The 461373-nt window shown below is 54.9% G+C and carries 405 protein-coding genes, 7 tRNA genes, 1 other RNA gene, 2 pseudogenes, 4 riboswitches and 1 other annotated feature (2 of these 420 running past the window's edge); of the genes and pseudogenes, 301 read left to right on the top strand and 114 right to left on the bottom strand.

Going from position 1 to position 461373, the window contains the following annotated elements:
- Both GZH47_RS08770 and GZH47_RS08765 read right to left on the bottom strand, forming a co-directional pair.
- Nucleotides 1–168, bottom strand: partial view of an ABC transporter ATP-binding protein gene (locus GZH47_RS08770; RefSeq protein WP_162639745.1) — the beginning only. The gene continues 1857 nt to the left of window position 1, outside the view; the window shows 168 of its 2025 coding nt (coding positions 1–168); it begins with the start codon at nucleotides 166–168; the stop codon falls past the left edge of the window.
- A 177-nt stretch (nucleotides 169–345) separates the two neighbouring features.
- Entirely contained in the window at nucleotides 346–2097 is a 1752-nt protein-coding gene (locus GZH47_RS08765) for an ABC transporter ATP-binding protein (RefSeq protein WP_162639744.1), read from the bottom strand.
- A gap of 458 nt (nucleotides 2098–2555) precedes the next feature.
- On the opposite strand from GZH47_RS08765, the gene GZH47_RS08760 reads away from it, so the two are divergent.
- From GZH47_RS08760 to GZH47_RS08740, 5 genes and pseudogenes are all read left to right on the top strand, one after another.
- Nucleotides 2556–3212: an HAD hydrolase-like protein gene (locus tag GZH47_RS08760; RefSeq protein ID WP_162639743.1), complete on the top strand. Its 657-nt coding sequence runs from the start codon at nucleotides 2556–2558 to the stop codon at nucleotides 3210–3212.
- A gap of 18 nt (nucleotides 3213–3230) precedes the next feature.
- Nucleotides 3231–3638 (top strand): annotated as a pseudogene (locus tag GZH47_RS08755) (formylglycine-generating enzyme family protein); the annotation flags it as partial.
- Between the two features lie 52 nt (nucleotides 3639–3690).
- Complete coding sequence (locus tag GZH47_RS08750) at nucleotides 3691–4668, top strand: stalk domain-containing protein (RefSeq protein ID WP_162639742.1); 978 nt, start codon at nucleotides 3691–3693, stop codon at nucleotides 4666–4668.
- Between the two features lie 688 nt (nucleotides 4669–5356).
- Nucleotides 5357–7132: a stalk domain-containing protein gene (locus GZH47_RS08745; RefSeq protein ID WP_162639741.1), complete on the top strand. Its 1776-nt coding sequence runs from the start codon at nucleotides 5357–5359 to the stop codon at nucleotides 7130–7132.
- Nucleotides 7133–7218: 86 nt separating this feature from the next.
- Nucleotides 7219–8136 carry an aminoglycoside phosphotransferase family protein gene (locus GZH47_RS08740; RefSeq protein WP_162639740.1) on the top strand — a complete coding sequence of 306 codons (918 nt, stop codon included), beginning with the start codon at nucleotides 7219–7221 and terminating at the stop codon, nucleotides 8134–8136.
- A gap of 169 nt (nucleotides 8137–8305) precedes the next feature.
- Here the strand turns inward: GZH47_RS08740 and GZH47_RS08735 are convergent, their stop codons facing one another.
- Together GZH47_RS08735 and GZH47_RS08730 are read right to left on the bottom strand one after the other, a co-directional pair.
- A complete protein-coding gene (locus tag GZH47_RS08735) occupies nucleotides 8306–9493 on the bottom strand; it encodes a carbohydrate binding domain-containing protein (protein WP_162639739.1) in 1188 nt (395 codons plus the stop codon).
- 329 nt (nucleotides 9494–9822) lie between these two features.
- Nucleotides 9823–10713 (bottom strand): diguanylate cyclase domain-containing protein, encoded by an 891-nt coding sequence (locus tag GZH47_RS08730; RefSeq protein ID WP_162639738.1) that lies wholly within the window; start codon nucleotides 10711–10713, stop codon nucleotides 9823–9825.
- A gap of 182 nt (nucleotides 10714–10895) precedes the next feature.
- Between GZH47_RS08730 and GZH47_RS08725 the strand changes: the two genes are divergently transcribed.
- From GZH47_RS08725 to GZH47_RS08715, 3 genes are all read left to right on the top strand, one after another.
- On the top strand, nucleotides 10896–11852 hold the full coding sequence (locus tag GZH47_RS08725; protein ID WP_162639737.1) for a D-2-hydroxyacid dehydrogenase family protein: 957 nt from the start codon (nucleotides 10896–10898) through the stop codon (nucleotides 11850–11852).
- Nucleotides 11853–11871: 19 nt separating this feature from the next.
- The gene (locus GZH47_RS08720; protein ID WP_162639736.1) at nucleotides 11872–13332 is read left to right on the top strand and encodes an amidase family protein; all 1461 of its coding nucleotides are present in this window, start codon (nucleotides 11872–11874) and stop codon (nucleotides 13330–13332) included.
- 71 nt (nucleotides 13333–13403) lie between these two features.
- Nucleotides 13404–14198, top strand: a complete 795-nt coding sequence (locus GZH47_RS08715) for a Nif3-like dinuclear metal center hexameric protein (RefSeq protein WP_162639735.1) — start codon at nucleotides 13404–13406, stop codon at nucleotides 14196–14198.
- Nucleotides 14199–15121: 923 nt separating this feature from the next.
- Here the strand turns inward: GZH47_RS08715 and GZH47_RS08710 are convergent.
- The 3 genes from GZH47_RS08710 to GZH47_RS08700 form a co-directional block, all read right to left on the bottom strand.
- Nucleotides 15122–15976 carry an SDR family oxidoreductase gene (locus GZH47_RS08710; RefSeq protein ID WP_162639734.1) on the bottom strand — a complete coding sequence of 285 codons (855 nt, stop codon included), beginning with the start codon at nucleotides 15974–15976 and terminating at the stop codon, nucleotides 15122–15124.
- Complete coding sequence (uxuA, locus tag GZH47_RS08705; RefSeq protein WP_162639733.1) at nucleotides 15973–17064, bottom strand: mannonate dehydratase; 1092 nt, start codon at nucleotides 17062–17064, stop codon at nucleotides 15973–15975. Before uxuA ends, GZH47_RS08710 begins: the two co-directional genes overlap by 4 nt.
- Before the next feature lie 139 nt (nucleotides 17065–17203).
- Nucleotides 17204–18121, bottom strand: a complete 918-nt coding sequence (locus tag GZH47_RS08700; RefSeq protein WP_162639732.1) for a helix-turn-helix domain-containing protein — start codon at nucleotides 18119–18121, stop codon at nucleotides 17204–17206.
- 310 nt (nucleotides 18122–18431) lie between these two features.
- On the opposite strand from GZH47_RS08700, the gene GZH47_RS08695 reads away from it, so the two are divergent.
- The 3 genes and pseudogenes from GZH47_RS08695 to GZH47_RS08685 form a co-directional block, all read left to right on the top strand.
- Nucleotides 18432–20537, top strand: coding sequence for an alpha-glucuronidase family glycosyl hydrolase (locus GZH47_RS08695; protein ID WP_162645139.1), 2106 nt, complete (start codon nucleotides 18432–18434; stop codon nucleotides 20535–20537).
- Nucleotides 20538–20666: 129 nt separating this feature from the next.
- Nucleotides 20667–21827, top strand: a complete 1161-nt coding sequence (locus GZH47_RS08690; protein ID WP_162639731.1) for a family 8 glycosyl hydrolase — start codon at nucleotides 20667–20669, stop codon at nucleotides 21825–21827.
- Between the two features lie 30 nt (nucleotides 21828–21857).
- A pseudogene (locus GZH47_RS08685) lies at nucleotides 21858–22010 on the top strand (carbohydrate ABC transporter permease); the annotation flags it as partial.
- 188 nt (nucleotides 22011–22198) lie between these two features.
- On the opposite strand, the gene GZH47_RS08680 reads toward GZH47_RS08685, so the two are convergent.
- Nucleotides 22199–22435: a PaaX family transcriptional regulator C-terminal domain-containing protein gene (locus GZH47_RS08680; RefSeq protein ID WP_225446405.1), complete on the bottom strand. Its 237-nt coding sequence runs from the start codon at nucleotides 22433–22435 to the stop codon at nucleotides 22199–22201.
- Between the two features lie 523 nt (nucleotides 22436–22958).
- Here GZH47_RS08680 and GZH47_RS08675 point away from each other — a divergent pair.
- The gene (locus GZH47_RS08675) at nucleotides 22959–23768 is read left to right on the top strand and encodes a phytanoyl-CoA dioxygenase family protein (protein ID WP_162639729.1); all 810 of its coding nucleotides are present in this window, start codon (nucleotides 22959–22961) and stop codon (nucleotides 23766–23768) included.
- 96 nt (nucleotides 23769–23864) lie between these two features.
- Here GZH47_RS08675 and GZH47_RS08670 read toward each other — a convergent pair whose 3' ends face one another.
- Nucleotides 23865–24632: a methyltransferase domain-containing protein gene (locus GZH47_RS08670; RefSeq protein ID WP_162639728.1), complete on the bottom strand. Its 768-nt coding sequence runs from the start codon at nucleotides 24630–24632 to the stop codon at nucleotides 23865–23867.
- Nucleotides 24633–24995: 363 nt separating this feature from the next.
- Here GZH47_RS08670 and GZH47_RS34360 point away from each other — a divergent pair, with 363 nt between their 5' ends.
- The 7 genes from GZH47_RS34360 (at nucleotide 24996) to GZH47_RS34355 (ending at nucleotide 34548) form a co-directional block, all read left to right on the top strand.
- The gene (locus GZH47_RS34360) at nucleotides 24996–27503 is read left to right on the top strand and encodes an AraC family transcriptional regulator (RefSeq protein ID WP_162639727.1); all 2508 of its coding nucleotides are present in this window, start codon (nucleotides 24996–24998) and stop codon (nucleotides 27501–27503) included.
- A gap of 499 nt (nucleotides 27504–28002) precedes the next feature.
- Nucleotides 28003–28140 (top strand): hypothetical protein, encoded by a 138-nt coding sequence (locus GZH47_RS08660; protein WP_162639726.1) that lies wholly within the window; start codon nucleotides 28003–28005, stop codon nucleotides 28138–28140.
- 1423 nt (nucleotides 28141–29563) lie between these two features.
- The gene (locus tag GZH47_RS08655) at nucleotides 29564–30538 is read left to right on the top strand and encodes an ABC transporter permease (protein WP_162639725.1); all 975 of its coding nucleotides are present in this window, start codon (nucleotides 29564–29566) and stop codon (nucleotides 30536–30538) included.
- 13 nt (nucleotides 30539–30551) lie between these two features.
- Nucleotides 30552–31451: a carbohydrate ABC transporter permease gene (locus GZH47_RS08650; RefSeq protein WP_162639724.1), complete on the top strand. Its 900-nt coding sequence runs from the start codon at nucleotides 30552–30554 to the stop codon at nucleotides 31449–31451.
- A gap of 118 nt (nucleotides 31452–31569) precedes the next feature.
- The gene (locus GZH47_RS08645; protein WP_162645138.1) at nucleotides 31570–33246 is read left to right on the top strand and encodes a type 2 periplasmic-binding domain-containing protein; all 1677 of its coding nucleotides are present in this window, start codon (nucleotides 31570–31572) and stop codon (nucleotides 33244–33246) included.
- A 121-nt stretch (nucleotides 33247–33367) separates the two neighbouring features.
- On the top strand, nucleotides 33368–34273 hold the full coding sequence (locus tag GZH47_RS08640; RefSeq protein WP_162639723.1) for an AraC family transcriptional regulator: 906 nt from the start codon (nucleotides 33368–33370) through the stop codon (nucleotides 34271–34273).
- Nucleotides 34274–34413: 140 nt separating this feature from the next.
- Complete coding sequence (locus GZH47_RS34355) at nucleotides 34414–34548, top strand: hypothetical protein (RefSeq protein ID WP_263866911.1); 135 nt, start codon at nucleotides 34414–34416, stop codon at nucleotides 34546–34548.
- Between the two features lie 219 nt (nucleotides 34549–34767).
- Here the strand turns inward: GZH47_RS34355 and GZH47_RS08635 are convergent, their stop codons facing one another.
- The gene (locus tag GZH47_RS08635; RefSeq protein WP_162639722.1) at nucleotides 34768–40278 is read right to left on the bottom strand and encodes a DUF7507 domain-containing protein; all 5511 of its coding nucleotides are present in this window, start codon (nucleotides 40276–40278) and stop codon (nucleotides 34768–34770) included.
- A 155-nt stretch (nucleotides 40279–40433) separates the two neighbouring features.
- Here GZH47_RS08635 and GZH47_RS08630 point away from each other — a divergent pair, with 155 nt between their 5' ends.
- From GZH47_RS08630 to GZH47_RS08620, 3 genes are all read left to right on the top strand, one after another.
- On the top strand, nucleotides 40434–40817 hold the full coding sequence (locus tag GZH47_RS08630) for a hypothetical protein (RefSeq protein WP_162639721.1): 384 nt from the start codon (nucleotides 40434–40436) through the stop codon (nucleotides 40815–40817).
- A gap of 238 nt (nucleotides 40818–41055) precedes the next feature.
- The gene (locus tag GZH47_RS08625) at nucleotides 41056–41454 is read left to right on the top strand and encodes a VOC family protein (protein WP_162639720.1); all 399 of its coding nucleotides are present in this window, start codon (nucleotides 41056–41058) and stop codon (nucleotides 41452–41454) included.
- A 76-nt stretch (nucleotides 41455–41530) separates the two neighbouring features.
- On the top strand, nucleotides 41531–42472 hold the full coding sequence (locus tag GZH47_RS08620; RefSeq protein WP_162639719.1) for a nucleoside hydrolase: 942 nt from the start codon (nucleotides 41531–41533) through the stop codon (nucleotides 42470–42472).
- Between the two features lie 63 nt (nucleotides 42473–42535).
- Here the strand turns inward: GZH47_RS08620 and GZH47_RS08615 are convergent, their stop codons facing one another.
- On the bottom strand, nucleotides 42536–43510 hold the full coding sequence (locus tag GZH47_RS08615; protein WP_162639718.1) for an N-acetylglucosamine kinase: 975 nt from the start codon (nucleotides 43508–43510) through the stop codon (nucleotides 42536–42538).
- Nucleotides 43511–43714: 204 nt separating this feature from the next.
- Here GZH47_RS08615 and GZH47_RS08610 point away from each other — a divergent pair, with 204 nt between their 5' ends.
- The 8 genes from GZH47_RS08610 to GZH47_RS08575 all read left to right on the top strand — a co-directional run bounded on the left by GZH47_RS08610 (nucleotide 43715) and on the right by GZH47_RS08575 (nucleotide 53539).
- Nucleotides 43715–44503, top strand: a complete 789-nt coding sequence (locus GZH47_RS08610) for a class I SAM-dependent methyltransferase (protein WP_162639717.1) — start codon at nucleotides 43715–43717, stop codon at nucleotides 44501–44503.
- 191 nt (nucleotides 44504–44694) lie between these two features.
- Entirely contained in the window at nucleotides 44695–45141 is a 447-nt protein-coding gene (locus GZH47_RS08605) for a GNAT family N-acetyltransferase (RefSeq protein ID WP_162639716.1), read from the top strand.
- Nucleotides 45142–45200: 59 nt separating this feature from the next.
- The gene (locus GZH47_RS08600) at nucleotides 45201–45722 is read left to right on the top strand and encodes a GNAT family N-acetyltransferase (protein WP_162639715.1); all 522 of its coding nucleotides are present in this window, start codon (nucleotides 45201–45203) and stop codon (nucleotides 45720–45722) included.
- A gap of 85 nt (nucleotides 45723–45807) precedes the next feature.
- Nucleotides 45808–47841 (top strand): Na+/H+ antiporter, encoded by a 2034-nt coding sequence (locus GZH47_RS08595; RefSeq protein ID WP_162639714.1) that lies wholly within the window; start codon nucleotides 45808–45810, stop codon nucleotides 47839–47841.
- A 374-nt stretch (nucleotides 47842–48215) separates the two neighbouring features.
- Entirely contained in the window at nucleotides 48216–50435 is a 2220-nt protein-coding gene (locus GZH47_RS08590; RefSeq protein ID WP_162639713.1) for a stalk domain-containing protein, read from the top strand.
- Nucleotides 50436–50617: 182 nt separating this feature from the next.
- Nucleotides 50618–51571, top strand: coding sequence for a phosphotransferase family protein (locus GZH47_RS08585; RefSeq protein WP_162639712.1), 954 nt, complete (start codon nucleotides 50618–50620; stop codon nucleotides 51569–51571).
- 56 nt (nucleotides 51572–51627) lie between these two features.
- The gene (locus GZH47_RS08580; protein WP_162639711.1) at nucleotides 51628–52482 is read left to right on the top strand and encodes an NAD-dependent epimerase/dehydratase family protein; all 855 of its coding nucleotides are present in this window, start codon (nucleotides 51628–51630) and stop codon (nucleotides 52480–52482) included.
- 181 nt (nucleotides 52483–52663) lie between these two features.
- Nucleotides 52664–53539, top strand: a complete 876-nt coding sequence (locus GZH47_RS08575; RefSeq protein ID WP_162639710.1) for a WD40/YVTN/BNR-like repeat-containing protein — start codon at nucleotides 52664–52666, stop codon at nucleotides 53537–53539.
- Between the two features lie 63 nt (nucleotides 53540–53602).
- Here the strand turns inward: GZH47_RS08575 and GZH47_RS08570 are convergent, their stop codons facing one another.
- The 5 genes from GZH47_RS08570 to GZH47_RS08550 all read right to left on the bottom strand — a co-directional run bounded on the left by GZH47_RS08570 (nucleotide 53603) and on the right by GZH47_RS08550 (nucleotide 60375).
- A complete protein-coding gene (locus GZH47_RS08570) occupies nucleotides 53603–53923 on the bottom strand; it encodes a DUF3502 domain-containing protein (RefSeq protein WP_404823766.1) in 321 nt (106 codons plus the stop codon).
- Between the two features lie 95 nt (nucleotides 53924–54018).
- A complete protein-coding gene (locus GZH47_RS08565; protein ID WP_162639709.1) occupies nucleotides 54019–55197 on the bottom strand; it encodes an ABC transporter substrate-binding protein in 1179 nt (392 codons plus the stop codon).
- 178 nt (nucleotides 55198–55375) lie between these two features.
- A complete protein-coding gene (locus GZH47_RS08560; protein WP_404823803.1) occupies nucleotides 55376–56194 on the bottom strand; it encodes a carbohydrate ABC transporter permease in 819 nt (272 codons plus the stop codon).
- Nucleotides 56195–56338: 144 nt separating this feature from the next.
- Entirely contained in the window at nucleotides 56339–57268 is a 930-nt protein-coding gene (locus GZH47_RS08555) for an ABC transporter permease subunit (RefSeq protein WP_162639707.1), read from the bottom strand.
- Nucleotides 57269–58029: 761 nt separating this feature from the next.
- On the bottom strand, nucleotides 58030–60375 hold the full coding sequence (locus tag GZH47_RS08550; protein ID WP_162639706.1) for an AraC family transcriptional regulator: 2346 nt from the start codon (nucleotides 60373–60375) through the stop codon (nucleotides 58030–58032).
- Between the two features lie 231 nt (nucleotides 60376–60606).
- Between GZH47_RS08550 and GZH47_RS08545 the strand changes: the two genes are divergently transcribed.
- The 3 genes from GZH47_RS08545 to GZH47_RS08535 all read left to right on the top strand — a co-directional run bounded on the left by GZH47_RS08545 (nucleotide 60607) and on the right by GZH47_RS08535 (nucleotide 64050).
- Nucleotides 60607–62718, top strand: coding sequence for a right-handed parallel beta-helix repeat-containing protein (locus tag GZH47_RS08545; RefSeq protein WP_162639705.1), 2112 nt, complete (start codon nucleotides 60607–60609; stop codon nucleotides 62716–62718).
- 137 nt (nucleotides 62719–62855) lie between these two features.
- Nucleotides 62856–63773, top strand: a complete 918-nt coding sequence (locus GZH47_RS08540) for a phosphotransferase (protein WP_162639704.1) — start codon at nucleotides 62856–62858, stop codon at nucleotides 63771–63773.
- A 67-nt stretch (nucleotides 63774–63840) separates the two neighbouring features.
- Entirely contained in the window at nucleotides 63841–64050 is a 210-nt protein-coding gene (locus tag GZH47_RS08535; RefSeq protein WP_162639703.1) for a hypothetical protein, read from the top strand.
- 234 nt (nucleotides 64051–64284) lie between these two features.
- On the opposite strand, the gene GZH47_RS08530 is transcribed toward GZH47_RS08535, so the two are convergent.
- From GZH47_RS08530 to GZH47_RS08520, 3 genes are all read right to left on the bottom strand, one after another.
- Entirely contained in the window at nucleotides 64285–65154 is an 870-nt protein-coding gene (locus GZH47_RS08530) for an aldo/keto reductase (protein WP_162639702.1), read from the bottom strand.
- 356 nt (nucleotides 65155–65510) lie between these two features.
- Nucleotides 65511–65828 (bottom strand): hypothetical protein, encoded by a 318-nt coding sequence (locus tag GZH47_RS33840; RefSeq protein WP_192043595.1) that lies wholly within the window; start codon nucleotides 65826–65828, stop codon nucleotides 65511–65513.
- A 250-nt stretch (nucleotides 65829–66078) separates the two neighbouring features.
- Nucleotides 66079–66891 carry a helix-turn-helix transcriptional regulator gene (locus GZH47_RS08520; protein WP_162639701.1) on the bottom strand — a complete coding sequence of 271 codons (813 nt, stop codon included), beginning with the start codon at nucleotides 66889–66891 and terminating at the stop codon, nucleotides 66079–66081.
- Between the two features lie 270 nt (nucleotides 66892–67161).
- Here GZH47_RS08520 and GZH47_RS08515 point away from each other — a divergent pair, with 270 nt between their 5' ends.
- The 7 genes from GZH47_RS08515 to GZH47_RS08485 all read left to right on the top strand — a co-directional run bounded on the left by GZH47_RS08515 (nucleotide 67162) and on the right by GZH47_RS08485 (nucleotide 74143).
- The gene (locus GZH47_RS08515) at nucleotides 67162–68109 is read left to right on the top strand and encodes a zinc-dependent alcohol dehydrogenase (RefSeq protein WP_162639700.1); all 948 of its coding nucleotides are present in this window, start codon (nucleotides 67162–67164) and stop codon (nucleotides 68107–68109) included.
- A gap of 71 nt (nucleotides 68110–68180) precedes the next feature.
- A complete protein-coding gene (locus GZH47_RS08510) occupies nucleotides 68181–69182 on the top strand; it encodes a zinc-binding dehydrogenase (RefSeq protein WP_162639699.1) in 1002 nt (333 codons plus the stop codon).
- Nucleotides 69183–69405: 223 nt separating this feature from the next.
- Complete coding sequence (locus tag GZH47_RS08505; RefSeq protein WP_162639698.1) at nucleotides 69406–70047, top strand: thioredoxin family protein; 642 nt, start codon at nucleotides 69406–69408, stop codon at nucleotides 70045–70047.
- 84 nt (nucleotides 70048–70131) lie between these two features.
- A complete protein-coding gene (locus tag GZH47_RS08500) occupies nucleotides 70132–71388 on the top strand; it encodes a M20 metallopeptidase family protein (protein ID WP_225446404.1) in 1257 nt (418 codons plus the stop codon).
- A gap of 86 nt (nucleotides 71389–71474) precedes the next feature.
- Nucleotides 71475–71990 (top strand): GNAT family N-acetyltransferase, encoded by a 516-nt coding sequence (locus GZH47_RS08495; protein ID WP_162639697.1) that lies wholly within the window; start codon nucleotides 71475–71477, stop codon nucleotides 71988–71990.
- A gap of 96 nt (nucleotides 71991–72086) precedes the next feature.
- Nucleotides 72087–73163 carry an LLM class flavin-dependent oxidoreductase gene (locus GZH47_RS08490; RefSeq protein ID WP_162639696.1) on the top strand — a complete coding sequence of 359 codons (1077 nt, stop codon included), beginning with the start codon at nucleotides 72087–72089 and terminating at the stop codon, nucleotides 73161–73163.
- 206 nt (nucleotides 73164–73369) lie between these two features.
- Nucleotides 73370–74143, top strand: a complete 774-nt coding sequence (locus tag GZH47_RS08485) for a transglutaminase domain-containing protein (RefSeq protein WP_162639695.1) — start codon at nucleotides 73370–73372, stop codon at nucleotides 74141–74143.
- Nucleotides 74144–74181: 38 nt separating this feature from the next.
- Here GZH47_RS08485 and GZH47_RS08480 read toward each other — a convergent pair whose 3' ends face one another.
- Nucleotides 74182–75072 (bottom strand): AraC family transcriptional regulator, encoded by an 891-nt coding sequence (locus GZH47_RS08480; RefSeq protein ID WP_162639694.1) that lies wholly within the window; start codon nucleotides 75070–75072, stop codon nucleotides 74182–74184.
- Between the two features lie 137 nt (nucleotides 75073–75209).
- Here GZH47_RS08480 and GZH47_RS08475 point away from each other — a divergent pair, with 137 nt between their 5' ends.
- Nucleotides 75210–77579, top strand: coding sequence for an alpha-L-rhamnosidase-related protein (locus tag GZH47_RS08475; RefSeq protein ID WP_162639693.1), 2370 nt, complete (start codon nucleotides 75210–75212; stop codon nucleotides 77577–77579).
- 801 nt (nucleotides 77580–78380) lie between these two features.
- On the opposite strand, the gene GZH47_RS08470 is transcribed toward GZH47_RS08475, so the two are convergent.
- The gene (locus tag GZH47_RS08470) at nucleotides 78381–79547 is read right to left on the bottom strand and encodes a conserved virulence factor C family protein (protein ID WP_162639692.1); all 1167 of its coding nucleotides are present in this window, start codon (nucleotides 79545–79547) and stop codon (nucleotides 78381–78383) included.
- A 674-nt stretch (nucleotides 79548–80221) separates the two neighbouring features.
- Here GZH47_RS08470 and GZH47_RS08465 point away from each other — a divergent pair.
- The 6 genes from GZH47_RS08465 to GZH47_RS08440 all read left to right on the top strand — a co-directional run bounded on the left by GZH47_RS08465 (nucleotide 80222) and on the right by GZH47_RS08440 (nucleotide 86431).
- Nucleotides 80222–81145, top strand: a complete 924-nt coding sequence (locus GZH47_RS08465) for an MBL fold metallo-hydrolase (RefSeq protein ID WP_162639691.1) — start codon at nucleotides 80222–80224, stop codon at nucleotides 81143–81145.
- 70 nt (nucleotides 81146–81215) lie between these two features.
- On the top strand, nucleotides 81216–82838 hold the full coding sequence (locus GZH47_RS08460) for an ABC-F family ATP-binding cassette domain-containing protein (protein WP_162639690.1): 1623 nt from the start codon (nucleotides 81216–81218) through the stop codon (nucleotides 82836–82838).
- 216 nt (nucleotides 82839–83054) lie between these two features.
- On the top strand, nucleotides 83055–83549 hold the full coding sequence (locus tag GZH47_RS08455; RefSeq protein ID WP_162639689.1) for a zinc-ribbon domain-containing protein: 495 nt from the start codon (nucleotides 83055–83057) through the stop codon (nucleotides 83547–83549).
- A gap of 205 nt (nucleotides 83550–83754) precedes the next feature.
- On the top strand, nucleotides 83755–83991 hold the full coding sequence (locus tag GZH47_RS08450) for a hypothetical protein (RefSeq protein WP_162639688.1): 237 nt from the start codon (nucleotides 83755–83757) through the stop codon (nucleotides 83989–83991).
- A 321-nt stretch (nucleotides 83992–84312) separates the two neighbouring features.
- On the top strand, nucleotides 84313–85596 hold the full coding sequence (locus GZH47_RS08445) for a C40 family peptidase (protein ID WP_162639687.1): 1284 nt from the start codon (nucleotides 84313–84315) through the stop codon (nucleotides 85594–85596).
- Between the two features lie 202 nt (nucleotides 85597–85798).
- Complete coding sequence (locus GZH47_RS08440) at nucleotides 85799–86431, top strand: class I SAM-dependent methyltransferase (RefSeq protein ID WP_162639686.1); 633 nt, start codon at nucleotides 85799–85801, stop codon at nucleotides 86429–86431.
- 59 nt (nucleotides 86432–86490) lie between these two features.
- Here GZH47_RS08440 and GZH47_RS08435 read toward each other — a convergent pair whose 3' ends face one another.
- A complete protein-coding gene (locus GZH47_RS08435; protein WP_162639685.1) occupies nucleotides 86491–87606 on the bottom strand; it encodes an MGDG synthase family glycosyltransferase in 1116 nt (371 codons plus the stop codon).
- A 196-nt stretch (nucleotides 87607–87802) separates the two neighbouring features.
- Here GZH47_RS08435 and kapB point away from each other — a divergent pair, with 196 nt between their 5' ends.
- The 3 genes from kapB to GZH47_RS08420 all read left to right on the top strand — a co-directional run bounded on the left by kapB (nucleotide 87803) and on the right by GZH47_RS08420 (nucleotide 91631).
- The gene (kapB, locus tag GZH47_RS08430; protein ID WP_162639684.1) at nucleotides 87803–88189 is read left to right on the top strand and encodes a sporulation phosphorelay system protein KapB; all 387 of its coding nucleotides are present in this window, start codon (nucleotides 87803–87805) and stop codon (nucleotides 88187–88189) included.
- A 216-nt stretch (nucleotides 88190–88405) separates the two neighbouring features.
- Nucleotides 88406–88996, top strand: a complete 591-nt coding sequence (locus GZH47_RS08425; protein ID WP_162639683.1) for a TetR/AcrR family transcriptional regulator — start codon at nucleotides 88406–88408, stop codon at nucleotides 88994–88996.
- Between the two features lie 613 nt (nucleotides 88997–89609).
- Nucleotides 89610–91631, top strand: a complete 2022-nt coding sequence (locus GZH47_RS08420; RefSeq protein WP_162639682.1) for a YhgE/Pip domain-containing protein — start codon at nucleotides 89610–89612, stop codon at nucleotides 91629–91631.
- A 630-nt stretch (nucleotides 91632–92261) separates the two neighbouring features.
- Here GZH47_RS08420 and GZH47_RS08415 read toward each other — a convergent pair.
- Nucleotides 92262–93653, bottom strand: a complete 1392-nt coding sequence (locus tag GZH47_RS08415; RefSeq protein ID WP_162639681.1) for an SGNH/GDSL hydrolase family protein — start codon at nucleotides 93651–93653, stop codon at nucleotides 92262–92264.
- 444 nt (nucleotides 93654–94097) lie between these two features.
- Here GZH47_RS08415 and gltB point away from each other — a divergent pair, with 444 nt between their 5' ends.
- Both gltB and GZH47_RS08405 read left to right on the top strand, forming a co-directional pair.
- Entirely contained in the window at nucleotides 94098–98702 is a 4605-nt protein-coding gene (gltB, locus tag GZH47_RS08410) for a glutamate synthase large subunit (protein ID WP_162639680.1), read from the top strand.
- A 255-nt stretch (nucleotides 98703–98957) separates the two neighbouring features.
- Complete coding sequence (locus tag GZH47_RS08405; RefSeq protein ID WP_162639679.1) at nucleotides 98958–99152, top strand: hypothetical protein; 195 nt, start codon at nucleotides 98958–98960, stop codon at nucleotides 99150–99152.
- Between the two features lie 97 nt (nucleotides 99153–99249).
- Here GZH47_RS08405 and GZH47_RS08400 read toward each other — a convergent pair whose 3' ends face one another.
- Nucleotides 99250–99618, bottom strand: a complete 369-nt coding sequence (locus GZH47_RS08400) for a helix-turn-helix domain-containing protein (RefSeq protein ID WP_162639678.1) — start codon at nucleotides 99616–99618, stop codon at nucleotides 99250–99252.
- A gap of 252 nt (nucleotides 99619–99870) precedes the next feature.
- Between GZH47_RS08400 and GZH47_RS08395 the strand changes: the two genes are divergently transcribed.
- From GZH47_RS08395 to GZH47_RS08235, 33 genes are all read left to right on the top strand, one after another.
- Complete coding sequence (locus GZH47_RS08395; protein ID WP_162639677.1) at nucleotides 99871–100626, top strand: tyrosine-protein phosphatase; 756 nt, start codon at nucleotides 99871–99873, stop codon at nucleotides 100624–100626.
- 33 nt (nucleotides 100627–100659) lie between these two features.
- Nucleotides 100660–101409, top strand: a complete 750-nt coding sequence (locus GZH47_RS08390) for a YveK family protein (protein ID WP_162639676.1) — start codon at nucleotides 100660–100662, stop codon at nucleotides 101407–101409.
- The gene (locus tag GZH47_RS08385; RefSeq protein ID WP_162639675.1) at nucleotides 101390–102082 is read left to right on the top strand and encodes a CpsD/CapB family tyrosine-protein kinase; all 693 of its coding nucleotides are present in this window, start codon (nucleotides 101390–101392) and stop codon (nucleotides 102080–102082) included. Before GZH47_RS08390 ends, GZH47_RS08385 begins: the two co-directional genes overlap by 20 nt.
- 265 nt (nucleotides 102083–102347) lie before the next feature.
- The gene (gene galU / locus GZH47_RS08380; protein WP_162639674.1) at nucleotides 102348–103238 is read left to right on the top strand and encodes a UTP--glucose-1-phosphate uridylyltransferase GalU; all 891 of its coding nucleotides are present in this window, start codon (nucleotides 102348–102350) and stop codon (nucleotides 103236–103238) included.
- A 17-nt stretch (nucleotides 103239–103255) separates the two neighbouring features.
- Entirely contained in the window at nucleotides 103256–103969 is a 714-nt protein-coding gene (locus tag GZH47_RS08375; RefSeq protein WP_162639673.1) for a sugar transferase, read from the top strand.
- 26 nt (nucleotides 103970–103995) lie between these two features.
- Nucleotides 103996–104934, top strand: coding sequence for a GDP-L-fucose synthase family protein (locus GZH47_RS08370; RefSeq protein WP_162639672.1), 939 nt, complete (start codon nucleotides 103996–103998; stop codon nucleotides 104932–104934).
- 23 nt (nucleotides 104935–104957) lie between these two features.
- The gene (gmd, locus tag GZH47_RS08365) at nucleotides 104958–105953 is read left to right on the top strand and encodes a GDP-mannose 4,6-dehydratase (RefSeq protein ID WP_162639671.1); all 996 of its coding nucleotides are present in this window, start codon (nucleotides 104958–104960) and stop codon (nucleotides 105951–105953) included.
- Nucleotides 105954–106017: 64 nt separating this feature from the next.
- Complete coding sequence (locus tag GZH47_RS08360; protein WP_162639670.1) at nucleotides 106018–106821, top strand: WecB/TagA/CpsF family glycosyltransferase; 804 nt, start codon at nucleotides 106018–106020, stop codon at nucleotides 106819–106821.
- A gap of 1 nt (nucleotide 106822) precedes the next feature.
- Nucleotides 106823–107917, top strand: a complete 1095-nt coding sequence (locus tag GZH47_RS08355) for a glycosyltransferase family 4 protein (protein WP_162639669.1) — start codon at nucleotides 106823–106825, stop codon at nucleotides 107915–107917.
- A gap of 18 nt (nucleotides 107918–107935) precedes the next feature.
- Entirely contained in the window at nucleotides 107936–109021 is a 1086-nt protein-coding gene (locus tag GZH47_RS08350) for a glycosyltransferase family 4 protein (protein ID WP_162639668.1), read from the top strand.
- 27 nt (nucleotides 109022–109048) lie between these two features.
- Entirely contained in the window at nucleotides 109049–110098 is a 1050-nt protein-coding gene (locus tag GZH47_RS08345) for an alpha-1,2-fucosyltransferase (RefSeq protein WP_225446403.1), read from the top strand.
- A gap of 12 nt (nucleotides 110099–110110) precedes the next feature.
- Nucleotides 110111–111367, top strand: a complete 1257-nt coding sequence (locus GZH47_RS08340; protein WP_162639667.1) for a hypothetical protein — start codon at nucleotides 110111–110113, stop codon at nucleotides 111365–111367.
- A complete protein-coding gene (locus GZH47_RS08335) occupies nucleotides 111339–112805 on the top strand; it encodes an oligosaccharide flippase family protein (RefSeq protein WP_162639666.1) in 1467 nt (488 codons plus the stop codon). Before GZH47_RS08340 ends, GZH47_RS08335 begins: the two co-directional genes overlap by 29 nt.
- Before the next feature lie 51 nt (nucleotides 112806–112856).
- Nucleotides 112857–114227, top strand: coding sequence for a UDP-glucose dehydrogenase family protein (locus GZH47_RS08330; protein ID WP_162639665.1), 1371 nt, complete (start codon nucleotides 112857–112859; stop codon nucleotides 114225–114227).
- Nucleotides 114208–115239 (top strand): NAD-dependent epimerase, encoded by a 1032-nt coding sequence (locus tag GZH47_RS08325; RefSeq protein WP_162639664.1) that lies wholly within the window; start codon nucleotides 114208–114210, stop codon nucleotides 115237–115239. Before GZH47_RS08330 ends, GZH47_RS08325 begins: the two co-directional genes overlap by 20 nt.
- Nucleotides 115240–115328: 89 nt before the next feature.
- On the top strand, nucleotides 115329–116705 hold the full coding sequence (locus tag GZH47_RS08320; RefSeq protein WP_162645134.1) for a sugar phosphate nucleotidyltransferase: 1377 nt from the start codon (nucleotides 115329–115331) through the stop codon (nucleotides 116703–116705).
- A gap of 52 nt (nucleotides 116706–116757) precedes the next feature.
- Nucleotides 116758–117720 carry an LCP family glycopolymer transferase gene (locus GZH47_RS08315; protein WP_162639663.1) on the top strand — a complete coding sequence of 321 codons (963 nt, stop codon included), beginning with the start codon at nucleotides 116758–116760 and terminating at the stop codon, nucleotides 117718–117720.
- Between the two features lie 10 nt (nucleotides 117721–117730).
- Complete coding sequence (locus GZH47_RS08310) at nucleotides 117731–118231, top strand: VanZ family protein (RefSeq protein ID WP_162639662.1); 501 nt, start codon at nucleotides 117731–117733, stop codon at nucleotides 118229–118231.
- A gap of 28 nt (nucleotides 118232–118259) precedes the next feature.
- On the top strand, nucleotides 118260–118754 hold the full coding sequence (locus tag GZH47_RS08305) for a hypothetical protein (protein ID WP_192043594.1): 495 nt from the start codon (nucleotides 118260–118262) through the stop codon (nucleotides 118752–118754).
- Between the two features lie 98 nt (nucleotides 118755–118852).
- Nucleotides 118853–120031, top strand: coding sequence for a nucleotidyltransferase domain-containing protein (locus GZH47_RS08300; protein WP_162639661.1), 1179 nt, complete (start codon nucleotides 118853–118855; stop codon nucleotides 120029–120031).
- A gap of 140 nt (nucleotides 120032–120171) precedes the next feature.
- Nucleotides 120172–120480, top strand: a complete 309-nt coding sequence (locus GZH47_RS08295; RefSeq protein ID WP_225446402.1) for a lasso peptide biosynthesis PqqD family chaperone — start codon at nucleotides 120172–120174, stop codon at nucleotides 120478–120480.
- A 1-nt stretch (nucleotide 120481) separates the two neighbouring features.
- The gene (locus tag GZH47_RS08290) at nucleotides 120482–120973 is read left to right on the top strand and encodes a lasso peptide biosynthesis B2 protein (RefSeq protein ID WP_162639660.1); all 492 of its coding nucleotides are present in this window, start codon (nucleotides 120482–120484) and stop codon (nucleotides 120971–120973) included.
- Nucleotides 120974–120975: 2 nt separating this feature from the next.
- On the top strand, nucleotides 120976–121197 hold the full coding sequence (locus GZH47_RS08285; RefSeq protein WP_225446401.1) for a paeninodin family lasso peptide: 222 nt from the start codon (nucleotides 120976–120978) through the stop codon (nucleotides 121195–121197).
- A gap of 119 nt (nucleotides 121198–121316) precedes the next feature.
- Nucleotides 121317–122237, top strand: coding sequence for a phosphoenolpyruvate carboxykinase (ATP) (locus tag GZH47_RS08280; RefSeq protein WP_162639659.1), 921 nt, complete (start codon nucleotides 121317–121319; stop codon nucleotides 122235–122237).
- A 9-nt stretch (nucleotides 122238–122246) separates the two neighbouring features.
- The gene (locus GZH47_RS08275) at nucleotides 122247–124067 is read left to right on the top strand and encodes an ABC transporter ATP-binding protein (RefSeq protein WP_225446400.1); all 1821 of its coding nucleotides are present in this window, start codon (nucleotides 122247–122249) and stop codon (nucleotides 124065–124067) included.
- A gap of 77 nt (nucleotides 124068–124144) precedes the next feature.
- On the top strand, nucleotides 124145–124639 hold the full coding sequence (locus GZH47_RS08270) for a DUF1854 domain-containing protein (protein ID WP_162639658.1): 495 nt from the start codon (nucleotides 124145–124147) through the stop codon (nucleotides 124637–124639).
- A gap of 59 nt (nucleotides 124640–124698) precedes the next feature.
- Nucleotides 124699–125154, top strand: a complete 456-nt coding sequence (locus GZH47_RS08265; protein ID WP_162639657.1) for a PilZ domain-containing protein — start codon at nucleotides 124699–124701, stop codon at nucleotides 125152–125154.
- A gap of 245 nt (nucleotides 125155–125399) precedes the next feature.
- Nucleotides 125400–125651, top strand: coding sequence for a hypothetical protein (locus GZH47_RS08260; RefSeq protein ID WP_162639656.1), 252 nt, complete (start codon nucleotides 125400–125402; stop codon nucleotides 125649–125651).
- Between the two features lie 132 nt (nucleotides 125652–125783).
- On the top strand, nucleotides 125784–126719 hold the full coding sequence (locus GZH47_RS08255) for an ABC transporter ATP-binding protein (RefSeq protein ID WP_162639655.1): 936 nt from the start codon (nucleotides 125784–125786) through the stop codon (nucleotides 126717–126719).
- A complete protein-coding gene (locus GZH47_RS08250; RefSeq protein WP_162639654.1) occupies nucleotides 126712–127506 on the top strand; it encodes an ABC transporter permease in 795 nt (264 codons plus the stop codon). Before GZH47_RS08255 ends, GZH47_RS08250 begins: the two co-directional genes overlap by 8 nt.
- Nucleotides 127507–127764: 258 nt before the next feature.
- Nucleotides 127765–127953 (top strand): hypothetical protein, encoded by a 189-nt coding sequence (locus tag GZH47_RS08245; protein ID WP_162639653.1) that lies wholly within the window; start codon nucleotides 127765–127767, stop codon nucleotides 127951–127953.
- A riboswitch (cyclic di-GMP riboswitch) is annotated at nucleotides 127954–128027 on the top strand.
- A gap of 16 nt (nucleotides 128028–128043) precedes the next feature.
- Nucleotides 128044–128226: a hypothetical protein gene (locus tag GZH47_RS08240; RefSeq protein WP_162639652.1), complete on the top strand. Its 183-nt coding sequence runs from the start codon at nucleotides 128044–128046 to the stop codon at nucleotides 128224–128226.
- 316 nt (nucleotides 128227–128542) lie between these two features.
- Nucleotides 128543–128944: a hypothetical protein gene (locus tag GZH47_RS08235; protein WP_162639651.1), complete on the top strand. Its 402-nt coding sequence runs from the start codon at nucleotides 128543–128545 to the stop codon at nucleotides 128942–128944.
- Between the two features lie 172 nt (nucleotides 128945–129116).
- Here the strand turns inward: GZH47_RS08235 and GZH47_RS08230 are convergent, their stop codons facing one another.
- Nucleotides 129117–129563, bottom strand: a complete 447-nt coding sequence (locus GZH47_RS08230) for a bactofilin family protein (protein WP_162639650.1) — start codon at nucleotides 129561–129563, stop codon at nucleotides 129117–129119.
- A 154-nt stretch (nucleotides 129564–129717) separates the two neighbouring features.
- Between GZH47_RS08230 and cls the strand changes: the two genes are divergently transcribed.
- On the top strand, nucleotides 129718–131145 hold the full coding sequence (gene cls / locus GZH47_RS08225; protein ID WP_162639649.1) for a cardiolipin synthase: 1428 nt from the start codon (nucleotides 129718–129720) through the stop codon (nucleotides 131143–131145).
- 1140 nt (nucleotides 131146–132285) lie between these two features.
- On the opposite strand, the gene GZH47_RS08220 is transcribed toward cls, so the two are convergent.
- A complete protein-coding gene (locus GZH47_RS08220) occupies nucleotides 132286–133539 on the bottom strand; it encodes an NAD(P)/FAD-dependent oxidoreductase (RefSeq protein ID WP_162639648.1) in 1254 nt (417 codons plus the stop codon).
- Nucleotides 133540–133644: 105 nt separating this feature from the next.
- Nucleotides 133645–133857 carry a hypothetical protein gene (locus tag GZH47_RS08215; RefSeq protein ID WP_162639647.1) on the bottom strand — a complete coding sequence of 71 codons (213 nt, stop codon included), beginning with the start codon at nucleotides 133855–133857 and terminating at the stop codon, nucleotides 133645–133647.
- Between the two features lie 275 nt (nucleotides 133858–134132).
- Between GZH47_RS08215 and GZH47_RS08210 the strand changes: the two genes are divergently transcribed.
- The 3 genes from GZH47_RS08210 to GZH47_RS08200 all read left to right on the top strand — a co-directional run bounded on the left by GZH47_RS08210 (nucleotide 134133) and on the right by GZH47_RS08200 (nucleotide 136403).
- Nucleotides 134133–135227 carry an asparaginase gene (locus tag GZH47_RS08210; RefSeq protein WP_162639646.1) on the top strand — a complete coding sequence of 365 codons (1095 nt, stop codon included), beginning with the start codon at nucleotides 134133–134135 and terminating at the stop codon, nucleotides 135225–135227.
- Between the two features lie 386 nt (nucleotides 135228–135613).
- Nucleotides 135614–136009, top strand: coding sequence for a hypothetical protein (locus GZH47_RS08205; RefSeq protein WP_162639645.1), 396 nt, complete (start codon nucleotides 135614–135616; stop codon nucleotides 136007–136009).
- Between the two features lie 232 nt (nucleotides 136010–136241).
- Nucleotides 136242–136403: a DUF1328 domain-containing protein gene (locus GZH47_RS08200; protein WP_162639644.1), complete on the top strand. Its 162-nt coding sequence runs from the start codon at nucleotides 136242–136244 to the stop codon at nucleotides 136401–136403.
- Between the two features lie 360 nt (nucleotides 136404–136763).
- Here the strand turns inward: GZH47_RS08200 and GZH47_RS08195 are convergent, their stop codons facing one another.
- The 3 genes from GZH47_RS08195 to GZH47_RS08185 form a co-directional block, all read right to left on the bottom strand.
- On the bottom strand, nucleotides 136764–137132 hold the full coding sequence (locus tag GZH47_RS08195) for a hypothetical protein (protein ID WP_162639643.1): 369 nt from the start codon (nucleotides 137130–137132) through the stop codon (nucleotides 136764–136766).
- Between the two features lie 354 nt (nucleotides 137133–137486).
- Nucleotides 137487–137678: a hypothetical protein gene (locus GZH47_RS08190; protein ID WP_162639642.1), complete on the bottom strand. Its 192-nt coding sequence runs from the start codon at nucleotides 137676–137678 to the stop codon at nucleotides 137487–137489.
- Between the two features lie 648 nt (nucleotides 137679–138326).
- A complete protein-coding gene (locus tag GZH47_RS08185; RefSeq protein WP_162639641.1) occupies nucleotides 138327–139184 on the bottom strand; it encodes an AraC family transcriptional regulator in 858 nt (285 codons plus the stop codon).
- A 245-nt stretch (nucleotides 139185–139429) separates the two neighbouring features.
- Between GZH47_RS08185 and GZH47_RS08180 the strand changes: the two genes are divergently transcribed.
- The 6 genes from GZH47_RS08180 to GZH47_RS08155 all read left to right on the top strand — a co-directional run bounded on the left by GZH47_RS08180 (nucleotide 139430) and on the right by GZH47_RS08155 (nucleotide 147856).
- Nucleotides 139430–140602 (top strand): galactokinase, encoded by a 1173-nt coding sequence (locus tag GZH47_RS08180; protein ID WP_162639640.1) that lies wholly within the window; start codon nucleotides 139430–139432, stop codon nucleotides 140600–140602.
- A gap of 144 nt (nucleotides 140603–140746) precedes the next feature.
- Nucleotides 140747–141736, top strand: coding sequence for a UDP-glucose 4-epimerase GalE (gene galE / locus GZH47_RS08175; protein WP_162639639.1), 990 nt, complete (start codon nucleotides 140747–140749; stop codon nucleotides 141734–141736).
- A 45-nt stretch (nucleotides 141737–141781) separates the two neighbouring features.
- A complete protein-coding gene (locus GZH47_RS08170) occupies nucleotides 141782–143362 on the top strand; it encodes a UDP-glucose--hexose-1-phosphate uridylyltransferase (RefSeq protein WP_162639638.1) in 1581 nt (526 codons plus the stop codon).
- A gap of 232 nt (nucleotides 143363–143594) precedes the next feature.
- A complete protein-coding gene (locus GZH47_RS08165) occupies nucleotides 143595–145148 on the top strand; it encodes a cell envelope integrity TolA family protein (RefSeq protein ID WP_162639637.1) in 1554 nt (517 codons plus the stop codon).
- 194 nt (nucleotides 145149–145342) lie between these two features.
- Nucleotides 145343–146635, top strand: a complete 1293-nt coding sequence (locus GZH47_RS08160) for a DegT/DnrJ/EryC1/StrS family aminotransferase (protein ID WP_162639636.1) — start codon at nucleotides 145343–145345, stop codon at nucleotides 146633–146635.
- 24 nt (nucleotides 146636–146659) lie between these two features.
- Nucleotides 146660–147856 (top strand): hypothetical protein, encoded by a 1197-nt coding sequence (locus GZH47_RS08155; protein WP_162639635.1) that lies wholly within the window; start codon nucleotides 146660–146662, stop codon nucleotides 147854–147856.
- Between the two features lie 54 nt (nucleotides 147857–147910).
- Here GZH47_RS08155 and GZH47_RS08150 read toward each other — a convergent pair whose 3' ends face one another.
- On the bottom strand, nucleotides 147911–149041 hold the full coding sequence (locus tag GZH47_RS08150; protein ID WP_162639634.1) for an ROK family transcriptional regulator: 1131 nt from the start codon (nucleotides 149039–149041) through the stop codon (nucleotides 147911–147913).
- 216 nt (nucleotides 149042–149257) lie between these two features.
- Between GZH47_RS08150 and GZH47_RS08145 the strand changes: the two genes are divergently transcribed.
- Nucleotides 149258–149713 (top strand): hypothetical protein, encoded by a 456-nt coding sequence (locus GZH47_RS08145; protein WP_162639633.1) that lies wholly within the window; start codon nucleotides 149258–149260, stop codon nucleotides 149711–149713.
- Nucleotides 149714–149850: 137 nt separating this feature from the next.
- Here GZH47_RS08145 and GZH47_RS08140 read toward each other — a convergent pair whose 3' ends face one another.
- The gene (locus tag GZH47_RS08140) at nucleotides 149851–150078 is read right to left on the bottom strand and encodes a DUF1128 domain-containing protein (RefSeq protein ID WP_162639632.1); all 228 of its coding nucleotides are present in this window, start codon (nucleotides 150076–150078) and stop codon (nucleotides 149851–149853) included.
- Between the two features lie 162 nt (nucleotides 150079–150240).
- On the opposite strand from GZH47_RS08140, the gene yyaC reads away from it, so the two are divergent.
- The 10 genes from yyaC (at nucleotide 150241) to GZH47_RS08090 (ending at nucleotide 161052) form a co-directional block, all read left to right on the top strand.
- Nucleotides 150241–150816, top strand: coding sequence for a spore protease YyaC (gene yyaC, locus GZH47_RS08135; protein WP_162639631.1), 576 nt, complete (start codon nucleotides 150241–150243; stop codon nucleotides 150814–150816).
- Nucleotides 150817–150902: 86 nt separating this feature from the next.
- On the top strand, nucleotides 150903–151748 hold the full coding sequence (locus GZH47_RS08130) for an alpha/beta fold hydrolase (RefSeq protein ID WP_192043593.1): 846 nt from the start codon (nucleotides 150903–150905) through the stop codon (nucleotides 151746–151748).
- A 66-nt stretch (nucleotides 151749–151814) separates the two neighbouring features.
- Nucleotides 151815–152474 carry a DUF6483 family protein gene (locus GZH47_RS08125; RefSeq protein WP_162639630.1) on the top strand — a complete coding sequence of 220 codons (660 nt, stop codon included), beginning with the start codon at nucleotides 151815–151817 and terminating at the stop codon, nucleotides 152472–152474.
- A 17-nt stretch (nucleotides 152475–152491) separates the two neighbouring features.
- On the top strand, nucleotides 152492–153706 hold the full coding sequence (locus GZH47_RS08120; RefSeq protein ID WP_404823765.1) for a class I SAM-dependent methyltransferase: 1215 nt from the start codon (nucleotides 152492–152494) through the stop codon (nucleotides 153704–153706).
- Between the two features lie 113 nt (nucleotides 153707–153819).
- Nucleotides 153820–155487, top strand: coding sequence for a histidine kinase N-terminal 7TM domain-containing diguanylate cyclase (locus GZH47_RS08115; protein WP_225446399.1), 1668 nt, complete (start codon nucleotides 153820–153822; stop codon nucleotides 155485–155487).
- A 20-nt stretch (nucleotides 155488–155507) separates the two neighbouring features.
- Nucleotides 155508–156197 carry a GGDEF domain-containing protein gene (locus GZH47_RS08110; RefSeq protein WP_162639629.1) on the top strand — a complete coding sequence of 230 codons (690 nt, stop codon included), beginning with the start codon at nucleotides 155508–155510 and terminating at the stop codon, nucleotides 156195–156197.
- 33 nt (nucleotides 156198–156230) lie between these two features.
- A complete protein-coding gene (locus tag GZH47_RS08105) occupies nucleotides 156231–157313 on the top strand; it encodes an HD-GYP domain-containing protein (protein ID WP_162639628.1) in 1083 nt (360 codons plus the stop codon).
- A 28-nt stretch (nucleotides 157314–157341) separates the two neighbouring features.
- Nucleotides 157342–157435: riboswitch (cyclic di-GMP riboswitch) on the top strand.
- Between the two features lie 82 nt (nucleotides 157436–157517).
- Complete coding sequence (locus GZH47_RS08100) at nucleotides 157518–158234, top strand: PilZ domain-containing protein (RefSeq protein ID WP_162639627.1); 717 nt, start codon at nucleotides 157518–157520, stop codon at nucleotides 158232–158234.
- Between the two features lie 233 nt (nucleotides 158235–158467).
- On the top strand, nucleotides 158468–160606 hold the full coding sequence (locus GZH47_RS08095) for an O-antigen ligase family protein (protein WP_162639626.1): 2139 nt from the start codon (nucleotides 158468–158470) through the stop codon (nucleotides 160604–160606).
- An 89-nt stretch (nucleotides 160607–160695) separates the two neighbouring features.
- A complete protein-coding gene (locus tag GZH47_RS08090; RefSeq protein ID WP_225446398.1) occupies nucleotides 160696–161052 on the top strand; it encodes a hypothetical protein in 357 nt (118 codons plus the stop codon).
- A gap of 138 nt (nucleotides 161053–161190) precedes the next feature.
- Here GZH47_RS08090 and GZH47_RS08085 read toward each other — a convergent pair whose 3' ends face one another.
- Together GZH47_RS08085 and GZH47_RS08080 are read right to left on the bottom strand one after the other, a co-directional pair.
- The gene (locus GZH47_RS08085) at nucleotides 161191–161508 is read right to left on the bottom strand and encodes a dehydrogenase (protein ID WP_162639625.1); all 318 of its coding nucleotides are present in this window, start codon (nucleotides 161506–161508) and stop codon (nucleotides 161191–161193) included.
- Nucleotides 161509–161626: 118 nt separating this feature from the next.
- Nucleotides 161627–162073, bottom strand: a complete 447-nt coding sequence (locus GZH47_RS08080; RefSeq protein ID WP_162639624.1) for a cupredoxin domain-containing protein — start codon at nucleotides 162071–162073, stop codon at nucleotides 161627–161629.
- Nucleotides 162074–162288: 215 nt separating this feature from the next.
- On the opposite strand from GZH47_RS08080, the gene GZH47_RS08075 reads away from it, so the two are divergent.
- The 4 genes from GZH47_RS08075 to GZH47_RS08060 all read left to right on the top strand — a co-directional run bounded on the left by GZH47_RS08075 (nucleotide 162289) and on the right by GZH47_RS08060 (nucleotide 166510).
- Complete coding sequence (locus tag GZH47_RS08075; protein ID WP_162639623.1) at nucleotides 162289–162897, top strand: undecaprenyl phosphate transporter UptA; 609 nt, start codon at nucleotides 162289–162291, stop codon at nucleotides 162895–162897.
- Nucleotides 162898–162997: 100 nt separating this feature from the next.
- Nucleotides 162998–163564 (top strand): thioredoxin family protein, encoded by a 567-nt coding sequence (locus GZH47_RS08070; RefSeq protein ID WP_162639622.1) that lies wholly within the window; start codon nucleotides 162998–163000, stop codon nucleotides 163562–163564.
- Between the two features lie 4 nt (nucleotides 163565–163568).
- The gene (locus GZH47_RS08065) at nucleotides 163569–164201 is read left to right on the top strand and encodes an MBL fold metallo-hydrolase (RefSeq protein WP_162639621.1); all 633 of its coding nucleotides are present in this window, start codon (nucleotides 163569–163571) and stop codon (nucleotides 164199–164201) included.
- Nucleotides 164202–164269: 68 nt separating this feature from the next.
- Nucleotides 164270–166510 carry a Tex family protein gene (locus tag GZH47_RS08060; RefSeq protein WP_162645126.1) on the top strand — a complete coding sequence of 747 codons (2241 nt, stop codon included), beginning with the start codon at nucleotides 164270–164272 and terminating at the stop codon, nucleotides 166508–166510.
- Nucleotides 166511–166648: 138 nt separating this feature from the next.
- On the opposite strand, the gene cmpA is transcribed toward GZH47_RS08060, so the two are convergent.
- Together cmpA and GZH47_RS08050 are read right to left on the bottom strand one after the other, a co-directional pair.
- A complete protein-coding gene (cmpA, locus tag GZH47_RS08055; RefSeq protein ID WP_162639620.1) occupies nucleotides 166649–166783 on the bottom strand; it encodes a cortex morphogenetic protein CmpA in 135 nt (44 codons plus the stop codon).
- Nucleotides 166784–166898: 115 nt separating this feature from the next.
- Nucleotides 166899–167252: a hydrolase/acyltransferase gene (locus GZH47_RS08050; protein ID WP_162639619.1), complete on the bottom strand. Its 354-nt coding sequence runs from the start codon at nucleotides 167250–167252 to the stop codon at nucleotides 166899–166901.
- A gap of 101 nt (nucleotides 167253–167353) precedes the next feature.
- On the opposite strand from GZH47_RS08050, the gene GZH47_RS08045 reads away from it, so the two are divergent.
- The 22 genes from GZH47_RS08045 to GZH47_RS07940 all read left to right on the top strand — a co-directional run bounded on the left by GZH47_RS08045 (nucleotide 167354) and on the right by GZH47_RS07940 (nucleotide 196359).
- Nucleotides 167354–167833: a SprT family protein gene (locus GZH47_RS08045; protein WP_162639618.1), complete on the top strand. Its 480-nt coding sequence runs from the start codon at nucleotides 167354–167356 to the stop codon at nucleotides 167831–167833.
- Nucleotides 167834–167861: 28 nt separating this feature from the next.
- Nucleotides 167862–167937: transfer RNA gene (locus tag GZH47_RS08040), tRNA-Asn, on the top strand.
- 9 nt (nucleotides 167938–167946) lie between these two features.
- Nucleotides 167947–168037 (top strand) — tRNA-Ser (locus GZH47_RS08035).
- A gap of 72 nt (nucleotides 168038–168109) precedes the next feature.
- Nucleotides 168110–168184: transfer RNA gene (locus GZH47_RS08030), tRNA-Glu, on the top strand.
- 36 nt (nucleotides 168185–168220) lie between these two features.
- Nucleotides 168221–168302 (top strand) — tRNA-Leu (locus GZH47_RS08025).
- Between the two features lie 243 nt (nucleotides 168303–168545).
- Nucleotides 168546–168620 (top strand) — tRNA-Glu (locus tag GZH47_RS08020).
- Between the two features lie 15 nt (nucleotides 168621–168635).
- Nucleotides 168636–168708, top strand: a tRNA-Lys gene (locus tag GZH47_RS08015).
- 39 nt (nucleotides 168709–168747) lie between these two features.
- A tRNA-Leu gene (locus GZH47_RS08010) sits at nucleotides 168748–168832 on the top strand.
- Between the two features lie 296 nt (nucleotides 168833–169128).
- Nucleotides 169129–170529: a glycoside hydrolase family 140 protein gene (locus GZH47_RS08005; RefSeq protein WP_162639617.1), complete on the top strand. Its 1401-nt coding sequence runs from the start codon at nucleotides 169129–169131 to the stop codon at nucleotides 170527–170529.
- The gene (locus GZH47_RS08000) at nucleotides 170516–172993 is read left to right on the top strand and encodes a GH116 family glycosyl-hydrolase (protein WP_162639616.1); all 2478 of its coding nucleotides are present in this window, start codon (nucleotides 170516–170518) and stop codon (nucleotides 172991–172993) included. Before GZH47_RS08005 ends, GZH47_RS08000 begins: the two co-directional genes overlap by 14 nt.
- Nucleotides 172994–173284: 291 nt before the next feature.
- Nucleotides 173285–175150 carry a sensor histidine kinase gene (locus GZH47_RS07995; protein WP_162639615.1) on the top strand — a complete coding sequence of 622 codons (1866 nt, stop codon included), beginning with the start codon at nucleotides 173285–173287 and terminating at the stop codon, nucleotides 175148–175150.
- A complete protein-coding gene (locus tag GZH47_RS07990; protein WP_162639614.1) occupies nucleotides 175128–176774 on the top strand; it encodes a response regulator in 1647 nt (548 codons plus the stop codon). The genes GZH47_RS07995 and GZH47_RS07990 overlap by 23 nt, the downstream gene beginning before the upstream one ends.
- A 195-nt stretch (nucleotides 176775–176969) precedes the next feature.
- A complete protein-coding gene (locus GZH47_RS07985) occupies nucleotides 176970–178472 on the top strand; it encodes an extracellular solute-binding protein (protein WP_162639613.1) in 1503 nt (500 codons plus the stop codon).
- Between the two features lie 113 nt (nucleotides 178473–178585).
- Nucleotides 178586–179515 (top strand): carbohydrate ABC transporter permease, encoded by a 930-nt coding sequence (locus tag GZH47_RS07980; protein WP_162639612.1) that lies wholly within the window; start codon nucleotides 178586–178588, stop codon nucleotides 179513–179515.
- Between the two features lie 5 nt (nucleotides 179516–179520).
- A complete protein-coding gene (locus tag GZH47_RS07975; protein WP_162639611.1) occupies nucleotides 179521–180834 on the top strand; it encodes a carbohydrate ABC transporter permease in 1314 nt (437 codons plus the stop codon).
- A gap of 155 nt (nucleotides 180835–180989) precedes the next feature.
- Nucleotides 180990–183053, top strand: coding sequence for a glycoside hydrolase 5 family protein (locus tag GZH47_RS07970; protein WP_162639610.1), 2064 nt, complete (start codon nucleotides 180990–180992; stop codon nucleotides 183051–183053).
- Nucleotides 183054–183117: 64 nt separating this feature from the next.
- On the top strand, nucleotides 183118–188790 hold the full coding sequence (locus tag GZH47_RS07965) for an S-layer homology domain-containing protein (protein ID WP_162639609.1): 5673 nt from the start codon (nucleotides 183118–183120) through the stop codon (nucleotides 188788–188790).
- A gap of 377 nt (nucleotides 188791–189167) precedes the next feature.
- On the top strand, nucleotides 189168–190928 hold the full coding sequence (locus tag GZH47_RS07960; protein WP_162639608.1) for an extracellular solute-binding protein: 1761 nt from the start codon (nucleotides 189168–189170) through the stop codon (nucleotides 190926–190928).
- A gap of 63 nt (nucleotides 190929–190991) precedes the next feature.
- Nucleotides 190992–191891: an ABC transporter permease gene (locus GZH47_RS07955; RefSeq protein WP_162639607.1), complete on the top strand. Its 900-nt coding sequence runs from the start codon at nucleotides 190992–190994 to the stop codon at nucleotides 191889–191891.
- A 24-nt stretch (nucleotides 191892–191915) separates the two neighbouring features.
- The gene (locus GZH47_RS07950; RefSeq protein ID WP_162639606.1) at nucleotides 191916–192803 is read left to right on the top strand and encodes a carbohydrate ABC transporter permease; all 888 of its coding nucleotides are present in this window, start codon (nucleotides 191916–191918) and stop codon (nucleotides 192801–192803) included.
- A 90-nt stretch (nucleotides 192804–192893) separates the two neighbouring features.
- Nucleotides 192894–194690: a sensor histidine kinase gene (locus GZH47_RS07945; protein WP_162639605.1), complete on the top strand. Its 1797-nt coding sequence runs from the start codon at nucleotides 192894–192896 to the stop codon at nucleotides 194688–194690.
- A 16-nt stretch (nucleotides 194691–194706) separates the two neighbouring features.
- On the top strand, nucleotides 194707–196359 hold the full coding sequence (locus tag GZH47_RS07940; protein ID WP_162639604.1) for a response regulator: 1653 nt from the start codon (nucleotides 194707–194709) through the stop codon (nucleotides 196357–196359).
- Between the two features lie 110 nt (nucleotides 196360–196469).
- Here the strand turns inward: GZH47_RS07940 and GZH47_RS07935 are convergent, their stop codons facing one another.
- Nucleotides 196470–197576: a glycoside hydrolase family 172 protein gene (locus tag GZH47_RS07935; RefSeq protein WP_162639603.1), complete on the bottom strand. Its 1107-nt coding sequence runs from the start codon at nucleotides 197574–197576 to the stop codon at nucleotides 196470–196472.
- Between the two features lie 149 nt (nucleotides 197577–197725).
- On the opposite strand from GZH47_RS07935, the gene GZH47_RS07930 reads away from it, so the two are divergent.
- From GZH47_RS07930 to pyrB, 4 genes are all read left to right on the top strand, one after another.
- Nucleotides 197726–198616 (top strand): AraC family transcriptional regulator, encoded by an 891-nt coding sequence (locus GZH47_RS07930; protein ID WP_162639602.1) that lies wholly within the window; start codon nucleotides 197726–197728, stop codon nucleotides 198614–198616.
- A 152-nt stretch (nucleotides 198617–198768) separates the two neighbouring features.
- Entirely contained in the window at nucleotides 198769–199146 is a 378-nt protein-coding gene (locus GZH47_RS07925) for a hypothetical protein (RefSeq protein ID WP_162639601.1), read from the top strand.
- Between the two features lie 110 nt (nucleotides 199147–199256).
- A complete protein-coding gene (locus GZH47_RS07920; RefSeq protein ID WP_162639600.1) occupies nucleotides 199257–200618 on the top strand; it encodes a TrkH family potassium uptake protein in 1362 nt (453 codons plus the stop codon).
- A gap of 85 nt (nucleotides 200619–200703) precedes the next feature.
- Nucleotides 200704–201636 carry an aspartate carbamoyltransferase gene (gene pyrB, locus GZH47_RS07915; RefSeq protein ID WP_162639599.1) on the top strand — a complete coding sequence of 311 codons (933 nt, stop codon included), beginning with the start codon at nucleotides 200704–200706 and terminating at the stop codon, nucleotides 201634–201636.
- A 108-nt stretch (nucleotides 201637–201744) separates the two neighbouring features.
- Here pyrB and map read toward each other — a convergent pair whose 3' ends face one another.
- Nucleotides 201745–202491 (bottom strand): type I methionyl aminopeptidase, encoded by a 747-nt coding sequence (gene map / locus GZH47_RS07910; protein WP_162639598.1) that lies wholly within the window; start codon nucleotides 202489–202491, stop codon nucleotides 201745–201747.
- A gap of 361 nt (nucleotides 202492–202852) precedes the next feature.
- On the opposite strand from map, the gene GZH47_RS07905 reads away from it, so the two are divergent.
- Nucleotides 202853–203311, top strand: coding sequence for a VOC family protein (locus tag GZH47_RS07905; RefSeq protein WP_162639597.1), 459 nt, complete (start codon nucleotides 202853–202855; stop codon nucleotides 203309–203311).
- Between the two features lie 57 nt (nucleotides 203312–203368).
- On the opposite strand, the gene GZH47_RS07900 is transcribed toward GZH47_RS07905, so the two are convergent.
- On the bottom strand, nucleotides 203369–204169 hold the full coding sequence (locus tag GZH47_RS07900; protein ID WP_162639596.1) for an AraC family transcriptional regulator: 801 nt from the start codon (nucleotides 204167–204169) through the stop codon (nucleotides 203369–203371).
- Nucleotides 204170–204330: 161 nt separating this feature from the next.
- Here GZH47_RS07900 and GZH47_RS07895 point away from each other — a divergent pair, with 161 nt between their 5' ends.
- Together GZH47_RS07895 and GZH47_RS07890 are read left to right on the top strand one after the other, a co-directional pair.
- On the top strand, nucleotides 204331–205098 hold the full coding sequence (locus GZH47_RS07895; RefSeq protein WP_162639595.1) for a sugar phosphate isomerase/epimerase family protein: 768 nt from the start codon (nucleotides 204331–204333) through the stop codon (nucleotides 205096–205098).
- 38 nt (nucleotides 205099–205136) lie between these two features.
- Complete coding sequence (locus GZH47_RS07890; protein ID WP_162639594.1) at nucleotides 205137–206156, top strand: Gfo/Idh/MocA family protein; 1020 nt, start codon at nucleotides 205137–205139, stop codon at nucleotides 206154–206156.
- A 67-nt stretch (nucleotides 206157–206223) separates the two neighbouring features.
- Here GZH47_RS07890 and GZH47_RS07885 read toward each other — a convergent pair whose 3' ends face one another.
- The gene (locus GZH47_RS07885; protein WP_162639593.1) at nucleotides 206224–207057 is read right to left on the bottom strand and encodes a phytanoyl-CoA dioxygenase family protein; all 834 of its coding nucleotides are present in this window, start codon (nucleotides 207055–207057) and stop codon (nucleotides 206224–206226) included.
- Between the two features lie 186 nt (nucleotides 207058–207243).
- On the opposite strand from GZH47_RS07885, the gene GZH47_RS07880 reads away from it, so the two are divergent.
- Nucleotides 207244–208149: an AraC family transcriptional regulator gene (locus GZH47_RS07880; protein ID WP_225446397.1), complete on the top strand. Its 906-nt coding sequence runs from the start codon at nucleotides 207244–207246 to the stop codon at nucleotides 208147–208149.
- 35 nt (nucleotides 208150–208184) lie between these two features.
- Here the strand turns inward: GZH47_RS07880 and GZH47_RS07875 are convergent, their stop codons facing one another.
- Complete coding sequence (locus GZH47_RS07875) at nucleotides 208185–209111, bottom strand: CAP domain-containing protein (protein ID WP_225446396.1); 927 nt, start codon at nucleotides 209109–209111, stop codon at nucleotides 208185–208187.
- A gap of 288 nt (nucleotides 209112–209399) precedes the next feature.
- On the opposite strand from GZH47_RS07875, the gene GZH47_RS07870 reads away from it, so the two are divergent.
- From GZH47_RS07870 to GZH47_RS07845, 6 genes are all read left to right on the top strand, one after another.
- On the top strand, nucleotides 209400–210278 hold the full coding sequence (locus GZH47_RS07870) for an AraC family transcriptional regulator (protein ID WP_162639592.1): 879 nt from the start codon (nucleotides 209400–209402) through the stop codon (nucleotides 210276–210278).
- Nucleotides 210279–210300: 22 nt separating this feature from the next.
- Nucleotides 210301–211428, top strand: a complete 1128-nt coding sequence (locus tag GZH47_RS07865; protein ID WP_162639591.1) for an HNH endonuclease — start codon at nucleotides 210301–210303, stop codon at nucleotides 211426–211428.
- A 152-nt stretch (nucleotides 211429–211580) separates the two neighbouring features.
- Nucleotides 211581–212273 (top strand): CAP domain-containing protein, encoded by a 693-nt coding sequence (locus tag GZH47_RS07860; RefSeq protein WP_162639590.1) that lies wholly within the window; start codon nucleotides 211581–211583, stop codon nucleotides 212271–212273.
- 112 nt (nucleotides 212274–212385) lie between these two features.
- Entirely contained in the window at nucleotides 212386–213027 is a 642-nt protein-coding gene (locus GZH47_RS07855) for a TetR/AcrR family transcriptional regulator (protein ID WP_162639589.1), read from the top strand.
- Between the two features lie 84 nt (nucleotides 213028–213111).
- Complete coding sequence (locus GZH47_RS07850; protein WP_162639588.1) at nucleotides 213112–214257, top strand: ATP-binding protein; 1146 nt, start codon at nucleotides 213112–213114, stop codon at nucleotides 214255–214257.
- A 54-nt stretch (nucleotides 214258–214311) separates the two neighbouring features.
- Nucleotides 214312–214507: riboswitch (cyclic di-AMP (ydaO/yuaA leader) on the top strand.
- A gap of 102 nt (nucleotides 214508–214609) precedes the next feature.
- On the top strand, nucleotides 214610–215443 hold the full coding sequence (locus GZH47_RS07845) for a 3D domain-containing protein (RefSeq protein WP_162639587.1): 834 nt from the start codon (nucleotides 214610–214612) through the stop codon (nucleotides 215441–215443).
- Between the two features lie 110 nt (nucleotides 215444–215553).
- Here GZH47_RS07845 and GZH47_RS07840 read toward each other — a convergent pair whose 3' ends face one another.
- Nucleotides 215554–216477 (bottom strand): polysaccharide deacetylase family protein, encoded by a 924-nt coding sequence (locus GZH47_RS07840; protein WP_162639586.1) that lies wholly within the window; start codon nucleotides 216475–216477, stop codon nucleotides 215554–215556.
- A gap of 240 nt (nucleotides 216478–216717) precedes the next feature.
- Here GZH47_RS07840 and GZH47_RS07835 point away from each other — a divergent pair, with 240 nt between their 5' ends.
- Nucleotides 216718–217680, top strand: coding sequence for an acetylxylan esterase (locus GZH47_RS07835; protein WP_162639585.1), 963 nt, complete (start codon nucleotides 216718–216720; stop codon nucleotides 217678–217680).
- 16 nt (nucleotides 217681–217696) lie between these two features.
- Nucleotides 217697–218356 (top strand): SGNH/GDSL hydrolase family protein, encoded by a 660-nt coding sequence (locus tag GZH47_RS07830; RefSeq protein WP_162639584.1) that lies wholly within the window; start codon nucleotides 217697–217699, stop codon nucleotides 218354–218356.
- 99 nt (nucleotides 218357–218455) lie between these two features.
- On the opposite strand, the gene GZH47_RS07825 is transcribed toward GZH47_RS07830, so the two are convergent.
- Entirely contained in the window at nucleotides 218456–219715 is a 1260-nt protein-coding gene (locus tag GZH47_RS07825; RefSeq protein ID WP_162639583.1) for a methyl-accepting chemotaxis protein, read from the bottom strand.
- Between the two features lie 248 nt (nucleotides 219716–219963).
- Between GZH47_RS07825 and GZH47_RS07820 the strand changes: the two genes are divergently transcribed.
- Nucleotides 219964–220365, top strand: coding sequence for an O-methyltransferase (locus GZH47_RS07820; RefSeq protein ID WP_162639582.1), 402 nt, complete (start codon nucleotides 219964–219966; stop codon nucleotides 220363–220365).
- A gap of 87 nt (nucleotides 220366–220452) precedes the next feature.
- Here the strand turns inward: GZH47_RS07820 and GZH47_RS07815 are convergent, their stop codons facing one another.
- From GZH47_RS07815 to GZH47_RS07805, 3 genes are all read right to left on the bottom strand, one after another.
- Nucleotides 220453–220665, bottom strand: coding sequence for an alpha/beta-type small acid-soluble spore protein (locus GZH47_RS07815; RefSeq protein WP_162639581.1), 213 nt, complete (start codon nucleotides 220663–220665; stop codon nucleotides 220453–220455).
- 91 nt (nucleotides 220666–220756) lie between these two features.
- Nucleotides 220757–221089 carry a DUF1980 domain-containing protein gene (locus GZH47_RS07810; protein WP_162639580.1) on the bottom strand — a complete coding sequence of 111 codons (333 nt, stop codon included), beginning with the start codon at nucleotides 221087–221089 and terminating at the stop codon, nucleotides 220757–220759.
- A 12-nt stretch (nucleotides 221090–221101) separates the two neighbouring features.
- Nucleotides 221102–222028: a permease gene (locus GZH47_RS07805; protein WP_162639579.1), complete on the bottom strand. Its 927-nt coding sequence runs from the start codon at nucleotides 222026–222028 to the stop codon at nucleotides 221102–221104.
- 254 nt (nucleotides 222029–222282) lie between these two features.
- On the opposite strand from GZH47_RS07805, the gene GZH47_RS07800 reads away from it, so the two are divergent.
- Entirely contained in the window at nucleotides 222283–224310 is a 2028-nt protein-coding gene (locus GZH47_RS07800; RefSeq protein ID WP_162639578.1) for a hypothetical protein, read from the top strand.
- Entirely contained in the window at nucleotides 224267–226273 is a 2007-nt protein-coding gene (locus tag GZH47_RS07795; protein ID WP_225446395.1) for a beta-propeller fold lactonase family protein, read from the top strand. Before GZH47_RS07800 ends, GZH47_RS07795 begins: the two co-directional genes overlap by 44 nt.
- Nucleotides 226274–226579: 306 nt before the next feature.
- Here the strand turns inward: GZH47_RS07795 and GZH47_RS07790 are convergent, their stop codons facing one another.
- Complete coding sequence (locus tag GZH47_RS07790; RefSeq protein ID WP_225446394.1) at nucleotides 226580–227461, bottom strand: YihY/virulence factor BrkB family protein; 882 nt, start codon at nucleotides 227459–227461, stop codon at nucleotides 226580–226582.
- Nucleotides 227462–227820: 359 nt separating this feature from the next.
- On the opposite strand from GZH47_RS07790, the gene GZH47_RS07785 reads away from it, so the two are divergent.
- The gene (locus tag GZH47_RS07785; RefSeq protein ID WP_162639576.1) at nucleotides 227821–228135 is read left to right on the top strand and encodes a DUF2087 domain-containing protein; all 315 of its coding nucleotides are present in this window, start codon (nucleotides 227821–227823) and stop codon (nucleotides 228133–228135) included.
- 386 nt (nucleotides 228136–228521) lie between these two features.
- Nucleotides 228522–228773 (top strand) — a binding site (T-box leader).
- A 55-nt stretch (nucleotides 228774–228828) separates the two neighbouring features.
- Nucleotides 228829–229815 (top strand): tryptophan--tRNA ligase, encoded by a 987-nt coding sequence (gene trpS / locus GZH47_RS07780; RefSeq protein ID WP_162639575.1) that lies wholly within the window; start codon nucleotides 228829–228831, stop codon nucleotides 229813–229815.
- 54 nt (nucleotides 229816–229869) lie between these two features.
- Here the strand turns inward: trpS and GZH47_RS07775 are convergent, their stop codons facing one another.
- A complete protein-coding gene (locus tag GZH47_RS07775; RefSeq protein WP_162639574.1) occupies nucleotides 229870–230046 on the bottom strand; it encodes a DUF5325 family protein in 177 nt (58 codons plus the stop codon).
- Between the two features lie 117 nt (nucleotides 230047–230163).
- Between GZH47_RS07775 and GZH47_RS07770 the strand changes: the two genes are divergently transcribed.
- Nucleotides 230164–230394, top strand: a complete 231-nt coding sequence (locus GZH47_RS07770; RefSeq protein WP_162639573.1) for an alpha/beta-type small acid-soluble spore protein — start codon at nucleotides 230164–230166, stop codon at nucleotides 230392–230394.
- Between the two features lie 174 nt (nucleotides 230395–230568).
- Here the strand turns inward: GZH47_RS07770 and GZH47_RS07765 are convergent, their stop codons facing one another.
- Nucleotides 230569–231555 (bottom strand): metal-dependent hydrolase, encoded by a 987-nt coding sequence (locus GZH47_RS07765; protein WP_162639572.1) that lies wholly within the window; start codon nucleotides 231553–231555, stop codon nucleotides 230569–230571.
- A gap of 317 nt (nucleotides 231556–231872) precedes the next feature.
- On the opposite strand from GZH47_RS07765, the gene GZH47_RS07760 reads away from it, so the two are divergent.
- Entirely contained in the window at nucleotides 231873–232169 is a 297-nt protein-coding gene (locus tag GZH47_RS07760) for a hypothetical protein (RefSeq protein ID WP_162639571.1), read from the top strand.
- Here GZH47_RS07760 and gerQ read toward each other — a convergent pair.
- Complete coding sequence (gene gerQ, locus GZH47_RS07755; protein WP_162639570.1) at nucleotides 232147–232767, bottom strand: spore coat protein GerQ; 621 nt, start codon at nucleotides 232765–232767, stop codon at nucleotides 232147–232149. The two genes, GZH47_RS07760 and gerQ, sit on opposite strands and share 23 nt — an antisense overlap.
- Before the next feature lie 39 nt (nucleotides 232768–232806).
- Nucleotides 232807–233229 (bottom strand): cell wall hydrolase, encoded by a 423-nt coding sequence (locus GZH47_RS07750; protein WP_162639569.1) that lies wholly within the window; start codon nucleotides 233227–233229, stop codon nucleotides 232807–232809.
- A 215-nt stretch (nucleotides 233230–233444) separates the two neighbouring features.
- Between GZH47_RS07750 and cyoE the strand changes: the two genes are divergently transcribed.
- From cyoE to GZH47_RS07735, 3 genes are read left to right on the top strand one after another with little or no spacing between them, the layout of a single operon-like run.
- A complete protein-coding gene (gene cyoE, locus GZH47_RS07745) occupies nucleotides 233445–234308 on the top strand; it encodes a heme o synthase (protein ID WP_162639568.1) in 864 nt (287 codons plus the stop codon).
- 57 nt (nucleotides 234309–234365) lie between these two features.
- Entirely contained in the window at nucleotides 234366–234986 is a 621-nt protein-coding gene (locus GZH47_RS07740) for an SCO family protein (RefSeq protein WP_162639567.1), read from the top strand.
- A gap of 3 nt (nucleotides 234987–234989) precedes the next feature.
- Complete coding sequence (locus GZH47_RS07735; RefSeq protein WP_162639566.1) at nucleotides 234990–235934, top strand: AEC family transporter; 945 nt, start codon at nucleotides 234990–234992, stop codon at nucleotides 235932–235934.
- Between the two features lie 204 nt (nucleotides 235935–236138).
- Here GZH47_RS07735 and GZH47_RS07730 read toward each other — a convergent pair whose 3' ends face one another.
- Complete coding sequence (locus tag GZH47_RS07730; protein ID WP_162639565.1) at nucleotides 236139–236510, bottom strand: toprim domain-containing protein; 372 nt, start codon at nucleotides 236508–236510, stop codon at nucleotides 236139–236141.
- A gap of 339 nt (nucleotides 236511–236849) precedes the next feature.
- Nucleotides 236850–238061, bottom strand: coding sequence for an MFS transporter (locus GZH47_RS07725; protein ID WP_162639564.1), 1212 nt, complete (start codon nucleotides 238059–238061; stop codon nucleotides 236850–236852).
- A gap of 248 nt (nucleotides 238062–238309) precedes the next feature.
- Here GZH47_RS07725 and GZH47_RS07720 point away from each other — a divergent pair, with 248 nt between their 5' ends.
- From GZH47_RS07720 to GZH47_RS07665, 12 genes are all read left to right on the top strand, one after another.
- Complete coding sequence (locus GZH47_RS07720) at nucleotides 238310–238753, top strand: hypothetical protein (RefSeq protein WP_162639563.1); 444 nt, start codon at nucleotides 238310–238312, stop codon at nucleotides 238751–238753.
- Between the two features lie 59 nt (nucleotides 238754–238812).
- Nucleotides 238813–239982 (top strand): transglutaminase domain-containing protein, encoded by a 1170-nt coding sequence (locus GZH47_RS07715; protein ID WP_162639562.1) that lies wholly within the window; start codon nucleotides 238813–238815, stop codon nucleotides 239980–239982.
- 26 nt (nucleotides 239983–240008) lie between these two features.
- On the top strand, nucleotides 240009–242042 hold the full coding sequence (locus GZH47_RS07710; protein WP_162639561.1) for a peptidoglycan D,D-transpeptidase FtsI family protein: 2034 nt from the start codon (nucleotides 240009–240011) through the stop codon (nucleotides 242040–242042).
- Between the two features lie 394 nt (nucleotides 242043–242436).
- Nucleotides 242437–243189: a Cof-type HAD-IIB family hydrolase gene (locus GZH47_RS07705; protein WP_162639560.1), complete on the top strand. Its 753-nt coding sequence runs from the start codon at nucleotides 242437–242439 to the stop codon at nucleotides 243187–243189.
- Nucleotides 243190–243196: 7 nt separating this feature from the next.
- On the top strand, nucleotides 243197–243673 hold the full coding sequence (locus GZH47_RS07700; protein WP_162639559.1) for a DUF456 domain-containing protein: 477 nt from the start codon (nucleotides 243197–243199) through the stop codon (nucleotides 243671–243673).
- A 20-nt stretch (nucleotides 243674–243693) separates the two neighbouring features.
- Nucleotides 243694–244416 (top strand): ThuA domain-containing protein, encoded by a 723-nt coding sequence (locus tag GZH47_RS07695; RefSeq protein WP_162639558.1) that lies wholly within the window; start codon nucleotides 243694–243696, stop codon nucleotides 244414–244416.
- A gap of 29 nt (nucleotides 244417–244445) precedes the next feature.
- Nucleotides 244446–246095 carry a putative polysaccharide biosynthesis protein gene (locus tag GZH47_RS07690; protein WP_162639557.1) on the top strand — a complete coding sequence of 550 codons (1650 nt, stop codon included), beginning with the start codon at nucleotides 244446–244448 and terminating at the stop codon, nucleotides 246093–246095.
- 77 nt (nucleotides 246096–246172) lie between these two features.
- Nucleotides 246173–247789, top strand: a complete 1617-nt coding sequence (locus tag GZH47_RS07685; protein ID WP_162639556.1) for a copper amine oxidase N-terminal domain-containing protein — start codon at nucleotides 246173–246175, stop codon at nucleotides 247787–247789.
- A gap of 75 nt (nucleotides 247790–247864) precedes the next feature.
- Nucleotides 247865–248209, top strand: a complete 345-nt coding sequence (locus tag GZH47_RS07680; RefSeq protein ID WP_162639555.1) for a thioredoxin family protein — start codon at nucleotides 247865–247867, stop codon at nucleotides 248207–248209.
- A 155-nt stretch (nucleotides 248210–248364) separates the two neighbouring features.
- On the top strand, nucleotides 248365–249300 hold the full coding sequence (locus GZH47_RS07675; RefSeq protein WP_318653419.1) for a COX15/CtaA family protein: 936 nt from the start codon (nucleotides 248365–248367) through the stop codon (nucleotides 249298–249300).
- 112 nt (nucleotides 249301–249412) lie between these two features.
- Nucleotides 249413–250117, top strand: coding sequence for a Cthe_2314 family HEPN domain-containing protein (locus tag GZH47_RS07670; RefSeq protein WP_162639554.1), 705 nt, complete (start codon nucleotides 249413–249415; stop codon nucleotides 250115–250117).
- Nucleotides 250118–250143: 26 nt separating this feature from the next.
- On the top strand, nucleotides 250144–250926 hold the full coding sequence (locus GZH47_RS07665; protein WP_162645121.1) for an SDR family oxidoreductase: 783 nt from the start codon (nucleotides 250144–250146) through the stop codon (nucleotides 250924–250926).
- A gap of 315 nt (nucleotides 250927–251241) precedes the next feature.
- On the opposite strand, the gene GZH47_RS07660 is transcribed toward GZH47_RS07665, so the two are convergent.
- Nucleotides 251242–251487: a NifU family protein gene (locus GZH47_RS07660; RefSeq protein ID WP_048744982.1), complete on the bottom strand. Its 246-nt coding sequence runs from the start codon at nucleotides 251485–251487 to the stop codon at nucleotides 251242–251244.
- Between the two features lie 86 nt (nucleotides 251488–251573).
- On the opposite strand from GZH47_RS07660, the gene GZH47_RS07655 reads away from it, so the two are divergent.
- Nucleotides 251574–251846, top strand: a complete 273-nt coding sequence (locus GZH47_RS07655; protein ID WP_162639553.1) for a YuzB family protein — start codon at nucleotides 251574–251576, stop codon at nucleotides 251844–251846.
- A gap of 66 nt (nucleotides 251847–251912) precedes the next feature.
- Here GZH47_RS07655 and GZH47_RS07650 read toward each other — a convergent pair whose 3' ends face one another.
- Entirely contained in the window at nucleotides 251913–252980 is a 1068-nt protein-coding gene (locus tag GZH47_RS07650; RefSeq protein ID WP_162639552.1) for an NAD(P)/FAD-dependent oxidoreductase, read from the bottom strand.
- A 132-nt stretch (nucleotides 252981–253112) separates the two neighbouring features.
- Nucleotides 253113–254216 (bottom strand): aminofutalosine synthase MqnE, encoded by a 1104-nt coding sequence (mqnE, locus tag GZH47_RS07645; protein WP_162639551.1) that lies wholly within the window; start codon nucleotides 254214–254216, stop codon nucleotides 253113–253115.
- A gap of 321 nt (nucleotides 254217–254537) precedes the next feature.
- Here mqnE and trhA point away from each other — a divergent pair, with 321 nt between their 5' ends.
- The 5 genes from trhA (at nucleotide 254538) to sda (ending at nucleotide 259582) form a co-directional block, all read left to right on the top strand.
- On the top strand, nucleotides 254538–255182 hold the full coding sequence (gene trhA, locus GZH47_RS07640) for a PAQR family membrane homeostasis protein TrhA (RefSeq protein ID WP_162639550.1): 645 nt from the start codon (nucleotides 254538–254540) through the stop codon (nucleotides 255180–255182).
- Between the two features lie 140 nt (nucleotides 255183–255322).
- Complete coding sequence (gene erpA / locus GZH47_RS07635) at nucleotides 255323–255682, top strand: iron-sulfur cluster insertion protein ErpA (protein WP_162639549.1); 360 nt, start codon at nucleotides 255323–255325, stop codon at nucleotides 255680–255682.
- A gap of 772 nt (nucleotides 255683–256454) precedes the next feature.
- On the top strand, nucleotides 256455–258146 hold the full coding sequence (locus GZH47_RS07630; RefSeq protein ID WP_162639548.1) for a methyl-accepting chemotaxis protein: 1692 nt from the start codon (nucleotides 256455–256457) through the stop codon (nucleotides 258144–258146).
- Between the two features lie 363 nt (nucleotides 258147–258509).
- Nucleotides 258510–259184, top strand: coding sequence for a YheC/YheD family protein (locus tag GZH47_RS07625; RefSeq protein ID WP_162639547.1), 675 nt, complete (start codon nucleotides 258510–258512; stop codon nucleotides 259182–259184).
- Nucleotides 259185–259438: 254 nt separating this feature from the next.
- Nucleotides 259439–259582: a sporulation histidine kinase inhibitor Sda gene (gene sda, locus GZH47_RS07620; RefSeq protein WP_162639546.1), complete on the top strand. Its 144-nt coding sequence runs from the start codon at nucleotides 259439–259441 to the stop codon at nucleotides 259580–259582.
- 25 nt (nucleotides 259583–259607) lie between these two features.
- Here sda and GZH47_RS34030 read toward each other — a convergent pair whose 3' ends face one another.
- Entirely contained in the window at nucleotides 259608–259853 is a 246-nt protein-coding gene (locus GZH47_RS34030; protein WP_225446393.1) for a hypothetical protein, read from the bottom strand.
- A 122-nt stretch (nucleotides 259854–259975) separates the two neighbouring features.
- Complete coding sequence (locus GZH47_RS07615; protein WP_162639545.1) at nucleotides 259976–260974, bottom strand: NAD(P)/FAD-dependent oxidoreductase; 999 nt, start codon at nucleotides 260972–260974, stop codon at nucleotides 259976–259978.
- Nucleotides 260975–261407: 433 nt separating this feature from the next.
- Here GZH47_RS07615 and GZH47_RS07610 point away from each other — a divergent pair, with 433 nt between their 5' ends.
- Nucleotides 261408–262601, top strand: a complete 1194-nt coding sequence (locus tag GZH47_RS07610) for an NAD(P)/FAD-dependent oxidoreductase (protein WP_162639544.1) — start codon at nucleotides 261408–261410, stop codon at nucleotides 262599–262601.
- Entirely contained in the window at nucleotides 262601–262864 is a 264-nt protein-coding gene (locus GZH47_RS07605; protein ID WP_162639543.1) for a hypothetical protein, read from the top strand. Before GZH47_RS07610 ends, GZH47_RS07605 begins: the two co-directional genes overlap by 1 nt.
- A gap of 54 nt (nucleotides 262865–262918) precedes the next feature.
- Here the strand turns inward: GZH47_RS07605 and hemQ are convergent, their stop codons facing one another.
- Nucleotides 262919–263665, bottom strand: coding sequence for a hydrogen peroxide-dependent heme synthase (gene hemQ / locus GZH47_RS07600; protein WP_162639542.1), 747 nt, complete (start codon nucleotides 263663–263665; stop codon nucleotides 262919–262921).
- A gap of 153 nt (nucleotides 263666–263818) precedes the next feature.
- On the opposite strand from hemQ, the gene GZH47_RS07595 reads away from it, so the two are divergent.
- From GZH47_RS07595 to dnaI, 4 genes are all read left to right on the top strand, one after another.
- On the top strand, nucleotides 263819–264124 hold the full coding sequence (locus GZH47_RS07595) for a YuiB family protein (protein WP_162639541.1): 306 nt from the start codon (nucleotides 263819–263821) through the stop codon (nucleotides 264122–264124).
- A 199-nt stretch (nucleotides 264125–264323) separates the two neighbouring features.
- Nucleotides 264324–265196, top strand: a complete 873-nt coding sequence (locus GZH47_RS07590; RefSeq protein WP_162639540.1) for an alpha/beta fold hydrolase — start codon at nucleotides 264324–264326, stop codon at nucleotides 265194–265196.
- A 198-nt stretch (nucleotides 265197–265394) separates the two neighbouring features.
- Nucleotides 265395–266921 (top strand): replication initiation and membrane attachment family protein, encoded by a 1527-nt coding sequence (locus tag GZH47_RS07585; protein ID WP_162639539.1) that lies wholly within the window; start codon nucleotides 265395–265397, stop codon nucleotides 266919–266921.
- A 30-nt stretch (nucleotides 266922–266951) separates the two neighbouring features.
- Nucleotides 266952–267905 (top strand): primosomal protein DnaI, encoded by a 954-nt coding sequence (gene dnaI, locus GZH47_RS07580; RefSeq protein WP_162645120.1) that lies wholly within the window; start codon nucleotides 266952–266954, stop codon nucleotides 267903–267905.
- A 147-nt stretch (nucleotides 267906–268052) separates the two neighbouring features.
- Here dnaI and GZH47_RS07575 read toward each other — a convergent pair whose 3' ends face one another.
- From GZH47_RS07575 to GZH47_RS07565, 3 genes are all read right to left on the bottom strand, one after another.
- Entirely contained in the window at nucleotides 268053–269636 is a 1584-nt protein-coding gene (locus GZH47_RS07575; protein WP_162639538.1) for an S-layer homology domain-containing protein, read from the bottom strand.
- A gap of 84 nt (nucleotides 269637–269720) precedes the next feature.
- Entirely contained in the window at nucleotides 269721–273626 is a 3906-nt protein-coding gene (locus GZH47_RS07570) for a bifunctional 2',3'-cyclic-nucleotide 2'-phosphodiesterase/3'-nucleotidase (RefSeq protein ID WP_225446392.1), read from the bottom strand.
- A 190-nt stretch (nucleotides 273627–273816) separates the two neighbouring features.
- Nucleotides 273817–274836 (bottom strand): sulfate ABC transporter substrate-binding protein, encoded by a 1020-nt coding sequence (locus GZH47_RS07565; RefSeq protein ID WP_162639537.1) that lies wholly within the window; start codon nucleotides 274834–274836, stop codon nucleotides 273817–273819.
- A 553-nt stretch (nucleotides 274837–275389) separates the two neighbouring features.
- On the opposite strand from GZH47_RS07565, the gene GZH47_RS07560 reads away from it, so the two are divergent.
- Genes GZH47_RS07560 through GZH47_RS07540 form a run of 5 tightly spaced genes read left to right on the top strand, consistent with a single transcriptional unit; the run spans nucleotide 275390 to nucleotide 279649 of the window.
- Nucleotides 275390–276547: a sulfate ABC transporter substrate-binding protein gene (locus tag GZH47_RS07560; protein ID WP_225446520.1), complete on the top strand. Its 1158-nt coding sequence runs from the start codon at nucleotides 275390–275392 to the stop codon at nucleotides 276545–276547.
- 24 nt (nucleotides 276548–276571) lie between these two features.
- Nucleotides 276572–277420 carry a sulfate ABC transporter permease subunit CysT gene (gene cysT, locus GZH47_RS07555; protein ID WP_162639536.1) on the top strand — a complete coding sequence of 283 codons (849 nt, stop codon included), beginning with the start codon at nucleotides 276572–276574 and terminating at the stop codon, nucleotides 277418–277420.
- A gap of 18 nt (nucleotides 277421–277438) precedes the next feature.
- Nucleotides 277439–278317, top strand: coding sequence for a sulfate ABC transporter permease subunit CysW (gene cysW / locus GZH47_RS07550; RefSeq protein ID WP_162639535.1), 879 nt, complete (start codon nucleotides 277439–277441; stop codon nucleotides 278315–278317).
- 2 nt (nucleotides 278318–278319) lie between these two features.
- Nucleotides 278320–279384 (top strand): ABC transporter ATP-binding protein, encoded by a 1065-nt coding sequence (locus GZH47_RS07545; protein WP_162645117.1) that lies wholly within the window; start codon nucleotides 278320–278322, stop codon nucleotides 279382–279384.
- A gap of 46 nt (nucleotides 279385–279430) precedes the next feature.
- The gene (locus GZH47_RS07540; RefSeq protein WP_162645116.1) at nucleotides 279431–279649 is read left to right on the top strand and encodes a YezD family protein; all 219 of its coding nucleotides are present in this window, start codon (nucleotides 279431–279433) and stop codon (nucleotides 279647–279649) included.
- A gap of 115 nt (nucleotides 279650–279764) precedes the next feature.
- Here GZH47_RS07540 and GZH47_RS07535 read toward each other — a convergent pair whose 3' ends face one another.
- The 4 genes from GZH47_RS07535 to GZH47_RS07520 form a co-directional block, all read right to left on the bottom strand.
- Complete coding sequence (locus tag GZH47_RS07535) at nucleotides 279765–282002, bottom strand: MMPL family transporter (RefSeq protein WP_162639534.1); 2238 nt, start codon at nucleotides 282000–282002, stop codon at nucleotides 279765–279767.
- 99 nt (nucleotides 282003–282101) lie between these two features.
- Nucleotides 282102–282767: a TetR/AcrR family transcriptional regulator gene (locus GZH47_RS07530; RefSeq protein ID WP_162639533.1), complete on the bottom strand. Its 666-nt coding sequence runs from the start codon at nucleotides 282765–282767 to the stop codon at nucleotides 282102–282104.
- A 174-nt stretch (nucleotides 282768–282941) separates the two neighbouring features.
- The gene (gene rsgA / locus GZH47_RS07525; protein WP_162645115.1) at nucleotides 282942–284036 is read right to left on the bottom strand and encodes a ribosome small subunit-dependent GTPase A; all 1095 of its coding nucleotides are present in this window, start codon (nucleotides 284034–284036) and stop codon (nucleotides 282942–282944) included.
- 1415 nt (nucleotides 284037–285451) lie between these two features.
- Nucleotides 285452–285598: a YqzM family protein gene (locus tag GZH47_RS07520; protein WP_162639532.1), complete on the bottom strand. Its 147-nt coding sequence runs from the start codon at nucleotides 285596–285598 to the stop codon at nucleotides 285452–285454.
- A 289-nt stretch (nucleotides 285599–285887) separates the two neighbouring features.
- Here GZH47_RS07520 and uvrC point away from each other — a divergent pair, with 289 nt between their 5' ends.
- Nucleotides 285888–287969, top strand: coding sequence for an excinuclease ABC subunit UvrC (gene uvrC, locus GZH47_RS07515; RefSeq protein WP_162639531.1), 2082 nt, complete (start codon nucleotides 285888–285890; stop codon nucleotides 287967–287969).
- Here the strand turns inward: uvrC and GZH47_RS07510 are convergent.
- The gene (locus tag GZH47_RS07510) at nucleotides 287938–289575 is read right to left on the bottom strand and encodes a CPBP family intramembrane glutamic endopeptidase (protein ID WP_162639530.1); all 1638 of its coding nucleotides are present in this window, start codon (nucleotides 289573–289575) and stop codon (nucleotides 287938–287940) included. The two genes, uvrC and GZH47_RS07510, sit on opposite strands and share 32 nt — an antisense overlap.
- Nucleotides 289576–289965: 390 nt before the next feature.
- Nucleotides 289966–290859, bottom strand: a complete 894-nt coding sequence (locus GZH47_RS07505; protein ID WP_162639529.1) for a LysR family transcriptional regulator — start codon at nucleotides 290857–290859, stop codon at nucleotides 289966–289968.
- A gap of 295 nt (nucleotides 290860–291154) precedes the next feature.
- Between GZH47_RS07505 and GZH47_RS07500 the strand changes: the two genes are divergently transcribed.
- The 3 genes from GZH47_RS07500 to sdhB are packed head-to-tail and all read left to right on the top strand — an operon-like array spanning nucleotide 291155 to nucleotide 294379.
- Entirely contained in the window at nucleotides 291155–291826 is a 672-nt protein-coding gene (locus tag GZH47_RS07500; protein ID WP_162639528.1) for a succinate dehydrogenase cytochrome b558 subunit, read from the top strand.
- 25 nt (nucleotides 291827–291851) lie between these two features.
- Nucleotides 291852–293597: a succinate dehydrogenase flavoprotein subunit gene (gene sdhA, locus GZH47_RS07495; protein ID WP_162639527.1), complete on the top strand. Its 1746-nt coding sequence runs from the start codon at nucleotides 291852–291854 to the stop codon at nucleotides 293595–293597.
- 17 nt (nucleotides 293598–293614) lie between these two features.
- A complete protein-coding gene (gene sdhB / locus GZH47_RS07490; protein ID WP_162639526.1) occupies nucleotides 293615–294379 on the top strand; it encodes a succinate dehydrogenase iron-sulfur subunit in 765 nt (254 codons plus the stop codon).
- Between the two features lie 1151 nt (nucleotides 294380–295530).
- Here the strand turns inward: sdhB and GZH47_RS07485 are convergent.
- Entirely contained in the window at nucleotides 295531–295839 is a 309-nt protein-coding gene (locus GZH47_RS07485) for a winged helix-turn-helix transcriptional regulator (RefSeq protein ID WP_318653418.1), read from the bottom strand.
- Between the two features lie 244 nt (nucleotides 295840–296083).
- On the opposite strand from GZH47_RS07485, the gene GZH47_RS07480 reads away from it, so the two are divergent.
- A complete protein-coding gene (locus GZH47_RS07480; protein WP_162639525.1) occupies nucleotides 296084–296953 on the top strand; it encodes a DUF695 domain-containing protein in 870 nt (289 codons plus the stop codon).
- Here GZH47_RS07480 and GZH47_RS07475 read toward each other — a convergent pair.
- The 3 genes from GZH47_RS07475 to GZH47_RS07465 form a co-directional block, all read right to left on the bottom strand.
- On the bottom strand, nucleotides 296918–297841 hold the full coding sequence (locus tag GZH47_RS07475) for an EamA family transporter (protein ID WP_162639524.1): 924 nt from the start codon (nucleotides 297839–297841) through the stop codon (nucleotides 296918–296920). The two genes, GZH47_RS07480 and GZH47_RS07475, sit on opposite strands and share 36 nt — an antisense overlap.
- A gap of 208 nt (nucleotides 297842–298049) precedes the next feature.
- Entirely contained in the window at nucleotides 298050–298859 is an 810-nt protein-coding gene (locus GZH47_RS07470) for a histidinol-phosphatase (protein ID WP_162639523.1), read from the bottom strand.
- A gap of 11 nt (nucleotides 298860–298870) precedes the next feature.
- Nucleotides 298871–299773 carry a LysR family transcriptional regulator gene (locus tag GZH47_RS07465; protein ID WP_162639522.1) on the bottom strand — a complete coding sequence of 301 codons (903 nt, stop codon included), beginning with the start codon at nucleotides 299771–299773 and terminating at the stop codon, nucleotides 298871–298873.
- A 192-nt stretch (nucleotides 299774–299965) separates the two neighbouring features.
- Here GZH47_RS07465 and GZH47_RS07460 point away from each other — a divergent pair, with 192 nt between their 5' ends.
- Both GZH47_RS07460 and GZH47_RS07455 read left to right on the top strand, forming a co-directional pair.
- The gene (locus tag GZH47_RS07460) at nucleotides 299966–301240 is read left to right on the top strand and encodes an MFS transporter (protein ID WP_162639521.1); all 1275 of its coding nucleotides are present in this window, start codon (nucleotides 299966–299968) and stop codon (nucleotides 301238–301240) included.
- A gap of 60 nt (nucleotides 301241–301300) precedes the next feature.
- On the top strand, nucleotides 301301–301954 hold the full coding sequence (locus GZH47_RS07455; protein ID WP_162639520.1) for a metal-dependent hydrolase: 654 nt from the start codon (nucleotides 301301–301303) through the stop codon (nucleotides 301952–301954).
- A 107-nt stretch (nucleotides 301955–302061) separates the two neighbouring features.
- On the opposite strand, the gene corA is transcribed toward GZH47_RS07455, so the two are convergent.
- The gene (gene corA / locus GZH47_RS07450; protein WP_162639519.1) at nucleotides 302062–302997 is read right to left on the bottom strand and encodes a magnesium/cobalt transporter CorA; all 936 of its coding nucleotides are present in this window, start codon (nucleotides 302995–302997) and stop codon (nucleotides 302062–302064) included.
- 461 nt (nucleotides 302998–303458) lie between these two features.
- Nucleotides 303459–303565, top strand: a riboswitch (SAM riboswitch).
- Between the two features lie 189 nt (nucleotides 303566–303754).
- Between corA and metA the strand changes: the two genes are divergently transcribed.
- The 11 genes from metA (at nucleotide 303755) to GZH47_RS07400 (ending at nucleotide 315746) form a co-directional block, all read left to right on the top strand.
- Nucleotides 303755–304672, top strand: a complete 918-nt coding sequence (gene metA / locus GZH47_RS07445; protein WP_162639518.1) for a homoserine O-acetyltransferase MetA — start codon at nucleotides 303755–303757, stop codon at nucleotides 304670–304672.
- A gap of 51 nt (nucleotides 304673–304723) precedes the next feature.
- Nucleotides 304724–305884, top strand: coding sequence for a PLP-dependent transferase (locus GZH47_RS07440; protein WP_162639517.1), 1161 nt, complete (start codon nucleotides 304724–304726; stop codon nucleotides 305882–305884).
- A 3-nt stretch (nucleotides 305885–305887) separates the two neighbouring features.
- On the top strand, nucleotides 305888–307069 hold the full coding sequence (locus GZH47_RS07435; RefSeq protein ID WP_162639516.1) for an aminotransferase class I/II-fold pyridoxal phosphate-dependent enzyme: 1182 nt from the start codon (nucleotides 305888–305890) through the stop codon (nucleotides 307067–307069).
- Nucleotides 307070–307238: 169 nt separating this feature from the next.
- Nucleotides 307239–308372, top strand: a complete 1134-nt coding sequence (mqnC, locus tag GZH47_RS07430; RefSeq protein ID WP_162639515.1) for a cyclic dehypoxanthinyl futalosine synthase — start codon at nucleotides 307239–307241, stop codon at nucleotides 308370–308372.
- 495 nt (nucleotides 308373–308867) lie between these two features.
- Nucleotides 308868–309860 (top strand): putative sporulation protein YtxC, encoded by a 993-nt coding sequence (gene ytxC / locus GZH47_RS07425; protein ID WP_162639514.1) that lies wholly within the window; start codon nucleotides 308868–308870, stop codon nucleotides 309858–309860.
- A 394-nt stretch (nucleotides 309861–310254) separates the two neighbouring features.
- Nucleotides 310255–312192, top strand: coding sequence for a threonine--tRNA ligase (gene thrS, locus GZH47_RS07420; RefSeq protein WP_162639513.1), 1938 nt, complete (start codon nucleotides 310255–310257; stop codon nucleotides 312190–312192).
- Between the two features lie 134 nt (nucleotides 312193–312326).
- Nucleotides 312327–312917: a 3D domain-containing protein gene (locus GZH47_RS07415; protein WP_162639512.1), complete on the top strand. Its 591-nt coding sequence runs from the start codon at nucleotides 312327–312329 to the stop codon at nucleotides 312915–312917.
- Between the two features lie 112 nt (nucleotides 312918–313029).
- Nucleotides 313030–313554, top strand: a complete 525-nt coding sequence (locus GZH47_RS07410; RefSeq protein ID WP_225446391.1) for an RNA polymerase sigma factor — start codon at nucleotides 313030–313032, stop codon at nucleotides 313552–313554.
- An 84-nt stretch (nucleotides 313555–313638) separates the two neighbouring features.
- Complete coding sequence (locus tag GZH47_RS34350; protein ID WP_263866908.1) at nucleotides 313639–313764, top strand: hypothetical protein; 126 nt, start codon at nucleotides 313639–313641, stop codon at nucleotides 313762–313764.
- A 115-nt stretch (nucleotides 313765–313879) separates the two neighbouring features.
- Nucleotides 313880–315268: a methyl-accepting chemotaxis protein gene (locus tag GZH47_RS07405; RefSeq protein ID WP_162639511.1), complete on the top strand. Its 1389-nt coding sequence runs from the start codon at nucleotides 313880–313882 to the stop codon at nucleotides 315266–315268.
- 100 nt (nucleotides 315269–315368) lie between these two features.
- The gene (locus GZH47_RS07400; RefSeq protein WP_192043592.1) at nucleotides 315369–315746 is read left to right on the top strand and encodes a hypothetical protein; all 378 of its coding nucleotides are present in this window, start codon (nucleotides 315369–315371) and stop codon (nucleotides 315744–315746) included.
- 150 nt (nucleotides 315747–315896) lie between these two features.
- Here the strand turns inward: GZH47_RS07400 and GZH47_RS07395 are convergent, their stop codons facing one another.
- Nucleotides 315897–317189: an ammonium transporter gene (locus GZH47_RS07395; RefSeq protein ID WP_162639510.1), complete on the bottom strand. Its 1293-nt coding sequence runs from the start codon at nucleotides 317187–317189 to the stop codon at nucleotides 315897–315899.
- Between the two features lie 320 nt (nucleotides 317190–317509).
- Here GZH47_RS07395 and liaF point away from each other — a divergent pair, with 320 nt between their 5' ends.
- From liaF to serC, 12 genes are all read left to right on the top strand, one after another.
- A complete protein-coding gene (gene liaF, locus GZH47_RS07390; protein ID WP_225446390.1) occupies nucleotides 317510–318685 on the top strand; it encodes a cell wall-active antibiotics response protein LiaF in 1176 nt (391 codons plus the stop codon).
- A gap of 7 nt (nucleotides 318686–318692) precedes the next feature.
- Nucleotides 318693–319739 carry a sensor histidine kinase gene (locus tag GZH47_RS07385; protein ID WP_162639509.1) on the top strand — a complete coding sequence of 349 codons (1047 nt, stop codon included), beginning with the start codon at nucleotides 318693–318695 and terminating at the stop codon, nucleotides 319737–319739.
- Nucleotides 319726–320391, top strand: coding sequence for a response regulator transcription factor (locus GZH47_RS07380; protein WP_162639508.1), 666 nt, complete (start codon nucleotides 319726–319728; stop codon nucleotides 320389–320391). Before GZH47_RS07385 ends, GZH47_RS07380 begins: the two co-directional genes overlap by 14 nt.
- Nucleotides 320392–320508: 117 nt before the next feature.
- On the top strand, nucleotides 320509–320922 hold the full coding sequence (locus tag GZH47_RS07375) for a YugN-like family protein (RefSeq protein ID WP_162639507.1): 414 nt from the start codon (nucleotides 320509–320511) through the stop codon (nucleotides 320920–320922).
- Between the two features lie 181 nt (nucleotides 320923–321103).
- Complete coding sequence (locus GZH47_RS07370) at nucleotides 321104–322738, top strand: S1C family serine protease (RefSeq protein WP_162639506.1); 1635 nt, start codon at nucleotides 321104–321106, stop codon at nucleotides 322736–322738.
- A gap of 217 nt (nucleotides 322739–322955) precedes the next feature.
- A complete protein-coding gene (locus GZH47_RS07365) occupies nucleotides 322956–323648 on the top strand; it encodes a response regulator transcription factor (protein WP_162639505.1) in 693 nt (230 codons plus the stop codon).
- 4 nt (nucleotides 323649–323652) lie between these two features.
- Nucleotides 323653–325140, top strand: coding sequence for a sensor histidine kinase (locus GZH47_RS07360; RefSeq protein ID WP_162639504.1), 1488 nt, complete (start codon nucleotides 323653–323655; stop codon nucleotides 325138–325140).
- Between the two features lie 133 nt (nucleotides 325141–325273).
- On the top strand, nucleotides 325274–326224 hold the full coding sequence (locus tag GZH47_RS07355) for a 4-hydroxy-3-methylbut-2-enyl diphosphate reductase (protein ID WP_162639503.1): 951 nt from the start codon (nucleotides 325274–325276) through the stop codon (nucleotides 326222–326224).
- A 146-nt stretch (nucleotides 326225–326370) separates the two neighbouring features.
- Nucleotides 326371–326880, top strand: coding sequence for a DUF2062 domain-containing protein (locus tag GZH47_RS07350; RefSeq protein WP_162639502.1), 510 nt, complete (start codon nucleotides 326371–326373; stop codon nucleotides 326878–326880).
- Nucleotides 326881–327020: 140 nt separating this feature from the next.
- Nucleotides 327021–328082, top strand: a complete 1062-nt coding sequence (gene aroF / locus GZH47_RS07345; protein WP_162639501.1) for a 3-deoxy-7-phosphoheptulonate synthase — start codon at nucleotides 327021–327023, stop codon at nucleotides 328080–328082.
- A gap of 267 nt (nucleotides 328083–328349) precedes the next feature.
- Entirely contained in the window at nucleotides 328350–329774 is a 1425-nt protein-coding gene (gene glnA, locus GZH47_RS07340) for a type I glutamate--ammonia ligase (RefSeq protein WP_162639500.1), read from the top strand.
- A 216-nt stretch (nucleotides 329775–329990) separates the two neighbouring features.
- Entirely contained in the window at nucleotides 329991–331079 is a 1089-nt protein-coding gene (serC, locus tag GZH47_RS07335) for a 3-phosphoserine/phosphohydroxythreonine transaminase (RefSeq protein WP_162639499.1), read from the top strand.
- 372 nt (nucleotides 331080–331451) lie between these two features.
- Here the strand turns inward: serC and GZH47_RS07330 are convergent, their stop codons facing one another.
- Complete coding sequence (locus GZH47_RS07330) at nucleotides 331452–332174, bottom strand: response regulator transcription factor (RefSeq protein WP_162639498.1); 723 nt, start codon at nucleotides 332172–332174, stop codon at nucleotides 331452–331454.
- Nucleotides 332175–332285: 111 nt separating this feature from the next.
- On the opposite strand from GZH47_RS07330, the gene trmL reads away from it, so the two are divergent.
- The 3 genes from trmL to GZH47_RS07315 all read left to right on the top strand — a co-directional run bounded on the left by trmL (nucleotide 332286) and on the right by GZH47_RS07315 (nucleotide 334780).
- Nucleotides 332286–332750: a tRNA (uridine(34)/cytosine(34)/5-carboxymethylaminomethyluridine(34)-2'-O)-methyltransferase TrmL gene (gene trmL, locus GZH47_RS07325; RefSeq protein WP_162639497.1), complete on the top strand. Its 465-nt coding sequence runs from the start codon at nucleotides 332286–332288 to the stop codon at nucleotides 332748–332750.
- 149 nt (nucleotides 332751–332899) lie between these two features.
- Nucleotides 332900–333148: an AbrB/MazE/SpoVT family DNA-binding domain-containing protein gene (locus GZH47_RS07320; RefSeq protein ID WP_162639496.1), complete on the top strand. Its 249-nt coding sequence runs from the start codon at nucleotides 332900–332902 to the stop codon at nucleotides 333146–333148.
- Nucleotides 333149–333598: 450 nt separating this feature from the next.
- The gene (locus GZH47_RS07315) at nucleotides 333599–334780 is read left to right on the top strand and encodes an aminotransferase-like domain-containing protein (protein WP_162639495.1); all 1182 of its coding nucleotides are present in this window, start codon (nucleotides 333599–333601) and stop codon (nucleotides 334778–334780) included.
- Between the two features lie 109 nt (nucleotides 334781–334889).
- Here the strand turns inward: GZH47_RS07315 and GZH47_RS07310 are convergent, their stop codons facing one another.
- The gene (locus GZH47_RS07310) at nucleotides 334890–335210 is read right to left on the bottom strand and encodes a Rieske (2Fe-2S) protein (RefSeq protein WP_162639494.1); all 321 of its coding nucleotides are present in this window, start codon (nucleotides 335208–335210) and stop codon (nucleotides 334890–334892) included.
- On the bottom strand, nucleotides 335207–335980 hold the full coding sequence (locus GZH47_RS07305; protein ID WP_162639493.1) for a DUF2161 family putative PD-(D/E)XK-type phosphodiesterase: 774 nt from the start codon (nucleotides 335978–335980) through the stop codon (nucleotides 335207–335209). The genes GZH47_RS07310 and GZH47_RS07305 overlap by 4 nt, the downstream gene beginning before the upstream one ends.
- A gap of 450 nt (nucleotides 335981–336430) precedes the next feature.
- Here GZH47_RS07305 and GZH47_RS07300 point away from each other — a divergent pair, with 450 nt between their 5' ends.
- The 6 genes from GZH47_RS07300 to GZH47_RS07275 all read left to right on the top strand — a co-directional run bounded on the left by GZH47_RS07300 (nucleotide 336431) and on the right by GZH47_RS07275 (nucleotide 343162).
- A complete protein-coding gene (locus tag GZH47_RS07300) occupies nucleotides 336431–338329 on the top strand; it encodes a PrkA family serine protein kinase (RefSeq protein ID WP_162639492.1) in 1899 nt (632 codons plus the stop codon).
- Between the two features lie 151 nt (nucleotides 338330–338480).
- Nucleotides 338481–338852 carry a LytTR family transcriptional regulator DNA-binding domain-containing protein gene (locus GZH47_RS07295; RefSeq protein WP_162639491.1) on the top strand — a complete coding sequence of 124 codons (372 nt, stop codon included), beginning with the start codon at nucleotides 338481–338483 and terminating at the stop codon, nucleotides 338850–338852.
- Nucleotides 338853–339048: 196 nt separating this feature from the next.
- Complete coding sequence (locus GZH47_RS07290) at nucleotides 339049–340509, top strand: circularly permuted type 2 ATP-grasp protein (RefSeq protein ID WP_162639490.1); 1461 nt, start codon at nucleotides 339049–339051, stop codon at nucleotides 340507–340509.
- A gap of 23 nt (nucleotides 340510–340532) precedes the next feature.
- On the top strand, nucleotides 340533–341531 hold the full coding sequence (locus GZH47_RS07285) for an alpha-E domain-containing protein (protein ID WP_162639489.1): 999 nt from the start codon (nucleotides 340533–340535) through the stop codon (nucleotides 341529–341531).
- Nucleotides 341528–342412, top strand: coding sequence for a transglutaminase family protein (locus GZH47_RS07280; protein WP_162639488.1), 885 nt, complete (start codon nucleotides 341528–341530; stop codon nucleotides 342410–342412). Before GZH47_RS07285 ends, GZH47_RS07280 begins: the two co-directional genes overlap by 4 nt.
- A gap of 228 nt (nucleotides 342413–342640) precedes the next feature.
- Entirely contained in the window at nucleotides 342641–343162 is a 522-nt protein-coding gene (locus GZH47_RS07275) for a Uma2 family endonuclease (protein WP_318653417.1), read from the top strand.
- 81 nt (nucleotides 343163–343243) lie between these two features.
- Here GZH47_RS07275 and GZH47_RS07270 read toward each other — a convergent pair whose 3' ends face one another.
- Entirely contained in the window at nucleotides 343244–344689 is a 1446-nt protein-coding gene (locus GZH47_RS07270; RefSeq protein ID WP_162639487.1) for a SpoVR family protein, read from the bottom strand.
- A 204-nt stretch (nucleotides 344690–344893) separates the two neighbouring features.
- Between GZH47_RS07270 and GZH47_RS07265 the strand changes: the two genes are divergently transcribed.
- Nucleotides 344894–346177: a sensor histidine kinase gene (locus tag GZH47_RS07265; protein WP_162639486.1), complete on the top strand. Its 1284-nt coding sequence runs from the start codon at nucleotides 344894–344896 to the stop codon at nucleotides 346175–346177.
- Nucleotides 346178–346234: 57 nt separating this feature from the next.
- Here the strand turns inward: GZH47_RS07265 and GZH47_RS07260 are convergent, their stop codons facing one another.
- On the bottom strand, nucleotides 346235–348091 hold the full coding sequence (locus GZH47_RS07260) for an LTA synthase family protein (protein WP_162639485.1): 1857 nt from the start codon (nucleotides 348089–348091) through the stop codon (nucleotides 346235–346237).
- Between the two features lie 163 nt (nucleotides 348092–348254).
- Here GZH47_RS07260 and GZH47_RS07255 point away from each other — a divergent pair, with 163 nt between their 5' ends.
- A complete protein-coding gene (locus tag GZH47_RS07255) occupies nucleotides 348255–349490 on the top strand; it encodes an MFS transporter (protein ID WP_162639484.1) in 1236 nt (411 codons plus the stop codon).
- A gap of 91 nt (nucleotides 349491–349581) precedes the next feature.
- Here the strand turns inward: GZH47_RS07255 and yhbH are convergent, their stop codons facing one another.
- On the bottom strand, nucleotides 349582–350742 hold the full coding sequence (gene yhbH / locus GZH47_RS07250) for a sporulation protein YhbH (protein ID WP_162639483.1): 1161 nt from the start codon (nucleotides 350740–350742) through the stop codon (nucleotides 349582–349584).
- A 251-nt stretch (nucleotides 350743–350993) separates the two neighbouring features.
- Complete coding sequence (locus tag GZH47_RS07245) at nucleotides 350994–351356, bottom strand: hypothetical protein (RefSeq protein ID WP_162639482.1); 363 nt, start codon at nucleotides 351354–351356, stop codon at nucleotides 350994–350996.
- A gap of 173 nt (nucleotides 351357–351529) precedes the next feature.
- Here GZH47_RS07245 and GZH47_RS07240 point away from each other — a divergent pair, with 173 nt between their 5' ends.
- Nucleotides 351530–351916: a DUF423 domain-containing protein gene (locus GZH47_RS07240; RefSeq protein WP_162639481.1), complete on the top strand. Its 387-nt coding sequence runs from the start codon at nucleotides 351530–351532 to the stop codon at nucleotides 351914–351916.
- Between the two features lie 166 nt (nucleotides 351917–352082).
- Here GZH47_RS07240 and GZH47_RS07235 read toward each other — a convergent pair whose 3' ends face one another.
- Nucleotides 352083–352544: a hypothetical protein gene (locus tag GZH47_RS07235; protein ID WP_162639480.1), complete on the bottom strand. Its 462-nt coding sequence runs from the start codon at nucleotides 352542–352544 to the stop codon at nucleotides 352083–352085.
- A gap of 195 nt (nucleotides 352545–352739) precedes the next feature.
- On the opposite strand from GZH47_RS07235, the gene GZH47_RS07230 reads away from it, so the two are divergent.
- Nucleotides 352740–353045 (top strand): YunC family protein, encoded by a 306-nt coding sequence (locus tag GZH47_RS07230; protein ID WP_162639479.1) that lies wholly within the window; start codon nucleotides 352740–352742, stop codon nucleotides 353043–353045.
- A gap of 91 nt (nucleotides 353046–353136) precedes the next feature.
- On the opposite strand, the gene mtnA is transcribed toward GZH47_RS07230, so the two are convergent.
- Both mtnA and mtnK read right to left on the bottom strand, forming a co-directional pair.
- Complete coding sequence (gene mtnA, locus GZH47_RS07225; RefSeq protein WP_162639478.1) at nucleotides 353137–354198, bottom strand: S-methyl-5-thioribose-1-phosphate isomerase; 1062 nt, start codon at nucleotides 354196–354198, stop codon at nucleotides 353137–353139.
- A 19-nt stretch (nucleotides 354199–354217) separates the two neighbouring features.
- Nucleotides 354218–355438: an S-methyl-5-thioribose kinase gene (gene mtnK, locus GZH47_RS07220; RefSeq protein ID WP_162639477.1), complete on the bottom strand. Its 1221-nt coding sequence runs from the start codon at nucleotides 355436–355438 to the stop codon at nucleotides 354218–354220.
- 155 nt (nucleotides 355439–355593) lie between these two features.
- On the opposite strand from mtnK, the gene GZH47_RS07215 reads away from it, so the two are divergent.
- The 6 genes from GZH47_RS07215 to sufB all read left to right on the top strand — a co-directional run bounded on the left by GZH47_RS07215 (nucleotide 355594) and on the right by sufB (nucleotide 361589).
- Nucleotides 355594–356181 carry a DUF1802 family protein gene (locus tag GZH47_RS07215; protein WP_162639476.1) on the top strand — a complete coding sequence of 196 codons (588 nt, stop codon included), beginning with the start codon at nucleotides 355594–355596 and terminating at the stop codon, nucleotides 356179–356181.
- Between the two features lie 159 nt (nucleotides 356182–356340).
- The gene (gene sufC, locus GZH47_RS07210) at nucleotides 356341–357120 is read left to right on the top strand and encodes a Fe-S cluster assembly ATPase SufC (RefSeq protein WP_162639475.1); all 780 of its coding nucleotides are present in this window, start codon (nucleotides 356341–356343) and stop codon (nucleotides 357118–357120) included.
- 20 nt (nucleotides 357121–357140) lie between these two features.
- Nucleotides 357141–358448, top strand: a complete 1308-nt coding sequence (sufD, locus tag GZH47_RS07205) for a Fe-S cluster assembly protein SufD (protein WP_162639474.1) — start codon at nucleotides 357141–357143, stop codon at nucleotides 358446–358448.
- Nucleotides 358445–359671 (top strand): cysteine desulfurase, encoded by a 1227-nt coding sequence (locus GZH47_RS07200; protein WP_162639473.1) that lies wholly within the window; start codon nucleotides 358445–358447, stop codon nucleotides 359669–359671. The genes sufD and GZH47_RS07200 overlap by 4 nt, the downstream gene beginning before the upstream one ends.
- Nucleotides 359658–360083: a Fe-S cluster assembly sulfur transfer protein SufU gene (sufU, locus tag GZH47_RS07195; RefSeq protein ID WP_162639472.1), complete on the top strand. Its 426-nt coding sequence runs from the start codon at nucleotides 359658–359660 to the stop codon at nucleotides 360081–360083. Before GZH47_RS07200 ends, sufU begins: the two co-directional genes overlap by 14 nt.
- A 108-nt stretch (nucleotides 360084–360191) precedes the next feature.
- Complete coding sequence (sufB, locus tag GZH47_RS07190; protein ID WP_162639471.1) at nucleotides 360192–361589, top strand: Fe-S cluster assembly protein SufB; 1398 nt, start codon at nucleotides 360192–360194, stop codon at nucleotides 361587–361589.
- An 85-nt stretch (nucleotides 361590–361674) separates the two neighbouring features.
- Here sufB and GZH47_RS07185 read toward each other — a convergent pair whose 3' ends face one another.
- Nucleotides 361675–362730 carry an HD-GYP domain-containing protein gene (locus GZH47_RS07185; protein WP_162639470.1) on the bottom strand — a complete coding sequence of 352 codons (1056 nt, stop codon included), beginning with the start codon at nucleotides 362728–362730 and terminating at the stop codon, nucleotides 361675–361677.
- Between the two features lie 155 nt (nucleotides 362731–362885).
- Nucleotides 362886–363626, bottom strand: coding sequence for a molybdenum cofactor biosynthesis protein (locus tag GZH47_RS07180; RefSeq protein WP_162639469.1), 741 nt, complete (start codon nucleotides 363624–363626; stop codon nucleotides 362886–362888).
- Between the two features lie 110 nt (nucleotides 363627–363736).
- On the opposite strand from GZH47_RS07180, the gene moaA reads away from it, so the two are divergent.
- The 12 genes from moaA to GZH47_RS07120 all read left to right on the top strand — a co-directional run bounded on the left by moaA (nucleotide 363737) and on the right by GZH47_RS07120 (nucleotide 375229).
- Complete coding sequence (gene moaA, locus GZH47_RS07175) at nucleotides 363737–364738, top strand: GTP 3',8-cyclase MoaA (protein WP_162639468.1); 1002 nt, start codon at nucleotides 363737–363739, stop codon at nucleotides 364736–364738.
- Nucleotides 364739–364767: 29 nt separating this feature from the next.
- Nucleotides 364768–365238 carry a molybdopterin-binding protein gene (locus GZH47_RS07170; protein ID WP_162639467.1) on the top strand — a complete coding sequence of 157 codons (471 nt, stop codon included), beginning with the start codon at nucleotides 364768–364770 and terminating at the stop codon, nucleotides 365236–365238.
- A 32-nt stretch (nucleotides 365239–365270) separates the two neighbouring features.
- Complete coding sequence (locus GZH47_RS07165; RefSeq protein ID WP_192043623.1) at nucleotides 365271–366704, top strand: bifunctional metallophosphatase/5'-nucleotidase; 1434 nt, start codon at nucleotides 365271–365273, stop codon at nucleotides 366702–366704.
- A gap of 103 nt (nucleotides 366705–366807) precedes the next feature.
- On the top strand, nucleotides 366808–367659 hold the full coding sequence (locus GZH47_RS07160; RefSeq protein WP_162639465.1) for an undecaprenyl-diphosphate phosphatase: 852 nt from the start codon (nucleotides 366808–366810) through the stop codon (nucleotides 367657–367659).
- Between the two features lie 147 nt (nucleotides 367660–367806).
- On the top strand, nucleotides 367807–368922 hold the full coding sequence (locus GZH47_RS07155) for an HD-GYP domain-containing protein (RefSeq protein WP_162639464.1): 1116 nt from the start codon (nucleotides 367807–367809) through the stop codon (nucleotides 368920–368922).
- 192 nt (nucleotides 368923–369114) lie between these two features.
- The gene (yfkAB, locus tag GZH47_RS07150) at nucleotides 369115–370230 is read left to right on the top strand and encodes a radical SAM/CxCxxxxC motif protein YfkAB (protein ID WP_162639463.1); all 1116 of its coding nucleotides are present in this window, start codon (nucleotides 369115–369117) and stop codon (nucleotides 370228–370230) included.
- 62 nt (nucleotides 370231–370292) lie between these two features.
- Nucleotides 370293–371639 carry a hemolysin family protein gene (locus tag GZH47_RS07145; protein ID WP_162639462.1) on the top strand — a complete coding sequence of 449 codons (1347 nt, stop codon included), beginning with the start codon at nucleotides 370293–370295 and terminating at the stop codon, nucleotides 371637–371639.
- 201 nt (nucleotides 371640–371840) lie between these two features.
- A complete protein-coding gene (locus GZH47_RS07140) occupies nucleotides 371841–372077 on the top strand; it encodes a spore coat associated protein CotJA (RefSeq protein WP_225446389.1) in 237 nt (78 codons plus the stop codon).
- A complete protein-coding gene (locus GZH47_RS07135) occupies nucleotides 372034–372333 on the top strand; it encodes a spore coat protein CotJB (RefSeq protein WP_162639460.1) in 300 nt (99 codons plus the stop codon). Before GZH47_RS07140 ends, GZH47_RS07135 begins: the two co-directional genes overlap by 44 nt.
- Before the next feature lie 27 nt (nucleotides 372334–372360).
- A complete protein-coding gene (locus GZH47_RS07130; protein WP_162639459.1) occupies nucleotides 372361–372930 on the top strand; it encodes a manganese catalase family protein in 570 nt (189 codons plus the stop codon).
- Nucleotides 372931–373187: 257 nt separating this feature from the next.
- Nucleotides 373188–374321 carry a phosphodiester glycosidase family protein gene (locus tag GZH47_RS07125; RefSeq protein ID WP_162645109.1) on the top strand — a complete coding sequence of 378 codons (1134 nt, stop codon included), beginning with the start codon at nucleotides 373188–373190 and terminating at the stop codon, nucleotides 374319–374321.
- Nucleotides 374322–374542: 221 nt separating this feature from the next.
- Nucleotides 374543–375229: an HAD family hydrolase gene (locus tag GZH47_RS07120; protein ID WP_162639458.1), complete on the top strand. Its 687-nt coding sequence runs from the start codon at nucleotides 374543–374545 to the stop codon at nucleotides 375227–375229.
- Nucleotides 375230–375305: 76 nt separating this feature from the next.
- Here the strand turns inward: GZH47_RS07120 and GZH47_RS07115 are convergent, their stop codons facing one another.
- From GZH47_RS07115 to GZH47_RS07090, 6 genes are all read right to left on the bottom strand, one after another.
- A complete protein-coding gene (locus GZH47_RS07115; protein ID WP_162639457.1) occupies nucleotides 375306–376541 on the bottom strand; it encodes a YheC/YheD family endospore coat-associated protein in 1236 nt (411 codons plus the stop codon).
- 192 nt (nucleotides 376542–376733) lie between these two features.
- Nucleotides 376734–377183: a GNAT family N-acetyltransferase gene (locus tag GZH47_RS07110; protein ID WP_162639456.1), complete on the bottom strand. Its 450-nt coding sequence runs from the start codon at nucleotides 377181–377183 to the stop codon at nucleotides 376734–376736.
- 13 nt (nucleotides 377184–377196) lie between these two features.
- Complete coding sequence (locus GZH47_RS07105) at nucleotides 377197–378348, bottom strand: YheC/YheD family endospore coat-associated protein (protein WP_162639455.1); 1152 nt, start codon at nucleotides 378346–378348, stop codon at nucleotides 377197–377199.
- Complete coding sequence (locus GZH47_RS07100) at nucleotides 378348–379724, bottom strand: YheC/YheD family endospore coat-associated protein (protein WP_162639454.1); 1377 nt, start codon at nucleotides 379722–379724, stop codon at nucleotides 378348–378350. Before GZH47_RS07100 ends, GZH47_RS07105 begins: the two co-directional genes overlap by 1 nt.
- A complete protein-coding gene (locus GZH47_RS07095) occupies nucleotides 379721–380902 on the bottom strand; it encodes a YheC/YheD family endospore coat-associated protein (RefSeq protein WP_162639453.1) in 1182 nt (393 codons plus the stop codon). Before GZH47_RS07095 ends, GZH47_RS07100 begins: the two co-directional genes overlap by 4 nt.
- 20 nt (nucleotides 380903–380922) lie before the next feature.
- Nucleotides 380923–382290 (bottom strand): YheC/YheD family endospore coat-associated protein, encoded by a 1368-nt coding sequence (locus GZH47_RS07090; RefSeq protein ID WP_162639452.1) that lies wholly within the window; start codon nucleotides 382288–382290, stop codon nucleotides 380923–380925.
- Nucleotides 382291–382526: 236 nt separating this feature from the next.
- Between GZH47_RS07090 and GZH47_RS07085 the strand changes: the two genes are divergently transcribed.
- The gene (locus tag GZH47_RS07085; RefSeq protein ID WP_162639451.1) at nucleotides 382527–383873 is read left to right on the top strand and encodes a DRTGG domain-containing protein; all 1347 of its coding nucleotides are present in this window, start codon (nucleotides 382527–382529) and stop codon (nucleotides 383871–383873) included.
- A 228-nt stretch (nucleotides 383874–384101) separates the two neighbouring features.
- Here the strand turns inward: GZH47_RS07085 and GZH47_RS07080 are convergent, their stop codons facing one another.
- The 3 genes from GZH47_RS07080 to GZH47_RS07070 form a co-directional block, all read right to left on the bottom strand.
- On the bottom strand, nucleotides 384102–384398 hold the full coding sequence (locus GZH47_RS07080) for a YtpI family protein (protein WP_162639450.1): 297 nt from the start codon (nucleotides 384396–384398) through the stop codon (nucleotides 384102–384104).
- A 112-nt stretch (nucleotides 384399–384510) separates the two neighbouring features.
- On the bottom strand, nucleotides 384511–385023 hold the full coding sequence (locus GZH47_RS07075; protein WP_162639449.1) for a sporulation membrane protein YtrI: 513 nt from the start codon (nucleotides 385021–385023) through the stop codon (nucleotides 384511–384513).
- A gap of 3 nt (nucleotides 385024–385026) precedes the next feature.
- Nucleotides 385027–385353 carry a YtrH family sporulation protein gene (locus GZH47_RS07070; RefSeq protein WP_162639448.1) on the bottom strand — a complete coding sequence of 109 codons (327 nt, stop codon included), beginning with the start codon at nucleotides 385351–385353 and terminating at the stop codon, nucleotides 385027–385029.
- Between the two features lie 178 nt (nucleotides 385354–385531).
- Between GZH47_RS07070 and GZH47_RS07065 the strand changes: the two genes are divergently transcribed.
- Nucleotides 385532–389335 (top strand): DNA polymerase III subunit alpha, encoded by a 3804-nt coding sequence (locus GZH47_RS07065; protein ID WP_162639447.1) that lies wholly within the window; start codon nucleotides 385532–385534, stop codon nucleotides 389333–389335.
- A gap of 884 nt (nucleotides 389336–390219) precedes the next feature.
- Here the strand turns inward: GZH47_RS07065 and GZH47_RS07060 are convergent.
- Nucleotides 390220–390390: a hypothetical protein gene (locus GZH47_RS07060; protein ID WP_162639446.1), complete on the bottom strand. Its 171-nt coding sequence runs from the start codon at nucleotides 390388–390390 to the stop codon at nucleotides 390220–390222.
- Between the two features lie 236 nt (nucleotides 390391–390626).
- Between GZH47_RS07060 and GZH47_RS07055 the strand changes: the two genes are divergently transcribed.
- The 8 genes from GZH47_RS07055 (at nucleotide 390627) to murI (ending at nucleotide 397240) form a co-directional block, all read left to right on the top strand.
- The gene (locus tag GZH47_RS07055; protein WP_162639445.1) at nucleotides 390627–391124 is read left to right on the top strand and encodes a phosphatidylglycerophosphatase A family protein; all 498 of its coding nucleotides are present in this window, start codon (nucleotides 390627–390629) and stop codon (nucleotides 391122–391124) included.
- Nucleotides 391125–391410: 286 nt separating this feature from the next.
- Nucleotides 391411–391605, top strand: a complete 195-nt coding sequence (locus GZH47_RS07050) for a glutamate decarboxylase (RefSeq protein ID WP_162639444.1) — start codon at nucleotides 391411–391413, stop codon at nucleotides 391603–391605.
- Between the two features lie 101 nt (nucleotides 391606–391706).
- Nucleotides 391707–392579 (top strand): acetyl-CoA carboxylase, carboxyltransferase subunit beta, encoded by an 873-nt coding sequence (gene accD, locus GZH47_RS07045; RefSeq protein WP_162639443.1) that lies wholly within the window; start codon nucleotides 391707–391709, stop codon nucleotides 392577–392579.
- Complete coding sequence (locus tag GZH47_RS07040) at nucleotides 392569–393582, top strand: acetyl-CoA carboxylase carboxyltransferase subunit alpha (protein WP_162639442.1); 1014 nt, start codon at nucleotides 392569–392571, stop codon at nucleotides 393580–393582. Before accD ends, GZH47_RS07040 begins: the two co-directional genes overlap by 11 nt.
- Nucleotides 393583–393626: 44 nt before the next feature.
- Nucleotides 393627–395381: a pyruvate kinase gene (gene pyk, locus GZH47_RS07035; RefSeq protein WP_162639441.1), complete on the top strand. Its 1755-nt coding sequence runs from the start codon at nucleotides 393627–393629 to the stop codon at nucleotides 395379–395381.
- Nucleotides 395382–395466: 85 nt separating this feature from the next.
- Nucleotides 395467–395958: an acyl-CoA thioesterase gene (locus GZH47_RS07030; RefSeq protein WP_162639440.1), complete on the top strand. Its 492-nt coding sequence runs from the start codon at nucleotides 395467–395469 to the stop codon at nucleotides 395956–395958.
- 27 nt (nucleotides 395959–395985) lie between these two features.
- Complete coding sequence (locus GZH47_RS07025) at nucleotides 395986–396378, top strand: FxsA family protein (protein ID WP_162639439.1); 393 nt, start codon at nucleotides 395986–395988, stop codon at nucleotides 396376–396378.
- Between the two features lie 58 nt (nucleotides 396379–396436).
- Complete coding sequence (murI, locus tag GZH47_RS07020) at nucleotides 396437–397240, top strand: glutamate racemase (protein ID WP_162639438.1); 804 nt, start codon at nucleotides 396437–396439, stop codon at nucleotides 397238–397240.
- Between the two features lie 8 nt (nucleotides 397241–397248).
- On the opposite strand, the gene ytvI is transcribed toward murI, so the two are convergent.
- Nucleotides 397249–398367 carry a sporulation integral membrane protein YtvI gene (gene ytvI, locus GZH47_RS07015; protein WP_162639437.1) on the bottom strand — a complete coding sequence of 373 codons (1119 nt, stop codon included), beginning with the start codon at nucleotides 398365–398367 and terminating at the stop codon, nucleotides 397249–397251.
- A 203-nt stretch (nucleotides 398368–398570) separates the two neighbouring features.
- Here ytvI and ppk1 point away from each other — a divergent pair, with 203 nt between their 5' ends.
- Entirely contained in the window at nucleotides 398571–400631 is a 2061-nt protein-coding gene (gene ppk1, locus GZH47_RS07010) for a polyphosphate kinase 1 (protein WP_162639436.1), read from the top strand.
- Between the two features lie 12 nt (nucleotides 400632–400643).
- Here the strand turns inward: ppk1 and GZH47_RS07005 are convergent, their stop codons facing one another.
- Nucleotides 400644–402164, bottom strand: coding sequence for a Ppx/GppA phosphatase family protein (locus GZH47_RS07005; protein ID WP_162639435.1), 1521 nt, complete (start codon nucleotides 402162–402164; stop codon nucleotides 400644–400646).
- Nucleotides 402165–402486: 322 nt separating this feature from the next.
- On the opposite strand from GZH47_RS07005, the gene citZ reads away from it, so the two are divergent.
- The 8 genes from citZ to GZH47_RS06965 all read left to right on the top strand — a co-directional run bounded on the left by citZ (nucleotide 402487) and on the right by GZH47_RS06965 (nucleotide 412133).
- Nucleotides 402487–403599 carry a citrate synthase gene (gene citZ / locus GZH47_RS07000; protein ID WP_162639434.1) on the top strand — a complete coding sequence of 371 codons (1113 nt, stop codon included), beginning with the start codon at nucleotides 402487–402489 and terminating at the stop codon, nucleotides 403597–403599.
- Nucleotides 403600–403806: 207 nt separating this feature from the next.
- Nucleotides 403807–405099, top strand: a complete 1293-nt coding sequence (gene icd, locus GZH47_RS06995) for an NADP-dependent isocitrate dehydrogenase (RefSeq protein ID WP_162639433.1) — start codon at nucleotides 403807–403809, stop codon at nucleotides 405097–405099.
- 331 nt (nucleotides 405100–405430) lie between these two features.
- Nucleotides 405431–406372, top strand: coding sequence for a malate dehydrogenase (gene mdh, locus GZH47_RS06990; RefSeq protein ID WP_162639432.1), 942 nt, complete (start codon nucleotides 405431–405433; stop codon nucleotides 406370–406372).
- Nucleotides 406373–406502: 130 nt separating this feature from the next.
- Complete coding sequence (gene recQ, locus GZH47_RS06985; protein ID WP_162639431.1) at nucleotides 406503–408716, top strand: DNA helicase RecQ; 2214 nt, start codon at nucleotides 406503–406505, stop codon at nucleotides 408714–408716.
- A gap of 73 nt (nucleotides 408717–408789) precedes the next feature.
- Nucleotides 408790–409215, top strand: coding sequence for a hypothetical protein (locus GZH47_RS06980; protein WP_162639430.1), 426 nt, complete (start codon nucleotides 408790–408792; stop codon nucleotides 409213–409215).
- A 48-nt stretch (nucleotides 409216–409263) separates the two neighbouring features.
- Nucleotides 409264–410220: a sugar kinase gene (locus GZH47_RS06975; RefSeq protein WP_162639429.1), complete on the top strand. Its 957-nt coding sequence runs from the start codon at nucleotides 409264–409266 to the stop codon at nucleotides 410218–410220.
- Nucleotides 410221–411024: a DeoR/GlpR family DNA-binding transcription regulator gene (locus tag GZH47_RS06970; RefSeq protein WP_162639428.1), complete on the top strand. Its 804-nt coding sequence runs from the start codon at nucleotides 410221–410223 to the stop codon at nucleotides 411022–411024.
- A 176-nt stretch (nucleotides 411025–411200) separates the two neighbouring features.
- On the top strand, nucleotides 411201–412133 hold the full coding sequence (locus GZH47_RS06965; RefSeq protein WP_162639427.1) for an NHL repeat-containing protein: 933 nt from the start codon (nucleotides 411201–411203) through the stop codon (nucleotides 412131–412133).
- A gap of 133 nt (nucleotides 412134–412266) precedes the next feature.
- Here the strand turns inward: GZH47_RS06965 and nagA are convergent, their stop codons facing one another.
- Entirely contained in the window at nucleotides 412267–413457 is a 1191-nt protein-coding gene (gene nagA / locus GZH47_RS06960; protein ID WP_162639426.1) for an N-acetylglucosamine-6-phosphate deacetylase, read from the bottom strand.
- Nucleotides 413458–413460: 3 nt separating this feature from the next.
- On the bottom strand, nucleotides 413461–414183 hold the full coding sequence (gene nagB / locus GZH47_RS06955) for a glucosamine-6-phosphate deaminase (RefSeq protein ID WP_162639425.1): 723 nt from the start codon (nucleotides 414181–414183) through the stop codon (nucleotides 413461–413463).
- 208 nt (nucleotides 414184–414391) lie between these two features.
- Here nagB and fni point away from each other — a divergent pair, with 208 nt between their 5' ends.
- Nucleotides 414392–415453, top strand: a complete 1062-nt coding sequence (fni, locus tag GZH47_RS06950; protein ID WP_162639424.1) for a type 2 isopentenyl-diphosphate Delta-isomerase — start codon at nucleotides 414392–414394, stop codon at nucleotides 415451–415453.
- 141 nt (nucleotides 415454–415594) lie between these two features.
- On the opposite strand, the gene GZH47_RS06945 is transcribed toward fni, so the two are convergent.
- The 3 genes from GZH47_RS06945 to GZH47_RS06935 are packed head-to-tail and all read right to left on the bottom strand — an operon-like array spanning nucleotide 415595 to nucleotide 419147.
- Nucleotides 415595–416695, bottom strand: coding sequence for a Ger(x)C family spore germination protein (locus GZH47_RS06945; protein ID WP_162639423.1), 1101 nt, complete (start codon nucleotides 416693–416695; stop codon nucleotides 415595–415597).
- The gene (locus GZH47_RS06940; protein WP_162639422.1) at nucleotides 416692–417822 is read right to left on the bottom strand and encodes a GerAB/ArcD/ProY family transporter; all 1131 of its coding nucleotides are present in this window, start codon (nucleotides 417820–417822) and stop codon (nucleotides 416692–416694) included. Before GZH47_RS06940 ends, GZH47_RS06945 begins: the two co-directional genes overlap by 4 nt.
- Nucleotides 417819–419147, bottom strand: a complete 1329-nt coding sequence (locus GZH47_RS06935) for a spore germination protein (RefSeq protein ID WP_162639421.1) — start codon at nucleotides 419145–419147, stop codon at nucleotides 417819–417821. The genes GZH47_RS06940 and GZH47_RS06935 overlap by 4 nt, the downstream gene beginning before the upstream one ends.
- 199 nt (nucleotides 419148–419346) lie before the next feature.
- Between GZH47_RS06935 and GZH47_RS06930 the strand changes: the two genes are divergently transcribed.
- Genes GZH47_RS06930 through GZH47_RS06920 form a run of 3 tightly spaced genes read left to right on the top strand, consistent with a single transcriptional unit; the run spans nucleotide 419347 to nucleotide 422600 of the window.
- Complete coding sequence (locus GZH47_RS06930) at nucleotides 419347–420348, top strand: MBL fold metallo-hydrolase (protein ID WP_225446388.1); 1002 nt, start codon at nucleotides 419347–419349, stop codon at nucleotides 420346–420348.
- A 42-nt stretch (nucleotides 420349–420390) separates the two neighbouring features.
- Nucleotides 420391–421860 (top strand): CapA family protein, encoded by a 1470-nt coding sequence (locus tag GZH47_RS06925; protein WP_162639420.1) that lies wholly within the window; start codon nucleotides 420391–420393, stop codon nucleotides 421858–421860.
- Nucleotides 421861–421865: 5 nt separating this feature from the next.
- Nucleotides 421866–422600 (top strand): glycerophosphodiester phosphodiesterase, encoded by a 735-nt coding sequence (locus GZH47_RS06920; RefSeq protein WP_162639419.1) that lies wholly within the window; start codon nucleotides 421866–421868, stop codon nucleotides 422598–422600.
- Nucleotides 422601–422747: 147 nt separating this feature from the next.
- On the opposite strand, the gene GZH47_RS06915 is transcribed toward GZH47_RS06920, so the two are convergent.
- The gene (locus tag GZH47_RS06915) at nucleotides 422748–423911 is read right to left on the bottom strand and encodes a GAF and HD-GYP domain-containing protein (protein WP_162639418.1); all 1164 of its coding nucleotides are present in this window, start codon (nucleotides 423909–423911) and stop codon (nucleotides 422748–422750) included.
- Nucleotides 423912–424073: 162 nt separating this feature from the next.
- On the opposite strand from GZH47_RS06915, the gene GZH47_RS06910 reads away from it, so the two are divergent.
- From GZH47_RS06910 to ssuE, 6 genes are all read left to right on the top strand, one after another.
- Complete coding sequence (locus GZH47_RS06910; RefSeq protein ID WP_162639417.1) at nucleotides 424074–424886, top strand: DUF92 domain-containing protein; 813 nt, start codon at nucleotides 424074–424076, stop codon at nucleotides 424884–424886.
- A gap of 601 nt (nucleotides 424887–425487) precedes the next feature.
- Nucleotides 425488–426177: an ABC transporter ATP-binding protein gene (locus tag GZH47_RS06905; protein ID WP_162645107.1), complete on the top strand. Its 690-nt coding sequence runs from the start codon at nucleotides 425488–425490 to the stop codon at nucleotides 426175–426177.
- Nucleotides 426155–427201 (top strand): efflux RND transporter periplasmic adaptor subunit, encoded by a 1047-nt coding sequence (locus GZH47_RS06900; RefSeq protein ID WP_162639416.1) that lies wholly within the window; start codon nucleotides 426155–426157, stop codon nucleotides 427199–427201. The genes GZH47_RS06905 and GZH47_RS06900 overlap by 23 nt, the downstream gene beginning before the upstream one ends.
- Nucleotides 427202–427233: 32 nt before the next feature.
- A complete protein-coding gene (locus GZH47_RS06895) occupies nucleotides 427234–430104 on the top strand; it encodes an ABC transporter permease (RefSeq protein WP_162639415.1) in 2871 nt (956 codons plus the stop codon).
- Nucleotides 430105–430107: 3 nt separating this feature from the next.
- Nucleotides 430108–430989: an ABC transporter ATP-binding protein gene (locus GZH47_RS06890; RefSeq protein ID WP_162639414.1), complete on the top strand. Its 882-nt coding sequence runs from the start codon at nucleotides 430108–430110 to the stop codon at nucleotides 430987–430989.
- 202 nt (nucleotides 430990–431191) lie between these two features.
- On the top strand, nucleotides 431192–431755 hold the full coding sequence (gene ssuE, locus GZH47_RS06885) for an NADPH-dependent FMN reductase (RefSeq protein WP_162639413.1): 564 nt from the start codon (nucleotides 431192–431194) through the stop codon (nucleotides 431753–431755).
- Nucleotides 431756–431892: 137 nt separating this feature from the next.
- Here the strand turns inward: ssuE and pepF are convergent, their stop codons facing one another.
- From pepF to GZH47_RS06870, 3 genes are all read right to left on the bottom strand, one after another.
- The gene (gene pepF, locus GZH47_RS06880; protein WP_162645106.1) at nucleotides 431893–433683 is read right to left on the bottom strand and encodes an oligoendopeptidase F; all 1791 of its coding nucleotides are present in this window, start codon (nucleotides 433681–433683) and stop codon (nucleotides 431893–431895) included.
- A gap of 186 nt (nucleotides 433684–433869) precedes the next feature.
- A complete protein-coding gene (locus GZH47_RS06875) occupies nucleotides 433870–434049 on the bottom strand; it encodes a hypothetical protein (protein WP_162639412.1) in 180 nt (59 codons plus the stop codon).
- A gap of 99 nt (nucleotides 434050–434148) precedes the next feature.
- Complete coding sequence (locus GZH47_RS06870; RefSeq protein WP_162639411.1) at nucleotides 434149–434382, bottom strand: hypothetical protein; 234 nt, start codon at nucleotides 434380–434382, stop codon at nucleotides 434149–434151.
- A gap of 190 nt (nucleotides 434383–434572) precedes the next feature.
- Here GZH47_RS06870 and GZH47_RS06865 point away from each other — a divergent pair, with 190 nt between their 5' ends.
- From GZH47_RS06865 to GZH47_RS06835, 7 genes are all read left to right on the top strand, one after another.
- On the top strand, nucleotides 434573–435271 hold the full coding sequence (locus GZH47_RS06865) for a class I SAM-dependent methyltransferase (RefSeq protein ID WP_225446387.1): 699 nt from the start codon (nucleotides 434573–434575) through the stop codon (nucleotides 435269–435271).
- Nucleotides 435272–435347: 76 nt separating this feature from the next.
- Complete coding sequence (locus tag GZH47_RS06860) at nucleotides 435348–435545, top strand: cold shock domain-containing protein (protein ID WP_162639409.1); 198 nt, start codon at nucleotides 435348–435350, stop codon at nucleotides 435543–435545.
- 304 nt (nucleotides 435546–435849) lie between these two features.
- Nucleotides 435850–436164 carry a hypothetical protein gene (locus GZH47_RS06855; protein WP_162639408.1) on the top strand — a complete coding sequence of 105 codons (315 nt, stop codon included), beginning with the start codon at nucleotides 435850–435852 and terminating at the stop codon, nucleotides 436162–436164.
- 33 nt (nucleotides 436165–436197) lie between these two features.
- Nucleotides 436198–437283: a tetraprenyl-beta-curcumene synthase family protein gene (locus GZH47_RS06850; protein WP_162639407.1), complete on the top strand. Its 1086-nt coding sequence runs from the start codon at nucleotides 436198–436200 to the stop codon at nucleotides 437281–437283.
- A 41-nt stretch (nucleotides 437284–437324) separates the two neighbouring features.
- A complete protein-coding gene (gene pfkA / locus GZH47_RS06845; protein ID WP_162639406.1) occupies nucleotides 437325–438293 on the top strand; it encodes a 6-phosphofructokinase in 969 nt (322 codons plus the stop codon).
- Nucleotides 438294–438458: 165 nt separating this feature from the next.
- The gene (locus tag GZH47_RS06840; RefSeq protein ID WP_162639405.1) at nucleotides 438459–438665 is read left to right on the top strand and encodes a DUF3906 family protein; all 207 of its coding nucleotides are present in this window, start codon (nucleotides 438459–438461) and stop codon (nucleotides 438663–438665) included.
- Nucleotides 438666–438759: 94 nt separating this feature from the next.
- The gene (locus GZH47_RS06835) at nucleotides 438760–439296 is read left to right on the top strand and encodes an NADPH-dependent FMN reductase (protein WP_318653416.1); all 537 of its coding nucleotides are present in this window, start codon (nucleotides 438760–438762) and stop codon (nucleotides 439294–439296) included.
- Between the two features lie 126 nt (nucleotides 439297–439422).
- Here GZH47_RS06835 and GZH47_RS06830 read toward each other — a convergent pair whose 3' ends face one another.
- The 3 genes from GZH47_RS06830 to GZH47_RS06820 form a co-directional block, all read right to left on the bottom strand.
- Entirely contained in the window at nucleotides 439423–440688 is a 1266-nt protein-coding gene (locus tag GZH47_RS06830) for a putative glycoside hydrolase (protein ID WP_162639404.1), read from the bottom strand.
- Between the two features lie 160 nt (nucleotides 440689–440848).
- Nucleotides 440849–441043, bottom strand: coding sequence for a hypothetical protein (locus GZH47_RS06825; protein WP_161697648.1), 195 nt, complete (start codon nucleotides 441041–441043; stop codon nucleotides 440849–440851).
- A gap of 152 nt (nucleotides 441044–441195) precedes the next feature.
- Nucleotides 441196–442020 (bottom strand): YitT family protein, encoded by an 825-nt coding sequence (locus GZH47_RS06820; RefSeq protein WP_162639402.1) that lies wholly within the window; start codon nucleotides 442018–442020, stop codon nucleotides 441196–441198.
- Between the two features lie 141 nt (nucleotides 442021–442161).
- On the opposite strand from GZH47_RS06820, the gene GZH47_RS06815 reads away from it, so the two are divergent.
- Nucleotides 442162–443778 (top strand): degradosome RNA helicase CshA, encoded by a 1617-nt coding sequence (locus GZH47_RS06815; protein ID WP_162639400.1) that lies wholly within the window; start codon nucleotides 442162–442164, stop codon nucleotides 443776–443778.
- An 88-nt stretch (nucleotides 443779–443866) separates the two neighbouring features.
- Here the strand turns inward: GZH47_RS06815 and GZH47_RS06810 are convergent, their stop codons facing one another.
- Nucleotides 443867–443962 (bottom strand): YjcZ family sporulation protein, encoded by a 96-nt coding sequence (locus GZH47_RS06810; protein WP_162639398.1) that lies wholly within the window; start codon nucleotides 443960–443962, stop codon nucleotides 443867–443869.
- A gap of 180 nt (nucleotides 443963–444142) precedes the next feature.
- Here GZH47_RS06810 and GZH47_RS06805 point away from each other — a divergent pair, with 180 nt between their 5' ends.
- The 3 genes from GZH47_RS06805 to GZH47_RS06795 all read left to right on the top strand — a co-directional run bounded on the left by GZH47_RS06805 (nucleotide 444143) and on the right by GZH47_RS06795 (nucleotide 445662).
- Nucleotides 444143–444943 (top strand): YesL family protein, encoded by an 801-nt coding sequence (locus tag GZH47_RS06805; RefSeq protein WP_162639396.1) that lies wholly within the window; start codon nucleotides 444143–444145, stop codon nucleotides 444941–444943.
- Between the two features lie 48 nt (nucleotides 444944–444991).
- Nucleotides 444992–445173, top strand: a non-coding RNA gene (ssrS, locus tag GZH47_RS06800) — 6S RNA.
- Between the two features lie 96 nt (nucleotides 445174–445269).
- On the top strand, nucleotides 445270–445662 hold the full coding sequence (locus tag GZH47_RS06795; RefSeq protein WP_162639394.1) for a DUF1499 domain-containing protein: 393 nt from the start codon (nucleotides 445270–445272) through the stop codon (nucleotides 445660–445662).
- A gap of 71 nt (nucleotides 445663–445733) precedes the next feature.
- Here GZH47_RS06795 and tpx read toward each other — a convergent pair whose 3' ends face one another.
- Complete coding sequence (tpx, locus tag GZH47_RS06790; RefSeq protein WP_162639391.1) at nucleotides 445734–446252, bottom strand: thiol peroxidase; 519 nt, start codon at nucleotides 446250–446252, stop codon at nucleotides 445734–445736.
- Nucleotides 446253–446396: 144 nt separating this feature from the next.
- On the opposite strand from tpx, the gene GZH47_RS06785 reads away from it, so the two are divergent.
- The 3 genes from GZH47_RS06785 (at nucleotide 446397) to GZH47_RS06775 (ending at nucleotide 449918) form a co-directional block, all read left to right on the top strand.
- On the top strand, nucleotides 446397–446975 hold the full coding sequence (locus GZH47_RS06785) for a rhomboid family intramembrane serine protease (protein ID WP_318653415.1): 579 nt from the start codon (nucleotides 446397–446399) through the stop codon (nucleotides 446973–446975).
- Nucleotides 446976–447036: 61 nt separating this feature from the next.
- The gene (locus tag GZH47_RS06780; protein ID WP_162639387.1) at nucleotides 447037–447945 is read left to right on the top strand and encodes a glutamate biosynthesis transcriptional regulator GltC; all 909 of its coding nucleotides are present in this window, start codon (nucleotides 447037–447039) and stop codon (nucleotides 447943–447945) included.
- 149 nt (nucleotides 447946–448094) lie between these two features.
- The gene (locus GZH47_RS06775) at nucleotides 448095–449918 is read left to right on the top strand and encodes a peptidoglycan D,D-transpeptidase FtsI family protein (RefSeq protein ID WP_162639385.1); all 1824 of its coding nucleotides are present in this window, start codon (nucleotides 448095–448097) and stop codon (nucleotides 449916–449918) included.
- 20 nt (nucleotides 449919–449938) lie between these two features.
- Here the strand turns inward: GZH47_RS06775 and GZH47_RS06770 are convergent, their stop codons facing one another.
- Nucleotides 449939–451063, bottom strand: coding sequence for an AI-2E family transporter (locus GZH47_RS06770; RefSeq protein WP_162639383.1), 1125 nt, complete (start codon nucleotides 451061–451063; stop codon nucleotides 449939–449941).
- Nucleotides 451064–451291: 228 nt separating this feature from the next.
- Here GZH47_RS06770 and GZH47_RS06765 point away from each other — a divergent pair, with 228 nt between their 5' ends.
- From GZH47_RS06765 to GZH47_RS06750, 4 genes are all read left to right on the top strand, one after another.
- Nucleotides 451292–452722 (top strand): polysaccharide deacetylase family protein, encoded by a 1431-nt coding sequence (locus tag GZH47_RS06765; RefSeq protein ID WP_162639381.1) that lies wholly within the window; start codon nucleotides 451292–451294, stop codon nucleotides 452720–452722.
- A 151-nt stretch (nucleotides 452723–452873) separates the two neighbouring features.
- Nucleotides 452874–453182, top strand: a complete 309-nt coding sequence (locus GZH47_RS34590) for a zf-HC2 domain-containing protein (RefSeq protein ID WP_404823764.1) — start codon at nucleotides 452874–452876, stop codon at nucleotides 453180–453182.
- Nucleotides 453183–453300: 118 nt separating this feature from the next.
- Nucleotides 453301–453630, top strand: a complete 330-nt coding sequence (locus GZH47_RS06755) for a helix-turn-helix domain-containing protein (RefSeq protein WP_162638436.1) — start codon at nucleotides 453301–453303, stop codon at nucleotides 453628–453630.
- A complete protein-coding gene (locus GZH47_RS06750; protein ID WP_162638437.1) occupies nucleotides 453570–454463 on the top strand; it encodes an IS3 family transposase in 894 nt (297 codons plus the stop codon). Before GZH47_RS06755 ends, GZH47_RS06750 begins: the two co-directional genes overlap by 61 nt.
- A 95-nt stretch (nucleotides 454464–454558) precedes the next feature.
- Here the strand turns inward: GZH47_RS06750 and ilvD are convergent, their stop codons facing one another.
- A complete protein-coding gene (ilvD, locus tag GZH47_RS06745) occupies nucleotides 454559–456244 on the bottom strand; it encodes a dihydroxy-acid dehydratase (RefSeq protein WP_162356238.1) in 1686 nt (561 codons plus the stop codon).
- 347 nt (nucleotides 456245–456591) lie between these two features.
- On the opposite strand from ilvD, the gene GZH47_RS06740 reads away from it, so the two are divergent.
- The 6 genes from GZH47_RS06740 to GZH47_RS06715 form a co-directional block, all read left to right on the top strand.
- Complete coding sequence (locus tag GZH47_RS06740; RefSeq protein WP_162639377.1) at nucleotides 456592–456894, top strand: urease subunit gamma; 303 nt, start codon at nucleotides 456592–456594, stop codon at nucleotides 456892–456894.
- A gap of 20 nt (nucleotides 456895–456914) precedes the next feature.
- Nucleotides 456915–457283: an urease subunit beta gene (gene ureB, locus GZH47_RS06735; protein WP_162639375.1), complete on the top strand. Its 369-nt coding sequence runs from the start codon at nucleotides 456915–456917 to the stop codon at nucleotides 457281–457283.
- Nucleotides 457280–458998, top strand: coding sequence for an urease subunit alpha (gene ureC, locus GZH47_RS06730; protein ID WP_162639373.1), 1719 nt, complete (start codon nucleotides 457280–457282; stop codon nucleotides 458996–458998). Before ureB ends, ureC begins: the two co-directional genes overlap by 4 nt.
- 20 nt (nucleotides 458999–459018) lie before the next feature.
- Nucleotides 459019–459735, top strand: a complete 717-nt coding sequence (locus tag GZH47_RS06725) for an urease accessory protein UreF (RefSeq protein WP_162639371.1) — start codon at nucleotides 459019–459021, stop codon at nucleotides 459733–459735.
- Nucleotides 459736–459819: 84 nt separating this feature from the next.
- Nucleotides 459820–460548 (top strand): urease accessory protein UreG, encoded by a 729-nt coding sequence (gene ureG, locus GZH47_RS06720; protein WP_162639369.1) that lies wholly within the window; start codon nucleotides 459820–459822, stop codon nucleotides 460546–460548.
- A protein-coding gene (locus tag GZH47_RS06715; RefSeq protein ID WP_225446386.1) for an urease accessory protein UreD crosses the window boundary here: on the top strand, nucleotides 460496–461373 show its 5' portion. The gene runs 10 nt beyond the window's last position; only the first 878 of its 888 coding nucleotides appear in the window; its start codon is at nucleotides 460496–460498; the stop codon falls past the right edge of the window. Before ureG ends, GZH47_RS06715 begins: the two co-directional genes overlap by 53 nt.

The raw sequence follows: 461373 nt of genomic DNA, 5'->3' as shown, positions 1-461373 counted from the left end.
GTACCAGGGCTTCTCGATGCCCATAATATTCGTGTCGATCATTCGCTTGGCAAGGAATGGACCTACCAGCTCCGCGGATATCGCAAGCGCCAGCAGCAGCAGCGCCAGCAGGATCGGCTTCTTGAAATGCCATGCATATTGAAACAATCGTTTCCCGTTGTTACCCATTGCAGGTGTCACCTTCGTTTCTCTGATCTCTCTGTTATTGAACCTTCTGTCTTTGATCCCTTTTTTATGAATCTCTTTGTCATGAGTCCCTTTATCATGAATCCCTTTATCATTGCTGTATCCTGGATCCCTCTATCAATGTTCTCTCAATCGTGCTAATCACCGTCACTCTTTCGGCTAGGCTTCCACTTCGGAAGCAAGCTGCTGGCGGTCGTATTGCTCTCGATACCAGCCGTTGTTCAGCAACAGCTCCTCGTGCGTGCCTTCTTCCGCGATGCGTCCTTCGTCCAGCACGATAATCCAATCGGCATGCTGCACGGCGGACAGGCGGTGCGTCGTGATGAGCGTCGTTTTGCCCGCCCGTTCCCGGCGTATCCCGTCGAGGATTTCCGTTTCCGTCTTGGCGTCCACCGCTGACAGCGCGTCGTCCAGCATTAAGATGTCCGGGTTCGCGATAACGGCTCTTGCGATGCTGACCCGCTGCTTCTGTCCGCCGGAGAGCGCGACGCCTTTCTCGCCGACGAGCGTTTCCAATCCGTCCGGCAAGAACGTGACGTCCTTCCGGAAGGCGGCCAGCTCCAGCGCCTTATTCAGTAACTCTTCATCCATCGCATTGCCCGAAACGCCGTAAGCGATGTTCTCGCGAATCGTCTTGCTGAACAGAATCGGCTGCTGCGGCACGTAGCCGATCCAGCTGCGGACTTGGTCCAGCTCAATATCCGTAAGCGGGACGCCGCTGGCTTGCAGGCTGCCTGCACCCATCGGATATTCGCGGAGCAGCTGCCGAAGCAGCGTCGTCTTGCCGCTGCCGGTTCTTCCGACGATGCCCAGCGTCTGGCCGCGCTGCAGCTTGAAGGAGATATCGACGAGATTGTCGATCGATGAGGACGGATAACGGAATGTGAGCCCTTCGGACGTAATCGATTCCGGGTTGACCACCGTTACGGGAGACTCGGCATCCTTCACGTTCGGCTTTACGCCCAGCGTTTCATTGATACGGTCCAGGGACGCGTTGCCGCGCTGCATAATGTTGATCAGCTCGCCGATCGCGAACATCGGCCAGATCAGCATCCCGAGGAACATGTTGAACGAGACCATCTCGCCAAGGGAGATTTCGCCGCGGAAGACGAGCAATCCGCCATAGCATAGTCCGATCAGGTAACTGATGCCGACCAGGATTTTGAGCGCGGGCTCGAACAGCGCGTCGATCTTGGTAACCTCGATGTTTCTGCGGTACACCTCGTCGGTCATGTCGCTGAAGCGCTTGCGGTCAGCTTCCTCTTGCACGAACGCCCGAATGACGCGGACGCCGGCAACGGACTCCAGCACCTGGTCGTTCAACTTGCCGAAGGCATCCTGCTGTACCGTGAACCGTTCGTGGATTTTCTTGCCGAAATGCTGCATGACGAGCGCAAGGATCGGCAGCGGCAGCATGGATGCCAGCGTCAGCTTCCAGCTGATGAAGCCTGCCATCACGACGAGAATCGTCGACATGAACAGGGTGGAATCGATCAGCGTCAGAATGCCGAAGCCCGCCGTGTTCGATACCGCGCCGATATCGTTCGTCGCCCGGGCCATCAGGTCGCCGGTGCGGTTGCGTTCGTAGAACGTCGGCGTCATCTTCAGCAGATGCCGCATAATGCGCGAGCGGAGCGTGCGTTCCAGCATGAAGGAAGAGCCGAACAGCATCGACCACCAGACGCAGGTAATGAGATAGACGACGATTGTGAGACTGCCCCAGAAGACCAGCAGCTCCGTCAGCTTGGCGGAAGTCATGTTGCCTTGCCCGATGGTATCGACGGCATAGCCGATCAGCTTGGGAGGGATGACCTCCATGATGCCGCAAATCGCGAGCAGCACGATCGCGATCGTGTACCGTTTCCAGTGCATTTTGAAAAACCAGCTTAATTTCCGTAAGACTTCAAACACGTTGATCAACAACCTTTCCAGCTTCTGAGGAACATAAAAAGAGGCCTACCGCCGTAAGCGATACGCCTCTTCCCAATTGCATCCCGCGCTCGCAGCTTGAGCGCTGCCGGGCGGCCGGGTGCAAATAAAAAGGCGCACGATTACGTTTCCGCAACCATGCGCCTACTTGCGTCCGACAAGCGAGAATCTGCCATTCTCCGCTTGTTTAACGTTTGTTCGCGCGAGGGTTACGTCCATTTCGATGGCTTGCAAAACCAACATCGCCAAAGACATTTGCATTCGTCCGGTTCGTCATGTCCGTAACCCTCCTTTCCGTTCATCAAAGTATATGTGCCACTTTATCATCCTCCCCCAAACATTGTCAATGGGGTATGGAGAAGACATTTTCGAAGCCGGGGTGGTAATATTTTGAAGCGCATGTACAATAGATCTATTAACGGATAAGGGAGAGACCGACGTTGGCAATTTCGCTAATATTCGATATGGACGGCACGCTGTTTCAGACGGACAAGATACTGGAAATATCGCTGGAAGCTGCATTCGACTATTTGAGGTCACGGGATGAATGGACGAAGGGAACGCCGATCGAGAAGTATCGCGAGATCATGGGGGCAACGCTGCCCGTCGTATGGGAGACGCTGATGCCGGACCATTCGGATGCGGTCAGAGAAACGGCGAACGACTTTTTTCAAAAGCATCTGATCGCCACGATCCACAACGGCAAAGGCGCGTTATATCCGCATGTCTATGAGCTCTTCGAGTATTTGAAGCAGGCGGGCTGCTCTATTTATATCGCAAGCAACGGGGCAATCGAGTATCTGCAAGCCATCGTCAGCCACTACAAACTGGACGCCTGGGTCACGGAAACGTTCAGCATCCAGCAAATCGATTCGCTGGATAAGGCGGATCTCGTGAGCGTTATTTTACGAAAATATAATATTGAACATGCCGCGGTCGTCGGCGACCGTCTGACGGATATCAATGCCGCGAAGAAGAATGGGCTCCTGGCGATCGGCTGCCGCTTCGACTTCGCGCAGGAGGACGAGCTTCGGCAAGCGGATGTCACGATCAATGACTTGCTCGAGCTGAAGGAGCTATTGCTGAAGCGGCCGTGAAGCGGGTGGCGATGATGGGGCGCGAGTATCGTCTGCGACTGGGGAGCGAACGGCTATCGCTTGCCTACGGAAGCGGAATGTCAGCATGCGTGCAAAGCGGGAACGAGCGGCTACCGGTACGGTGAGCTGGACGATATCGCTTGGTACCGCGGCAACTCCGGGAGCAGGATACAGGAAGTTGGGAAGAAGCGGCCGAATGCCTGGGGACTTCATGATATGTTGGGCAATGTGTGGGAGTGGTGATGGGACCAATACGATGCGGACGTGTACGGCTCTTATCGCGTATTCCGCGGCGGCAGCTGGGCAGAAGAGGCTAGAGGCTGCGGAGCGACATGCCGTCGACGCAGTCATCCTGCGTTTCGTATCGATGATCTCGGGTTTCGTCTTGCAAGGTCTGAAGTCCAAGTGCAACATAAACCAACCTGATGCGTCTATGACAAGGTGACGAACGAAAGCAGACGAATGACGGGGAGTGAAGATGTTGAAAAAGGTTTTATTTGCGATGCTAGCGATTGGGACGATAACCTTCGGTTCGACGGTCTCCGCAGCCGAAAACATCGGCATCACGCTGATGGATAAGCCGATCGCAACGGACAGTTCCCCGATTTACGATAAAGGCCGCGTGCTCGTTCCGCTTCGCGCCGTTTCGGAAGCGCTGGGCGCCGCCGTGGACTGGAATCAGACGACCCGAACGGCCAGCGTGCATAAATGGACGCAGACGATCACGCTGACGTTGGGCCGGCAGGTTGCCGTGGTCGAGCGGCAAGAGAGCTACGGAACCGACAAGGAAACGGTAAAGCTGGACGTATCGGTCAAGTCCGTCCATAACCGCATCTATGTACCGCTGCGGTTCGTATCGGAACAGTATGGCTACAACGTCGCATGGGACGGCCATACGGTTGCCATTCAATCGCCGCTTGGTGAGAAGGTGCGGACTGCGCTTTATACGGGCGACCTGGCGGCGGCTCGGAAGATCGCCATTGACGCCGTGAGGAGCGGGAACATCCATTACGAGCAATCGCCCATGCAGAAGACGTATCGGACGGAGATGAATGACGACGAGTTCCTGTTTCCCGAAGGGGAGGCGCTCCGTTTCTTCGCGATCAAGGACAGCCAAATCGCGACGTACTACGAATACAAGGACGATTTCCTCGTGGTCCTCTGGCAGGCCCGCATCAATCCGAACCTGGGAGACGCCGTCGGACATCTGTTGACGAACAAGCTTGAAGCATCCACGGGGACGATGCCGAATATCGACAAGGCCTTCCTGTATTATGATAACGGATTTGCGGGTCCCGCCAGCTGGGTTAGCAGCGGCCGCGTAGGAACGGACGGGAAACTGGTGCAAACCGCGTACGTGAACGATTCAGGCGGCGTGGTCCTGAAGGACGGAACGGTCTCGTTGACGCTGCCGAACGAGAAGCGCGCGGAAACCGTTGCGGTTCCGCAGCGTTAGCAGCCAGTGGTTACGAAGTATGAGCAAGCTTCAGGATAGGCAGCATAGGCAGGTTGACGCAACATCGAAACAGCCCCTCTAGGTGCGGCATGCATCTAGAGGGGCTGTTTGGTCTGATCCGGGAAATAGGGCTTGCTGGCGCGCTGGCTGCCGCAATGCTTTTGCATTCCCATCTGGGCGTGGTCTCGGCAGCGCTAGACGAATCGTAGGATGCTTATTGCCCCAAAAACGGCACCTCCAGCGAGCTAACGAATCCCAGCGGCGCTATGTGGACAAATATGGGTGAAAATAAGCGGAAAAGCGGGCTTTTGCAACAAATAGCGTGTCTGGGATTCGTTACAATTTCAAAACGCCGATTTTGGGGCTAATAGCGATTATTGGATTCGTTAGGTTTGGGCTGTCGGTGCGAGCGATAGGTGCGGGTGGAGTAAGGCGCGGTCGCGGGCAATAGGTGCAGGTGTAGTAAAGTCGCCCGGACCACAGCAGCTGGACGAGCCCGCCACTTAATTGATATTGAAAATCATTATCAATTAAATAATTGAAATATTATCCACTAATGACTCCCATGTCAATAACAAAAATAGATCGGTTCCATGCGACGGCGGCTTTGAAACAATTCCGGGCAAGGTTACGTCTAGGCGTTATGAGTAATGCGGTTCCAATAATTGGGCGAAAAGGGGAAAGTTTTATGAGGAAAACAGCAGGGCTTATGCTCGCTTGCGCCTTGTGCGTCAGCGGAACGATTTCCGCGCATGCAGCCGATATCGGGAAGAAGAAGTCGTTAAACGAGGTTTTCGATCAGATGGTCATCGCGGCCTACGGTCAGAATAAGATGTTTACCAACGGCGAGAAGGGCGACTTCAGCGAAGGTTTCGACTTGGTGCAGCATGACGGTCATCTCTTCGTCCCGATTCGCATGATGGCGACTCTGGCAACGCGAGCCGGACAATATCATGGCAATTGGGATGCAGTCTGGCAGTCTCAAGCGCCGAATGACGTGCTTCTCTATAACACCAATCTGCACAAGACGGTCAAGCTGACGGTCGACAGCAAGACGATGCTGATCAATAACAAGCCTCAGACGATGGATGTCGCTCCGCAAAAAATCAACGGGAGCATCGTACTCCCGTTAAGAAGCGCTTCCGAAGCGCTGGACAAAAAAATCGATTGGCTCGACGGCCTCATCCTGATCGGGGATGAAAACGTAGATTTGCAGAGTGCCGAAACGCTGGCCGTCAAGGACAAGGTCAAAGCAGAACTGACGGACAAGCGCACGAGGGTCGAGTACGAGAACGTCGTGTACCCGCTGACTAAGTACGGCAGCGCCGTCTATTATTTTAAACGCAGCTTTAAAGGAAACAGCGAGATACAGTCTCTGTTCCGTAAGACGGACGGGCAGCAGGAGACGCAGGTCAAGCTGCAGGGAAATCCCAGATTCGATGCCGCGAAGGTCATCGATCACAAGCTTTATTATATTTCCGTAGTCAACGACAAAACCGAGTTGGATGCCCTTGATCTCGACAGCCGAACAGTCAAGAAGGTCACCTCCATCGACGAATGGAAGCCGGAGAACGGATGGGTATCCGATATTCGCAAGATCGATAACGATTTATATCTCAATTTGCATAGCGGCGACCTCACGATGGGGAGCGAAACGTTGTACAAGGCGGTTCAAGGCGCCGCGGCGCTGAAAGTCGCCGACGGGAGGAGCTTCATCGGCTATGCGAAATCGGGCCAGTATCTCTACAATACCGATTTCTCTCCGCTAGGCGGCTTCGCCGATAATTTAAGCCGGACCGATCTGAAGACGGGCAAATCCGAGGCGTTCGGGGAAGAGGGATTCTCGTACGGCATTACTCGGTCGTTATCCGATGCCGGCCTCGGTTTCGGAGCGAGCGAGAAGATGTATATCCAAGATGGTTACCTGTATACGTTAGGCTACAAGGACAGCGATCCCAAAGACGTAAGCGCCGTATATAAACTCGATTTGGCTAAAGGAACGCAGGTCAAGCTGACGACGGCCGCATACGATTTCTGGCTGGTGAACAATCGCGTTTATTATCTCGACTCCGTTACGGGCTATGTACAAACCGCCGGTCTGGACGGCAGCGGCACCAAGACCCTGATCGCGCAGAAAGCGACGAATATCCGATTCGATAAGAACGGCATTTATTACACCGTTAACGCGAATTCCGGAGACAATATCATGCAAGGGACCGTGTATCGTTACGATCTCGCGAAGGCGGCGGCGGTCAAGCTCAGCGATCGCCCCGTTCGTTCGTATTATCTCGGCACGACCGGCGTGTATTATCTGTCCGATGGCTACGACCTGGGCTTGTACAAGATCGATGCGGCAGGCCGAAACGTACGATTGGTCCATGACAGCATCGATGCCGCGCTATGGACGGATGCGGGGATGGTATTTACGAAGAAGTACCAAACAGGCATATTCTCCGTCCAGTAGAGCGGCTGTCTATATTGATGTTGTGGGGGGATCGAAGGTTTGATATGGTAAGGACATCTTAAGGAAAACGAGGAGGCTGTGCAGAGATGGCTATGGTCCCTAGCCCGTTTATAGCAAGAATGCGCGAACTTCGCGGCGAGGAAGGCGTGTCGTGGACGGCGGGTTTGCCTCGGCTGACGGACAGCTGCGCAAGCCGTTTCGGCCTTGTCATTGAAGCGCCGTTTTCCGACCTGAGCTGGAATTATGTCCTCCGAGCGAGACAGGCCGACGGGAGCCCGGTCGTGCTGAAATGCTCCATGAATAAGGAGGAGCTGACCAAAGAGATGAATGTTCTGCGGGCCTATGCCGGACGCGGAGCAGTAGCGGTCATCGATGCCGACGAGGAGCTCGGCGCCGCTGTTATGCAAAGCGCCGAACCGGGCACGCAGTTGGCGGATATCGAGGATGACACGCTGGCGACGGAGATCTTCTGCAGCGTGTTTCGCCGGCTCCATGATACTGCGGAGAGCGAATTCAAGGATATGAAGCTCCCGTCGATCAAGGAGCATTTCGCGGCCATCGAACGCTATCGGGAACGATACAGCGTCCAAGAGGCGCAAGCGCCGCTTCCGGAGAGTTGGGTGGAGAACGCGGAGGAGTGCCTGGCGTATCTGATCGCCTCCACGGAGCACAACGTGCTGCTGCACGGCGACCTGCATCATTACAATATCCTGCGCCAAGGGGATGAGGATTGGGCGGTTATTGACCCGAAAGGCATCATCGGCGACATTCATTTCGACACGATTCAATACATGCTCAACTATGAAGATCGAGGCGGCACTTGCGAAGAAGTACTCGAGCGGCGTATTGCGATCATGACCGAGCGCTTGGGTCTGGATCCGCGCCGAATCGGCATGTGGGGCGTAGCCCGGGGCGTGCTGGAGGCATGCTGGAGCATGGAAAGCGGCGAAGATTGGCATAATGGGATCCGGATCACCGAGCGCTTCGCCAAGTGGATCGATTGATTGCGGCGGCTGAAGAGCGATGAAAGCGGCAGAAAATAAGCGAGTCGTAAGCGATTGAAGGAAGCGGAAGGCCCGGCATATGCCGGGCTTTTGTGTTATTCGGAATTGCAGGTTCGGCTTGTAGGTCTGGCTAGCAGGTCTGGCTTGCAAATTCGGCTAGCAGGTCAGGCTAATGCTGCCAGACCCGAACATAATCCACTTTCATCGTAGCCGGAACCAACGTCGGTCCGCCGTACATGCCGATCGCGTAATCCAAAATCAGATACATCGGCGAGCTCGTAATGCCGGAAGAGATCGTTCCGACCAAAGCCCCGTCGTAGTAATAGTTCACGCTGCCGGACTCCCAATCCGCGCCGTAGGTATGCCAGCCCGTAAAGTCGCCGGAGGCGGAACCGCCGGGTCCGCCCGAAGGCGAGTGGAAGTGGTATTGCGCTTGACCGCTTATCCCTTCCATAATGTCCATTTCGCCGTCGGTTGGCCAGTTCTGTCCGTCCGTCCAGAATGCAGGCCAGTTGGCGATGACGCCCGCGCCGGAAGCAGGCAAGTAAATCCTGGCTTCGAAGGCACCGTAGGTGAATTGTTTATGCCCGTTGCTATTGATTAGCCCGGAACGATACGGGTAGGCCGTGCCATTGACCGTAACCGGTTTGGAGACGGTCGCGAGCGAGAGCGAGCCGCCGCCGACGCTGACCTGTGCCGGATCGTATGCAGCCGTTTCATAGGCGTTGACCGGCGGAGAGACGGCTCCCGCTGCTCCGAACCAATTCGAGTTCCACACGCTCGTATCCAGGCTGGTGCCGTTGAACTCGTCGTTGAAAGCTAAATTCCAGCTGCCAGGAATGCCTGTCGGCACGGGCGAGCTCGCAAGCGTGAGCGAGAAGTCGTCCCCGTATCCATAGCCCGCATCGCCCTTCCATAAGAAAATTTGAGCGGACGTGTTGCTGGCTCCGGTCGTAAAGGCGATGGTTTGTTGTTTGTAGCTGGTGCTTGCGGTGGAGTAAGCGATTTGAGTGCCGCCGTAGTTTTTGACGCCGATCGATACGTTGCCGCTGGCCGCCTTGAACCATCCGCTTAACAAGTAAGCGGTGTTCGGACTCAAACCCGTAATGGTCTGATTGAAGGCGCTGTTGCCGCCTGCTCCTTCGACTCTGGCGCTGCGCGTCCCCGTAGAAGCGTTCGTGCTGACGACCGAGTAGGTGCCCGCGCCCGTCCAAGGCGATACGGCGCCGGTTTCAAAACCGGGATTGCCGACTAGATTCGGACTGGCCGTTACCGATTCGGGCATGGACGTGACAGCGAGCAGCAAAGCGAGCGCCAGTGCGGTGCCCAGCAGTTTCTTGATCGAAACCTTCTTCATTTCCCGTCCTCCTTTGTCCTGTGCAGCGGATCAGACAAAGCTGTGATCATGATGCGATTAGGCCATGCAGGTAAAGCGATAACGCTTGCCAAACGTTGTGCTCGCCTCCTCCCGGTTACGATTTCATGCCCTCATTCGTCGGGTGGTTTGGAAATCGCAGCCGGTGCAGGAGGGAACACTTGCAGAATAACATTGATGTCCGCGCCAGCAAATGGAACATATCTACGATTTTTAGCATTTTTCAATCATTTCCCGCTCGATAGATTGGACAAGAAGAGCCCCTTCGGCAGGCTTGCGGAAGGGGCTTACGCTTATATGGGTCAACGAGCTTAAATGCGGAACGCTTCGATAGCGATCGAGTTCGGTCCGGTGCGTCTTGCGCGCTCGACGACTTCGCTCGAGTCATCGATCATGTTCCGGATATCCGCGATCGTCTTGGGCCGGCCGGTCATGCCGCCGATGTAGCATCCGATTGCCCGGTTGCAGCCAAGGCTTGAATAATCATGGCTGGCCATTGCATCGATGATTGCTTGCGCGGTTTGTTGGAGCTCCCCGTATCCGGCTCTGGCAAATACGACGAATTCATCGCCGTAGGCACGGCCGATTGCAGCTTGTCCGAAGCCGGAGCGGCTCGCGGCTTCAATGATTCGGTAACAAGCGACGATGACTTGATCGCCGACATCGAAGCCCAACTCATCGTTGATCTGTTTGAAGTGGCAGAGGTCCAATCGCAAAACGGCGGTGCTGTCGTTCTCGTCGCATGCATCCGTGATGCTCGTCGCAGCTTCCAGAAACATTTCCATATTGGGAATGTTCTTCTTGATCTCATGCACGCTTGCTTGATCAATGTTTATCAAATGAATGTGATTCTCCATTCGAAACCCTTCCTTCTCCAAAATAGCGATGAGCCGATCGATGGCGATTTTCTTCTGGATCTGTTCATTCAAAGCAGAGGCGATTTCAATGCGCTTGCGTACGAGCCGGCGAATGATCGTTTCCGTTTCGATCGGCCCGCTCAGCACTTCCTTGATTTCGCTCAGGGAAAATCCGAGATTCTTGAGGATGATGATCCAATTCAAAGCTTGAGCTTGCTCCGGCTCATAGGATCGATACTGCGTGTGCGGATCGATTGTCGAAGGTTTCAGCAGCCCGATCTCATCGTAATGCCGAAGCATTTTGGCGGTAACTTGATTGCGTTCTGCGAATTCGCCGATTTTCATTGCGGGACATCCTTTCCTAAGCACTCCGGCCGGAATCACTTGCTCTAACCATAAACCTTACCCTAGCAGGAAAGTCAACACCTTTCGACATCCGCGAAATAATGACTATACGAAGCGAACGCCGGCGCATGGTATGATAGGGAAAAAGACAGCGTACGCGCTGCCCGAAGGAGGCAAATTTCATGACGAAGCTTCGTTCCGCGATATTGGACGATTACCAGCAGGTGGCGCTTACCATGGCGGACTGGTCGCCGATTATGGACAAGGTGGAGGTCAAATGCATCCATGAGCATATCGCTCAAATCGACGAGCTGGTCGAACAGATCGGCGATTGCGAGATTGTCGTCATCATGCGCGAACGGACGCCTTTCCGAGCCGAGCTTCTTGACCGTCTTCCCAGATTGAAGCTGCTGGTTACGACAGGCATGCGCAATGCGTCGATCGATCTCGCGGCGGCAGCCGCGAAAGGCATTACGGTATGCGGCACGGGAGGAGCAGGCAACGCGACCGCCGAGCTCGCATGGGCGCTGATGCTGGGGCTCGCCCGCAACATCGTGAAGGAGCATAATGCCATCCGCGGCGGTCAGTGGCAAAGCACGATCGGAGCGGATTTGTACGGCAAGACGCTGGGCGTTCTTGGCCTTGGCAAACTGGGCAGCCAGATTGCCAAATTCGGTCAGGCATTCGGGATGGACGTCATGGCGTGGAGCCAGAATTTGTCGCAAGCCCGGGCCGACGAGGCAGGCGTGAGATTAGCGGCTTCCAAGGAGGAGCTTCTGGAGAACAGTGACTTTGTATCCATTCATCTGGTATTGAGCGACCGGACAAGAGGGCTGATCAATGCCGAGGATCTGAGGCGCATGCGTCCGTCGGCGTATCTGGTCAACACCTCCCGCGCTCCGATCGTGGATCAAGCTGCGCTTGCCGAAGCTTTGCGGAACGGCTGGATCGCCGGCGCCGCAGTAGATGTGTTCGAGGTGGAGCCGCTGCCGAAGGACGACCCGTACCGTTCGCTTCCGAATCTGCTGACGACGCCTCATATCGGCTATGTATCGCAGGCAGGTTACGAAGCCTTCTATAGAGACATCGTAGAGGATATTGCAGCTTATCTGGACGGCGCGCCCGTTCGGACGATATAGGTTGGAAAGGGTGACGGGCGTGGCATTTGAAATCGAAGAAGCGACAATCGCGGACATGCAAGCGGCATTCGCATCAGGCGAGCTGACTTCCAGGCAATTGGTTCTGGGCTATATGAACAGAATCGCGGATCATGACAAAAGCGGATTATTGCTCAATTCCGTGCTGGCCATCAATCCCGATGCGCTGTTCATTGCGGATGCCATGGATCGCGAGCGTGAAACAAGCGGGCCGAGAGGTCCTCTGCACGGCATTCCGATCCTGCTCAAAGATAATGTCGACACCGGCGACAAAATGCCGACGAGCGCCGGCTCGCTCGCGCTTGCCGACAGCTATGCGCCTGAGGATGCTTTTATCGTGAAGCAGCTGAGGGCGGCAGGAGCCGTTATCCTGGGCAAAGCGAACATGACGGAATTCGCCAACATGATGACGGAAGGCATGCCTTCCGGCTACAGCTCTCGCGGCGGCCAAGTGATGAATCCGTATAACATATCGACGCCGACCGGCGGTTCGAGCGCGGGGTCGGGCGTCTCGGTCTCGGCGAACTTCTGCGCGGCTGCAGTGGGGACAGAGACGTCGGGCTCGATTCTGAATCCTAGCAACCTGTGCTCGGTCGTCGGCATCAAGCCGACGGTCGGCCTGCTCAGCCGGACAGGCATTCTTCCGCTATCCAACTCGCAGGACACCCCGGGGCCGATGGCGAGAACGGTAACGGACGCGGTCCTGATGCTGCAAGCGATGGCGGGTTACGACGACCGCGACGCGGCGATGGGCGGCGGCATCGGCAGACAGCCGGCGGACTATACCGCTTTTCTCGATAAAGAGGGGCTGGCCGGCGCCAGAATCGGCATTCCGCGCGACTATTATTTCGAAGAGCTGACCGAGGAACAGCTTGCGATTTTCGATCGGGCGGTCGGGATCATGAAGGAAATGGGAGCGACGATCGTCGATCCGGCGAACATTGCCACGGCCAGAAGCATCGTCTATTCGACCGTGCTGCTGAATGAATTCAAAGCTTCCTTAAACGCCTATCTCGCGAAGCTCGGTCCCGGCGCTCCGATGCGCACGCTGAAGGAAATCATCGCTTTCAATAACGAGCATCAGGCGGAAACGCTGCAATACGGGCAAAAAACGCTGATCAATGCGGAATGCCATTCGTCGGGCACGTTAACCGACGTTCGATATTTGCGCGACCGCGAGTCCGATATTCGCTTATGCAAAGAGGAAGGCATCGACGCGACGATGAAGGAGCATCGGCTGGACGCGCTATTGTTCCCGGCGGATTTCGGTTCGCGGCTGGCGGCGCGCGCGGGTTACCCGTCCGTCGGCGTGCCGGCGGGTTATACGAAGGCTGGCCCTCCGTTCGGCGTTTGTTTTACGGGAAGAGCCTATGAGGAACCGACGTTAATCCGTCTTGCTTATGCGTTCGAGCAGGCCACGAAGTTCCGGCGACCTCCGTCTTTGAAGAGCTTTATCGATTGAGGGGGTTACTAGCCCCAATTCCAATTCCAATCCAAATTCCATCCTACAAAACGTGGTCAAGGAGTCCGTTTATGAAAATAACGATTCAAGCGATGATGGAAGAGCTGATGCGTCCGGTCGGCCAACTGGAGCATACGGTAGACCGGCTGCTATTCGGCGACTTGAACACCGAAGTAACGGGCGTGGTGACGGCTTTTATGCCCACCCAGTATGTCATAGAACAAGCGGTCGCGCTTGGCGCAAACTTGATTATTTCGCATGAGGGGCCTTTCTTCTCTCATCAGGATCAAGAGGGCGTGCATGCAGACGACCCTGTATATGCCGCGAAGAAACGACTGATTCGGGAATCGGGAATCGCGATCTTCCGCTGGCATGATTACATCCATCGTTACAAGCCGGATTGGATTACGCAGGGGCTGGTTCAAGCGTTCGGCTGGGAGGATGCTGTCATTAAACACCGCCCCGAGGCTGCCGTTGTTCAGCTGCCAGGATCGGCCTTGCGAGACATAGCCGTTGACATCAAAGAGCGCCTCGGTATTCCGTATGTCAGAATAATGGGGGACCCGGACCAAATCTGTGCCCGAGCCGGAGTTCTCGTCGGTTACCGCGGAGGCGGAGGCAGCGTCATCCCGCTCATGGAGCAGGAGGCGCTTGATCTGGTCGTATATGGAGAGGGCCCGGAATGGGAGTCTCCGGAGTATGTCCGCGATGCCGTCCGACAGGGACGGAAAAAGGCGCTGATCGTGATCGGTCATGCCGAGAGCGAAGTGCCCGGAATGAACTTGCTAGCCCGGAATTTGCAAGAGCGCTATCCGGATCTGCAGGTTCATACGGTGTCGGAGAAGCCGTTGTTTCGGGTGGTGTAGGGCAGGGGCTGTACGAATGCGGAATAATCGCGGAACGACTTCGGAACGAATGTGGGAATAGTGCAGAACAAATGCCAATGCAGCAAAAATGCGGAACAACCGCGGAACGAACGTTGAGACTGACAAATAGAATGACGTGCCAAAGTTGGTGCGTCCTCAGGGTGTCGAGAATGTCCTATGGGCTTCTCGGCACTTTTTTATTAGAAGTCTCGATCTCCGTCGCTTCGTTGCAAGAGCACCTTTCATTGTGAAGGAAGAGTACCGTGCGAAAGACGTGAAACCGATGGAACACATGTTGATGATCGCTGCCATATAGAACATGAAAATGCTCTTCCTCCGCCTGGAACGAATCGTGTAACCGGAGGGATTTCTGAATCAATAGATACAACTAGCATACATGCGCTGCCCCGTCGGCATAACCCAATGAAGTATAGATGTTACTGCAATTACTTTAGATCGCGGCCGGGCGGGAGCGGGCGAATTAGAAGAAAAAGCGGAGAGGGCAAGGGGAAAGGAGCGGCGTGGAGCAGGGGGAGGAGCTGGCCGACGAGTGCGAGCAGCGGAGATCGTCCAGAGTTAACGGCAGCGTAAAAAAGGGCAGAAAGCGTAGTGTTCCAGAACAGGAAGCTGGGAGATCAAAAGCAGGAAGCGGAGTGATCAAGAGCAGGAAGCTGAGTGATCAAGAGCAGAAGCGTAGTGTTCCAGAACAGGAAGCTGGGAGATCAAAAGCAGGAAGCGGAGCGCTCCAGAGCAAGAGGCTGAGAGACTCGGAGCGAGAAGCCAATTTACGTCAGGAACGTCAGGGTCAATTGCGATCCGGACGTTCATTCATGACGGACGCATGAACGTCAACAAAGCCCCGCAGGGGGCCGCGATCGGAATAATCCCGAGCGGCGCCCATGCAGGGCTTTTTCGTCAAAAGGCTACACGCCGGAATAGGCCATGAATCCGCCGTCCACGGGAACGACCGTGCCCGTCACGAAGCCGGATGTCCGGTCATCGAGCAGCCACAGCAGCGTACCCAGCAGATCCTCCGGCTTGCCGAAGCGTCTCATCGGCGTGTGGGAGATGATTTTGTTCGACCGCTCCGTCAGCGACCCGTCTTCCTTGGTGAGCAGCGTGCGATTCTGCTCGGTCAGGAAGAAGCCGGGCGCGATCGCGTTCACGCGGATATTCGATTCGGCCAGGTGCACGGCGAGCCATTGCGTCCAGTTGTTGATGGCCGCTTTCGCCGCGCTGTACGCGGGCACCTTGGTCATCGGCGAAGGCGCGCTCATCGAGGAGATGTTGAGCACGACGCCGCTGCTCCGCTGCGCCATGGATTTGGTGAACACCTGTGTAGGGATAAACGTCCCCATGAAGTTCAAGTCGAGCACGTTCCGGAAGCCGGGGATGCTCAGATCGAAGAACGTATTGACGCCTTCTTGCTCCAAGTCCTCGGGATTGAAAATCTCGTTCGTCGTATTGGCGCTCGGATGATTGCCGCCGGCACCGTTGATAAGGATGTCGCATGGGCCAAGCTCTTGGGAGACGATACGCTCCGCTTCGATGACGCTGGCTTGGTCCGTCGCGTCGCAGGCAACGGCGATCGCCCTGCCGCCCGCGGACTCGATTTCCCGGACGACCTGCTCGCCTTTCTCGGCCGTCCGGTTCAAGATGGCGACGCTGACGCCTTGACGGCCGAGCTCCAGTGCCATGACCCGGCACAGGACGCCGGATCCGCCGGTGATGACGGCTGCTTTGCCCGCGAGCGATGCGTGAATCGGAAGCGAACTCATTGCGCGGCCTCCTTGCCGGAAGCCAGGGATGCCGTTCGTACGGCTGCATCCCACAAGCCCCACAGGTACATAATGCCGAGGGCGCGGTCGTACAATCCGTAGCCCGGACGGCATACTTCCCCCCAGAGATGACGCCCATGGTCGGGACGCGCATACCCGGTGAAACCGGTGTCGTGGTAGGCTTGCACGATGCCCGCGATATCGACCGTTCCATCCTGCGTGCGATGGGAGGTTTCGATGAAGTCGCCGTTCTCGTAAACGTTGACGTTGCGAATATGGGCGAACGGAATGCGGTCCGCGAATTCGTGGATCATGGCGATAATGTCATTGTCCGGATTAGCGCCGAGCGAGCCGCTGCATAGCGTGATGCCGTTATACGGGCTGTCATGCAGAGCCAGGAAGCGGCGGAAACTGGCTTGTCCCGTCATGATGCGGGGAAGGCCGAAGATCGGCCATGGCGGATCGTCCGGATGGATGGCCATCTTGATGCCGCACCGCGCGGCGACCGGAATGATCTCGTCGAGGAAATACTTCACGTTATCCCAGAGATGCTCCTCGGTCACGCCCCGGTAAGCCTCGAACAGCGAAGTCAGATGCGCGAGACGCTCCGGCTCCCAGCCTGGCATCGTGAGCTCCGAATTGGCGTTGATTTGCCGGACCAGCTCCATCGGGTCGAGATTATCGATGCGGCTTTTCTCGTAAAACAAAGCGGTGGAGCCGTCCGCCATCTCCTTGTGAAGCTCCGTCCGCAGCCAGTCGAACACGGGCATGAAGTTATAGCAGATCACTTTGACGCCGACCTGGGCCAGCTTCTCGATCGTCCGTTTGTAGTTCTCGATATAGCGGTCCCGGCTTGGCAGTCCCAGCTTGATGTCCTCGTGCACGTTAACGCTTTCAACGACGTCGATATGGAAGCCTGCTGCCAGCACCTCGTCACGCAAAGCGATGATTCGGTCCATGGGCCACTCTTCGCCTGCGGGCATATCGTGCAGCGACCACACGATGCCTTCAACGCCCGGGATTTGCTTGATCTGCGCAAGCGAGATCGTATCGTTCCCCGCGCCGAACCAGCGGAATGTCATTCTCACGGTGTTCAATCCCCCTCCTGTACTCGTTTCATGGACACCGTATCATATTTGCGAGGCTGTGCGGAATAGAAATTTTTACGCAGTTCAATTCCCGGGCCTTATAGAAATCCACCGCGGCGCCTAAAATGAAGCGTCCCGATCATCCGTCGCGGCGTTCGATTCCTTTGCGGTAATCGCTCGGCGACAGCCCTGTCCAGCGCTTGAACTGCCTGCTGAAATGCGCGATATCCTTGTAGCCGAGTATCGCGGCAATGGCTTGAATCGAATACCTGGCGTCGGCGAGCAGCTGCTTGGACTCGTGCAGCAGGAGCTCGGACCAATAGGCGCGGGGCGGCATCCCGTATACCTCGCTGAAGACGCGATTGCAGTAGGAGACGCTGATGCCAAGTCCCCCGGCGATTTCGCGAAGACCGGTGCGATGCTCGTTCGTCCCTTCTTGGGAGAAGGTTTGGCTTGCCGTGCTGCGCAGCCGGCTTGCGATCTCGTGGGCCAGCTCGACCTTGCCGTACGACTGCGCCGGCTGAAGCGTTTCGTCGGAAATGGCGTCCCACAATTGGCCGAACAGCTCGAAGACCGCCGATTGCAGCCGCATGCGGAAGGCGACGGAACGCGAGTCCGCTTCGGAGGCGAATTCAAGCATTTTGTGCAGGACAGGCATGATCTTCAGCGTCATCGCGCTGGATGCGGGGAACAAGACCTGTTCCATCCGCCCGAGGAGGGATAAGAACAGCCGGTCATCCACGTCGAAATGCATGCAGAAATATTCGAACGGCTCGCCGTCCCCGCTGCGGCTCGCATGCACGTCGCCTGGCCGCAGCAGCAGCAGATCGCCGGCCTGCTGCTCATACGCGATGCCGTTAACCATCATGGATTGCCGGCCCTTCAGCAAGTAGTTGATCTCGTACTGCGGATGCTCGTGCAGCGGGTAGGACCAGTCTCCGCCGACGGTTCTTCGGTGGATGCCGAACAGGTTCAGCGTCGTCTTGACGTCGGGGAATCTCGTTTCGTCGATATGGTCGTCCGGCGTGGAGCCGGCCGTGATTCTCGCTGCCGCCATATGGAATTCCTCCCGTGTGCAGTTGGGTATCGGACAGCTAACCGGCCCGAATCTTTGTCAGTCCAGTATAGACTATGATGCGCGATTTGGGTAAATTTTCGGATGTTTTGGCAATGGCAACGGGCAAAACGCTCATGGTAGTATGTTCATCAAGCGAAGAGGTTTCCAGAATCGAATGCAAAAAAAGGATAAACAGGCGGCTTCGAGAATCATCCGCCCCCCGCAATCGAATTCAACCGAGGAAGGAAGAATCATGATGAATGCACCCCATCAACCGAACCAGCCGAACCAGCCCGTGCGTCCGGAAGAAATGGCCGGGTACGAGGCTTGGCTCGCTTATAGACCGATTGCCGACGCAGACCGGCGGGCCAAGATCGTTGCCTGGACAGAAGCGATCTCGGCGGACGAAGACGACTTGTGCATCAGAACGGCAGCGGCGGAGCTCGCGCAAGGATTGACGAGGCTGACGGGGCGCACGCCGTCTTGCCGGACGCAGGCCCCGGGATCCGCATCTTCAACTGCAGCGGGATCAGCCGCATCGATATCGGCAGCAGCATCGGCATCCGCAGGCCGTTCCGTCAGACTCGGCACGTTCGAGGGCAGCGCTGACGTGCGCGAATCGTTTTCCGAAGCGGAGCGGGCTTCCGTTGCCGAGGAAGGCTTCCGGATTCGCGCGGATGAACGGTCGCTGGTCATTGCCGGAACGACGGGCAAAGGCGTTCTCTACGGCGCGTTCCATTTCTTGCGCCTCGTGCAGACGGGAACGCCGCTGGACGGACTGGACGTCCTCCACAATCCGGCGAACGGCCTGCGCATGATCGATCAATGGGACAACATCGATGGCAGTATCGAGCGCGGCTATGCGGGCCGGTCGATTTTCTACCGCGACAACGAGATTACGGAAGACATGACCCGCATCCGCGACTATGCCCGCTTGCTCGCATCGGTCGGCCTGAACGCCATCGCGATCAACAACGTCAACGTGCACCGGCTGGAAACGATGTTCCTGACGGAGGCTTACCTGCCGCGTATCGCCCGAATCGCAGACGAATTCCGCGCATTTGGCGTGCGGTTGTTCCTGAGCGTCAACTTCGCCGCTCCGTTCGAGATCGGCGGCCTGCCAACCGCCGATCCATTGGACGAGGGCGTGCAAGCCTGGTGGCGGGCAACGGCCCGCGCCGTATATGACGGCATTCCTGACTTTGGCGGCTTCCTCGTCAAGGCGGATTCGGAATTCCGTCCCGGACCGTTCACCTACGGACGGGATCATGCGGACGGCGCCAACATGCTGGCGGATGCGCTCGCTCCCCACGGCGGCATTGTCATCTGGCGCTGCTTCGTTTACAACTGCAAGCAGGATTGGCGGGACCGGAAGACGGACCGCGCCCGCGCGGCTTACGATCACTTCGTTCCGCTCGACGGCCGGTTCCGGGACAATGTCATGCTGCAGATCAAGAACGGTCCAATGGACTTCCAAGTCCGGGAGCCCGTGTCGCCGTTGTTCGGCGCGATCCCTGACACGAACGTGGCGATCGAATTCCAAGTGACGCAGGAATACACCGGACAGCAGCGCCACCTGTGCTATCTGGTGCCGCAATGGAAGGAAGCGCTCGACTTCGACACGCATGCGAGAGGCGAAGGGTCCGAGGTGAAGCGAATCGCGGACGGCTCGCTGTTCGACCGCAAACTGGGCGGCTTCGCGGCCGTATCCAACATCGGCGACGATGCCAATTGGACCGGCCATCCGCTGGCGCAGGCGAATCTATACGGATACGGCCGGCTGGCCTGGGATACGGACCTGTCGTCCGAAGCGATCGCGGAAGAATGGGTCAAGCTGACGTATGGCAGCGATGAGCGCGTCGTCGAGACGATACGCGGCATGCTCATGGATTCATGGCCGATCTACGAATCGTATAACGCCCCGCTCGGCATCGGCTGGATGGTCAAGCCCAACCACCATTTCGGACCGGATGTCGACGGTTACGAATATTCGATGTGGGGGACTTACCATTTTGCGGATAACCGGGGCATCGGCGTGGACCGGACGGTTCGTTCCGGAACCGGCTACGCGGGCCAATACCGGCAGCCGAACGCCGGGCGATTCGAATCGCTTGCCGATACGCCGGATGAGCTTGTGCTCTTCTTCCACCACGTGCCGTATGCGCATGTGCTGCATTCGGGCAAAACGGTCATCCAGCACATCTACGACGCGCACTTCGAAGGGGTGGAAGGGGCGGAGGCGCTGCTTGCGAAATGGGATTCGCTCGCAGGCTTGATCGGCGAAGCGGACCATGCCGCGGCTCGCAGCCGGCTTCAGGAACAGATCCGGCATGCCGAGGAATGGCGGGACGTTATCAATACGTACTTCCTGCGCAAGAGCGGCATAACGGATCTTCATAACCGGACCATTTACTAAGAAGAGGCTGAACATAGTTCGTTCCATTGGCCCCGCCTATCCAGGAATCCCGCTTTTTTTGCAACAACATTGCAAACGTTTACAATGGCGTCTTCAAACAAATTACATTAGCGAGAGGTGTTTCGAGCCATGAACAATCATCAAGGAGCTTACTATACAGGAACATACCGGAATGTTTTCCAAGTGTGCGGCTATTCGGAGGCAGACATCGATGCCCGCGTTGCGGATACATGGGAGAAGCTGTTCGGTCATTCGGAAGAGACGCGGATCTACTACGAAGCCGGGGACGATATGGGTTATCTGCTGGATACCGGCAATCTCGACGTCCGCACGGAGGGCATGTCTTACGGGATGATGATGGCGGTGCAGTTGGGCCGCAAGGACGTCTTCGACCGCATTTGGAAATGGACGCACGCCTACATGCTGATGAACGAAGGCGATAATGCGGGCTACTTCGCCTGGTCGTGCAATACGGACGGGACGAAGCGTTCCAATGGACCTGCTCCCGACGGGGAAGAGTACTTCGCGCTTGCGCTGTTCTTCGCCTCGCATCGCTGGGGAGACGGACCCGCGCCGTTCGATTACGGGCGGCAAGCGAGAGAGCTGCTCCGCGTCTGCATTCACAAGGGCGAAGACGGCGTCGGGCAGCCGATGTGGAATCCGGACAATAAGCTGATCAAATTCATCCCGAATTGCGAGTATTCGGATCCTTCCTATCATTTACCGCATTTCTACGAGTTATTTGCGCTTTGGGCTTATCCGGAAGATCGCGAATTTTGGCGGGAAGCCGCAGTTGCCAGCCGGGCCTATCTGAGAATTTCCTGCCATCCGGTAACCGGTCTCGCACCGGAATACGCCCACTATGACGGCACGCCGAACGACGAGAGGGGTTACGGCAAATTCTTCAGCGACTCCTACCGCGTAGCGGCGAACATCGGACTGGATTACGAATGGTTCGCGGCCGACGAATGGCAGCCTAAGGCGGCGGATAGAATCCAAGCCTTCTTCGCGGATATTCCGGTATCCGACTATCGCCGATATACGATTGAAGGCGAGCCTTTCGAAGAGAAGTCGCTTCATCCCGTCGGGCTGCTCGCGACGAATGCGATGGCTTCGCTTGCCGCGGGCGGACCGAACGCCGAAGCTTGCGTCCGGCTGCTATGGGATACGCCCGTACGGACGGGAGATCGCCGCTATTACGACAATTGCCTCTACTTATTCGCAATGTTGGCCTTGAGCGGCCGTTTCCGGATTTGGACTCCTACGAGCGGGAGCCCGAAGCGTCCATAAATCCCATCGATCGCATAATTAAAGGGGAACAGCGCGAACGCCAACGCGAATTTCGTGACGCCGCCCTCGATCCGGGCGACGATGACGATCGTGGCCAGCTTGCCGATGATTATCGCGTACCCGTTCCCGTTCCCGCAGAAGTATTTTGTCAAAGGGATGACGGTCGGCGGGGTTAAGGGTTAAGGATAAGGATAAGGATTGAGAGTTAAGGATAAGGATAAGGATAAGGATAAGGATAAGGATAAGGATAAGGATAAGGATGAAGAGTTAAGGCAGGAAGCGCAGTAAGCGAGCATACAAGCGTTGAGAGTGCTGTGGAAGTCCTTCGGACTTCCCGGCACTCTTTTTTGTTTGTCGGTTACCGGTTAGCTCTATTTCACGAACTTCGCGTAATCGGAGCCGGCAGGGATGGCTTCGATGATTTGCCCGAGGCGCTCCGACAGCCTCTGAAGAATGGCTCGTCCGCTCCAATGCGCCGGAAGCAATTCGGGCGGCAGCATAGGATCAATTAAGTAGAGCTCGTTTATCGTTTCGCCCAGGGTCAAGAACAGAACGAACCGTTCCAACGCCTCGCTCGCCGACGCCGTCGAAGAAGATTGAAGTTCCAACGAGGAAGCGAATAACGGGCATCTCGGGGCACTTCGCGGACGGACTGGATTTCAGCATTCGATTGACCGAGGAGGAGTCACGTCATGAATCACTATATATCCTTGTTCGGGACGGTAAGCGTAACGATCCTGCTGGCCTGCTTTCTTGTTCGTTCAGTCTTCCATGCCTTCCGCTATTAATTCCGTGGTGCTTATGGAGAAGTATGGGGGACAAGGAAATGGTATCGGTCAACGTAGCGTTTACGACGGACGCGAGCTTTCTTTATCTGCCGGCTCTTATCTATTGGTCAGGCGGGTTCTGATACGGGAATAGCATGCAATTACAGATTGTTTATCTAATATCCGCATGATATATTCGGGTTGATTGTTTATTCGGGAGGTGGTTTTCTCTTTTTATGCCGGGAAGCAAGGGAATCCTTTTTATCCGCGTTGAACGTATTCCATCTCAAAGTCTCGTAAGCTGATTTGATAAGGTTGTTTGGTTTGCTTGTAATCCACTTCGCGCAAGTCGGGAGGATGCTGCATGACTGCTGAACAGTATCAAGGGTTGAATGCGCTTTCGGAGCCCGGTGAGTTCACCGAGCTTGATCGTTTCATGTTTGAATCATGGGGATACCTCGTCATTCCGAACGTATTGACGGCTGACGAGACGCAAGCTTGTCTGGCCGCCGCAACCCGTTTGCACGAGAAAGAGGGAACGACGGGATGGGCCCAGGTCGGCCGCGGATTCGAGACGGAGCAGGTGCTGGAGGATTTGATCGATCATCCGGCCGTGCTGCCCAAAGTGAGAGCCTTATACGGCGACCGCTTCATTCTTCAGTCCGCTTGGTGCACGAAACAACCGGCGTTCGGCGGTTTCGGCGGATGGCATCAGGACGGATCGGGCGCCTACGATTTCAAGAAGCTCGGCTATCCGATTCCGCTGCTGCAGCTGCGCGCTTCGTTTCTGCTGACGGATCAATCCCTGCCGAGAATGGGCAACATGGAAATGATCCCGGGCAGCCATCGGGCGCAGGTGCCGCTCCCGGCGGACATTCGCCGCGACAAAGCCGATCTGCCGATCGGGCAGGTCATCTGCGCGCCGGCCGGCTCCGTGCTGCTGTTCCACAACGCCGTATGGCATCGCACCTTCGTTCATGACGGCGATTACGATCGCTTTACCATGCACTATATTTATAGCCCGCCTTGGGTTCGATTCTCCGACCGATTCGAGAACGACAAGGATTACTTGGAGCGGACGACGCCCGTGCGCCGATATTTGGCGGGCGAATACGAGCGGCCGGACGCGCCGTTCGGCGCCGGGTACCCGGCGACGGCGTTCGAGGACGAGTAAACCATGGGGCAGGGAAGCGGAAGGCACAGCCGTTATGACAGGGATTAAATAGCAAAGCGGCCGATGGAAGGTGATCTTCCGTCGGCCGCTTTTGGGTTATTTTCGTGCCCGAACAATCATGAAGCTTTGATCGGGATTGACTTCTTGGAAGGCATAATCGCCATAGACGGACACGTCATGGAAGCCGGCTTGTTCCAGCATCATGAGGAATTCATACTTGCCGTACCATCGCATTCTCGTGGTGCTATAGCGGGTATCCAGCAAGACGCCGTCGCGGAAAATCTCATAACGCTCGAGCTTCGTATGCAGTTGTTCAAGGAAATCAATGCTCGTCTTGGAGCTGACGACGATATCCGCACCGTCGCTGCCCGTCCCCTTGAATCCGGATGTCCATTTATCCTCGTGATTCGAGAACAGATGCTTCGGGATGAATAGCGGGACGAGCGCCTGTCCTTCATCTTCGAGATGCGCATGGATCCGTCTTAATGCCTCCATGGCGATTTCCCGTTCCGAGAGGAGGACGAACGAAGCGGCGGGGATATAGATCGTCCGATATTTCTTAGGCAGCTGCAATTGTTCCATGTATTGTTCGTACAGAACGGGAGTCTGGCCGCCGGCCTGCGCTTTCGCTCTGCAGAGGTCCAACATGTCCGAAGAACAATCCGCGCCTTCGACATCGATGCCGGCCGCCAAATAAGGCAGCAGCAATCGCCCCGTACCGCATCCAAGCTCCAATGCCTTGCCTGGAACTTCGTTGATCATGTGTTTGTAAAATTCGACTTCATCGTGCTGGTTTCCGCCAAACCGCATATCGTACGTTTCGGCAAGAATGCCTTCATAAGTATCAACCGTATTCATCGACATCGGGTAGTTCCCTCCATGGGTTCATTTCTGTAATGACGCGCACGGAAGGTTAACGCTAAGCTGCCGGATTAACCTTGCCGTACCTCGACTATCGTTGTTTCTGCTGCCCGTCTGCTTGTGTTCATAGCAATCACTCGCTTCCATATAAAGTAATTTCACTATAGGCCATTTCGCAAGGAGTGTCTATACGAGCTGCGAATTTCCTAAGCGGGCATTGGAATAATAGACAAATAATTGGTGAGATCAACAAAGACGATTTGTCCGCCGGGGCGTATAATAGACACAGCAATGTATGCGCTTCCACATCGCGGATCGCTCTATCACGGTAAGAGTGCAAACTTTCTCTAAAAGGAATGATGGTGCTTGAATCGTACATGGCTGCGAAAAATGATTTGGTCGTATCTGCCGATTTTCTGCTTCATATTCTCCTTCCTCTTCTTTGTTTTCTTCCAAACCCTCGTCGAACAAAACAACCGCAATACGAAAGAATCCAGCCAAGTGTTCGTGAACCAGCTGCTGCAGTCCGTGGATGTCAGCTTACGTTCGCTCGACAATATGCTGATCCGCGAGATGGTGTCCAGCAAGCTGCTGACCGATTTCTTCCAAGAGCGCGGCAAGGACAACGTCTTCTTGAACTATCAGGTAGTCAATCGGATGCTCGAGTTGAAGCAGGCTCTGCCGATCATCGACTCGTATTATTTGGTTCGCAATAAGGATGGCATCGTCTTCAGCGGCACCACGACGAAGATGGACGCCTTCTCGGACATTGATTTCATCCGCAGCCAGCAGCAGGGCAAAATGTCGTACACCTCCATGTGGAGCACGTTCCGCACCTACCGCGAATTTTCGAACCTGCAGCCCAAAGAGGTTATCAGCCTCGTGCATAACGTTGCGATCACCAACGGCGCGGACGGGATGATCGTCGTGAATATCAGTCTGGCCTCGCTCCGCAACATGCTTGGCGAGATGTACGATCCGGAGCGCGCGTTCGTCCAGCTGTACGATAACGGCGGCAATCCGTTGTTTCATGCGAAGGGTGAGCCGGATCGCAGGCGCGTGCTCGCCAGCCAGACGTCGTCCTATACGGGATGGACGGCGGAGAGCGGCGTCACGAACGGGAAGACGGTTGCCGCGATCTCGGGCATATCGAGCGTGTGGCTGATGCTGGGCCTGCTCGTTTTTGTCGCGGGCGGCGTCTCGATCGTCTACATTACGCGGAAGAATTACAAGCCGATCGCGGATCTCGTCTTCCGCATTCAGGATCAGTTCGGTACCGGAAAGCCGGCGCTCGGGAGGCTGGCCGTCGATGAATTCACGTTTATCGAAACGGCGATCAACAACTTTGCCGAGCAGACGAAGGTGTTCCAGCAGGAGAACCAAAGGACGGCGGCACGCAAGCAGAAGGCGCTATTCCGCGAGCTTCTGTCCGATAGCGGATTCCAGGAAGGCGGACATGCGGAGAGCGGGCTGCAAGAGAGCGGGCATGCGGGGAGCGGACGCAAGGAGGGCGGATACGCGCCAAGCATCGTTTCGTCCGGCCTGCCGCTCCATGACAGGCTGCAGGTGTTCGTGATCGAAATCGATCATCCGGAGCATGCGTTCGGCCGCTACAAGAGCCGCGATCAGTCGTTGTTCAAATTCGTCATCAGCAGCGCGGCTCATGAAATGTTCACGATGCACCAGCAGATGAGCGTATGGCTGGAATGGACGGCGCCGCTGCAGCTGACAGGGATTCTCTTCATGACCGGCGAGGATGAAGAGGCCGCTGCGGCAGCGGATACGGCGCAGCGTCTCACCGCCTGGGTGCATGCGCATTTGGCTTTCTCGGTGACGATTGGCTTAGGGGAGGCCGTTGAGGCTGGAAGTGGAGCGGGCGGAGAATCGGGAGCAGTCGCAGGGGGAATGGCGGGGAGAGGAACGAGAGAGGGGATTGGGACGGGAGCAGGTGAGGGGGCGGAGGTAAGAGCAGGAGCAGGAGCAGAGGCAAGAGTAAGGGCAGGTGAAGGTGCAGGAGCAGAGGCAAGAGTAAGGGCAGGTGAAGGTGCAGGAGCAGGAGCAGGAGCAGAGGCAAGAGTAAGGGCAGGTGAAGGTACAGGAGCGGGGACGTCCAATCGCCAGGCATTGACGGCGTTGACGTTCAAGGCGGCGCTCGGTCATAATCGCGTTATCGCCTACAAGGAGACGCAGCAAGCGACGGCCAAGGAAACGAACAAACATCTGCAGGCGATTCATCGGCTGATTCAGCAGCTCCGTCTTCACGATTCCGATTGGAAGGACGGCTTCGACGACTTCTTCAAGGGGATGCGCAGCTGCTTCCTGCCGAAGAACGAGATCGCGGGCTTGTGCCGGTATTTTGTCGACCATCTGGACCTTCAATTGTCCCAAGCCTCGAAGGAATATTACGATGTATGGATGAATGATACTTCCCCTCCGTTGCAGCAGGCGATCGAGGAGTTCGATACGCTCGACGAGCTGCAACTGCTCTTCGGCGCCACGCTGGCGCGGAACGCTGAACAGATGGCGCTGCTCGCCAGTCATCGCCAGCATCATCAGCTGCTCCAGGAGATTAGAGATTACATCGGGCAAGACTACGCGAATTCGGAACTGTCGCTGGAATACCTAGGCGATAAATTCGGCATCAGCGCCAAATATATCAGCCAGCTGTTCAAAGAGGAATTCGGCGAGAACTTCCTTGACTATCTGTCCCAGCTGCGCATAATGGAAGCGAAGAAGCGGCTGTTGGAACAGCCGGATTCGATCCAGGAAGTCGGCGAACGCGTCGGTTACGTGAACGCGGCGACATTCCGCCGAGTCTTCCGCAAAGTGGAGGGCGTCTCGCCCGTGGATTACCGCAAACGCCATGCCATGTAAGGCCGGATGACCGCATCCGGCGAACAACGAGGGGCCGTCCTAGCCGTCATCGAAGATGACGCGGGACGGCCTTTTTGCGTATATCGTTGTTTAGAATGACGGGCAAGAGGCAGAGCCTCCGGCGTGAGCGGTGGCGTCGGAAACCGAAGCGGCGATACTCGCGTTGGGTTCTGCGTTGCGTGTTGGAGCTGAATTTTCGAGTTGGGGATCCCGCTAGGGAGTTATAGTGCGCTTCGCGTTCGGGCTGGTTGTGCGATGAAGCCAACGAAAGTGTTGAGCGTCACCTGCGGAGCTGGTGATGGAGCAGAATGAAGAGAGCAGCCCGCGGAGTTGGAAAGGGCAGTCCGCGGAGTGGAAGTGAGTAGCCCGCGGAATTGAAGAGAGTTACTCGCGGAGTGGAAGAGAGGGCAGCCCGCGGATTTGACGAGAGAGCAGCCCGCGAAGCTGAAGAGAGCGCGGGCTGCGGAGCTGACGAAAGAGTAGCCCGGAGCTGAAGGGAGTGCAGCCCGCGGAGTTGACGAGAGAGCAGTCCGCGAAGCTGAAGAGAGCGCGGGCTGCGGAGTTGACGAGAGAGCAGCCCGCGAAGCTGAAGAGAGCGCGGCCTGCGGAGCTGACGAAGCGCCACCCATGGGGCTAACGAACTGTACTAGCCTTATTTTGGCTTTTTACGGTCCGTTGGGATTCTAACGAATCTTACAGACGCTAATGAACTCAAAAGCAATTATTTTGCTTGTTTTTCGCTCGAGTTTACATGTATAAGCACTCTGGAGTTCGTTAGATTCGAAAGAGACGTTAAAAACACCAAATAACGATTCCTGGATTCGTTAACGTGAATGTACTGGCGAAGGTCCTTCGAGTTGCACGGCATTATGCCAGAGAGGAGGTCGGTGCGATGCTTGAGAAAAGATTGCGGCCAGGAGATCCGCTATTGGTTGGTTTTCATTGATATTCGATGTGTTGGCGGCCAGGAAATCCGTTATTGTACACGTGGAGGCTGGTTTTGGCGCTATCGAGGGTAATAACGGCGCCTGTGGCCGCTCAATGACCAGAAGTCCCGAAAACGAGTAAATAGCGGCCCCTGTGGCCATTACGATGTAACTTTTCCGTGGCGGCGAGAGCGGAGTGGACCGGAGGCCAAATGCATGCGTCGCTCAGTGGCTGGGGTGGTGCGCGGCTGCCCCGCGGCTGTGGCCAGCAAGCCGCAAGCGCCTCCGACTATGCGCGCCGCCCCGCGGTTGGGGAGAGCAAGTTGTAGCGCCTCTCCGACTGCACGCGGCCGCCCCGCGGCTGAGGCCCCAAGTCACAGCGCCCGGTCAGCACGCCCGTCCAGCACGCCCGTCCAGCACGCCGCGCCGTCTCGCCCGTCCAGCACGCCCGGCCAGCACGCCCGTCCAGCACGCCGCGCCGTCTCGCCCGTCCAGCACGCCCGGCCGCCTCGCCCGGCCAGCACGCTCCGCCAGCACGCCCCGCCGCCCGTCCAGCACGCCCGGCCGCCGGCCGCTCCCGCCCCGCGGCCGTCTCGCCCTGCGGCAAGCTCGCCCGGCCAGCACGCCCGGCCGCCTCGCCCGGCCAGCACGCCCGGCCAGCACGCCCGGCCGCCGGCCGCTCCCGCCCCGCGGCCGTCTCGCCCTGCGGCCAGCACGCCCGGCCGTCTCGCCCGGCCAGCACGCCCGGCCGCCTCGCCCGGCCAGCACGCTCCGCCAGCACGCCCCGCCGCCCGGCCAGCACGCCCGGCCAGCACGCCCGGCCGCCTCGGCCGGCCGCCTCGCCCCGCCGCCCCGCCGCCTCGCCCGGCCAGCACGCCCGGCCGCCTCGCCAGGCCGCCTCGCCCCGGCCGCCGGCCGCTCCCTGCCCCGCCGCCCGCCGCCGGAAAGATGAGCGGCGCCCGGAAAATTGCGCGCTGGCGCGGGAAACCCAGCAGCGGTGCGGCACACGGAAAAATCATCCACCCATGGATTAGTGGCCGTTGTCCGCAAGAATCCGTTCCTTTATCGTTGAAATCAATCCAGCTCGACCAATCACGAAGTACGAATCGTAAGGAAGGGAAGTGAGGGAACATCATGCCGGCAACGACGGGGGCACTTGAAAGGAAGAAGACGGAATCAACCATCAGCGGCACATCGCTTGTGCTCAGGGATCGCGGGAAGAGGGTGAAGCGGCATTGGCAGTTGTATCTGCTCGTGCTGCTGCCGATTGCTTACTTGGTCATCTTCAAATATATCCCGATGTACGGCGCGCAGATCGCCTTCAGGGATTTCAGTCCGGTGAAGGGCATCACCGGCAGCGACTGGGCGGGGATGAAACATTTCTCCACGTTCTTCAGCTCGCCGAACTTCTGGATCCTGATCAAGAACACGCTGGTCATCAGCATCTACTCGCTGATCATCGGGTTTCCCGCACCGATTCTGCTGGCGCTCGCCATTAACGAAGTCCGCAGCATGCGCTTCAAGCGGCTGGTGCAGATGGTCACGTTCGCGCCGTATTTTATTTCGACGATCGTCATGGTCTCCATGATTATTTTGTTCCTCTCGCCGAGACTCGGCTTCGTCGATCATATTCTGAACGTGTTCGGGATGGAGTCCGTCAATTTCATGGGGATCCCCAACTACTTCAGCAGCATTTTCGTATGGTCGAACGTGTGGCAGGGCATCGGATACGGGGCGGTCATTTATTTGGCGGCGCTGTCCGGCATCAATGTCGATCTATATGAAGCGGCACGCGTCGACGGGGCTTCCCGGATCCGGAAAGTGTGGCATATCGACTTGCCGGGCATCATGCCGGCGGCGACCATTCTGCTTATTCTGAACGTCGGGCAGATCATGAACGTAGGCTTCGAGAAAATTTACCTGATGCAAAATCCGCTCAATACGAGCACCTCGGAAGTCATCTCGACCTACGTGTACAAGATCGGTTTGCTGGGCGCGAATTTCAGCTTCTCGGCCGCCGTCGATTTATTCAATTCGGTTATCAATCTCGTGCTGCTGTTAAGCGTCAATTACTTTGCCAGACGCATATCCGAAAGCAGCTTATGGTAGGAGGCGACCCAACATGACACGTTCGAACGCCATTCGGGAATCCGTCGGCGACAAGCTGTTTCTGACGCTGGTATATGCTTTTCTGGGCCTTGTGCTGCTGGTGGTGCTGTACCCGCTGATCTATATCGTAAGCTCTTCCTTCAGCTCGCCCCAAGCGGTCATCAGCGGCAAAGTATGGCTGCTGCCGGTGGACTTCAGTCTCGCGGGCTACCGTGCGATATTCTCGAATCCGCAGATCACGACGGGGTACGCCAATTCACTCTTCTATACCGTCGTCGGCGTATTCATCAACGTCGGCTTGACCGTTATGCTGGCCTACCCGCTTTCCCGATCGACCTTCTACGGCCGCAACGTCATCATGGGTTTCCTCGTGCTGACGATGATGTTCAGCGGCGGCTTGATTCCCTACTATTTGACGGTGAAGAACCTGCATCTCCTCGACACGAGATGGGCGATGCTGCTGCCGAGCGCGATGGCGGTCTGGCAAGTGATTATCGCGAGAACGTTCTTTCAGACGAGCATCCCGAAGGAGCTTGGCGAGGCGGCCGAACTGGACGGCTGCACCGATCTTGGATTCCTGTGGCGCGTCGTGCTGCCGCTGTCCAAGCCGATTTTGGCGGTACTCGTGCTGATGTATGCGGTCAGCCAGTGGAACGCGTATTTCGAGGCGCTCATCTTCTTGAAGTCGCAGAATCTGTTTCCGCTCCAAATCATTTTGCGCAACATTCTCATTCTCAACTCCATCGATTCAAGCATGATGGTGGACGCGAACAAGATGGCGGCGATGCAAGGGCTGCGGGATTTGCTCAAGTTCTCCCTGATCGTCGTGGCGACGGTGCCGATACTGGCCATCTACCCGTTCGTTCAGAAATATTTCGTCCAAGGCATCATGATCGGATCACTGAAAGGATAGGGCCTGGAGCTGTCGAGTATGGGGGTGATGCCGTCGTTTGAAAGCGATTTCAACAATGGTGTGCTGAAAGAGAGAAGCATGGTACGATGACAATACCAAGGAGGCGTCTGTCTTGAAAATGAAGAGAAGCTCGCAATTGCTCGGACTCATTCTGATCATGGCCATGATCTTCACCGCATGCAGCAACGGCAACGACAAAGGAAACGGCGGCGGGGGATCGAACGCAGGGACCGCAGGCACGAACAATAGCGGCGGAGACGCGGGCAGCAGCGGGAAACCCGTCACGCTGGACACGTTCATCAGCGTATCGCCGCGCATCGAGGACATCAACACGAATACGGTGACCAAATACATCGAGAATAAACTCAATATTAAATTCAAGTTCGACGCGACGCCAAGCGCCAACGCCAAGGACAAGAAGAAGCTGATCATGGCGAGCGGCGACTATCCGTCCGTCTTCCTGTCGGGCGACTTCTCGCAGGCGGAACAAATCAGCTACGGCAAACAAGGCATCCTGAAGCCGCTTAACGAGCTGATCGATAAATACGGGAACGAGATCAAGCGCGCTTTCGCCGAGGATAAAGATTTGCAGGCGGCGATTACGGCGCCGGACGGCAACATCTATGCGCTCCCGCATATTAACGATTGCTTCCACTGCTGGTACTCGCAGAAGATGTGGATCGACAAGACATGGCTGGATAAGCTGGGGCTGAAAATGCCGACGACGACCGAAGAATATTACCAGGTGCTGAAAGCGTTCAAGACCCAGGATCCGAACGGCAACGGCAAGGCGGACGAAATTCCGCTGTCCGGCGCGTTCAATACGTGGCACGGCATTCCGTCGAACTTCTTGATGAATTCTTTTATCTACGATAACGATGAGGACTTCTTCTATATGAAAGACGGCAAGGTGCAGCTGGCGGCGAATCAACCGGAATGGCGCGAAGGACTGACGTATATCAACAAGCTGTTCAGCGAAGGCTTGATCGACAAAGAGGCGTTCACGCAGAACAATGACCAGATGGCGCAAGTCGGCAACAAAGAAGGCGACAACGTCAGCGGCAGCGTAACGGCCGGCCATATCGGCATGTATTTCAGCTTGGCCGAAGGGCAGAACCGTCATAAAGAGTATGTGACGGTAGCTCCGCTTACCGGACCTGGAGGCGTCGCCTATTCCGGGTACTACAAAGCGTATGGCAACGGACAATTCGCCATTACGAACAAGGCGACCGAAGAGCAGGCGATCGCGGCGATCAAGATGGCGGACTACATGTATTCCGAAGAGCATGCCATCATGAACGAATACGGCCTCGAAGGCAACTATTGGGAGAAGGCGAAGGATGGCGAGAAGGACGTGCACGGCAATCAAGCGAAATACAGTTTGAATCCGAAATATTGGGATGTAACGACGACCTACAACGACGCATGGGATCAAATGGGCATCACGAGACGGACGCGCGAGATTCGCGAATCGTGGACGGCGCCGGAAGATCAGTTCTCCCAGCAAGGGTATGAATATCGCCTCTATCTCGAGACGGCGAAGAATTACGAGAACCGCCAGCCGGAAGAGACGTTCCCGCTTACGATCTTCATGGAGGAGAACGATGCGAACGAAGCGATCATGCTGCGTACGCAGATCAATGACTATGTTCGTTCGAACATGGCGCAGTTCGTAACGGGCTCCAAGAAGCTGACGGATTCCGAGTGGGACAGCTACATCAAAGGCTTCGACGGTTTGAATTTGAAGCATTATCTGGAGATTTACCAGGACGCGTACGACAAACAGAAGAAATAAGCGATCGGATGAGGAACCGGCCGTGCGGCGGAGGAGGGTTGTCCTTGCCGCACGGCCGGTTCTATAATGAAGCTGGAGCATGGTCGACTACAAGACTCGAATGGCCGAGGAGGAATCCTGGATGAGCGCTGCCTACGGCGGCAATGAGCAGGCATTGATCGATCCGACCGTTCTTCACCCCTTTCTCTTGTTCGCCCAGCGGTATGCTTTCTACCCGAATGAATCCTCTTTTGAACGGATCGCTTACATGAACGCGATAATAATCGTGGAGACCGGAGAAGGTCATCTGCATATGGATAATCGGGATTATCCGATGAAGGCGGGAACGCTCGTCTATATTCCTGCCGGCAAAATGCATCGTTGGCGGGCTGCCCAGTCCGAGCCCATGATTCACCGGACCGCGTACTTCGATTGGAATCCGCGGCAGCGGCCTTTCGTGAGCGAAGGGCAGTTTTTTCACATTCTTTCCCTTCACTCCGCGCCTCTCTCCGTCTATATGGACGAAGAACCGGCTATCCGAATCGAGCCGATAACGAAGATCGATAATTTGCCGCTGTGGCTCTCGTATCATAACCGGTTCTTGACGATGCCGGGACGAATCGGCGGCGCGGACATGAGGGAAGCCATTCGCCTGCGCGGCGAATTTCAGGTGTTTCTTTCTTTATTTCTCTCGAATACGAGCAAGGATGCAAGCAATAACGGCGACCCGCGCATTAAGGAATTGTTGAAGCTGGTGGCGAGCCAAGCGGAAATCGAGGAGCAGGAGCTGGTGCAGTACGCCGAGCAAATCGGCTTGAAGCGCAGCCGGTTTTACGCCTTGTTCCGCGAGGAGACAGGCCTCTCGCCGAAGCACTATATGACGCGCCGGAAGCTGCAGCGGATCAAATGCGATCTGCGGCAATCGGACGTGACCATTACGCAGATTGCGGAGAAGTACGGCTACTCCAGCATCCATGTGCTGTCCAAGAACTTCCGCAAGCATATCGGCTTAACGCCTTCGGAATATCGGCGGCAGAGCCGGATGTGATTGGTGACTGTGACTGGTGTTTGGTGCTTTGGTTCCAAACTGGCTCCAGTCGCCAGCAAAGCCGTCGCCATGACAGGAATTAGCCGTCTGCATGAAATCCTCCTCTCCCGTCCATCTTAGCTAGGATGGAGGTGAGAGCAATGACGGGAAGAAACAGCAAGCCGAAGCGGAGAGGACCGGAATCCCATCCGGGCCGACTCGACCAATACGGCGATAAGCTGGCCGAAGACAGCAGCACGAAACCGATGTCGCCAGACAACGGCAAGAGCTGCTAACAGCCAAAGCTGAACAAAGGCCTCGACGACCGATCGTATGATCGGAGGTCGAGGCCTTATTCACGTTCTCGCAGTTCTTATCGTGATTGTTCGTATTCCCATATTCCCGTATTCTCGTTCTTCTCATTATCGCCCCGCACGGTTACCTGCTATGACTGCATTCTCCGCGACTGCGTTCTCCGGTGACGATTCCCGGTTTTCCGCGTTCGCTGCCCCAGCTTACTCTTCGTTGTCATCAATGTTGACGTGAACCAGATTGGATGGAGACGTTCCTCTCAGCTCGAAATCGCTGATGAACGTATAGCTCGCGAACGCCTGATTGACGAGCAGATCTCCCGGCTGGTCCGCATCGATTTTCACTTGGAACACGACGTTGACGGAAGCGCCCGGATGCAGCGTGCCAAGCGGAAGTCCATCGTTCAAGTTCTCATCCGCAACGATGCTGCCGTTCACTGTGATGCTGCCAGGAACAAGCGAAGTTCCAGTCGCCAGCGGATCCCTCAGGACGACTTCAAGCGCAGGGAGCGGAGTCGGATTCGCCACGCGAATGAAGTAGTCGACGAAACCGTGGAGTTCCGCGGTCGTAGGCTCCGCGCTCTTCTCCACCAGCAGCCCGACGACAAGCAGCTCTTTCGAGACTTGCACGGGGTCAGTCTCGTCGGCTGCCAGCTGCGCCTGATTGACGATAACGGATCCGAGCTTGGCATCCGCCGGGATCGTATAGAACTCGTAGACCGTAAACGTGGTATCCTGCAGTCTTTCAGCGGTATGCACGCTCAGATGCGGGAGGGCATCGGTCAAGCGAACGTTGTGAACCGTTTGATTGCCGATATTGGCCGAGACCAGCGTGACCTGGACCCGTTGGCCTGGATAGCCCAATGAAGGGAAGTCCTTGGTCAAGTGGAGTCGCGGCCCCGGCAGGACAGTCACGGTGCTTTGTGCGGATGTAACGACGGTCTCGGTCGTCGAGACGAACACTTCGTTCGTAATCTGCGAATGAACAGGCTGATTCAGCGCGACCGGCAAGACGGAAGAGAAGGTGATCGTCTGGCCTGCCGCCAGGGAAGTGATGGTCTCTGACAGCTCGATGAGCGGATCCAGGATGAAGAGATTCGTCAGCGCGGCATTCGACGTATTCGTAATGGTGGTCAAGAATGTAATCGCATTTCCCGGTTGGACCGTCGGTGATTGGGCCGTTTTGTTGACAAGAATCGAAAAGGCGGCTCCGATGCGAATATTGGTCATCGCCTGTACCGGAGCGGTCTGGTCGGAGACGGCGGTGACGATATTAATGATTCTCGACCCGGCGATGGCATCGAGCGGAATTTGAAACGCAATCGAGAGGACCACGGTAGCTTGCGGACGAAGGATTGCAATGGTTTCGTTCAGATTAATGAGCGAATCGAACAAGTGAACGTTCGTCAACGGCGTGTTGCCGGTATTCGTCACTTCGATGGCATAGTCGAGTATGCTTCCTGGCTCCGACACGACTCTGTCTTCGATTTTGCGCAGCGATAACGAAGGAGCGGCGATCACTAGAATAGGTGCTTCGGCGGTTACGGGAAGGGTCTGATCGGATGAGGCCGTTACCGTATTGACGATGATCGTGCCCGCAGCGGTGAAAGGCGGAATCGGGTAGTGGGTGACGACGGTTTTAGACGTCCCGGGCAGCAGTACGGGAATTTGCTCGAACCAGCTGAGCAGCGGATCCGTTACGATGACGTTCGTCAGAATGGCCGCCGACGTGTTGGTCACGACGATCGTGAATGCGATGAGATCTCCGGGAGCGCCTGACGCCGGAACGGCGGTCTTGGCAATCGCCATCGTCGGGGGATCCCCAACGCTGATGCTGGCCGTCGCTGCCACCGGTTCTGGCGTCTGGTCCGAGGTGGCCGTCGACGTATTCGTGATAATGGTCCCGATCGGCGCGGGGGGCACGATGAACGGAACGACGAAGCTTTGGTTCGCCCCGATGGCCAGCAGAGGAACGACCGTCACGAAACCTATCATCGGATCGGCAACGACAATATCCGTCAGCGCGATATTGCCCGTATTCGTAATGGTCAACGTATAGTTGACCTGTTCTCCCGGCAGAGCCGACTGAACGTCCGGCGTTTTGGTAAGCGTGAGCGACGGCGATGTCAGAATGTCCACCGTGGCGGAGGCACTGATGCTCAATCCGGATACCGTAGCGGTGGCGGTGTTGACGAATTCCGTTCCGCCAGGCGTCCCGGCGGGAATGACGAACGGGAAGACAAGCGAGACGCTGTTGCCTGAGGCTAAAGCTGCGATCGTTTCATTGATGCCGAGCATCGGATCGGTCACATGTATATTGAACAGCGTAATCAACGTATTGTTCGTCACGATAATCATATAGGTGACGGTCTCGCCGGGAGCGGCAATCCGCGGCTCCGCGTTCTTCTGGATGCTGATCGAGTCGGAGGGAAGCGGCGTGACGAGCACCGCGGCGTTGGCGATGACCGGACCTGTTTCCGTAGATCGCGCTACGGCGGTATTGACGATGATCGTGCCCGGCGGGTCTTCTCCTGTCAGCGTGTAAGGGATGATGAATCTCGAGCTTGCGCCTTGACCCAGGACAGGAACGACGGAATCAAGCGGCGGCGTGTCATCCGTCACGAGCACATTCGTAAGCTGCGTATTGCCGGTATTCGTGACGATAATCGTATACGTAACCGTCTCGCCGGGGAATGCGGCAGGAACATCGGCCGTCTTCGTAATCGAGATTCCGGGAACGGCGAGCACGGTTACGTCTGCTTCTGCGGTAACGCCGGGGGTCTGATCGGACGTAGCCGTTACGACATTGGCGAATACTGTGCTTGCCGTCGTGCCGTCCGGGATGGTGAAGTCCTGCGTGAAGACTTTCGTATCGCCTGGCTGCAAGATCGGGAAGGTGTCGGTCAGGCCGAAGAAAGGATCATCCAGCGTGACGTTGGTCAAGGGGATGAGCGAGTTATTCGTGAGGCTTACCGAGAAGGTGACCGTCTGTCCCGGCGCGGCGGAGGCAGCACTGACCGATTTGGCAAGCGTGATGGACGGAGCTGCGACCACGGTAACCCATGCCGTGGCTTCAACCGGTGTCGGCGTTTCGTCCGATACGGCCGTCGAGGTGTTGGTCAGAATCGTTCCCGGGGGAACGATCGGTACCGTGAACGGAATACTCAATGCGAAGTCGGTGCCGATGGCAAGCGACGGCACCGTCTGATCGATGCCGAGGCTTGGGTCGAGCAGATGAACGTTGGTAAGCGCAATATTGCCCGCGTTCGTAAGGATCAACGTATAAGTGACGTTATCGCCCGGATTGGCAATATCCGGCGTAACGGACTTGGTCAGCGTCAGCAGCGGATTCGCCGCGACCGTTACGTGCGTAGAAGAGGTCCGAACCGGCGTCTGGTCGGAGTCGGCGCTTACCGTATTGGGGATGACGCTTCCCGCAACGGCATCGGCCGGAATAATGAAAGGCGCATGAATGACGACGGTGGAACCGGCGGGCATCGAGACGAAAGTCTGCATCACGCCGATGGTCGGATCGGAAACCACGACATTCGTTATCGTATCATTGGAAGTATTGGTAACGGTAATCGTATATTCGACGGTTTCTCCGGGAATCGCCGTCGACGGGGCGACTTGCTTGTGAACGGAAAGCGAATATACCGGAGCGACGATAATTTCGCTGGTGTCCGATGCGGGCGGCGTTTCATTCGAAGTGACGGTAGCCTGATTGAAAAATTTCGTGCCTGCCGGGGTGTCCAGCGGAACGGTGAAGAACGCTTCCGAGGCATTCTGCGCGCCGACCGGCAGCGTGGGAATGGTTGTCGAGAAACTAAGGCCAGGATCGCTGACAACGACATTCGTTAATGGAATGTTGCCCGTATTCGTTACGACGATATCGTAGATGACGGTGTCTCCCGGTGCGACGGAAGGTCTCCGCGGCGTCTTGGCGATGCCGATCTTCGCGGCGGGCGCAACGGTAACCTGGACGGTATCGGATAGGGTTCCGAGCGAGGATTGAAGTACAGCCGTATTGGTGATGATCGTTCCGGCTGGCGTTCCGGAAGGAACGGTGTACATGCCTTCGAACATCGTGGATGCTTTCGGATTTAATTGCGCGATCGACTGATCCAAGGATATGAGCGCATCCGTCAGATGAAGATTGTATACGGTCGTAAATTCCGAATCGTTCGACACGACCACGGTATACTTGATCGTGTCGCCGGGCAGCGCGGTCGTGCGATCGGCGGTTTTCATCAAGGTAACGGTCGGCGTTTCCGTAATGAGGACTGAAGCTTGCGCGGATACAGGCGCCTGCAGATTGGAAGCGTTCAGCACGGCCGTGTTGACGAACGTGCTTCCGATGACCGCGTTCAGGGGAACCGTATACACGTAAGTCGCAATGGTGCCGCTCGTGAACGTTGGGAAGAACAGATGAAGTCCGAGCGTCGCGTCGGTGAGGGTAACATTTTGGAGAGCTGCGCGGCCAGGGTTGAGTACGGTAAACGTATATTCGATCATATCGCCGGGAGCCGCGGTTAACCGGTCGGCCGATTTGACCAGGCTGACGTTCAGGAAACCTTCGATCGTGATGGTGACGGAGCTGGATTGCTGAGGCGTTTGATCGCTCTTGGCGGTTGCGGTATTGAGATACATGCTTCCCGGCTCGCCCGGCTGCACTTCGGAATTGATGGTGAAACTAATCTCTTGGCCGGAGGCAAGCTGCGGTACCGTCTGACTGAACCCGAGGAGCGGATCATTGACGAGCACATTCGTCAGCGTGCCGCCGCCGGTATTGCTGACCTGGATGACGTATACGAGCGGAGTGCCTGCCGTGCCGGAAAACGAGGAACTGCCGTTCACCGTTTTGCGAATCGTCAGATGCGGCGTACAGAATACTTCCGGGAGGCAGCCGATGAAAGGAATGGCATGCGCTTCGAGCGAGCCTGTCGTATTAATAAAGGACTTTGCCACCATGGTTCCGTCGATATTGCCGTAGCCGACGGCGCTCCATACGGCAAATGGCGCCAGCACCGAGCCCTTGATGGACAAGTTCAGGTTGAAGGCCGTCGTCGCTTGGAAGAAGTTCCACAGGATAATAGCGCCATTGTTCGGCAAAGCCTGGCCGCCGTTAATAAAGATCGCGTAGTTGCCGAAGCCCACGCCGGTTCCGCTAATATTGACGAGCACGGTGGATCCTGCCGGCGTGACGATGTTGATGCCGTTGGCCGAGGCGAGCGAGACGCCGGAGCCTGCCACATTGTTTCCGTTGATCGTGAATATATTCAGTGCGGGATTCGTTCCGGTCAGCACGATTTGGCCGAAATTCACGGAAGCCGTTCCTGTTGCCGCCATCGCGCCCCATGAAGTGGATGCGCAGGTCAAGAACTGCGCCGCCGCGGCAAAGTCGACCGGCGTCCCGATTTGCGGTTGAGGATGAACGCCGTTATTGTTCGTCATCGTATAGTTCACGATCGTCCCGCTTGGGCTGATGACGCTGTTTCCGCTAAAGTTCGTTCCCTGCAAAATATCCATCTTGCCGCCGACGATCAAATCCGCCCTGGTCGTGGATACATTAAGCGAGCTGCCGACTCCATAGCTACGGTAGGTCGCATTCCCGCCGACCGCGACTCTTCCTCCGGCATCCACGAACGATTGCGTATGATCGGCGAGCACGAAGACGTTAAAATCATTCGCGACGCCTAAATTCGCACAAGCCATCGTATTCCCCCCATTCCGTGCAAATGTCAAAATATCCGCTGTATGTTATCTATTCAGCGGTTCACTCATAAAGTACAATTTCTTATTGGCATTAAGAATCGTCATTAAATTCAAACCTATGGAAACACTACCTCCATCGAACGGAGGTAGGATAGATGAAGCTGCTGCTAATAGGGCTGCTGATTTGGGGCTTCGCCGCCGCGGACTCGCCGCCGCCGCTGACCATAACGACCGTTCCGGCACCCGAAGGTTCATGGGTGTATCTGCCTGATGGCGCCGGATCGTTCATTATTCGCGTTCATGGCACGACAGCAACGCAAATCAACGTTTGGCGAGTGCCGACAGGCACGGGACAGTGGGTAAACCGAGAGCGGATCTGTGACTACAGCGGCGTAATTACGGACTGGAGCTGTACATGGAGATACGCGAAGGACGATACCATCCACGATCACTTCGTCGTGGGACTTCGATTCGGCGATCAGTGGGACATGACCGCGTTCAACGTGACTCGCCGGCATGACCAAGATCATCCGCAGTAACGTTGCCATGCAGGCCTCCACGAAGTATTGTCTAGATGAGTGGGGATTGTAATCGAACTGCAATCCAATCTTCATGTTGGTTTAATGAAGCCGGCCTATAATAAGTCTCAACCCCCTTAAATATATAATTAGACCCGCAGCCCGTTGCTGCGGGTCTCTTTTTTGTTCGTTTACATTTAAAGGGGTTTTTTCGCGCGAGAGAGAATTGTTCATGGAGGCTAAGCGAGGAGGTTTCACGATGGACGTGGTAAACGCGGCCAAGAAAGCGAAAATGATCGGAATCGACGGTGTCTACATCCCGGTTTCGAATCGGAAGCAGTCCGAGGCCTGGTATGTCGAGCATCTTGGGATGGAGCATGGCGGCGATTATTTGCTTGCCGGCAGTCAGGAAGTTTTTTTGCGCGAGCGGCTGGAAGAGGAAGTCCTTACGTTCCGCACCAACGAGTGGCTGGCGAACGGCGAGAGCTATGCGATGCCGATCGTCTGTTTTCGCACATCGGATATTGATAGCGTTTACGGGCAGCTGCGGACGCTGGACATTCGCATGGGAGACATGATCGTACATAGCTGGTTTCGCGAGTTCGACTTTTGCGATCCTGACGGAAACAAGCTGAAAGTATGGCAGCCGAAAGAATAATTAGCATCGATCAACTTAGACCAGCCAGTTGGCTGCAGAAGGAAAATCAAATGAAAATGATGGAGGCATGCGAACCATGGCAGCGAACGAAACCCCGTTTTACACGCCTGCGGCACCTGTCCGCATTCTATTAGATACCGATATCGGACCGGATTGCGATGATGCCGGCGCGGCAGCCGTGCTGCATGCATTGGACAAGGACGGCGAAGCGACGATCGCGGGGATGATGCACTGTACGTCCAGCAAGTGGGGCGCGGGCTGCCTGGATGCGCTCAATGCTTATTACGGAAGACCGGATATTCCGGTCGGCACATTGAAGACGGAAGGCTTCCTGAACGATGATGCCGGTTACGAGAGATACAACAAGGGAATTACGTTGAACTATCCGAACCGCTACAAGGAAGAAGCCGCGCCGGATGCAGTCCGACTATACCGTGAGCTGTTGGCGAAGAGCGAGGATCAGAGCACGGTAATCGTGGCGATCGGCCCGCTGCCGAACTTGATGAACTTGCTGCAATCGGAGCCGGACGAGCTTTCCCCGTTGAACGGCACGGAGCTGGCGGCGCGGAAGGTAAAGCATCTGGTCGTGATGGGAGGCGCGTTCCCGCGGGGGAAAGAGTGGAACTTCGAGATGCATCCCGAATCCGCCTCGTACGTTGGAGCGCATTGGCCGACGCCGATCACCTTCACCGGATTCGAAATCGGCTTGGACATTCATACGGGCAGCAGGCTGTTCACCGAATTGCCGGCCGATCATCCCGTGCGCCAAAGCTATTCCTGGTACGTGGGCGAAGGGAAGTCCCGTCACAGCTGGGATTTGACGGCAGTACTCTATGCGGCGCGCGGCGCGTTCCCTTATTGGGATCTGGTCCGCGGCCGTATCGAGGTCGATCGGGTCACGGGCGAGAACGCGTGGCAGGACGATGAAGCGGGACCGCACGCCTACTTGCGCGCGCTGTCGTCCCCCGAGTCGGTAGCCGAGCTATTGGATGAACTCATGGTTAAACACGGCGGTTAAACGTGTGTAGGTTTTGCAGGAAAGGCTGGTTCCGATTGGTTAGGAAAGCTGCCGCAGCGAGTGTTATACAAACTCGCTGTTCTGAATGCGGCGCCAGACGTCGTCGGTGATTGGTTTATTCAATTGGTTCATCGCATATAAAACCGCTCCTGCAGCAGGCGGAAGCTTCGGCTCTACGATGGTATATTGCTTGTTCGCACCGCATCTGAGCTGCTCGCTTAAGCGCTTGATGAAATAAGGACTGTTGGCTACGCTGCCGATGAAGGCGACCTCGACCGTTTCGCTTGCGAAAGCGGCGGCCAGAAGCTCGATGCCGACCTTGATTTGATGAATGGCGCGATCGCATACGCTTACGGCAACGGAGCTTCCCTGTTCGGCAGCTGCAGTAAGTAGAGGAGCGAATGTACCGAAGGTCTTGTTGCGTTCCTGTTCGTCTGCCTCGAACCCGGACCGGGCCAGCTTGGCGAATTCGGAGATCGACGCCACGTTCCAATGCTCCAGCATCGACTGGATGAGCGCTTCGTCGGTAAGGTTGACATGACCTGCGAGCACTTCGTAGGCGGCATCATAGGCAATGAAGCGGGCAGCGCTGGCGGCATAATGATGGAAGTCGTAATTCCGCATAAACCGGCCGTCTTCCGTAATGCCCACGATAATCGAGCCTGTCCCCGAGATGACGATGATTCCGGGCTTGGCCAACAAGGCGCCGGAGTGAGCCACGACGGCGTCATTCACATGCCATTTGGGACAAGACAGTCCGGGAAGATCGGTTAACGGCGCAATCCAGTCCAGATCGGACGGCTCGTCGTACCCGGCAATTCCTGCGGCAAGGCCGACGACCTGATGCGCTTGTTTGTCTGCCGCTTCAAGCGCTTCGTGGATAGCTGTATGTACATTATTTACGGCAGACCGATCTTTATAGATGGATGCGCCGCCTTTCTCGCAATAGGCTAACGCGTTTCCGTTAAGATCGCAGACCAGCACGCGCGTGTGCGTTCCGCCGCCGTCAATTCCGATGACTACCTCATCCGTTACCATGGTGAACACCTCGTTATTCGTTGGATTCACCTAGCATACATGACGTTCTTGCGAAATTTCAAAGGTTTTGTCGTTTCCGCCATGTCGAATGCCGGATTGCGAGTTGGATTCGTTCTCCCACTGCGAGAAGATGGAACCGATAGACAGGGAATGTTACAATGTAGAAATCAGTATTTTGGGGCAATAGATGGAGGTTTGGTTAGGGTGGAAGCGACGCAGCACAATCAGAAAGCATGGAATGACGGCACGTACGATTCATGGGTGAATCGGTTCGGAACGCCCAAGGAAGCAAGCGAGAAAATCAAGCAGGACCCCAAGAAGCGAATCGGTTCGGCGTTCAAGTTTATGGGGGAGTCGGTCGAGGGGAAACGCATCATCAATTTGCTTGGCTCCAACGGCAATAAAGCGGTCGCATTAGCGCTGCTGGGCGCCCAAGTAACGGTCGTCGATTTCTCTTCGGAGAATGAACGGTACGCCATGGAATTAGCGCGGCAAGCAGGCGTCGAACTGAAATACATCGTCTCCGATGTCTTGCAATTGCCCGAGCATGAATTGGCGAATACCTTCGACATGGTCTTCATGGAATTCGGCATCCTTCATTATTTCACGGATCTATCGCCGCTGTTTAAAGTGGTGCGCAGTTTGCTTCAAGATGGCGGCGTGTTGATCTTGCAAGATTTCCACCCGGTAACGACGAAGCTGATCAGCTCCAAGGGCACGACGGCTAACATTCGGAAGCACAAAGTGAGCGGCGATTATTTCGAAACCGCGCTCGTGGAGAAGAACGTGTCGCATTCGAAGTACGCCGATTCGGAGCAGGTCCATGATGCGGCGCCCAAGGTTTACCTGCGTAATTGGACGCTTGGCGAAATCGTCACAGCCGTAGCGAGCGAAGATTTAACGATCAAAGTGTTGGAGGAGCTTCCGAATTTGTCCTCCGAGGTGTTCGATAAAGGGATTCCGAAGACATTCACGGTCGTCGCGCAGAAATAAGGCGTTGACGGAATTTGATAGCATGGTCAGGAGCGGGCTGCCGGTTGGGCGGCCTGTTTTGCATGCGGAGAGAGAAGGAAATTCGGTCGGAATCGTGGAATTGAATGATTGGAATAAGGGGTGGACTGATTTGGAATCGTCTATTGGGGGGCCGTGGAGTCCAGGAATTAAACTTCGAAAGGAAGGGTTCGATGGGAGTGAGTTTACAACCAGTGTCGATGGACAACTGGTATGCTTGTACGCAGCTTAAAGTGAAAGGAGAGCAGGCTGCTGTTTTCCCGGCACCTGTCGTTTACTGGATTGCCGAATCGAAATACAGGCATGATTACGAGCTGCGCGCTGTGTATGGTGACGAGGAGCTAGTTGGATTCATCGTGTTCTGCGCGGAACCGGATGAGGACGACAACTATTGGATTCCCGCGCTCATGATTGATGAGAGGCATCAGGGAAAAGGATACGGGAAGGCAGCCATGGTGAATCTGATTGCCTTGCTGGGCCGGATGGGATGCAAACGGCTGATGATCGGGCATCGTCCGAACAATCACATTGCGGGAAGCTTGTACGAATCATTGGGGTTTCAGAAGGTTAGTGACGTAGTAGTCGACGGAGAGATTATACGTTTACTTCATATCGATTGATATCCGACAGGCTGCCGGTTGGGCGGCCTGTTTCCATAATCGAGCCCGGGAGGCGTCCGATGATGCATAACGTCGAAGTCGGATTAAGAAGAATGACCGAATCGGATTATGACGCGATGGTGAGATGGCGGCAGGACGAGGAAGTTAGGAAGTTTTACAGCAATCCGCATACGACCTATTCCCGCGAGATGATCGAGCGCAAATATGCGTCGAGAATCGCGGGCAATGATAAGAAAGCCCCGATCATCGTCGAGTGGGATGAACAGCCCGTCGGGTACTTGCAATATTATGAGCTGGATTCGGAAGAGAAGGAGGAGTATGGACTGGCGGCGCATTTACGAATGTATGGCATGGACATCCTGATCGGCGACCCGCTCTTCAGGAACCGGGGAATCGCCGCGCGAGCCATTCGCTTGGTTCAATGCGAGCTTGAAGCGAAGTCAGCCATCCACGGCATCCTGTTGAAGGTCCATCAAGCGAACGGAAGCGCCATTCGATGTTATGAGAAATGCGGGTTTTACATATGGAAAACGATCTCGGACACGCTCCTCCTAATGCTGTATGCGAGGGGCGAGTTTTGAGTTTCCGCGAAAAGGGTATCCTGTTGACGGGAGCGCTGATTGGACTATAGGAATCGCCCCTCATCATGGAACACCGGAGGAACGCATGGAATTATTTCTCGTCGTGCTCGTCTTATTGCTGCTGCTCGCCGTCTCGCAGGTGGTGCAGCGCCTTCTGCCGTTCATTCCGCTTCCTGTCGTCCAGATTGCTCTCGGGGGATCGGTCGTGTACTTGCCGTGGGATCTCCATATTCATTTGGAGCCGGAGCTGTTCTTCATCCTGTTCATCGCTCCGCTGCTCTTCAATGACGGCAAACGAACGCCTCGCGAAGAGCTGTGGAAGCTGCGGCTGCCGATTCTGCTGCTGGCCGTCGGACTCGTGTTCCTGACCGTCTTCGCGGGCGGGTATGCCATTCATGCGATGATACCCGTTATTCCGCAAGCGGCGGCGTTCGCGCTGGCGGCGATCCTGTCTCCGACAGATGCGGTGGCCGTGTCCGCGATCGCTTCGCGGGTTCATCTGCCGCAGAACATCCATCGGCTGTTGGAGGGCGAGTCGTTGATGAACGACGCCTCCGGCCTCGTCGCGTTCAAATTCGCGATCGCCGCGGCCGTGACGGGCACCTTCTCGATCTGGACCGCATCGTGGAGCTTCCTCGTGATCTCGCTGGGCGGCCTGCTGCTCGGCGCGGTGCTGGCGCTTGCGATTATTTGGTTCCGCGTGGCGCTTCGGCGCTTCGGCATCGAGGACGTATCGGTTCATGTGCTGATTCAGGTCCTCACGCCGTTCATTCTCTTCTACGTCGCGGAGCATCTCGGCTTATCCGGTATCCTGGCCGCTGTCGCTGGCGGTATCCTGCACGCAATCGAACAGGACCGATCCGGATTTACGACGATCGAGCAGAAGTTCGTCTCGGAGATTACGTGGAACGTCATTCTGTTCGTCATGAACGGCCTGGTGTTCGTGCTGCTCGGCCTGCAAATTCCGGAAATTCTGCACAACATCTTCAGCAATCTGGCGTATGACAATTTCCAGGCCATTGCCCATGTGCTGATTATCTATGTCATGCTCATTGCGCTCCGTTTCCTATGGCTGGCGTTGTCGGAGTGGCTGATCAAACCGCTCGGCGGCCGCAGCCACGACTGGCGGGCGATCATCTTGACATCGCTGTCCGGCATCCGCGGCGCCATTACGCTTGCGGGCGCGTTCACGATCCCGCTCGTGCTCGGGAGCGGCGCGCCGTTTCCGGAACGGGATCTCATGATCTTCCTCGCGGCCGGCGTGATCTTGGTCTCGCTAATCATCGCAAGCATCGCGCTCCCGCTGCTGGCAGGTCAGCCCGACGAGGCGGAAGGCGAAGGGTCAAGGCGGGAGGCGGAATTGCGCGTGCAGAAAGAAGCGATCAAAGCGGCGAATCAGGCCGTGCGGCTGGCCATCGATGAAACCAACGTCCATTCCGCGGCGATCGTCATTTCGGACAACGACCAGCGGCTGTCGGACATCAAGCGAACCGAGTACGACATGCTGTCCCGCAAAGCGCGCAACGAGGAGATGTACCTGCGCCAGCTGGGCATTGCGGAGGAGCGGCGCTGCGTGCAGCTGCTGCGCGAGCAGGGAGAGATCGAGTCGGAAGAAGCGGCCGTTCTGGAGAATATGTTCCGCAGCATTGAAATCGTCATTTCCAATCGCTTTCATATTTTCTACCTGCTGCTCTATTCGCTCGTGAATAAAGTCGTGATGTTCTTCTATCCGGCAAAACGCAGGGGTTATGACATCTTGAAGGCCAAGGACCGCAAGGCGTTCATCCGGATGCGGATTACGACCGCGGCCTATGCGCTCGACAGGCTTCAAGGGAATGAAGCTTGCGCCAATGCTTCTATTAACCGGGTTTGCGGGCATTATCGGCAGATGATCAGCCTGCTGAACAACCGGCTGGCGGCGCCGAGTCCCGACGATGTGGTGGAGGAACAGGTTCAGATGCTGCGGATGCTGTCCATCCAAGCGGAGCGCGAAGCGCTGCAGCAGCAATACCAGCAAGGACACATCGGGCGCCAGCAATTGAGCAAGCTGCAGTTTCAGGTCAGCATGCATGAAGCGGAAGTGCTGGATATCAACTGGGGGAGCTTCCTGCAGGCGTAATCGTCATGGCAGGCGTGGCTGGCGGCTTGTTGGACTGCCAAGCGGATGTAAATCATACGATTCGGCGCCTATTAGCAGGCGCCGTTTTTTTGTGGCGTGAAGCTGCGGAAGCGCCGGCTGAAACGATTTAAGGGATTTGTTGTGAGGCGGACATAATTAGGGAAAGTTACCTATGTGTGTACCGGTTGAATGTCCAGTGGCAAGAGTTCCTTAATTGTTGCAAAGTTGTAAAATGTGTCCAAATTATGTCTTTATCCAAAATTTCGCAACAAACGTATTCGTTATAACGTCTCCATTAACAATGAAATTGAAAACCTCCGGGAATTGAACCCATTCCGCATTCGGAGTAGACGAGAGAGCAGAGGAGATAAAGCATGAAATCGTTAAAATGGATATTGATCTTATCGTTCTTATTATTGCCAATTACGACCGCCGCTTCGAGAAGCGCCTCTGCTGCGGGCAACGGGCTTACGACCGCAACGCCAAACACGGGCACAACTTCGGGCACGAGCACAACTTCGGGCACGGATGCAACTACGGGCACGGGTGCAACATCCGGCACGGGGACGACGTCCGGCACGGGCACGACAGCTGGCGACGGTACGACGCCGGCCACAGGAACGACGCCAGGCACGGGCACAACGCCGGGCATCACGACGCCAGGCACGGGCACAACGTCCGGCACGGGCACGGAGTATCCCCCCGCCACGGATAGATTGGATTTGACGATCGGAAGCGCGACGATGCTCCATAATGGCGCGACCTACACGTCCGCTCAACCCGTGAAATCCATTAATGGCAGGACCTTTCTTCCGTTCAGCTCGATTGCGGCTCGTTACGGGTTCAAGATTTCTTACAACGCCCAGACGAAAGAGTCCACCGCTACCAGCGACAAGCATACGCTCGTCTTCAAGATCGGCAGCGACTATGCATTCCGGGACGGCATCCAGACTAAACTTGCCGGCGCGACATTCATTTCGAACGGCTACCTAATGGTTCCGCTGCGCTCCTGGGGCGAGATGGCCGAGAGCACGATTGCGGTCGTCGGCAAGCAGATCACGCTGAAATGGTCTACCGTGGTCATTCCGCCGAAACCGACGGCGGATTTCGAAATTCAACCTGCGGAGATTTATGCGGGACAAACGACTGTGACGTATATCGATCATGCGACGAATGCGACAGGCCTGCCGTTCGTTGACGAACGCTGGGACGGCCGTTTGGACGTCTTCCCGATGGCAGGAACGTATACCGTTTCGAGACAGGTGGAGGACAGCAACGGCGTCTGGAGCGATCCCTTCAGCATCACCGTGACGGTCAAGGCGCCGAACTTGCCGCCGGTCGCGGACTTCACCACAGATAAACCGCAATATCGAATCGGTGAGACCATCACCTACACGGATATTAGTACCGATGACGAGAACGCCATCGCCAGCAGCACGTTTACGGGCAATGAGAAAGTTTTCTTCGAACCGGGCGACCATAGCGTCACTTTGTCGGTCACGGACAAGAACGGTCTGACGGGTTCGGTGACGAAGACGGTGACGGTCACGAACGAGGTTCTCTATACGAAGGATGAATACCAGCGGCTGTTCACGCCGACGGGCGAGATCTACTCGATCGACGGAGCATCGGTCTTGCAGTTTCCTGCTTATAATTACGTAATCCAGTCGGAACCTTCTCAGATGGTTCGCAGCAACAGCCCGGAGACATTAGTACAGGAAGGCGTCGCCTACCGCGCGCAGCTGTCGGGCCAAGTGCGGTTCATGTTCCATAACGTGAACAACATCGGTTATCCGGTGACGATGCATCTGCTGGCAACCAACATGGGATATGCCGATGCCAAAGTGAACAAAACCGCGATCGGCATGGGCGGACCGACACCTTCGCCGGAGCTGGCAGGCAAACTGGCTACGGCCCGTTACCTGACGTCGGAAGCAAGCAAACCGGCACCGGTGTGGACAACGATCGCGCCTGGCGAGACGAAGGAGATTTTGCCGGACATTGCCAAGGTGCCGCTGAAGGCAGGCGATTCGTTCAGCTCGTACGCCGACATCTTCTCGGATAAGGAGCTGCTGTACACGATCGTCGTTATCGCCAAAGACAAGGACGCACTTACGGAGCTGCCGAACTTGGCCGTCATGCCGCGCGATGGCCTCCACGTCAGAGGAACTTTCTATAATGCCGATCGTTCCATCGAAGTCAATGATACCCTTGGCGCTACGCCGCAGCGAATTATGATCGGCGAGAAGAACGGAGTCGATAAGATTCTGGACGGCATTGACGAGATGACCGGAGAGCTGGAATACAATCGCGGGAACTTCGGCGTTCTGTACAAAATGCATTTATCGCATGTCGCGCCGCATACGATGATCTCGCTGAATGGACGCGGCGGGCTGTATACCGGAGCGTTTCTGGTCAACGGACAGCTCGTTACGGTCGCCAACAACCAAGTGTTGAAGGATAACAACCAGGCCGGCGTTCTGTACCGTACGGGAGACAGCGAGGAGACGGTAGATATCGTATTCACCGTGGCTTCGGGAAGCAACTTGCCGGTCGCGATACTGTTCACGCCGCTGCCTGCGCTTCGCCAATAACACGCGAAATAAATACCTGCATCCGATCCGATGAATAAGCATTATAGCGACAAAGGCAGCCGATCTTGCGAGTTCGGTTGCCTTTTCCATAGGCGGAGCCGTACATGCCTTACAGGAAAGGATACAACCAGTGAAGAATTCATGAGGAAGGCAGCGTGCAACGCAGGGGAAGGAATGGCAGGATGAAGAATGCGGTCGTTATTCAAGCCGAACGGATTGCAGCCGATTATCTGGGGGAACAAGTGAGATCCGCTTACCAGATCGTGGGCAAAGGGTTCGTTAATCAAGTCTGCGTCGTCGAAGGCGAGCAGCGTAAAATCGTCATCCGTATGAACGATCGAGGCACATACCCCGACTATGTGAAGGAACAATGGTGCATGGAGCAGGCGGCCGCGGTCGGCATTCCCGGACCTGAGGTGTTGGCGGTGGGCATAGCCGATGAGACTGCCTATATGATTCTTACGTTTGTCGAGGGCTGCAACGGGTTGGACCTTACGTCCCCGGCAAACGATGTGTGGCGGCAGCTTGGCGCCTATGCCAGACGAATGCATGTCATACCGGTGCATGGATATGGGGAACAATTGACGGATCCCGCGCAAGGCCGGTTTCATTCGCCTCCTCATCCCGGATCGGACGGCAGTTGGCTCGGCTGCGTGCAGTATAACATCGACAGTTTGACGGAGGATGACCGGCTGATCGAGCTGGGCGTCATCACGCGGGCGGAATCGCAGCGCGTACGAGAGCTGTTCGAGCGTTTGAAACAAACGACGTTCAGCTTCGGTTTATATCACGGCGATATGTCGCTCAAGAATACGCTGGTCGACGAAGCGGGCCAAGCGATCGTGCTGGATTGGGGCAGCGCGGAAGTCGGCGTGGTGCCTCACGGAGAGGTACTACAGGTGTTGCAGAGCCAGATGCTGGGCGAGGGTCCGAACAGGGAAGAGTTCCAGGCTTTTATCGACGGGTACGGGCTGAACGAGGAAGATCTGGCTGGCATGAGGCCGATGCAGCTATTGCGTGCGTTCGACAAGCTCAGATGGGCCATTGATCGAAGCCCGGACTTGATCGAAGCTTACGCTGCGTTCGCGAAAAGGGTCGTAGAGATGTCGGCTGCTGAAATCGGTCCGGGAGAATGAGTCCATACTTCCTGTACGGATGCCGAATGTCGTATATGAATGGAGGTTGAATATCGATGAGAATCTTAATTGCAGGCGCCAGCGGGGTCGTTGGCAGATCGTTGATTCCGTTGTTGGCCGAAGCAGGTCACGAGGTCGTCGGCTTGATTCGTAATCCGGCTCAGGCGGCCGCGTTGGAACGGGCCGGCGCGCGTTCCGTCATTGCGGACGTCTACGACCGCGAGGCGGTGTTCGCAGCACTGGGCGAGACGAAGCCGGATGCCGTTATCCACCAGCTGACCGCGCTTGGCGAGAGAAACTTCGCGGACAATGCGCGGATTCGCAGGGAAGGGACGCGCAATCTGGTGGACGCCGCGCTTGCCGCGGGCGTAACCCGCATGATCGTGCAGAGCATCTCGTGGGTATACGTCCCTGGTGACGGGCCGGCCGGGGAGGAAGAGCTGCTCGATCTCGCAGCACCGGAGCCGCGAAGCTCGACGGTCGAGGCCGTCGCGGTTATGGAAGCTGCCGTGGCCGAGATGCCGGAGCATGTTATTTTGCGATACGGATTGCTCTATGGCGAAGGGACCTGGTATGCCGTAGAAGGCTTGATGGCGGATATGGTCAGGGCGGGTCAACTGCCGGCGACGGACGGCGTCAGCTCGTTCGTGCACGTTGAAGACGCGGCCCGGGCAGCGTTGCTTGCGCTGAATTGGCCGTCCGGCGCGTACAACATCGTCGACAACGAACCGGCCGCCGGCGCGGAATGGCTGCCGGCGTTCGCCGATTCGGTCGGCGCGCCCGCACCGGCCGTTCAGTCCGGCAGCGCGAGAGGCGAGCGGGGAGCTCGAAACGCCAAGGCGATCAAGCAAGGCTGGGAGCCGCGGTACCCGTCGTGGCGGGAAGGTTTTCGGACCGGGCTTGGCCATTAGGTTCGTGTTCATGAGTGATAAGCGCAGCGCTGGAATCAAAACCGCAGAAATGCGGTTTTTTTTTCATGGCGTTGCCTTCCATCGGGCCTGATAACGACGGCATGCAGCCCGCTGCAACTATTCCTGCAGCAGGCTCGTTCTGAGGATGTGGGGAAGCTGGGTATGACGGAGGAGGAATGCAGTGAAACGGACCGTGATCTTAATCGCTTTGCCTTTGCTGTTCTTCGCTTCGATACTCTTGAGTGGCTGCTCTTCGGGCGAGAGACAGGCGCCAGAACGGATCGCACCGGCTGCGAACGACGAACAAACGCTGTCCGCGCCTGCACCAGCACCACCACCTGTGCCTGCGCCGTCCCCGTCTCCGACCATGGAGGCGGCTCCTGTCCTGGAGAACGCTTCTCCGTCCTCGGACCCCCAAGCACCTGAGCCGGACTATCGGCGCAGCGAGACTTTTACTCTAAACGATGCCAATGCGTGGACAGCCGATTATTGGGCGACTGTCGGCATGCATACCGAAGATATGAAACTTTCCAGAAGCACCGACGGCGGGAAAACATGGACAACGGTCGCAGACACTTCAGTTCCCGGATCTACTCTGCCCCTAGGCGGAACCAAAGTGGGCTTCATGTTTTTAACGCCGGTCGTAGGCTGGTTAGCTCTCAACTCGCCGCTTGATGATACTGTCCAGGTGTATAGAACCGAAGATGCCGGCCGAAGTTGGTCGCTTGAGAAGCTTCCTGTACCCGATGCGGCCAAGCGCTCCAACATCCAATCCTCGCTGCCCTTCTTCTTCAACGACAAGCAGGGGATCCTGACGACAATCGTCATCAATGATGCGCAGCCTCAGTTATTCTATCTGACAAGCGATGGCGGCAAGACGTGGAACATGCACCTCAATGAGCATGATGGCAAAACGGGCAACCTGTCATGGACAACGCAGAGACGCGAGAATGCCGTCGGAAGGGTCGAGTTTAATTATCACGTAACCGTTGGTGAGGATAGCTGGGTGGGGAATAGCGGCCAGACTTGGATCACGGAAGATAATAAAATGCGCTAAAAAGACGCCGTTTCCGGCGTCTTTTTGACGTGACACTTGTCAGCGAGGAGAGGCTCGCTTCCTTTATTTCTTGCCGTTCGCTTTCAGCCACTCGTCGAGCTGCTTCTGCATTTCCGCCGTTTGCTTCTCGACGCCCGCCTTCTTGAGCGCGGATTGGTATTTCGGCAATATTTTGGCCGGATCGACGGAGCCGGTATTCAGCGCCTTGCCGTATTGCTCGGAAACCGCGAAGATGTTGACCGATTCCGTCTTATACGGCTCGGTGTTGAAATTGAAGCCGTTCACTTCAGGCCGTTTGGCCGTCTCGTTCAGCTGCTTCGTGCGTTCCCATGTATCCGGCGCCTGGCCTTCTTTCAAGTAGCCGATCAGAACGTTGCCGAACACCCAGCCTTGGTCGGTTTTGTAGCCGCCGTCTTGATTGATGCTGATCGTGTTGTCTCCGACGATTTTGTAGTGTTTGTCCTGGATGCCGAACGTAATCAGATTGAAGAGCGCGGGGGGGTCGACGTCAATTGCAGGAACTCGAGCGCTTTCTCCGGATTCTTGGACGTGCGGCTGATGGAGTTCATCGTTGCGCGGACGCCGGTGAATTCAGGCTCGGACACGCGGACGTAGACGACGTCGTTGTTGCCGAAACGCTTCTTGTCGTCGACTTCGCCGCCCGGCTTCATCGTCGTGTTCCATTCGACGGCCACTTTGCCTGAGCCAAGCAGGGCCACGAGCTGATCGTCCTTCATCGTCGCGGCATCTTTGTAGATGTAGCCCGAAGTATACCATCTGCGCATCGTGTCGAGGAACGTTTTGTATTCCGGTTTGTCTACAGTATCGATGATTGTGTAGTTCGGATCGCCGAGCTTGTAGCCTTGGGCAGCGTAGCCGTACTGGCGGCCGAAGTCGAACATATTGCTCGTGGACGCGATCGGAATGATGTCCGGCTCGTTGTCGTGGATCGTCTTCAGGACGGGCTCGATATCCATTTGGCTATGGATGCTGTTCACGTCGATGTTGTATTTCTCGATGAAGCGCTTCTGAATGGCGAAGCCTTCGGCCTTGGCGGCGATTTGCATGTTCGGCACGCCGTAGATTTTGCCGTCTACGCGCGTATCGTCCCAAGCGACTTGCGGAATCGCGTCCTTCAACGCGGGCGCATTGTTCAGCAGGTCGTCGAGCGGCAGAAGAGCGCCCTTGGCTACTTTGTTGTCGTAATCGCCGCCGCCCCAATTGGACGTCCACAGCAGGTCGAAGTTTTCGCCGGCGGCCAGCATCGTGTTGATTTTGTCTTTATAGCCGGATTCTATGATCGGTTTCAGCTTGATCGTCGCGTTGATTTTCGGCTTGATGTAGGCGTTGACCGCATCCTCGACCGCTTGCTGGTCGGCAGGCATGTCGTAAACGATGTAATAGTAGGTCAGCTCGACTGGCGGTTCTTCGGCCGGAGCGGGATCATTCGTCGCGTCGGTGGTGTCCGTGTTCGTCGTAGTCGTCGTATCCGGCGTGTTCGTAGCGTTCGTCGTGTTCGTCGCGGCAGCGTTATTGTTATTGTCCGCCGCCGGCGCATTGGTATTGCTGTTATTGTTATTGCCGCAAGCGCTTACCAAAAGCATGATCATCAGGCTGGCCAACACGAGCGGGGCCATGGAAATTCTCCAGACTTTCATGGGTGGACCTCCTTGGTTTGGGTAGAGTTGTTCTATTTCAATGCTCATACCGGCTATCTTCTACTTCCACTTAACCCCCCTTTATTCCTATCCGCCGGCACAAGTTATGAAAACAGTCGTCAAGCGTTTCAATCGGCATCGCCGATCCATTGCATGCCGCTCGGATCAGCGGCGCTTGTCAGCCCTTCAGCGAGCCGACCGTCAAGCCTTTGACAAAATATTTCTGGAAGAACGGGAAGATGCAGACCATCGGACCGCCGGCCAGAATCGCCATCGCCATGCGGGCGGACAGCGAAGGGAACTTGCTCATGTCCATGCCGAATTGACTGATGAAGTCGCTGTTGCTCGTCAGAAACTCCAGCTTCTGCATCATGCGGACGAGCAGCAATTGTATCGGGATGAGCTTCTCGTTATCGATATAGAGCAGCGCCGGGAACCAAGAATTCCAGAAGCCGAAGGACAGGAACAGCCCAAGCGTCGCGAGCGCCGGCGTCGACAACGGCAGAATGATCGTGAAGAAAATGCGGATCTCCCGGGCGCCGTCCATTTTCGCGGATTCGATGATTTCGAACGGGATTTTCGACAGAAAGCCTTTCATGACCATGATATAGAACGGGGAAACGAGGAACGGCAGAATCAGGCTCCAAATCGTATTGTCCAGATGCAGGTACTGCTTGACTAGAATATAGGAGGGCACGAGTCCTCCGTTGAACAGCATCGTGAAGAAGACGAAGAACGAGGCCGGCGTGCGGTAACGGAAGTCGCGGCGGGATGTCACGTAGCCGAGCATGGCCGTGACGAGCAGCGAGAGCAGCGTGCCGATGACCGTGGTCAGAATGGTAATGCCGTATGCGCGGACAAGCACGGTAGGCGCCTCGAAAATGTACGTGTACGCTTTGGTCGAGAAGTCGGCCGGGATGAACAGGTAGCCGTGCTCGATGATCGACGACTCATCCGTGAAGGAGATCGAGATGACGAGTACGAACGGCAGGACCATGGCGAGCGTGACGAGGATAAAGAGCAGATGGGACAGCAGGCTGACGATAGTGAACGGTTCTCTGCGCTCGCCGGTTGCCCGGACGGAGGCGGATTCGGCTGCGAGCGCTTGCGGCGTCGTGTTCATGCGGGATGATGCTCCTTTCTAGAAAAGCGAATTCTCCTCATTGATTTTGCGGACGACGAAATTGGCGACGACGACGAGCACGAGGCCGACGATGGATTGGTACAGGCCGACCGCGGTCGACATGCCGATATCGCCATTGACGCGCAGCGCCCGGTAGACATAGGTATCGATGATATCGGTCGTCGGAAAAGTCATGCCGGAATCGTTCGGGATGAAGTAATGCAGGCCGAAGTCGCCGACGAAAATATGGCCGATCGCCAGAATCAGCAATACCGTAATGAGCGTGGACAGCAAGGGCAGCGTGATTTTGGTCGCCATTTGCCAGCGGGACGCGCCGTCGATTTTGGCGGCTTCGTAATACTCCTGGTTGATGCCCATGATGCCCGCGAAATAGACGAGCGTGGAGAAGCCGACATTCTTCCATAGATAGGCGGAGATGAGGATGTACGGCCACGGCGCGGTCTCGAGGTACCACATATGGGTAGAGAAACCGAGCGTCTCGAGCAGTTTGTTCAGGTAGCCGTTCTGCGAGTCCAGCAGCGCGAGCGCCAAGTAGCTGACGACGACCCAGGACAAACAGTACGGAATGAACATCGCCGTCTGATGGATGCGGAGCCAGCGTTTGCCCATCTCGTTCATGAGAATCGCGAACAGCAGCGCGATGACCGTGGTAAGCAGCATGTACGTCAATCCGTAAACGACGGTGTTGCGGGTGATCATCGCGGCCGTGTCCGAGACGAAGAAGAACTTGAAGTTGTGGAAGCCGACCCACGGACTGTCCCAGAAGCCTAAATCGTAGCGGAAGTCCTTGAAAGCGAGGAGGACTCCGAACATCGGCACGTAGGCGAAGACGAGGACGAGAAGCGCTCCCGGCAGGAGCAGCAGGAGCAGTTCCGAATTTTTCTTCAGGTAGTACCATTCCGATCGCGGTTTGCGTGTTTTGATCATGCCTTAACCTCCGGGAAAATACTGGACGGTGTCCGTGAGCCCATCATGGCATCGGCGCGGCTGTGACGACAACTGTGCAATCCTCCATTTCGTCTTGCGGCGACTGTGTTTTTTGCGAATGACTGCTGGAGGTGCGCGAACCCCGCGGATTTGCAGGGGGAATGGGAGGGGAGGTGAGGCGTGCAGCGGGGGAGTTAGGAGGAGGCGAGGGGAATGAGGAGAGAATGGAGGGGAAAGCGGCTGAAGGGGAGGCTGGGAGAGTGGCGGGAATACGGGGAGCGCTGGAAAAGCAAGCGTGGCGAAAGCTAGTGGGCTGCTTAGCCGGCGGGAATGCCGGAAAATCTGATGGGATGACAGCTTATTGGTTGCGTGGCCTGCGAAGTCGCAGGAAAAGCTGCTGGAGTGGCAGCTTTTGGGGCTGTTGCGAGACCGCGGGAAAAGCTGCCGAAGTGGCAGGGTTTGGGCTGTTGGGACTGAGGAATCGGTGCAGTGTAATAGGAATAGGATTAGGATTAGGCTAAATTTGAGGTGCTGGACAAGCTGGGGCACCACAAGCTGCGTATCCGGCGAGTTTCGGCGAATGTAATGTACGGGGTGCATTACATGCGGCGTATCCGGCAAGTTTCGGCGAATTTCATCCGCCATTTGCCAACCGCCACGAAACGCTGCGCCCCTCAGCCCCTGCACTAAGCTGCAAAAGAGCCTTCAAATCCGCGCCATGCGTGGATTTGAAGGCTCTTCTATTTTCCCGCCGTTCGCGGTCAGCCGATATTGCTCTTCAACCGGTATTCTTTCGGCGTGACGCCGTACTTCTTCTTGAACAGCTTGAAGAAGGTGCTTTCGTTCACGTATCCGACGAGCTCCATGATCTCCTTAATGCTGAAGTTCTTCGTCTCCAGGTACTCGCGCGCGCGGGTCAGCCGGACTTCATTCAAATATTCGCCGACGGAGACCAGCTCGCTTTGTTTGAACAAGCGCCCGACGTAAGCGGAGGTCATTTTGAGCGTAGCGGATATGCCCTGCAGACTTAAATTCATGTCGGCGTAATGGTTGTCGATGATGTCCTTGATGGCGTCGACGAGCGCGGCATTCGTATCTTGCTCGGCCCCGCGGCGCTTATCGTGAATATCGCGCAAGGCGGACTGTATCAATGCCGAGATATCTACAAGTGTCTCTTCATCCAAAACCTGTCTGCTCAGCGTGCTGAGATCGACCGGCAAGGACGAGATCCGATTCTGGTTGATTTCCCGGATCGTCGTCTTGATGACGTCCACCACATGAAGCGCGCCATGGATAATCGAGTCGTAATGGCAGTCGCGCAGCGAAGCCAGCAGGTGATCCGCAGATGCTTCCATGGCACTCAGATCATTCGTCTTGATCGCTTCGGTCAGCTTCTTCTCCATGTCGGATGAGACGGCGTGTTCCGTATGCGCCGCGTTCGGCCTGACCAGATCCGGCGTTAGGAGCGAACGCCGGCCGTGGACGATTTTATACATGGAATAATGGAGCGCATCCGCGTATTGATCGGTAATCGTGTCGTGAGAACGGGAAATGACACTGAACGAGAGCGACAGCGACAGTTTATAATAATCCAGCATGATGTCCTGGAGTCGTCTCAGCAGATCCGGTAATTCAGGCAGTTCGGCACCCAGCGCGCCGCCGCTGAGCAGCAGAACCAGGTGATCGCCTCGCGCGTCGACCATCTCGCAGGAGATCTTTAGCGGGACTAATATTTCCCCGGCAATATTCGTAACGGCAAAAGCATACAGCCGCCGCTCGGATTCATTCGTTCGCGAGAGCACCGCGGCATAATCGTCGACCTTCGCGACTGCAACGAGGAACGGCCCGGCCGGATCAACGCCCAATCCGTACTTGTCGATGCAGGACTCAAACTGGTGGCGGCTGAACGATGAGCTGCTCGTAAGAATGCTGCGCAGATAGGAATGGCGGACGATATCCTTCTGCTTCTCTTTCTCGTCGGTCACGACGATCAGCTTCTCCGCCATCTGCCCATAGACGCGGCCGACATAGGCCAATTCGTCGTGAATCGGCTCCGGCGCATGCTCGGTTACGCCGCCATGCCGCGTGATCCGGGAGAGCAAGGCTTCAATCGGCCGGTACAGCTTGTGCGCCAGCGCGAACGAGACGACGACGGCCAGCAGCAGGAAGCTGGCAATGACGATGGCGAACGTTTCCCGCATTTGCGAAATGCCGCCAAGCACAGCGTTGTACGGCTGAACGCCGATGACTTTCCAGCCCGGGATGCCCATCTGCAAGTAACTGACGATGGAATTGCCGCTGCCCCGGAATTTGTGCGAGAAGAAGCCGAAGCTCTCGTCGTTGCCGGATTGATCGCGGCTCAGCGCATAACTGAGATCGTTCAGTTCCGGCAGATTCTTCTCCTCGCCGGAGAGGATGAAGCCGCCGTCCTTATCCATCAAGAAGATGCTGGATGCATTAGGCGCGGAGAAGCCGTTCACGACCTTCAAATTATCGAACACCCACTCCGGCTTCACGTTCAAGACGATCGCGCTTTCGTGGTCGTTCACATTGTTGAACGATTCGTAGATGATGACCGAGAAGAAATCGACGGCATGGGGACGTCCGCTGAAATTCATGGGGATGAGCTGCAGCTGCGGCAGCTTCTCGGGCTTCTTGATCATGTCGACCAGACGGCTGGTCATATAGCTTTCTTCCATCCAGTCGGCAAGCGGTCCAAGCGCGTAGGTTTTGTCGTTGTGGCCGTTGTATACCAGAATGGAGTGCAGGAAGGACTGGGAATCCATCACTTTGTTCAGCTGGTTGATGGAATAGATGATATCGATATCTTCCTGTGCGGAGTTGGACATCAGCGGAAAATAAAACCGCTCGTCGTTATACAAGGACAAGGAGATGTTGTTGACGATTTCCTGCATGAAGGTCATGTTGTGGTTGATCTGGCTCATGACCTTGCGGTTGGCTTCCTGCTGCATCTGGAGCACGCGGTGCTCGGCGCTGTAATGAATAACGGCCGACGAAAGCGACAGGAGTATGACGAGCAGAATCGTAATGGAGAGCAGCATGCGGAGCAGGTAACGTTTGGACTTGTAGAAATGCAGCATTTTCATCCGATTAGGATCCCCCTTGAACGGCAAGCTACGTGTAATGCTAGCATGGCATATGCGCGAGGCCATTGCCACTATGATATTTGCGATTCGCTGTGCATAGCGAATGATGATAATCACAGCGGCATCCGCAGTGCTGCCCGAAACGCACAGTTGGCGCGGGAGCGTCGTTTTGGCATGCTCGATATAGAGGGAAGGGAGCTGTGGGCAGGGATGGCGGAGATTAATGATGTTATGGAATATTTTGTAAAATGCATCGAAGGCGGCGCGGCAGAAGACGGGTCGCGCGAGCGGCCTTGGAGCAGCATCGCGAAGGCACGGGATGCGGTCCGCAGGGACAGGTCCGCGGGTTATGCCGGCCAGGTTACGGTGTGGATCGGCGAAGGCCGTTACATGCTGGACGGACCGCTCGCGTTCGATGCCGGAGATTCGGGGGCAGGAGAGGAAGGGCGAACGATTTACCGCGCCATGCCGGATGCTTCGCCGGTTATCTCGGGAGGACGCCTGCTGAAGGAATGGGAGCCTGCGGGCGATGGCCTCTACCGCTGCTTCGTCGGCGCGGAGGCGCTGCGCGACTGCGGGCACACCTTGTTCGAGAACGGAGAGCGGGCTTGCGAGGCGAGAAGTCCGAAGCAGGGTTATCATGTCGTCGCGGGCAAATGGGATGGCGGAAACGGAAGCGGCTTCCGTTTCAAACGAGGCGACTTTCCGCCGATTGCCGATGCGGCGGCATGCGGACTGAAGGTGTTCATCTGGCCCGGCGAGGGTGAATGGAATTGGTTTTCGGAGACGAAGCCTGTCGCAGCCGTCGATTGGGAGCAGGACACCGTCGCTTTTCACGATCCTGCGCCTTGGGGCATCGACCAAGGATCGCGCTACCGGATGCAAGGCGCGCGGGAGCTGCTGACGGAGCCGGGGGAATGGTATCGGGATGCGCGTGAGGGGTATGTGTACTATATGCCGCGGACCCTGCCGATCGAGGAGCAGGACATCATCCTGCCGTTCATGAAGAGCGTTATCGCTATTCGCGGCGGCGAGGGGCGGCCGGACAGCGGAGCAGGGCGGATCGATAACGGTGGAGATCGGCTCGATACTAGCGGGAGCAAGGACGGCATCGTGCGTCATCTGGAATTCCGCGGACTGACGATCGAGATGTCGGATTTCGTGCCTGCCTACCGGATGCCCGTCTCCAACCGAGAACGCGAAGAGGCAAGGGAAGGGCTGATCCGGATCGACAACGCAGCGGACATCGTCATCGCGGATTGCAATCTGCGCCATGCCGGATTAAGCGGCATCGTTCTGAACGGGCATTGCAAGGAGATCCGCATCGAGAACAACCGGATCGAGCGGCTCGGCTTCAACGGCATCTATGCGATCGGCTTCGCGCCGGGCGAGGGCGGGTTCGGCAGCGCGTCCGAATCCGACGTTAACGGAGGCCATGCCGTGGTCGGCAATCGGATACGGAGCGGAGGCGAGCTCATCGGGCACGGAACGGGGATCCAGCTCTACCAGAGCGGCGGCTGCGCAATCGAAGGGAATGTCATCCATGGCTTTCCCCGCTATGGCATTTCGCTGAAAGGACTGCGGTATAAAGCGATGGACCCGAGCTATTACGGCACGACAGTGACATGGGACAATCATTGGACATTCCTCCATGCGAGGAATAATACGATTGCCCGAAACGATATTTCGGACGTCATGAAGGACAGCCAGGACGGCGGCATGTTCGAGGCTTGGGGAGCCGGACTCGGCAACCGGATCGTCGATAATCGGTTCCATGACAGCGGCATTTATTTCTCCGTCGGGTACGGTATATATTTGGACGATGCCGCGGACGGGTTTCTCGTTGCCCGCAATGTACTGCATGACATGTACAGCGAGGGGAAGGGGAAGCTGTGGTTCGCGATTTTCGCCAAAGGGATCGGCAACGTGATCGAGAACAACCTGCTCGTCCGGAACGCGGCCAAAGCCGCCATCGGCACGCAGGAAATGGCAGGCGAACCGAATCGCGACCTGACCGTGCGCCGAAATATCGTCATCGATTCCGGCGAGCAGCTGTACCACTTCATCAATTGGAACGATGCCCGGCTGGCGGAGGCGGACGGCAACCTATTCTTCCGCAGCGGCGGCGAAGCGCCGACAGTGAGCGGCTTCTATGGCGGCGATACGTATGGGAAGATTCCGATTCCATGGGAGGAGTGGCGCGCTTTTCTCGGCGGTCGGTTCGATGCCAACACGATCGCTGTCGATCCGATGCTGGAGGAACCGGTGAGGGGGCAGTTCCGATTCGGCCCGGACTCGCCGGTTTGGGGGCTCGGCTGGCAGGCGCTGGATACGGAGGATTGAGCGGGGGAAGGAAGGAAACAGGCGTACGGTCATTGAATAAGAACCGGACGCAGAGAAGATGGAATTGCTTTATTCGTCATGATTAGAAAAAACACAAGTAAGACACCCTGACTTCATGTCGTTGAGGAGCTGTGCTCGTGCCGGACAAAGGCAAGCTAATAGCCGAATTGCTGCTGGTGGCAGAAAAGGCCGGTTTAACTGAAATCGCGCCGATCGAGCTGAGCAGCGGCGGCAATCTAATCGTTCACTTGGCTCCCCATCCCGTAGTAGCCAGAATCGCAATCGTTCTATCCCAAGAAGATGAGGATGCTGCTTACAGGCTGCTCGAGCGTGAGTTAAGGGCCGCGCGCCACCTTCATGCCAGAGGCGTCCCCGTACTCTTGCCAACGGATGACATGGATGCCGGACCCCGCGATATTGGCGGCATATGGACGACATTTTGGAAGTATGCGGCCCCTGCGCCGCTGCAGCCGCCTTCACCGGGCGAAGCCGTTGAACTCGTACATGCGCTGACGCTGGCGATGGAAGACTTCGCATGCGAAATCCCGCAGCTGGGCGTCTGGGAGCGGACCTGTCAGTCGGCAGCCAGGTTGATGGACCATGCCGACGAGCGCGTGCAAGCATTGTTGAAACGGTTCGTTCAGGTCGATAAGAGGATGCGTCTCGAAACAAAGCTGTTTCCGTGTCACGGCGATGCCCATAGAGGAAACTTACTGCCAAGTCCCGAAGGGTGGATCTGGGCGGACTTTGAAGATCTCTCTCGTATGCCGGCTTACTGGGACCTGGCTTCATGGGTCGCGAATCCGGCATTGTTCGGCGGCGTGGAGGAGCCGACCTTCCGCTATATATGGAATCGGCTCGATAATCGAACGGAGCTGGAGGCTTTTGGCTTTGCGATTACCGCGCGTATCCTCATGTCCACGTTGGGCAATTTGGATTTTGCCCTTGCAGGTAACGGGGATTTGGATTTTGCCATGCAGCAGCTGGCGCTTGCGGGGGATTTTCTGACCCAGATCGAGCTATTGATCAGTTACGGAAATGGAACTCCTGTATAATCTATCAAACATGTGGGAATGATAGTGATAGATTATCGCTGCTTGGAATGCAAGGAGGTTAGGTTAAATGAAATGTTTGAACTGTAACTCGAAGAATATAGGCAAGATCGGTAAACAGCATTATTATTGTTGGGACTGCTGTATTGAATTTACGGTCCATGCCGAGAAACTAGATTTATACCAGGTGGAGAAAGACGGCACTGTAAGCTCGCTCAATGATTTGTTTATAGAAGAGATTCGAAACTATGCAGACCAGCAAGCAATGAGTCCGGCGTAATCCCTTGGGTCTAATGCATGTTCTTAAGCATGAGACATGCGCAATATCGCAATCATTTTGCGCGAGCTGCTGAGCTGCGGTGTCTGCCGGGCGTGAATGTTAAAAAGCCGTACAGGTCGGGGCGAGCCCGGTCTGTACGGCTTATTGTTGTCGTGTTGGTGATGCGTTGGTGATGCGTTGGTGGATCAGTGTTGCTTCGGCATTAAGCCTCCGCTTGCGGGTGAAACCTTACCCTTACTTCGCGAGCGCGGACAGTGCGGCGAAATCTTCGTCGCTGAGCGTGATGCCGGCAGCGGCGATATTCTCCTCGACATGCGCGACGCGCGATGTGCCTGGGATCGGCAGCATAACCTTGGAACGTTTCAGCAGCCAAGCGAGCGCGATTTGCGAAGGCTTCGCTTCGTATTTCGTCGCGATGGCGTCAAGCGGACCGCCTTCTTTGGCCAAGGCGCCCGTTGCGAGCGGGAACCATGGGATGAAGGCGATATCGTTCGCTTCGCAGTAGTTCAGCACGTCCTCGGATTCCCGGTTGGAGAGGTTGTACAGGTTCTGCACGGAAGCGATCGGAGCGATTTCGCTGGCTGCTTTGATTTCGGCAACGCTGACTTGGCTGAGCCCGATATGACGGATGATGCCCTCTTCGCGCAGCTTCGCCAGCTCGCCGATTTGCTCTTCCAGCGGCACTTTCGCGTCGATGCGGTGGAGCTGGAACAGATCGATGCGCTCCAGGCCGAGATGGCGAAGGCTGAGCAGCGCCTGCTGGCGCAAATATTCCGGGCGGCCGACGGGACGCCAGTCGTTCGGGCCGGAGCGGGTCAGGCCTGCTTTTGTCGCGATGACGAGATCGTCCTTGTAGGGATGGAGTGCTTTATGCAGCAGCAAATCCGCAGTGAACGGACCGTAAGCATCAGCCGTGTCGATGAAATTAACGCCGAGCTCGGCCGTGCGCTGCAGAACGCGGACCGCTTCTTCCGGATCCTTCGGATCCCCCCAAACGCCCGGTCCAGTCAGTTGCATGGTGCCATAGCCCAGCCGGTTGACGGTAAGGTCGCCTCCAATGGCATATGTACCTGAAAGGGCTGCGGTAGGTTGCTGGTTGGTCATCTGAATTACCTCCGATTCGTATTCATAATAATTGCGTCTCTAGCCTGTGAAGCCGGGTTGTTTCCCTGTGCCAAGATTGTAGTTCAGTCGGCAGGCAAAAGCAAATCGCAGGCAACCGCAAGGCGGCATGTTGCTGCAGCTAAGCAAGCAGAAACGATGGAGGCCGACTGCTGCTGAATGGCAGTTAGTTCCGAGCGGACATACGGTTAGACAGCATCGAATCGGTTACGGAGCATAACGAAGAACCCGGCGCGGATGCACCGGGTTCTTCGTCATGAGGAGCTGCTTCAAGTAGCGGGTTCACTGGTGCGGTATAACTGCAGGCGCTGGATATCGAGTGGATTCGTTGGCGCGAATTAACGTTTTTTGCTGCGGGATTTGGCACGTTTGGAGGACGTCTTAGCGCGTCTTTTGTTGGATACGCGAACCATGACGTCTTTCTCGCTGTAGACGCATGATTTATGGTAGACCGGATAGCAGTGATGTTGTTTGACGACCTCGACGGATTGGACGACATTGACCAACTGCGGATGATAGTAGTCTTCGTATAAAGTGACTGGCGGATCATAGACGGTTTGCTCTGGACAGTCAGGGCAGAATGGCGCATTCATCATCGGATTCATGGCATTCGCCGGGCTGACCGCATTCATCGGATTTTGATAAGGATAGTTCATTTCGCTTATCTCCTCTCTCTTGTTCGATTCTGTATAATGTATGTCGAGAGAATGGAAGTTGTCTGTATGGATGCCATGGAAGGACAGAGGCCCCTGGGGATAGCTGCCGGTTATGGATAGCTGCCGGGGAGTGCATGTACTGCACCTCGTACACTACATTGGCTGCATTGGCGCCCCCTGCCAAACTCCGACGCCCGCCTCATACACCGACCGCCGGTGCTCCGGCTACCGGCTCACCGATCATCCTACCTTATCCCCGTCGAACCCGCCGCCATTCGCTCGGCGCCACGCCGAATCGTTTCTTGAACGTCCGGCTGAAGTAGTGGATGCTCTGAAACCCGCAGGCTTGGGAGATCTGCTGCACGGTCATCGGGGAATGCTGCAGATACTCGGATGCCGCGTTCAAGCGCAGCTCGTTCAAGTAGCTGAACGGCGTGAGGCCCGTCTGCTTCCGGAACAGCCGAACGAGATAAGACGGGTTGTAATGGGTGTAGTCGGCGATGGTTTGCAGCGTAAGCGGCTGGGGGAATACCGATTCCAGAAAACGCATCGTCTCCGATACGACCACCTCGCCCGAGGTATGCACGGGCGCAGGCTTCCGCGCCGCAGCGATACTGCTGATGAGCACGAGCAGCTTGCGCAAATCGGAGGCGAGCGCTTCCCCGAACATGTCCCACGGCAGCGAGCGCTCGGCCTTCATCAGCATGCCGGCCGCGTGTAAAGCGGCGCGCAGCGCGGGATAGGGATCGGCTTCCCAGTCGATGCCGCCTTGCAGGCCGTTCCATTTGTAAATGACGTCCACGGCTGGCAGCGGATCCGCATCGTCGGCGTGGAACTCCGCGTACCAGTACCGCAGCGCATGCGAGCGCTGAACGAGCTGATGCGGCGTATTCGGCAGAATGACGAAGAGGGCCAGCCCGTCCGCCTTGTACGCCACCCCCGACCATTCCAAGTCCGCTTCCCCGTCCAAAATACACAGCAGCTCGCAGTACGGATGCACGCCTCCGGCGCGTCCGCCTACGCCGCCAACGACTTCGGCGAAGCCGTTCTGCCTAATCTTCATGCGATGCCTCCCCGCCTCTAAGTGCCTTTGATGAGCACATGATACCATGCGGACGTCAGAGCGTGCACTAGGTCTTCATGAACACGTCGCCGAGGGGATGTCAATAAAGTGCAAACCGTTTCATATTGACGGGAGTCCGCATAAGCAGAAAACATTGCCTCATTCCACAGGAGGACGATGATGTGCAAAGACGCTGCATTTTGAAAACGCTATCCTGAATCTAAGGCTGCCTGCATGAACGGGCGGCGTTCCGAAGGAGATGAACGGTTGATGAAAGCATTGCAAATCACCGGCATGGGCGAATACGGAATCGTCGATATTCCGGTGCCGGCCATTATGGACGACCAGGTGCTGGTCAAACTCACCCTCGTCTCGACCTGTCCCCGTTGGGACATCGCCATGCTCGGCGGCAAAGACATGTTCGACCATTCCCGCCCGCCGGCGTATCCGCTGCCGCCTGGTTTTCCAGGCCATGAGGCGGTCGGCGTCGTCGAGGCGATCGGCGCCAGCGTGCAGGGACTGAAGCCGGGCGACCGCGTCGCGGCGCTCGAGCATTTGTTTCCGGGACAGGGAGCCTACGCGCAATACTTGGCCTACCGGGAGCGCGATCTGCTGAAGCTGCCGGATTCCGTAAGCGACAAGAAGGCGGTGTCGTCGGAGCTGTTGAAATGCGTCGTTTTCGGGCTCGATCAGTTCGAGGAGGTGAAGGGGAGAAGCATGCTCGTCGCCGGCCTCGGCCCCGCCGGAATCCTCGCCATCCAAGTCGCCTCGTTGTGGGGGGCGCGGGTCATCGGCATCGACGTCAGCGCGGAGCGGGTAGCGGCGGTGAACGCGCTCGGCATCGGCGAAGCCGTTCTTACGGACAGCCTCGGGGACCGAACGTTCGACCTCGGCTACGATTGCGTCGGCGCGGCGGCGTCCGTGCAGAACGTGCTGGACCGGACGAACGAGCATGTCGTTATTTTCGGCGTGCTGCGCGGGGAACTGACTTACCGGGACCGGTTCTGGTTCAACGGGATTAAGCTGGAGTCGTTCAAAGGCCGTCCGGTCACCGAGCGTTACCGCCGCCTGCTGCTGGATGCGCTGACGCGGCCGGATTTCAATACGGAATGCTTGCAGACGAAGCAAATCTCGTTTGCGAATTATGCCGAAGGCGTCGAAACGCTGAAGCAGCAGCAAGCGGTCAAGATTTGTTTTAACCCGCAGGAGGCGTTCTAGCTAATCCAGGACTGAACTAGAATGAGGACTGGACTAGGACGCAGGACGCTCAAACAAGGAGGATGGCAAAAGTGAAAGCAGAAGCTGTCGTATTCGACGACCGGGAGCGGGTGTCATTCAAGCATGTCGAGGTGCCCGAACCCGGCGAGCATGACGTTGTCGTCGAGGTCGAATATTCGTGGATCAGCATCGGAACGGAGTCGTCTTACTTACGCGGCGAGCGGATTTCGGGCGAGGTGCCGTACCGTCCCGGCGATCCTTGGCCGTTCCCGCAGGTGGCGGGGTATCAGAAGGTCGGCGTGGCGACGCGGGTTGGCAGCGCCGTAACGCATATCCGTCCGGGAGACCGCGTGTTCGCGACCGTGAGCCGGATCGAAGGGATGTTCTTCGATTACGCCGGCCATGTGAACCCGGCGGTAACGGACGGCAGACAAGTGTGGAAGCTGCCAGAAGGCGACGTTCCGGCCGTCGCTTACGCCGGCGCCGTATTGACGCAGGTCGGCTACAACTGCGGCAGCCGTCCGCCGGTCGAACGCGGCGACACGGCAGTCGTCATCGGCGACGGGCTCGTCGGCCAATGGGCGGCGCAGACGCTGCATGCGCGCGGCGCGGCCGTGTGCATGCTGGGCCGCCGGGAAGACCGGCTGCGGCTGGCGGAAGCCGGCGGTTATGCGCGGCCGCTTCATACGCGTGCCGTAGACCCCGCCGAAGAGCTGCGAAGCGCGGGCGTTTCCATCGGCATCGTCGTCGACACGGTCGGCAGCCTGGAGACGTTTCGCGCGCTGCAACCGCTCATGAAGCACGACAGTCATCTCGTCTCGGCCGGTTACCTCGGCGAGAGAGGAGGCATAGACATCCAGACGCTGCGCGAGCAGGAGATCACGCTGCATACGCCGTCCGGCTGGACTACGCCGCGCATGGACGAGACCATCCGCGGCATTGCCGAAGGCTGGCTGAAGACGGAGCCGCTCATTACCCACCGGTTCCCGGCGAGCGAGGCCGCTGCGGCCTGGCAGCTGATTACCGCCAAGGGAAGTCCGTGCTTGGGCGTGATTTTGGAGTGGGGATCCTAATCCGCGTATTGAACCGTTCAATGCTTCGATAGAAAAAGCTTATTAGACGATCGGGCCGTTTACATGTAACATATCCTTAAAACCCAATCAGATTAATCGGTTTTAATGAAGGCCCACTGGATGACCGGAGGCCGGGACCGCTTAAGCATGCGCTTAGGTGGTTTCGGCTTTTTTGAGCATTTCACATGTTGAACGATACCGCGTGTAGAGAGGATGACGGAACATGGCTGGATTTCCCAAGAACCGAATTTCACGAGAACGGCAGGAGCAGGCACTGAGAGAGTCGCTCTCCTTCGGCGATTTTATTGAAAGCGCACAGGCGAACCGGGAAACGCTTCGCGAGAATTACGCGGCCTATGAGCTGAACGAGCAGGATCTGGATTTCTTCGCGGAGCTGGAGAAGCCGGTCGTCGTCCTGGCGCTGGCGCATGACTGGTGCGGCGACGTGGCTGCTAATTTGCCGCTGTTCGCAAGATTGGAACAGGCAACCGGCAAGCTGAACCTGCGAATCATTCCGCGCGATCCCGGCAACCGCGATATTGCCGACTTATATCCATACAAGGACGGTCAAAGCCGTATCCCGACCTATCTGTTCTTCAGCGAAGCCGGCGAAGAGCTCGGCTATTTCATCGAACGGCCGGACGATATCACGGTGCTGCTTAAAGTATGGCAGGAACAGTTCTGGACTACGCATCCGGAGCTCGAGGGCCGCGGCAAGCCGTTCGGCGAATTGGCGGAGGACGTTCGCGGGGCGCTGCTTGCCGACTTGAAGACGCGGCGGCAGGAAGTGAGGAACTTGGAGAAGTCGGCGATATTGGGACATATTCGCGGAATTCTGTCCCCGCAAGCGGAACGCGCGGTTTAAGCTGGAACGAGTGATCAAATTCGGATCGACGGATAGGGCTGTATGAAGATGAACTTCACAGATACAAGACGAAAAGAGGATATAATGATGACGTTGAACGCGTTGTTCGACGGAGCCGGCAAACCAGCCGAAGCCGCTGCTTATGAGCGCGAGGTTGAAGCCGAGACGATACGGCTGCGGCGGGATTTTCACCGTCATCCGGAGACGATGTTCGGCGTTGACCGAACCGCGGCGGAAGTAGCCAAGCAGCTGATCGCGTACGGCCTTGAAGTGGAGCAGGGAGTAGGGAAACATTTCGGCAAAGGCGTCGTTGCCACGCTTCGCGGCTCCCGTCCGGGCCGAACCGTTCTGCTGCGCGCCGACATGGACGCGCTGCCGATCCAAGAGCAGAACGAAGCGCCGTATCGTTCGGCGTCGGATGGCGTCATGCACGCCTGCGGCCATGATGCGCATATGGCGATGCTGCTCGGCGCGGCGAACATGCTCAGCCGATATCGCGGCGAACTCGCGGGAACCGTTAAATTTGCCTTCCAGCCTGCAGAGGAAGGCGCGCTTCCGATCGAGGACGGCAGCATGGTCAGCGGCGGGCGGGATATGATCGAGGACGGTCTGCTGGATGACGTCGATCTCTGCTTCGCCCTGCATGTGTGGCCGGAGCTTCCGCTTGGCACCGTCGGCGTTCACCGTGCCTATGCGATGGCGGCCTCCACGCATTTTCGCGTGGCGTTCCAGGGCGTCTCCGGTCATCACGGCACGCCGCATCTCGCGGTGGATGCATTGCTGATGGCGGCGCAGTTCGTGACGGAAATGAAAGTCGCCATGGCCTCCGAAATCAATCCGCTGGAGCCTGGCGTACTGTCCTTCGGCACGCTGCGGGCAGGCACGGCGCTGAACGCGATTGCCGAAAACAGCGAAATAACCGGTTCCTACCGGGTATTCGAGGAGGAGACCGTACTGCGCGTCCGGGACGCCATCGTGCGCAGGTCTTCCGCGATCGCCGCTTCGTTCGGAGGCGGCAGCGAGGCGCGTTTTCGTCTCGGCACGGCGCTGAAGAACGATCCACGGGCCGCGCAGCTGGCGCTTACGGCTGGAACCGCCGTCTTCGGCGCGGAGCGGGCGCTGGCGCTGGAACAGCCAAGCCTGGCCGGCGAAGACTTCGCCCTCTATTTGAAGAAAGTGCCCGGCGCGTTCGCTTTTCTCGGCTCGGGAACGCCCGCATGCAAGCAACCCTTGCATCATCCGAACTTCGATATCGACGAACGGATGCTGCTCGCAGGAGCTAAGCTGCATGTGCGGTTCGTGCTGGAAGCGATGGCAAGCAATGACGTGCAGGAGCGCTAGCGGGTAATCGGAGAGCGAGCACGAAATGACTATACCGAGGTACGATCTATTCCCAGCATGACGACAACAATGATGAGGTGAATCCGATGAGTGAACAATACAGACTGGCTGCCGAGGCGGATGCGGAGCGGCTGCTTGCTATTACGTACGACGCTTATGTAACGATTCGCGAACTGGAGCTGCACTGGCCGGCGGCCAATGCGGATTTGGCGTTGATTGTGGACAACGTGCGTACCAACGATTGCTACGTGCTGGAAGTCGACGGGGATATCAAAGCGACGGTGACGCTGTCCAAGGGGAACGAGCTGAAGGGCTTGACCGATTTGCCTTTTCTCAAATGGTTTGCGGTCGATCCCGCCTGCCAAGGGCAAGGCTTGGGCGGCAAGCTGCTGGATTGGGTGGAGCGGACGGTCACGGAACAATTGCAGGTTTCTGGCGTGACGCTCGCGACGGCCGAGAAGCATCCTTGGCTGCTGCCCATGTATGAACGGCGAGGGTATGAGCGGTTCTATGCTTTCGATCCCGGCAACGGCGACGGCATGATGCATCTGCTGCGCAAAACGGTCCATCCGGGCAGGCTGCAAGCGAGTCCGAGCTCGTAAATTCAGGTAGTCGGGGCCATGCGGCCGCTGCGGACGCGACCTGCAGTTACAACAACCCATGTACGAGAGAGATCATGCGGTAAGGAGGCGGGCGGCTTGAAAATCGCGGTGTTCAGCCTAATCATGAATATGCCGAACGCGGTAACGGGGGAATCGCTGACCCCTCTAGCGAAAATCAGCAATGTTCTGCGGCAGGCGATTCTGACGGAGTCGCTCGGGTTTGACGCTTACGGCATCGGCGAGCGCCACGGTGCCCCGTTTCTGTCTTCGTCGCCACCGGTCATGCTGGCTGCTATCGCCGCCAGTACCTCGCGGATTCGGCTGCTGACGACCGTCACGGTACTAAGCGTGCTCGATCCCGTTCGCGTGGCGGAGGACTATGCGACGCTGGACCACTTGTCCAGAGGACGGCTCGAACTGGTAATCGGCAAAGGAAACGATCCCCGCCACTACCCGCTCTTCGGAATCGCCGAAGAGGATCAGTGGGAGTCGCTGGCGGAACGCTACGGGCTGCTCCGAAGATTATGGGACGAGGAGAACGTGAGCTGGGAAGGGCGCTTCCGGCCGAAGCTTGCCGGCGTTACGACGCAGCCAAGACCGCTGCAGCAGCCGATCCCGGTCTGGCATGGCAGCGCATCGAGCACGCTATCGACCGAACTGGCGGCCAAGTATGGGGAGCCGATCTTCTCTTCGAACGCTTTTCACCCGATGGCGAAGTACAAAGCGTTGATCGATCATTACCGCGAGCGCTGGGCTCATTACGGACGCGATCCCAAGGATGCCGTCGTCGGGGCCGGCTCCGGCAGTTTGTATATTGCCCGAACGCCGGAGGAGGCGCTGCGGAGGTTCCGCCCCTATTATGAAGCGATGCAGGCGACCGCGGCCGCGCAGCATAACCAGTCGCCGTTCCGGGATCTGGAGGATGCGATTGCGAACGGACCGGCTTTGATCGGCAGCCCGGAGAGCGTCATCGAGAAAATCCTGGCCTATCGCGAGGCTTTCGGAAATGGCGTGCTCAGCATCAGCGTGGACGGCTTGACCGAAGACGAGCAACGGGAGCAGCTGGCGTGGTTCGCGGAAGAGGTGGCACCCGTGCTGCGACGCGAAGCGCCAAGCAAGGTCTGGGAGAAACGGCCTTCGGCGGGTGCGGTCGAGGAGTTGCCGATTCAATGAGTGGAAGGTTGCAGCGATAGCCTATAGGCCAGTGTACGAAGGATGCCCATGCGAAGGGTATCCTTTCTTTGCGTTGCAGCCGGATTTGGCGCTCGCGGACCGCTCGCAGCAGCCAGAAGACGAATAGCGAATAACATGTTCAAGCCCCACATATTCTGGGTATAATAACAAGAAGATATGGAAACCGGAAGCAAGGAGGGGGACGCATGTTGAGGTGGCTGATTAGACTCGGAATCGCCGCGATCCTGATTACCGGACTGGGCTCGCAATTCTACGGCATCGGCATGGCGTCCTCCGAACAGACGCTGGACCAGCTGCGCGCGTCGATCTTCACGCAGCTGGAAGAGCGGAAGACCGATATCAGCTTCGATTACGTCGGCGACCGCCAAGAGCTGTCGGCGCAAATCGGCTCGCTGCTTCGGGAAGTTTTTGCCGAGGACGATTACGCGGCTTACAACGTGGATGCGTATCTGTACACCATTCGCACATGGAACGGAGCGGCCAAGATCAATCTGTCGGTCACGTACCGTGAATCCGCGGAAGAAATGGCGGTCGTAGACGGGAAGATACGAGAACTGCTGCCGGGTATATTGAAGGATGCCGTAGGCGAGCAGCAGCAAGCGAGGGCCATCCATGACTGGATCGTCACCCATGTCGCTTACGATACGAACCTGGAGCACTACACCGCATACGATGCGCTGACCTCGGGAACGGCGGTATGCCAAGGGTATTCGCTGCTGGCTTTCCGGATGCTGGAGCTGGCGGGTTTCGAGACGAGAATCGTCGAGGGCAGCGTAGATTCCGGCAGTCATGTATGGAATCTGGTCAAAGTGAACGGCCGGTGGTACCACATGGACGCAACCTGGGACGATCCCGTGCCCGACCGCGCGGGCCAAACGAGCTATGCGTATTTTCTGAAAACAGATGCGCAAATGAAGCAGGATCACCGGTGGACGAAGCCGTATCCGGCAGCGGGGTGACGGCTCGGAGCCGTCTCGCTCGCGAGGGCAAGAGGGCGCTACCGTGGAATCGCCAGCGGCTGCTGCGGGCCATAATCCGTCTCAGCAAGCATTGTCGTCCCGCCATCGCCGGATATGGCCGCCTTCCGAAATTCGCCAGGCGTCATGCCGAAGCGCCTGCGAAACTGGGTGCGGAAATGTTTCCCGTCCACGAAGCCGCATTCCAGCGCCGCATCCCGGATCGGCGCATCGCCGGACCGAAGAAGGCTGCTGCATTGCTCCAGCCGATAGGCGTTGACGAACCCGGCGAAGCTGTCGTGCAGCTGGCTCCGGAACAAGCGGTTCAGGGAACTGCGGCTGATGCCGAGCTTCCCGGCCGCATCGTCGAGTTTGATTTTATCGCGGTAATGCAGGTGGACGTACTCGATCGCCTCCTGCAGAAGCCGCGTTTTTTTTCGTTTGACGTAGTCGACTCCCTCGTCCTGTTCGCCTTGACGGCCCAGTTCAGCCAGCAGCGCGAGCAGATATCCCCGGAGCTTGGTGAGATAAGCCGGTTTCTTGTCCTCGTATTCCCGCAGCATCGTCTGCATCAGATATTCGATTTCCATCCCGTCGCTGGCAAAATATTTGCGGCTCGAAAGCAACGTGCGGACGTCGTAATCGATGAAGGCAGGCATGAACATGCAGTCGATCCACTCAAAATGCGGCGTGATCGGCTCGAACGCATGCATGTCCCCGGCTTGAATAACGAACACATCCCCGGCCCCCGCACGAAACGTCTTCTCGTTCAGCCGGTGCACCGCTTTGCCGGAACGGACATAGAACAGCTCGACGAAATCATGCTTATGCCAGCTGACCGATTGATAGATGTCGTTGTTCAAATGGTGAATGCGGATTCGTTCCTCCGGATGAATAAACTGCGCTTGCGTAAACTTGGTTTCCTCCGTCATGCGTGCGGCCTCCCACTCCACTCATTCTGAACCGATATGCCCCATGAATGATTCGATAATCTCTCTTCCCTTCGTTTTATCTCTCTATAATGAGAATGTCAAGCGTTTACATGACCATACGCGGAGGGAAAACGACGATGGAGCACCGGCATACATGGACGGCTGCCTGGATTTGGCCAAGCGGCGACAGCAATAACGGATCTGCACGCAAGCAACAACGCACCTTCTTCAGAAAATCATTCCTTGTCGCCAATCCCGCCGAGTCGAAACTGAGGGTGGAAGTAACGGCAGACAGCAAATACCGTCTTTACGTGAACGGTACTTTCGTGCTGCGCGGGCCTTGCAAGGGCGATGATTTCAGCCAATATTACGATACGATCGATCTCGTGCCTTTCCTGCGCGAAGGCAGCAACGTCATTGCGGTGGAAGTGGTTCACTATCCCCGTATTCTGGTCGGCGGCCCGTCGGAGGGCGGTCCGATGTCCGAATGGCGTTCGGATATCGGCGGCTTGTGGCTGCAGGGCAATCTGCAAGACAAGAACGGCGAGGTGCTGGAGAAGCTCGATACCGACGGCTCGTGGCTGATGACGGGCAGCGCTGCGGTCCACATTCAGAGAGAGACGCAGACGCTGTTCGTGGGCGGTACGGAAGAGGTGCAGGGCAGCCTGATTCCGGCTGACTGGCGCCAGGCCGAATTCGACGATTCTTCATGGGGCGTTTGCGGCAGGCCGATCGAGCCGCTGGACCGTTTCTGGGGCCAGCTTCTTCCGTGGCAGCTGAAGCCGCGGCCGATCCCGGAGCTGCGGGAGACGGAGCGCTCGTTCACGCGCATCATGCGCGCATCCGGCATCAAGGGGGATGCGGACGTGAATGCGATCTTCCCGCTGCGCTTGAATCCGGGCGAATCCGTCTGGCTGGAGCTGGATGCCGGCTTGCTCACGACGGGGTATGTGCAGCTGGACGTATTCGAAGGCGGCGGGGGACAGATCGATCTCCTCTATGCGGAAGCCTATGAATACGAACATCCCGAAGAGCATGGCGGGCAGAAGAAAACGGTCCGCGACGATCCCGAAGGCAAAATCCTGATCGGCAACGAGGACCGTTACAGCCCTGCGGGCTGGGGACGTCCAGGCAAGCCGGAAACGTATGAGCCGATGGGCCGCCGCGCATTCCGCTTCGTCCGGGCCGTGCTGAAGGCAGGCGATGAGCCGCTCACGCTCGCGAGTTTGCGCTGGCGCGCAACGAGTTACCCGCTGCAGGAGCTCGGCGGCGTTCGCACGTCCGATCCGCTCACGGACGATATGTGGCGCATCAGCTTGAACACGCTGCGCAACTGCATGCAGGACACGTACGAGGATACGCCGTACTACGAGCAAATGCAGTACATCATGGATGCGAAATCGCAGGCGCTGTTCACGTATTCGGTCAGCGGGGACGACCGTCTGGCACGTAAAACGATTTATGATTTCCACAGCTCGCTGATTCCGTCCGGCATGCTGCAAAGCCGTTATCCGTCCGTGGACCGCCAGGTTATTCCGGGTTTTGCGCTGTATTGGGTTCAAATGGTGCACGATCATTATGCGCATTTCGGCGATGCGGCGATGGTCCGCCGGTATTTGCCGACGATCGATGCCGTTCTCGGCTGGTTCGATCGCTTGGTGGAGGACGGGCTGGTCGGTTACATTCCCGAGCCGTATTGGGCATTCGTCGACTGGGTGGAAGCCTGGCATCCGACGGCGGGCGCTCCGCCGGCTAGAATGCACGGTGCGCTGACCGCCTATAATCTGATGTATGCCATGACGCTCCAGCAAGGCGCCGTTCTGAACGAATCGGCAGGCCGCACCGACACGGCGGCCGAATACCGGGCACGCGCGCAAGCCGTGAACGAAGCGGTGCTCGCCGCTTGCTACGACGAGGAAAGCGGTTTGTTCCGCGACGGCCCTTCCGTTGCCATGTTCAGTCAGCATTCGCAGCTGTGGGCGGTGCTCTCCGGAGCCGTGGAAGGCGAAGCGGCGGGCGAGTTGATGGATCGCATGCTGGCGCGTACGGACTTGGCGGCGGCTTCCTTCTCCATGAGCCACTTCTTGTTCCGCGCGCTCGCGAAAGCGGGACGCTACGGCCGGACCGAGCAGCTGTGGCAGGTATGGAAAGATCAGATCGCCCTCGGGCTTACCGCATGGGTGGAGGATCCGGTGCATCAGCGCAGCGACAACCATGCGTGGAGCTCGCTCCCGCTGTACGAATACCCGGCGGAGACGCTCGGGGTGAAACCGGCCCGGCCGGGTTTCGCGTCGATCCGCATCGAGCCGAAACCTGCGGGACAGACCTGGGCCGAGGGCGTCGTTCCGACGCTGCAAGGCGAAGTGCGCGTTCGCTGGGTAATCGCGGGCAGCAAATTCGTGCTGGACGCGGAGGTTCCGGCAGGCGTGCCGGTCGTCGTCGTTCTTCCGGACGGCACGGTGCATGAGCAGGATCAGGCTGCGTTCCGGGTGGAGTGCTCGGTTTAGCGCTGGAACTGGAAAACAAAGACGCTTCCAAAACCACTTGTGCGTGGGATTGGAAGCGTCTTTTTGCGATATTCGAGCTCGGCAGGAGGCTGCCGTGCAGAGGCTGCAAAGCAGAGGCCAAAGCAAATGCCTGCGTTTGCGTTGTATTATGCGCTGCGGTGGAGGTCGGCAATTTAAGCGCGATGCAATCGTGACGCGCTCGTGCCAATGCTGTCTTTGCTGCGCATACTCGCCGAATCGTCGCATTGCGGAAGCGGGCAACAGCGCAGATATGAAACGTTGGCGCCCGACGCCGATAGTGCCGCGGAAACACGATACCTCATCACGTTAGACTACTGTTGATTGCTGGCTGGCCGTCTGACTGACCGATCTGGCTGACCGTCCACGCTAACGAATCGAATGCACGCTATTGGGCCGTTTTAGGCAACTTTTGCAAGTTAACGAACCCTAGCAGCGCTATTTGGCAGAAATGAGCCGATTTCTAGGCTTTTTCACCGATTTCACTAATATAAGGTGTCCTAGATTCGTTACATTTTACAAAGAACTCTATTTGGCCGATTAAGGTGCGTACGATTCGTTAGAATGTTACATCGTGCCTCGGATAGGGGAGAAGAACTTCGACTTTGCTGCGGATGAGGACCACTCGCCGCGTTAGTCGCCCCAATTCATGCCGTAGGCTTCGCTGCAGATGAGGCCCGGGCCGCTTGCCGTGTTCGCCGCCGCCATCCATACCATTGTTTTTGCTGCCGAGGACGGTTGCGCGCCAGCATTCACGCCGTCGCCATTGATACCGAGTAGGAACTACTCGACGGTCCCTCCATCGCCGCCTTCGCGGCTGCGCGTCATCTGCTGCCAGACGGATCCGGCTGCTTCTTCGCCGCGCTGGATGCGTTCCAGCGCGATGCGGGCCTGCAGGCTGACCTCGTATTCCGGGTCAGACGCGGCTTGTTCAAGCGCCTCGACGGCCGTATCGTCGCCGGCCTCGTAGAGGAAGCGCGCGGCGCGCCAGCGGACCAGCTTGTTGCGGTCTCGGAGCGCTTCGATCATCGGTCCGACGGCGGCGGGGTCGCCGAGATCGGACAAGGTGTCGCCGGCGGTACGCCGGACGGATGCCGAGGCGTCACGCAGCGCAGCGAACAGCAGCGGCATCGACTCCGGCAGGCGCAGCTCGCCGAGGTAGACGACGGCCAGCCGCCGGATGGAGGCGTTGTCGTCGGCAATGGCCTGAGCGAGCAGCGGCAGCATCTCCGGCGTCGGCGCCGTGCGGTTCAGCGCCTCGTAGCGGACGGACCAGTCCGCGTCCGCCAGCCGCTCCGTTAGCTGCGCTGCCGTCAGCGGCGCCGGGCGCACGGCCGGCGGGGCTTCGCCCTCTGCCGAGGCGCCGAGCGCGAGCGCCGCCTCGACGAGCACTTCCAGCCGCTCCTGCGGATAGGCGGCTTCCAGCTCGCGCACGAGCTCCGCGGCAATTTCCTCGGGCTCACCGTATCGAACGCCGAGCTCCTCCAGCTTCCGCTCGCGGATCATGGAAGCGGCGGCCGCGCGGGTGACCGCCTCCGTGAATGCCGCGGGCATCGCGGCGCGCGACTCGCCGCCCGGCGTGCGCACGCGCACCTGCATCGGGATCCCCCGATACAGCTGCACGAACGCGTGGGCTTCGCCGAAAGCATCGGCAGCGCCGGGCCCGCCGACATTACCGGCTCCGCCGGCCTCGCCGCTCTGCAGCAGCGCCCGCGCCGCGGTCAAAATGCGCTCCCAGTCCGCCCCCGGCTTCCGGTCGAGCGCGATAAAATCCGCCGTGCGGAACAGTCCCCGCACGCCTTCAATGGCAAGCAGGCTGCGCAGCGGTTCCGGCGCGCCCGAAGCATCTGCGGGCGCATAGCTCAAACGCTGATTGGGCGCAAGCTTCTCGTCCACGTTCAGCTTCATCGTATTCGGACTTGGCGTAGGTTCAATGCCAATCAATTTCATCAGATATACCTCCGTATCACAGACATGCATGCCTTTCCAGTGTAAACCATCCGGCAGGCGATTCACAAACCGCGGATGAACCAAATGAGCTGCACCCCGTACACTACATACTCGAAAACGCAGCGAAAAACGAGAAAGAGCTGCACCCCGTACACTACAAGTCAGCAAACGTGGCCAGCGGTGGTATAGGGTATGAGGCAAGAAGTATGAGGCACGAAGCAAGAAGCATGAGGCATGAAGCACGAGGCAAGAGGCATATGGTATGAGGTCTGAGGTGGTTACGAGGCAAGCGGCAAGCGGGCATAAGGCATGCTAGCCGGGAGAACTCTTACAAACTGAAGGTCCAAGAATGCCAGCCATACTCCCACAATCCCGCCATTCCCCCAACCACCCCGCCAGCTCTACTCCTGCAATCGCGCGATTCCCCCGACCGCCGAGTCAGCCTTACTCCCTCAATCCCCCAATCCCCCAATCCCGCAATCCCCCATTCCCCCATTCCCCCAAATGTTTCGCCTCCCGTTCACATTCCGTGACTTTTCCGCCCCCCTTGCCGTTTGATTAATAGATTTAAGATTGGTATCTTTGAAAGAGAAGAGAGAGCGCTCCGGTGCCGGAACTCCCCCATTGACGAGAAGAGCACCAGGAAGCCAGCCAACAAATGGGAGATGTGAGAGATGCGCTACACCAATTCAGACCCTGCTGCCGTACCTAAAACATTCCGGGAAGTCAGACAATGGCGCAGACAGCGCGGCGGCAAAATGAAAGACAAAGACTATTCGTACCAAGTGCCCTTCGTCGACCCGGACCTCGTATACCTGCACGGCAATTCAACCGAGCCAACGTTGACGTGGGTCGGCCATTCCACGTTCTTCATGCAGCTCGCCGGACTGAATATCATCACCGATCCGATATGGGCGGAGAAACTGGCATTCCATAGACGGCTGACGCGCCCGGGGATCAGCGCGGCCGACGTTCCGCCGGTCGACGTCATTCTCATCTCGCATTCGCATTACGATCACTTGAACATCGCTTCCCTGAAGCAGCTGACCGGCAGCAAAGTGCTGATCGTGCCCGTCGGCCTGGCCGACAAGCTCCGCCGCAAAGGCTTCTCGTCCATCATCGAGCTGGACTGGTGGCAGTCGGCCGAGGTAAGCGGCGTGAAATTCACCTTCGTTCCGGCGCAGCACTGGACGAGAAGAACGCTGGTCGATACGAACTCCTCGCTCTGGGGCGGGTTTGTCATCGAGTGCAAGGATGCGCCGACCGTATATTTTGCGGGAGATAGCGGGTATTTCGACGGATTTAAGCAGATCGGGATGCGATTCCCGGACATCGACGTGGCGCTCATGCCGATCGGCGCGTACGATCCGGAATGGTTCATGGGGCCGCAGCACGTAACGCCGGAGGAGGCGCTCAAGGCGTTCCGCGATACGGGCGCGCGCTGCTTCGTGCCGATGCATTACGGCTCCTACAAGCTGGCGGACGATACGCCGCGCGAAGCGCTCGACCGGTTGGAAGCGGAGATGAACCGGCTGCGGCTTACCGCGGAAACCGTACGGATTTTGCCGCACGGGGAGACTTGGCAGCTAAAGAAGTGAGCATCGCCCAATGGTTATGTGCTATAATGGTGTGATGAGTAACATTATTAGCGAAGGACGGGATACCTGAATGATCAGTACAAGCGGCATCACGCTTCGATACGGCAAACGTGCGTTATTCGAAGATGTTAATATCAAGTTCAACCCGGGCAACTGCTACGGCCTGATCGGCGCGAACGGCGCGGGCAAATCGACGTTTCTGAAGATTTTGTCCGGCGAAGTCGAGCAGTCTCACGGCGAAGTGCATATCACGCCGGGCGAGCGCATCGCGGTTCTGAAACAGAACCATTACGAATACGATAACTTCCTCGTGCTCGAGACGGTCATCATGGGCCACAAGAAGCTGTATGAAGTGATGAAAGAGAAAGACGCGATCTACGCGAAAGCGGAATTCACGGACGAAGACGGCATGCGCGCAGGCGAGCTGGAAGCGGAATTCGCCGACATGAACGGCTGGGAAGCGGAATCCGAAGCGGCAGGCATGCTGAACGGCCTCGGCATTCCTCCTGAACTGCACGACAAGCAGATGGCTGAGCTCTCCGGTAACGAGAAGGTTCGCGTATTGCTGGCGCAAGCGTTGTTCGGCAATCCGCAGATCCTGCTCCTCGATGAGCCTACCAACCATCTCGACATGCAGTCGATCGAATGGCTCGAGAACTTCCTCGGCAGCTACGAAGGCACCGTTATCGTAGTATCCCATGACCGTCACTTCTTGAACCAAGTTTGTACGCATATCGCCGATATCGATTTCGGCAAAATCCAGATGTACGTCGGTAACTACGACTTCTGGTACGAGTCCAGCCAGCTGGCACTCACGCTGATGCGCGACAACAACAAGAAGAAGGAAGACAAGATCAAGGAACTGCAAGCGTTCATTCAGCGCTTCAGCGCCAACAAATCCAAATCCAAGCAGGCGACTTCCCGTAAGAAGCTGCTTGATAAAATTTCGCTCGACGACATTCGTCCGTCGAACCGGAAATATCCGTTCATCCACTTCAAGCCGGAACGCGAAGCAGGCAAACAGCTGCTCCTGACGGACGGTTTGACGAAGGCGATCGACGGCACGAAGCTGATCGACAACTTGACGATCGCGATCAACAAAGGCGACAAAATCGCCCTCGTCGGTCCGAACACGCTGCCGAAGTCGCTCTTGTTCCAACTGCTCATGGGCGAAGTCGAAGCGGATGCCGGCACGTACCAATGGGGCATTACGACGACGCAAGCTTATTTCCCGAAAGATAACGCGGAATACTTCGACGGCGTGGAATTGAACCTGGTCGACTGGCTGCGCCAATACTCCAAGGATCAAGACGAAAGCTTCATCCGCGGCTTCCTTGGCCGGATGCTCTTCTCCGGCGACGAAGCGCTGAAGAAAGCAAGCGTCCTGTCCGGGGGCGAGAAAGTACGCTGCATGCTGTCCAAAATGATGCTGTCCGGCTCGAACGTGCTGCTGATGGACGAACCGACCAACCACTTGGACTTGGAATCCATCACCGCGCTCAACAACGGATTGATCGATTTCGACGGCACGCTGATCTTCACCTCGCATGACCATCAGTTCGTGCAGACGATCGCGAACCGCATTATCGAAATTACGCCGAACGGCATTATCGACCGGATTATGACGTACGACGAGTACCTCGAGAGCGCGGAAGTCAAAGCGCTGCGCGAGCGCATGTACCCGGCTGAATAATTTTGCTGAATAATGACTGGACAAGAGACCGTACTCCCGCCGAGTACGGTCTCTTTTCGTAGTTCTTGCTCTCCGGCTGCCCTCATACGATAGGAAGGGAACGGCTAATCGGGGATTGCCGGGCTTTCGTTTAACGGACGTGAATCAGTGCGCCGGTTGTGGTAAAATAAGCGAAAGCGACAAAGCTAGACGAAATTATAAAGGAGTCGATTTTTTATGTCCTTTTTCGATAAAGTCAAGCAGGGGGCGTCGGATGCAGCGAAGAAAGCGCAGCAGACCGTCGAGATCACCAAGATGAAAGCGCAAATTTCCGGCAAAGAGAAGGATATCGAGCGGCTTTGCGCCCAAATCGGCGCAGCGGTGTACCGCGGTCATCAGGCGGGAGATATCGCATCCACGGAGCAGGAAGTCATGGAATGCTGCCATCAAGCGGATGAGCTGCATACGGAAATCAAGCTGCTCGAAGAACGGATCAAATTAACCCGCAACGAGAAAACCTGCACATGCGGCAAGGTCGTCACGCTCGAAACGCGTTTCTGTCCGGACTGCGGCGCTTCGCTGGCCGAAGAGCCGAAAGCCGCGCATACGACCGTCGGCGAAATCGTCGTGATTTGCAATCAATGCCATACGGAGAACGAACTGAACGCGAAGTTTTGCGTTTCCTGCGGAGCGGGCCTGAACAGCGGCTCGGCTGCCGAAGAGGTTTATTAATCGCAATCATCGGCCTCCTAACGTAAAGAACGCCATTCTTTCATCTTAAACGAGCAGTCTTGGACGCGCGCTTCCCGCGATGCGAACCGAGGCTGTTTTTTTTCTGCCGCCCCCTGTTTCGAACGAGTGCTGATATGGGTAATATCGGGATATATATAATAATGTCCATGTAAATGAACGATTAACTTAATGGGAGGCGTTTACAATGCTGGTACCCGTGGAGTCCAAGCAAATCGCATTCTGCTCGTACAATGAAGATGAATCATCCTTGTATCTGTACTATCATACAGGCGATGTAGCCATTTTCTCTTCGATCGGAAAGCAGGAATACCAGTCCGTAATCGATTCCCCGAACCGCTATGACACCTTGATGAATCTGATGAAGAAGGGCCAGACCGAAGGGCCGTTACCCGAACTGTACGAGGAATTTGAACAAAACTAGGCGGACGCGAACAGTTGGTATTATTTACATGTTGCGGCATTGTTCGTTGGGGAATGGGACTTTGGGCTTTGTCGTAGGACTTCAGGTTAATGGTTTGTAAAGGAGTTATTCATAACGAATATGCGCGTTTCAGGTTCAGACGTCCCGATGGGGGCGTCTTTTTTGATGGGAACAGATCCCGCACATGGTTCAAATTAACTATTCCATGTTTCGACAAATGGGACAGGCGGTCGATATGGCGTTTCGGACCGGTTCCGTACAATGAAGACGTCAAACCGATATTAATCCTTCCAAACCACTTGATCGAGAAAGGGAGAGCGTATGAAAAAGAGTACAGCTTTGCTAGCAACCCTCGTCCTGAGCGCTTCGCTGCTTCTTCTGGCAGCGGCTTCCGCTGCGACAGCTTCGCAGACCGTAGGACAAGTTCAGTCCAGCGTCAGCTTCCGCAGTCTTCCGTCCACTTCGTCGACCGTGTACAAGTATTTGAAGCAAGGCGAACAGGTTGTCATATTGGAGCAAGTGAACGCGTATTGGTACAAGGTCCAAGACGTGACCGGCGCGATCGGCTATATCTCCGCAGACGATAAATATATCGAGATCGTCGCGAGCGGCAGCAACGGCAGCTCCGCGGCCAACAGCGCGACCATCGCGGCCTCGGTCTCGTTCCGCACGGGTCCTTCGACGGATAACGCGCGTATCCGGTATTTGTCCAAAGGGGAGAAGGTGACCATCACGGGTCAGCCGAACAGCAGCTGGTATGCAGTCACGGCTGCCGACGGCACCAAAGGTTACGTTAGTTCGGATCCCCAATACATAACGGTAAACGGCACGATCACACAGCCAGGCGGCAGCACATCCGGCGGTTCCGGCGCCGCGACAGGCAATGCGACGATCGTCGCTTCCGTCTCGTTCCGCACGGGCCCGTCAACCGACAACGCGCGGATTCGTTACTTGTCCAAAGGCGAAACGGTCACCATTACGGGACAGCCGAACAGCTACTGGTACGCGGTTACGGCTGCCGACGGGACCAAAGGCTACGTAAGCACGGATACCCAGTACATTAAGGTGACCGGCAGCATCCCTTCCGGCAACAATACCGGCAATAGTTCCGGCGGCAACGCTTCCGGCGGAACGGGCGGATCCAATTCGGGAAGCTCGGATCAGGCCGTGATCATCGAACGCGTCATCGCCGCGGGCATGAAATATTGGGGCACGCCCTATGAGTACGGCTCCGATCGCAACACGACGACCACCTTCGACTGCTCGGATTTCGTACGTACCGCATACCGCGAGGGAGCGAACCTGACACTGCCTTCCGATTCGCGCAAACAAGGCGATTACGTGCGCAATCTCGGCAGCGTGAAGACGGACTGGCATCAGCTGAAGCGCGGGGATCTCATGTTCTTCATGGATTCCAAGGGCACCAGCGCAGCAGCGTACGCGAACGTGAACAAAGCGGCGGAGACCATTACGCATGTCGGCATTTACTTGGGAGACGGCCAAATCCTTCACACCTACTCCACGGCATCCGGCGGCGTCAAGACAAGCGTGATCGCGGGCTCGCAGTGGGAATACCGGTTCTTGTTCGGAGGCAGCGTGCTGTAGGACGCGCCATTCTAGCATCTTCGCATTAACTTATACTAGTAGTACACCAATGCAGTATTGCATCATTGAACAAGCGCGATTGCCCTGGTTTGGGGCGGTTGCGCTTTTTGAGTTTTTCCAGCCTGCGTTCTATAATGGGGATGAAAATTCGTACGGAGAGCTTGCCAAGCGCAGCCATTATAACGCTAAAGGAGATCGGGGAATGACGGAAATTTGGGAATCCAGTTTTATCGAGAATCAGATGATGTGGGGATTTGAGCCTTCGGAATCGGCCATCCTGATCAAAGATTTATTTCTTGCGAAGAACGTGAAAGATATCTTGATTCCCGGCTTCGGATACGGCAGAAACGCAAAGATTTTTATGGACAACGGAATTCGGGTGACAGGCATTGAGATTTCGCAAACGGCGATTGATCTGGCAAGGAAAGCAGGGCTTGCGAATCCTGTGTTTCACGGCTCGGTATCGGATATGCCCTTCGACGACAAACAGTATGACGGTATATTCTGTTATGCGCTGATTCACTTATTGAACAAGGATGAGCGAGAGAAGTTCATTCAAGCTTGCTACAATCAGCTGAAGCCAGGCGGAACGATGGTGTTCACGACGATTTCGAAGGATGCTCCGATGTACGGCAAGGGGAAACAACTAGGGAAAGACTACTACGAAATCATGGATGGCATGAAAATGTTCTTCTATGATGCGGAATCGGTCGATCAAGAGTTTGGAAAATATGGACAAATCGACTGTTCGGAAATCGTTGAACCGCATAAGAATGCGGAGAATAAACCGGCTTTTCCATTTATCATGATCAAATGTCATAAGGAACTGGGATGATATAAAAATACGATAGGTATAGCGCACCTGGGCGTCCAGAATGGGCAGAAAAAAAGCCGTCACTGCATTAGCTGCAGGACGACTCGGGAGCATTCCATGGGATTGTATTGCTGATTGCGTTTCGTGAGCAGATCGTTGCGGAACTTCACCGACGAGTAAGGCTCTTGCATGAGCTCGAACCAGCGGTCGATCGTATCCCTGGATTCCAGCATTTCGCCGAAGCCGCTTGCGACGAAGTATTCGCAATTGACTTCTTCCTGGCCGGGGATCGGTTCGTAGAACAGCATCGGGATTCCTTTGCTGAGGCCTTCCGTGCAGGTCATGCCGCCGGGCTTCGTAATGAGCAGGTCGGATACGTCCATCAGCTTGTTGATTTCCTTCGTGAAGCCGAGCACCTTGATATTGGGATGCTGATAAACGGGATCGGCGAGCATGCGTTCGCGCACTTTCTCGTTGCTGCCGACGCAGTAGATGAGCTGAACGCGGTCGCGCCAGCGAGTCATATAACTGAGCAGGTCGTCGCTGTACATAATGCCCCAGCCGCCGCCCATGATAAGCACCGTTGGCATCGGTTTCAAGTCGAATTGCGCCTGCAGCTCGGATTTGTCGTGCGTCTGCCAGAAGTTCGGGTGAACGGGAATGCCGGTTACCTGAATCCGGCTGGCGGATATGCCGCGCTCCAACAGTTTGTTCTTCACTTCATTCGTAGAAACCAGATATTTGTTCACTTCGGAGCTTGTCCAGGTGCCATGCGCATCGTAGTCCGTAATGAGCGTATAGAGCGGCGTCGTCAGGCCGAGACGTTTTAAGCGTGATACAACGGCGTTCGGAACCGGATGCGTGCATACGATCAGGTCGGGCTTCAATTGCGTGATCACCTGCGAAGTGTGGGTATAAAATAAGCGATGAAGCGCCAGCTGCGTGAAACGGTTCAACGATTTTTTATATTGTCTGCGATAGAGCCTGCCGAGCAGTTTGGGCTGTTTCGTAACCGTTCTCCGATATGCGGACACAATAAGCGGACCGAGCACCGGGTTCAAAAAATTGCCCAGTTCGATTACGCGGGTTTGGATGGAGGAATCGAGCGACCGCAGGCCGACGGCCAACGCGTAGGCAGCCTGCGTATGCCCGGAGCCGAATCCCTCGGAAAGCAGCAGCACTCGTTTTTTATGCATATTCTCACCTGCTTCTCTTACCTTATCAGTACAGCCGTAATACTCTCTTATCATATTACGACGGGCAGACGGCGAGCACAAGGATGGAATTAAGACTTGCGTATGATTGCACGGTTATTTTATCCTAAAACACAGACGGTTATGGCCATATCAGGCCAAAAACGGAAAAAATCGGATCGGGAACGGAGCGATGAGCATGCAAGAGCAGCAGAGAAGAATACCGGAACTGGGTGCAATAGTAGCGTTCACGAATAAAACAGGCCGTTATGCAGGCGAGGTAATGGAAATTAATGGGCCGCGGGCGCTGGTGAAGGTGCTGGCCGTGTTGAAGCATCCCGAACAAGGCGATCTGCACAACCCGTATAATCCGGATGTGCCGATGTTCCATGAGCGCCGGGCGCTCAGCTATACGGAGAAGACGAATGTGTTATTCGGCGAAATTGAACCGTTCTACGGAGAAGTACCGGATTATAAGGAATCGCGCGCTCGCGCGTTGGCTGCGGAAATCGAAGGGCTTGACCGGCTGAAGCGGTGGGCGGAACGGGGTCTGGACGCGCTTCGGACGCTGGAGAAGGAATACTAAGGGGAAGCAGTTGATCCAGAGGAAGCGATTCTAGAAGAGGTCATTCAAGAAGAGGCAATGAGGAACAAGCAATCAGCAAAAGCAATCAGGACAAAGGATGCAGTTCGCAGTGAAAGAGTTTGGGGGAATTGCGGATTTTGACTAAATGACCATATTGTATTTATGGTCATTCGATGATAAGCTGAGTCCATAAGATGAGCGAAGGAGGCTGCAGCGATGACGGGCACGAAGAAACCGGTCGACCGCAGGGCACAGATCGTGGAAGCGGCGGGGAAGTCTTTTGCCATGTTCGGCTACAAGGCGACGACGATGGAGCTGGTGTCCAAAATCGCCGCGGTCGGCAAGGGAACCATCTACACCTTCTTCGCGACGAAGGAAGAGCTGTTCAGCGAAATCATCGGCGAGCTTGCCAAGGAGCTGCGCGAAATCGCGGACCGGACGATCGATCATGACCGGCCGTTCTTCGATAATTTGTCGGCGGCGCTGCATGAGCTGCTGCTGTTCCGCGAGAAGCACGAGCTGATCGTGAAGCTTTCCCAGGAAGTGCGGGACTTCGGCACGCCGATGGCGAAGGACGGCATCGCCAAGCTGGAGCAGGCGATCGTCGCCGTGCTCGAGCAGGAAGTGTCGTATGCCATCCGCAAGGGCGAGCTGCGCAGCGCCAATCCGAAAATGACGGCTTTCGTCATGCTGAAGCTGTACTTGGCGCTCGGCACGGAATGGAGCAAGCATCAAGAACCGCTTACCAGGGGAGAACTGGCCGATTATTTCAGCGGGCTCATGCGAGATGGTTTGTTGCAGCGTTAAGGAGAAGGGTAATTAAAGATGCAGAGCACGGGTGGTGCAGGCGGACAAGGTCGCAGGCTGTTGGCGGAATGAGGCGGTTTGTATTAAAAATCGTACAAAGCATCGTGCGAGGAAGCCAGCAGCCGGAGTTTTGTACGAAAAATCGTACAAAGCAGTGTGCGAGGCAGCCCAACACGGGGGTTTTGTACGAAAAATCGTACAAAGAAGCGTGCGAGGCAGTCCGACGCGGGAGTTTTGTACGAAAATTCGTACAAAGAAGTGTGCGAAGAAGCCGGTAGATCAGGCTCAAGAAAGAGACTGCATCGCCTTCGCGGCCCGGCCCCGTGGAGCGTTGTGTGAATCCAGATTGTGACCTGCGCGCCGTCGTCCATGGTAGTGGCGGCCTGCTCGGAGTGGAGTGCGGTATCGTCGACGGCCCAGAACCTGCTACAAAACGACCTCAATCGTCATCCAGACGGCGGATGCCGTACGGATCTTTGATCCGTGGTAAAGATTGGAGTAAAGATCGAATGAAAGAGCGGCGTCGCGCTGCTTCTTTTTTTGCTCGTGATTGACCAAAAGTCTAATTTGGTCAACTGGTTCAAAAAAGTGAATGAATATGGAGGCGCAAAACATGCAAGGTTTATCATTGTTCGGCAAAGAGTTAAGCCGGATTGTACGCAATCCGAAGCTGCTTATTCCGATCCTCGGGATTTTGTTCATTCCGATCATGTACAGCGGAATGTTGATCGGTGCTTTCTGGGATCCTTACGGGAAGCTGGATAAGATGCCTGTCGCCGTCGTCAATGCGGACGCAGGCGCGGATTTCAAAGGGAAGCCGCTGAGCGTCGGGGCGGATCTGGTCAAGGAGCTGAAGGCGAACCCGTCGTTCAAATGGACGTTCGTCGACGCGAAGCAAGCGGAGGACGGGTTGAAGAACGGCAATTATTATTATGTCATCGAAATTCCTTCCGAGTTCTCGCAGCAGGCGACGACGCTATTGGATAAAGAGCCGCATCCGGCGGCGCTCAAGTATTTGACGAACGACAGCGAGAACTTCTTGGCTGCGAAGATCGGCGCTTCGGCGATCGAGAAGCTGCAAACCGATATTTCGCAGCAGGTGACCAAAGCTTATGCGGAAGCGGTATTCGGCAGTATCGGCGAAGCCGCTGACGGATTCACCCAAGCGAGCGAAGGCGCGGGCAAGCTCGCGGACGGCGCGAAGGATGCGGAGCAGGGCGCTGCGCAGCTTCGCGACAATATCGCGAAGCTCGCAAGCAGCACGAAGCAGCTTGTCGGCGGCGTGGACGCGCTGGGCAGCGGCGCCGGCCAGTTGAAGGCCGGCACGGCCGCGGTCAGCGACGGCTCGGCGAAGTTATCCGCCGGGCTCGGGAAGCTTGCCGCCGCTGGCGAACGGCTCGGCGATGGCGCGGACTCGGCCGTATCGGCCGGCGCGAAGCTGGCCGATGGGCTGGCATCGGCGCAGCAGAGCAGCGCCGATCTCGCCGGCGCAGCCGCGAAGCTGTCGGCGGCGCTGGACGCGTACGCCGCCGCGCAGGAAGGCGCAGCGCGGGAGGATAGCGCGCTGCAAGGGTTGATCGGCGCAGCCCGCGAGCTATCCGCGGGCGCAGCCGGGCTCTCCGGCGGCAGCGCGAAGCTGGCCGCCGGCGGGGCGCAGCTGCAGCAGGGGCAGCGCTCCCTGCAGCAAGGGCTTGATGCGCTGCACGCGCAGCTCGCAGCCGCAGCGCAGAGCGGCGCCGAGCTGTCCGCCGGCGCCAAGACCGCCGCGGCGGGCGCCGCGAAGCTGGCGGACGGCGCAGCCGCCGCGGGCCGCGGCGCGGCGCAGCTGTCGGGCGGCGCCGACAAGCTGGCCAGCGGCTCCGCCGCGCTCGCGAGCGGCGCTTCGCAGCTCGCCGGCGGCTCGGCCGAGCTGTCGGGCAAGCTCGGCTACGCCGCAAGCCAAACCGAGGGCGTCATCGGAACCGACGCCCTGTACGACATGTTCGCGAATCCCGTCCATGTCGAGGAGCGCAAGCTGACGAACGTGCCGAACTACGGCACGGGCTTCGCCCCGTATGCCTTGTCGCTCGGCCTGTTCGTCGGCGCGCTGCTCTCGACCATGGTCGTGCCGATGCGCGAGACCGGCACGAAACCGCGCTCCGCTTGGAGCTGGTTCGTCAGCAAGGCGCTGCTCTTCGCGGGCGTCGGCGTTATTCAGGCGCTGATCGCCGACGCGATTCTGCTGTACGGCATCGGCATGCACGCCAATCACATGGGCGCATTCGTCGGGATGTCGGTCTTGACGAGCATCGCGTTCATGATGATCATCCAATTCCTCGTCACCTTGCTGGATCAGCCGGGACGATTCGTGTCCGTCATCCTGCTGATCCTGCAGCTGACCGGCAGCGCCGGCACTTACCCGCCGGAGCTCGTGCCAGCTTGGCTGCAGCGCATCGGGGTATGGCTGCCGATGACGTACGCCATCCGTTCGTTCCGCGAGATCCTGACCGGCAACGAGCTGCAGACAACAGGCGGCAACGCTGCTTTCCTGGCGGTCGTCGCCATCTTGTTCGCGGCGCTCTCGCTCATCGTGTTCGTGATGATGCGGCGCAAGGAACAGCGTCAAACCGCTGTTCCTTCCGAATTGGCGTTATAATGAAGGAACAGGTTGAGCTCGGATAATCGGCAGGAGTGAATTTCCGTTTGTCGGCCTCACGCAACAAGGGCGAAATCCCCGGAACAGCGCGCAGCTGTCCGGCGGACTTCGCCCTTGTTCATGTTCCAGCGCCGCGAACGGGCCCAACAGCGGATTCCGCCTCCTTATCTAAAAGGCATATGCAGCTGCTTAACAAGTTGGACGGGCCGCATTTCTATTTCACAAACCCGTCCTAAGGGTTAAGCTGCCTCCCGCATACTCGCGATTTGGAAGATGCGGCCCCAAATGTAACGAATCTCAGCCGCCTTATGTTGTACGTTTTAGCTGGTTTTTGAAGCTAAGGAACTCCAGCGATGCTAAAGGGTCTTTGTTCAACCGTTACAGCACGTTTCAGTGTCCATAAGGTGGACTGGGTTCGTTAGCAGCCGCAAGGACGCTAGAACTCCCTAATAGCGCCAGCTGAGTTCGTTACGCTTGATCCAGCGACACAAGCTTGCAGAGGTGCTTGTGTTGTGTGATCGTGGACTGGAATCGCTTGTGAATCAAATGTGGTCCCCTAACATCAAGAAAGGCGCTGCCATCCCGGCAGCGCCTTTCCGATTCCCATCCAACTCCATGTTCCTTCAATACTTACGAATTAATAAACACAGTCAAAATCGGCTTCCGGTAATCCACCTGGTAACCAAGCCCCTTCGACAAAGCGGCCAAAGGCAGGTAAGTCAGCGAATTTCCGCCCGACTGCTGCAGATAAGCCGGCGTCTCGAGCGGGACGGTCTGCCCGTTCACGACCATCGACTTCGCGCCCATCGTGAACGCGACCTTCTTGCCGCCGGAGGCGATCGTCGCCGTCCGCGTTTTATTGTCCCAATTCAGCGTCGCGTGCAGCGCATTAGCCACGTCGCGCATCGGCAGGAACGTCGTATTGTTTTTCAATACGGGCGGATTGCTGCCCTTCAAGTCCGTGCCGTTCACGATGACGCGAAGCGGGGCTCCTGCAGCCAGCGCAGCCGGATCGCGATAATCGCCCCAGATGCCTTGGGCGAATGCGCGGCCCATGACGTCGTAGCCGGATTGTTTCGGATGAATGTCGCCTTTCAAGATGTACGTGTACGTGAGCTCGTTGCCTTTGAACGGCGTGGATACGTCAACCGTGCGAACATCGTAGCCTTCCTGCGTCAGCTTGGCGGCAAGCGTCTCGTCCAAGCCTTTCAGCTTCGTTACGCCGCCAGTCAGAATATCATATTGCGACTTCGTTATGGCCTTGTTCAATATTGAAGGAGCAGGTGCCGGCAGATACTGATCCGCGAAGACGATCGTCGTTTTCGGATTCAAGGCGAGAATCGAGCGAAGCGAAGACTCCAGCTGCGGCACGTAGTCCGCCAGCATCGTATCCAGTTTCGTCTGCAGTTCGGCGTCCGTGATGCCTGTCGTCCGAATGTCGTCGAAGATCGGCGTAAAATCGTTCCCGCCGATCGTCAGCGTGACAAGGTCGGCTTTCTTCAGATCGTCAGCCAGTGCGGCAGACTTGCCAATAATCTCCGCATTGAAGGTATACGCCGAAGGGTCTATGCTGTCTTTAGCCAAATTCGGCTGGATCTCTTCGGGGGTCACGCTTGTACCGTTCGCTGCCGCCTTCAAGAAGTTGTTCAGACCCGGCGTGCGGAGCGCCATTATGCCATAGTTCTTCACATCCGCGCGTCCGTGGTAGAGCGCTTGTTCATATACGCGGTCGACGTAGCCGTAAGGAACGGAAGTTAATTGCATGCCGTTCTCGTACCCGACGGTCAACGAATCCCCGACAGCAACGATGTGAAGCGGTTCGCCTGTTGCAGCAGCCTTCGGCGCGGCCGGTGCGGCTGAGTAAGTGCGCACTGTGGCTTCTGAAGCAAGCGGGGATGACGCCGGCTTGGCAATCGGCCCCAAACCTTCCGCGTAAGCGGCCCCCGTACCGATCGTGGCGAGCAATAGCACCGCCGTCAATGCCGCAGTCCGGCTCTTGGACTTTTTGAACGTACGCAGCAAATGAAACACTTCCCTTCGACAAATTATGTGTGTAAATGAAAATAAATGTACAAAAAGTGCAAATCCAAACCGCCCCTGCAGTCCGTTTCGGTAAGGAAGTCTTATCACTTTTAGCAAAATATTAAATTGATATCGATATAGGGTGATGATACAATCAAATAATAACGAAATCCCATGAAACCAGTCCGTAAGTCACAAGGATGCTGATGAATCCGGCATTTTTATCCAGCCGCTGCTCAGCGTCTTTTTTTGAAGAATGTTGTGAAAGCCGATAGGAAATGTTTTCATACCGGAGTCAATTTCGTCATTAGGATCGCAAGGGACTGACTCTTACCTGCCTGTATTTTACGCCATTCAGGGCAAGAAAAGAAGTCGAATTCTGCAAAAGAATCCGTTCTTTCTACTCGTTTATTCAAAAATTTCTTATAGAGAGGTTGCATCCAAGTGAAAGAGAACCGTTTAGGGTTGCCGCCGAAGCAAGGCCTGTATGACCCGCAACATGAGAAAGACGCCTGCGGCATGGGTTTTGTGGCTAACATCAAGGGATTGAAATCACACACGATTATCCAGCAGGCGCTGACGGTGCTTGAGAACATGGAGCATCGCGGCGGACAAGGAAGCGAGCCGAACACGGGAGACGGAGCAGGTATCCTGCTTCAAATCCCGCATGGTTTCTTCTCCCGCGAACTGAAGGGGCTCGGCATCGAGCTTCCGGCTAACGGAGAATATGCCGTCGGCATGTTGTTCCTGTCGCAAGACGAGAGCGTGCGCAGCAAGCACGAGCGTGAACTGGAAGCGATCATTCGCGAAGAAGGCCAAACGCTTATCGGCTGGCGTACCGTTCCGACGAACGACGAGAAGCTTGGACATTCCGCGAAGACGGTGAAGCCGTTCGTTCGCCAAGTGTTCATCGGCAGAAATGCATCGCTTCAGGATGAGCTTGCGTTCGAACGCAAGATTTACGTCATCCGCAAGCGCGCCGAGCTGGCAATCCGCTATTCCGGCATGGAAGGCGCGGACAGCTTCTATTTCTCCAGCTTCTCGAGCAAGAAAATCGTGTACAAGGGGATGCTGACGACCGAGCAGGTTCGTTCTTTCTACACAGAGTTGAACGACGAAGCGATGGAAACGGCGATTGCCCTGGTTCACTCCCGGTTCTCGACGAACACGTTCCCAAGCTGGGAACGCGCGCATCCATACCGTTATCTGATCCACAACGGCGAGATCAACACGCTGCGCGGTAACGTCAACTGGATGCATGCCCGTCAAACGTTGTTCGCATCGGAATTGTTCGGCGAAGATTTGGACAAAATCAAACCGATTATCAATCCGGACGGCTCCGACACGGCGATGTTCGACAACACCTTGGAATTCCTGTACCTCTCCGGACGCTCGCTGCCGCATGCGGCAATGATGATGGTGCCTGAGCCATGGTCCAACCATGAGGGCATGAGCGACGAGAAGAAAGCTTTCTACGAATACCACAGCTGCCTAATGGAACCGTGGGATGGTCCTGCCGCAATGGCATTCACCGACGGTACCCAAATCGGCGCTATCCTCGACCGGAACGGTCTTCGTCCTGCCCGTTATTATGTAACGAAGGACGACGTCATCATTCTCGGTTCCGAGGCGGGCACGGTTCACGTCGATCCGGAGAACGTTGTCTATAAAGACCGTCTTCGTCCAGGCCGCATGCTGCTTGTTGATACCAAAGAAGGCCGCATCGTTTCCGACGAAGAAGTGAAAGCGCAAATCGCGACGGAGAATCCGTACCGCGAATGGCTGGATGAGCATCTCGTCGGTCTTGACGACTTGCCGGACGCGCCGGAGCTTCCGGAACCGGACCATGATACGGTCGAACAGCGCCAGCAGGCATTCGGCTACACGTTCGAAGATCTGCGCAAAGTGCTGGAGCCGATGGCTGGCAGCGGTGTAGAGCCGATCGCTTCCATGGGTTACGACGCGCCGCTGGCGATTCTGTCGGAACGCCCGCAGCGTCTGTTCAACTACTTCAAGCAAATGTTCGCGCAAGTGACGAACCCGCCGATCGACGCGATCCGCGAGGAAATCATCACGGCAACGGGCACGACGCTCGGACCTGAGCGCAACCTGCTCAATCCGGAGCCGGAGAGCGCGCGCCAGATCCGTCTGCCATCGCCGGTCCTGTCGAACGAAGAATTCGCGAAGCTGCGCCATGTGCGCCGCCCGGGCTTCAAGTCGATTACGCTGCCGACGCTGTTCGAAGCAGCCGAGGGCGTAGAGGGACTGCGTTTCGCGATTAAGCAAATGTGCGAAGCGGCTGACCGCGTTATCGGCAAAGGCCATAACGTGCTGATCCTGTCCGACCGCGGCGTGGATCGCGAGAATGCGGCGATTCCTTCGCTGCTGGCCGTATCCGCCCTGCATCATCATCTCATTCGCGAAGGCACGCGGACGAAAGTCAGCATTTTGCTGGAATCCGGCGAGCCGCGCGAAGTGCATCACTTTGCCTTGCTGCTCGGCTACGGCGTAAGTGCGGTTAACCCGTACCTCGCGTTCGAGACGCTCGACGATATGATTCGTCAAGGCATGCTCAAAGGCGTTACGCATGAGAAAGCCGTTAAGAACTTCATTAAAGCAGCTACCAAAGGCGTTGTGAAAATCCTGTCCAAAATGGGGATCTCCACGATTCAATCGTACCGCGGCGCGCAAATTTTCGAAGCTGTCGGCTTGAATCAAGAAGTCGTGGATGCTTACTTCACATGGACGGAGACTCGCATCGGCGGTATCGGCCTTGAAGTCATCACGGATGAAACGCTGAAGCATCATAACCGCGCATTCTCCGATCAAGAAGGACGCGTGAAGGAGCTTGACTCCGGCGGCGAATACCAGTGGCGTAAAGACGGCGAAGACCATCTGTTCACGCCGCAGACGATTCATACGCTGCAGATGGCTTCCCGCGCGAATGATTATAAATTGTACAAGAAGTTCTCGGACCTCGTGCAAGGCGAAGACAAGAAGCATCTGACGCTTCGCTCGCTGCTCGACTTCAACTTCGCTGCGGATCCGGTGCCTCTGGACGAAGTCGAATCGGTGGAATCCATCGTGAAACGCTTCAAGACCGGCGCGATGTCCTACGGCTCCATCTCGAAGGAAGCGCATGAAGCGCTGGCGATCGCGATGAACCGTATCGGCGGACGCTCCAACACGGGTGAAGGCGGCGAAGATCCGGCGCGCTTCATTCCGGATGCGAACGGCGATTCCCGCCGCAGCGCGATCAAGCAAGTCGCTTCCGGACGTTTCGGCGTTACGAGCAACTACTTGGTCAACGCGGACGAAATTCAAATCAAGATGGCGCAAGGCGCGAAGCCGGGCGAAGGCGGACAACTGCCAGGACGCAAAGTTTACCCTTGGGTAGCCGAAGTCCGCGGATCCACGCCAGGTGTCGGTCTGATCTCGCCTCCGCCGCATCACGATATCTATTCGATCGAGGATTTGGCCGAGCTCATTCATGATCTCAAGAACGCCAACCCGCGCGCGCGGATCAACGTGAAGCTCGTATCCGAAGTCGGCGTCGGCACAATCGCTGCAGGCGTGGCCAAGGGCCGTGCGGACGTTATTCTCGTCAGCGGCTACGACGGCGGCACGGGCGCATCGCCGCTCGCATCGCTCCGTCATGCAGGCATGCCTTGGGAGCTTGGCCTTGCCGAGACGCACCAAACGCTGATGCTGAACAACCTGCGCGATCGCGTCGTCGTGGAGACGGACGGCAAAATCATGAACGGCCGCGACCTTGCGATCGCAGCATTGCTCGGCGCGGAAGAATTCGGCTTCTCGACGGCTCCGCTCGTCGTGCTTGGCTGTATCATGATGCGCGTCTGCCAGCTGGATACTTGTCCGGTCGGCGTCGCGACGCAGAACCCGGAACTTCGTCAGAAGTTCATGGGCGATCCAAGCCATGTGGCGAACTACATGCTGTTCGTTGCGCAAGAGTTCCGCGAATTCATGGCGAAGCTCGGCTTCCGCACCGTCAACGAAATGGTTGGCCGCGTAGACCGTCTGCAAACCAAAGACCTGATCGATCACTACAAGCTCAAAGGCATCGATCTTCGTCCGCTGCTGCACCAAATGGAGGTTCCTCAGGATGCCGCCCGTTACAACACGCAGCAGCAGGATCATAAATTGGAAGAGTCGCTCGACATGCAGCATCTGCTGACGCTTGCGCAGCCGGCGCTCGAATCCGGCGAGCAAGTGCGCGCGACGCTGCCGATCACGAACATCAACCGCGTTGTCGGTACGATCGTGGGCAGCGAAGTAACGCGCAAATACGGCGCTCAAGGGCTGCCGGAAGATACGATTTCGTTCCACTTCGTCGGTACGGGCGGACAGAGCTTCGGTGCGTTCCTGCCGAAGGGCATTACGCTCTCGCTGGAAGGCGACTCCAATGACTATGTCGGCAAAGGGCTGTCCGGCGGTAAAATCATCGTCGCTCCGTCTCCGAAGGCGACCTTCAAGTCGAACGAGAACGTCATTATCGGCAACACCGCGTTCTACGGCGCAACGAACGGCGAAGCTTACGTCAGCGGTATCGCGGGCGAACGTTTCGCAGTGCGTAACTCCGGCGTCAAAGTCGTCGTCGAGGGCGTAGGCGATCACGGCTGCGAATACATGACCGGCGGACGCGTTGCAATCCTCGGTACGACAGGACGCAACTTCGCGGCAGGCATGTCCGGCGGCGTAGCGTATGTCCTGGACGAAACCGGCGACTTCTACAAACACTGCAACATCGAGATGGTTCTGCTGGAGCGCGTTGAAGAAGCTCGCGACATCGAGGAGCTGCAAGGCATGATCAAGCGCCACGTGGAATACACGGGCAGCGCGATCGGCGACCGCTTGCTGTCCGATTGGGAAACGTCTTTGACGAAGTTCGTCAAAGTCATTCCGAAAGACTACAAACGGATGCTCGCGCAAATCGAGAAAATGGAACAATCCGGCCTCGAAGGCGAAGCAGCATTGCTTGCCGCGTTCGAAGCGAATATGAAAGAGCTGGCCCGCGTAGGCGGGAACTAAGCATAACTGGGACAGAAACAACATAAGCTGGCAGTGGATCATTCACTGTCAGCTTTTTTTTGTGGTCTTAATTTGTGAGGAAAGTATGAGTTTCGCTAACAATTGAGTAAAAAACGACAAAATTAGTACTTAAATGTGAGTTTAAGCGCGCAACCTTCGACAACCTTTTTGGATAGGACTGGATATAATGGAAGTGCGAACAAGCGAGTCAGCAGAGATATAGAGGGATAGAGAAGATAAAGGGAGAGGTTCATAGTGGCTGAAATTCAAATGAGGAATAGGTTGTGGGGAAGTCAGGTCCGGAGTTTGATGAAGAAGCGTGATCAAGGCAGTGATGGAGGTACAACGTCCCAGACGGTACAGTTGGATGTCCTGGAAATTCTCGAGCAGCTTGGGATTGATCGTGCGGATTGGCCGGATGGTCTTCCATCATTAGAGGGAAAGCAATAATCATACATAATATACATAATGCAATACCCAATAAGTTACAATAAAAAACCATAGCCGTTCAACCGGCTATGGTTTTTTATTGTGATACAAGGGATTGCTATTTCATATCGCGTGCTGCACGAACGAATGCGATGAAATTACGCGCTTCCTCGGGAGATAACTTAACACCATCTATAGTTAAATCGAATTTGCGAAGGATTTCTTCTTCGGACAGCTCTAATTGATCGACAAATTCTCGAACAGGCTCATCCAAAGTGATGTGAGGAACAGTGGTTCGGCCGACCAAATAGTCGACGGACACATTGAACAGATCGGCGAATTTCGACAATGTCTCGGAATCCGGTTCGCGACGATTTTTCTCATAATGAGACAGTGCAGCGCGAGAAATACCAAGCAGTCCGGCTGTCTGTTCCTGAGTCCAACCCCGATCTTCCCTCAGTTTATAAATGATACTTCCGATGTTCATATTTCTCCTCCTAACTAGCTATAACTCCATATTATAACGAAACGCTTACAAATGCATGCTAAGTTACAAAACGTCGCAAAAAGCTTAAAATCATGAAAAGGGTATTGACATGTTACGTTCTGTATCGTAAAGTTAGATCAACAAGTGATACATAATGTATCTTAATTTACTCTCATCATGACCCGAAGCAAGCGGATTTATACGTGTTCATTAGGCATCTCATGACAAATTTTTTTTGGTAAGGTGGCAAGCATGATTGAAATTCACTCCCACATCCTACCCGGGATAGATGACGGAGCCCAAAGCAAGGACGAGTCGCTGGAAATGGCCATACACGCTGTCGAGCAAGGAATTACTGACATTATTGCAACGCCGCATCACGGAGATGGTACTTTCGAAACGCCGCCTAATATCGTTCGAAGGAATGTTGAAGCGCTCAACGAGTGGTACAGCAGGCACTCGCTTCCCATTAAGGTACATGCAGGTCAGGAGATTCGAATTCATGCAGACTTACTGGATGAATGGGAGAAACAGCAGCTGCTAACCTTGGCTGGCAGCCGTTATATCCTGATTGAGCTTCCCCCGAGTCATGTGCCCTCATACTTGAACGATATGATTCATGAGCTTCGCGTCCGTGGCCTGGTGCCTGTAATTGCCCATCCTGAAAGGAACAAAGAAGCGATTGCATCACCGTCATTGATGAGTTCCTGGATTGAGCAAGGAGCACTATGTCAGTTAACCTCGCATTCGTTAACGGGTTATTTCGGCAGGAAAATACAGAAGTTATCGTTGCAGCTCTGCAAAAGTAGTATGATACATTTTGTTTCATCAGATGCGCATCATAATCAACAGCGTAATTTCGCGCTTGAAGCGGCGTTTCGTATCATTGAACGTTCAATCGGTAAGGATGTCGTCGGCCGCTATATCGAGTACGGCGCTAGACTGCTCCAGAATGAAGAAATCGTTATTGATTCACCTGGAAAGGTGAGGCGCAAGCTGTTTTGGTAGTCGCCCTTAACTACTATATCGGAGGTTACTCACGTGGAACTTAAACAATATATGCAAGTGATTCGAAAGAAAATGTGGCTGATCAGCATTATCGTTGTCTTTGCCTGTGTTTTGACTGGCATTAAGAGTTATATGTTTACGGATTCAGTCTACTCAGCAACGGCTAAGCTAATTGTTAATCAATCCTATAATTACAACGGAACGCAGATGCTGGATTACAATGTGGTGCAATCCAATATTATGATCGTTAATTCTTATAAAGAAATTATCTACTCGTCGGCAATTCTTGATAAAGTAGTCGCTAGCTATCCAAAACTTAATCTTACCGCGAATGAGATTAGTTCTAGCATTTCTGTAAGTTCGGCGAATGATTCACAAGTTATGAATATATATGCAACGGATTTATCTTATAAACGAGCTGTTGAAATTGCGAATGCAGTAGCAATTGTTTTTAAAGACGAAATCCCTTCTATCATGAAAGTAGACAATGTTACGATTCTTTCGAAGGCTGATTTGGATGAAGAAGCATATCCCATAAATAAGGGTCCCCTTACAATGATTATCTACAGCTTAATAATCTCACTGGTCCTTGCTGTAGGTTTAGTGTACTTAATGGATTATCTGGATGATACGATTAAATCAGAAGAAGATGTTCTTAAGACAATTGATCTTCCGATGCTAACTTATATTTCCAAAATAAACAAATCCGATCTATCACCGCGAAGATCCCGAGTAACTAATAAACAGGTAGGTGAGGGAGCATATGCCACGGCAAAACAATAACCACAATTTGATTACAATGGAAAATCCAAAGTCTCCGATTTCTGAGGCGTATCGATCCTTGCGGACGAACATTCAATTCTCTGCTATTGATCAGAACATCAAAGTACTGATGGTTGCTTCATCAAAATCTGGTGAGGGAAAGACAACAACGATTACGAATTTAGCTGTCACTTACGCACAAGAAGGGAAACGTGTGCTGCTGATCGATGCCGATCTGCGCAAGCCATCCTTGCAACAAGTGTTCCAATTGACGAACAGAACGGGGTTAACAAGTATTTTGTTGAATCAGTTTCCGCTCATGGAAGTCATTCGGGAAACAAGTGTGGATAACTTGTTCGTCATTACTTCCGGGCCAATTCCGCCGAATCCGTCTGAAATTCTTGGTTCGCAGAGGATGCTCTCGTTTCTTGAAGAGGTGAAGGAAATCTATGATGTCATTTTATTCGACACGCCTCCGGTGCTTGCCGTAACGGACAGTTTGATCGTTTCATCTTTCTGCGATGGCGTGTTGCTCGTGGTGCATGCGGGAAAGGTCAAAAAGGAACTTGTTAAGAAAGCGAAATCGAGTTTAGATCACGTGAAGGCCAAGATTCTAGGCGTCGTTCTGAATAATAACAGCCGATCCAAGGCTGATGGCCAGTATTATTACTACTATTATGGCGGTAAGGAATAGCAGTTAGATAGAAGGATGTTTCAATGTTCAGGTAATGTCTACTGTACCTTTATCACCGTAGACACTCGGTCATGCTGTGGGCTTACGAGCCTTAGACGTTCATCGTCGAGAGTGTGATGTGAGGAGGGGTTTAATGCCCCGGCTTTAACAACTAAAAAGGCGAGCTATACTTTCTAGTTATTAGAGAGTATAGCTCTTTTTTTTAGCAGCTTGAGGATGCAGAAGAAGAGATAGAGAATCGAATTCATGGATAGGATGTGTGTAGATGAAGAAGGTTCGTAAAGCCATTATCCCTGCAGCGGGGTTAGGCACAAGGTTCCTACCCGCAACCAAGGCGATGCCGAAGGAAATGCTCCCGATTGTCGACAAGCCTACCATTCAGTACATTGTCGAAGAAGCGATAGCAGCCGGCATTGAGGATATTATTATCGTGACGGGCAAAGGAAAACGCGCCATTGAGGATCATTTCGACAATGCTTTCGAGCTGGAGACGAACCTCCAGGAGAAAGGTAAGTTGGAGCTGTTGGATGAGGTAAGGCGATCATCTCAAGTGGAAATTCACTATATTCGTCAGAAGGAGCCGAAGGGGCTTGGGCATGCGGTATGGTGTGCCCGTAAGTTTATAGGTGACGAGCCTTTCGCGGTTTTGCTGGGAGATGACATCGTTGTCGCTGAGATACCGTGTACCAAACAGCTTATCATGCAATATGAACACGTGCAGCGATCCGTTATCGGCGTGCAGGCAATTTCCATTGAACAAACCGAGCGTTATGGTGTAGTAGACCCGCTTGACTCCGTTGGTAAACTATATTCGGTCAAACAATTTGTAGAGAAGCCGAAATTGGGAACTGCGCCATCCAATTTAGCCATTATGGGAAGATACATCCTTACTCCCGGGATATTTGATTATCTTGAGCGGCAAGAGAGCGGTGCAGGCGGAGAAATTCAATTGACGGATGCCATACAGAAGTTGAATGAAGATGAAGGCGTCTATGCATACGATTTTGATGGCAAACGATACGACGTCGGGGAGAAGCTTGGTTTTATTACGACGATGCTTGACTTTGCATTGTTGAATAATGAATTGCGTCTTCCGTTGCTGACCGCGCTTGAAGAAATCATTGAACATGAGCAATTGAAGAAATATAACCTGTAGGGTCGGGGTGAGGGTGAATGAGTTTATCCACACAGCGGAATGATCGAGACATAGCACTTGAGAGAAGCTACACTGTGGCTGTTCCATCCATCGAACAGTTGGCTCTAGAACAACGAAGAAATGTAAGGCTCTACTTAATGTTAAAGCGGGCAACAGATATTATTGGCGCTGCGATTGGTCTAATTTGTTTACTGCCGTTATTCGTAATTGTAGCCATTGTGATAAAGGTTGAGGACCCTCACGGTCCAATTTTCTTCTATCAAACTCGAATTGGTAGAAACGAGAGGCCATTTAGAATGTTTAAATTTCGTTCGATGGTTTCCAACGCGGAAGAACTGCTTGCCGGGCTGTTGAATCGAAACGAAATAAATGGGGCTATGTTTAAGATGAAGAATGATCCCCGTATAACCAGAGTGGGCAAGTTTATACGTAAAACAAGCATTGACGAGCTACCGCAATTGTGGAACGTGATTCGCGGCGATATGTCGCTCGTTGGTCCAAGGCCACCACTTCCTCGCGAAGTCAATGAATACACGAGTTATGACAAATTACGTTTGAAAGCAACGCCGGGATGTACGGGGCTGTGGCAAGTAAGCGGTAGGAACGAGCTAAGCTTTAGCGAGATGGTCGAGCTCGATTTACAATACATAAACGAACGAAGCCTGATGTTCGATCTTAGGATTTTGCTGAAGACCGTCAAAGTACTGCTTGGATCAAAGGATGCATTCTAATATGAACGAATATAGAGGGTGTAAACATGGATAAAAGTTCTCGAATTTATATTGCGGGACATCGTGGTTTGGTAGGCTCGGCCATTCATCGATCATTGGAGAAGAACGGGTACTGGAATTTAATTTACCGTACGAGTTCGGAGTTGGATCTGCGGGAGAGGGAAGAGGTTCAACAATTCTTTAACGAACAGCAGATCGACTATGTCTTTCTGGCTGCTGCCAAAGTAGGCGGCATTGCGGCTAATAATGATTATCCGGCCGATTTCATTCGCGATAATCTGTTGATCCAGACGAATGTCATCGATGCAGCCTATCATGCCGGCGTGGAGAAGCTCATGTTTCTCGGCTCGACTTGTATTTACCCTAAGTTCGCGCCGCAGCCATTGAAAGAAGAATACTTGTTAACGGGCGAGTTGGAGCCAACCAATCAGCCCTATGCCATTGCCAAGATCGCTGGAATTACGATGTGTCAATCCTATAACCGCCAATATGGAACGAAGTTCATTTCCGTTATGCCTACGAATATGTACGGGCCTAACGATAATTATGATTTGAAATCGTCGCATGTGCTGCCGGCGCTCATTCGTAAATTCCATGAGGCGAAGGAAAAGAATGAGCCGTCAGTGGAAGTTTGGGGCTCGGGAACGCCAAGACGTGAGTTTCTCCATGCGGATGATTTGGCCGAGGCCTGCTTGTTCTTGATGGAGCATTACGAAGACAACGATATCGTAAATGTCGGTGTTGGCGAAGATATCGTAATCCACGAGCTGGCGGAGCTAATTAAGCGCATTGTCGGTTATGAAGGCGAGGTTCGCTTTAATGCCAGCATTCCAGACGGAACGCCAAGGAAGCTGGTCGATGTAGCGAAGATTAACGGCCTGGGCTGGAAGGCAGCTATCTCATTGGAAGAAGGGCTGCAGTCGGCTTACTTGGATTTTCAGAACAATACATTCATTAAAAAATAATCGTCAATAGTGGAGGGGCATATATGCAAAAGCGCGCACTAGTTACTGGGGTTACTGGACAAGATGGATCGTACTTGGCTGAATTCCTGCTTGAGAAAGGTTATAAAGTATACGGCTTGAGAAGACGAACAAGCACGCCTAACTACGAGAATGTCGAACATATTAAAGACCGGATTCATTGGCTGTCCGGCGACTTAACGGACCTTGCCTCGCTGATCGAAGCCGTCAAAACTTCCGATCCGGATGAAGTATACAATTTAGCGGCCCAATCCTTCGTGGCTGCTTCGTGGCCACAACCGCTGCTTACGGGTCAAATCACTGCCTTGTCGGTAACCAATATGCTGGAGGCCGTCCGGATTATGAAGCCTACAGCACGGTTCTATCAAGCATCCAGCAGCGAAATGTTCGGAAAAGTCGTAGAAACCCCGCAAAAGGAAACGACCCCCTTCTATCCTCGCAGTCCATACGGAGTGGCTAAAGTATATGGGCATTGGATCACGGTCAATTACCGTGAAAGCTTCAATATGTTCGCCTGTTCCGGCATTCTCTTCAATCATGAATCGCCAAGGAGAGGTCTGGAATTTGTGACACGCAAAGTAACTGATGCCGTGGCTAGAATTAAGCTCGGTATTCAATCTGAATTGCGAATGGGCAACATGGATTCGCTTCGGGATTGGGGCTTTGCGGGGGATTATATTAAAGCGATGTGGCTGATGCTTCAGCAGGAAGAGGCAGATGATTATGTAATCTCAACCGGTGAGATGCATACGGTGCGGGAACTGCTTGAAGTGGCTTTCAGCTATGTGGGCTTGAATTATGAGGATTACGTGGTCATCGATCCGGAGTTCGTTCGTCCGGCTGAAGTCGATCTGTTACTAGGCGATTGCACGAAAGCGAAAGAAAAGCTTGGTTGGACATTGGATGTTGGCTTTGAACAACTGATTAAAATGATGGTGGATGAAGATATGAAGCGAGTAAAAGCAGAAGATAGATACAATCAGCTAATGTTATCGCACTAATATGAATTGTTTAAAGGCAGTGAATTTATCTTGAGATAATTTATGAGTATGGGAGAATACACGAATGGCAAGTGTATTAAGTGAAATTACAGATCCGCTTATTAAAGATGTTATTCGAACAGTTGATAAATCGAAGATCCCTACATGTGATATCTTGGGAGTAAATATAGCTGCAATTAATATGGATTGGTTGGTTAATTATTTAAACGAAAATATTAAGAGCTTGGACGGCGATTACATTTGTGTGTCCAATGTCCACACCACAGTGACCAGCTATGACGAGCCTTCCTATCTTGCAGTTCAAAATGGAGGAATTATGGCGATTCCTGATGGTGGCCCTCTGTCTACATTGGGAAGAATACGTGGCCATGATAATATGGCACGAACGACTGGCCCAAGTCTCATGGGGGAGATATTCAAGATATCTGCTGAGAAAGGCTATCGCCATTACTTCTACGGCTCTACAAAAGAAACATTGGAGAAACTCTTTCAAAAGTTAAAACAAAACTACCCATACCTAGAGATTGCCGGTATGTACAGCCCTCCTTTTCACTCTTTAACAGCTGAAGAAGATGCAGCGATTATTGAGGAGATTAATGTTACGAGATCTGATTTTATCTGGGTAGGGCTTGGTGCACCAAAACAGGAGAATTGGATGGCAGCACATCAGTCAAAAGTTAAAGGCCTTATGGTCGGGGTGGGAGCGGGTTTCGATTATTATGCTGGTAACATCAAGCGTGCACCAGAATGGATGCAGAGGAGCAATCTTGAGTGGGTGTATCGTTTGCTGCAAGATCCCGAACGGCTATTTATGAGATATATCAAAACAAACACGAAGTTTTTATGGCTTGTTGCGAGAGGGAAATAGTATGAACAATGATACGGTAATATTTTATGCGCCAGTAGGGACAGATTTGCCTCCACATCTCCTAGGTGGCGGAGAAATAGGTTGTCGAAGAACTAGGGAAATATTAATGGACGGTGGATATAAAGTCATAACCATTGATAAACCTAATATGGGAGGTGGATTAATTAAGTATGTAAAATCTGCATTCAATGGATACCGGCTTATCTTGAAAAACTTGCTAAATAACAAAAAGGCTATCCTCTATATTGTTGGATTTTATGAAAAAAATATACTTCTTGAATGGATTATTTTACTTACTGGTAAGATGCTGAAATATAAAATTATATATGAAGCTAGAAATGGAAGAATGGTGAAAGCCTATCAAGAGTATGGAAAAATTTACAAAATGCTAATGGACTTTATCCTTAAAAAGGCAGATATCGTTTTTTGCCAAGGGATTGAGTACATGGAATTTATAAAACAAAAATATAGAAAACACTCAGTGTATACTCCAAATTATGTGTTGAATAAAAACTTGAGAAAATATAATGCAAATCGCCCATTGGAAATTATTCAACTTATCTATTTCGGGAGAGTAACGGAGTCAAAGAATGTATCAGTATTAATAGACACATGCGGACAACTTTTGAATAGGGGCTATAGAGTTGAAGCTACAATTATTGGTGCATATTCAGAAGAATATAAAGAGATTCTTGTTCAACGTATAGTGGAATTGGGTATTCCAGACATTACTATTAGAATTCTGGGTCAGCTGCCTTTCGATCAAATTAGTACAGAATTGCAGAAGGCACATTTTTTTATTTTTCCGTCACAAGAGAAAAAAGAAGGGCATTCAAACTCTCTAACAGAAGCTATGACCTTCGGTGTAGTACCTGTGGTTAGTGCTGTTGGATTTAACAGCAGTATTGTTGCAATGCCTGAACTAGTAGTAAACGAGATAGATGCAGAAAAATACGTAAATATTATTGATAAGATTATACAGGACGACTCATGGAGTCGATATTCACTATCTTCCTATAATCGAGCGAAAGAAAATTATACTGAAGATAGCGTTAAAGAATCTATTTTAACAGCGATCGGCAAAATAAGCTGCTAAAACTACAAAGGGGGAACTATGAGAGTTTTACACTTATTAGCTTCAGGTGATATTGGCGGAATAGAGGTATTGTGCAAGGATATAGGCTTAACTTCTAAACACGAAAATATATTTTGTTTTCTGTGGCGAGGCGGTCAAATTGAAGAAGAAATGAAAATGTGTGGATTAAACACAATAGTAATAAATCTTGAAAAAAAGTTCTCATTAGCGCCTCTAAAAATGATTAACAAAGCTATACACGAGTATAGTGTGGAAGCAATAATTTTCCACCATTCTTCTCCGTTATTATGGATTTACCTACCCATTCTAAAAAAGCAGAATAGAAATATTAAAGTTCTGCTATACTCCCATAACCATTTCGACAATCTTGTCCTTAAAGGGAACAGGAAGTACTGGATGTATAGATTACTCTTTAAAAGAGCTTATAAAAATGCAGATCAAATTGTAGCTATTTCCGAATGCGTTAAGAAAAGTATTAAGGAAGGTCTAAAATATTCAGATAACAAAATTGTGGTCATTCATAATGGCATTAATAATGCTAGATTTGAATGTGTCCGGGAAGAAAAAAAGCAGAATTGCGAAATAGTGTATGTTGGAAGGATTATAAAGGAAAAAGGTCTCCATGTATTAATTAATGCAATTGTATATTTAAAAGGTCTTTCTAACTTTCACGTTTCTATCGTTGGAAGTGGGCCGTACATGGATGAGATAGCTGAATTAGTGAGGAGCCACGAGCTTGAGGGAGTTGTAAGTATAGCAGGTCCAACACGTAACGTCTCAGAGGTATTCAGAAATTCAGACATTTTTGTTCATCCAGCAATATGGGAAGAAGGATTCGGAATTACTATTGTAGAAGCGCTCTCGTCAGGATTAGTTTGTGTAGTATCGAATAAAGGGGCTACAAAGGAAATTATTGATAATGAAGAAAACGGGTATATTTTCAAAAGTGGAGACTCGCAACAATTGTCTGAGATACTTGAATATCTAATAATAAACAAAGATAGTAAGGAAATGGAGATAATCCGCCAGAATGCAATAACCAAAGCAGAGACATTCTCACTAGACAAAATGGTCGGAAAATTGGATCAATTATTATCTTATTAAATTGATTAGCTTTTATTGGAGGTAAAGATGAAAGTTATTCACATCGAGTCCGGTTTAGGAAATCAGATGCTTAGTTATTGTGAATATTTAGCGATTAAAAAAGCGAATCCTGAAGAAGATTGTTACATAGAAAATCTTATTTACAGTATATCGCAATGTAATGAAGTTATATGTCAGTGGAATGGTTATGAATTGGAGAAGATATTTGGTATCAAACCGAGAAATATAAAAGAAATATGCACCGAAGAACAGTGGGATGAAATAATAAAAAGCGTGACTGAGAGTGAATTTTGGAAGAAAAATTGGAATTACCCAGTCTGGATTACTAAAGCATTTCAACAATCAGCAATTGATTTGGTGAATATAAGAGGGGATTTTGAGGATCCTAGTTCTCCAAAAATGTTTGAAGGAGAAAGAAATATTAAGTCTATGCTGCGGGACACATACCTCGGGAATTTATTAGAAAGATTTATTTATAAATCTCGAAGCCAACAATATATTAATAAGAAAAATGAAGTGAATCGGTTGTTTATTAAAAGCTCGGAAAACTTATTTACAGGTCAACGATTGGCTTTCAAGTATCGAGGAAATCGAATTGAGGAGATTGATCAGGAGATTAGGAGTACTTTTGTATTCCCAGCACTTGAAGATGAAAAAAATTTGGAAATGGAACGTATTATTAATAACTGTAATGCAGTAGCGATTCATGCAAGACGTGGGGATATGTTAGGATATAATGCTCCATTATACAAGTTTGGCTATTTTAAAAGAGCCGTTCGATACATTAAAGCAAAAGTTGATGATCCGGTGTTTATTTTCTTTTGCGACCCTGGAAGTGTTGAATGGTGTAGAGAAAACGAAAGAGTTTTTGGATTGAATTTCTCAAAAGACAAAGTCCTTTTTACTGATTGGAATAAAGGAGAAGAAAGTTTTCGGGATATGCAGCTTATGTCTTTCTGTAAACATGCGATTATTACCAATAGTTCATTTGGTTGGTGGGGAGCCTTTTTAAATGATAATCCAAATAAAATAACATGTTCGCCTAATATTACAATAAATACAACACATCATTTTTAGGGAGATAATGTTATGAAGATAAGAGTAAATAAGTTAGCGCTATGGGGGCTATTTGCCTCAATTATTGCAAGCGAAAACTTCTTTTATTTGTTTAAAGGAGGTGAAGATGCGAGAGTAATAGGGGCATTATCGTTAAAGGATATATTTGTTTTTATGGGATTATTTTGGATAGGAATGATTATGTTTTTATTAAGAGAACAGCCAAGCCCTAAATATCATTTTAAATGGATCATTTTATTTACTCTTATTTTAATGATAACAAGCAGTATACAAAGTCATGTGCTGTATGGACAAAGCATAACTATGGGAATTAGGCCACAGAGATTCTGGATTGTGTGGGCCTTGATGTATTTCCCAATAACGAAGGCACTTTATCTAAAGGAAATAACATATGAAAAAATAGAGAAAATTATATTTATTATTGGAACATTAGAATTAGTCATTTATATCAGCCAATATTTTTTGCAAAACCAAGTGCAATTCCTTAATGTAATGTCCAATAATGTATATTCTACCACACGATTTTATGTAAGTAATATATTTTTGAATCTCCTATTGTTTATTAATTTAAATCGTTTATTTAATAAGGAAAAAATAATTAAAAGTACATTATATATAGTTGCAGTATTGTTTGTCATTATTATTGTAGGGAAAATGCGAATGACATTTATTGCTGTGGCAAGCGCAATATTGATTGGATTTATTTTTTGGAAAAAAGGAGGGATACTTAAGTTTTTGACTTTTTTAGTTTTAGTTGCAGTTGCTATTTATTTAACGAACCTTGAAGAAGTCCAGGCGATTATCTTATCCTTTCAGGGCAAATCTACCGTTGATACTTTAAGCATAAGAGAAATCGGTCGTGATTTTTATATTAGTATATTGAAACAGCATCCAATATTGGGGGGCGGATATATTAATACCCAATGGTATCCTGCTGCAATTGCATCAAATTATTTGCGCGGGATATATTGGGTGGATAATGGAATATTTGGATTTGCATATTTTTATGGACTTCTAGGAATAGTTTGGGTACTCGTATTGTTCAGAAAATTGTTTGTTATGGGATCGAAGGTTAAACGGGCTTTAAATTCTTATGTCTTTTTTATTATGCCTATGTATTGGGTAATTGCGATGGTTGATGAATTACACTGGTACTATAATTCTTTTTTAGTTATGACTTTATTAATATGTATGTTAGAAGAGAAGTTCAGGAAAATCGATGTGGGTCACGGAGGTAATTTTGAAAGCAATAAAAAACTATCTTTATAATTTGATTTATCAAATATTGACGATACTACTGCCGATTGTAACAATACCTTATGTATCAAGAACATTAGGTCCAGATGGTTTGGGAAGCTTCGCCTTATCAAATACTTACGCACAGTATTTCGTTCTTTTTGGAATGATAGGTCTTTCTATATATTCGAGTAGAGAAATTGCCTATGTAAGAGACGATGAAAGTAAGTTGAGCAAAGCTTTTTGGGAAATCAACTTTATTAGGGTAATCACTGTAGGGATAGCATTTATTCTTTATATGGTTTTATTCGGTCTCATTTTGAATTCAAGTAATAAAATAGTTTATATTATGCAGTCACTTGTGATTTTAAGCTCATTAGTGGATATTTCATGGTTGTTTATTGGATTAGAGGATTTCAAAAGAGTTATTATGAAAAATATTTTTGTGAAACTTGTTGGTATGGTTTTAATTTTTTGTTTTGTTAAGCATAGTTCTGATGTTTGGCTCTATGCATTAATATTAGGAATTACCCAACTAGTTGGGCAAGCAATAATGTGGTTTGAAATACCTAAATCAATAATATTTATATTCCCGAATACAAGAAACACGGTAAGGCATTTAAAAGAATCAATTAAGATGTTTTTGCCTCAGATAGCAATTAACATTTATACAATGTTGGATAAAGTTATCCTCGGGGCAATTACTAATACGGCCCAAGTAGGATTGTATGATAATTCCCAGAGAATTATAAAATTAATTATTACTATTGTAACCACTGTGGCAACTGTAACGATGCCGAAAATGGCAAATTTTCACAAGAACAAGCAATATGAAGAGTTCCAAAATTATATCTATAAGTCATTTTCATTTGTATCATTTTTAGCTTTTCCTATGACATTCGGTTTAATAGGCGTATGTAAATCTTTTGTCCCATGGTTCTACGGTCCAGGCTTTGAAGGGATCATTCCCATGTTTTATATTGGCTCTTTTTTAATGATTACATTAGGTTGGTCTAGTATTTTAGGTATTCAGGTTTTATTATCAATAAAAAGAGAAAAGCAATTTACAATTGCAGTATCATATGGGGCTGCAATTAATATTATATTGAACTTAATTTTAATAAAAAAATTTGAGGGGGTAGGGACAACAGTCTCGTGTGTTGTTGCCGAATTTACAGGAATGTTTATTATGTTATTCTATTTAAGAGATATAATTAATTTTAGGAAATTATTCAAACCTGTTGGTAAGTATTTCATCTCATCCCTAGTAATGTGTTTTCCGATCTGGGAATTATCATCATACTTTAATTCTACAGCCTTAAATAGTTTTATAATTGTGCTAATCGGTGCAATATTGTATTTAACCATGATGATTATAACAAGAGATGCGATATTGATATATGCTCTTAAATTACTTAAATCAAGAATGAGGAAGAGCCGCGAAGCATATGGGAAGCAAATAGACATGTAATCAAAATTAATTAATTTCTTTCACAATTATATTTAAGTTGGAGGAAAATACATGTTCAAAATTACCGTAGCGGGAACCGGATATGTCGGCTTGGTTGCAGGCGTATGCTTTGCAGAAGTTGGACATCAAGTTACTTGCGTAGATATTGATGACAATAAGGTGGCCTTGATGAAGTCAGGCATCTCCCCGATCTATGAGGCGGGATTGGAAGAACTAATGCAGAAGAACTACGAAGCCGGACGGATTAATTATACGACCGACTATCAATCCGCCTATCGAGAAGCAGATGCGATCTTTATTGGGGTGGGAACGCCGGAGCTGCCGGACGGTTCGGCCAATCTGTCCTACATCGCGACAGTTGCCAGGCAGATTGCAGAGTCGGTGGAGAAGGATTGCTTGGTTGTGGTGAAGTCAACCGTTCCCGTAGGCACCAATGATAAGGTGGAGCAATTCATTCAGGACTTCCTCATCCACGATGTCAAAGTGGAAGTCGCCTCGAATCCGGAGTTTCTGGCGCAAGGCTCTGCCGTGCAGGATACGCTGCACGCGGAACGGATCATCATCGGAACAGAGAGCAAATGGGCTGAAGAGATGCTTATGCAGATCTATCAGCCTTTTCATTTGCCTATAGTATCGGTAAATCGCAGATCAGCCGAGATGATCAAGTATGCCTCCAATGATTTCCTCGCTCTTAAAATCTCCTATATGAATGATATTGCAAATCTCTGCGAGCTTGTAGGGGCCGACATCCAGGATGTTGCGAGAGGCATGAGCTTTGATGACCGGATCGGCAACAAGTTTTTGAATGCCGGCATTGGGTACGGCGGCTCTTGCTTCCCTAAAGATACGAAGGCATTGGCCTATATAGCTAGACAGCATGGGTATGAACTCAAGACGGTCAAGGCGGCTATCGATGTGAATACCGAGCAGAAGACGCTGTTATTCCGTAAAGCCCGCAAACGCTTGATCACCTTCAACGGGCTGAAGGTCGCCGTGCTTGGGCTGACCTTTAAACCTGGCACGGATGATTTGCGAGAAGCGGCTTCGCTAGAGAATATTCCGTTATTGCTGGAGCAAGGCGCGGATATTTATGCATACGATCCGGTAGGGGCAACTAACTTTGCCAAGCTGTATCCGGTTGGAAAGCATGGCGCAGGCCAGCTGAGCTACGTCGATGATATTGAGCAAGCTTTGCAAGGCGCCAATGTTTGCTTTGTATTCACGGAGTGGGGAGAAGTCAAGGAATTGTCTCCTGAAACCTATCAGAAGCTTATGCGTACGCCATTGGTGTTCGACGGGCGCAATATTTATAATGTCGCACTGATGCAGGAAGCAGGCGTGGAGTATCACTCGGTCGGCCGTCAAGCCGGGACGAGATTGGCCATCAAAGGGGGGAATAACAATGAGCTACAATATTCCTGAGACGAGCAAAACTTATCTGGTCACAGGTGCAGCCGGGTTCATTGGATTCCATCTATCCAAGCAGCTCCTCGAACAAGGCTGCAATGTCATTGGCATTGATAATATCAACGATTACTATGACGTCCATCTGAAATACGCGCGCCTGGAAGTACTGAAGCCCTTTACATCGTTTTCCTTCGTGAAAGGCGATATTGCGGACCAGGCGGGTCTGATGGCGTTATTTGAAACCCATAAGCCTAATGTTGTTATCCATCTGGCGGCGCAAGCGGGCGTAAGATATTCGATCGAGAATCCGGATGCATATATCCAGAGCAATATTGTCGGAACGCATAATGTGCTCGAAGCCTGCAGGCATCATCCAGTCGAGCATCTGCTATATGCTTCCTCCAGTTCTGTCTATGGCACCAACGAGAAGGTTCCCTTCGAGGAATCGGACAGAGTCGATCATCCGGTTTCGTTGTATGCCGCCACCAAGAAATCAAATGAATTAATGGCGCATACGTACAGTCATCTGTATCAAATTCCGGCTACCGGCCTGCGGTTCTTTACGGTATACGGCCCGCTGGGTCGTCCCGATATGGCTTATTTTGGATTTACGCAAAGTTATTTTGCCGGCAGGCCGATCAGAATTTTCAACAATGGCAATTTCGAGCAGGACCTCTATCGGGATTTCACCTACATTGATGATATTGTTGAAGGCATTGAGCGGCTTCTTCATCGTCCTCCGGCAGCGGAGGAGAAGGCTCCGCATCGTGTCTATAACATAGGAAACAGCCATCCGGAGAAATTGATGGTTTTCATTGAAACGTTAGAGAGATGCCTGAGCCAATCATTAGGCAGAGAGGTATGCATTGAGAAAATATTCGAACCGATGAAACCGGGCGACGTGCCTGCAACCTACGCTTCCACTTCCTTATTGGAAGAGGCTGTTGGCTTTAAGCCTAAAACTTCGATTGAAGAAGGACTTCAGAGATTTACCGATTGGTATTGCGATTATTATCGATTAAATTAATTCAAAAGATTGGGAGTAGCGACGAAGCTGCTCCCAATCTTTTTTTAATGCTACCAACGTCCATTAAGAGAATGATCGGAGGAATTCGAGTGAAACTCATCTTATTGTCCGGCGGGTCCGGATCCAGATTATGGCCGTTGTCTAACGATGCGCGATCGAAGCAGTTTCTGAAAGTGTTGGAGAACGAGAATCAACAATTCATTTCCATGGTGCAGCAGGTGTGGGGACAGCTGATGCAAAGTAACTTGAGCAAAGACAGCTACATTGCCACCAGTCAGGCACAAGTAGAAATGATGCAAAGCCAGGTAGGTCCTGAGGTAAGGCTCATTATTGAACCGGAACGAAGAGATACGTTCCCTGCCATTGCCCTGGCTGCAGCGTATCTGTATTCCATGGAAGGAATCAGTTTAAACGAAACCATTGCCATTCTGCCTGTTGATCCCTATGTGGAAAATCATTTTTTCGATACTATTAAGAGCCTTGAAGCGATCATACATCATTCCGAAGCGGACTTGGCGCTGATCGGCGTGGAACCGAATTACCCTTCTTCGAAGTATGGATATATCATTCCGGAGACAGGTACGCACGGCAGTAAACAGCCATATAAGCGTGTCAGCTCGTTCCGCGAGAAGCCGTCTGAAGCGCAAGCTGCGGAATTGCTAACAAAGCAGGCGCTCTGGAACTGCGGTGTGTTTGCCTTCAAGCTCGGTTATCTGATTTCCTTGCTGGAACAGCTCAATTTGCCTATACAGTATGAAGAGCTGAATAAGCAATATCAGGTTATGCCGAAGATCAGTTTTGATTACCAGGTTGTTGAACGGGCAGAGAATATTGTCGTTGTTCCTTATTCGGGGTATTGGAAGGATCTTGGGACCTGGAATACGTTGACCGAGGAAATGAGGAACAAACAAATCGGTCAGGGAACGATCAGCGAGGATTGCATCAATACGCATTTAATTAATGAAATCGATGTGCCGGTGTCCATAATTGGGCTGTCGGACGTCGTAGTAGCAGCCAGCCCGGACGGAATTCTCGTTTCAAGCAAGAGCGCGAGCACGCGAATCAAGGACTATATTAAATACAATCAAGCGCCTAAATTCGAGGAGAGAAAATGGGGCTGGGTCAAAATACTCGATGATCAGGTTTACGAGGACAATCGCTGCGTTACGACCAAGCGCGTCGGTATCCGGGCAGAAGAAAACCTAAGCTATCGCATGCATACATACAGGGATGAAGTATGGACGATTGTGAAGGGCGAAGGCGAGTTTATTCAGAACGGTAATTATATGAAAGTGAAGGCTGGCAATATCCTTCATATTCCAACGAAAACGCTGCATACGCTAAGAGCCAATTCAGACATTGAAATGATTGTTGTTCAAAGTGGTATTCGTTCCGAGGAGAACAGTCTTGTTGAGCTCTATCATACCTGGAGAGAGATTTCCGAGATCTGTACGAAGGCACTGTGAGCCAAGGAGGCTTCAAAAGAAATCGATAGCTGCCGCATAAGGAGTCATTAATATGAAGAAGCCATGGAAGCGTATCTTGATATGGGTAAGTGCAGGGCTTGGTATGATATTAATCGTTGCTGGAGGATTAGTATATTTCTTATATCATTCGGCCGAACAAACGGCCGATAAAATGTATGAAGATATTAAGACCAAGCCCGTATATGTGAGCAAAGATACGGAAGTGAAGAAGCCGTCGGCGACGCCAATCAAGATGAAGAATCTAGATCCGTTCACGGTGCTTGTGCTAGGCGTCGATCAGCGTCAGAACGACCGCGGACGTTCCGACACGATGATCGTACTGACGGTTAATCCCGCCTTGCATTCGATCCTCATGTTTAACATTCCGCGCGATACGAGAACCGATATCATCGGCCATGGTACAGTGGACAAAATCAATCATGCGTATGCGTTCGGCGGCGTTGAGATGTCCATTCAAACGGTAGAGAACTTCCTCGACTACCCGATTGATTACTATGCGAAAGTGAATATGGAAGGCTTCGCGCGAATCGTCGACTTGCTTGGCGGCGTTGAGGTTGATAATCCGTTTGCATTCGATTACGAAGGCCGTACATTTGCGGAAGGGCATCTCGTCTTGAATGGAACCGACGCGTTGAAATACTCGCGCATGCGCTATGACGACCCAAGAGGCGACTTCGGCCGCAATACGAGGCAGCGCGACATTCTTCAAGAAGTGATGAATCATGCGCTCAATGTGTCGAATCTGACGCATCTGAATTCACTGCTTGGCCAGTTGGGAGACAGCGTGAAGACGAATATTACGTTTGATGAAATGAAGGAATTTCTCACCGATTATCGCCCGCAAATTAAAACGATGGAGACGGTCGAGATAAAGGGGCAAGGGAAAATCATTAATAAAATCTGGTATTACCTGGTTGACGATAAAGAGCGAAACCGAATTCACAATATGATTAAATCCCATCTTCAGGGAGGTTCTACGGTTTCCGGGAAGTGAGTGGTTATAAGTGAGACAGTATGTAATGATTATTGCCTTGGTTGTTTGGATTGCGTTCATTTTCATGCTTTCCTCCCAGCCGTATAAGGATCAGGATATCCAACCGGAGCTGCATCGAACGGTAACGGCCCAGACGGCAGAGAAGATCCTACCGAACGTCAATTTCATTTACCATCATACGCATTATTCCTCGCAGCGAGATCCGTTTCAATTGCTTGAATTTCTATTTCGCAAAAGCGCTCATTTGTTTATCTATGCCGTTCTTGTTGTCATAGGCTTCAAGACTGCCGGTAAAAAAATGCGTCAAAGCGGGACAGTCGCGTTATCTATGCTGTTCATCACGATCGTCGCTTCGCTTGACGAGCTTAACCAGCGGCGAATACCAGGTCGGACTTCAAACCCGCAGGATATTATCGTGGATTTCATCGGCGGTTGTATCGGCATCGGGATCTATCTCACGGTCACATACGGCTATCAGAGGTATAAAACAAGCACGCCATCCATAAAGTGAACTATCTTTATGCAATGGGGGCTTGGGAATGTTTCATAGAAGAGGGAAGAAGAATGGACGCGGCTTGAAACTGGTTGTAGGCATCGTTTGTGTGCTGCTGCTCTGGATAACGTGGCGCGGTGCATCGAGCCTGTGGACGTCGGACAATAAAGATCAGGCTTCGGAGGTCGTGGAGCAATTCTATACGTTCGAACAGGCAGGAGACTTTGGAAGCGCCTGGGAACTGTTCCATCCGCTCATGAAGGAACGATTCGAGAAGGCGGCGTACATCCAGAAGCGCGCTCATATTATGATGCAAGATTTCGGAGTGACTACTTTTCAATTTAAAGCCGGCTCTCCGGTGAAGCTTCGCAATTGGAAGATGAGCGATACTGCGGTTGCTTTTCCGGAAGCCTATGAGGTAACGGTAACTGAATTGTTCCATAGTCCATATGGGAACTTTAAGCTTGTGCAGTCTTGTTACGCCGTATATGATGCGGGTACATGGAAGATCATGTGGTCCTATCGGGAACAAGAGATGTAGGCGGCATATAATTGTTTAGAAAATGATACAAAACGGAGCAATTGTTGTATAATAGATATCATATCGTATCAATTATACGGCTAAGAGGAGCGCATTCTATGCTTATATCATCCGACCTCGATTTGAGTCCTTTCCCGAATGAACTGCATTTCATTCTATGGCTGCTCCGGGAAGAAGATCATGCAGCTCAGGATGCTCTCATGATAGAGATTCTGCTTGAGGAGCTGGACTGGTACCTGTTTCTCGCCTTGGCGAAGCATCATCGTGTGATCCCGACGATTTATGCCAAGCTGTGCAGACTCGACAGAGGGCTGATCCCGGATGATATTCATAGAAAGTTAAAGGACGACTATCAATTCAATACATTCAAGATGCTTCATTTATGCGGAGAGATGGAACGGGTATGTCGCGCTTTCGAAGATCATGAAGTACGCGCCCTCATGTTGAAGGGGCCTATTCTTGCTGAGGCGCTGTATGGCGACCTCTCTTTGCGAACGTCCAAGGATTTGGATATTCTCGTCGCCTTCGAGCAGCTCGAGCAAGCGGAAGAGGTTCTTCTTTCATTGGGCTATGAGTCGGATATGAAGCCGGTTCTAAACAATATGAAGCGGAAGACGCATCACATCTCCTATTCGCACCCGGATCATCGCGTACAGGTTGAAGTGCATTGGCAGATGCGGCCAAACTCAACAACCGAGCCTTCATTCGATGCATTATGGACGCGTCGGCGAGTATCGGAACGGGCGAGCGGTCCCGTCAACTTCCTTGGCGAAGATGATTTATTGTTTCATTTGGTTATACATGGAGCAAGGCATGGATGGTTTCGCTTGCGTTGGCTAACCGATATCGATCGGATGGTCCGTCAAGGCGTAAATTGGAGCAGCGCTCTGCCCATCATGAACAACTATCGCGCATACGAACTGTGCAGCCAGGCGCTTATTCTTGTCTCGAAGTTATTTCATACGCCGATTACAGGGGACGCAATACCATTCATGTCCGATAAGAGAGGCCGGCGCCTTGCGCAAACGGCGGTCTACATTATTAACAGTATTGCCGACGCAAGCGTTAGCGCTACGAGCGGCGACGTGCATAAGCGCTTCAGGCGGTACATGTTGTCGATCATGACGCCGCGCGAAAGATGGAATTATGCTATCGCGTACCTTTATCCAAGCTCCCAGGATGCTGAAGTGCTGCCATTGCCCGTTAAATGGCATGCGTTATATTTTCCGCTCCGTCCTTTTCTGTGGTTTTGGAGGCGCATTCATTGGAATCAATAAGAATGGAAGATAAGCGGATCTGTTAGCGCTGGTTTCCTCTTGCGAGCGGATAAAGAAATGCTTGACATGATACAAATTGTATCATAAATTGGGGATAAGAAAGAAATGCTCTGAAATGTAGCTATGTGAGAGGTGGGCAGATGGATATGTCTGCAGAACGGTTTCATGTCAAAGACCGCATTGTCCGGTCCAATGAGTTGCTCGCAAGCGATATGAACGGCGAGAAGGTTCTGATGAGCGTGAAGAACGGGAAGTACTACAATCTCGGAACGATCGGCGGCCGGATCTGGGAGCTTATCGAGCGGCCCGCATCAATGGAGCGCATCGTCGAAACGCTGCTTGAGGAGTTCAGTGTCGACGAATCCGCTTGCCTTGCGCAGGTTACGGCATTCATGACTCATCTGCATCGCGAGTCGTTAGTTCAGCGGTTTGATGTGGATTCGGAATAGAATGGCGGGACTTGCGATTCGAAAATCATTGCGGCGATTCTGGTCGTGGGATCAAGAGACGCGTCTGCTGCTTATCGAATCTGTGCTGTATTTAGGCTGGGCGCGTATTTTGAAGTCGCTGCCATTTCGCTGGGTCTCTCCATCGTTAGGCCGGTGGATGGCTGAAACGACATACGGCGAGGATGATGCGGATCTGGCGTGCATTACTCAAATATCCCGTATGCTGCATCTAGCAAGCCGGTATACCTGGTGGGAGAGCGCCTGTATGGTGCGAGCAATCGCGGCCATGAAGATGCTGGAACGACGGAAGATTGGAAGCACGCTGTATCTCGGCGCCGCTAAAGATGAATCCGGCACGATGATTGCGCATGCATGGCTTCGCAGCGGTTCGTTCATGGTCACCGGCGGGGAAGAGAGGGAAGGCTTCGCAGTCGTTGCCATCTTCGGAAAATGGATACAATTCGTATCGCAAATGCCTCGCGAAAGGAGGTGAAGATGATGCAACATCAGACGAAGAAGGAATGGACCACACCGCTGTTGGAAGTGCTGGACGTTAAATTGACTATGGGCGGCGGCGGAGGCGGTGGCAGCCACGGCGGCGGAGGTGGCAGTGGCGGTGGCCACTCCGGCGGCGGAGGTCACCCCGGCGGAGGTCACGGCGGTGGCGACGATCACGGTGGTGGCGACGACCATGGCCACGGCCACGGCCATTCATAGTATTATAGGGTTCTATTAGATCGGCATCACCGAAATGACGCTACATACGTTAAACCCTTATATGAATCTCCATATAAGGGTTTAACGTGAAGTCATTGACACGGATCGAGGGTGGAATCATGGCGTCGAATCAAAACAATTACACCGTATACGGGCTGCGAGTGTTGAGCGATATAGCGTTGCCGGAGCTTACACCATCGCAGAGGCGTGAAGATGAGGCAGACATCTTTATCCGATACGACGATTTGACGGAGGAATGGAACTTGCGCAGCACGGACAGAAGCTGTTATTTGTTCGGGGAGCGGCAGGTGTATCTCCATGTGCCGGACACGGCTGTCTTCCGGATGAGTGAGGGCAGCGAAATGGCCGTGTCTCCGAAGGAAGGAGCGGATCCGACGCAGATTCGATTGTTCTTGCTCGGAACGTGCATGGCGATCATCTTGATGCAGAGGAGATTGCTCCCGCTTCATGGCAGCGGGGTAATTATTGACGGCAGCGTGTACGCGATCGTTGGTGACTCCGGCGCAGGGAAATCTACGCTTGCGGCAGCTTTTCTGGAGAGGGGCTATCAGCTTATCAGCGATGATGTCATCGCTGTTGTGAACACGGACGGGAACCCGGTTGTGCTACCCGCTTATCCACAGCAGAAGCTATGGCCCGAGAGCGTCCAAATGCTTGGCTTGGATGCCAGCGCGTATCAAACGATTTACTCGACCAAGTATGCCGTTCCCGTAACATCTTCCGGTTTCTGCACGGAGCCATTGCCGCTCGCAGGCGTGTTCGAGCTTGAGAAGACGGATTTGGACAAGCTGGAAAAACGGCAAGTGGCGGGACTTGAACGCCTCCATATGCTGCACCGGCATACGTTCCGCAAATCGTTCATCTCGCCGCTGGGCCTGAACGAATGGCATTTCTCGGCAATTGCCGGATTAGCGGGCAAGGTGGACATTTATCGGCTCAGCAGGCCAAAGAACGGAATTACGGTTCATCAGCTGGTAGAGGAGATATTGCAAACCGCAGGCAGCGCCGTCGTCAGCTAGGAGTGGTCAATGATGAATAATCATATTGCGCATATCGCGGTTTATTTCCGCAAGCTTCATAAGTTCGCAGGATTAAAGCTGTATGTCAATATCGTTTGCATGATGGGCGTCAGCATGTTGGAAGGCGCTGGCTTGTTCTTGTTCATCCCAATGCTCGGTCTGATTGGCGTGTTCGATACGGCGTCCGCGGACAATATTCCATTCCTGTCGGCATTGATGTCGCCGCTCGGCGAACTGCCTATCGGGTGGAGGTTGCCTGCCGTCCTGGGAGTGTTCATGCTGTCGGTCTGGACGCAAGCATTCTTGCAGCTGAGGCTGGTTAACCGGAATGAAGCGATAGAAGCGGGCTTCATTCGTCATTTGCAGGTCGAACTCTATCAATCGCTTCTGCAGTCCAGCTGGTCTTTCTTCCTGACGAAGCGCAGGTCGGATTTCGTTCATGTGATGATGCAAGAGCTGTCCCGCGCCAGCAACGGCGTATATTTGTCGATTTCGCTGCTTTCGACCTGCCTGTTCACGCTGGTGCAAATCGGTTTGGCGGCATGGTTGTCATGGCCTTTGACGGCGAGCATTCTCGTGTGCGGCGTCATTATGGCGCTTATTCTTAGACCCTATCATCAGCGAAGCAAGCGAAATGGCGAGCGGCTCTCGGCGCTTATGCGCGAGTTCTACGCAGGCATGACGGAGCATTTCAATGGCATCAAGGAAATTAAGAGCAATCGGATGGAAGAGCGGCATATGGGTTGGTTCAGGGACACAAGCGGGGAATTGGAACAAAATGCGATTATGTATACGAAGCTGCAATCGAGTTCACGATTCTGTTACAAAGCGGCAACGGGACTGCTCATGGCGCTGTTTGTGCTTTGTTCGGTAAAACTACTGCATATTCCGCCCGAGAAGCTGATCGTGATCAGCCTTATATTCACGCGGCTATGGCCGAAGTTTTCCAGCTTGCAATCGAAGTGGCAGCGGCTTGCACAAACGATTCCTGCGTTCAACAGCCTACAGTGCTTGCGGATGGAATACGAGGCAGCAAAGGAACTGGATATCAATGAAGACGTGATGGATGACAATCGCGTGCGAATGGCGCATGGCATCGAATGCCGAAATGTGAGTTACCGCTACGATCGATCCAGAGCGGACTTCGCACTTGAACATATCGATTTATGGATTCCGGCGAACAGCATGACGGCAGTCGTCGGCAAATCCGGCGCCGGCAAGAGTACGCTCATCGACCTGCTGATCGGCCTAATGCAGCCGGAGACGGGCGAGGTGTTTGCGGACGGCGAGCTGCTCGTCGGGGAGAGGGCGGTATCGTTTCGGCGCAATGTCAGCTATGTCGCGCAGGAACCTTTTCTATTCCATGCGAGCATTCGCGACAATATGTTCATTGCCGCACCTGAAGTGACAGAGGCGATGATCTGGGAGGCGCTGAGCTTTGCCGCAGCCGAGGATTTCGTGCGCAAACTGCCGCAGGGGCTTGATACCGTCCTTGGCGATAGAGGCGTACGCTTGTCGGGTGGCGAGCGGCAGCGGATCGTTCTAGCCAGGGCGATTCTTCGAAAACCGTCCATACTCATCCTAGACGAAGCGACTAGCGCGCTCGATGGCGAGAATGAAGCGAAGATTCAGGAAGCATTGATTCGGCTGAAAGGCAGCATGACGATTATCGTGATTGCGCATCGTCTGTCAACGATTCGAGACGCCAATCAAGTGATTGTTCTGGAAGACGGCAGATTGGCACGTTCAGGAGGCTTCCAGCAGCTTGCGAAAGAATCCGACGGCGTCTTCGGGAAACTGCTGAGCTATCAGATGACAAGTAGTGTGTAGAAGTTCGGTAGCGGGCCGATGTACCCGAGAATCGCAGCAGCAGATGTCGGAGAAACCGCTGGAAGTAGGGTGACTTGATGAGTAACTTGGTCTATTTGAAGCAGAAGGGCAACCGGTTCAGCATGTCGTTCCGCAAGGAAGATTCGCTCCACTTCGAGATGGGTGGGCTGCGCTACGAGAAGGTGAAGCTGGTCCGTACATTCCCGTATTCGTTCTTGGATCAATATATATCCGTGCGGAGCGAGACCGGAGAAGAGCTGATGCTGATCAGCAATTTGAACGTGCTGGACGACGCGAGCCGTGCCGTCGTTCAGGAAGAGCTCAAGCAGCTGTACATGGTGCCCGTTATCGAGCAGATTCTATCCATCCGGAAGCAGAATGCCTATTATACGTGGGAAGTCCAGACGGACTTCGGACGCGTGACGTTCACGACCGAGAATGCGCATGAGCATATTCACTCCATCGCGCCTGACCGGTGGATCATAACGGATATGGACGCCCGCAAGTTTCTGCTTGCCGATCTCGGTAAACTGGATGCCGCAAGCAAGCGGTACTGGCAGCAAATCAATTAATTTTTTTTGACCACTACGATACAAAATGTAACATATTGAAAAGAAGGAGCGAAGCGGTTATGGATCAGCACACGGTCAATAACGGTGATCTGCAAATCCGATTCCTTGGTCAAATCACGGCGTCCGTCTCGATCTGCAGCGTAACGGACGAAGCGGCGCAGACGCGTACGACGCCAGTGCTTTTGGACAAAATGAGCTTGGAAGGGCTGGAGTTTCAGACCCACCTGCGGTTTCCCGTCAATTCCGATTATACGATACGTATCGAGACGGTGGTCGGTCCATGGGAGCTCTCGCTGCTAGGACATATCGTCTGGCGCCGCAGGAAGGATAACTTATACGCGTACGGCTGCACGTTCGTCCCGGATGATTACATGCGCAAGGCCATTAAGCTCGCGCTCCAAAGCTACGTCAAGCAGCTGCATCCGAACTACCGCCGCATCCACCAGCTTTATGAACGGATGTCGGGCGGAGCCGCGGTTGCCCATCGGCTCTACAAGTTCGATCAAAAGGGATGAACGTCCCTTTTTGGTTATCCACGGGGCGCTTCTCTATGCCCATTTATGTAAGCGCATACACGACATTTTAGGCGTACGATCGCGAATATATCCGATAAATCTGTCGGAATCCGGGATTAACTTATTGACAGACTGCGGTTTTTGTCATATTCTGAAATCGATACGAAATGTAACAATGTTAGTCATAAATTGATACAAATAGTATATATATATAAAAGATTGTCGATTTGGAAGGGGAGCGAGTTATGTTGAGCAAGAATCAATTCTATTGTGTAAGCTGCGGGAAGTTGTTGCATTTTCACGAGGCGGATAAACTGTTTCTGACCGGGTTCTACCGCGTCGAGTATCGGCTGGGCTGCTGCTCGGCTTGCATGAAGACATCGTCCGATCACGAACAGCCGATGCAAAAGTTGGGCGGGCTCGGGGATATCCATCGCGAATCATTCGACGTATGCGCTGCGGATATCGTGAAGGACCGGATTCTCGTGTTCAACTAACGTTAACCTCTGCAGTCTTGACTTGCTGTTTCCGCGATGTCCAACCTTCCAATCGCTTCCTTCATCCGGTATACTGATGGGGACGATACGCGGCATGAAGGATGATTCTCCGCGGATACAGGGGGTACAGAAATGGGTTATGGGACCGTTTCGGACGAGCAGCCGATCGTAAGGCTTCAGCAAGTTTCGAAGGTGATCGGCAGGCGTACGATTATTGACGGGTTAACGTTAGACATCCCGCGGGCGGAGGTATTGGGCTTTCTGGGTCCGAACGGCTCCGGGAAGACGACGACCATCCGCATGATGGTCGGGTTGATGAAGATGACGAAAGGCGATGTGCTGATCGAGGGACACAGCGTCCGCGACGATTACGAGAAGGCCATCCGTCATGTCGGGGCGATTGTCGAGAACCCCGAGATGTACAAATATTTGACCGGGTTTCAGAATCTGCTTCATTTCTCCCGGATGGTGCCGGGCATCACGAAGCAGCGGATCGACGAAGTCGTCCAGCTGGTCGGGCTGAAGGAACGCATTCACGATAAAGTGAAGACGTACTCGCTCGGCATGCGCCAGCGTCTGGGCGTGGCACAGGCGATCATGCACAAGCCGTCCCTGCTCATCTTGGACGAGCCGACCAACGGCTTGGATCCGGCGGGCATTCGCGAGCTGCGCGACTATCTCCGCAAGCTGGCGAAGGAAGAGGGCATCGCCGTCTTCGTCTCCAGCCATCTGCTCAGCGAGATGGAGCTGATGTGCGACCGGGTCGCGATTATTCAAGGCGGCAAGCTGATCGACGTGCGGACGATTCAAACCACCGCGCAATTGGCGGAAACGAGCGGCCCCGTGCTGTTCGAGGTGGATCGGCCGGACGAGGCCGTGGAGCTGCTGGCGAAGCACGAAGCGGCTCGGATGGATGAAGGGGCGCTCGTACGGGCGGACCGGGACACGGTTGCGCGCATCAATGCGGAGCTGGTCGGAGCGGGCATTAAAGTATACGGCATTCGCGTCCTGAACAAATCGCTCGAGGATCAGTTCCTCGAGATGACGGGAGGGAATCCGCTTGTATAATTTCTTGCAGCTGGTCCGCAATGAGAATATGAAGATTTACCGGCGTATCGGCACATGGATCATGTTCGGCATTATCCTGTTGATCGTCGTGGGCGTCAGCATCTTGTCCAAGGTGTTCGACGAGGGCGGCGGCTCCATGTGGAGCGTCATGAACAACATCGAGTCGTTTACCTATCTGCTGATCACGATCTTCACCGTCGTCGTCTCCGCAGAAAGCGTGGCGGGCGAGTTCTCGTCGGGTACGATCAAGCTGCTGCTGATCAGGCCATGGAGCCGCTCGAAGATTCTGCTTTCCAAATACATTGCCTTGCTGATCTTCGCGCTGCTCATGTCCATCATGATGCTGCTGAGCTCGTTCGTGCTTAACCTGATTCTGTTCGGCACGAGCGACGCGAAGACGGCGCAAGAAGCGCTTGGCGTCATGAACAGCTCCGGTCCGTTCAGCTACATGATGCAGGTCTATGTGCTGGATTATATCGGACTGATCATGATCGTCACGCTCAGCTTCATGCTCTCGACGCTGTTCCGCAGCGGCGGGCTCGCCATCGGGCTGTCGATGTTCATCTATTTCTTCGGTATCATTGCGAGCGGACTGCTCTCGATGCTGGATTACAAATGGGTGGAGTACCTGCTGTTCCTGCACTTGAATTTGAAGGAATACCTGGGCAGCGAGGAAAACGCGCACAATATGACGATGGGCTTCTCGCTTGCCGTGCTGGCAGGGTACTATATCGTCTTCGTCGGCGTCACATGGCTCATCTTCAATAGACGGGACGTAGCGACTTAATCGTTCGTTACAACCAAATGGCAATCCGCCGGATGGACACTTTGAGAAGAGTGTCTGCCCGGCGGTTTTTTTTATTTGCATCCGAGTAAGGCGAGTATGAAGGAATATATAAAGAAATCCGCTTGCTCGATAATTATTATTTTGCAATATATTAATCTTGTATATGGAAAAATAATAGACTTCTTTCGACATTATTATTATCTTGTGTCTGTTATCATACTATTATATTGACTCAACGGCGGGGTGGAGGAGATAATAGTGGCATTGGATTTAGTACATATTATCGAACAACTCGGAATCGATGCAACCAAGTTCGACGAGTGGAGAGAAGCTGTCCTTGGACAACGCGAGGAACAAGCAATCCCTCTGGATTTTGCGGATGGCAGTCAGGAATCAGGAAATCAAAATATCCCGAAGTCAATAAATGCGAACTCCAAACAAACGTAAGTAATATAAGGGCAAAACCATTGAAAAATGGTGACGCAAAGCTATAGGGGCTGAAATGCCAGCCAGCTGCCGTATGGGGAGGAATAGACGATGGTTAAGCAGATCACGGACAAAAACGTTCAGGAGCTCGTGGATTCTTTGCATCTAGCGAATGAAGTCATTTTGGAAAGATTTGAATTTACGATTGGCGGGAACAAGTTGACGGTTGAAGAATCGATTAGCTTCATTCAATTTATAAGAGATGAACTTCGTAAGAAAGAAGCGAAGAAATAAGACAGCCTACCGGATTTAGCCGGCAGGCTGTTTTTTATAAAGCATCAGCTGCCAAGATCTAGAAATTCCGAATGATTCCTATCACTTTTATGATACAATATGTTTCATTTATAGGTCTAATTGTGATACCATATGTATATAATTAGTACTTAGTACCCTTCAAATTCCGAAAATGTTACTTAACATCGATAAACAGGTTGGGATCGTTTTTCCCTTGCTTTGCGTGTTGGTTGTGAGAAAAGTACCAAGAATGAAGTCATTGGTTCAGCCGATTTAGGTTGCTCGCGAATTTATTAATTAATGGGAGGAACGGAAGATGCGTGACCTAGCCAAGGATAAAGCGATGTGCGAGGCGGCGACGCCGGGGGCTTGGAGAGAATCAATGGCGGAACATAGTAAAACGGAAAATTACCGTACGATCGAAGCGGGCGACGGCTATTTCAAGGAAGATTTCGTATGCGATTTTGGGTTAACGGGATTTATCAAGCCGGCGGATACGCATTTCATCGTCGAAGCTCGCCAAGCGCTGCCGTATTGGATGAACCAGTACGAGGCTGCGCAAGCCCATGTAAACGAACTTGAAGCCTACATAAGCCTATTGGAAACGCACATGCATACTGATGTTCCCTCTGCGGTATATAACGTGTTAAGGAATAAAGAACGGTTGAAGAAGCCGCAGGAACACTTCTTATTCGGGGATTGGGATTGGTTGAATTAAGGCTCTTGCGCGCAAATAAATGATCGCCCTTCATTTGGTTATCGGCCAGATGGAGGGCGATCTTTGTTATTGGTTATGTTTATTTGTGAACACTTGAGGAGCGGACCCGCAAGCAGGTCCGCTTCAACATTCACCTTTCATGTCCGAGCGGCGACGCTGCTTCGTTTGCGCGTTACCCCGCTTGCCTGGATTTCTCCTTGGCGGCGTTCTCTTTAGCCTGTGGATGCGGATGCTGGAGCGGATCACCCTCTTGGAGATGACGCGGTTTGGACTCCGTTTGACGTTCCATGCGACAATTGCCGTTATAGATCCCTCCATCCTGGATGAGAATGGTATGCGCAAGCACATTGCCGTGCAGCTGGCCGGAAGCGGTGATGGTCAGTCGGCCCTTCACGTTGACGTCGCCGTACACTTTGCCGGACACCGTCAGATCGTTCGCGATGATTCCGGCCCGCGCAACGCCGTATTCGCCGACGATGACGTCGCTCTTGCACTCGATATCGCCCCGAAATTCCCCTTCGATCCGAATGCTGCCGTCGCTCGCCAGCTTACCCTCCACATGCGTCCCTTGTCCGATGGACGTCTCGGCGTAATCGCTTTTCCTGGATTCTTTGAACATCTTGTCGATTCATCCTCCTTCCTTCGGTGGTAACGTGCTTATAGCTATTTATTCTGTCCTTCTGTAAAACATGCCTTGAAAGATGCATAGACGCCGCAAGGGAGGCGAAAACTAGAGGGATGTATCCAAGGGCAAAGGAAGGGGGAGAAACGCTATGATATGGGCATTAATCGTACTCATCGTATTCATCTTTCAAATCGCGACGATTCTCGTGCTGGAGTTCCGGCGTCCTTCCAAAACCGTCGCGTGGCTGCTCATTCTGTTCGTGCTGCCGATCATCGGCTTCGTCATGTATTACTTCCTGGCGCAAGAATACCGGCGGCGGCGGACGATGCGAAGGAGAGGCGTCGTCACCGAAGTGGCGAAGCTGCAGGCGCTCATGCGCTGCCAACTGGTGAACCGGCTGGAGGAAATGCGCGGGAAGGAATTTCGTCATCAGGAGCGGCTGTACCAAATGCTGCAAAGCATGACGTTCTCCCCGATCACGGGCTGCAACGAGACGAAGGTGCTGACGAATGGCGAAGCCACGTTCACGGCGATGCTGGAGGCGATCGAGGCGGCGCGGCATCACGTTCACGTCGAATTCTATACGATTCGCGACGACGGCATCGGACGGAAGGTGAAGGAGGCGCTCGTGCGGAAAGCGCGGGAAGGCGTCGAGGTGCGCGTCATCTATGACGGGCTTGGCAGTCTGGAGCTGCCTGCCGCCTATATTCGCGAGCTACGGGAGGCGGGCATCGAGACCGAGTGTTTCCTGCCGGCGCGGGTGGCTTTCTTCAATAAACGGATGAATTATCGCAATCACCGCAAAATCATCGTCGTCGACGGTCTCGTCGGCTTCGTCGGCGGCATCAATATCGGCGACGAATACCTCGGCGGGAACCCGAAGCTCGGCTTCTGGCGCGATACGCATTTGCAGGTGGAAGGCGACGCGGTCTACTTCCTGCAGGAGGTGTTCATGCAGGACTGGTGGTTTACCGCGAAGAAGCGGCTGTCGGGAGCGGCTTATATGCCGGTGCATGCCTGCAAGGGGAAGGAACAGATGCAAATCGTGGTCAGCGGACCGAACGACAAGGATGCCGCGATTCTGGAATGCGTGTTCGCCGCCTTGGCCGTCGCGAAAAAGCGGATCTATATCACGACGCCTTATTTTATCCCGGATCCCAGCGTGCTGATGGCGCTGCGCACGGCAGCCTTGAGCGGCGTCGATGTGCGAATCATCATTCCCTACATAGCCGATACGAAGCTGGTGCTGTTCGCGTCGCTCTCTTACGTCGAGGAAATGCTGCTTGCCGGCGTGCGCGTATACCGCTACCACAAAGGATTCGTGCATGCCAAAGTGCTGATCGTCGATGAGCTCTTGGCCTCGGTCGGAACCGCGAATATGGATATGCGCAGCTTCTTCAGCAACTTCGAAATCAATGCGCTGCTGTTCGACGAAGGGGCCATCCAGCGGCTGGAGGCTGACTTCTGGGCAGATTTGGCGGAGTGCGAAGAAGTGAACCGGTCGCATTTCCAACAGCGTCCGGCCAGGCAGAAGGCGGGCGAGATTGTGGCGCGGATGTTGTCGCCGCTGTTGTGAGGGGGCGTGGTGAAGGGAGCGGCGAATATGGTAAGTAGGTGGAGTTGATGAGGGAGTTGATGAACGAGTGGATTAGGTGAGCATTGGTTAGATAGGTGAGCTGGTTAGGTGAGCGCGTCGATAGGTGAGTGGGTTAGGAGCACAGCATACATAGGGAGCGCAGCATACATAAAAAAGCCGAGGGGTCCTCTGGACTTCCTCGACACTTCGGCCGTTTCCGTGAAGGAACGGTTTTTTTGCGTTTGGGGTGGAAAGCAGAGAGCCGGAACAAGTGGGAAATGAGCATGTGCTGATGTAGTGAAGCAGTGGAGTGCGGGCTCGATGGTGTCGGACGCTGTAAGACTCGGCTCGTCTCCGACCTCAACGACTTCGCCCGGCCACAGCGACTCCCCGAATATAGTAACTCGGCCCGGCCACAGCGACTTCGCCTGAACTCAGCAACTCCGCCCGAACTTAGTAACTTCGCCCGAACTTAGCGACTCCACCCGTCCTCAGCAACACGGCCCGGCCTCAGTAACTCGGCCCGGCCTCAGTAACTCGGCCCGGCCTCAGTAACTCGGCCCGGCCTCAGTAACTCGGCCCGGCCTCAGTAACTCGGCCCGGCCTCAGTAACTCGGCCCGGCCTCAGTAACTCGGCCCGGCCTCAGTAACTCGGCCCGGCCTCAGTAACTCGGCCCGTCCTCAGCAACACGGCCCGTCCTCAGCAACACGGCCGGGCCTCAGTAACTCGGCCCGGCCTCAGTAACTCGGCCCGTCCTCAGTAACTCGGCCCGTCCTCAGTAACTCGGCCCGGCGTCAGTAACTCGGCCTCAGTAACTCCAACTTGACTCCACCTCGCGCCGCGAGATTCTAACGAATCCTAGACGTCTTATTCCGGCGAAATGGAGGCCATAAACGACGTAACGAATCTGAGAAGCCTTATGTCGGTACATTAGGCCCGCGGACAGCGTCAAACAGCCAAATAGCGCCGCTGGGATTCGTTACGTTGCAAAAAGCCGCCAAAAGAGACGTATAGCATGCCCACGATTCGTTAGCGTCGTTGAGCGCGTCCACGACCTAAGCGACACTGCATGCCTCAAAACCGGGCAGGACGGCTGTCGAGGTTAGGGCTTGCCTAAACGCTGTGAATCCGATGTGTTTTCAAGAGCTTGGGGTTGGTGCGTCGGATTGTTGCAGCGATGGACGGTCCAATCCGATAATCGACGCCACGGGATTAGAGTAGCCCTTAATGAGATCGCGAATAAGGCCTGCGCCCATCATGCTGTAGACCGTGCCATTGCCGCCATAGCCGAGGCAGTAATAGACGCGCGGCCATTTGGGATCCTCCCCGATGAAGGGCAGATTGTCCCGCGAGATCCCGAATGTTGCGTTCCATTCATACGCCGGACCGACCTGAAAAGAGGGGAACAGCTGCTGCACTCGCTCAGCCAGCTTTTGCGAGAATTTATCCCGTGCGTTGCGGCCGGCGAGCGGTTCGGTGCCGACTTCGTCATAGCCCCCGGCGATTACGCGGCCGTCTTTCGTTAAGCGGGTATAGAAATAAGGACGTGCAGTTTCCCAGATCAAATAACGGCCGTGCCAGGGCGACAAATCCGTCTGCGGCTCCGTCACGATGACGCTCGTGCGGTTCATCTCCGCTTTGACGAGTTGTCCGCGGAGCTCCTCCGGCTCATAGCCGACCGCATAGATGACATGGTTGGCATGAACGGTTGCCCCGGAAGATGTTTTCAAGACATGCTTGCCCGCCTCGTCGGTGCGATGGCTGACGATATCCGTATGTTCATGAACGCGAAGACCGAATGACTGGCTGCCTTCGTCGATGAGGGTATGTACGAAGCGGAATGGATTGACCTCGGCATCGCCGTGCGTGACGATGGCGCCGGGCTTCCGGAACGGAAAATGGGCGCCGATGCGGTCCGGCTCCCAATACTCCACATCGAAGCCGCTGGCCTTGAGCGCCTCGTATTCGCGCTTCAGTCCCGGCACATCTTGATCGGAGCTGGCGCAGTACAGACTGCTGCGGGGATAGAATTCCGTGTCCGCGGGGAGCGAATGCGCGATTTCGGAGAGGTCGTTCACGGCCTTCGCGCATGCCCGATAGAACGTAACGGCATCCGCCTCCCCGATTTGCTCGATCAGGTCTTTCAGCATTATATCGTTGCAGAATTGCAGCAGACCCGTGTTGGCCATGGAGCTTCCGCCTGCCACGAGATCCCGTTCCAGAAGAACGGTCCTCAGCCCGCTGCGGGCAAGCACATAACCGGTGATGGAGCCGGACATGCCGCCCCCTATGATCACCGCGTCGGCTTCGATGCTGCCTTCGAGCGGCGGATACGTATTCGGATCGGGCAGCGTTGTCTGCCAATAGAGATGGCCTTCGTGTAAATCCTTCATTTTGATCAAACCTCCCACGGGTATTATGTCCAATTGGGGAAGAAAAAAGAGGGGATGATTTCCCCTCTTTCGGCGAGTTTATGTTTTGTAGGTTGGGGGTGCGATTTATTCTTGAATGGGATCCGGGACGAGGCCCTCTTCCTGCAGCTGGCTGTTTGTTTTCATGTTCTTCATATCGTGGCCGAGACGTTTCAAGTCTTGCATGTCCTGCACCATGGAACCGTTCTTGGCGTTCTCGAGCGGCTCTGACTTGCGTCCTGCCTGCCCAGCTGACGAAGCTTGCGGCTGCCCGTCGTTCAATGGATTTCCTGCTGTCATCGTCGTCAACTCCTTTGCGTATGGCATACGGAATACTACACCTTCGGAGGTTGTTTTGAAACATAGGCGGTGCAAACGAGGCGTTTGGTTTCGTTCACAGCTGCTTTGCCGGCTCTAAGGACTGCTTCGCGTCCAGCGGACAGAAACGGAACATGGCATGGGCGAATAGGCTAATAGGGAATGAGGGATGGTAGGAGAAAGACGGCCTTTCGTGGTAAAATAATCTCTTGGAATCTTATGCAGCGCAGCATTGAAAAACGACAGGGGATATTACGATGACAATTCATAAACCGACAGCGGCCGACGTGCTTGGCGTCCCGCTCGTTCTCTCGACGCGCGGCGAAGCGATCGAAAATGTGCATGGCGGCCATGCTGCGGTCGTCTCGGCTTCCGGCGCGATTGTGGCAGAAGCGGGCGATCCTTCGATCTGGACGTACCTGCGTTCGACGGCGAAGCCGATCCAGGCGCTGCCGTCCATCTTGGGCGGCGTTCCCGAGGCTTACGGTCTGGGAGACGATGCCATCGCGATGATGTGCGCGTCGCACCATGGCACGCCCGCGCATATCGCCGTGCTGGAGCGGATGCTGGCGCTGATGGGCGTACGGGAGGAGCAGCTCGTCTTCGGACCGCAGATGCCCGTGAACGTGGAGGCGCGCGACGAGATTATCCGTCGCGGGGGCCAGCCGCGCAAGCTGTACCATGTCTGCGCGGGCAAGCATATCGGCATGCTCGCGCTGTGCAAGCTGCGCGGCTGGCCGATGGACTCCTACGCGGAGCTGGAGCACCCGCTGCAGCAGGAGCTGCTGCGGACGGTCGCCGCGCTCGCGGACGTGGAGCCGGAAGCCGTCGGCGTCGCGTTCGACGGCTGCGGCCTGCCCGTATTCGCGCTGCCACTATGGCGGCTAGCGCTTATTTACGCGCGCTTCGCCGCGTGGGACGCCGCCGCTGCAAGCTCCGGCGGCCCTTCGGGCGCTGCGCCCGCCGCGGGAGCGCCGGCGAACGGCGCGCTTGCCGCTGCGGCGGGGCGGATCGCCGCAGCCATGCGCAGCTACCCGGCCCTGGTCGAGGGGCCGGGCCGGCTCGCGAGCATTATGCTTGGCGACGGGAACGTCGTCGCCAAGAGCGGCGCGCAGGGCGTCTTCGTCTTCGCCCTGGGCCGCGAAGGCATCGCCGGCGTCGTCAAGCTCGCCGACGGCACGGAATCGCCCTGGCCGGAAGCGGTCTGCTCCATCCTGGAGCAGATGGGACTCGGCCAGGAAGTCATTGCCAGCATCCGGCGGCAGATCCCGCCGGAAATGCGCAATGACGCCGGCCAGGTTACAGGCCGGCGGGAGCCCTGCCTGGAGCTGCGGATCGCGGATCGCAGCTAGAGGCCATCGCCGCCTCCGAACTGGCGCGCAGCAGCGCGCGTTCGGAGGTTTTTTTGCGTTTGCGCAGCGCTTGCGCCGAAGCAGCTGCGGCGCTAGCGGGGGCATCTTACTACTCGGAATCTGCCTCGCCACTTAGAATACTAGCCCGTGCGTAAAGCGCTCAAATTGAGAAGCTGCTCCGCACTTACATAACACCAGCCCCGAAGCACTTTCCGCGCCGCACCTTCACGCCTAACACAACGCTATATTTATTTTGTGAAACAACCCGTCCTGCGCAACCCCATCAAAACGCCAAGCGTATAACCTATGCATAAGTTGGAATTCATTTACAAAAGGAGAAGATCTATCAAGCATTCAGGGTTAATCAGCTCAAAGATCGGATCGAGATGGTGAATCCGTCTACGGCTGCTGTAATTCAACAAGGTTTGGTGCAGCTTGAAATGGAGATCGCTTATCAAAAGGCTCATGACTGGAATTCCGCCGAACAGCTCGTCCTTCTTATTCGCAATGTGCAAGAAGGAATTAGGGGAACGATCGAGACGGGGCAATATGCGAGGACATTGTCCGATCATGAACGCGATACTTTATGGAGCCTCTATATGAACCTCAACACCTACATCGAAAACAAAGGGACGCATGATCTAACGCTGGATGAAGAGAGCAAGAAGAGCTTCGAACGGCTCGAAGCTAAACTGAGGACGAACGGCTGGGGAAGCAACATCGGATTTTCTTCGGATTGGACCGATTTTATGCGTAGAACCACCAGTTTTTTGAGCAGTTAAGCGTTTAAAATACCGCTTTACCGACCACTCCTCCTCGCCTGAAACGGAGGTTTTTTGCGTTGATGCGCGTCGTTCGTATCGGGCATGCCAATCGTCCCGCTAAAGGCAGGGATCGAACATGACTGCGTTTCAACCCGGCCGGAGTGCGTGTATATGCCAAGTAAGCAAGTATGCAAGTCGTGCAAGAGCAACAGACATGGATAACGAAAAGAGACCGAAAGGGTGATGGGTTATGTTAGGATACGCGGTACTGTTTTTCATTATTGCACTGGTGGCGGGGGTGCTCGGATTCTTCACGCTGGCTTCGGCCGCTGCCGGCATCGCCAAGATATTGTTCGTCGTCTTCCTGGTACTGTTCATTCTGTCGTTCTTCTTCGGCAGAAGAAGAGTCTAGCGGCAAGCCGGACGAAGGCAATCCTTCTAGTTGGAAAGCCGCTTTCCTAAAACAAGTCCAAGAAATCCGCGCGTCCTTCAGGATGTGCGGATTTCTTGCGTTTAGTAGTACGCGGGGGCAATGCATACGTCTTGGCGGCGTCTGTCGGAGGCTAACGAACTCAGCGAGCGTTATTTGCGTGTTATCGGGGCTATTCTGATTCTAACGAACCCAGGAATGATTATTGCTGTGAAAAGGAGCGAAAACAGGCCTGAATCGGCACTTCGAGCAAGGATAGCGCGTGTAGGATTCGTTAGATGCCGGAACGGTCGATTTCAAGGCAAATAAGGTTACTGAGATTCGTTACATTCGCCAACCTCGTCAGCCGTCGTCGTCCCGCCAACTCGCCGCCGCAGCCAGCCCAAGCCAGCATCGTACCGCCAACTCGCCGCCGCAGCCAGCCCAAGCCAGCATCGTACCGCCAACTCGCCGCCGCAGCCAGCCCAAGCCGCCGTCGGTCCTGCACCTCATCGCCGCAACCAGCCATGCGGGCGTCGCCCCGAGACTGCGTCGCCGCAGCCAGCCCAAGCCGCCGTCGTCCCGCCACCTCGTCGCCGCAGCCAGCCCCAGCCAGCCCCAGCCAGCCGGAGTCGCCCCGCCATTCCGTCGCCACAGCCAGCCATTGGCGTCGTCTTCCTGGTACTGTTCATTCTGTTGTTCTTCTTCGGCAGAAGAAGAGTCTAGCGGCAAGCCGGACGAAGGCAATCCTTCTAGTTGGAAAGCCGCTTTCCTAAAACAAGTCCAAGAAATCCGCGCGCCCTTCAGGATGTGCGGATTTCTTGCGTTTAGTAGTACGCGGGGGCGATGCATGCGTCGTGGCGGCATCTGTCGGAGGCTAACGAACTCAGCGAGCGTTATTTGCGTGTTATCGGGGCTATTCTGATTCTAACGAACCCAGGAATGATTATTGCTGTGAAAAGGAGCGAAAACAGGCCTGAATCGGCACTTCGAGCAAGGATAGCGCGTGTAGGATTCGTTAGATGCCGGAACGGTCGATTTCAAGGCAAATAAGGTTACTGAGATTCGTTACATTCGCCAACCTCGTCAGCCGTCGTCGTCCCGCCAACTCGCCGCCGCAGCCAGCCCAAGCCGCCGTTGCCCCGCCAGCTCGCCGCCGCAACCAGCCCAAGCCGTCGTCGCCCCGAGATTCGCCGCCGCAGCCAGCCCAAGCCTGCGGCGTCCCGTCACCTCGGCGCCGCAACCTGCCCCCGCCGCATAGGCGCTACTACGCCTCATCACCCCCGCCGCCTAGGCGCTACAACGCCTCATCACCCCCGCCGCCTAGGCGCCATAACGCCCACAACGCCCCCGCCGCCTAGGCGCTACAACGCCTCATCACCCCCGCCGCCTAGGCGCTACAACGCCTCATCACCCCCGCCGCCTAGGCGCCATAACGCCCACAACGCCCCGCCGCCTAGGCGCTACAACGCCTCATCACCCCGCCGCCTAGGCGCCATAACGCCCACAACACCCCCGCCGCCTAGGCGCCACAACGCCACTCATCACCCCCGTCACCTCGGCGCCGCAACCTGCCCCGCCGCCTATGCGCCACAACGCCCCCGCCGCCTAGGTGCCACAACGCCCACAACGCCCCCGCCGCCTAGGCGCTACAACGCCTCATCACCCCCGCCGCCTAGGCGCCACAACGCCCCCGCCGCCCCGCCGCCTAGGCGCTACAACGCCCACAACGCCCCGCCGCCTAGGCGCCACAACGCCCGCCGCCCCCGCCGCCTAGGCGCTACAACGCCCACAACGCCCCCGCCGCCTAGGCGCCACAACGCCACTCATCGCCCCCGCCTCCTAGGCGCCACAACGCCACTCATCGCCCCCGCCTCCTAGGCGCCACAACGCCCCCGCCGCCTAGGCGCTCAACGCCCTCATCCCCTACAACGCCCTCATCGCCTCCCGATAAGCCGTCGGACTCTGCCCGTAGAACCGCCGGAATTGCTTCGAGAAATACAACGGGTCCTGAAATCCGACGGACGCCGCGATCTGTTCGATGGTCAGTTCCTGCCGTTCGCGGAGCAGCAGGTGCGCTTTGTCGATGCGCAGCTTCAGCAGGAAGGTAACCGGCGTAATCCCCGTTTGCCGCTTGAACAAGCGGGACAGATAAGCGCGATTGTATCCTAGCGAATCCGCCATGTTTTCGATGGAGACAGGCTCGGCATATTGGGTGGACAAGTAGCGCAGCACCTGTTGCGTCAGCGCTTCGCCTTCATCCCGCTGCTGCTGGGACGCGGTCTCGGCGGCCGTCAACACGGATGTATATTCCGCGAACAGCAGCTGCAGATAGCCCGTCGCCCGAAGGTCGGCAGACCTGCCGCCTTGTCGGAAAGCGCGCAGCATATTGTGATAGAGCACCGCGATCCGAGGATTCCGGCCGGTGTCGATGACGGGAGCGCCCGGCTCCAGCCCGGCTTCCGCGACGAGCGCCGCCGACGTTCCGCCCTCGAAGGCCATCCACCGGTAGCGCCACGGGTCTTGTTCGCTGGATTCGTAGCTGATGAGCTGGTCGGGATGAATGAGGAACGTATGGCCGGCGCGCAGCTCGTGCCGCTTCCCCGCGCACATGTAGTAGCCCGAGCCGGACAGCACATGATGCATTAAATAGAAGTCATAGACTTTGGGCCCGACCAGATGGCTGGGCTTCGTTTGGCTTTCTCCCGCGAAGAGTACATATAAATCACCATGCTCATGCGGCACGGGATTGGACAAGACCGTATAGGTCGTATGCAGCTCCATTTATAGGAAACTCCTTCATTTACAATTCATTCTCTTGACGTACATTGTAACATAAGGCGAAACGGTTGATCGACAGGAGGTCACAAAATTCCATCCCGTTCTCACATCAAGCCATTTCGTGCGGCACAGCCTTCGGCTATACTGAATTTAGAAACAAGCGGATCAGCGGCGGGCGTTTCTTGCTTGATTCCCGCGGCAGCTTGCAAGACTCAACTACTATAATCCCAAGAAAGTGGTGTGGCATAATGGCAAACTTGCAAGAACTGACACAACGATTTCTGAACGTATACGGCGAATCTTCCGAACGACTTTCGATCTTCCATGCCCCTGGCCGCGTCAACCTGATCGGCGAGCATACGGACTATAACGGCGGTTATGTTTTTCCGGCGGCGCTGACCTTCGGCACGACGCTGCTCATCCGCAAACGCGGCGACAACCAGCTCGGCCTCGCGTCGACGAACTTCGCGGAACACAAGCATTTGCCGATTGCCCCGATCGTCTACGATGAAGCGGACGACTGGATGAACTATCCGAAAGGCATCGTGCGCGAGCTTCAGAACAAAGGCGTGACCTTCGGCAGCGGCTACGACCTGCTGTTCCACGGCGAAATTCCGAACGGCGCGGGCCTCTCGTCGTCCGCATCCATTGAAGTCGTGACGGCATACGGCCTGCTGACGATGGAGGGACGCGAAACCGATACGGTCCAGATCGCACTGCTGTCGCAGAAATCCGAAAATGAATTCAACGGCGTCCAATGCGGCATCATGGACCAGTTCGCCGTCGCGAACGGCAAGAAGGACCATGCCATTCTCCTGATGTGCGACACGCTGGAATACGATCTGGTGCCGTTCAACTCCGGCGACTACCAGCTCGTCATCGGCAACACGAACAAACGCCGCGGCTTGGTGGATTCCAAGTACAACGAGCGCCGCAGCCAATGCGAGCAAGCGGTAGCGGATTTGAAAACGGCTTTCCCAAGCCTGACGCTGCTCGGCCAGCTGTCCCTGGCAGACTTCAATGCCAACAAGCATCTGATCCAGGATGGCGTCGTCCGCGATCGCGCCCAGCATGTCGTGGAAGAAATCGACCGCGTGCTTCAATCCATGAACGTGCTGAAAACGAACGACCTCGCCGCTTTCGGCCAGCTGATGAACGCATCGCACGATTCGCTCCGCGATTTGTACGAAGTGACGGGCGCCGAGCTTGATGCGATGGTGGCGGCAGCGCGCACGGTTGACGGCGTACTCGGCTCGCGCATGACGGGCGCAGGCTTCGGGGGCTGCACGGTATCGCTGGTGCACAAGGACAGCATCGAGACGTTCAAGGCGGAAGTCGGCCGTCAATACACGGAAGCGACAGGCTTGGTCGCGGACTTCTACGTCTGCACGATCGGCAACGGCGTGGAACGCCTGGTCTAGGTTTCATCCAGCCCTTTGATCTAACGTCTGGTCTAGCACCTCATCCAGCCCTTTGATTCAACGCCTGGTCTAGGCACTTCATCAATCACTTCATCACAGGCTTCATATATAAGCAGTACCAAATAGAGAAGGGAGAGAATCATCATGGCAGTATTAGTAACGGGAGGCGCGGGCTACATCGGCTCGCATGCGGTTGCGGCGCTTATCGAGCGCGGGGAAGAAATCGTCGTCGTCGATAACCTGCAGCAAGGCCATCGGGATGCGGTGCTCGGCGGCAAATTGTATGTCGGTGACCTGCGCGACGGCGATTTTCTGGATACGGTTTTCTCGGAGAACAGCATTGACGCGGTCATTCATTTTGCCGCGAATTCGCTGGTCGGCGAGAGCATGAAGGATCCTGGCAAGTATTATCACAACAACGTTTACGGCACGCTTTGCCTGCTGGAGAAGATGAACGCCCACGGCGTGAAACGCATCGTCTTCTCGTCGACGGCGGCAACGTACGGCGAGCCCGAAAATATCCCGATTCACGAGGAAGACCGCACGCTTCCGACGAACACGTACGGCGAAACGAAGCTTGCGATGGAGAAGATGATGAAGTGGTACGATGTCGCGTACGGCGTCAAATATATCGCGCTCCGTTATTTCAACGCAGCCGGCGCGCATGCCAGCGGCCGGATCGGCGAGGACCACAATCCGGAAACGCATCTGGTGCCGCTCGTCCTGCAAACCGCGCTCGGCCAGCGCCAGCATATTTCCGTCTTCGGCGAAGATTACCCGACGGAAGACGGTACTTGCATCCGCGATTACATTCACGTCAGCGACTTGGCGGACGCGCATGTCCTGGCGGTTGACCGGCTGCGCAGAGGCGGAGACAGCGCCGTCTACAACCTTGGCAACGGAACCGGCTTCTCGGTGAAGCAGGTCATCGACATCGCCCGCCAAGTGACGGGCCGCGACATTCCGGCCGTCATGGAAGCGCGCCGCGCCGGCGACCCGGCGGTGCTGGTCGCATCGTCGGACCGCGCGCGCACGGAGCTTGGCTGGAACCCGACGCGCGACAAGCTGGAAGACATTATCGGAAGCGCATGGGCATGGCATCAAAGCAACCCGCAAGGATACAACAAGCAATAATCCGCTAAGGCCGGTCAAAGCTTTACAGCGAGAAGGAGAATTAACATGACGCAACAACAGACGGCTGTTACGAACGATGTGCTCTTGCTCATCGAACGATTGGTTCAATTCGCGGCGCAGCGCGGCATGATCGAGCCGCCGCTCGATAGCATCTACGCCCGCAATGCCCTCATCGACTTGTTCGGATTGACGGAAGCGTATGCCGGCGAAGTGCCGGAAGAACGGCTGGAAAGTCCGGTCTCGCTGCTGGAGCCGCTGCTCGATTACGGCGCTTCCATCGGTCTGATTCCGGATAATACGCTGACGTTCCGGGACTTGCTGGATGCCCGCATCATGGGTCTGCTCATGCCGCGCCCGTCCGAAGCGGCCGCGCGGTTCCGCCGCACGGCGGAGCGCGAGAGCATTATCAAAGCGACGGATGAATTCTACCGGCTCAGCATCGATTCCAATTACATTCGCATGGACCGCATCGCGAAGAACCAATATTGGGAGCAGCCGACGGAGTACGGCAGTCTGGAAATAACGGTCAACCTGTCCAAACCGGAGAAGGATCCGAAGGAAATCGCGCTGCTGAAGACGATGGCGCCGAGCAACTATCCGAAATGCCTGCTCTGCGCGGACAACGTCGGTTATGCCGGACGCGCGGATCATCCCGCTCGCCAGAACCTGCGGGTCGTGCCGCTGGAGCTTCAGGGCGATACCTGGTACTTCCAGTATTCGCCGTACGTGTACTACAACGAGCACAGCATCGTGTTCCACGGCAAGCATGTGCCGATGCGCATCACGCGCGACACGTTCGCGCGGCTGCTCGATTTCGTCGATGCGTTCCCGCATTACTTCATCGGCTCGAATGCGGATTTGCCGATCGTGGGCGGTTCCATCTTGAACCATGACCACTTCCAAGCCGGCCGTCACGTATTCCCGATGGAGACGGCGGCCGCCGAGCGGTCGTTCGTGCATCCGTCCGGCAACGGTTTAACGTACAGCATTGTCGCGTGGCCGATGAGCGTCGTTCGCGTGAACGGCAACGATAAGGCGGAAGTGCTGAAGGCGGCCGGCGACATCCTGGATGCATGGCGGGCTTACAGCGATCCGGCAGCCGAGATCTTCGCGTTTACGGACAAGAATGACGAACGGGTGCCGCATAACACGATAACGCCGATTGCCCGTTTGCGCGATAACGGCCAATACGAGCTGGATCTGGTGCTTCGGAACAATCGGGCGAGCGAGGCGCATCCGGACGGCATTTTCCACCCGCATCAGCATTTGCATCACATTAAGAAGGAAAACATCGGCTTGATCGAAGTGATGGGGCTTGCCGTTCTTCCGGGCCGGCTCAAAGACGAGCTTGAAGCCATCGCGCGGCTGCTGACGGGCGAGACGGCGGCTGATGCGGATGCCATTCGGAACGGTCCGCTCGGCAAGCATGCCGAATGGATCGAAGCGATGATCGCGGAGCATGGCACGCGCTTGTCCGCTGAACGAGCGCAAGCCTTGCTGCAGGACGAGGTCGGCCGCAAATTCCTGGCCGTGCTTGGGGATGCCGGCGTCTACAAGCGGACCGCGGAAGGCCAGGAGGCGTTCGCGCGATTCCTGTTGTCGCTCGGACTTGTCGAGCAAGCTTAGCATTCAATTGTCGATATTATAGGTAACATCTGAAAACCTTCATGGCCTCGTAACTCGGCTGTGAAGGTTTTTTGGTTTTTAGTTTTAGTTAAAGTTTCGTTTGGAGGACATTCATCCCTGGTCGTCTTCGTCATTTCTTAAGTTTGTTTGCATTGTATAATTCTGGAACTTGGTGATACAATAGACCTAATTTTGTCGAATGATAGGATAGAGATGATGGGGGTTAATAGAAATGAAGCGCATCGGGAAATTGGGAATACCAGGCTTTAGGACGGGACGGCTATGGAAGAAAATCGCAGCATGCGCAGGCTATGCGGTCCTCTTGTTTGCCGCAATGGCTTTGATTTTGGGCAGTCAAGATTCGTCGGCATCATCTGCAGACAATCGGATTTCCATGTGGGAGAATATTTCTATACTTCTTTTCGTGATAATACTGCCCTTTGCGCTCATAACGAACGTGGGGAAGATACGAAGCAAATTGCCTTTATTCAGGAGCAGCAGAACAGGATTGAAGATAACGGGATGGATTGCGGCTGTCCTTGTGTTGTTTGTCGGGATGCTTGTGTCTAGCTCCGTTCTAAGCAGCCGGCATACTGCTGCGTATACGGCCATGCAGCTTCAACAGAGCGAGGAACAAGCGATTGCGGAGGCCAAAGAAAGAACGGCGAAGGAAGCGGACAATCGCGTGAAGCTGGCGAAGGAAGCCGAAGCGAAGGCGAAGAAAGAAGCGGAGCATCAAGCCGTGCTGGCCAAACAGGCGGAAGAGAAAGCGGCAAAGGCATCAGAGGATAAGGCGAAGAAAGAAGCTGAAGAACAGGTGAAGCTTGCCAAAGCAGAAGCTAAGAAAGCCCAGCAGGAGGCCGACAATCAAGCGAAGCTTGCCCAAGCAGAAGCCAAGGAAGCCCAGCAGGAGATAGATAAACCAGCGGCGGAGGAAGTGAAATCCGCTGACGGAGACAAGCAGTCGACCGGATCCAAGCTAGCGAGTTGGTTTGGCGGCTTGTTGGGCAGGTCGGATTCAAATGCGGCGGATGCGAATGAGAAGCTGATTAAAAGTTTCGACAGCAATCTGAAGAAGAGAAATACGGAGAAGCTGATCAGTATCTATCAATCCTCCGATGCCCAAATGAAAGCTTATATGGAAGAGCGCGTGAATGAAGCCTACCTTGGTGATTTGAGAGATAATATCGCCATATTTGAGGGTAAGAAAACGAGTAAGATTACGAAGCTTTATAAAGATATGGCCTTTATTGACGCTATGCCTGGGATGAAACAAAGCGATGTAGGCATCATTTTAGCGGATATGAAGAACATCATGGATAAAGACACGGCCTTAGCAAGCTTTAACAAGGAGCATCCGCGTCTGAATTATGGGATCATCAAGGATTTATCGCAAGTGCAGGATCTTGATGTTTATGTCAATTCTAAAATCCAGAACGGCATTGGCAATGTAACGATTAGTTATTCGGACAATTATTTTATATCCAGCTATTCATATGATCAATTCTTTGGTTATTCGCCGTCCGATGATTGGGAAGCGGTATTGCAGTTGAGCAGCGGTACCCGGTTATCTCAAGCAGGGGTGTACAAGACTCAAGCCGTTCCATCGGATACAATAACGCTTACGGACAACAAAGGCTTTGAGAAAGACTACACCGTCTATCGAGAAGTGTTCCAGGCGGACTTTGATAAATACAATCAAGTCTCAGATCTTATGGCACAGCAAGCCCAATTGAGTCAGTCCGTCGATAATAGCATCGGGCGTATCACCAAACGTTTGGCATAACCATCGATCTTGATCGAAGACGGCGGTGCAAGGAGGAAACCTTGCGCCGCCGTTTCTTTGTGTGTATAGGAAGAGTGAGTTTATTTTAACCACAATCATTTACACGGCAATATGACGGGATTATAATTTAATCATTAAAATATATAAGCATGGCATTACCGAAGCGACAATAGAACGCATGGGAGATGAGCGCGATGTTAGCAAAGCATGGAGGCGTCCCGATTCGTACGAAGCCTTGGGTACCGACTTTTATTAGTTCGGAAGAGTTCGATGACATGGAGAAGAGCTATGTCATGCGAGTGTTGGAGAAGAAACGCGTCTTTCGATTCTATGGCGAGGGCTTGCAGGATTCGGAGGCAGCGAAGCTGGAGCAGCTGTATCGGGAGCGCACGCAGACCGATCACGCGTTAGCCGTTAACGCCGGCACGTCCGCCCTGGTGAGCGCGCTTGTCGGAGCCGGAATCGGGCCAGGCGATGAAGTTATCGTCCCGGCGTATACTTACATCGCGACGGCAGCGGCGGTCTTGATTGCGCGGGCGGTGCCGGTCATCGTTGAAATCGACGAGACGCTCACGATGGACCCGGCCGCTTTCGAAGCTGCGATTACGCCGTACACCAAAGCCGTCATCCCTGTACATATGCGCGGAACGCCTTGCCAAATGGATGAAATCATGGCGATTGCCCGCCGTCGCAAACTGGCTGTTATTGAAGATGTCGCCCAGGCTAACGGGGGTTCTTACAAAGGTCGGCCGCTCGGCGGGATCGGCGATGCGGGCTGTTTCAGCTTCCAGCAATACAAGGTGGTCACGTCGGGAGAAGGCGGTATGGTCGTGACGAACGATGCCGAGCTGCAAGCTCGTGCAAGCGTTTACCATGACTGCGCGGTCACGTTCTGGGGCGTTGAACCGACGGCGAGAATCCCGTCCTTCGCGGGCGAGAATTACCGGATGAGCGAAATTCAGGCAGCGCTTGGACTTGCGCAATCCGAGAAGATCGACTCGGTGGTAGCGCGTTTGCGCAAGGCGAAGCAGATGATCGTGGAAGGGATCGCCGACGTCGAAGGCATCCAGCTGCAGCGAGTGCCCGATCCGGACGGAGACGTATCCTACAGTTTGGTGTTCTTCCTGCCGGACGGCCAGCGTGCGCTGGCATTCTCGGAGCTGCTGTCTGCCGAGGGCATTCCGAACGGCACGATTCACAACAACGGCTTCGCGGATCGGCATATCTACGTGAACTGGGATTACGTGCTCGACAAGCGCGGCGCCACGCCTAATGACACGCCTTGGAACTGCGCGAGCTACAAAGGCAATGTGCAGTACGACAAGAATATGTGTCCGCGGAGCCTGGAGCTGCTTGGCCGGGCGATCAGCGTTTCGGTTCATCAATCGACGACAAGCGAGGACTGCCAGGACGCGATCGAGGCCATCCGCAAAGTGGCGGCGCATATGGCGCAAGCGGAGAACGGCACGTCTTTGCAGAACCAATAGGCAGCGGAAAGGGGATACGGACTCGTGACAACGACGATCAAAGCCGCGATGGGCAAAGTGAAGATTACGCCGGAAGAGCCGGCTCCGCTGCAAGGGTATGATCCCGATACGAATATCGCGGATCCGCGCAGCGATGTGCTGGATGATCTATATGCTCGAATATTGATCGTGGATGATGGCAAGGCGAGAAGCGTCATCGTGGGTATCGATTGCTGTTTATCCAACGAGGAAGTCGTCCGTGTCGCCGATCCCGGCGGTAAGCCGGGCGTGTATCGAGCGTTCATTCCCACGTTTCCGAGCGGAACGAGAGCGGCCTGGGCGGCGGCGGCCGGCGTGCCGGAAGCGAGCGTATCGGTCAATCCGACGCATACGCATACCGCGCCGGCGCAATTCCAAGAGAAGATTCTGTCTGGAATCACGGCAGCTATTGCGTCATTGCGCCAACGACTCGTCCCGGTTACGCTGCAAGCGTGCACGGGGCAAAGCGGCATTTCGGCCTTTCGCAGGCCGCATCTGAACGCGGATTTGTCCGTTTCGATTCATCGGGATTTTACATTGGTCAGGCTCGTGAAAGAAGACGGCGAGCCGCTCGGGTATATGATCAATTTCGCCGTGCATCCGACGGCTGTCCGAAATTCGACGTCCCGAATAAGCGCGGACATCGTCGGACTTGCGATGAGCGAACTCGAGGCGGAAGCGGAAGAGGGGATCGTTGCGCTGTTTCTTCAAGGCTTCTCGGGAGATGTCTGCCCTCTGTACGGCGATAACGGCCCGAAGGAGGATACGTACCCGGCTGTGCGCGCGGGGGCGCGCGTGTTCAGCGAAGAGCTGAAGGAGGCCATGAACCGCTTGACCGATGTACGCCCGGGCGCGATCAAGGCGGTGCAAACCGAATGCGCCTACCCGACCCGCGAAGGATTTTATGCAAGCGAGCTATCCGTCAGACTATCGGGCATCGCCTTCGGGGATATCGCGCTGCTGTCGGTTTCCGGTGAAGTATTCAACGCTTATGCGGATCGGATCAAGGAGAATTCGCCGTTTCCGTATACGCTGACATGCGGAGTGGCGAACGGATATGCCGGGTACATCCCGAGCCATACGGCGTTCCGCGACGGTCTGGGCGGTTACGAGATGAATACGACGCCGTATGCGGACGATGTGGAGGCGCGGTTTCTTGCGGACGTCGAAGAACTGTTGGCGGCATTGAAGCAGCAGCAGTAGGGCCGAAATTCGTTAGCAATCAACTCGCAATCCGCTCGCGAAAGCCACAAACGATCAGTCGTTGAAGAGGAGTTCGTGCTTCGCCAGAATCAAAGTGCCGTACAGCGCTTGATGATGGCCGTGCGAGCTTCTCTCCATCTTCAGCCCCATCGTCGCGAACCGGTTGGCGCGCAGCGTAATGGTGCGTTTCATCTCCTCGAACAGGATCGGGAAATCATCGAACATCGGACCGCCCATATAGATGGCAACGGGATTGAATAAGTTGACGACATTGCTCAGCGCGATGCCGAATGCCTGACCGGCTTCGATGCATACGTCGATCGCCGTTTTATCGTTCTGGCGGTAAGCCTCGACAAGCGTCGGATAACGGGCTTCCCGGAGCAGATAATCTCTCTCCAGCATCGGATAGGTCACGATATTCTCCAGGCAGCCGTAATTGCCGCACGTACAGCGCAAACCGTTCGGATCCGCCGTAATATGGCCCAGAAGACCGCCGACGTTCCGCGCTCCCCTAAGAATCTGACCGCTGATCATCATGCCGGCCACGACGCTGAACGCGCTATGGACGACGATATAATCATCCTCGTCATTCGCTTTCCCCAAGAATTTCTCCGCTAATAATAACGTTCGTCCGCCTTCTTCCACGTAAACAGGACATTGGAACGAATCCCGGAACGCTTGCGGCAGGTCGAGCTGCCCCCAATTCAGGGCATTCGGGATGCTTAAGATGATTTGTTTGCCGGCATCGACGATGCCCGTCACTCCAACCCCGATCGCGGCGATCGAAGCCGTCCGCCACCCGATGCCGGCGATGAAATCGTTGGCGAACGCGGCGATGAAATCTTCTTTCGAAGCGTCCTTATCGACGTCGGCGACGAGGAATTCGGCAGCATGAAGGATCGTCAAGCGGTTATCCGAGACGGCCATGCGCACGCGGTACCCCCCGATATCGATCCCGAGAAAATAAAATTTGTCCGGATGGGTATGCAGCAGCACTTCTTTTCTTCCGAGCCCGCTGCTAATGCGGTCGCCTTCGACGATGTACATGTTGTTCAGCAGCGATTTGGTCAGGAGCGTGATCGAACCTTGCGATAACCCCGTCGTTTTGGCGAGTTCCTTGCGCGAGATGCCGTCGTTCGCGCCGATGGCGATCAAGATGGCTTTCTCGGATGGGGTCAAGCCCATGCTGATCACCTCGTTATGAATTAATTTATTAGGTAAATTATCATAGTTACAGTACGCAAAGTCAATCACGCGAAAGGATAACGGTTGATGTATCAGCAAGAGTAATAGGATCATAATAAATAACTGGAATATTTTTATATAAAAAAAAGGAAAAATGGAGTTAACGGCGAAAATAAATGTTGATGCTTAATTTCCAAATCCGGGGGGTCAATATCGATGCCACAACCGATTTTGCCGATTGACGAATTTCTGGCCTTGTCGACCGAAGAACAAGTGGAGAAATTGAAACAATGGAAGATGGATTATACATTGAAGGACATACGCGATGCGTGGGGCTTCAAGCATTCCGCTCAATATTACATGCTGCTCAAGAAACTGCGTATTTACGAGCGCGTCGTGAACAAATCGGATAAATTCTCGCCCGAGCAGCTGCTTGCTTCGCGCGGTGCGGCCGAGGCCTACACGGCAGCCCCTTATGCGGCAGGCGGGCGTACCGCTCCGGAAGACCAGTTCGGCTACGAGCTCAATGTGACGCTGAGCGGACCTGAGCTTGCGGAGAAGCTGGAACGACTTGCTTATTTCCTGAAGGGCGAGCACAAGACGGTCTCCATTAAGCTGTCGATCATCGCTTCGGGAACGTCGCCATCGGACGAAGACGGTATGGATAGCTAGCAGCAATGAGGCTATGCGATAGTGGTAAAAGAAGTAAATTATTGGAAACGAGTAAAAACCGGACGCAGCAGGCGCCCGGTTTTTATTTTGTCATACTATGGCGTAAAATGTAATTAATTGTAAACGAAAAAAGGGCTTTATTTCTCGCGGAGCTGTCCGAGTTCGGATACGATGGCTTCGACTTCGCTGATGCTGAATTTATCTTTGCTCGCAACGATCTCGTAGACATCGCGCAGATCCTCGTATTTTTGGAGACTGAAATTGGTCGCTTGCATCGCGGCTCCCGAAGCCATGCGCAGCTTGCTTTTGATTTCTTCAATCATATAGGCGATGTTGTCTACATTCGGTTCTTCTAAGTTTCTCATTGAATTTCTCCTCCTATTCGAACGGCCTGTTGGTTTTGTAGTGGTATTGTAGCATGACGGAGGACGGCCCGCCACTGCCGTTCCGAGCGAACCTGCCGATTTGAAGCGGAGGGCCGATTTCGTTACAATGAGGACAGTTGGAACGAGGAGGAAGCGATACCCATGGGAAACCGGGCCAAAGCGCGCAGAGGGCGCGCGGAAGATCCCGTGAACAGGCAGCGCGTCTCCATCGAAGGCGTGGAGGCATTCCTTCGTAAGGCGGCAGCCGTTCAACCGGACCGCGACCAGGTCGCTTTCTTATGTATCGGAACGGATTGCTCGACGGGGGACTCGTTCGGACCGCTCGTCGGCACGCTGCTGAAGCAGTCGGGCTGGGGCCGCGTAGTCGGCACATTGGACGATCCCTGCGACGCGGACCGGTACGAATCGTTGAAATCGGCGATTCCGGAGTCGTTATTGACGATTGCGATCGATGCCTGTTTGGGTAGTAAGGAAGAGGAACCGGGTTATATCGTTGGCGAAGGACCGCTCTTCCCGGGACATGCGGTCGGCAAGCGGCTATCCCCTGCGGGGCATTACAGCATTGCCGGCATTGTCGGCCCGAAGAGCGTGAAGCCCTACTGGACGATTCAACATGCGTCCCTGCATGAGGTGCTCGGCATGGCACGGGCTTTGGCCAGCGCCGTGCAGGCGGCTTGGAGCCAGCCGGAAGTAGAGGCCATGAGATTGAAGGCATGAGATTGCGATCATAATGTTGTTGCGCTGGATAAGGATCGGACAGACTCGGCAAGCTGCGCTAGCCAATTGAGAAGGGTAGGAATTATATGACAACGGATCATCGTTCCATAGCAAACCAAGCGTTCACAATGACGAACGGACAGAAGATCGCCTATTACGATTCAAAATCCGCCGGCACAGCGAATTCGGATCGCGTAATCGTCCTTCTGCACGGCTTCTGCGGCAGCTCCGCTTACTGGGAGCAGGTGCTCCCGCAGCTGGAGGGAGCGGGCCGGTTAATCGTGCCGGATCTGCGCGGTCATGGCCGCAGCACCTCACCGGGGCAGCCCATCTATGCGATGGAAGATTTCGCATCGGATCTCAGACTGCTGCTGGAGCACTTGAACGCCGATGCCGTCACCTTGTTCGGCCACTCGCTCGGCGGTTATGCGTCGCTTGCTTTCGCGGAGCTGTATCCCGATAAGCTGGCCGCGTTCGGCCTTGTGCATTCTACGGCGAAGCCGGACAGCGAAGAGGCGAAGGGGAACCGCGAGAAAGCGGCGCACGCGCTCCGGACGGAAGGGATCGCGCCGTTCGTGGAAGGCTTGGTGCCTAAGCTGTTCGCGCCGTCTCACCGGGAATCGATGAGCGGTCAAGTGAAGAGCATCATCGACATCGGCTTGGGGACGGACGCGGAAGGCGCGGCGGCAACCGCGCTTGGCATGAAAGCGCGCCTTGACCGTACGGGCGTGCTGGACGGATTATCCGTGCCGCGATTGCTGGTCGCGGGCGCGGAGGACGGAGTCATTCCGCCGGCGAACACGTTTACGACGGACGGACCGCAGGTTACGCAGTCGCTGCTGGAAGACTGCGGACATATGAGCATGGTAGAAGCGCCGGAGCGGCTGGCCGCGGAGCTGCTCGCATTCCTGGACGCCAATAAGCATAAGTGACTTTTTCTCGAACGGTTTGCAACACTGGCACCGCGTTTGGCGTTTGATACTGGGGGAGGAACGGCGATGGTATTTCAGCGGGATTTTTTTATGCGGATGATTCAGGAGATGGGCGAAGCGGCGGGCGTTATCATGGGGCTGCGCCAGCAGCGCAAGCAGGAGGAAGCGCTGCTCGTCATCGATGATTTATTGGACAAGAAGTTTCGGATGAACGGCAAGCTGATCCGTCAGCTGTCCGACGCCGACCTCGTGCGGATGATGACGACGAACGGCGTCGTCGAAACGGCGAACATAAGCGGCGTTGCGCTATTAATGAAAGAAGAGGCGGCCATTCTGAACGAGCTCGGCCGAACGGAGCAAAGCTACCCGCTCCAACTGAAGGCATTCCACCTGTTCATGCGCCTGGCGCTGCTGGATGCGCCCGCGATGCTGCGGACGCCGTCGGAAGAAGCGGCCGACATGGCGGAACAGCTGGACGGCTACGAGCTTCCGCGCGCCACGAAGCTGCTGATGTGGGAATGGCATGAAGGCGACCGGCGGTACGACGAAGCGGAGAACGTTCTTCACGAGCTGCTCGAAGACGGCATGATCCCTCGCGAGGAAGCGCTGGAGTTCTATCGCAGGCTGCTGCTGCTCCCGGATGAATCGCTGGAGGCCGGAGGATTGCCGCGCGACGAAGTCGCGGACGGGCTGGAACGAATCAAACAAGACATCGAAGCGGTTTAGGAGCTGAACGAAAGCATATGGAAAGCGAAAGCAAAGAACAATGGCAGCGCGACATGGAGCAGTGGGTTGCGGAGGGCAGGCTGAGAGGAGCGACGTTCAGTCAGCTGCGCCGCAAGGACGGCGGTATCCCTGCCAAGACTGTCATTCGGCCGGTGGAGCTGAGAGGGTCGCTCCACTACCAGTTTCAATATTACATCGATAACAAAGTGACGCACGAGAACGTCCCGCAAGACCTAGCGGGGAAGCGTATGGCGGAATGGCTCATCGAGCACTACCGGCAGGCGTTGATCCGGACGGACGAAGCCGACGTGCAGGTGCTTTTCTCCAAGAAAGGCAAGGCGGCGGTGCTCAGCAAGCCGACCTCGCCGTCGGCTGCCGAGAAGAACGAAACGCTGTCCCATAACCGGCAGAAACAGCGGGTCGTGCAGGAGGGAGAAGCGGCGCCGTTCCTGGTGGAGCTTGGCATCATGACGAAGGATGGCAAGGTCATCGCGAAGAAGCAGGATAAGTTCCGTCAAATCAACCGTTTCCTCGAGATGGTTACGGACGTGCTGCCTTACCTGCCGGCTGACCGGGAGATTACCATCGTCGATTTCGGCTGCGGCAAGTCGTACTTGACCTTCGCGCTCTATCACTTGCTCGCTGTTCAGCAAGGACGCCGGATTTCTGTCGTCGGCCTGGACCTGAAGGCGGATGTGATCGCATTCTGCACGGAGCTCGCGAACAAGCTTGGTTATGACCGGCTTCGCTTCCAAGTCGGGGATATCGCCGATTACAAGGATCAGACGGAAGTCGACATGGTCGTCACGCTGCATGCTTGCGATACCGCAACGGACGCCGCGCTCGTGAAGGCGGTCGAATGGGGAGCTTCCGTCATTTTATCCGTCCCTTGCTGCCAGCATGAGCTGTTCAAGCAGATCGCGAACGATACGATGAAGCCGCTGCTGTCGCACGGGCTGCTGAAGGAACGTTTCTCCGCGCTCGCAACGGACGCTATACGCGCGCAGCTGCTGGAAGTCTTGGGCTATCGCGTGCAAATGCTGGAATTCATCGATCCGGAGCATACGCCGAAGAACATGCTCATCCGAGCGGTCAGGACAGCCGGAAGCGGCAGCGATGCCCTTCGGAAATGGCGGGAATACGAGGCATTCAGGGACATGCTCAGCGCGAAGCCTTACTTGGAACGCGCGCTTGAGGACAGGCTCAAAAACGCAGCCGGGGATGTCAAATAACGTAACAACGCTTATTGTCGAATATCTGAACTGTGTGATAGAATGGAAGAGAATATGCAGATTGTCCCAGGTCTTTTTTCATAGAAAATTATCTAGTGATTTGGGTGGAGTACATGGGACTTAAGATAGGCATGGATTTAGGCTTGCTCATTGGTTTGTTTTCCATCTTCATCTATGTGTTCGCCAAGAACGTCATCACTGCGCAATACAAGGTTTATCTGCTCTTCCACTTCTTCATGATGATTTGGCCCATCGGCCAGGTCGGCGTCCACACGACAGATCGTCCACACCTTCAGATCATCTATATCACTCTATCCTTTGTCGGTTTATCGATGCTTGGCTTCGGCTGGCTGCTCTTTACGAAGTATCTTGCGCACGGGGCCTACTATAAGCCTAGTCGAAACGTTGTGCTGTCATTTCTAGCACCGTCGCTGCTTCTGTCTGTCGCAATGATCTGGAATCCCGCGAACCTGTTCGTCGCCCCCGTTAATGGCGACTATGGAGAACGGGAATACGGCCCGGTTTTCTGGTGCATGTCTCTATTGCTCGTTGCTTACTTTCAATATTCGGCCCGATTGCTTTGGCATAAGGCGCGTATCCAGACGGAGCAAGCCGAACGTGCGCGTTTGAAGAATGCGCTGCTCGGACTCGTCGTAATGGTTGCGCTTCCGCTGCTCGATCTGTTGGTGAACGTCTTGCTGGATCCTTGGCTGCCAGTTATTCCTGGTATCACATCGTTAGGCATATTAGCTTCGGACATCTTCTTCCTGTACTCGCTGCAGAAGCATCGTTCGTTTGATCTTGTGAAGATCGCGCAGCAGGACGTCGTGGATACGCTGTCGGTCGGCATCATCGTCCTGGATGAGCAAGAATTCGTTATTGAGATCAACCGCAACGTATGTCCCAAGCTTAATATCGTCCTTGGCAAGAGGCTCGAAATGGAAGCGCTTCTTGCTGCTCATCTGTTGGACCCAAGTACCGAAGAGGCATTCATGCGGTTGTACCGCTCGCAGTCCGGCGAACGGGCGCATACGGAGCTCGTCATCAAGCATGATCCGAAGCAATATTGGTCCTTGCATGCAGCGCCAATAATTATCGGAAGCAAATTGCTGGGCAAAGTCATTACCCTTCAAGACATTACGGAGCTGAAATCCCATGTCCTGAAATCTCAGGAACAGAACACGTCGCTGCAAGAGCGGAATCGCGCTCTGATCTATATGCAGGACGAGCTGTTTCAAGCCAACCGGAAGCTGGAGCAGATGGCGATCACGGACAGCTTGACAGGCTGCTTCAACCGCAGGTTTCTTATGCAGCAGCTGGAGCACGAAGTGCTGACGAACCTGCGCTACAAAATTCCGTTCGCCGTCTTCTTGTTCGACATCGACATGTTCAAGCTTGTCAATGATACCTATGGACATGTCGTCGGCGACGAGGTGATCCGGCGTACGGCTGAAGCGGTCAAGGGAGCATTGCGGCGTACGGATATCTTGGCGCGTTACGGCGGCGAGGAGTTTGCCGTCTACTTGCCTCACACGGATCAAGAGCAGGCTGAGCGGCTGGCACAGCGCATTCGCGAGGTCGTGGAATCCAACGTCATGCCGACGGGACGCGGCAGGGCTCCGATTTCAGTGACGATCAGCATGGGGACTCATGTGGTCGAGCGACAAACCGACTTGCAGATCGACGATGTGAAGAGCTATTTGGAAGAATTGTTTTACAACATCGATTCGGCTCTCTACAGAGCCAAAGACAATGGGCGCAACCGAGTCGTTAACTATTAAGCCGAAGGGGGAACAGCGATATGTCGAATCATGGACGATGGATTGCTGCTGCCGTGTCATTAGGAATGACGGCGGTATCAGCGGGTTTATGTTACCTGTCATCGAGCCAAGGACATATGCTTGTTTCCGTTCAGCTTGGGTTAGCCGTTCTGGCGGCCGCAGCGCTTCCGACCGCTTGGATGTTCGGCCGGAGTTACGATCGGCTGAGGCTGGAAGCGACGATCGACAGCTTGACTGGCGCCTACAACCGGAGATTCATCGATACGACCTTCAAGAAGCTGCTTCGGCAGGCGAGCCGCAAACGCAAGCGGATGACGGTTATTATGCTGGATGTCAACGATTTCAAGGAAGTCAACGATCGACTAGGCCATCAGCAGGGCGATATGGCGCTTAAGCTGATTGCGGAGACACTTCAAAGCTGCTCCGATCGGGGCGAGTTCGTAGGTAGATGGGGCGGAGACGAGTTCATCATGATTTGTCCGTATTCGGACGACAAGGCAATTGATCGGGTGATCAAACGAATTCAAGAACAGCTGCTCGTGGTTTCCAGACGAGTCGGACTTCGATTATCGGTTGCGGTCGGCCATGCCGTTTTCCCGGAACAAGGGAAAGATTTGAGCCAGCTGATGAATACAGCCGATAAGAAAATGTATGGTGACAAATATGTATGCAAATCACAAGAAACCGAACCGGCAGCGCTGCAGGCATAAACGATTAGCACGCGATAAAGGCGGGAATCACCTATGAGAAAAACCAACATTCACTCCGTTAATCCGGGGGATAAGCTTGCCCGCCCTATTTTGCAGGAAAATGGGAACACCTTGCTCGGCTCCGGCGTGGAGCTCAACCAGCGTTTCATCGACAGATTGATGGGGCTCGGCATCGATACCCTATTCATCGAAGATCCGATGACGGACGGATTGGAGCCGACCTCGGCGATCAGGGACGACACTCGGAATCGAGCGTCGGACGTGATTTACAAGACGATGACCTCTCTAATGGATCAGCCGGTGATCAAAGGAAGAACGATCGCCCCTGAGCTCGGGAGAACCTTCCGGAAAGTGTTCAGCGAAATCATAACGGATCTCATTGGACGCGAGGAAATGATGGTCAGTTTAACGAATATGCATGTCGCCGATAGTTACCTGTTCAATCATTCGCTCAATGTCGCGATTTTGTCGGGAATTATGGGGCTGGCCAAAGGATATAATCGAAATCAGCTGGAAGAGCTTGGCATGGGCGCGCTGCTGTTCGACGTCGGCATGACGAGAATACCGAAGGAGCTGCTGAAGAAGACCGGGGTTTATACGCCGGCCGAGCGGGCTCAGATGGAGAAGCATACGGAAGAAGGCTTCAATATCATTCGGGCGCAGCATGATATATCGCTCTTGTCGGCACATTGCGCGCTGCAGCATCACGAACGCTACGACGGATCCGGTTATCCGCGAAAGCTGAAGCGGGACGAGATTCACGAATACGCGCAGATCGTCGGGATCGCGGACGTATATGACGCGTTGACCTCGACAAGGCCGCACCGGAAACGGTTTACGCCATCGGAAGCGATCGAATTTCTGTTCGCGGCGGGGAATACGTATTTCGATTTAGACGTTATCAAAATCTTTTGCAAGCATATTTCGATCTATCCCGTCGCGACGTCGGTGCTGCTCAATACCGGGCAAATCGCGGTTGTCGCACTGAATAATCCGCTTGCCGTGCACCGGCCGACCGTACGCATCATCCGGGAGCCGGACGGAACGCCGCCGCCGACCGGCTATCAAATCGACCTCAAAGACGAACCAAGCCTGATGATTGTCAAAGAAGTGTAAGCTGCGTCAGCTCGAACAACTTCATAGACATCGATACTAGCAAACTTGCCGAAAGGCAAGGACGCAAAGTCAAAGGGTCTAAGGTCCGTCGAAGACGGATAACTGACAGCCTGGCTGCCGAAATGTACCCCTGGTGTATACCCGGGTTCTAGAAGCGGCTCCAAGCATAGGAAGCGCTTTTTTTCATTATAAGGGGGAGTCGAATTGACCGGAGGTACGAAAGCGAAAAACCAGGACGTCTACGGCAGCGACAAGCCGAAGTTCTCGATCAAGGCGTTGCTGCACAGCCGAACGGTCATTGAGAAAGACGGCTATGTTTCAACCGGCGTATTGACCCATGCGGAAGGAGATATGATGGAGATCGAGCTGACCGAATTTAAGCAGTTCGATCTGGGCGACCCGGTCAGCCTGACCATCTATTCGCCTGTTGGCACTCATCGCCTGCGTTCATCGGTTATTGCGAAGGCAAGCGGTGCGCTGGCCGTCCTGTTTCCGGAGCGATCATTCGCCGGCTTGGATGAAAGACGCGAATCGCCGCGCGTGGACGCTGTCGTCCAGGGGACGTTGAAGCATAAACAATCCAGGACATTAATGGTTCAGAATGAACCTACGCTTGTGGAAGTGGAAGAGACGTTCGAATTGGTCACGCGCAACATCAGCGACACGGGTGTCGCGTTCCAGCTGCCGGCCGGTCCGAAACTGAGCAGCGGCGAAATCGTGGACGCATCCTTGAAGCTGGAGGCTCCGTTCGAATGCCAGGTGGAGATCATCCGCAAGGATGAAAGCTCCGAATGGACGACGTACGGGGCTCGGTTCCTGGAGCTGAACGAGCTGCAGCACAGGGCTTTGCGGGCATTTCTCATCCATAAGCAGGTTGGCGCCTATTTCCATTTGAAGCAGGATAAGAAGAGCCGACAATAGGATCGACAGTTTCGAAAATAGGATCAACTTAGCATGAAACCTAGGAATAAGGAAGACGTCTTGCCGGTACGCCGGCGGCGTCTTCCTTATTTATATTGGGCAAGCATGTATAAGTTTTCGCTATACCAGCTTATATTGCTAAGGGAAGAAACTTGCCTCGTCGCTTGGGTGGAGGCAGCGTTTCTTCTTGAACGTAGACGAACGTAGACGTGCAGCCGAGGGATGGTTTCGAAGTGAGCAAATGGTGGATGGCTTTGGTCTCGCTGTTGACGGCGATGGCGCTGACGGGGGCGGCTTTTCGTTACGGCCTGTTTTTCGACGAGGCCTTCTATAGACGGGAGTGGCTGGTCTGTCTGTCCGCGCTGATGGCGATGGGCTCTATTGGCATGCGGCAATGGAGGCGTACGCGGACGGGGCTGGGCGGGATCATGGATCGGCGTCCTATCTTTCTTGTACTGGGCTTGCTTATGGCCGCATTGTTATATAGCGCCGCGTTGCTGCGTCATCCGGCATCCGCGTTAGGCAGCTTGCAGCAGGCGCTTCGCTATAGTACGTATGCGGGCTTTACGGTATTTCTATATGCGGGCTTCGGATCGCCCGCGAAACGGATTTGGTTGTCCGCCGCCATGCAGGCATCGGGAATTGCCGTCATCGGCTGCGCATTGGCGGGGTGGATGGGGGCGTTGTCGTTTCCGTCCATCGTAATGACGACCGGAGATGCGCGGTTGTCCGCCGTAGGCGCGCGGCTGGCGGGCTTCGTGCAATATCCGAATTTCCTGGGTGCGGTTGCTGCCGCCTACCTTCTCTGGTACTGGCTGCTGCTGCTGCGCGCCCGTACAAGGATCGGGTTTGCGCTTGCGTCGGCCGGAGTCGTTCCTTGCCTGTTGGTTACGCTGTTGACGGAGTCAAGAGGGGCTTGGGCTGCCGCGGCTGCGGCATGGCTCGCGGGCGTTGTTCTATTGCACGGCAAAGAGCGCCTCGCCTGGCTGCTCTACAGCGGCTGGACGCTCGCGTGCGGCAGCGCCGCTTGCCGGGCAGTGGTTCATGCCGGTTTGCGGGGGGAGGCTAACGGCACCGGCGGCGGAGCAACGCTTACGGAGACACTGCTCCTGTTGGCGATCTGCTGCGCTGCTCCCGTCGGATTTCTGTGTTTGCGGGTTTGGATCGGGCGCTGCCGCGTTCGGCTCCTTCCGGGCTTGGCCTTGGCGGGATGGATCATCGCCGTCATTGGGATGCTGCAGCTGCTGCCTTCGGCGATTCTTGGCCGTCTGGGAGGAGCGGGTAATCCCTATGCAACTGCCGCGGCAAGAGGCTTGTTCTACCGCGATGCTTGGAAACTGATTCGGGAGGCGCCGCTGCTCGGCAGGGGCGGCGATACTTGGCGGAGCCTATTCACGGGCGTCCAGTCGCAGCCGTACGTCGGCAATGAAGTTCATAGCGGATTGCTGGAGCTGGCGCTCGATCTTGGGCTAATCGGGCTGTTCGCGGGCGTTTTCCTGGCCGGGGCGGTCCTGCTGCCTCTATGGAAGCGCGACAGGGCAGGATTGCTGCCGATCGCCGTGCTGCTGCTGCATGCAATGATCGATTTCGATTTGTCCTTCGGTTATGCGTGGCTGTTGATGTTGGGCTGGCTGGTTTATTATTCGAGCGGTGCGGAGGTGCGGGGAGAGGCTATTGAGGGAAGTTTGTTTGGTGGGGGGAGAGTTGAGGCAGGTGACGGGAGTTTGGGAGGGATCGGCGGGGGAAAAGTGATGTGGCGGGCCGCGATGCTGTCCGCGGCTGCCGTTTGTTTCGCCGCAGCCGCCGTGCTCGGCTGGCGGCTCGATGCCGCGGTGCGGCACCGCGAGACGGCTGCGGCCGTCTCCGGCGCGGCACGTGCAGCCGCGCTCCGCGCGGCGCTCGATGCGAATCCGTATTGGACGCGGATTCGCATCGAGCTGGCCGCTCTTGCGCCGCCGCCGGACCGGGCGGCGCTGCTTGCGGCCGGACTGCGCTATGAGCCGCAGTCCGTGCCGCTGTTGTGGGCGCTCGGCCGGGAATCCGCCGCGCGCGAGGATGTTCGCGGCGCTGCGGGCTGGATGCGCCGCGCGCTGGATCGTGACCGCTTCGACCGTGCGAAGCAGACGGAAGCGGTCGTGACGATGGCCCGGCTCGCGCAAAGCTTGCGAGCCGCGTCCCGCGGGGAAGAGGCCAAGCTTGCGGCCGATGAAGCCGATGCCTTTTTCGCGGCGTATGAGGCGCTCGACGGCCGCTATACGGCTAACGGGCGGCGGTTTGAAATCACGGCACAAGCCAGGTCCGCTGCGGAACAGTGCCGAATTCTTGCCGCCCGGCCGTCAGGCCCAGAGCCCAAAACGGCTTTAGCACCCTAACTTTAGGCCAATCGACTGATGGGATTGTCCACGCCGCGGAGATGCTTCTCGCATATGCTGAATCAACTCACCTTAAAGGAGTGATGATAGTGGCATCTACGCGCGTAAAACCAAGCTTAAAAGCGTCGAGTACGGGCAGAGTGATCAAACGTTCGGTACCGTTGAATTTGATCAAGCAATCGGGTCCTATATTCAGCCGGCTGACGGTTGTATGGGTGGCAAATAACGGCGTTCCATTCGACACGACAGGATTTTTCGCCCAGCTGGTCCGCAACAATCGCGTTGTGGCTACGGCTGCCTTCGACCGCTTCGGCGTCGTTCGTTTCGGCAGCATCCAAACGCTGACGAACGTCTCGTACACGATTCGCACATTTAATGCCAATGGCGTATTGTTCCGCACCCGGTTCATCCCGGCTCGCGTTGAAACCTTCGCAATCATCGGCTAACCTCGCATACTTCTCATTAACGACAACGGCAGCACGGCTCTCTCGAAGCAGAAGAGCCGTGCTGCCGTTCATCGTTCACCATCGTTCACCAGCCGCAGCCGTTGATCAGCCATCCATCATTTACCTTACTGCAATCATTCAGCCGCCAAAAGCGTCCCGGAACGCCTTGCACAGCTTCTCCCGGTCGACTTCCCACAGAGCCGCGATCTCGGCGCTGACGTTCTCGTCCCACCAGTCGGAGAGCACTTTGCGGTTGCTGGAATGCTCGTGAATCCATTGCAAATTCAGAAAAACCTTCTGTACATAGAGCTTTTCGGCGAGCTCCACTTTTTCCTTCGGAATATAGCCCCCAAGGCGCTTGACGGTACGGTACAGCTCATTCTCGCAGGCGCGTTTGATTTTACGTGCGCTGGGGTAGGCGGACGCGTGTTTCTGGGTGGCGGCGGAAGGTTTCATCGTAACCGACTCCTCTCTCTACCCCCTATATATGCGTCCAGAGGGCCAGGCGTCACTAGCGACAGAACCCGTTAACCACCAACCCTGCAAGGCCGTCCATGGCCCTCATTCCACCGGTCTACAGCACCGTAATATATCCGACCATCGGCCCGCCGTTTGCCAGCGAAGAATGCGTCAGGCACTCGATCGCGAACGTTCCCCGCTGATCCGCCGTGAAATGGACGACGGTCGTCTGCCCTTTATGGACTTCGCCTTTAATGCCAAGCTCCTGGATGATAAAAGGATGGGAGGCGCCGTTCACTCCGGTAATGCGCAGCTCCACGACCTCTCCTTTATGAACGACGATCGAGGCGGGATCCCAGCGATAGACTTCAAGCTCCTTGCCGTTAGCAAGCGTCGTCTTGAACTCTCCGGTCACGAGTTGGAAGACCTGCGTTTCTTTCGGGACGGACATCGCCGCGTTCGACTGGTTCCAGCGCAGGCAGACGGCCGTAAACACGATGACGAGCACGAGCAAATAGATGAGACGAAGCTGTTTTTTGCTGACGACGAAAATATTGGACATCGCGCTTCACTTTCCTTTCGGACAAGGATTATTACAGCTAGTCTATGCGCGGGCTTGACCCCCGATGCCCGAACGCCGCCGCCCCTGACCCGCCGATCGCCGAATACCCCGCCGCGCCCGCGCTGGAAGGCATGTCTCCAAGTATGCTAGAATACCGTAAGAGAGGCAGACTCGCTCAAGCGGCGGCTCTAATAGAGTATGATAGGAGATGAAGGATGAGCTGGTTTCATGATTTGGTTAATACGCTATTGGATTGGATTGAAGGCCTCGGTTACTTCGGTATACTGATCGGTCTGATGATTGAAGTCATTCCGAGTGAAATCGTCCTGGGCTACGCGGGTTATCTCGTATCGCAGCATACGGTATCGCTGACCGGCGCGCTGTTGTTCGGGTTCGTCGGCGCCGTCGCGCAGCAATGGATTTTGTACGGCATCGGACGCATTGCCGGCCGGCCGTTCTTCGAGAAATACGGGAAATTCATCAAAATCAGTCCGAAGCATCTCGATATCGCCGAGAAATGGTTCCTGCGCTACGGCAACGGCATCGTCTTCACGGCCCGATTCGTCCCCGTCATGCGCCAGGTCATTTCTATTCCTGCAGGCATCGCGCGTATGTCGTTCTGGCGGTTTACCGCGTTGACCGGTCTTGCGTCCATTCCATGGGTGGTGCTGTTCGTCCTTCTTGGCCGTTCCCTTGGCGACAAGTGGGAGGACATCGACGACAAGGCAGCTCCGTACGTGCAGCCGGCCATTCTGATCGCCATCGCCATTATGATCGTATACGTGGTGTATAAAGTGCTCAAACGCCGCGGGAAATCCATCTAAAACGTTTGTGCCCGGTACGACGGGTTTGATACAATTGGAAATAGAGGAAGCTATGAACCAACCATTTCGCCTGCCAAGGGCGAACAAGGAGGCCTTTATAATGGGTAAAAATGTAGCGAGCAAGCTGGGCAAAGGCATTAGCCCGCAGCAATTCATCGAAGCGATGACGAAGAACCAAGATGCGTTCAAGGATTGGGGCAATCGCTTTGAATGGACGAACGCGGAAGACCGCGAATTTTTCGAATCCATTAACAATCGGGACGACCTGCGCTGCTTGATCATCGCGGCCGATTGGTGCGGCGATGTCGTCCGCAACGTTCCGGTCGTGTTCAAGGCGCTGGAATTGACCGGCATGCCGGTAGAAGTGCTCATCATGGAGCAGCATCTCGAGACGATCGACGAGTTTCTGACGCTGGGCGGCCGTTCGATTCCGGTCGTGCTGATCGTGGATACGGGCGGCGCCGTGCTCGGCCAATGGGGACCGCGCCCGACGTACGTGCAGGAACCGATGGTGGCGTTCAAACAAGCGAATACGGACCGCGAAGCAGCGGATTATCAAGAGAACCTGACGGCGACCCGTCAAGAAATCGGACGCCGCTACGGTGATGGAACGGCGTACCAGCAGCTGATCATTTCCGAGCTCCGCGAGCTGCTGGCTTCCGTTTAGCACGATGCGTATCGAAACGTTTACGCTGGGACCGCTGCAAACGAACTGTTACCTCATCACCGAGGACACCGGCAAACGCGCGTTCGTGGTCGATCCCGGCATGGGACCGAAGCGCCTGATCGGGCGCATCCGCGAGCGTGAAGTAACGATTGAAGCGATCGTGCTGACGCATGCGCATTTCGATCATATGGCCGGCGTGGAAGACATGCGTCAGGCGTTCGGCTGTCCGGTCTATCTGCACGACGAAGAGGCCGATTGGCTCGAGGATGCCCGCAAGAACGGCTCCGCGCGCTGGTCGGACGTTACGCCGCCGCTGACAACGGCTCCCGCGGAATTCGCGTTGTCGGAAGGCCAGAAGCTGGAGCTGATCGGCCATACGTTCCATATCATGCATACGCCGGGTCATTCGCCCGGCAGCGTCAGCCTGTTGTGCGACGGCCATCTGATCAGCGGGGACGTCCTGTTCAAACTATCGGTCGGCCGTACGGACTTGCCGGGCGGCAAGGAACGCGACCTGTTCGATTCCATTCGGACGAAGCTGTACAAGCTGGATCCCGCGGTTCGGGTATATCCCGGCCACGGTCCGCAAACGACAATTGGATTTGAGATGGCAAACAACCCTTACGTGCCGGCCTAACCGCCGGTACGAAGGGTTCTATTCATTCAAATGGAGGAATTGCACACGTGGCTGAAACGAAGCAGCGGATGAAGGATGAAGAAACGGAAGGACTCTCCGGCAAAATCGAATTGACGCCCGAGGAGCTTGCCGCCGAGCAAGCGGTCATCGTCAAGCGGGTGTCGGCGGAGCTGAACCTGCCGCACGGCAAAGTGAAATCGGCGGTATCGCTGCTGGACGAAGGGAATACGATCCCGTTCATTGCCCGCTATCGGAAGGAAATGACCGGCGAGCTGGACGAGAACGAGCTTCGCGCCATCGAAGAGAAGCTGCAATATATGCGCAACTTGGAAACGCGCAAGCGCGAGGTTATCCGGCTCATCGATGAGCAGGGCAAGCTGACGGAAGAGCTCCGCGGCGCGATCAACGCGTCGGTCAAGCTGCAAGAGATCGAAGATCTATACCGGCCTTACCGGCAGAAGCGCAAGACGCGCGCAAGCGTTGCCCGCGAGCGCGGTCTTGAGCCGCTCGCGCAGTGGCTGCTGTCCCAGCCGCGCCAAGGCGAGCCGCTGCAAGAAGCGGCGAAGTATGTCGATGCCGCGAAAGGCGTGGAGACGGCGGATGCAGCGCTGCAAGGCGCGATGGACATCATCGCGGAACAGCTCGCGGACGATCCGAAGACGCGCGCATGGGTGCGCAGATACACGTTCGACCATGGCATCCTGCGCACCGAAGTGAAGGACGCTTCTCAAGAAACGGTGTACGAAATGTACTACAACTACCAAGAGCCGCTGAAGAAGCTGCCTCCTCACCGCACGTTGGCTATTAACCGGGGCGAGCGGGAGGACGTGCTTCGCGTTTCGCTTGATTTGACGGCGGACAAAATCCACGACTACATGGATCGCCAGCTGCTTCGGATGGGAACGGCTGCTGCCGTTCGTTCCGTGCTTCTCGCCACGATCGAGGACGCCTACAAGCGTCTGATCGCGCCTTCCATCGAGCGCGAGGTGCGCGGCGAATTGACGGAGAAGGCGGAGGAGCATGCGATCGGCATTTTCTCCGCGAATTTGCGCAATCTGCTGCTCCAGCCGCCGGTGAGGGGCAATGTCGTGCTCGGCGTCGATCCGGCTTTCCGGACCGGCTGCAAGCTCGCGGTCGTCGACGAGACCGGCAAGCTGCTGGAAGTAGCCGTCTCGTACCCGACGCCGCCGAACAACAAAGTCGCGGAAGCGGAGAAGCTGATCAACGGCCTGATCGACCGGTACCGCGTGGCGCTCATCGTCATCGGCAACGGGACCGCTTCCCGCGAGACGGAGCAGTTCATTGCGACGCTGATCGGCAAACGCAAAGCAGACAAGCTGCAAGGCGCAAGCGAGCTCAAATATATTATCGTCAACGAGGCAGGCGCGAGCGTTTATTCCGCCTCCAAGCTGGCGGCCGAAGAGTTTCCGAAGCTGGACGTGGCCGAGCGCAGCGCGGTTTCGATTGCCAGACGTCTCCAGGATCCGCTCGCGGAGCTCGTGAAGATCGAGCCCAAGGCGATCGGCGTCGGCCAATACCAGCATGACGTCAGCCAGAAGCGGCTCGAAGAATCGCTCGGCGGCGTCGTGGAATCGGCGGTTAACCATGTCGGCGTCGACGTGAATACGGCTTCTCCGTCGCTGCTTTCCTATGTTGCCGGCATCAATGCCACCACTGCGAAGAATATCGTGAAATTCCGCGAGGAAACGGGAATCTTCAAGGATCGGAAAATGCTGCAAAAGGTTCCGCGTCTAGGGGCCAAGACATACGAGCAATGCATCGGCTTCATCCGTATTCCCGAGAGCAGCAATCCGCTTGACCGGACGCCTATTCATCCGGAATCGTATGCAGTCGTCGACAAGCTGTGCAAAGCGCTGGGCTTGAAGCTGGAAGGGCTCGGTACCGAGGCCTTCCGCGAAGCGCTGTCGTCGATCGATCCGGCTAAGACGGCTGCGGACATCGGCGTCGGCGTGCCGACGCTGCGCGACATTGTCGACAGCCTGCTTCGCCCGGGACGCGATCCGCGCGAGGAGCTGCCTGCGCCGATTTTCCATACGGACGTGCTCAGCATCGAAGATTTGACGCCGGGCATGGAGCTGCAAGGCACGGTGCGGAACGTCATTGATTTCGGCGCTTTCGTCGATATCGGCATCAAGAACGATGGACTTGTCCATATTTCGCAGCTGAGCGGCAAATTCGTCAAGCATCCCATGGATGTCGTCTCTGTCGGCGACAATGTGACGGTTTGGGTGCTCGGCGTTGATTCGAAGAAAGGGCGCGTCAGCCTTACGATGCGCAAACCGGGCTGACCGGCGTCAGCCCGTCCTTATCGGCGATTCGAACGCAATCATGAACGTTGAAAAAGGGTGTTATCTCCGAGCAGCCGCGTCGTATCTTGACATCGCTGCAAAGAGATAGCACCCTTTTGAGTTGGTAGAATCGCTGCATTATAGTGTTACGGAATCGTCACCTTGACCTTGACTGGTACGATAGAAATACCAGCAGTCGTTCAACAATCGAATCTGCCGGCGGTCTTTTTTCAGGAAAGCACGCATCAGTTGGTTGCACAGCCATTGCGGCATCGCCCTCGCCCTCCTTCCAGCTCTCACTCGTTGTACTAAGTAGTGTATGGAGGTAGGCGAATGTCCGTGCAGGTCCAACTGACATCTCATGCAGAAAAGTCGTATTTGCCGTGCATTACATGTCGAATTCTTCTTCGTACCACTGTTCCAGCTGCGCTTGAAGCGCGCGGATTTCCGTCAGCAGCGAGATGAGCGGGTACGTTTTCTCCTCGATCGAGGCAAAATCCTGCTCCAGCTGGTTCATGTACGCCAGACCGGAATGGATGACGACGGACTTGTCATGCAGCTCAACGTCTTCGCATTCCGCAATCGCGTAAGGCAGCGCAGGCACATGGCTGGCCGTCAGCTTGTCGATTTCTTTATGCAGGCGCAAATTCAGCGCGCTCAGCTGATAGGCATGCGAAGCAGGCATTTCGACGAACGAAACCTCCTGTCCGTTTTTCATGATGATATATCGCATAATAGCCATACTTTAACTTCTCCCTTCATTAACATCCGATGAATACCTCTTGACAGTGTAGCGTATTCGTCCTTTAAAATTCAAGTATAACCGCTTAAGGAGATTGAAGGATGCAGGATCATGTGTTGCAAGAATGGGTCGAACGGGTATCGCAGCAGTATTTCGGGCTTCCGTTTCGCCATCGGGCTACCTTTAACGGGCGGCTGAAGTCGACGGGCGGCCGCTACTTTACGAAGACGCACAATATCGAGATCAGTCCGCACCAGCTCCGCAATTACGGCGAGGAAGAGACGGAGAAGATCATTAAGCATGAGCTATGCCACTATCATCTTCATATTATGAAGCGGGGCTACAATCACCGCGATCAGGATTTCAAGCAGCTGCTCGCGAGAGTAGGAGGGACGAGGTTCTGCAAAGCACTGCCGGCCGGGGAGAAACGCAAGCCGGAACCGTTCCGTTTCAAGCTGCTTTGCCGCAGCTGCGGCATGGAATATATGCGCAAACGGAAGACCGATCCGCGCCGTTATGCGTGCGGAAAATGCCGCGGACAATTATTATTGTACAAGCTTGACTTCATTTCCAAGACATGATACATTATTTCTTGTCACTAATTGCTATTCCCTGATAGCTCAGTTGGTAGAGCACTCGACTGTTAATCGAGTTGTCACAGGTTCGAGTCCTGTTCGGGGAGCCATTTTTTTTTGGAGAAGTACCCAAGTGGCTCAAGGGGACCCTCTGCTAAGGGGTTAGACTGCGTAAGTGGTGCGAGGGTTCGAATCCCTCCTTCTCCGCCATTTTTATGGCGTTCGGCCGATTGGCCTGTTCTATTAACCTATCTCAATCCTCAAGTGAGAGATGGCCGTTATGGCCCGTTGGTCAAGTGGTTAAGACACCTCCCTTTCACGGAGGTAACAGGGGTTCGAGTCCCCTACGGGTCACCAATTTTACTTTCGATATGGATAACTACATATCACTCCGCGGTCGTGGTGGAACGGCAGACACACCATCTTGAGGGGGTGGCGCTCACAAGGCGTGCGGGTTCAAATCCCGCCGACCGCATCCCAGAAGAACCTGAATTCCTTGCAGTTTAAGGATTTCAGGTTTTTTGTTGTTTTGCAGGGTACTTAGCTGAATAACGGCAGCGGATTTGATGCACAATACGAGGAGTACAGGGGAATGGACGTTATCTTCTGTCATTTAATGGACGGGCGCGAATTCAGAAAAAAATGTTGCTATTGCTTCCCGGGTCTGATATATTAATATTTGTCGTTTGAAAAGAATGTCGAAAAACGACGAAAATCAGGCCCGTTGGTCAAGTGGTTAAGACACCTCCCTTTCACGGAGGTAACAGGGGTTCGAGTCCCCTACGGGTCACCAATTTCACTTTCATATGAGTCATTAGCTCAGTTGGTAGAGCACCTGACTTTTAATCAGGGTGTCGTAGGTTCGAATCCTACATGACTCACTTTTACCTCATTGATATGGACGATTTACATATCACTCCGCGGTCGTGGTGGAACGGCAGACACACCATCTTGAGGGGGTGGCGCTCACAAGGCGTGAGGGTTCAAATCCCTCCGACCGCACCAAACTTACCTATTAAACCCTTGATGATCAAGGGTTTTTATTTTTTTTCGGCTTTGCAGATGCAGGCAGGACTTGAATAGCACGACGCAGCGGCGATCGTTCCCCGATGACTACGGGTGAGCGGTCGCTGTTTTTTTATTGAACATGCGAGACCAGTACGCGAGGATGCTTCAGGAGAATGAGCAAAGAATCAAGATTTTCCGGGCGAACAAGTCAAGATATTCCCTACCCCCGGCTTGCCGTTGCTTCTATTCTATCAAGGAGACGGCAACGACAATCCAAGGACAAGGGGATAGGTATGACGGTTAATGGCATGCAGCGGCTGCGGGTCAGCGGCAATAATCGCTTTTTGGAACGGGGGGACGGGACGCTGTTCTTCTGGCTCGGGGACACGGCCTGGGAACTGTTCCATCGCTTGGACAGGGACGAGGCGAAACGGTATTTGGTCAATCGGGCGGGGCTGGGCTTCAACGTCATTCAAGCCGTCGCGCTTGCGGAATTCGAAGGAGCGACGACGCCTAACGCACATGGGCGATTGCCGTTCAAAGCCGGCGCCGACGGGATGCCCGATCCGCTCCGTCCTGACATGGACGGGCCGTATTCGTACTGGGATCATGTCGATTACATCGTGGACGCGGCGGCAGAACTCGGACTCTACGTCGCGCTCCTGCCGACATGGGGAGATAAGTTCCATCAGGCTTTCGGATTCGGGCCGGAAATATTGAACTTGTCGAACGCGCGCGCGTACGGCGAATGGATCGGGGCTCGTTATCGTGACAGGGCGAATATCGTTTGGGTGCTCGGAGGTGACCGATGGCTGACGACCCGTACTCATTTCGATCTCGTGAACGAAATGGCCGAAGGCTTGGCGGCCGGTGACGACGGCAGCCATCTTATGACGTTCCATCCGCCGGGGGGCCAGACGTCGTCGACCTTCATGCATCGCGAGCCATGGCTTGATTTCAACATGATTCAATCGGGTCACCGCCATCTCGGCGAACGCCAGTCCGACCGGCTCGTCGCCGCGGATTACGCCAGGACGCCAGTCAAGCCGGTCCTGGACGGCGAGCCTTGCTACGAGGATCATCCGCGCGATCACGACGCGGAGAAGAACGGCTATTTCGACGCGGCAGACGTGCGTACGGCGGCTTACTATGCGGTGCTGTCCGGCGCGTTCGGCCATACGTACGGCCATAATTCCGTCTGGTCGATGGCGAAGGAAGCCGGCGACCGGTTCATCATGACTTGGGAACAGGCGCTTGATCGCCCAGGCGCGATGCAGATGGGGCATCTGAGGAATCTGATCGAAACGCGGACAGGTCCCGGCCGGATGCCGGATCCGGCGATGATCGAAGGCAACCGGTCCGGCGCCAACCGGATGGCGGCCTCCCGGGACGCCGGCTGCGCGCTGCTCTATTCGCCGAACGGCATTCCCTTCTATGCGGCGCTCGATCGGTTGGAAGCCGGCCTTGTCCGTGCTTCGTGGTCTGACCCGCGCAGCGGAGGAATGACCGATGCCGGCGAATATCGGGGCAAGGGTACCTGGCTCTTCGTTCCTCCTTCGAGCGGGCGCGGCGAGGATTGGGTTCTGGTGCTCGAGGCGGACCCGCTTGACGGCGAAGAGGGGAGCCGAATCCGCGAGGGGATGAACGGCTCTGAAGAATGCGGAAAGCGAGGGAACGAAGATGGCCGATCATAATACGTACTCGAAGGAACAGCTCTATCATAGAGGGCCGCAACGAACGTTCTCGCACGAAGCAAGGGAGGCCAAATTCCTGCTCGGCGGCATCGGCACCGGCAACGTATCGCTCGGTTCCCGCGGACAGCTGTGCGACTGGGAGCTGTTCAACAGCCAGGGCAAAGGGAACGCGCTGCCTTATTCGTTCTTTGCCATCCGCGCGCAGGCGCAGGGGCAGGAAGCCGTATGCAAGGTACTCGAGGCGCAGCTGACTCCGCCGTTCGCCAATTCGCATGGCTTCTTCGCCGACGAAACGGCCGGCCTTCCGCGGCTGCACGGCTCCCGGCTGCGCGGGGAGTACCCTTTCGCGGAGGTCGAGTTTACGGACGGCGATTTGCCGGTGACCGTATCGCTCGAAGCGTTCACGCCGTTCATTCCGCTCGATCCCGATGACTCCGGCATTCCGGCGGCGATCATTCGGTATCGCGTATCCAATGTGTCGGATCTCCCGGCGGACGTATCGATCGCCGGATCGCTCGCGAACGCCGCCGGCTATGAAGGACGGGAGCTGTTCCACAACATGCGGCTCGCGGGGCAAGTGCGCAACGAGCAGAGGTCGGAGGAAGGGATGCGCGGCGTCTATTTCTATTCGCCGGATCTGCCCGCCGATCATGCGCGCAACGGCACGCTGGCACTTCTCGCCGATGGCGACGGAGTGACCGTCAAGGAAGAATGGCTTCCCGGCGCCTGGTGGGACGGAATTCAGGAATTCTGGACCGATTTCACCGAGGACGGAGAATTGGAGCCGTGGCGGAATACGGGCTCCGGAACGGGCAAGCTGCATGCCGGGGGCAAGGAGCGTTACGGCTCGGTTTGCATCCGCCGCGCGCTGCTCCCGGGGGAATCGCTCGTTTACGAATTCGCGCTGGCGTGGCATTTTCCGAACCGGCCGAACAATTGGCAGGGTCACATCCTGCCGCGCGGCGAGAAGGACGGCATCGTGCGCAACTATTATGCCGGCTTGTTTCGGGATGCATGGCATGCGGGGACGTATCTGATGCGCAACTTGGAGCGGCTTGAACGAGGCTCGCGGGATTTTCGCGGCGCCCTGTTCGGCAGCACGCTGCCGGATTACGTGCTGGATGCGCTCGCGGCGAACATTACGGTCATTCGAAGCACGACCTGTTTTCGCCTGGAGGACGGCAACTTGCTGGGATGGGAGGGCGGCTTCGATCATCGCGGCAGCTGCGAGGGCACGTGCACGCATGTGTGGAATTACGCGCAGACGCTCGCGTTTCTGTTCCCGTCCCTCGAGCGGACGATGCGCCGCGTGGAATTCTTACTGGAGACGGACGAGAAGGGCAGCATGTCGTTCCGGACGAACCGGGTGTTCGGCGGCGAGCGATGGGATATGGTGCCTGCCGCAGACGGCCAGCTCGGCACGATCGTCCGGCTGTACCGGGAGTGGAAGCTGAGCGGCGACGGAGACTTCCTGCTGGAGCTGTGGCCCAAAGCGCGGCTCGCGCTTGATTTTGCCTTCGGCTATTGGGATTCCGACGGCGATTGCGTGCTGGACAGCGAGCAGCACAATACGTACGACGTGGAGTTCTTCGGTCCGAACGCGATGACGAACGGCATGTTCTACGCCGCGCTGAAAGCAGGGGCGGAAATGGCCGCTTTCGCGGGCGACGCCGAGCGCGCCCGCAGCTACGCCGAAGCCTGGGAACAAGGAAGCGCCGCGATGGACGACATGCTATGGGGCGGAGACTACTACATCCAGCGGCTGGACGATGTCGACGCGCACCGGTACCAGCAAGGCACGGGCTGCTTGTCCGACCAGTTGATCGGCCAGTTCATGGCGCATGTCGCCGGACTGGGACATATTCTGCCGCAGGCGCATGTCAGAGAGGCGCTGCGGTCCGTGTTCCGTTACAACTTCCGCACGGACTTCTCGAACCATGCGAACGTGCAGCGCGCTTACGCGCTCGGCGCAGAGAAGGGACTGCTGCTCTGCTCTTGGCCGCACGGAGGACGTCCGAAATTTCCGTTCATCTATTCGGACGAAGTGTGGACCGGAATCGAGTATCAAGTGGCGGCTCAGCTGATCTACGAGGACTGCCTCGACGAGGGGCTGACGATCGTCAAAGCGGTGCGGGAGCGTCACGACGGCATCCGGCGCAATCCGTGGAACGAGGTGGAATGCGGGAACCATTACGCCCGTTCGATGGCAAGCTGGGCGCTGCTTCCCGCGCTTAGCGGTTTCCGTTGCGACATGCCCGCCCGGACGATGAGCTTCTCGCCGAAGGTGTTCCGGGAAGCGTTCGGCTGCTTCTGGAGCACGGGCACGGCTTGGGGGAACTACCGGCAGACGGTCGACGACGATGGACGGACCGATTGGACGATCGAAGTGCTGTACGGCGAGCTGCGGGATGTAACCGTGAACGGCAGGCTGATTTCTCTGGCTGCCGGGGAGCGGCTTGCATGAAGCTTCCGGCTGTCGCCCGCCTGTGCGCCGAAACATAGAGCACCTGTCTAATATTCATATAAACGCAACGGAAGGAACCCGTAGGTGATACGACGGGTTTCTTTGTGTTGGCGGGGAGAAGGAGCGGGCTAAGCGCGTTCGCTGCCTCTCATGCGAAAAATTCAATATTTTCATACCCATCCGTCAAAAATTTAATGAACAAAACCGACTGCTCGCCCTATAATCTACTCAAGGGAACGTTCGGATGACCGACTGCATGGACGACTATATAAACGGCGAGGCGAGAAAACAGTGCTACTTCCACCCAACAACAAGCGTTTTCCAAGAACGGCGCGCACGCTGCTGCTTCCGTATCGCTTCATGACCAAATCGCTTTACCGCAAAATATGGTTTTGTTTCTTCGTTACCATCTCGATTACGGTCGCTACGTTAGGGCTGGATTATTACGTGCAGACGTCGTCCGACATCAAGGAGCGGGCAATCGGCAACATGGAGCAGATCAGCGGGCAGTCCGCCGCGACGCTGGAATCGTACATGCTGAACATGAAGAACTTCGCGTGGGAATATTTCGGAGACAAGGACTTCCAGCAATTCGTCAAGCATCTGGGCTCCGATCCGGAGGCGTACAGCCATTATTCCGCCAAATTCGGACAGTTTCTCACCCGTAATCCCGTCGCCGATCTGGTCGTCGTCAGCCAGATGAACGGCAATCAGCTTACCTCGGGCGGAATCAGCAAGCTGAACAGCCTGGACTTGGACTTCGATCAATTGAAAACGGTTGCACTGCGCAATGACGGCAAAGGCGCCTGGCTGACGACGATCGAGACCGATCCGCGGACGAAGCGCGGCGTCAAGACGCTGATTTTCGCGCAGGCGATCAAGACGATCGATTTCAACTCGGACAACCCCGTCGTCGGCGTCATGTTCATCCGGCTGTCCTCCGATTTCCTGAAGGGCTGGCTCGGGGAGATCGGCAGCGAAGAGCAGGGCCAATACGCCCTGGTTGACTCCGAAGGCGGCAAGGTGATGTTCTCCTTGAACGATAAACAGGCCGGCGAACGTCTGACCGGCCTCGATCGGCTGTTCGATTTCAACTATCACGTCAAATCCCGGTACGTGTATGCCGATCATCTCGGCGAGAAGACGCTGTTCGTGTCCAATAAACTCGACAACACGTCTTGGGTGCTCGTGGGACAAGTGCCGCTTCATACGTTGCTCCGTCAGGTTAACGAGCTGGCGCTGCGGACGCTGATCATCGGCGCGGCCTGCCTGCTGGGCGCGATGATGATCGCCAGCATCCTGTCATCGAAGATCATCACGCCGCTCAAGCAGCTGAAGAAAGGCATCGTTTCCATCGAGAAGGGCAATTACGGCTTCGTCGTGCCCGTATCCTCCAACGACGAGATCGGATATTTCGTCCGGCGATTCAATCATATGGCACAGGAAATCAATGACCTCATCGTCAAGGTGTACGAGGCGGACCTGGTCAAGAAAGACGCGGAGATCCGCTCGCTCCAGTCGCAAATCAATCCGCATTTCCTCTATAACACGCTCGGCATGATCGACAGCTTGGCCGCGCTGCACGACGACGATCGGATCAGCACCATCAGCTCTTCGCTCGCGAAGATGTTCCGCTACAACATCAGCGCAGGCCATATGTCCACGCTCCAGACGGAAATCCGGCAGTTGGAGATTTACCTCTCCATTCAGCAAATCCGGTTCGGAGACCGGCTGATCTATGCGATCGAGACGGAAGAGGGGCTGCAAACGATCCTGACGCCGAAGCTGCTGCTGCAGCCGCTCGTGGAGAACGCCTTCATTCATGGCATCGACCATATGGCGGCAGGCGGGGAGATCCGCATCCGGGCGTACAGCCTGTCGGAGACCGACGCCGCCATCACGGTCTGGAACAACGGTCCGCCGATCGACCCGGCGAAGCTGGAAACGCTGGAGACGATGCTGCAGCAGCCGAATTACGCGGCCAATGCCGCTTCGTCGATCGGATTGTTCAACGTGCAGCACAGAATCAAGCTCGTGTACGGCAGCGCCTACGGCCTCGGCTTCGACAGCGGCGAGACGCAGGGCACGACGGTGACGGTGCGGGTCAAAAAAATGCGGGTGGAGGAAGCTCACCATGAAATTAATGATCGTCGATGACGAACAGCTGATGCGGCAGGGGATCCGCAAGAAAATTCAAATGACCGGGCTTCCGGTGACGGTCGTCGCCGAAGCGGGAGACGGGGAGGAAGCGCTGCATAAGCTGGCCGAGGAGCGTCCGGACATCGTCATCACCGATATCCGGATGCCGCGGATGGACGGCCTCGCGTTCCTGGAAGAAGCCCAGCGGGCGATGCCGGAGCTGCAGTTCGTCGTCGTCAGCGGCTACGGGGAATTCGAGTACGCCCGCAGGGCGATTCAATTCGGCGTGACGGATTATCTGCTCAAGCCGGTAGATAAGGAGGAGCTGAAGGAGAGCCTGGCGCGAATCATCCGGAAGATCGAATGGGGAAGAAGCCAGCGCGAGCTGAGCGCGCAGGCCGAGCAGTGGCGCTCGAGCAGCGAGGCTTCCCTGCGGGATCAAATGCTGAGCAAGCTGATCCAATACGGCGAGGACGGCGGGCAGAGCGCGGCTGCAAGGGACGAGCGGCTGCTTGGCATGATCGCCCGCTGCTCCCATTTCGCCGCGGTCGTCTTCCAGCTGGAGCCGATCGTCCTTCCGCATCAGTCGTTCCGCAAGGAAGACGAGAAGCTGCTCCGGTTCGCCGTGCACAACATTATCGCGACGATTCTCGATTCGTCCGGCCGGGACGGCGTGCTGTTCCGGCACGTCATGCACGAGAATGAGCTCGTCTACGTGCTTGGCGGCCATTCGCCTGTCGAGACCGAGGCGCTGCAGCGGGAGCTGAACGAAATCCTGGACGGAATCCGCCGCCATCTGAAGCTGGAGGCCGCGATCGGCTGCGGCGCCGCCGTCAACCGGATGGAGGTCATCCAGCAGTCCTACCAGCAAGCGAAGCAGGCGCTGCGCAACCGGATCTTCTACGGGGTTGGCCGCGTCTACATGGCGGAGACCGAGTACGTCAAGGCCGAGCCGCATTCCGTCATCTCCCGGGAAGACGAGTCCTACCTGCTCAGCTGCTTGAATGAATGCAACGCCGGCGCGCTGGACGCGTGGATCGCGCAGCGGGTCGAGGCGGTAGCGACGGGAGCGCGGGTCTATTTCACGCATCTGGAAAGCTTCTGCGTGGAGTTTCATCTGCTGATGCGCAAATATCTGCTGACGCAGACGAGTATTCCCGAGTGGATCATCGGGGAGCTGGACGATCTGCTGCACTGGCTGCAGGCGCTGGAAAACTGGCGGAAAATCCCCGGCCAGCTGACGGAAATGGTGCATAACATCATCGGTCATCTATATAAGCTTCGCCACGCATCGGAATACAGCGCGATCGACGAGGTGAAGCGGTACATCGACCAGTCGCTGCACGAGCCGCTGAACCTGCAGATGATCGCCGAGCGCTTCTTCTTCCATCCGAGCTACTTCTCCCGCAGGTTCAAGGAGCGGTTCGGGGAGAATTTCGTCAACTATCTGACGAACGAGCGCATCCGAAAGTCGGAGGCGCTGCTGCGGGATCCGAATTTGAAGATCCAGCAGGTCGCCGAGCTCGTCGGTTTCAAGGACGCGGCGTATTTCAGCAGCGTCTTCCGCAAGGCGACGGGCATGACGCCGAATCAGTTCCGAAGCCGCTCGGCATCTGCCGAATCGCCCGAGGCCGCGACGTGAACGCCGCGTCCGAACGCTTCCGAAAGCCGCCGGATTCGCATGCTCCGGCGGCTTGCGCTGCGAGCGGGGAGGGTGGCATCGTCAAGATTTTCATAGCCCACAAGTACGTTATTTCCATTAACGGACGGGCGTTTTCCCGATAAGATTAGCTTGTAACCGAAAACATCGGATCCATTACTAGGAGGTAAGCATCGCATGAAAAAGCACGGGGGAATCAATAAACCGGCTGCCGTTCTCGTCGCGGCTGCGCTCGCAGCGGGATTGCTGTCGGCTTGCGGTTCGGACAAAGAGGAAAACGCGGCCAATGGAGCTTCGGCCAACGGAGCTAACGCGAGCGCGAACGCCAACGCCGGCACGAACGCGAACGCAAGCACCGACGCCAATGCCGCGAACACGGATAATGCAGGGAACGCGAGCACGAACGCAGCGGGTAACGCGGACGCGGCAAGCGACCAAGTCGTCGAAATCACGGTGTGGGATCAGCCGTCCCCGGACGACCCGGGCAAGTCGTTCATCGAGGATCAGTTCGCGAAGTTCGACGCAGCCCATCCGAACGTCAAGGTCAAGCATGTGGAAGCCTGGCAGCCGGACGTCCGCGAGAAGTTTCTGACGGCCGTCGCCGGCGGCGAAGGACCGGATCTGTCGCTGGCGGCGTTCCCGGATATGCAGGTGTATGTTCCGAAAGGCATTGCCGCCGACATTACGGACATGGTCAACAATTCGCCGGATAAGGACCGCTTCGTCGACGGCGCGTTCAACCTGGCGACGAAAGATGCCAAAATCTACGGCATTCCGAACGACATGTACACGAGCGGCCTGATCTACAACAAGAAGCTGTTCGCGAACGCGGGCATTGCGGCGCCGCCGAAGACTTGGGATGAATTCGCCGCCGACGCGAAGCTCGTTCAGGAGAAGAACGCCGGCATCGTCGGCTTCGATATCCTTGGCATGGACTGGGCGGACTGGCATTTCGAGTATTACGTCTGGCAGGCCGGCGGCGATCTGACGGCGCAGGAAGCCGACGGTTCGGCGACGCTGCAGTTCACGTCCGACGCGGCTGTCAAGGCGCTCCAGTATTACAAGGATCTCAAGTGGAAGTACAACGTGACGCAGAAGAACGTCGTGCAGGATATCGGCGAGAACGAGAAGGACTTCTACAGCGGCCGTTCCGCGATGATTATCGGCACGTCGGACAGCTTCACGAATTTCGTGGGCAGAGGCATGAATCCGGCCGATATCGGCTTCGCTCCGTTCCCGGCAGGTCCGTCCGGCAAGGCGCCCGCGCAGGTCGGCGGCAGCTTCTGGATGCTGAATCCGAAATCGACGCCGGAGCAGCAGAAAGCGGCGTTCGACTACGCGATGTACTTCATGTCCAAGGACTACAATGACGCGCTCGGCCAGTTCAAGGTCGACAACGGTCTCGGCGTTCGTCCGTTCAGCGTGCTGAAGGACTTCGACGTTACGAAATACGTCAAGGACGTGCCGCAGGATTATCTGGATGCCGTGAACGAGTCCGCCAAAGACCAGCATCTGGAATATTTCCTGAAGAGCAGTCTGAGCAGCTATCTCGTCAAGCCGATCCAGAAGGTATTGCTCGACAAGAACGCAGACCCTGCGACCGAACTGAAGAAGGCGCAGGAGTTGGCGCAGAAGGAAGTCATCGACAAATACAACAGCGACCTCAAAGCGGCGAAATAAACGCCTCAGAGGACATCGGGATGAGGGCGAACGCAGCGTTTTCCGGCTCCGCCGGGAAACGCAAGCCAATCGCCCTTTCCGCCTCGGAAATCCCGACATAAGGTGGTGCGGATATGGAAAATCATTTGGAGTTGAAACGGCATGCCGTCGCGAAGACGCAGGTCGAGGCACGGACGCGCGGGAGAATTCGGATTCGCTGGACGCCGGTGCTCTTCCTGCTGCCGTCCCTGATCGTGTTCTTCGTGTTCAAGTACTATCTCATTCTCGATGCGGTCTATATTAGCCTATTTAACTACGATATCGTAAACCCGCCCGGCAAGTTCGTCGGGCTTGGCAATTATTTCGAATTCCTGAAGTCGGAGACGTTCTGGGTGGCGATGAAGAACACGATGATCTTCTTCGTCCTGTCGGTGGCCATGGTATTCTGGGTACCGATCGTGCAGGCGCTGTTCTTAAGCCAGGTGAAGCGCTGGAACGGTTTCTATCGCGTGCTGTACCAGATTCCGGGCGTGCTGCCGGTCGTCGCCGGCGTGCTGCTGTGGAAGTGGATGTACAATCCCGACCACGGGCTGTTCAACTACCTGCTGGCCAAAATCGGCCTCGGTCCGTACGGCTGGCTGAACGACCTGCACATGACCAAGTTCGCCATCGTGCTGCCCGGTTTCTTCACCGGCGGGGGCGTCGGGGTGCTGCTCTACTACGCCGCCATCAAGTCGATCTCGGCGGAGCTGTTCGAGGCGGCGAAGATCGACGGCTGCGGCCCATGGCGCCGAATGGGGATCATCATCCTGCCGAACATCAAGTTCGTCATCCTGATCCAATTCGTCGGCTTCATGTCCGGCGTGCTGCTCTCGTTCGACAACATCTTCGTCATGACGCAGGGCGGACCGGCCGATGCTTCGCTCGTCGTCGCGCTCATGATTCAACGCACGGCCTTCGTGCAGTCGCGCTTCGGCATCTCGGCGGCGCTGTCGTTCTTCATGTTCATCGTCATCGCCGTGCTGACCGTCATTCAGTTCCGCTTGCAGAAGGAGGAGGATTAACCGTGATGAAAGGCAAACGCATCCGGGAGAAAGGCGAACGCAAAGTCGCGATCGCCTCGTACATCATCACGGTCGGCTTCATCGTGCTCGGCATCCTTCCGCTCGTCTGGCTGCTGCTGACATCGCTCATGGACAACGAGTCCATCAACGCGACGACGCCGAAGTTCCTGCCCGACGTGCCGCGTTCGATCGCGATCACGCTCGATTACTCCGGCCAGGAGAAGCGGGACGAGGACTTCTACCGCAAGGACGCGATGAAGGCGACCTGGTTCCCGTGGATGGCGAACATGCGCGAGAATATCGGTGAAATCGACGTGACCGGCATCAAGGACGGCGCCGAATTGTACCATGCGAAGACGACGTCGGCGGAGTTCTCCGTCGGCCAGCCCTTCATCGTGCCGACGCAAGTGTTCAACGACAACGTCATGCAGGCCAAACTGCCGCGCATCAAGGAAAGCGGGTTGTCCAAGTTCGCCTGGTACGGCGAGGGCTTGCGCGTAGCCCCGCTCTCCGGGACGGTGTCGAAGGCGGCGCTCAGCCAGTCGCTGCAAGCGTTCTTCGACGACCGTCATTTGCTTGACGGCGAATTGACGGGCCTGAAGCAGTCGCGCAACTGGCTGCGCTTGTTCGACAGCTACCGGAGCTTGAATATTCTGGCCTCGGAAGCGAACGTGAGCTTCGGCTTCTATCATTATTTCGGCAACAGCCTGCTCATCTGTGTCATCGTTATCGCCTGGCAGCTCGTCTTCGGGGCGATGGCCAGCTATTCGCTCTCCCAGCTCGTGCGCAGCAAACGAACGAAATTCGTCGTGCTCATGTATTTCCTGGCGACGATCATGATTCCGGGCGTGTCCGTGCTCATTCCGCAGTATCTCCTTATGCAGAAGCTGCATCTCGTGGACAATATCTGGGCGATTATTCTGCCGCATTTCGCCTGGGGGTTCGTGATCTTCTTGTTCAAAGGGTTCTTCGACCAGCTGCCGAAAGAGCTGCTGCAGGCGGCGCGCGTGGACGGAGCTACGGAGTTCCGGACGTTCCTGCGCATCGTCGTGCCGATGTCGATTCCCGTGTTTACGATCGTCGGGGTCATGACGTTCATTCCGGTCTGGAATGATTTTCTGTGGCCGTACATCGTAACGAAATCGCCGCATAATTGGACGTTCACGGTAGCGATGAACGATCTGCAGGGCGGCCGCAATCCACGTCCCAACTTAATCAGCGCAAGCGGCGTCGTCTCGATGATTCCGCTGATGCTCGTCTTCATGGGCACGCAAGGCGCGATCGAGAAAGGCATCAATTTCACCGGCATCAAAGGGTAAGGCGAAGGTCATCGCTTGAAAGGGGGAATGCGGGCGGGCGGGGGAGCCCGGGCAACTATCGTACTCGGGAAAGCGAGGTGGGCGGCAGAAACGGAGAACTTGCATCCGGGAGTCGGCATCACATTCTTCATTTCTCAGGAGGTCATGATATTCCGATGTTAATGGCGAATAAACGCACGCTTTCGTATCTCTTGCTCGTATCCCTGCTCGTCATGCTGGGCTCCGTCCTTGGACCGTCCGGCGCCGGCGCGTACGCCGTGCCGAATTCCAGGGGCGGGATGAACGCCCAATGGTACTACGGTACCGACGCGGAGCTGAACACCGCGGCCGATCAAGCCAAGGCCGCGGGCGTGCAGTGGGTCCGCATCGATTTGAAATGGAGCCTCGTGCAGCCGACGAACGCAACGTCTTGGGATTGGACCTGGCCGGACAAAATGGTGAACAAAGCGCTGAGCCGCGGGCTCGGCGTCATTCTCGTCGCGTCGTATTCGCCGAGCTGGGCGAACGGCGGTCATTCCGACGATCGTTATTATCCGTCCGACGTCAACGCATGGAAAACGTTCCTCGATACGGCCGCCAGACGGTATTTGCCGCTCGGGGCGACCGTGTTCGAGCTGTGGAACGAACCGAACAATTCGCCGCAATCGAGTCCCGCGCTCTACACGAGCAACATCTTGAAGCCCGGCTCGGACGCGATCCGCGCGGCATCGTCCGACGTGCACGTGCCGGTGACGATTCTGAACGCCGCGTCCGCGTCGCTGCTCGGCGTGTCGGGCATCGTGGATCCATATGCCTGGCTGGACGGGATTTACGCGAACGGCGGGAAGGACTATTTCGACGCGGAAGCCGTACACCCGTATTGCTGGCCGCTCGCGCCCACGACGACGAGCACTTATAATCATCTGCTGCGCACCGTTGAGCTGCATAACACGATGGCCGCTTACGGCGACGGCGGCAAGCAAATCTGGGCAACGGAGTTCGGCTATCCGACCCAAGGCCCGAACACGGTCACGGAGCAGCAGCAAAGCGATTATATCGCGAGCGCGTTCCAAGTATGGACGCAGTCGTCCTGGCTGTCCTGGACGGGGCCGATGATTCTGTACACGTACAAGGACGGCGGCGTCAGCACGACGGATCCGGAGCTTAACTTCGGCCTGATCCGCAGCGACTGGACGTTCAAGCCGATCATGAACCAGCTGCCGACGATCATGGCGAGCGTGCCTCCGGCGCCGGCCGTGCCGACTTCCGGATACAACAGCGCGTCCAACCCGCCTCCCGCGAGCGGAACGACGCTTATAAGCGGTTTTGAAAGCGCTTCACAGTGGACGGGCGAGGCAGCCGTCGCCGCGGATACCGCGCATAAGACGGAAGGCGGACAGTCGCTCAAGGCGACCTATCCCGTCAACACGGGATGGAAAAATTTCAACTACGCGATCGCGAGCCCGTACCTGAATTTGGGCAGCGCCACGGAACTTAAGCTGGACGTCTACCCTTACAGCCAGACGCCGGGCACGTACAGCGAGCCGGTCGAGCTGAAGCTGCACGATGTGACGGGCGGGGTGATCTACGAGCAGCAGCTTCCGCATCTGACCGCGAACCAGTGGAACACGGTAACGGTCAGCCTGACCGGCATCGCGGCGGCGAACCGCCAGAAGCTGGATTACATCGATCTGTACCTGTATTCGGGATTTACGGGCGAAATCGGCGGCCGGACTTCGGTCGCGTACGGCTTCGACAATCTGCGGTTCACCCCGACGGCCATCAACGGCTTCGAGAATACGTCGCAATGGGCGGGGGAGGCGACGGGCGTCGCGGATACCGCGCACAAGACGGAGGGGAACCAGTCGATCAAGGCGACCTATGCGGTTTCGAGCGGCTGGAAGAACTTCTATACCGACATCGCGAGCCCGTATCTGAACCTGTCCGCGGCGGCATCCATCAAGCTGGACGTCTATCCGCTCAGCCAGACTCCGGGCACCTACAGCGAGCCGATCCAACTGAAGCTGCATGACGTGACGGGCGGGGTGATTTACGAGCAGCAGCTGCCGCATCTGACGGCGAACCAGTGGAACACCGTCACGATCAATTTGAGCGGCATCGCGGCGGCGAACCGCCAGAAGATCGACAACATCAACCTGTACTTATGGTCGGGCTTCACGAACGAAATCGGCGGGCGCGCGAGCGTCGGCTATTATTTCGATAATCTGCGCAACGGCTAACAGGAAGGAGCCGCGGCTGCCTGGGGGCAGCCGCGGCAACAAACCACATAACGGAGGGTGCACAATGTTAAGAAGGATCAATGCCATCGTATTATCGGCCGGTTTGCTTCTCGGGGCAACCGGGCTTGGCATGCTGCCGGCGGAGCGCGCGCATGCGGCGGACGGCCCGGAGGGGATTCAGGAGGTGCTCCTGAACGGCTTCGAGAACGCGGCCGAATGGGGAGGGAACGACGACGGCGTCATCAGAACCGCCGATGCTACTGACAAAACGCAAGGGTCGCAATCGATCGACGTGACGTTCCCGGTTCCCGCTAAAGCCGGCGGCAACCAATGGCGGGAATTCAGCTGGGACACGTCCGCGAGTCCGGTCGACCTCTCAGACGCGACGGACTTGAAGGTCGACATCAAGCCGACCGGCGGGACGGCTCCGCTGCATTTTAAGCTGATCGACGCGGCGGGCGGCGGCATCTACGAGGATTATCTTCCGGTTCTGAATGCCGACGCATGGAATACGTTCACGTTGGACTTCAGCGCCATCCCGGCTCAGAACCGGGCGGCGATCTCGAAAATCATTTTCTACGTCTTCAACGGGGATGACGTTGGCGGCCGTTCGGCGGTGGACTTCAAGTTCGACAATCTGCGGGTCGACAAGCCGGTCGTGCCGTTGTCCGAAATGCTCGTGAACGGTTTCGACAACGCGGCCGACTGGGCGCCTAATTGGGGAGATATGACGACGGCGGCCGATACGGCCGACAAGACGGAAGGGAAACAGTCTTATGACGTGACTTTCCCGGCGCCGAGCGGCGGCCCGTTCTGGAAAGAAATTCATTGGGACACCACGGCGCTTCCGGTGGACCTCTCCAGCGCCGAGACGCTTCAGTTCGATCTGAAGCCGGTGGGCACGCCGACGACGGGCGACATGGAACCGCTGCGCTTCAAGCTGGATAACGGCGGTGTGCTCTACGAGGACGCCATTCCGACCCATACGCTGCAGAACGGCAGCAATCCATGGACCGTTACGGAAGGGCAGGACGGATGGCGCACCTACTCCCTCGACCTTACCAAGCTGCAGGGAGACCGGTCCGCGATCCGGTATTTCATCTTCTATGTATGGAATCAGGACGGAACGATTGCCGGCAGGCCGTCGGTCGAATACAAATTCGACAATCTGCGGGTCATGACGCACCAGGTGCAAGGCGTAACGGCTTCGCCGGCACCGTCGGCCGTAACGGCGGGCACGCCGGTCGCGCTGTCCACGGCGTCGGTCGGCGCGAGCATCTATTACACGACCGACGGCACCGACCCTCGCTCGTCGGCCTCACGGACGAAGTACGTATCGCCGATCGTCGTGAACGAGACGACGAATATTAGAGCGTACGCGGAAATCGCCGGCTCGCGGAGCGCGGTCGGCGTGTACAAGTATACGCTCGGAACCGGTGTTCCGGGCGAGGAGCTGTTCAGCTTGAACAACGGCGTCGCGGATACGGCCGACCGGATGGTCGCGGGCATCCGTAATCCGGCAAGCGTGGGCGAAGACGGCTTCGTGAACGATTGGAGCGGCGCCGCGAGCTTCAAGCTGCCGTCCGATGCCGGCAGGCAGGTCAAAATGTCCGGCTGGAACGGCAGCGACGACTTGTCCGCGGATGTATCGCTGGCATATGACCACGACAATCTCTATCTGCACGCCGTGGTGAAGGACGACGTCCAATCGGATAAATCCGGCGGCGACATCTGGCGCGGCGACGGCATTCAGATGGCCTTCTCCGCCGACGGCTACGCTTACGGACCGGAGTACGGCTTCTCGTACAACGGCGGCTCGCCGAGCAAATTCAGATGGAGCAGCGGCAGCGCCAAGCTCGACGTCGATTCCGTCAAGCTGAAGGCGACCCGCGACGAGAACGCCAAATTGACGACATACGATATCGCGATGCCGTGGCTGGCCGCGCTGCCTGCGGCGCCGAACGGCACCGTGCCGTTCACGCTGCTCATCAACGACAACGACGGTTCGGACCGGAAAGGCTATATCGAATGGACGCCGGGCATCGGCGTATCGCCGAAGGATGCGACCAGCATGGGCACGCTCGCGCTGCTGGATGCGGACACGACATGGGCGGCCACGCTGCACGGGCCGAATAACGGCGTCTCGGGCACGCCTTACGATTACGTGCTGGCGCTGCCGAACTTCGGCGAGAGCGAAGCTCAGTTCCACGTGTCCGTGCCGGCGGCCAACGTGACGGCCGACGTCACCGTTCCTGCTGGCAAGGTCGTTAAGAAGACGATGCAAGTAACGTTCGCCGAGCCCGGCGATCAAGCCGTCACGGCAACCGTCAGCAAGGGCAGCGAAACCCGCGAAGAGCGGATCGACGTCGCCGTTCTGCGCGGCGCGGATCAGCTGACGGAAGCGCTCGATGCGCTGAACGCCAAGCTCCCGGCGCTCGAAGACCTGTTCGCGCAAGCGAAGGCGAAGGGCATTCCCGTCGCATACGAGACGGTGAACCTGGCCGTCATCAAGAACTTCATCCAATACGGCAAGGACGATATCTCCCATTCGTACACGAGCCGCGCGGATTATGTGGAAGGCGAGCTGGAGGCGCTGTACGACGAAGCGGAAACGAACTTGACCGCTTACTTGAACGGCACGAAGACGGCGAAGGCCGTGCCGATGTACGTGACCGGGCGTCCGACGGTCAGCGGCGGATCCCTCATCGCCGGCACGAAGGCCGAAGGGTCGGACGTCACGCAGCAGCGGCCGGTATTCCTGACCGGATACGGCCATTTCAGCCAGGCGCAGAAGGACATTCCGCAGTTCTCGGATCTCGGCGCTAATCTGATTCAGATGGAAATCGGCCCGAACAGCACCGTCACGGCGCCGGCTGAAGGAAGCGATGCCGACTTCGGAATCGACACTTCCTCCATCGCGAGCGGGGTCCTGCCGGTCCTGCAATCGGCGGCAGACCATAACGTCGGGGTAAGCTTGCTCTTGTCCCCGCACTACTTCCCGGATTGGGCCTTGCAGAAGTGGCCGGACCTGAGGAATGACAACGGCGGTTTCCTGCACTACAACATCAACGATCCGCATGCGAAAGAAATCGTCAAGGCATACCTCGACACCGTCGTGCCGATGGTCAAGGACAGCCCTGCGCTGCAAAGCATCGTCATCAGCAACGAGCCGACGTACGATACGCGGACGGACAGCTACGCCGCGACGCAGTGGCCTTCGTTCCTGGAAGGCAAGTACGGCACCATCGCCGCGCTGAATGCCTTGTACGGTACGTCGTACGGCGCTTTCGGCGAGGTGCCGATGCCTTCCGCCAAGACGTCGACGCTGCCGTTCTATGACTGGACGGTATTCAACAACAAGTATTTCTCCGACTGGCATGCCTGGATGGCCGGCATCATTCATGAGCTCGCGCCCGACGTGCCGGTAAGCGCCAAAATCATGGCAAAGCTGGACGATGCGGTCACGCTCGGCGTCGATCCGGAGGATTTCGCCGGCTTCTCCGATCTGAACGGCGACGACAACTGGAACTTCCTCGGAACCGGCGTCAGCGGCTTCACGAAGGAGAACCAATTCTACGACCTGCAAAATTCGCTGCGGCAGGCGCCGGTCTTCAACTCGGAGACGCACGTGATCGCCGACAGGGATACGGTGTACTCGCCGGAGCAGGCGAAGCACGTGGCGACGTCCTTGTTCCAATCGGCGGTGCACGGCAAGTCGGCGTCGGCGATCTGGGTATGGGAGCGGACGTACGACGTGAACAGCGACTTCTACGGCAGCATCCTCGAGCGGCCGGACGTCGTCAAGGAAGTCGGCAAGACGAACCTGGATTTGAACCGTCTCGCTTATGAAGTAACGGCGCTGCAGAACGTGAAGCCGCAGGCGGCGATCCTGTACTCCCTGCCTTCGCTCGTCTATTCCGGCAGCTATCAGGACACCGTCGACAAAGCGTACGACGCGCTTGCGCTGAGCGGCCAGAAGCCTGGCTTCGTCTCGGAGCAGCAGGCGAAAGACGGCGGGCTGGACGCGTATAAGCTGCTGATCGTACCGCAGGCGACGAACGTCGAGGCGTCGACGCTTAACGCCATCCAGGCATTCGTCGCCAAAGGCGGCAAAGTCATCGTCGTCGGCAGCGACTCCCTTGCCAAGGACGAGAATAACCAGCCTTCGGACGCGGCGGCCAGATCGGCGGTCATCGCCGGTTCCAATGTGCTGTCGGACGCATCGGCGTTGAAGCAGACGGTCCGCGAGGCGCTCGCGTCGCTCAAACTGATGAGCGTTCAACTGATCGACAAGAGCACGGGACAGCTGGTCGACGGCGTGGAATGGCAGAGCGCCGTATACAAAGGCAAGCTGCTGATCGACATTGCCGACTACGACTCCGCTTCGGCGTCCAAGAACATCGGCATCGTCGTGAACGGCAAGCCGGCCGGCACGGCGGCAGAGCTCATTAACGGCGGCACGGTCAATGCCGGCGAGTTCGCCATCGAGCTGGAGAAGCCGTATCTGCTACAGCTCGCCGTGAATGCGGGCAATGGCAGCAGCGACGGCGGCGGAGCTGGAGCAGTCCTGCCAAGCGCTCCGAACACGGTGAACGACGCGGTTATCGGCATTGCGCCGACGTTGGACGGCGGCTTGGCGAAGGGCGCGATCACCGCGGACGAATTCGCCAAAGCAGTAGAGCAGGCAGCCGCCAAAGGCAGCCATGACGCTATCGTCGCGCTGCAAGCGGCGGCGGGCGCCAAAGGCTATTCGCTCCAAGTGCCGGCTTCTGCTTTCGCGCAAGGCGGCCAAGACGGAAGGCTGACGGTGCAGACGCCGGCAGGCAGCCTGATGCTGCCGCTCGGCATGTTCGACGAGGCGCTCGTCGGCGACGCCAAGACCATCGAATTGACGATTGCCTTCACCGATGCCGCGGAGCTGGGAGAAGGCGTCAAACAAGCGGTCGACGTGACGATCAAGATCGACGGCAAAGCCGTGCATTGGAACAACGCCGACGCTCCGGTCACGGCAACGATTCCTTACGCGCCATCGGATAGCGAGAAGGCGAATCCGGATCTCCTCGCGGTTCGCTATATCGACGAAGCGGGCCATGCCGTACCCGTACCGAGCGGCCGTTACGACGCGGCAGCCGGGGGAATGGTGTTCAAGGCGACCCACTTCAGCCGTTATGCCGTGGTGTATGCGAACTCGCATTTCGGCGATATCGCAGCCTTCGGGTGGGCGAAGCAAGCCATTGCGGACGTTACGGCCAAGGGCATCATGAGCGGCGTGTCCGATACGCGCTTCGTCCCGGGTCAAAGCATCTCCAGGGCGGCATTCACGGACGCGCTCGTGAAAGCGCTCGGACTGTCCGCATCGTTCGAGGGCAATTTCGGCGACGTGCCTTCCTTGTCGGCTTATTATGAGTCGATCGGCGTCGCGAGAGAGCTCGGCATCGCGAAAGGCGCCGGCGGCGGCTTGTTCCGTCCGGACGCGCCGATCTCTCGCCAGGAAATGGCGGCGCTCGTCGTTCGCGCCATGAAAGCGGCGGGATTAAAGGCGGACAGCGGAACGGCAGCCGACCTGAAGGCGTTTGCCGACGCGCAGAAGGTGGCCGCTTACGCCGTTCTTGACATGGCAACGCTCGTAAAAGCAGGCATCTTGAAAGGAGACGGCAAGCAGCTGCTGCCGAAGGACCAAGTAACGCGGGCCCAAACGGCGGTGCTCGTCGACCGTCTGGCAAGATTGACTAGCTGATGATAGCAAGCCCCCGAGCCGAAACGGCCCGGGGGCTTCTTCGATCGGCGGGCCGCCCGGATCGCCCGGCAAGCGAATGCGAGGCGGAATATCGGCTCCCCCGGCCGCGTGATCGTAGCCGTCGTCCAGTTGCATGGCAAACCGCGCATAATCGTAAATTTCGTCAAACTTCTCCAAAGCCTCTCGAATCGTTGTAATATAAGTAAATGTCACATTTTTGTCTTTCGATATCGTTATAATATCCTTCTATTGCATCGGATTCGTTCAAGATATGAAAACGCAATCAACATCATGAGAACGATATTTACGGTATAAGGCAGGCGGCTTCATAATGGGAATTGTTCGAACAGAAAGATTCGATCAGGGAGGGTATACAAATGCATCGTAAACGAATGACCGCTATCACTGCGGCAGGGGTACTTGCATTATCCGTCGCGCTGACTGCATGCGGCAGCAACAACGGGGAGAATGAGAATGCGCCGGCGGCGAATGCCGATAAAAATAAGGCGCAGAACACGACAGGGAATTCTGGATCGGCGAATACGCCGGCTGCCGTCGCCGACGGTCCGCTCGTGAAATACGATCCGCCGATCGAAGTGTCCACGGTTCGCAAATTCAACAGCGGTCTCAAGTTCCTTCCTGGCGAAAGCTGGGACAACAACATTTACACCAACGAGCTGAAGAGCGATCTCGGCATTCAGATGAAGAACGACTGGATCGTCGATGACCAGCAATATCCGAAGAAACTGAATGTCTCGATGGTAGCAGGCGATCTGCCGGACATCTTCGAAGTCAATCTGCAGCAGCTGCAATTGCTCATCGAAGCTGACCAAATCGCCGATCTGACGGACGTCTTCGATAAGTACGCGACCGATCTGTCCAAGAAAGCGATCGAGAACGGAGACGGCATCGCTCGTAAAGCAGCTTCCGTCAATGGCCGTCTGATGGCGATTCCGAACGGAGGCGGCGGACGCGACGACGCGCAATTCATCTACGTTCGCGCGGATTGGCTGAAAAAGCTGAACTTGCAGCCGCCAAAAACGATGGACGATGTCATCAACATCGCCAAAGCGTTCGCAAACGACGATCCCGACGGCAACGGCAAGAAGGATACCTTCGGCCTGAGCCTTGACTATAACTTGTTTAACGGCTGGTCCGGCCTGGACGGCTTCTTCAATGGCTATCATGCGTATCCGTTCAATCCGGGCGGCCCGAACTCGACCGGTCTCAATCTGGTGTTCATGGATAAAGGCGGCCAGCTCGATTACGCCGATATTCAGCCAGAAGTGAAGACGGCGCTCGGCAAGCTGCAAGACCTGTTCAAAGCAGGCGCAATCAACCCTGAATTTGGCGTGGACAGCGGCGAGAAGAGCGCGGCGTTGGCAACGGCCGGCAAAGTCGGCATGACGTACGGCGCATTCTGGGTACCGACTTGGCCGATTAACGAAATGATCGCTAAGGATCCGAAAGTGGATTGGGAGATTTATCCGCTCGTATCGGCTGACGACCAGCCGGTGAAGGCGCTCAGCAACAACATCGTGCCTGCATCGTTCACCGTCGTAAGCAAGAAATCCAAGCATCCGGAAGCGGCGGTCAAAATCCTCAACTTCTATATGGAGAAAAACTACGGCGAGTCCCGCGACGAGAAATACCACAGCCAGAAAAACGGCGACGAAACGATCGGCGTGTTCGGTCTGTCTCCTGTATCCGGCGGGTTCTCGGAAACGAACCAGGACGATTACTACTCTGTTCAAGAAGCGCTTACGGCGAAGGATCCTTCGAAGCTGAATCCGACGGCCAAAGCGTATTACGACAGCGTCACTTCGTATCGCGCGGGAGATGTGAAAGGCTGGCCGATGGAGAAACTGTTCGGCGGCGACAATACGTCCACGTACGGGATCCTCGGTCAATATAAGAAGAACAATGCTTTCATGACCAACGCGTTCCTAGGCGCGCCGACGGAAACGATGGTTCGCAACGGCCCTGCGCTGCGCGACTTGGAAGTGAAGACGTTTACGAAAATCATCATGGGCGAGCAGCCGCTCGACTCGTTCGACCAATTCGTGGCGGATTGGAAGAAGCAAGGCGGCGACCAAATCATTCAAGAAGTCAACGACTGGTATAAAGAACACAAGTAAGTATCCGGTTTCGGGCGGGGCTTCAGCTCCGCCCGTTTCCGAATCCGGAAGGGAGAGGAAACAATGCTGCGCAGATGGTGGGCGAATGACCTTCCGCTTCATATCATGGTTTGGGTAGGGCTTGTATTTGTTTTGATCTTCGCCTACGGTCCGATGGTAGGCCTCGTGATCGCCTTTCAGAAATTCGTTCCGACGAAGGGACTATTCGGTTCCGACTGGGTAGGGCTCGATAATTTCCACTATATCTTGAGTTTGCCGGATACGCGTCAAGTCATCTACAATACGGTGTTTATTTCCATTATGAAACTGGCAGCGGGCTTGGTTGCGCCGCTATTAACGGCACTGCTGTTGAATGAAATCAGACTCAAAGCATTCAAAAGAACCGTACAGACCATCGTTTACTTGCCGCATTTCCTTTCTTGGGTTATCTTGTCCGGTATTCTTCTCGACGTCTTATCGCCGAACTTCGGCTTGTTGAACGATTTCATTGCATGGCTCGGATTCGATCGGGTTTTCTTTCTCGGCAATGATCATTGGTTTCCATTCGTTCTAGTAGGGACGGATGTCTGGAAGGAATTCGGTTTCGGCACGATCGTTTATTTGGCAGCTTTGACCGGAATCAACCCCGCGCTTTATGAGGCAGCGGTCATCGACGGTGCAGGACGTTGGAAGCAGACGATTAACGTTACGCTTCCGGGCATCGTGCCGATTGTCGTTCTGCTCATGACGCTCAGCCTAGGCAATATATTGAATGCCGGATTCGATCAGGTATTCAATCTCTATAGCCCCTCCGTTTATTCGTCGGGCGATATTCTCGATACGTATGTATACAGGCTCGGTCTTGTTAACTTCGATTTCGGGGTAGCGACGGCGGTCGGACTGTTCAAGTCAGCCGTATCCCTCGTGCTCATATCGGGGTCCTATATGATGGCTTACCGTTTCGCCAACTATCGTATTTTCTAATCGATCGCAAGGAGGAGCTTCACGATGGTTGAATATAACAGCGTGAGCCGTAAGCTGTTTATCTTCGTCAATTATACGGCGCTGGCCGTGCTTGCATTGCTATGCCTGCTGCCGATCATCAATGTCTTGGCCGTCTCGTTCAGCGATTCGTACTATGTATCGGCGAACCTGGTCAAGCTGTGGCCGAAAGGCTTCACGCTGAAATCCTATCATTTCGTGGCGGAGACGCCGGAGTTTCTGCGATCGGTGTGGGTCGCTTTGGAACGGCTGGTGCTCGGTTCCGTCGTGAATATGCTGCTGACGATCATCGTCGCTTACCCGCTTTCCAAAGAAAGCAGCCAATTCCGATTTCGGACCGGATACGTATGGATATTCGTCTTTACGATTCTGTTCTCCGGCGGTTTGGTGCCGACGTACATTATCGTCAAAGACATGCACTTGCTCGATTCGATCTGGTCGCTCGTGCTCCCGGGAGCGGTTCCGGTGTTCAACCTCATTCTGCTCCTCAATTTCTTCCGTTCGCTTCCGAAGGAAATGACGGAGGCGGCGCATATCGACGGCGCTACGCATTGGCAGGTGCTGTGGAGCATCGTCGTGCCGCTGTCCAAGCCGGCGCTCGCGACAATCGGCCTGTTTACGATGGTCGGGCATTGGAATGAATGGTTTAACGGGCTGATCTACATGAACAGGCCCGAGCACTATCCGCTTGCCAGTTATTTGCAGACGGTTATCGTACAGCGCGACATTGCGTTAACGACGGATCCGATCATGCTCCAGCAGCTGGCCGGTTTGAACAACCGCTCCGTTAAGGCGGCGCAAATTTTCCTTGGTTCGCTGCCGATTTTCCTCGTGTATCCGTTCCTGCAGCGGTTTTTCATGTCAGGGATCGTGCTTGGCAGCGTGAAAGAGTAAGATTCGAGCGTTTTCGACAGGAACTCGGCCTTGGACAGCGAACTGATAAGAATAGGTTGGATAACATGGACAAGGGCCGGGTGATCGTCATTGAACAAGCGAGTCAGCGGAATATTTCCTAAATTGGTCATCGCCTTCTTGGCGGTGATCATTCCTTTGTTTATGCTGGGTTTGAAAATGAACCGTATGGGCGAGGACAGCGTGCGCAGCGAATGGAACAATTCGATGAATTCGCGTACGGTGTTCTATCTAAATACAGTGGAACTGGAATTTCGCCATATCCTCGACATGCTGTCCGAAAACATCAACGACCCGGACTTATCGCATCTGAGCGTGCTTTCCGGCATCATGTCGACATACGAATGGTCGGAAACGGTCAAACGCGTGCAGGAAAAGCTGCGGTTGATCGGGGATTCCAGCCTTTATGCGCAGAACGCCAGCGTTCATCTGCTGACGCTCGGGCGAACGATTAACGATTCCATCGGCGTGCTCGACAACATTGACCCGTCGTATCAAGCCGTTAGGCCGAAGGCAGGCATGGACAATCCCTCCATGGTGACGTGGAACGATCGGATCTTCATCCGGCAGGTGTTCCCGAACGGATCCATCGATCCGTCCTATGTGCTTGCCGTCGAGATTAACCGCAGCGAGTTGAAGGATATGCTCGATAACATGGCGAATTATGGCGGAGCCGGTGCGGCACTCATCGATCGGTCAGGGCTGTGGTCCGTGACGGACGGCCAATCCAGCGGCGTGGAGAACGGCGGGGGCAGCGTCACCGCGCAGCTGCGGGCATTCCTGAAGCAGAAAGCACATTCCGCTTCGGCAGCGGGCGGGTTGAACAGTCCGATGAAGCTGAACGGGATCGACATGCAGACGACTTGCCAATATTCGTCGTCGCTCAACGCTTATCTCTGTCTGTACATTCCCCAGGACCAAATTTTCGGTAAAATAAATTCGTACCGCATGCTATTCTGGCTGTTGTCGGCGGCGTCGATTCTGATCGTCCTGCTCTACTCCCGCTGGATCTACCGAGCCATTCACAGGCCGCTTCGCGAAATGATCTATTCCTTCCGCCGCGTCGAGGATGGCTGGCTGGAGCCGGTTCCGATCACGAAGGGCAAGGACGAGTTCCGCTATCTGTATTTGCATTTCAATCGCATGGTGGATCATCTGAAGACGCTGATCCACGATAATTACGAACAGAAGCTGCGCGCGAAGCAGGCGCAGATCAAGCAGCTGCAGTCGCAGATCAATCCTCATTTTCTGTACAATACGTATTTCATTCTCTACAGGCTGTCGGAGTTCGGCGATTTGGAAAGCATCGGGCGGTTCAGCCGCTACCTGGGCGAGTATTTCGAATTCATTACCCGCCACAAGGAAGATACGATTCCGCTGGAGCTGGAGCTTCGCCACACGCTGACCTACTTGGAAATTCAGAACATGCGGTTCTTCAATCGCTTCGACATCGAGATCGAGACGTTGTCCGATGATTGCAAATCGATTTTCGTGCCGAAGCTGGTCCTGCAGCCGATCGTAGAGAACGCATTTAAGTATGGGCTCGAACCGCGCGTCTCCGGCGGGGTTCTGCGTATGGCTTTCCATCGGACTGCGAATCGCATGGTGATCGACGTGGAGGATAACGGCGAACAGCTGACGGATGCCCAGCTCGAGACGCTCTCGGGCAAGCTGAGACAAACATGGGCGGAAGACGAGAGCACGGGGATGATCAACGTACACCGTCGACTGCGTCTGCTATGCGGCGAAGAGAGCGGAATCACGGTCTCGAGGGGAGAGGGAGGCGGACTTAAGGTCTCGCTCAATATTCAGCTCGAGGAGAAAGAGGAAGACATGACGGACGATAATACGACGGACAATTTGGCTTAAAGGGGGGCGTCCATTCATGTACAGACTGCTGATCGTCGACGACGAACCGATCATCGTGGAAGGCTTGTTCGATAAATTCCTGCAGTTGACGGAGCGGCCGTTCGAAGTCTGCAAGGCTTATAACGGGGAAGAGGCGCTGGGAATCGCCCGCCGGGCTCGCGTTGATTTGCTGTTAACCGATTTGAAAATGCCGGGGATGGACGGACTTCAGCTGCAACAAGAGGTTCAACAGCTGTGGCCGAAATGCAAGACGGTGTTCTTGACCGGCCATAATGATTTCCAATCGATCCAGTCTTCGATGCGCGGCGGTGCATTCGACTATGTGCTCAAGATGGAGATGGACTACAAAATCATCGAAGCCGTCACGCGCGCCGCGGACGCGATCGCCGAGGAGAATTCGCATGAGCGGATGCTGAGCGAAGCGCGTCATCGCTGGACGCAAGCACTGCCGATCCTGTGCAAAGAGTACGTGCTTGAGCTGGTGGAAGGGGAGCGGTCCTCCCCGCATACCCGGGCTGCCAGGTTTTCCGATTTGAAGCTGCCGCTGGACGCGCAGGCCCGCGTTCATCTGGGAATCGGACGCGTGGACGAATGGCCGGATGATATACGGCCTGGCGACAAGTCACTGTTGTTGTACGGCGTCCATAACGTCATCGAGGAACATTTTGCGGAAGGCTGCCGCATCGTATTCGTAACTTACGGCAATGACCGGTTTCTGTGGCTGCTGCAGCTGGAGCCGGGCTTGGACCATGAAACCGCGCTGCAGCGCCAGTCTCGCATACTGGGTATCGTCGAATCCGCTCAGACGGCGTGCCGCACGTACTTGAAGCTGCCCTGCTCGTTCGTTGCGGGCTGCGAGCCATGCGACTGGGAAGAGCTGCCGCGTAAGTTCGGCCAGCTCGATTTCTTATTGACGCGGGGACTCGGATTGGGACGCGAGATTTTGCTGTCCGATGCCAGTCCTTCGCCTTCCGCTACGAACGATACGGCAGCGAGGCTGCAAGAGCGGGAGATCACCCAGCTCATGCAGGCGCTCGAACGGAAAGACGGCATCGACTTTCATCGCCGTCTGGCGGCGGTCTCATCCGCCATCGGCGAGACGGAAGCGATTCAATCCGGCATGGCGTTGACGTTATTCTATTCGTTATCCTCGTCGTTCCTGCAGCTGATGAACCGAAGCGGGCTTCTGGAATCGTTGCCGGAGCGCATCGATATGAACAAGCTGCTCGGCGCGCAGGAGCATGCGGCCTGGGGGGATGCGGCGAAGTTCTTCGGCGAGCTGGCGGATTTGGTCATCGAGAAGGTAGAGGCGGAGAGCGGCCGAGAATCCAATGAAGTCGTGGAGCGCGTGCAGCATTTTGTCCGTGAGAATATCGGCGGCGACTTGTCGCTAGCCAAACTGTCCGAGGTCGTCTTCCTGACGCCGTTCTACTTATCCCGGCTGTACAAACAGCAGACGGGCAGGAGTTTGACGGATTACATTACGGAGATCAAGCTGAGCATGGCGAAGGACATGCTTGTCGGCACGAACAGCAAGATCTATGAAGTAGGCATTCATCTCGGTTTTCATTCATCGCCGTATTTCAACCATTTCTTCAAGAAGCAGACGAACATGACGCCTCAAGAATACCGCGACACTTGGACTCCGCGGCCGGCCAAGCACGATTAATGGAGGAGCGGGAGAACTCGCTCGAAGCGAATTAGGATCCGTCACTTGCCTTTAGGACGACATGAAAAGACCGCTGCGCAAACGCGCACGGTCTTTCTCCGTATAAATGCCTATTCATTGCCCCACAATGTTGGCGAGCCGCCTTTCGATTTACGCCATTCATGCCGCCATTTATGGACATCCGTGATGCCGATCTCCGGCATGTTGCCCCGTTCTTCTTTCGGCGGAAGCGCCGGGAACGGCTTGTGCGGCTCGCTTTGGTACCAATACGACACGGTCGACAGATCGAGCGTCAAGGCGTTGTCATGACCGTGTTCGATGCTGGCATGCAGCGATTTCTCGAACCGGATCGGGTCTTCCAGGAAGAACCGGTAGCAGTGGGTACGTCCCATCCAGCCGAGCTTTGCCGGCACTTTGGCGTAGCCGAAGTACGGATGCGCGTACACTTCGTTCGGACACCAGGAGCTGTTGAAGAAGTCCTCCGTCCCCGTGCCGTGCAAGGAACCCGGCCAATCTTCGCCGTCGATCAGCCACATGTCGTCGCCTTCTCCGTACCACATCGGGCCCGGGCTGTCGACATAGTAATTGATGCCGACAAACTGCCCGCTGCCGACGATATCCGCGAATACATAGTTATGCTCCGTTGAAGGATTGGCGGACTGCGGCGCGATCACGCTCCACTCTGTCTCGCCTTCGTCCGGGTGAACGCCGGTCACTTCGCGGTTCCACCACGCGTGGAATCGGCCTTCCGAGGCAGGGATCTCCGGGTGCTCCTCGAAATCAATATAGTAATAGAAGCTGTTAATCGGCTCGCCGGACTGGTTCTCGATCGTGATTCGGGCACCGTTGCCGAACGGCATCGGGAAGTAGCTGTTGAACGCTTTTCCTTTCGCAGGCGCGGCCGCGAGCGGCAACGATGCGAAGTTATACTCTTCGCCCCAGCCTTGACCGAAGAAATCGCCCAGCGGGGATTCGACGCTCGGCGACTGTTCTCCGTCCCAGTACATGCGAATAACGGCGTTCCGGCGAATGAAATTGTCAGGCGTGCTGACCGTGATCCATATGTGCTTGATAATGCCGGCTCCGGCGATAACAGCCAGATCGGCCGTCTCTCCCGCGGCGATTTTAATGAAGTCCGCGTTGCCGCCGGTTCGGTCGTAACTCGAAATGCGCTTCGTTTTAATGCCGGGCTGGATCTTGCTGATGTTGTTCATCATGTTGCTGGTGGGCCTCCTTCTATTAACCTCGCGTAATTAGCTTCATTATAGTAAATGGAGCCTGTTAAATATTTATCAGGATCGGCTGACTTTTTAACAAAGATTGCTCTCATTCAACCCAGATATGATTACGAGGAGGCATCATGCTTGTGCTGGAACAATTGGCAACCCTCAGCCCTTATATACGCGTCGCGATGGAAAGCACGCATCCGGCAACCTGGGAGCTGCCGGAGCGGGAGATATGGGATTACGAGATTTTGTATTTGCAGGAAGGCCGTTTGCTCGTGACCGTAGAAGACATTGCGTACAATGGCATACCGGGGGATATCTTCGTCTTCAAGCCGGGACAGCGGCATTCCATTCACGTGCTGGACGATCGGCCCGTGAGCCAGCCGCACGTGCATTTCGATCTTCATGAGCGGCCCGACAGCCAGGAGCTGGCCGTCTCGTTTCGGAAGTCCAGCCAAATGACGCCATTGCAGCGGGGCTGGTTCCGGCCGAACCTGCTGTCGGACGGTCCGCTCGCGATTCCGAATCATATCCGGCTGCGCCACCCGAAGCGCTTCGAGACGATGCTGATCGAGCTGATCGAGGAATTCCAATTGAAACTCGCATTATATGAAGTTTCTTGCAAAGGCTTGCTGCTCTCGCTGCTGGCGTACCTGATCCGGCATAGCGATCCGAGCATGGCGTTGCCCGAAGGGAACATACAAGCCGTCCGCCGGCACCTTCACGCCAAATGGAACAGCGAAGTGACGCTGGAGGAGCTGTCCGGGATGTTCAATATCAGCAAATATTATTTGGTGCGGACGTTCAAGAAGCATTATGAGACAACGCCGATCCAATACCATCGCCAAATCCGTATCGACAAGGCGAAGCAGCTGCTCCGCTACACCACGATTTCCATCCAGCATATTTCGGACCAGCTCGGATTCGGCAGCATTCACGCATTCAGCCGCGCATTCAAGATGGCCGAAGGAATGCCTCCGATCGCTTACAGAACGGCAAGCCTGTCCCTGCCTGTTCAAGAGGGACGCTGAGCGCCAGCCGGGATCAAGGAAGGCTAGGCTATGGTCGAAACCGAGCGAATCGGCGCCTTGTCATAAACGCGTATTTGAGGAATAATGATAGCATGAGAAAAACAGGAAATGCATGCATATTATTCTAAATTTCGCGGATGGGTGGTCTCGCGGTGCCGGCAAGCTCAAGGAAGACCGATCTGGCATTCATGCTGGAGGATACAGCGGAGAAGCTGCTTAAGGAAACGCTGATCGACTACTATTTGCAAACGCGCAATTTCAAGGCGATCGAGCAATTGTTGTCCGAGGCGGATGCGGCTTCTTCGTCATGTTCGTTCGTTTGGGTTTGGGCGATGGACATGGAAGGCGGAAGTGCCTACATTCCTGAAACTGAAATGGCTGCAATCAAGGCGCGGATCAAGGCGCTTGCCGCATCGGGTGACATCTATATCGCAGATCCGTATTATTTCATGGACAGTCAGCGGGAAGAGCTTGTAAAGGCGTATATGGCGGATCCGGGCAATCTTGTCTATATCGTCCCGAATCCATAAATCTACAGAACGCATGCATCTATCGCGAAGCAGGATACGAGAAGCTTGAAGAGGACGGTATGCCTTCCAACGACTTCGTTTACACTTCAGATGCAGGAAAGGATGCCGTTATGATAAAAAAGATATTGAAGATTCTCTCTCCGGCGCAGCTGATTTCAGGCGCTTATTTTATCGTGATCATGCTTACCGCGCTGCTGCTCATGCTTCCCGTAAGCTTGAAAGAAGGCGTGTCGCTCTCGCCGCTGGATGCCTTGTTCACCTCGGTGAGCGCCATCAGCGTGACGGGGCTGACGACCGTAAGTACCGGCGAGACGTTCAGCGTCTTCGGAGTAGCCGTGCTGCTCTTCGCGTTCCAGTTCGGAGCGGTCGGGATGATGACGATCGGCAGCTTCTATTGGATGCTGGTGGGCAAGCATATCGGTTTACTGGAACGGAAGCTGATCATGATCGATCAGAATCAGAACAAGCTGTCGGGCCTCGTCGAGCTGATGCGCATCGTCTTGATCCTGACGCTCGTTATCGAGCTGATCGGCACGTTGTTATTCACCGCCTTCATCTATGCGTCGGGTTATACGGACTCGCTTGCCAAAGCGGCGTATTACGGACTCTTTCATGCGATATCCGCATTTACGAACGCCGGCTTCGACCTGTTCGGCGATTCATTGGTCCGCTATTCGGACAATGCCTCCGTTCAAATTCTTACCATGCTGTTAATCGTACTGGGGGCGGTCGGCTTCCCCGTGCTCGTGGAATGCTGGCATTTCGTGCGCAGCTGGAAGACGAAGGGCAGCCGGTTCCGGTTTTCCTTGTTCACGAAGCTCACGCTCGTTACCCATGCCGTGTTGATTATCGGCGGAGCGCTGATCGTCTGGCTGACGGAAGCGGGACATTCGTTCGACGGGAAGCCCCCGGGCAGCCAGCTGCTGAACGCGCTGTTCTTGTCCGTGACCTCGCGCAGCGCCGGGCTTACGACGATCGACGTGTCCACTTTGCATCAGGCTACGCTGCTGCTCCTATCCGGTCTGATGTTTATCGGCGCGAGTCCGTCCAGCGTCGGCGGCGGCGTTCGAACGACGACGGTGGCGGTAATCGTCCTGACCATCGTCATGTTCTTCAAAGGGGAGACGCAGCCTCGCGCATTCCGCCGTTCGCTCGCGCAAGACGATGTGCTCAAGAGCTTCGTTTTCTTCACGCTCTCCGTGCTGCTCGTGCTGGCCGGCGTCTTCGCGCTGCTGCTGTCCGAAGCGCATAAATACGATCTGTCGGCGGTACTCTTCGAAGTGACCTCGGCATTCGGCACCTGCGGGATGTCGACGGGCATCACGCCTTCGCTGCAATCGACGGGCAAGGTGACGTTGATCCTGCTCATGTTCTTCGGCCGGATCGGTATGTTTCTGTTTATTTCATTATTCAAACCGAATAAAAATTTACCTAATCTCAAGTATCCGGAAGAGAAGCTGATCATCGGCTAGACCGGTTGTCCGTTTGTCTCCGGCTGGCGTCTCTATTATAATCAGGTGGAGTAAACTATTGGCTTGGAAGGGAATGGGTGCTGGGATGAGTACGCTATATCATGTGCTTGGAGCAAAGCAGTTTGATCGGCAGCTTCTGGACAGGCTGTTCGATTCGGCGAAGGAAATGGAGCAGGTGGCCGTACGCGGAGGCATTCAGCGCTACCCGAACAAAATCATGAGCACCTTGTTCTTCGAGGCGAGCACGCGGACGCGGTTCTCCTTCGAATCGGCCATGCATCGTCTTGGCGGACGCGTCATCGGAACGGAGAACGCCAGCCAATTCTCGTCGGCGATCAAAGGCGAAACGCTGGAGGATATGATACGGATTATTTCCGGCTACAGCGATCTGATCGTCATGCGGCATACGGACATCGGAGCTGCCAAGCGCGCTGCCGCGGTGTCCGGCGTACCGGTCATCAATGCGGGGGACGGTTCGGGTGAGCATCCGACCCAAGCGCTGCTCGACTTGTATACGATTCAGAAGGAATTCGGCGGCATTGACGGTCTGCACATCGCGATGATCGGCGATCTGACTTATGGCCGGACCGTGCACTCGCTCAGCTACTTGCTGGCGAATTACCGGGATGTTCGCATCTCGTTCATCTCGCCCGATAATGTGCAAATTCCGAGCTACGTGAAGCAGTATTTGGACGAGAAGAAGGTCGCTTATGAGGAAACGTCCGATCTGGAGTCGCTTGCCGGCAGCGCAGACGTGTTCTATCAGACCCGGATTCAGAAAGAGCGTTTCCCTTCCGTCGAAGAGTACAGCAAAGCCGAGGGCAAATATATCATCGACCGCAAGCTGGTGGACACCATGAAGCGCAATGCGCTCATTCTTCACCCGCTGCCGCGCGCGGGAGAAATCCATACGGAAGTCGACGACGATCCGAGGGCGGCTTACTTCCGTCAAGCGCAGAATGGCTTGTACATACGGATGGCGCTGATCGAGAAGTGTTTCGGCGATCAAGATCAATAAGCCGGGCTTCACGCGACGTTCACGTGACTATTAGAAAAGGCCTTGCCGCAGCATGCGGCAAGGCCTTTTCTAATTGTGTTGCATGGATAACCGTTCGAATGTTGCTTCTTATTGCTTCGTCAAAACAATCGGACCGTCTTCCGTGATCGCGATCGTGTGCTCGTACTGCGCGGACAAGCCGCCGTCGATCGTGCGCGCGGTCCAACCGTCGCTGTCGATCTTGCTCTGCCAAGCGCCGGTGTTCAGCATCGGCTCGACCGTCATGACCATGCCGGCTTTCAGGCGGATGCCGCGTCCCGGCGGGCCATAGTGCGGCACTTGCGGCTCTTCGTGCATGTCTTGGCCGATGCCGTGTCCGATGAAATCGCGGACAACGGAGAAGCCGTTACTCTCCGCGTACTTCTGAATCGCATTGGATACGTCGCCGATACGGTTGCCGACAACGGCTTGCTCGATGCCCTTATACATCGAGGCTTCGGTAACGGCCAGCAGCTTCGCCGCTTCCTCGGACACGTTGCCGACCGGATAGGACCAGGCGGAATCCGCGAGCCAGCCATTCAAATTAACGACCATGTCGATCGTGACGATGTCGCCGTCCTTAAGCTGCGCGGCAGAAGGGAAGCCATGGCAAATCACGTCGTTTACGGACGCGCAGGTCGCGTAGGCGTAACCTTTATACCCTTTCTGCTCCGGCGTTGCGCCTTGCTGCTTCAAGAACTTCTCGACGAATTGGTCGATTTCGTTCGTCGTGATGCCCGGCTTGATCATTTTCTTGATTTCGCGGTGGCAGGCCGCTAGAATTTCGCCGGCTTTGCGCATTTGTTCGATTTCGTCTTTGGTTTTTATAATAATCATGTCACACCTCTTTAATCGCTAATTATAGAGAAAAAAACGGTCGAGGTAAAGAAACGAGCTGCCCGGGAGTCCTATGACGGCAGCTGCGATCGTCACTGAATCGTATAGGCAAAAGTACGTTTGCCGAGCGGGTACGGGAAGTTGACGCAAATGGTAATCGTCTGCTACGATTGATGTGAACGCGCGTTTACAGCGGAAGAGCAATGGTAATGAATCAATCGCAATACGAGGGGTTGTTCCATACCGGGAAGCGCAAGGCGGGCGGCGAATTGTCAATCATTTGTAAGCGCTATCAATAATGAGCATACAACAGGATAGCTGGATAACCCCTACTAATGGATGAATGGAGTGTGCTGGGAAGATGAGCAACAATGGACTGTTAGGGAACAATTTCGTGACGCAGATCGGTATTCTTGTTCATGACATCGAGGCCGTTTCTCGGAGGTACGCCGATTTCTTCGGTATCGAGCAGCCGAACATCATCGTTACCGGACCGATGGAAATCGCGCAGACGGAGAACCGCGGCGAACCGACGCCGGCGCGGGCCAAACTCGCCTTCTTCAACATGGGCTCGCTGCAGCTGGAATTGATCGAACCGGACGAGCATCCCAGCGCATGGCGCGAATATTTGGACGAGCACGGCGAAGGCCCGCATCATATCGCTTTCGTCATCGAAGGCATGAAGGAGAAAGTTTCGCTCCTGGAAGGCAAGGGCATGCAGCTTCTTATGAAAGGCGAATACACGGGCGGACGATTCGCTTACGTGGATACGTTCAACGAGCTCAAAGTGATGATCGAGCTGCTGGAGAACGATAAGTAAAACGATAAGGAAAACGATCAGCAAGCCGGCTTCGGATCGTTAGCCGCCGAACGCCGCTTACTTCATCCGGTAGGCTGCCGGCGGTACGCCGTACTTCTTCCTGAACACGCGGAAGAAGTACGAATAACTGCCGAAGCCGCATGTTTCCGCTACCTGCTCGAGCGTCATGCTGCTGTATTTGATCCGCTCGATGGCCATGGATAATCGGACGTTTTGGGTATACTGTATGATGGTCAAGCCATAGCACTCCTTGAACAAATGGACGGTCCGCGATACGCTCAGGCCGACATGGGCGGCAACGTCCGAGACGGTAAAGGAGAGCGCGGCTTGTTCGTCGACGAAGTTCTTCATGCGGGTGGCCACGAACGACTTGCCCTGCAGTTCGGATTGCGTATCGATGGCGCGGTCAAGTCCCAAGCACAGCGCGCGGAGCAAATAATCGGCGAGCTCAAGGTCCTCCGCCTCGAAGCGGCGTTTCTCCAGGATCAGCGCCTGCCAGATTGACAGCCAGCGTTCGTCCGGCACGACCTTGACCTTCTGTTTGCGCTCTTTGCGGTTCCACCATTCATCCAGCCATTCACCGCGGCAGATGACGAAATAATCGCCGCTCGAAATGCCGGCGGCATCCGGGGAGGAATCGTCCGTTTGCTGCGCGTGCACGTTGAGATTATAGGAATCGCCAGGCTTGAACAAGAGCAGGTCGCCGGCTTCGATGCGCTGCATGCGGCCGTCGACGAGCGCTTCGCACGTGCCTTCCGTTTGGAGTCGGAACAAGTACGCGCGCAGTCCTTCGGGATTTGTCATTTGGAAAGGCTGCGCATGATAGGAATAGCCGCAGCTCATAATTTCGGCGAACACGGTCACTTACCTCACTTTGCAGCAATATTGGACATGTCACTGTTATATAATACATCGCGTAATCGCTCATTATCTACTATAATGAGTGTCAGATTGGTAAACTAACAATGGCGTAACCGGCGCAAGCGCGCCCTGACGCACATCGAAAGGACGAGCAGAAGATGAAAATCGGATTGCAAATGTATACACTTCGTGACGAAACAGCTAAAGATATGAAAGGTACGCTTCGTAAAGTAGCGGCCATGGGATATGAAGGCGTAGAATTTGCAGGTTACGGCGACGTGCCTGCCGAAGAAATGCGCGACCTGCTGAAAGAACTTAACCTGGAGGCATTCGGCAGCCACGTGAGCCTTGTTAACCTGCAAGAGAAGATGGACGAAGAGATTGCTTACCTGACAACGATCGGCGCATCCTACGTCGTTTGCCCTTGGATCCCGGCTGATAAAGTTGCAGAAGGCGAATCGTTCTGGCGTTCGCTGATCGAACAATTCGTCGGCTTCGGCGAGCGTCTGAAGCAAGCCGGCCTGGAGTTCGCTTATCATAACCATGATTTCGAATTCAAGACGGAAATCGACGGCGAGTTCGTATTCGACGCGATGTACACGAAAGTTCCGGCCGACCTGCTTAAAGTCGAAATGGACATGGGCTGGGTGCAATACTCCAAACAAGATCCGCTCGCTTATATTGCGAAATATGCCGGCCGTCTGCCGCTGATTCACTTAAAAGACTTCCGTCAAGGCGATGGCACGGGTCAAATCGACACGGTTGAGCTTGGCCGCGGCGATCTTCCGCTGAACGACATTATCGCTGCCGCGAAGAAAGCGAACGTGGAATGGCTCATCGTCGAGCAGGATACATGCGCGAACCCGCCGCTCGAGTCCGTTCAAACGAGCATGGAATGGTTGAAAGAAAACGGTCATAAAGCCTAATATAACTTGGATCACAAACTAAAGGAGCCCTTATACTCATGACAACTATTCGTGTAGCTGTAGTCGGCTGCGGCGCGATCGCGCAGCGCCGCCATATTCCGGAATACGCGGCGAACGCCAACGTAAAGCTCGTAGCATTCGTCGATCCGCTTCTGGACCGCGCCAAGAAAATCGCCGATGCGTACGGCGCGGAAGCATTCGCTTCTTACGAAGAGATGCTGGAGAAAGTCAAACCGGATGCAGTCAGCGTATGTACGCCGAACTATCTGCATGCGGAAGTGTCGATCGCTGCGGCTAACGCCGGCGCGCACGTACTGGTCGAGAAGCCGATGGCTTCGACAGACGAAGAAGCGGCTGCGATGATCGAAGCCGCAAGCAAGAACAACGTTCACCTGATGGTCGGCCACAATCAGCGTCTGATGCCGCCGCACGTGAAAGCGAAGGCGATTCTGAAGACCGGCGCACTCGGACGCGTATTGACGTTCCGGACATCGTTCGGCCACCCGGGCCCCGAAGCTTGGAGCGTTGACGGCAGAGACAGCTGGTTCTTCCGCAAGCCGGAAGCGATCATGGGCGCAATGGGCGACCTCGGCGTTCACAAGTCCGACTTGATGCGCTACCTGCTGGACGATGAAGTCGCGCAGGTAACTGGCTTCATTGGCACGCTGGACAAGAAAGATACGGATATCGACGATAACTCGACTTGCCTTCTTCGCATGAAGAGCGGCGCGATCGGCACGCTGGTCGCCAGCTGGACGTACTACAAAGGCGAAGACAACAGCACGGTGCTGTGGTGCGAGAACGGCGTTATGAAGATCGGCACGGATCCGAAGGATCAAATTATCGTTGAGCTTCGCGACGGCACGGTGGAGAAATACAATGTCGGCGCGATCAGCACGAACGATAAACAGGAAACGAGCGGCGTAGTCGATGCATTCGTTGAATCGATCGTCACGAATACGAAGCCGGCTATTTCCGGCGAAGAAGGCCGCAAATCGCTTGCCGTCATTCTGGCAGCATTCGAATCGCAAGCGACCGGTAAAGTAATCAACTTGTAATTCATGCATGGGTTCTATAGAAGAAGCCCGGTATCGATAATCGATACCGGGCTTTTCTGTATGCGCCTTAAGCTTTATAGACGAGCGGATTAAGCGGCGAGGCGGCAATATCGCCCGGCGCCAATCCCGGGAACCAGCCGCGCAGGTCGTTGGCGCGAGATTTCGAATCCGGCTCGGCAATGCGCACGCCGTCTTCGATATAGATAATGGTCATGACTTCGCGCATCGAGTCGGTTGGATTGCCCGGCGCGGAGTGGAGGGTCCAGCCTGCATGGAACGTAGCGTCGCCGGCCGCAAGGGCACCGTAGTTCGTCGTCGGAAGCTGCTTGCCTTCGATAAACGAGCCGAGCGTCTTGTGGGATTCGTCGGAAATTTCCTGACGGGACAGATAGCCGAAGTTTTGAGATTCGTCTACGAATGTCATCGATCCGACCTCAGCCGATACGGGAACAAGCGGCATCCACAGCGTGATCGTATTCGGCGTATCGAGCGGCCAATAGATTTGGTCTTGGTGCCATGGCGTGTGGCCGCCGCCCGGCTCCTTGAACAGCGCCTGGTCGTGATAGATCCGAACGCCGCTGACGCCCATAAGCTCTGCGGCGATTTTGGCAAAACGTCTTGCCATCACGAAGCGCTTCGCTCCTTCGTTCAGCTGCCACAAATTGCCGATTTGGATAAAGGCTTTGCCGTATGTGTCCCGTTCTTCCACAGGCTTGGTATTGTAATTATGTTCGCGTACGACGTTTGCAATAACAGGTTCGTAAGCGTTGATTTCATCTTGCGTCGCGATGCTATTGAGCTTGATATGCCCGTTCTTCTGATAAGAAGCGATTTGCTCTTGCGTGAGCGCGTAATCTTCGTCAAGCGATGGAAGCTGCGAGTAATTGGTTGTCGTCGACATCGTCGTTCAACGTCTCCTTTGAGTCATCCGCCCGGATGGTTGTAGTAGGTGTATGGAATATCTACATTATAGAGCGGCAACCTGCTGGAATCTTTGTAACAAATCGCTGATTCTTTTGTCAAAAACAACTGCCATCCGCTATACTGAATCTTAATATAAGTACGTCCGGCAGGGAGATGAACGTTAATGTATTTGTCTGAATTGATGGCAAAGCAGCCTATAGTGCCTTACATTCGCGAGAGCGATTTTGCGGTTCGCAAGCCATGGACGGTGGCGGCGAGGACATTGCTCGATTATTTGCTCGTGTACATCCAAGAAGGGGAATGCCTATTCCACGTAAACGAGCAAGCCTATGATTTTCGCGGCGGGGATTTTTGTCTGATTCAACCGGGCAGCCTGACGGTGCTGGAGGGGAAAACGAATTCGATCACGCCGTTCGCCCATTTGGACTGGTTTTACGATGAGCGCAGGGAAGAGCGGTTCCCGACGCGTCCCGGGCAAATCGACATTACGCCGTATCGGCATTTGCTGCAGCCGCGCTTGAACGATCTGCAGGGCATCGACATTCCCGTCCGCTTGCGTCCGAAACAGCCGATTCAGCTGCGAAGCCGGTTTCTGGAAATGGTCGAATGCTGGCAGCACCGCAACCCGCTTATGCAGCTCCGGGCGCAGACGCTTGGCGCGGAAGTGCTGCACACGATTCTAGAGGACCATTCGGAAGACTTGAAACAAACGGAGAAATCGGCGCCGCAGCCGATGAATTGGATGACGTCGTTCATTTCCTTCCGGTTGTCGGAACCGCTGTCCGTCTCCGAAATGGCGGCCAGGGCGAATTTGTCTCCTTCCCGCTTCAGCGCCAAATTCAAGGAGGAGTTCGGCGTGGCGCCGCATCGCTATTTGCTGCAGCTGCGTATTCAGCATGCCAAGGAGCTGCTTACGAACTCGGCCCACGGCATGGAAGAAATCGCGGGCTATTGCGGATTTGCGGACATTCACCATTTTGCGAAAATGTTCAAGAAAGAGGCGGGAGTTACTCCGGGCGCATTCCGCAAAGCCGGACAAACGAACGAAAGCACGGTTCCTTCCGAGTAGGGAAGAAGCCGTGCTTCGCGGTTAATGCCTAACGTTTAAGGACGAATGAACTCCTGCGTCCAGTACGGGCTCATGTTGCCGCCTTGGGCATAGCCGACGCCAAGCTGCGTATAGTTGGCGCTCAGGATGTTCTGGCGATGGCCCGGGCTGTTCATCCATGCCGTCATGACGGCATCGACGGATTGCTGGCCGGCCGCGATATTCTCGCCCGCATAGGAATAGTTCACGCCGAATGATTTCATCATATCGAACGGACTTCCGTACGTCGGGGACTGGTGATCGAAGTAGCCTTTGTCGCGCATGTCGGCCGATTTGGCTTGCGCTACTTTGTTCAAGCTAGTGCTGAGCGTCAGCGCTTGAACGCCTGCTTTGGCACGTTCCGCATTCACTTTTGCCAAGATTTGATTGGCGATGTTGGAATTGACTCCCGTACCGGCACCAGCCCCAGTACCTGTGCCTACGCCAGTACCCGTGCCAGTGTTGCCTGCGTTCCCCGTATTGCCTGGGTTGTAAGAACCGGTATTACCCGTATTGCCTGTATTGCCCGTGCCGCCGTTGTAATTGCCTGCGTTTCCGGTGGTGTTGCCGGTAGTGCCATTGTAGTAATTCGCGGAACCGGGATACATCTGACGCAGCCAATCGTTCAACGGATTGAGATTGATGTTGTTCAGCGTCTTCGCGCGCATCGTGCCGTCGTAATTGTAGGAATTGTAGGAATTGTAGCTGCCTGCGTTGTAGCTGCCAGTGCCCCGATCATTGCGAATGATGCCGTTGTTGTCAGTCCGCGCGTTCAAGCTGTTCATCGGCAGACGGTCGACGGTATTCGTTCTGATGCGATGCCCCTCTTTGCTGGCCGAGTGGTACGTGCCGTTCGGCGATGTGTCGCGAACGGAGTTATAGATGATTGCACCTACGCCAAAAGCCAGCACTAATCCGAGCAGCGTTCCGAAAAATCTTTTCATGAGTATCAAGCTCCTTTCTAACCACTAATATGTTCAGCGGCAAAAAGGGCTATGCGATACGGGACGAGGAAGATCAAGCAAGTTGCCCCACGATCAGGACGCCGCCGCCGCGAGGGTAATCACGCCGGGTAGCGTTGGGACTGAGAACCAAACCATATAACATTTTGGGCAGCTGTACGGCTTTCGGTTCCGCTCGGCTTCCTTTGGCATGAATAGTGATAATAGGCAGATTTTATGGTAAGCTGAAGCTGATGGATATTTAAAATACGATTGGCAGGATATGATAATATGGAACAGCTGGAAGGGCATAAGAAAATCGTGATCAACGGGCATATGAGCCGCTATATGTTCACGCTTGGCGAATATGACCTGCCGCTCTATATGGATAGCATCGGCTTTAATCCGGAACAGGAATCTATAGATCGCACGAAGGGCTACCCGAATTTTCACTGGCTGCAAACGATCGAAGGCGAAGGCGAGTTCCTGCTCAACGGGCGCCGTTATTCCCTCCCGGCAGGCAGCGGATCCATGCTGTTTCCGGGCGTTCCCCATTCTTACGCGGCCAAAGGCGGGAAGAAATGGTCCACGCTGTACGTTACGTTCGGCGGGGAGCTGGCAGCTTCGATGCTGGCATCGCTAGGCATTCGCCATACGGAATGGCTGCATTGGAACGAAGACGCGCCGATTACATCGCAGCTTCTCGGCATGATCGAGCAGATCAAGAAGGACGACGATCGGACGGGCCTCAACGCCTCGGCGGCGCTGTATCGATTCTTGACCATGATCAAAATATACGGGCAGAAGGGCGGACGCTCTTCGGTCTATCAATATTTGGAGAAATTAGACCCGCTGCTGCACTGGCTTGACGAACACTACGGGGATCCGGAAATTGGACTTCCGGACATGGCGGAGCAGCTTGAGATCAGTCCGCGGTACTTGAATTCGCTGTTTCGGCAAGCTTTCGGCATTACGGCATACGCTTATTTGATTCGGCTTCGCATCATTAAGTCTAAAGAGATGATGAGTTTCGGCGATAATAAGCTGTCCATTAAAGAAATCGCCCAATTGTCGGGCTACCGGGATTCGAGTCACTTTATTGCGGCATTCGGCAAAGCGGAGGGCATGACGCCGGAGCAGTTCCGGAAGCTGCACGGACTTTTGATATGAACGATGAGAACGGAGCGAAAGCATGATGATCGAGTTGAAACCATGCACGGCCTGCGGTCAGGAGAAGCCGCTCTCCGCCTTTACGAAACGGTCGGGAAGCAGCAGCAGGCGCGGAACTTGCCGGACTTGCCTGCGCAAGCGCAAACGGATCGCGGATCCGCCGGCAGCGGCAGGCGTTACGGATCGTTCGGTCGAGGCCGTAATGGCGGCTGCTTCCGAGCAGGGAATGCCGCCGACGGAAGGCGAGACCGGCACGGCTGTGCCGAAACCAAGCCGCAAGCGCCGCCGCAGGAAGAAGAAGCAGGCAGACCTGCGCCGCGAGGACAAGCAGGATGAAGCGGACTTCCTAGAGATTGCGGATACGGCCGACGAGCCGGCAGACGGGCCGGCGGACATGCCGGCCGAAGCGGACGAGCCTGCAGCTGCAATAGCCGCGGTGCCGTCGAAGCCGAAGCGCAAACGCCGCCGCAAGAGGAAGAAGCAAACGGATTTGCGGCGTCCGGATACGCAGGAACCGAAGGATGCCGCCGAAGTGCCGCAGGCATCCGAAGAAGTGGAAGAAACGCCAACAGAAGAGCATGCCGGCCATGAACCGTCGGCGTCTCCGCGCAAACGCAAACGTAAACGCCGCCGCGGCAATGGCAAATCCGCGAAACGGAAGCCGGCAGCGGAAGCAAGCGAGGCGGAGTCGGCCGTCGTGCGGCCTCCGGACCGGATCATTATCCCCGTCAAAGGCAGCTTCTCCTTCAAGACTTCCATGTTGAACGACCGCGGCCGCGGAATGATCCGGCTTCGCGGCAAACGCGAAACGGGCAAGCGCTGGTCGACGGAAATTCCGATGGAAATGGCCGTCCGCATGGTGGAGGAAGGCGCGGCGGGCATCATTCATCCCGGACTCATTCACAAGCTGTACACCAAGACGGATTTCCGTCTGCTCGTGCTGCAGCGGGATGATTATATTTGCCGCTACTGCGGAAATTTCGGCGATACCATCGACCATGTGATGCCGAAATCGAAGGGCGGCTTATCGACGCCGGCGAACTGCGTATGCGCTTGCGCGGACTGCAATTTGAAGAAGGCGGACAGCCTGGATTACGTTGACGATGAAGTGCTGCAGCACTTCCTGTATCAGAATCCAAGCATGATTTAAGCCGGGAAATTCGCCGGTTTCTCGAGCGTTAGGGAGCCTTAGGAAATTCAGAGTGGAAGATTTTATGAGATGAAATGACGATTCTCACGTGTTACCATGGGTGGCGTCGGAAAGACAGACGGTCACATATCGAACACATGAGGAGGATTTTCATGAAGATGCAACCAATTCGAACAGGTGTCGCAAGCGTACTCGCAGCAAGTTTAATCGTTCTCGGAGCAGGAGCAACACTGCAGAAAGCAGAAGCAGCCTCCGTGAATACTTCCGTATCGTATAAAGTGACGAACAGCGATACGATGTACCTGATCGCCAAGAAATACGGAGTCAGCCTAAGCGCGTTGATCGCTGCGAATCCATCCATTGCGAACCCGAACGTGATTTGGGCAGGCATGACGGTGAAAGTTCCCGTAACAAGCGCCGGCGGTTCGACATCCGGCGGAACGACGGGATCGGGCACGACGACGAACACGGCGGATAAAAGCACGTTCGCCGCGCAAGTGGTGACGCTCGTGAACAAGGAACGCGCCAAAGCGGGCCTGTCCGCGCTGAAATCCGATACGCTGCTGACGAAAGTCGCGCTGGATAAAGCGAAGGATATGTATGCGAACAATTATTTCGATCATAATTCCCCGACGTACGGATCGCCATTTGATATGATGCGTGCCTACGGCGTCGCTTATTCTTACGCAGGCGAGAATATTGCCAAGGGACAACAAACGCCGCAGGAAGTCATGACGGCGTGGATGAACAGCGCGGGACATAAAGCGAACATCTTAGGCAGCCACTACGGCAAGATCGGCGTTGCTTACTATAACGGCGAATGGGTACAGGAATTCACTTCCTAATCCGCATCGCAGACGCATAAAGCGGCCCTTACGGGGCCGCTTTTCTTTACATAGCGGCCGCCTTCGCTTATTATGTAACCATTGGTTACTAAATAAAGGGGCTGAATTCGCAATGATTTCGAAGCGCAAACAAATGACGGAAGACATGAAGACCGCGATCCGGCAGTCCGCCGCGGAACTGTTCGCCGAGAAAGGCTATTTGCACGTGACGATGCGCGAAATCGCCAAGCAGGCCGGCTGCTCGCATACGGCGATTTATTTATATTTCAAGAACAAGGAGGAACTGCTGCAGCAAATCGCCATTCCGTCGCTGCTTGAGCTGGAGGACGCATTTCTGACGGAGATGGCGAATCAAGCCGGGACGCCGTTCGATCGGCTCGTGGCGGTCTGCAATCGGTTTGTCGCGTTCTGCTTACGCAACGGCAGTCTGCAGACGGTTCTGTTCATGACGGGCTCCGTGCGGGTGGACGACCCGGCCCCGGCGCTCGAACTCAATGTGATCCGCAATCGCATATTCGCGCATTTGAGGCAGGCGCTGCAGCTTGTCGTCGGTCCGGATCTGGCGGATAGCGGCAGCGAAGACGAAGAAGCGGTGACGAACCGCGCACGCGTGCTCTTTTATTACGTGCAGGGCTTCGTTAGCACGTATACGGGGCATTCGGAACCGACTGAAAGTTTATTATTGCGGGTGCTGCCGATCTTCAAGGACGGGATTGCCATTATGACGCGCGGAATGACCGCGAAACCAGTTTGAAACAAAATTAATTGTTTTTAATGCCGAAGGGATTGGCCTGACGAAAGCGAATTCATCAAGTAGAATCGTTTCGGAGGTTGGGACATGAGGCGGAAAGCCATCTATTGCAATCGCTTGCTTGCTTTAACGGTGAAACGGAAGCTCGAATTGAAGATAGCCGCGGCGAAGGAAGCAGTAAGCGAGCTGGGACCGGATTCCATGAGCTATCAGCGGTTGATTAAATATTTGCCCGAACCTATCTTCGTCCATGACGGCGAAACGGTTCTATTCACGAATCAAGCGGGCTTGCGTTTGCTGGGCTTGACGGAGGCGGATTTGCTCGCGAATCCCGAAGTGCGCCGCTACGTACATCCTGACTGCCGCGAGCAAGCGAGAAGGCGGCTCAAGAAGGTGTTCGAAACGGATGAGCCGAGCGATTTCGCGGAATCGAAGCTGATCAGCGTCTCCGGCGAAGTCATCGATGTCGAGGCCTCCAGCATTCGAATCCGCCACTACCCCGGCAGAGGGACGGTCATCCAGAGCGTGTTTCGCGATATTCGCGACCGCAAGAAGGAAGAAGAAGCGCTAATCCAGTCGGAGAAGCTGTCGGTTGTCGGCCAAATGGCGGCGGGCATTGCCCATGAGATCCGCAATCCGCTCACGTCACTTATCGGATTCTCCAAGTTTCTGAAGACCCGAATCGACAGCTATCACGATTATTTCGATATTATGCTCGTTGAATTGGACCGGATTAATTCCATCGTGCAGGAATTCATGGCGCTCGCGAAGCCGCAAGCCAATCAGTTCCGCCAACACGACCTGATCAAGATCATCCAGAGCGTGCTGACGCTGCTGGAGACGCAGGCCATTATGAATAACGTAGAGCTCAAAGCCGCGTACAACGTGGATTCGGCCATGCTGCTGTGCGAGGAGAACCAGCTCAAGCAGGTGTTCGTCAACGTGCTCAAGAACGCGATTGAAGCGATGCCGAAAGGCGGCACCGTCTCGATTGTGCTCAAGTCATCCGGATCCCGTAACATTACCGTGTCCATTACGGACCAAGGCATCGGAATCCCCAAGGAACAGCTGCCTTTGCTCGGCGGCCCGTTCTTCACGACGAAGGAGAGCGGAACCGGGCTCGGCCTGATGGTTTGTTACCGCATCATTGAAGGCCATCATGGTAAAATCAACATTTCCAGTCACGCCGGCAAAGGGACGACGGTCACGATTTCCCTTCCTAAAAATGGTTAAAACATGCCGAGTGGTCGAATTTACCGGTAGGTTTGGCAACATTGCTATGTTATTCTATAACGCGAGCCGAAACGATACTCGTACGGGGGATCTTTTGGAGCTTAATAGCTCCGTTCCCGTCATCTGATGACCATCACATGACGGGTTCACCGCGCCTTGGCGCTGGGGTGAATCGCACTTCTACGTGCGTAGGGTTGAACTCCTCAATCCGAATCCGACAACTAACCTCGCAGGCCGCATGCGACGACGACTTCTTTGCTCCGCTTCTGTCAGCGGTTCGGTCATCTTCGCGATGACGTGATAGATTTGTTTACTCGGTCTATGACGTAAATCAAAGGAGGCAATCGACAACATGAATCACATCTGGAAGAAGGGCATTGCAACGGCGGTGCTCGGCATTGCCATTCTCACGCAGACGCACGCGGCGAACGCGCAGGCCATGTACAAGGCGAATGAAGAGGATACGTTCTGGAAACTGTCGAACAAGTTCGGCGTAACGGTCAATTCGCTCATGCAAGCCAATCCATTCGTGGACGCGGCCAACATCTACGAAGGGCTGCAGCTCGTTATTCCTGATTCCGCCCATGCAGCATCCGCGCGGGTCGAAGGGCCGATCGCGACCAAGGAGAAGCCGGCGGCAGCAAAGAAAATGGAAGCCGTCAAACCGGCTCCAAAAGCCGTAGCGGCTGAAGCAAAATCGCCTGAAGCGCCGAAGGCAGCTAAGAAAGTCGCGAAAACCGCGGTGAAAACGACCGCCAAGCAGACGAAGAAGACGGCATCGAAACAGGCACAAGCAAAGACGGCCAAGAGAGTCGCGGCGAAGAAGCCTGAGCTCGATCACGTGAGCGTCAACGGCAAGTCGTACGTGTACACGGACGTCATGCAGGTAAAAGCAAGCGCCTATACGGCCGCGGCCTCGGAGAACGGCTGGGGACCGGTCGACTACTTTGGAAACCCGTTGAAGCTTGGAACGATCGCGGTCGATCCGGACGTCATTCCAATGGGCAGCAAAGTGTACATTACAGGCTATGATTACAATGGACTTCCGTCCGGCGGAATGATGGCCGTGGCAACCGATCAAGGCAGCGCGATCAACGGTAACCGGATCGATATTTTCGTTCCGCAATCCCAGAAGTCGGCAAGCGCGTTCGGATTCCAGAACGTCAAAGTGTTTATTCTTAATTAGCCGCGTATTACCGGCTAAGACGACAGCCATAATTTATCGAACGTTCATGATGAGTCATACGAATAGCAAAACGAACAACGGCAGCCCCGGCGGGCTGCCGTTGTTCGCTTTCATTGGAGCTTGCGTCCGGCTGGCCGTCCGAGCAGCTCGGGCAACGTGACGATAACGTAGCCTTTGCTGCGCAGCAATTTGATCAGCCGCGGCAGTGCGGCAATGGTTCCGGACAGATCTTGTCCCTCGCCCCCGCCGGCATGCTGCAGAATGATGGAGCCCGGCTGCAGCGTTCTGCGGATATTAATCAAGATGGACTGGCTGTCCAAGCTGCGCCAATCCTGGGAATCGACATCCCAGTTCACGACCGTGTATCCCTGGCTTCTCAGCCATTCTACCTGTGCAGGCACGATTTCGCCGTAAGGCGGACGAACGAAACGCGGGCTGTAGCCGACGAGGGGCCGAAGCGTCCAATCCGTTCGTGAAATTTGCTGCTGCATGGCATAAAGCGAGATTCTGGAGAAGACGGGATGATTCAAGGAATGATTGCCGACGATATGGCCTTCCCTGACCATGCGGCGCACAAGAGCGGGATGGGCTGCCGCTCGCTGGCCGACGACGAAGAAGGTGGCCCTCACTTTATAGCGGGCAAGCGTTTCAAGCACTTGCGGCGTATATCTGGGATCGGGCACGTCATCGAACGTGAGCGCGACTCGGCGGTAGCGCCGGGGTCCCCAAATCACGAAGGAGCCTGGATACTGCTGCTGCAGGGCGACCCAGGATATCGGCTTGGCGCGATTTCGCTTCTTGCGCTTGCGCGTCTGGGCAGAGAAGGCGTTCTCATCGACTGAGGGCTCGGCGGGAAGCTGCAGCCTTTGAAGCTTGTGCTGGCTCTGGCCCTGGCTGCTGCCAGCAGGGGGATCCGATGCGGCCCGTACGCGTACGGCCCCTCCCTGTAACGACGCGTCCGCAGAACCGGAGGACAATAGCGTCCATGCCAGCGCGAGCAGCAGCGCTTTCCGCGGTCCCCGAAACATCCGCATATTCTTCCCTCCTCGAAATACAAGTCTTTATAAGTGCGAAGCTTACATATAAGCTTATATTTCACCGGAATGAAACGCGCTGCGCCGCCTTTGGACCGTCGACTGCCGTTTCACCTTTGATGATGTCATTTTGCCCTCAATCGCGCCGAACATTCAACAAAAAGTCCAGATCGGCACTTTACAGCGCCCGTCCTTAGAACGTAACATAATAAGGAATCATGTATGAGAAGGGGAGAGCAGATGCCAACAATCGATATGCCGCTGAAAGACTTGCAAGCGTATTCAGGAATCAATCCGAAACCTTCCGACTTCGATGCTTACTGGGAACGGGCGCTGACCGAAATGCGGGGCCTGGACCCTGCGATCGAACTCGTGCCAAGCGCGTTCCAAACACCGACAGCCGAATGTTTCGATCTTTATTTCACGGGCGTCAAAGGCGCACGCATTCATGCCAAATATGCCAGACCGCGCCATTCGCAGCAGCCGCATCCGGCCGTCGTGCAGTTTCATGGTTACTCCGGCAATGCGGGAGAATGGGCAGATAAACTAAGTATCGTTTCGCTCGGCTTCTCCATCTTCTCGCTCGACTGCCGGGGGCAAGGCGGCTCTTCCGAGGATACGGGCGGCGTTATCGGGAACACGCTGAACGGCCATATTATCCGCGGGTTGGACGGCCATCCGGACAATCTGCTGTTCCGTCACATCTTCTTGGACTGCGCGCAATTGGCCGGAATCGCCATCGACAGCCCGGAAGTCGATCCGGAGCGCGTATACGCGATGGGCGGATCGCAGGGCGGAGCGCTCACGATCGCTTGCGCCTCGCTTGAGCCGAGAATCAAGAAGCTTGCGCCTGTCTTCCCATTCCTCAGCGATTATCGCCGCGTGTGGGAAATGGATTTGGCGAAGGATGCGTATTCGGAATTGAAAACGTTCTTCCGTCACTTCGATCCGCAGCATGTGCGCGAAGATGAGATTTTCACGAAGCTTGGCTACATCGACATTCAGCATCTGGCTAACCGGATTCAAGGCGAGGTTATGATGGCTGTCGGCTTGATGGACACCATCTGTCCGCCGTCCACGCAGTTTGCGGCCTACAATAAGATCACCGCGCCGAAGCGGCTGGAAATCTATCCGGATTTCGGACATGAGGGCTTACCGGGATTTAATGACAAGACGATTCAGTTCTTCCTGGGAGAATACTAAGAGGAGGTACGCATCGATGCGTATTGGCAAAAACGAGAAGCTGGTCATGATCGGCGACTCCATTACGGATTGCGAACGTGCAAGACCTGTCGGCGAAGGACTGTTTAACGCGATCGGCAGAGGCTATGTAGGCGTCGTGGATGCGCTGCTCACATCGACATACCCGGAGCTCGGCATCCGCGTCGTGAATATTGGGACTAGCGGCAACACGGTCCGCGATCTCGAGGCGCGCTGGCAGACCGACGTTCTGGACTTGAAACCGGACTGGCTGTCCATCATGATCGGAACGAATGACGTTTGGCGTCAATTCGATTCTCCGACGATGAGGGAATCGCATGTCTTGCTGGAAGAGTATGAAGAGAAGCTGGAGGCGCTTGTCGCAAGCACGCTGCCGCGGCTGAAGGGACTCGTCCTCATGACGCCGTTCTTCATCGAGCCGAATCCGAACGACCGGATGCGGGCGCAGATGGATCTGTACGGCGCCGCGGTCAAACGGATCGCCGCCAAATACGATACGCTGTTCATCGATACGCAGGAAGCGTTTAACCGCGTGCTGGAGCATCTGTATTCCGGGACGCTCGCATGGGACCGCGTGCATCCTAACCAAGCCGGCCATGCCGTGCTGGCGCGCGCCTTCCTGCAGTCGGTCGGATACGAATACGCTAAAGGCCTATAAAGTAAAAGCTCCAAGTAGTTCAAGGACTGCTAAAGCTGCAGCACAAAATGAAAAAGCCGCCTCGGTTCAACCGAGAGCGGCTTTTCTTGCGCTATGTAATCAGATTTTGAAGATGGACATCGTGCGCTGCAGCTGCATGACGATTTGCTGCATTTTCTCGGTCTCTTCGACGACGGCTTGAACGGATCCGATATGTTCGTTCATGGAAGCCGACACTTGCTCCGTGCCTGCCGCGGATTGCTGCGTGATGGCGGAGATACTCTGGATGGAGCCGGAGATTTTGCGGGCGCTCTCCAGCATCGCATCGCTTTCGCGAGAGAACTGGGCGATTTGGGTGGTTATGAATTCGACGCTTGTCACGATTTCCGTGAAAATATGTTCCGAGTCGTGCAGCATCTGCAGCTGCATATGTACGACTTCTTCGTTGACCTTGATGTTCTGGATCGCTTGCTGTACGCCGGCATCGATGTCGCGGACGAGCGTGAATACCTCTTTCGTGGACGAAGTGGATTCCTCGGCAAGCTTGCGCACCTCCTGCGCGACGACCGCAAAGCCCCGGCCGTGCTCGCCTGCGCGCGCCGCTTCGATGGAAGCGTTGAGCGACAGCAGGTTGGTCTGTTCGGCCAAATCCGAAATCGTGCGCGTGATGGAAGAGATGCCTTGCGCCTTCTTCGCCAGATCTTCGATGGCGGAGGCAACTTGGGAAGTCGCTTCCACGTTGCGGTTCATCCCTTGCGACTGGCTTTCGACCGCCTGCCTGCCGCGGGAAACGAGGCTCAGGGTCTGCTCCGAACGCTGATTCATCTCTTTGGTCGAGTAGGTATATGCGCTTACTTTATCTTCGATCTCGCGGATGGATTCCGCCATATCGGAGACGTCCTCGGAGATTTCGTTTGCGCCCGTAGCGAGCTCGCCGGCCGAGGAAGCAACCTGCTGCATCACTTGCTTGAGCGCGACGTTCTTATCGAAGATGCTGCGGCTCGTATCGTTCACGACTCTGGAGATGGTCGAGGTTTCTTTGAGGATATCGCGCAGCTTGTCCACCATGCTGTTGAACGAATGGCCGAGCTCGCCGAGCGAAGCGGTAGAAGCGGCATCGACCCGCTGCGTAAAGTCGCCTTTGGAAATGCTGAACGCAATGGATGTCATGTCTTGAATGGAGGATGTAAGCGCTCTCTCTATTACGCCGGCTAAAGGATAGGTGATAATTGCCATAATGACCATTATGGAGAGGCCTAGAAGAATGCTGCCGCCCGTAAGGAGCAAACCAAGTATAAGCGCAATTGAAAAGATGGCTACGATCGCATAGCAGCCTGTTAGCAGCTTATTCCGAACCGATAATGCAGAGAACCATTGCATCCTGCTTTCCCCCTATTTTTGGAATAATCCTATTATATCATCGCGTTGTTTTTTGTCTATATTGGTCCTATCCGATCGCAATGTGTCGAAAGAACCGAAGGGGCGAGCGGAGTAGATGTCGAAAGAACCAAAAAACTGTAAGGTTTTTGTAAAAAAATAGTTGTAAGCTGGTAAGGTCTGTCCTATAATGGGTCTGTAGGATGAACTGGAAAATAAATCCTAAATTAGGTAGCGGAGGCAGGAGACAGATGGAACTCGATGCAATGACATTGGCTCGGCAAGTTGATTTCGTATTTAAACAATTGGAAGAAGAACTGCTTCATTCTTTAGCGGGAACGGTCATCATTCAAATTCGGAATAACGTTGTCGGGAAATATGGCGTTCGCCACAATCCCATCGAGAGCAAGAACGGCCGTATTGGACAATCGGAACAGGGCATGACCCGCGAACAAGTTCAAGCATTCCGGCAAATGGCCGTCGATTCCATCAAGTTAAAGCGGAATTGGACGCATGGCGAGATTCTGTATGATTTCTCCGTCCGCTCCGGTACTTGGTCCGCAAGCATCCTGTTCGAAAGCAATTACAACCTGGCGAACATGTTCCGCTATACGCCGAAATACGGTCAACAGGCGCTGCGTGAAACGCCTTGAAACATAGCAAAGAAGCTGCCTCGGCTCGCAGGGGCAGCTTTTTCTTTGTCGGGCATCGTGTGCCGCCTGGAGAGTCATTGCTTTGCCTTAACGGGAAGCTCTGCCTGCAAGTTGCATTTCAGCCATTTGCACGAGTCTGCGCGTAATGTTGCCGCCGATTGCGCCTGCGTCGCGAGTTGCCATGTCGCCGTAATATCCGTCTTGGGGAATAGCGATACCGATTTCGCGCGCTACTTCATACTTCATTTGATCGAGCGCCGCATGTGCGTGGGGGACGACCAGAGAGTTGTTGGAAGCCATCGTAATCACCTCCTTTTGTACCCTTAGTATGGATACGCTGGAAGCGTTTATGCGAAATATCGCGCTTTCAGGACATGTATTTTTTTCCAGTTTAGAAGATGATCCCGATTGCGAGCGGGAGCAGAAACAAAGTATACACCACCAAGTTGGCCAGCAGCGAACGGGGCGGCTCGTGGTTACAGTCGCATGCGGCCGCTTCGATGCCCTGCCATTCCTGAACGGCGGATTGGAACTGATAGATAGCGGTCGCAAACAGGCCGATGGCGGACAGTTTAACCGGGACGGCAAGGTTCGGTTCGACGAACAGGACGAGCGTGCCCGTGCGGGCGAGATAGACGATATAGAGTCCGAACGCGCCAAGGATGCCGCATCGGATGAGATGATGAACGATGTTTCTGCGTTGTTTTGTCGACAGGGTAATCAAGGCTGCTCCTCCTCAGATTCCGAATACGAGCTTCTCCGTAAGCATCGAACCGATCCATACCGCGGCGATCAGAAAAGCGACGATGACGACAACGATCTTGCTGCGGAAGGCGGCGAAGAGCAGCAGCAGGCTTTTGACATCGACCATGGGGCCGAAGACGAGGAAAGCGAGCAGCGCTCCGGGACCGAAGATGCCGTGCAGCGACGAGGCGACGAAGGCATCCGAGGTCGAACAGAGCGAGAGCACGAATCCGGCCGCCATCATGAAGAGCGACGCCAGCGCGGGCGAACCGCTGACTTGATGGAGCAGCGAAGGGTCAAGCGCGGACTGCGCGAGCGCGGTGATGAATGCGCCGATGATCAAATATTTGCCGATATCGAACAATTCCTCAGAAGCATGCGTGAACGTCGCCTGGATGCGGTCTTGAATCCCGCCGTTCACATGTCCGTGATTATATTGGTAGTTGTCGTCGTCTGGCAGCCGCGAGCCTTGCGATACGAAAGACTGCAGACCGAGCTTGAGGGGATTCCGTTTCATGAAGGCGTAGAGGACCATTCCGAGCAGTATGCATACGGCAAAAGCCAGCCCCATTCGGGCGTAGGCAATCGAAGGCTCGGCTCTGAACGCATTGAACGTCGAGACGAATACGATCGGATTGATAATCGGCCCCGCGAATATGAAGACCATGCCGATATAGGCGGGCATGCCTTTGCGAATGAGCCTGCGCACGATGGGTATCATGCCGCATTCGCAAAGGGGGAGCAGCAAGCCGAGCAGGCTTCCGAACAGCACGCCGGCGATCGGATTGCGCGGAGTCAGCTGCGCGATGAGCCGATCCGAGACGAAAACTTGGAGCACGGCCGAGACGAGGACGCCCAGCAGAATGAACGGAAAAGCTTCTATAATGATGCTGATGAAAATATGTTGGAATTCATGCATGGCAACAGCCGCTCCCCTTCGGAATCGAAATCATAATCGGCAGCGACATACGCCGTCAGACAACGCCGCTAACTATAAGCTATGCAGGCTTGTTAACCGGCAGGACAAACTTTATGGCAAATCGGACAATCAGTAAAAAAACCATTGCCAACATAATGAAAAGGGAGTAGAATTCGCTTTGTGTGATAATGATTCTCATTATTGATAACTCGGGAACGTACACCACTCTTTTATAAGTTAGGGGACTTCTTCAAATGAATTGGAGCAAGAGAACGACGGGAGCCGCAGCGATATCCGCCCTGCTGGCTTGCTCAGTAGCTTTGACGGCCTGCGACGACAACGACGTGCACGTGAAAGTATCGGATTACAACTTCGATACGGCGGGCAACATGTTCGCTTATGCGGAATTCGAACTTTCCGGCGAACCGCTAGCGGAATCGCTCGGCGTCGATCTCGACGTATTGGACGCCGGCAAAATCGATCAGCCGACTGCCTTCGACTACAAGGCCGGCATCGAATCCTATGAATATTCCGAAGAGGCGATGTACGAAGTCGTCGAGAAGTCCGGTCTGGGCCTTCACTTGGCGAACGGCCCGGCAACGGCGGAGGAAGCGAAACAAGCAGGCGTGTCCAACAATGAACTGCTCGCTTCGCGCTTCCAGCATATGGCCGAGAGCGTCGGTCAACCGGCGGAGGACATTCAGCAGAATATGTTCCCGACCTTCATCGAATACGCATCGGGCGACCCGGAATACAATCAAGACGTGGACACCGCCAAATTCGCCGACGGCGAAGACGGTGCTTATATCCCGAATTACCAAGTGAACTTCGCTTCCCTTCGCTGGAACCGCGATAAAATGAAGAAACAGCTGATTCCCGCCGCCTATGGCGGTACGATGCTGAAGCAATCCCTGTGGGCAGGCGATTTCCTGGGCAACCTGCACGATGCGAAGAGCGACGAGGAAGTGGATGCTTCCACGGCCAAAGAAGGTTCGGAAGACGATCAAGGCTTGAAGCTGGGCGTCAGCTCGGTCGACGGCATGCAGGGGATGATTTTGACCGACGAGGTGTGGAACAAGCTGCTGTATGTCCGCGATAATCTGTTCTACAATCCGGCGAACAAGAACATTGGAACGCTGGCGAACGCGCAAGGCGGCTATTTGCCGCATGCGGTCGACGTGGAAGAGAACGGCGACAAGGACTTCACCGCTGCGAAGAGCCTTAAAGTCAGCGATGACCGCAGCTTGCTGCAGGATCAATGGCTGATGCTCTGGCCGACGTCGGAATTTTTCGGCATGACCGATCAGCGTACGGCGAATCCGAACCGCAATCCGGCGTTTGCCCGCGTGTTCGACGGCGATCCGTTCCCTGCCGCGCCGGCAGTCAACGTGGATGCGGACGACAGCAACGATATCGCCTCCACGGATCCATACACGGTTACGCGCGACGTATTGCTATCCGTGTTCGACAATGTGAAGAATCGCCATTGGAACGATAAAGCCGGCGCATTCGTGACGGAGTCTAACGGCGACAAGCAAGGCACGGAGGTCGATACGTTCGAGGCCGGCTATACGATCGAAGCGCTGCGGATGTTCGAACGCGCCATCGACGGGCTGCCTGTCGGCTATGCCAGCGGCGAAGCAGCGGAAGGCTTGAAGACCGAGCAAGGCGCCGCAGCCAAGGAAATGATTCAGAAACAGGCGGACTTTATTTTGAATACGCTGATCAATAAAGACGGCTTGGCCGTGACCGGATACGATACGGCGAAAGGCAAAGCGAACTCGGATACGACGCTCAAAGCTCAGATCGGCGCGATTCGCGGTTTGACGTCCGCGTTCCTCGTCACCGAGGACGAGAAATACCGGGATGCGGCACGCAAGCTGTATGTCGCTATGGACGAGAAGCTTTGGGATAATGACCTGAAAGCCTACAAAACGAACGGCAAAGAAGCGAATTACGATGCGTTCACGGCTGGCGGCGTGTCGGCTGTATTCCGTCTGGCGCTGGAACATTTGAAGAATACGAGCGGCGACACGGACGCTCCGAAAGCGCTCGAGCAGAATGCGATCCAAGATCGCTATGTATCCTTCTTCCGCCAGGTCATCAACGGGCCTACGCTGGATGAAGGCATGCAGGCCAGCGAATTCTGGGATACCGGCGATGTTTATAAGGAAGGCGACGATTCCGGCAACACGGATGGCGATACGGTGCCTCAACCTCAGAAAGGACATGGTGATCATGGGATTGCTCCTATTCTTCTTCCGGTCAAAATTACAAAATAACGGATGGCGGGCGATCAAACTAACGGCGGGTGCAGCTGCACTCGCCGTTATGGCGTTGTTAAGCGGCTGTTCGCATTCCGGTGATTCTGCCTCTCCCGCGCCCCAATCCGGCAGCAGCATTGTCATGAGCAAGGACGGGGATACGCTGTACATTGCAAATGGCGACACCAATACCGTGTCTGTCGTCGATGCCAAGGAACGCAAGGTGAAGAAAGAAATCTCCGTGGGCAAAGAACCGCGGGAGCTTGCATTATCGGCTGACGGTTCCACGCTGTACGTAACCTGCCGGTACGCCAATTCCGTGGAATGGGTGGATATCGATAAAGGAACCGTGCTCGGTACCGTGAAGACGGGAATCGAACCGTATGGAATCGTCGAAAGCCCGGACGGCAAGCTGCTGTACGTAACCAACTATCGATCCGGTACGGTGGCCGTTGTCGATACGGAATCCCGTGCCGTGCTCAAAGAAGTCAAGGCGGGGACTAATCCGCGCGCAGTCGCCATTGCGGCGGACGGCGGAAAGCTGTACGTGTCGGATTATTTGACGTCGGCTACGACGATTTTCGATACGGCGTCCATGGATCCGTTGAGCGCGAAGAAGCTTGCTGATTCTCCGGATTTGCCGGATCGGAAGAAGAGCCAGGGGAAGCCGAACACGGTGGAGCAGCTGCGGCTGACGCCGGACGGGAAGTCGCTGTGGGAAGCGCATCTGCTTACGAATACGGATACGCCGGTTCAGTTCGAGGAAGTGATCTTCCCAGCGCTGTCGGTCGTTGACGCGCAAACCGGCCAGGAAGATGCGAAGTCGCGCAAGGAACTTTTTAAAGCGATCGATGTGAAGGATAAATTCGGCAAGACGATTATCGTTTCCAACCCGACCGATATCGTATTCTCGCCTGACGGCAACAAAGCTTACGCGCTGATGGGGGGGAGCGAGGACTTGCTCGTCTTCGATATCGCCCGAGGCGGCAGGGCGGGTCAGATTATTCATCATTTGCCGGGAGACTTGCCGATCGGCATGGTCATGTCGAAGGATGGCGGCAGTCTGTACATTCACAACTCGAGCTCGCATGATTTGACCGTCGTGACGCTTCCGCCTGCGGACGAGGAAGGCGGCCAGGCACGCGTGGACGGCAAGCCGCTCAAGCTAATCGGTCAAGATCGGCTGAATGCGCAGCAGCGCCTGGGCAAGACGCTGTTCTACAGCGCCAACTCCGATGATTTCGCGCTTACGGGAAGCAACTGGATGAGCTGCGCGTCCTGCCATTCCGACGGTGAGGTCGATCAGTTGTCGATTATGACGGCCAAGGGGCCGCGAAACATTCCGAGCAACGTGCTGGCGTTCGAGACGGGCTTGTTTATGTGGGACGGCAGCCGGGATGAATTCGACGATTACATTCATACCGTGCAGGGCGAGATGGGCGGGTTGAGCGACGTGGATCCGGCTAAGCCGCTTCCTGCGGACGCGAAGAAACTGTTTGATGCCTTGAAGGCTTACATGACCATGCCGGATGCGTTCCCCGTGCCGCAAAGTCCGTTCCGGACCGAGGATGGACAATTGACGGCGGATGCGGAGCGCGGCAAAGCAATCTTCGAAGGCAAAGCGCAATGCGTGATGTGCCATGCTGCCGACGTCATGACCGACAGCGTGAAGGCAACCGGTTCAGACGGGAAGCTGACTACGGACAATACATCCTTCCTTCATAATGTCGGTACGGTCAACAGCGCGGACGTCGATTACGGCGGCGATGCCCGCGGAGCGTTTTCCAATAAGCGCGAGCGCGGCTTGTTCGATACGCCGACGCTCCGAGGCGTTTATGCAACGGCGCCTTATCTGCACGACGGCAGCGCCGCAACATTGGAGGACGTCATCAAACGCGCCGGAGACGAGCATGGGCACACGTCGGATTTGTCCGAGAAGGAAATCAGCGATCTTGTTTCTTATTTGAAGCAAATCCAATAATGGGGAAATTGTATTCATTCGGGTCGTGTTTCGGACCCTGCGGGAAGCACCGCCTACTCTGACGTCCATGTATGGAATTATAAAACTTAAGACTATCCCCCCAGAGGGGGACCCCGAGGGAACCTTCCCTCTGGACACCCGGAAAGTTGTCGGTATGCTCGGAAAAGGCGCTTGATGCGCCTTTGCGAGCTTGTGCTCGTATTTGTCCCTATCGGGACAAGACTTTATACTCTTTGGGTAGCCCCTTTGTGGGGCTACCCTTTTTTAGAAGCCCCTGCGGGGCTGCCTATTTCTACAGAAGCAGTTTCAGTGCTTCTGTTTTTTGTTTCTGTTGAAGAACGGAATCGGTATGGAGAACTGTTTGTTGTATTCCTTCGACTTGCCGTGACGGTCAAAATGGAGCACTGCGTTGATCTCGCCGCCTACCACGATGACGATGCTCGACAAGTAGAGCCAGGTCAGCAGGACGATGATGCCGCCGATGCTGCCGTATGTTTTGGAATAGTTCCCGAAGTTGTTGACGTAGAAGGAGAAGGCGAGCGACGTGATAATCCAGCCGAATGTCGCGAATAACGCGCCGGGAATGACTTCCCGGAAGCGAAGCCGCAGATTGGGGACGTATAGATATAGCGCGGCGAAGACGATGGCCATGACCGCGACAGGCAGTACGAACTGGGCAACGCTCCAGATGGCATCGAGGTTTCCCGGCAGTCGTGTCTGCTTGTACAGCATGTCGCCGGTCACGCGTCCGAAGATGAGCATGGCCAGGCTGAAGACGATTACGAGCGCAAGGACGATGGTAAACAGCAACGCGTACGCCTTGACTTTCCAGAACGGCCTCGTTTCTTCGACGTCGTACGCCTTGTTGAGCGCCTTCATGACCGCGCCCACGCCGCTCGAGGCGGACCAGAGCGTCACGAGCAAGCCGAGGGATAACAGCGAACCGCTGCGCGAGTTTTGGATTTCCGTAAAAGCATCGCTGATCGTCTTCGTAGACACTTGGGGCATGACGGGCCGAATGCGGTCGATGACATCGTTCACCGTCAAATCGGCGAAGCTGAGCACGGCGATGATGAAGATCAGGAAAGGAAAGAAAGAAAGAATCAAATAATACGTCAACTGCGCCCCCATCGCCTGCACGTCGTCGTCCTGGAACCTGCAATACAAATGCTTCGAAAAGGATAGCATGCCCATCCGGCCCCTTTTCTTCGAAGGCTGGGCAGTCGGAACAGACCGGGCACCAACTGGTTTCGTGGATCCAGAGCCAGCAGTCTTCGACTCCGACCCGGGCGTGGACCAGGGACTTGCCATAGGAATCCCTCCTTACTTTGTTCCCTCACTATTAACCAGCCGAACAAGCGGACAAACCGAATCTAAGTACATCGTATGCGCAAAAGTTTAAAGTCTTGTCCTGGACCGGGAGAAAAACAGGCAAAGCAACCTGTTGCAAGGCAGATCCTGTGATGAAGTCAAGAAAGGCTTTACAACTCGATGTAATTTGATTATCATCTAATTAGATTAATATCTAATTAAATGGGGGTTAAAGAATGCAGGATCAAGCTATAAAAAACGAAAAGTTGAAGCAATCCGTACTGCGAAATTTTATCACCGAACAGGGCAGCATCGTGCATCTGCCGTCACAATTGAAAAAAAGGCTAATCGTACTCGAACATCTCGCAAATCAACTTGATGCCCGGAAGAAGTATTCTGAAAAGGAGATCAATGCATTCATTAAGCCCTTGAACGAAGACTTCGCAACGATACGCAGGGAACTCTTCATACACAAATTCGTGAATCGAGAAAACGACATTTACGAAGTGAATGAATCTAAAGAGTGGCGGGATTGGAAAACGCTCGGCTAGGGCAAGCGGAGTGGCAAGTCTCGGGGTCCTCGCAGGGGACGCAACACAAAGTAAAGTCTTGTCCCGATAGGGACAAATACGAGCACAAGCACCACAGAGCGCCCTGAGCGCCGCTGTCGAAGTCGCGGACAAATATCCGGGTGTCCAGAGGGAAGGTTCCCTCGGGGTCCCCCTCAGGGGGATAGTCTTAAGTTGAAAGCCCCCGCAGGGGACGCAACACAAAGTAAAGTCTTGTCCCGATAGGGACAAATACGAGCACAAGCACCATATGGCGCCCCGAACGCCGCTGTCGAAGTCACGGACAAATATCCGGGTGTCCAGAGGGAAGGTTCCCTCGGGGTCCCCAAGCCGCTGTTGATTTTAAGCCCACCTGCAAGGTATAATCGTCTAAAGCAATGACGGGAACAAGTAAGCGCGGACGAACGCTTCAGAGAGCCGGTGGGTGGTGTGAACCGGCGCAGGCGTCCGATTGACCGAATGGATCCCCGAGCCGCGATGAGGAAAGAGCTCCTGCGAGTTCCGTATGTATCGTCGTTTCGCTTCGCGTTACGAAGCTTGGAGGTTTGCCGCGTCTCGAACAGCATGACTGCGACGCGCAGCAAACAAATTAGGGTGGCACCACGGTCCTCGTCCCTTGCGGCGGAGGGCTTTTTTTGTGTTTAAATTTTGGGGTTTATTAGGAGGCTGTGTTCAATGAGACGCGTATTATCCGGCATTCAGCCGAGCGGTCAACTGACGCTGGGCAACTACATTGGAGCGATTCAAAATTTCGTCAAGCTGCAGGACACGCATGAATGTTACTTCATGGTCGTCGACCTGCACGCCATCACGGTGCCGCAGGAGCCGGCAGCGCTGAGAGAGCAGACGGAGTCGGTGGCGGCGCTCTTCATCGCGGCAGGCATCGATCCGGCCAAAGCAAGCGTGTTTGCGCAATCCCACGTATCCGCGCACGCGGAGCTGGGCTGGTTGTTTACGACGCTGGCCTACATGGGCGAGCTGGAGCGCATGACGCAATTCAAAGACAAGTCGACGGGCAAAGACTCCGTCGGTGCGGGCTTGTTCGTGTATCCGACCCTGATGGCTGCGGATATTTTGCTGTATAACGCGGATCTCGTGCCGGTCGGGGACGACCAGAAGCAGCACTTGGAGCTGACGCGCGACCTGGCGCAGCGGTTCAACCAGCGCTTCGGCGATTTGTTCACCATTCCGGAGCCGTACATTCCGAAAGTCGGCGCACGGATCATGTCGCTGGACGACGCGTCCAAGAAGATGAGCAAGAGCAATCCGAATCCGGCCAGCTACATCGCGCTGCTTGATCCGCCGGACGTCATTCGCAAGAAAATCAGCCGGGCAACGACGGATTCCGGCCGCGACGTGCTGTTCAACCCGGCCGAGAAGCCGGAAGTCAGCAATCTGATGAGCATCTACATGCATTGCGCGGACATGACGCTGGAGGAAATCCAGGCGAAATACGAAGGACAAGGCTACGGCGCGTTCAAGAAGGACTTGGCTGAGGCTGTAGTCGCGAAGCTGGAGCCGATTCAGAAGCGGTATGCGGACATTCGGAATTCCGGAGAGATCCACGACATCTTGAAGCAGGGTGCGGATAACGTATCGACCGTCGCGAACGACATGCTTCGCAGTGCCAAAGAGAAAATGGGTTTCCTGCTGCCTCGCTAACCGAAGCAGGCGCATAGACGCATAGAGGAAAAAGACAAACGCCGCAGATGGGGATCAACCCTGTCTGCGGCGTCTCATTTTGGCGTTAACGATAAATCCGGCACCGATACTGAATATCGTCAAGAGGGAGAAAAGCAAGGCGACCCACCCATTATAGCTGATGGAAATCGCTGTGGCACACATGAGCAGCACGGAGAGAATCGAGAAAAAAAGCGCCATTGGCTTGGACAAGAGAACCTACTCCTTCACGTAATAAAATATTTGAGCGAGTTTAGCATATTCTTCTCGCAAACGAATCATAATAAGTTTGCAACACACCATCGTAAGAGTTGAAAGGAGAAATTCCACATGGCAGGACGTAACAGCAACAGCAATACGTTGGTTGTACCGCAAGCAAGCGCAGCACTTAGCCAATTGAAGTACGAGGCAGCTCAAGAGCTGGGCATTCAAATTCCGCAAGACGGCTACTATGGCAACTTCTCTACTCGTGACGCAGGCTCCCTAGGCGGCTACATCACGCGTAAATTGGTCCAAATCGCCGAGCAACAATTGTCCGGTGGTTCCTCGCAGTTCCGTTAATCGATAACCGGATATTCGAGAAGTGAACATCCAGAAGCTCAAGGGCAACCTTGAGCTTCTGCTTTTTTTCGCGGTTTCCGGCATGCGCAGCACGCGACAAAAAGCCTCTTCTATTTTGCAAGAAGAGGCCCATGGAGTCAAGTCGGCCGAATCGACGGCGATAAGAGCAGCTTGTCAGTACGTATTCATGCGAAGACGCTTTTGCAGCCTCTCGTCACTTAGCCAGCCGACATAGGAACCGAGCGTTTTGAATTCTTTATCCATGACGAGCACGCCTACGAACGGATACTGCTTCCGGTGCCTGTAGCGGACGTCGGACCAGCGAACCTCGTACCCCCACGGATGCTCTTGCACCTCGGCGCAGGCGAAGGAAGTAAAGTAGAGGAAAGCCCGGATGGACGGGTCGTTCCGAGAGCGGTCGATGGCCGGATGCTCTTCGCATTTGGCGTCATCGATCCAGCGCAGCTTGCCCTGACGGAAATCGCCGATGAAGAAGCGGCCGTCGGGACGCCGTTTGACGACGTTCCAGTCGTAGAGCGAAATGGTCGGAATCAAGATGAACTGATCGCCGTTCTGATAGCCGGGGTCCAGTTGGACAAGCCGCTTCTGAAGTGCCTTATGGGTGACGGTTCGCCATATATAGTACACGATCAGGAAGGCATACAGCAGCGGGAAAATAATCGTCGGATCGCCGATTCGCAGCGCCCATAACGTGATGGCAATCAGATGGGAGACGAAAATAACGGGATCGAAAATATGGATAATGTTCCAGGATATCCATTTCTGCGTGAAAGGCCTTGCCGCCTGCGTGCCATAGGTGTTGAACAAATCCGAGAACACGTGGACACATACGGCAAGCAGCACCCAGCCGCCTAAATGCAGCCACGAAGGACTGAACCGGAATATCGTTTCGATCAGCAGCGTAATGACGACGGCCCAAATCGCGATGGCGGGAATGGAATGCGAAGCCCCGCGGTGGTTGCGGATATAAGCGGCATTGCTCTTGAGTCTTAGTAAACCGTCCAAATCCGGAGCCTGGGAACCGATGACCGTACCAAGTAACACGGCGGCGTAGAGCGTCTGGTCCGAAGCGACAGCCGGGTCGATCGACGCCAGACCCGCTAGACCGATGCCGAAGACCAAATGCGTTCCGCTATCCATAGCACAGAACCTCCTTGAGTATGCATGCGATGAAATCTGCATTTTTTGTGTAAAATATAACAAAGTATAACTTTTTGCTATACTTTGCTTATATTTTCGGAAGGAATGAAACTTGCATCACCAGTTAGGATGGTGATTGGCGTTTCACCAGGACTGAAACTTGTACCGCCGCCAAAAGAATGGCGGTTCGCGTTTCACCAGGACTGAAACTTACTGCGCCGTCTAATTCGGCGACAGCCGTTTCACCTTCATACATCTTATATGTACGCTTAAGTATTTTCCGAATCGTGGGCGTTTATAACGAAAGGATGAATTTCATGTTTATTTGTTTCGTGGAGTATCGCATCGACTCGGCGGCAGAGCTGACATATCGGGAATGGATCGCCGAAAAACAGGATGAATTCCCGGGTTTCAAGCTATTCGAAGGAACGGATCAACCGCTGTTGTTTGTCGAAGTATGGGAAGCGCCGAACGTCGAAGAAGCGGAGCGCATAAAAAAAGAACGCTGCGGGGAGCGTTCTTCTTGGCGGGATATGGCGGACTGGGTGCCGGGCGGCAGCGCCAAAATCCATGCCTGGACGTTCAAGCCGATTAACGGCCGAGCGGAGCGGTAGTTGTCGTCGTTGTTCCTGTCGTCGGCATAGCCGTAGTGTTCGAGATCGTGACGCCGTTGAATGTATATTCGTAATTGATCGGTCCGTCGAACGTGACATAATCCAGGTTCAGCGTCAACAGCAGGTAACGCATGCCTGTGGACGGGTCGCTGATGATGATATGATCGCGTCCTGCAGCCTCGATGATGCCGCGGAATACTTTAGCATTCCATTCGCGGTTGTTTTCGTATGTCATGTAGAAAGTCGCCATCTTGCCGCGGTTCAGACGTAAAATGTTCTCAACGTAGGATTCTTCCGTTACCGGAACCGCGACGATGTTGCCGCCTGCAGGCGTAACGAAGGAACCGCTTGGGATGTTTGGCGGCTGCGTGGACGCGCCTGCTACCATAGGAGATTGAACCGGCATTTGGACTGGCATTTGCACTGGCATTTGCACTGGCATTTGCATAGGTATTTGCTGCGCGTTCATCTGCGTCGGCATTTGCGCCGGGAACGGAGTCGCGACCGGCTGCTGGAAGCCGCCGCCGTACCCGTAACCTGGGAAACCTCCCGTGCTTGCTGGACTTACCGCTGTGTTGTAGCCGTAACCGTTTGACATAAGATGTAATTCCTCGCTTTCGTTAATGTGTTGCGTTGGTTAGTAAACCGCTGGACATTCCGATGCTTTAGGAGCGTAGAAGCAGTGGGATTTAAATTTATCGACCAGCCTTTGGTCCCACCATGTCGCAGGACAGTTTCCGGCTGGACGGAAATACCACAAGGCGTTGGTAGCCGGCCATCGCCGCTCCCCGTTGATGACGCGCTTGGCGAGGGCGATTTCGCTGTCCCTTGCCGACTGATAGAAGTAGCCTTTCTGCGTCGCTTCGAATCCGCCGGGACTTTGATAGACCATCTGTTGAATCGTGCGGATGTTTTTGAAATCGATGCAGTTGCCCAGAACGCGGTTGACGCCGACGTTGCCGACCATCAGCATGCCGAGTTCGCCCTCGCCTTCGGCTTCGGCGCGGAGAAGACGTGCCAGGAGCTTCGTTTGTTCCGAATTGGTTTTGATGACTGCCATTGCCGAACCTTCCACTTCCTTTCGCTCGTATGGGCCATGAACCACATTGACAGTGTATTGAGATCTGGGCAAAATGGTTCCAACAGGTGTCAAATTCATGAACAGGAACCGCGAACATTGTCAAGAGCCTGTTTTTTCGGTATGATTAAGAACGATTTTAAAACAGAAAATGAGCGAAAAAACGCTCATCGGGACTGGAAGCGGGGAGGCTGGCTGTGCTTAAAGATTATGTGGCCCTGACAAAACCTGGCATCATTCGATTAAACGCGATTGCTGCGTTCGGCGGGTTCTGGGTCGCTTCCAAATGGGATATCGATTGGTTGCTGCTGCTCTATATGCTCATCGGTTCGGCATTGACGATGGCATCGGCATGCGTCATTAATAATTACTGGGACCGCGAGTTGGATACGAAGATGGAACGTACCAAGAATCGCGCCCTGCCGACGAAACGTCTCAATCCGACCGGCGTGTTGATCTACGGTATTGTGCTAGGGATTATCGGAGTGACGGTGCTGTTCACGCTTGTGAATCCACTCACAGGCTGGCTGGGACTGCTTGGATTTTTCGTCTACGTCGTCATTTACACGATGTGGCTGAAACGGACGTCGACGTGGAGCACGTCGATCGGCGGCGTTTCCGGCGCGATGCCGCCGGTTATCGGCTATTGCGCGGTAACGGGCGTGGTGGATGAAGGCGCATGGATACTGTTCGCATTGCTTTTCCTGTGGCAGCCGGCGCATTTCTGGTCGCTGGCGATCCGGAGAGTCGAAGAGTACCGCGCGGCGGGCTTCCCGCTCTTGCCTGTCGTGAAAGGCATTCCGCGGACGAAGCTGCAAATGCTGCCTTATATTCTGCTGTTGATCCCGACGGGGATCCTGATGTTCGCCTACGATTATGTCGGCTACACGTACCTGATCATATCGTTGGTCTGCGGCATCGTATGGCTCGTTCATACGATCATGGGCATTCGGGCGACGGACACGACTAAGTGGGCAAGAACGAATTTCCTGATTTCCATCAACTATCTCATGGTCGTATTCCTTATCATGATTGCGGATACGAACGGCGCGATTGGCTAGGCCGGCCGTTCTGCTTCGGCAGAACGACCAGCCCGGGCAACCAAGGAGGATCAATGCATGCACGTAATACGTAAATACGGCTTTGCGATCGCGGTGCTCTTGCTGTGTGCCGCGATGGGACTTTATTTATACCTCTCATCCACGAAAGGCTCAGACGTCAAGCTGGATAACATCATGAACGCGCCGAGCTTTTCGTTAAACGATCTGGACAATAACAAGGTCACGCTGGACGATACGAACGGCAAAGTAAGGGTTGTTTACTTCTTCTATGCGAACTGCCCGGATATTTGTCCGCCAACGACGGCTTTGATGACCCAGGTGCAGAACAAGCTGAAGGACAAAGGCACCTTCGGCAAAGACGTTGATTTCCTGTGGGTGACGTTCGATCCAAAACGGGATACGACGGAAGCGCTCAAATCCTATTCAAGCAAATTCGACATCGATACAAGCGGCTGGAAATTCCTGCGGGAAGACAACGCGGAAGAGACGGAGAAGCTGATGAGGGATTTCGGGCTGTCGCTGCTGAAAGACGAGAAGTCGAACACATTCACGCATACGGATACGATTACCTTCGTCGACCGTAAAGGCGTCGTGCGCAAATACATGACCGGTTCCATTGATGAGTCGCAGAATGCGGACAAAATCACGGACGTCATCAATGCGCTCGTGAAAGAATAACGCATGGCCATATTCGTCTCTATACTTTGGAACAATGTAATCCCGTTGTCAGTCATGATTGCTTTAGGCATCACGCTGCATCGGGTTTTTTCTTTGGATATCAAGACGCTGTCGAAGCTGAATTTCTATTTGTTCTCGCCGGCCATGATCTTTAATTTATTGTATTCGACCGACATTTCGTTCCCTGTAATGTTCAAAGTGCTGCTGTTCTTCTTTTTATTCATGATCTTGATGTACGGATGCGTGGAAGCGGTCATCCGGATCCGGAAAACGCCTAATGCGATGAAAGGCGCGGTACGCAACAGCATCCTGTTCTATAACAGCGCCAATTACGGGATTCCGCTCAATCAGCTGGCGTTCGCTTCCAATCCGTATACGTTGTCCGTTCAAGTGCTGATCATGATGATGCAGTCGCTCCTGCCGAATACATACGGGATTTACAACGTCAATTCGCATAAACTCCAAGCGAGAGAGATCGTTCGCACCATTCTGGGTCTGCCGGTCATCTACGCGATTCCGGTAGGCTTGCTGATGCACAATCTGCACGTGCCTATTCCGCTGGCGTTATCCACGCCGCTCGGTTATTTAGCAAACGCATTCATAGGCATTGCGCTCATTACGCTCGGCGTGCAATTGGGCAGCATGAAACTGACCTTCCGTCATCCGAAGCTCAAGGACGTGCTCATCTCCTGTGCGCTCCGCCTGATCGGCGGGCCATTGCTGGCGCTGGCCGTCGTATGGCTGCTGCGGACGAACAGCTACACGGACATCGACAGCCTCATGGCCAAAGCGCTCATCGTATCCTCGTGCGTGCCTACTTCATTGTCCAGCGTCCTGTTGGCGGTGGAATTCGACAACGAACCGGAATTCGCCTCGCAAGTCGTCCTGCTGTCGACAACGCTCAGCATCGTGACGGTGACTGCCGTGATTTACTTGCTGCACATCTAAGTGGACTGCAGCTTTTCGGCGAGCAGCCCAGAGAGTCGGAGTGGAGTTGTAGAAGCAAGCGGTCGCCTTTGTAGCCGGATAATATCCATACGTGGATTGATTCCGATTATCCGGCTACAACAGCGATCGAGCTTATGCTTCCGATGCCGGTTTTCTTACGAAAACCCTTAACCCACTCCGCACCGGAGGGCATGCCTTATATATTCAAATTCCATCTTCCTTACTCCATTGGGCGGCACTCTGCGGCGGGTACAAGATATACGCCTCCAGGCCGGCCTTTTCCAATTGTTCGATTAAGTATTCTTCAGGCGTCTTCTCCACGCCCGGGTAGCCGCGCCGCGTATGGATATGCTCGGCGTCGGGAAACGCATCGCGAAGCATGCCGCGGATTCGCCGCCCGGATGCATCGTTGTCCGTAAATATGTAAACTTGGCCGTCGCCGGCCTGTCGTCGGAGCTTCTCGATCTGCTGCGTGCCGGGCGTGCCGTAGGTGCATAGAATCGGCACTTCTTCCTGAAGCACGCGCCGCAGCCGGCTGCGGTCGTTTTTTCCTTCCACGATCAAGACGATATCCATGGATGTCTCACCTCTATCGCCATCTTACCTTATTTGCCAGCCAAACGAAAAGACGGCCTGCCGGAGCTCGGCAGGCCGTCTTTGCAGTTATGGCGACTTGGGTTTAGGCGAAGCAACCGCAAAGTACGATTACGAGCAGGATGAAAAGAACGAGGATTGCTGCGGGAGACGTAAGGCCATGATGGTGGCCGCCGTGGATTGGTTCTACACATTGGGACATTGTGAAGTCACCCCTCTTTCGAATATTGAGGACTAGGGCTCTAGGCGCTGTGCGTTCATGCATCGCAGCCATTTGCCACTCTGTAATGTATGCCCCTGAATGATATCAGCCCTGTGCCTTTACCCAGTATGGGAAAAATGGGCGCCTGCATCCCGAGCGTCCCGGGTTCTATTCGAATCGGCAAAGAACGGCAAGACGGCCACGGCGATCATTAAGCCGACAAAGGCGATGTAGTAAGGGGAGACATAGTTGCGCAGCTGTCCGGCAAGCATGGGCCCCAAGAAGGCGCCGATGGAGAAGGCGATGGACAGGATCGAGAAGATCCGGCCGTATCGTTCGCCGCCGCTGCGTTCGATCAAGAGCGAAGACAGCGCGGGGAAAATGACCCCTTTGGCCATGCCGAGGAAGAAGAGAAGCAGATAAAAAGGCAGCGGCGCCCCTGCAGCGATCGCAAAATAAGTGAGCGCCAACAGGAAAGCGCCCCACAGCGAACGAAGAAACGGCGAAATCTTGTTCAAGAACAGCAGGCTGAGCGTGAACAACGCTCCGAGGCTGACGATGGAGAAGAGCAGTCCTGTCGTCATCATGCCTTCTTTGGTAGTCGACATCAGCGGCAGCTCGAACGACAAAATGCCTTGGGCGCAGCTCATGGCGATCGGCAGCAGGAAGATGAGCCACGGAATGGCAGGCGGACGTTCCTTCTTGGCTTCCTCGCCGCGCATGCCGATCAGTTCGGCCTGGGCTTTGGCTTGATGGAGGCTGCCGATAGGCAGAGCGCTCTGCATGGGCACGTCGCGGATGAAGAACAAGGCGCAAACCGCAGTCACGATCAGCACCCAGCCCAGTACGCTGAAAGCGGTTGTGAAGCCGATCTGGGCGACTAAATAAGCGCCGGCGGCAGGGGAAACGACGGAAGCGAGCGTATGTACGAGGCCGTTGCCGGCCATGAGCTTCCGCTGCTTCACGCGGCTTGTGGCGATACGCGCCAGAAGCGACATGCACGCCGGGGAAAGAAAAGCGAGCACGAAGCCGCTGATGGAACGGAGCGTCAACAGCTGCCAAGGATTCGTTACATGGGACTGCAGCAGCAGAATGCCGCCGGCTGCGCCGAGACTGAAGACGATGAACAGGCGGCTGCCGAACCGGTCGACGCCAAAGCCGGCGATGAGATTGCCCGGCAGATGAGTAATGGAGTACAGTCCCATCATGAGACCGATAAAGGAAGGAGCGGCCCCGAGCGATACGGCAAACGGCGTGAGAATCGGATACTGGGCGTGCAGATCGAAGAACGCGACGAACAAGAACAGGTAGAGCCAGATGGCGGTTCTCATTGGATCACTACTCCTTTAAAGATGATTCGTTGCAACTAATCGGAGATTGGTTTGCGGCATTCATCTAGATGATTCGGCAAGCGGCATTCATTGGTTCGAAACGCATAGAGACGGCTGTTACTACTTGTACGCATCCCGGAGCCTCGTTATGTCTCTCCCGGCCAACCCTGGTTTACGCTCATAGGGTCATGGGGTATAATGGTTGGTAGATTGGCCTATTGGCGGTATAATGGAGGCGTGCGCGCAAAATGAGCTTCGATTTTAACTATGACACGGATACGTGGGTTCAGTTTTTTCAAGACAAGTGGTTAATTCTAGTGATTGCGCTAGTCGTGCTTCTGCTGGTCGTGCGCGTCGTGAAGACGGTCGTCAAATGGCTGCTCGTCGTGGCCATCCTGGCCGGCGTCGTCGTATACAGCGGCTATTCGCTGGAAGACGTCAAATCCATCGGGACGAAGGTGGCGGACAGCGTGAAGCAGGAAGCGATCGCTGCGATGGCGGGCGAAGCGAAGGATGCGACGTTTACTTATAATGATGACGGAACGTTTACGGTCTCAACGAAGAATCTGGAGTTGAACGGGACGCCGGGCGACGGGGAAGTGAAAGTCTCGTTCCGCGGCACGTCGCTGGGCACCTGGAAGATCGATGCGACGATTCAATCGTTAATTGATCAGGCGAAGAAGAACGTTTAGTTCGCCGATCTGCGGATTGACAGAGCACATTGCATAATTGGTTATAAGGAGGCTTCATCATGCATACATGGGTTCAAACCCTGCTGAAACCGGAACCGGTTGCGCTCATGGTGGTACTTATCCTGCTTGTCTCCTTGTTTTCGGGAATGAGAAGAGGTGCGTCGGGTTCAGCGAAGCACCTTTTCTTTTTTATTTGGCAGGCAGCAACGGTTGTCGTTTCTCTTCTCCTGGCGGGCAGGGGAGCGGTCTATGCGTCTCCATTCGTTCGGGATTGGCTGATCGATCGAGGCATTACGGTTCCAAAGGAAGACTTAAGCGCGTTGAAACAATTCTGGTTTACGGCAGTCACGAGCTTGCGCGATTTCGATCTGCTGCGCTTCGGGGTCCTGTTCCTCCTGTTGTATTCGGTGCTGCGGCTGCTGCTCCACGCATTGGAGCCGTTCGTGTTCGGCCTTGTTGACGGCGTGCTTGCGCGCGGCAGGGCAGGACGGGGGCGCATGGCCGAATCGCCGCTGATTTCCGGGACGGCGAGCCGGACGACGGGCGCCATGATCGGCGCGTTGCTGGGCGGGGGCCGTGCGTTTATCGTGATGGCCTGTTTATTCGTCTATGTCTCGATCTTGCCGCATGCCTACGGAACGGACATTATCCGCGCCTCCGCGTTGTATACTAAAACGGCGTCGGAGCTGCTGAATCCCGTGGCGGGCGACGTGTTGAAGCAGGGACCGGTATTCACGGAAGCCGTGGAAGCGGAATTCCGCCATGTGCTGGAACGCAAGTACGATGTCATCGATGCGGCGATCCCGCCGAATATCGAGGAAGCTGCGGCTGCCGTAACGAAGAATTCGTCCACGGACGAGCAGAAGGCCCGCGCGCTCTATAGCTGGGTCGGGACGCGGATTGCATACGATTGGGACAAAGCGGACAATTACACGGAGCACGGAATTTGGAAAGAACAGACGCCGACTGAAACTTTTACGACCCGTAAGGGCGTATGTATAGATGTGGCCAGGCTGTATGCGGTCATGGCCCGTTCCGCGGGTTTGGAAGTTCGCGTCGTGACCGGTGAGGGCGCGACCGGCGACGGCGGTTACGGTCCGCATGCCTGGAACGAGGTGAAGCTCACGGATGCCGGCGGCGAGTGGATTCCGCTCGACGCGACGTGGGCGTCCTCGGGCGACTGGTTTAATCCGGACGGCTTCTCGAAATCGCATATTCGGGACGCTTAACGGAGCAGCGAAAGGAGTCATTGCAGGTGGAAGACGATCCGCAGAAGCGGGAGAAATCAAGACGGCGGAACTTTTCGTTCCGTCTGAACTTATTCTTTTTTGCCACTTTTTTCTTATTCAGCGTCTTGATCGTGCGCTTGGCGATCTTGCAGTTCGTCGAAGGCCCTTCGCTTCGGGAAGAAGAGGAGAAACGGGGCACGACGAAAGTGCTGATTCCGCCGATCCGCGGCAATATCTACGATTCGGGCGGCAAAGCTATCGCGTATTCCACGTCGACGCAGTCGCTCTATTACAGCATTGAGCCCGGGGCGAAGAAGGAAGATTCCATCGCGACGGCCCAGAAGCTGTTCGACGTCTTCCAGAGGTACGGAGACCCGGCGGTCGCGGTGAAGCTCGAGCAGGTCGTCAAGAACATGGATTTGGATTACAAGAAGAATACGGTATCCGTTCCGCGGCGCATCAAGAGCGGATTGACGGCGGATGAAATTGCCTATTTCATGGAGAACCGCGATCTGTTCAAGGGGATCGACATCATCGAGGAAAGCATTCGTCATTATGATACGACCAACACGGCCGTCCAGCTTGTCGGGTATTTGAAAAAATTCGGCGGCGGCGCCGAGAACGGGCTGTATAAGGATAAAGCGAAGACCGAGGATGCGAGACTGAAGTACTTGCAGCAGGAGGATGTCGGCTACGACGGTTTGGAATTCATGTACCAGGACGTGCTGCGAGGCAAGAACGGACTGAAGGTATATCCCGTCAACGCCGCTAGCCGGATCATCGGCCCGCCGGTCGTGACGACGCCGGAGAAGGGCGACAACATCTATCTGACCATCAATCGCGAAGTACAGGAAGCGACGGAGAAGGCGATTATGGACCAGCTGCATTTTCTCAGGACGACGCCGACCGATAAGCGCGCGCCGAACGCCAAGACCGGTTACGCCGTCGCGATGGAAGTGAAGACCGGCAAGGTGATTTCCATGGCAAGCATGCCGGATTACAACCCGAATATTTGGGAAGGCGGCAGCATTACGACGGAAGATTACAATTCCATCAAATACGTGCTGCAGAACGGCACCATCAGCTCGGTCATCGGGCCGTACGACGATCCGAAGGAACAGCGCAAGCATCCGTCATCCATCGTGTTTCTAGGGTCGACCCAGAAGCCGCTGTCCGTGCTGATCGGACTGAATGAGAAGCTGTTCACGACAAGTTCGACCTATACGGATACAGGGTCGTTCTTCTATGGCAAAGAAGGACCCACGCGCCGCCGCATCGGGAACGCGAAGGGACATGCTTATGGAACGCTCGACCCGGCATCGGCGATCTCCCACTCCTCCAACCCGTTCATGGCCAAGATGGTCGGAGACGCCCTGTACCGTAAAGATCCCGCGAACGGCGTGGATATTTGGGACCGGTACGTCAAGCAGTTCGGCCTGGGCGTCGATACGGAAAGCGGCTTGTTGAACGAGAGCCGGGGCGTTATCGGCTACTTCCATGAGAAGGAAGCCGCGAGCGCGCAGTCGGCGCTCATTCTGGCATCCTTCGGCCAGATGGGACGGTATACGACACTCCAGCTTGCGCAATATGCGGCCACGCTGGCGAGTCACGGCAAACGGATGAAGCCGCAGTTCGTGAAGGAAGTCCACGATTCCGACGGCAACGTCGTGCAGAAGTACCAGCCGGAAGTGCTGAACACGATCACGTTTCCGGATGCCTACTGGAAAGAGATCGAAACCGGCATGGCCAATGTTAAAGTAGCCGACTTCAACAACACGCCGTACAAGGTGCTGCGGAAGACGGGAACGTCCCAGCAGCAGGTCAGCGGCAAGACGGTCGAAAACTCGGTGTTTATCGCATTCGCGCCTGCCGAGGATCCGGTCATTGCCGTGGCCGTCGTTATTCCTGAAGGCGGCTTCGGCGCCGATGGAGCGGCGCCGGTCGCGCGCAAGATTTTGGACGCGTACGATGCGCATATCGGCATGAATGGCGTGCCGAAAGCGCCGTCTGCAGGCGGTACGGCAGCAGGGAATACGGCCGGGAACGCGCCCGTGCAATAATGGTGCTGAAGGTGCCAGGTAAACGGGACGAACGGCATGGCTGATGGATTCGGCAGGTAGTCTTCATTTCAGCGCTGCTGCAATAGATAGGTTTGTGAAACAGGCTCGCCGCATCGGCGGAAGCCTGTTTTTTATACGTTTCGAGCTCGGCCAAATGTTGCACAACGGAAAAACTGTTGCATAAGATAAACCATAAGCAGCAGCAAAGGGGGGATTTGCATGCGGAGAAGTTTGCGCAGCCATCGGGCCGTTCGCCGATTTTTGTACGTCGCTTTGTTTCTTGCCGGAACGATGTTCGGATTATGAGCCGAAGAGCAGTTTGGATTCTTCTTATTCTGTGCTAAAATTGCTCTAGCGAGCTATCTGCAGGCATAGCTTGGGCAAGGAGGCCATCATGGGAACCATTAAATTAGTTGCATTGGACATGGACGGAACGCTGCTCAACGACCGGCAGGAAGTGAGCAAGGAGAACGCGAAGTGGATCCGCAAGGCGCTGGACGCCGGCGTTATCGTCAGTTTCGCTACTGGACGCGGCTATCAGAGCGCCTTGCCGTACGCCGAGCAGCTGGGGCTCGAGACGCCGATGATCACGGTCAACGGCGGGGAGATTTGGACCCGTCCTCAAGTGCTGCATAAGCGCACGCTGATGCCTGTGTCGTACCTGACGCGGCTCCACGAGCTGGCGCTGCGTCACCCGGAGTGCTGGTACTGGGCGTACACGACGACGGGCATTTACAACAAGGAGAACTGGAGCGAGGTTGCGAGCCGCCTGGATGAGCGGCACTGGCTGAAGTTCGGCTACTACACGGAGGACAAGCCCATGCTGCAAGCCATCCTGAAGGAAGCCTCGTCCTGGGGCGGGCTGGAGATTACGAATTCTTCGCCCTCCAACCTGGAGATGAATCCGGAAGGCGTGACCAAGGCGTCCGCGCTGCGGGAGCTATGCGCCGTGCTCGGTTTCGGGATGTCCGAGGTCGCTGCCATGGGCGACAGCATGAACGATATCGCGATGATTCGCGAAGCTGGCCTTGGCGTCGCGATGGGCAATGCGCAGGACGAAGTAAAGGCGGCGGCGGATGTCGTGAACGTGACGAACGAAGAGGATGCAGTCGCGCGCTTGCTGCAAGACTACGTGCTGAAAGGGTGAAGCCGGCATGGAAATCGTAGGCTGGATCATTGTCATAGCGTTGTTTGCGCTCGGCATGGCCGGTGCGATCTTCCCGATCCTGCCGGGGGCGCTGGCGATTTATGCCGCATTCTTCGTTTACGGGTTCATGATTTCCTTCTCGCCATTCGGCTTCTGGTTCTGGACGCTTCAGACGCTGATCGTCATCGTGCTGTTCGTTGCCGATTACGCCGTCAGCGCCTGGGGCGTGAAGAAATACGGCGGCTCTCGGGCATCCGTGATCGGCAGCACCATCGGCGTACTGATCGGTCCGTTCGTCATTCCGGCCTTCGGCCTCATTCTCGGTCCGTTGATCGGCGCCGTCATCGGCGAGCTGTTCACGGGCGCGAGTTTGGAGAAGTCGTTTAAAGCGGGGCTTGGGGCGGTCGTGGGCCTATTCACGAGCACGGTCGTCAAATTTATTTTGCAGGGCGCAATGATCATCATTTTCTTGCTATGGATTTAATTCGAGGAGGCAATCGATTAATGGTTAAGGTAACGGTTTGGAATGAATTTCTGCATGAGAAACAGCACGACGAAGTGAGAACGGTTTATCCGGACGGCATCCACGAAGCGCTGAAAGCAGGTATCGGTACGGATGGCTTCGAAGTATCGACGGCAACGCTCGACCAGCCGGAGCATGGTTTGACGGACGACGTGCTGGCGAACACCGATGTACTGATCTGGTGGGGCCACATGGGTCATGACAAAGTGGAAGACGCGATCGTGGAACGCGTGCATGCCCGCGTAATGGAAGGCATGGGGCTGATCGTGCTGCATTCCGGCCATTTCTCCAAGATCTTCAAGAAGCTGATGGGCACTGGCTGCGACCTGAAGTGGCGCGAAGCAAACGAGAAAGAACGCATCTGGACCGTCAATCCGGCGCATCCGATCGCTGCGGGCATTCCGGAGCAGTTCGTGCTGGACCGCGAGGAAATGTACGGCGAGCATTTCGACATTCCGGCGCCGGACGAGCTTGTGTTCGTAAGCTGGTTCGAAGGCGGGGAAGTGTTCCGTACAGGCTGCACCTGGTTCCGCGGACAAGGCAAAGTGTTCTACTTCCGTCCAGGACACGAAACGTTTCCCACGTATTACAACGACAACGTGCTGCAAGTCATCCGGAACGGCATCCGCTGGGCGGCTCCTTCGGGCGCAGCCAAGCCGGTACGCGGCAACCACCAGCCGCTTGAGGAAATCAAAGCGAAATAAGCTTCGGAGTAGGAGACTAGCGGCAGCTCATGGTTAAAAAGGATTCGTTAATAAAAGGCACGATCATTCTTGCGGCGGCAGCGCTGGTGGCCCGGTTCCTCGGGATCTTCCAGCGCATTCCGCTCGATTATATGACGGACAGCCATGGCGGCGGTTATTTTACTGTCGCCAACAACATCTATCTGATGCTTCTGATCGTCGCTACCGGCGGGATACCGAGCGCGATCAGCAAAATGGTTTCGGAGCGCTATGCGCTTGGACGCCCTGATGAAGCGAGACGCATTTACAAAGCGGCACTGCTGTTCGGTGCCGTTACGGGCGTGCTCATCACGGTGCTTCTGCTTATCTTCGCGCCTTTCTACGCGACGCATATCGCGGAGAAGCCGGGGGCCGCTCTCGCTGTTCGGGCCATCGCGCCCGCATTGCTGTTCTTCCCGATCATCGCGATGATGCGCGGTTATTTTCAGGGCAGGCAGTACATGGCGGCGGGAGGGATCTCGCAGATCGTCGAACAGATCCTGCGCGTCATCACGGCAGTCGGCCTCGGTTATCTGGCGTTCGGGCTGGACTGGGGACAGAGCTGGATCGCCGCCGCGGCGACGTTCGGCAGCGTGTTCGGCAGCGTCGGCGCATTTGCCGTCATGCTGTCGTACGCCCGCAAGCTGAAGCGGCAAGATATGAAGGACGCGGCCAGATCCGGGACCCGCGCGGCCCAGCAGACGCGTTCTACGCTGTCATTCAAGTCGATTTACAGTGAATTGTTCAAGATTTCGGTACCGATCGTTATCACGTCGATGACCGTGCAATTTATTTATTTCTTCGATACGTCGTTCTTCATGAAGCTGACGCATGGCTATTACGCCAGTGCCGACGCCGACCAAATGCTAGACTGGCTGGGCGTGAAGGCGCAGGCGCTTGCCGGCATTCCGCCGATTCTGGCGATTGCGCTCAGTCAATCCATGATTCCGGTCATTTCCTCCGCCTACAAGGTGAAGAACATGAAGGAAGTGGAGCGGCAAGCTTCGCTCGTCATGCGAATCGTCGTCTTCACCGGCGTTCCGGCGTCGCTTATCATGACGGTCGCCGCCATGTCGATTACGGGTTTGTTGTTCTCGAATACGGGAGGCAGCGGCGCTGTCGCCGCGTTGACCGCGGGGACGATCTTCCAGATTACGATGATGACGAGCAATACCGTGCTGACGAGCATGAACAAGCCTCGCATGCCGATGCGCCACGCGCTGATCGGTATCGTCGTGAAGGTCGTGACGAGCCTGTTGCTGGCGCCGCTTCTCGGCGTGTACGGCATAATCCTGTCATCGACCATCTGCTTCATGGTCATCGCTTCGCTTAATTTCCGCCAAATCCGGAAGGAAATCAAGCTGAACATTCTCGGTACGCGCTGGGCCGGCTACGTAGTGACGATAGCGATCGCATCCGGAGCCGGATGGCTGCTCGATTATGCATGCCGCACGTATATCGGAGGCGTTCCGGTCAAATTGACCTATGCCGTCGCTTGCATTGCCGCCGGCGTCGTTTCGCTTGGGCTATATGTCGCGCTGCTTCTCCTGCTCAAGGTGATCACGAAGGACGACGTACAGCAATTCCCGGGTCCGCTTCGCCGGTTGTTGAACCCGCTGATGCGCGTCGTATCTAGGCGCGGCGTCAATTCTAGCAACTAAACTTTGTTTCCATATTCCCCTCTTTATGGTAGAATGGACCGTGGTCTTTCTACCTATGAGAGGGGATTTTTTAATTGATGAAATCATGGAAACGGAGTACGAAAACGTTCGGCCTGCTGGCCATTGCGCTTGTTATGATCATAGTTGCGGGCTGTCAAGCGCTAAACGGCTTAGATTTCAATGCGATGTTCAAGCAATCGCTCAACACGACTTCTTATGAAAGCAACGAGACGGTAGAATTCAAGCTGCTGCTGAACGACGGCGCCGAGGAAGAGCTGGAAGGCGAAGAAGCGGAAATCATCAAGCTTATTTCAAACATGAAGCTGCAGCTGACCGACATGAAGTCGGACGAAGAGAAAGGGATGTCCGCCAAGGGCAGCCTGGATCTGGGAACGAAGCACATTCCGTTCGAATTGCGAATCAACAATGAGGCGGCCGAGTTTGATCTGGACGGAGCGAAGAAACCGATTTATCTGCAACTGACAGATCCGGATGCGAAAGCGGCCGCTTCTGCCGACGATGAAGCGCTCATGGCGGTCGGGAAGCAAATGATAGACACCGTCAGCGGCTTTGCCATCGACAACCTGCCTAATCCGACGAATTTGAGCGTGAAACCGGGTCAAGAGACCGTTCATGGCGATACGCTGACAGGAATGAACGTGCATGCCGAGTTGAAGGGCCATGAGCTGCTGGATTGGCTGAAGTCTTATATCGACGCTCTGATCGGCGACAAGGAAGGCCTGAAGTCGGTCCTGACGGCGCTGATGGATGCGGTGAAGAGCCAACAAGGCGTTCTCGAAGAAACGCCGGTCGACAGCCTGTTCGGCTCGCTTCCGGAAGAAGATGAGACGGCAGCCGCAATCGACAAGGCAACCGGTCAAATCATCGACGCGCTGACGGAGCTGAAGGATCAAATCGCTCAAAGCGAGAAGGAAAACGCGGAAGAACTTGACGCAGTCTTGAACGACGGCACCTACGTGAAAGGCGATTTGTTCGTAGACACCAAGCTGGATATCCGCAAAGCGGCGATCGAAGCGGCGATTGCCATTCAGGATGCGCCCCTATCGGATGAAGCTGCGGCCGCGGCTGCTGATGAGGATGAGGACTTCCAATTCGAAGACTCCTTGATGACGGTTTCGCCGTTCAAGGGCATCTGGATGAAAGTAACGACGGACCGTTGGAACGTGAACGGCGACGTACAGCCATTGCAGCCGTCGGCCGATAAACCGGTTCTCAATGCCGAAAGCTTGATGAACATGGAAGGCTATGAAGTGCTTCAGCAGTTCGATAAAGGTTCTGTCGTTTACGACTTGCTGCGCAACCAGGCGCATATCAGCAGACAGACGCTGATGCTGAGTCCGGAATACAGCCGCTATGCACCGATCGTTACGCCGAGCGGCATCGCGATCATCCCGCTGCGCTATGCGGCCGAAACGTTCGGGGCAACGGTGACGGAGGAGAAGGGCGGCATGATTCGCGTGCTGGACGGCGCGACGAATGCGAACATCCTCTTGAAAAAGGGCAGCAGCAATGCGATTATTAACGGGAAGACGGTCAAATGGAGCTTTCCGATGACCGTCGTCAACAACATGACCTATGTGCCGGCCCGCGATTTCGCGAAGGCGCTGGGAGCACAGATCAGTTGGGAGAAAACCTACGGCAGCAAAACGCTCATCTTGGTTCGCGAGCCATAAATAAACAGTCTCCGCAATCAAGCCTGACGCCCGTTGAGTTTGCCGGGGCATTCGGACCGGAAGGGAGAATATCGCATGGAAATGATTACGACAGATGAAGCTTTCCGCGCGGCGGTGCAAGAGGAAGGCGTGACGGTTGCGGTTTTCAAGACGACCTGGTGCGGCGATTGCCACTATATCGAACCGTTCATGCCGGATGTAGAGGCCAAGTACGACGGTAAGATCCGCTTCCTGCAGATCGACCGCGATGACTTGCCCGACCTCTGCAGCGAGCTGAACATTCTGGGCATTCCGAGCTTCATCGCTTTTAAGCAGGGCGGCGAGCTTATACGCTTCGTAAGCAAGCTGCGCAAAACGCGCGAGGAAATCGAACAATTTCTGGAGCGCGCGCTTCAGGTAGCGGCAGCATTGACGCGTTAGAAAACTTACAATATCTTCTATTGGATGAAAGCCCGCCAGTCGGCCAAACCGCCGATTGGCGGGCTTTCTGCATCGTCTTGGCGTTCACAGTTTGAACATGGTATTTGTCGAATTTGTTCGTTATAATGGGAGGTGATTCTTTCGGAAGTAAGGTGATGAAGTTGAATTCCAGCCGTTATCGTACGCTTGCAGTGTTGACCTGCATCGGCATGTTCCTCGTGTTGATTGCGGGCGCATTGGTGACGAATACAGGTTCCGGCCGCGGGTGCGGCACGGATTGGCCGCTTTGCAACGGTAAGTTCATACCGGCGTATACCGTCGAGTCGTTGATCGAATATTCCCATCGCCTCATTAGCGGCGGGGTAGGCTTGCTTGTGCTCGCGACGTTTATTGCAACATTGAAGTTGTACCGCAATGAGAAAGAAGCGATTGCTTATTCCGCGGGAGCGGGTCTATTCACGGTTCTGCAGGCGCTGCTCGGCGCTGCTGCCGTCGTATGGCCGACTACGCCTGCGGTGCTCGCGCTGCATTTCGGGATCTCGATCTTGGCCTTTATGTTCACGCTGCTGCTCGTCATTTGGGCGTATCGCATGAAGAACGGAACGGCAGCGGAGAAGCCGTCTGCCCCCATCCCCAAAGCCGTATTTTGGTTTTCGCTTGCGATCCTCGTTTATAGTTATTTCGTCATTTACTTGGGCGCCTACGTCCGGCATACGGATTCGTCCGGCGGCTGCATAGGCTGGCCGCTGTGTAACGGCGAGTTCGTACCGGATTTGCACGGCGCAACGCTCTACGTGTTTATGCACCGCGTGGCGGCTGCCATTCTGCTTATCCTGGTCGGCTGTCTGACGCTCTACGTCAAGCGCGTTTGCGTCGATCATCCCGGCATGCGCAAAGCATTGAATGCCACTTTCGTGCTGATCTGCTGCCAGGTGCTGAGCGGCGCGCTGCTGACCGTGACGCTTCGCAACGACGACTGGTTTGTCTTTACGAGTATACTGCACAATATGATCGTATCCGGGTTGTTCGGGATACTGAGCGATTTCATGATTCGAGCTTGGAGATGGCGTGAAGGGCGGTTGCAGGCATAAGCCTTACAGGCTTGCGTGGATGGACCGAAACGCTACGCCGGAGCTGCTCCGCGCGCGAGGTGGACAACCCTTTATAACTTGACGTTTCAAGCTCTTTACGGGAGGAATGACGATGCTCCGTTTTATGTTTGGCGAACCGCCCCGCACCGACGCGGGCAAGCTGCTCGAGGCGAACCAGGCGATGGAGCAATACGCCGCCCTGTTGAATAAGCGCATCGAGCAAGGCCGGGACAATGACCATAAATTGCGCAAATACGAAATTTACACGCTCGGATTGATTTCTTCGCTCGACGAACTGGAGCAAAGCGTATATGCCGCCGGCAAATACGCGGAGCTGGTGAAGTCCGAAACCGTCGAGGGTATGACCGAAGCGGAGGAGATGGACTACCGCCGTTACGTCTATTTCGATAAAAACGCGTTTATTCGCTTGTTCTCGCTGCTCGATAAGCTTGGCACGTTGATGAACGATTACCTTCACCTCGAGACGGAGCGGGAGAAGCCGCATTTTTCTTTCTACACCGTTCTGCGCAGAATGGTGGAGCGAAATGCTTATCCTGAATTGACCGTTCCCCTGCATAAGCTTAAGGACGAGGGCAAGGAAGCGATGAACCGGATGCGGAAGCGGCGCAACACGGAGATTCACTACATGAACTCTGAGATGCAGGACGATCTGAAGCAGAATCATGAAGCGTATTTCGAACCGCATCAGCTTGAAAATCTGTCGCAGCAGACACAGGACCTTGCGCAGATGATGGACCTCGTCCTGGAAACGCTGAAGCTGACCTTTCACCACGCCTACAGCCAGATCAATAAATGACGCTGACCTAGGAGGATGTCATGGAGCTGAAAGGAAGAACGGCCCTAATAACCGGAAGTGCCAAAGGATTAGGCAAAATGACCGCGCTCACGCTCGCGGCGATGGGCTGCGATATCGTGCTGAATTACGTGACCAGCGAGCAGGAAGCGCAGCAGCTCGCGGCGGAGATCAGCGAGCGCCATGGGGTCAGAGCAATCGCGATTCGCGCTGATATTGCGGTGCGTGACGATGTCACGCAGCTAGCTTCGCAAGCGCTGTCTTGGTCGCTGACGGGCAGCATCGATATTCTCATCAACAACGCCGGCCCTTTCATCCGTGAACGGCGGCTCTTCGCGGATTATGACGCCGCCGATATTCTGGGATTGGTTAACGGCAATTTGCTCGGCGTTATGCTGCTGGACCATCACATGCTTCCAGGCATGCGAGGACGGCAGTGGGGGCGCATCGTTCATTTCGGCTTCGGTCATGCCGGCGAAGGACGCGCATGGCCGCATCGGGCGGTGTACGCCGCCGCGAAGACGGGTCTCGTATCCTTCACGAAGTCGCTTGCCGTGGAAGAGGCGGGCAATGGCATCACGGTTAATATGGTGTGTCCCGGCGATATTCGCGGCCTGAACAAGGAACGCACGATCGCCGAGGTAGCGGAGGAGCGCGACGACGAGTCGCCGCGCGGCCGTCCGGGAAGCGGGGAGGATATCGCGCGCGTTATCGCGTTTCTCTGTTTGCCGCAATCGGATTATATGACCGGCAATATCGTCGATGTTACCGGCGGGTTCGACCCGATTAAAACGTCGATCAAATCGTCGTAGTAGTGACAAGGGCATGACCTGCGGTCGGAATGAGTTTCCAAAGCTTATGCTTCCGAAGTGGTTTTCTTACGAAAACCTGTAGCTGTTGTAGTTCTTATTTCTTTTTATTATATAAGTGAGTATAGGTAGAAATCAGACTACAAAGGCGAACGCTTACGCTTTTCCGGCTTCATTCCGACCTACGGTCAATTTTGTCATCATACTTCTTACACGAAATGCCCGAACATTTAATAATAAGTAATAATAAACAACAAAAAGCGTCTTGCCCGGGGGCAAGACGCTTTCATGCAAATAATGGGACAAAAGGAACCAAGTTTAGAAAACTTGCATAACCTCTTGTACGCCTTCGACTTCCTCGAGCAGCGCGCGTTCGATACCCGCTTTAAGCGTGATCGTCGAACTTGGGCAGCTGCCGCAAGCACCCATCAAACGGAGTTTAACGATGCCATCCTCTACATCAACGAGTTCAACATCGCCGCCGTCGCGTTGCAGGAACGGGCGAAGCTTATCGAGAACGTCCAATACTTCATCATACATGGTGCTTTGTGCGTTTTCACTCATTGCAATCCACTCCTTTCTCCCCTATTATAGTACAAAGCAAAGCAATTGAAAATGGATATCAGTAACTAGAGGCAAGGTGATCCAGCATGTTAAAACCCATGGTTGAATTTTGTGCCAGCAATATGCATCACGGTACGGATAAATTGATGAAGAAATTGGAAGGCAATCCGGATTACGAAGTCATCGAATACGGCTGCCTGGGCAATTGCGGCGAATGTTATTTAGCGCCGTTCGGCATGGTGGACGGTCAAATCATCTCCGCCGACACCGTCGAAGAATTAGAAACGAAAATCATGGATGAGATCGAAGAGCAGCAAGCCGTACGCGAGGCGCTCGATCGGCTCATTGACGATATGTGATAGCCAGTGAAGCCACACCGCCTTCGGGCCGAGCGAATGCTCGCATACTTCGAAGTATAGCCGATCTTAGCCGAAATGATGCTTGGACATCCACAGGACGCCGCTCTTGACGAGGCGCGGTACGCGACCCTTCATGGTTGCGCGGCCCATCAGGCCGAAGCCGTCTTTTTTGCCCAGGGAACCGAGCGTGCCTTTAAGCTTGATTTTGCCAAGCTTCGGCGTTTTGCCGCTCCAGAGGGCCTGCATGACTTCCGCGACCTGCTTGCCTTGGCCTTCCGCAGCTTGAGCGCTTGGCGAGAACGGCAGGGATGCGCAGTCGCCGACGATAAAGACCTCGTTGTAATCCGGCAGCTGATGGTATTCGTTGATGATCAGACGGCCTTGGTTGTCCTTCGGCAAATTCATGCGCTGCACGAGCGGTACCGGTTGAATGCCTGCTGTCCAGACCGTAACGTCGGTCAAGATCGGGCTTGTCGCATTCGCGTCGTACAGGATGCCTTCTTCCAGCTTGTGCAAGGAGACATGACCCCGCATTTCGACTTCATGCTCGATAAACCACGAAGAAACGTATTCCTGCAGTTTGCCCGGGAACGCGGAGAGAATGCTTGGTCCGCGGTCGATGATGCGAATGTTCAAATCCGGCCGGCTTTCGCGAAGCTCGGCAGCCACCTCGACGCCGCTTAGTCCGCCGCCGATAATGGAGACTTGTCCGTAAGGCTTCGCATCGTTAAGCGCCATGTACGTTTTACGCGAGGCAGACATCGTTTGGATGCTGTTGGAGTACAGCTCCGCGCCTTCGATACCATGGTACTTGTCCGTACAGCCGAGCGCGACGACAAGCCAGTCGTAAGTGAGCGGCTCTTGTCCGGCTAAGACGATATGCTTCTCATCCAGATCGATATCCGTTACTTCACCGTAAGTGACGATAAGGCGCGGATCCGACGGGAAAGCCACCCGCAGATCGATTTCCGGCGATGTACCGGCAACAAGCGCGTAATATTCTGTCTTGAGTCCTTGATAAGGCATACGGTCGATAAGTACGACAACCGTATCGTCCGGCAGTTCGCCTTCAAGCAAGGCATGGGCGACCGTAAGTCCTCCGTAGCCGCCCCCAAGAATAACGAATCGTTTCATTCCAATCCCAACTTTCTTGTATGCAATAAGTGCGGTATAGCGTGTTTGAACCTGCAGTTTTATCGTGTAGTATGCACATGACAGACCCTCGCGATGAGAACATCTCTTCACGAAGGTCATGGGAATCGCTGTTTATTCAAAAACCTTAACTTCATTGTAGAACGTATCGCGTTCCACCGGAATACGTCCGGCGCCTTTGATGAGCCAGATCAGATCCTGGCGCGTAATGCCTTCCGGCGTCAATGCGCCTGCCGCGTGGCTGATGCGTTCCTTGACCATCGTGCCGTGCACGTCGGATGCGCCCATCGTAAGCGCGACTTGCGTCAGCTGCGTGCCGATGTTGATGAAGTACGCCTTGATATGCTGGAAGTTGTCCAGCATCAGACGGCTGATCGCAATGGCCTTCAAATCGTCGAAGGCGGAATTGCGGCGGCGGATGCTCGCTTTCGGGCTGATCGGCTGCATGGACAACGGAATGAACACTTGGAAGCCGTTCGTTTCGTCCTGCAGCTCCCGGATTTGCAGCATATGGTTGATGCGGTCTTCCGTCTTCTCGACGGAACCGTACAGCATCGTCGTATGCGTGCGCAGGCCGAGATTATGCGCCGTCCGGTGGACTTCCAAGTATTGGGAAACGTCCGCTTTGTCGACTTTCATCTTCTTGCGGTACTCATCCGACAGGATTTCTGCGCCGCCGCCAGTCAAGCTTTGCAGGCCGGCCTTCATCAATTCCTGGATGACTTCCTTGTAGCTGAGGCCGCTGATGCGCGAGAAGAAATCGATCTCGGCAGCCGTGTAAGCTTTAAGCGCGACTTCCGGGAATCGCTCGTTCAAGGCTTTCAGCGAATCCACGTAATATTGGAACGGCACATGCGGGTTATGGCCGCCGACAATGTGGAACTCGCGTACGTCCGGATGAATATGCTGTTCCACGTAGGCGATCATCTCGGCTCCGCTTAGCGTATACGCGCCTTCCTGGCCTTCGTCCTTGCGGAAGTTGCAGAATGCGCAGTGCGCTTCGCATACGTTGGTGAAATACAAGCTCATATTTTCAATGAAATAGACCTTGCGTCCGTTCTTCCTCAGGTTCACTTCGTTGGCCATTTGGCCGATCGAGAGCAGGTCGTCGGAGCGGTACATAAACTCTCCGTCTTCCCGGCTAAGACGTTCACCGAAACGAACTTTCTCCATGATGGCTTGCATTTGTTTGTCTTCTGTCGGTATCGCCACGTTCATAATGGCTTCCTCCTAGTCCGCCGGTCACGCGTTCGCATGTCCGGTGATGAATTTAAATGAAGAATAATCAAACTTTGTGAAAAAAATTACTTATTCTTTCCCCAAAAAACCTCAGAAACGACTTTCTTTATTATAAACCTCATCACAAGGGGCGGCAACTATTAACTCGTACCAGAGAACCAAAGTCATGGAAGAAGACGCCGGCCGCTAGTTTTGGAACCAGGGCGGATATGCTGTACAATGATAATAATGAAATCATAACGTTTAGTCGCATACCGGATTGTAAAACTATGGAATCCGCAACGAGAAATGAGGGCTAAAATGGCAAACACCTACACGTACACCCGAAAAGAAGAAACGGTCAATGCAATCACGCACGGAATCGGCGCAGTGCTGAGCGTGGCGGCGCTCGTGCTGCTCATCGTATTCGCAGCGCTGAAAGGGAATGCTGAACATGTCGTCAGCTTTACGATTTACGGTTCCATGATGCTGCTGCTATACGTCGCTTCGACGCTCGTGCATAGTTTTCCCGAGGGGAAAGCGAAGCGGGTATTCGAAATCATGGATCATGCGTGCATCTATTTGTTTATCGCGGGTACGTACACGCCGATCGCCCTTCATGTCGTGCAAGGCACGGCCGGCTGGACGCTGTTCGGCATCGCATGGGGACTTGCGCTGTGCGGCGTCGCGTTCAAAGTATTCTATGCCTCCCGTTTCTTGTTTACCTCCACGCTCGTCTATATTCTCATGGGCTGGATGATCGTCTTCGCCTGGGGACCGTTGAAGGCGCATCTGGCAGAAGGCGGTCTGCATCTGCTCGTTGCAGGCGGTTTGCTGTACACGTTCGGGACGGTGTTCTACATGTGGCGGAGCTTTAAGCATCACCATGCCGTATGGCATCTGTTCGTGCTTGGCGGGTCCGTGTTCCATTTCTTCGCGATCATGCTGTATGTCCTGCCGAGATAATGGAAGCAAGAGAGCGGCTATTCCCGCAAGAGCGCTCCAAACGAGGCTGGATGCTTATTGAGTCGGGATCGAAGTTGAAGTATACTTATACTATAGAAACGTAAGTAAGTCGTTCGTAAACGAATGAAGGAGGTCATATCATGATTACGATCAGCGAAATGGCAAACGAGAAAATCAAAGAAATGCTGGAAGCCGAAGCTTCGCCGGAATTGTTCCTCCGCGTTGGCGTGAAGGAAGGCGGCTGCAGCGGTTTCTCCTACAATATGGGCTTCGATGACGAACAGGCCGATTCCGACAAGGCGATGGAAATGAACGGTTTGAAAGTTGTCGTGGACGAAGCGAGCATCAAGTACTTGAACGGGCTTCAAATCGACTTCAAGGAATCCGCCATGGGCGGCGGCTTCACCATCACGAACCCGAACGCATCGGCAACTTGCGGCTGCGGCTCTTCGTTCCGTACGGCTGCGGAAGCGGGTAATCCTGCGGCTGAGCCTTGCTAAACGGCGTAATGGCGAGGGCTAATAAGTTTCCCTTATTGGTGACCTGATTCGTAGTTGGAAACGTGAGGTTTGTGAATTTTCAACGTACGATGCGTGTTATTGGGACTGACCCGAAAAGAATATCCCCTTCCGTAGTGCTTCGCTAAGATTCCGGCCTCTATGACGATTATTAGTCCGTGACTAATTCGTTTTCGGAGGTCTTTTTTTATGGCGCAGAACAAAGCATGAATGGCGTGTAGCGGCCGGATGGAGTACGTGAAAACCATTCATTCGCTGCTAATTAATGATTTCTGCGTTCCCCGTACCAACATTTCGCGCCGATAGTAACATGCTTCTGTGATTCCTCCCAATTCGATCACTTTCCATTCGTGGACCATGACATCCATACCGCTGCATCATTCCAAGAGCTAAGCTTAGCGTTCTCATTCGTTTTTCCGTAGCCAGATTCGATATCGAAATTAAAAGCAGTTGCAGTCTCATTTAATAACATTTCTCTGCCCTAGAGCGTCATCGGCAAAAACAAGAAATTCTTCGGAGCTTCTTGTTGAGCGGCAAAGGAGGTCTTCTCGCCTTTGGCAGGATCATCCGTGTGTTTTTTTTTTTGTAAAGGAATTGGAATCCCATATTTTGTACTAGATCAATGTAGGTATAACCTCCTAAAATAAGGATTGTTAAAGTAGTTAAATTGTGGAAGGAGAAGAGGGTCGACTACTCAAACCTTAAATATGAATCGCATCCATATCAAATCCCAATTTCGACAAGAGGTGCAGTAATGAAGTTAACGGTTAGCAGAAAATTATTTATGGGATTTTTAGCTGTGCTTATCATCTTGACAGCCATCGTGTTTATTGGTTATTCCAAAATTACTTCAGTCGATCAGGCATACGGCACGTTGATTGACGATAAAGCAAAAAAGTTGATGCTCATCCAAGAATTAGACGTCGCGATTAAAAAGGAACAGATCAATGTCCGAGGTTATCTCATTCTAAAGGACGAATCCTCGGATCAAAACTTCAATAAGGCCCATGAAAATTTCAAAGAGCTGGGCAGTGAATTAAGTGCCATTATTAAGCTTACGAAGGCAAAAGAGCTCCTGCAGCAGCTAATCGATCTTGAAAATCAATTCCATGAGACCGCAACTCAGGAAATGCAGCTGAAGGACCAGAATAAAACCAATGACTATTTGAAGCTGGTTACGACCAAGGGCCATGAAATTTCAGTAGCTTTTGACAGCAAAATGGATGAACTGACCAACTATCAGCAGACGGTTATGGATGAGGGGCACCAGAAGTCTTCGGACCAGGCGAAAAGCACAAAAAGCTCTATGCTGCTCCTTGGTCTATTAGGCGTCTTGCTCGGACTTGGCATTGCGTTATATATCGGCAGATTAATTAGCAGACCGGCCGTTGCGTTGTCCAAAGCCGCGGAAAAAATTGCAGCCGGAGATCTGAGCTCCACCGAACTGAATGTAACTAATAGAGACGAGATTGGAGACTTGGCAGCCTCATTCATGCTTATGCGCCGCAATCTTAGGGAACTTATTCGCTCCGTCAGTATGAACGCAGGGCAGGTTGCTTCCTTCTCAGAGGAGCTGACGGCAAGCGCCGAGCAGACCTCCAGGGCTACAGAGCAGATCGCCGTCACGATGTCCTCGGTTGCAGCCGGACTAGATACGCAGTTCAACACGGTTGAGGAGACATTACGCACCATTAACGAAGTGGCTTCCAGGACACGGGAAATTGCCCGCAATACTATGGTGGCGTCGGACACCTCGGCCAAGACTTATTCAAAAGCGTTAGAAGGAACGACTTCGATTCAAACCGTTATCGGCCAAATGGACGTGATATCCAATACAGTAAGCAGGTTGTCCCAAGTCATTGAAGGGTTGGGGGATCGTTCGCAGGAAATCGGGCAGATCAGCAGCGTCATTACAGGCTTATCGAATCAAACCAATCTCCTTGCTCTTAATGCGGCGATAGAGGCGGCGAGAGCAGGTGAGCACGGACGCGGATTCGCGGTGGTAGCTTCTGAGGTAAGAAAACTGGCTGAGCAGTCCAGTTTATCTGCCCGGCAAATCTCGGAGATCATCGCATCCATCCAAGAGGAGACGTTGACAGCTGTGCAAGCCATGGAGATGGCGACAAGCGAAGTCCAAGGCGGTATTGTAATGGTCCATACAGCAGGGGAGTCATTCGAATCGATTCAGCAATCCGTTAATGTTGTATCCTCGCAAATCCAAGAAGTCTCTTCTTCCGTGCAGCAAATGGCAGCAGGAGCCGAGCGGATGGTGCAGTCGATGAAAGCCATAAGCGAGGTATCCGAGCATACAGCTTCAGGCTCCCAACAAGTATCGGCATCGACGGAAGAGCAATTGGAATCGATGAATCATATTTTCGGCACAGCGTCGTCCTTGTCCCGTATGGCTGAGCAGCTCCAGCTTCAAATCGAGAAGTTCAAAGTATAAAGCGAAGCGGCGCTTCTTGCCGGCACGGGATAAAAGGGGCTCCTGGACATTGATGTCAGCAGGAGCCCCTTTTCTGTCTAATGGGCGAAAAAGAAATCATTAACGATCACAGGAACGAACGGTGTCATGGATCCATGACCCTTCTTAAGCGCTCCCGCTTCGGGAGCCTTCTTTGCGCAGCTATAACATCTGCGACTCGTGCCAAACGCCGGCGTCTGTACCGTATCCATTGCCCGGGTAATAATAGCCATCCTCTATCAGCCTACTAAATCAGGCGAGTTGACCATATCAATCATCCAAGAGATAGAAAGCTAGGAGGCATATGCTGTCCTATAGGATGCTCAGGAAGGGGAGGACCATGGAATGACAGACGAAATTGGGAGACAGCTGGCAAGCAAATGGGCGAAGACGGAGGCACTCCTGTCGCATGCGCAGATCGCGCCGCATATCCCGCCGACTCGGATGTTCACGAAGGACAATTTGAGCAGCATGTTGAGCCAGCATAGCATGGTTGTCATCAAGCCGGTTAAGGGAGCGGGCGGCCATGGGGTCATCAAGGTATCGCGTGAAGGAGGCAGCTACAAGTACACGTATTATTCGAAAACGAACCGGTTCCAGAGCTTCGACGGACTCTACCAATCGCTGAATGCCAGACGCGGCAATCGCCGTTATCTGATTCAGAAAGGAATCCGTCTGGCGACGATCGCCGGCAGGCCGATCGATTATCGCGTGAAATACGTGAAGCAGCCCGCAGGAAATTGGAGCATTACCGCGATCGTAGGCCGTCTGGCTAAGCCAGGTTTATTCGTGACGAATATTTGCCGCGGCGGTACGTTATTAAGCGGCTCCGAGGGGATTCGCCGTTCATTCTCCAGCGCGAAAGTCGGACCCAAGAAGAGGGAAATGCGCATGCTTACGCAGTTGTCGACGCAGGTGTTGGAAGGCCGCTTCCCCGGAATCGGACAGCTGGGCTTCGACTATGGCATCGATACGAACGGGAAAATATGGATCTTCGAGGTCAATACGAGGCCGCAATAAGGATTAACCGAATGTAATATATGGAATTGATAGATTTATAGAGTTCTATTAAACTTTTTTATTGATTTGGCTTCTCTTCAGCCTGTGTATAAACGTATCCACATATTCCCATCGATAATTCCTGTTTATTCGACCATTATTCACATCCTACACACATGCTGTCCACAGTGGGATGTGGATAATCGGAACGCTTGTTCTATCCGTCTGGGACATGCTAAGATGAACTGGAAGTAAGAGGAAGGGGGGCTGTGCATATGCAACAGCTGTCTGATGAGTTGCTGCTCGATGCTTATATTGCCGCTAATAAATATAATTTGGAACCAGAATTTATTGAAATGCTGAAGGCGGAATTAATTCGCAGACAGATCAGTCCGGACGCCTATCGGAATACTGCGTAGCGCCGCAAACTGCCGCCAATTCACACTACGGCCATTTCTGGACGCTGGCTTCAAACACTGCCTGGCATAGACGGCAATAAACAACATGGTTGCAGGTTATCGCTGCCAGTTCTGCTCCGGATATCGTCATCGTCGCTTCGTCATCGTCCGGCTGATAGGGCGCGTATGGCGCGGTGAAGTCGACCGCCCGCCCGAGATCATCGGTTTGCATCGCGCAAGATGGACATTGTACAGATAATTGTTCCAGGCCGTTGCAAATAGGACATAACATATTGAAAGGGTACCCTCCTTAGCCATTGCGTGATGGAAGACGCGGATGACGGCTAACGGTAGGATACCCTTTTTTATTGGAATTACTTCTTTAATAGGTAATGGAAATTGTCAGCGGCACGGTTACAGCTTCATGCTGCTGCTGTGCCCCGGAGAAAGCTTGGCCGTAGGATCGACGTATACCTTCGCGTTGTTGATGGCGGTCGGTGCCTCGCCGAATCCGACGGCAATCAGTTTCAGCTTGCCGGGATACGTCGTGATATCGCCGGCCGCGAAGATGCCCGAGATGCTGGTTTCCATGCGTGAATCAACGAGGATGGAGCCGTTATCGATATCAAGTCCCCATTCGGAGATCGGCCCAAGCGAAGAGACGAACCCGAAATTAACGATGACGGCGTCGACGGCGAGCTGCTTCGTCTCCGCTGTCTTGACATGCTGGAGCGTGATGCTTTCGATGCGGTCCATTCCCTGCAAGGCGGTCAGCTCATAGGGGGTCATGACTTGGACGCTGGACTTCAGCAGATTCTCGACGCTGTGCTCGTGCGCCCTGAATTTGTCGCGGCGATGAATGAGCGTCACGCTTGCCGCGATCGGCTCGAGCATGAGCGACCAATCGACGGCCGAATCGCCGCCGCCGCTGACGATGACATGCCGGTCCTTGAATTGGCTGAGATCGCTGATGAAGTAATGCAGGTTGCTCTTCTCGAAGCGGGCGGCTCCGTCGAGCTCTAGGCGGCGAGGCTCAAACGCTCCGACCCCGGCGGTAATGATAACGGATTTCGCATAATGCGTCGTTTTGTCGGTGACGACGGCAAAGTCGCGCTCGTCCCGCTTCACGACCTCGAGCACCTTCTCCTCCAGATGAATCTCGGGCTTGAAATGGTCCATTTGCTTCTTTAATTGTTCGACGAGCTCGCCCGCCGTTATCTTAGGAAAGCCGGCAACGTCATAGATATGCTTTTCCGGGTAAAGCGCTGCGAGCTGACCGCCTAGCTGCGGCATGCTCTCGATCATTTTAACGGAAGCTTGGCGCATGCCGCCGTAGAATGCGGCGAACATGCCGGCAGGGCCGCCGCCGATTATCGCGATATCGACTTGAGGGGAAGCAGGAGAGCTGGACAAGGTTGACACCTCCAAAATATAGAAATCCAGGGTAGGAAGAAGCCGTTCTTTCTGTACATTATAAAGGGTCGACAAGCCGCTTTGAAAGAAGAAAATTGGATGTTGTTCTAAAGATTTTCGTATATTTTACCCTTGATGTTTTCAGAAAAAATTTGTATCATGTGTGGTATTAGCAATCGGTTTGTCGAAAGTCTACGGGTATTTTTTATAAATAATTGAAGAATGAGAATCACACACTACAGGCAAGAAATGATAAAATTATTGTCTGTTTTGGCGTGTTTGTGTAAATTTTCACATTCCCAAGAAGAAACGGCTGCTACCGTCCTACAGCGGCGCGGCACGTTTCCTCAGAAATAAAAGCAAAGTATAATGAAAACATACTTTCTTATATTAAAAAAAAAAGAAAAGACTTAACGAATGGATGGGATTCTGGATGAGCAACATACCTAAAATTGTTATCTTGGGTGCCGGTTACGGCGGTATCCTGACAGCGCTCCGGCTTCAGAAAGAACTAAACTATAACGAAGCCGACGTTACGCTCGTCAACAAGCACGACTATCATTATTTCACCACTCATCTGCATATGCCCGCCGCTGGAACGGACAAGACAGAAAATGCGCGCGTGAGCATCTCGAAGCTGATCGATGAGTTCAAAATCGATTTCGTAAAATCAACCGTCGTGCAAATCCGGACGCAGGATAAGAAGGTTATCCTCGAGGATGGCACGCTTTCCTATGATTATCTCGTTATCGGACTCGGCGGCGAGCCCGAGACGTTCGGCATTCCAGGCATGCTGGAACACGCCATGAATATCCGCAGCATCAACTCGGTGCGCTTGATCCGCGAGCATATCGAATATCAGTTCGCGCGTTACAAACGCGAGCCGCACCGCACGGACTACCTGACTTTTGTCGTCGGCGGCGCAGGATTTACGGGCATCGAATTCGTCGGCGAGCTGGCGGACCGCATTCCGGAGCTTTGCAAACAGAACGACGTGGATCCGTCCCTCGTCAAAATCTACAACGTGGAAGCCGCGCCTTCGGCACTTCCCGGCTTTGATCCCGAGCTCGTGGAGTACGCGATGCAAGTGCTGACGAAGAAAGGCGTTACTTTCCGCATCGGAACGGCCATCAAAGAATGTACGCCGGACGGCGTCGTTGTCGGGGATAACGAAGAAATCCGCTCCGCTACCGTCGTTTGGGCTGCCGGCGTTCGAGGCAATCGCCTGATCGAGGAAGCGGGCATCGAAACGATGCGCGGACGCGTGAAGGTCGATGAATTCCTGCGCGTTCCCGGCCACGAGAACATCTCCGTAGTCGGCGACAACTCGTTGATGTTCAATCCCGAAGGCCGTCCATATCCGCCAACCGCTCAAATCGCGATGCAGCAAGGCGTCGTGTGCGCGCACAATCTTGTGGCGTCCATCCGTAACCAGCCGCAGAAGAAATTCGAATTTAAGAACAAAGGCACGGTTGCTTCCTTGGGTAAAGGCGAAGCGGTAGGCTTGGCGTTCGGCAAGAAATACAAGGGCAGAGTCGCTGCTTGGTTGAAAAAAGCAATCGATATCCGTTATCTCTACATCATCGGCGGCATTCCGCTCGTGGTCCGTAAAGGCAAGTTCCTATAATGCGCCACTGCAGCGTGCAAGTTCGTGGGCTGCTGCTGCGCGAGGAGCTGGATCGCTACAACGCGTTGATGGAAGTAGGATCGTTTCTCGAATCGCAGAATCGTTATGATTTGGCTTATATCGTGCAGAAGGAAGTCGATATCCTTATTTTGCCGGGGATTGAGCGGCTGAAGGAGAAGGGCCGGGAACGCGACCGTCAAACGGAAGCTTACTTGGAAGCGAAGCGACTGCTCGAGGACGAGGACGACGAGGATGAACAATAATAAAGCGGATGGATGCCCCGAGGCATGCCATCCGCTTTTTTTGGTTGCCGTAAATTAAACGTTGAACAGCTCGGAAAGCTTCTCTTCCGTCAGGCGGTTGCCGACGTAGAAGTCGCCGAAATCGCCGAAACGCGCGCTTACTTCGTCGAAGCGCATTTCATACACGAGCTTCTTGAATTGCAGCGCGTCTTCCGCGAACAGCGTAACGCCCCATTCCCAGTTGTCGAAGCCGACGGAACCGGTAATGATTTGTTTCACTTTGCCCGCGTACGTGCGGCCGATCATGCCGTGGCTGCGCATCATCGTACGGCGCTCGTCCATGGACAGCATGTACCAGTTGTCGCTGCCCGAGCGGCGCTTGTTCATCGGGTAGAAGCAGATATGGTTCCATTTTGGCAGGATCGGCTTCAGTCTTGCGAGAATATCCGGATTTTGCATCGGATCCGTGCCCGGCTGAGCCATGTAATTGCTAAGCTCGACGATGCTCACGTACGAGTGAGCCGGGATCGTGAATTGCGCGAACGCCGATTTGTTGAACGCGTTCTCGATGGCATTCAGCTCTTCGAGCGTCTCGCGCAGGTGCATGAGCACGAAATCCGCTTTTTGTCCGACGATGGAATAGAACGCCGTGCTGCCTTGCTTGTTATCTTCGATCGACTGCCATTCTTTCAGGAACGAATGGAGGTCATCGAGGGCCATTTGGCGCTCCGCTTCCTCCGCCGCCGTCCAAGCCATCCAATCGATGGTGCGGAAATCATGCAGCGCATACCAGCCTTCCAGTGTTTGGGCCGCTTCACTCATGGTTATCTCTCCTTATATAAATATGTCGCTTACATTGTATCGTAACGGGATGAAAGAGAGCAAATGGCGGACTTGTGACAACATTGCGCAACAAATTGACTTCCAATCGGCCATCTACTACACTATTTGTAGCGAAAGGGGAAGAGTTTCCACATGAATTCAGACGTTAATATTTTGCAGTTGATTATTGCGACTGTATTATTCTTCGTGATGATGTTCGGGATCGGGTTTATTTTGAATATGCTGCTCAAAACGACCTTCTTTCCGATTTACTTATTTATTATCGTTCTGGTACCGGTCTTTATATGGCAAACCTGGGACGACACGAAGACGTTCAGCGGCAATTTCACGTCCTTTACGTTTGTCGATATTTTGCCGGGCATCGGCGCGCTGATCGGCGCTTATGTCAGCGGAGCGACGATTCGGCTGCTTCGCCGCGGCGGCTACAAAATGTTCTAGCATGCCTGTGCTGGAATACGCGTTCTAGAATTTATGATGTTCCTCGATGAAAGAATGGTTTCCGGTACGGTCATACTAAGGGAAACGCGGGCTAATCGGAAGATTGCCGCGGCGAAAGCCGCGCATCGATTCTGAGCGTTCGCGGCAACCGAGGTGATGGGCTGTGCCGTTTTTTCGTATTGGAGATGTTGCTTTACATGTGCAGGAACCGGCCGGAAACGGCCGTGAAGGAACCGTCGTCTGCTTGCATCCGCCCTGCTTGACGAGCCGGCTGTTCGCGGGCATCGAGGAACAGCTCGGCGGCAATCATCAGGTAATCCGCTGGGATATTCGCGGTCATGGTCGCAGCGACGGCGGGAGCGCCAGAATGACGCTCGCGATGATCGCCGAGGACATGCGCGCTTTGCTGGATGGACTGGGCGTGAAGCGGGCTTATGTCTGTGCGTACGGCGCAGGCTCCTTCCCGGCGCTGACGGCGCTGCTGCTGCATCCGCAGCGGTTCATCGGCGGCATGCTGCTGTCGGGAAGCGCGGCCTATACCGATATTCTAAGCCGCTCCAAGCTGCAGGCGGCTTATATTTCCAGCATCCTCGCTCCCAAGGCGCCGATTGCCTTCAAAGCGGCCTGGAGCGAGGCGCGCACGCGTTCGGAGTTCGAGGAGCTGCATGAGGAAACCAAGCTGGGGGACCCGGCTAAATGGCGGGACTATGCGGCCGCATGCTTGGAAGACGGGCTGGAGCGGCGCATCCGCCAGATCAAGCAGCCGATGCTGCTGCTTTACGGCACGAAGGACGCCATCGGCGGCAATTACGCCGTAAGGCTGCACCGGTTGCTGCCGAACAGCGAGCTTTACGGCATCAACGGGGCGACGAGCAAGCTGGCCATGAACGAGCCGGTTACGACATCTTTCGTCATGTCCCGATGGATGGCGAAGCAAGAGCATCCGGAGCTTGCCGACACGCACGATGAGCGGGAGGCGCTGCTTCAAGAGCTCGCGGAGCATGGCGTCAAGGCAGGAAATGACAGCGGTCGGATCCAAGCCCAACCGCTTCGAAATTCGCTCGTGCACTAAACTGCCAAGCTTGGAGGAATACGGCTTGAAACGCGTTACACCGTTCATTCTCGGGCTAATGCCGACGTTCCGTTGTTGACGGAATAGGGAAAGTTCCCTTCGCCAGGGGGAATTTTCTTTTTTTTGCGTCCTGAAAACCGGGCCTCTTTTATGATAAACTAGTAACAAGAATACAAGGCGGATGGAGTCGAGAATGAAATGCGGATCGGCAGCATGCACCAATTTACGGAACATCACCGCTACTACACCTTTCGCGATTTTTCGCTAAGCGCCGTGGACCGCAAAATGATCGGGCTGATCTATCAATCGATGATCGGCGCATTTGCGGCGGGGCTCTATCATTTGCTCTATCAGCAGGTGGCGGACGATCGCGTCGGCTATTCGGAGCTGGAGCCGCAGCGGAAGCTTCTGCTCGGACTCGGCCTGGAGATGCATGAACGCGGACGGCAGGAGCTGGTGAATCAAGCATCGCGCCTGGAGGCCGTCGGGCTGCTCCAAGTGACGCGGTTAGGCGTACCTGACAATGACGATGTCGTCTATGAATATGAAGTCGTGAAACCTTTGTCGCCGGATGAATTTTTCAACAGCCCTCATTTGACGCTGCTGCTCCGGGATAAGGTTGGCAAGCATTCCGTGATCGCGCTGCGGGAATCCTTCTATGCAAAGGAGGCCGACGAGCTGGCAGGCGCCGAGCTCACGCGCGAGAACATTACGGTTCCGTTCTACGAGCTGTTCCGCTTGAACACGCAAGGATTTGACGCGGAGCTGGAACAGGCATTGACGGAAGTAGCGCCTGCCCGGCAGGCCGCAGCCAAGCCGCAATCGACGGAAACCGCAGGCATTCAGTACGGGGAAATCATTATGCGTTTCCCGCGCAACTCGCGTAACCGTCAATTCGTCGAACGGCTTCGCGGCAACGAAGAGGCGATGGGGCAGTTGAATTACGTGGCGTACAAATACAGTTTGACTGTCGTGGACGTCTGCCGCCTGCTGGATGAAGACAATGCGTTCTCGTCGAATGGCGAGCTGCTGCTGGACGAACTGCAGCTGCGGGGTAATCAGATGTTCAGGCAGGACCGCAAACGCAATGACGAGCGCGAGCGGTTATACGGCCGGATGGAAGCCTTCAAAGCCGACCAGGCCAAGAGCGAGGGCGGCAGCGACGATATGCCCGATGAAGTGGGCGTTCTGGCTGAATTTTATATGGAAGTGCCGGTGCAGCTTGCCGGACGCTGCGACATTCATCAATACAATATGCTGATGCGGAACGAGCCGCATACCCGGTTTATCGCGCGATTCTTCAAAGGCGCCGTACCGGACGATTTCATTCGGCAGTTCGATAAATTCGATCTGAATTACCGCATGCAAGGCGCCGTTATCAACGTCCTCATTCATTATGTTTTCGGCTTGCTTGATTCGAAACGGTTGAATAAAGGCATCATAGACTCGATTGCCAACAATATGCTCGTTCAAGGCATCGAATCCTTCGAACAGGCTGTCGGCTATGTCAGGGAACAGATGCAAGTGGAGCAGGAGAAAGACCGCCGCCGGGAAGGCGGGGGCGCCGCGGCAGCGCCTAGAAGGAATGGCGGAAGCGCCGCGGCCTCGAAGGGCAGACGCAAGCCGCTTATTCCGATCATGCAGGAAGCGCCGAGCGGAACGCCGCTCACGGACGAAGAGATGGAAGAAATCCGGCGCATGGCGCGGAAGCTGGATGGAAAATAAACGGATTAAAGAGGTGAAGCCGCAATGGCGATGGAGTCGCTGGGTGACCTGCTGAAGGCGATGCCGGGCGGCAGGGACATGAGGCAGCACGCGGACAAATTAATGGCCGAGCTGCTCGCTGACCCGCTTGTCGGGAAGCTTCGCACGAAATATCCCGAGCTGGACGACGCGACGATCCGGCTGAATTTAAACCGCATTTATCAATGCACCAAAGAATTTCGCAATTGTTCGAATTGCACGGGACTCGATCAATGTCCCAATGATTTCGAAGGCCATTATACCGAATTATCCTGCGAAACGACCGGCGGGCTCGTACAGTTGAACGACCGCAAGGTTTCCTGCAAGAAGCTGATCGCGAGGCAGAGCGAGGACCGGATTCGGAGCCGGATTCGCAGCTTCTATATCGATGACCGGGCGCTGTCCCAAGGGTATTCCGCCGACGAGATCGTTTCGAAAGACGTGGAGCGGATGAAGGCGGTCGGACAAGTAATCAGCTACATCAACCGGACCAAGGAAGACGGGCTGCGTCCGGAAGGGCTGTATTTGACCGGTTCCTTCGGGACGGGCAAGACGTTCCTGATGTGCTATATGCTGCATGAACTGGCGAAGGCCGGGTTTACGGGCGCGATCGTCTATATGCCCGATTTCGTCGAGGACATGAAGACGCTCATGCTGGAGCAAGGGAAAGTGAAGGAAACGGTCGACCTGATGAAGGAAACCGACCTGCTCATCTTCGATGATATCGGGGCCGAGAATCTAAACCCTTGGGTACGGGATCATGTGCTTGGCGCGATTTTGAATTACCGGATGAACCGCAAACCGACGTTCTATACGTCGAATTACGGCTTGGACGACATCGAGCAGCACTTCAGCTTTACGAACAAGGACGGCGACGACCAGCACAAAGGACAGCGGCTGATGGACCGTATCCGGCATTACGTGCAGCAGGTCCACGTGACGGGGCACAACAAGCGGGGCCGTTAGCGTTACCGCTGCAGCGTGCACCGCATGCAAGGAGAACGAACGGATCGAACGGCTGCGAGGATACCGTAGCAAGAGATGGAGATCGAAATAAATAGAAGACGGATATTTAAAAGAGCCAGCCGCGTTCATCGCGGCTGGCTCTTCTTGTCATGCGCCGAACAGGAGATTAACGAGCACTTGGGCGGCTTCCGCGCGTGTCGCGTTGCCGCGAGGCGAGAAGAGGGAGCCGCTGCCTTGCATGAGGCCGACATGCACGGCGCTTGCCACTTCCGCTTTGGCCCAGCTGCTGATTGCGGCTGCGTCCTTGAAGGCGGCGAGATCGGTTTCGCTGCCTGCCGCATTCGCCGAGCCGTCTTGTTTGGCATAGACGCGAATGATCATAGCCGCCAATTCTTCGCGCGTGATCGGTTTGTTCGGCTCGAACTTGCTTGCGTCCGTTCCCGTAACGATGCCGTTCTCGAAAGCGGCTTCGGCGGCTTCGGCATACCAGCTTCCTGCAGGGACATCGCTAAACGGCGAGGCGGCTGCCGGCTTCAAGCCGAGGGCCCGAACGAGCATCGTCGTGAATTCGGCGCGGGTTACGTTCGCCGCCGGACCGAACTTGTCATTCGAGATGCCTTGAACGATATGCTTCGCCGTCAGTTCTTGAATGACATTCGCCGCCCAATAAGTCGAAGGCACGTCCGTATACGTCTTCATGTACGTGAACACGCCGTAGGAACTGAAATGGCTGACAGCGGCGGTAAGGGTCCGGTCTTTCAGGTCGCCGCCGATATAAGTGATTGCCCCGCCGTCGGAGAGGTAATAGATGCCGGCAAGCCGATCATCCGTATTGGCGGCCAGCCGGAATTGCAGCAGTACCGGCTTGTCGAACGTGCTGAGCTTCTTCGTCGTGCCGTCTTTCATGACGACGGATAGCGCCAATTCGAAAGCTCCGCCTTGCGGCGTTAATCCGGCTCCGGATGCCCCTGCTTGCGTAAGGGCGGCTTTCTCTTCGCTCGATGTCAACGTCGTGAGCTGCAGGGAGACAGTGGCTTCGTTATCGCTGCCGGCCAAGGCGGCGAGACCGGCAATCACTTCTTTCGGCAGCGTCAGCGATCCGCCCGGCAGCAGGAGACGGAGCCCGTTGTTGCCAAGCGACCGGATACCTGCGACCGGAAGCAGCGCTTCCAGTTTGGGAGCGGAGGTTGTGCTGGCGTCCAAGGTGACAATTCCGCCGACGGGGGCGGGGATATCGGCCAGCGTGAACTTGACTTGGACCGTCGAAGGGTCTGCCGGATTCGTTCCGGTATTGTCCCCAGGCGTCGAAGGATCCGTTGGATCCGTCGGTGTCGAAGGATCAGTCGGCGTCGTGCTTCCCACGCTTGATACGACTTTGAACGATGAGGACGCAATATCCGAGCCTTGTCCAGCCACGACTTGATACCGACCAACTGCCGCTGTTGCGGGCAGCGTGAACGTGTCTTGGAACTTGCCGCCGCTCGACGGAACGATATCGAAGAAGAGGACCGTTTGATCCGGATTCAATACTTTAATAAGGACTTCCGCGGCATTGGTCGTGCCGCTGATCGTGACTTTTCCCCCGGCATGCGCATTAGGTACGTTGTCGATCGTCGTGCCTGAAGCCTGAACGGATAGAGGGGCTTCGGCGGCAAACGCCATGGACGGCAGCGAAGCGGGAAACGCGAGCGCGAGTGCCAGTGCCGTAAGAAGGACCGTTTTGTTCTTCAACGTTGATGCTCCTTTCTATTCGGCGTACCGGAGCCTGCGGCGAGGTGCATGCCGCAGGCAATCCGGAGACGCCTTCTGTTATCGTTAAGCTGCCGGCAGGTTCGTGATTCGGCCTTTTACACTTGCCGTTATCGTGCCGTGATCGAATGTTTTTAAGATGTACGCGTAGAAGGCGTCGATATCCGTAACGCCGGCTTCAGGATGCTGCCCTTGGGTCAGAATCGTGTAGTTGTCGCCGCCGGCGGCCATGAAATTGTTCACGACAGCGGTATACTGCCCGTCATCGGTAATCGGCGTGCCGTCTTCCTTCGTCAAGGACACGACCCGTTCCGCGATCGGTTTGCTGAAGTCGGCCGTATATTTCAAGCCGGCAATTTGGAGCGTCATTGTCGTTGCGCCCCATTGCTGCTGAAGCAGGGTCTTAATTTGCGCGCCGGTCAGCGTCATCTTGACCAGCTGGTTGCCGAACGGCTGAATGTGGAACAGGTCAGCATAGGTGATTTCACCCTCCGGCATATCGGCGCGGATGCCGCCCGGGTTCATGAACGCGAAGTCGGTTTGCATGGAATCCTTCATCGCATCGGCGATCAGGCTGCCGAGCGCATTCTCTTCCGTGAAGGCGGTCGCTTTCGAGATGATTGCTTTTGTCGTACCGACAGGTTCCATCAGCTCAGGATGCCTCGACAAGGCTGCTTGCACGATCGCTGCTGCTCCCGAATCCGGCGTCATGCCGCTCTGTACGACGTCGATAATCGTTGCTTTCTTCTTCACGATATCATGCGTTGCGGGATCGATCTCCAAATCGACATCCGAGAATGCCGTGCCGTAAGAAGCGGATTGGACAATCAGCTTGTTGTCGACCGTTCCGTTGACCTTGACATGATTGTCGCCGGAGAAGATCACGTCGACTTCATCGTCTACAGCGTTGGCTAAGTCGACGGCTTCGCCCGTAATGGCACCGTCTTTCTGCGAGGCGGGGTCATGCGCGAGGACGACGATGGCTTTGACGCCTTGTTCCTTCAGCTTGGCCACCGCGGCATTCACGACCGGCGCTTGATCCACGATGTCGACCGTGGCCAGCGCGGCAGGCGACACCTTGGATGGCGTCAGCATCGTGACGACGCCGATGAAGCCGATTTTCTCGCCGCCGACTTCTTTGACGACATAAGGTGCGATGATAGGCTCATGAGTTTCTTTGTCGATCACATTGGCATTTACATAATCCATCTCTACCTGCGGATACGTGATGGCTGCGTTGATCGGATCCGTTCCGCCGTGCAGCTGGGCCATCAGCGCGGGAACGCCTTGATCGAATTCATGATTGCCGAGCGTGCCGACATCGAAGCCCAGGTAATTCAAGAATTCGAGCGTCGGCTTGTCGCGCTCGAGCGCCGAGACCGGCGAGCTTGCGCCAACGGAATCGCCGTTCTGGATCAGCAGCGTGCGGTCTGGGTTGGTCGACTCGTATTGCTTGAGATAGGTCGCCAAGTAAGCTGCTCCGCCGACGACATTGTCGCCGACCTTCGTGGAGTAGTCTAATTGGCCGTGAAGGTCGTTGATGCCAAGCAGTTGAACCTTGACATTGTTGTTCGGCTGCGGCGCGTTTCCGCTAAGGTCGAGCTTGAAGATGCCGAAGCCTTTGTCGTCGTTTTTGTTCATGGACGTGATGTTCGGATTAGCGTCCAAGTACTTGGACGCTGCCGGAGCGGTGGTGAACGTCACGTTCACGCTGTCATTGATCGGCGCGATCGACCAATTGTTGTCCGCGGCCGGATCGATGGTTTGCTGCTCCGTGATATAGTCCATCAGCACTTGGCGGTTCTCGGTCGCCGAATCGATGACCAGCGGCGCGCCCTTCACGCCAGGGAAATTGCCGCCGCCGTTAACGCGGTAGTTGTTGCTGATGACGATAAATTCCTGGTTCGGGTCGACTGCTTGTCCGTTATATTTCAAGTTCACGATACGGCTGGACGAAGCGTCGTTAATCGTGCCGTCCGTCTTGTACTTGGCCGGTTTCGTCACATCGATTTGATAGGTGACGCCGTCGATTACGTCAAAGTTAAAGACAGGGAAGGTTGTGCTGAGCAGCGGCTGTTCGGCGGTTGCAGCCGGGTCGATCTGATTGAACATGCCTGCCGACATCTCCAGCCATTCCTTGATGACGGAGCCCTTCAGCTTGACCGCCTTCAGCGTGTTGTCGTACAAGTACAAGTCGCTCGCGCTCTTGATCGCCAGATTGCCCGTGGCGATATCGGTGTACTCGGTCGGACCGTTGCGTCCTGCCTTGAACGGCGCGCCTACGGACAGGATCGGCAGATCTTTGTCCGGCGAGTCGTTCGCGGTCAGCGTTTTCTCGACGAACCACTTCTGCGCCTGCGTGACGATTTGGACGGAAGGATCGTCCTGGACGAGCGCGAAATAGCTGTAAATCGGCGCCGTCGTTTGGCCGATGGCTTGGTTGACGTAGGCGATCGTTGCGGCATGCTCGTCCTTGATCAGGTCCACCAGAGCAGGGTCGGCATCCACGAGCGCCTTCTTCGCGACGGTATCGTAGATGTATTTGTTCGACGATTGCGAATTCGCCACTTGCCACTTGCCGCCGGACTTCTTCAGCGTAAGGTCGATAATGCCGAGGTTCGCGCCGCCGAATCCGGCCTGCACGGCCGCGACGCCGTTAATCGTGCCTTTGGCGTTGTCGACGCCCGGAAGCGGATTGCCGCTGGCGTCTTTGAACAGCGGATCGAGCGCGCTGACGCTTGCCGCCGGGAAAATTTTATGCGTATGCGAGAACGTGATGGCATCGATGCCCGGTACTTTGCTGAGCGGATAGATCGCATCCTCCGAGCCTGCGCCTGCGACGGCTGCGCCGTTAAATCCGGAGTGCGTCAGCGCGACGACGATATCCGCGCCATCTGCCCGCATTTGCGGAACGAATTTCTCGGCGGTGGCGACTATATCCTTCGTGATGACTTTGCCGTTCAGATTATCTTTGTCCCAGTCCATGATTTGCGGCGTAACGAGGCCGAGGAAACCGACCTTCACGGTTTGTTCGTGGCCGCTTGCGTCCTTGAACGTTTTGTTCATGATGATGTACGGCTTGTATTTGTTCGCATCGTTCGCGGGGTTCGCGTCGTGATCGTCGATATATACATTCGCATTGACATAAGGGAAATGAGCGTCGTCGATTGCCTCATCCAAATAGTCGAGGCCGTAATTGAACTCGTGATTGCCGAAGGTCGCGATGTCGTAGCCCATTTGATTGAGCAGCTTATAGGCGGGATGAACTTGTCCGTCTTTGAGCGGATTGATCTTCGCCATATAGGTACCGAGCGGCGTGCCTTGCAGCAAGTCCCCGTTGTCGACGAGCAGCGTGTTGACCGCTTCGGCGCGTGCCTGTTTGACCAGGGAGGCGGTTTTGACGAGGCCTGCCGTTTCGGCCGGCGCGTCCTTGTAATAATCGTAGTTCATGAAGTTGGTGTGGATGTCCGTCGTTTCCATAATGCGCAGCTGCAAGCTGTTATCAATGGTGACAGGATTAGCGAGGTTGTTGCCGACTTCGTTCAGTTTGCCGCCATAGGCGTCGACGACGAACACTTTCACGGAAAGACTGCTTCCGGTCCGGTTGAAATGCGCCGTCACTTTCTCGCTGCCGGTAATATCCTTGGACAATGCGGTGATGCCTAGCGGCGTCGCGCCGTCGAACAGTTCGAATACAACCGTTTCTTCTCCGTCATGCGGGGTCGAAGTAGGCGTGACGACAACGCTTGCGATGACGCCTCCGTCCGAATCCATGACTGGATCCGAAATCGTGAAAGCGCGGCTGCCGTCTGCGGACGCGGAATTAACGTCCACCGATTGCTCGGCGAAAGGGACGACTTGGGAAGCGGATTGCGCGTGTGCGGGTACTGAGACATAAGATGAGGCCAGGAATCCTGCGAGAAGCGAGGCAGCCAGTGCGGACCGCGACATTCTCTTTTGAATGAAACCCATTTCTAGGAACTCCACCTTTCTATTGGTCTAGGGGTATTATAGCAATCGGAATGTGAGGGGAATTTAAACCTCGCGTTAACGTTTTGAAAAGTATGTAAATTTTTGAAGTCAAATCCAATCGAAAATTTATAAAAAAGATAAAAAAGACCGCGTGTCCGAAGACATGCGGTCTTTAGTATTTGCAGCAAGATTAAGGCTTATAGATTTTGTCGAACACGCCGCCGTCGTTGAAGAACTTGGCCTGCGCCTTATCCCAGCCGCCGAAATTTTTGATATTCGTCAGTTCAAGGCTCTTGAATTGCTTCGAATATTTGGCAGCAATGGTCAGGTTCGTCGGACGGTAGAAGTTTTGCCCGATGATATTTTGTCCTTCGTTCGTATAGAGGTAATCCAGATAAGCTTTGGCTACGTCGCGCGTGCCGTGCTTTTCGACGTTTTTGTTGACGACGGCAACGGGCGGTTCGGCCAGAATGCTGTACGAAGGCGTTACGATTTCAAAGTCCTTCGGATGCTCCTTCAGCGCCAGGTAAGCTTCGTTCTCCCAAGCGAGCAGCACGTCGCCGATGCCGCGTTCCACGAAAGTCGTCGTCGAGCCGCGGGCGCCGGAGTCGAGTACAGGTACGTTCTTGTACAGCTTCGACACGAAATCGGCTGCCTTCGCTTCGCTATGGTTATTGTGTTTCAACGCGTAGGCCCATGCCGCAAGGAAGTTCCAGCGTGCGCCGCCGCTCGTTTTCGGATTCGGCGTAATGACGGACACCTTCGGCTTGACCAGATCGCTCCAATCCTTGATTTTCTTCGGATTGCCTTTGCGGACGAGGAAGACGATCGTCGACGTGTAAGGCGAGCTGTTCTTCGCGAAGCGGCTTTGCCAACCCGCGTTGATGAGTCCGGAACGTTGGATTTCGTCGATGTCGTAGGCTAGCGCCAAGGTGACGACGTCCGCTTCCAATCCGTCGATGACCGAACGGGCTTGCGCGCCGGAGCCGCCATGGGACTGCTTGATCGTGACTTTCTGGCCGGTTTTCGCTTTCCAATAAGAAGCGAAAGCCTTGTCGAACTGGACGTACAACTCGCGCGTCGGATCATAGGAGACGTTGAGCAGGGTGACATCCTTCTTGGCGGTTTTGGTTGCTGCGGCGAAACTCGTGGAGGATAAAGACAGGATAAGCGTGAAGACGGTGAGGACGATTAACAGCTTCTTTTTCATAGACAACACTCCCCAGTATTGATATGTATCAGCCTCTTTCCGGGTCGATATAACGACAAGGAGGCCCCGAAAGTCCGGCTGCGAAGCAGCGCTAAAAGCGGATCGTTCGGGGCCTCCGGTGTGCCGGTCGGCTTGATGGACTCATCATAAACCAGACAATTCCAACCTGTCAACTATGAATTAAATTGCTGGTCGGAAGCCCGCGAAGAACCCGTTGGATACGGTGTAGAAACTCATTCGTTGCTCATTAGAGACTCAATAGAGGCTCATTAAATACTTATTAGAAGCTCCTTCAAAACTCATTATAGTTCGTTAAAAGCTCGTTCTAATGGGGAATGTCCTAGATGGATGTCTTTCTTTATAAGAAGAACTGATACCATTGATAAACTTTCCCAAAAAAATGAATTGACAAGAAAGCTTATCCATTGCTATTATTGCCACATAACCAACTAAACAGGTAGGAATAATTTTGTTTTAGCTTCCGGTCAACACGGTGCCGAAACACATTAGTTATCTGTAAAACGAGAACAAGGGGTGCTTTTACATGTCCAACATGAAAAAGAGGAACGTTTTACCGCTGAAATCACTAATGATCGTTATCGCATTTGCATTCGCCTTGACCGGTTGCGGATGGAACTCGGGACCGAACAATAAGGCCGGCAACGCCGGCAATGCGAGCCAGACCAATACGAACGGCAAGACGGACGCTAACGCGGCGAATGGCAATGCGGCCGGTACCGATACGAAGGCAACCAACGACAGCGGATCTAAGAAGCCCGTTGAACTGCTCAACGTTTCCTACGATCCGACGCGTGAATTATATGAAGCTTATAATAAATTGTTCGCCGATTACTGGAAGCAAGAGAAGGGTCAAGACGTAACGGTGAAACAATCCCATGGCGGTTCCGGCGCGCAAGCCCGGGCGGTTATCGACGGCCTGGAAGCCGACGTTGTCACGCTGGCACTGGGGTACGATATCGATTCGGTGTCCCAGAAGGGGTTCATCAATCCGGATTGGCAGCAGAAATTCGATAATAACAGCTCGCCTTACACGTCGACGATCGTGTTCCTCGTTCGCAAAGGCAATCCGAAAGGCATTAAGGACTGGAACGATCTCGTGAAACCGGGCGTTCAAGTCATTACGCCGAATCCGAAAACAAGCGGCGGCGCACGCTGGAACTACCTTGCGGCATGGGGCTACGCGCTCAAGCAGAACAACGGGGACGAGGCCAAAGCGCAAGCGTTCGTGAAAGCCTTGTTCAAGAACGTACCGGTGCTGGATACCGGCGCCCGCGGCTCGACGACGACATTCGTTCAGAAAGGCATCGGCGACGTGCTGCTCGCTTGGGAGAACGAAGCGCTGCTGTCGGTGAAGGAACTGGGAGCCGACAAATTCGAAATCGTCTATCCGTCGTTGAGCATTCTGGCCGAGCCTCCGGTAGCCGTCGTCGACAAGAACGTCGACAAGAAAGGCACGCGGGAAGTGGCCGAGGCTTACCTGGATTATCTGTACACGGAACCGGCGCAGCAGGTCATCGCGCAGAACTTCTACCGTCCGCAGCTCGCGTCCGTGGCAGAGCAGTTCAAAGATCAATTCCCTGACATCCCGATGCTGACGATCGACAACGATTTCGGCGGCTGGGCGGAAGCGCAGAAGAAACATTTCAGTGACGGCGGCGTGTTCGATCAAATCTATACGCCAGGCTCATAAGCGAACGAGGAGCTGACTCTACCCATGACGAGTTCCGCAAAGAAGAAGGCGAAGCCGCGCAGCGTGCTTCCGGGCTTCGGCCTATCGCTCGGATTTACCGTTTTTTACTTAAGCATTATCGTTATCATTCCGTTAATCGGCATTTTCGTAAAAACATCCGGGCTGACGCCCGAGCAGTTCTGGCATACCGTAACGAACGCAAGGGTGCTGGCTTCGTACAAAGTCAGTTTCCTGACCTCGTTCTACGCGGCGCTCGTCAATCTCGTATTCGGACTTCTCATCGCTTGGGTGCTCGTCCGCTACAAATTCCCGGGCAAGAGGCTGCTCGACAGCTTGATCGACATGCCGTTCGCGCTGCCGACCGCCGTAGCGGGCATCTCCCTGACGGCGATCTATGCGCCGAACGGCTGGGTCGGCAAGCTGCTGGACCCGCTCGGCATCAAGGTGGCTTTTACGCCCCTCGGCATTACGCTCGCGCTCATATTCATTGGACTTCCATTCGTGGTGCGGACGGTACAGCCCGTACTGCAGGATTTGGACAATGAGGTGGAAGAAGCTGCGGTGATGCTCGGCGCCTTCCGCTGGCGCACGTTCCGCAGAGTCGTCCTCCCGGAATTGATCCCCCCGCTGCTGACCGGTTTCGCGCTAGCATTCGCAAGGGGCATCGGCGAATACGGCTCCGTCGTCTTCATCTCCGGCAATATGCCGATGAAGACGGAGATCGCGCCATTGCTCATCATGACGAAGCTGGAGCAGTTCGATTACCGCGGCGCAACCGCCATCGCGCTTGTCATGCTCGTCGTGTCGTTCCTGCTGCTGCTGCTCATCAACTACCTGCAATGGCGGAGCAATCGCCGCGTTGTATCGGCATAAGGAAGGAGGATAACGATTATGGCTGGAGCTGTTACCGTTCAATTGTCCGAGAAGTCGGCACGTCCGAAGCATATTAACGAATCGCTTATCGTACGGATCGTCCTAATCTCGATCGCGCTGCTCTTTCTAGGTTTGGTCGTCCTGCTGCCGCTGCTTTCGATCTTCATCGAAGCGTTCAAGAAGGGCTCGGACGTGTACTTCGCGGCACTTCGGGATCCGGATGCGCTGTCGGCGCTGAAGCTGACGCTGCTGACGGCGGTCGTCGCCGTCCCGCTCAATACCGTATTCGGCGTTGCGGCGGCATGGGCGATCAGCAAATTCCGCTTCCGGGGCAAAAACATTCTCATCACGCTGATCGATTTGCCGTTCGCGGTATCTCCGGTCATCGCGGGTCTTGTGTTCATTCTGCTGTTCGGCGCGCAAGGCTTCCTGGGCCCGTGGCTGTCGGATCATAATATCAAAATCATGTTCGCATTGCCGGGCATCATTCTGGCAACAACGTTCGTCACCTTCCCGTTCGTGGCCCGCGAACTGATCCCGCTCATGCAGGCGCAGGGCGTGCAGGAGGAGGAAGCCGCCGCGAGCCTTGGGGCGAAAGGATGGCAAATCTTCTGGCGCGTGACCTTGCCGAATATCAAATGGGGCCTGCTCTACGGCGTTATTCTGTGCAACGCGAGAGCGATGGGCGAGTTCGGTGCCGTATCCGTCGTCTCCGGCCATATCCGCGGCGAGACGAACACGCTGCCGTTGCATATCGAAATTCTATACAACGAATATCAATTCTCCGCATCGTTTGCCGTCGCTTCGCTGCTTGTCATGCTGGCGGTACTGACGTTGATCGTGAAGAGCTTCATTGAATGGAAAACGTCCAAGCAACTTCCAAGAGAGGCGGGCTGAGCATGCATATCGAGGTCAGAAACGTCAACAAGTCGTTCGGCAGCCATCAAGCCGTCCGGGATGTGAGCTTCACCATCGAACGCGGCAAGCTGATCGGTCTGCTGGGTCCGAGCGGCGGCGGCAAATCGACGCTGCTGCGCATATTGGCCGGTCTGGAAACGCCGGATTCCGGCGATATCTTCATCAACGGCAAACGCGTTAACGACGTGCAGCCGCAGCTGCGCGGCATCGGATTCGTATTTCAGAACTATGCGCTGTTCAAGCATATGAACGTCTTCGATAACATCGCCTTCGGTCTGACGATCCGCAAGACGAGCAATACGGAGATCAAGAACCGCGTGAACGAACTGCTCGATTTGACGGGACTGCGCGGGTTCGAGCACCGTTATCCGCATCAGCTCTCGGGCGGACAGCGGCAGCGGGTGGCGTTCGCCAGGGCGCTTGCGCCGCGGCCCGATTTGCTGCTGCTGGATGAGCCGTTCGCCGCGATCGACGCGAAGGTTCGCAAGGAGCTTCGCACATGGCTCAAGAGCCTGATCGCCGAGCTTGGCATTACGTCGATCTTCGTCACCCACGATCAGGACGAAGCGGTCGAAGTGGCCGACGAGATGCTGATCGTGCAGCAAGGGAAATTGGAGCAGCAAGGCTCGCCGATCCATATTTACACGGACCCGCAAACGGCCTTCGTAGCCGGATTTATCGGCCACTCCAGCATCGTGGAGCAGCCCGGCAGTCTGCGCGGGTTCGAGCATACGGCGGTTTCGGAAGGGGCGCGCGCGATCATTCGCCCCGAGTTCGTGGAAGTGGGATGCAGGGAGGAAATTCCGTTCCCGTCCGCCTCGGTCCAGGGTAAAGTCCGCCATGTGTTCTTCCGCGGCGCCCATCTGGAATTGGACGTGGAAGTCGGCGGCAACCGCTTGTCCGCGCACCGCTCCTTGGATCAGGCGCCGCTGCAGCCGGGCGACGAAGTATCCGTACTTATCCATCGTTTGTACGTCATCTCGGAAGACTCGGCGACGATGATCGAGAATCCGCTCAAGGTCGATCCGCTGCCGGTTCATATTTAATAGCCGTTTCTTCTTTATCGGATACCTAATTTAGGAGGGGTTTATGATGGCAAAGCCAATCGAGTTGAATCAAGAATGGTTAGAGCGCATTGCGGGGCAGGTAAATGGGCTTGAATACGGTTCGGTTCTCATTACCGTTCATGACGGCCGCGTCGTCCAGATCGACAGAACCGAGCGCAAACGTTTCGAGGCGGGCGCTTCCAAACAGCCGCAGTCGCAGGCAACGCAGAATGCCGGAGACAAGTTGAAAGCCGTTGGCAACTAGCCCTTATACGCATCGCATTATACAAAAGCGTCAATCAACTCGCGGATGAATCCGAGTTAACTGACGCTTTTTTATTTTGGGGCAAGGCGGGTGTCCGCATCCGGCTGCTTCGGGATTACGCTTCTTTCCCTCCGGCGGCCGCTTGCACGGACTGCGCTTTGGCCGGCCAGAATGCGTAGCGACCGAACAGAACGGTCAGAGCGGGAACGAGGAAAGGCCGGACGATGAACGTATCCAAGAGCACGCCGATTGCCGTTATCGTACCGAATTGCACAAGCACTTGAATCGGGAGCGTGGCGAGCACGGCGAACGTGCCTGCCAGGATGAGGCCCGCCGACGTGATGACGGAGCTCGTTTGGGACACGCCTTCCTTGACGGCCTGTCGCAACGGCATGGTGCGGGATTTTTTCCAAATGCTCGATACCATGAAGATATTGTAGTCTTCGCCGAGCGCAACGATGAAGACGAATGAATAGAGCGGGATAAGGCCTTGGATGGCGCTAGCGCCGAAGATGTAATGCAGCACGATCCACCCCAGTCCGAGCGCGCTGTAATACGAAAGAAGCACGGTTGCGATCAGATAGAGCATGGCGACAAGGGAACGAAGATAGGCGAGCAGCAGCAGCGCGATCAGGACCAGGATGACGGGGATGATGCGCTTCGCGTCATTGCTTGTCGTCTGTCTCGTATCGTATTGTTCGGCCGTCTGACCGCCGATCCACACCTTGCCGGAAGCATCGGAAATTTGCGATTTCGCGAGCTCCTGCTCGGCGGCGGCGCGCATTTCGGGAAGATGATCGATCGCTTCGTTCGCGTACGGATTGACGGCCAGTTCGACGTCGTAGCTCAGCATGCCCGGATCCTTGCTGCCTTGCTGCGGGTCGGAAACGTTCTTCACGTAAGGAAGCGCCGCGAGCGACTCCTTCACGCCGACGGTCTTGCCCTCGGATTGAACGACAATTTGGACGGGCGCTAGTTCGCCCGCATTAAAATGATCCCCGATCAGCGTAAATCCTTCGCGCGAGCCCATATCGGACGGAAATGAAGAGAGCGTGTCGAACGTATATTTGATCTGGCCGGCGAAAACTACGCAGACGACGAGGATGATCGTCGTAATCGCCGTGATTTGTTTCGGCTTTCGGACGACGAGCTCGCCCAGGCGGTCGCTTGCCGTTGCGCGCGCGCGAACGACTGGAGCCGTTTTGCCTTTCTTCCTGGCGCGGCTGATTTCCATCTCGCGCGTCCGCGGGATGAAAGGAAAGAACGAAGCCCTGCCGAATATGGCGAGAAAAGCGGGAACGAGCGTCAGGCTCGCGATCATCATGATCAGAATCGCCAAGCTGAACGGTACGGCGAAGCGCCGGATACTGCCGAACTCGCCAAGCAGCAGCACGAGCAGAGAGATGACGACGGTCAGTCCGCTCATGGCTATGGCTCCTGCGGTACCGCCGAAGGCGAGCTTGAGGGCTCGGAACGTACTGTCTTCTTCCTTCAGCTCGCTGCGGAATCTCGCGATGAGGAAGAGGCAATAGTCAGTCCCTGCGCCGAACAGCAGCACGGTCATGATGGACAGCGTTTGCGAATCGTAGCCGATCCAGCCTGCTTTGGCGAACAAGCCGAGCAGCGGCGTAACGGCTCCGTAAGCGAAGCCGACGCCGATCAGCGGTATGAGCGCCAGCACCGGCGAGCGGTAAATCAGCAGCAGGAAGACGAGAACGAGCGCGACGGTCGCGAAGAGCAGCGAAACGTCGGCATTGCTGAACAATCCCGTCGCGTCGACGGCGATGCCTACCGGCCCGGTGGCGCGGACGGCTAACGCGGAGGAATCGGCAAGCTTCGTCTGAAACGGATGCTGTCCGGCAAAGACGCCGTCGACTTGCTTCTCCAGTTCGTCCAGGCCTTCCTTCAGCTCGTCGCTGCCGGCTTTCTTATCGAAGAGCACCGGCTGCACAAGCGAAGTGCCGTCCGAGGACAGTTGCTGTTTCAACGCGGAAAGCGGCATGCGGTCCAACGGAACGGTGCTTTGCTGATGGGGAACCGGGTTAGCATCGAGCTGCTTCGCCAGCATTTGAATGCCTTGCAAATCCTCGTCTGACAAGCCTGAAGCGCGGTACCAGGTCAATAAGGCGGGCACGCCGTCGCCGGATGGAAACTGCTGCTCGATGATTCGCGCGGCTTCCGCGGACGGTTTGTCGGCACTGAAATTGCCAAGCGTATCGTTCTTCTGATCGCTGGCGCTCGGAAGAAACAAGTTGAGGGCCGCTACGGCGACAATCCATACTGCGAGCGTCAGCCAACGGCCTTTGCGGCCGCCGACAGCTCCTGTCAATCGATTCAACCAATTCATGTTCATTCGTTCTCTCCTTTGTCATCGGCTTCGGGGCTTCTCTTACAGGCACCTTTCACTTATCAAACGATAAGCTGTAGGTGGAAAAAAAGGCTGCCGGGGCAGCTAAACCGTAGGCGGTTCAGCGGCCGACAAGCCATAAAGCAATACGTTGACGAGCATGCGGGCTTGCTGCTCGTATTCTTTCGTTCCTCTCCTGCCCGTTCCGGCGCCTGCCGCAGCAGGGCTGCCCGGAGCGCCCGCGGCTTGCGAGGAGAGCGTCTGGTTGATGAGTCCCATGAGCAGCCGCGCGGACATCACGGGATCGATGCCGAGTTGACCGGAATTTCGGAGCTCGCCGCTAAGCTGACCGCTCTCGAAGATCGAGACGATCGGCACGAGATAGGCGTTCTTCCAGAGCGCATAGACGGCTGCCTGCGATTCCGGCGTCAGTTCGTGCCGGATGTCGTGGAACATCCGGCTTAGATCCTCGGGATGATTCGCGATCATGTAAGCCGTCGCATGGAACAGGCGTTCATGCGCGGTGGTTTCCCTGCCGATGATGCTCTCCAGCGCTTGTCTCGTACCTTCGCAGACGTAGCGCATGACCTCTACGTAGATGGATTGCTTATCCGAGAAGTGGTGGTAAAGGGCTGGCTGCGTGATCCCGCAAACAGCGGCGATCTGCCGCGTCGATACGGCGCGGTAGCCAAGCTCCATGAACAGCTCTTTCGCCGTCTTGACGATCGTGGTTCGCGTATCATGGGATTGATTGGGTTTCTGTGCTGCCATCTCATGCGGTCCTTTCGCTGTATCGCTTATCACTTGATAAGATCATACAGAATTGGCGGCCGATCGTCAATTGCGCGGCGTTCCGCTCGTATTCGATCAATCGATCAACTAATCGATCAATGAATCAATCAATGAATCAATCGATGAATCAATCAATCAATCGGGAATTCAAAATCAATCCATATCCATCGATCGACGCACCTGCTTCTCGCGGGAGGCCAGTCGTTTATCCCCGCTTTTCTTGGCGCGATTCGTAACGGAACGCTCCTTCCGGGCTTGATGCGCGAGCTCCCGGCCGGTCTTCTTGTAGCTTTCATAACGATGCGCGTCGAGCTCCCCGCTTCGCAGCGCTTCCTTGACGGCGCAGCCCAGCTCCGATCCATGCTTGCAATCCCGGAAGCGGCAAGCGTCGGCAAGCGCTTCGATATCCGCGAAAGCCTCCTGGCGGCCGGACTCCGATTCCCAGAGCTGGAGCTCCCGCATGCCGGGCGTATCCATGAGGATGAAGCCGCCGGGAAGCGCGAACAGCTCGCGGTGGGTGGTCGTATGGCGTCCGCGCGCGTCGTCTTCGCGGATGCCCTGCACATGCTGCCGCTCTTCGCCGGCCAGCCAGTTAAGCAGCGTCGATTTGCCGGCGCCGGACGAGCCGGTTACGGCAATGGTTTGCCCGGGCTGCAAATAAGGGAGCAGGCTGGAGCGGCCTTGATCCTCGAGCGCGCTGACGGCATGCACCGGTACGCCGGGCGCCGCGCTTTCGACTTCGGCGATCCGGCTTGGCGCGTCTTCGCATAAGTCCGCTTTGGTCAACAGGACGACAGGGGAGGAGCCGCTTTCCCAGGCGGCGATGAGGTAACGTTCGATTTTGCGAACATTGAAGTCGCCATTCAAGGCATTGACGATAAACAACGTATCGATGTTGGCGCCGATGACTTGCTCCTCCGGAATGCTTCCGGCAGCCCGGCGAATCATTGCGGTGCGGCGCGGCAGGACGCCGTGAATGATGGCGCGGCGCTCGCCGGGCAGCGGCTGCGCGAGAATCCAGTCGCCGACGGCCGGATAGTCGCCGCGCGCGGCGGCCTGGAATTGAAACTTGCCGCTTACCTCCGCGGCGAGCTCGCCTTCGTCGGTCCAGACGCGATACTGGTTCGTGAATTGCGCGGTTACGCGGGCCGGAACAAGACCGTTGATCGGCTTGGCCGCCGCCGTGAACAGCGTCTGCCACTGTTCATTCCAGCCAAGCGCTTGAAGCGGCCGAGTGTCTGCGGACACGGAACCGGCGTTCAAGGCGGTGACGGCGCCGATGTTATTGGAGTTCAAGTTGTTGTTGCTATTAATGCTGTTGCTGCTGCCATTGCTGTTAGTGGATTCAAGCGGATTGGCAGTTGTACGGTTATTCGTTACAGAACTGAATTTCAAATCGGAAAACCCCTTTGGTTTAATTATTCTTTTGTTCGAATGTTAAATTGTTCGATTGTTCGTTGGTCGAAATGGTTCATCGTGCTGCTTGACAGTGGGATCGGAAAGACAAAAAGACCGCAGGAAAGAATCTCCTGCGGTCTGTTCACGGATGGGACGGCATCTCCCGATAGGAGCGGCGGTTCGATGTCACGTACATGTATGCGCACGTGTTCTAACCTGCTCGCTATTGGCAGAGCGCCCCTTGGGCCCGGACAGAAAAAAACCGCAGGGAACCGAAGCATTCGGTTCCCTGCGGCAATGAAACGGCAGCTGCTTGCGTGCCGATTTCTCTATAATCCGTCCGAGACCGATGCATATGCGATTTCCTTTACAGAAACGATCGTGTAAGTGGTCACCATTTGACATCAGCCTCCTCGTTTGTTTGATGTTGCCATTTTATGCTGAACGGAACGGGTTTGTCAACAAACGGTTTTTTTATTACTTTAATTATGTGTTTGTTCACGTCAATTGGGCTCAACGCCATAATCGGTGCTTGATAGATAGCGACGCAAAGTTAAGAACGGAATTATGGCTTTGCTGGGGCTAGGGCCAGGGCTGGGGCCAGGGCTAAAGCTAAAGCTAAAGCTAAAGCTAAAGCTAAAGCTAAAGCTAAAGCTAAAGCTAAAGCTAAAGCTAAAGCCAAAGCAAAAGCAAGAGCAAGAGCAAGGGCTTAGGCTATGGCGTTGCTGAAGCTCGCGGCTGATACCGGGGGGGGGGGGCCTGGCTGGAAAGCTGAAACTTAGCGAACAGAACCCTAGCGAATCACAGGAACCTTATTCAACCCCAAAACGCCGTTTTGATTTTCTAACGAATCGCACAAGCGCTATTGCCAACAGAAACGCGTAATTCCACCCACTTTAACGTATTTCCTATGACATAACGCTGCTGCGATTCGTTAGAAAAAATTCCGCTCTATTTTCGCTCCTATAAGCGCGATACGATTCGTTAGCGCCCCCGGGCGCACTTCGCATTCGTCCCTATACATGCCCATACAGGCAAGTTACTCTTGCAAGTTACTTGCATGTAAACGTCATACCGATTGAGGTATTTGGGTACTTTTGGTATTGCGTCGCAAAATTGGTTACACAAAAAAAGGAACCGGGACTAGGCCCAGGTTCCTTTTTGTCTCGCATCGATTGCCCGTCACTGCTGTGCCGACCGATCCGGTTTGCATGAAATATTAAAAAGACCTTGCTCCGGCAGGCAACCGAAACAAGGCCTTTACATTACGAAATCGCGAATTTAATAATCACCGCAACGGCGAAAATAACGAACAGAAGACCGAAGAATCCGCCAAAGCCCATTGCGACGTCGAATAAATCATCGCGCGGCTCCTCATTCAGATGCTCGCGTGGATCTCTCACATTTTCCATGTTACATTTTCCTCCTCTAAGGCGACGATTGCTCCCCATAGTATAACCAACTTTCAGAATAATTGTAAAGCCGCCGAACGTGACAAAATTGAGGACAATTTCCACTTCTGGCTGCGCTTCCTCTCCCTGCTGCCGCCGCAATTCGAGCAGTCGTTGTGGTACAATAATAGTCAGCGAACGACCGGGCGAGCCGTTACTCTGACGCGGAACTGCTCGCCCATGCGTCCGGGGCTGTTCGTTCCGCTGACGCGGAACTGCTCGCCCATGCATCCGGGGAGGGAGAAGAACAATGGGGGATAACCAAGCAAGCGAGACGGCCGCTGACAGGCGTCTTGCGGAAGAACGCATTCGCAGCAAGCTGGCGCTGCTGCCGGATCAGCCGGGCTGCTATTTAATGAAAGACAGCGGCGGGACCATCATTTACGTCGGCAAAGCGAAGGTGCTCAAGAATCGCGTGCGGTCGTATTTCAACGGCAGCCACAACGGGAAGACGCTGCGGCTCGTCTCGCTGATCCGCGATTTCGAATATATCGTCACGTCCAGCAACATGGAAGCGCTCATCCTGGAGTGTAATTTAATTAAACAGTATCACCCGCGCTATAACGTGCTGTTGAAAGACGACAAGACGTTTCCTTATATTAAGATCACGAGCGAAGCGCATCCCAAGCTCGAAGTGACCCGTCGCATCGTCAAGGATAAGGGGAAATATTTCGGTCCCTATCCGAACGCGTTCGCCGCGACGCAGACGAAGAAGCTGCTAGACAGGCTGTATCCGCTGCGCAAATGCGGGACGCTGCCGGACAAGGTTTGTCTGTACTATCATCTGGGACAATGCGTGGCCCCGTGCGAGTTCGACATTGCGCCGGGCACATACGAGACGATGGTGCAGGAAATCACCCGTTTTCTGGGCGGCGGACATGACGAGGTGAAGAAGGCGCTGCAGGCCAAGATGGAAGCGGCCGCCGAGGAAATGGAATTCGAGCGCGCGAAGGAATTCCGCGACCAGATCATCGCCATCGATGCGGTTATGGAGAAGCAGAAGATTACGATGAACGACGCGATGGACCGCGACGTGTTTGGCTTCGCCGTCGACAAGGGCTGGATGTGCGTGCAAATCATGTACATGCGGCAGGGCAAGCTGATCGAGCGCCGGGCTACGATGTTTCCGTATTACGGCAGCGCTTATGATGATTTCATGACGTTCGTGACGCAGTATTATTCGGAGAATCCGGCGCTGCCGAAGGAGATTTTCCTGCCGTCGCTTCCTCAGGCGGAAGTCATCGCGGAAGCAGATGCGGATGCAGATGCGGAATCGAAAATAGGGCAGGTCGCCGCAGCCGGGCATGGTGCCGACATGCTGTCGGAAGCAGCTAATGGGGCTCAGTCCGCATCGCTGGCTGCCGAAGAACAACCTGCTTACCGGATCGGCCATGCGGCTGAAGCAGACGATGAAGCCGGCGAATTGGAAGCGGAAGAAGAAGCGGCCGATCCGGAAGCGCCTATTGCCGGTTCGCCGGAGGATGAGCTTCGTAACTCCTTGCAGAAATGGCTGAAGGTGAAGGTATTCATTCCGCTGCGGGGACGGAAGAAGGACGTCGTGGCGATGGCCGTCCAAAACGCCAAAATGGCGCTCGAAGAGAAATTCAAGCTGCTCGAGCGCGACGAAGAGCGGACGTTCAAGGCGGCGGAAGGGCTTGCGGAAGCGATCGGCCTGCCGCAGGTCAGCCGCATCGAAGCCTTTGATAACTCCAACATCCAGGGGACGAATCCCGTGTCCGCGATGGTCGTCTTCACCGACGGCAAGCCGGACAAGAAGGAATATCGCAAATATAAAGTGAAAACCGTCACGGGCCCCGACGATTACGAAACGATGCGGGAGGTCGTCCGCCGCCGCTACGAACGCGTGCTGAACGAAGGCCTGCCCCTGCCGGACCTGATCATCGTCGATGGCGGCCGGGGGCAAATCTCCGCCGCGCTGGACGTGCTGGAGAACGAGCTCGGCCTCGCCGTTCCGGTCTGCGGCCTCGTCAAGGACGCCAAGCATAAGACGGCGCAGCTCATGACAGGCGACCCGCCGGAAGTGGTTCCCTTGGGGCGCGACAGCCAGGCGTTCTACTTGCTGCAGCGGATCCAGGACGAGGTGCATCGTTTCGCTATCACGTTCCACCGCGAGCAGCGGGGCAAGTCGATGGTCGCTTCGCGCCTCGATTCGATTCCGGGCATCGGCGAGAAACGGCGGAAGCTGCTGCTGAAGCACTTCGGCTCCATCAAGAAAATAAAAGAAGCCGGAATCGAAGATTTCCGGCCTCTGTCGATCGGCGAGAAGCTCGCCGCGCAAATTATTGAAGCATTGAGGGAGGAACCGTCCTAGACGGTTTCGACCCTCTTTTTTTATGATCCCATGCCCGGAAGAGCCAAGCGATCGGAATCGGCAGGACGATGTAGAAGAGGCCGATCAGCACATCGCTCGCGCTGCCCATGAACATAAGGGAAATCGCCATCATGGTGCTGTCGAAGATTGCATGCGCGAACAGGACGGTAATGAATCCGAAGCGCAGGAACAGGAAGCTGAAGATAAGTCCGATGACCGTCAGCTCCAGCAGCCGCGTCGTCGATGGGAAGATCGGATAGGTGACATGTCCGAGCGCCCAGATGATCGTTGGAATGAGCGACGCGACGAAAGAGTTTTTGAACCACTTCTTCATCAATCCGATGCCGAACAGCCGGAAGACCGCTTCTTCGGAGATGGAGGCGCACCAGGCCAGGAGCGGGAACGCCCAAGGAAGCGCCAAATTATAGGTCGACTGCGTCACGTCCGTCGTGGCCCACGAACCGTAGGCATGCATGAGTACGATGAAGATGACGGTCTGCAAGCCGAGCAGCGCGAAAGCCGACAGATAACCGAGCCACATGCTGCGCCATACGAAGTCGCCATAGCCGGCTTGGCCGTAACGCGGCCATAAATTGCGGCCCATTGCCCGCCAAAGCCCGTCCCCGCCGACGAGCGAGAAGTAGACGGCAATTGCCATGATAATCGTCACGAGACAGGTCACGATCACGCCCGATGCCGCCAAGATGCTCCCGTCGGTCCTTTCCCCGTAGCTGGCCAACAGGCCGTCCTTCATGCTGATGTCATTGACAATATACATGACGAGGAACAGCAGGGAGATGACGATGCCGCGTACGAACGAGCTGTGCTTGCGGTAAAGCGATGCATAAATGATAGCCAGAATAAACAGGACGAAGGAGAGGAACAAGCTGCCGATGGACGATAGATAGTTGGCGAGCTTCTTCTGCTTCTCTACATAATCGGAATAGCTGACCGGGACGACGAAACTCGGCTTGAACGATGTGATGCGGTAGCCGCCGCCTTGGAGCTGTTCGCTGCGAATGCCGAGAATCAGCTTCGCCTGGCCGACATCGGAGCTTGTTTTCTCCAGCCATACGTCACCGGTGTCCGGATTGGTCCGGTATACCTTCAGCTCGGAGCCCGGATAGCCTTTGGAAGCGGCGAACGCGAGCGCGGAGTCGGTCAGCCCGTTGTCCTTGGCAGGCACGCCTTCCGGGTCGTGCAGTTGGTTCCACGCCACGACCGTCCCTTTTTGCATATGGACGTAGACGAACACGACGCTTTCATCCGGCATGTCGGCGGTCACTTGGAACGTATCGGTCGGGAGCGTCGCATCGTATTTATCCTCGTAACTGCGTGTCAGCTTGTTCTTCTCCAGGTAGCCGTAGAGCATGCTGTCCGATTGATGCACGGCGTGCACGCTGACCGGACGGGAGGCATACTGCTTCTGGACGAAATCAGCCGCGGCCTGCTCTGCCTTGCTCTTGGCGATGATGGGCTCGCTGTTATTCGAGAAGAAGGATTCCGCTGTAGACGGGATGATTTGGATGAGCAAATAAATGATGATTCCTATTCCGGCCAACCATCCGAACCATTTCCAATTGGGTTTTAACTGCAATGGATCCATTCAGCACCTCGTTTGCTTCGTTTTGTTCGACAGGGCAAGCCCGAGTACATTTCCTAACCTTAACATAACCGAAACCCGATTATCCATGAGGGCGATCGGGGCTTCCAAGAGACAGGATCGGAATGTTCGGAGAGGGGTCATGTCCTATACTTATTCGCCGATCGCTACAATAAAACGTTCGTCCGCAGATAGAGAAAGGAAAATGTTTGCGCCTGCGTCCGCGAAGAACTGTTATCAAATAACGGACAGGCACCCGTGCATAAAGAACAGCCGTATATCCGTCCGTATGCATGGTATTGGATGCGGAAAATGGCAAACAATAAAGAAGAGGGGCTTCTGCTTGCATGCACGAGCTCCTCTGGAAAAGACCGAACGCTTTGATTCGGTCCGCTATACGGGCTTGTATTGGGAAGCAATTTCCTCGATCCAATGCTTGACGGCCGGGCTTAGGCTGTCCGAATGGTCGTAAATGAGCGAAGTCGTCCGTTTCGACTGCTCCAGTTCCCGAATCGGGACGACCAGCAGGTCGTTGTCGGTCAGCATTTGCGGGCGCAAATACGATTTCGGCAGCAGCGTCGCCGCCCGGCATGTATGCAGCAGGCGCAGGATGGCTTCGAACGAGTCGATTTCCATGCGGACGTCAGGCAGCAGGCGGTAACGCTCGAACAGCTCGTCCGTCAGGATGCGGTACCAAGTACCTTTGGAGAACAAGATCATCGGCATGCCGTTCAAGTTGGTGATGACGGGAGCCGTCTTCTCCATTATAAAATGGTTCCGCGGCAGCACGAGCACGAGATGGTCGTCGAAGAGCGGGACGCAGTTGAGATGCGAATCCTCGATACGCGAGGCGACGATGCCCAGATCGGCTTTGCGGTCCCGGACGAGCGTAACGATTTCATGGGTTTTGCCGGTGATCGCTTTGATATCGAGCTCCGGGCTGTGCGCCGTCAGCGCTTGGATCAAATCGGGCAGCGAGGTTTGAAGCGTCGTCAGGCTTGCCCCGATCGTAAACGTGGAGCGGCCAGTGTCCTTGTACTCCGCAAGCAGCTTCAGGAAGCGAAGATGCTGCTGCCGCGCTTCCACCGCGTAATCGTAGGTTAGCTGACCGATGCGGGTGAGCTCCAGCCGCTTCCCGATTCGGCGGAAAAGCAGCGTGCCGAGCTCCTGTTCCAATTTGGCGATTTTGCGGGACAGGGCGGGCTGGGACAGGTTGAGCGCCGCCGATGCCTTGTTCATGCTGGACTGTTCCACAACGACGGTAAACATGTTCAATTCCTCGAGCATGGGATGTTTCCCCCTTATTTTGCAGTGCATATGCGTTTTGGTTATAAGTTTTAATGAATAATAAGCAATTCCATTATAAGCGCAAAAGGAGTATCATGTGAAATGTGACCATTATGTGTAAATCCTTATAAACAAGATCACATTTATAGGCTCGCGTGTATAAATGCCATCTTGTCTATGCGAAGAAACTTTATTGACGCCTTTTTTGGCGAGGGGTACAATGAAGAATGGTTTTGTCTAATGGCGAAAATTGGCGAATGCAACCCCACAGTATGGAAAGGAGAACGTTTACGACATGAAAGGAAATTCGTATTTTTCGCGCAAGCTTCACTCCTTGCTCGGAGTCATCCCGCTAGGCCTGTTCATTATCGAGCACATGATAACGAACTTCTCGGCCTATGACAAAGGACCGCAGGGATTCGCGGACAGCGTTAAGTGGCTGAACGATCTGCCGCTTGTATTCTTCCTGGAGCTGATCGGCATTTGGCTGCCGCTGCTGTTCCACGGCGTCTACGGGCTGTATGTGGCTTACCAGTCCAACCTGAACACCGGCCGCTTCCAGTACGGCCGCAACTGGGCGTTCACGCTGCAGCGGATTTCGGGCGTGATTACCTTCATCTTTATCTTCTGGCATTTGTACCAAACGAGGCTCCAAGTCGCGCTTGGCAATGTTACGCATGAGCAGCTTGGCGACCAAATGCACTCGATTACGACGAACGGCTTCTACTTCGTGCTGTACATCATCGGTATTCTGGCTGCTACGTTCCACTTCAGCAACGGCATGTGGGCATTCCTCGTCAGCTGGGGCATCACGATCGGACCGCGCGCGCAGCGTGTCTCGTCTTACATTTGGATGGGCGTCTTCGTCATCGTAGCGGTATTGTTCTTGTTGTCGCTCGTATCTTTCCGCGGCGATGAGTTCAAGGAAGCGGCTTCCGCCGCGCTGCAAGTGACGAATCTCGTTTAAGTCTAGGACAAGGAGCGAATAAGAAATGGCTAAAAATAGAATGATTGTCGTCGGCGGCGGTCTTGCCGGCCTGATGGCTACAATTAAAGCGGCTGAAGCCGGCGTTCACGTCGACTTGTTCTCCGTCGTGCCCGTTAAACGGTCACACTCCGTTTGCGCGCAAGGCGGCATCAACGGCGCCGTGAATACGAAGGGCGAAGGCGACTCCACGTGGGAGCACTTCGACGATACCGTCTACGGCGGCGACTTCCTGGCGAACCAACCGCCTGTTAAAGCAATGTGCGACGCAGCTCCAGGCATCATTCACTTGATGGACCGGATGGGCGTTATGTTCAGCCGTACGCCGGAAGGCTTGCTTGACTTCCGTCGTTTCGGCGGTACGCAATATCACCGTACGGCATTTGCGGGCGCTACGACGGGTCAACAGCTGCTGTATGCGCTGGATGAGCAAGTTCGCCGCTGGGAAACAGCCGGTCTCGTGACGAAGCGCGAGCACTGGGAGTTCATGGGCGCGATTCTCGACGACGACGGCGTTTGCCGCGGTATCTCCGCACAGGACCTGCGCACGATGGAAGTCCATACGTTCGCTGCGGACGCGGTTATTCTCGCAACCGGCGGCCCTGGCATTATTTTCGGCAAAACGACGAACTCCGTCATCAACACCGGTACGGCCGCAAGCGCCGTGTACCAGCAAGGCGTTTACTATGGGAACGGCGAGTTCATTCAAATTCACCCAACGGCGATTCCAGGCGACGACAAAAACCGTCTGATGTCGGAATCCGCGCGCGGCGAAGGCGGACGGATCTGGACATACAAGGACGGCAAGCCTTGGTACTTCCTCGAAGAGAAGTATCCGGCGTATGGCAACCTTGTGCCGCGCGACATCGCAACTCGCGAAATCTTCGCGGTCTGCGTGGATCAGAAGCTCGGCATCAACGGCGAGAACAAGGTTTACCTTGATCTGTCTCACAAGGATCCGAAGGAGCTCGACGTTAAGCTCGGCGGTATTATCGAGATCTACGAGAAGTTCACGGGCGATGATCCGCGGAAAATCCCAATGCAGATTTTCCCGGCGGTTCACTATTCCATGGGCGGCCTGTGGGTCGATTACAACCAAATGACGAACATTCCCGGCTTGTTCGCTTGCGGCGAATGCGATTATCAATACCACGGCGCAAACCGTCTCGGCGCGAACTCCCTGCTCTCCGCCATCTACGGCGGCATGATCACAGGACCGAAAGCCGTAGAATATCTGAAAGGCTTGAAGAAATCGGCCGAAGATATTTCGTCTTCCGTGTTCGACCGCGAGAAGAAGCGTCAAACCGACAAATACGAGAGCATCTTGAAAATGGACGGCACCGAGAACGCGTACGTGCTGCATAAAGAACTCGGCGAATTGATGACGAACAACATGACCGTCGTTCGTTTCAATAAGCGTCTGGAAGAGACGATCTCAACGATCAAGGATTTGAAGCAGCGCTACCAGAACATCAACATCAACGATACGGCAAGCTGGAACAATTCCGGCGTTGCGTTTACGCGTCAGCTGTGGAACATGATGGAGCTGGCCGAAGCGATGACGCTGGGCGCATTGCTGCGGAACGAAAGCCGCGGTGCGCATTACAAGCCGGAATTCCCGGACCGCAACGACGAGGAATTCCTCAAGACGACGAAAGCGAAATGGACGGCGGAAGGCCCGCAAATTTCGTACGAAGACGTTGACGTTTCGCTGATCACACCGCGTAAACGCGACTACTCGAAAGATAAATAAAAGGAAGGAGAATCACGATGGCGGAAACAGCAATAGCACAGAAAACGGTCAAGCTGGTCATTACGCGCCAGGACGGACCCGACAAGGCGACCTACACGGAAGAGTTCGAAGTGCCATACCGCGCGAACATGAACGTAATCAGCGCGCTTATGGAAATTCAGCGGAATCCGAAGAAAAGCGACGGCCAGAAGACGGCTCCGGTTTGCTGGGAATCCAACTGTCTCGAGGAGGTCTGCGGCGCTTGCTCCATGGTCATCAACGGCAAGCCTCGTCAAGCGTGCAGCGCGTTGATCGACAAGCTGGAGCAGCCGATTCGCTTGGCTCCGATGAAGACGTTCCCGGTCGTGCGCGACCTTGTCATCAACCGCGAGCGCATGTTCAATGCGCTCAAGCGCGTCAAGGCATGGATTCCGATCGACGGTACGTACGATCTCGGCCCTGGCCCGCGCATGGCGGAAACGAAGCGTCAATGGGCGTACGAGTTGTCCAAGTGCATGACTTGTGGCGTCTGCCTCGAGTCGTGCCCGAACGTCAACGACCGCAACAGCTTCATCGGTCCGGCGGCGATTTCGCAAGTGCGCTTGTTCAACGCGCATCCGACAGGCGAAATGCACAAGGAAGAGCGTCTGGAAGCGCTGATGGACGACGGCGGCATCGAAGGCTGCGGCAACTCGCAGAACTGCGTGCGCTCGTGTCCGAAAGGCATTCCGCTGACGACTTCGATCGCGGCGATCAACAAGGATACGACGAAGCATCTGTTCAAGAAATGGCTGGGCATGTAGCTTCGGTTTGAGGAATAAAGGCGCTCCGTTGGCGGGGCGTCGAAAGGCATCGCGAAAGACTTGATGGGCTCCCTAAGGGTCCGGCACTCCGAACGTCTCTTCCGATTCGCGCTCCCGTGGTGCTCCGCACCAAAGTCGCTCGAATTCGGAAGAGCCGTGCTCCGTGCCGGACCGGGTCGCCGCAGTCGTTTCGCGGTGCCTTTTCTTTTGCCCGCCAAGGTCTCGGCTTTATTAAACCTTCGCGGGGAATCGGGGAGGGGCAAAACAGGCTTGCGCGAAGCGATGCGGCTCCCCGGCGGGAGCGGCACTCCGTACAGATTTTACGATCAGCGCTCCCGTGGTGCTCCGCACCAAAGTCGCTCTACTTCGTAAAATCTGTGCTCCGTGCCGCCGCCCTGGTTCGCCGCGGCTCCGCGGTGCCTGTTTTTTGCGTTTGCCCGCGCCTGGATCGCGGGTTTATCAAACCTTCGCGGTTAGGGGAGATAGGGAGGGGCAAAACAGGCTTCGCGATTTGTAAGTGGCTCCCTCGCGGGAGCGGCGGATTCGCGGTGCCTGTTTTTTTGCGCTTGCCCGCGGCAAGGTCGCAGGTTTATCAAACCTTCGCTTGTAGGGGGTTCAGGTTTTGCGAATGGGAGCGACTATGGAGCTCTCATTGGCAAAACCTGCGTAGCAGATCTTTTGGGAGCTCTGCTTCAGTGTCCCGGGCGCCAGTCAGCTTTGTAGCTTCGCTCACAAACTGAAGCAATCATTGCGGCTTTGCCGCCAGCCGAACCGAAGCTGATCTTCCGACCTCAGCTAAAACCCGAGCATGTACTGCGCCCCGTGCAGTACACTACATTACCTTCAAAACAGCAAAACCCGAGCATGTACTGTACCACGTACAGTACATTGCTTTCAAAGCAGCAAAACCCAAGCATGTACTGCACCGGGTGCAGTACATTGCCAACGCCGCAGGCCGGCATCTGCGGCGGGTCAGCCTGCTCATCAGCCAGTAGGCTGTCGACGCGCTCCAAGTCCATATATGGACTTGGAGCGCGCAGCCGCTAAGACGTCCAGGCGCTGCGCCTGAACAACACAAAAGGGCTGTTCCCGACAATCGGGAACAGCCCTTTCCTTGCTATGAAAGCAAAAGCCGCCATGCTATCGGCGGCTTAGCACCAATTTTCGCCCCAATCTTGAATGGATTGGATAACGGGTTCGAGTCCTTGCCCTTTTTGGGTCAGTTCATATTCAATCCGAACAGGCATCTCCGGATAGACGTTTCGTCTAATGATTTCGCAATGTTCCAGTTCCTTCATCCGGTCGGTCAGCATTTTGTCGCTCATCTCCGGAATCTGTTCCTTGATTTCCTTGAACCGCTTCGGTCCACCCAAAAGAACGCGTATAATCAACCCCGTCCATTTCTTTCCAAGAAGCTCAGTCGCACATTCGTACTTCGGGCACATTTTGGAATAATCCACGTTATCACCCCTCTTTCGCTAGTTCTATTGTAACACAGGACGATTTGTAAATGGAATGGATATTCGGCTTGCGCGGCAGAATACTTTTCATTTTGTATCAACTATAGTAAAGTAAGTCTGTGTTTAATAGTCATAATATGGAAATAGGCTCATCACTTTCATAATCGGAGCCGAAATATTTTCTAGTACGTGGTCGAATTTTGCCTGTTATAATAATGAGACATACATGGTATCGAGGTGTGCAATGACAGACAATTGGGGTTTCTATGAACGGCGCACGGGCAGTGAACAGATGCGCGTTCTCGTTAATATCGGCTATAAGGCGACGTCGCCTTTGGAGGAATATAAAGATCTGATGTCCGTTACGGTGAATTTGTATCCGGTTCGCGAGAGCAGCCGCAACAATCGACAGTTTATTTTGCAGCTGGAAGAGCTTGAATCGAAGCTGGAGCACTGGCTGAACGCGACTTCGGAAGCGATCTACGTTGGACGGATCAATGCGGCGACGCGGTTGGAATTTTATTATTACGCGAAAGAAGGGCGGATCGACGGCGCAGCGCTTCGCGAGTGGCTGGACGAGCATTGGCAGCACCGCGCGCAGTCTTATATCAAGCCCGATCCGGAATGGGAGTTTTATCGTTTTTTGCTGCCTAGTCCGCTTGAAGAGCTATATGTCCATAACGCGCAAATGATCTACGCACTCATTCATAAAGGCGATAAGATCTCGGAGCCAAGAAACGTGTATCATTGGCTGTTGTTTCGGGAGGATGATGAACGGCTCGCAATGGAGGAACTGCTTCAGAGCGAGGGATATGTGATCGAGAAGGACAAGGAGAGCAAGCCGGAGGACGACTTCCCTTATCCGCTCGTGATTAGCAAGTACGAGGACGTTCGGCTGGAGACGGTCAATGCCCGCGTACGCGACCTTCACCGGCTGCTCGACGGCAAGATGGGCCGGTACGACGGCTGGGGAGCTACGATGCGGTTGTCGACCGCCAATCGGTTCCGCCGCTATATGAGACGCCGCAAGGAAATGGCGCATTCTACGCTGCGCAAGGTTTTCGCTCGCGGCGGCCATTCACATTCGAATCAGAATCAAACCGGCAAACATTAAGACGAAAGCCGACCATTGGAGCGCGGTCAAGCGTTCGCGATATAAGGCAATGGAACCTGCGGCGACGACAAGGCTGTTGGCGGCAAAGATCGGACCGGCGATATTAGCCTGTCCGGTTTGCAAGGCGACGGCATACAACTGCAGTCCGGCATAGGAGAACAGCCCGGCGACAAGTCCCCATTTCAGACCTACGGAAGGGGCTCTGCGAAGGCGCGTCATCATTCCATCGTCGGTGGCGGAGGCAGCGGCAGCTTGCGATATCTTGCCAAGCGGCTGCACGAGCGAGCGATTGCGAACCGCAATCCAGGCAAAACCGATGAACGAAAGCAGGTAAGCGGCGAATAAGACCGGCGTGCCGTTCAAGCCGATGGCATCTGTTACTTTCAACCCGCCGTTACGGACCGCGAACAGCAGGATGCTGAGTCCGACGTAGAGATTCCATTTGGGTTGTATGCGGGTGCGCTGTCCGCCGCGTTTGATCGAAATGAGGACGACGGCGGCGAGCAGCAGGAGGACGCCGGACAGCTCGAATGCAGTCAGCGGCTCATCATAGACGAAGGTACCGAGTCCGATGACCAATATGATGTTCATATTCGTCAGAGGCGAGGTCAGGCTGGCAGGACCGCAAGCGATTGCCTTCATGAACAGCGCGTTGCCGATGGCGGAACCGGCACCGATGAGCACGCCAGCCGCCCAAACCCGCGGGTCCAACATCGCGGCTCCGAGCGTGCCTTCGATCACGCCGTTCGCGGCAAATCCGGCCGCGCCGGAAAAATAAAGTCCCAGAAACAGAAAGACGGAGGAACCGCCCTGCATCTGGGACACCTTCATCCACCAGCCCGCAAGCCCGAAGAGCAATGCGCTGCTGACGGCAGCTGCAAACCACATGTTGATTTCACCTTTCTATCCGGGCACGCATCGAATTTGTCATACAACTGCAATATTCCTGTTATCGTTCCATTACATTCGTGGGGTATGATACTGACCAAGACCCCCTTTTGATTATATATTTTGTACGGACCTGCGGTGTGCAGGTCCGCTTTTTTTTACCCGGTTGTTCGCCCTCATCTGCAACAATGCCTGCACAACAATGACTTTATAGCGGCACGATCACAGGCTGTTTTTGCTTGTAGTACACCCACTTCTTAAAGCCGATTTCCTTCAACCGTCTCGCAACGCGGTCCCAATCTTCGCCAACGCGGCTCGGCTTATGCGCGTCGGAGCCGAACGTAACGGAAACACCGAAATGGAGGGCTCGTTCCAAGATCGCGTCGGACGGATACCAGCCGCCGACATCCTTCGTCGAGCCGGAAGTATTGATCTCGATGGAAACGTTACTCTGCGCGATCAGTTTCAGCGCTTCGTCAATGGCGTCGTCCGCTTGGATATCCGAGAACGCGGGGAAATAGCCTTTCATCGCGTCGATATGTCCAAGCACTTGGAACATGCCGCTTCGGGCGGACTCGCCGATCAGCTTATAGTAGTGGCGCTTCTCGTCTTGTTTGCGCTCGTCCGACATGCCCTTCCAGCGGTTGCGGTTGAAGATACTGACGCCGCGCGATTGATGCACCGAGCCGATAATGTAGTCGAACGGATACTTGGCGTAGATGTCGCGATACAGGCCGGCATGCTCGGGGAAAAAATCCGACTCGACGCCAAGCAGCACGTCAATTCGGCCTTCGTATTTGGCTTTCAGCCGCAGCACCTCGTCGATATAGTTAACGAATTCGCTCTTAGCCATCGCGATGCCAGGATTCAAACGATCCTGATCGCTGAAGAAATAAGGCGAATGATCCGAAATTCCGATCACGTCCAGACCGGCTTCGATGGCGGCTTGGATGTAATCCTCGATCGTAGCATCCGCGTGTCCGCAACGGAAATGATGCGTATGTAAGTCGAATTTCATCGCTTCTCCTCCTATTCGCTGCTAATGAATTGATCCTCTGGCATGCCTTTCAAATCGCTCAGAAACTGCTGCATCGCGGAATTGATATACCTGCCGGATTTGTACACGAGGCCGACGGGATGGCTCATATCCAATTCGTTGACTTTAATGCGCTTCAGCGTGCCGAGTCGAACCTCGTTGGCGATGGACAGCTTGGAGACGACGGCGGCGCCGAGATTGATTTCCACCATGCGTTTCACTTCTTCGCTGCTCGACAGCTCCATGACGATGTTGGGCTGCAAATTGAATCTGCGGAAGATTTGGTCCAGAAACCGTCGTCCTAACGTATCGGGCGAGAGCATAATCATGGGTATGTCCTTCAACGATTCGACAGTCGTATGCTTCAAGTGGCTCATCGGATGTTCAGGCGCTACGACGAGCTCGTACGTATCGTAATACAGAATCGACGTCTCCACGTTCGGATTCTTCTCGTTCAAATAAGTGATGCCGATATCGACAGTCCCGTTCTCGACGCTGGCCATCACGCCGGTTGAAGGCATGGAGTGAATGGTCGTTTTGATGAGCGGAAATTGATTTTGGAAATAAGACAGCACGCGCGGCAAAATCTGAATGGCGATGGAGGAGGTGGTGCCGAGCACGATATGTCCCTGCGGCGTTTGATTCAAATCGGACAGCTTCTGCTTCAATTCTTCCACGATGGCAAGGATGCGCGCAGCATGATCCAGGAAAACTTGTCCGCGGTCCGTCAGCGTTACGGGCTGATTCCGATCGATGAGCACCGTCTTAAACTCGTCCTCAAGGCTTTTGATTTGAGCGGATACGGCGGGCTGAGTCAAATTCAGCAATTCTCCCGCTTTGCGAAAACTCATCGTCCGAGAGATCGTTAATAATGTTTCAAGCTGGTTTATATTCACGGAATCCCTCCCATTCTATTAAATATTTTTATCACAATCCTTTCTTATTATAAATGAATAGCTGGGTGACAGTAAAGCGAACGAATTCGGATATGGACGTATCTTCACAATTCGAACAGAAGGATTCGTTCGGAGGTTGTCGAATGGTTGTGGAAGATCAATGAGCCATAGCGCCATAAAGGAGCGATTCGTATGAACCCGAAGGCGGTCAGAAGCTGGATCATGTATGACTGGGCCAACTCCGCATTTGTAACGACCATTATGGCCGCAGTGATGCCCGTGTTCTACAAAGAAGTCGCCGGCAGCGGGCTGACAGGCAACGCCGCGGAGAACTATTGGGGCTATACGCAGACGATCGCGATGATCTTCGTTGCCGTGCTATGCCCGATACTGGGCGCCGTCGCGGACTATGCCGGTTCCAAGGTGCGCTTCCTGTCGGGGTTCATGATCGTCGGCGCCGCGGCCACGATCGGCATGGCGTTCATCGGCGAGAACGACTGGCTGTTCGCTTCTCTGCTTGTCATTATCGGCACGATCGGTTATGCCGCGTCCAATACCTTCTATGATGCGCTGCTGCCGAGCATTTCCACGCCGGAGACGATGAACGCCGTCAGCAACAAAGGGTATGCGATGGGTTATTTGGGCGGCGGATTGCTGCTGCTCGTAAATCTTGTTATGATCATGTTTTACGATAAACTCGGCTTCTCGTCGAAGACGTCGGCAACGCAGACGGTATTCGCGATGGTTGGCATCTGGTGGGTCGTGTTCTCGCTGCCTATCATGCGGAATGTCAAGGAAACGGCGCGTGACACGAGTTCCGGCTTCGGCACGGCGCTGAAGAATGGATTCCGGCGGGTGAAGGGTACGATCGGCACCTTGAAGCGCTATCCCGAGCTGCTCAAATATATGGCATCCTTCTGGTTCTTCAACGATGGCATCAATACGGTGATCGTCATGGCGACCATATACGGAAGCGGGATCGGCATCGAAACGAACGATCTGATCGCCGCGCTGCTGATCACGCAGTTCGTCGGCTATCCCAGCACGCTGCTGTTCATCAAGTTCGCCTCGCGGATCGGCATTAAGAAATCCATCTACAGTTCGCTGTTTGTCTATATGCTGATCGTCATCCTGGGCTTCTTCATGACGAGCGCCGTCCATTTCTACGCGCTTGCCGCACTTGTCGGGCTCGTGCAGGGCGGAAGCCAAGCGACGGCTAGATCGCTGTACGCCGCACTCGTGCCGCCTTCGCGAACGGCGGAGTTTTTCGGATTCTTGAGCTTATCGAGCAAGTTCGCGTCCGTTGCGGGGCCGTTCGTATTCTCGGTCGTCGGCACGATCACGGGCTCCAGCCGGTACGGGATTTTGGCGCTGCTGGCTTTCTTTATCATCGGCATTGCCATTCTGGTTTATGTGGATGTGGACAAAGGAAGGCGGGAAGCGCTGGCCGGGGAAGCCGTCATATAGGAATAGGAACGGCCGGAAGTTTACGCATCGGTGTCAGTCACAAGAAAGGGGAACATGGATATGAAAGGAACGACGCATCTAACCATCGGCTTGGCCATCGGCGTTGCGGCAGCCGCCAGCCATCCGTTCACGGCTCAGCACGCCGCGTTATACGTCGCAGCTGCCGCATTCTCGTCGCTCAGCGCCGATCTTGACGGAACGAACATGCTGAGCGGCAAACTGAACCGCACGGCGAAGATGATTCATGCGCTGCTGCTATGGGGCGGAATCGCTTTGACCGGGACGGTCGGAATTACATACGCGGTCAAAGGCGTCCTGTACACGGAGTGGGCGATTGCAGCCGTGTCCGTGCTGCTGCTCGGCTTGGTGCTCGGGAACGGGATGATTCGCAATGCGCTTGTCAGCTTAATCGGAGTTGGACTGCTCTATGGCGGATTTTCCGAAGGGATGAACTGGTTAATCGGTCTAGGCGTCTTCGTTGCATGGGTGCCATGGCTGAACCATCGCGGTTTGACGCACACGGTATGGGCGGCGGCGGCATGGTGGGCGATCGGCAACGGGCTGGAGGAACAAGTAGGCGTCGACGGCCTCGCACAGACCGCGTTATGGGGGTATTTGTCCCATTTGATCGCCGATACGCTGACGCCAAGCGGCGTGAAGTGGCTGTATCCGCTGACGAAGAAGACGTTCAAGCTGCCGATCGGCAAGCTGTAGCCAGCCGTAAGCCGCCGCGTGAGGTATCCGAATAAGTAAAAAAGCTCTCCGAGGATGAACGTCCAAGGAGAGCTTTTGCATATCTAGGCGAGTCGTAATCGTTAACGTTAGAGCCATTCCTTCTTGCGGAAAATGAAAAACATGCCGAATCCCAGCAGCAGCATGAACGACAGCAATACGTAGGAACCGCCGTGCATATGAAGACCGGGAATATAATCGAAATTCATTCCGTAAATGCCGGTAATGAAGGTCAGAGGCATGAAGATCGTTGTCAAAGCCGTGAACACGCGCATGATTTCATTCGCGCGATTCGCTAGGCTGGACTGGTACGCCTCTCGTAAGTTGCCCATCAGATCGCGGTACGTATCGAATGTCTCGGCGATTTTCACGGCATTCTCGTAGATATCGCTGAAGTACTTCTGCAGCTGGTCGTCAATCAGCTTGAGATCCTTCTTGTTGAGCGTTGCGATCAATTCCTTTTGCGGGCCGAGCACTTTCTTCAGCCACAGAATTTCGCTTCGCAGACCGATGATCTCGTTCAGATGCGATTTCTTCGTGTGCATGAGAATGGCTTCTTCCAGGCTCTCGATGCGAACCTCGATTCGGTCGCCGACGAGGAAGTAATTGTCCACGACGATATCGACCAGATGGTAAAGGAAGTCATCCGGCCTGCTGACCTGATCCTCCAGAAGAATCGGCTTCAGCGTGCGCAGCTCGTTGATTTTCTGCTTCGTAACCGTAATGATATAATGGCGTCCCAGAAAAATATTCAAGGCGCGCAGGAAAATTTCTTCATCGTCGAAACGGATGCTGTTGATAACTAAGAAATAATGGCCTTCGTGAATTTCGATCTTCGGCCGCTGCTCCTCTTCGCTCAGACAGTCTTCCACTGCCAGTTCGTGAAGCGAGAATAACGGCTGCAGCACCTTAAGATCGTCTACGTCCGCATCGATCCAATAAAAGCCCTCCGCGGGCGGAATCGTTGCCGTTGCTACGTCGTCGATCGTTTTGAAAATACCTTGCGTCACGTGACGGATTTTCATCCGCGCTCCTCCTCTCTTGCCTAGCTGATTGTTCCCGGATGCCGGCATGAGGAGGGAAGCATGTGCGAATACGCTATACGGACCGTTATTCGCCGCGCCGCCAAGTATGAACGGGGCGGTTGTACGAATAAGGTCGGGTAAGCGTAAGCGGACAAACTGACGTTCCAACATACCGGTTATCAATGCGGTTGCCCGCAGGCCTCGGGTCGCCTTCCATATTCGTAAACACCCCTTTATAAGTTCAGATAATTACCTTAACATGCATAATCCTTGTCTAGTATACTCCGACAGTGTCTTTCCATACAAGCACAAAGTACAGGGCCTGCGCCTGTATTAGAATATGCGCTGAAAAGCCCGTGGTGACGCTATTTTCGACGCCTTGAAGAGGGGTCTCTTGACGTAGGCGGAGGAATGATTTAAAGTATTCCCATAACATGATTTCACAATTAAATAAGCAAGCTTTCTTATCAAGAGCAGGCGGAGGGACTAGCCCGATGAAGCCCGGCAACCGGCGTGTGAACGCACGGTGCTAATTCTTGCGGAAACGTATGTTTCTGAGAGATGAGAGGCGCATGAACGATACAGTTATGCCCCTCTCTGCCAGAGAGGGGTTATTTTCATTGCGCTCCTCACAAGAAGAAACGGCTGTCGCCGTCCGATGCGGCGGCAGGTTTCTTATCTTAGAAATATAAGAAAAGGTGTCGCACGCTTATCCTTTCTTATATTCGGAAAATAGACACGATTGGAGTGAGCAGACATGCCGATTAAAGTACCCGACCAATTGCCTGCGAAGGACATTCTCACGGAAGAGAATATCTTCGTCATGGAAGAGAGCTTCGCTTACCATCAGGATATCCGCCCGCTGCGGATCGCGATTCTCAATCTGATGCCGACCAAGGAAGTAACCGAGACCCAGCTGCTGAGGCTGATCGGCAACACGCCGCTTCAAGTGGAAGTCGTGCTGCTTCATCCGAAGACGCATACGTCCAAGAACACGTCTTCCCAGCATCTGGAGTCCTTCTATAAAACGTTCGACGATATCAAGCACGAGTATTACGACGGCATGATCATCACCGGCGCTCCCGTAGAAACCCTTCCTTTTGAAGAAGTGAACTATTGGGAAGAACTAAAGGACATCATGGACTGGTCCACGCGCAAGGTAACCTCGACGTTCCATATCTGTTGGGGCGCGCAGGCCGGCTTGTACCACCACTACGGCATTCAGAAGTACGACCTGAAGGAGAAAATGTTCGGCGTGTTCCCGCATCAGGTCGATAAACGCAACGTGCCGCTGATGAGAGGCTTCGACGAGCAGTTCTTCGTGCCGCAGTCGCGTCACACGGAAGTCCGCCGCGAGGACGTCGAGGCCGTGAACGATCTGGATATCTTGTCCTCGTCTCCCGATGCCGGCGTGTACATTGCGGCTTCCCGCAACGGACGGCAAATTTTCGTGACGGGCCACTCCGAATACGATCCGTGCTCGCTCAAGTCGGAATACGATCGCGACGTAGCCAAAGGGATGGACATTGCGATTCCGAAAAATTATTATCCGAACGACGATCCTTCGAAACAACCGCTGTCCACTTGGCGCGCGCATGCGAACCTGTTATTCTCGAACTGGTTGAATTATTACGTATATCAACAAACGCCGTACGATCTGGGCGCTGGAATTTAATTTAATTCGCAGCAGCATCTTATATATCAATAGGAGAGGGAGACTACGTCTATGAAAATCGAAAGCCGTTTAGCGCAAATTGGATCCATTAAAGAGCCCGTTACCGGGGCTGTTAGTTTCCCTGTCTATCAATCGACCGCATTCCGTCATCCGCGCCTCGGCGAAAGCACCGGGTTCGATTATTCCCGCACGAAGAACCCGACGCGCACGGTGCTGGAGGAAGCGGCAGCTGGGCTGGAATCCGGCGATGCCGGCTTCGCCTGCAGCAGCGGCATGGCTGCGCTGACGACTATTTTCTCGCTATTCGGGCAAGGAGACCACCTCCTTGTTTCCCTTGACCTATACGGCGGTACATACCGTCTGCTTGAGCGGATTATGAGCCGTTTCGGCGTTACGGCCTCGTACGTGGACACGAACGACATCGATTCGCTGAACACGCTCTGTACGCCGTCGACCAAAGCGATTCTGATCGAAACGCCGACTAACCCGCTCATGATGATCACGGATTTGGAGCGCGTCTGCGCTTGGGCGAAATCCAAGAACCTGCTGTCCATCGTGGACAACACGCTGCTGACGCCGTTCTTCCAACGTCCGATCGAGCTTGGCGCGGACATCGTCGTTCACAGCGCGACGAAGTATTTGGGCGGCCATAACGATGTGCTTGCCGGCCTGATCGTGACGAAGGGCAAGGAGCTGTCCGAGCAGATGGCCTTCTTGCACAATTCCCTCGGCGCCGTATTGGGCCCGCAGGATTCCTGGCTGCTGATGCGCGGCATGAAGACGCTGGCGCTGCGCATGGAACGTCACCAGTCCAATGCGACCGCGATCGCAAACTGGCTGCTTGCCCATGAGGCGGTGGACGAGGTTTACTATCCGGCGCTTCCGCATCATCCCGGCCACGACGTGCAAAACCGCCAATCTTCCGGCAACACGGGCATTTTCTCTTTCCGCTTGAAGAATGCCGCCTACGTGGAGCCGATTCTGCGCCACGTCAAGCTGATCGCGTTCGCCGAGAGCCTCGGAGGCGTGGAATCGCTGATGACTTACCCGGCCGTGCAAACGCATGCCGACATTCCGCTGGAAATTCGCCAGAAAATCGGCGTGGACGACCGTCTTCTTCGCTTCTCCGTCGGCATCGAGCATCAGGATGACTTGATCGCGGATTTGGCGCAAGCATTCGAAGCGGCAAAACGTGAAATCGAGGAGGCTTAACCGATGTCTGAACAGCAATCCAATACCAACAATGGCAATAAACCCGAAACGAAATTCGCGACGAAGCTGATTCATTTTGGCAATGAAATCGACGAGCATACCGGCGCCTCCAGTGTGCCGATCTATCAGGCGTCGACGTTCCATCACCACGATATTTTCAACCCGCCGGTGCACGACTACAGCCGTTCCGGCAATCCGACGCGCCAAGCGCTGGAAGATTATATTACGTTGCTGGAAGGCGGCGTGCGCGGTTTCGCGTTCGCATCCGGCATGGCGGCGATCTCGACGGCATTCCTGCTGTTCTCGAACGGCGATCACGTCATCGTGACCGAGGATGTGTACGGCGGCACGTATCGCCTGCTGACGACCGTTCTGAACCGTCTCGGCATCGAGTCGACGTTCGTGGACATGACGGATTTCGATGCGGTGAAGGCAGCGCTCCGTTCGAATACGAAGGCGGTGTTCATGGAAACGCCGTCCAATCCGACGTTGAAAATCACGGATATCGGCGAAATTGCCGCATGGGCAAAATCGCATGATCTCATTACGCTGCTGGACAATACGTTCATGACGCCGTACCATCAGCGCCCGATCGAGCTTGGCGTGGATGTCGTCCTGCACAGCGCGACGAAATTCCTCGGCGGCCACAGCGACGTATTGGCCGGACTGGCCGTCGTGGCAGACGAGGGTCTGGGACGCCGCTTGAAACAGCTGCAGAACGGGCTCGGCACCGTGCTTGGCGCTCAGGAATCCTGGCTGCTGATGCGCGGCATGAAGACGCTGCAGGCACGCATGGCCCACAGCGAGCAGAGCGCCCGCAAGCTGGCGGAGTGGCTGAACGTCCATCCGGCGGTAACCCGCGTTTATTTCCCAGGGCTGGCGGATCATCCGCGCCGGGAAATCCACGAGAAGCAGTCCAAAGGCTACGGGGCGGTCGTCTCCTTCGACGTCGGCGACGGCGATCGCGCGAAAGCGGTGCTGAGCCGCGTGAAGATTCCGCTCGTTGCGGTAAGCCTTGGCGCCGTCGAGAGCATTTTGTCTTACCCGGCCATGATGTCGCACGCGGCGATGCCGCAAGAAGTGCGCCATGAACGGGGCATCACCGACGGTCTGCTTCGCTACTCCGTCGGCTTGGAAGACATCGACGACCTGATCGCCGATTTGGATCAGGCGCTTAACGGTTAATTCGGCGCAAATAGAGCAATACGCGGCAGTCCGGCGGGACTAGCCGCGTTTTTATTCGTTTTGGCGGAGGTATGCTTGCCCGGACGTCGAATGACGGCTTATTTCAATTGTGGTAGTATAAATTGAACCTACATGGGTACGGAAATGTGGAATGAAGGAGGCTTTTGCATTGGCTAACATCGATCGTATTTTAGATAAAGCATTGCAGGGAGAACGGATCGGGCTGGAAGATTGCGTCACGCTGTTCGAATCGGATGAAATCGAGAAAATGGGGCATGTCGCGAATCAGCTGATGATTCGTAAACATCCCGAGCCGATCACGACTTTCGTCGTGGGACGCAACATTAACTATACGAACGTATGCGACGTATATTGCCGGTTCTGCGCATTCTACCGCGCGCCGGGCTCGAAGGAAGGCTACGTGCTGTCGGACGACACGATCCTGAAGAAAATCCAGGAAACAATCGACGTCGGCGGAACGGAAATTCTGATGCAGGGCGGCGTTAACCCGGATCTGCCGTTCTCGTATTACTTGGATATTTTGCGTAAAATCAAACAGCATTTCCCCGACATTACGATGCATTCGTTCTCGCCGGCGGAAATTCAGAAGATGGTCACCATATCGGGTTTGTCGCTGGAACAGGTGCTGCGCGAGCTGAATCAGGCGGGCCTCGATTCCTTGCCGGGCGGAGGCGGCGAAATTCTGGATGACCGGACGAGACGGAAGATCAGCCGGCTTAAGGGGTCTTGGACGGACTGGATGGACGTCATGCGCACAGGCCACAGAATCGGCATGAATGCGACCGCGACCATGGTTATCGGCTTCGGGGAAGAGATGGAGGAGCGCGCGCTTCACCTGCTTCGCGTCCGCGAAGCGCAGGACGATTGCATCGCGAACGGCTATGACTCCAAAGGCTTCCTGGCGTTCATTCCGTGGACGTTCCAGCCGGAGAACACGAATATGAAGCGGGAGAAAGCGACGCCGGAAGAGTACTTGAAGACATTGGCGATCAGCCGGATCACGCTGGACAATATCGACAATTTCCAGTCGTCGTGGGTCACGATGGGGCCGGAAATCGGCAAGTTGACGCTCTCGTACGGCTGTAACGACTTCGGCAGCACGATGATCGAGGAGAATGTCGTCTCCGCTGCGGGAACGACGCATAAGGTCAACATCGGCTCGACGCTGCGCATTATCCGCGAAGCGGGCAAAATTCCTGCGCAGCGGAACACGAAATACGATATTTTGAAAGTGTACGAAGAGTCCGAGCAAGCGCAGAACGATTTTATCATGCAAAACTAACAGGTTGTCGTTAAACGAAGCTTCTTCATCGGCGGTGCTATCCGCGGATGGGGGAGCTTTTTTGGCGTTCGGGGCATCCAAGATCCGCCTTTCATTCCAGCCGTCGGCCAGCGCAGGCAGAGCATACATCGTATATCTGCTTTCGCAGAACCATATACTGTTAAGGAAGTGAGAAAGCGTGATCTAGAGGAAGCTTGGCCGAGCTAAAACGCATAAAATCAAGGTTTACTCAAATAACTCGCCCCGTGCGGCGCAAAAGCTTAAGCATATGCTTCCGATGTAGTTTTTGTTTGCCACCGCCGGTAAAATTCCGGCTTTCAGTGTTCCAAAAACTTAAGCTTATGCTTCCGAGGCAGTTTTTGTTTGCCACCGCCGGTAAAATTCCGGCTTTCAGTGTTCCAAAAACTTAAGCATATGCTTCCGATGTAGTTTTTGTTTGCCGCCGCCGGTAAAATTCCGGCTTTCAGTGTTCCAAAAACTTTTAGGAGTGAGCCTATGGAACTTTTCACTGTTTCTTTACACTCGGCTTCTCATGAAGCGATTGATCGCCTTCATCGTTATCTGAGCGAAGAATTCGTCGATTTACATAGTGACGACAATGGCAGTCCTGCTGGGTTTCTGCGGCCCGATTATGAGGGTATGGCCATTCAATGCAGAGCGGATTTGCCGCATTTCCAGCTGGAAAAGGATGGTCCCCCGATTTACCGCAAAGCGGCCGGCGCGTTTGCCCGCTATGTCATGAACGAGCTGGAGCCGATGCTCCTGAAGGCAATCATCCGGAAGCAGTTTCATTATGAGGACGCTGCCGAGATCGAAGCGCTGTCGCGGTATTGCCACAATATTTTGTACGGAACGGCCGCAATCGCGACGCAGGAGGAAGATAATGCGGCCGATATGCGTCTTTCGGACTTGGAGCGGCGCCTAGGTAAGGTCGCCGACGAACTGGAGACGTTCATCGCCAGCAACACCCGGCTGCACTTGGATGGATTCGTTTCGTTCCGTCTGGCCACCTATTGGCAGGAGCTCAAAGATGTCGTGGCCTACGCGGTCGATGAGTATGTGATGGATAAACAATATCAGGAGTTCATTTCGCTGCTGAAATATTTCGTGCGGATGCAGGAGGTCAAACTTCCCATCGTCCACGTGCTCCATAAAGGCGGAAGCGATTTCGTGCTCTACGACCATCAATTTCAGCTGCTGGATACCGTCCCGGCCGACCGGATCGTCGCGGAAATGCTGGAGTCGGAAATGAACATGGAAGACATGATCGTCAGTACGCTGATCACGGTGTCGCCGCAGCAAATCGTCATTCATACCAGGCAGCCGGAGCTGCCGGTCATGCGAACGCTGGAGACGATTTTCGAACAGCGGGTCCGGTTATGCAGCTCGTGCAGCCAATGCAGCTTTCTGTTCGAGGAGTCGGATAAACCGCTTGCCGCTACGGCAGAGGCTTCGGCGGAAATTCGCATTCGCAACGTGATTCCATGAGCAGGCCTGGCCGATGGTGAAACGGGCTTGACCGGCAAGACGCCAAAGTTTATAATGACAAGTATGAAAAAGCGTTGACAAAGACATGTATCATCGTCCCGCGCGTTCCAGAGAGAGGAAACCAGGCTGAAATTTCCTCGCGTTGCAGCGTTGATATACCCCTTTGTAGCTGTGAAGTTGAAACCGGGCTTTGGCTTGGCGGTAAGCTGCACCGGATCGTTTCCGTTACAGAACGTCTACAAGGATCGGCTTGGCGGCTTATGCGGCGCGCCGATTGAACTAGGGTGGAACCACGGGTCATTTACAAGCACTCGTCCCTTCGCGGGGATGCGTGCTTTTTTTGTTGGGCGCGCAAGCCGCAGCAAACCATAAACAGCTCAGGAGGAACGAAATCATGGCTATTCAAGTGAAGCTGCCGGACGGCGCCGTCCGGGAATACGAACAAGGCACGACAATCGAAGAGGTAGCGGGTTCCATCAGCACGGGCTTGCGGAAGAACGCGATCGCAGGCAAAGTGGACGGCAAGGTCGTCGATATTTACACGCCGCTCGAAGGAGATGCCGCGCTCGAAATCGTGACGCTGGATTCCGCAGACGGGCTGGAAGTATACCGCCACAGCACGGCGCATTTAATGGCGCAGGCAATCAAACGCCTGTATCCCGAGCGCAATGTAAAGCTGGGGATCGGTCCGGTTATCGAAGACGGATTCTACTATGACATCGATATGGACGAGACGCTCACTGCCGAGGACCTCGAGAAAATCGAGAAAGAAATGGAGCGCATCGTGAAGGAAGACTTGCCGATTCGCCGCCGCGTCGTCGGCCGCGACGAAGCGATCGCGATCTTCACGGAAATCAACGATCCGCTGAAGCTGGAGCTGATCCGCGATTTGCCTGAGAATGTGCAGCTGACCATTTATGACCAGGGCGAATTCTTCGACCTTTGCCGCGGACCGCATTTGCCGTCCACGGGCCGCATCAAGGCGTTCAAGCTGCTCAGCATTGCCGGCGCTTACTGGCGCGGCGATTCGAAGAACAAAATGCTGCAGCGCATCTACGGCACGGCTTTCCCGAAGAAAGCGCAGCTTGACGAGCATCTGCATTTCCTGGAAGAGGCGAAGAAGCGCGATCACCGCAAACTGGGCAAAGAGCTGAAAATGTTCACGTTCTCCCGCGAAGTCGGTCAAGGCTTGCCGCTCTGGCTGCCGAACGGCGCGCGCGTGCGCAGAACGATGGAGCGTTACATCGTCGATCTTGAGGAGCGTCTGGGCTACCAGCACGTATACACGCCGGTTCTCGCGAACGTGGAACTGTACAAAACAAGCGGTCACTGGGAGCACTACAGCGAAGACATGTTCCCGAAAATGATCATGGACAACGAGGAGCTCGTGCTCCGTCCGATGAACTGTCCGCATCATATGATGGTGTTCAAAAGCGAAATGCGTTCGTACCGCGATCTGCCGGTTCGCGTAGCCGAACTCGGCACGATGCACCGTTACGAAATGTCCGGCGCCCTTACGGGTCTGCACCGCGTACGCGCGATGACGCTGAACGATGCGCATATCTTCGCGCGTCCGGACCAGATCAAGGAAGAGTTCAGCCGCGTTATCAACCTGATCCGTCAGGTGTATGAGGATTTCGGTATCAAGGAATACCGCTTCCGTCTCTCGTACCGCGATCCGCAGGATACGGAGAAGTACTTCCCGAACGACGAGATGTGGGAAATGTCGCAGCGCATGCTGCGCGAGGTCGTCGAGGAGCTTGGCTTGCCGTTCTTCGAAGCGGAAGGCGAAGCGGCCTTCTACGGTCCGAAGCTCGACGTTCAAATCAAGACGGCGCTTGGCAAAGAAGAAACGCTCTCCACGGCACAGCTCGACTTCCTGCTGCCCGAGCGCTTCGAGCTTGAATATGTCGGCGACGACGGCAAGAAACACCGTCCGGTCGTTATTCACCGCGGCATTATCAGCACGATGGAGCGCATGACAGCGTTCTTGCTCGAGAACTTCGCTGGCGCGCTGCCGCTCTGGCTATCTCCGATCCAAGCGAAGATCATTCCGGTATCGACGGCATACGAAGGCTATGCGCGCGATCTGGAAGAGAAGCTGCAATTGGCCGGAATTCGCGTCGAATCCGATCTGCGCAACGAGAAGCTTGGCTACAAGATTCGTGAAGCGCAGCTAGAGAAAGCGCCTTACATGCTCGTTGTCGGCGAGAACGAAGCGCAGTCCGAGTCCGTTTCCGTCCGCAAACGCGGCGAAGGCGACATCGGCTCGATGCCGGTAGCGGAATTGATCGCTTTGCTGCAGGACGAAATCGCTACGAAGCGCATTTAACGCGAGGTTCATCGGTAAGCGGAAATGACCGCCGCATAAAGCTTGTCGTCGTTGGGTATCCTTCCTGCTAAGGCTGGTCGTTCCGCTTGCGCGGAACTGCTCGCCTATGCATCCTAGGAGGCTTGCAAACCCAAATGACGACAAGCTTTTTATCGCTTCACCGTATCTTGCTCGCTTGCGCGGCTGCGCTTCTATTATTCGGACAGGCGCTGTATGCCGAATGCAAGGCTGCCGGCATGAAGGACGTTAAATCCCAGAACCATAAAGAACCGTCTGAAATCGGGATGCCGGCCATGTCATCCATAAAGGCCAAAAACCTTCATCATATGCAAGTCGTTGCCACCGGCTATACGGCCGGCGTGGAGTCGACCGGCAAGAAGCCGGGGCATCCGCAATACGGCATCACGTATTCCGGCGTTAAAGTCCGCCGTGATTTCGTATCCACGATCGCGGCGGATCCGAAGGTGTTCCCGATCGGGACCGTTCTTTACGTGCCGGGCTACGGTTACGGCATCGTCGCAGATACGGGCTCCGCGATCAAGGGCAGGAAGATCGACCTCTATTTCGAAACAAGGAAACAGGTATTTAAGCAATGGGGCAAACGCAAGGTGACGGTATACGTCCTTAAGCGGGGCAACGGGAAACTGACCGAGGCGCGCGTGACCGAGCTGAACGAGGCGGTTACCGCCGAGAAGACGCTGCCGCGTTCGTTACTGGAGTCCTAGGACGGCAAGAGAAGGCTGCGACGAAAGTTGTTGAACCTTCTCTTTTTTTTATCAAATGACTGTGCTATCATAAATGTAAACGTTATCATTTCTAAATTGGGGGCGGTTACGGGTGAATGTCGATCAGGATCGGATCGGAGATTCAAGTAATCGGAAGCCGCTGAAATTCGATATGTTGGAGGACAAGCTGCTGCAGCTGTACAATGAGATGATTGCAGTCGCTTTGTCGAAAGTATACAACAAATCGGATGCCCTGGATGCCGTTCAAGAAGCATGGGTTCGCATATTGACGCATCGGGAATCGCTTCGCGAGGAGGATAAATTCCATTCGTGGGCGAAGGTCATTACAGCCAATGCGGCGCGTACAATTAATAAGCAGTCCGAACGAATTTTACCTTCCGGTGATCGCGATTTAAGCGATGACAGGCCATCCTCGCGGGATGAACGGGAGATCTTGCTGGAGATCCGGGATCTGCTGGAATCGCTCGATCCTCGGACAAGCGCGCTCCTCTTGTACAAATTTTATTACGGTTATAAGGACCAGGAAATCGCTGCGGCCTGGAATGTGCCGGTGGGGACGATTAAGGCGCGAATTCATCGTACCAAGCGACGTTTGCAGCAATGGATGCCCAACTGATGCGAGCGGAATAAGTTCGATTATCTATTACATAATCGCCTTGCCACCCTGACATAATAAGTGTTGTACGGGGAGGTGAGCATCATGGCGAAAAACAAAAACAATAAATTTAACGCAGGTCAATCCAAATACAACGCGGAATTCGCGTCCGAAAACGCGGCAAGCGCAAACGCAGCGGCTAAAAACGCTTCGCAAAAAGCGGAGAAATAAAACGACTGCCCCGCAGTCGAAGAGAGGGACCCTGAAGCGGTCCCTCTTTTCTTTTGTCAAATCTTGTCCTATACTGTTATTTAATTCTGACAATTATCGACCAAGGGGGAGTTCTATGGCGACGCTGCAGCGATTATGGGGACGAAGTACTTCGGGCAAACCTACGGAAACGGAAGAGGATGGCGTATTCTCCCAGTTAATCAACGAGTCCATGGTTATTTCGGATCAATTGACTGCGGCGGTAGAAGAAGTGAATCAAGCGGTAGGCCAATTGACGGATATCGCGGACCAATCGGTTATTACGGAAAGCGGGCTGCGCGATTGCAGCGGGCGGGCGATGGAACGGATCGGCGAAACGTTCTCGACGCTGCAGGAAGTTGCGTCTTCCGCGGATCAGATCAGCGCAGCGGCCCAGCAGCTGGATGCGGAGAGCAAAGAGACCAAAGCGATCGTGCTCGACGTATGCCGTTCGCTCACGAATACGGATCAAGTCATGAACGATCTTCGGCAGCACAATGCGGAGATGGACCGCAATATCCGCGAACTCATCGAGCAAACGTCCAAAATCAACGAGATCAATGATTTTATTCAAGAAATCGTGGCCCAAACCTCGCTGCTTGCGCTGAACGCCTCCATCGAAGCCGCGCATGCCGGCGAATACGGCCGCGGCTTTGCCGTCGTCGCGCAGCAAATCAAGAAGCTCGCCGAACAGAGCCATGAGGCGGTTCGCCGTTCTTCGGGGCTGGTAGAAGGAATCGAGCAAGGCGTGCGGCAGGTCGTAGCTTCCGTTGACGCCGAGAAGGCGGCTGTCGATCAAGGCGTGGCCGAGATGGCGCAGACCAAGAACCGGATGGACGTGATTTTCACCCGGATCGATGAAGTCGATAAGCTGGTAAGCAAGAGCAATGAGGCGAGCAAACGGCAAACGAAGAGCATGTCGCATACGACGGATATGCTGAAGGATGTCGTGGAAGCGGTCAATCAAACCTTGGAGAGCGTAGACCGTACGTTAATTTACACGCAGAAGCAGCGGCATCAAGTCCATAAGCTCGACCGGGTCAGCAGCAATTTGGACAAATCGGCTTCGGCCTTGACGACAGCGATCGCGCAAGTGGGCGGCAGCCATTTGACGAAGGACATTCAATTCGATGCCGCCGAGATTGTAGCGAAGCTGAACCGGCTTGCGGCGGGGGAAGCGATTTCGGATCTTGACGAAACGACGCATCGCGGCGCGTTGACGGCCTTCCTGCATTCCTTGCCGGAGATCGAAGCCGTCTGGTCCAACCGGGACGACGGATCGTTTATTTTCTCTCAGCCGGAAGCGGGCCTGCTGAATGCCAAAGGGCGTGAATGGTGGAGAGGCGCGATGCAAGGCCGTCCGTTTACGTCCGCCGCGTACATATCCGCCATCACGAAGAAACCGTGCGTGACCGTCTCGGTTCCGATCCGTTCGAAGGACGGGCAGTTGATTGGTGTCATGGGAGCTGACATTGGCGTCAAATAATTGCCACTTTTTTTGTTTAAAAAATGGTTTTCAAACGGTTGTTGATCATGTAAGATAGTTATTGTAACTATACATGACATCTAAGGATAGGGTGGTTATCATGACGGAACCGATTTCCTATACCCCGCCTTTTCGTTTGAAACATCGTAAGGCAGCGGAAGTTATACCTTTCCTAAGTACGTACATCGCCAAGAGAGAGCAAGAGATCGTAGAGATTGAGCAGATGGTGGAGCGTTATGAGAAACGCCGTATGCAGGAAGAGCGTACTTATCAATCCATGTCGACGCTTCGGCGACTCCTCTCCGGCAAGAAACCCGCGCATCATCTGGCTGTCGAGTACATTCATTACGTCAAGCGGCCGATGGAGAAAGTACGTCAGCTCCGGCTTGAAATCGAGCAGGCCCGCGTGATTCTGAATACATCCGATCCATCTGAAATTATCGCGGTTTCCAGCGAAATGGATGAAGAAATGAATTAATCAACAACCGTCCGTTCGATAGGGCGGTTTTTTTGTTGCGGTCGTGAAAAAGCCTCCGTCCGGGACGAGGACGATTCGTCCTTGCCGGAGGGAGGCTTGCGTATAAACGGATGCTAGTTGAGAAGAACCGAGTCTTGGAGAGCCTGGGCGCTACCGCCGTTTCAATTGGTCGACATCCAGGAAATCATGGTCTTGATTGTAGGCGGGAACGCCGTGAATGCCGACATCGAGTCCGATCAGCTCCTCGTCTTTGGAGACGCGTACGGGCATGATCCGTTTGATGAGCGTGAAGGCGAGCCAGGTGAGGGCGAAGCCCCATACGCTTACCGTTGCCAGACCGAGCGCCTGCACGCCGAGCAGCTTCCAGCCGCCGCCGTAGAACAAGCCGGCGTAGCCCTTGCCGAAGCCTTGCGTCATCGACGGCATGGCGAACAGTCCTACTGCCAGCGTGCCGAGAGAACCGCTCACGCCGTGCACGGCAAACGCGCCGACGGGATCGTCGATTCCCTTGTTCTCGAGTAATTCCGTGACCAGCACCATGGCGATGCCGCAGACGGCGCCGATCAGCATCGCCGCGCCGTCCGGGACGAAGGAGCATCCGGCGGTAATGCCGACAAGACCGGCCAGAGAACCGTTAATGACCATCGGGGGATCGGCTTTCTTGTAGCGGAACATCGTGAACAGGATGCATCCCGCGCCGCCGGCAGCCGCAGACAGCATGGTGGTGACCGCGATATGCCCGATCGAACCGTTCGTGGCGCTCAGCGTGCTGCCGGAGTTGAAGCCGAACCAGCCGAACCATAAGATGAACGCGCCGACGGATGCGAGCGGCAAATTCGAAGGCGGGACAATGTTGCTTTTGCCTTCCGGCGTGAACTTCCCGATCCGGGGACCGATGAAGATTGCGGCGGCAAGAGCGGCGAAGCCGCCTAGCGCATGGATGACGGCGGAACCGGCGAAGTCGATCATGCCGAGTTTGTTCAGCCAACCGCCGACGCTCCATACCCAGTGGCCGGCGATCGGGTAGATGAGGCCGGTCATGGCGATGGCGTACAATATGTAGGCTCTGAAATGAATGCGTTCCGCTACCGCGCCGGATACGACGGAGATGACGGCGATGACGAACGCGCATTGGAAGAGCCAGTAGGTTTCGTGCGAGATGTCCAATTGGATGTGAGACAGATCTCCTCTGAGCAGGAAGCCGGTCGTGCCGATTAATCCGCTCGCATCCTTGCCGTACATGAGTCCGAAACCGAGGAAGTAAAAGACGAGTGCGCCGAACGTGATGTCAACGAATACCTTCATAATGATGCTTACCGCGTTCTTCTGTCTGACGAAGCCTGCCTCCAGCAATGCGAAGCCGCCTTCCATGAGCAAAATCATGGCGGCCGTCAATACGACCCAGATGGTATTCAAACCGATGGAGAGAGTCGCTACATCCATTATTTCCAACCCCTGTTCTGAATTTCATGTAAGGTTTTGTCTCTGATTCTTAGTTCGAAACTCATTATATAAGTGCTGCGTTAATTATGTCAACGGAACGGGTTACAAGACATAACATCATCATGTAAGCGCTCCATAATAATTTCCATTCACTGGTTGGAAGCGATTCCAATATTGGGAAAAGAGGATGTCGATCTGCGTCCCAAACTCAGTCTCAAGACGTAGCCGAGGTCAATCGACAGACCCTTTTGTGCCGCTTGCGCCTTCGGGTATACTTGGAGTACAAACCTTGCACAATCATTTGGGAGCTGGTGGCGTCAATGAACGGAAACTTTATTAATCGATTATTGTGGGGCCTCTTTATTATTGTCGTAGGGGTCGGGCTGATGTTGAGGCAGGGCGGTTACATCGACTTCGATATCGGCGAGATCGTCTCCGTCTTTTGGCCGGTCTTCCTGATATTCTTGGGTGTACAAGGCTTGCTGCAGCGGATGGCATACGGCCGCGGGAATGCATTCGGATCAGGGGTGCTGATCGTGATCGGCTTCTTGTTTCTAGGACGCAACCTGGATTTGTTCATTTGGTCGGTAGGCGACGTCGTGAAATTCGCGGGCCCGGTCGTCCTTATTATTTTCGGACTCTCCATGATATTTAAACCTAAATCGCGGCGGGTTAGCGAGGAGAAGCAGGAAGACGAATGGAAGGCGTACACTTACGGACCGACCGAGCACAATCCGGTACCTCCGGCGCCTCCGCTGCATCCGGATCCGACCAAGCAGCCGTCTGATGAAGAGATCAAACGCGACAGCGACAAGCAGGATGCGGGGAGCCGGCCGGGGGAACAAGGTCCCCGAATGTCGGTTCCGGGTCAAACGCCGGGTCCGCAGCCGCGGCGGCCGTTCGAACCGTACGGGCAGCAGAGCGATCCGTCCGCTAATGCCGGTCCTTATAAAGGAAAGCACGCGCAGCACATGCATCAACGACGCATGGATCACTGGGAGAAGCATGCGCTTCACGCGGCAAAAATCCGCGAACGCATCGAACGCCGGCATTTAAGGCACTATGAGCGGCATCATCGCCGCAATGAACGCGTGGAATGGTGGAATCATGATCCCAGCGTGCAGACGCGCTCCGGTTTTATCGGAGACATCTACCTCGGGCATGATTATTGGGAGCTGAAGCCCATGAACATTTCCCACTTTATCGGAGACACGGTATTGGATTTAACGAAAGCGCAAATTCCATCCGGCGAGACGGTCATTAATATCTCTTCCTTTATTGGCGACGTGAAAGTGTATTTGCCGAACGATTACGAGATCGGCGTCCATGTCGTATCGAGCGCCTTCGTCGGGGACGTTGCGGTGCTGGAAAACAAAGAAGGCGGCATTTTCAAGAACATTGACGTGGAAACGCCTTTCTTTGGCGAGACGGATAAAAAAATACGGCTGCACGTAAGTACGTTTATCGGCGATGTGCGGGTCACGAAGGTAGGCTGATCCGCATATGATGGTCCGTTTGTTTCGAAACAGCAAGTGGGATATGATCCTGCTCTTCATTGCTTCTTCCGCCGTTTCGGTTCTGATTTGGGAGATCGGCTGCGGGATGCTGCCTGAGGCGAAGCTGCAAAATGACTGGTGGATCGGCGTCGTCGTCCTCTTCCTGCTCGTCAGCGCGGGCTTCGGCTATTGGGCGGCGAAACGGATTCAGCGTCAAATCGATATGATGGTCATCGGCTTGAAACAGGCCGCGCACGGGAATTACGGCACGAGACTTCCGGAAGAAGGCGCTTTTACGCCCGCGTTCCGGGAGTTTAACGATATGCTTGAATCGCTGGATGAGCGGACGCAGTGGATTCAACGCTCCGGCGAAGAACAGGTCATGCGCGAAGCGGCTTCTAATGAAGCAGCCGTTCTCGAGGAACGCCGCCGGCTGGCGCGGGATCTGCACGATACCGTCAGCCAGCAGCTTTTTGCTATCCATATGTCCGCGTCATCCCTGCCGAAACTGCTGGAGCTGAATCCCGACCGCGCGAGCGACGTAATGGGTCAGCTTATCACGATGTCATCGATGGCGCAGAAGCAGATGAGAGGATTCATCGCCCAGCTTCGTCCCATGGAGCTTGAAGGCAGGTCTCTGCAAGAAGCGCTGGACAAATGGTTTCCGGACTATTGCCGGCAGAACGGTTTGCAAGGCGTCATGGAATGGCGCGTGAAGGAGAAGCTCTCGGAAGCGAAGGAGCATCAGCTGTTCTTGATCATTCAAGAGGCGATGGCGAACATCGTCAAGCATGCGGGAGCGGAGACGGCGCTGCTGACGGTCGCGGAGACGGAGCGGCAGATCGTCATGACGCTGCAGGATGACGGGGCCGGATTCCGGGCGGATCAGGTGAAACGCGGTTCCTACGGCCTTTCCACCATGCGCGAAAGAGCCGGCAAGCTGGGCGGCGATGCTTCGATCATCAGCAAGCCGGGAAGCGGAACGAGGGTCAGAGTCACCTTGCCGAATTATGTGAACAAAAAAGGAGCCGAGCGAAACGATGAGCGCGAATAACGGATGGAAGATAATGATTGTCGACGACCATGATATGGTGCGTGCCGGACTGCGCACGTACTTGATGCTGGACCCGAAATTCGAAGTCATCGCCGAAGCGGCGAACGGCAAGGAAGCCATCGATATGCTTCGCGCGGGCATTGCGGACGGCCCGCCTCAGATCGTGCTGATGGACCTGATGATGCCGGTGATGGACGGCGTGGAAGCGACGCGCATCATGATGAAGGAATTTCCGCAGCTGAAGATCGTCATGCTGACGAGTTTTCTGGAAGACGAGAAGGTTGTCGCGGCCGTCGAGGCCGGCGCGGTCAGCTACGTGCTGAAGACTGTGTCCGCGGAGGAATTGATCTATGCGCTGAACGGCGCCGCCAAAGGCATGCCGGTCATGACGCATGACGTCTCCCAGGCGCTGACGCGGGGACTTCGTCAGCGCAGCGCGCAGGGAGCGGACGAAGGGTTGACGGAGCGGGAGAAGGAAGTGCTGCTGCTCATCGCGGAAGGCATGTCGAACAAGGAGATCGCCGACGAGCTTCATATCAGCATCAAGACGGTCAAGACGCACGTCAGCAACCTGCTGATGAAATGCGAGCTCGAGGATCGTACGCAGCTGGCCGTATTCGCCCATCGCAAAGGTTGGGTAAAGACGGGATAATTGTCATCCGCCCCGGGTATCTTAACGGTATACTTTTCACCGGAATGAAACGCGCTGCGCTGCCGCCAGGACGGCGGCTAGACGTTTCACCTTGGACCCCAAAGGAGACTGCCTGTTATGATCCCCCTTGAATCGAAGCTGGAATCCAGCGAGAAAGAATTTACGGAAGTGAAAAGCATGCTGGAGGAGCACGAGTTCGCGCTCGGCGGCAACTGGGATTACGAGCACGGCTATTTCGACCGCTCGTTGGACGAGGCGCATATGGTGTGGCTGCGAATGCCGTTCGCGGTCATTAACGGCGCGATCGACGACTCGACGCAGGACTTGGATGCCAAAATCAAGCTCGGCCAGCCGTTCGTCCTGAAGCATGTGTACAATGAGGGACTGGATAAGCATGCGCAAGTACAGCCGATCGGCGCCTTGATGAATCAATTTCAAGAACCGGTCGATCCCGATGCCAGCATCGAATCCAAATGGGTAACGAAAGCGAAAAACGTGCTCGCGGAAGTAGAAGAACAGCTGCTTCACTAGCTTGTTTAATAGATTGTCCTAGTATCCGGGCCATGCCGCATCAGCAGCAGCCCGGTTTTTTTATTTGGCATTATAATAATTTTAAGTTTGATTTAAGGTAGATTGTGCATGATAGAACTATAGAACAGCAACAAACAATAAGTAAGCAGCGAAACATGGGATATCCAAGGAGGAATATGCGATGGACGATCAGAACAAAAAGAATGACTTCGACGATTTTTTCAAACCGACACGTGAAGAGAACAACGGAGAAAACGGCGAATCCAACAATAGAGCACATGATGTAAAGCCGGAAGAAGGCGAGACGGGGAAATCGTCTTACTACTATTCCTACGGACCGTTCAAGCCGGGTTCGGATGATGCGGTCGTACGCGATGAGTACGATGACCGCACGGCTTCCGAACCGCAGCAGTCAGATGCAGCGCAGCAGCAAAGCCCGGATTCGCACAACCCGGTGGAAGTGACGCCGCCGGCGCAATTGCGGCCGTTCGCGCCGTCGCAGCCGGCTCGCAGCAGCTGGCAGGCGAAAGAGCCGAAGCGCTCCCCGTTCAAAGCCATGTTCGCTTCCTTCATGGTCGGCGTTGTCGCCGTCGGTGCGCTGATGGTCGCATCCGATAAAGAAAACTGGTTCACATCGGAGCAACCGGCACTCGTTCAACAGGCGAACCCTGCGACTCCTGCAGTCGGCAGCGCGGGAGACGGCGGCAGCGTATCCACGGCATCCGACGTCGTGAGACCGAACAATATCGCGCAGCTGTTCGCGAACGCGAGCCCGGCGGTCGTGAAGATCGAGACGTTCACGAAACAGCAGCAGAGGAACAGCCAGCAAGGTAGCATGGATGACTTCTTCAGCCAATTCTTCGGCGACGACGGCTCGGGCGGTCAAGGCCAAGGAGGAAACGGCCAAGATAACGGCCAGCAGAACGGAAGCCAAGATAGCAGCGGCGATCTGACGCCGGAAGGGATCGGTACCGGATTCTTCTTCGATTCCACGGGCTACATTTTGACCAATCAGCACGTCGTGGCGGATGCCGATGAAATTCAAGTCACCGTTCAAGGCTACAGCAAGCCGTTCGTGGCGAAGAAACTCGGTTCCGATTACAACCTCGACCTTGCCGTCTTGAAAGTAGAGAACACGAAGGCGTTCCCGACGCTTCCGATCGGCAGCTCGGATAAAATCAACATCGGCGACTGGGTCGTTGCCATCGGTAACCCGTACGGCTTCGATCACACGGTTACGGTCGGCGTACTGAGCGCCAAAGAACGTCCGATCTCGATACCGGATTCCGAAGGCACGCGCGAGTATCAGCATTTGCTGCAAACGGACGCTTCCATTAACCCGGGCAACTCCGGCGGACCGCTGCTGAACCTGAACGGCGAAGTCGTCGGCATCAATACGGCGGTCAGCTCGCAGGCGCAAGGGATCGGCTTCGCCATTCCGACCAGCACGATTACCGAAGTACTGGATAACTTGAAATCGAACAAGGAAATTCCAAAAGCGCCGGTTCCGTTCATCGGAGCGACATTGGCCGAAATTACGGACGCGCTCGCCAAAGAGCTTGGTCTGAACAGCACGGATGGATCCGTCGTTTCCGATATCATGTACAAATCGCCGGCTTACATGGCCGACCTGAGACAATATGACGTTATTACGGGGCTCGACGGCACGAAGTATAACCGTGAAGATCTCATTGCCGCCATTCAGAAGAAGAAGGTTGGCGATTCGGCTACGCTGAACATTATCCGCAACGGCCAGAAGATGGATTTGAAAGTGACGATCGGCAACAAGAACGACTTCGCGACGCAGCAACAATAACGCGCGTAACTCGCGATACAAGGAATGATATTCCCACCCAAGGGGCGCAAGCAGTCTTGACGGCTGATCTTGCGCCTCTTTGCATGGATATTTATGGGTGAACGAGTTTCGCGGCCGTAGACATTTGCGCTATAATGAAGAAAGTTTTTTAAACGATAAGAATGACTGAATGAATCTTTTTTAATTCAAAATAGTGAAGTGACATTGGGGGAAAACCATGAGACCGCATATACTGGTAGTAGACGACGACGATAAAATCACTTCTTTGCTCAGGCGCAGCCTGGCATTCGAAGGCTATGAAGTAGCAACCGCGAAAAACGGTCTTGAGGGATTGAAACAAATGCTGTCCAGCGATCCGAATCTGCTCATCCTGGATGTGATGATGCCGCAGGTCGACGGCTGGGAAGTGTGCCGGCGGGTGCGCGAAGGCGGCAGCTCGGTGCCGATCCTGATGCTCACCGCTAAGGATGACATTCAAGATCGCGTGAAAGGCCTGGATCTTGGCGCGGACGATTACTTGGTGAAGCCGTTCGCGCTCGAAGAGCTGCTGGCCCGCGTCAGGGCGCTGCTTCGGCGGAAACCGGATAAGCTCGAGGACAGCTCGAGCCGGCTGCAGTTCGAGGATCTCACGCTAGACCTCGATTCCAGGGAAGCGATTCGAAGCGGACGCCGCATCGATCTGACGGCCAAGGAGTTCGACCTGCTTCAGCTGCTGATGCAGAATCCCCGCCGGGTGCTGACGCGCGATGCGATCATGGACAAAATCTGGGGCTTTGATTACAGCGGCGAGTCCAACGTGCTCGAAGTGTATATCGCCATGCTTCGCCAGAAAACGGAGGACGGCAGCGGTTCGCGGCTGATTCAAACCGTGCGCGGAACGGGATACGTGCTTCGGGGCGAAGGGGGCTGACCTGATGTCGATCCGTCTGCGCCTTACGCTCTGGTATTCGGTCATCTTGGCAGTCACGCTCGTCGTGTTCGGCATAGCGTTCTATTATTTCGTCAGCTACAACACTTATCATGTGATGAAAGACAAAATCGCGACGCAAGCCAACGCCATCAACATCACCTCTTCGCTGGATTCGTTCGATAACATTCTGATTGCTCGGGAGTCGCTGCTTGGCGACGAAGAGCTGTTCATTCAAGTGTACAACTACAAACGAGGCGTCTATCAGCAGACGCCGAATTTGAAGAGCCTTGACGAGAAGTTCCCGCAGCCCGACGCGAAGCAGGTGTCGAAAGCGGACGAAGGGTTCAAGCATGTGAAGCTGGGCGGCAAATATCCGTTTCTCGTGTATCAGCATTTACTGAAGCAAGGGAACGAAGTGTTCGGCCTGCTGCAGGTGGGCGCTTATTCGGGCACGGAAGACCGATATATGAGCGAACTTCGCACGACGCTGATCTTTTCCTTGATCGTTGTCGTGCTGATCGCCTTTACGATCAGTTTCTTCTTGGCGCGCCAAGCGCTGAGGCCGATCGAGAACGTCATACAAGCGAGCAACAGCATCCAGAACGGATCCGATCTCAGCATGCGGATCCCGAGAGTCGGGCCGAACGACGAGCTTGGCCGCCTGACCGATACGCTGAACGGCATGCTGGGCCGAATGGAGACGACCTATAACGAGCTGGACGAAGCTTATAAAGCGCAGCGCCGATTCGTGTCGGATGCTTCCCATGAGCTGCGCACGCCGCTCACGACGATCCGCGGCAACATCGAGCTGCTCGAGCGCATGTGGCCTCCTGCTCTGGAAGCGGGCGGCGACGCCGAAGCCGGTGACGACGATCCGGCGGCCCGCAGCGATCGAAGCCGAATGACGATGACGCGGGAAGCGATGCACGATATTGCGGGCGAAGCGAAGCGAATGTCCAACCTCGTCAACGATCTGCTGGCGCTTGCCCGCGCGGACGCCGGCTACGAAATGGAGAAGACGACGCAGCCGCTGCTTCCCCTTGTCGAGGACGTCGCGCGCAGAGCGCAGCTGCTTCCAAGACAGGCAGATTGGAAAATCGGGAACCTAACTGCCATCGACAACGTACAAGTAAATGCGCATGCTGATTTTTTGCGTCAGCTGCTGTTCATCTTCGTGGAAAATGCGTTCAAATATACGCCGAGCGGCTATGTCGAAATGCGCGCCATCCGTTCGCAGGATCAAGCCGGCGTCATTATCAAGGATACGGGGATCGGCATGAACAATAAGGAAGTTCCTCATATCTTCGAACGCTTCTACCGGGCGGACGAATCCAGGGGCGAGACGAGCGGCACGGGACTCGGACTGTCGATCGCCAAGTGGATTATCGATGAGCACGGCGGTTCGGTCGAGGTATCGACGCGCGAAGGAGAAGGCACGACATTCACCGTGTGGCTCCCGATTGCTTTCCACGGCCGGATGAATGAAGTATAATATGAGGAACTGAGCGTCTGGACGAACGTCGAACGCAGTCGTAGATACAACGAAAGTGATTCTGTCGGACAGACTCTTGGCGTAAAGCCTCGTCAAACGGATGTGGCAAGCGGGAAAGCAGGTGTAGTTTTCGATGGAAATTGTAAAAATATCGCCGCGCGGTTATTGCTACGGTGTCGTCGATGCCATGGTTCTAGCGTTGCAAACGGCCCGCAACTTGGATTTGCCGAGGCCGATCTATATTCTGGGCATGATTGTTCATAATAGTCATGTAACGGAAGCGTTCAAGCAGGAAGGCATCATTACGCTCGACGGCGAGAATCGCCTGGAAATCCTGGAGCAGATTTCGAGCGGAACCGTTATTTTCACGGCGCACGGCGTCTCGCCGGAAGTTCGCAGGCGGGCGAAGGAACGGGGACTCACCGTTGTCGATGCGACTTGTCCGGACGTGACCAAGACTCATGATTTGATTCGCGAGAAAGTGGCGGAAGATTATGAGGTCATCTATATCGGCAAGAAAGGGCATCCGGAGCCTGAAGGCGCGATCGGGATCGCGCCCGAGCACGTTCACCTGGTCGAGCGCGAAGCGGATATTGACGCGTTGACGCTTCAATCGGACCGTATCATTATTACGAATCAGACGACGATGTCCCAGTGGGATATCCGCGTGCTGATCAGCAAGCTGCTGATTGCGTTTCCCGGAGCGGAAATTCATAACGAGATTTGTCTCGCGACCCAGGTCAGGCAGGAAGCGGTCGCCGAACAGGCGGGGGAAGCGGAGCTCTGCATCGTCGTCGGCGATCCACGAAGCAACAACTCCAACCGTTTGGCGCAGGTGTCGGAAGAAATCGCCGGCGTTCCGGCTTACCGGGTTGCCGACGTTTCCGAGATCGACCGCGCATGGCTGATCGGCAAGAAACGGGTAGCCGTTACTTCGGGGGCATCCACGCCGACGCCGCTGACGAAGGAAGTCATCGGTTATTTGGAACAATACGAAGACGAGAATCCTGAAACCTGGGAGATTCGGCGTACGGTCAATATGGATAAATTGCTTCCGACGATACGCGTGAAATCGGTTCAGTAAAGATTCTTTAGTAAAGCATAAAGCATCTACATGATGCTGTTTACTAAAGAATCTCCAAAATGCTTGAAGTAGCAATTTTAAGGAATGCTTGAATAAGCATTTTAGGGATGCTTGAATGAGCATTTAAAGTGAAAGGAGCGCATCCCATGTCATCACCAAGAAAACCGCGCTCGATTAAACGATGGCTCAAGTATAATTATACGAAATTAATGCGGGCTCCCGGCGGCCCATCAATGGTGGCGCTCGGCTTTTCAATCGGTATTTTCGTTGAGATGTTCACGCTGCCTACTTATGGATTGGCGTTTTTCCTCATATTTCCGTTGATCTATTGGTTCAGGGCAAGCTTCGCGGGCGCATTGGTCGGATTCGTATTCGGCAAGCTGATTTTCATTCCGATTGCATTCGTCAACAGCATGGTTGGCGGTCTAGTACTGCCCAACCACATGAGAGTTCATATTCCATTCCTTCCGCATTGGCTGAATCATGCGCTGCTCGTGAACTTGAAGCTGATCGTTGGCGGGGTTATCGACGGATTCGTGCTGGGAGCGATATTCTATTTCCCGGTTCGGATCATGATCAAGTACGTGGCGGACAAACGGAAAGAGAAGCGCAAGCTGCGCCGCTCGGCAATAGAAGCCAAACCGCTGGCGGAATAATAGGAAACCGGTTCTTGACGGAGCCGGTTTTTTCATGTATATTTGCTTTAGCGATTAAAAGCATAAAAGCCACAAAGCATAAAAGCGTCAAAGCTTAAAAGCGTACACGCGTCTAAGTGTGATAGAGAGGGAGAACTCATATGATCGTCATAACGAAAAACAACGAACCGGAAGAACGCATATTGGAAATCGTCCAGCACATCGAGAGAACCGGCGTGCAGGCGCATGTATCGCGCGGTACGGACCGTACGGTCATCGGCATTATCGGGAAGGCAGAACCGACGCTTGCGGAGCATCTGCGCCAAATGAAAGGAGTCGAGAACGTTATCAAAATCTCGAAGTCCTACAAACTTGCGAGCCGTGACTTCCATCCCGATGATACGATCATCGATATTAAAGGCGTTAAAATCGGCGGCGACAATCTGACGATCATGGGCGGACCTTGCGCCGTTGAAACGCCGGAGCAAATCGACGAAATCGCGCGGCTGGTCAAAGCGGCAGGCGGGCAGGTTCTCCGCGGCGGCGCCTTCAAACCGCGAACGGGGCCGTACAGCTTCCAAGGCATCGGCGTGGAAGGGCTGGCCATGATGGCGGAAGCGGGCAAGAAGCACGGCCTGCTCACGATCACGGAAGTCATGACGCCGGAATATGTCGACGTCTGCAGCGAATACGCGGACATCCTCCAAGTCGGCACGCGCAATATGCAAAATTTTGATCTGCTGCGGAAGCTTGGGACGGTGAAAACGCCGGTATTGTTGAAACGCGGTTTCAGCGCAACCTATGACGAATTCCTGAATGCTGCGGAATATATACTTGCAGGCGGAAATCCGAACGTTATGCTGTGCGAACGCGGAATCCGAACATTCGAATCTTACACCCGCAACACGCTCGATCTCGCAGCCATCCCCGTGCTGCAAGATCTCAGCCATCTGCCGGTCATCTCCGACCCGAGCCACGGCACGGGTCGCCGCGAGCTGGTAGAGCCGATGTCCAAGGCATCGGTTGCGGCGGGGGCGAACGGGCTCATCATCGAAATGCACACCGATCCGGACAATTCGATGACGGGCGATGGCGTGCAATCGCTCTTCCCGGACCAGTTTGCGAAGCTGCTCAAGGAGCTGGAACAGCTTGGAAACCTTGTAGGCAAGCGGTTTGATACGCCGAAAGAGCCTGCGGAATATTTTACGACGTGGGTGAAATAATTTCAGCATGCAGCACCGTTACAGAAATCGAAAAGCCGAAGCCCCTCTGAAGAAGGGGGCTTCGGCTTTTCTTTTAGGCTGTTCTTCTGGGTAATTTTGAGAATTGAAAATTATGTGAAGTTAGCTGACAATGAGGTCAAAAAATACCTTACATAAGTATTGACGAGACCTTGCCTTAATTCTATAATTACGACATAGTTTCAGTGCAGAAGTTGAACAATTATTGTCCTACACATCGCAAATGTTCGGAAATGGAGGAAATACCTAATGTCAGTTCAAAATGTTTTGAACACGATCAAAGAAAACAACATCATGTTTGTCGATTTCCGCTTCGTGGATCTTTCCGGCCACGCCCACCACATCACGCTTCCTGCTACGGAAGTGGATGCCGATACGTTTGTAAACGGCGTTGCCTTCGACGGCTCCTCGATCCCGGGTTTCCGCGGCATCGAAGAATCCGACATGGTTATGATGCCGGACACAGAATCCAGCTTCATCGATCCATTCACGGATCACCCGACATTGAACATTATGAGCAACATCCACACGCCGGACGGCGAGCGTTATGAGCGCGATCCGCGCAGCATCGCTCAAAAAGCAGAAGAATATCTGCAAACGACCGGTATCGGTACTACGGCATTCTTCGCGCCTGAGTCGGAATTCTTCATTTTCGACGACGTTCGCTACGAAAGCAAAATGAACACTTCGTTCTACTCCGTTGATTCCGACGAAGCCGGCTGGAACACGGGCCGTAAAGAAGAAGGCGGCAACCTGGGTTACAAAATCCCTGTTAAAGGCGGTTATGTTCCGGTAGCTCCAGTGGATGCTCAACAAGACATCCGCAGTGAAATGGTTCGTATCATGCAAGAATCCGGTCTTCGCGTAGAGCGTCATCACCACGAGGTTGCAACTGCCGGCCAAGCCGAAATCAACTTCCGTTTCGACACGCTGACGAAAACTGCCGATAACCTGTTGAAATATAAATACATCATCAATAATGTTGCCCGTCAATACGGTAAAGTCGCAACATTCATGCCTAAACCGCTCTTCGGCGACAACGGCAGCGGCATGCACGTGCACAGCTCCATCTTCAACGGCGATTCCCCGCTGTTCTACGAGAAGGGCGCATATGCAAACCTGAGCCAAATGGCTCTGCACTACATCGGAGGCATTCTGCATCACGCACCAGCGCTGATCGCGATCACGAACCCTTCGACGAACTCGTTCAAACGTCTGGTTCCTGGCTACGAAGCTCCGGTTAACCTGGTGTTCTCGAAAGGTAACCGTTCCGCAGCAATCCGTATTCCGGTTGCCGCTGTTACGCCGAAAGGCTGCCGTATCGAGTTCCGTACGCCGGACTCCACTGCTAACCCTTACCTGGCATTCGCAGCGATGCTGCTTGCAGGTTTGGACGGCATTAAACGTCAACTGGATCCAATCGCTCTTGGCTATGGTCCATTCGACAAAAACATCTACGAACTGTCTGACGAAGACAAAAAAGAAATCCGTTCGGTTCCAGGTACCCTGGACGAAGCGCTTGACGCTCTGGAAGCTGATTCCGAGTTCTTGACTGAAGGCGGCGTATTCTCGCAAGACTTCATCGAAAACTTCATCGCGTTGAAACGCTCCGAATCTAAAGCAGTATCGATCCGTGTTCATCCACACGAGTACAGCCTGTACTTCGACTGCTAATCCCGGACTTATACGACGATTTTTCAAGGCGAGCTCTCTTCGGAGGGCTCGCTTTTTGTTAAAGCAGGTAAGGATACGGTTGATTCGGAATGTTTTTCATCTAAATCCGAATATTATTCATGTAAAGTTTCATTTTTGTTCGACTTTATGACTTGAAGCCAAGCCGCAAAATTGCTATCATACTCATAAGCAAATCGAAGAGTGGAGTGAGTGTCAGTGACGAATCGCGCGTATAACTTTAATGCCGGACCGGCGGCTCTGCCGCTGGAAGTGCTGCAGCAAGCACAACAGGAGTTTACCGACTTTGCGGAAACCGGGATGTCCATCATGGAAATGTCCCACCGCAGCAGTGTTTTTGAAGAAGTGAACGACGGGGCGCAATCTCTTCTTCGTGAATTATTCGGCATCCCGAGCAATTATAAAGTGTTATTCCTGCAAGGCGGAGCCAGCACGCAGTTTGCGATGATTCCGATGAACCTGCTGACGCCAGGCAAGACGGCTGCATTCGTGCATACGGGCAGCTGGGCGGAGAAAGCGTACAAGGAAGCGCAGCTGTTCGGATCGACTGCGATTGCGGCGACTTCGGAAGCCGACAAATTCAACCGTATTCCGGCACTGAACGACATTCAAATTCCGGCTGACGCGGCGTACCTGCACGTCACGTCGAACGAAACGATCGAAGGCACGCAATATGCAGCCTATCCCCAAACGGGTGACGTCACGCTGATCGGCGATATGTCGAGCGACATCCTGAGCCGTCCGGTCGATGTCAGTCAGTTCGGCATGATCTATGCGGGCGCTCAGAAGAACCTGGGACCTTCGGGCGTAACGATCGTCATTGTACGCGAGGATCTTGTCGCGACTAGCCCGAAGACGATTCCGACGATGATGCGTTACGACACGCATGTGAAGAACAATTCATTGTACAATACGCCGCCATCCTTCTCGATCTACCTGGTCGGCCTAATGCTCAAATGGGTGAAAGCACGCGGCGGCGTCGCGGCGATGGAGCAGTTCAATCGCGATAAAACAAAGCTGATCTACGATGCAATCGATCAAAGCGGCGGTTTCTACCGCGGGTTTGCGGATGCCGGCAGCCGTTCCTTGATGAACATTACGTTCCGTCTCGCAACGGAAGAGCTGGAGAAGCGATTCGCCAAAGAATCCGAGCAGCAAGGCTTCGTAGGTCTGAAGGGCCATCGCAGCGTCGGCGGCCTGCGCGCTTCGACATATAACGCGGTACCGCTCGAAAGCTGCAAGGCGCTTGCGGAGTTTATGGCTGAGTTTCAGAAGCGCAACGGGTAGGCGATTATAAGCGTTGCGAAGTTTGTGACCTGCGGTCGATATGGATCTTCAATCGCTGTTGTAGTCGGATTTCTTGAATTTGAACTTTTGAAATGGTGGAAATCCGACTTCAAAGGCGACCGCTTCGCTTTTCCGATTCCATATCGACTCTTCGGTCACTCTGCGCCTCGCTTAAATCTTTGCAGCAAATTAGAAGACCGCCTGTCCTCATTGGACGGCGGTCTTCTATGCGAAAGAGCTTAAGGATGAAATGCTTAAGAACTTAAGAGCTTAAGAACTTAAGAGCTTACAGATCAAGAAAGCATTGTTAATGGAGTGTAAATAGGATTCCCGCGAAAATGTTAACTGAGTGTTAATGCCAAACTTGTAAAATTACGCCAATGAAGAATCCGCCGCGCTGCTTCCCGGTCCGGACAACTTGTAGCCGACGTTGCGGACGGTCATGATGTATTCCGGCGTACGGGCGTTTTTCTCGATTTTGTCGCGTAAATGACTGATGTGTACGTCGACGATTCGCGTGTCGCCGAGGAAGTGATAGTCCCAGACGCCGTGAAGCAGCTGCTGGCGGCTGAGTACTTTACCGCGGTGGCGGCAAAGGAATAGCAGAAGCTCGAATTCCTTCGGCGTCAGCTCGACCGCTTTGCCGTCGATATGGACTTCGCGCTGCTCGGACAATACCGACAAGCGTCCGATCTCATGGACGACCATCTCGCGGGCGCCCGGCAAGGCTTGCGTGCGGCGGAAGATGGCTTGAATCCGCGAGAGCAGTTCTTGCGGAGAGAATGGTTTCGTCATATAGTCGTCAGCGCCATTGTCGAGACCGGCAATTTTGTCTGTAACATCCTGTAACGCAGTCAGCATGATGATCGGGACTGCATTGTTCTGTTTGCGGAGTTCGCGGCATACTTGGATGCCGTCCATTTTGGGAAGCATAAGATCGAGAACGATGAGATCGGGACGAAACGGTTTCAAGAGATCGAATACGGCCTCTCCGTCTTGGACGCACCGGACCTCGTATCCTGCCAGCTTCAAGTTAAACTCCAGCAGCATGGAGATGGAAGGCTCGTCATCGACGATTAATATTTTTTTCTTCATCGTGTGATCTCCTTTTCGTGCATTGATACCTTTATTATGAAAGCCATCCTTTCACAGTAGATTAAACAAGCGTAAAAGCTATGTAAAAACTTAATAAGGAGTTAACTAACAATGGCATTTCATATAGTGCTCGTCGAACCGGAAATTCCTGCCAATACAGGCAATATTGCGCGTACATGCGCGGCGACCGGTGCCATTCTGCATTTGGTGCATCCGCTCGGATTTCGCACCGACGACAAAACGCTGAAACGCGCCGGGCTCGATTATTGGTATGCGGTGGACGTACGCCATCACGATTCGTTCGCGGAGCTGCAGGCGGAGTACCCGGAGGGGCGGTTCTTCTGCGCCAGCACGCGAAGCTCCAAAGTCTACTCCGAGCAGAGCTACAGGGACGGGGACTTCTTCGTCTTCGGCAAAGAGACGAAAGGGCTGCCGCAGTCCATTCTGGATACGTATCCGGACACGTGCATCCGCGTTCCGATGACCGATAAAGTCAGATCGCTTAATTTGTCGAATTCCGTGGCGATCGTCGTTTTCGAAGCATTCCGCCAGTTGGGTTTCCCGGGTTTGGATTAATAGCGGAAGCGATCATCGGTTAATTGCACAATATTAAGCAAATATAAATAAATGCAGGAAATGAACGGTTACTATCGAACCTATGTTAGAATGCAAAACTGTCATCACGTGATAGCTTACAAATTGCGACTAACAGGAGATGTGTAATTGTGAAACCGGCTGGCGTTGTACGGAAAGTAGACCAACTCGGGCGTATTGTGCTGCCCAAATCCCTTCGTAAGAGATATCAGATGAATGAAGGCGATCCTGTCGAAATTCTTGTGCAGGGCGATCATATTATCTTGGAACGTTATCGTCCGCGCTGCGTGTTTTGCGGGGTTTTGGATGATGTTCGGGAGTTTAAAGATCGGTACCTGTGCGGCAAATGCATGTCCGAGCTGAACCTGCTGCGACGTTAAACGGTACTCTCGTAACGAATCGAGACCGGAAAAACCGGATCGAACTAAAAAGAAGCTTTCGGCGCTGTCGGATAACAGACGCTGAAAGCTTCTTTTTATGCATGCGTGATTACATGCCTTTGGTTTTGTCGTCGTTGTAAGACGCCGTCATCATTGCCGTCAAGAACAATACGGAGACGGTAAGGACGATCAGAAAGTTAATTGTCATTCCAGTTACCCCCTAAAGTTGCCAGTACTACGGCTTGTTGCTGAGTAAGCACTTTCCTCATTATACCCAACGGGCGCAGAAAAGAAAACGATCAAGTTGTGAACATTGCTGTGCGCGTGGGGAGGCGAGAAGGGAGTTTTCGATGTGATCCGGCCGGTTTCATGCATCGACGTATGCCTTAAGTTCCGCCCGGAACCTCTGCTGCGTAACATGTGACAACAGCACATGAGGAGGGACGGAGGATGAAGGAGCATCGCTTGCGCCGGGCGAAGGGAATGGAGACGGCTTCGCTTGCGGACTTATTGCAGTCTGACCGGCTGGAGGAAGTGATCTCGTTCGCCGGCGACTGGCCGGCAGAATCGGTTATCCCATCCGTAGAATCAGCGGCGACGGCAGCATCGGAAGGCTTGTTGTCGCTTGGAGAGCGGGTCTGTGCATACATGGGAGCCCGGCATGGCATTCGGGCCGTGCCGGACGATGTGCTCGTCACATCGTCTTCGGGAGCGTCTATAGCGCTCATCGTTCGAACGCTGCTTCAGCCCGGCGATGCCGTGCTCGTGGACAGTCCGACGAATCCGGAAAGTTTGCGCGTATTCCGACAAGCGAAACTGAGGGTCGTTCCGGTATCATCCGATTCTGAGGGGATGCTTATAGCCGATGTGGAGCGGCTCGTCGAATTGCATCATCCCAAGCTCATCTATGCAATGCCGACGCTGGCCGTACCGGATTCGAGAATATGGAGCGAAGAACGCCGGATGGCGCTCGTCGATATTAGCCGACGAAACGGGATACTGATCATCGAAGACAACTCGTACGGCGAACTGCTCTTCTCGAATTCTCCCCCCTTGCCGCCGACGCTATTCGAAACGGCTAGGCGGTCTGGAGGGAGTGGCGTTCTCTGCACGGGTACATTCGCAGCGTTGTTTGGACAAAAGCTGCCTGCCGGATGGATCATCGGAAGCGGCAGCGTCATGGCGCGTCTCGTTGAAACGGGATCAACGAACGGACACGATCGCGCCGAATTACAAGCACAGCGTAAATTGGAGCGTGTGCTGCAGCATGGCGACCTGGAACAACATGCGTGTGCCATTAGGATGTCCTTGGAAGCCCGATTGCATCACATGCAGGCGTTGCTCCGCCAACATAGCCTGAACGGCGTAACCTGGAACGAGCCGCAGGGCGGCCTGTTTCTATGGGTGGAGCTGCCGCCCGGACTCGACGCCGAGGCGCTTCTTCGAATCGCCGCCGCGAAACGCGTGACCTTCGATGCCGGCGCCTCGTTCTACGCGGAGAATCCGCAGCGCAATCGGGTTCGCCTGAATGTTTCGGGCCAGCCGGATGGACGAATGGCGAAGGGGATCGCCCGGTTCGCGGAAGCGGTGAATGAGTTTCTTGGCCGCGCGTCCGCAAGTCATTCTGAATAAAGCAACACCGCATCGCAATAAAGACCGGCATCTGACGGAATCAGATGCCGGTCTTCTTGCAACCCAAGGATATATGTTTCTCCATGTCTCCATGTCTCCATGATGGCTTTTAAGCTTTGATCGCAAACTGTCCGTCGCGGATTTCAAGCGGGAAGCAATCGAGCTGTTCGCCGGGGACGTTGGTGGATTCCCCGGTTGCGAGATCGAAACACCAGTAATGAAGCGGGCAGATGAGTTCGTTAAGATGAGGGCGGACCATGCCGCCGGCATGCGGACAGATAGAAGAAATCAAGTTGTACTGCTGCAGTTCGTCGTCTTTGCGCGGTGCCTCGACGATATAGTACGTCTGTTTGTCATACTTGACTTGCGCGGGGAACGTTGTGAAGTCTTCCACGTTGCCGATGATTTTGACTGGGCTCTGTTCGCTCATGCGTGAATACCCTCTCCTTTATAAATGAGTTCGTCTTCCGCTGCGGGTTGACTGGTCGATCGTTTCCGCTGCCAGGCGTCCAATATTTCGCTGTTCTGCAAGACGGCCTTTTCACCTTCAGGCTTTAACCGATATACCCCTCGCTCTACGCGTTGAAACCAGCCGTAATAATCCTTCTGCATGAAGTGCGCGGCCCGCGGAACTTCGGTTATCGCGGCTGCCGCTTTAGGCGATAGGCTGCCATGCTGGCTGAGTGCCCAGGCGATGCGCAGCGCCTTCTCCCGGTAAGCGGTGACGAGCTTGCGGTTGTTGCTGCCGCCCGTATTGTAATCGCCGCTTCGCTCGCGGAACTCGGTCAGCAGCCGGGCCTGGCGCGCGCGCCGCTGACCGCGGACCGGCGGATCGCCCGGCTGACAGAGCATCTCCAGCACCGGCGCCTTCGTCTTGAAGAACGTTACGGTCATGAGTCCAAGGCCGAGCATCCGGCACAGCTCGGTCAAATCGCCGAAGCGCTGATTGTGGGCGCCGGCCTTCTTCCGGTTCCGTTCGATTGCAAGGATGACGCTGCCGTTCAGCCGAAGCCGCTCGATGCCCTGCAAGAGCAGGGCGAGGTTGAACGTTTTCTTCATTTCAACCAGCAAGGTATCGCCCGTTTCGGGATGAATGGCGACCAGATCGCAGTGCATGATTTCGCTTTTGACTTCATAGCCCTGCGCTTCAAAATACGATTTGATCGGCTTGTACAGCTCGGTTTCGTGTTTGACGGCCAAGTCCCGTCCCCCTCTCGCGCGAGATTCTTTGGCGATTATAACATATCCGGGCGTATCACTCAGCTATAATCGGAATTCACATGTGGCGTCATACATTTCTTCAAGCCGCGAATGCGAAAGAAGGTCGAATTATCGCCGCGTTCGACAAATCGAAGCAAGCCTGGGAAACCGTTGAAGGCGCTCGCTTTCGGATCGATTTCATGTCCGGGCGATGCTTGTTTTCATTCGAACGGCGTGTCTCGATTATGTAGAAAGACCTTAGCTTGATGGAGGATCTTGTTGAAAACTTGTTTAAATTATTGGGCAACTTCCTTTACGAAAGCGCATAGGATTGTATTACTTCAATAAAAAATGCCGGGCAGCTTTAGAAGGTGGAACCGCTCGAATGCCACCGTGACCCGCATGACACATGTAGTGAGGAACACCGGTATGGACGAGAGGAGGTACGGCATGGATATTTTGAAACGGATTTCGGAGTACAAGGCGGAAAGTGAGAAGCTGGCTTGGCAGGGCTCTTTCAAAGACTATATTGATCTGCTGAAACAGGATCCAACTCCAGCCATGACTGCGCATGCTCGTGTCTATGAAATGATTGAGTCGTTTGGGGTGGCGGAAGGCAGTGGAGGGACGAAGAAATACAAGTTTTTCGAACAAGAAATCTTCGGTTTGGATCGTGCCGTCGAAAAACTGGTCGAGGAATATTTTCACTCATCTGCCCGTCGTCTTGATGTGAGGAAACGGATCTTGCTGCTCATGGGTCCCGTAAGCGGAGGGAAATCCACCATTGTAACGATGCTGAAACGCGGGCTGGAGCAGTTCTCGCGTACCCGTGACGGATCCGTCTATGCCATCAAAGGATGCCCGATGCACGAAGAGCCGCTTCATTTGATTCCGAATGAGCTGCGGGCGGAAGCCGAACGCGAGCTTGGCGTCCGCATCGAGGGGAACTTATGCCCTTCCTGCCAAATGCGGCTCAAGACGGAGTTCGGCGGCAATATCGAAAATGTCCAGGTGGAGCGTGTGCTCATATCGGAGGAAAGCCGCGTCGGAATCGGTACGTTCAGCCCTTCGGATCCAAAATCGCAGGATATTGCCGATCTTACCGGCAGTATCGACTTCTCGACGATAACGGAGTTCGGATCGGAATCCGATCCGCGCGCCTATCGCTTCGACGGCGAGCTGAATAAAGCAAACCGCGGTCTGATGGAGTTTCAGGAGATGCTGAAATGCGACGAGAAGTTCTTATGGAATCTGCTCTCGCTGACGCAGGAGGGGAATTTCAAAGCCGGCCGGTTCGCATTGATTTCGGCGGATGAATTGATCATTGCGCATACGAACGAAACGGAGTACAAATCGTTCATTGCCAACAAGAAAAATGAAGCTCTTCAATCCAGGATGATCGTAATGCCGATTCCTTACAACCTGAAGGTGTCCGAGGAAGAGAAAATCTACAATAAGCTGATCGGCCAAAGCGATATGAAGCATATTCACATCGCGCCGCATTCCTTGCGCTCGGCCGCGATCTTCTCTATCTTGACCCGCCTGAAGGAAACGAAGAAGCAGGGCATGGACCTGGTCAAGAAGATGCGCATGTACGACGGCGAGGAAGTGGAAGGCTACAAAGAAGCCGATTTGAAGGAAATGCAGAACGAATACATCGAAGAAGGCATGTCGGGCATCGATCCGCGCTATGTCATCAACCGGATATCGAGCGCTCTCATCAAGCAGGACCTGCAGTGTATCAATGCGCTCGACGTGCTGCGCGCGCTCAAGGACGGCTTGGATCAGCATCCTTCCATTACGAAGGAAGAGCGCGAACGGTACTTGAATTTCATCTCGGTCGCGAGGAAAGAATACGACGGCCTGGCGAAGAAAGAGATTCAGAAGGCGTTCGTTTACTCCTTCGAAGAGTCGGCCAGGACGCTGTTCGAGAACTACCTCGACAATATCGAGTCGTACTGCAACTGGTCCAAAATCAAGGATCCGCTGACTGGCGAGGAAATGGATCCCGATGAGCGCCTCATGCGTTCCATCGAGGAGCAGATCGGCGTATCCGAGAACGCCAAGAAAGCGTTCCGGGAAGAGATTCTCATCCGGATTTCGTCATATTCCCGCAAAGGCAAGAAATTCGATTACTACAGTCACGAACGGCTGCGCGAAGCGATCGAGAAGAAGCTGTTCACCGATTTGAAGGATATCGTCAAAATTACCACGTCCACCAAAACGCCGGACGAGAAGCAGTTGAAGCGGATCAACGAGGTATCGAAACGCTTGATCGACGAGCATGGCTATTGCCCGGTCTGCTCGAACGAATTGCTTCGGTACGTAGGCAGTCTGCTTAACCGATAAGAAGGTCGTATTCACCCGTGAAGCCGCAGCGTGCGCGATATGCATGCTGCGGTTTTTTTTGTTGCATTCATACATCGTGATCGTCCAACTCCATCCCGGAATATGTTATAATGGGAACATGAGTTCCTATTCGTGTGAAGGAGTGTTGACAATGAAGCTGTTTTTACGTAATGAGAGCGGGGAGTCGGAATGGGTCGGTATCGCAGATATTTGTTTGATTTCGCCGACGGTGAAAGGTCCGGCGTTCACGGCAAAGAACGGGTCTGTTTACACCTACCCGCACACCATGGAGCAGCTTGTTCGGCACTTCGCGAATTACGGCTTCCAGCGTCTGGATCGTAATGCGATCGCCAACCTGGATGCGGCCAAGGAATATGATCCTATTCAGCGGAAATTGGTCTTCGATGCTCCCGATAACGGCGAGAATCTCTATGCTACGGTTTCAATCGCGAATGAGGCGAAGGTAAAACATTTAATCGTTCGTGAATGCGCGGATCCGAATTCGGCGTATTCGGCTGCATAATGCAGCATAGGATAGGTATTACAACCCTCAAATTTATGGACCGTACATACTAAATTTGCATGTCATCAAAGTTGACATGTTGATCGGGGTTTAGTATGATTTATATCATAAACATCCAATTTTTAGTGGAATTTGGATTAGGAATTGGTATGGACATGACGCAATGGTGACAACTGATGGTTTGGGGGCGGCAGACATGTCGATGGCGATGCAATCACAGTTCCATTCCTACGATTCACAATCGTTTTACGATGAAATGTTCGATCATGACCTATCCGTTCGCGAGCATTATGAAGAGGTGTATCGGACATTCGCCCGCATGAAGCCGTCGGAGTTAGCAGCCAGACATGCCGCGATGCAACAGCGCATGCTGGAGGAAGGCATCACGTTCACGCTTTACGCCCAGAATCAACGCGAACCGCTGGAACGCACCATCCCCTTCGACTACATCCCTCGCATCATTCCGAGGCACGAATGGGAAACCGTTGAACGAGGCATGAAGCAGCGCGTCAGGGCGCTGAACGCTTTTCTTCGCGATATCTACCACGAGCAGGCGATCGTTCAAGACGGTATTATCCCTAGGGCAATGATTGTCGGGAATAAATATTTCCGGCCGGAGATGGCGGGGCTTCACGTGCCGCAGAACGTCTACATGACGGCTTCGGGCATCGATTTGATTAGAGACGAGATCGGCCGCTATTATGTGCTTGAGGACAATTTGCGGACACCGTCCGGGTTTTCCTACTTATATAAGGGACGAAGTCTGATGAGCGAGCTGTTCTCGGATTTGTACCTTTCCAGCGCCGTAACCGATATCGAGCGCAGCTTGAATGTCTTTCTCACTTCGCTCCGCAGCCTTGCCCCTTCCGGGAAGAGGGATCCGCTCATCGTGCTCCTGACTCCCGGCGCTTACAACTCCGCTTACTTCGAACATGCTTTCCTTGCCCAACAAATGGGCATACATCTTGTGGAAGGACGAGACTTGGTTTACAAGGACCACAAAATTTATTTGCGCGCGCTGAGCGGACTACGTCAAGTCGATGTCATCTATCGGCGTCTGGACGACGATTATTTGGATCCGCTCGCATTCCAGGGGGATTCCTTGCTTGGCGTGCCCGGGCTCATGAATGCATATCGCGCAGGCAATATTGCGATAGCGAACGCTCCGGGTACAGGCGTCGCGGACGATAAAGCAATTTATGCGTATGTACCGGAAATGATTCGCTATTATTTGAACGAAGAGCCGGTCCTGCACAATGTGCCGACGTATATCCTGTCACGCAGGGAAGACCGTGAGTATGCTTTGGAGCATTTGGATCAGCTTGTCGTGAAAGAAACCTCGCTCTCCGGCGGATACGGCATGTTAATTGGTCCGGCAGCGAGCCAGAAGGAGATCCAAACGTTCGCGGAAGCCATCCGCCTCGAACCCAGCCGTTATATCGCCCAAACGACAATGAACTTGTCGCGGGCGCCGGTCATGCTTGGCGGTGCGATGCAGCCGCGGCATATCGATTTGCGGGTGTTCGTTCTGATGGGCGGTTCGCAAATGCATGTTATCCCCGGAGGGCTGACCCGCGTCGCATTGCAGGAGGGCTCGCTTGTCGTCAACTCTTCGCAGGGCGGCGGCGTGAAGGATACTTGGGTGCTCAGTCGTTAAGAGTGATGAACGGAGGGATAACGATGCTAAACCGTAATGCGGAAGCTTTGTTTTGGATCGGCCGGTATATGGAGCGCGCGGAGAATCATGCGAGGCTGATCGATGTTCACTTTCATTTGCAGTCCGAAGACATGCTGTCATTCCCTCGCGGCGAAGAGGATCAAAGCCCAAGGGTTCTGTGCAAATGGGGCCGAATCGTCGAGGCGCTGGGCAGCCGCGCGGCTTATGAACAGCAGTATGGCAATTATAACGAACAGGACGTCGTTCACTATATTACGCTCGACCGGGATAATGCGAACTCGCTCGTCACCTGCGTCAATCATGCCCGAGATAACGTTCGCACGCTTCGCGAGAAGCTGCCGAGCGAATTATGGGATGTGACGAACGGCTTTTATTTGTGGCTGCGCGAGAAGCAGGCGGGGGATCTGACCAAGGAATCGCCGCATCGGTTTTACGGACGGATCAAGGAATGGACGGCGCTCTTTCACGGCATGACGCAGTCCGTCATGCCGCGCGAGAACGAGTGGCATTTCATAGAATGCGGCCGCTACCTGGAGCGTGTGGAGAATACGCTGCGGATCATGCAGTCCGCCGTCGCGGCGCAATCCTCGGCAGCTCCGGATACGGAGGACGGGGAGCTGTACCCGTATCTGCAAGCCGTGCTGCGCTCCGTGAGCGGCTATCAGACTTTCCGCCGCCACTATGCCGACGGCGTTTCCGCGGAAGCGATCATCGAGTTCTTGATCTTGAACGAAGTGTTCCCGCGTTCGGTCCATTACGCGCTGCATGCGCTGGATGAGCATTTGCGCGGCATTCAGCTTAATGAGAAGCCGCTGCGCTCCGCGCATGACCGGATTATTCGCCAAGTCGTGAAGCTGAAGGCGGAACTAGCCTGCCTGGAGCGGGAGGATTTGCGGCTGGATCAGGATGGGGTCGTAACCGGTCATTTGCTTGAGGCTGCCGGCCAGCTGGGGGCCGCGTTCGCGCAAACGTTCTTTCGCATCGGGGAGGTTAGCGCATGAAGCTGTATATCTCGCATACCACGAAATATGCTTACAGCGAGACGGTAACGGACAGTGTCAATGAGATACGGCTGACGCCGTTTACGAACGAGCAGCAATCATGCTATCAGCATTCCATTTCGGTGGAGCCCAATGCATCGCTGCTTAGTTACGACGATTATTTCGGCAATCGCGTGCATGTGTTCTCCGTCAATCATCAGCATCGGAAGCTGACGATCCGCTCGCAGATGACGGTTGTCACGCGCGAGGCCGTTAAACCGCCCCGGGGCAAGGACGCGATGCCTCCGAAAGAGTCTTGGGAATGGCTGACGGACGAGAAGGCGGTTAACCGTTTCGCGGAATACTTGCTGCCGACCGATTACACGGGCATCACGCCCGAAGTGGCAGCATTCGCGGAAGCGACAATCCGGAACGAGGCCAGCGAGGAGCGTATCGGCGTCTACAGCTGGCTGCTCGCGGTATCGAACAAGATTCGCAGTGAATTTGTTTATGATCCGGAAGCGACGAACGTGCATACGATTGCAGGCGATATGATGCACAGGCGCCGCGGGGTCTGCCAGGATTTCGCGCATCTCATGATCGCTGCCTGCCGTTCGAAAGGGGTTCCTACGCGCTATGTGAGCGGCTATCATTTCATCGGCGACCTGCAGGGAGGGAGCGTGGATTTCCAGCAGGCTTCCCATGCCTGGGTTGAAGCTTACGTACCCGGATTGGGCTGGTGCGGCTTCGACCCGACGAACGATGCTTTGGTCGGCGAGCGGTATGTCAAACTCGGCCACGGCAGGGATTACAAGGACATCGTCCCTGTTAAAGGCGTTTACATGGGGACAAGCGATGCCGCGCTGGAAGTGACGGTAGACGTGAAGCGTGCCGATGATTGAATACGGCGTTGAGACGCCGCAAACGACGGACGGCTGTGACCGCACCTTAGGTGCTGTCGCAGCCGTCCGTTCAGTTTTTGTGAAAAAGGTCGTGTCTGCAAGTAGCAAATTACAACAATTCACATGGTCATGGTACAATTAGTTATGAAGTGAAGTTGCCAAATCAGAAGGAGGTCGAACATCATATCAATTCCGGATGAGAAGAAGATTCACAGTTTCGAAGATTGGTTGACATGGGACGGAACATGGGAGTTAATTAACGGCAAAGCTTATAATATGTCGCCGGCTCCGACAGCTTTGCATCAATACATAGTCGGTGAGCTTCATTTCGCGTTGCGTACATTTTTTCAGAATCGGAGCTGTTTTGTGTTCGTGGCTCCTTTTGATGTGTTTTTCAGTGAAAGTGATAATTATGAATCGCCTGATCATGTCATTCAGCCTGATTTATCGGTGGTTTGCTCAAAGAATCAAATTTCAAAGAATGGCTGCCATGGTGCACCGACAATAATTGTAGAGGTATTGTCACCGTCCACCGCGTTAAAGGACTTTAACGAAAAGTTCAACTTATATCAGCAATATGGCGTGCAGGAATATTGGATTGTGGATCCTGGCAATCGTACGGCTCATGTGTATGCTCTACAGAATGGCGCGTATCAAGTACGCAGTCTATATACGGAACAAGAGACGATTCATTCCACCTTGACGAAAGAATTACAGGTGCCAATGATAAAGCTGTTCAGCATGGAATAATGGCGATACGTAAAAGAAACAGTCCGCTGCCCGAAGGAGACGACTGTTTCTTTTGCTTGGCGCCGCGATCACATATCCCCGTCAAATAAACTTCCGGCTCGTCTTCTTCCCGTCGCAGCTGAACACGATTCGTTTATCCTCCACGATCGTTTCCAAGTGAACCGATTTGCCCCACAGCTGAACGACATGAGGGAGTGTCTTCTCCACGTACTTCAGATCCAGCTCGACGCCTTCGTATTTGTGGAACAGGAACAGTTCGCCGACGCGATTGAAGTCGCCGTCGATGACGACGATGCTCGGGAAACCGCCGTTGACGCGCGAGACGACGAGCTGATCGCGAACCGATTCCCATGCTTTCTCGGTGATTTTCCACTCCGCGCCTTTCTTCTCGAAGACATACAGATCCAAGTCGCCGACGAGCTTCTTCGTTAAGTAGTTGCGCAGGAAGGAGATATCGGAATCGAACTCGCGCACCTCGAACATTTTCTCGCGGCCAAGCCCCGGCTTGCGGCCGAAACGTTCGATTTCTTCCTTTGTCGGGTTATCCCAACGCTTCTCGATGTCCTCGAAAATCTTCAGCCCCAGGTAATAGGGATTGAGCGAATGGCGGGAGGGCTGGACGACGGATGAATTGAGATGGGCGAATTCGACGGTCTCTTCGCTTGTTAGATCCAGCTCGCGGATGATGCGCTGATGCCAGTACGAAGCCCAGCCTTCGTTCATGATCTTGGTCTCGATCTGAGGCCAGAAGTACAGCATTTCATCCCGCAGCATCGACATGATATCCCGCTGCCAATCTTGCAGATTCGGGGAGTATTCCTCGATAAACCAGATCAGATCCTTCTCCGGCTGCGGCGGGAATTTCTTCGGTTCCGAAGTCGCTTTAGCGGCGTCTTCCGCAGCTTTCCGCTCCTCGTCGTCCAGCCCCCATAGGTCGTCGTAGTGCGACTGCGGCTTAGGCTTGGCGTTCTGATCCGCTTTACTGAGCAGTTCGATATAGTGGGTTTTGTCGAGCTTATAGGGCCGGATGATCGTCGAATCGACATGCTCCTGGATGGCGAGCACGGCATCGATGAATTTCTCGACCGCTTCGGTTCCGTATTCCATCTCGTATTGGCTGACGCGTTCGGCCGTGGCGGACATGCTTTCCACCATGTTGCGATTCGTCATGCTGAAACGAGCGTTGTTCTTGAAGAAATCGCAGTGGGCGAGCACGTGCGCGACGATCAGCTTGTTCTGAATGAGCGAGTTCCCGTCGAGGAGGAAGGCATAGCAGGGGTTGGAGTTGATGACCAGCTCGTAAATCTTGCTGAGGCCGAAATCGTATTGCATTTTCATCTTATTGAACGTCTTGCCGAAGCTCCAATGACTGAACCGCGTCGGCATACCGTAGGCACCGAAAGTATAAATAATATCCGCCGGACAAATCTCGTACCGCATCGGATAGAAATCAAGACCGAATCCTTGCGCGATTTCCGTTATTTCATCTATGGCTCGTTCGAGCGCTTTGATCTCGTCCTGGTGCAAACTCGCTTCCCCCTCGCAATGCGATTTGGTTTCCATAGCTATATGTATGGGCAGGCGAGAAACGATATGTCCACAGGGCCCGGAATGCGCTAAAATTGTTTGGTCTTCGCGAATGCGACTATGCTATAGTAATAGTAGGTAAAAAAAACCATTTTTGTCGAATGAGCCGACTAAATAACCGATCGGGGAGTCGAGCATCAAGATATGACTAACATATTCATTCACGAATTCCACGAACTGCTCTACATATTAGGCGCCTGCCTGATGTTTCTGATCATCACGCCGCAAGTGTTGGCTTCCGAGTTCCGCAGAAAGCTGCTGTATGTCGGGATATTGGCCCTTTTCTCCGTTTGTTACCTAAGCATCGAAGCCATCGACGTGCGCGTTTATGCGCTTCATCTTATGCCCATTGCCATCATACTGGCCTCGATGTTCGAGGGCGCGTTGGCGGGAATTGCCACGTGGCTCGCGTTCGTGTGCTGCGGTATCTTCATCGTCGGTACGGATTGGGCCGCTAATTTGTCCGGCAACACAGTGCTTCTGGCGTGGGGGCTTACCTTCCATTACCGCTCTTACCGAAGAAGTACGTTAGGTCTGCTCTTAATCAACGGACTCGCGATGCTTGTCATCAACGCGGTTATTTATCTGACCGTTTCCGATTGGTTCGGGAAGGGGATGGATCTGGAGACGGGGACAGCGATTCTGTTCGGGGCATTACTGTCGACTTCGTTAATCATATTTACCTACTATCGGGTGAAGAATAGCGAGAAGCTGATCGAAGAGCTCTTCAACGCAGAGAAATATCAAATGATGGGCCAGCTTGCCGCGGCCATCTCGCATGAGGTCCGCAATCCGCTGACGATGACGAGCGGCTTCCTGCAAATGATGGGCAAAGGAAGCCTGCACGCGGAGACGCTGGAGCGCTATCGGAAGCATGCCATCGAAGGCATCGATCAGGCCACGTCCATCATCACCGATTATTTGAACTATACGAAACCGGCCGTCGAGGAAGCAAGGCAGCTCGACGTGCAGGCGGAGATCGCTTCGCTGACGCCATGGATCGCCCCATTGGCGGCCATGTCCGGCATTGAAATGCGGATCTATCATCATCATGATGATCCGGCAAGCTTCTTGGGCGAGCCGAAGAAGCTTCAGCAATGTCTGCTCAATCTGATGAAGAATGCCATCGAAGCGATGCCGGATGGAGGGACGCTCACGATCGCAACCAAGAAGACGGAGCTCGATCAAGTTTCCATCACCATTGCGGATACCGGAATAGGCATGAGCAAGATGCAGCTGAAACGGATCGGCATGCCGTTCTTTACGACGAAGGAGAAGGGAACGGGGCTTGGATTGATGGTGGTCATCAGTCTTATCCATGTGATGGGCGGCCAAATCGTTTTCTCTAGCAGAAGAGGACAGGGCACCGTATGCGAAATCCGGTTTAAGCTCAGCGATACAGCGATAGCGCGTACTGGAACGGAATGAGAAACATAACAAAAAGCCCCGCCATGGCGGGGCTTTTTGTTCGTTCTCCCATCTCTTCTATGGAGAGACCGGAGGAAGCTGGCTCACATAGCTGTCGGACAGCTGCAGCAGCTTCAAGGCCCGGTTGAATTGATCTTCCGTAGTCGGCACCTCGGACTGCGTTTGGCCGTGCAGCGGGGCGTTTGTGCCGTCTTTAAACGACGTGCCCGGGATGAACATCTCGTGATCCGTAATGAGGGAACCGGACGGCAGGTAATAACGCTCCGGCAAGAGATTCGACGACTGATTGAGCAAATCTTGTCCGAAATGGATATGATTCTGCAGCGAAATGCCAAGCAGATTGGCCACGGTCGGCATAATGTCGGATTGTCCGCCCGTTTCCTTCAACTCCATCGGCTTCGTAACGCCGGGCGCCGAGATGATCAGCGGAATGTTGATCATGTCCGAATTCTTATAGTCGCGACCGTATATTTCTTTCATCAGCTTCTTCTCGTCGCCGTTAAGCGAGTAGATGGGAAGGCCGAGATGATCGCCATAAATGACGAAGACGCTGTTATCCCAAATGCCGCGTTTCTTCAGATCGTCGATGAACAAGCCAAGCGCGTAGTCGGCATAGTTCTGCGCGCGAATGTAATCGCCGACGAAGGTGCCTTCATATCGTTTCGGCAGTTTGATTTTATACTTGCGCTCCGGAATGGTGAACGGATGGTGAGAAGACATCGTAATCAGCTGGGAGTAGAACGGTCCCGATTTCTGCATTTCTGCGAGCTGTGCGGCTGTTTTCTCGTACAACACTTCGTCGGAAGGACCGAAGAACACCGTATCATCCTGACCGAACCAGTTCTGATCGTAATATTTCTCGAAGCCGATTGCCTTATACAAGGCGCTGCGGTTCCAGAACTCTACGAAGTTCGTATGGAACGTCGCCGTCTGATAACCGTTTGCCTGCAGCAGCTTCGGAAGACTTGGCAGGTCATAGTCGGTATAAACGACAGACGCCGCGCCGGTCGGCGGCGTATAGAAGGACGTGTTCACGACGAACTCCGCATCGGACGTGTTGCCTTGTCCGACCTGCTGATAGAAGTTGGAGAAGTAAATATGGTCTTTCGCAAGCTTGTTCATATTCGGCGTAATTTCCTGCCCGTCAACCTTCAGGCCGATCAGGAAGTTTTGGAAAGCTTCCATTTGCACGATAATGAGGTTCTTGCCCTTGGACGCCCCCGCGTACTTCGGCGAGGCCGGTTCTTGAATGCCTTTCTCCTTGTCGATCGCCGCTTGCGTAATTTCGCTCATCGGAATCGTCGGCTGCTTCGAATCGGAGAACAACGTGTAGAGCTCATAGTTGAGAATGCCCATATCCTCCGCTTTCACGATCTCGTTCATGCTTGCGCGGTTCGGCAGAATATTAAATAGGCAGAGCGCCAGCGACACGATGAACAGCGCGGAAACGATGGCGCGATTGAGCGGCAGCTGGCTGAATTGTTTCCAATTGACGGCCCGTTTGCGACGGATTAAGAGCACGAACAGTACGATGATATCGAGAAAAATAAACAAGTAATACGGATCGAGGAGAGAGAATACGCTGCTCTTCACGGCCGTAACCTGATTGACCTGCTCGAGCGCATGATACGTCACGATGATGCCGAAATACTTGTAATACATGATAACGGCGAAGAAAATAGCAGTTACAAGCAGGTTCACCGATACGTAGTAGACGAGCTTGCGTTTCTTGGCGAACCACTCGATCAAGCAGAACAGCAGCCAACAGAACGGCATCTCGGTAACGAGCAGCTTCCAGGAAGGTCCGCCGTCGAAAATGACGAAGTAGGCGAGCATGCTTTTGATAACCAAGATGAGAGAGAAAAAAATAAACGGCCGGATGTGAAAGAGCCGCTTGAACGACCATGCAGGCATGAAATACCCTTCCTTTCGAAACACGAACTGCAAATCTCATAACGTACATTATGCTCTCTTTAATAAGGGTTTGTCAAAATGGTATTCATGCGAAATTATGGCGCGGACTCATGGTATACTAAAAATAAAATAGAGATCTTTTCTGAGAGGAAAGCCGACTGATATGAGCGCATTCAAATCAAAGCTGGATTCTATTAAACTTCATCTCGGACCTCGCGCGTGGTACAATTTTCGCATTGATGTGAGCGCTTCCCTGTTATTCAGTTTTTTTAATGTCGTCTTTAACCAGTTTTATATCCCCATGGCGATTCAGCAGGGCGCATCCAACCTGCAGGTCGGCATCATCTCGGCGGCGCCGGCGGTGGGGCTGCTGTTCTCGCCGCTGTGGGCCTCATTCATTGAACGGTCGAATCCGAAGCCGTTCGTCATCCTCCCGAATCTGATAGCGCGGGCGATAATTATCGTGCCTGCGTTCTTCGGCGCGCCGATCGCTTACGTGCTTATCGCGCTTTGCTTTCAGATGCTGATGGGCATTCAATCGCCCGGCTACGCGGCGCTCGTCATTCGTATGTATCCGCCCGAGAATCGCGGGAAGCTGATGGGCAATACAAGGGTATTGATGGGGGCATTGATGATTCCCGTGGCATTCGGAATCGGCAGGTGGGTCGACGCGTCAGGTCCGTCCGGACCGCTGCTATTCGCTTCCGCGACAGGCATCGTCTCCATACTCGTGTTCGCGCGGGTCAAAGCGAGGAAGTCGGCGCCTCCTAGACTCCAGGGAGCCAGACGGTTCGACTTAAGAGAGCAATTACAGCTTATCAAGCAAAACAAGGAGATCGCGGTCTTCTTCCTTGCGTGCAACTTCACCGGATTCGGTAATCTGGTGGCGGTGCCGTTATATAATATCATTCAGGTAGACCGACTGGAGCTTTCCAACACCCAGATCGGCATTGCGCGAGCGGTTTATTTTCTGTGCCTGCTGTCTTCCTATTATGTGACCGGCCGCGTGATCGACAAACTGTCCGCGAAGCATACGGTCGCGTTCGGCTTGGCGGCGTTCGGCATCGTGCCGCTCTGTTACGCGCTGCTCGGCAATTACAGCGCGGTGTTGATCGGAAGCGGGATTCAAGGGATGGGCGACGCGATTTGGGATATCGGATTCCTTGCGTACATGTTCCGACTTGCTCCGGGCCGCGAAGCGGTCGTCGTCGGTCTGCAATTCATGCTGTTCGGTATCCGGGGGACAATCGGGCCGATGCTCAGCACCTACTTGTCCGGTACGATTCCGTTATCGTACCTGCTCATCGCAGCCGGCTGCTGCGGCTTCCTCGGCGTGGCGTCGTTCCTCGCGTACAACAGGGGCTCGCGGCGATCGCGCGGAACGACGGCGGCGCTGTAAGCCAACTTCACGAAAGCCTCCGCCGCAGCCGGTTAATCCGGCTGCGGCGGAGGCTTTTATGCGATGCTTTAAGAGCCGGTGCGAGACAGCGTTACACGGCCAGTTCTCTTTTGCGGAAGAAAGATTTCAGCGCGTTATAGACTTCGCCTTTCTCCTTGATGACATAATGCATGAAATTAGGCAGGTTGATATGCTTGTAGGCCGACATCAGCGTACTGGAACGGTTGTATTGGTTTACTTCGCCATAGCCGAACAAATTCGCCCGCTTGAGCAGCTCGCCAATCAGCTTCACGCAGCGCTCGTTGTCGCTCGTTAAGTTGTCGCCGTCGGAGAAGTGGAACGGGTAAATATTATACATGGACGGCGGGTAGCGATTGTCGATAATATCGATCGCTTTAATGTAAGCGGAGGAGCAGATCGTGCCGCCGCTTTCGCCGCGTGTGAAGAACTCCTCTTCCGTCACTTCCTTCGCCTCGGTATGATGCGCGATAAACACGATTTCGACATGCTCGTATTGATGGCGGAGGAAGCGCGTCATCCAGAAGAAGAAGCTGCGCGCCACGTACTTCTCGAAGCTGCCCATGCTGCCGCTCGTGTCCATCATGGCGATAATGACCGCGTTGGACTGCGGTTTCACGATCTCTTCCCATGTCTTATAGCGCAGGTCATCCGGGGAGATGCCATGAATGCCGGGAGCGCCGCTCGTCGCGTTCCGTTTTAAATTTTCGAGAATGGTCCGCTTCTTGTCGATGTTGGACATGATGCCTTTCTTGCGAATGTCGTTGAACCGGATTTCCTTCGTTTCCAGCTGATCGCGGTCCTTCTGTTTCAAGAAGGGCAGCTCCAGCTCCTCGAACAGCATCGTTTCAAGCTCGGCAAGGCTGATTTCCGCCTCCACGATATCATCGCCGGGCTGATCGCCGGCATTCTCGCCTTTGCCGCCTTTCTGCGCGGAGGCGGGATCGACGCCGAGCACGTCGCCGACTTGACTGTCGCCGTCGCCTTGGCCGACATGCTTGTTTTTGTTGAAATTATAGACGAACCGGAACTCGTCGAGACTGCGTATCGGCACTTTAATGACCTGTTTGCCATCCGACATGATAATATTTTCCTCGGAGACCAAATCAGGCAAATTTTGCTTGATGGCATCGCGTACCTTCTGTTGGTGTCTGGCTTGATCCTGATGTCCTTTACGATGCAGCGACCAGTCTTCACGCGACACGACATACAGCGCTTCATGATTTTCTGCCATGCGTAGACACCTCCGTAGCCGTTTAGGCTTGACCTTGCAGCAAGATTGAATTTTATGCCGACGACAAACGTTTCTTCTTATTGTTATTCATTGTATTCAGGTCGACGGCCGATATGTGAGGCAATTGTCCGTCTGCAGTCACGGGGATGGCCGTACAGTGGATCGGGCAAGCCGGACCGCCATTCGAAAATGCGAAAGAACCGCAGCGTGCCCGCGACGGTTCTTAATCGTATACTACTTTGCTGATCGCTCTAGGACGTCCCGCTCAGGGCAATGCCGAGCAGGAACAAGGTGACGAATCCGACAGGAAGCAGGGCGTTCAGGACGATGCCGATAATAGGGAACGCCTTGTGCTTGCCCTTCGAACAGGCGCCGACGATACCGAGTATAAGCCCGACTACGCCGCAGCCGAAGGAGGTCAACATCATCAGAAAGGCGACGATGAGCGGAATGACGTCATTGGCGTCTTTTAATTGTTCTTCGATATCCGTGCGAATCGTGTTGGAGTTGCCGTTAAGCGTAATGTGGTCCATAATGAAAGTGGTCGACACGATGATGGCAGCGATGAAGACGACGAGGCTGATAATGCCGAGAATAAACGAAGCGATTCCCAATTTGGATTGGGTTTTTGGCGGTTCATCGGAATTCGGAACGGGAGCAAAACCGTAAGGCGGGTCATCGTTCCTTGGCGGTTGTTGTTCACTCAGGGAGATCCTCTCCTCTTTGCAATCGATCGTTTTCGTACATTTTACCTCATTTTACAGTCATTGGAAAGGATGGGTGGCAGATGTTCAACAAGTACGGCGCTTACGGCGCGATTCACGCACTGCTTGCCGTAGCACTGGGCGCTTTCGCCGCGCACGGGCTGAAAGACAAGCTGACCGAAGATATGCTGAACGTCTTTGAAACAGGCGTTCGCTATCATATGTATCATGCCATCGGGCTGCTGCTGATCGCTTTGGCCGCGGACCGGATCGGTAATAATAACAAGGCTATTCGTTGGTCCGCACGACTCATGCATCTCGGAATCTTCCTGTTCTCGGGGAGCTTGTATGCGCTCAGCTTGTCCGACGTCAAGCTGCTGGGGATCATTACACCGTTCGGCGGACTGGCGTTTATCGTCGCGTGGGGGCTTGCCGCATATTCCATTTGGAAGGCCAAAACCAGGGAATAAGAGCGTGGATCTTATTCCCGCCGCACCAGCTCACAACTCCTACATAACGGCAGCGCATGAGCGCAAAAAGAGCCGCTCCCGTACCTATCTTGTCATAGGCGGGAGGGCTCTTCTTCATATCTAGCCTGTTTATCCGGATTGCAGTCTGTCATAAACTGGACGGCAGTTAAATAAAATCGTCGATCTCATTAAGGCTGAACGCATAGACTTGCTTCTCGTCTACATGGTAGACCGTCAGCTTAAGCGCTTCTTCGTCCAGGTGAATGATCCGGCACGGAATATTCAATCGGACGCCGAAGCCTTTGTTGACCATGATTCGAATCAAGGAATTGGCTGCAATGCAGTCTTTGATCCGGTTAATTATGGCAGGGGAGGAGTCACCGTCAGCCAGTGGACGAACGGATGACGTCTCGGTCGGCACTGCTTCGGGGGTGGCTTGTTCTTCGAGCGCTTCGATCATTTGCCCGAGCCGGATGCCGGATTTGATTCGGTAATCGGCGAATCCGGCTTTATTGAGCAGGTGAATCAGCCGTTCCAGCGCCATGGCGCTGGATTCGCCATCGACCAGCAGATCGACGTTGAAGAGATGTGCGGTCGTTGGGTTTGCGCGCTTATCGGATGGTGTCATGTTCCAACTCCATATAGTTCTTAAGGTACTCTCATCATATCACCTGGGCACTGATTAATGTAGTCCTAAGTTAAGGTTTTGTTAACGAATCTGTAGAATCCGCCAACACTCCGGCGCAAGGTGCTGCATATAGTGAAGAAGCGATTTCCGAAATGCAACATGGAGGAGCGGTGAGCGCGGGAGGAGGTGGCTCGGATGATGCGAATGGTACCGATTCCGCTTGCGGACGGCAGTACGGCGCTCGGCGTGGAAGTGTTATTGCCGAAGACGACGTTGCTGGCTGTCACGACGGATAAAGGCTATATCATGTGCGGTGCGTTGGATGTTGCTCTTCTCAATGACCGGCTGAAGGATCGGGGCATTATCGCCGGCCGTGCAGTCGGCGTTAAAACGCTGGAGGAATTAATGCAAGCGCCTCTTGAATCCGTTACGGGAACAGCTGAAGCGCTTGGAATTACGGTAGGCATGAAGGGGGCGGACGCCCTTCTCTTGATGGTATAGATGGTAAGAAGCTAGCTTACGCCAAGAAGGCAGCCAGCGCATGGGATTCATGTGCCGGGCTGCCTTCTTGGCGTTGCAGGACTGCTATAGGCTAGTTGTCAAATAGAGCTTTCAAGTTGACATTGAACGGCGGACGAATAATGCCCTTCTCCGTAATGATTGCGGTGACGTATTCGTGCGGCGTGACGTCGAATGCAGGATTGTACACCTTCACGCCGGCAGGAGCCGTGCGTTTGCCGAAGCCTTCCGTGATCTCCTCCGCATTGCGCTCTTCAATCGGAATCTCGGAGCCGGACGGCGTGTTCAGATCGATCGTCGACAGCGGACAAGCGACGTAGAACGGGATGTTATGCGCCTTGGCGAGAACGGCTACGCTGTACGTGCCGATCTTGTTGGCGACGTCGCCGTTGGCCGCGACGCGGTCCGTGCCGACGATAACGGCGTCTACCCAGCCTTTGCTCATCACCATGCCGGCCATATTATCGCAGATCAGCGTTACGTCCACGCCCGCTTGATGCAGCTCGAACGCGGTCAGCCGCGCGCCTTGCAGGACAGGACGCGTTTCGTCGGCGAAGACGCGCAGCTTGATGCCTTGCTCCTGCGCGAGATAGAACGGTGCCAGCGCCGTGCCGTACTTCGCCGTTGCGAGTCCGCCGGCGTTGCAGTGCGTCAGCACGCCCATGCCATCCTGGAATAACGTCAGCGCATGTTCCCCGATCAGGCGGTTCGTCGCTTCGTCTTCGCTCTGGATGGCGATCGCTTCCTGCAGCAGCGCTTCTTTGCAAGCGGCAAGATCGAGGCCGGACTCCGCGAGCGATTGCGCGCGCGCGGTCATCCGGTCGAGCGCCCAGAACAGATTGACGGCCGTCGGGCGCGAAGTAGCAAGATGGGCGGCTGCATCGCGCGCGGCCTGCAGCCATGTTGCCGCGTCTTCTCCCGCGTCGCGGCTTCCCAGCACGACGCCGTAAGCGGCCGCGATGCCGATGGCAGGCGCGCCCCGTACTTTCAAATGACGGATCGCTTCCCAGACGTCTTGAGCGGAAACGAGCGGCAGATAGACGATTTCTTCGGGCAGCAGTCGCTGGTCGAGCAGGTCCAGCTGAGCGCCGGACCAAATGACGGATTGCAGGCCTTGATAGTCGTTAGATTCCATGAATGTCGTCTTCCTTTCGTTAGGCCTTAGCAGCCGCCGAAGCCGCGTGTACGGCAACGATCAATTGATCGATCGAATCAGCGTCGCGGTTCAGCTTGATGAGCGATTTTCCGATGCGAAGCGCCAGCCGCTGCGCTTGTTCGCGCGCGGAGGCGTCTTGCAGTTTGTCGATGTCTGCGACATGCGCAAGGCCGACGATGCGGCGGACCATTTTGCAGCCGGCATAGCCGATCGTGTCTTGAAGCAGGCGCTGCATGTAATTTTCTTTGTAGCCGGGCGCGGTGTTGGCAAGGCGGTCTACGCCGTGCTCTTCCCATAACGCCAGGAATTTATCTTGGAACTGCGTCCAAATGTCCGTGACTGTATCCAGCAAGTACGCGCGGTAACGCTCGCGTTCCGCCTCGGACTTGTCCCAGCCTTCGCGGGCCGCGAAGTTCAGGAGCAGGTTGGCCAGAACGGCGCCGATATCGAAGCCCATCGGACCGAAGTAAGCAAACTCCGGATCGATGACTTTCGTGGATTCCGGCGTAATAAAGATACTTCCGGTGTGGAGGTCGCCGTGAAGCAGCGCTTGGGCGCGCGTCAGAAACTTCTCGCGAAGCAGCGCGACTTCCAGGTGAAGCTCTTCGTCGTTCCAAAGCGCTTGCGCTTCGTCGCGGATCGTCTCTTCGAAGCTGTTCGTCTCGGCGTCGCGGTACGGATCGTCGAAGATAAGATCCTCCGTGATTTTGCACAGCTCGGGGTTGGTGAAGCTGCGTACCAGCAGCTTCTTCTCCTGCTGATTGCGGCCGAGGTCGCTCGTGAAGAATAAGGTCTGCGCGAGGAACGTGGAGATATGGCCGGCGAACAGCGGATAGCGCGTACCGTTCATCAGGCCTTGGCGCATGATGACATGGTCGCTCAAGTCCTCCATGACCGTCAGCGCAAGCTCCGGGTCGTACAGGTACACGTCCGGAACCAGTCCGGGAGCCAAGCTGCCTTGAAGCATAAGCGCTTCGCTCTCGATCCGTGCGCGGTCGAGCGTAAGCGGCCACGATTCGCCGACGACTTTCGCGTACGGCAATGCCTGCTTCATGATGATGCTGCGGCTGGAGGAGGTATCGGTAATGTGAAAAACAAGATTCAGGTTGCCGTCTCCGATTTCCCGGCAGGCAAGCTGCGCTTGCGGCTGGAAGATGCCTTCCAGATTGCGGGCGATCTCAATGGCTTTCGTTTCATTTAGGGGATGATAAGCAGACATGAAATGTCCACCTCCGAATCGTTGGAATGGGTAAGGGTCCGCCGTACGTACGTTTTGACCCCAAATAAGTATAGTATAGCGAAAAAAATTTCGCGTTGGAATACCTCGCTTTGTTATAATCATTCTAAATGAGAAGGAGCGAGGGTGAAACAAACATGAACAGCGAACTTGCATTGGATCAGAAAATCGCGCTGAAAGAATGGGCCGTCGCGGTCAAGGCTCTGACGGACGGCAAGCAGATCATGGTGCTGCGCAAAGGCGGAATCGCCGAAGAAACGCGGGACTTTCAACTGAAATCGCCGCGTTTCTTCCTGCTGCCGGCCTATGAGCACCAGAAGCCGGAGCTGCTGAAGGAAGCTTACAGGGACGAGCTCAAGGCGGTGCTGGAGGCATGGACGCCAGGCTCGCCGACCGTGGAAATCTCCGCGTTCGCCGAAGCGGTAGCCGACATTGAAATCAACGACCAGGAAACGGTGGATCTTCTGGTAAATTACCACATCTGGACGGATACATTTACCGAAGACCGTCTAAAATGGAAAAGGAAGCAGCCGCTTCATCTGCTCCTGCTCCGCGTGTACAAATTAGAGCAGCCCGCAGAGCTGCCAATGCAGGATGCGTACACGGGCTGCAAGTCTTGGGTCGATCTGGAGTCGTTCCCTGCAAACGCGGCCGCGCATCCCGTCCTCGACGACGAAACGTTCGCGCGGCAAGCAGCGGAAATCCGCCGGGCGATCGCACGTTAGCAAGTTTCAGAATCCTTGCTGGGACTAGGGCTGATTGCTTTATGACAAAAGTTATACTAATATATAATTGAGAATCAGTGAGAATCAATTTAGAGTAATTACTAAAGAGGAATTGTTTCAGATATGAAACAACGTAACTTCCGGAGGGAGCAGTATACCATGGCAACACATTTTAAAATCGATGGCTTGAAAGCTGCCATTGAAGGCAAAGAGATTTTGAAAGGCATCAACCTTGAGATCAAGGGCGGAGAAGTTCATGCGATCATGGGGCCGAACGGAACGGGCAAGAGTACGCTGGCATCGGCGCTCATGGGGCATCCTAAATATGAAGTGACGGAAGGCGCGGTTACGCTCGACGGCGAAGAGGTTCTTGAAATGGGCGTGGACGAGCGCGCTCGCGCAGGCCTGTTCCTGGCGATGCAGTACCCAAGCGAAATTTCCGGCGTTACCAACTCCGACTTCCTGCGCAGCGCGATCAATGCTCGCCGCGAAGAAGGCAAAGAAATTTCCCTGATCAAGTTCATCCGCCAAATGGAAGGCAAGATGAAAGAGCTTGAGATGAACCCTGAATTCGCGCACCGTTACCTGAACGAAGGCTTCTCCGGCGGCGAGAAGAAACGGAACGAAATTCTTCAAATGATGATGCTGGATCCGAAAATCGTCGTACTTGACGAAATCGATTCCGGTCTCGACATCGATGCCCTGAGAATCGTAGCGAACGGCGTGAACGCTATGCGCTCCGAGGAACGCGGCTTCTTGATCATTACTCACTATCAGCGGTTGCTGAACTATATCACACCGGATTTCGTACACGTCATGATGCAGGGCCGCATCGTTAAGTCGGGCGGACCCGAGCTGGCAGAACGCCTTGAGAACGAAGGCTATGATTGGGTTAAAGAAGAACTCGGCATCGTGGACGAAACGGTCGGACAGGTTTAATCGGAGGAGGAGCAATCGAAATGAGCACACAATTATCGACTCCGGTTAACCGCCAGTCCGTTAGCGCGTTGTCTCAAAGCAAAGGCGAGCCGGCATGGCTTGAAGGAGTTAGAACGAAGGGCGCTGAACTGGCGGAAACGCTGGAATGGCCTACACCCGAGAAAGTCCGCATCGGCCGTTGGAACTTGACGGCGATCGGCAGTCACAAACCGCAGGACGCGATCGCATCGGCAGAAGAGCTGCCCGAGACGCTGCGCGAGCTGGCCGGACAATCCCCGGCAGGACTCGTCGTACAGCGCAACTCGGCGAGCGTGCTTCGTCAGCTCTCTCCCGAGCTGGAGGCGAAAGGCGTTATTTTCACCGACTTGGAAACCGCGGCCCGCGAGCATGGCGATTTGGTGCAGCAATATCTGTTCCAGGTCATCCCTCAGGACGAAAACAAGCTGACGGCGCTTCATTCGGCGATTTGGAACGGCGGGATCTTCCTCTATGTTCCGAAGAACGTCGAAGTCGAACTGCCGCTCCAAGCGTTGCTGTACAGCGACGACACGGAAGCGACGTTCGCGCCGCGCGTACTCGTCGTAGCCGACAGCCACAGCCGCGTCACTTACGTGGACAATGTGGTAAGTAGGTATGGAGACTCCGCGCAGCCGATCACGAAGCAATCGATCGTGGAAGTCATCGTGAAGCCGGGCGCGCACGTTCGGTATGCGACGATTCACAACATGGGCGACAACCTGATCGATCTGACCATCCGCCGCGCGATCGTCGAGAACGACGGCCGCATCGAATGGATAATCGGCGACCTGCATGACGGTCACACGCTGTCCGATACGCAATCGCTGCTGAAAGGCAAAGGCTCCACGTCGGACGCCAAAGTCATCAGCATCGGTTCCAAATCGCAGCAGATGAGCCTTACGACGGGCGCTGTCCACTTCGGACGCAACACCGAGAGCGATATGGTTACCCGCGCAGTCATGAAAGACCAAGCGACGGCCATCATCAACGGCGTGACGAAGATCGAGAAAGGCGCTACGAAGTCGAACGGCCAGCAAACCGAGAAAGTGCTGATGCTGAGCCCGAAAGCTCGCGGCGACGCCAACCCGATCCTGCTGATCGACGAGGACGACGTTAAGGCTGGCCACGCGGCGAGCGTCGGCCAAGTGAACCCCGAGCAAATTTATTATCTAATGTCCCGCGGCATTTCGAAAAAGGATGCGGAGCGTTTAATTATTTACGGATTCCTGGCCCCTGTCGTGACGGAAATTCCGATCGAGCCGGTTCGGGAACAGCTCCAGCGTCTGCTGGAAAGGAAGCTTGAAGGATGAATGTGCAAGCGATCAGAGAGCAATTTCCGATCCTGCATCAATCGATAAACGGGCATCCGCTCGTCTATCTGGACAGCGCGGCGACTTCACAGAAGCCGCGTTCCGTCATTGATGCGGTCGCCCGCTATTATGAGCACGACAATGCCAACGTGCACCGCGGGGTTCATACCCTCGGCTCGCGCGCAACGGATGCTTATGAAGGCGCACGGGAGAAAACGGCCAAGTTTCTGAACGCGTCCAGCCCGCAGGAAATTATTTTCACGCGGGGAACGACGACGGCGCTCAATTTGGTTGCTTCCAGCTACGCAAGAGCCGTCTGCGGCGAAGGCGACGAAATCGTCATTACGCAAATGGAGCATCACTCCAATCTCATTCCTTGGCAGCAGGTTGCGAAAGCGACCGGCGCGACGCTTAAATATATTCCGCTTCAGAAGGACGGCTCCATTCAATTGGCGGATGTCGAAGCGACGATCACGGACCGGACGAAGATCGTCTCGGTCATGTACGTGTCCAACGTGCTTGGCGTCGTGAATCCGATCAAGGAAATTACGGCGATCGCGCACAAGCACGGCGCGAAGATGGTTGTCGACGGTGCGCAGAGCACGCCGCATATGAAAGTTGACGTCCGCGATCTGGATTGCGATTTCTACGCGTTCTCCGGCCATAAGATGTGCGCCCCTACCGGAATCGGTGCTTTGTACGGCAAGAAAGCGCTGCTCGAAGCGATGGAACCGATCGAATTCGGCGGCGAAATGATCGACCATGTGGATCTGTACGATTCGACGTGGAAGGAGCTGCCTTGGAAGTTCGAAGGCGGTACGCCGATTATCGCCGGCGCCGTAGGACTCGGAGCGGCGATCGATTTCCTGAACGAAGTCGGTCTTGACGAAATCGAGAAGCACGAGCATAAGCTTGCGTCATATGCCTACGATCGGCTTAGTACGATAGAAGGTATTTCGATCTTCGGTCCGGTTCAGAACCGCGCCGGACTCGTGACGTTCACGCTGGATGACGTTCATCCGCATGACGTAGCGACCGTACTGGATACGAAGGGCATTGCCGTACGGGCCGGTCACCACTGCTGCCAGCCGCTGATGCGTTACCTGAATGTTTCTTCGACGGCAAGAGCAAGCTTTTATCTATACAATACCGAAGAGGACGTCGATCGTCTGATTGACGGCCTCCAGCAAACAAAGGAGTTCTTCGGTTATGGAATTGGATGATTTATACCGCAGGGTCATCATGGACCATTACAAAAACCCGCGTAACCGCGGGACATTGGACGAAGATTCGCTTACGATCAACCTCAACAATCCCACTTGCGGCGACCGCATCACGCTGCAGCTGCAAGTGGAAGACGGCGTTGTGAAGCAGGCGAAATTCACCGGCGAAGGCTGCTCCATCAGCATGTCCTCGGCTTCGATGATGACTGAAGCCGTACAAGGCAAGACGACGGAAGAAGCAATGGCGCTGGCGACGAAATTTTCCTCTTTTATTAAAGGCGAAATTACCGAGTTCGACGAGTTGGAAGATATCGAAGCGCTGTCCGGCGTCACGAAATTCCCGGCTCGGATCAAATGCGCGACCCTCGGCTGGAACGCGCTGCGCAAAGGGATCGAGCATCAACAGCAATAACGACCGCGTTTACCCGCGTAGCATACGCGAAAACGCGTAGCATAGTATCATGGTTGATTTGCGCTAATAGCAAGCAGTAAGCGAAGCAAGAAGAAGGAGGCTATAACGATGGCAAAGCAAATGCCAGATTTGGAAGATTATAAATATGGTTTCCGCGATGAGCACAAAGCCATATTTCAATCCGGAAAAGGATTGACGCCGGAAGTCGTTCGCACGATTTCGGAAATCAAGGGCGAGCCTGAATGGATGCTGGAGTTCCGTCTGAAAGCGTTGGAGCAGTTCAACAAAATGCCGATGCCTAAATGGGGCGGCAACATGGACGATCTGGATTTCGACGATATCCAGTATTACGTCCGTCCGTCCGAGAAGCAAGGCAAGACGTGGGAAGAGGTTCCTACGGAAATCAAGGAAACGTTCGACAAGCTCGGTATTCCGGAAGCGGAACAGAAGTTCCTTGCAGGCGTATCGGCGCAATACGAATCCGAGGTCGTCTACCACAGCATGCAAGAAGATCTGGAGAAGCAAGGCGTTATCTTTACCGATACCGATACCGCGCTTCGCGAATATCCAGAAATCTTCAAGCAGTACTTCGGTACGATCATTCCTCCTGCAGATAATAAATTCGCGGCACTCAATAGCGCGGTTTGGTCCGGAGGCAGCTTCATTTATGTTCCTAAAGGCGTAAAATGCGAAATCCCGCTGCAGGCTTACTTCCGGATTAACTCCGAAAACATGGGTCAATTCGAGCGTACGCTCATCGTGGCCGACGAAGACAGCTTCGTGCATTACGTAGAAGGCTGTACGGCTCCGATCTACAGCACGAACTCGCTGCACAGCGCAGTCGTTGAAATTCTCGTGCTGAAGAACGCTCGCTGCCGTTACACAACGATTCAGAACTGGGCGCCGAACATCTACAACCTGGTAACGAAACGTGCGGTAGCGGAAGAGAACGCGACGATGGAGTGGGTAGACGGTAACATCGGCTCCAAACTGACGATGAAATACCCGGCAGTCGTTCTGAAAGGCCGCGGCGCGAAAGGCATGGTATTGTCCATTGCCGTAGCGGGCAAAGGCCAGCATCAAGATGCCGGCGCGAAAATGACGCATCTGGCGCCGGACACGACGTCGACGATCGTCTCCAAATCGATCAGCAAGCACGGCGGTAAAGTCACGTACCGCGGATTGGCGTCTTTCGGCCGCAACTCCGAAGGGTCCAAAGCGAACATCAAATGCGATACGCTCATTCTGGATAACCAGTCGACGTCGGATACGATTCCGTACAACGAAATCATGAACGACAACATTACGCTCGAGCATGAAGCGACAGTATCCAAGGTATCCGAGGATCAATTGTTCTACCTCATGAGCCGCGGCCTCACGGAAGCGGAAGCGACTCAAATGATCGTCATGGGCTTCATCGAGCCGTTCACGAAAGAACTGCCGATGGAATATGCGGTTGAAATGAACCGTCTGATCAAGTTCGAAATGGAAGGCTCGATCGGCTAACATCATGCAGCCGGTTGTTGCTTGAACAAACAAAACTCCGGAACCAGCTTCAATCGAAGCTGCGTTCCGGAGTTTTTATGTTGATTTACATATAAACATGCTTCACTTCGAGATCGCGTTCAATCGATAGATCGATAAACCGTTCTTCAACGCGGATGAGCGGCCGGAAGAATTCCGAAGAATGGGTCATGATGATGGTGCCGACCTCCCCGGTTTCCAGCTCGACCTGTTTGCCGATAAAGTTCGGGATCATATGTCTGATGAACGTATGCGTCGTCTCGGGGTCCAGTTCAGTGAAGCTCATCCGGTACAATTCCTTCAGCACGTACAGCAGATCGCGCTTCTTCTGATAGACGCGGGACGAGATCATGGCGCTGTACACGTCGGAAACGGCAACGATTTTGGAAACAGGGTGCATGTCCGAGCCTGCCAATCGATTCGGGTAGCCGGTTCCGTCGATCCGTTCATGATGCTGGAGCGCGACGATTGCCGCAAGCGATTCACCGAAAGAATCCGTTATGATGCGGTGGCCGTAAACCGTATGTTTCTTGACCATTTCATATTCGTCCGAGGACAGCTTCTCCGGCTTATTCAGAATCCCTTGCTGGATTTGGCATTTTCCGATGTCATGTAGGAAGCCGGCTTGGCCGATCTTCACCGCTTCTTCTTCGCTGTAATTCAACCAAGAGGCCAAGAAATAAGCCAGCATCCCGACTTGGACGGAATGCTGATAGGTATAGTCGTCCTTGGTGTTCAGCAGCAGAAGCATCGACACGACATCGCGCTCCATTTTGAAGTTATCGACCAAGGGCTGGAACGTATGGATAACGTCCTCCTCGAAAATTTTGCCGTTTTGGGAAGCCTCTAGAAATAATTGCTCGCAGCCGTTGACCGCATCCTGGTAGATCGGCTCCACGTTCGGAAGCCATTTCGGACTTAAACTGGATTCGATCGTACGAATGGAAACAGGTTCGTTGTCTCTGCTTACAATATCAACATAATCGATTTGGTGCCGATAGAGCTTGGAGATTTCTTTTGCAAATAAGTCCGTACCCTTGGAGAGCACATGCAATCCGTAAGAATTAAAGGTATCGCTGCTTAACTTGTCTCCATCTAGTAACTCCGTCACATGAATGCGCATAATCCACCTCTTAAGCAGCTAGAAATTAGATACATGTATGTACGTTAAATGTAACTACATTATACATAAATGGCAATATGGTCCTGTTCGAACGATAGTTCTATTTACCTTATCGGCAGATCTTAGCCACATGTTAAGCAATTATGAACGATTCTTTATCCCCTAGTCGCGATCGGATTCCACGGACCTTGCTGATGACCTTTCCATTCCGAGCCGTCTTCCCATATTTCGCGCTTCCAGATCGGCACGATTTGTTTCAGCCGCTCGATGGCGTATCGGCTCGCGTCGTAACAGGCTTCCCGGTGGGGAGAGGAAACGGCGATGATGACGCTGATCTCGGCAACGTCTACGACGCCGATGCGGTGCCAGATGGCGCACTCCGTTCCGGGCCATTGCGCAGCGATTTCATTCCCGATTTGCTGCAGCGTCTTGATTGCCATTGGTACGTAAGCCTCATATTCCAGCCGGATGGTTCGCTGGCCCTGCGTCCATTCCCGCGTCGTTCCCGTAAACGTGAGCGCTGCGCCGTTATTCGGAACGATTACTTGAGCGGTAATGGCTTCGACCGAAAGCGGGTCCGTCGTCACCCGGTATTTATCGGGTGCGGGCGTCTTGCCGGATTCCTCGTTCGATTCGCTGTCTTCGCCGCCGGAAACCGGCGGCAGCAATGCGAGCTCATCGCCGGCGCGAATGTGTTCGTCATCGGATGCATAGGCTTGGTTGCGAGCCATGAAGGAGATCGCGATCAGCTGTGCATGCGCCTCATATTGCGCGGCAAGCGCTTCTTTCAGACCTGCTACGGTAAGCTGTTCCTGCGGCAGTTCCAGGATGACTTCAGGCGCGCCGAAGCGGTCGGAAAGACCGGCAAACAGCCGGATTGTCCACGTTACAGTCATGTCTTCCAACCTCTCGTTTTCGATGTTAATGGTCTCCATAGCATACCATAATGGGTCCAAAAATGTTATGCTAGAGGCAGGTACGGATGAGACGTAAAGGAGTACGGGCCATGCAAGCATTAACGGATCGATTCGGACGCGTGCACGACTACTTGCGCATTTCCGTGACTGACCGGTGCAATCTGCGCTGTCTGTATTGCATGCCGGAGGAAGGCGTGAAATTCGAGCCGGCCGAAAATTTGCTCAGCTACGATCAAATCGCGGAGGTCGTGCGCACGGGCGCAGACCTGGGTATTACAAAGCTTCGGATAACCGGAGGCGAGCCGCTTGTCAGGCCGGGATTGCCCGGGTTGATACGGGAGCTTGCAGCTATTCCGGGCATCCGGGACATCGCAATGACGACGAATGGCGTTTTGCTCGCGGAGCATGCGGAGGAGTTGCGGGCAGCGGGGCTTAATCGAGTCAATATCAGCCTGGACACGCTCGATCCTGCCCGGTTTCGGTTTATTGCGCGGCGCGGGGATTTGCAGCGCGTACTGCAGGGGATCGAAGCGGCGGCGACCGCTGGTTTTGCGCCGATTAAGCTGAACTGCGTGTTATTGAAAGGCGTCAACGAAGACGAAATCGCCGCATTTCTGGAGATGGCTTTCAAGCAGCCGCTGCACGTTCGTTTTATAGAATATATGCCGATCGGCCATGCGGACGAGAATTGGCGGAACCATTATTTGCCGTTGTCGCGGGTCTTGGAAATCGCGGAGCAGAATAAGCTGGAAGTGGAACCTATGAAGGGCCTGCTCGGCAACGGACCGTCTGATGATTATCGAATTAAAGGCGGGACAGGCACGTTTGGACTGATCCACCCGATCAGCGACCAATTTTGCTCGCGGTGTAATCGGCTGCGGTTGACGGCAGACGGCAACTTGCAGCCATGCCTGTACTGGGTGGATGAGCTGAACGTCAAGCCGGCGCTCGGCAGTCCGGCTGCGCTGGAGAGCATATTTATGCGGGCGATGAATATGAAGCCGAAGAATCATGAGATGGCGGCGAAGCTGGCGGACGAATCGTTATCGCATGAGCCGACTGCGCGCCGCATGTCTCAAATCGGCGGATGACGATGCCGGCGAATGGAGAGGTAGTAGAGATGTCCCAGCAGTACATTACGATCTATGATGTCGAAGGACAGCCGGCCGCTACGACGCCGGAGGACATGGCTCGCTTGGCGGGCCGTGTTTTTCCGTTAACCGAACGCATTGCGGGCGGGGCGGGCGAGGCCGTGGATTTCGGCGATTGGTTTGTCGGTTGGCGGAAGCAGCAGGGAATCGCTTCGGAAGCGCCGCTGCCGACGCATTTGAAGGTTGAGGCCGTGGATGCGTTCGAAGCGCTGATACCATGGGAGCAGCTGGCGGACGCGGCGATTTCTTTTGCAATTAACGGGGAGCGCCTGCCAAAGGGCGGGCCGATTCGGCTTTACGTGCCGAACGGTTCCAGCGCATGCTTGAATGTCAAAAGCGTCGTCGCCTGCCGGTTTCTGCAGGACGAAGAGAGACGCGGAGAAGTATCGTACGGATTCAAGCAGACTTTCTCGGCGGATGAGATGCGCAATAAACGTTGAACCGCCGAAAATTGGAGGCAAGCATGAAGGATATGGCAATGGATGGAGCCCATGTCGTGCTGCTTCACAGCAACGATATTCACAGCAGGCTGGAGCAGGCGGCCAAAATGGCGGCTTATATCGATGAAGCCCGGCAAACTTACGGTAACGATCATGTGTTGACCTTGGATATCGGCGATCATATGGACCGGATGCGGGTAGAGACGGAAGCGAGCGACGGGATGGTCAATATTGAATTGCTCAACGCGGCTGGCTACGACGCCGTAACGCTTGGCAATAATGAAGGCTTGACCTTTACGCCGGAGCAGCTGGACGCGGCATTCGGCGAACGAGCGAAGTTTCCGGTGGTGTGCGCGAACCTGTGCCGGACCGCGGATGGAACGCGTCCATCCTGGATGCTGCCGTATACGATCGTCGAGAAAGCCGGTCTCCGGTTTGGCATCGTCGGCGTGACGGCGGCTTTCGCCGAGTTTTATACGCTGCTTGGATGGGAGGCGACCGATCCGCTTGAAGCGGTTGCGGAGCAAACCTCGCGCATTCGGCAGCAAGCGGATATCGTCATCGTCATGTCGCATCTCGGATTGAGGCTCGACCGCCAAATGGCGGAATCGATTCCGGGCATCGACCTCGTATTGGGCGGCCATACCCATCATCTGCTCGAAGAGCCGGAGATCATCGGAGATACGTATGTTTGCGCGACCGGGAAATTCGGCGAGTACGTCGGCCGCGTGGATATTCGAGTCAACGCCGGAACGGGCCGTCGATCCATTCAGGTCGAAGTTATTCCGCTGGCCGCCTATGCCGAAGAGCTGCAAGCCAGCGTCATCATAGAAGAGTCTCTGGCAGCTAGCAGGCATCGCTTGGGCCGCGTCATCGCGGTGCTGGACGAACCGCTTCCCGCTCGAATAGAGCAAGATTCGCCGCTGGGCAATTTATTGGCTGCGGGCTTGCGCCGCTGGACGGGCTCCGAAATCGGACTCGTGAACGCGGGGCAGCTGCTCGGCGGGCTCGCGTCCGGCGAAGTTACGGCCGGCGATCTGCACGCGCTCTGTCCGTCGCCGATCAATCCTTGCCGGATGCAGCTGTCCGGCAGCGATATCCGACGCAGCCTGGAGGAGTCGCTGCTGCGCGAATTCATCGACAAGCCGATTCGCGGCTTCGGCTTTCGCGGTTCCGTGCTCGGAACGTTGGCGGTGGACGGTCTGGAGATCCGGTACGATCCCGAACTGCCGCCGTATGCCCGAATCGTCTCCTTGACTGTGAACGGGCTGGAACTTAGGGATGACCGGAGCTATTCGGTTGGGACGATCGACATGTTTACGTTTGGCGTCGGCTATGAGAGAATCAAGAACGGCACGGCGTTCACCTATTATCTGCCGGAGTTTATCCGCAATGTGCTGGAGCGCGAGCTTTGCAGCTCCAAGGCGGTCGCCGACAGCTTCCGTCCGCGCTGGACCTCCGATTAGGCTAGCCGCGAAGGCGAGAGGAAAGTCAGTTACGGGTCGTCTGCTCGTATGCGAGGCGTCCATGATTTGTAAGTTAAATGCAAGTTAAATGCAGGAGGTTCCAATGGGAGACATTATTCATGCGATTATTTTAGGTATTGTGGAAGGCTTGACCGAGTTCTTGCCCGTATCTTCTTCGGGACATATGATTCTGACGAATAAACTGCTCGACATTGCTTCGGACGATCAGGCGATCGTCACGTTCGAAATTATTATTCAATTGGCGGCGATTCTGGCGATGGCGATCGTTTACCGGCGGCGGATCGCGGATTTGTTCGGTTTGTCGCGCAAGCCGCAGTCGCTTGGCGCGATCGGACCCGGCGGTCGCTCTTCCGCCCGCAAGAAGCTGAATCTGATTCACGTCGCGCTCGGCATCGTGCCTGCGATGCTCCTTGCTTACGCGCTGAAGGACGTGATTAAAGGCGAGGGCTTCAATCAGGCGCCCGTCTTGTTCTCGCTCGTTGTCGGCGGGATATATATGATCGTGGCGGAGAAGCTGTCCAATTCCGGCCGTATCCGCGTCAAGGCGGAAACGATGGACGATATTACGTACCGCCAAGCGTTCACGATCGGCTTGCTGCAATGCTTATCGCTTTGGCCGGGATTCTCGCGCTCGGGTTCTACGATCGCAGGCGGAATGCTGACGGGGACCAGTTATAAAGCGGCAGCGGATTTCTCGTTCCTTATGGCGATTCCGATCATGGTGGTCGCCTCCGGTTACGAAATGCTGGACAGCTACAAATACATCACGGGCGACAATCTGTCGTTCTTCATCGTCGGGTTCTTGGTGTCGTTCGTCGTGGCGTGGCTTGTCATCATCCTGTTCCTGCGTTTTATTCAGAAAGTGAAGCTGACGCATTTCGCGATCTACCGGTTTATTCTGGCAGCGCTGTTCTGGATCTTCATCATGAGATAAAAGTTGAATGGTGAAGGTATTTAGAAGATATTGTCGACAATTGACGAATCTGTTCTTGCTCTTTTCCTATAAATCCCTTACATTAACATTACGAGGTTGCAATTTGGGCCGCAGTAGGAAAATAGAAGCATGGCAGGAGTCGATCGTATGCGATTATTGCCCATTCAAATGTGCCAGCCAGGCATGAGGCTCGCGAAGAAAATTTATTCCGAGGAAGGCCTCGTGTTACTTGGCGCGGACGTTGAACTTAATCAAAAGCTGATTTCTCGCTTATATGATTGCGGCATTCATTATGTATATATCCAAGATCCCCGAACGGCCGATTTGGTCGTGCCCGATCTCATCAGCGAAGAAACGAGACATCGTGCGCTCTCCGAGATTCGTACGAACTTCCGTGACTTGATGGACAGGCCGAACCGTAAAAGCGGGGTAACGTATCCCTATATCGGTAAATCGTTTCGACAAATCATGGGTATGGTCATCGATGACCTGACCGGGCAGAAGGATGCCATGGTCATGCTGATGAATATGGGTATCGTCGACAACTATTTATTCAATCATTCGCTTAATGTGTCGGTCTATACGACCGTGCTCGGCATCGCCAACGGCTATACCCGGGACGAGCTAATGACGCTCGGTCTCGGCGCGGTGCTGCACGATATCGGCAAGACGCAGATCAGCGTTCATATTTTGAAGAAGCATTCGGGTTTAACGCGCGAGGAATACGAGGAAATGAAGCGCCATGCCGAGCGGGGCTACTACCTGCTCAAGGACGAACCGAATATTCCGCTGCTCGCCGCGCATTGCGCTTACCAGCATCACGAACGGCTGGATGGCAGCGGCTATCCGCGCGGCATCAAAGGCAACGAGATTCACGAATACGCGAAATGGATTGGCATCGTCGATTCGTACGACGCTATGACGACAACGCGCGTGTACCGCAATCCGCTGCTTCCGCATGAAGCCGTGGAATCGCTATATGCAGGAACAGGTACGCTATACGAGCAGCGCATGCTGCAGCTTTTCCGGGACAAAGTCGCCATCTATCCGCTTGGCATCGAAGTCCGGCTTTCTTCCGGCGAAAGCGGCGTTGTCGTGGATATCAACTCGTCCTGTCCGCATCGTCCCGTCGTTCGGGTGCTGAGCGACGAGTATGGCGAAGAGCTGAAGGCGCCGTACGAAGTGGATTTATCGACGAAACTGACGACCATGATCGTGAGCGTCAATGAACAAGCATCGATGCCCGAAGCGGCGAGCTCTTGACCGCAGAGACCCGGCTGACAGCCTAATAAGACACCGAAGGAGCCGAGCCGGCTCCTTTTCTTATGTCGCGGCAAGAGCTGCGATGGCGGTTTTCGACGCGGGGACGGTTTGCATCAATCGCCCTTGGACATTACAATAGGATAAAAGAAAAGTAGAATGTCACGTAATTAAGAAAAGTCAGGTGCTGAATACATGTTGAATGCCATACCTTTACCGTTTACCCCCGCGGATGACCCGTGGGACCCGCTATTCTCGCTGCGCCGTCACGGGCGTCACCGGTTGACAAGCGTGGAAATGACGCTGTCCAACCTATGCAATATGCGCTGCGAACACTGCGCGGTCGGCGATACGCTCGTGCTGGCGGAGCCTTCGAAGCTGCCGCTCGACATGATGCTGCGCAGGCTGGATGAAATCGAAGATCTGCGGACGATCAGCATCACCGGGGGAGAACCGACCTTCTCGGAGCGCACCGTGAAGGAATACATGATTCCGCTGCTGCAGTACGCGAGAAGCCGCGGGGTATTCTCCCAAATCAATTCCAATATTACGCTCGACTACAGCCGGTATGAGGCGATTGCACCTTTCCTGGACGTCATGCATATTTCATTCAATTACACCTCCGCGGATGACTTCCATGAGATCGGTTTCGCCAAGAGCGGCCATCCGGTGCCGAAGGCGGTTGCCTCGCGCATGTACGACCGGATGATGGATAACGCGAGACGTCTCAGCGAAGGCGGTTTATTCGTTTCGGCGGAATCGATGATTAATTTCCGGACCCATCGCAAAATGCCGGACATCCATCGGCTGATCGTCGAGATGGGATGCCGTCGCCACGAAGTGCATCCCATGTATCCAAGCGCGTTCGCTGCGGATCTGCCGGTCATTACGCCTGCTCAAATGCGCGATGCAGTCACTGACTTGCTGGATCACAGAGATCGTTCCATGTGGATGCTCTTCGGTACGCTGCCGTTCTACGGCTGCAGCGACGACGCCGCAGACCGTGCGCTGCTGAAGCGGCTCGCGAACGAACCGCTCGTCACGGTCCGCAACGATCCGGACGGCCGCAACCGGCTGAACGTGAATTTATTCACGGGGGACGTGTTCGTTACGGATTTCTCCGACGTGCCGGCTTTCGGCAATATCCGAAGCAACCGTCTGGACGACCTGTTCGATCGGTGGCTCTCCCACCCGCTCGCGAAGAGCGTAGACTGTCATTGCCCTGCCGCCGCTTGCTGCGGTCCGAATTTGCTCGTGAAAGACATGTACTACCCGGATGTGGATTTCGGTACGCGCCAGGCCGTATTGTAAGTCGGCTTAACCACAGAGAGAAAAGCGGCTGAAACGCCGTCTGAGAGGAGCGGGATCTTCCTTTGCACGACTTCGAATTCGGAAAGATTTTCTGGAATCTAGGCATTGTCATCTTATTGGTATTGTTAAACGGTTTCTTCGTCGCCGCTGAATTTTCGCTCGTGAAAGTAAGGCAGTCGCGCTTGACCCAACTGGCTAATGAAGGCAATACGCGTGCCAAGTACGCAATCAAAGTCAATAGTAAATTGGACGCGTATTTGTCTGCGACACAGCTCGGTATTACGCTTGCCTCGCTCGGACTCGGTTGGGTAGGGGAACCTGCCGTCTCGGATTTGATCGTGGAACCGCTGTTCCATTTGCTCGGACTCGGAGATGGAACGGTCATGCACACCGTTTCGGTCGTAATCGGATTTTTGACCATTACGTTCCTTCATATCGTGCTCGGAGAGCTGGCGCCGAAAACGCTGGCCATTCAAAAATCCGAAAGCACGTCGCTATGGGCATCCATGCCGCTCCTGTACTTTTACCGCATCTTCCTTCCGGCGATTTGGCTGCTGAACGGTTCGGCCAATCGATTGCTGCGCACCTTCGGGGTTGAGCCGGCCAGCGAGCACGATTCGGTTCATACGGAGGAAGAAATCCGGATCCTGATGGACCAGAGCGCGAAGAGCGGCGTGATCGACAAAGACGAGATGACGCTGTTCGATAACATCTTTGAATTTTCCGACCGGCTGGCAAGGGAAGTCATGCTTCCGCGGACGGACATGGACTGCTTGTATGCCAACTTGTCGTTCGAAGAGAACATGAAAATCGTGTATGCCACCAAACATACGCGTTATCCCGTATGCGTCGAGGACAAGGATGAATTGATCGGATTCGTACATATTACCGATCTGCTGACCGCCGATCCGGATGAAGAACATCGCGTGAATAAATTTCTGCGCCCGATTCTGAACGTGCCCGAATCGATGGAAATCAGTCACGTGCTCAAGCTGATGCAGCGCAAACATTCGCAGCTGGCAATCGTCGTAGACGAATACGGCGGGACGGCCGGCATGCTGACGACGGAGCTCATTCTCGAGGAAATCGTCGGGGAAATCCATGATGAATTCGACACGGAACAGCCGGATATCATCGTGAAGGGCGACGTCACCTCCGTCGAAGGACGGATGCTGATCGAAGAGATCAACGATATGTTCAATTTGGAAATCGAGGATGACGATGTCGATACGATCGGCGGCTGGCTCTTCTCCAAGCTGGAAGGCAATCCGGAGAAAGGCAAAAAAATCGAGTTTGACGGTTATGTTTTCGAGGTAGCGGAGAGCGAACCGCTGCGCGTGCTGCGTGTATTCATATTTCGCAGCCAGCCCGAGGAAGAACTGGTCGAACAGTCCGGTTTAGGCGAATAACGTTGAATAAAGTTAGGCAAGTTTCATGCTTTTCCAGAAGAGCCCATGTCTTAGGACATGGGCTCTTCGTTGGTCGTTGGTCTTCATTACCCGGGAAATGACGAAATATTGCATGGCCAAGCAAATTCGCCCAGCCGCCGACATATGTATAGGAGTGGAATCGGAAGGCAGCGACAATACATCCGAAGGAGGGGAACAAAGTTGAATGCAGTAAAACCGACGCGCGACTGGTATCCCTTTGTTGGTCCGTTTGACCCATGTCCGCCTAAATACGTGAAGACCTATTACGTTCCGCCGAACCAATATATACCGTTTCAACCGATGAATCTGCCGCAGTTCTCTCTTGCCGACGCGCTTAAGCTGGGCACGCTCTGGCCAGCGTTATACGGTCCTTATGAATCGAAATGCACGCCGAGGGAGGCCGGATCGGGTGAATAATCAGCTGGATGAACAGTATTACAGCAAATTGCTGGAGCTGCAGCAGCTTGATTTTGGACTTGTCGAGCTGACGCTCTATCTGGATACGCACCCGAATGACCTTCAGGCGCTCCAGCAGTTCAATCAGCTGGCCCAGCAGCGCAAGCATTGCGCCCAGCAGTTCGAAATGCAATACGGTCCGCTGATGCAATTCGGTCACAGCTTCTCCAAGTACCCTTGGCAGTGGATTGAAACGCCATGGCCTTGGCAGGTGTAACGAACAGCCGAAGGAGGTGGAACGCTCGTGTGGATTTACGAGAAGAAGCTCCAGTATCCCGTGCGCGTCAGCAAATGCGACCCTCGGGTAGCTAGATACTTGGTGGAGCAGTACGGCGGCGCGGATGGCGAGCTGTCGGCGGCGCTTCGTTATCTAAATCAGCGGTACAGCATTCCGGATAAGGTCGTCGGGCTGCTTACCGATATCGGGACCGAGGAATTGGCGCATTTGGAAATGATCGCGACGATGATTTACAAGCTGACCAAGGACGCGACGCCACAGCAGATGGAAGCGGCGGGCCTTGGTGACAATTATGTCATCCATGACAATGCATTGTTCTACAACAATGCATCGGGCGTTCCCTGGTCAGCGGCGTACATCCAGGCGAAGGGGGACCCGCTCGCCGATCTGTACGAGGATATCGCGGCAGAGGAGAAGGCGCGCACGACGTACCAATGGATCATCGACATGACGGACGACGTTGATCTGCAGGACGGCTTGAAGTTTCTGCGGGAACGGGAGATCGTCCATGCGATGCGGTTCAAGGAAGCGGTCGAAATCATTAAGGCGGATCGCGATACGAAGAAAGTGTATTGAGCATGCTTGGCTCATCTCAATGCATGTAAAAGCCGGCCGTTCGCGGATCCGGCTTTTTTGGCGCGTCTGGAGCGGAATTGCGGCCAACGATGTTGGAGAATCCGCACTAGTTTTGTCGGTTGGAGGGAGAGGCTGCAACTTTTGCCAACTGCTGTACGTTAACTTAGGTATCCGGCTTCGGACAGAAGCGATGGGAGGGCGAAGGTGTGCGTACGAAGATTTCCGCCGAGGTTGCCGGCGTATCGTCCGACAGTCGAGTGCGAAGGAAAGTGATCCATAAACAATCCGCCAAACGACAGAGAAAATGGCTGCGCGTCGCTGCCGCCGTCTTCGGGGTGCTGCTGCTGCTTGGGGCGAGCGGCGGCGTTTGGCTTTTTCTGACCCCATCCGGCAATACATTCCGTTATGTGTTGGCAGATTCCATCATTGCGACCCAGCACCGGAAATGGGCGAAATATATTATCGGTCAGCAAGCTCTCGATACGCGGGTACAAGCGTACCAGAAGAAATTCGACGCGATGGGCGAAGAGCGCGACACGCATGAGATCCATCCGGCGGGAGTCGCCTCGCCGTCCGATCCATCGGCGGAAAACGGCGTCGCAGATGATCGACCCTCCCAAGAGAAGCCCCTCGTCGAGATCGAGCCGATCTCCGGACATGGCTACAGCGGCTATATCATGACGGTCAACGATCCGACCAAGATCCGCATCGGCGTCCCCGAGAAGCAGGGCAGAGGCGAACGGGTAACGAGCATGGTTAAGCGGACGGGCGCCATTGCCGGCGTGAACGGCGGCGGGTTTGCCGATCCGAATTGGGAAGGGAACGGGTTCCAGCCGATCGGCATCGTTATGTCGGGCGGCAAGCTGTTTTACAGCGACTTGGGCAAATCCAACTCCACGCAGGTCGTCGGCATCGACGGCAGCGGCAAGATGGTCGCCGGCCGTTACTCGCTCACTGAGCTGCAGCAAATGGGCGTCAAGGAAGCGGTCACGTTCCAGCCGCGCATTATCGTCAACGGCAAAGGCTTGATCCGCAATGCCGCGGACGGGTGGGGCATCGCTCCGCGAACCGCGATGGGGCAGCGCGAGGACGGCGCGATCCTGTTCGTCGTCATCGACGGCCGGCAGCCCGGACACAGCATCGGAGCGAATTTGTACGACGTCCAGCAGATTATGCTGGATCACGGGGCAGTCATCGCGGCCAATCTGGACGGCGGCTCATCGACGGTGCTCGTCAAGGACGGCGAAGTGCTGAACAAGCCGTCGACGAAGAGCAGCGAGGGCCGCTATCTGCCGACGGCATTCCTTGTCTTCGAGCATCCGGAGCAAGCCGACATCCGGAACGTATGGGCAGGCTTGAAGCCGGGCGACATCGATCCCGGCAAGTGGTGACCGGTGGATTCGGATTGAAACGCCCAGCGCCTTTATAGGCGTCGCCGGCGTTTCACCTTGATATACAAGGAATGATAATTTTCTACTTATTCATAAACTTGTATTTCTTCGGAATGAAACGACTAACGCCATTAAAGGCGTCGCCAGCGTTTCACCTTGCGCCATGGACTTCTTTTCCAGTATGATTAAGGGCAATACATCTGGAAAAGGAGCTATTCATCATGAGCAGCAACGAAACGCTTTCGCGGCCGGAAGCGCTGATTTTCGATATGGACGGCACATTGTTCGAAACGGACACCCTTCTCGTCGGGGTGCATGAACGGATCTTTGCCACGCTTCGCGAGGAAGGTCTGTATACGCAGCCGACCCCGCCGGTAGAGAAGCTTCTTGGCTGTCTAGGCATGCTGCTGGCCGATATTTGGCGCAGCGTCATGCCGGATGGCTCGGAGGCGGCACAGCGCCGGGCGGATGAGCTGATGCTCCAATACGAGCTTGAAGGACTGGAGAGCGGCGATGGAGAATTGTATCCGCATGTCGCCGAGACGCTCGCGGCATTGAAGGCTCAAGGCTTCAAGCTGTTCGTGGCCAGCAACGGGCTGGAACGCTACGTGAAAGAGGTTGCGCGGTACAGGGGGATTGCGCCGTTGTTCGACGGTTTGTACAGCGCGGGTGAATATGAGACGGCCTCCAAGGTACATCTTGTCGACCGGCTGCTGAAGGATCACGGCATCTCGTCGGCATGGATGGTCGGCGACCGCTCGTCCGACGTGGAAGCAGGCAAGAAGAACGGCCTGCAAGTCGTCGGCTGCGCTTACGCCGTCTACGGCCGCCAAGAAGAACTGAATGGGGCGGACGCTTTGATTCAAGATTTCCGCGAGCTGCTGAAGCTCGTTCCGCAATCGTCCTAACGGAAATCACAACAAACCCGGCATGCAGATGGACTCCGCATGCCGGGTTTGTTGCCGTTCGCGCACCGTTAGGCCTTCACGAACGCTCTTCGAACTCATCCATGAATTCGTTCCACGAATCGTCCCTCGTATCGTCTCTCGTAACGTCTCTCGTATCGTCCCGCGCATCTCGCCTTGTAAGGCTCTCCGCAGCCGCCTTTGCTTTATCCTTCCGCTGCACCTTCTGTTCGTACAGCCATGCGGCGTATTCCAGCGGTCTGATAATGGCGCGGCGGTAAGTCTCGCGCTCTCCCGCCTGGATGAAAACCTCCCGGGACGGCTTGGGGTTGACCTCCAGCAGCCAAATCTGCCCCTTGCGGTCAATCGCCAAATCAAGCGCCAGCTCGCATAAACGGCCATAAGAGCGTTCCAAATGGGCGGCGATATCGACGCCGAGCTCTTCGGCTTTCTGTTTGACGGAAGCGGCCAGTTCCTCGTTCTTAATCCAGTCGTTCAGCAGCGTTTTCATTTTGACGGCCTGGCCGCCGCCATGGAGATTGGACGTTATGCTGCCGCTTGGGCCGATTCGGCCGGCACATCCGGTAACTTCCCATTCGCCGCTCCGGTTCTTCTGGACCAGCATCCTATAATCGTGCACGCGGCCATTCGCCAGCTTGAGCTGGATGCCCTGCTGCACCAAGTAATGGTTCTCCCGCAAATTCCACTTGGCCAGGCGGTTGTGAATGCCGGTCAGGCCGACGCGCTGCGGGCTGACGATCCGTCTGGATTGGTCGCGCCCTTGAATCAGATAGCTGCCGCTCTGTTCTTTCTCGATTCGCAGGATGCCGCGGCCGCCCGTACCGTTAATCGGTTTCAAATAGACGAGCGGGTATTTCCGAATGAGTTCCGTCAAGTCGCTCTGCCCGTCATAGTACCGCGTGAGCGGCAGATGCGGACGGAATTTTTCTTCTCGGTTTAATGTTTTGTAGACCGTCCATTTGTTGCGCAGCACGCGGTTCAGGAAGGTCAAATGCCCGTATTTCTTGCGGAAATGGCTAAGCTGCACGAATCTGTGGCTCTTCTGGATCCGGCAGCGGTCGTAAATCATATGGGGAAAGGAGCGCCACTTGCGACTCCAGCTTTTCGTCGTCGTGTCGTACATATGCGCGTTGATGCGATTCTGCGCGTAATTGACGTCGGCCGGCGTGAAGACGAATATGTCCAGGCCGAGATTTTTGCCGGCGGTCGTCATTCGTTCATAAATCGGCTTTTCTTCCATCAGACCACGGTCATTGAGATACAGGGTTAGAATGCCGAGCACCGGCTGACCCATAGTGTGTCCTCCTAAAAGTTTTGCGTAAAGATCGCAGCCGGTGATTCCGGCAAGAAAAAGCAAAACTCACTTCGAAAGCAAAGGCTTAGTTTTGCGTAAAGATCGCAGCCGGTGATTCCGGCAAGAAAAAGCAAAACTAACTTCGAAAGCAAAGGCTTAGTTTTGCGTAAAGATCGCAGCCGGTGATTCCGGTTAGTGTTCGAATCGAAGGGTTGGCTTGCCGGTCGGGCCGGTATGCAGGCTGACTGCTTTCATGCCCGCCCGGAAGCACATATTCATGCTGGAAGGATTATCGGAGGCGACGCTGCACGTAAGACGGCCGAGCTTGCGGTGCAGCGCCCTCAGCAGCAGGCTGCCTACGCCTTGGCCGCGGAACTCCGGGGAAACGACGACGAAGCAGGCGCGTTCGCCGCCGTCATCCGCGAATGCGACCGCTGCCAGTTTCCCGTCCTTAATGGCGACGGCTACCGCGGCTCCGGCTTCGGCGCCGCGGCTGCTCGCGGTCAGCCGCGAAGCGCGCAGATCGTTGAGAGCGGCCAGCCCGGCGTGGGTAAGGCGGCTGTCGCCGTACCGGTACAGAAATCGGGTGATCCTTTCCTTGGCCGAAGACCATTGAGACGGCGACAGCAGCTTTACCTGCATGAGCTTTCCCTCCTTATTTGTCCTTCAATTTCAACAAATAGCTGCTATATTGAAAAATCCGTTCCAGTGAACGTTTGCGAATATCCGGCTCGTCGAATTTCATCGGCTTGGCGTTGGCTTCGAAGAACCAGACTTGCCCGGATTGGTCGATGCCGAGATCCATCGACATTTCGGCCAGTCTGCGGCCGGAGCCGCGCTCGATTTGGCGGGCAAGGGTAAGCGCGGTCGTGCGGGCCTTTGTAAGAAGTTTATTAGCTTCGTCTTGGCCAAATACGCCGACAAGCAGTTTCTCTGGATCTTCGATGCTGCCGCCGCGCGGAACATGCGTCGTAATGCTCATGGATCCGGCCAGCCGGGCGCCGATGCCGGAGATATCCCATTGACCGCGGTTGTTCTTCTGGATCAACGCGCGCAAGTCGAATGAGCGGTCGTTGTAGGCCGCAAGATGGATGCCCTGCTGAGCGATGTAGCGTTCGCCGCTGCTTTCCTTCTTAATGCGGGCCCACAGTTTCCCGATGGAGCCGCAATTGTAGGTGGTGCTCCCTTTGTTGCCCTGAATCTTCAACCGGTACGGGAGCGCCTTCTCGGGCTGCAGCTGGATGGTCATGATGCCTTTGCCCGCCTTGCCGCTGACCGGCTTCAGATAGAGAAACTTGTGCCGCAGCATCATCTTGCCCAGTCCGCTGATCGTCAGCATGCGGCTTGTGGCCGGGATGTAAGGCTTCGTGGTTTGCGATTGGCGCAGCCATTTAAACAAGCTCCACTTGTTGAAGAATTTCGGATTGAAAATCTGCACGTTGGGATGTTTGATGCAGGCGGCGATTTTTCGCCTGGCCTCAGGCTGAAGCTCATCCTCGCGGAGCGGGATGCGGTTGTAGACGAGATGAGGGAAAGGAAACTTCTGCAGCAGCCAGGTGTCCGAGTTTTCGTCGTACGTATAGCCGTCCAGCGTTTTCTGGCTGAGCTTCAACTGTTTGACCGTGACGACGTAGACGAGAAAGCCGTTTTCCTTGCCGGCGGCGATCAAGTCCGCGAAATTATCGCGGTTGCCGCGGAACAATTGCAGCTCATCCTCGGTCGTCAGAACGGCGAGGACGGGCTGCTGTTTCTTCGCATGGACGGTAGCTTCCGATGCTGCCGTATCCTCATGAATGACGACCGCCATCAGTCAGTCCCTCCCTGTTCCTTGAACTTGCTCAAGTACAGGCAATGCTCCAAGATATGCGTCATGGAATCGCGGCCTTGCGAACGGAGGGACGGATGGCTGAAGATCGACCTGCCCGGCTTCGCGTTCGCTTCGAACATCCAGATATCGCCGTCTTTGTCGATGCCGATATCGAGTCCGAGTTCGCCGAGCGTATGCGGGAAGTTGCGCTCGATCGCCTGCGAGAGCTTGATGGATACCGCTTTGGCTTTCGCCAGCATTTCGTCGGCTTTATCGCCGAACGCGCGGCCCAGCGCCTGTTCAGGCGTAAGCAGCTGACCGCCGTTCTTGATATGGGTCGTGACGCTGCCGCGTCCGGCTTTCTTCGCGCCTATGCCGACGGGCACCCATTCGTTGCTGCCGTTCTTGTGCATATGGAAACGGAAGTCGATCGGACATCCGTCGATTTCGATCAAGCGCACGCCCTGTTGGCTGACGTAGCGGCCGAGGCCGCTGCCATGGCGCGTTTCCAGCATGCGCATCAGGCTGTTGAAATTCGTGAACCGGAGCAGCACGTTCGTATTGCCGCGGCGGTACCTGGCGAAGTAGCCGCGCTTCGGATGATACGTCAGCCGATAGATGCCGATGCCAAGGCTGCCGGCCGAAGGCTTGAAGTAGATGAATTGATGATTCTCCAGCATTTCTTTGATTTTCTCGGAACGCGGGTTGTTCACCGATTCAGGCAAATGCTCGAGCGCTTCCACGTCGCGGTCCAGCAGCTTATACACGTCGGATTTGTTGAAGAAGCTCCAGTTGAAGAACGGCACGCCTTTACGGACGAAGCGTTCCCGCATGGACATGATCGAGGCCGTCGTTTCCGCGTAACGGCTCGGGAGCCGGTTGTAGACGACGTCGGGCAGCGGCACGACTTTGCGGTACCAGCTGCCGGCGCTGTTCAGGAAGTAGCCGTTGACCGTCTCCTTCGTCCAATTCACGTCTTTCGGCGTAAACGCGAAAACATACGCTTTGCTGTCGCCCATGCGAATCAGCTGCCGGATATAGCCGGAGCGGGAGCCGAACGGAGCATCGCCGTTGCGGCTGCCGTCGGTGAGCACGCCGATCAGGGGGCCCAGCTGGACCGCGTTCTCTTCTCCTTGGACGAATGAGATGCTGCCGGCTTTCGGTACTTTGATCGATTGGCGGATGGCGGCGGAGAGGTAGAGATGGTTGCCCTGCCGATTGATGGGCTTTACCGCGGCCGTGACGCTCTCTTGCCCAAATTTCAAATTGATCGTCTTTTTGCCGGTCATTTTGAGGGATCGTAGGAGTGAGCCCGACAGGTAGACGATGCGTTCGCTTGAGGGTGAGAAGTGTACATGACAAGATGTCAAACTCATGGATGAACCTCCTGGATGTATCTCCTTTGAATTCGGGTGGACGGGAAAACAGGTCGCTGGCCGGCGGCCAGCAGCTGTGCGTAATCAAGCGGGCGGCGAACGGCGCGTTCAGCGGCGTCAGCGTCGCCGTCGAACGATTGTCTTCCCGGCTTCGCGTTCGCTTCAAGCAGCCATAGGCGGCCGTCCGGCTCGATTCCGAAATCGAGGCCGAGTTCGGCCATTCGGCCGAAATGCGTTTCCAAGCAGCCGGCGGACCGTTCGCTGACGCTGCGGATGCGCTCCAGCAGCTCTGCGGCGATCGCTTCGCCGAAACGGGCATTCAACGCATCGGCCGCTATCCGGGCGGAGCCGCCGCCATGCAAATTGGCTGTCACGCTGCCATGACCGCCGACCCGTACCGCAGCTCCCGTAAACGACCAGCGTCCGCGTCCGTCTTTCTGAATAAGCGCGCGAACGTCGAAGGAGCGGCCTTCGTCGTCAGTCAGCTTCAGGCATGGCTGCACGACATATGGAGCGGCGGACGCGAAGCGGCCGATCCAGCCGCAGAGGGCGGACCAATCGCGGAACTGCTTGGCGAGCGGCCGATTATGCCGGTCCCTGCCGTCGATTTGCCAGCTTTGTTCAAGCCGGAGGAGCCGAAGCGCGCCTTTGCCGTGGGAGCCGGCGGATGGCTTCAGGAATAAACCTTGCGGGTAGCGTTCGAGCAGCTTCGCAAGCTGCCGCTCGCCTTCGTAGGACTGCGTGTCGGGCAGCCAGCGCAGCAGCCCGTCGTCGTGCTGCATGGCACGGTAGACGTCAAGTTTGCCGGGGAGGGAGCCGTTCAGCAGCACGTATCGCTTACGCTGCATGAGAGTCTTCAAGGCTTCTCGCGTGAGCCGGGCCTGCGCGCCGGATACCGGAAGCGCGCGGTCGTACACGACGTCGGGCAGCGGGAACCGGCCGTCCAGCCAGCTGCCGTCCGCAAGCCGGTAACCGCGAATCCACTCCGTGGCTGCGGCGGCCTGCGAAGCGCAAAACAAATACACGAGCATGCCGATCGATTGCCCATACGCGCAAAGGCGGCGGCAGAAATCATCCTCCGGCATGAAGAGGGGGGAAGCTCCGCTCTCGCCGGCGCGATCTGGCTGCCGCTGACTGATCAAGATGCCGAGGATGCCGGATTGTGCTGGCTCAGCCATATCCGTGTCCTCCTTTAGCTTTAAAATTCGGCCAAATGCCGTGCATAGCGAATCATATTGCGGACGGAGGGACGGATCTTCTGATCCTGCAGCGGCGTGTTGTCGTTCTTCGAAGGCTTGGAGTTTACTTCCAGCAGCCAGACCCGGCCGCTCGTATCAAGCGCAAGATCGATGCCGAGTTCGCCGAAGTGAGCCGGAATAAAGTTGTCGACGCCGTGAGCGATATCGAGTGCGGCGCGCTGCAGTTTGCCGGGTGCCTCCGAGCTGCTCGAACCGGATAAGTTGGAGCGGCCGACGGCTTCGCGAACCGTGCTGAGCGTACCGCCTCTAGCTAGGTTGGAGACGAAATGATGGCTGCCCGCAGTACGGGCGACGATGGACGTCAGCACCCATTTGCCTGTTTCGTTCTTCTGCACGAGCGCCCGGAAATCGACCGGCCTTCCCATGATATCGATTAACTGAAGCCCCTGCTGAATTTGGTACCGGACGGTTTTCATTTTGCCTGAGATGGAGCCGTACAGCTTGAGCAGACTGCTGAAATAATGCCTGCGCGTGCCGCCGACCGTGGCGTATTGTGCAGAATACGCATCAGCCTCCATCTTGGTGATGCGAATGATTCCTTTGCCTAGACTGCCGCGGACCGGCTTCAAGAAGACGGTATGGTACCGGCTGCACATCGTTTTCAACATCGGAAAGCTCTTAAGCACATGCGATTCCGGCAAATATTTGATGAGCGACGGGTCTTTGGCCAGCGCTTCGAACACTTCCGGCTTATCGAGAAACTTCTCGTTGAAGACCGTGCTTCTGTGGCGAATCTTGACTTCCTGGATGAATTCCTGCACGTTGGGGCGGTTTTCCAGTTTACGCGAAGTGAGCCGGTTGTTGACGACGTCCGGCGAAGGGAGCAGCGTTTTGCGCCAGCCGTCCGAATACACCCAGCCTTCGACCGTGTTGTAATTGCCTTTCAGGTGTAGGGGCGTGAAGAAATAGACGTAAGCGCCCTGCGCTTCGCAGGCATCCACCAATTCTTTGCAGAACATCGTTATGGAGCCGAAAGGCCGGTCGCGCTGTTCCGGATCGTCGCGGCTGATGAGGACGCCGATCAACGGTCCAAGCGCAAGCTGGGCCTCTTCGGGCCGATAACGGATGCGAAGCGTGGTGTTTGCCAGCAGCCCCATCTTTCGCGCGAGACTCTGTCCGATCCGCATGCCGTCGAACCGTTCGACCGGTACGACCTTGACGTATTGGCGCATCGCTCCGAATTTTAGCGTCAACGGCTGGCCTTGCGGGATTTTCCATTGTCTCAAATAGGCGTCGCCGAGCATGATGGCATCATCCGGCAGCATGCCCGGACTGATTACCTGTACGGCGACTTTCGTTTTCAGCATCGACGGATCTCCTTCCATGCCGGAGATGATGACGTTTGGGCCAGGGTCCATAGGGTTTTGACACGAATTAGTTCATCATATGAGGACATCTATCCCTTGGTGATTAGCGGACAGCATCCGATTTCACATAAAATAACGTTTCTCGGCGCCCAATCTATCGTGCTTCGGGTACGTGCTTTCTGTTAAAATGGAACTAGACATGCAGTGTGCGTAGAAGAAGACAAGGAGTGACCGCCATGACGGCCGAAGGAAAAGCGCCCGAGGCGCAAACGAAGCATGAGCGGCTGATGACCTATATCCGCCAGCTCGAGATCGGTACGAAACTGTCCGTTCGCACGATGGCGGACGAGCTGGAAGTGAGCGAAGGAACGGCGTACAAGGCGATTAAGGAAGCGGAGTCCGCGGGTCTTGTCAGCACGAAGGAGCGGATCGGCACCGTCAGGATTCAGCGCCGTAACCGCGAAGCGCTCGATCGCCTGACGTTCGGAGAAGTAGCGGATATCGTGCAGGGAGAACTGTACGGCGGCGCGGCCGGCCTGGAGAAGACGCTGCATAAGTTCGTCATCGGCGCGATGGAGCTGGACGCCATGGTCCGTTATATCGACGCGGGCAGCCTGCTCATCGTAGGTAACCGGCAGGGCGCCCACCGCTGCGCGCTGGAGCAGGGAGCGGGCGTATTGATCACGGGCGGATTCGGCGCGAACGACGACATCAAGCAGCTGGCGGACGAGCTCGGCCTGCCGATCATTTCTTCCAAGCATGATACGTTCACCGTCGCGTCCATGATCAACCGCGCGATGTTCGACCGTCTCATCCGGCAGAAAATCATGCTTGTCGAGGATATCGTCACGTATACCCGTCCCGTGGAAACGATGCGCCTGGGCGAGACGAAAGGCGACTATATTAAGCTGGCCGGCCGCGTCGGCGGAACGAGGTTTCCCGTGCTGGATGACCGCGGGCGCGTCGTCGGCATGATGACGTCGAAGGATGCGGAAGGCGCCGGCGACGACCAGCCGGTCGAGAAGCTGATGACGCGCAGCCCGATAACGGCGGCGCCGAATATTCCGATCGCCTCCGCGGCGCATACGATGGCGGCCGAAGGGATCGATTTGCTGCCCATCGTGGACAAGAATCGTAAACTGCTGGCGGCGATCAGCCGGAGCGAAGCGCTCGAAGCGATGCGGTATGCGGGCAAACAGAAGGAGTCTGGCGAAACGTTCGATGAATTGATCGGTGCGGGATTCCAGAAGAAAGCTTCCGAGAGCGGAGAGGGTTTTCAATACGAGGGAAGAATTACGCCGCAGATGTCCGGGACGTTCGGCACGATCTCGGAAGGCGTGCTCGTCACATTGATGACGCAGGCGGCAAGGGGATTGATCCGGGAGCTCGGGAAGCGGGATTACGTCATCGAGAGCATGACGACGTATTTCGTGAGGCCGATCCAGTTGGAGAGCGAAGTCGTCATTCGGCCGACCTTGCTGGAAATCAGCCGCAAGAGCGCCAAGCTTGAGATCGAATTGAAAGATCCCGGCGGGGTGGCTGCCAAGGCGCTGCTTGCGGCGCAATTAATTGATCCTTATTGATTGATCTAAATTAAAATGAGGTTCAAAAAGTCGGGTTTTCAGCACCGAGAAGGTTGCGAGAACCTGAAGAAGGAGCAGCGCAGTGTAGGCAAACCTACATGAGCAGCTCAGGGTTTCCGAAGGAAACCAGCTACGTAAGCATATGCTCTTCGAAGGTGAACGCAAGATTCGATGCCGAATACGCTACTTGGTATTACGTGATCAAAAGACGGCTTTTTGAACTACCGCTTAACCTTTCATGGAGCGGTAGACGCTGTTGTTGCGTATCCCGGCAAACAGGTTGAACAGGCCGATGACGATGATCAAGCCGCTAATGATGACTTTGACCGTCGAACCGTTGAAGGCGAGCATCATGAACAGCGCGATGAAGACGAGCATGACGCCCATGCTCATGTTGAGGCGGGCGCTCAGAATGCCGCGCTGGCGCGTATCCGAGGTGCGGCGGGCTTTGTAACTGAAATTGACCGACATCAGCGACGTAAGGCAGATGAGGATGACGATGGCCCAGTGTAAGGCATTAACCATGACGTGCGTGCAGCTCCTTTATGGACAAGCTAGAATATGTGGCTTATTGTACCACGAAAGGGGCTTCAAGCGAAAATCCCGCCGGTTCTCCAACCGACCTTCCCGCAAGCGTTTAATGCAGCGGTCGATCATACTTCGCGGCGACGAACCATACCTGCAGCACGTTGTCCACGAGGAGCACCGTACGAATGTCCACGGTATATTCTTTATTGCCCCCCACGAGATAAATTTTATTTCTGAGCAGCAATCTGGCCAGCTCCGCATTCGTATTGATTTTGTAGATGCTTGTCCCGAGAAAGACGGAGAGGTCGACTTTCAATTGGGTTTTCAAGGAAAGCTTCGACTGCTCGTCCAAGCTCGCATCCGACTCATCTTCCTTCCCGTCCATGAGCGTGGTCGATATGCTCTTCACGACCGTATGCTGATCCTTGAATTGGTTCAGCTTCTCGATCCGATCCTCGTATTCGCTCAGCTTGCCTTCCAGCTCCGTATTCGTATCGCGCAAGGCGTTGAAATTCATGAAGAAAACGGCATGGTACGCCATGGCGCCTAAAATGCTCCCAAGCACGATATAAGCGGCGGCCTGCATCAATCTCGTAAACCGTTCGAAAGGCGGCACTCGCATTTGCTAGACCGCCCCTCTGCACAGCCAACGGATGAGTTCCGTTCCCATATGCGCGCCGAGGAAGGCGCATAGAATGTAGCCGATCTGGAGCGCGACAGGTGACAGATGGCCTTGGATCATGTTGCTTTCGATGACGCGCATCGGATCGATCGTGCCGCCGACGGCCGCGACGAGCGCCCATATTTTCAAGCGGGACGCGGTGTCCATCATGGCATCCGCAGGCGCGGTCATGACGAGGACGGAGCCCATGCCGGCAAGCAGCGAACCGCCGAACACGACGCCGAAGGCGATGAAGAAATCGATCGTTGCTTTCGAGAAGAAGGAGTCCATGCCTATATGCTCCCTTCCATTCTGGAGAGAGACGCGGCTCGTCCTCTCCGGATCTATGGGCGGGCAGCTCCGCGTCGGCGGAACGTCCGGCCCTAGTCCATTGTATGGGCGGGCGGGGCGCCAATATGATAAACTGATAGAAAATGATGCACGTTTACGATAGAAAGAAGGAATGGCGATGAGCGGCGGACGCGAATTTGTACATTTACACGTTCATAGCGAATTCAGCTTGCTCGACGGGGCTGCCCGGATCAAGGATCTGGTAGAGGCTGCCGCGGAGCAGGGCATGAAGGCGCTGGCGCTGACCGACCACGGGGTCATGTACGGCGCCGTTCCGTTTTATAAGGCCTGCCGGGCCCGCGGAATCAAGCCGATCATCGGCTGCGAGGTTTATTTGACGACGGGCTCGCGCTTCGATAAAGGGACGCGCAAGGATAATCCGATTTACCATCTCATCTTGCTTGCCAAGAACGAGACGGGCTACCGCAACCTGATGAAGCTGAGCTCTATCGGACATCTGGAAGGGTTTCACTATAAGCCGCGGATCGATTTCGAAGCGCTGCGGGCGCATGCGGAAGGTTTGATTTGCCTCAGCTCCTGCCTGGGCAGCGAAATCGCGCAGCACTTGCTGCAGGACCGGCACGACGAGGCGCTCCGTTCGGCGGAACGTTACCGGTCGATTTTCGGTGAAGACTTCTATCTGGAGCTTCAGGATCACGGCATGCTGGAGCAGAAAAAAGTGCTGCAGGCGACGCTGGCGCTGGCGGAGCGGACAGGCATCTTGACCGTGGCGACGAACGACGTCCATTATCTGCAGCCGTCCGATGCGGCCGTGCAGGACGTGCTGATCTGCATCGGCACCGGGACAACGATCGAAGACGAAGACCGGCTGCAAATGCTGACCGATCAGATGTATTTGAAAACCCCCGATGAAATGCATCTTCAATTCCGGCAGGCGGCGGACGCGGTGGCGCGTACGGTCGAGATTGCCGATAAATGCTCGCTGGAGCTGACGTTCGGCAGAGCGTTGCTGCCCGCGTTTCACCCGATACCGTCTGGCATGACCTCTTCTTCTTATTTGGAAGCGCTGTGCAGGGACGGGCTGGACGCGCGTTATGCCGGGGGCTCCGCATGGGCAGCGGATCCTTCCTTGCAAGAAGCCGCGATGGAACGTCTTCTCTATGAACTGAAAGTCATAGACAACATGGGATTCAGCGACTATTTCCTGATCGTCTGGGATTTTATCCGGTTCGCCCATGAGCAGGGCATCAGGACCGGTCCGGGACGGGGGTCTTCGGCAGGCAGTCTCGTGGCGTATACGCTCAACATTACGGACGTGGACCCGCTCAAATACAAACTGCTCTTCGAACGGTTTCTGAATCCCGAGCGGATTTCAATGCCGGATATCGATATCGACTTCAACGACGAACGCCGGGACGAGGTCATCGCCTACGTATCGGCCAAATACGGCGAGGAGCACGTTGCTCAGATCATTACGTTCGGTACGATGGCGGCTAAGGCGGCCGTCCGCGATGTCGGCAGAGCGATGGCGGTGCCGTTCGGGGAAGTCGACCGCGCGGCGAAGCTGATCCCGAATCAGCTCGGCATTTCGCTTGAAGAAGCGCTGCGGACCAGCTCCGAGCTGCGCGAGGCGTCGGAACGCCAGCCGAAAACAGCCGATCTGCTGCGCATGGCGCTGAAGGTGGAAGGCATGCCGCGGCATGCCTCGACGCATGCCGCGGGGGTCGTCATTTCCGGCGAACCGCTGACGAATTACGTACCGCTGCAGGCGGGCACGGAACGGACGGCATTGACGCAGTATTCCATGGAAAATTTGGAAGCCGTCGGCTTGCTCAAGATGGATTTTCTCGGGCTGCGCACGTTGTCGATTCTCGAGCGCACGCTGGATTGGGTGAAGCAGCAGCAGGGCATTACGGTCGATTTCCGGTTTATCCCCGATGACGATCCGGAAACGTATGCCATGCTGACGCGCGGCGAAACGACGGGGATTTTCCAGTTGGAGTCATCTGGCGTCAGGCGGGTGCTGAAGGAGCTGAAGCCGACGCAATTCGAGGATATCGTCTCCGTTCTGGCGCTGTACCGCCCGGGTCCGATGGAGTTTATTCCCAAATATATCGCGGGCAAGCACGGCCAGACGGAGGTCGTCTATCCGCATCCTTCGCTTGAGCCGATTCTTGCCGACACGTACGGGATTATCGTTTATCAGGAGCAAATCATGCAGATCGCGTCCGCGATGGCCGGATTTTCGCTAGGCGAAGCGGATTTGCTGCGCCGCGCCGTTTCGAAGAAGAAGCGCGAAGTGCTGGACGAGCAGCGCGCGCATTTCGTCAGCGGCAGCTTGTCGCAAGGCTACGGCGAGCAGGATGCAAATGCGGTCTACGACATGATCGTGCGATTCGCGGACTACGGGTTCCCGCGCGCGCATGCGGCCGCGTACGGCGTTCTTGCGTTCCAGACGGCATGGCTGAAAGCGAATCATCCCGTACCGTTCATGGCGTCCATGCTCGCATCCGTAACGGGCAACCAGCGCAAGACGGCGGAATACGTGGATGAATGCCGCCGGATGGACATCGAGGTGCTCGCGCCCGACGTGAACGAGAGCAGCGTGACGTTTACGCCCGTCGGCGGGGCGATCCGGTTCGGCCTGGCATCGATTAAGAACGTAGGGACGCAAGCGATCGAGTCTCTGCTCAAAGAGCGTGCTTCGCGCAAGTTCGATAGTCTGCTGGACTTGTGCCGCCGCGTCGACCTGCGCGTCGTGAACAAGCGCGTGCTGGAATCGCTGATTCAAGCCGGCGCTTGCGACGCGCTCGGCGCGCACCGCGCGCAGTTGGTCGCCGTGCTGGACGAGACGGTCGAAGCCGCGCTGAAGTGGCGCAAAGAGCGCGAGGAGCTGCAAATCGAGCTGTTCGGCTTCGAAGAGGTGCAGAACTGGGACGTGGAGCTGCCGGAAGTCCGGCCGTTTACGACAGGGCAGCTGCTGGGCCTGGAGCGGGAGCTGCTAGGGATGTACTTGTCCGGCCATCCGCTGGACGATTACGACGAGGTGCTGGACGGCTTGCCGGTCGATCGCCTCGTCGATTTGGCCGAAGCCCCGGACGGGGCATACGTGCTCGTCGCGGCCATGCTCGTTTCGAAGAAACCGCTGATGACGCGCAAAGGGCAGGCGATGGCCTTCCTCGAGATCGAGGACCGCATCATGCGCGTGGAGGCGGTGGCGTTCCCGACGGTTTGGAAACGCCACGAGCAGGCGCTCGAGCCCGGGAATCTCGTGCTCGCGCTCGCAAAGCTGCAGCAGCAGGACGAGGATTATAAGCTGCTGCTCGAGGACGTGCTGCCGCTCGGCCGCGGCATCGGCGGCGACGGCAGCGCGCCGCAGGACCTTGCCGCGCAGGTGCAGCGGCTGCTGCGGTTCGGGCAGAGCCGGGCCGCGCGGGATCAGGCCGCGGCCGCGCAAGGGCGCGGCGCCGGCGGAGCTGCGCCGCGCGACGGCAGCCCTGCGGCTGCCGTCGCCGGGGCGTCCGGCGGCGGCAGGCCGGAGGCCGGAGGCGCGGCGGCGGCTCCGCGCGACGCGGGAGGCCGCGCCGGCGCCGCTTCGGGCGCTGCCGGCGGCCGGCAAGCCGTGCCGCCGGCTGCGGCGAGCGGCGGCCGGCAGCGCGCCTATGCGCAGGGCGCTGCGCACAGCGCGAACGCGCCGGCTAGTAATGGCGGGGCGGCTGCGCCGGCGAAGCGCAACCAGCGGCTCTATGTCAAAATCGTCGCGGGCCGCGAGGATTCCGCGGTGCTGGAGAAGCTTAAAGCGCTGCTGACAGGCAGCGCCGGGCCGCTCGAAACCGTGCTTTTCTACGAAAGGGAAGGCCGCACGGTCGTCCTGAGCGAGGCCTTCCGGGTCAAGCCTTCCCAGCGGCTGCTGCAAGAGATCGAAGCGATTTTCGGCAAAGGCTCGGCGATTGTGAAATAGCCAAGACGAACCGCGCGCAACGCTAAGGAGCAATCGTTTCTTCTTTATGATCTAGCCGCATTCAAGTCGTAATAAGCGGCTTAACTGTGCAGCGGCGATAAAGTGAATCGGATAACAAATTGCAGAGCGCTCTAGGATCCGGGATTTTGCCGAACTTGGAGATTTGAAAAGGGGTCCCATTGACCGATCTCATATCGGATTGGCGGTCAGAGATGACGCTAAATGTTGGCAATATAACCTATTTTGGCTTTTGGCGGACATGAGAGACGTTATGAGGTCGAAATTTCGTTCAAAGCGAGGCTTTCAACGCTAATAGCGGAACGTGAGTCCGCGCAGTTGCCGAAAACGGGTGATTTGTTGAAATAACGGATACTATGACCGCGCAGAAAGCCGGCGGCGGACGCAAGTGTTTGCATATGAGGTATCTTGCCAGTGCGCGTAATTTGGCGAGTTTGAAGAGCAGTTAGAGGCTAACGGATCGAATCACGCTTATTGGGTCGAAAATAGAGGGAGATTTTGTCTAACGGACTCCAGTGGCGTTAAGATTTGGGAAACAAGTGAAACTGGGCGGACAAGCGAGATTTTGCTAGCCATAACGCTAGTATGATTCGTTAAAAATTCGAAATGGCGTTTTTTGGCTCAATAAGGATCATACGATTCGTAAGGGACCGGTGCGCTCAACATAGGTGCCGCGGACAGCATCAGTCTACACCATCGACATCAGTCCGGCATTACCTTCCAGCATCAGCGTCGGCGCTCCAGCCAAGAACGCTCAAACACCAAAACGGCTCTGGCTGGCATTCAGATTCTTGCAGACATCGCCTGCAAGGCAGCGTTTGAATAACCTCACAGGAACTGCAGACGTTATTCCATTTTCACCGCAGCTACAATACGCCGCACCGGTTTCTTCTTGCAATCCAAGCCTGAATAAGTTTCGCCTTATTCCAGGACTTGGATTTCGTCGGAATGAAAGGGCGCTCGCCGCCGCAAGGCGGCCAGAGCTCTTTCACCAGAAGAAACTCCGCGCCGCCGCAAGCCGGCCAGAGCTCTTTCATCAGAAGGAACTCCGCGCCGCCACGAACCGGCGCAATCGTTTCTTCAGAAGAAACTCCGCGCCGCCACGAACCGGCGCAATCGTTTCTTCTTGAATGCACATGTTTCCAAATCTCCGCATACATTTAGGAGACACGGAGCTAAACATGACTGGCGGCTCCGCATTATCGAAGCTTGCATGGACGGGAGCGCGTCGCGCGCGGCCCTATTCGTACAAGCCGATGCGGGGGGATAATGGATGTCGACCAATATGGAGAAATGGCTCAACAGACGCGGGGTTCAGGTAAGCGACGTAGCGGATATTGTTTTTTCGCTGCAGCGCCCTTATAATCCGGACCTGACTTACCAAGAATGCGAAGAGAGCGTGCTGCAGGTATTGAATAAACGCGAGGTGCAATACGTGCTGTTCACCGGCATCGCGCTGGATGAACTGGCCGAGCGCAAAATGCTGCCCGAACCGCTGCAAGCCATTATGGAAGCCGACGAATCCTTGTACGGCGTCGACGAGACGCTGGCGCTGGGAATTACTAACGTTTACGGGATGATCGGGCTTACGAGCTTCGGCTATCTCGATAAAGTGAAGCCGGGCATTATCCGCAAGCTGAACGAGAAAGGCCAGCACGTGCACGTGTTCCTCGATGACCTTGTGGCCGGTTTGGCAGCGGCAGCTTCAGCGCGGATCGCGCATCAGGATCCCAAAGCCAATCTGTACGAAATCGCGGATCAATCCCAGTAGCCCCGGGTTGCCCGTCCAGAACACGGCATAGCTTCCAGTCATGCGGCGTTGCGATGGAATCTTAACATATGGTATCATTATGACATCATATGCCCAGATAACGACAGTTTATAAGGCATGCCATGGTTCTCCGTCAATATAAGCCAGTATAAGTTTGCAGCATTTACAGCTTATAGGTAAGCTTATATCTCACCGGAATGAAGCGCGCCGCGCCGCCTTAAGGACGGCGTCAGCCGTTTCTCCATGTGCGATCAGATGATCTAAACAAAGCTCAGGAGGTTCCTTCATGTGGACGGTTATCTATATCGCGCCTACGGCAAAAATTGCGGAGAGCATTAAAAACCGGCTGACCCAGGAAGGGTTTCTTGTGAAGATTCGACCGATCAACGTTTCTAAGCAACAATATGAAATATTGGTCCCTTCCGGCGAGCTGGACGAAGTGCAAGAAGTTCTAAACAGCATTCTAAACTCGCAACGGTAATTTAATGACTGCGTTACTAAGCGCACCTGTAATTCTCAAACTACTGCGATTCCATGCGCAGACTGTCAATTCCAAACTGCGCCCCCAAAGAGGTGTCACTCGTGTTCAAGGACTTATTCCATAAAAAAAAATACGCCACGATTCCTTCGGGCCAGCCTCGCACGAAACCGGATATTCCGGAAGGCTTGATGTCCAAGTGCCCGAAGTGCGGCAACATCCAGTTCTCCAAAGAAGTGGAGAAGAATTTGAAGGTCTGCCCGAGCTGCGGCCATCATTTCCGTCTCAGCGCCTGGGAACGGATCGCGATTACGCTCGACGAAGGCCGTCTCGCCGAGTTCGACGCCGAATTGTCCTCCGAGGATCCGCTTGGATTCCCGGGCTATGCCGGCAAAGTAGAAGCACAGAAGAAGAGCTCCGGCCTGACCGATGCGGTCGTGACCGGCGAAGGGACGATCGGCGGATTGCCGGTCGTCGCGGCTTTCATGAGCTTTGATTTTTTCGCGGGAAGCATGGGTTCCGTCGTCGGCGAGAAAATTACGCGCGCGATCGAACAAGCCCACGAGAAGAAGCTGCCGATGATCATTTTCTCGACGTCGAGCGGTGCCCGGATGCAGGAGAGCATTCTCAGTCTCATGCAGATGGCCAAAACAAGCGCCGCGCTGGCGAAGTTCCAAGGCGACGGAGGGCTTTACATTTCCGTTATGACCGATCCGACGACGGGCGGCGTCTCGGCAAGTTTCGCCATGCTGGGCGATTTTAATTTGGCCGAGCCGGGCGCGCTTGTCGGCTTCGCGGGACGCGTCGTCATCGAACAGACGATTCGCCAGAAGCTGCCGGATAATTTCCAGACGGCGGAATTCAACTTGCAGCACGGACAACTGGACAAGGTCGTGCATCGCAAAGAAATGAAACCGTTGCTGATCAAATTACTTGATATGCATTCTGCGAAGGGGGATATGATCAATGGCGGGTGAGCTGCCGTTTGAGAAGCCGCTGAATGAGCTGCAAAAGAAAATCGAAGAACTGAAGAAATTCGGCCAAGAGTCGGGCATCGATTTCAGCGATGAAATTTCCCGCCTCGAGGAACGCTGCAAGAAGCTGCAAGAAGATTTATACAACGAATTGACGCCGGCTCAGAAAATGCATGTGGCCCGTCACCACGGACGCCCTACGTCGCTCGATTACATAGGAGCGATTTTCACCGATTTCATCGAGCTGCACGGCGACCGTTTATTCGCGGACGATCTGGCGATCGTGGCCGGTTTGGCGAAGTTGAACGGCGTACCGGTTACGGTTATCGGCCATCAGCGCGGGAAAGATACGAAAGACAACATCGCGCGTTTCTTCGGCAGTCCCCATCCGGAGGGCTTCCGCAAGGCGCTCAGACTCATGCAGCAAGCGAATAAATTCGGCCGTCCGATCGTGACGTTTATCGACACGAAAGGCGCGTACCCGGGCAATACCGCGGAGGAACGCGGACAATCGGAAGCGATCGCCCGCAACTTGCGCGAAATGGCCACGTTCGGCGTTCCGATCATTTGCGTCGTTATCGGAGAAGGCGGCAGCGGCGGAGCGCTTGCGCTCGGCGTAGGCAACCGCGTGCTGATGCTGGAGAACGCGATTTACTCGGCGATCTCGCCGAACGGCGCGGCGTCCATCCTCTGGAAGGACGCAGGCCGTGCGGATGAAGCCGCCGCCGTTATGAAAATTACGGCAGCCGATCTGCTTGGATTTGGAATCATCGAAGAGATTGTCGAGGAACCGCAAGGCGGCGCCCACAATGATCTCGCGGCTCAGTCCGAAACGATCAAAGAAGCGGTGTGGCGCCATCTGATCGAGCTGTCCCGCATGTCTCCAGACGAGCTTGTCACAGACCGTTACAATAAATTCCGCAAAGTCGGCGTTTACCGATCGCCCGAGCCGGCAGCAGTTCCGGTAGCGGCGCCCGTCGTCGAAGCCGAATCTGCACAAGTATAACGAACAATAAACGTGAACGTAACTACGGAGGATGAAATCTACTCATGCGCAAAACGAAGATTGTATGTACAATCGGTCCTTCCAGCGAATCGCTGGAGAACACGAAGAAACTGATTAACGCGGGCATGAACGTCGCCCGCCTGAACTTCTCGCACGGCGATTTCGAAGAGCATGGCAACCGGATCAAGAACATTCGTCAAGCAAGCATCGAGCTTGGCCAGAACGTCGCGATCCTGCTCGACACGAAGGGTCCCGAGATTCGTCTTGGCAAGCTGAAGGAAGAGCCGATCGAATTGAACCAAGGCGAGACGATCACGCTGACGACCGAAGAAATTTTGGGCGACCGCGACCGGATTCCAGTGACGTATTCCAACCTGCCGGCCGACGTCGAGATCGGTTCGACGATTCTGATCGACGACGGCTTGATCGGCTTGACGGTCGAAGAAGTTCAAGGCACGGAGATCAAGTGCCGTATCGTGAACAGCGGTCCGATCAAGAGCAAGAAAGGCGTTAACGTTCCAGGCGTACATATCTCGCTGCCTGGCATCACGGAGAAGGACGCTGGCGATATCGTTTTCGGTATCGAGCAAGGCGTTGATTTCATCGCCGCTTCCTTCGTGCGCAAAGCGACGGACGTGCTTGAAATCCGCGAACTGCTGGAGAAGCACAGTGCCGGCCATATCCAAATCATTTCGAAAATCGAGAATCAGCAAGGCGTCGACAACCTGGACGAGATCCTGGAAGTGTCCGACGGCTTGATGGTTGCCCGCGGCGACCTCGGCGTCGAAATTCCTGCCGAAGAAGTGCCGCTCGTTCAGAAACAAATGATCCAGAAGTGTAACCGTGCCGGCAAACCGGTCATCACGGCGACGCAAATGCTGGATTCCATGCAGCGCAACCCGCGCCCGACGCGCGCAGAAGCAAGCGACGTGGCGAACGCGATCTTTGACGGCACGGACGCGATCATGCTCTCCGGCGAGACGGCTGCAGGGAAATACCCGGTAGAATCCGTTCAAACGATGTCCCGCATCGCAGTTCGTGCGGAATCCGCGCTTGATTATCGTGAAATTTTCACGAAGCAAGCGAAAGCGCAGCAAACGACGGTAACGGAAGCGATCAGCCAGGCTGTTGCGAATTCCGCCCTCGACCTGAACACGAAAGCGATCATTACATCGACGGAAAGCGGCTATACGGCTCGCATGGTGTCCAAATACCGTCCGAAATCGCCGATTATCGCGGTTACGCCGAACGAGCAAGTCATGCGTCGCTTGGCTCTGATCTGGGGCGTTATTCCCGCGCTTGGAACGCCTGCGGAAACGACGGACGCGATGTTCGATATCGCCGTTCAAGGCGGCATCAACTCCGGCCTCGTTAAATTGGGCGATACCGTTATTATTACGGCAGGCGTACCGGTTGGCCGTTCCGGTTCCACGAACCTGATCAAAATCCATACCATCGGCGAAATGATCGCCAAAGGCCAAGGCATCGGCAGCCAAAGCGCAACGGGCAAAGTAGTCGTAGCCCGTACGCCTGAGGAAGCCATCGCCAAGACGACGGAAGGATCCATTCTGGTTACTTACTCCACGGATCGCGAATATATGCCTGCTATCCAGAAGGCAGCGGCAGTTATCACGGAACAAGGCGGCATTACTAGCCATGCGGCGATCGTGGCGCTGAACCTGGGTATTCCGGTCATTCTGGGCGTTCAGAATGCTCTGGGGCTGCTGCATGACGGAACCGAAGTAACGGTTTACGCGGAAGTCGGCGTTATTTATTCCGGACAAGCGAAGGTCATGTAAGAAACCGACCCGATTCATAGCACGTATATAGAAGCGATGGCACGCAAGTGCCGTCGCTTTTCGTTCAACTAAGGAGAGAATCGCAATGACGAAGGAAGAGTCGAGCGCGAATTATCGCTGGCATTTGCATCCGCTGCGGGTTAGGTACCAGGAGACGGATCGGATGGGGGTCGTATTTTACGGCAATTATGTCACCTGGTTTGAAGTCGGCCGAACCGAAATCGTACGTGCCTTGGGGACGCCGTATTCCGCGGTCGAGAAGGAAGGCCTGCTCTTGCCGGTCGTCGACTTGGAATGTACTTACTTATCGCCGGCGCGGTATGACGATAACGTGCTCGTGTGCACTCGGATTGAACAGCTCTCGCCGATTCGAATGGCTTTCCGCTCGGAAGTGCGCTTGATCGGGGAAGGGGAGACGTATCCAGCCTTCTGGGAAGGAGAAGAGCCTCCCGGCAAGCTGCTTGTACAGGGCGGTACGCGTCATGTATGGGTGAACGGGGAATGGAAGCCTTCGCGCCTCGACAAAGCGCTGCCAGAGCTCTATGCGATGCTGCAAAGGGCTGCCTCGAACCTCTAGAACAGGAAGCCAAGGAGAGATGACAAGATGCTGAAATGGCTGGTTGCTGCAATTATTATCATCCCTACGGTTGAATTATGGGGTATTATCAAGATGGGGCATGTAATTGGCGGATGGCCGACATTCGGCCTTATTTTGCTTACCGGATTCTTGGGAGCCAAACTAGCGAGCTCTGAGGGGCGCAAGGCGTTCGCCGACGTCCAGGTTCAGCTGCAAAGCGGTAAACCTCCGGGTCATGCCATGCTGAACGGGATCTGCGTGCTTATCGGCGGTCTCTTGCTGCTCTTGCCGGGTTTCTTTTCCGATATCATTGGGATTACGATGCTGCTGCCGATAACGAGACCGTTCTATCGGCTTCTGTTATTCAAGTGGCTGGAGAAGAAAGTACGGAACGGCTCGTTCGTCATTCGCAGAAGGTAATTTGGCAACAAGCGGTCCAAGGCAAACACAAAATTATAAATGTAAGGAAAAGATGACCATGAGGATCGGTTTTTTCGACTCGGGAATTGGCGGGTTGACGGTATTGGCAGAAGCGCTTCGGAGACTTCCGGCCAAGGATTATCTCTATATGGCGGATACCCTTCATGTGCCATACGGTACGAAGTCACCAGAGGATGTACGAAAGTTTATAATGGAATCGGTCGGCAAAATGGTCGACATCGGCATCGATGCATTGGTCATCGCATGCAATACGGCGACGAGCATTGCCATTCAGGAACTGCGGGAAACGTATGCCTTTCCGATTATCGGCATGGAGCCTGCAGTGAAGCCGGCCGTTGAAATGAATCGCGCTACGGGCAGAAGGGTGCTCGTATTCGCTACGCCGCTCACGCTGAAACAACAGAAGTACGGTGCGCTTCTCTCGCGCGTGGACGAGGCAAGGATCGTAGATTCGCTGCCGCTCCCGGAGCTCGTTGAATACTGCGAGCGACTGCAATTTGACGAGGAGATCATGAAGGGGTATTTTCTCGGTAAACTGGCCGATTACGATCTCGACCACTATGGCATTATCGTGCTTGGCTGCACGCATTATCCTTATTATACGAACATATTGCGAGACCTGCTTCCGCCGCATATCGGTATCGTCAATGGCAATGCCGGTACTGTCAAGCGGCTCGCCGCTCAGCTGAACCGATTTGGCATCGGCGAAGGAGGGGGGAGCGGCGACGTGCGCTTCATGTGTTCCGGCGACGATTCCGCCTATACGGCGAAGATGGAGATCGCGCTTGCCTATATTCAAGAAAACCTTGTGCTAAGCGGAGAAACCGAATCGGTAGGGTAGGTTGATGCTCACGTCTTGGGCCCGCGAACGATGAATCCATATAGGTCGCGGAACACGTTGGCCTTATGAATCGCCGTCAGAATGATGAGCGAGACGGGACCGACGATAAGGCCGAGCACGCCGAAGAGCTTCAGTCCGACGAACATGGCGATCAGTGTCGGCAGCGCCTCCAGTCCGACGCTGCTCGCCAATACTTTAGGTTCGATCGTCTGCCTGGCAACGAGAATGACCCCGTACAGGATGGAAAGCTCGATTCCCAGCGTAACGTCTCCATAAATGAAGGTATAGAGAATCCAAGGCACCATCGCCGCGCCTACGCCAAGATAAGGGAGCAGGTCGACGAGACCGATAAGCATGCCGATCGTGATCGCGTAGTGGACGCCTATAATAAGCAGGCCGATGGTTACGACGACCGCCGTAATGGAGATCATGATGAACTGGGCGCGTAAATAACCGAAGAGCGCTTTTTTGAGATCTCGCCAGACGACGAACGCGGACTGCATAATATTTTGCGGAAACCAGGCGGCTGTCCGTTTGCCGAGCCTAGTCCAGTCTTTGCTGATGAAGAACGCGGCCAGCAGCACGACGATCGATATCGTGGCGACATTCGGGAGCGAGGTAATGATGCTGACGATGCCGTTCAGGATCGACGTAATGATCTGGGTACTCGTCTGAGCTACTAAATTCGCAGTATCCGAAATGCGGCCGTTGATGGTTTCTTGATAGTTGGGATTATCCTGGTAGAAGGATGTCAGTTTGGTGATCAGGTTTTGGATTTCCGGTTTATCCATTATGTATTCGAATTGATCGCGCCACCAATCGATATTGTTGTTAAGCGATTTGGACAGCGTGATGATTTCCACGACGATGCGGGTGACGAGCGCCGAGACGATGGTCAGCATCGCAATGACGAAAATAACGAGGGTAATAGAGACGCCGAGCCAGCGCGGAATTTTTAATTTCCGGTTAAGCAGGTTCACGATCGGATTAATCGCGTAAGCAAGCAGCCATCCGAGCAGAAACGGGTAAACTAGCGGTGTCACGTAAATGACGGCAAGGATGAAAATAACCAGCAGAGACAGCACCAACGCGGTTCGCCAAATTCGTTTCCAAACGACCCGATCCATATAATCAATCACTCCTTCAAGTTCTAAGCGGCCGAAATCCCTTTATAATTATTGTATAATTGTAGCATATGGACTATGGCCTTTACCAAAAAATAAGTTATTGGAGCCTGATGTTTACGTGTCCTTTACAATTCATTAATATGTGACGAACATTATCCCTACATAATTGTATTATTCGACAATCAGGAGGCTCCATGTAATCGATGAACAAGACGATATCACAATATGTAAATCGTGATTTAAGCTGGGTGGAGTTCAACCGCAGGGTATTGGAAGAAGCTCACGATCCCGAGAATCCGCTGCTCGAACGTGCTAAGTTTCTAGCCATCGTGTCGAGTAATTTGGATGAATTCATGAGCGTCCGCGTGGCGGGCATTCAAGATCAAATAAAAGCAGGCTATACGAAACGCGATTTCTCGGGCTATTCGCCCGCGGGTTTATGGAAACGATTGATGAAACGCACCGAACAAATGGTCGTGGACCAATACCGGACGTATCGCGAAGTGCTTCGCGGCCTATCGAAGGAAGGCATTTGCTTCCGTGCAATGGACGAATTGAATCCGCAGCAGCTTAAAGCGGTTGATGAATATTTTCATGAAATCGTATTCCCGGTCTTGACGCCGATGGCGGTCGATCAAAGCCGTCCGTTCCCGCTGCTGCATACCAAAGAGCTGTATTTATCCGTTCTGCTTGGCAACGGCACGGACCTGGAGCTAGATGAGGAACCGTTCTTCGCAATCGTTCAAGTCCCGTCGATCCTGCAGCGTTTCGTTCAGGTTCCCGGCCGTGTCAATAGCAAGAAACATGAATTCGTGCTGCTTGAGGATTTGATCGAGCGGCATATTAATACATTGTTCAATGGTTATACGACGATAGCCGTCGATCCGTTTCGTTTAACGCGCAATGCGGATTTGACGCTCAACGAAGAGGGCGCCGAGGATTTGCTGGAAGAGATCGAGAAGGAGCTTCGCCGCCGCCGCTGGGGACTTCCGGTTCGTCTGGAATACAGCAAAGGCATGCATCCTTATGCACTGCTTATGCTGAAAGAAGAGCTCGAACAAGGCGAAAACTTGTTTGAAATCGACGGGCCGTTGGATTTGAGTTTTCTCATGCGTTTCGCCGGTTCGCTTGACGGCTACGAGAATTTGAAATATCCGCGAATCGAGCCGGTATATCCGCAGGAATTCGAAGATACGGAAGACATGTTCGCCGTGATCCGCCAGGATGATGTGCTGGTTTACCATCCTTACGAGTCTTTCGAAGCGGTGAGCGATTTCGTCTTGGATGCGGCTCAAGATCCGAATGTGCTCGCAATCAAAATGACGTTATACCGGGTAAGCGGACAGTCCGCGCTCGTGCAGGCTTTGGCCATGGCCGCGGAGTCCGGGAAGCAAGTAACCGTAGTCGTGGAACTGAAAGCGAGGTTTGACGAGGAGCGCAATATCGCTTGGGCGCGGCAGCTTGAGAAAGCTGGCTGTCATGTCGTGTACGGCCTCGTAGGACTGAAGACGCATGCGAAAATCACGCTGGTCGTACGCCGCGAACAGGGCATGCTGCGCCGATATGTTCACGTGGGCACAGGGAATTACAATGACAGCACGGCGAAGCTGTATACGGACATCGGCTTGTTCACGTCCCATCCCGTTATCGGTGCGGACGCTTCGGCGTTGTTCAATGAAATTACCGGTTATTCGTCTCCCTATGAGTGGAAAGCGTTCGGCGTTGCGCCGACAGATTTGCGGGAAAAGCTGTTCGGGTTGATCGATCGCGAGAAGGCGCATGCCGCCGAAGGCAAACCTGCCCATATTATCGCGAAAATGAACAGTCTCTCGCATCAGGAAATGATCGATAAGCTGTACGAGGCATCGCAAGCGGGCGTTCGGATCGAGCTCATCATTCGCGGCGTTTGCTGTTTGCGTCCCGGCGTGCAGGGGCTGAGCGAGAACATTCGCGTGATTAGCATCGTTGACCGGTTTCTGGAGCATTCCCGCATTATTTATTTCCATAACGGCGGGGAAGAGGAGCTTTATCTATCAAGCGCGGATTGGATGACCCGCAACCTGACAAGGAGAATCGAGCTGATGTGCCCGGTCTTCAATGCGAGGCTGCGAGGTACATTGATGAACGTGCTGCGGATGAACCTGGATGACAACGAAAAGGCTCGCGAGCTGCAATCCAGCGGCAATTACGAGCCGGTAAGCAATGAACTGAAGCCTCTTCGGAGTCAATTCGTGGCGACGAACATCCGCACTTGGAAATGCTGATTCAGATGCCGGTTAATGTTCGTGCAGGACCGGCGTAAGGCCCCACAGTTTTCTGAAATCATCGGCTTGCGATTCGACTTCCTTGCGTTCGACGGCGAGCGAACCGCTCGCTCTGACGGCGCGCAGATGCAGCTTGCCTTCCGATTCCTCGGCGATAAGCTTGCCGATCACCTGCGTTTCGCTGCGGTCCAGCGCGATCGCCAGCTGCAGCAGCATCCCCAGCTTGTAGATTAATGCGAGGTCGTCCTCGGAAAGCAGCGGCTTGTAGGGAGCGGCGATTTGTTTCGTGCGGTTTTTGCTCTTATAGGATGCAATCAATGAACAGATCAACAATTCCCGGTGGGATAAGCCGTTTAACCGAGAGTTGATCATGAGATAGAACGTATGTTTCTTGTAATCGTAATAATCGATGCTCGCTCCGATTCGATGAAGCGTCGAGGCGATATCGATAAACAGCGCTGCCTGGTCTTTGGACGGTTTCCCCGCGTATAACAATTCTGTTAATTGCAGCACGATCCGATTAACGTGTGTCGTATGCTGCATGGGCGCTTCGGGATGCAGGGCTGCTAGATTGTTTACGCTGTACATCGTGACATCGTCCAGCCGGGGCTGATCGGGAAAACGGGTGGAGAAGAACAGGCCGTCGCGCAGGCCGGCACCGCAAATGATATAATTCGAAGCGCCGACAGCGCGATAGATCGTGCGCAAGATAGCTAGACCCGGAACGATAATATCGACGCGGTCTTTGGAAAGGCCCGGCATGTTTTTGCGTTTGTTGAGCGGAAGCTGCCTCAGCAGTTCGAACAGCTCGTCCGCGGCTTGCCCTTCGATGGGATAGTTATGCGTGCTTTCGAACGGGTATTTAATGTAAGCTTGCTGCATTTTGCCGAGCGAACGGACGGTGCCGCCGACGCCGACGAGCGGAAGTCCCGGTGTTTGCTTGAGCCATGGCAGACGATTGACCGCCTGTTCGACCAACTGCTCCAAGTCCGCTAATTGCGCGTCGGACAGCATCCCGTTCTTGGCAAATTGGCGGGTCAGGCTGACGCAGCCGAACGGAAACGAGAAGGCTTGGACAAGCCGGCGGTCTCTGAACAGCGATACTTCCGTGCTGCCGCCGCCGATATCGATGAGAAATCCGTCCGTGACGGACATCGTATTGATCATGCCGAGAAATCCGTATCCCGCCTCTTCTTCGCCGGAGATCAATTCGATTTCCAGTCCCGTTTCCTCCCTGATTCGCGAGAGGATATGATTCCTGTTGGTGGAATTCCGGATGGCGGCCGTGGCTACGGCGCGAATGAGCCCCGTTTTATGATGCGCGCAGATCAAGCGGAAATGGTTGATCATGTCGACGAGTTCGTTAAGGATGTCGTCCGGCAGTGCGCCGTCGTCATTTAATTGTTCGCTTAAGCGCGCGGCGCGTTTGCTGCCGTCAATGACGCGGTGGGCACCATTGGAGGTCCGTTCACAAACGACCAAGCGGATGGAGTTGGAGCCGATATCGATAATGCCGATGCGTTGTTCCGTCAATGCGTGGAGCCTCCTAATGGAATCATGTTTGTAAGTCTTACCGCACATTTTACCATTTGCGGAGGGACACAACAAAGGTTTGTTTCTGAAGGGTAAAAAGGCGGGGACTTGGGTAAAATCATGGAAGGATTCACAGCGGAGAACGCGATTTCGGCATGAGAAAAAAGTTTTTCAGAGGCGATAAAGCATTTTTATGTCTTGTTTTGTTTCCTTCCTGTTCGAAATCCGATATGATTAACTACGACGATAGGGAACTCGAATCCAAATATTGTTAACGGTTACCCCATTATTTTTAAATATAGATGCAAAAGGAGAGAGAAACATGACAGCAACCAAAGGTCTCGAAGGCATTGTCGCAACGACATCCTCAATCAGCTCCATCATCGATGGCGTTCTGACTTACCGCGGCATCAACATTGACGATTTGGCGGAAAACGCTTCTTTCGAAGAAGTGGCATACCTGCTTTGGTACGGCAAACTGCCGAACCAATCCGAGCTGAACGAGCTTCTTCAGCAGCTTGGCGAGTATGCGGCGGTTCCGGCCAGCGTAATTGATTCTTTGAAGCTCTACCCGAAGAATACGAACTCCATGGCAGCCCTTCGTACAGCTGTATCCAGTCTTGCTTTGTTCGACGAGCAAGCTAACGATATGTCCCAAGAAGCGAATATCAAGAAAGCCATCAAGATCCAAGCTCAAATCCCTACGCTGATTGCCGCGTTCGCGCGCATTCGCGAAGGCAAAGAGCCGGTCGCGCCTAAAGCGGGCGTTTCGATCGCTTATAACTTCCTGTACATGCTGAACGATCAAGAACCGGATCAAGTCGCGGTCAAAGCGCTGGATCAAGCACTCGTTCTTCACGCCGATCACGAACTGAACGCTTCCACTTTCGCAGCCCGCGTTACGGTAGCGACGCTGTCGGATATTTATTCCGGCATCACGTCCGCAATCGGCGCCCTTAAAGGCCCGCTGCACGGCGGCGCGAACGAAGCCGTTATGGTGATGCTCGAAGAAATCGGTTCGTTCGCGAACGTAGAGCCGTACATCAACCAGAAGCTGGCGAACAAAGATAAAATCATGGGCTTCGGACACCGCGTTTACAAAAACGGCGATCCGCGCGCGAAACATTTGCAAAAAATGTCCCGCGAGCTGGGCAAACTGACCGGCAATATGGAACTGTACGAAATGTCCGTCAAAATCGAAGAGATCGTCACCGGCCAAAAAGGCTTGAAGCCAAACGTCGATTTCTATTCCGCTTCGGTTTACACGACGCTGGGCATTCCGCGCGACCTGTTTACGCCGATCTTCGCGATCAGCCGCGCATCCGGGTGGACCGCGCATATCCTTGAGCAATACGAGAACAACCGCCTGATCCGTCCTCGCGCGGAATACACGGGTCCGGTCGATCAGAAAGTAACGCCAATCGCCCAACGTTAATTCGGACTTCGGGCCGGCGTTCATCATGCATAACACCGGCAGACCCGGGTCGTCCCGGGCTGTCCTGCCTCTGACGGGGTGTCGGCACGCAGCTTGCTTCAATTTGCGTTGCCGGCTCCCGTCATGTTATGTATATACCTATACCGTTGTACAGCGGCTTTCCGAAGCCAAGCATTCAAACTACATTTTTAGGAGGATTTTATCATTATGCAACTCGAAAAATTCGCATTGCCAACAGAAGGCGACAAAATCACGATCGATAACGGCGTTCTTCAAGTGCCGAACAACCCAATCATTCCATTCATCGAAGGCGACGGCACGGGCCGCGACATTTGGAAAGCTTCCAAACGCGTACTTGACGCAGCAGTCGAGAAAGCATACGGCGGCGAGAAGAAAATCGCATGGTACGAAGTTTTCGCCGGCGAAAAGGCGTTCAATACTTACGGCGAGTGGCTTCCAGCCGACACGCTGACTGCAATCCGCGAGTACATCGTTGCGATCAAAGGTCCGCTTACGACGCCAATCGGCGGCGGTATCCGTTCCCTGAACGTTGCGCTTCGCCAAGAGCTTGACCTGTATACTTGCCTGCGTCCCGTTCGTTACTTCGACGGCGTGCCTTCCCCGGTTAAACGCCCTGAACTCGTGAACATGGTTATCTTCCGCGAGAACACAGAGGATATCTATGCCGGCATCGAGTACCAATCCGGTTCGGAAGACGTTAAGAAAGTCATCTCCTTCCTGCAGAACGAAATGGGCGTTAACAAAATCCGCTTCCCTGAAACTTCGGGTATCGGCATCAAGCCGGTTTCGGCAGAAGGCTCCAAACGTCTGGCTCGCGCAGCGATCGAATACGCATTGAAACATAACCGTAAATCGCTGACGCTCGTTCATAAAGGCAACATCATGAAATTCACGGAAGGCGCGTTCAAGAACTGGGGCTACGAAGTTGCTGAGCAAGAGTTCGCGGACAAAACTTTCACATGGGGTCAATATGACCGCATCAAAGAAGCTGAAGGCACGGATGCGGCTAACAAAGCGCAAAAAGAAGCAGAAGCTGCTGGCAAGCTGATCGTAAAAGACGCTATTGCCGACATCGCGCTGCAACAAGTTCTGACGCGTCCAACCGACTTCGACGTTATCGCAACGCTGAACCTGAACGGCGACTACCTGTCTGACGCTCTGGCTGCACAAGTCGGCGGCATCGGTATCGCACCGGGCGCTAACATCAACTACCTGACTGGACATGCTATTTTCGAAGCTACGCACGGTACGGCTCCGAAATACGCGGATCTTGACGTCGTTAACCCAGGTTCCGTTATTCTGTCCGGCGTTATGCTTCTTGAGCACCTCGGCTGGCAAGAAGCTGCTGATTCCATCTACAAAGGTCTGGAAACGGCAATCAACAACAAAACGGTTACGTATGACTTCGCCCGCCTGATGGAAGGCGCGACTGAAGTGAAATGTTCCGCGTTTGCTGATGAAATCATCAAACACCTGTAAGGATAGGGCGACCCTAGTAAGTCTTTTGTTTAAAATCAAAATCAAACGTGCATCCTCTTATAGACAAGTGTACCCTCAATCCAAGTGCACCCCCTAAATCCCCCTGAGGGGGACCCCAAGGGCTCTGCCCTCTGGAATCCCTCTTACTAACGTGGGAACGATAGAGGCGCTTGGATGCGGGTGCGTGCAAGGCTTACGCAAAATCCGCATAACTCAGCTTATGCGGATTTTGCACGCTCATCAGATGTTCGGGTGAGCGGCGCCTGCAGCGCTCTTTATGACCAAAGGAGCCGCTTGCTGCGGCTACACTTACTTGGGAGGCTTATCTGAGATGGCGATTAAACGGAATAAAATTACGGTTGTGGGCGCCGGGTTTACCGGTGCGACTACGGCTTTGATGTTGGCGCAGAAAGAGCTTGGCGATGTGGTGCTTGTCGATATCCCGCAATTGGAGAACCCTACGAAGGGCAAAGCGCTCGATATGATGGAATCGACGCCCGTGCAGGGCATCGACGCCAAAATCTCGGGTACGAGCAATTACGAGGATACGAAAAATTCGCAGGTCGTTATCATTACGGCCGGCATCGCCCGTAAACCGGGCATGAGCCGCGACGATTTGGTGAATACCAATGCCGGCATCGTGAGATCCGTCTGCGAGAATATCAAAGCAACCAGCCCGGATGCTTATGTGATCATCTTGTCCAACCCGGTTGATGCCATGACGTACGTGGCGTTTAATGCGCTTGGCTTCCCGAAAAACCGGGTTATCGGCCAATCCGGCGTGCTGGATACGGCACGATATTGCACGTTCATCGCCGAGGAGCTTAACGTATCGGTCGAAGACGTTCGCGGCTTCGTCCTTGGCGGCCATGGCGACGACATGGTCCCGCTCGTTCGTTATTCGAACGTAGGCGGTATCCCAATCGAGAAGTTGATCTCGGCCGAGCGGATCGAAGCGATCGTGCAGCGGACGCGCGTCGGCGGCGGAGAAATCGTCAACCTGCTGGGCAACGGAAGCGCGTATTACGCACCTGCGGCATCGCTCGTTCAGATGACGGAAGCGATTTTGAAGGACAAGAAACGCATTACGCCGGTAATCGCGCTGCTGCAAGGCGAATACGGCTATGAGAACTTATTCATGGGCGTGCCTGCAATACTGGGCGGTGACGGCATCGAGAAAGTGTTCGAGCTTGAACTGACGGACGCCGAGAAAGCGGAGCTTGAGAAATCCGCGAACTCCGTCCGCAGCGTCATCGCTGTCGTTAATGGCTAGTTAATGTTAATAGGCGTATCTCACTCATGAAGCACATGAGACCCTGACGCATCAAACCGTCAGGGTCTTCCTGTTTTCGGCGATGTTAGCGATACGAGAGTCTCTTAACGAACGAATAAGGAGGGATTTCATGCAACATGAAGCACTGCAAACGTTAAAACGCGTTTATGGCTACGACAGTTTCCGCAAGGGGCAAAGCGACATTATCTCCGGCCTGCTAGGCAGCAAGGATACGCTGGCGATTTTGCCGACGGGCGGGGGGAAGTCGGTCTGTTATCAAATTCCGGCCATGCTGCTGCCTGGCACGACGATTGTCGTATCGCCGCTCATTTCTTTGATGAAAGATCAAGTGGATGCATTGAATCGGCTCGGCGTACCCGCAGCTTATTTGAACAGTTCGCTGGATGCGGCGACGTACCGCGAAGTCGTGAGGCAGACATCTCAGGGCGCGTACAAACTGCTCTATGTCGCGCCGGAACGGCTGGACAGCGGCATGTTCGAGTCGTTGTCCGCACAAATGCATATTCCGCTGATCGCCATCGATGAAGCGCATTGCGTTTCGCAATGGGGTCATGATTTCCGGCCGAGCTACCGCCAGCTTGCCGGCTGGATCGGCCGGCTGGAGAACCGTCCGCCGGTGGCCGCGTTTACGGCAACGGCGACGCCGGAGGTTGCGCAGGATATCGCGGCGATGCTGGGCTTGCATGACCCGAATATTTTCATTACGGGATTCGCGCGGACGAATTTGACGCTGTCCGTCGTTACGGGGACGGACAAACGGAAGTTTCTAAGGGATTTCGTGCAGCAGCGGCCCGACCAGTCGGGCATTGTCTACACGGCGACGCGCAAGGAAGCGGAAGAGGTCTGCGAAGACTTGTCCCGTCTTGGCATCGCGGTCGGCAAATACCACGGCGGTTTAAACGACGAGGAACGCGCGGATGCGCAGGAACGGTTCAGGTTCGACGAGAACAGGGTCATGGTGGCGACGAATGCGTTCGGCATGGGGATCGATAAACCGAACGTCCGTTATGTCATTCACTGGCAAATGCCAGGCGACGTAGAATCGTATTACCAAGAAGCCGGACGCGCGGGACGAGACGGCGAAGAGAGCGAATGCGTGCTGCTGTTCGAGCCACAGGACGTGCAGGTCCAGCGGTTTCTGATAGACCGCGGCACGGGAGATCCGGAACGCAAGACCATTCAACTGAACAAGCTGTATACGATGATGCATTACAGCCGGACGGAGAAATGCCTGCTGCAGTACATCGTGCGTTATTTCGGTGAAGCGGATGTGCCGGAATGCGGCAAATGCAGCAACTGTCTCGATGTAAGCGCCATGGTCGAAGTGACGGAGGACGCCCGCAAAGCATTGTCCTGCGTCGGCCGTTTGAAGGGAAGATTCGGTATCTCGATGGCAGCGAAAGTGTTGAAAGGCTCGCGCGAGAAGCGCATTCTCGAGTTTGGCTTCGACCGGCTGTCGACGTACGGGCTCATGCGGCAGTGGACGGAACGCGACATTGCCGATTTGATGTATTACCTCGTAGCCGAGGGATATCTGCGCATCAGCGAGGGCGAGTACCCGACGGTATCGCTTACGGCGGAAGCGCTGCCGGTGCTGGAGGGCTCGGTTCCCGTTCATCGGCGGCAGAGCGCGGCGGCGAAACGGAGAGAGACGTCAAGCTCCGGACTGTCCGCGGCGAACACGCCTTTGTTCGAGGCATTGCGGGAATGGCGCCGGGAGACGGCTGCGCGGGAGAAAGTACCGCCGTTCATGCTCTTCTTCGATTCCGCCTTGCGCGAAATCGCGGATCGGCAGCCTGTTAATTCGGAGCAGCTGTTGGCCGTGAAAGGCATCGGCGCCGCGAAAGTAAGCAAGTACGGGCATGATGTCATCGGTATCGTCCGGCAATTTAAGCAAGATAGCGGCAGCTCGGATGACGACGGGGGAGGGGAGCGGGCTCAGACGTCCGGTTCTCAGCAGGGATCCGTTGCGAGGCAAGCACCGGCAGGTGCCGAGGAGCTTGCAAACTTGGAAGGCTTGCCGAGTCATATCCAGACGCTGACGCTGTTTGCCGAAGGGAAGACGCTGGCCGAAATATCCGCGCTTCGCGGCATGAGCCGAGTGACCATCGAGAACCATTTGCTGCGCTGCGGCGAAGAGGGAGAAGAGCTGCCGTGGGAAAATTTCATCCCGCAGCAATACGAAGCGTTGATCATAGAGACGATCGCCCAGGTAGGTGCCGATAAGCTGAAGCCGATCAAGGAAGCGCTGCCGGAAGAGGTCGATTATTTCGCCATCAAAGCCGTTATCGTCAAGCACCGTTTGTCGCCTGCTAGCGAATAAACCGTTTCTTTGAATTGCCCCGATAGTTTTAGTATACTTAAAGGTGACTATATTTTTCCGAGGAGGACGCTTGATGTTCAGTTTTATGTTATTTCTGCACTTGGTCGGCGCAGCCGGATTAGGGTTCTACATTGCGCTGCCTTTCATGGTGGGACGCGCATCCAAGCTTGACGGCAGCGGACAAGCCGGACTTGCCGAAGGCTTGGCATCCGCGAACCGCATCGCGCAATACTTCTTGGTCCTGCAGCTTCTTACTGGCGGGTACCTGATGTCGCAAGCCGATTATAAAGTCATTTGGATGATCATCGTAACGCTGCTGTTCCTGGCGATCGCGGCAATCGGCGGCATCATCACGAAACCTCTGAAACGAATCGCCATTTCGATTCAAAGCGGACAAAGCGCTTCGTCGCATATCGCGAAGGCTCGCACGCTGAGCGTGATTTTGCTGCTCGTGTACCTCGTAACGATTTACTTCATGCAAGATCGGATGTATAAGTAATACGCAGGCATGATCAACTGAAAAAACTTCTTGGAGGGGTTACGGTTGTTGAAATCACAGTCACCCGATTTGCTGACTTTCGGAGAAACGATGGCGCTGTTCATGCCGCAGGAATACCGGAGCATCGAACATGCCTCTACGCTTGAACAAAGCTTCGGCGGCGCGGAAAGCAACGTGGCGATCGGCGCAGCTAGACTCGGCTGCTCGGTCGGCTGGTTCGGCGCGCTGGGCGATGATCCGTTCGGCCGTTTGATTCTGAAGCGCATTCGCGGCGAAGGCGTCGATGTATCCCGGGCGAAGCTTACGGCGGATGCCCCCACAGGCATGATGTTCCGTGAAATGGTTGCCGGCAAGCTGGCGGTGCATTATTTCCGCAAGCATTCGGCAGCCAGCCGGATGACGCCGGACGATTTGGATTTGGACTACATACGCGGCTGCAAAATCCTGCATGTGACGGGCATTACGCCGGCGCTTAGCGACAACTGCCGGGAAACATTGCTGGCTGCTGTGAAAGCAGCCAAAGAAGCGGGCGTGCGGATCAGTTTCGATCCTAACTTGCGGCTCAAGCTGTGGTCGATCGAAGAAGCGCGCCGGGTCGTCTTGCCGATCGCCGAGCTGGCGGATTACTTCCTTCCGGGCTGGGACGAGCTGCGCATGCTCTACGAAACCGATGATTTCGACACGGTGAAAGCCAAACTGACGGCGTTGAACGCGATCAGCGTGATCAAAGGCGTCGGCGACACGACGGTCGTACTGGAGAACGGCAATGCGGTTGAAATTCCATTCTATCCTGCCGAGCAGGTCGTGGATACGGTCGGCGCGGGCGACGGGTTCTGTTCCGGGTTTCTGGCGGGGCTGCTGCGCGGCATGACTCCTGTGGAAGCCGTCCGTCTTGGCAGCATTAACGGTGCGCTGGTCGTGCAAATGCGCGGAGATTGGGAAGCGCTGCCCGACTGGACGACGGCAAGCCGCAGACTATCGGACAAAGGCTGGGTGGAACGGTAAATGGCTGACGTGCAATCGTCGAAAGGACAACGCCGGCGCGAAGGAATCATGAATGCGCTGAAGCGGCAAGGGCGGATCACGATTCAGGAAGTCGTGGAGCGTTTCGGGGTTTCCGAAGCGACGGCGCGGCGCGACCTGGAGCTGATGGAGAAGGCGGAGCCCGTCATTCGGACGATTGGCGGAGCCATGTACGATGGGCTGAACGCGGTGCGCGAGCTTCCTTTCGCGGAGAAGGAAGGGTTGTCCTTCCTGGAGAAGGAGCGCATTGCAGCCGCAGCAGAAAGCTTGATTGCCGAAGGCGACGTCGTCGGGTTATCCGGCGGCACGACGAATTATTATTTGGCGAAGCTCCTCAAGACGCGCAGAGGGATTACGGTCGTGACGAACACGGTGAACATTGCGATGGAGCTGGCAGGCAGCGACATCAACGTCGTCGTCACCGGCGGCATGATGCGTCACAACAGCTTCGAATTGTGCGGCCCGCTGGGCGAAGGCATGATTGAGCAGCTGAATATCGGCAAAATGTTTCTCGGCGTCGATGGCGTCTCCTCGACGGGAGGCATTACGACGTATTCCGAGCAGGAAGCCCAAATCGCCAAAGCGATGATTCGGCGTTCGCAGGCGACCTACGCGATGTTCGATCATACCAAGATCGGCCGGACCTCGCTGTTCTCGATCGCGTCGCTGTCCGAGCTCCAAGGGTTTATCACCGATCGGGAACTGCCTCAGCAGCTGGCCTCCGTTGCCAGAACGCATGGCATTCAGACGGTAATCGCCGGCGGCGGGCAGGAGATCAGCATGTAATTGCGATTCGTTCCTTATCTAATAAAGGCAATGGCTGTATCGTGCTCCGGCACGGCGGACATTGCTTTTTTTTGTAGGCAGCCGGGCAGCGTGGAGCATTAAAATTTTTTTTGCTTCCTGTCATCTCGGAATTTGGTATACTGGTTACGATTACAATCGCAAAGGAGAAATGATACGTGTCTGAAAAACAAATCATTGGCAGCGCTTCGCATGCATACGAAGTAGTTAGCGGCTGGGGTAAGCTTCCAGAGGGCATTACATACGGTTACACGCACGGCATCGTAGTCGACGAAAATGATAACGTTTACGTACATAACACGAGCAAGGATTCCGTCGTCGTGTTCGACAAAGACGGCAATTTCAAAACTTCTTGGGGCGCGGAATTCGAAGGCGGCGCGCACGGCTTCTACTTGCACCGCGATAACGACGGCATTGAATATTTGTATTTTGCCGACACGAACCGGGCGCTGATCGTTAAAACGACGCTGAGCGGCGACGTGCTGCTCGAAATCGGCAAGCCGGATCGTTCGGACCTCTACGATACGGAACGCCGCTACGTGCCGACAGACGTCTGCGTAGCGCCTAATGGCGATATCTACGTATCCGACGGCTATGGCCAATACCATATTCATCAATACGACGCCAAAGGCAGCTACATCCGCACGTTCGGCGGACGCGGCTCGGAGCCGGGCAAAGTCATTGAGCCGCACGGCATCTCCGTTAACCTTCGCGGCGGCGAACCTGAGCTGTACGTCGCAGACCGCGGCAATGGCCGGATCCAAGTGTTTACGCTGGAAGGCGAGCACAAGCGCTTCGTGGACCATAACCTGGATAAGCCATGCAGCTTCTATTTCTTCGGCGATGAAGTTTACCTGCCGGACCTGGACAGCCGCGTGACGGTTCTGGACAGCGAAGACCGCCTGATCACGCACTTGGGCGAAGATCAGAAGGCTTACAAGCAAGAAGGCTGGCCGAATCTGCCGAAATCGTACTACCGTCCCGACAAGTTCAGCTCGCCGCACGGCGTTTGCGTTGATTCGCAAGGCAATGTGTTCGTAGCGGAATGGATTTTCGACGGCCGTATTACAAAGCTGGTTAGACAGAAGTAAGAAGAGATTATTTTGGCTTTCAGCACTCATATATGTTGTTGAACAAGAAGAGAAGCCCATGGACGCCGGCGAGCCGGAATCCATGGGCTTCTTCTTGTAAGTGCTCTACTTATGGATTATGGCTAACCCTGAATTACTTATGTTCAGCGCGGTATACGAGCCGTCCTTGCACCCACGTATGGCTGACAGCCTGGAAAGCAGCGTCCGCGAGCAAGAGATCCGCGTATTTGCCTTCCGCGATGCTGCCGGTTACATCCTGCAGGCCGAGCTGGCTGGCAGGATTGCCGCTCGCCATGCGGCTGACCTCGGTTACGTCAAGGTCGGTGTGTTCCAGCATATAGCGGAACGCGTTAATCATGGTCAACGTGCTTCCCGCCAAGTTTCCGCCGTGACGTAGTCGGGCTACGCCTTGAGCGACGTCGACTTCCAGACCGCCAAGTTCGTAGAATCCGTCACCTAGGCCGGCTGCGGATATCGCGTCCGTGATGAGGATGACCCGGTCAAGCGGCTTCGCTTGGACGAGCAGCCGAATCGCGGCGGGATGCACATGGTGCCCGTCGGCGATCAACTCGGCATTGATCCGATTGTCGCTGAGCACGGCGCCGACGGTTCCCGGCTCGCGGTGATGCAGCGCCCGCATCGCATTGAACGTATGCACCGCCTGGGACAGGCCGGCTTCGACAGCCGCTTCCACTTGTGCGAATAGCGCGTCCGTATGTCCGGCGGCTGCAACGATGCCGTTCGCGGACAAATAAGAAATGACCTCGGCCGCCCCATCTTTCTCGGGAGCGAGCGTCAGCTGCTTAATAAGGCCGGGATATGCCGTGTTCCAGGTCTGTACCCAATCCAGGCGCGGCGGCGAGATGAAAGCAGGGTTTTGCGCGCCCGGCCACAGCTCGCTGATGAAGGGGCCTTCCAAATGGACGCCGGCAAGGCTGGCGTGAGGCATATCGCCGTTGCGATAAGCAGCGGCCGCTTCGAGCACCGCCTCAATCGCTTCGCGCGAAGCGGTGACTGTGGTCGCCAGCATGCGCGTCGTGCCGTTGGAAGCATGGTAAGCCGTGATTGCATCGTATGCGGATGCCGAGGCATCCATGAAGTCGGAACCGGCGCCGCCATGGACATGCATGTCGATAAAGCCCGGAAGCAGCCAGCCGCCGTTTCCGTCGATGACCGTCAGGCCATCGGATGCGATCTGCGCATCACCGGCGCGAATTTCCGAAATCTTGCCGTCCGCAACCACGACGGACGCGTTCTCGACGATCGTTTCGCCAACGACGGCATTTACGCCTCTTATGAGCCAATTTCCAGCTGATTCATTCATCGTTTACAATAACCTCCCGGCCTCTCGATCTACTAATACGGTTACGTTCTTATGCGTTTGCAGCAGCGATGCAGGACATTCCGTCGTAATCGGCCCTTGAAGCGCCTGTTTGACGATCTCGGCTTTGTCCGCGCCTTTGACTACGAGCAGGATGGACTCCGCCTTCAGAATCGAGCCGACGCCCATCGTGATCGCTTGGGTCGGTACGTCGTCGATGGAAGAGAAGAATCTGGCGTTCGCTTCGCGCGTCGCGTGTTCAAGCTCGACGATATGCGTGCCGCCTTGCAGTTCCTCGTCCGGTTCGTTAAAGCCGATATGGCCGTTATGCCCGAGTCCGAGCAATTGAATATCGACAGGCTGCTCTTGAAGCATCCGGTCGTAGTTGGCGCATTCCGCTTCCAGGTCGCTCACCATGCCTTTGGGAAGATGGGCTTTGCCTGCCGGAAGATCGACATGATCGAATAGGTGGCGGTTCATGAATCGCGCGTAGCTTTGCTCGTGATCCGGCGATAAACCGACGTATTCGTCTAAGTTGAAGGTGGTCGCGTATTTGAACGAAAGATCGCCATTCTCGTACATCTCTATCATTTTTTCATAAATTCCGATAGGTGTCGAGCCTGTTGCCAAGCCGAGCGTCGATTCCGGTTTCTCCTTCAAAGCCGAGGCGAACAGCTGTGCGGCATAGAGGTCCAATTCGGCCGGCTGATCAAAACATTTTACTTGCATAACGAGTGCCTCCTATTATCATCATAGAACCATCTTATGAAATTATTATAAATCATTTCGTTCGATACAACAATTAAAATGATTGTAAAAATCATTTTTAAGATAAAAACGATCAAAATACAAAATCCTTTCCGCGGGCTTGCTCCACCGTCTTCAATATGCCATGATGGATGGATATGGCCACGGATGGAAGGAGCTTATTTACAGCATGACGGACAGATTGGATGCGGAGCATGCCGCTACCGCTAAGAGGAAGGGCGAGCATATTCGCATATGCCTGCAGGAGCAGGTACAGAACACGGGAGCCGGGACGGGCTTCGACGGATATCGGTTCCGTCACCAGGCACTCCCGGAAATTTCGTTTCAAGAGATCGACCTCTCGGCTTCGTTCTTGGGCAAGCGGTTATCGGCACCGCTGCTCATCAGCTCGATGACCGGCGGCACGGAAGAAACCGCCTTAATTAACGAGCGGCTTGCCGAAGCGGCCGAGGCGCGAGGCTGGGCGATGGGACTCGGCTCCATGCGGGCGGCGATCGAGAACGAAGCGCTCGCCGCTACGTTCCAAATCAGGAAGCTCGCTCCGAGCGTTCCGATTATCGCCAATTTAGGCGCCGTGCAGCTGAACTACGGCTACGGCGTCGACCAGTGCCGGAAAGCGGTGGAACTGGCGGAAGCGGATGGCCTCGTGCTGCATCTGAACAGCTTGCAGGAGGTGTTCCAGCCGGAAGGCGACACGGATTTCCGGGGTCTGCTGCATCGCATCAGCGAAGTTTGCCGCCGCCTGGACGTGCCTGTCGGCGTTAAGGAAGTCGGCTGGGGCATCGATGCCGAAACGGCCGCCGTTCTCCTCGAAGCCGGCGTCGCTTTCATCGACGTCGCCGGAGCGGGCGGAACGTCGTGGAGCCAGGTCGAGAAGTACCGGGCGCGCGATGAACTGCTCGCCGACGCCGCCGCGGCGTTCGCCGACTGGGGGACGCCGACGGCCGCCTGCGTGCGCGACATCCGCGCCGCGCTGCCGGAAGCGGAGGTCATCGCAAGCGGCGGACTGGCAAATGGCGTCGATGCCGCGAAAGCCATCGCGCTCGGCGCCGATCTCGCCGCATACGGACGCTCGCTGCTCGCAGGAGCAGCCGACCCGAAATCCGGCAGCGCCGATGAACTGATGCAGCAGATGGCGCGCATCGAATTCGAGCTGCGCGCCGCCATGTTCGGCATCGGCGCGGCCACGATCGGCGGGCTGCGAGCAACCGACCGGCTGATACAGCTATAAGCAAAGCAGGAAAAGGCAGACCCTTGCCGCGTCGTACGTCGCCATCGTACGTTACGCGGGGTCTGCCTTTTTTCTATATCCGGAATGATACGCACCGCTTCGTTAGAACAATGGCGATAGACGTTCCACGCCGTGCGCGTTCTATTTGACGAGTCCAACCCCGTCGATCTTCGTCTGGACCTTGACGTCGAATTTCAGGTTCGGATAAATTTTGAGCCAATCCTTATACGTTTGCGGGCTGCCCGCATGCGTTGCCCGGTAACGCAAGCCGAAGCCCATCGGATCGACGCCCGCCTGCTGGAATTTCTTGAGCAGCTTCTCGATTTCCCCGCTGATCTGCTTGTTGAACAGGGCCTCCAGCTTCTTCCAATCTTCATTATAGATGCCGAGCGGCGCCTCTTCGAAGAGACCGCTCACTTTGAGCGTCTGCTTGAGCACGTACTCATTATTCACTTTGGAAAGCTTGAAATGCGAGTCGATGTGGTCGACGTTAATGACCAGCGGGATGCCGTTCATCTTCATTGATACCGTCGACTTTCTATTCTGGTTCTTAATCTGATTGAAGGTTTCCGTTTCGCCCGGATTCAACGTGACCAAGAGCTTCGTGTCGTCGAAAAGCCCGAGCTGGGTAATTGCATATCCGTTCTTCTCGCCCCTAATAACGGGAAGGACCGGATTGATGCCCTTCTCCTCGAACCGGCGGATGAAATCGAACAGAAAGACAGAGCTCAAGTAAGAAGACTGCGTGGCATCGTTCCCGAACATCAGGAAGAGCGTGTTGCCGGGATAGCGCTCGGTCGTCGGTTCGATCTGGAGGATCGATTGGGCGTCCGGCTGGCCAACGGCCATGAAAGCGATACTTTGGACATCCCGCCGTCGGGAGAGCCAGTTAAGCGTAGGTTTATAATCCTTTTCGACGATTCCCTTGCCGAGCAGAAACAGTTTGCAGTGTCCGAAATCCAGCTCTTTATCCACATGGGCCTTCAGCAGCCGAACGCCTTCGGCAATCGATTCCGCTTGGATGGAGACGATTTTGCTCATGCTCGAGCCCGGTTCGTTCTTCGGGGACGGCACGGCGAGGCGCAGCGTTATTTTGAACCCCTTCGCTCCTTTATCGGCGGGATCGATCCCCATGGAGACGACGAAGAACCGTTTATCGATATCCTTGAATCCGCAGGCACCTGTTGCGATCGGAATCAACAGCAGCGACACAGCGAGCAAAGCGAACCGCAGCGCTTTCATTGTTCCAGCTTCTTTCCGGCCTTCGGCTTTCCGGCCTTCGGCGCGAACAGACTCAGTACGAACAAGAAGAGGACGGAGAAGATTTCCACGCCGGACCGTATGACGATCCAGTAGGTGGTGATTTCGAAATTCTCCTTCTCGCTGATCCAGTTGGCGTAGGCCACCGTCATTGCTGCGAAGAAGCTGACGATGATCCAGTTCGAACGCGGCGTGCGGGATGGATCGATGTCGGGTTTGGCTTTCGGCAGGCAGCTCTTGACCATCTCCATCGCCATCAGCCAGCCGATTGACGCGAAAATGAGTGTCATCACCAAGTACATGAGCAGGAAGACGAAAATAACCCGCTCGATGAATCCGTAAGTCATGATCAGCGTGTCCGACGTGACGCTCCAAATATAGAGGTAATTGGCCGATTCTTCCGTTCCGTGAATGCCGATCGGCACGAAGAACGAAATCAGCAGCGCCAGGCTGCAGATAACCGGGATCAGCCAGCGGAACCGAAGGCGGAAATTCGGCGAGAGCAGCCTGTTCATCATGAAGAAATTGATGTAGCCCGTGAACGCGAAAGAGGCTGCGGCGAACGGCTTGATCCGCGGCATCTGTTTCCAATACTGGATGACCGTCCTTATGGCATCCCATTCCATGTTTTTGTTATGGATCGCCTTGAAGAAGACGAATAAGATGATCGGCGCGCTGAAGATCAATCCGATTTCAAGGACGAATATGATCGTCAGCAAAGATCGCGTCGCCCCGTACATGCAGGTCAGGCACATGACGATTAGCACGATCATCGAGCTCGTGTCGGGGTTGAAGAAGCGATTGATCAACACGGAAAACGTATTCAACGACAGCGAAGATGCCGATAACCACGTGAGTGCCCAGACGAGCAGGAACGGAATGCTCGCGTATTTCGGAATGTACAAGGAGAGAATCTCGGGTATGCCCTTTCCGGGAAAAGTTTTCATGACATGCGTAAACAGGATCGCGAGCACGGTGCCTGACACCGCGGCGCATGCCATCGACATGAGGGCGCCGGTATACCGGTATTGGATCAGGGTATGCGGGACGAACAGCGCCAAGTTGATCAGGCCGAGAAGAAGAACGTTGTAATAGAAATAACGGTTCATTCCTGGCTCACCTGCCCAATGTCGGTTGAAAGCGAACGCTGTTTGCCGAAAAGACGGAAATACGGTTTCCCGAAGCTTCGCAGGTCGGCCAAATAAATGAGGTAGCAAACGAGCCCCAGCGTAACCCCGGATATGCCGAAGAAAATCGCGGGCACGAGCAGCGGATACTTGAGGAACCGAACGGCCGTTGACATATTGTTGACCGGAATGACGAAATTGGAGATCGCCACGACCGACGTGACGATAATCATGATGCTGCTGACAAGTCCGGCTTGCTGCGCCGCTTGGCCCAAGATCAAACCGCCGACCGTCGTAGCCGTGGAGCCGATATATTTGGGCAGGCGGACGCTGGCCTCGATGAGCGATTCGATCATGAACAGCATAATGAATACCTCGACGAATGAAGGATAGGGAACCGCGGTGCGACTGCCGGCGATCGAGAGTGTCAGCTGCACGCGGAACAATTCCGGATTGTAAGACATGATGGCGATATATAACGCCGGAAGCGTAATCGTCAATACGACGGCCATATAACGCAGTACGATCATGATGCGCGTCATCCAGTAGGAATCGTATTCATCGTCCACCGCGTGCAGGAAATCGAAGAAAGTGGCCGGCAGGATAATCGCGAACATCGAGCCTTGCAGCAGCAAAATCACTTTGCCGTCTTCGATCGCGGTGCAAACCCGGTCCGGCCTTTCCGTCATCATCATGGACGGGAACAAGCGGTAACGGTCGCCTAACGAGCGGACCAATTCGCCGGTAGCCGTATAGGTGGGATCCGACAGGTGCTCCAGCTTGGCCCGGATGTGGTCAAGCACGGTAGCGTCGACCCGGTGCTTATCGAACAACAGCGTCATGCGTGTTTTGGAAATGACACCGACGGTCCGTTCCTCGATGGCCAGCTCCTCGCTCGGATAACGGCTGCGGATAATGTTAATGGAGTCGATCAAGTCTTCGCTCAGCGCGATCTGAGGGCCCATAATGACGGTTTCCACCAGCGTCTGCGGGTTCTCGTTGCGGATGATGCGCGCGACGTCGAGCTTGTAGACGAGGCCGTTCAACTGCAAGAGCGCGAATCCGTGGAGCATCGTCTCCGCCCATTTGGCCGGATCGTCGAGCCTGATGAAGGACGGGTTGCGTTTCACGAGGTCCGCGAAAGGAACTTCCTGCTTCGAGAACGGAGCGTTGATAAAGTCGCCGACTTTGCTCTCGTCGCATAGGGAGGCAAGATAGGCCACTTCGATAATGAGCGTATCGTTCTGCAGGCGGCTCATGGTTAAGTCCCGCGCTTCGGCAAATACCGTCTTAATCCGGTTCAGCAAGGCAGTCACTTCCTTTCACGAATTCACGAAGAGCGTTCGAGCTGCTGATTGGAAACGGTTGGCAGCATGGTATAGTATGGTTGTCCGACTAGAAAAATATGCCTCGCTCGGCATTTTGCCAGATTTGCGGGCGTACGGTACAATTGAAGCAAGATATGGCAATTTCGTCATGACGAGCTATGAATCGGGAGGTAATCGATTGAGCGGTATTGCAGGAAGACCGGCTGCGACTGCGTGGCCCGGCGGTATATTACAAGTAAGAGTGCCGTTGCCGTTCTCGTTGAAATGGGTGAACAGCTACTTGCTGCGGGACGAACGGGGATACGTCCTCATCGATCCCGGCTTGCATACGGATGAAGCGGTCGCGGCCTGGAAAGGCGTTATGGACGAGCATGCGATCGGATTTCAGGACATCCATACGATCATGCTGACGCATCAGCATCCCGACCATTACGGACTTGCCGGATGGTTTCAAGAGAGAAGCGGCGCTCCCGTCTACATCTCGGCGGAATCGTACGCCTATACGCAGCGTCTGTGGGGAGACGATGGAGGCGCCGCGTTCGCGGCGGATTTGACTGCGCTCTATACGCAGCACGGCATGCCGTCCCAAGTCGTCGCCGCGTTAGGTCCGCATCTGGACAGCTTCATCGCGAAAGTATCGCCGCAGCCGCAGGTGCAGTTTATCGAAGCGGGGCAAACCGTCCGCATGGCGGAGACGGACTGGCAATTAATCGATGCGCCGGGGCATGCCGGCGGCCAATTATGCTTCTATGCGCCCGATAAGCGCTGGATGATCTGCGGCGACCAAGTGCTGCCGACGATCACGCCGAATATCAGCGCCGTTCCCGGCGAAGACGACAGGCAGCTGAAACGGTTTCTGCTCAGCCTGCGGGAATTAGCGTGCTATGAGGTCGAACTGGCTTTTCCAGGGCATCGGGAGCCTTTCGAACGTTTCGGGGAACGGGCGGCGGAGCTGGCGGCCCATCATGAACGCAGACTGGAGAGCATCGTCTTGATGCTGCGCGAATCGCCCGGTTCGGCCTACTCTGTATGCATGCGGCTGTTCGGCGAACGCATTGCGGGCGATGCGCATCATATGCGGTTTGCGATGTCGGAAACGCTGGCTCACATTTATGATTTGGAGCATAAAGGCCTCCTTGCAAGACGGCTGCAGGAGGATGGAATCACATACGTTGCATAAAGGGATTTCGCAAGATTTCCCGGAAAAAGGAGCCCGCAGATAATGGTCATGTCACGCTCTGAATCCCATCAACGCAACAAACTGAAGCGATCCAGGCGGCTACGAAGGCTGCTTGTCGTTAATCTCGCGATGCTTGTCGTCATCGCTATTCTGGTCGTTGTATACGTCGTGCAGCGTCAAGATGGCGGAGGAGGCAAGCTGGATGCCTCATCGAATGGAAACAAGCCGCCGGCGCAAGAGGGAGCTGGAGACCAGAACTCGCATGAACCGCCAGCTTCCAATGCCGGAAACGGCAGCCCGGACCCGGGGGAGCAGGCACAAGGGGGAACGAATGCGCCTGCTGGCAATCAAGGTGAATCCGGTCAAAACGACGGAAAGAGCGGAAGCAATCCCGATCAAGCGCCTGACGCAGCCGGAAGCACGAACTCGGAAGCCAACCAGGGAGCTGCCGGCGGAACGGACGGGAACGGTACCGTGGAAGCGAACGGGAACGGCGCTTCCGAAGGGACGGATGCGGATGGTGCTGCCGACGGAGCGGCCGGCTTAGGGGCGGTCGGTTCGGGTGAACGCGAGGTCAATCTATCGTTTACCGGCGATATTTTGCTGGCTGCTTCGGTCGAGCGTCTCCTGTTGAAGAACGGTTACGACTATCCGTACGCGAAGGTGCAGCAGTATTTGCAATTGTCGGATGTAACCGCAGCGAATTTGGAAACTCCGATTACGCTGCGCGGAACGCCGGCACCGAACAAGCAATACGTGTACAAATCCTCGCCCGACGCGCTGCCCGCTCTGATCGATTCCGGGGTCGACGTCGTCAGCTTGGCGAACAATCATACGCTTGACCAAGGCGAAGTCGGACTTCTAGATACCATCGATTATTTAAAGAAAGCGAAGCTGCCCTACATGGGCGCCGGCATTAACGATACCGAAGCGTTCAAGCCGGTCATCAAGGAAGTGGACGGCGTCCGCATCGCCTACATCGGGCTGACGCGGGTCGTACCCGTCGGATCCTGGAAAGCGGATAAGGATCATCCCGGTTTAGCGGAATCCTACGATCCGACGCGGGCCGTCGCCGCCATCAAGAAAGCGAAGACGGAAGCGGACATCGTCGTCGTCATGGTGCATTGGGGAACCGAGCTGCAGGACATGCCTAACGACGACCAGAAGCGCCTCGGACATGCGTATATCGATGCCGGGGCAGACTTGGTCGTCGGCAGCCACCCGCATATCCTGGAAGGCTTCGAGGCTTACAAAGGAAAATGGATCGCGTACAGCCTCGGCAATTTCATCTTTAGCGGCATGCCGGACAAACGGACGGCCGATACGGGCGTTCTGGATGCCGCGTGCGATGCTTCGGGCAAATGCGCGCTTAAGTTCCATCCGATGCGGGCCGTACAGTCGCAGCCGGCTCCGCTGGAAGGCGATGAGGCTGCCGCGCTGTTAAAACGGTTATCCAGCCTATCCATTCATGCCGCCGTCGATTCGAGCGGTCAACTTCAATCGAAGGAGTGAGAGATTTGTTAAATCCATGTGTCGCCCACCGCGGCGCTTCCGGCCTGGCGCCGGAGAATACGATGGCTGCGTTTCGAAAGGCGATGTCGTTTCCGTTCGTGCAATGGATCGAGCTTGATGTACAGCTGTCCAAGGACGGCATTCCTGTCGTCATTCATGACGACGCGTTGAGACGTACAGCCAGGACGTCTGGCAGAGTGAACGATTATACGGCCGAGGAATTGGGCTGCATGGATGCGGGCAGCTGGTTTGACAAGTCTTTCGCGGGCGAGGGGATTCCGACGCTCGAGCAAGTTTTGGACGCGACGATCGGCCGCTGCAGGCTTAATATCGAGCTGAAAACGTACGGCGGCCGTTATCCCGGCATGGAGCGCAAGGTAGTCGAGCTCCTGTATCGGAAAGGGCTGCAGCATGACTCGGTCATCACCTCCTTTGACCGCGAAGCGCTCCGGCAGGTGAGAGCATTGACGCAGGAGGTTCGGACCGGACTGATCATCGATGCGCTGCCGTGGACGCTTACGGAAGAATTGAAACGGATGGGTGCTTCGTTCTTATCGATCGGCTATTCTCGCGTTTCGGAGACGCTGCTGAAAGACATGAACCAAGCAAATATCGAAGTGATGGCGTGGACAGTCAATGACGAGCCGATGATGAAAAGACTGGCGCGGCTTGGCGGTTCGCTCATGATCTGCACGAACTATCCGGACCGGTTCCAGAATGTGCTGCAAGCCGGCGCATAGCCGCTGGATGGAATGAGCGGGGCGGATATAGAAGAGAATGAAGAGAAATTGAGAATCGGCAAACAAGCAAAAAGGCGCATAGCGCGGGCTGTCCGCGCTATGCGTCTCGTTATTTATGTACACGGACGCATGCGGTGAAAATATCGGCTAAAGCGTCTCGTCGGCATCGTCCTTGTAGCGCTCCCGGATTTCCAACAACGCGGGCAGCTGCTCGACGAACACGTCGACGACGCGGGGATCGAAATGCCGGCCTCTTTCTTCGCGGAACAGTTGCAGGATCCGCTCCAGCTCCCAAGCCTTCTTGTACACCCGATCGCTGCCGAGCGCATCGAATACGTCGGCGACGGCGGTGATCCGGCCGTATAGATGGATTTCTTCTTCCTTCAATCCTTGCGGATAGCCGGTTCCGTCCCACTTCTCGTGATGCTGGTGAGCGACGATCGCGGCGGTCTTCAACAGCTCGCGCCCGGAGGATTTCAGCAGCTGGTAGCCCACCTCGGTGTGCTGCTTCATCTGGTCGAATTCCTCGGAGGTGAGTTTGCCTTGCTTGAGCAGAATAGCATCCGGAATCGCTACCTTGCCGATGTCGTGCATGGGGGATACGACGCGAAGCAGTTCGGCTTCATGCGCGGATAAGCCGAGGCCTAGCGCGAGGATGGCGGAATAATCCGCGACCCGCTTGACATGGTTCCCGGTTTCCTTGGATCGGCCTTCTCCGATTTGACCCATCGTAAAAATGATTTCGCGCTGCGTGGATTCGATTTCTTCCTGCAGGATGACAGACTCCAGTGATTTGCCGGCATAGGCCGCGGCCAGCTTAAGCTGTTCCAGGTCCCGCCGCGAGAATACGGCTTGCGGAGTCAGCTTGTTGATCGCCTGGTATGCCCCGAGGATGACGCCGTTATTGCCGACGAAAGGCACGGTAATGATCGCTTGCGTCCGATAACCGGTCCGTTGATCGTTGTCGACGTTATGGCGGATGTCCGCGTAGGCGTCATCGATCAGGAGGCATTCTCCCGTTTCGATCGAATGGCCGACGAAACCGGTGCCGAGCGGAACGCGAATCTCGTTTACGCCATGCGCGATCGTCGTGAACAGTTCCTGTTTGGCATGGTCGATCAGCCAGACCGTGCAGCGATCGGCCAGGATCATCTCGCGGCCCATATCGGCCATGAGCAGCAGGACGTTTTTGATGCTGCGTTCGCCGCTGATTTTGGCCGTATAATCAAAGATAATGCGAAGCAGCTCTTCCGGCGTGCGTTCTTGCGGGGCGGGAGCTTCGTCTGCGTTTATAGGGATGGGCTCTAACATGATTCAGGCGACACTCCTTAGCTCGATTGATTCACATGACGCAATACGATTCGAGTTAATAGTTCAACGCGAACAGTCGTTATCCTTCCGGGAAATGGAATTACAAGACAAAATTCGACAATGAATGGTGGACATTTTAACGAAATTGGCGGGTGAAAGGGTATGGATTGGTGGATAAGGGCTGCAGCGGGGGTGCTGGGCAGCGGTCTCATCGCGGCGTCTGCCTACCGGCTGCGTGCGCTGTCGGGTTCAGGCGCATGGTCGGCGGCGGTCATGGGGACCGGGTATGTAGCGTTAGGGGGACCGCTATGGTTCGGCGCGCTGCTGGCTTTCTTCCTGTCGTCGACCTTGTGGTCCAAATGGAAGAAACGGCATGCGAAGAAGAAAGCAGCCGAAGCGAATTATGCGAAGAGCGGCCGGCGCGACGCCTTCCAAGTGTGGGCGAACGGCGGACTGGGGCTGCTGCTCTGCCTCGCTCACGCCATATGGCCGGCAGCCGGCTGGATGTATGCTTTCGCAGGCGTCATGGGTGCGGTCAATGCGGATACGTGGGCTACGGAGATCGGTGCGCTAAGCCGTCGGGCGCCTCGCTCGGTTCTTAACGGCCGGCCCGTGACGGCCGGCACGAGCGGCGGCGTCACTGCGCTCGGCAGCGCCGCCGCGCTGGCAGGCGCCGCGTTCATCGGCGCCGTCGCCGCCGTGCTCGCGCCTGCGGGCGCCGGGCCCGGCGCGCTGCTGGCCGCCGCGGCCGTTGCCGGCACGGCCGGAGCCTTCGCGGATTCGCTGCTCGGCGCGACCGTGCAGGCAATGTATCGCTGCCGCGCATGCGGCACCGAAACGGAGCGCGCCGAACACTGCGGCGCCGCTGCCGTGCGGATCCGCGGCTGCGCCGTCATGACGAACGACGCGGTCAATTTCGCGTCTTCGGCCGTCGCCGGCTTGCTGGCGTGGGGAATCGGCTGCGCCGTCGGCTAAACGCTGCGGCCGGGCGATCCGCCGCCAAGGCGGGCCAGCGATGCGGGCCGCAAGCCTGCCCGGCGCCAAGGCGGACCAATGCAGTCTAGCCCACGCCGCCGGGCGAGACCATAACGCTTCACCTCGTACAGCACCAAAGCCGTCCCCCGGCGCCCCCCCAAAAAAAATGTACTGTACCCCGTACAGTACATCATCCGTCCCCCGGCGAAAACGCACCAAAGGTAAGGTGCTGTATCCATTCAGTACAGCCCATCATCCGTCCCCCAGGACGCACAAATCTACCAAACCCATTCACAATCTACCAAATCGCAACCCCGCGAGAACAACACCGCACTCCCCCTAAAATCCCCCAAACCTCACCGAAAACGCTCCTAACCCGTCAAATTCGCCAATAACGCAGGTCTACAAGTCCGCCTCCGCTCAAACATCCTACATTTACCTATGTAAATGCATATATATGTAGGTTGACACAGGGGTGATCGCCTAGTATCCTAACTCTGATAGAAATAATTTACATATTGTTCTAAATATCTTGTAAGCGAATTCATAGCCAGCGGAAGGGGATTGACCGAACGTGACAATCGTTCCGGCGGAAACGCCGATGGCGCAAGTCTTGCTGCAAGCGGTGAAGGTGAAAAAAGTGTTTGGTCGCGGCGACAATGCTGTAACCGCTGTCAAAAATATCGATCTCAGTATTCGCCGAGGAACCATGATCGCGCTCAAAGGGCGTTCCGGCTCCGGGAAGACAACATTGCTCAATCTGTTGGCGGCTCTCGACCAGCCGACGGAAGGACAGGTTTTTTATGACGGACGGGTAATTTCGGATCTGCCGGAGAAGCAGCGGAGCACATGGCGGAGAACGAATCTGGGCCTCGTGTTCCAGGCGTTCGGATTGATTCCCCTCATGTCGGCTTACGAGAATGTAGAGTTTGGCCTGCGCATCGCAGGCAGCGACCCTGCCCTGCATAAGGAGCGGGCGGAGCAGGCGCTCGAGTGGGTGGGCATGAAAGGGCGGATGAAGCACCGTCCGCCGGAGCTGTCGGGCGGCGAGCAGCAGCGTGTTGCGATCGCGAGAGCGATTGCGCACCGGCCTGCCCTCTTGCTGGCGGACGAGCCTACGGCCGAGCTGGACAGCCGCATGGGCTTGCAAGTCATTAAAGTTTTCCGCGAACTCGTTGAAAATTTGGGCATGACAATCGTTATGACGACGCATGACCCCGGTATTATGGAAATCGTCGATCATGTTATTGCATTGGAGGATGGAGAACTTGCCGTTGAACCAACCGTCTAACCGCCGTCGCAGGAGGCTTGCGATCGGAGCTGCCTCAGCCATTGTCGCCGCAACCATGCTTTCGGGCTGTTCCCTGCTTCCTACGAAGGAAACAACGCTGCAGCCGCCGCTTATTAAACCCGCAGCAGAGAAGGTCGATGCCGTCGATGTGAAGAAAGGGACGATCGAGCGTTATTTCTCCGGCTCGGCAGTTGTCGCTTCCAGCCATACGGTGCCGGTGTTTTATAAAGAAAGCGGCAGATTGAAGGAGATTTATGTGTCGCAAGGAAACGAAGTGAAGGCAGGTCAATTGATCGCCGAGCTCGACAGAGGCGATTTGGACCTGCGGCTCAAGCTGGAGAAGCTGAATCTCGAACGCGCCCAAATCGCCTTGAATAGTGCTTTACGGGACGGCATCACGGGCAATGAGCTTCGCTTGAAGCAGATCGATTTGGAACGCGAGCAGATTACGATGGATTCCATGCAGCAGCAATTGGATTCCGCGAAGCTGGTAGCCCCGATCAGCGGGGAGATCGCATATCTGGATACGAAGGCGGCTGGCGACAGCATCAACGGGTATACGCCGCTCGTAACGATCGCTGATCCGAAAGAGACGTACCTCGTTTATGCGGCCGATGACGCGAAGCTGATTTCTTCGATCGAACGCGAGATGCCCGTCGAAATTACTTTGAACGACAAGAAAATCGCAGGCAAAGTGCTGCAAGGACCGCTGGATGCTCCGATTACCGGCAATGCCGAAGTGGATGAGCGCAATACGAAGCTGCTGTATGTCGGCATCTCCGATCCGTCCGTCAAGATCGAGCTTGGCAAATCCGTTCAGATCAAAATCGGATTGCAGAAGAAGACCGGAGTCGTTGTCATTCCGCGCAGCGGGCTGCGGACGTATTTAGGACGCACGTACGTTCAAGTGGCCGACGGCGACCGCCGCAAGGAAATCGACGTGGAGCCGGGTATCATGACGCAGACGGACGTCGAGATCGTGAAGGGATTAGATGAAGGCATGAAAGTCATATTGAATAACTAATCCCTGCGGATCAGGCGAGAAGAGGTGAAACGATGCCAATTATAACGATGATTTTTCGGAAAATGGGGAAGAACCGATGGCTTCAGCTTAATTTATGGCTGGGACTTACCATATGCGTCGCGTTGTTCAGTTCCATGCCGCTTTACTCGCATGCCATACTGCAGCGCACGCTGTTCAAAGAGCTGCAGCAGCTGCAAAAGGATAGCGACGAGTACCCGGGCATGCTGCAAGCGACGACTTCCGTGTCGGGAGGACGTTCGTTCGCAACGACGCATTCGTTGATTCAGAAGGCTGACAATTACATGGCGGGCGCGCCGAAAAGGCTTGGCCTGGACGTGCAGTCCTATATCATGTCGCGCAGCACGCAGTCGTTCAGGGTGCTGCCTGTCGATGCATCGGCTCAAGAGAAGCGCGAACTCGTCGTTTCCGGCAGCTTCCGTACCGTGTCGGATTTCGATAAACGTCTGAAAGTAATCGACGGGCGCTTGCCGGATCCGAAGCGCAACGACGGCGTTTACGAGGTTGCCGTCACGCAAAAGTTCATCATCGATCTGAAACGCGACCTCGGCAGCGAGCTGGATTATACGACCAAGGAAGGCGCTAAGATTCGCATCATTCCGGTCGGAATCGTGGAATCCAAGCAAGCGAACGCTTACGATCAGTTCAATGTGGAAGCCAACAACGCGTCCTTTTACATCCCTTACGAGCAATTCAATCATGATTTCGTCGACAACGAAGGCCCGCTCAAGCTGTCGGTTCTGATGTGGCAGTATTCGCTGGATTATTCGCAAATGAATATCGACAAAATCGATACTTACGTGAAAGAATTCAACGCGATGACCAACTATTTCAACACCCGCGTAGGTATCGGTAATGTCAAAATGCCGGCCAAGACGCCGATCGCGACGTATTCGGAGAAGAAGGACAAGCTGAACCTTATGCTGTGGTCGCTTTATTCGCCGGTTATGTTCATGCTTGCGTTCTATCTCTACATGGCGGCCAATCTCATCATCGACCGGCAGAAGACGGAAATCTCGGTGCTCCGCAGCCGCGGCGCGAGCCGGTTGCAGATCATGTCCGTATTCCTGTTCGAGAGCGTGCTGCTCGGTTTGCTGGCGCTTGCCGCCGGGCCGTTCATCGGCGTTTATTTCACCAAGCTGCTCGGCGCATCGAGCGGATTCCTGGAATTCGTGCAGCGCGCCAAGCTGGAAGTCGTCCTGAACAGCACTTCTTATCTGATCGCGACTTCCGCGGTAGCAGGCTCGATCATTCTTATTCTGATTCCGGCTTTCTTGGCTACGAAGGTGACGATCGTCGGGCACAAGCAGCAAATGGCGCGGATGACGAAGCTGTCGTTCTGGCATAAGATCGGCGCCGACTTCATCTTGATCGGCATTTCGATTTATATGCTGACGCGTTTCAACAATCAGCTCACCGACTTGAAGAAGCTTGCGCTCGATCCGACATCGATCCAGGTGGATCCGCTCATGTTCTTCATGCCGGCGATATTCTCGCTCGGAGCGGGGCTGTTCATTCTTCGGGTTTACCCGTGGTTCATTAAGTTGATCTTTTGGATCGGCCGCAAATGGTGGACGCCTGCGCTCTATTCCACCTTGCTGCAAATCAGCCGCTCCTCTACGCAGTATCTAACGATCAAAGTGTTTCTGATCATGACGATCGCGACGGGGTTGTTCAGCGCGAACGCCGCACGAACGATCAATGGGAACATGGAGGACCGGATTCAATACACGACCGGCTCCGACATTCAGCTTTCCGTGCATTGGGACAATGATAAGCCGCCTCCGCCGCCGCCGGGTGCGCCGCAAGGCGGAGACAGCGACGATACGACCGTTGAGAAACCGAAGGTCGTCACGTACACGGAGCCGTCGTTTATTACGATGACCCAGCTGGCAGGCGTCGATTCGGCCGCGCGCGTGTTCAGAAAGCCGAACGCCAGCTTCACGGCCGGCGGGCAGAACGGTGCCGTTACCTTGTACGGCATCGACACGTACGATTTCGGCAAAGTCGCCTGGATGCGGGGCGGACTGCTGCAATATCCGCTGAATAGCTACTTGAACCTGATTGCCTCGAATCCGAAGGCAGTGCTCGTATCGCGTTCGATGGCGAAGCAGTACGGCGTGAAGGCCGGCGATACGATTTCCGCGAAGTGGGAAGGACTGGACAGCGCTGACTTCATCGTATACGGCATTGTCGATTACTGGCCGGGCTGGAGCCCGCTGCCGGTGTCGGGGGATGCAGACGATCCGAATGTCAGATTGCCGAATCTGATCGTCGGCCAGCTGCCGTATATCCAGAACCATCTGGCGCTTGAGCCGTACGAAGTATGGATTAAGCTCAAGGACGGAGCGGGCAGCAAGGTGATTTACGACGATCTGATCAAAAAAGAAATTCCGATCGAAAATCTCGTCGATGCGAACCAGCTGCTCATCCGTTCCAAGAATGACCCGTTCCGACTGGCCATTAATGGCGTCATGACGCTCGGCTTCGTCATCTCCATGCTAATCAGCTTCTTCGGGTTCCTGTTGTTCTGGGTGCTCACCTTGTCCAGCAGAACGCTGCAGTTCGGTATTCTGCGGGCGATGGGGATCTCGTTCAGGCAAATCATCGGGATGCTGCTCAGCGAGCAGCTGCTGACCTCGGCGGCGGCGATTCTATTCGGTGTACTCATAGGAAACACCGTTAGCCGATTGTTCGTACCGCTGTTCCAGCTGTCATTCAACGCTTCGGACCAAGTGCCGCCGTTCTCGATCGTTCGTCAATTGAGCGATTACGTGCAGCTGTACAGCGTCGTCGGCTTTATGCTGATCGTCGGTCTGGCCGTACTGGGTATCCGCGTATCACGCATGAAGATCACGCAGGCGCTGAAGCTAGGGGAGGAATAAGCGATGATCCATTGCGACGGACTTGTGAAAATCTATAAAACCGACGATCTGGAGGTCGTCGCGCTGCAAGGGCTGGACCTGCACGTCGAAGCGGGCGAGCTGATGGCCATCATCGGCAACAGCGGCAGCGGCAAATCGACGTTGCTGAACATGCTGGGCGGTCTTGACCGCCCATCGGCCGGCAAGCTGATCGTCGACGACAAAGATCTATTGAAATTTACGGAGCGCGATCTCGTGAAATATAAGCGGGAAACCGTAGGCTTCGTATGGCAAAACAACGCGCGAAACCTGATTCCGTACTTGACGGCGCTCGAGAACGTGGAGCTTCCGGGTTTGCTTAGAGGGACCAACAAACGGATGCGGGCATTGGAGCTGCTGGATGCCGTCGGCCTTAGCCATCGCATCAAGAATCGGCTCAGCGAGCTGTCGGGCGGCGAGCAGCAGCGGGTGGCAATCGCCATCGCGCTGTCGAACGAACCGAAGTTGCTGCTCGCGGACGAACCGACGGGATCGCTGGACACGAGGATGGGGAATCAAATTCTGGATCTGTTCCGCGAGCTGAACCGCAGCATCGGCATTACGATCGTCATCGTTACGCATGATCCGCTGCTGGCTCGTAAAGTAGACCGCGTCGTGGCGATCCGAGACGGCAAGACTTCCTCGGAGATTATCAGGCGCCAATCGTACGCAGAGGAACTGGCCGCCTTGGAGAATGGCGACGTCGCCGCCGGGGAGGAAAGCCATGTGGAATATGCCGTCATCGATAAGTCCGGACGGCTGCAAATTCCGTCTACCTACCTGCAGGCGGATGAGTTTAAAGAGAAGAACAAAGTGCGCGTGGAGAAAGAAGACGGGCGGATCATCATTTATCCGCCGGAAGCCTAAATCCTGCTCGACACGGCATGAAACCGAGACCGCTTCGTGATGAACGCGGTCTTTTTTTTATGATAAGAATCATAGCGGCATAGGCAACCGATACTGAATGCGAGCAGCAGGCTTGCATCAATTAATTAATTCATAGTTTACGGGTAGGAATAATGGTTGTATAATATTCCTATCCAGTGTTGAATAAGGGGGAGCTAACCATATGCCAAAAGTGATCATCATTAACGGAAGCCCGAATCCGGTATCCCGTCTGAACGGTATTCTGCAGTACGCCGAGGAGAAGCTAGTCTCGCTCGACTGGGACATCGTCGAACTGCATGTGGCGTCGCTTCCTGCGGAAGACTTGATCAAAGCCCGTTTCGACAGCCCGGCAATTGCTGAAGCAAGCCGTCTCGTAGCGGAAGCCGACGCGGTCATCATTGCAAGTCCCGTTTATAAAGCGTCTTACACGGGCGTACTGAAGACGTTCCTGGATCTCCTGCCGCAGAAAGGGCTGGCCGGCAAGATCGTTCTCCCTCTTTTCATCGGCGGAACGATTGCTCATCTGCTCGCCATCGATTTCTCCTTGAAGCCGCTCCTGTCTTCGTTGTACGCGAAGCATGTGGAGACGGGCGTCTACGCGGTGGATTCGCAGATTTTGAAAACCGACGAAGGCACGTTCATCATCGAAGAAGAGTTGGCGCAGCGCTTGAATGCGGCAATTGCCTCCTTCGTGGAGACGACGCTGCTGCTGAAACAATCGTCGACAACCACGGCAGCCTATTAATTTAAAGCGAGTCAAGCGACAGCATTGCGTGACGCCTGCGCGGCTGCGACGCCTAATACCTACGCAAACTGAAAAAAGCAGCGGTTCCGGAAGATGACTTCCGGAATTCCGCTGCTTTTTGGTTTGTCGACAGCCGATTACTTGGTCAGCTGCTCCATTTGCTCGATCAGGCTTTCGAAAACGCTCATCGCATCGATGATCGGCTGCGGCGAAGACATATCGACGCCGGCCTTTTTCAAGATATTGATGGAATAGTCGCTGCCGCCGCTCTTCAGGAAACCGAGGTAGCGTTCCACTGCCGGCGCGCCTTCCTCCAGGATTTGCTTGGAGAAGCTGGTTGCCGCGGAGAAGCCAGTCGCATATTTGAAGACATAGAAGCTGGTATAGAAATGCGGGATACGCGCCCATTCCATTTCGATGTCTTTGTCGATGACCATGCCTTCGCCATAGTAGAGCTTGTTGAGATCGTAGTAGATTTTGCTCAGATCCTGCGGCGTTAAGGACTCGCCATCCTCTGCGCGCTGATGAATGATCATCTCGAATTCCGCGAACATCGTTTGACGGAATACCGTCGTGCGGAACTGATCGGCGTAGTAGGTTAGCAGATACATTTTCTCTTTCGGATCGGTCGACTTCTTCAGCATGTAATCCATGAGAAGCGCTTCGTTCAGCGTCGAGGCGACCTCAGCCAGGAAGATCGTGTATTGCGCGTCGCGGTAATCCTGGTTGCCGTCGGAGTAGTAGGAATGAAGCGCATGGCCCATCTCGTGCGTCAGCGTGAACATGCTGTTCAAGTTATCCTTGTGGTTCAGCAGGACGTATGGATGCGTGCCGTATGCACCCCAGCTGTAAGCGCCGTTTCGTTTGCCTTCATTCTCGTACACGTCGATCCAGCTGTCTTCGAAGCCGCTTTGCAGCACGTTCAAATAATCTTCGCCGAGCGGCTTCAAGCTTGCTTTGACCGTTTCTTTGGCCTGCTCGTAAGTGATGTCCATCTTGAACTCATCCACGAGCGGCGCGAACAGGTCGTACATGTGCAGCTCGTCGACCTTCAGCAGTTTCTTGCGCAGCTCCATATAGCGGTACATCAACGGCATAGACTTGTGGACCGTTCCGATCAGGTTCGTGTACACTTCCTTCGGAATGTTGTCCCCGTAGAGCGACATTTCGAGCACCGACGGATATTTGCGCGCGCGAGAGTAGAAAACGTTCTTCGTTACGTTCGCGTTCAGCGTGGCGGCGATCGTGTTTTTCAATTTGCCGTACGTGTCGTACATCGCCTTGAAGGCTCCTGCGCGCACGTCGCGGTTTTTGCTTTCGAGGAACTGTATGTAGCGGCCTTGGGTCAGCTCGACTTCTTCGCCGTTCTCGTCTTTCACTTTCGGGAACTTCAGATCGGCGTTGTTCAGCATGCTGTAAATCGTGCTTGGCGCTTGGCTGACGTTACCGACCTGCGCGAGCAGCGCTTCCTCCGATTTGGAGAGCACATGCGCTTTCTGGCGGCGCATTTCTTCTAACGTTTGGCGGTATTTCGCCAAGTCCGAATTTTCGATCATCGCTTTCAAAGCATCATCGGGAAGAGCGAGCACTTCCGGCGTGATGAAAGACAGCGCCTCGCCGGTTTCGACGCTCAGCTTCTTGGATTTCTCGGAGAGCGCCTGGAACGTCGGCTCTGCCGTATCTTCGTGATGCTTCATGTTGGCATATACATAGAGGCGTTCGACTTTAAGCGACAGATCGTCTTCGAGCTGGAAACAGGCTTTCAGTTGAGCCGGGTCGGCCAGCTTGCCTTGGTAGGCTTCGACGCTTTTCATTTGCTCTTTCGCTTGTGCGTATTCCTTGTCCCATGCGGCTTGATCCGCAAATAAGTCCTCGAGCTTCCAGCGGTGTTCGGTTGCGGTCTCGGATCGTTTCGGTACGTGGTTCATAGGAACCCTCCTCGCCTCGGTTTGAGATGGTGAATCGGTGGATGCGGCATGGGGTGCTTGCGGGGGCAAGCCGTCCGCGCTGCCTTGCAGCAGCGAGAACGAGAGAACGATCGGCAGCCATTTCATGCCGGAGGTCACGCTCCTTTGACAGAATGTGCCTCTTAGTGTGACCCGGCCGCGCGTTCGTTATGACCCCATCGTCGTCAAACTGTAAACGATTAAGAAAAATGCAAAGGCGATGAAGACGATGGCCGCGATGGCCAACCCTCTGCGCAAGCTTGCGGGAATATTGTTTCGCTGCATAAGAATGATGCCGCCCAGCGAAAAAGCCGCGATGATGAAAATAATCGTCGATGTTATATCCACGTGACTTAGATCTCCCCTTCGCACAACCTATGCATGATTGCATAGGGTTATGTTCGCTAAACAGGTCCCGGTTTCCTTCTTGATGGAAGGGCGTTCCAGTTAAACCTCGCGGAAATTGTCCATGATCGCGGCGCGTTCTTCTTCGGTGCCTTTGAAGTCCGCTTGACGGAAGCGATTCTCCGCCCAGTGCAGCATTTCCTGACGGCTGACGAACGTATGGCATTCTTCGCCCCATTGATCGGAAATTTCGCGAACGATCAGCGTCTTGCCTTGGACCTCTACGTTAAGCATGTTGTATTTGTCGGTTTTATAGATTTGAACTTTTTTAAACATAATGACCATCCCTTCGAAAATAAAGCTTGTGTATCCTACCATGATAGCCAATAAACAGGGTAGAAATCAAATGGAACCCATGTTAAAATATGTCATCCGCACTTATCGGAGGCTGAGTTAGGCTTCGGCGGAAAGCGGAAGAGCATGAGTTGAGACGAGTAGAGCAGAGTCGAGATGAGGAGAGATGAGGATGAGTCAACATTATGAGCAAGTCGGCGTAGCCGTCACATGCCGCAGCTTTGAAGAGTACGTTCGTATGTTCGATCTACGAGAGCAGAGGTTGGAGGGACGCATTCTGGATATCGCCGGAGGCGCGTCGTCCTTTACGGCCGATGCGGTTGCTGGCGGGCTGGATGCTTATGCCGCGGACCCTAGATATGCGCTTGATTACGAGGTGCTGATCAGGGAAGCGACGGAGGAAATCGCCGTGTCGGCGGCGAAGATCGCGAAGCTGGCCGATAAGTTCGATTTCAGTTATTACGGCAGCGTGGACAATCACCGCGCGAACCGGGAAGCTTCATTGCTGCGGTTCGAGGCGCATTTCGGGCAGCCGGAGGAGCGCGCCAAGCGATATACTGCCGCAAGCCTGCCGCATTTGCCGTTGGAATCGGATTCTTTTGATATCGTGCTTTGCAGCCACTTCCTGTTCCTTTACGAGGATCAGTTTGATTATTCGTTCCACCGTGACGCGATCCTGGAGATGATGCGGGTTTGCAAACCGGGCGGGACCGTACGGATTTATCCCGTCATGTCGCTGAGATGGACGCCTTATGCGCATATGGATGAGCTGCTGGAGGCCATTCGCGGGGCAGGCGGATCACCGGGGTTTTTTACGTCCAAGCTGCCTTTTATTCCTGGATCAGAGCTTGGTCTATTTGTCAACCTTTAATTGCACAATTCCCCCTCTGGGCATATAATGCAGGAAGCCGCCGGGTAACGGCGCTCATTTTTAGGAGGTTTTCACATTGAAAGGAACAGTGAAGTGGTTTAACGCAGAGAAAGGCTACGGCTTCATCCATGTTGAGAACGGCGAAGACGTGTTCGTTCATTATTCCGCGATCCAAGGCGAAGGTTTCAAGTCTTTGGACGAAGGGCAATCCGTTGAATTTGATATTACGCAAGGCAACCGCGGACCACAAGCCGCTAACGTTATCAAATTGTAAGATCCTTGCTTCCCGAGGGAAGCTTCTTATAATGGAGTAATGAAACAGAACCATTGCGTATCGATATCCCGGCCTATTGGCCGGTTTTTTTTTCGTTGTCGGGAACTATGAAGAACGAGAAGCACGAGAATTGGCCCGCGTGGCAGAATCAAGCTGTTGCTGGCGGTGCCGAACAAGAGGTTGGCGAAGATCGAGATGAATGGGCCAAGGGAATAGAAACCCCGGTATAGCATATAGGGAACAAGTTTTTGCGCTGGATTTACACTCTATGAAATGGTACATTAAAGGACGGAGGTTTTGAGACGTGAACCATTACTTTTCATGGGATGACCGGCTTGGAATCTCGCTGCCGACGCTTAATCAGGAGTGGGAGCAATACAATGAAGCGGAACAGACGTTCATCGTCACGCAGTGGGAAGACATTCGCGGGACGATTCCCGACCGGGTTATTGCTTTGGAACGAGTCATTAATGTGAAGCAGGCGGAGCTCTTCGAAGAAGAAGACTTCGAGCGTTCCTGCTGCATTAATTCGGATATCGCGGATTTGGCCAGCCGGATTAACGATTTGCATATCTGGTACCGTATGAATCAAGAACTCGACAACAAGCGCCATTCCTAATCAGTGGAGTGGAACAAAGGAGGGCGCCCATTGATGAACAAGTCAGCACAAGCCCGCCAACTGCCCAAAACACCCGTTACCCTCATGTATAGGGTATACAAATACGTGTTGCCTGAAGTGCGCGCGGAGCTGGCTCGTTTACGGGTCATCGCCGAACGTATTCCGGATCATGAATTGCGCGTGCAAGCGCTAGCCAGCATGACAAGCAAACAGTTTCACTGCGAAGGCGGCGGAATTTATGCAGCCGGTAATTTAAAGCGCAGGCATCTCCTTGTTCCCTTGATCGTTTGTTTGCAAACGATCAGCGATTACTTGGACAATCTGTGCGATCGAAGCACGTCGCTGGATCCCGGCGATTTTCGCCTGCTGCACCAATCCATGCTGGATGCCGTTAACCCTGATGCTCCGCTTCAGGATTATTATGCTTTGCGTGCGGAACGGGACGACGGTGGTTATTTGCATGAACTGGTTCATACCTGCCAAGCCTGCGTGAAGCAGCTGCCCGCTTATGCGCTCGTCCAGTCGTACGTTACGGAACTGGTCGGCTTATACGGCGATCTGCAAGTGTACAAGCATATCGTGAAGGAGAAGCGGGAGCCTGCTTTGCTGGCATGGTGGGAGCAGCATCGCCATACCGTTCCTCAGCTCCAATGGAACGAGTTCGCGGCCGCAACGGGCTCCACGCTCGGCATGTTCATGCTTTTCTTAACCGCATCGGATGAGCTATGCACGCCCGAGGATGCGCTGCGGGTCCGCAATGCGTATTTTCCGCATGTGTGCGGGCTTCATATTTTGCTCGATTATTTGATTGATCAGGAGGAAGATCGAATCGGCGGCGATTTGAACTTCTGTAATTATTATAGCAATCAGAGTCTGCTTATCGAACGGATCGGTACGATCGTCGAATGGGCCCGCAAGGACGTCGACAGTCTGCCTGCGCCAAGGTTTCATCGCATGGTCATCGAAGGATTGATCGCGCTTTATTTATCCGATCCCAAGGTCAGCGGACAGAAGGACGTAAAGCTGGTTTCCAAACGGCTTATGCGTAGAAGCCCATTAACGCGCCTATTCTTCTGGGGAAACAGCGTCGTTATTCGCAAACGCCAATCTTCAAACTGAATCAATGCTTGCTTACAGATAACATAGAGGAGTGAAGTAGAATGTCAGAAGTAAAATCGATTGCCGTTCTTACCAGTGGTGGAGATTCGCAGGGCATGAACGCTGCGGTGCGCGCCGTAGTAAGAAGCGCCCTGTATCATGGTCTTGAGGTATACGGCGTTCAACGCGGTTACCAAGGTCTGCTTAACGATGATTTGCGCAAAATGGATCTTAGAAGCGTAGGCGACATTATCCAACGCGGCGGAACGATTCTGCAAACCGCGCGCTGCAAAGAGTTCCTGACGCCGGAAGGCCAGCAGAGAGGCGCGCAAGTACTGCGCGATCGCGGCATTGACGGCCTTGTCGTCATTGGCGGAGACGGCTCTTATCAAGGGGCGAATAAACTGTCCAAACTCGGGATCAAAACGATGGGCCTGCCGGGCACGATCGATAACGATATTCCGTTCACGGATTATACGATCGGCTTCGATACGGCAGTAAGCATCGTCGTCGATGCGATCAACAAGCTGCGCGACACGATGACGTCGCATGAACGTTCGTCCGTGGTCGAGGTCATGGGACGCCACTGCGGCGACATCGCCTTGTACGCCGGATTGGCGAGCGGCGCCGAGACGATCATCGTGCCGGAAGTGCCGTTCGATCTGGACGCGGTTGCGAACCGGATGAAAGAAAACTTCGCATCCGGCAAACGCCATAGTATCATTGTCGTTGCCGAAGGCGCCGGCACGGGAGAAGAAATCGGCAACGGCATCATGACGCGCTGCGGCATGGAACCGCGCGTAACGGTGCTTGGCCATATTCAGCGCGGCGGCTCCCCGACGCACAACGACCGGATCTTGGCAAGCCAGCTTGGCGACTTCGCGGTCCGCAAGCTGATGGAAGGCGATTCCGGCAAGGCATGCGGCATCATCAATAACGTATTGACCGTGACGGATATCGATACAGTCGTCAATACGAAGAAGCCGTTCAACATGGAGCTTTACAACCTCGCGCTGCGTCTTTCGCAATAAGAAGCCTTATTTATAAGGACTGGTGAGCCTTAAACGAGCGCCATTTGGGTCAACTATCCAGGGCGGCTGCGTTTAGGGCTTTCTTTATACTGATGGGGCGGCTTATGCTTCTTTCAGGATAGCGGACGAATCGGATAACAACATTTGGAAGAGGAGACGGCTGCAATGTTTTTGTACAAGATCGAAATCGAAATGGAAGAGGCAACCGGACATTTGATCGTCCTTGCCGAGACCGACGAGAAAGCGTTCGAAACGGTGGACAGCCAATTGGAGCGCCATTACGTGAAGATGCCCGTGCTCAAATCCGCGGCGATTGTGGAGAAGAAACGGACGACTTCCGGCTCCGGTTATTTTATTCCGCATCAGCTGTAGACAAGCATTAACTAATTAGGTCGTATTTCCCTTGACTGAATATACTTTGCATACTAATATGTATGTAAATGTTTCGTTTTGAAGAGGGGGATTTATGATGCGTATTACCATTATCGCGGGCGCAACCCGCCGTGAATCTACAAGCGCTCTGCTGTCCGCGTATATTGCGAACGTGATGCGGGAGGAAGGGCATGAAGTGACGCTGTTCGATCTGCGCGAGAAGCCGCTCCCGTTCTATGACGACGATGACGAGGAAATGCATCCGAACACTTCGGAACTGCTGGATGCCGTATTTCATGCCGACGCGGTCGTATTGAGTACGCCGGAGTATCACGGAAGCCTGTCGGGCGTCTTGAAGAACGCGCTGGACTACTTGGGCAAAGGTCAGTTCGGTGACAAAGCGGTCATGCCAGTCTGCTCGTCCGGAGGCGCAGTAGGCGTAAGCTCCCTGCAGCAAATGCAGGCGATCGTGCGCAATCTGCACGGCATCAACTCCCCGGAGTGGATCTCGATCGGCGGCTCGCAGCGTCAATTCTTGCCGAACGGATCTCCGGAATCCGAGGATGTCCGGAATCGCGTACAACGAACGGTTGCCTATTTCTTGCAGTTTGCTGCGAAACTTCGCGCATAACGATCGGCAAGAACAACGTTCGGGAACTATGGACGTTCGCAAATCACGAAAAAAAGCTCTGTGAAAAGGATGCGGAAGAAACAATTCCGTTCCGGCTTCACAGAGCTTTTCTGTTTGTTCAACTTCTTAATAGCTCGCGTCCGCCGTATATCGGTTATTGGCGTTCCACAATAAATATTCATCTACGCCGGATTCATGCAGCGCTTTGATCTGCGCTTCGATTTGAGGTTTGCCGTAGGAAATATAATGGCCTTTCCCGAGCCAGCTTGCCGTGAAATCTTGAATCCACGGCCGGATGACAGGCTTATAGGAGCCGATGGGATCGAGCTTCTTATGGGTATCCTTCATGGCGCCTTTGATCGTCGCGTACGGATCGGTATCAGGATCCTTCACGTCGAACCAGCCCGTTCCGTAGTGGCTCGGATAGATCATCGGCGAGATGACGTCCACGTTCTTGGAGATTTTCACGAAGTCTTGCCCGATTCCTTCCGCCGCCGGAACGGAGGCCGCATAGCCGAAAATATCGACTGAAACCCGGACTCCGAGCGGCTCCAGCTGAGCCTTGGCATACTTCACGAACGCCGCGATCGTATCGACGCGCGAATCCTTCGTCTTGTCGAACACGAGGGAGTCGGCTTTCTTCTCGAAGCCCTCGGGAAAGCGCACATAGTCGAACTGAATTTCTTTGAAGCCCATTTTGGCTGCTTCTTTGGCGACCGCGATATTGTAATCCCATACTTCTTTGCGGTAGGCGTTCACGAAGCTGTCGCCTTTGCCGTTCGCCCAGACCGATCCGTCCTTGCGCCGGAACGACAGCTCCGGATGGCTCTTGGCGAGCATCGTATCCTTGAAGACGACGATCCGCGCGATCGGGTAAACGTCATGCTTCTTCAGCTTCGCCATCATGGCGGGCATGTCGCGGATGAATTTCTGCGGTTTGCCGTATTTGAGCAGCTCCGGGTTCGTCGTCGGGAAAGTTATGTACCCCAGATCATCCTTCACGTCGATGACCATACTGTTCAATGCCGTATCGTCGAGCAGCTTGAGCAGCGTTTCCATGCGCGAACCTCCGGCACTGTAAGCCGTGACGTAGATTCCTTTGACCTTCGGGGCTTCCGGCTGCGGGTCGCGCTTGACGATATCCGTGCCCGTGCTGCCGGATTCAGTTCCGTCGACAACGCCGGTGCCGGGATTGGATGGCGTTGAGCCGATCTGTCCGAGTCCGGGAGTCGCCGGAGACTGAGCGAACGCGTTCGGCTGCAGCTTGGCGGCAGGGGCCGTCAGAAGCGTTGCGAGCAGCTGCTGCGTCGATGCCGTTTCCGTCCCTTGGGCCGCGGTGGACCCTGTCATAACGTGAAATAATAATAGTAATGCGGAAATGAGCGTATCCATTGCATCCTCTCCCCGTATGCAAAGTCACTTCGATTATAATTCAGCCGCCGATGCAGGCACAGAGGTATTTCGGAGCAATTTGCCGTATCGCTGGGTCGCCCCTTATATAGATATAAACAAAAAAAGAACGAGAACAACAAGTTGTTCTCGTTCCATCGATCTATTGCAAAAGCACTTCTCTTTGGTGCTCGCAAATACTTTGCTGTACGATTTCCATCGCGTCTTCCGGTTCCAGCCATGCCAGTCCATCCCGCAGAACGATATTTAAATTCAACTCCCGTTCCGTGAGGAAAGGCACTAATTCAGGTGCAAGCTTCTCCACAATCTGTACGAGTCTGACCGTTTCCATATCCATGAAGCATCACCCTTTCATCGTAATGGAGGGTAAAACGTATGGCACGAAACTTTGTTGTACGGGATAGTTATATTATAACAGCCGAAGTTTGAAAAACCTAGTGTTCCTTGCAAAATTCCATGTTTGCCTCCGCCTGTTTATGGACGGCCGGATTACAGTGCCGGCTTGCGGAAGTCGCCCAAGACGCCGACCGTTTCCACGATGTTGACGAATGCTTTCGGATCGGTTGCGGTAATGATTTTGCGGAGTTCATTCAACTCGTAACGCGTCGTCACCGTCATCAGCATATCGTATTCTGTATTCGTGTAGCCGCCTCGAGTACGAATGACCGTTACGCCGCGATACAGCGGAATAAGCGCCTCGCGCATCGCTTCGGTTTGCGAGGTGACGATGAACGCCGTCATTTTCACATGATTGATGTGGATCAAGTCGATGATCTTGCCCGTGGTGAAAATCGAAAGCAGGGAGAAGAGGGCGACATCCCAATCGTTTGTCAGAAAGCCGAGCGCCGCAATGACGGTTCCGTTCAGGACGAAGATAAGCATCCCGATGGAGATATCCCGTTTGCGCGTCACGATGGCGGCGATAATATCGAAGCCGCCGGACGATGAGCCGGCCCGCAGCGCCAGCCCGCTGCCGAATCCGACGACAACGCCGCCGAAGACGGCGCCCAGCGTCAAATCCGCTACAAGCGCTTTAACCGGAATGAGCTGCATGAAGACAGTTGTCGCAATGACGGCAACTAAGCTCCAACTGACAAACCGCAATCCGAGTACGCGCCATCCCCAGATTAGAACGGGGACGTTTAGAATAAAATAAAGCCAGCCGATGTTAAGGCCGGTCGCGTAGCCGACGATCATCGTGATCCCGGAGACGCCGCCGCTGATCATTTTATGGGGAATGAGCAGTTGATTGAAACCGTATGCGATCAGCAGGGCGCTGATAAGTGTCGTTGCCGCTATTCTGGACGTTCTCATGTCGGATTCACCTCGAAATCTAGTTGCCAAGACTGTCGCTTAGTATGTGTTATTAGTCCTTGCTGGTATTCTGAAATACAGTTGTGCTATAATGAACTGTATATTTTCTGTAGGATGCAGATAGAAGGAGATTGAAACAGTTTGAAAACATTTGCTGAATTCGGTTTGGAGCCTAAAGTGCTGCAAGCCATAACGGAGCTTGGATTCGAGGAATCTACCCCGATCCAATCCAAAGCCATTCCAATTGCGCTTACCGGTACCGACCTAATCGGTCAAGCTCAAACAGGAACGGGTAAAACGGCCGCTTTCGGAATCCCGCTCGTCAACAAGATTCCAGTAACGGAAGACCGTATCGTGGCGCTCATCATGACGCCGACTCGTGAGCTTGCGATTCAAGTCTCGGAAGAAATCGGGAAGCTTACTCGTTACAAAGGATTACGTTCATTGCCAATTTACGGAGGTCAAGAGATCGGCCGTCAAATTCGCGCATTGAAGAAGAAGCCGCAAATCATCATCGGTACGCCAGGTCGTTTGCTCGACCACATTAACCGTAAGACCATTCGTTTGGATGACGTTCAAACGGTAATCTTGGACGAAGCGGACGAAATGCTTGACATGGGCTTCATGGAAGATATTACTTCCATTCTTTCGCTGGTGCCTGAACAACGCCACACGATGCTGTTCTCGGCAACGATGCCGGCTAACATCCGCAAACTGGCAGATCAATTCTTGAAAGAGCCGCAGCATGTTTCGGTAATTCCGACACAAGTCAGCGCGCCAACGATTGATCAAGCTTACATCGAAGTGCACGAGCGTCAGAAATTCGATGCTTTGAGCCGTTTGCTCGACATGGAATCCCCTGAGCTTGCGATCATCTTCGGCCGGACGAAACGCCGCGTCGACGAACTGAGCGAAGCGTTGCAGAAGCGCGGCTATTCGGCCGACGGCCTGCATGGCGATTTGTCCCAGAATCAGCGTGACGCGGTCATGCGTAAATTCCGTGACGGCAGCATCGACGTTCTCGTTGCAACGGACGTTGCGGCACGCGGACTCGACGTTTCCGGCGTAACGCATGTTATCAACTTCGACTTGCCGCAAGATCCGGAGAGCTATGTACACCGTATCGGCCGTACTGGCCGCGCCGGCAAAGAAGGCACGGCGTGGTCGTTCGTAACGCCGCGCGAGCTTGATCACATGCACTTCATCGAGAAAGTAACGCGCCACAAAATCGCCAAAAAGCCGCTTCCAAGCATTGCGGAAGCGATCGAAGGCAAACAACGCGTAACGGCTGAGCGCATTCTTGAAGCATTGGACGGCGACGCCGTTCATGAGTTCAAAGCCATTGCGATCCAGCTTCTCGAGCAATACGATTCCGTCAATCTGCTTGCCGCGGCTATTAAGCTGATCACTGGCGAGAAGAAAGACGTGAATATTGAATTGACGCCTGAAGATCCGATCCGTGCGAAGAAACGCAGACCGGATGTTCGCACGAGCGGACGCCGTTTCTCCGGCGGTCCATTCGGCGGCGGCAACCGTACTGGCAGCGGCCCTCGTGGACGCGGCGAAGGCGGCGGCAGCAGCTACGGCGGCAATCGCGGCGGCTACGGCGGCAACCGCAGCTCAAGCGGCTCTAGCAGCAGCAGCAGCAACAGCGGCGGCGGTTATAACCGCGATCGCGACCGTGACGGCGGCTACAGAGGCCGTAACGAAGGACGTTCCGACGCTCCGCGTCGTCCGCGCCCTTCCGCAGATGAATAGATTATAAGACAAGACCGGGGCTTCCGTTTCACCGAGCAATCGGAGAAACGGAAGCCCCTTTTCATTTCGACATGCGTTGCGGTTGTTTTTAGCAAAGAATGCCTTTCGTAATGATAACGAGCAGTATGAACAGAACGAGAATGATAGCGGCGGATGATCCCAAGCCATGACCTGCATTGCTCACTAGCGGCAGCCTCCTTATGATTCGATCTGGGTGGTCTCGACACAATATGGTATTCATATAGGTGATCGCCGTTTAGACTCCGGCCCAGATTCCCGAAAATGGGCGTTGGCTTATCCGGTCGCCTATATTATAGTTAGCATAGGACGAAATGAAATCGCTTGCTAGGAGGACTCGGCAATAATGGAAATGAAGGGCATGATGGGCGGGTTTTACAAAATCTCGGAATGGATTATGCGTTTGTCCGTGACGAATATCCTTATGATGGTATGTTCCTTGCCATTTATTTTGGTATTGTTCCCGGTAATGTTCGCGGAAACGAACGATCAAGTGTTGAGCAACTTGATTCTGGCGGGCATTCTTGCTCCGTTTACGCTATTTCCTGCAATCGCTGCACTTTTTGGCGTAGCGCGTAAGTGGGTAATGGGAGAAGTAGACGTGCCGCTGCTGAAAACATTTTTCAAGAACTACAAGGAAGGCTATAAGCAAGCCATGCTCGGCGGTATCTTGTATGCGGTTCTCTTTACGATCCTCATCGTGGACTTCCGCGTATACTTGTCCAATCTAGGTTCTTGGGGCATCGTAGCCTACTTATTCGTAGCGTTGATCGTGCTCGTGGGCGTCTCGCTGTTGAACTTCTTCTCGATGCTGGTTCATTATCATATGAAAACGCTGCAGCTGCTGAAGAATGCCCTGCTGATTACGATCGGCCGTCCGCTTCGATCGCTGTCGACGGTTGTCATGTGCGGCTTTGTCATCTATATCAGTTTTAGCTCGCCTAAGCTGATGTTCCTTGTTCCGTTCTTCACGGGAAGCCTCGTGGCGGTAATTGCCTTCTGGAACTTCTACGGCATTTATACGAAGCTGCAACTGCAGGCGGAGAAAGCGGCGGAGGCGGAAGCCGAGGAAGAGCGCAAGCGCTTGGAGGAAGATGCGGCGATCATGCTGCCGAATACAGAAGACGGTCATACGTCCATTAAATAACGGCAGTCGTCACGTTTACTTTTAGCCTTAATCGGTCTATAATAGCAATACATCCTGCCGTGTTCGTTACGGCTTATCACTTGTTTTGAACCAATGGCTGTTTTTAGGGAGACTAAATCGAAACGCGGCTGACAAGCCCTCGAAAGGGGATCTCAAAAACGTTTCTGCGGCCACCCACCTGCGAGAGCGGGTTCAGAAACAAGCAAGTCGGACGGCATAGCGGGTTACTTACTAACGAAAAGGGGGCAACCCCTTTTTTTTATGTTACAAACTATGCTATGATAATTCTTAGCGTACATAGAAGACGTTGGAGGGGGAGATTACCTTTGTTGAAGCGGACCCTAATCGGGTTGCTGCGCAGTCACGAATTGACTGGCGATAAAGCGAAAGATCCGATGCTGAAATCCCATTATTACAAACTATCCCGAGAAAAAGCGTGGGAAGAAGTTGTCTCCACACTCAAAAAAATGCAAGGCTACAAAATTCTACACGAAGTGCAGTCCGTAGGTGAAATCGTGTTGGAGAAACGAACGATGACCGGTCGTACGATGGATATTACCGTCTCTGTTATCAACGTGAACCCAGTGACCTCAGCGGTCGACATTTATTCCGCGTCGCGCGGATCCTTCGGAGATTTAGGTTCCAACTACCGCATCATTCTTGATATTTACCGGACGCTCGACAAAAAGCTGGCTCAATATAAAACGAGCGGCATATAATAACGGGAAAAAGCGAGGAAGGGAATCCCTGTCCTCGCTTTTGTAATGAAAGAGAGCAATGCAGCTTTCCTTTATACGAGTGCTTTCACTGCGTTCAAAGCGTTCTCATAGTTCGGATGCTCCGTCATTTCGCTGAGTACTTCGATGTATTGAATCTTGTCATTAGCGTCAATCACGAAGATGGCGCGCATGTCGAGCTGGAATTCTTTGATCAGAACGCCGTAAGCTTCGCCGAAATTATTATTTTTGTAATCGGACAGCAGGACAACTTTATCGATGCCTGCAGCGCCGCACCAACGGGCTTGCGCGAATGGAAGATCTACGCTGACCGTAAGGATCGTGACGTTGTCGCCGAATTTGCCTGCTTCTTCGTTGAAACGGCGAGTTTGCGCATCGCAAACGCCTGTGTCGATGGAAGGCACGACGCTGATCAGTTTTACTTTGCCGGCGAAGTCCTTCAAGGAAACGACGTCAACGAGCGATTTGTTCAGTTGGAAATCGGGTGCTTGGTCACCAACCTTGAGTTCTGGACCGATCAGAGTAAGCGGGTTTCCTTTAAATGTCGAAACGCTTGTACGTTCTTGTGTCATTATGAAATAGCCTCCTTGAATGGAATTGGTTTCTACCAAATAATTATAAGCATAATGAATTACCGTTGTCCAATGAGGAGTGCGTAAAGGAAGGAGAACGCCATGATTTTTTTGCGTTATGAAAGCTTCAGGAGCTATTTGCGCATGTTTCCCGTCACGGCCGCCATCATTGCCATCAACATTCTCGTTTTTGCCGCGGATCACTTGTTTTTGAACGAACGGTTGTTGAATCACGGTTTCTTCTACAGTGCGCCGGGCGATAATTATTTCTCGCTGAACGAGCCTTGGCGTTACGTCACCGCGGTGTTCCTTCATTTGGATTTGGAGCATATCTTCTTCAACATGTTCAGCATTCTCGTGTTCGCCCCGCCGTTGGAACGGTTGCTTGGCCATGTTAAGTATACGGTGTTCTACCTCCTTTGCGGTATCGCAGGCAATCTGTTCAGCGCCATTGTCGAGCGTTCGACCGCGGGAGCCGGTGCTTCCGGTGCGATCTACGGGGTGTTCGGTGCGTATTTGTTCCTTGCCTTGATGAAAAAATCGCTGGATCCCGATTCGCGGAAGACAGTGTACACGATATTGATTTTCGGCGTCATCTATACGCTTATCGTGCCGGGGATCGGGATCTGGGCGCATTTCGGCGGGCTGTTAGCGGGCTTCGTGCTGTTCTACCTTTATGACGGATATTGGATTTCGAAACAGAATGGACGATATAGAAGGTAGCAGCAGCTTGCGGAAGGAACGCCGAAGCGCGAAGCGCCGGTTTTGAGGAAAAGGGGACGACATGGAGCTTCGACAATTGTATTATTTCGTAAAAGTAGCAAAACGGGAGCATGTCACGAAAGCAGCGGAGGAGCTGCATGTGGCACAGTCGGCCGTAAGCCGCCAAATCCACCAGCTGGAGGAAGAGCTGGGCGCCAAGCTGTTCCTGCAGAAGGGACGCAATCTTCAATTGACGCCAGTCGGTGCGTTGTTCCTGAAACGGGCGGAAGTGATATTGGCGGATCTGGAGCGGGCGGTCGTGGAAATCCAGGAGTTTCTCGACCCCGAGAAAGGGGAAGTCCGGCTTGGATTCCCGCACAGCCTGGGCATCTCGCTCATTCCGGAGGTCGTCTCCGCGTTCCGCAAGCAGAACCCGAACGTCAATTTCAGGTTCAAGCAGGGCAGTTACCCTTCGCTCATTCAGGACGTCATGAAGGGGGAAGTTGACCTTGCGTTCGTCTCGCCTTGCCCGGAAACGCATGCGCATGTCACGGGTCAGACGGTACTGACGGAAGAGCTGTTCGCGATTTTACCGCCCGGCCATCCGCTATCTGATGAAGCGTTCATCGACCTGGTCCAGCTGAAGGAGGAACCGTTCGTGCTCTTCAGCGACGGGTATTCACTCCGGCCGATCGTCTGGGATGCCTGCAAGGAAGCGGGCTTTACGCCGATTATCGGCTTCGAGGGCCAGGAGACCGATACGATCCGCGGCCTCGTTGCCGCCGGCATGGGCGTCAGTCTGCTGCCCGAGATGGCGCTGCACGGCTCCAGCAAGCTGCAGCCGGCGAAGGTGCGCGTCCGATCGCCGCGGGTCACCCGCACGATCGGGCTCATCTACCGGTCCAACGAGAAGCTGCCGCTCGTCGCCAAAGTGTTTCAACGATTCCTCCTTGATTTCTTTGCGTTCGTGGAAGCGAAGAACCGGTTGTAATCAAACCGTATATAGTGCGCTCTACATATAGCCTGGCGCGGACCGAAAGGGTCTGCGCCAGGCTTTTTTGTTTCAGGATTGAAGGGACATCCGCAGGGGGATAATGGAATTCGAGTAGACTTTAGTTCGGATGCGGAGGCGCGGCTGAGATGAGCAAAGAATGGCGGAGAGCAAGGCAAAGGCGGATTTTCGGCTTGGTGCTTGGCATGAGTCTCATATTGGTTGGCATGCTGCTGCGGCTTGCCTGGCTGCAGCTGTCGCCGGCCGAAACGGTCAGCGCCGATATCGCGCACTTGAAGTCGGAATCCGTCGCCCAGCGCGAGCGGGAACTCGTGCTGGACAGCGGGCGCGGAGACTTCTTCGATCGCAACGGACTTGCATTGACAGGCGAAACGTATGAATCGCTTGTGGTATTCCCGCTGCAGGCGCAGTCGCGAACGCGGATCGCCGGTGATGCCGCGGACTTGAAAGCACTGGCTTCCGCGCTGCATGTACAGCCCGATCACCTGCAACAGTGGATGCAGACACTGAAGGAGCCGGCATTCTGGCATCGGGACGGGGAACGGATACCGCTTAAACTGTCGAAACAGCAGCTGAATGCCATTCGTCCTCTTCGGTTGAACGGCGTGCGCATTCTGCCGTACCGCAGCCGTTACCCGGACGGCATAACGGTTAAGCATGCGATCGGCTATATTAGCCAGCATCCGGAGCTGCTAGCGGTTGACTATGATAAGCGATTAAAGGAAAGAACGATGAAGCTTTCGGATCAAACCGGCGGCGCCGGTTTGGAGCGTTCCCTTGACCGGCTGCTGCAGGGCACAGGACCGACGACCGTCTCCTACTTCACGGATGGGGCAAACAAGCCGATGCGTGGCTTGGATTGGCGGCTGACGAGCGCTTCCAATCCGTATTATCCGGTGCGGGTGAATACGACGATGGATCTCGCGATCCAAAACAAGCTGGAGCGCTATGTCGATGCGGAGGGGCTGCAGGAAGGAGCCGTCGTCGTCCTGGACGCGCGCAATGCGGATATCGTGGCGATGGTCTCCAGGCCGCAGCTTCCGCAGGACAAGCCTGCTGGCAGTGATCAGGATTATGTAAACCATGCCGTGCGGGCGGCGACGCCGGGATCGGTCTTTAAGCTCGTGACGGAAGCGGCGGCATTGGAAGCGCATATTACGAGCGAGAATGAACGGTTTCAATGCAACGGGGATTACGGGCGATACGGCCTGCACTGCTGGAAAAGGGGCGGTCACGGCGAGCTGACGCTGCAGGACGCGCTAGCCGGTTCCTGCAATGTCGTGTTCGCTCGGCTGGCGGAACGGATGGATGCGCGGACGTTATACGTGACCGCAGAGAAGCTCGGCATCGGGGAGCAAGTTGGCTGGGCAAGCGAAGCGGCGTTTGCGCCCTTCCCTAAGCCGCTGAGGCTGCTGCCGGAAGAGGAGGGCGGACATGTGTTTGCGCCGTTTCCAATCTCTCGAGACGGCGGACAGCTGGCGCAAACGGGCATTGGCCAGCGCGATGTACGCATTTCGCCTCTTCAGGCCGCTAATCTTGTCGTCACATTGCTGAACGGAGGTGTCGTGCAAGAACCGAGACTGGTTAGCGACATTCGCTACGGGAACGGTCTACTGCTGGCTAAGCTGCCGCGTCAAACCTGGCCTTCGCGTTATGGTCAGATTGGACGGCAGACGGCGAACGCGATTTTGGCTGGCATGCAGGCGGTCGTGGATCATGGAACGGGACAGAGCATTAGCGACGGCAAATGGTCCGTTGCAGGCAAATCGGGGACTGCGCAAGTAACCTGGCAGGGAAAGGAGCTGTTAAACCAGTGGTTCATCGGCTATGGGCCGCTGCGATCGCCCCGATATGCCGTTGCGGTGCTGTCCGAGAACCGAGGGCTCCATACCTCCAACCAAGCGACCAAGCTTTTCCGGGGCGTTATGGACGTTCTTGCGGACGGAGGGTGAACAAGAAAAAGCCGGTTCCATCATGAGATGGAATCCGACTCGTTATAAGGATTCGTGGCATTCTCGAACTCCCCCGTGGGGGAATGGATCCAGCGGTGGAAGTATCGCTGATCGTACAGCGCCTTCAGCAGGATCATGAGGATCGGCGATAATATAACGCCCGATACCCCGAAGATCGATAGGGAGATAATCATGAAAGCCAACATCGTGAAAGCCGAAACGCCGAGTGTATCGCCGGTGATTTTGGGCTCTAGAATTTGCCGCGTCAGCACGACGAGCAGCAAGAGCGCGGAAAGCCAGATCGCAAGCGAGAAATTCCCGACAATAAACAAGTAAATGATCCAAGGAATAAATACGGTACTTACTCCGAGCAGCGGCAGCACATCGAAGAAAGCAGCCAGCAGCGAGATGGATAAGGCATTTGGGACTTTAAGCAGCAACAGCGAGACGAAAATGACGATGAACGTGATGCTGATCAGCTTTCCTTGCGCTTTTAAGTAGCCTGCAATGCCAACGAACACATTTTCGCGCAGGAATTTAAAAGCCCGCTTGAACGTGTTAGGCGTTTTCTCTTGGGCGAGCCGCTTCCAATCATTAATTTCCAGGCTGAGAAAATAAGCGAGAATAATCCCAATTGAGAAGTTAATGATAAAGGTGGAGAACGACATTAAGTGACTGCCGAGCCAGCGCAGGAATTGGATGGCGATGTCGCTGCCCCAATCGGTGATGTAACCGATCACTTCTTCGGCCTTGTCTACGACATCGGGCGGCAGGCCCGAGATGCGTTCCTGAAGCTTGCCCGTATTCGATTGAAATTGGTCGACCAGCAGATGCTGGTAGGTCGGAAGCTTGTCCGCGAGTCCCAAGATTTGCGAGGTGACGATATAACCGGCGCCGACGAAAGCGGCCACGATGACCAGCGTAAATACCAGTACGGATATTCCGGAGGCGATCGACTTCTTCATCCCGAGACGGCAAAGCCAACGAGCAGGTGGTTCAATGAATAAATAAATGATAAACGAAAGGAAAATCGGTGTTGCGATGCGGTACATGTAGCTGAATACATACATGATCAGCCAGACTGTGACGACGATCAGCGCGATATCGAATGCGGTGCGCCAATATTTGCGGTAGAAAGAAAGCATATTGCACTCCTTTACAATCTATTATTCTAGTATAGAATACCATTATTTCCTAAAAAAGCGTTGTTTAATGCATCGTTAATTCGCCAGCGCAATGATTACTCTAACATACGTAGCCGATTTCTGCAGGGCTATGGTACAATGGATGGAGTCAATAGTCATTGGGCACATGGCACTCCCTCTTCCATGGACGTACAAGGTTTGAAATTAGAGGTGGTGGGAAAACAAGACATGGAAAACTTCCTGCTGTGGGGCTTTTATTTTTTGACGTTTTATGCGTTTTTGCCCGGTTTGGTCAGCCGTACATTCGGCTTTCGCGTATTCAAACGAGGGCGGGCGGAGCACGAAATCGCGCTGACGTTCGATGATGGACCGGATCCGGTTTATACGCCGCAGCTGCTTGATTTATTAAAGCGTTTCGACGCGAAAGCGACATTCTTCGTCGTCGGCATTCATGCGGAACGGCATCCTGAGATTCTGAAGCGGATGCACGATGAAGGACATGTAATCGGCATTCATAATTACGTGCACAAAACGAACTGGCTCATGCGTCCTCGAACGGTTAAGAAACAGATTCATCGCACGTCGGAAATCATCAGACGGGCAACGGGTACGCGTTCCCTGTATTACCGTCCGCCGTGGGGAATCGTCAACCTGTTCGACTTCTCGAATCTGGGCTATCTCCAGATTATACTATGGTCGGCGTTATTTGGCGATTGGCGCAAACGCGTCGGCACGGAACGTTTGAAGAAGCGGATGATGAAGAAGCTTCGGCCGGGCGAAGTGCTGCTGCTTCATGACTGCGGATCAACGTTCGGAGCGGACCAGGATGCGCCCGCGAACATGCTCGGCGCGTTGGAATATTTCATGGAGGCCGGCCAAGCCAAAGGGTACAAGTTCGTACATATTACGGACATGATCGCCTTAACTGACGGCGGCAAGAAAGCCAAGCCTTCGATCGGATGGACGAAACGGGCCGTCGTCGCCTGCTGGATGGGCTGGGAACGGCTCTTTCATATCGTCTTCCGCGTCAAATCGGTTTCCGAAGCGTGCGTGTTCTATTATCGGGTCATCCCTTATCACGGCAAGACGCTGGAGCTTTCGGACGGCAGGGCGATTAACGATAAGGATCCGGTTGTAGAAATTCATTTCGACAACAAGAAGCTGTCGCAAATGATGATGGAATCCCGATCGATGATGCAGTTGGCCGTTATGCTGATCCGTGAAACGAAGAAGGCGATGCCACTCCTGGCGCGGAAGCTTGAGTCGGACGAAACCGCTCGAGCAGCGAAAGGGATTTACGGCGTAAGCATGATTAACAGAGGCGTGGAGCAATTCGGCTTCGATGTGTTACCGATTCCGAAAGGCCTATTTGATACGTCGACCCGTATTTATCTGAAGCTGTTGCTCCGTGTATTGAATCCGGCAGGGAAACAACGTATTCATGAGCAATCCCATCGCCTGACGCCGAGCATCGTGGCCATGTCGATGGAGACGTTCTGGAATAAAGCTAAAGCCGGAGTCCATTCGCAGCAAGAGCAGGCTGCCGCAAGAAAGAAACGCGCCGAAAGCTTCGATGGCAGTGTCCATCGAGACGGCGGAGACGAGATTACGCATGTTTCATTTGAAAGTTCAAATGCCGCTAGGGAGTTTACTCCCTGAGCGGCATTTGTTTTGTTGCCGCTCGTTGCCGCTCGTTGCCGCTCGTTGCCGCTCGTTGCCGCTGTCAAGCGCTATTCATTTGTATGAATTGGAATTGAATTTCTTCCAAAAACAGGTAATATGAGATTATTCAGTCCTAAATACCGAAGGGATGCTTCATATGTATGTACAGCCAGAATCTAACCCCGGATCGGCGGTCAACAGCAATGTAAGTTGCAATGATTCGGCAGCCTATATTTACGACGGCTTGAGCGAGGATAGTCGCGCTGCGTTCGAAGCTCACTTGGAACAATGCTCGGAGTGCCGGCGATTTATTGCCGACGTACACATGTTCCTTAGCGATTTCTCGCCGTCCGATGCCAACGTAAAGCTGCGACCTGATTGGATCGTAAGAGGTCTCATTACGGTAATTCTACTGCTTGTGCTCGCTACGACAATTGTTATCCTGCGAATGACTTGAAACGAGATGGCTCGAATCAAAAAAACGCCCTGCATGATGGACTTGCAGTGCACCCCTTAGAATAGACATTGGAAAAACCCCTAGGTTAATCCGATGAAATTCTAGGGGGTGCTTTTTTATGGCGATTAAAGGACAAAAATTTCATCATTATCCGGAATCGATTAAGGTTGAGGCTATTCGACTGCATGTTGAGGAACGTTGGAGTTACAGTCGGATTACAGCACATTTGGAAATTCAGGATAAGGATCGAGTGAAGCGTTGGATGAGGAAGTATCGCGAAAAGGGAGTCTCTGCATTCGAGGACAGACGAGGTAACCCACATCGAGATGAAACGAAGCAAGAACGTGAGCTCAAGCGGCTCTACATGGAGGTTGAGGTGCTAAAAAAGTGGTTACAAATCTTGAATCGGGAGGGCTGCAAAGCAAACACATCGTCATCGACGAGTTGAAAAGTAAACGAACTGTCAAGGAATTGTGTGCATATCTGGGGATCAGTCGAAGTGGTTACTACTCCTATCTAAACCGTAAAGACCACGATCCTGATGAAGATCTGAAGAACAAAATCAAAGCCATCTACGAACAGCGCGACAAGACCGTAGGGTACCGCCGCATACAGGATGAGCTATCTCGTCAATATGACCTCATAGTGAACCATAAGAAAGTATTACGCTTGATGCAGGAGCTTGGCATAAAAGCGATTATACGTCGTAAATATGTACATCGAACAAGCTACGAAGCAGCTGTTTCAGATGGCAGAATAGCAGCAAACATGTTACAAAGAAACTTTAAGGCGGATAAACCCAATCAAAAATGGGTAACAGATGTGACGCAATATCGCGTATTCGATGAGAGAATTTACTTATCGGCGATCAAGGATTTGTGGAACAACGAAATCGTCGGATACCACATCAGTCGTCACAATGACAATCCGCTTGTGCTAGAGACGTTTAGGAAGGCGTTTGAAAAACATAAAGACGTGACTGGGCTGATCGTTCACAGCGATCAAGGAAGCCAGTACACGTCCCATGCTTACCACGACATGCTGCCACAGGTTGGCGCCCAAATCAGCATGTCACGCCGAGGCAATTGTTATGACAATGCCTCAATGGAGAGCTTCTTCTCTCATCTGAAAGTAGAAGCACTCTACCCTTATGATATACGATCCATCGATGAGGCACAAAGAAGAATTGAGGAATACATCCGCTTTTACAATGAAGATAGGGCTCAACGAAAACTAAACAAGCTGACTCCGGTCGAATACCGGCGTCAGCTTGTTGCCTAGGGCTTTTTCCAATGTCCACTAAATGGGGTCTTGACCAGACTGATAAACAGTCATACGCAGGGCTTTTATTAAGGTTTCAACCGCGTAACGGTTCGTTAAATTTTCATGACGCCGCCTTGGCTGGCGTTCGTGACCATCGCGGCGTAACGAGCCAGGTAACCGCGCTTGATCTTGAGCTCGAAGCCCGGCCATTCGGCTTTGCGGCGTTCGAGTTCTTCGTCGCTCACTTCGAGCGTCATCGTGCGGTTATTCATGTCGAGCTCGATCATGTCGCCGTCGTGGACGAACGCGATCGGGCCGCCTTCTGCCGCTTCCGGGGATACGTGGCCGATCGAGATGCCGCGGGACGCGCCGGAGAAACGGCCGTCGGTGATGAGACCGACTTTAGTGCCGAGGCCCATGCCGACGATTTGCGACGTAGGGGCGAGCATTTCCGGCATGCCGGGACCGCCTTTTGGCCCTTCGTAACGAATGACGACTACGTGACCTTCTTTGACTTTGCCGTTCGCGATGCCGGACAGCGCTTCTTCCTGGGAGTCGAAGCAGATGGCCGGTCCGCGATGGTAGCCGCCGACGGATTTGTCGACCGCGCCGACTTTGATGATCGAGCCGCGTGGCGCCAAGTTACCGAACATGACGGATAGGCCGCCTTCCTTGGTATGCGGATCGTCGATCGGACGGATAACGGAATGATCGAGGATTTCGCAGCCTGCCACGTTCTCGCGAAGCGTCTTGCCGGATACCGTCATTTCGTCGCCGAACAGCGCGCCGTCTTTCTTCAACAATTCGTTGATGATCGCGCTGACGCCGCCGGCGTTGTGCAGATCCTCGATATGGTGATCGGAAGCCGGCGCCAGTTTGGACAAATAAGGCACCTTCTTCGCGACTTCGTTGATGCGTTCAATAGGGTACTCGATGTCCGCTTCGTGCGCGAGAGCGAGCGTGTGAAGAACCGTGTTCGTCGAGCCGCCCATCGCCATGTCGAGCGCGAACGCGTTGTCGATCGTGTTCTTGGTGACGATGTCGCGCGGTTTGAGGTCTTGCTTGATCAATTCCATCAACTGGCGAGCCGATTTCTTAACGAATTCAACCCGTTCCGGTGCGACCGCTAGGATCGTGCCGTTGCCTGGAAGGGCGAGGCCGAGCACTTCGGACAAACAGTTCATGGAGTTCGCCGTGAACATGCCGGAGCAGGAACCGCAAGTCGGGCAACCATATTGCTCGAGCTCGGTGAGGCTCTGTTCGTCGATCTTGCCGGACATGAAAGCGCCGACGCCTTCGAAGACGGAAGTAAGGGAGATGGCACGGCCATCGCTCGTACGGCCGGCTTTCATCGGACCGCCGCTGACGACGATCGTCGGAATGTTGATGCGAAGGGCAGCCATGAGCATGCCCGGCGTGATTTTATCGCAGTTCGGGATGCAGATCATGCCGTCGAACCAGTGCGCGTTGACGACGGTTTCCACGGAGTCGGCGATGATTTCGCGGCTCGCGAGGGAATAACGCATGCCGATATGGCCCATCGCGATGCCGTCGTCGACGCCGATCGTGTTGAACTCGAACGGAACGCCGCCCGCTTCGCGAATCGCTTCCTTAACGATTTTGCCAAATTCTTGCAAATGGACGTGGCCCGGAACGATATCGATGTACGAGTTGCAGACCGCAATGAACGGTTTGCCGAAATCTTCTTCCTTAACGCCTGCTGCACGCAGCAAACTACGGTGCGGAGCGCGGTCGAAACCTTTGGTGATCATGTCGGAACGCATCTTTTTTGAAGCCATTTCAGTACCTCCCAAATGTATGTCCAATACAAAGTAGTCTATCACATCACACTAGGAATGACCAGCGCAGCGGGGCGTTTAAAGCTCCTCATTGGGTGGGAAAGAACGGGCATTTAAGATAAGAAACCGAGGTTAAATTCGACAAAATGTGACACGAGTTCGTGAGGTATGATTGATATGGTCGAATTACCCTTCATACGATGTTAGTAAATATGACATAAATGATTTACTTGCCTATCGACGACCGTTATAATAGAAGGTGTTAATGTTTCATTTCTCTCATCATGATGCCATCTTTGAAGCGTTGGCATTAAACGGTCATACATAACAATAGGAAGAGGTGCTTCATGCAGCTGACTGAACGCGAGAAAGAAAAACTGCTCATTACGATTGCTGCCGACTTGGCGCGCAGACGTTTGCTCCGCGGCGTGAAGCTGAACTACCCGGAAAGCATCGCACTCATTACCTCCGAGATCTTAGAGGGCGCTCGCGATGGAAAGACTGTCGCGCAGCTAATGGAATATGGCACGACGATATTGAAACGCGATCAACTGATGTCTGGCGTGGCGGAAATGATTCATGAGGTTCAAGTGGAAGCTACTTTCCCGGACGGAACGAAGCTGGTGACGATTCATCATCCCGTACCTTAACGCTCAAGAGGAGGCATTCCATGATACCTGGGCAATACCGTATCGCTTCCGGCGATATTGAATTGAATGCGGGCCGTGAGACGGCGCGGCTCATCGTTGTTAATACGGGCGACCGTCCGGTACAAGTCGGCTCGCATTTCCACTTCTTCGAAGCGAATCGCGCGCTTTCCTTTTCCCGGGAGGCAGCGTTCGGCATGCGGCTTGATATCCCCGCGGGAACGGCCGTCCGGTTCGAGCCAGGCGAAGAGAAGCCCGTTCAGCTTGTTGAACTTGGCGGGCGCAAGCTTTCCTACGGATCAAATGCGTTGACGAACGGACCTGCCTTGCGGGGCGATATGCCGGAAGACGTCCGGACTCGTCTGTCGTTGTGGAAGGGAGTTCGGCCATGAGCAAGATGGACCGCAACAGCTATGCGGCGATGTTCGGACCGACCGCCGGCGATTCCGTTAGGCTTGCGGATACGGAACTATGGGCGCAAATCGAGCATGACTACACGGTGTATGGCGATGAATGCAAATTCGGAGGCGGCAAAGTCATCCGTGACGGCATGGGGCAGTCCAGCGGCGCGCTTCGCAGCGAAGGCGTGCTGGACACCTTGATTACGAATGCAGTGATCATTGATCACTGGGGCATCGTGAAAGCAGACATCGGCATTCGCGACGGCGTTATCGTCGGCATCGGCAAAGCAGGCAATCCCGATATTATGGACGGCGTGATGCCGAACATGATCGTCGGCGCGAGCACGGAAGTCATTGCCGGTGAAGGCAAAATCGTGACTGCCGGCGGCATCGATTCGCATATCCATTATATATGCCCGCAGCAAATCGAAACGGCGCTATCCTCCGGCGTGACGACGATGATCGGCGGCGGTACGGGTCCGGCAACCGGCACGAACGCCACGACATGCACGCCAGGCGCGTGGCATATGCGCCGCATGCTGGAGGCCGCCGAAGCTTTTCCAATGAATATGGGGTTTACGGGTAAAGGCAATGCTTCGTTCGAGGAACCGCTCATCGAGCAAGTGGAAGCGGGGGCGATCGGGCTCAAACTGCACGAGGATTGGGGGACGACACCGGCAGCAATCGATGTCTGTCTGGCTGTGGCGGATCGGTACGATGTACAAGTGGCGATTCATACAGATACGTTGAACGAGGCGGGTTTCCTTGAAGACACGCTGGCGGCGTTCAAAGGACGCACCATCCATACCTATCATACCGAAGGGGCCGGCGGCGGTCATGCGCCGGATATCATTCGTGCAGCAGGCGAGCCGAACGTACTGCCTTCGTCAACGAATCCGACCAGGCCGTTCACGGTGAACACGATCGAAGAACATCTAGATATGCTGATGGTTTGCCATCACTTGGACAGCAGCATTCCAGAGGATGTCGCCTTTGCTGATTCGCGGATCCGCCCGGAAACGATAGCAGCGGAAGATGTTTTGCATGACATGGGCGTGTTCAGCATGATCAGCTCCGATTCCCAGGCGATGGGACGCGTCGGCGAAGTCGTTATCCGTACCTGGCAAACCGCTGACAAAATGAAGAAGCAGCGCGGGCCGCTAGCACCGGATACGTCCGTGGAGGCAGACAACTTCCGCATCAAACGTTACATTGCGAAATATACAATCAACCCTGCGATTACACATGGCATCTCGCATTTGGTCGGTTCGATCGAACGGGGTAAAGTCGCGGATTTGGCTGTCTGGAGCCCGATGTTCTTCGGCGTTAAGCCGGATTTGGTGCTGAAAGGCGGGATGATCGCCTATGCACAAATGGGGGATCCAAACGCATCAATTCCGACGCCGCAGCCGGTTTTCGGCCGGATGATGTTCGGCGGGTTTGGCAAGGCTGTCGCGAGTACCTCCATTACGTTCGTTTCCCAAGCAGCCTATGACCGTGGAATCGCGCAGGAACTGGGGCTTGCGAAACGGATCGAGCCTGTTCGCGGATGCCGCAGCGTTACGAAGAAGGATATGATCCATAACGACGCTACGCCTGTCATCGAAGTGAATCCCGAAACGTACGAAGTGAAAGTCGACGGAGTCCCGGCAACCTGCGAACCGGCTGAAGTGCTGCCGATGGCGCAGCGGTACTTCTTGTTTTGAGCGAAGAGGTGGGGGATGTAATGAGGGATGACGCGGGAGCGTCGAACACGGGAATCGTTCCCTGGCTTGCCTTACAGCAGTTGCTGGACTCAGCGCTCCCGATCGGAGGCTTCTCGCATTCCTTTGGTCTGGAAACGCTAGTTCAGGAAGGTGCGCTCAGGACGAGCCGAGAGCTTGAGGCTTACGTTTCGGCGATGCTGATGCAGAGCTGGGCTACGGCGGATGTTATGGTTGTCAAAGCCGTTTACCGCGACGTGCCGATCGGGGCGTGGAACTCGCTATGGCAGGTAGAGAGATTCGTGCATTTGCAGCGCGCGGCCATGGAAACCCGAAGCGGCGTTGAGAAAATGGGGCGTCGGCTTCTGCAGCTGCTTGCAGCCGTATATCCACAGTTGGACTGGAGGCCGCTGACCAAAGGATTGCGGGAAGGAGATTGTCTGGCTACGCACCCGCTTGTTTTTGGATACGCATGCTGCTCCCTCGGGATATCGCTGGAACAAGCGGTACAGGGATATTTGTATGGCTGCATCGTCACTTGCATTAACAGTGCGCTGCGGCTGATGCCGATCGGGCAGACGGAAGGTCAGAGCGTCATTGCCCGGTTGACGCCGCGTGCGGCTATTGCATGGCATATGGTTGAGTCGCTACAGCCCGAGGATGCCCATACGAATATGCCGCTTAGCGAAATTGCGATGATCCGCCACGAACAATTGTATTCGCGATTATTTATGTCCTAGTTCTTTGTTATGGGACACTGCATGGCATGCAATGCGATATACGAGATACGACGCAATCCCGACTTTATTGAGGAGGAATGTATTATGTGTCAAGGACAAGGTCATCATCACCGCGAATGGGAACAGCCGACGTTGGATCGTTCCAGACCGATCCGTATCGGCATCGGAGGTCCCGTAGGGTCAGGCAAGACCGCGCTCGTCGAACGCTTGGCCGGTGCGCTGAACGAGAAATACAGCATCGCCGTCATAACGAACGATATTTATACGAAAGAAGACGCGCGCATTCTGGCGGCAACCGGCGTACTGCCGGAAGAACGCATCATCGGCGTTGAGACGGGAGGCTGCCCGCATACGGCGATCCGGGAGGACGCGTCGATGAATTTTGAGGCGGTTGAAGAATTGACGAGCCGTTTCGAAGGTTTGGACTTGATCTTCATAGAAAGCGGCGGCGATAATCTGGCGGCAGCCTTCAGCCCTGAGCTGGTGGATCGGTTCATTTATATCATCGACGTGGCGCAAGGGGAGAAGATCCCTCGCAAAGGCGGCCCCGGCATCATGCGTTCCGATTTATTGATCGTGAACAAAATCGATTTGGCTCCTCATGTCGGCGCGAGCTTACAGGTCATGGAAGAGGACACGAAACGGATGCGCGGCGACCGTCCTTACGTATTCTCGAACTTGTATGGCGGCGTTAACGTGGACCGGATCGTTGCTTGGCTGGAACATGAACTTGCCCATGCGCACGGAATTGCCCATCATCATGACCACGAGCACGGCCATCCAAATGATGAAGCCCATCACCGTCTCGCGTAGCGCGCTTCGCATATCGACACTGCGGGCCTCCTTTCAGAAGCGGGATAACGGTACGGTTCTGACAGCCAAATATCATACGGCGCCGATCAAAATAGCAAAAGCTTTTCCGCTCGGCGGCGGGCAGCTCGGCGTCATCGTGATGGACGTTTCACCGGGACTTCTTGCCGGCGACCGCTATGAGTTTCAATGGCAAGTGGAAGAAGACGCGCATGTCTATTTGACGAATCAGTCGTTTACGAAAGTGCATCCATCAAGCGAGAACGGTGAAGGTGCGTCTATGAGCCAGTGGTTTGAGCTTGGGCATGGGGCTGTCGTAGAATCGATGCCGGAACCCCTCATGCTTTATCGAGACTCCGCATTCTTCAGCGAATCGGAAGTACGGTTGTCGCCGGAAGCCGTATGGATGGGGGCGGAAGTGGTTTGTCCGGGGAGAACGTTGCGAGGCGAGCTGTTCGCTTACCGTGAGTTTCGGAATAAATTGAATGTGTATTATCAGGACCAGTTGATCTATGCGCAGAATCAGTGGATTCAGCCATCGCTGCAGCAGCTATCGGCCCCGGGGTGTATGTCCGACATGACGCATACCGGCTTATTCTATGCATTCTCCGATCGAATCGGCGCACGTGAAGCGGAAATCGTTCGCGAAGCGTTGGTGGCTTGTCCGGAGCGGGAAGGACAGGCGGTTACATGGGGCGTTTCGCTGACGTATAAGCATGGTCTGTCTGTAATGGCAGCCGGCAAAGCGGCTTGGGTGCTGCAAGAGCGATTGGCGGCGGCTTGGTCGGCGCTTCGACTGCATCTGCTGCAGCTGGAGCCGTTGAAGCT

Source organism: Paenibacillus rhizovicinus (genome assembly GCF_010365285.1).
In the GTDB taxonomy this organism is placed as follows: Bacteria; Bacillota; Bacilli; order Paenibacillales; family Paenibacillaceae; genus Paenibacillus_Z; species Paenibacillus_Z rhizovicinus.
The sequence above is the reverse complement of the archived record's forward strand: the minus strand, read 5'-3'. Positions and strand labels throughout refer to the sequence as shown.

Bases quoted from the DNA above. Each gene is read 5' to 3' on its own strand.
- GZH47_RS08750 (WP_162639742.1), top strand. From the start codon at position 3,691: ATGTTGAAAAAGGTTTTATTTGCGATGCTAGCGATTGGGACGATAACC.
- GZH47_RS08745 (WP_162639741.1), top strand. From the start codon at position 5,357: ATGAGGAAAACAGCAGGGCTTATGCTCGCTTGCGCCTTGTGCGTCAGC.
- GZH47_RS08740 (WP_162639740.1), top strand. From the start codon at position 7,219: ATGGCTATGGTCCCTAGCCCGTTTATAGCAAGAATGCGCGAACTTCGC.
- GZH47_RS08735 (WP_162639739.1), bottom strand. From the start codon at position 9,493: ATGAAGAAGGTTTCGATCAAGAAACTGCTGGGCACCGCACTGGCGCTC.
- GZH47_RS08730 (WP_162639738.1), bottom strand. From the start codon at position 10,713: ATGAAAATCGGCGAATTCGCAGAACGCAATCAAGTTACCGCCAAAATG.
- GZH47_RS08725 (WP_162639737.1), top strand. From the start codon at position 10,896: ATGACGAAGCTTCGTTCCGCGATATTGGACGATTACCAGCAGGTGGCG.
- GZH47_RS08715 (WP_162639735.1), top strand. From the start codon at position 13,404: ATGAAAATAACGATTCAAGCGATGATGGAAGAGCTGATGCGTCCGGTC.
- GZH47_RS08710 (WP_162639734.1), bottom strand. From the start codon at position 15,976: ATGAGTTCGCTTCCGATTCACGCATCGCTCGCGGGCAAAGCAGCCGTC.
- GZH47_RS08700 (WP_162639732.1), bottom strand. From the start codon at position 18,121: ATGGCGGCAGCGAGAATCACGGCCGGCTCCACGCCGGACGACCATATC.
- GZH47_RS08695 (WP_162645139.1), top strand. From the start codon at position 18,432: ATGGCCGGGTACGAGGCTTGGCTCGCTTATAGACCGATTGCCGACGCA.
- GZH47_RS08690 (WP_162639731.1), top strand. From the start codon at position 20,667: ATGAACAATCATCAAGGAGCTTACTATACAGGAACATACCGGAATGTT.
- GZH47_RS08675 (WP_162639729.1), top strand. From the start codon at position 22,959: ATGACTGCTGAACAGTATCAAGGGTTGAATGCGCTTTCGGAGCCCGGT.
- GZH47_RS08670 (WP_162639728.1), bottom strand. From the start codon at position 24,632: ATGTCGATGAATACGGTTGATACTTATGAAGGCATTCTTGCCGAAACG.
- GZH47_RS08655 (WP_162639725.1), top strand. From the start codon at position 29,564: ATGCCGGCAACGACGGGGGCACTTGAAAGGAAGAAGACGGAATCAACC.
- GZH47_RS08650 (WP_162639724.1), top strand. From the start codon at position 30,552: ATGACACGTTCGAACGCCATTCGGGAATCCGTCGGCGACAAGCTGTTT.
- GZH47_RS08645 (WP_162645138.1), top strand. From the start codon at position 31,570: ATGAAGAGAAGCTCGCAATTGCTCGGACTCATTCTGATCATGGCCATG.
- GZH47_RS08640 (WP_162639723.1), top strand. From the start codon at position 33,368: ATGAGCGCTGCCTACGGCGGCAATGAGCAGGCATTGATCGATCCGACC.
- GZH47_RS34355 (WP_263866911.1), top strand. From the start codon at position 34,414: ATGACGGGAAGAAACAGCAAGCCGAAGCGGAGAGGACCGGAATCCCAT.
- GZH47_RS08635 (WP_162639722.1), bottom strand. From the start codon at position 40,278: ATGGCTTGTGCGAATTTAGGCGTCGCGAATGATTTTAACGTCTTCGTG.
- GZH47_RS08630 (WP_162639721.1), top strand. From the start codon at position 40,434: ATGAAGCTGCTGCTAATAGGGCTGCTGATTTGGGGCTTCGCCGCCGCG.
- GZH47_RS08625 (WP_162639720.1), top strand. From the start codon at position 41,056: ATGGACGTGGTAAACGCGGCCAAGAAAGCGAAAATGATCGGAATCGAC.
- GZH47_RS08620 (WP_162639719.1), top strand. From the start codon at position 41,531: ATGGCAGCGAACGAAACCCCGTTTTACACGCCTGCGGCACCTGTCCGC.
- GZH47_RS08615 (WP_162639718.1), bottom strand. From the start codon at position 43,510: ATGGTAACGGATGAGGTAGTCATCGGAATTGACGGCGGCGGAACGCAC.
- GZH47_RS08605 (WP_162639716.1), top strand. From the start codon at position 44,695: ATGGGAGTGAGTTTACAACCAGTGTCGATGGACAACTGGTATGCTTGT.
- GZH47_RS08600 (WP_162639715.1), top strand. From the start codon at position 45,201: ATGATGCATAACGTCGAAGTCGGATTAAGAAGAATGACCGAATCGGAT.
- GZH47_RS08595 (WP_162639714.1), top strand. From the start codon at position 45,808: ATGGAATTATTTCTCGTCGTGCTCGTCTTATTGCTGCTGCTCGCCGTC.
- GZH47_RS08590 (WP_162639713.1), top strand. From the start codon at position 48,216: ATGAAATCGTTAAAATGGATATTGATCTTATCGTTCTTATTATTGCCA.
- GZH47_RS08585 (WP_162639712.1), top strand. From the start codon at position 50,618: ATGAAGAATGCGGTCGTTATTCAAGCCGAACGGATTGCAGCCGATTAT.
- GZH47_RS08580 (WP_162639711.1), top strand. From the start codon at position 51,628: ATGAGAATCTTAATTGCAGGCGCCAGCGGGGTCGTTGGCAGATCGTTG.
- GZH47_RS08565 (WP_162639709.1), bottom strand. From the start codon at position 55,197: ATGAAAGTCTGGAGAATTTCCATGGCCCCGCTCGTGTTGGCCAGCCTG.
- GZH47_RS08560 (WP_404823803.1), bottom strand. From the start codon at position 56,194: ATGGTCCTGCCGTTCGTACTCGTCATCTCGATCTCCTTCACGGATGAG.
- GZH47_RS08555 (WP_162639707.1), bottom strand. From the start codon at position 57,268: ATGATCAAAACACGCAAACCGCGATCGGAATGGTACTACCTGAAGAAA.
- GZH47_RS08550 (WP_162639706.1), bottom strand. From the start codon at position 60,375: ATGAAAATGCTGCATTTCTACAAGTCCAAACGTTACCTGCTCCGCATG.
- GZH47_RS08545 (WP_162639705.1), top strand. From the start codon at position 60,607: ATGGAATATTTTGTAAAATGCATCGAAGGCGGCGCGGCAGAAGACGGG.
- GZH47_RS08535 (WP_162639703.1), top strand. From the start codon at position 63,841: ATGAAATGTTTGAACTGTAACTCGAAGAATATAGGCAAGATCGGTAAA.
- GZH47_RS08530 (WP_162639702.1), bottom strand. From the start codon at position 65,154: ATGACCAACCAGCAACCTACCGCAGCCCTTTCAGGTACATATGCCATT.
- GZH47_RS33840 (WP_192043595.1), bottom strand. From the start codon at position 65,828: ATGAACTATCCTTATCAAAATCCGATGAATGCGGTCAGCCCGGCGAAT.
- GZH47_RS08520 (WP_162639701.1), bottom strand. From the start codon at position 66,891: ATGAAGATTAGGCAGAACGGCTTCGCCGAAGTCGTTGGCGGCGTAGGC.
- GZH47_RS08515 (WP_162639700.1), top strand. From the start codon at position 67,162: ATGAAAGCATTGCAAATCACCGGCATGGGCGAATACGGAATCGTCGAT.
- GZH47_RS08505 (WP_162639698.1), top strand. From the start codon at position 69,406: ATGGCTGGATTTCCCAAGAACCGAATTTCACGAGAACGGCAGGAGCAG.
- GZH47_RS08500 (WP_225446404.1), top strand. From the start codon at position 70,132: ATGATGACGTTGAACGCGTTGTTCGACGGAGCCGGCAAACCAGCCGAA.
- GZH47_RS08495 (WP_162639697.1), top strand. From the start codon at position 71,475: ATGAGTGAACAATACAGACTGGCTGCCGAGGCGGATGCGGAGCGGCTG.
- GZH47_RS08485 (WP_162639695.1), top strand. From the start codon at position 73,370: ATGTTGAGGTGGCTGATTAGACTCGGAATCGCCGCGATCCTGATTACC.
- GZH47_RS08480 (WP_162639694.1), bottom strand. From the start codon at position 75,072: ATGACGGAGGAAACCAAGTTTACGCAAGCGCAGTTTATTCATCCGGAG.
- GZH47_RS08475 (WP_162639693.1), top strand. From the start codon at position 75,210: ATGGAGCACCGGCATACATGGACGGCTGCCTGGATTTGGCCAAGCGGC.
- GZH47_RS08470 (WP_162639692.1), bottom strand. From the start codon at position 79,547: ATGAAATTGATTGGCATTGAACCTACGCCAAGTCCGAATACGATGAAG.
- GZH47_RS08465 (WP_162639691.1), top strand. From the start codon at position 80,222: ATGCGCTACACCAATTCAGACCCTGCTGCCGTACCTAAAACATTCCGG.
- GZH47_RS08460 (WP_162639690.1), top strand. From the start codon at position 81,216: ATGATCAGTACAAGCGGCATCACGCTTCGATACGGCAAACGTGCGTTA.
- GZH47_RS08455 (WP_162639689.1), top strand. From the start codon at position 83,055: ATGTCCTTTTTCGATAAAGTCAAGCAGGGGGCGTCGGATGCAGCGAAG.
- GZH47_RS08450 (WP_162639688.1), top strand. From the start codon at position 83,755: ATGCTGGTACCCGTGGAGTCCAAGCAAATCGCATTCTGCTCGTACAAT.
- GZH47_RS08445 (WP_162639687.1), top strand. From the start codon at position 84,313: ATGAAAAAGAGTACAGCTTTGCTAGCAACCCTCGTCCTGAGCGCTTCG.
- GZH47_RS08440 (WP_162639686.1), top strand. From the start codon at position 85,799: ATGACGGAAATTTGGGAATCCAGTTTTATCGAGAATCAGATGATGTGG.
- GZH47_RS08435 (WP_162639685.1), bottom strand. From the start codon at position 87,606: ATGCATAAAAAACGAGTGCTGCTGCTTTCCGAGGGATTCGGCTCCGGG.
- kapB (WP_162639684.1), top strand. From the start codon at position 87,803: ATGCAAGAGCAGCAGAGAAGAATACCGGAACTGGGTGCAATAGTAGCG.
- GZH47_RS08425 (WP_162639683.1), top strand. From the start codon at position 88,406: ATGACGGGCACGAAGAAACCGGTCGACCGCAGGGCACAGATCGTGGAA.
- GZH47_RS08420 (WP_162639682.1), top strand. From the start codon at position 89,610: ATGCAAGGTTTATCATTGTTCGGCAAAGAGTTAAGCCGGATTGTACGC.
- GZH47_RS08400 (WP_162639678.1), bottom strand. From the start codon at position 99,618: ATGAACATCGGAAGTATCATTTATAAACTGAGGGAAGATCGGGGTTGG.
- GZH47_RS08395 (WP_162639677.1), top strand. From the start codon at position 99,871: ATGATTGAAATTCACTCCCACATCCTACCCGGGATAGATGACGGAGCC.
- GZH47_RS08385 (WP_162639675.1), top strand. From the start codon at position 101,390: ATGCCACGGCAAAACAATAACCACAATTTGATTACAATGGAAAATCCA.
- galU (WP_162639674.1), top strand. From the start codon at position 102,348: ATGAAGAAGGTTCGTAAAGCCATTATCCCTGCAGCGGGGTTAGGCACA.
- GZH47_RS08375 (WP_162639673.1), top strand. From the start codon at position 103,256: ATGAGTTTATCCACACAGCGGAATGATCGAGACATAGCACTTGAGAGA.
- GZH47_RS08370 (WP_162639672.1), top strand. From the start codon at position 103,996: ATGGATAAAAGTTCTCGAATTTATATTGCGGGACATCGTGGTTTGGTA.
- gmd (WP_162639671.1), top strand. From the start codon at position 104,958: ATGCAAAAGCGCGCACTAGTTACTGGGGTTACTGGACAAGATGGATCG.
- GZH47_RS08360 (WP_162639670.1), top strand. From the start codon at position 106,018: ATGGCAAGTGTATTAAGTGAAATTACAGATCCGCTTATTAAAGATGTT.
- GZH47_RS08355 (WP_162639669.1), top strand. From the start codon at position 106,823: ATGAACAATGATACGGTAATATTTTATGCGCCAGTAGGGACAGATTTG.
- GZH47_RS08350 (WP_162639668.1), top strand. From the start codon at position 107,936: ATGAGAGTTTTACACTTATTAGCTTCAGGTGATATTGGCGGAATAGAG.
- GZH47_RS08345 (WP_225446403.1), top strand. From the start codon at position 109,049: ATGAAAGTTATTCACATCGAGTCCGGTTTAGGAAATCAGATGCTTAGT.
- GZH47_RS08340 (WP_162639667.1), top strand. From the start codon at position 110,111: ATGAAGATAAGAGTAAATAAGTTAGCGCTATGGGGGCTATTTGCCTCA.
- GZH47_RS08330 (WP_162639665.1), top strand. From the start codon at position 112,857: ATGTTCAAAATTACCGTAGCGGGAACCGGATATGTCGGCTTGGTTGCA.
- GZH47_RS08325 (WP_162639664.1), top strand. From the start codon at position 114,208: ATGAGCTACAATATTCCTGAGACGAGCAAAACTTATCTGGTCACAGGT.
- GZH47_RS08315 (WP_162639663.1), top strand. From the start codon at position 116,758: ATGAAGAAGCCATGGAAGCGTATCTTGATATGGGTAAGTGCAGGGCTT.
- GZH47_RS08305 (WP_192043594.1), top strand. From the start codon at position 118,260: ATGTTTCATAGAAGAGGGAAGAAGAATGGACGCGGCTTGAAACTGGTT.
- GZH47_RS08300 (WP_162639661.1), top strand. From the start codon at position 118,853: ATGCTTATATCATCCGACCTCGATTTGAGTCCTTTCCCGAATGAACTG.
- GZH47_RS08295 (WP_225446402.1), top strand. From the start codon at position 120,172: ATGGATATGTCTGCAGAACGGTTTCATGTCAAAGACCGCATTGTCCGG.
- GZH47_RS08290 (WP_162639660.1), top strand. From the start codon at position 120,482: ATGGCGGGACTTGCGATTCGAAAATCATTGCGGCGATTCTGGTCGTGG.
- GZH47_RS08285 (WP_225446401.1), top strand. From the start codon at position 120,976: ATGATGCAACATCAGACGAAGAAGGAATGGACCACACCGCTGTTGGAA.
- GZH47_RS08280 (WP_162639659.1), top strand. From the start codon at position 121,317: ATGGCGTCGAATCAAAACAATTACACCGTATACGGGCTGCGAGTGTTG.
- GZH47_RS08275 (WP_225446400.1), top strand. From the start codon at position 122,247: ATGATGAATAATCATATTGCGCATATCGCGGTTTATTTCCGCAAGCTT.
- GZH47_RS08270 (WP_162639658.1), top strand. From the start codon at position 124,145: ATGAGTAACTTGGTCTATTTGAAGCAGAAGGGCAACCGGTTCAGCATG.
- GZH47_RS08265 (WP_162639657.1), top strand. From the start codon at position 124,699: ATGGATCAGCACACGGTCAATAACGGTGATCTGCAAATCCGATTCCTT.
- GZH47_RS08260 (WP_162639656.1), top strand. From the start codon at position 125,400: ATGTTGAGCAAGAATCAATTCTATTGTGTAAGCTGCGGGAAGTTGTTG.
- GZH47_RS08255 (WP_162639655.1), top strand. From the start codon at position 125,784: ATGGGTTATGGGACCGTTTCGGACGAGCAGCCGATCGTAAGGCTTCAG.
- GZH47_RS08240 (WP_162639652.1), top strand. From the start codon at position 128,044: ATGGTTAAGCAGATCACGGACAAAAACGTTCAGGAGCTCGTGGATTCT.
- GZH47_RS08235 (WP_162639651.1), top strand. From the start codon at position 128,543: ATGCGTGACCTAGCCAAGGATAAAGCGATGTGCGAGGCGGCGACGCCG.
- GZH47_RS08230 (WP_162639650.1), bottom strand. From the start codon at position 129,563: ATGTTCAAAGAATCCAGGAAAAGCGATTACGCCGAGACGTCCATCGGA.
- cls (WP_162639649.1), top strand. From the start codon at position 129,718: ATGATATGGGCATTAATCGTACTCATCGTATTCATCTTTCAAATCGCG.
- GZH47_RS08220 (WP_162639648.1), bottom strand. From the start codon at position 133,539: ATGAAGGATTTACACGAAGGCCATCTCTATTGGCAGACAACGCTGCCC.
- GZH47_RS08215 (WP_162639647.1), bottom strand. From the start codon at position 133,857: ATGACAGCAGGAAATCCATTGAACGACGGGCAGCCGCAAGCTTCGTCA.
- GZH47_RS08210 (WP_162639646.1), top strand. From the start codon at position 134,133: ATGACAATTCATAAACCGACAGCGGCCGACGTGCTTGGCGTCCCGCTC.
- GZH47_RS08205 (WP_162639645.1), top strand. From the start codon at position 135,614: ATGGTGAATCCGTCTACGGCTGCTGTAATTCAACAAGGTTTGGTGCAG.
- GZH47_RS08200 (WP_162639644.1), top strand. From the start codon at position 136,242: ATGTTAGGATACGCGGTACTGTTTTTCATTATTGCACTGGTGGCGGGG.
- GZH47_RS08190 (WP_162639642.1), bottom strand. From the start codon at position 137,678: ATGAGGCGTAGTAGCGCCTATGCGGCGGGGGCAGGTTGCGGCGCCGAG.
- GZH47_RS08185 (WP_162639641.1), bottom strand. From the start codon at position 139,184: ATGGAGCTGCATACGACCTATACGGTCTTGTCCAATCCCGTGCCGCAT.
- GZH47_RS08180 (WP_162639640.1), top strand. From the start codon at position 139,430: ATGGCAAACTTGCAAGAACTGACACAACGATTTCTGAACGTATACGGC.
- galE (WP_162639639.1), top strand. From the start codon at position 140,747: ATGGCAGTATTAGTAACGGGAGGCGCGGGCTACATCGGCTCGCATGCG.
- GZH47_RS08170 (WP_162639638.1), top strand. From the start codon at position 141,782: ATGACGCAACAACAGACGGCTGTTACGAACGATGTGCTCTTGCTCATC.
- GZH47_RS08165 (WP_162639637.1), top strand. From the start codon at position 143,595: ATGAAGCGCATCGGGAAATTGGGAATACCAGGCTTTAGGACGGGACGG.
- GZH47_RS08160 (WP_162639636.1), top strand. From the start codon at position 145,343: ATGTTAGCAAAGCATGGAGGCGTCCCGATTCGTACGAAGCCTTGGGTA.
- GZH47_RS08150 (WP_162639634.1), bottom strand. From the start codon at position 149,041: ATGGGCTTGACCCCATCCGAGAAAGCCATCTTGATCGCCATCGGCGCG.
- GZH47_RS08145 (WP_162639633.1), top strand. From the start codon at position 149,258: ATGCCACAACCGATTTTGCCGATTGACGAATTTCTGGCCTTGTCGACC.
- GZH47_RS08140 (WP_162639632.1), bottom strand. From the start codon at position 150,078: ATGAGAAACTTAGAAGAACCGAATGTAGACAACATCGCCTATATGATT.
- yyaC (WP_162639631.1), top strand. From the start codon at position 150,241: ATGGGAAACCGGGCCAAAGCGCGCAGAGGGCGCGCGGAAGATCCCGTG.
- GZH47_RS08130 (WP_192043593.1), top strand. From the start codon at position 150,903: ATGACAACGGATCATCGTTCCATAGCAAACCAAGCGTTCACAATGACG.
- GZH47_RS08125 (WP_162639630.1), top strand. From the start codon at position 151,815: ATGGTATTTCAGCGGGATTTTTTTATGCGGATGATTCAGGAGATGGGC.
- GZH47_RS08120 (WP_404823765.1), top strand. From the start codon at position 152,492: ATGGAAAGCGAAAGCAAAGAACAATGGCAGCGCGACATGGAGCAGTGG.
- GZH47_RS08115 (WP_225446399.1), top strand. From the start codon at position 153,820: ATGGGACTTAAGATAGGCATGGATTTAGGCTTGCTCATTGGTTTGTTT.
- GZH47_RS08110 (WP_162639629.1), top strand. From the start codon at position 155,508: ATGTCGAATCATGGACGATGGATTGCTGCTGCCGTGTCATTAGGAATG.
- GZH47_RS08105 (WP_162639628.1), top strand. From the start codon at position 156,231: ATGAGAAAAACCAACATTCACTCCGTTAATCCGGGGGATAAGCTTGCC.
- GZH47_RS08085 (WP_162639625.1), bottom strand. From the start codon at position 161,508: ATGAAACCTTCCGCCGCCACCCAGAAACACGCGTCCGCCTACCCCAGC.
- GZH47_RS08080 (WP_162639624.1), bottom strand. From the start codon at position 162,073: ATGTCCAATATTTTCGTCGTCAGCAAAAAACAGCTTCGTCTCATCTAT.
- GZH47_RS08075 (WP_162639623.1), top strand. From the start codon at position 162,289: ATGAGCTGGTTTCATGATTTGGTTAATACGCTATTGGATTGGATTGAA.
- GZH47_RS08070 (WP_162639622.1), top strand. From the start codon at position 162,998: ATGGGTAAAAATGTAGCGAGCAAGCTGGGCAAAGGCATTAGCCCGCAG.
- GZH47_RS08065 (WP_162639621.1), top strand. From the start codon at position 163,569: ATGCGTATCGAAACGTTTACGCTGGGACCGCTGCAAACGAACTGTTAC.
- GZH47_RS08060 (WP_162645126.1), top strand. From the start codon at position 164,270: ATGAAGGATGAAGAAACGGAAGGACTCTCCGGCAAAATCGAATTGACG.
- cmpA (WP_162639620.1), bottom strand. From the start codon at position 166,783: ATGCCGCAATGGCTGTGCAACCAACTGATGCGTGCTTTCCTGAAAAAA.
- GZH47_RS08050 (WP_162639619.1), bottom strand. From the start codon at position 167,252: ATGGCTATTATGCGATATATCATCATGAAAAACGGACAGGAGGTTTCG.
- GZH47_RS08045 (WP_162639618.1), top strand. From the start codon at position 167,354: ATGCAGGATCATGTGTTGCAAGAATGGGTCGAACGGGTATCGCAGCAG.
- GZH47_RS08005 (WP_162639617.1), top strand. From the start codon at position 169,129: ATGACGGTTAATGGCATGCAGCGGCTGCGGGTCAGCGGCAATAATCGC.
- GZH47_RS08000 (WP_162639616.1), top strand. From the start codon at position 170,516: ATGGCCGATCATAATACGTACTCGAAGGAACAGCTCTATCATAGAGGG.
- GZH47_RS07990 (WP_162639614.1), top strand. From the start codon at position 175,128: ATGAAATTAATGATCGTCGATGACGAACAGCTGATGCGGCAGGGGATC.
- GZH47_RS07985 (WP_162639613.1), top strand. From the start codon at position 176,970: ATGAAAAAGCACGGGGGAATCAATAAACCGGCTGCCGTTCTCGTCGCG.
- GZH47_RS07980 (WP_162639612.1), top strand. From the start codon at position 178,586: ATGGAAAATCATTTGGAGTTGAAACGGCATGCCGTCGCGAAGACGCAG.
- GZH47_RS07975 (WP_162639611.1), top strand. From the start codon at position 179,521: ATGAAAGGCAAACGCATCCGGGAGAAAGGCGAACGCAAAGTCGCGATC.
- GZH47_RS07970 (WP_162639610.1), top strand. From the start codon at position 180,990: ATGTTAATGGCGAATAAACGCACGCTTTCGTATCTCTTGCTCGTATCC.
- GZH47_RS07965 (WP_162639609.1), top strand. From the start codon at position 183,118: ATGTTAAGAAGGATCAATGCCATCGTATTATCGGCCGGTTTGCTTCTC.
- GZH47_RS07960 (WP_162639608.1), top strand. From the start codon at position 189,168: ATGCATCGTAAACGAATGACCGCTATCACTGCGGCAGGGGTACTTGCA.
- GZH47_RS07955 (WP_162639607.1), top strand. From the start codon at position 190,992: ATGCTGCGCAGATGGTGGGCGAATGACCTTCCGCTTCATATCATGGTT.
- GZH47_RS07950 (WP_162639606.1), top strand. From the start codon at position 191,916: ATGGTTGAATATAACAGCGTGAGCCGTAAGCTGTTTATCTTCGTCAAT.
- GZH47_RS07940 (WP_162639604.1), top strand. From the start codon at position 194,707: ATGTACAGACTGCTGATCGTCGACGACGAACCGATCATCGTGGAAGGC.
- GZH47_RS07935 (WP_162639603.1), bottom strand. From the start codon at position 197,576: ATGATGAACAACATCAGCAAGATCCAGCCCGGCATTAAAACGAAGCGC.
- GZH47_RS07920 (WP_162639600.1), top strand. From the start codon at position 199,257: ATGATAAAAAAGATATTGAAGATTCTCTCTCCGGCGCAGCTGATTTCA.
- pyrB (WP_162639599.1), top strand. From the start codon at position 200,704: ATGAGTACGCTATATCATGTGCTTGGAGCAAAGCAGTTTGATCGGCAG.
- map (WP_162639598.1), bottom strand. From the start codon at position 202,491: ATGATTATTATAAAAACCAAAGACGAAATCGAACAAATGCGCAAAGCC.
- GZH47_RS07905 (WP_162639597.1), top strand. From the start codon at position 202,853: ATGAGCAACAATGGACTGTTAGGGAACAATTTCGTGACGCAGATCGGT.
- GZH47_RS07895 (WP_162639595.1), top strand. From the start codon at position 204,331: ATGAAAATCGGATTGCAAATGTATACACTTCGTGACGAAACAGCTAAA.
- GZH47_RS07890 (WP_162639594.1), top strand. From the start codon at position 205,137: ATGACAACTATTCGTGTAGCTGTAGTCGGCTGCGGCGCGATCGCGCAG.
- GZH47_RS07885 (WP_162639593.1), bottom strand. From the start codon at position 207,057: ATGTCGACGACAACCAATTACTCGCAGCTTCCATCGCTTGACGAAGAT.
- GZH47_RS07880 (WP_225446397.1), top strand. From the start codon at position 207,244: ATGTATTTGTCTGAATTGATGGCAAAGCAGCCTATAGTGCCTTACATT.
- GZH47_RS07875 (WP_225446396.1), bottom strand. From the start codon at position 209,111: ATGAAAAGATTTTTCGGAACGCTGCTCGGATTAGTGCTGGCTTTTGGC.
- GZH47_RS07870 (WP_162639592.1), top strand. From the start codon at position 209,400: ATGGAACAGCTGGAAGGGCATAAGAAAATCGTGATCAACGGGCATATG.
- GZH47_RS07865 (WP_162639591.1), top strand. From the start codon at position 210,301: ATGATGATCGAGTTGAAACCATGCACGGCCTGCGGTCAGGAGAAGCCG.
- GZH47_RS07860 (WP_162639590.1), top strand. From the start codon at position 211,581: ATGAAGATGCAACCAATTCGAACAGGTGTCGCAAGCGTACTCGCAGCA.
- GZH47_RS07855 (WP_162639589.1), top strand. From the start codon at position 212,386: ATGATTTCGAAGCGCAAACAAATGACGGAAGACATGAAGACCGCGATC.
- GZH47_RS07850 (WP_162639588.1), top strand. From the start codon at position 213,112: ATGAGGCGGAAAGCCATCTATTGCAATCGCTTGCTTGCTTTAACGGTG.
- GZH47_RS07845 (WP_162639587.1), top strand. From the start codon at position 214,610: ATGAATCACATCTGGAAGAAGGGCATTGCAACGGCGGTGCTCGGCATT.
- GZH47_RS07840 (WP_162639586.1), bottom strand. From the start codon at position 216,477: ATGCGGATGTTTCGGGGACCGCGGAAAGCGCTGCTGCTCGCGCTGGCA.
- GZH47_RS07835 (WP_162639585.1), top strand. From the start codon at position 216,718: ATGCCAACAATCGATATGCCGCTGAAAGACTTGCAAGCGTATTCAGGA.
- GZH47_RS07830 (WP_162639584.1), top strand. From the start codon at position 217,697: ATGCGTATTGGCAAAAACGAGAAGCTGGTCATGATCGGCGACTCCATT.
- GZH47_RS07825 (WP_162639583.1), bottom strand. From the start codon at position 219,715: ATGCAATGGTTCTCTGCATTATCGGTTCGGAATAAGCTGCTAACAGGC.
- GZH47_RS07820 (WP_162639582.1), top strand. From the start codon at position 219,964: ATGGAACTCGATGCAATGACATTGGCTCGGCAAGTTGATTTCGTATTT.
- GZH47_RS07815 (WP_162639581.1), bottom strand. From the start codon at position 220,665: ATGGCTTCCAACAACTCTCTGGTCGTCCCCCACGCACATGCGGCGCTC.
- GZH47_RS07805 (WP_162639579.1), bottom strand. From the start codon at position 222,028: ATGCATGAATTCCAACATATTTTCATCAGCATCATTATAGAAGCTTTT.
- GZH47_RS07800 (WP_162639578.1), top strand. From the start codon at position 222,283: ATGAATTGGAGCAAGAGAACGACGGGAGCCGCAGCGATATCCGCCCTG.
- GZH47_RS07795 (WP_225446395.1), top strand. From the start codon at position 224,267: ATGGGATTGCTCCTATTCTTCTTCCGGTCAAAATTACAAAATAACGGA.
- GZH47_RS07790 (WP_225446394.1), bottom strand. From the start codon at position 227,461: ATGCTATCCTTTTCGAAGCATTTGTATTGCAGGTTCCAGGACGACGAC.
- GZH47_RS07785 (WP_162639576.1), top strand. From the start codon at position 227,821: ATGCAGGATCAAGCTATAAAAAACGAAAAGTTGAAGCAATCCGTACTG.
- trpS (WP_162639575.1), top strand. From the start codon at position 228,829: ATGAGACGCGTATTATCCGGCATTCAGCCGAGCGGTCAACTGACGCTG.
- GZH47_RS07770 (WP_162639573.1), top strand. From the start codon at position 230,164: ATGGCAGGACGTAACAGCAACAGCAATACGTTGGTTGTACCGCAAGCA.
- GZH47_RS07765 (WP_162639572.1), bottom strand. From the start codon at position 231,555: ATGGATAGCGGAACGCATTTGGTCTTCGGCATCGGTCTAGCGGGTCTG.
- GZH47_RS07760 (WP_162639571.1), top strand. From the start codon at position 231,873: ATGTTTATTTGTTTCGTGGAGTATCGCATCGACTCGGCGGCAGAGCTG.
- gerQ (WP_162639570.1), bottom strand. From the start codon at position 232,767: ATGTCAAACGGTTACGGCTACAACACAGCGGTAAGTCCAGCAAGCACG.
- GZH47_RS07750 (WP_162639569.1), bottom strand. From the start codon at position 233,229: ATGGCAGTCATCAAAACCAATTCGGAACAAACGAAGCTCCTGGCACGT.
- GZH47_RS07740 (WP_162639567.1), top strand. From the start codon at position 234,366: ATGCACGTAATACGTAAATACGGCTTTGCGATCGCGGTGCTCTTGCTG.
- GZH47_RS07735 (WP_162639566.1), top strand. From the start codon at position 234,990: ATGGCCATATTCGTCTCTATACTTTGGAACAATGTAATCCCGTTGTCA.
- GZH47_RS07730 (WP_162639565.1), bottom strand. From the start codon at position 236,510: ATGGATATCGTCTTGATCGTGGAAGGAAAAAACGACCGCAGCCGGCTG.
- GZH47_RS07725 (WP_162639564.1), bottom strand. From the start codon at position 238,061: ATGAGAACCGCCATCTGGCTCTACCTGTTCTTGTTCGTCGCGTTCTTC.
- GZH47_RS07720 (WP_162639563.1), top strand. From the start codon at position 238,310: ATGAGCTTCGATTTTAACTATGACACGGATACGTGGGTTCAGTTTTTT.
- GZH47_RS07715 (WP_162639562.1), top strand. From the start codon at position 238,813: ATGCATACATGGGTTCAAACCCTGCTGAAACCGGAACCGGTTGCGCTC.
- GZH47_RS07705 (WP_162639560.1), top strand. From the start codon at position 242,437: ATGGGAACCATTAAATTAGTTGCATTGGACATGGACGGAACGCTGCTC.
- GZH47_RS07700 (WP_162639559.1), top strand. From the start codon at position 243,197: ATGGAAATCGTAGGCTGGATCATTGTCATAGCGTTGTTTGCGCTCGGC.
- GZH47_RS07695 (WP_162639558.1), top strand. From the start codon at position 243,694: ATGGTTAAGGTAACGGTTTGGAATGAATTTCTGCATGAGAAACAGCAC.
- GZH47_RS07690 (WP_162639557.1), top strand. From the start codon at position 244,446: ATGGTTAAAAAGGATTCGTTAATAAAAGGCACGATCATTCTTGCGGCG.
- GZH47_RS07685 (WP_162639556.1), top strand. From the start codon at position 246,173: ATGAAATCATGGAAACGGAGTACGAAAACGTTCGGCCTGCTGGCCATT.
- GZH47_RS07680 (WP_162639555.1), top strand. From the start codon at position 247,865: ATGGAAATGATTACGACAGATGAAGCTTTCCGCGCGGCGGTGCAAGAG.
- GZH47_RS07675 (WP_318653419.1), top strand. From the start codon at position 248,365: ATGAAGTTGAATTCCAGCCGTTATCGTACGCTTGCAGTGTTGACCTGC.
- GZH47_RS07670 (WP_162639554.1), top strand. From the start codon at position 249,413: ATGCTCCGTTTTATGTTTGGCGAACCGCCCCGCACCGACGCGGGCAAG.
- GZH47_RS07660 (WP_048744982.1), bottom strand. From the start codon at position 251,487: ATGAGTGAAAACGCACAAAGCACCATGTATGATGAAGTATTGGACGTT.
- GZH47_RS07655 (WP_162639553.1), top strand. From the start codon at position 251,574: ATGTTAAAACCCATGGTTGAATTTTGTGCCAGCAATATGCATCACGGT.
- GZH47_RS07650 (WP_162639552.1), bottom strand. From the start codon at position 252,980: ATGAAACGATTCGTTATTCTTGGGGGCGGCTACGGAGGACTTACGGTC.
- mqnE (WP_162639551.1), bottom strand. From the start codon at position 254,216: ATGAACGTGGCGATACCGACAGAAGACAAACAAATGCAAGCCATCATG.
- trhA (WP_162639550.1), top strand. From the start codon at position 254,538: ATGGCAAACACCTACACGTACACCCGAAAAGAAGAAACGGTCAATGCA.
- erpA (WP_162639549.1), top strand. From the start codon at position 255,323: ATGATTACGATCAGCGAAATGGCAAACGAGAAAATCAAAGAAATGCTG.
- GZH47_RS07630 (WP_162639548.1), top strand. From the start codon at position 256,455: ATGAAGTTAACGGTTAGCAGAAAATTATTTATGGGATTTTTAGCTGTG.
- GZH47_RS07625 (WP_162639547.1), top strand. From the start codon at position 258,510: ATGACAGACGAAATTGGGAGACAGCTGGCAAGCAAATGGGCGAAGACG.
- sda (WP_162639546.1), top strand. From the start codon at position 259,439: ATGCAACAGCTGTCTGATGAGTTGCTGCTCGATGCTTATATTGCCGCT.
- GZH47_RS34030 (WP_225446393.1), bottom strand. From the start codon at position 259,853: ATGTTATGTCCTATTTGCAACGGCCTGGAACAATTATCTGTACAATGT.
- GZH47_RS07610 (WP_162639544.1), top strand. From the start codon at position 261,408: ATGAGCAACATACCTAAAATTGTTATCTTGGGTGCCGGTTACGGCGGT.
- GZH47_RS07605 (WP_162639543.1), top strand. From the start codon at position 262,601: ATGCGCCACTGCAGCGTGCAAGTTCGTGGGCTGCTGCTGCGCGAGGAG.
- hemQ (WP_162639542.1), bottom strand. From the start codon at position 263,665: ATGAGTGAAGCGGCCCAAACACTGGAAGGCTGGTATGCGCTGCATGAT.
- GZH47_RS07595 (WP_162639541.1), top strand. From the start codon at position 263,819: ATGAATTCAGACGTTAATATTTTGCAGTTGATTATTGCGACTGTATTA.
- GZH47_RS07585 (WP_162639539.1), top strand. From the start codon at position 265,395: ATGCGGATCGGCAGCATGCACCAATTTACGGAACATCACCGCTACTAC.
- dnaI (WP_162645120.1), top strand. From the start codon at position 266,952: ATGGAGTCGCTGGGTGACCTGCTGAAGGCGATGCCGGGCGGCAGGGAC.
- GZH47_RS07570 (WP_225446392.1), bottom strand. From the start codon at position 273,626: ATGGGTTTCATTCAAAAGAGAATGTCGCGGTCCGCACTGGCTGCCTCG.
- GZH47_RS07565 (WP_162639537.1), bottom strand. From the start codon at position 274,836: ATGAAAAAGAAGCTGTTAATCGTCCTCACCGTCTTCACGCTTATCCTG.
- GZH47_RS07560 (WP_225446520.1), top strand. From the start codon at position 275,390: ATGAAAAAGAGGAACGTTTTACCGCTGAAATCACTAATGATCGTTATC.
- cysT (WP_162639536.1), top strand. From the start codon at position 276,572: ATGACGAGTTCCGCAAAGAAGAAGGCGAAGCCGCGCAGCGTGCTTCCG.
- cysW (WP_162639535.1), top strand. From the start codon at position 277,439: ATGGCTGGAGCTGTTACCGTTCAATTGTCCGAGAAGTCGGCACGTCCG.
- GZH47_RS07545 (WP_162645117.1), top strand. From the start codon at position 278,320: ATGCATATCGAGGTCAGAAACGTCAACAAGTCGTTCGGCAGCCATCAA.
- GZH47_RS07540 (WP_162645116.1), top strand. From the start codon at position 279,431: ATGGCAAAGCCAATCGAGTTGAATCAAGAATGGTTAGAGCGCATTGCG.
- GZH47_RS07535 (WP_162639534.1), bottom strand. From the start codon at position 282,002: ATGAACATGAATTGGTTGAATCGATTGACAGGAGCTGTCGGCGGCCGC.
- GZH47_RS07530 (WP_162639533.1), bottom strand. From the start codon at position 282,767: ATGGCAGCACAGAAACCCAATCAATCCCATGATACGCGAACCACGATC.
- GZH47_RS07520 (WP_162639532.1), bottom strand. From the start codon at position 285,598: ATGGAAAATGTGAGAGATCCACGCGAGCATCTGAATGAGGAGCCGCGC.
- uvrC (WP_162639531.1), top strand. From the start codon at position 285,888: ATGGGGGATAACCAAGCAAGCGAGACGGCCGCTGACAGGCGTCTTGCG.
- GZH47_RS07510 (WP_162639530.1), bottom strand. From the start codon at position 289,575: ATGGATCCATTGCAGTTAAAACCCAATTGGAAATGGTTCGGATGGTTG.
- GZH47_RS07505 (WP_162639529.1), bottom strand. From the start codon at position 290,859: ATGCTCGAGGAATTGAACATGTTTACCGTCGTTGTGGAACAGTCCAGC.
- GZH47_RS07500 (WP_162639528.1), top strand. From the start codon at position 291,155: ATGAAAGGAAATTCGTATTTTTCGCGCAAGCTTCACTCCTTGCTCGGA.
- sdhA (WP_162639527.1), top strand. From the start codon at position 291,852: ATGGCTAAAAATAGAATGATTGTCGTCGGCGGCGGTCTTGCCGGCCTG.
- sdhB (WP_162639526.1), top strand. From the start codon at position 293,615: ATGGCGGAAACAGCAATAGCACAGAAAACGGTCAAGCTGGTCATTACG.
- GZH47_RS07480 (WP_162639525.1), top strand. From the start codon at position 296,084: ATGACAGACAATTGGGGTTTCTATGAACGGCGCACGGGCAGTGAACAG.
- GZH47_RS07475 (WP_162639524.1), bottom strand. From the start codon at position 297,841: ATGTGGTTTGCAGCTGCCGTCAGCAGCGCATTGCTCTTCGGGCTTGCG.
- GZH47_RS07470 (WP_162639523.1), bottom strand. From the start codon at position 298,859: ATGAAATTCGACTTACATACGCATCATTTCCGTTGCGGACACGCGGAT.
- GZH47_RS07460 (WP_162639521.1), top strand. From the start codon at position 299,966: ATGAACCCGAAGGCGGTCAGAAGCTGGATCATGTATGACTGGGCCAAC.
- GZH47_RS07455 (WP_162639520.1), top strand. From the start codon at position 301,301: ATGAAAGGAACGACGCATCTAACCATCGGCTTGGCCATCGGCGTTGCG.
- corA (WP_162639519.1), bottom strand. From the start codon at position 302,997: ATGAAAATCCGTCACGTGACGCAAGGTATTTTCAAAACGATCGACGAC.
- metA (WP_162639518.1), top strand. From the start codon at position 303,755: ATGCCGATTAAAGTACCCGACCAATTGCCTGCGAAGGACATTCTCACG.
- GZH47_RS07440 (WP_162639517.1), top strand. From the start codon at position 304,724: ATGAAAATCGAAAGCCGTTTAGCGCAAATTGGATCCATTAAAGAGCCC.
- GZH47_RS07435 (WP_162639516.1), top strand. From the start codon at position 305,888: ATGTCTGAACAGCAATCCAATACCAACAATGGCAATAAACCCGAAACG.
- ytxC (WP_162639514.1), top strand. From the start codon at position 308,868: ATGGAACTTTTCACTGTTTCTTTACACTCGGCTTCTCATGAAGCGATT.
- thrS (WP_162639513.1), top strand. From the start codon at position 310,255: ATGGCTATTCAAGTGAAGCTGCCGGACGGCGCCGTCCGGGAATACGAA.
- GZH47_RS07415 (WP_162639512.1), top strand. From the start codon at position 312,327: ATGACGACAAGCTTTTTATCGCTTCACCGTATCTTGCTCGCTTGCGCG.
- GZH47_RS34350 (WP_263866908.1), top strand. From the start codon at position 313,639: ATGGCGAAAAACAAAAACAATAAATTTAACGCAGGTCAATCCAAATAC.
- GZH47_RS07405 (WP_162639511.1), top strand. From the start codon at position 313,880: ATGGCGACGCTGCAGCGATTATGGGGACGAAGTACTTCGGGCAAACCT.
- GZH47_RS07400 (WP_192043592.1), top strand. From the start codon at position 315,369: ATGACGGAACCGATTTCCTATACCCCGCCTTTTCGTTTGAAACATCGT.
- GZH47_RS07395 (WP_162639510.1), bottom strand. From the start codon at position 317,189: ATGGATGTAGCGACTCTCTCCATCGGTTTGAATACCATCTGGGTCGTA.
- liaF (WP_225446390.1), top strand. From the start codon at position 317,510: ATGAACGGAAACTTTATTAATCGATTATTGTGGGGCCTCTTTATTATT.
- GZH47_RS07385 (WP_162639509.1), top strand. From the start codon at position 318,693: ATGATGGTCCGTTTGTTTCGAAACAGCAAGTGGGATATGATCCTGCTC.
- GZH47_RS07380 (WP_162639508.1), top strand. From the start codon at position 319,726: ATGAGCGCGAATAACGGATGGAAGATAATGATTGTCGACGACCATGAT.
- GZH47_RS07375 (WP_162639507.1), top strand. From the start codon at position 320,509: ATGATCCCCCTTGAATCGAAGCTGGAATCCAGCGAGAAAGAATTTACG.
- GZH47_RS07370 (WP_162639506.1), top strand. From the start codon at position 321,104: ATGGACGATCAGAACAAAAAGAATGACTTCGACGATTTTTTCAAACCG.
- GZH47_RS07365 (WP_162639505.1), top strand. From the start codon at position 322,956: ATGAGACCGCATATACTGGTAGTAGACGACGACGATAAAATCACTTCT.
- GZH47_RS07360 (WP_162639504.1), top strand. From the start codon at position 323,653: ATGTCGATCCGTCTGCGCCTTACGCTCTGGTATTCGGTCATCTTGGCA.
- GZH47_RS07355 (WP_162639503.1), top strand. From the start codon at position 325,274: ATGGAAATTGTAAAAATATCGCCGCGCGGTTATTGCTACGGTGTCGTC.
- GZH47_RS07350 (WP_162639502.1), top strand. From the start codon at position 326,371: ATGTCATCACCAAGAAAACCGCGCTCGATTAAACGATGGCTCAAGTAT.
- aroF (WP_162639501.1), top strand. From the start codon at position 327,021: ATGATCGTCATAACGAAAAACAACGAACCGGAAGAACGCATATTGGAA.
- glnA (WP_162639500.1), top strand. From the start codon at position 328,350: ATGTCAGTTCAAAATGTTTTGAACACGATCAAAGAAAACAACATCATG.
- GZH47_RS07330 (WP_162639498.1), bottom strand. From the start codon at position 332,174: ATGAAGAAAAAAATATTAATCGTCGATGACGAGCCTTCCATCTCCATG.
- trmL (WP_162639497.1), top strand. From the start codon at position 332,286: ATGGCATTTCATATAGTGCTCGTCGAACCGGAAATTCCTGCCAATACA.
- GZH47_RS07315 (WP_162639495.1), top strand. From the start codon at position 333,599: ATGAAGGAGCATCGCTTGCGCCGGGCGAAGGGAATGGAGACGGCTTCG.
- GZH47_RS07310 (WP_162639494.1), bottom strand. From the start codon at position 335,210: ATGAGCGAACAGAGCCCAGTCAAAATCATCGGCAACGTGGAAGACTTC.
- GZH47_RS07300 (WP_162639492.1), top strand. From the start codon at position 336,431: ATGGATATTTTGAAACGGATTTCGGAGTACAAGGCGGAAAGTGAGAAG.
- GZH47_RS07295 (WP_162639491.1), top strand. From the start codon at position 338,481: ATGAAGCTGTTTTTACGTAATGAGAGCGGGGAGTCGGAATGGGTCGGT.
- GZH47_RS07290 (WP_162639490.1), top strand. From the start codon at position 339,049: ATGTCGATGGCGATGCAATCACAGTTCCATTCCTACGATTCACAATCG.
- GZH47_RS07285 (WP_162639489.1), top strand. From the start codon at position 340,533: ATGCTAAACCGTAATGCGGAAGCTTTGTTTTGGATCGGCCGGTATATG.
- GZH47_RS07280 (WP_162639488.1), top strand. From the start codon at position 341,528: ATGAAGCTGTATATCTCGCATACCACGAAATATGCTTACAGCGAGACG.
- GZH47_RS07265 (WP_162639486.1), top strand. From the start codon at position 344,894: ATGACTAACATATTCATTCACGAATTCCACGAACTGCTCTACATATTA.
- GZH47_RS07260 (WP_162639485.1), bottom strand. From the start codon at position 348,091: ATGCCTGCATGGTCGTTCAAGCGGCTCTTTCACATCCGGCCGTTTATT.
- GZH47_RS07255 (WP_162639484.1), top strand. From the start codon at position 348,255: ATGAGCGCATTCAAATCAAAGCTGGATTCTATTAAACTTCATCTCGGA.
- yhbH (WP_162639483.1), bottom strand. From the start codon at position 350,742: ATGGCAGAAAATCATGAAGCGCTGTATGTCGTGTCGCGTGAAGACTGG.
- GZH47_RS07240 (WP_162639481.1), top strand. From the start codon at position 351,530: ATGTTCAACAAGTACGGCGCTTACGGCGCGATTCACGCACTGCTTGCC.
- GZH47_RS07235 (WP_162639480.1), bottom strand. From the start codon at position 352,544: ATGACACCATCCGATAAGCGCGCAAACCCAACGACCGCACATCTCTTC.
- GZH47_RS07230 (WP_162639479.1), top strand. From the start codon at position 352,740: ATGATGCGAATGGTACCGATTCCGCTTGCGGACGGCAGTACGGCGCTC.
- mtnA (WP_162639478.1), bottom strand. From the start codon at position 354,198: ATGGAATCTAACGACTATCAAGGCCTGCAATCCGTCATTTGGTCCGGC.
- mtnK (WP_162639477.1), bottom strand. From the start codon at position 355,438: ATGTCTGCTTATCATCCCCTAAATGAAACGAAAGCCATTGAGATCGCC.
- GZH47_RS07215 (WP_162639476.1), top strand. From the start codon at position 355,594: ATGAACAGCGAACTTGCATTGGATCAGAAAATCGCGCTGAAAGAATGG.
- sufC (WP_162639475.1), top strand. From the start codon at position 356,341: ATGGCAACACATTTTAAAATCGATGGCTTGAAAGCTGCCATTGAAGGC.
- sufD (WP_162639474.1), top strand. From the start codon at position 357,141: ATGAGCACACAATTATCGACTCCGGTTAACCGCCAGTCCGTTAGCGCG.
- GZH47_RS07200 (WP_162639473.1), top strand. From the start codon at position 358,445: ATGAATGTGCAAGCGATCAGAGAGCAATTTCCGATCCTGCATCAATCG.
- sufU (WP_162639472.1), top strand. From the start codon at position 359,658: ATGGAATTGGATGATTTATACCGCAGGGTCATCATGGACCATTACAAA.
- sufB (WP_162639471.1), top strand. From the start codon at position 360,192: ATGGCAAAGCAAATGCCAGATTTGGAAGATTATAAATATGGTTTCCGC.
- GZH47_RS07185 (WP_162639470.1), bottom strand. From the start codon at position 362,730: ATGCGCATTCATGTGACGGAGTTACTAGATGGAGACAAGTTAAGCAGC.
- GZH47_RS07180 (WP_162639469.1), bottom strand. From the start codon at position 363,626: ATGACTGTAACGTGGACAATCCGGCTGTTTGCCGGTCTTTCCGACCGC.
- moaA (WP_162639468.1), top strand. From the start codon at position 363,737: ATGCAAGCATTAACGGATCGATTCGGACGCGTGCACGACTACTTGCGC.
- GZH47_RS07170 (WP_162639467.1), top strand. From the start codon at position 364,768: ATGTCCCAGCAGTACATTACGATCTATGATGTCGAAGGACAGCCGGCC.
- GZH47_RS07165 (WP_192043623.1), top strand. From the start codon at position 365,271: ATGGCAATGGATGGAGCCCATGTCGTGCTGCTTCACAGCAACGATATT.
- GZH47_RS07160 (WP_162639465.1), top strand. From the start codon at position 366,808: ATGGGAGACATTATTCATGCGATTATTTTAGGTATTGTGGAAGGCTTG.
- GZH47_RS07155 (WP_162639464.1), top strand. From the start codon at position 367,807: ATGCGATTATTGCCCATTCAAATGTGCCAGCCAGGCATGAGGCTCGCG.
- yfkAB (WP_162639463.1), top strand. From the start codon at position 369,115: ATGTTGAATGCCATACCTTTACCGTTTACCCCCGCGGATGACCCGTGG.
- GZH47_RS07135 (WP_162639460.1), top strand. From the start codon at position 372,034: ATGAATCGAAATGCACGCCGAGGGAGGCCGGATCGGGTGAATAATCAG.
- GZH47_RS07120 (WP_162639458.1), top strand. From the start codon at position 374,543: ATGAGCAGCAACGAAACGCTTTCGCGGCCGGAAGCGCTGATTTTCGAT.
- GZH47_RS07115 (WP_162639457.1), bottom strand. From the start codon at position 376,541: ATGGGTCAGCCGGTGCTCGGCATTCTAACCCTGTATCTCAATGACCGT.
- GZH47_RS07110 (WP_162639456.1), bottom strand. From the start codon at position 377,183: ATGCAGGTAAAGCTGCTGTCGCCGTCTCAATGGTCTTCGGCCAAGGAA.
- GZH47_RS07105 (WP_162639455.1), bottom strand. From the start codon at position 378,348: ATGGCGGTCGTCATTCATGAGGATACGGCAGCATCGGAAGCTACCGTC.
- GZH47_RS07100 (WP_162639454.1), bottom strand. From the start codon at position 379,724: ATGAGTTTGACATCTTGTCATGTACACTTCTCACCCTCAAGCGAACGC.
- GZH47_RS07095 (WP_162639453.1), bottom strand. From the start codon at position 380,902: ATGGCTGAGCCAGCACAATCCGGCATCCTCGGCATCTTGATCAGTCAG.
- GZH47_RS07090 (WP_162639452.1), bottom strand. From the start codon at position 382,290: ATGCTGAAAACGAAAGTCGCCGTACAGGTAATCAGTCCGGGCATGCTG.
- GZH47_RS07085 (WP_162639451.1), top strand. From the start codon at position 382,527: ATGACGGCCGAAGGAAAAGCGCCCGAGGCGCAAACGAAGCATGAGCGG.
- GZH47_RS07080 (WP_162639450.1), bottom strand. From the start codon at position 384,398: ATGGTTAATGCCTTACACTGGGCCATCGTCATCCTCATCTGCCTTACG.
- GZH47_RS07075 (WP_162639449.1), bottom strand. From the start codon at position 385,023: ATGCGAGTGCCGCCTTTCGAACGGTTTACGAGATTGATGCAGGCCGCC.
- GZH47_RS07070 (WP_162639448.1), bottom strand. From the start codon at position 385,353: ATGGACTCCTTCTTCTCGAAAGCAACGATCGATTTCTTCATCGCCTTC.
- GZH47_RS07065 (WP_162639447.1), top strand. From the start codon at position 385,532: ATGAGCGGCGGACGCGAATTTGTACATTTACACGTTCATAGCGAATTC.
- GZH47_RS07060 (WP_162639446.1), bottom strand. From the start codon at position 390,390: ATGAAAGAGCTCTGGCCGGCTTGCGGCGGCGCGGAGTTTCTTCTGGTG.
- GZH47_RS07055 (WP_162639445.1), top strand. From the start codon at position 390,627: ATGTCGACCAATATGGAGAAATGGCTCAACAGACGCGGGGTTCAGGTA.
- GZH47_RS07050 (WP_162639444.1), top strand. From the start codon at position 391,411: ATGTGGACGGTTATCTATATCGCGCCTACGGCAAAAATTGCGGAGAGC.
- GZH47_RS07040 (WP_162639442.1), top strand. From the start codon at position 392,569: ATGGCGGGTGAGCTGCCGTTTGAGAAGCCGCTGAATGAGCTGCAAAAG.
- pyk (WP_162639441.1), top strand. From the start codon at position 393,627: ATGCGCAAAACGAAGATTGTATGTACAATCGGTCCTTCCAGCGAATCG.
- GZH47_RS07030 (WP_162639440.1), top strand. From the start codon at position 395,467: ATGACGAAGGAAGAGTCGAGCGCGAATTATCGCTGGCATTTGCATCCG.
- GZH47_RS07025 (WP_162639439.1), top strand. From the start codon at position 395,986: ATGCTGAAATGGCTGGTTGCTGCAATTATTATCATCCCTACGGTTGAA.
- murI (WP_162639438.1), top strand. From the start codon at position 396,437: ATGAGGATCGGTTTTTTCGACTCGGGAATTGGCGGGTTGACGGTATTG.
- ytvI (WP_162639437.1), bottom strand. From the start codon at position 398,367: ATGGATCGGGTCGTTTGGAAACGAATTTGGCGAACCGCGTTGGTGCTG.
- ppk1 (WP_162639436.1), top strand. From the start codon at position 398,571: ATGAACAAGACGATATCACAATATGTAAATCGTGATTTAAGCTGGGTG.
- citZ (WP_162639434.1), top strand. From the start codon at position 402,487: ATGACAGCAACCAAAGGTCTCGAAGGCATTGTCGCAACGACATCCTCA.
- icd (WP_162639433.1), top strand. From the start codon at position 403,807: ATGCAACTCGAAAAATTCGCATTGCCAACAGAAGGCGACAAAATCACG.
- mdh (WP_162639432.1), top strand. From the start codon at position 405,431: ATGGCGATTAAACGGAATAAAATTACGGTTGTGGGCGCCGGGTTTACC.
- recQ (WP_162639431.1), top strand. From the start codon at position 406,503: ATGCAACATGAAGCACTGCAAACGTTAAAACGCGTTTATGGCTACGAC.
- GZH47_RS06980 (WP_162639430.1), top strand. From the start codon at position 408,790: ATGTTCAGTTTTATGTTATTTCTGCACTTGGTCGGCGCAGCCGGATTA.
- GZH47_RS06970 (WP_162639428.1), top strand. From the start codon at position 410,221: ATGGCTGACGTGCAATCGTCGAAAGGACAACGCCGGCGCGAAGGAATC.
- nagA (WP_162639426.1), bottom strand. From the start codon at position 413,457: ATGAATGAATCAGCTGGAAATTGGCTCATAAGAGGCGTAAATGCCGTC.
- nagB (WP_162639425.1), bottom strand. From the start codon at position 414,183: ATGCAAGTAAAATGTTTTGATCAGCCGGCCGAATTGGACCTCTATGCC.
- fni (WP_162639424.1), top strand. From the start codon at position 414,392: ATGACGGACAGATTGGATGCGGAGCATGCCGCTACCGCTAAGAGGAAG.
- GZH47_RS06945 (WP_162639423.1), bottom strand. From the start codon at position 416,695: ATGAAAGCGCTGCGGTTCGCTTTGCTCGCTGTGTCGCTGCTGTTGATT.
- GZH47_RS06940 (WP_162639422.1), bottom strand. From the start codon at position 417,822: ATGAACCGTTATTTCTATTACAACGTTCTTCTTCTCGGCCTGATCAAC.
- GZH47_RS06925 (WP_162639420.1), top strand. From the start codon at position 420,391: ATGGTCATGTCACGCTCTGAATCCCATCAACGCAACAAACTGAAGCGA.
- GZH47_RS06915 (WP_162639418.1), bottom strand. From the start codon at position 423,911: ATGTTAGAGCCCATCCCTATAAACGCAGACGAAGCTCCCGCCCCGCAA.
- GZH47_RS06910 (WP_162639417.1), top strand. From the start codon at position 424,074: ATGGATTGGTGGATAAGGGCTGCAGCGGGGGTGCTGGGCAGCGGTCTC.
- GZH47_RS06905 (WP_162645107.1), top strand. From the start codon at position 425,488: ATGGCGCAAGTCTTGCTGCAAGCGGTGAAGGTGAAAAAAGTGTTTGGT.
- GZH47_RS06895 (WP_162639415.1), top strand. From the start codon at position 427,234: ATGCCAATTATAACGATGATTTTTCGGAAAATGGGGAAGAACCGATGG.
- GZH47_RS06890 (WP_162639414.1), top strand. From the start codon at position 430,108: ATGATCCATTGCGACGGACTTGTGAAAATCTATAAAACCGACGATCTG.
- ssuE (WP_162639413.1), top strand. From the start codon at position 431,192: ATGCCAAAAGTGATCATCATTAACGGAAGCCCGAATCCGGTATCCCGT.
- pepF (WP_162645106.1), bottom strand. From the start codon at position 433,683: ATGAACCACGTACCGAAACGATCCGAGACCGCAACCGAACACCGCTGG.
- GZH47_RS06870 (WP_162639411.1), bottom strand. From the start codon at position 434,382: ATGTTTAAAAAAGTTCAAATCTATAAAACCGACAAATACAACATGCTT.
- GZH47_RS06865 (WP_225446387.1), top strand. From the start codon at position 434,573: ATGAGTCAACATTATGAGCAAGTCGGCGTAGCCGTCACATGCCGCAGC.
- GZH47_RS06850 (WP_162639407.1), top strand. From the start codon at position 436,198: ATGAACAAGTCAGCACAAGCCCGCCAACTGCCCAAAACACCCGTTACC.
- pfkA (WP_162639406.1), top strand. From the start codon at position 437,325: ATGTCAGAAGTAAAATCGATTGCCGTTCTTACCAGTGGTGGAGATTCG.
- GZH47_RS06840 (WP_162639405.1), top strand. From the start codon at position 438,459: ATGTTTTTGTACAAGATCGAAATCGAAATGGAAGAGGCAACCGGACAT.
- GZH47_RS06835 (WP_318653416.1), top strand. From the start codon at position 438,760: ATGATGCGTATTACCATTATCGCGGGCGCAACCCGCCGTGAATCTACA.
- GZH47_RS06830 (WP_162639404.1), bottom strand. From the start codon at position 440,688: ATGGATACGCTCATTTCCGCATTACTATTATTATTTCACGTTATGACA.
- GZH47_RS06825 (WP_161697648.1), bottom strand. From the start codon at position 441,043: ATGGATATGGAAACGGTCAGACTCGTACAGATTGTGGAGAAGCTTGCA.
- GZH47_RS06820 (WP_162639402.1), bottom strand. From the start codon at position 442,020: ATGAGAACGTCCAGAATAGCGGCAACGACACTTATCAGCGCCCTGCTG.
- GZH47_RS06805 (WP_162639396.1), top strand. From the start codon at position 444,143: ATGGAAATGAAGGGCATGATGGGCGGGTTTTACAAAATCTCGGAATGG.
- tpx (WP_162639391.1), bottom strand. From the start codon at position 446,252: ATGACACAAGAACGTACAAGCGTTTCGACATTTAAAGGAAACCCGCTT.
- GZH47_RS06785 (WP_318653415.1), top strand. From the start codon at position 446,397: ATGTTTCCCGTCACGGCCGCCATCATTGCCATCAACATTCTCGTTTTT.
- GZH47_RS06780 (WP_162639387.1), top strand. From the start codon at position 447,037: ATGGAGCTTCGACAATTGTATTATTTCGTAAAAGTAGCAAAACGGGAG.
- GZH47_RS06775 (WP_162639385.1), top strand. From the start codon at position 448,095: ATGAGCAAAGAATGGCGGAGAGCAAGGCAAAGGCGGATTTTCGGCTTG.
- GZH47_RS06770 (WP_162639383.1), bottom strand. From the start codon at position 451,063: ATGCTTTCTTTCTACCGCAAATATTGGCGCACCGCATTCGATATCGCG.
- GZH47_RS06765 (WP_162639381.1), top strand. From the start codon at position 451,292: ATGGAAAACTTCCTGCTGTGGGGCTTTTATTTTTTGACGTTTTATGCG.
- GZH47_RS34590 (WP_404823764.1), top strand. From the start codon at position 452,874: ATGCTTCATATGTATGTACAGCCAGAATCTAACCCCGGATCGGCGGTC.
- GZH47_RS06755 (WP_162638436.1), top strand. From the start codon at position 453,301: ATGGCGATTAAAGGACAAAAATTTCATCATTATCCGGAATCGATTAAG.
- ilvD (WP_162356238.1), bottom strand. From the start codon at position 456,244: ATGGCTTCAAAAAAGATGCGTTCCGACATGATCACCAAAGGTTTCGAC.
- GZH47_RS06740 (WP_162639377.1), top strand. From the start codon at position 456,592: ATGCAGCTGACTGAACGCGAGAAAGAAAAACTGCTCATTACGATTGCT.
- ureB (WP_162639375.1), top strand. From the start codon at position 456,915: ATGATACCTGGGCAATACCGTATCGCTTCCGGCGATATTGAATTGAAT.
- ureC (WP_162639373.1), top strand. From the start codon at position 457,280: ATGAGCAAGATGGACCGCAACAGCTATGCGGCGATGTTCGGACCGACC.
- GZH47_RS06725 (WP_162639371.1), top strand. From the start codon at position 459,019: ATGAGGGATGACGCGGGAGCGTCGAACACGGGAATCGTTCCCTGGCTT.
- ureG (WP_162639369.1), top strand. From the start codon at position 459,820: ATGTGTCAAGGACAAGGTCATCATCACCGCGAATGGGAACAGCCGACG.